Origin of the sequence: Pseudomonas sp. WS 5059, assembly GCF_012985525.1 — a bacterium.
Lineage (GTDB): Bacteria > Pseudomonadota > Gammaproteobacteria > Pseudomonadales > Pseudomonadaceae > Aquipseudomonas.
In genome coordinates this window covers 1-449,459 of sequence record NZ_JAAQWO010000005.1, presented here as the reverse complement: position 1 = coordinate 449,459, position 449,459 = coordinate 1, and the positions used below count along the sequence as shown (strand labels likewise).

Here is a 449,459-nt window from a genome sequence, read left to right as displayed (position 1 = left end):
GTGGCTTCTGCCAGCACATCATCCACGCCGGCTTCAGCGGCAATCGCGGCGGCGGTCAATGGGTTGTCGCCGGTCACCATCACCGTGCGGATCCCCAGCTTGCGCAGCTCGGCAAAGCGCTCACGGATACCCGGCTTGACCACGTCCTTGAGGTGGATTGCGCCAAGCAATTTACCGTCGGCACACACCAGCAACGGGGTGCCGCCGCTCTGGGCGATCTTGTCGATTTCCCGGGATAGCGCGGGCAACAGGTCTTGGCGTTGCAGGCCGATAAACGCCAGCAGCGAATCGACCGCACCTTTACGGTAGACCCGGCCCTGATAGTCCACACCGGACAAACGCGTTTCGGCGCTGAACGGCACGCCTGTCAGCTCTTGCACGGAGGGCTCGTTGTACGGATGCAGGGCGCGCAGGTATTCGACGATGGATTTGCCTTCCGCCGTATCGTCGGCCAGCGAGGCCAGCAGCGCGCCTTCGGCCAGTTCCTTGCCGTTGACGCCAGGCGCGGCATAAATGCCTGCACAGCGACGGTTACCGAAGGTGATGGTGCCGGTCTTGTCCAGCAGCAGCACATGCACGTCCCCCGCCGCCTCCACGGCGCGCCCGGACTTGGCGATCACATTGAGGCGCACCAGGCGATCCATGCCGGCGATGCCGATGGCCGATAACAGGCCGCCGATGGTGGTGGGAATCAACGTCACCAGCAGTGCCACCAAAAACACCAGCGGCAGGCTGCCATTGGCGAAATGGGCGAAGGGCTGCAAGGTCACCACGACCAAAAGAAAGATCAGGGTCAGGCCGATCAGCAGGATATCCAGCGCCACTTCGTTGGGGGTTTTCTGGCGCTTGGCACCTTCGACCAGGGCGATCATGCGGTCCAGCGTCGACTCACCGGGGTTGGCGGTGATGCGAATCAGCAGCCAGTCCGAGACCAGCCGGGTATTGCCGGTGACGGCCGAGCGGTCGCCGCCGGACTCGCGGATGACCGGCGCGGACTCACCAGTGATCGCCGCCTCGTTGACCGCCGCGATGCCTTCAATGACTTCGCCGTCGCCAGGGATCATTTCCCCGGCCGCAACCCGCACCACATCGCCTTTGCGCAGGCTGGTGGCAGGCACTACCGTGAAGCTGCCATCGGCCTCCTGGCGCCGCGCACTCAGGCCTTCGCTGCCAGCCTTGAGGCTATCGGCGCGGGCCTTGCCACGGCCTTCGGCCAAGGCTTCGGCGAAGTTGGCGAACAGCACGGTGAACCACAGCCACAGGGCGATCTGCACCGCGACAAAGGTCGGTACGCTGCTGTCCGGCACCAGGCACAACACGGTGGTGAGGATCGCGGTCAGCTCGACCACCAGCATCACCGGCGAACGCTTCAGCTGGCGCGGGTCCAGCTTGACGAACGCCTGGATCAGCGCCGGGCGCCACAGGGCCGAGATCGCGGTCTTGGCCGACTCCTGGGTCTTGACCGCAGCGGTATTGTTTACAGGCATATTCATGTTCATACCCCTTAGAAGCCCATGCTCAGGTGTTCAGCAATAGGGCCCAGTGCCAGCGTCGGCAGGAACGTCAGGCCGCCCACCAGCAAAATGGTCACGGTCAGCAGCGTCACGAACAACGGGCCGTGGGTCGGGAAGCTGTTCTGGCCAATCGGTGCGCTTTTCTTCATCGCCAGGCTGCCGGCCAGGGCCAGGACCGGGAGGATGTAGCCAAAGCGGCCGATCAACATGCCCAGGCCCAGCATCAGGTTGTGAAACGGGGTGTTGGCGCCCAGGCCACCAAAGGCCGAACCGTTGTTGGCACTGGCCGAGGTGTAGGCATAAAGCAACTGGCTGAAGCCGTGGGGGCCGGGGTTGCTGATGGTCGCGGCGGTGGCCGGCACGCTGGCGGCAATCGCGCCGAGTACCAGTACGCCGACAGGCATCACCAGCAGGGTCACCACCAGCAGTTGCACTTCCCGGGCCTGGAGTTTCTTGCCGAGGTATTCCGGGGTGCGGCCGATCATCAAGCCGGCGAGGAATACCGCGATCAGCACGTTGAGCAACATCCCGTACATACCGGCACCGACGCCGCCGAAGATCACTTCGCCGACCATCATATTGACCAGCGCGACCATCCCGCTCAGGGGGTTGAGGCTGTCCTGCATGCCGTTGACCGAACCGTTGGACGCCGCCGTGGTGGTCACCGACCACAACACGGTGCCGGTGGTACCGAAGCGCGTTTCCTTGCCTTCCAGCGGCGCAGCCTGCTCGACGGCCGGGTTGTTCAGGGTCGGGTTGGGCTGGTACTCAGACCACAACGACACCGAGCCACCGATCAGGAACAGCGCCAACATGCAGCCGAGGATCGCGCGGCTCTGGCGCAGGTCCTTGACGTAGTGGCCAAAGGTGAACACCAACGCCACCGGGATCATGATGATCGCCGCCAGTTCAAACAGGTTGGCCCAGGCGGTTGGGTCTTCAAACGGATGCGCCGAGTTGACCCCGAAGAAGCCGCCGCCGTTGGTCCCCAGTTGCTTGATCGCAATCTGACTGGCGGCCGGGCCGAGCGGGATCACCTGATCGACGCCTTGCATCGTCAGGGCGTCGACATAGTGGGCGAAGGTTTGAGGCACGCCCTGCCAGACCAGAAACAACGCCAGCACCAGGCACAATGGCAGCAGGCCATAGAGGGTGGCGCGAGTCATATCCACCCAGAAATTGCCCAGGGTGCTGGCGGACTTGCGACCAATCCCACGGCAAAGGGCGACAAGCACCGCAAGGCCAGTGGCCGCACTGACAAAATTCTGCACGGTCAGGCCCACCATCTGGCTCAGGTAGCTGAGGCTGGCTTCACCGCTGTAGGACTGCCAGTTGGTATTGGTCATGAAACTGACGGCGGTATTGAACGCCTGCGTCCACTCCTGACCCGGCAATTGCTGCGGGTTGAGCGGCAGGTAACCCTGGAACAACAGGATTGCAAACAACAACAAAAAGCCCGCCAGGTTGAAGGCCAGCAGGGCCAGGGTGTACTTCTGCCAACTTTGCTCTTGTTGTGCATCAACCCCGGCCACGCGATAACACACGCGCTCCACCGGTCCGAACACCGGCGTCAGCCACGTGCGCTGCCCTTCCATCACCTTGTAGTAGAACCGCCCCAGAAATGGCGCCGGAACCAGCACCACGGCGAAGAAGGCGATGATCAGCCAATAGTCATAACTGTGCATAGCCGCTCCTAGCCCCGGTCCGCGCGCAACAGCGCAACCAGCAGATAAATGAACAGCGCCACGGCCAGTAGCAGTGACACCCCGTCCAGAACACTCATGGAAGTTTCTCCGTCAAACGGCGACTGCCGCGTATGGGGCATTGTCCGCAGGAGGCGCGTAAAGGAGCGAGGGCGAGTGGGTGGTGGAGGCGTAAAGACGGCGTAAAGAGTGGGCTGGGCTTAGGTCTGCGAGATGGCTATCGCGACTAAGCCCGGCGCCTGAGCTTGAGCGTGTTCACCGAGCCCATGTGGGAGCGGGCTTGCCCGCGATAGCGCCAGTGCAGTCACCACCGCCCTACCCTGGTGCACGAAATAACAGTCTCAAACAACAAACTATCTCCCGGGCGACAGTTGCTGCCCTTTACGACGCCCTTTTCCAAGCTGGCATGGCCGCTGCAATGTCCTGAAACATTCCAAACCGTTCAGGGAGCAGCACGATGAACACACAACTCAAGCCCACCTTGGGCACCTTGCACCTGTGGGGCATCGCCGTCGGGCTGGTGATCTCCGGCGAGTACTTCGGCTGGAGCTATGGCTGGGGCGTGGCCGGGACGCTGGGCTTTTTGGTGACGTCATTGATGGTCGCCGCCATGTACACCTGCTTTATCTTCAGCTTCACCGAACTGACCACCGCGATTCCCCACGCAGGCGGGCCGTTTGCCTACAGCCGCCGAGCGTTCGGCGAGAAAGGTGGGTTGATTGCCGGGCTGGCCACCTTGATCGAATTCGTCTTCGCGCCCCCGGCGATTGCCCTGGCGATCGGCGCCTACCTGAATGTGCAATTCCCGGCACTCGACCCGAAACACGCAGCGGTCGGGGCCTACTTCGTGTTCATGGGCTTGAATATTCTCGGGGTCAAACTGGCTGCGACCTTTGAATTGGTGGTGTGTGTGCTGGCCGTGGCCGAACTGCTGGTGTTTATGGGCGTGGTCGCCCCGGCGTTCAGCTTCAGCAACTTCGCCCTCAACGGCTGGGCGGGCGCCGACACCTTTGGCGCACCGGCCGTTGCCGGGATGTTCGCGGCGATCCCCTTTGCCATCTGGTTCTTCCTCGCCATCGAAGGCGCCGCCATGGCCGCCGAAGAAGCCAAGGACCCGAAACGCACGATTCCCAGGGCTTACATCAGCGGCATCCTGACCCTGGTGTTCCTGGCCATGGGCGTGATGTTCTTTGCCGGCGGCGTGGGCGACTGGCGCACCCTGTCGAACATCAACGACCCCCTGCCCCAGGCGATGAAAACCGTGGTGGGCGAAAGCTCCGGCTGGCTGCATATGCTGGTGTGGATCGGCCTGTTCGGCCTGGTCGCCAGCTTCCACGGCATCATCCTCGGCTACTCGCGGCAGTTCTTCGCCCTGGCCCGCGCCGGGTACCTGCCCTCCTCCCTGGCCAAACTGTCACGCTTCCAGACACCCCACCGGGCCATCCTCGCCGGCGGCGTGGTGGGCATCGCCGCAATCTACAGCGACGGCCTGATCAACCTTGGCGGCATGACCCTGACCGCCGCGATGATCACCATGGCCGTGTTCGGCGCCATCGTCATGTACATCATGAGCATGCTCAGCCTGTTCAAACTGCGTAAGAGCGAACCGCTGCTGGAGCGCACCTTCCGCGCGCCGGGCTACCCTATCGTGCCGGCCATCGCCCTGATCCTGGCGCTGGTGTGCCTGGTGGCCATGGCGTGGTTCAACACCCTGATCGGCCTGATCTTCCTCGGGTTCATGGCCGCAGGTTTCATCTACTTCCAACTGACCGCCCAAGACCGCGCCGATGCACCGGCAGATGCAATGTTGACCGGGCTCTAAACCAGCGAGGCAGAACGGGCCTACAATGGAACGACTGACGAACGCCGTCACTCAAAGCTGATAGTGCCGTGGGGAATCTTCCCCATGGCAGTCGGCCTCAAGGAGAGCCCTATGCCCTGGTATGCCTGGTTGATCATGGTGGTCGCTATCGGTTCGATCGTCGGTGGCTTGATGATGCTGCGTGACAGCGCCAACAAAGTGGAACTGACCGACGAACAACGCAAACGCGTCGCCGAGCGCAATGCTCAGGCGGACGCCAAGGATGCGCAGGATCGCTGAAACAAACGCCTCGTGCTGACCGCTACTGGCAGCACGCCAGGCGAATCGATTTAGAGTAGTGCAAATTTGTAATCGCACCGAGAAACGCCGCCAAACCTTGGTTAATATGGCCTGATGTTTCAGAGGGCCTTCTTATGCGCTACTCGCAAAATCACAAAGCTCAAACCCACCAGCGCATCATTAAAGAGGCGTCGGTCCGGTTTCGTCGCGATGGCATCGGCGCCACCGGTCTGCAACCCCTGATGAAAGCCCTGAACCTGACCCATGGCGGGTTCTACGCCCACTTCAAATCCAAGGACGAACTGGTGGAAAAGGCCCTGCAAGCGGCCTCCGCCGAGCTGGACGCACATTGTGCGATGCTCTTCAGCCAGGAACGACCGCTGGAAGCCTTCATCGACAGTTACCTGTCCGAGTGGCACCACACCTCCCCGGACCAAGGCTGTCCGTTACCCACCATGTCCTCGGAACTGGGACAGCGCGGGCAACAGAGCCCCACCACCGATACAGTTCTCGGCGCCCGTCTCAATCAAATCGAAACCGCATTGGGCAACCCCAACGCAGACGAGCAAAGCCTGGTGATGATGTCCACACTGGTGGGCGCGTTGGTCCTGGCGCGTAGCGTCGAAAACCCGGAACTGGCGACACGCATTCTCGACGTGGTGCGAGAAAGCCTGAAAACCGGGGTCAATACAGCCTCTGCAGACATAAAAAAGGCCGGTCAATGACCGGCCTCGTGCCTTGATTACTTAACTTCCAGCCTGTCGCGATTCTTCTCCAGCAGCGACTTGCCAATTCCCTTCACTTCCAGCAACTCATCCACCGCCGTGAACGATCCATTGGACTCGCGATAAGCAATGATCGCCTTGGCCTTGGCGGCGCCAATGCCGAACAGATCACGGCGCAGGGTTTCAGCGTCTGCTGCATTGAGGTTGACCTTGGGGGTTGCTTGTTCGCTTGCACTCAACTGGGCCGCGAGCGGTACAGGCGCCTCGGGTTTGGACGATGGGGCGGCGATGGCCGTGATGGAAAGGCTGGTGAGAATGGCAAAAAACAGGGAGGAAAAAACCGATCTACGCATTGAAGACGCTCCATGACATCAGTGGGAAAAGCAGCTTTGCGAAGCTGCTTTTCAAACTTAGGTGATGTGGGGGGATAGTCAAAAATGGGTGAGTTACAACATATGGCAGCTGAAAATAAGCGCGTACCGCCTCAAGCGGCCTCGGGGCAAGGAGCCGAGCGGGCAAGGCACAATCAACACCTGCCCGAAAATATCAACGTTTATCTAAACGCGCTGTGCCAGAGCACGCACTGATTGCTTCATCTTGCCAGGTGAATTGGATATCATGGAATTTTTCGAAAAGAAGCGAGCCGGGACGAAATGCGAATGTCGACAGACCTGTACTCTGTAGCGGTAATTGGAACAGGCACTATGGGTAAAGGAATAGTACAGATCCTCGCGCAGTCGAATCAAATCTCGACCGTATTCTGGAAAGGGCGCAGCCTGGCTTCTGTTAATGACTCTCTAGTTGAATTGGAAAGCCAATGGAGTCGCCAAGTTAAAAAAGGCAGACTCGAAGAATCACTTGCCCGCCAATATCGCGAAAAAATAGTTACTGTTGAGCATTACACATCCCTGTCTGACTCGAAGCTGATCATTGAAGCTATTGCAGAGAACATGGATGCCAAACAAGCAATATTCAAAGAACTTTCGACCATATCGTCGGCCGATATGATCCTCGCGTCAAATACCTCCTCGCTCTCCATCACTGGCCTAGCGTCGCTGTGCGCTTTCCCTGAAAACGTGGTAGGCCTGCACTTTTTCAATCCGGCGCCGGTCATGAAACTGACTGAAGTTATCGCGGGGCTTGCTACCTCAAGTGCCACATTGGATTGGGCGGTCAACTTCTCCAAAGGTCTGGGAAAAGAACCCGTAATTGTTAACGAAGCTCCAGGATTTATCGTAAACCGGATGTTGATCCCTATGATCAACGAGGCCATTGGTATTCTCGCGGAGGGCGTCGCCACAGCCGAAGAAATTGATAAGGCGATGCGCTATGGCGCCAACCATCCAATAGGCCCGTTGGCACTTGCGGACCTGATCGGCAATGATGTGAATCTCTCGATCATGGAAACTCTGCACAATGAAACAGGCGATCCAAAATATCGCGCCCATGCCCTGCTGAGAAAAATGGTTAGAGCCAATCATCTCGGTAGAAAAACAGGCCAGGGCTTTTACAAATACTAATTCGCAAACAAGGCACTTGTTTTTTCAAGTGCATTGTCAGAAGGGAGATTTTAATGATACATGCAACCGCGATTATAGATGACGGTGCAAAGATTGGGAACAATGTCAGTATTGGCCCTTACAGCATTATTCATAAAAATGTCGTTATCGGTGATAACACCGAGATCGGTGCGTACTGTGAAATAGGCTTGCCGACGAAGCTTGCAAATGGACGCCCGCTGATCATTGGCAACGGCGCCGTAATCCGCTCGCACAGCGTATTCTATGAAGGTTCGACTTTTGGTGAAAACCTGGTTACAGGCCATCGAGTCACTATAAGAGAGCTGACAACAGCCGGTGACGGTTTCCAGATTGGCACTTTGGGCGATATCCAGGGCCACTGTGAGATTGGCGACTATGTCAAATGCCATAGTAATGTTCACATTGGGCAACACTCGACTGTGGGCAACTACGTCTGGATCTTCCCCTATGTGGTACTGACCAACGACCCTCATCCACCGAGTGAGGTGATGGCCGGTGTAACGATCGAAGACTTCGCGGTAATCGCTACCATGTCGGTCATATTGCCCGGTGTCACCGTTAAAAAAGGCGCACTGGTAGGTGCCCACAGCTCCGTGAACAAAGACGTCAATCCAGATGCCGTGGTTGCCGGCTCGCCCGCAAAGTTCATTTGCGGCACAGAGAAGATCAAATTGAAGGATGGTTCAGGGAATCACGCCTATCCATGGCGTCGACATTTCCACCGCGGATATCCAGAGAAAGCCGTCGCTGAGTGGATCAAGGAATTTTCGTAAGCCCCGCTGACGCTGGCTCATCAGTAAATCCTTTCATAGGTTTCACTGGTGAGCCAGGCCGCATCTCAAGGCTCCAGGCGACGCTGCTGATAGATCCAGTCCACGATCTCGCCATCCGGAGCATACCCACTGACCGTATCGCGTAGCAGTTGACGGACCCGGCTGTAGTCGTCCGCATCAACCGCGGCGAGCAGCTCTGTCAGCTTCCCTTTGAGTAACTCCCAATCCAGATGATCCTCGTTGGCACTCATGATCATCGGGTGCTGGGTGGCCACGACGTTGTCGCCAATCAGCAACTCCTCGTAGAGCTTTTCACCGGGACGTAGCCCTGTAAACTCGATGGCGATGTCACCATGTGGGTTTTTATCCGAACGAACACTCAGGCCGGACAGGTGAATCATCTTCTCTGCCAGCTCGACGATTCTTACCGGCTCGCCCATATCGAGCACGAACACATCTCCGCCCTGCCCCATAGAGCCCGCCTGGATCACCAACTGGGCCGCTTCGGGAATAGTCATGAAGTAACGCGTGATCTTGGGGTGAGTGACCGTAAGCGGCCCACCAGATTTGATCTGCTTGTGAAACAACGGAATAACCGAGCCAGACGAGCCCAATACATTGCCAAAGCGGACCATGGTGAAGCGGGTCTTGTTGACGCGGGAAACATTAGCCTTGTCGCCAAACAATACCGGGGCCAACTCACGGCTCAACGCCTGCAACGTCAACTCGGCCAAACGCTTGGTACTGCCCATGACATTGGTCGGGCGCACAGCCTTGTCCGTGGAGATCAGCACAAAGTTGGAGACCCCCGCCTGAAGCGCCGCCTGGGCGGTATTCAATGTACCAATGACATTGTTAAGGACACCCTCGGCAATGTTGTGCTCAACCATCGGTACATGTTTGTAGGCTGCCGCGTGGTAGACCGTATCAACATGCCAGGTCTTCATCACGTCGAGCAATTTTGCCTGGTTGCGTACCGAGCCTAGGATCGGTAGCAAGCGAACAGGCAGCGACTCACGAGTGATGCGCTGCTCCAGCTCGGACAGAATGCTGTAAAGGTTGAATTCACTGTGCTCGAACAGCAACAAGGTAGTTGGACGCAATGCCAGGATCTGGCGGCAAAGCTCCGAACCAATCGAACCGCCCGCCCCCGTGACGAGCACGCTCTGACCTTTGATGCAATGCTCCAGCAAATCGCCCTGGGCAGGCACGGCATCACGCCCGAGCAAGTCGGCAATGTCTACTTCCTGAATGTCATCGACCTTCACCCGGCCGCTGGCAAGATCCATGAAACCCGGCACACTCCTTACGTGCAGCGGGAACCCTTCCAACAGGCCGAGAATCTCGCGCCGCCGCGCACGATTGGACGACGGAATGGCCAACAGAATTTCCTGGGCCCCCGTGGTGTCGATCATCTGTTGAATGTGCTTGGGCTTGAACACTTGGAGGCCGGAGATGACGCGATCAGAAATACTGCTGTCGTCGTCGATAAACGCCACCGGACGCATGACCCGCCCCATGCGAAGCGCAGCCACCAGTTGATTGCCGGCAGCACCTGCGCCGTAGATCGCAACCTTGGTCAGGCCATCATCGCGACTGGTAAACGGCACATGCTGGGCTGCTGCAAACCAATCCCCCAGAAAGTACTGGCGCATGGCCAGGCGCAAACCACCAATCATGATCAGGCTGAGCCACCAGTAGTTGAACACGATAGAGCGTGGTACGACGTTCTCGTGGTTGCTGTACCAATAGACTACAACCCCCAAGATCAACGCCGACAGGCTGACCGCCTTGATAATCGCGATAAGCGCATCGTTACCGAAGTACCGCATCACGGCGCGATACATGCCAAAACGAATAAACAGCGGGATCGAGACGATTGGCGCGCTGATGAACAGCCATGAATGCAACACGACGGGGTTGACCAACTCGTCGATCCCCAAACGAACCACAAATGCCATCCAGAGGGCGAGCCAGACCAGCACGATGTCGGCAATGACCTGGAGGATGCGTTTGCGTCTGCGAGGAAGGCTCAGCAAATATGCCCGTAATTTATCCATGTTGTTCCCGACTACCCCTTACTGCATACAATTGAAAAAACGTTCGACTGGTGGCTTCCACCAGCGGCTCTGATGGGTAAAGACAAGCGCGTTGCAGAGGCTTTCACACCTCATCAGAGGCTCACGCCAACAAATCATACAGGCTAAACAACCCATGCTTCTGCCTGCTTGACCATCTGCGCCTTGGCAGCCGGAAGATTCCGACTGCCCATACGTTGCCCAAAGAACCTGACTAGTTGGACGGGCGAGAGTTGTATCCCGTTTCAATCAGTTCTTTGAGAATCAACGGCCCCAAGGCTTTTTCGGAGAAAAATACCGACGCCATGGATGTCAAATGACCATAGTCGAACGTTACCAATCCGGTTTTCCGATCATCTCCCAAGTAGGTGAGACAACCGTCCTGATCACAAAACACATTGATCGCTGAAAGATATTCGAAGCCGCCGGCACCATCCGCGTATCGCTGCGTCAACAGCCTATCAGTCTCAAGTGTTACAGACAGAAGATTGCTGGATATTCGCCGTGGAGTTTGGGACCAATATTTCCTGACGACCAGTTGATAAAGGTTTTGATCAAAGCGCGGCACTGGCCCAACGACTATGACTTTTTTGACTCCGGACTCTGTTGCAACGTGTGCAAGCTCTTTGAGGTTATTGACCGAATCATGCCCCTCAAGTTGCGCGATAACCAACACATCCGGCTTTTCCTTGCGCATTACTTCCAGTGCAAACTCGTTTGATCGATCGCAATACGCGCGTCCACCTGTAGCGCGCCCAGGCAGATTTGCCTCACACCCCGAACTGGCCACCTGAAGAAGCGAAATATCTCCAGGCAATGCTTGCCTCAGGCCATAGGAAAACTGTTGGGCATGGGAGTCTCCCCAGATCATTACTTTAGTATTGCTGACAGGGGTATAGCAGCTCGCATCAATCTGTTGGCGTGGCGTCATCGTCGAATTGCCCGCTCGATAACTGTCGGCGTCAAAGAAGTCGCATTCGAACCTGTATTTTTCAAACATTCCGTGGGTGGTGGAATATGCCCAGCCGGGTAAGGAATTGTCAAAATATTGAGCATAACCTTCCCGCTCCTTGAGCGAGGATGGCAACCCAAAACGGTCAGCAAAGCCGTTTTTTACAAAAGTAGCGCCTCCGAGTATGGCAAGTGCCCCACCAATGGCAAGTAGCACCGGAGCCTTGGGAAATTTTGGGTTGATCTTCCGCAGCGGTAACTCGAGGAACCTGTAAGTCACATAAGCCAGCAAAACACTAACGCCTACCGCAAACATGCCGGAAAGAAGATTTAATTCATCCCCTCCTATGATCCGGATGAAGGTAATGACAGGCCAATGCCACAGGTAGAGCGGGTAGCTGATCAGTCCAATCCAGACCAAAGGCTTACTGGCAAGGAGCCGGTTGTTCAACCACGACTGTGGACCTGCGAGGATCATCATCACGGCGCCGCAGACCGGCATCAACGCCCAAAAGCCGGGAAACGCCTTGTATTTATCAATCAGGACAACCGAGGCGAACAAAAAGGCCAGTCCCAATACAGAGAGAAGATTATTAATGCGCAATGAAACTTTCGCGGCTACCGACGCCGACTTGCCGAACACCGAAAAGTACGCGAGCAAACTACCCGACAGGATTTCCCAGAACCTATATTGCGGCATGTAGAACGCTGCGGAAGGATTCACCGACAGTTTGTAAAGGCCAGCGCCGAATGAAATCAACGCCATGCCTATCAAGAGCGGTAGTACTAGGGCTCGCCGCCGCCAAAGCACCCAGCCAGCCAGGGGAAACAGAATATAAAACTGCTCCTCGACGCCCAATGACCAGAGGTGAAGCAGGATTTTCAGTTCTGAAGATGTATCGAAATAGCCTGATTCTTTATACAGGACCAGGTTTTGTATAAACCCGATTCCACCCAGGACATGCTTGCCCAGGAACTTGAACTCCGCCGCCATTAGCGCAAACCAACCTACCGCGTAACAGGCGAGCAGAACGATGATCAGCGCAGGAAAAATACGATTGACCCGGCGCTTGTAAAAATCAAGAAAACTAAAGTTACCCGCATCAAGGCCTTTAAAGATAATGCTTGAAATCAAATAACCGGAGATAACGAAAAAAATGTCGACACCAATAAATCCGCCACGCATATAGGCCGGAAAGGCGTGATACAAAACAACTGAAATGATCGCGAATGCACGTAACCCATCTATATCGGGCCGGTAGCTCAAATGGGATGCCAATGAGTCGGTTTTTTTCACTTCCTCATTGTGTCCTTGGATCATTGCCCTGCCACCCATCTAACCGAACTCCCGAGATAACCACTGTAAATGCCGCATTGATTCACTTGCCCCACTTCACGCCAGCGGCGCTACTCTCTCTGCCCTGCACTATATTTGACAGCCAGGAATACTAGGGGAAGATACGCAATAACTGTCCCCACCCCTGCATCCAGCCCAAAAAGCGCCACCGCCAATGCCAACGGCAACAGCCAAACTACATTGATAAAGGCAACCGCAAGTGTGACGGGCAGATGGCGGCCATATTGGCGGCTGGCAAATTGGTAGGCATGGCTGCGATGGGCCTCATAGACTTTATCGCCCCGGGCAAGCCGTCGGATGAGAGTAAAGGTCGCATCCACGATAAAGACACCCAGCATGATCAGCCAAGCGAAGAAAAACTCACTGCCGGCCCAGGCAGCCTGAACAGAAAGACCTCCCAGAATGATCCCCAGAAACCCACTACCTGCGTCGCCCATGAAAATACGGGCCGGCGGGAAATTCCAATACAGGAAGCCAGCCACAGACACACTCAACAACAAGGGTGCCCACATCATCGACGGCTGCCCGCTCAAAAAGTAAATCAGCGTCAGCGCAAGACAGGCACAGATAGCCTGCAGACTGGCAAGACCGTCAATACCGTCCATGAAGTTGTAGAGATTCAGCATCCAGACCAGGTAAAACACGGCCAGGACATGGCCTACCCAACCAAGATCGAACGTAACGCCAAAAGCTGAAATTGCCGGTAGTCCCTGCATCCAGGACAACATCCAGATCGCGGCGGCAAAATGCCCCAACAAGCGCCAACGAGCGGCGATATGACCATGATCGTCCATAAAGCCGATGATTGCGATCAACAACCCTGCACCTAGCAGAGCAGCACTCTCAGCAACCGTTATCAACTGGGCACCCGCCAGCCACACGAGTGCAAAGGCAAACGTCAGTACAATCGCCACTCCCCCACCGCGAGGGGTGGGGACCGTGTGCGAACTGCGGGCATTGGGAATATCAATGATGCTGCGGCGCAACGCGTATTGACGCAAGAGCGCCGTTAGCGCCAGGGAAACCAAGGCGACAATGGGAAAGATGTACCAGTACTTCATTCAGTTCGCTCGCTGACATAGTGTTGCGCAGTAACAGCAAGACCTTGCTCGAGTGTAAGTGGCGGCTGCCAACCCAACACCTGGCGCGCCTTGGTGACATCGACTTGCAGCGAGCCGCAAAGACGTTGGGACAGCGCTTTTTTGCCTAACAAAGTCGCCCCCCAGACCAGTACCCACTGTGGAACCGGTATCAACCTGGCTGGGGCGCCCAGGGCTTTTGCAAGTTTACGTAGCAGCGCACTAGTCGACACGTCATCCCCGTCGCTCGCCAAGAAGGTCTCATTGGACGCAGCCGGGTGAGTCGTACAGGTCAAGATCAGGCTCACGAGATTGTCCAGCGCAACGAGGCTTCTTTGGTTGCGTATGGCACCAAATGGCAGAGGAACGCGCTTCACGAGCCATTTCATCATGCTTTCAAAGTTGGCTTTGACTCCCGGTCCATACACAAGTACCGGTCGGATTATCACCACTTCAAGCCCGGTCTCAAGCGCAAGAGCTTTCAACGCCTCCTCCGCCTCCATCTTGGAAACACCATAAGGATCAACGGGCGCCGACGGGTCTGTTTCGCGAAAAGGTCGGCCCGGGGCGGTTTGCTCGCCGTTGACTTTCACCGAACTGACGAACACAAAGCGCCTGGCTCCTGCGGACGCTGCGCTACGGGCCAACGCAAGGGTATGCCCGACATTGACCCGCCGAAACGCCGCAAGAGGATCCGTTTCGGTGTCGTTCATGACGTGAACGCGTGAAGCGAGATGAACAACAACATCTACGCCCTGCAAAGCTGGGTGCTCTGGTGACACAGCCGAGAAATCGGCAAGCACGACGTACTCGACATCAGAAGCAGAAGCATCCGGCAAACGACGGACAAGGGCACGCACCTGATAATCAGTGCTCCCCTGCAATTGTTGAATCAGATGACGGCCGACAAAACCGCTGCTGCCGGTGACCAATAACTGGGTTTTCATTTCTTTTGCCTCAAAACCGCCAACACCAGACACAAACCAGCGAATACCAACTTATCCCGTGGGCGTCTGCGGCACTTCGCGGCACTGGTCGCCAAGCGCAGCAGGTCCAGGCGCCCCAGCCCGATCCAGCGCCGGACAAAAGGTTCGTCAGCCATACCGACCATGCCGGCGATCAGTGCAGCCTGATTCAGCCACCAACCATCTAGCACTTGGGAAAGGCGTTTCTTGAACGCCTTTGAGCCGCTATTCACCCCGACCTGGTTACCACCATGCTGGCGATAGCGCATATAAGGCCGGCTATCGATCACCCACTTGAATCCGTGTGAACGGCTATAGGCATAACAATACCAATCATGCAGCGTCACACCCTGCACTTGTACAAAACGACTGTTGATATGCTGTTGAAGCTCAACAAACAGACGCTGGGAAAAGACGTAAGTGCACCCAGGGCCGGCTGCCTCGAACAAATGATCGTACGCAACCTGAGGCTGCGATTTGACAATGGTCGACTCGCGACCATCAGGCCAGAATGCCGTTACATTGCCGGAGTAGCCGTCAGCCCCTGTATCGTTCATGTGCTGCGTGGCGCTGACAAGTTTGTCTGGCAGCCAGATATCGTCCTGGTCGGCGAATGAAAAATAATCAAAGTCTTCAGTGGGTGCTTCATTGACCAGGCGGAAAAAGTTTCGTGCCGCACCACCAAATTTTTCACCGTGGGCCAGGGATTTGACCCTTGAGTCTCTCTGGCACAGTTGATCGACCCATTCTTCGGTACCGTCGTTGGAGCTGTCCACACTGATCAGAATCGAGACGGATACGCCCACTTGCCCCAAGATCGAGTCAACTTGTTCGGCCATCCAACGCATACCGTTGTAGGCAGCGAGCAGAACCAGAATACGTGGCTGCATCAGAATCCACCCTTAGTACTTGATCCAAAAACAATCCTTGAAAAATTACGTCCTGAAAATAGCATTCAACGCACCCCGCCCAACTTTTTCTGCCAGCCATGGCTTACGCCGCGAATCATCATTCTCAGCGATTTGAGCTTATTGTCGTCAATCAGCAGATTAACGAAAAAACGCAGTACCAATGCAGACAGCAGACGTTTTTTCCAACAGGTCGGCGTATGGCGCATACGGCAAACAGCGACGGTATTACGAAAGAAAAAATAACGGCGCACGGGGGAGTATCTAAAAAAACTCAAGCCAAAAATCTTGACGGGAGGAGCATCAGACAATGCATGGCCCATTTCCACATTCAGGCAACCATACAACGTATAGCCCTGGTCACGGACCCGAAAGCACCACTCCGTATCCGTAAAGTCGACGAACATACCTTCGTCATAGCGAATACCTTCGATCCACGCCCGAGTGCTGATGAACATCCCTGAGGTAATGAGCGCATCCGCTTTTACCAAGCCGTGCTCATCATCAGAGCTGAAAACCGGCTTGATTGCGCCGTCGATTGAACTGTAAAAAGGGAAATTGATTTTCTTTCCATCACGACGGTCAAAAAACGCCGGGCTAACAGCAATACAACTGGCATCCTTTGCCTTGGCGCTCATCATCGCCTGATACAACCGCGCAATCAGATCGGGTTCAGCATGACTGTCCTGGTCGAACGTCACGACGTATTGCATACCCGCTTCAATCGCCATGGCAAAGCCAGTATTGAGCGCGGTGCCCAACCCCTGGTTGCCATTGAGCGAGACATAGCTGACCCGCGCACGCACTTCAGGCTCCTGCGCCAGAAACGATTCGCTCCCGCCGTTATCGACCAACACCAGAAACTCAACCTGAGCTGCCAGGGAAGTCAGCAGCTCATCAAGTATCTTAATATCGGGATTATAACCGACGACTATTGCTGCAACAGTATTCAACTTACCTCCTGACCTCGGCATGCAACGCCGAAGGTTCTTGATTTTTTATCACGACAGACCAGTACCACAATATCACTAAGAACCCGAAGGAATTGAAAAGAACGGGATTGCTTAATGACATCAACAGGTACATGAATATTATTAAGCGACTGGAAGAAACTTGCACACTCGCGACGTACTTTCGATTAGGAAAAAGCAATATACTAAACAACAATAGCGACAACGGAAGCCCGACATATCTAACAGAGTCCATCCAGGTAATTTCAGTTTGAGCAGCCAGTTCACCATATCCTTCGGTATAATAGTATGACCCCAAACCATTACCGAACATCAGCATCTTCCAATCCGCCAAATTCAAAAATGATATAATATGACCAATTTTTATGTTATTTGACTGCTCATCCGAGCTAAACATACTGGTTTCTGTCAACAAGTAGCCCACGCCCAGTATAATTACCGGCACCAGGACACACAGCATCAACAGTCGTGCAGACCAATTCTTGTTGTAGAAATACAGCACCAACATGGAAACCGCGGCCATTACGATCAACCCCCTAGAGGCGGACCAGATAATAGCCGTTAAAATAACAGCCACGAAAAACAATGACCAAAAACGTTTAACTTGCAGAAAGTCAAGAAAAAATAGCGACAGCGGTAGTAATAGAAACGGCGAAGAACGATGATGTAGCATAAACATATCCAACCCGCCAAAATTACGTAGACCGTAATATCCAAGCTCGTTAGCATTATAAAAATCGAGCAGTGTCACCGCCAGAAATGACCCTGGCTCGACCATCAATATAAAAGAAAACATACACATAATAAGCGCGAAGATAGCACCTACAGATTTGACAATTGACCCCATATCCACCCTGAATTCAGCGATGGAATAGATCAGAAAAAGCGACACCGCGCCCAATAGCATTTGCCGGGAAAAATCGGTGTCTGTGTCACCTACCAACCCGAGAAGAAAACCATATAAAAAAATCGAAACCACAATAATCGGCGCAATTGTTCTCAGTGGCCGAGTCAACAAAACATAAACCGCCATCAAAAAAAGCGGTATGAAAAACAATTTATTCAATACAAAGATCGGCACCAGCACGGTTGACAGACAATAAAAGAACAAAAGCCAACTTACAATCCGACTAGTCATTGAAAACCCACGCTCGATCAACGAAAACAATATTCATCGAAACTTCCTCGCCAAGATCATCTTCGCCAACAGCTTTAATTTTTTCCCCATAGATAGCGCGGCGAACAAGCGGCATGCCAGTTTCCGCTCAAGTCTGGACAGCAATAAAAAAGTATCCAAGGCGATATCCACGTTTAAAGAGCCTTTTTGCTCCTCAAAAAAAGCAGTATCTCCTGCCCAATTACCGTCTGAATCCAGTGGGTTCGCGCAAAGCTGCCCATCGTACAGGCACTTCAGATAGCGCTCCTTTACCGAGTCGTACGCATTAACTTTCTCAATAGCAAAAAAAGTTTCCTTGTCGAATCTGTAGTCTGCTATAGATTCCATAACAGCGTTGATATCGGCTCGCTTGAGCCTGTCCGCCGGGGAGTAGCCCTGGACCGGGGAGATCAGCCCGACACACCGCTGCCCTTTGACGAATTGCTCTGCGAAAGCAGTCCCGCCTGGCAGAGGGTGGCTATCAACGTAAAAGTCCGCCTTAGCGACCAACTTACTGTACTCCTGAAAATCAAGGTGTGCCCTGATACTCAGCCTGGAGCCATATCGAAGTTTTAATGGCCACCACCAGAACGCTTTTTTAACGTCACTACCAATAACCATGAATGTGGAAGCGGGGTAATCATCAAGAATACGTGCTACTAACTTGAAAATACTAAAGCCTTTGCGGGGCTTGTACTTGATATCTGAGCCTGCAGAAATGAAAAGCAACGCAGCCTGCGTGGTTGGTTTGAAATCACCAGCCATCTGCGCACGTGGCATGTTCAGCGGGATACCCAGGAAGCTCTTACGCCCCTGAATACACTTCGTTAAATCAAAACGGCGGCCGTGGCCGCTGAGCTCAAAGTAATAGTCCGCGACCGAACTCCCATAGGAGAAAACGTGGTCCGCATGATTGACAAAAAACACTTCAAGCCCGGAAAGGCGTTTTGCTACTCCACACGCGATGACTACCAGGATATCGTCAGGATGGATATGCAGGACGGCCTTTTTATAGCCCGACAATAGACCAACCATCTCCGCCAGCGCATCGACAGGACACGAAGCACTAACGACTCTGGTTTTATCAAAAAATCTACAAACGTGGGCCTTGGCATCTGGTGCAGCCTGGCGTGAGATCAACAGATCGGCAGGTTCGGCATGCATGGAGGCAAGCTTTTCCATCAACCTCGTATGCCCACCGGTCATGAAGGGCTCGCTCACAACATGCAAAACCTCCCCACACTCATTTAGCGCCGCCACAGAACCTGTATCCGCCATCGAAAGACAGCGCTCAATGAGGTCCGCTTCGATAAGCGGCGCATCGTGAATCCCTACATCCGCAAACCAGAGAAGGTTGCCGTAGGCACACGCCAGTGCGAGCGCCTGATTCAGGTCAGCCGTCTCGCAAATGGCAATTTCAAAATCCTTAAGTAGTTTTTTCAAGCGTGATGTTCCAGCTTCTTATGAAAATAATCATCAAGCCTTAGATACACAAAAACATACATAACCAGACTGTAAACCGCATAATTTACCGCATAAGCCCAAGTAGCAGCTTCGACCCCCCACCATTGCGTGAACGCCATGGTCAGTAAATACAAAGAAACACAAAATATAATTTCAGTAGTGATAAAGATCTTGACCATAGCCCGACTGAGCATGACATACGCCATTATCCAGCTAAATATTTTGAGGCAGTCGCCCACTACTTGCCCGGCAAAAAACATCCTGACCGGGTAGAAATCGGCGGTAAAGAGCAAAGCTACGACAAAGTCCCGAAGCACGTACATTGCAGCGGCTGCTAACAGGGCAACAGGGAAAATCAGTTTATAACCCTGTAGAATTTCTGTTTTTACTTCAGTTGCCGTTTTTAACTCAGAAAGCTTGGGTAGGTAATAGACGCTCAATGTTGTCGTAACCAATAGAAGATACGCCGCGCTCAAACGCCACATAGCCTCCCAATAGCCAGCCATCTCCCACCCGTAAACTGTTCCTATATGATTCCTGACCAGCATCTGGGCCAACGGCGCACATGCAGCAGAAACAACTGCCATCAAGAAAAAAGCGAATAACTTTTTCGCAATCTGCTTATCCGGGCGCCCGAACAGAAAGGAAAGCTTAAACCAATGCGTTCGCAGGCATAACAATAATGTTACGACAAAACTGATAGATTGATAAACTACCAGCGCTACCAGCGCTCCATACAGACCAAAACTGGTTGCCAAGTAAAACGTCACACCAAATGACAAGAAACTACCAGCGATGTTAGCCACGATATATAGTACGATTTCCTTTCGACCGTTCAATATCGCTAACAACAATATGTTCAACGAGAAAAATACAACGACCGCGGAAAACCAAAGAAAAACACCGCCCAGGGCGGTATCCTTCAGAAATAGCGAGGCAAGCTCTTTATTAAATAAAGCGACAAGTAATGCAACGACCAGACTTCCCAAAATCGCTACAAACCCTGCCGTTCGCCATAACTTTATCTGCTGCTCAGGCTGCTCATGATATTCCGCGGTGTATTTGACTACGCCATTGGTAATCGCGCCACCCGTAAATATCGTGATTACCTGCAACGCATTCTGAAACTGCCCTATCGCGGCATATCCTGCAGGCCCGACATAGATCGCCAGCACTTTATTAAGACCCAGCAAGGTAAGCATTTTAATGGCAACTGCAATGCCATTTAACAGGCTGGTCCGAACAAGATTCATACAGCATCCGGTGTAAAGCTATTGCAGGCTTCTATTACAACGCGGGCCTCCTCTACAGACAGCGTAGGCCCTAATGGCAAGCTCAGAATCTGCTCATGTATCTGTGTCGACACCGGGAGCTCTTGACCCTTCAGTTCAGCATACGCCTGCTGGAGATGAGGCGGGATCGGATAATGGATAAGCGTCTGGATGCCTTTGGCCAAAAGGTGGGCTTGAAGACTATCCCGCTGAGCACAGAGTACGGTGTAGACATGCCATACATGGCATTCGTTAGTTGATGCTTTGAATACGGCATCTACGGGTAACGTGATCGCAGGGTTGGTGATCGACGTGCTATATAGTTCAGCGATCTCGCGACGATAAGCGGTTTGCTTGTCCAGGTGCTTTAACTTCACTGACAAACATGCGGCCTGCATTTCATCAAGCCGGCTATTCACGCCGCGATAGACGTTTTTATATTTTTCATGGGAACCATAGTTCCCCAGCGCACGAACAGTCTTGGCTAAGACTTCATCGTTGGTCGTAACAGCTCCGGCATCCCCCAATGCACCGAGATTTTTTCCAGGATAGAAGCTGAATCCGGAAGCGTGCCCCCAGCTACCGGCCTTCTTCCCATCGATCATCGCGCCATGCGCTTGCGCCGAGTCTTCCAGAACCAGTAAGTCATGGGCACGAGCTAGGTCCATGATTTTTGGCATATCAGCCAATCTGCCATAAAGGTGAACCGGTAGAATCATCCTGGTTTTTGGTGTGATCGCAGCTTTTGCATTCTCCGGGCAAATATTAAAAGTCTTCGGATCAGGCTCAACCAATACAGGAACCAATCCGTTTTCGGAAATGGCCAGGATACTGGCGATGTAGGTATTGGAGGGAACGAGAACCTCATCTCCGTCATTGAGGCGGCCCAGCTCTTTCCAAGCACGAATGACCAATACCAGAGCGTCCAGTCCGTTGGCAACGCCAATACAGTGCTGAGCACCGCAATATTGGGCAAACTCATGCTCGAATGTTTGGAGCTCTTTCCCACCGATGTACCAACCGGAATCAACCACACGCGTGCAGGCGGCTACCAACTCATCGCGACAAAGGTCATTTACAGCCTTCAAATCAAGAAACTTTATCATTTACCAAGCACTCGTTTACTTTGACAGAGCCAGAGACAGGGTCCGCTTCAACTATCTTATTAATTAGCCGGTCGTTCTCAACAGAAAATCGGCGTTTTCTCTATATTTCAGGATTGATGAGCCAAGCCCTTGAACACCGAATAATCCCTTATATAGTCACGCTCGTCATAAACGGCACTTGCCAACACCAGCAGTACGCAGTCTGGACTGAAGTGATGCATTTCTCGCCAGATCATACGGTCGATCACAATAGCCTTGTCAGGAGCATCCAGCCAAACCTCCTCTTTGTTCACGCCGTCATCAAGTTTCATCAGGCAGCGCCCAGACACGCACACCGCTACCTGCATCAGTTCCTTGTGCGCGTGAAACCCTCTTGGAACACCCTCTTTTGTTTCAGTGAGGTAATAAACACGTTTAATTTCAAACGGAATATCATTTTCATACTCCAGCGCAACCAGTTGGCCCCGCTCATCACCTTTGGAGGTGATGTCCAGAAATTTGATCAAACTCATGCTTGCTTCTCCGAGAGGCTATCGGATGTCGGAGCCTTGTCATCTTTATCACTAACGTTAAAGCCGCCGGTAGCAGGCCAATTTATCCCAAGCCTTGCGTCACTCCAGTGCAGCGCCCCTTCAGAGTCTTTATCGTAATAATCTGTCGTTTTATACAAAAAGTGCGTGTCATCTTCCAAAGCAACAAAACCGTGGGCAAAACCCTCAGGAATCCATAGCATCAAGTTGTTTTGGGTGTTTAGCTCCACGCCGACCCATTGCAGGTAAGTGCTGGACTCAGGCCGAATATCCACTGCCACATCAAAAGCGGCACCGCGTACCACACGCACCAGCTTGCCTTGGGCATGCGGTGCGCGCTGGAAGTGCAGCCCCCTTAGAACGCCCTTTGCCGAGCAGGAATGATTGTCCTGGACAAATGCTCGCGGAATAGGCAACTCAAGCTCTTTAAGTGCTGTATGAAACCGCTCTTCGTTAAAGCTTTCCATAAACCAGCCGCGATCATCGCCAAAAATTTTTGGCTCAATGATTACAACGTCAGGAATAGCAGTCTGAATCAGTTTCATGCCTTTGAGGCCTCTTCCAGAAGTTTCTGCAAGTACTGGCCATAGCCTGTCTTTTTCAGTTTTTCCGCCTGAGCACCCAGTTGCTCTGGGGTGATCCAACCTTTATGGAATGCAATTTCTTCAAGGCAGGCGACTTTCAACCCCTGGCGGTGCTCAATGGTATGGACGAAATGACTCGCTTCCAGGAGCGACTCATGAGTACCTGTGTCCAACCAGGCAAAACCACGGCCCAGCATCTCGACGGTTAATGACTTGTCATCCAGATAGGCGCGGTTGACGTCAGTGATTTCAAGCTCACCACGCGGCGACGGCTTGATGCTCTTGGCAATGTCCACCACTCGATTGTCGTAGAAGTACAAGCCTGTAACTGCGTAGTTGGACTTCGGTTTCGCCGGTTTTTCTTCGATGCTCAATGCTCGACCAGTGGCATCGAACTCAACAACACCAAAACGCTCAGGATCTGATACGTGATAACCAAAGACTGTCGCACCTGATGCCTGGGACATGGCGGAGCGCAAGTTATCGGAAAAGTGCTGACCGTAGAAAATATTGTCGCCAAGGATCAGGCAGCAAGGATCGTCACCAATAAACTCCTCGCCAATCAGGAAGGCCTGGGCCAAACCGTCCGGACTGGGTTGCTCTGCATAGCTGAGCTGGATGCCGTACTGGCTGCCGTCTCCCAGGAGCTTTTTAAAGCAAGGCAGATCTTCAGGGGTAGAGATGATCAAGATTTCGCGCATGCCAGCCAGCATCAACACCGACAACGGATAAAAAATCATCGGCTTGTCGAAAATAGGCAACATTTGCTTGGATACACCCAGGGTCAGCGGGTGCAAGCGCGTCCCGGAGCCGCCAGCGAGGATGATGCCTTTGCGTTTGATGTCCGTCATATCTTTAGAACTTCCTTAAATATCTGCATTACACCAGGCCAACACGCAGGTTGACGGGTGAAAAATAGCGCGTAGCTTCTCGGTATTGAGCCACAATTTCAATGCCTGCGGCCGGCAATCCAAAATCGCCAATATGAAAATTTATTCTTTTCTGCGCAGAGCCCTCACCTGCTCCAGCCTCCTGCGCAACGCAGACAACTGTCTACGCCGGTAAATAACCGCCCAGGCCAGGTAGATCGACTTGCGTGATTATGAGCCATCCGCCGCAGGTCGCCGCCGTTTTTTTACATGAAATAACCCGACAAGCAGGAAGACCGAGCCACAAACGCCAGTCACACCGGCCGGCTCCAGGCCTCACACAAGACCTGAAGCCGAGAAACCCTTAACCGGTGCGCTATAGACAACAAGTTGCGAGCTAGTTTCCAAATGAAATCAAATCTCGCACTGGCCGGGGAGCACAGTGCAGATTGCGCTGATACCTATTGCGGCCTGTTCAAACCTGTATCGCTACCCACCATGGTCGGTGAGCCCGGTTGCACGGACAACATTACCGACTGGGGCTGAGGCTGGCGGGTTTTGACGAGATGACGAACTACCGCAATGAAGGCCCCGACAAAGCCACCCAAGACCAGGCCAAGCAGGATAATCAAGGCCTTCTGAGGCTTGACCGGGCGCAAAGGTTCCAGCGCCTGCTTATCGATAGTGACCAGCTTCAGCCGGCTCATATCAATGCTTAAGTTACGCAATCGAGCCACTTCGGCGCGCACCGGCTGAACACCGGCCAGGAATAGATCCTCGTTTTCACGACGATTCAGCACTTCAATCTCGCGGTTTGACTGGAGCAATTGAAGCTCCCTGGCAATCTGCGCGATACGACCCTCAGTAAAATCATCGGACTTACGCTGCATCAACGCAGTGCGTTCAGCCTCGAGCGCCTCGACGCCCATGAAGTACAGAGGAATTTGCTGATTGTTTATTTCGGTACGCATCACACTTGATGAGCCATTACGGTCTGACTCACCCAGAGCGGAAGGCGTGCTGGGTTTTCTGATTCCCAGGGACTTGGCGATTCCGATGGCCTCGTTCAACTGCGCCACTCGGTCAGTGCGCCCAGTCTTCAGCTGCGCTCGCAACGCCTTGAGTTCATCCTGCAACTGCGCACGCCGCAGGCTGTCCGTTTCTCGCAGCGATGCTATCCGCGCCTCTTTATCAACCTCGTAGCTGGAACGGGCGGCATCAATCTTGCCCTTGAGCTCGTTCAACCGGTTTTTTACGATGACGTCCAGATCCGCCGCAATCTGCTCACGCTCCGTTGCAATCGCGTAATCGATGAAGCCATTGAGTATGGCGACGCCATCCACGCCTTTCGGATAACTCATCTCAAGCTTGATATAGGCACTGAGGGAGTTGGCTTTTTTGGGGTCGGGCAGACTGAGTTCGATAGAGTTGCGGTTGAACTCTTCGAAACTTTGCTCCAAGGTCCTGCCAGGCTGCTCAAAGGCCTTGAACAGCTTCTGGTTTGAACGGAAAAAACCCAAGCGGGTATCGTAGGACTCCAGAGATGCGCCCACTCTGACCAGGGCATCACCAGGAGGAAGTGTATAAATCTCTGAGCGATTCAAAGCATCCAGCTCATTGATTGCGGCCGGGCGCAGCACACTGCTGACTTCGTACTGAGGAGGCGTGAGGAACGCATAGATAGCAGCAATCAGCCCGGCACCTACGGTAGCGGCCATAACTAACTTTTTCTGCTTCCAGATAGCCTGAAAAAGCACAACGAGATCAATCTCGCCGGACGAAGGAATCGGGGGCGCGCGGAAGCTACTACTCACAACAAAAACCTGCCTTCAAAGAGAAACTGCGGGCTCGTTATGCAGACGATCTTGTGGTTTTTTTGTATTTATAAGGGTCGGCCAAAAAGCCCAGCGTCGCTGCCAGGCCCTGGACACACAAAATGACTGGAATCGAGAACAGGTTGCATTTTGCCATCTCGCGATAACATTGCAAGACTTGACATGACTGTAAGGCAATTCCTATTTATTGCAGAGTTTTCAGGGAAAACACGTCAGAGGAGCCCTAAAGCCACTATTTCCTGAGGACAGAGAAGCGTTTAACGCACTCTAGTCGTAGTAGCCAAGCCCCACTGCATAGCTTGAACCCGCAATACAGGCGACAAACGGTCTCCGCTGTCAGACTGACCCTACAACACGGGTTTAGGGTGCCTCTTGCGCCGCATCAGCAGACTCAAGAACGGCCCCACCAACATCCCGACAATCAACGCCAACGTCACAAACACCGAGACCGGCAGTTGTGGTGTAGACCACCCCAAAAACGCCAGGGTGACGTCTTGCTGGTTTTCCAGTACGAAAGCCAGGATCGCCAAGGCAGCGATCAGCACAATCAGTACCAGGGCGACGCGCTTTACACCGCGCATAAACTTCTCCTATCCCCAAAAAAACTCAGACGCTTTCGTCTTCGTCTTCGTTCACTCGATCCCGTAATTCCTTGCCCGGCTTGAAATGGGGCACGAATTTGCCGTCGAGGCTGACGGATTGGCCGGTTTTCGGGTTGCGACCCACGCGCGGGGCGCGGTAGTGCAGCGAGAAGCTACCAAAGCCGCGGATCTCGATTCGATCACCAGTGGCCAGGCACTGGGACATTTGCTCAAGCATGGTCTTGATGGCCAACTCCACATCCTTGGATGAGAGCAGCCCTTGATGGGTGACAATTCGTTCGATCAACTCCGACTTCGTCATATTTTTCCCTTCTTTTTCAAGCAGCTAGGAAAAGCGCTCCGAAGGTTTTAGCATGACCAGATGAATTTGAACAGCCTGTGGCTTGACTTATCTTGCGCAAATTCTGGCGACACTCACCAGACCAAGGATAAGAGCGGGACGAGCCCAGGAAAGCGCAGGAGACGCTTCCCGGAAAAAGCGCTGGAAGTGACTGGATAACAAGATCACCTCCCGCAGACAGCCCCAGGGGCGATCACACTACATCAGCCGCTCTGTCCTACTGCAAAAACCAAATCCCAGGCACAAAAAAGGGCGACCGAGGTCGCCCTTTTTCTATGGTCTAACAGAACTTAGTTCTGTTTTTCCATTTGTGCACGCAACAGGTCGCCCAGAGTGGTCGGACCCGAAGCAATGTCAGAGGTCGCTGGCTTGTCGCGCAGGCTCTGGATTGCTTCTTTCTCTTCGATCTCGTCCTTGGACTTGATGGAGAGTTGGATCACGCGGCTCTTGCGGTCAACGCTGATGATCTTGGCTTCTACTTCCTGGCCTTCTTTCAGAACGTTACGCGCGTCTTCAACGCGATCACGGCTGATTTCGGAGGCTTTCAGAGTCGCTTCGATATCGTCACCCAAAGTGATGATGGCGCCTTTAGCGTCAACTTCCTTCACGATGCCTTTAACGATTGCACCCTTGTCGTTCTCTTGAACGTACTCGGAGAACGGATCGCTTTCCAGTTGCTTGATACCCAGGGAGATGCGCTCGCGCTCTGGGTCAACCGACAGGATAACGGTGTCCAGCTCGTCGCCCTTCTTGAAACGACGAACAGCTTCTTCGCCAACTTCGTTCCAGGAGATGTCGGACAGGTGAACCAGGCCGTCGATGCCGCCGTCCAGACCAATGAAGATACCGAAATCGGTGATCGACTTGATGGTGCCGGAGATTTTATCGCCCTTGTTGAACTGGCCAGAGAAATCTTCCCATGGGTTAGATTTGCACTGCTTGATGCCCAGGGAGATACGACGACGCTCTTCGTCGATGTCCAGAACCATAACTTCCACTTCGTCGCCGACTTGTACGACTTTCGAAGGGTGGATGTTCTTGTTGGTCCAGTCCATTTCGGAAACGTGTACCAGGCCTTCCACGCCTTCTTCCAGCTCTGCGAAGCAGCCGTAGTCGGTCAGGTTGGTAACACGCGCGGTAACGCGAGTGCTTTCTGGGTAACGGGCTTTGATAGCAACCCATGGATCTTCACCCAGTTGCTTCAGGCCCAGGGAAACACGGTTGCGCTCGCGATCGTATTTCAGAACCTTGACATCGATCTCGTCGCCAACGTTGACAATTTCGGAAGGATGCTTGATACGCTTCCAAGCCATGTCGGTAATGTGCAGCAGGCCATCGACGCCACCCAGATCGACGAATGCGCCGTAATCGGTGAGGTTCTTGACGATACCTTTGACTTGTTGGCCTTCCTGCAGGGATTCCAGCAGAGCTTCACGCTCGGCGGAGTTCTCTGCTTCCAGGACGCTGCGACGGGAAACGACAACGTTGTTGCGCTTCTGGTCGAGCTTGATGACCTTGAATTCGAGCTCTTTGCCTTCCAGGTGCGTGGTGTCGCGCACTGGACGAACGTCGACCAAAGAACCTGGCAGGAACGCACGGATGCCGTTAACGTCGACAGTGAAGCCGCCTTTAACCTTACCGTTGATAACGCCCTTGACCACTTCTTCAGCTGCGAAGGCTGCTTCCAGAACAATCCAGCATTCAGCGCGCTTGGCTTTTTCACGGGAGAGCTTGGTTTCACCGAAGCCGTCTTCAACCGAGTCCAGAGCAACGTGAACTTCGTCACCGACATTGATAGTCAGGTCGCCAGCGTCGTTGTAGAACTGCTCAAGCGGGATGAGTGCTTCAGACTTCAGACCAGCGTGAACGGTTACCCAGCGAGCTTGGTAATCGATATCAACGATAACACCGGTGATGATGGAGCCAGCCTGAAGGTTCAGGGTTTTTAGGCTTTCTTCAAAGAGTTCCGCAAAGCTTTCGCTCATTTTAATTCCTGTTGATAAGGGCGAAGAATACGCCCATCTGCCACACCCCAGACGGTGTGGGTTACGTTCATATAAGAGAAGAAGCGCAGGTCTAGGACTGGTCCCCTGCACTTCCTCTGAGTCATCCGGCGATATCGCGCAGGGCGATTTCACTCAAGATGCGTTCCAACACCTGCTCGATGGACAATTCCGTGGAATCCAGCTGTATGGCGTCAGCCGCCGGTTTAAGCGGGGCTACCGCACGCTGGGTGTCGCGCTCATCGCGCGCACGAATCTCATCTAGCAGACTCGACAGACTAACACCATCCACCTTGCCCTTCAACTGCAAGTAACGGCGGCGCGCCCGCTCCTCGGCACTGGCCGTCAGGAAAATCTTCAGCGGCGCCTCGGGGAACACCACGGTGCCCATGTCGCGACCATCGGCTACCAGGCCCGGCGGCTCTTGAAACGCCCGCTGGCGCTGGAGCAAGGCATCGCGCACCGCCGGCAACGCGGCGACCTGCGAGGCCCAGGAGCCGACCTGCTCGTTGCGCAGGTCATCCGTTACATCATCCCCTTCCAGGATAATGCGCAGCGAGTGGCCTTCGGTCGCGCCGACGAACTGCACGTCAAGGTGCGCCGCCAACAGCACCAACGACTCTTCATTGGTCAAGTCGACACCATGGTTACGCGCAGCGAAAGCCAGCAGGCGATACAACGCCCCGGAATCCAGCAGGCACCAACCCAGGCGCCTGGCCAGCAGGCCCGCGACAGTGCCCTTGCCAGAGCCGCTTGGGCCGTCGATGGTAATCACCGGTGCTTTGATATTCACAATTGAGCCTCTTGGGCTACACGCATGCCTACTTGGGCAGACAGTGTAAGAAAATTCGGAAAAGATGTAGCTACATTGGCACAGTCATGGATACGAATCGGCGCAGTGGCACGCAGGGCCGCGACGCTGAACGCCATGGCGATCCGATGATCACCGTGGGCATGCACCTCGCCACCAGCCAAGCCGCCACCATCAATGATAATCCCATCAGGGGTCGGCACACACTTCACACCCAGCGCCAGCAGACCGTCGGCCATCACCTGGATACGGTCGGACTCCTTGACCCGCAACTCCTCGGCACCCCGCAATACCGTGCGCCCTTCGGCACAGGCGGCGGCGACAAACAGCACCGGGAACTCGTCGATAGCCAGGGGCACCAGCGCCTCGGGAATCTCGATCCCCTTGAGCGGTGCCGCGCGCACACGCAGGTCTGCAACCGGCTCGCCACCCACTTCACGCGGGTTTTCCAGGGCGATATCAGCACCCATCAGGCGCAGGATATCGATCACCCCGGTGCGGGTCGGATTGATGCCCACATGCTCCAGCAACAATTCGGAACCCTCGGCGATCGTGGCGGCCACCAGGAAGAATGCCGAGGAAGAGATATCGCCCGGCACCTCGATACGCGTGGCGACCAACGCATGACCCGACTCTACCGCCGCCGTCGCACCATTGACCTGCACCGGACAGCCAAAACCGCGCAGCATTCGCTCGGTATGGTCACGGGTAGGCGCAGGCTCGGTCACTGCTGTCCGGCCCTCGGCATACAGCCCGGCCAGCAACAGGCTGGACTTGACCTGGGCACTGGCCATCGGCAGCGTGTAATTCATACCCTTTAGCACTTGCCCGCCACGAATGGTCAGGGGCGGCCGCCCCTCCGGCCCGGTCTCTATCACTGCACCCATTTCTCGCAACGGTTTGGCCACGCGATTCATCGGCCGCTTGGACAGCGAAGCATCACCGGTCAGGACACTGTCAAAACCCTGCGCCGCCAATAAACCGGACAACAGACGCATGGAAGTACCCGAGTTACCGAGATAAATCGGCCCTGGCGCTGGTTTCAAGCCGTGCAGGCCAACGCCATGGATAGTCACCCGACCATGGTGCGGACCTTCGATCACCACGCCCATGTCGCGGAATGCCTGCAGGGTCGCCAGGGCATCTTCACCCTCGAGAAACCCTTCGACTTCGGTAACCCCGTCCGCCAGCGACCCGAGCATGATCGAGCGATGGGAAATCGACTTATCCCCCGGCACCCGGAGCTTGCCCTTCAGTTGCCCACCCGGGCTGGCGACAAACACTACATCGTCAGCGGTGGCGGCCGCATCCATATAGGCCCGGCGCGCCAGGATCTTACTGAAATGCTCGCGCGCTACCCGCGCACGGGTGAAGACGCCCAGCAACTGATGGCCATCCCCCGCATCAACCGCGTCGCGCAAGGCATCCAAGTCACTGCGAAAGGTGTCCAGGGTCCGCAGCACAGCCTCGCGATTGGCGAGAAAAATGTCGTGCCACATCACCGGATCGCTACCGGCAATCCGCGTGAAATCGCGAAAGCCACCGGCGGCGTAACGGAAAATCTCCAGGTTTTCGTTGCGCTTGGCCAGGGAGTCGACCAGGCCAAAGGCCAGCAGATGCGGCAAATGGCTGGTCGCCGCCAGCACTTCGTCATGGCGCTCGACCTGCATATGCTCGACATCCGCCCCCAGCTCGCACCACAACCGGTCCACCACGGCCAAGGCTGCCGGGTCGGTTTCTGCCAGCGGCGTGAGGATCACCTTGTGTCGACGGAACAGCTGGGAATTGGACGCCTCCACCCCACTCTGCTCGGAGCCGGCAATCGGGTGCCCTGGCACGAAGCGCGGCGGCATGCCGCCAAACGCCTGGCGCGCCGCACGCACCACATTGCCCTTGGCGCTGCCGACATCCGTGAGAATCGCCTGGCCCAGGTCCATGCCGGCCAACAGCGCCAGCAGTTTTTCCATGGCCAGGATCGGCACCGCCAACTGGATGACATCGGCGCCCTCGCAGGCAACAGCCAAGTCCGCCTCACAGCGGTCCACCACGCCCAGCTCAACCGCCAGTTGGCGCGATTGCGGGTCCAGATCCACACCGACCACTTCGCCACACAGGCCGCTTTCCCGCAGGCCCTTGGCAAAGGAGCCGCCAATCAATCCAAGACCGACCACCACCAGACGGCCGATCACAGGCACAACAGGTTGCATTGCAATCACATCAACCACGGGCCAGAACCTTGGCCAGCGCCTCAAGGAAGCGACTGTTTTCAGCCGGCAAACCGATGGTGATGCGCAAGTGGTTCGGCATGCCGTAATTGGCCACCGGACGCACGATCACGCCTTCGCGCAGCAAACCCTGGAAGACCGGGGCGGCCTCTTGGGCGAGATCCACGCAAATAAAGTTGCCCTTGGACGCAATCCAGCCCAGGCCCAGTTCGCGGAAGCCTTGCTGCAGCTGCTGCATGCCGCTCTCGTTGATCCGTCGCCCTTCTTCCAGGTACTCGGCATCCTTGAGCGCCGCACAAGCCGCCGCCAATGCCAGGCTGTTGACGTTGAACGGCTGGCGCACGCGGTTCAGCACATCCGCGACGACGGCTGTGGATAACCCGTAGCCGACCCGCAGCGACGCCAGGCCATAGGCCTTGGAGAAAGTGCGCGATACCAGCAGGTTCGGATAGGCCGCGAGGAAATCCAGGCCGTCGGGCAAGTCGCCACCTTCGGCGTATTCGATGTAGGCCTCGTCCAGCACCACCAGCACGTGCCCAGGCACATCCTGCAGGAACTCGTTCAGCGCATCGGCACCGAACCAGGTACCGGTCGGGTTGTTCGGGTTGGCGATAAACACCACGCGGGTCTGGGCATCGATGGCTGCGAGCATGGCCGGCAGATCATGCCCCCAGTCCCTGGCCGCAATCACCCGCGCCTCGGCACCGACGGCCTGGGTGACAATCGGATACACCGCAAATGCGTGCTCACTGAACACCGCATTCAGGCCAGGCGCCAGGTAGGCACGCGCCACCAGCTCCAGGATGTCGTTGGAACCATTGCCCAGAGTGACCTGGCTCAACTCGACCCGGCAGCGCTCGGCCAACAGGGACTTGAGGGCAAAGCCGTTGCCGTCGGGGTAACGGGTCAGCTCCGCCAACTCTTCACGGATCGCCGCCAGCACCTTGGGACTTGGGCCCAGGGGGTTTTCATTGCTCGCCAGCTTGACGATCTTCGCCGGATCCAGATTCAACTCGCGCGCCAACTCGTCCACAGGCTTGCCTGGAACGTAAGGCGACAGTTGTTGCACGCCCGGCTGTGCCAGGGCGAGGAAGTTGCCACTCATGTCAAAGCCTCACAAAACCGCTTTCGGGTAGGAGCCCAGCACCTTGAGTGCCACGGCTTCCTGACTGATTTTCTCCAGCACACTCTTGACCAGCGGATCACGGTGGTGACCGACGAAGTCGATAAAGAACACATAGGTCCATTTACCGCTGCGCGAAGGACGCGTCTCGATGCGTGTCAGGTCTATCCCGTTGTCGTGGAACGGCACCAGCAGTTCATGCAGCGCACCCGGCTTGTTGCTCATGGAGACAATGATCGAGGTCTTGTCGTCGCCGGTCGGCGGTACTTCCTGGTTGCCGATCATCAAAAAGCGCGTGGAGTTATCCGGGCGATCCTCGATTTTCTCGGCCAGGCGCGTCAGGCCGTACAGGCCCGCAGCCATATCCCCGGCAATCGCCGCCGAATTCCACTCACCCTTGACCCGCTTGGCCGCTTCGGCGTTGCTGGACACCGCCACACGCTCGACATTCGGGTAATGGGCATCCAGCCACTTGCGGCACTGGGCCAGGGACTGGGCGTGGGAGTAAATGCGGCTGATGCTGTCGGTCTTGGTGTTTTCACCCACCAGCAAGTGGTGGTGGATGCGCAGCTCGACTTCGCCACAGATCACCATGTCGTGCTCAAGGAAGCTGTCGAGGGTGTGATTGACCGCGCCTTCGGTGGAGTTTTCCACCGGCACCACGCCAAAATTCACCGCACCGGCCGCCACTTCGCGGAACACTTCGTCGATGGCTGCCATCGGCTTGCTGATCACCGCATGGCCGAAATGCTTCATCGCCGCCGCCTGGGTGAAGGTCCCCTCGGGGCCGAGGTAAGCCACTTTCAATGGCTGCTCAAGGGCCAGGCACGAAGACATGATCTCGCGGAACAACCGCGCCATCTCTTCATTGCCCAGCGGCCCCTGGTTACGCTCCATCACCCGTTTGAGCACCTGGGCTTCGCGCTCCGGACGGTAGAACACCGGCACTTCACCTTCAGCCAGGGAGGCCATCTTGACCCGCGCCACTTCCTGGGCACACCGCGCACGCTCACTGATCAGCTCCAGGACTTTGGTGTCCAGGGCGTCAATGCGCACACGCAGGGCCTTGAGTTCTTGCTCAGACATTAGCCGTGTTCCTTCTCGAACTCTGCCATGTAGGCTACCAGCGCCTTGATGGCATTGATGTCGACTGCGTTGTAGATCGAGGCGCGCATGCCGCCTACCGAACGATGGCCCTTGAGGTTCAGCAGGCCACGCTCGTCGGCGCCGGCCAGAAATGGCTTGTCCAGGCGGTCATCGGCCAGGCGGAAAGGCACGTTCATCCACGAGCGGTCGCTCAGGTTGATCGGGTTGCTGTACAGGCCGCTGGCGTCGATGAAGTCGTACAGGGTGCGCTTCTTCTCTTCGTTGAGCTTGCCCATGGCGGCCACGCCGCCCTGCTCTTTGAGCCACTCGAACACCAGGCCCGACAGGTACCAGGCAAAGGCTGGCGGGGTGTTGTACATCGAGCCGTTGTCGGCCGCGACTTTGTAGTTGAGCATGGTCGGGCACACCGAACGGGCACGGCCGAGCAGGTCTTCACGAATGATATTGACCAGGATGCCGCTGGGGCCAATGTTCTTCTGTGCGCCGGCGTAGATCATGCCGTAGCGCGACACATCCATCGGGCGCGAGAGAATGTCCGAGGACATGTCGCACACCAACGGGACGTCACCGACTTCAGGCACCCAGTCGAACTCCAGGCCGCCGATGGTTTCGTTCTGCACGTAGTGAACGTAGGACGCGTCCTTGGATAGCTTCCACTCGTTCTGACCCGGGATAGCGAAATAATCGTAGGGCTTGGCAGTACCGGCCACATTGATATTGCCGTAGCGCGAGGCTTCTTCAATGGCTTTTTGCGACCAGATACCGGTATCGATATAGTCGGCAGTGCCGTCTTCCGGCAGCAGGTTCAGCGGCAATTGGGCAAATTGCTGGCTGGCGCCACCTTGCAGGAACAACACCTTGTAGTCCGACGGGATATCCAGCAGGTCACGCAGATCCTGCTCGGCCTTGGTGGCAATGGACACAAACTCATCGCTGCGATGGCTCATTTCCATGACCGAGAGGCCTTTGCCATGCCAGTCGAGGAGTTCACCCTGCGCGCGCTGCAGGACTGCTTCAGGAAGTGCCGCGGGACCAGCACAGAAGTTATAGGCTCTCTTGCTCACATCCAATCTCGCTCTGATCTGGTGGTCACATAATTCGTGTTCGACATATAACCCCATGTGGGAGCGGGCTTGCTCGCGAAGGCGGAGTCTCAGCCAGCACATGTGTTGACTGACACGCCGCCTTCGCGAGCAAGCCCGCTCCCACAGGGGAATGCGCAGTATCGCAAATTTTCAAAAGGGACAAATAACAAGGGGGCGAATCTTCATCCGCCCCCTTGGTTGTCCGCTTATTCCTGCGGTTCTTCCTCGTCTGCGGCAGCATCGAGGGTTGGCTCGTCGACGCTGTCATCGCCGGCTGCGATCACCTCGCCATCAAACTCCTCGCCTTCCAGCTCCTCGCCTTCGACTTCCGATGGCTCCTGGACACGCTCCAGACCCACCAGGGTCTCGTCGCTGGCCAGCTTGATCAAGGTCACGCCCTGGGTGTTACGGCCCAGGCTCGACACTTCATCAACCCGGGTACGCACCAGGGTGCCCTGGTCGGAAATCAGCATGATTTCCTCGCCATCCAGCACCTGCACCGCGCCGACCAGACGGCCGTTGCGATCGTTGCTGACCATGGCGATAACGCCCTGGCCGCCACGCTTGTACTCGGGAAACTCGCTGATGGCGGTGCGCTTGCCATAACCACGAGCCGAAGCGGTAAGGATCTGGCTGCCTTCTTCCGGGATCAGCATGGAAATCAGCTTCTGCCCTTCCGGCAGGCGCATGCCGCGCACACCACGGGCGGTACGACCCATGGCACGTACGTCGGATTCCTTGAAGCGCGTCACCTTGCCACCGTCGGAGAACAGCATGACTTCGCGCTCGCCATCGGTAATGGCGGCGGAAATCAGTACGTCGCCCTCGTCCAGCTCCAGGGCGATCAGGCCCACGCTGCGCTGGCGGCTGAAGGATTCCAGCGGGGTCTTCTTCACGGTGCCTTTGGCGGTGGCCATGAAGATGAAGTGACCCTCGGTGTATTCCTCGACCGGCAGCATGGTGGTGATGTATTCGTCGGTGTCCAGCGGCAACAGGTTGACCAGCGGACGACCACGGGCAGCGCGGGACGCTTCCGGGATCTCGTAGGTCTTGAGCCAGTACACCTTGCCTTTGCTGGAGAACAGCAGCAGCGTGGTGTGGCTGTTGGCTACCAGCAGGTGAGCGATGTAGTCCTCATCCTTGACGCCAGTCGCCGACTTGCCTTTACCACCACGACGCTGGGCCTGGTACGCAGCCAAAGGCTGGGTCTTGGCGTAGCCGCCGTGGGAAATGGTCACCACGCGCTCTTCTTCCGGGATCATGTCACCCAGGGTCAGGTCCAGGCGTGCATCGAGAATTTCGGTGCGGCGCACGTCGCCGTATTCGGCGCGGATCACTTCCAGTTCTTCGCGGATCACTTCCATCAGGCGCACGGCGCTATTGAGGATGCGGATCAGCTCGCCGATCTGGTTGAGGATCTCCTGGTACTCGGCCAGCAGCTTCTCGTGCTCCAGACCGGTCAGGCGGTGCAGGCGCAGTTCCAGGATGGCCTGGGCCTGTTCCGGCGACAGGAAGTACTTGCCATCGCGCAGGCCGTATTGCGGATCCAGGGTCTCCGGACGGCACGAATCGGCACCGGCACGTTCAACCATCGCCACGACGGCGCTGGATTCCCACGGCATCTTGATCAGTGCTTCCTTGGCTTCCGACGGGGTCGGCGAGGCCTTGATCAGGGCGATGACCGGGTCGATGTTCGACAGCGCAACCGCCTGGCCTTCCAGGATGTGCCCACGTTCACGGGCCTTGCGCAGCTCGAACACGGTACGGCGGGTCACCACTTCGCGACGGTGACGGACGAAGGCTTCCAGCAGATCCTTGAGGTTCAGGATGCGCGGGCGACCGTCGATCAAGGCCACGACGTTGATACCAAACACGCTTTGCAGCTGGGTCTGGGCGTAGAGGTTGTTGAGGATCACCTCAGGCACTTCGCCACGACGCAGCTCGATCACCACGCGCATACCGTCTTTGTCCGACTCGTCGCGCAGCTCGGTAATACCTTCGAGTTTCTTCTCTTTAACCAGCTCGGCGATCTTCTCGATCAGACGCGCCTTGTTCAGCTGGTAAGGCAGTTCGGTGATGACGATCTGCTGGCGGCCACCGACCTTGTCGATGTCTTCGATCATCGAGCGCGCGCGCATGTAGATGCGGCCACGACCGGTGCGATAGGCTTCGATGATGCCGGCACGACCATTGATGATCGCGGCGGTCGGGAAGTCCGGGCCGGGGATGTACTGCATCAGCTCATCGACGGTCAGCTCAGGGTTGTCGATGAGGGCCAGGCAACCGTCGATGACTTCACCGAGGTTGTGTGGCGGGATGTTGGTGGCCATGCCCACGGCGATACCGCTGGAGCCGTTGACCAACAGGTTGGGAATACGGGTCGGCATGACCGCCGGGATCATTTCGGTGCCGTCGTAGTTCGGCACCCAGTCCACGGTTTCCTTGTGCAGGTCGGCCAGCAGCTCGTGTGCCAGCTTGGTCATGCGCACTTCGGTGTATCGCATGGCCGCCGCGTTGTCGCCGTCCACCGAACCGAAGTTGCCCTGGCCGTCTACCAGCAGGTAGCGCAGGGAAAACGGCTGGGCCATCCGAACGATGGTGTCGTACACCGCAGTGTCGCCGTGAGGGTGATACTTACCGATCACGTCACCGACAACACGGGCAGATTTCTTGTACGGCTTGTTCCAGTCGTTACCCAGCTCGCTCATCGCGAACAGCACACGCCGGTGCACGGGCTTCAAGCCATCGCGCGCATCAGGCAGTGCCCGCCCGACAATTACGCTCATCGCGTAGTCGAGGTAGGACTGTTTCAGCTCGTCTTCGATATTGACCGGGAGGATTTCTTTGGCCAGTTCGCCCATGAGAAGCCTGATTCCTTTTTCGGGTGAAACCTCGTCACATCCATTTGGGACGAACGAAGCTCGCCGCCGCCGACATGATGCCTGGCAACGACTTACGACAAATCAACGAGTTATGACACGGATCTGCGCATTAAGGGCCGCCCCTTGGGGTGACCCTGGAAACCGCCGAATGGTATCACAATCGCCGCCACGCACCTATCCCCCAGATGCGCATGGAGCGTAGTAAGTTGACCGATGACAGGCTTGAGGGCGACGAGAGGGGCTCAGAGCTGAATCTAGGCTTGGATTTGCCTATGGAACCGAGGGTTTTGTTGGCTTTCGAAGCCCATCGCGGGCAAGCCCACTCCCACAGTTGATTTGCAAATGCATTCAACGTGTGGAACCACGCGTGCCCGAGATTGCAATCTGCCAGATATTACAGCCCTTAATGCAGACGCTTGCGACACATCAACTGGGCCAGCTTGGCCGCGTCCGGCCGCTCGACAATGCCTTTTTCGGTGACGATCACGTCGATCAGGTCCGCCGGCGTGACGTCAAACACCGGGTTAAAGGCTGCGACATCGGCAGCAAACCGCTGCCCGGCGACCTCCAGCAGCTCGCCGGCATCCCGCTCTTCCAGGGCAACGTCATCGCCAGTGGCCATCATCAGGTCCAGCGTAGAGCTGGGGGCCACTACCATGAAGCGCACACCATGGTGCATGGCGCTTACCGCCAGTTGGTAAGTGCCGATCTTGCTGATCACATCGCCATTGGCCGCAATGCAGTCGGCGCCAACAATTACCCAGGTCACGCCTTTGGTCTTGAGGATATGCGCGCCGGCCGAGTCGGCATTCACCGTAACCGGGATGCCCTCGCTCGCCAGCTCCCAGGCAGTCAGCCGCGAGCCTTGCAGCCAGGGGCGGGTTTCGTTGGCATAGACTTGCTCGACCATTCCTTCCAGAAACGCCGCGCGGATCACCCCCAGCGCCGTGCCCACGCCACCGCTAGCCAAGGCCCCGGCATTGCCGTGGGTGAGGATGGCCTGGGCATTGCCCTGGTGTTTGCGGATCAATTCGACGCCCAATTGCGCCATGGTCAGGTTGGCTTCACGGTCGCTTTCATGGATCGCGATAGCTTCGGCCTCCAGCACCGCCAACGGGTCGGCGTGCTTCTTGAGGCGGTCGAGGCGATCGCGCATGCGCTTGAGGGCCCAGAACAGGTTTGACGCTGTGGGCCGGGATTCGGCCAGCAGCGCGTAGTCCTCCTCCCATGCAGCCTGCCAGTCACCGCCCTCGGCAATCCGTGCACGGGCAGCCAGCACCAGGCCGTAGGCCGCGCTGATGCCAATGGCCGGCGCGCCGCGCACCACCATCATGCGAATGGCTGCGGCCACTTCGTCGACCGACGAGCATATGACCCAGCTTTCCCGGGACGGCAGCGCACGCTGATCGAGCAGGTGCAGTGCGCCATCACGCCAATCGATGGCCCTCACTTTCTCCGCCGCCAACAGTCGATCGCGCATCCCTCACCCCGTACTCATCAACAAAAGCCGCGGATTATAGCGATCCGCCAGCCAGGACGCTCGGGTATACTTCGCCCTCTTTATATGACCGCCCCGGACGATGCCCGCTATGACGCCACCTGCCGCCCCGCTCGACTTACTGCTGCTGCCAAGCTGGCTGGTACCGGTCGAGCCTGCGGGCGTGGTGCTCAAGGCACATGGCCTGGGCATTCGCGATGGCCGCATCGCATTTATCGGCCCGCGCGCCCAGGCGCTGAAGCTGGCAGCCCACGAAGTACGCGAGCTGCCGGGGGTGCTGCTCAGCCCGGGCCTGGTGAATGCCCACGGCCATGCGGCGATGAGTCTGTTTCGCGGCCTGGCCGACGACCTGCCGCTGATGACCTGGCTGCAACACCATATCTGGCCGGCCGAAGCCAAGTGGGTCGATGAAGCCTTCGTGCGCGACGGCACTGATCTGGCGATCGCCGAGCAGATCAAGGGCGGCATCAGTTGCTTCTCAGACATGTACTTCTTCCCCAAGGTCGCCAGCGAACGCGTGCACAACAGCGGTATGCGCGCGCAGATTGCGATGCCGATCCTCGACTTCCCGATCCCCGGCGCCGCCACCGCCGATGAGGCGATCCGCCAGGGCGTGGAGTTGTTTGGCGACCTCAAGCATCACCCACGGATCAAAATCGCCTTTGGCCCCCATGCGCCCTATACCGTCAGCGATGCGAACCTGGAAAAAGTCCGGGTGATCGCCGAGGAGCTGGACGCCGCCATTCATATGCATGTCCACGAGACGGCCTTTGAAGTGCAGCAGTCCATCGAGCAGTATGGCGAACGGCCCCTGGCCCGCCTCGCACGCCTGGGCTTGCTCGGCCCACGGCTGCAGGCCGTTCATATGACCCAAATCAGCGAAGACGACCTGGCGTTGCTGGTAGAAAGCAACAGCAGCGTGATCCACTGCCCGGAATCCAACCTGAAACTGGCCAGTGGCTTCTGCCCGGTGGAACGTCTGTGGCAGGCCGGCGTCAATGTGGCAGTAGGCACCGACGGCGCGGCAAGCAACAATGACCTCGACCTGCTGGGTGAAACCCGCACCGCCGCGCTGCTGGCCAAGGCCGTTGCTGGCTCGGCCAGCGCCCTGGATGCCCATCGCGCGCTGCGCATGGCCACCCTCAACGGTGCACGGGCCATGGGCCTGGAAACAGAAATCGGCTCGCTGGAAGTGGGCAAGGCCGCGGATATCGTAGCCTTCGACCTTTCTGGCCTGGCCCAGCAACCGATCTACGATCCGGTCTCGCAGCTTATATATGCCACCGGCCGCGATTGTGTGAAACACCTTTGGGTCGGCGGCAAGCAACTGCTCGACGACCGGCAACTGACCCGCATGGATGAACAGCAACTGAGCGCCACGGCCGCTGCCTGGGGCCGGCGCATCAGCGGACACCCAGAATAACGCCGCCCCGGATCAGCCTTCCGGGCCAGGCACACCGTTTTATCGGATTTAGAGGACTACCCATGAGTAACGTCGACCACGCCGAAATCGCCAAATTCGAAGCCCTGGCTCACCGTTGGTGGGACCGCGAAAGCGAGTTCAAGCCGCTGCACGACATCAACCCGCTGCGGGTCAACTGGATCGACGAGCGCGTCAACCTGGCCGGCAAGAAGGTCCTCGACGTGGGCTGCGGTGGCGGCATTCTCAGCGAGGCCATGGCCCAGCGCGGCGCCACGGTGATGGGCATCGACATGGGCGAAGCGCCCCTGGCCGTGGCCCAGCTGCATCAGTTGGAGTCGGGCGTGAGCGTGGAGTACCGGCAGATCACCGCCGAAGCCCTGGCCGAGGAAATGCCCGAGCAGTTTGACGTAGTGACCTGCCTGGAGATGCTGGAGCACGTGCCCGACCCATCGTCGGTGATCCGCGCCTGCTTCCGCATGGTCAAGCCCGGCGGCCAAGTGTTCTTCTCCACCATCAACCGCAACCCCAAGGCCTACCTGTTCGCGATCATCGGCGCCGAATACATCATGAAGCTGCTGCCACGCGGCACCCATGACTTCAAGAAGTTCATCCGCCCTTCCGAACTGGGCGCCTGGAGCCGCCAGGCCGGGCTGACCGTCAAGGACATCATCGGCCTGACCTACAACCCACTGACCAAGCACTACAAGCTGGCCAGCGACGTCGACGTCAATTACATGATCCAGACCCTGCGAGAGGAATAAGCCTGTGAAGTTGAAAGCGGTTCTTTTCGACATGGACGGTACGCTGCTCGATACCGCGCCGGACTTTATCGCCATCTGCCAGGCCATGCGCACCGAGCGCGGGCTTGCGCCGATCAACGACCAGCATATCCGCGATGAAATTTCCGGCGGTGCCCGGGCCATGGTCGCCGTGACGTTTTCCATGGACCCGCAGTCCCCAGGCTTTGAAGAGCTGCGCCTGGAGTTCCTCGAACGCTACGTCAAGGGCTGCGCAATCCACAGCAAGTTGTTTGATGGCATGGCCGAACTGCTGGAAGACATCGAGCGTTCCAAGCTGATCTGGGGCGTAGTCACCAACAAGCCCCTGCGCTTTGCCGAGCCGATCATGGAACAACTGGGCCTGGCCCAGCGCTCGGCGCTGCTGATATGCCCGGACCACGTAAAGAACAGCAAGCCCGACCCGGAGCCGCTGATCCTGGCCTGCAAGATGCTTGACCTGGACCCGGCCAGCGTACTGTTCGTGGGCGACGACCTGCGGGATATCGAGTCGGGCCGCGACGCCGGCACCCGTACTGCGGCCGTCACCTACGGCTACATCCACCCTGACGACAACGCCCGCAACTGGGGCGCCGACGTCGTGGTCGATCACCCGCTGGAACTGCGCAAGGTGCTCGATAGCGCACTCTGCAGCTGCTGACACTGAAACACTGAGATCAATGTGGGAGGTGGCTTGCCAGCGATAGCAGTGAATCAGTTGCCGATTTATTGACTGACACTGTGCTATCGCGAGCAAGCCCGCCCCACATTCAGACTGAATTTTTGTTGAGGTCGATTATGTTTGATTACTCCGCACGCCCAGAATTGCTCAAGGACCGCGTCATCCTGGTCACCGGTGCCGGTCGCGGGATTGGTGCAGCGGCGGCCAAGACCTATGCCGCCCACGGTGCCACCGTACTGTTGCTGGGCAAGACCGAAGCCAACCTGGCCCAGGTCTACGATGAAATCGAAGCCGCCGGTCACCCGCAACCGGTGGTGATCCCGTTCAACCTGGAAACCGCCCTGCCCCATCAATACGATGAGCTGGCGGCAATGATTGAAAAAGAATTCGGTCATCTCGACGGGCTGCTGCACAACGCCTCGATCATCGGCCCACGCACCCCGATCGAACAGCTGTCGGGCGAGAATTTCATGCGGGTCATGCATATCAACGTCAACGCCATGTTTATGCTGACCGCCACCCTGCTGCCGCTGCTCAAGCTGTCCCAGGACGCTTCGGTGGTGTTCACCTCCAGCAGCGTCGGGCGCAAGGGCCGGGCCTACTGGGGCGCCTATGGTGTGTCGAAATTTGCCACCGAAGGCCTGATGCAAACCCTGGCCGACGAACTCGACACCGTCGCGGCAGTACGTGCCAACAGCATCAACCCCGGCGCCACCCGCACCAGCATGCGCGCCCAGGCCTATCCAGGGGAAAACCCGGCCAACAACCCGCTGCCGGAAGAGATCATGCCGGTGTACCTGTACCTGATGGGCCCGGATAGCTCGGGGATCACTGGGCAGGCGTTCGACGCGCAATAATCTTCGGACATGACACCACGCCATTGTGGGAGCGGGCTTGCCCGCGATGGCGCAGTGTCGGGCTCAATGGGCCTGCGCCAAATTCCCACCGCTCCCTTTCCTCAATAAATCCCATCCCCTTGTTTTATAAGCACTAAAAACTAATTGCACTAACTGGCACGGTTTTCGCTCCAATATGCTTAAGCAGGCAGCGCGACATCAAGACGTGCGGCATGGGATCAGGGGTTATAACCCCCGGCAAAGCGGACTAGACTGTTACCTAAGTTTTACGGAACTGAAGGAACAGTAAGACGCCCGCCAGTGGCCGCTCCCATCGAGCCTGTAAGACAGCATTCTGTGCTTAGAGGCCTGCCCGTTTATGAAAACACCGACCCAGACCAACGCAATTGACTTCGATAGTGCCAAATTGCAACGCCTGGGCTTTGGCCAGCCTTCCCTTATCGCACGGCGCCCCATCAGCCTCGCGCAACTGCGCCAGCAGCTGAACCTGCAATTGCAGACCAGCCTGGAAGCCGAGCGGATCCTTGGCCTGTTCTTTCGCGAAGTGCAGCGCCTGGTGCCCCTGGACGCCCTGCAATACCGCCATGAAGCCAGCGACCTGCGCCTGGAATATGGCCAGCGCGGCCATCACTCCGTGAGCTATAGCCTCAGCCACCAGGGCGAGCATCTGGGAGAGCTGGTGTTTCGCCGCAACCAGCGTTTCAGCGAAGAAGAACAGGGCAACCTGGAGTCGCTGCTGGCCAGCCTGCTCTACCCGATGCGCAACGCCCTGCTGTATCGCACCGCGACCCGCAGCGCCCTGCGTGACCCGCTGACCGAGACCGGCAACCGCATCGCCATGGACCAGACCCTGGGCCGGGAGATCGAGATGGCCAAGCGGCACCTGCATCCGCTGTCCTTGCTGATGCTCGATATCGATCACTTCAAGCGCATCAACGACAGCCACGGCCACGCCACCGGCGACAAGGTGCTCAAGGCCGTGGCAGCCTCGATCAAGGGCCAGTTGCGCAATGTGGACATGGTGTTTCGGTTTGGCGGGGAAGAGTTCCTGATCCTGCTGTCCAACACCGGGCGCGATGCCGCGGCCATGGTGGGCGAACGCCTGCGCCAGGCAGCACAGGCCCAGGACTACTGGGCGGACACCACGCGTATCGAATTGACGGTGAGCCTGGGTTGCGCGACCTTGCTGGCGGGCGAGTCGGCCGAGAGCCTGCTGCGCCGGGCCGACAATGCCTTGTATGTGGCCAAGCGCGAAGGCCGCAACCGCCTGGCAATGGCGGGGTAAACGCTACCCCGCCCTGCCTGGGTCAGGCTTCGCTGGTCGCCAATACCTGGCGCTCGCGGGTCACTGGCGTTTTCTCCAACTGCATGCAGCGTTCCAGGAACAGGTACATGTAGTCGTAGCTCTTGCACACGGCCTGGCGCAACTCCACTTGCAACGCCTTGCTCGGGTTCATCCCCGCCAGGGTGCAGATGATTTCCAGTGCTTCCCACGGGTGGGCGTCATCGTACTGGGCATGCATCTTCAGCCACTTCATGGCGCGCTTGCGATCTTCTTCGGGGAACGCTGCGGCATACACGCCCGTCGAACACACCAGCGCAGACCACTCCCCAGTGGCCCCCTCGATGGCGTAGTTGGTGGCGGCAATCGCGACGATCAACGAGTCGGCCGAACTGGTGTGCCAGCACCAATGACTCAGTGCATGCAACTCGGGCGGTACGTTCTGCGCCTGCAACTCTTCCAGGCCAACACCATGGGCGCGCGCCCAATGCACCCAATAATCGGCATGGTTCAGTTCCACGCGAATATTGCGCATCAACCAACGTCGCGCCATATCCTCGCCAGGGTGACGGGCAAACTTGGTCTTGGTCAGGTTTTGTGCCATGTACAACGCGAACTGTTCCACCACTGGCCAGCCACCAATCAGGTAATGGCGCATGGTCTTGGCACTGAGCTTGTTATCGCGCATGCGCTGGTACAGTTCGTGTTCGACAACTCGGCGCTTGCTCTCGCTACAGTCCTGGATCAGTTGCTGAGCCCAGGCGGGGTAACTTGAGGCTTCCATAAGCGGGCCGGTTCTGCTGAATGTGTCGATCACTGTCGGGCTCCTTTTGATGTGTGATGTGTACAGACCAGCAGATGTTTCAGCGGAACGTGCCGGGCGCCCTGAACAACAGAGGCTGCGGGCGCGCAGGTCGACACTGCAAACTATCGAAGGTAAACAATTGCGGGCGTTCAATCAGGTAGCCCTGAGCGTAGTCCACGCCGATCTCGAGCAATGCCTGCTCGATGTGCGGCGTTTCGACAAACTCGGCAATAGTGCGCTTACCCATGACATGGCCGATGTGGTTGATCACTTCGACCATGGCGCGGTTAATCGGGTCGTCCAGCATATCCTTTACGAAACTTCCATCGATCTTCAGGAAGTCTACAGGTAAATGTTTGAGGTAGGCGAATGAGGACATCCCCGCACAAAAGTCATCCAGGGAGAAGCAACAACCCAAGGCCTTGAGCTCATTGATAAAACGAATCGCGCTGCCCAGGTTGGAAATTGCACTGGTTTCAGTGATTTCAAAACAGATCATCCCCGGCGGAATGCCGTAGGCGCTGAACTTTTCCCGCAAAAAGCGCAGGAAGTCGTCATCGCCGATGGTGATGCCCGACAGGTTGATCGCACACATCGCCATGGGCCTGCCCGGTCGCTCGACCATGCAGCGGGCAATCAGCTTGAACACGTTCTCCACCACCCAGCGGTCCAGGGAGGTCATCAACCCATAACGCTCGGCGGCCGGGATAAAGCTGTCGGGCAAGATCATCCGCCCGGCCTCATCGTGCAGGCGCAGCAGAATCTCGATATGCCCGTTGCCCGCCTCGGTGTGGCCCAAGGGGGTGATTTCCTGGGCATATAGGCAAAAACGGTCCTCTTCCAGGGCCATGTGCAAGCGTTGGATCCAGGCCATTTCGCCAAAACGCAGGGACAATTCGGTGTCATCGGCGTGATAGACCTGCACCCGGTTGCGTCCCTTCTCCTTGGCCATGTAGCAGGCCATATCGGCAGCACGCAACGAAGTTTCCAGGGTGGTCGGGGTGTGGGTGATATGCACCAGGCCGATACTGACCGTGGTGACAAACGGTCGGCCTTTCCAGACGAAGTGCAGGTTTTGCACGGTGTGACGCAGGCTCTCGGCGATTTTCTCGGCCACCGGCGCCGGGCAGTTCTCCAGCAGAATGCCAAACTCATCACCGCCCAGGCGGGCCAGGGTATCGCCTTCGCGCAGGTCCGATTGCAGCAGGGCGCAGATATGCCGCAGCAATTCATCGCCTGCCGCATGGCCACAGGTGTCGTTGACCAGTTTGAACTGGTCCAGGTCGAGGAACATCAAGGCATGCCGCGCCGACTGCTGGCGCCCGATGCCGTGTAGCACCTGCTCCAGGCGATACTCAAATTCGCGCCGGTTGGCCAGCCCGGTCAATGCATCATGGGTCGCCTGCCAGGACAGATTGGCGATGTATTGGCGCTCCTGGGTCATGTCGTGCAACACCAGCACCGCCCCGCTGACCTTGCCAGCACTGCGGATCGGTGCGCCCACCAGGGTCACGGACACGGTACTGCCATCCAGGCGCTGGATCAGCTTGGAGTGCTCGCTGCCACCACTGAGTTGGCCGTCAAGAATGTGATCGATCAGGGTAAACCCATCGGCCTGGGCGTGTTCATCCAGCAGATTGAACAGCGCGGCCAACGGCAAGCCCTGGGCCTGGGCCGCGTTCCAGTGGGTCAGGGATTCCGCCGCCGGGTTCATATAGGCGATCGCCCCGTCGACGTCGGTGGTGATCACCCCATCGCCAATGGACTCCAGGGTGATCTGCGCCCGCTCCCTCTCCAGTTGCAAGGCATCAGCAAACGCGTGCCGCTGGGCCAAGAGCTTGCGGGTGCGCAGCAACGCCAGGGCGATCAGGCCGAGGGCGGTGGCCAGGTTGGTGGTCACCAGCAGGCGCAGAATCATCCTGGAGCCTTCGCCCAGGGCATCGCTGAAGGCCTTGGCCGCCGGTGTCACGCCATCGTTGATGGCGATAATCCGCTCTTTCCAGGCATGGATATCGGCGCTGCTGACCTGATTGGCAATGATCCCCCTGTGCATCTCCTGCGCCAGGTCATCGAGTTGCACCAGGTAGCCATCACCGATGGTCCACAGCTCGATGGCTTTTTCCAGGTAGCTGAAATGGCGAAAGTTGAGATAGAGCCAGATCAGGCTCGCCACATCATCTGGATGGTTACCGCCCTTGAGAATCCCCAGGCGCGCCGCCGCGAGGTCAGGGCTGGGGCGATCCAGGGCAACCCGCAACTCGTGCCCGCCCTGGGGCACCGCAATCGCATTCTGGTATTTGAGAAAGGTCGCCTGGTCGCGGTTGTCGGCGTATAGCGTCAGATAGTAGATGGCGTCTTTCTGGCCCTTGGACCACAGGCTCTCGCCCGCCACATAGCCGCGCACGGCCGACAGCATGTAGAGGCTGACGCAGCCCAGCAGTGCCTGAAACAGGACGACGGCAATAAAGGGCCAGACAATGCCCAGCAACCTTGGTGTTCCGAGAGTTCGCTCCTGCTTCATGAGGTCCCTTGCATCAGCACAGGCGAGTAAAAACTGCTCCTGACAGCACAGCCGAGGCCAAACGCGATCCCTCCAGGATCGGATACGGGATCGATTCAGCGAACTTGTTGCAAGTGTCCATAAAGCTTGGCGTACAAGCCGCCATCGGCTATCAGTTGCTGGTGGTCGCCATCTTCGGCAATGTGTCCACCGTCAAACACCAATACCCTATCAGCCTGCTTCACCGCCGACAAACGGTGAGCAATGATCAGTGTAGTACGCCCACTGAGAAACCGCGCCAGCGCCTGGTGCAGGTTGTATTCGGTGGCCGCATCCAGGGCCGAGGTGGCTTCGTCGAGGATCACCACCTTTGGCTCGGCCAGTACCATTCGGGCAATCGCCAGGCGTTGGCGCTGGCCACCGGACAAGCGCACGCCAGAGCGCCCGACAATACTGTCCAGGCCCTGGGGCAACCCTTTGACCGTAGCCTCCAGCTGGGCGATTTCTAGGGCCTGCCAACAGGCCTGGTCGCTGCGTTCGCGGCCCATGGTCAGGTTGGCGCGCACGGTATCGTTGAACAGTGCCGGGTGCTGCAGCACCACCGCGACATGCTCGCGGATGGTTTCCAGGCCAATAGCCTGCTGGGTCGCGCCGCCGAAGCGGATCGTGCCTGCCTGCGGGGTGTAGAGCCCCAACAGCAGTTGCACCAGGGTGCTTTTACCGCCGCCACTGGCGCCGACAATCGCCACCTTCTCGCCGGGAGCGATGGCCAGGTTCAGTTGGTTGAGCACCAGGTCTTCGCCGTAGCCAAAGTCCAGGCCCCGCACCTCGATACCCACGGTTTCGCGCCCGGTAAACGGATCCTCGCCCCCGGCATATTGCGGCTCGTCGGCGCGGGCCAGCAGTTCGTTGATGCGCGTCAGCGCGCCACCGGCAGCGTAGTAGGCGTATTGCAGGTTCAGCAGTTGCTCCACCGGGCCGATCATGAACCACAGGTAGCTGAACACCGCGAGCATCTGGCCGATGGACAGGTCGGAAAACAGCACGGTGAGCATTGCCGCCGCGCGAAAGATGTCGATACCAAACTGGAACAGCAGGCCACTGGCGCGGCTGGAGGCGTCGCTTTTCCATTGGGAGTTGATGGCAAAGTCGCGCACTTCCTGGGCACGCTGCCCCAGGCGCCCGAGGAAAAAGCCCTGGCGATTGCCGGCGCGCACTTCCTGGATCGCATCCAGGGTTTCCGTCAGCGCCTGGGTAAACCGCGAGGTGCTGTCGTTTTCCAGCTTCTTCAGGTGCTTGACCCGCTTGCCCAACTGCACCGTGGCATAGATCACCAACGGGTTGAACAGCAGGATCAACAGCGCCAGCTTCCAGTGCATCCACATCAGGATCCCGGAGGTGCCGACCAGGGTCAACGTGGCCACCAGGAACCGGCTCAAGGTTTCACCGACAAACTTGTCCACCGTGTCCAGGTCGGTGACCAGGTGCGTGGTCACGGTGCCGCCGCCCAGGCTTTCGTATTCGCTCAGGGAGATACGCTTGAGCCGTTCGATCAACCGCACACGGATGCGATAGACAATGTCCTTGGCCAGCCCGGCAAACAGGCGCGCCTGGACCACGTTGAACACCAGCGCCGCGCAACGCAGCACCAGGGTGATCAGCAGCATCAGGCCGATATAGCCGGCGGCCTGCTGCCAGGCTGCTGGCAACGCATGGTTCATCACTTTCAACGCGCCATCGCCATTGCCCAGCAGCACCTCGTCCACCAGCAGAGGCAGGAGCAAGGGAATCGGCACGCTGCACAGGGTCGCCAGAACGGCGACACCATTGGCGATCCACAGGGCTTTTTTATGGCGCAGGGCCAGGCGGCGGATTTCTGCCCAGGTCAGCCGATCAACCCGTGGCGTTGGCTGATCATGCACAGGCAGCTCGCTCCAGCCAGCGACCGAGCAAAGGTGCGAGCTCGGACAGCGGCTGGTAGCCGTTGGTCAACAAGGCCAACTGGCCATTGCGCTCGGCCAGCAAGGTGGGGAAGCCGGCAATGCCCAGATCCTGCACCCAGGTAAAATCGGCGGCCGTGGCTGCATGCTGCTCGGCACGGTCAAAGGCCTCGGCAAACTCGATACGCGGCACCCCGGCGGTCTCGGCCAGTTCCACCAGCACACTGGCGCGGGTCACATCGCGGCCCTCGACATAAAACGCCTGCTGGATCAGCCCGAGCAAGGTCCAGGCGCAATCCGGCGCCAGGCCGCGCGCGGTGACCAGGGCCCGGCAGGCCGGCTCCGTGTCATACACAAAGCCATCAGGCAAGGCGCCCTCCAGGCGGAACGGCTGGCCAGTGGCTTCAGTCACCGCCTGCCAGTGCTCCAGGATATAGCGCCGGGTGGCCGGCTCCAGCGCCGCGCCACTGCCGGTGCGCAAGCCGCCCACCACCAGGTGCAACTCCACGCCCGCTGCCTGGGCCTGCTCAACCAGGGCCTTGGCCACCGGGGCAAAACCCCAGCACCAGGAACACATCGGGTCCATCACATAGAGCAGGCGCGCAGACATGGTTCAAGCCTCGGTGGATGATTGCTTGTAGTTGTAACCAATCGGGTGCGGCATGTTGCGGGCCTTGGCCAGCTCGATCTGCTTCTGACGGTCGATCGCACTGCGACGGGTCTTCTCGGACAGCTTATCCCAGCAGTGCGGGCAACTGATGCCGGCCACGTAATGCTCGGATGCGCGGTCCTCTACGCTAACCGGAGTACGGCAGGCATGACATTGATCGTAGTCACCTTCGCTCAAGTCGTGGCGCACGGTAACGCGGTTATCGAAAACAAAGCAGTCGCCCTGCCACTTGGTCTCTTCCTGGGGCACTTCTTCGAGGTATTTGAGGATGCCACCCTTGAGGTGATACACCTCATCGAAGCCCTCGCTGAGCATATAGCTCGAGGCTTTTTCACAACGAATGCCGCCGGTGCAGAACATGGCGACTTTCTTGTGCCGGGCCGGGTCGAAGTTGGCTTTGATGTAGTCGGGAAATTCGCGAAAACTCGTAGTCTTCGGGTCGATTGCGCCTTCAAAGGTGCCGATCGACACTTCATAGTCGTTACGGGTATCGATCAACAGCACTTCTGGATCGCTGATTAACGCGTTCCAGTCTTGTGGATCAACGTAGGTCCCGACTTTCTTGTTCGGGTCGACGCCTTCGACGCCCAGGGTCACGATCTCTTTTTTCAGCTTGACCTTGGTGCGGTAGAACGGCTGCTGGTCGCAGTACGACTCTTTGTGATCGATATCGACCATGCGTGGGTCGTTCTTCAGCCAGGCCATCAGGCCATCAATGCCTTCGCGGCTGCCGGAAACGGTACCGTTGATGCCTTCTTCGGCGATCAGCAAGGTGCCCTTGATGCCGTTGTCGACCATGGCCTGCAACAGCGGCTCGCGCAGGGCCACGTAATCTTCGAGGGTGACGAACTTATACAGTGCCGCCACGACGATGGGTTGTGTCATGGGTGTTCTCTCCAGGTGGCTACCCTCGTAAAGGGTGAACCGGATGCAAAAAAAACGCGCCGACTGAGCGGCGCGTTGCGGATTCTAGCAAAACATAGGCCTTTGTAGCAGCCGGATATCAGTGTTTGCTACCGCCAGCGCAGGTCGGCGAGGCCGGGGCTGCGTCGGTTTTTGCCCATTCTTCAGGCGTGTAGGTGTGCAACGCCAGCGCATGGAACTCGCTCATCAGGTCACCCAACGTGGCGTAGACCTTCTGATGGCGCTTGACCCGGTTGAGCCCCTCGAACTGCTGGCTGACCAGCACGGCCTTGAAATGCGTCTGCAATCCACGGCTGTGCATATGGCTTTCGTCCAGCACACTCAGGTGTTCCGGGCTCAGGGCGGCAAGTGCCGATTCGATACGCTGCTGCATGGTCATTGCTTACTTCTTCTTGGCGGGTGCGGCTTTGGGGGTCAGCTCGTTGGTCATGTCTTCCAACAGCTTGTTCACGACAGGTACCGCGCTTTCCAGTTTGGCCTGGGTCAGTTGGGCCGATTGCTGGGTCAGTTGCGGCATTTTCTCCAAAACTTTCTTGCCCAGTGGCGACTTGTAGAAGGCAACCAGGTCTTTGAGTTCGGCCTCGCTGAAGTTGCTGGTGTACAGCTTGACCATGTCCGGCTTGAGCTTGTTCCAGCCAATGGCCTGGTCCAGGGCGGCGTTGGCCTTGGCCTGGTAGGTGTCCAGAACGGTTTGCTTGGCGGCAGGCGCCTTGGTCTGCTCGAAGCGCTGGGCGAACATTTGTTGCACTTGCATGTACACCGGGGTGCCCAGCTTGTCTGCGTGAGCCAGGGTCAGGAAGGCTTCGGCACTGGCGTTGTGGCTGGCGGTATCGGCAAGAACCTGGCCGCTGGCACAGACCAGAGCAACCGCGGTACAGATGGCACGAAGACGAGTCATCGAGTTTCCTTTTCTAGCAGGCGAGGTAAGACCCCAAGGGCGACCATTCTGCGCCTAAAAAACGCCGGCACTCAACCCCACGCCTTGTAGGGCCTGGTTTTGCGAGGGTTTGCCCGATGAAATGGCTTTTATGGAACCCAAACGTGCCGCCAGGGCCTAAACTGCGCAAACCGACTACAAGGAGAGTCCCTGCGATGAGCCGTATCGAAACCGACAGCCTGGGCGAAGTACAAGTCCCGGATGACGCTTACTGGGGCGCACAGACCCAGCGTTCACTGGTCAATTTCGCCATCGGCGAGCAACGCATGCCACTGGCGGTACTCCACGCCCTGGTCCTGATCAAGAAAGCTGCAGCGCGGGTCAACGACCGCAACGGCGACCTGCCCGCCGACATCGCCCGGCTGATCGAACAGGCCGCTGACGAAGTGCTCGACGGCAAGCATGATGACCAGTTCCCGCTGGTGGTCTGGCAGACCGGCAGTGGCACCCAGAGCAACATGAACGCCAACGAGGTCATCGCCGGCCGCGCCAACGAGCTGTCTGGCAAGGCCCGTGGCGGCAAGAGCCCGGTGCACCCCAACGATCACGTCAACCGCTCCCAAAGCTCCAACGACTGCTTCCCCACCGCCATGAACATCGCCACCGTGCAGGCTGTGCACGAGCAATTGCTGCCGGCACTGCGTGAGCTGTCCGGCGGGCTGGCGGAGTTGTCGGCGCGCCATATGAAGCTGGTCAAGACCGGCCGCACCCATATGATGGATGCCACGCCCATCACCTTCGGCCAGGAGGTCTCGGCGTTTATCGCGCAACTGGATTATGCCGAGCGCGCCATTCGCAGCGCCCTGCCCGCCGTCTACGAACTGGCCCAGGGCGGCACGGCGGTCGGCACCGGCCTGAACTCACCCCATGGCTTTGGCGAGGCGATTGCCGCAGAAATCGCCGCGTTGTCCGGGTTGCCGTTTGTCACCGCGCCCAACAAGTTCGCCGCACTGTCGGGCCATGAGCCGCTGACCACCCTGTCTGGCGCCCTGAAGACCCTGGCCGTGGCCTTGATGAAAATCGCCAACGACCTGCGCCTGCTGGGCTCGGGCCCACGTGCGGGGCTGGCCGAAGTGCGCTTGCCGGCCAATGAGCCGGGCAGCTCGATCATGCCCGGCAAGGTCAACCCGACCCAGTGCGAAGCGCTGTCGATGCTGGCCTGCCAGGTGCTGGGCAACGACGTGACCATCGGCATTGCCGCCAGCCAAGGGCATTTGCAGTTGAACGTGTACAAGCCGGTGATTATCCACAACCTGCTGGAGTCGATCCGTTTGCTGGCCGACGGCTGCCGCAACTTCCAGGAGCATTGCATCGCCGGCCTTGAGCCCGACGCCGAGCAAATGGCCGCGCACCTGGAGCGTGGCTTGATGCTGGTGACGGCGTTGAACCCGCATATCGGCTATGACAAGTCGGCGCAGATTGCCAAGAAGGCCTATACCGAAGGGCTGACACTGCGCGAAGCCGCGCTGGAGCTGGGCTACCTCACCGAGGCCGAGTTCGACCAGTGGGTACGCCCGGAGAATATGCTCGAAGCCGGGCACTGATCCCCTCTCCTGTAGGAGCCGGCTTGCCGGCGAAAAACGTCAACGATAACGCGGGGTGATTGATGCCCCGCGTTGCCCTTGGGTTTTTCGCCGGCAAGCCGGCTCCTACAGAGGTTGTATCAACCTTGCGCGCCGGGCCTTGAGCCCGGCGATCAAGGACGGGGCCAACGCCACTGACGCCGATCCCAGCACCACCAGCACCGCACCGCCATAACCCAGGCCGTTGATCTGCTCGGCATGCACATAGTCGGGCCACAACCACGCCGCAATCGCCACCGCCACAAAGGTCACCAGCGGTGTGATCGCCAACGTCGCACTGACCCGCGACGCCTCCCAATGGGCCAGGGCCTCGGCAAATGCGCCATAGGCAATCAGCGTATTGAAGCAGCACGCCAGCAACAGCCAGCCTTGCAAGGGGCTCAGTTGCAGCGCCTCCATGGGATGCACCCACGGCAACAGGAGAAACGCGCAACACAGGTAAATCACCATCATCACCTGCAACGAATTCCACACCGTCAGCAACTGCTTCTGGCCCAGGGCGTAGAACACCCAGATGGTGGTCGCCAGCAGAATCGTCAGCACTCCGGCGGTGTAGGTGCCCAGGGACGTCAACAGCTCCGCCAGGCGCTGGTTGAAGAACAGCCCAAAGCCGATGATCAATACCAGCAAGCCAACGCCCTGCCCCAGGCTGAAACGCTCCTTGAACAGGAACACACTGGCAATCATCAAGAAGATCGGCCCCATCTGCACCACCAGCTGCGCCGTGCCGGGGCTCAACATCTTCAGCCCGACCAGGTAGAGCACGTAGTTGCCCACCAGGCCGCACACCGCCATCGCCACCAGCCAGCCACCGCGCTTGCCCAGGACTTTCGGGCTGGGCAGGCGCTTGACCGCGGCCAGGTAGACGAACAGGCAACTGCCGGACACCATCAGGCGAAACCAGGTCACGGTGATCGGGTCCATCACCTGCAGCACCTGTTTGAGCTTGATCGGCAAAATGCCCCAGAGCAGCGCGGTCAGCAGGGTCAGGGATAAGCCGTAGACCCAGCGGCCGGAAGAGATGTGCATGAGTGCCCCAGGAGCCAGAGGTAGAGGAACCCGCATTCTAGGGGGATGTGGGTAAACCTTGGCGAAGTTTTTTATCAGGCACACCACATTTGATCTGCTGTGTTTTATAGATCAGCGCACGGCCTCGAACAACCCGGTCGCCCCCATCCCGCCGCCGACGCACATGGTGACGATGCCATAGCGCAAATTGCGCCGTTGCAGCTCCCGTACCAGATGCCCCACCTGCCGCGAGCCGGTCATGCCGAACGGATGGCCGATGGAGATCGAGCCGCCATTGACGTTGTACCGAGCATTGTCGATCTCCAGGCGATTGCGCGCATACAGGCACTGCGAAGCAAACGCCTCGTTGAGTTCCCACAGGTCGATGTCCGCCACTTGCAGGCCACGGGCCTTGAGCAATTTGGGCACCGAGAACACCGGGCCGATGCCCATCTCGTCCGGCTCACAACCGGCAACGGTAAAGCCACGGAAAAACGCCTTGGGCTTGAGCCCCAGTTCCAGGGCTTTTTCCAGGCTCATCACCAGGGTCATCGATGCGCCATCGGACAATTGCGACGAGTTTCCCGCTGTCACCGAGCCGTCCTCGGCAAACACTGGCTTGAGCCCGCTCAGGCTGGCCAGGGTGGTGTCCGGGCGGTTGCAGTCGTCGCGGTCGACCACGCCATCGAGAATCTGCACCTGGCCAGTGTTCTTATCCTCGACCTTGTACTTGACCGCCATGGCCACGATTTCATCGTCAAACAACCCGTCGGCCTGGGCCTGGGCGGTGCGTTGCTGGCTTTGCAAGGCGTACAGGTCCTGCTCCTCGCGGCTGACGTTATAGCGGCGAGCGACAATCTCGGCAGTCTGGCCCATGGGGAAATAGATGCCCGGCACCTGCTCCTTGAGCAAAGGGTTGATCAGGTTGTCGGTATTCACGCTCTTCATGGTCAGGCTGATGGACTCGACGCCACCGGCGACAATGATGTCGCTGCACCCCGAGGCAATCTGGTTGGCCGCAATGGCAATCGCCTGTAGCCCCGAGGAGCAGAAACGGTTGAGGGTCATGCCGGCGGTGCCGGTGCCCAGGCGCGACAGCACCGCCACGTTACGACCGATGTTGTAGCCCTGGGCGCCTTCGTTGGAGCCGGCACCGACAATGCAATCCTCGACACTGGCCGGGTCGATGCCGCTGCGGCTCAGCAGCGCATTGACGCAATGCGCGGCCATGTCATCGGGGCGGGTCTGGTTGAACTTGCCGCGAAAGGACTTGGCCAGGCCGGTTCGCACGCTGTCGACGATCACTACTTCACGCATGGGCTACCTCAATCTTGTCGTTGTTGGGAGACAGATCGAGGATAGATCCAGCGCCGGGTGATCGCGACGATCATTCACCTGGCGTATGCAAAAGCATGGCGCTATTTGTGCTTCTTCTTTTTGTCGTGCTTGTCGGACTTGGCGAACGCCTCTTCCAGCGCCAGGTTGATGGTGCGCAACACCTTGACCCGCGCCCAGCGCTTGTCATTGGCTTCCACCAGGGTCCAGGGCGCGATCTCGGTGCTGGTGCGATCCACCATGTCGCCCACCGCCGCCCGGTAGGCATCCCACTTGTCGCGGTTGCGCCAGTCGTCTTCGGTGATCTTGAAGCGTTTGAACGGAATTTCTTCCCGGGCCTGGAAGCGCTCCAGTTGGGTCTGTTTATCGATGGCCAGCCAGAACTTGACCACGATCACCCCGGAATCGCGCAGTTGCTCCTCGAAATCGTTGATCTCGGCGTAGGCGCGCATCCAGTCGGCCGTGGTGCAAAAGCCTTCGATGCGCTCTACCAGCACGCGGCCGTACCAGGAGCGGTCGAACACCGTGAACATGCCCCGCGCCGGGATCTGCCGCCAGAAGCGCCACAGGTATGGCTGGGCGCGTTCGTCTTCAGTGGGCGCGGCAATCGGCACGATGCGGTACTGGCGTGGGTCCAGCGCCGCCGCGACCCGGCGGATCGCCCCGCCCTTGCCCGCCGCGTCGTTCCCTTCAAAAACCGTGACCAGCGCGTGCTTGCGCATGCGCTTGTCACGCATTAGGCCCGAGAGCCGCGCCTGTTCGGTAATCAGTTGCTCTTCGTAGTCGTCCTTTTCCAGGCGCTGGGTCATGTCCAGGCTGTCGAGCAGGCTCATCTGGTCCACCGACGACGGCAATGGCGCCGGCTGGATCCCGCTGGCCCTGGCCTTGGGCACCTTGAGGGCATTTTGCAGGCCCTCCAGGAGGATCTTGCCCACGGTCAGCCCGCGGTAATTGGCGTCCACACCTTCGATCACATGCCAGGGCGCATAGTCACGGCTGGTGCGGCGCAGCACGCGCTCACCGAAATGCACGAACTTGTCGTAGGTCTCGGACTGCTGCCAGTCCAGCGGGCTGATGCGCCAGCTGTGCAGCGGGTCGTCCTGCAGGGCCTTGAGCCGCGCCTTCATTTGTTTCTTGGACAGGTGGAACCAGAACTTGAAGATCAGCGCCCCTTCATCGCAGAGCATCTGCTCCAGGCGTTCGGCCCCGGCAATGGCCTGGTCCAGGCGCGCATCCTTGATCTGGCCGTGGACCCGCGCCTGCAACATCTGGCTGTACCAGTTGCCGAAAAACACCCCCATGCGCCCCTTGGCCGGCAATTGCCGCCAGTAGCGCCAGGCCGGTGGGCGGGCCAGTTCTTCGTCGGTCTGCTGGTCGAAGGTGCGCACCTCGATCAGGCGCGGGTCCATCCACTCATTGAGCAGCTTGACGGTTTCACCCTTGCCGGCGCCCTCGATGCCATTGATCAGCACGATGACCGGGAAGCGCCCCTGCTGGTGCAACTCGAACTGCGCCTCCAGCAAAGCTTCCCGCAAGGCCGGGACTTCAGCGTCGTAAGTATCCTTATCGACGGCGTGACCGATTTCGGCAGATTCAAACATGGGCGACTCCCTTCCAAGATGGATCAAGACTAGCGGATTGGGCAGCGTGGCGGGCAAGGAATTCCAGGCCACTTGCCGTGGATCAATGGCTCAGCCCTCGGGCACATGGCAGATGCCCAGGTCCTGGTGTTTCAGCATCTGTAGGGTCAGGCGCTCTACCACCTCGGCGATGGCCTGCCGGCGAGGGGCCTGCAGGTCTTGCATTTGCCTGAGGTAGTCGCCGTCGGTGAGGTTCTGGCTGTTCTCGAAGAGCAGTTGCTGCTGTACATCAAAAGGTTCAGTCGCGGCCTGGAAGGTGCTGGGAAATTGCTGCTTGAGATGGGTTTTCCAGAACGACAGTTGCGTCAAAAACTGCAGGAGTGCAGGTGACAGCTCGGCCGTGCGCACCTGGGAATGGGCGAGTGCCAGCCCTTCGGGGGTCACATTGGCAATCGACACATACTGCGCGTATTTGGGTTGCCTCGGCAGCTCCAACTCCTTGGCCAACCCCATGCGAAACGCCAGGCTGACCTCCAGCGGATCCTCGCTGGCATGCTCGGCCGCATAGCCCAGGGCAATTTTTTCCAACTCGCCCAGGCGAAACAAGCGCCGGCCCAGGCTCAGGAATCCGCCGGGGCTGCCCTGCCTGCGTCCGGCCTGTAGCATCGCCTGCTCGACCTCCATCAAGACTTCGATCTGGCTGAAAATATCAGCGGCGCCATCGCCACAATTCACCGGATGCGCCGCCAGCTGAAACACCCGCTCGCGCAGCTCGATACTGTCATGGCTCGACTGCAAGACGTCCCACACCCGCCGGCTCAAATCCTCGCGCACGTGCCGGCTGTCAGCGGTCCTGGACAATTGCGCAAGCAACTCGAACAGCGGCGCGCAGTCCGGGTCATCGCGCAGGTTGGCCCAGATGCCGCGCTTGATCGCATTGCGATCGGCCACTTCATCCGGCAGCCACAACGCCCGGGCTTTCAACTCGGTGAAGCGCGATTGATCGTCATCGACATAGCCCATGCCAATACCCACCGCCTCGCGGTAGCGCGTGAGCGCTGTCACCGCCGAGGTGGACAACGGGTTGCCCGCCAGGTTGAGTGCCTGGCTGAAACTGCGGGTGGCGCTAAACAGCCATTCGGGCAGCAGGGTGATCCAGTTGTCGCGCAGGTCCACCTGGTCCAGATAGGCCAGGCGCCCGAGCCCGGAGGGCACGTCGACGATGCGGGTGTCCTGTAGCAACAGCGTATGCAAGCCGCGCATGGCGCTGACATCCAGGTGCCCTTCCACCGGGTTGTGGCTCAGGTCCAACAGCTGCAACGTGCTCATATCGGCGAGCTTGCGCCGGGTGTATTCGGTCAACGCCAACTGATTGTGGGACAACGACAGGCTGCCCAGATCAGGCATGCGCGACAGATATTCCGGCAACCGGGTCAGGCGGTTACGGTCCAGGTCCAGGCGGCGCAGCCCCTTGAAGCACTTGAGGAAATAAGCCACGTCATCACCCAGGCGCATATTGCGCAGTGACAGGCGCTGCACATGGTCGAAGCGAATTTCAGGCGGCAGGTTCGGCAACGAGCCCACGCGCATCCCGTCCAGGGACAGGCCAGCAACGGGCAGCTCGCGCTCATTGGGCATAAAGCTCTGCTGGCGCCAGCAGGCCTCGATACGCTCGGCCACTTGCTGGCGGCTCTGGCGGATGTTCCTCAGGCCCGGTTGCTGCTCCAAGCCGCCGATGTCGTTTTTCCAGTGTTTAAGTACCGCACGCAGGCGCCCAAGCTCGGCGCGCAGACGCTCTACCGCATGGGCACGAGCAAGTTCATCGGCCCCCAGGCCCTGCAGCAACGCAGAAGCTTGAGCCTGCGTGAACAGCGGATAAAGCCACTGCAACTTGCGCACCAGGGGCGAGTTTTGGGTAAAAGAGCCGGTGGGTGAATCCGCCACACGGCAAGGTGCTTGCACTGCCTGGGGCTCCAGTGCCCCATCGGAAAACGCCTCGGCGGCGCGATCACGCTCACTCTGGGCCCTGGCGGCAATCAAGCGGCGCAACCGCCATCCATGCTCGGCCTGCGCCTGGGGCCTGCCCAGGGTGCTTGCGTCTTCAATGGCCTCAAATAGCCCGTCCACTCCGGAACGCACACTCCCCAGGCTCAGGCCACTGGCATCGAACGCCTGGAACCCTGCAGCCGTACGCACCACCACCAGCCGCAAACTGGCACCTTCGACGGCGCCCACGGCCAGTAACGCCCCCTGGGGTGAATCTGCGCGCATCTCCAGGTGCAGCCGGGGATCCCAACCCTCGATGCGCGGCAGCGTGCGCACCGCCACGCACTGGGTGTCGAGGCCGGCCAATTCCGGCTGTTCGAAACCGGCCAAGGCGCGGTCCAGGCGTTGTTCGGCCAGCGCAGCACGCACCGCCTCTGCCAGGCCCATGGGCACTCGCTGCTGCTCGCGCAGCAACTCGAGCTCCACCGACGAGGCGCGCGCCATCAACTCGCGCATCACCCTGGACGGCAATTGCGCATAGGTGCTGCGCAGTACCGCCCACTCCTCGGGCACTGGCCCGTCGTAGGCCTGGTACATCTGCTCAAACAGCGGCTTGCGATCCGCCTTGAGGTGCGCCAGTAAGCGCCGCGCCAACACCCCATGTTGCTGGTCGGCAGCAACGTCCTCCCCCAACAGGGCGAGTTTTTGCGACTCGTCGAGCTCCGACAGCAGCACATCAAACACTTGCCCTTCAGCCACTGCATGCTGCGTGATTGGCAGCCGATGAGTGCCACTAGCGGGGTAACGCGCCGTCACCGCGCCCTGCGCATCCACCACCTCGAAATAGCGTCCCTCGGGCCAACCCGGCAACAGCGCCAAGGCCTGCATCTGCGCGGTCGCGTGTTCGGCGTTGAGGTACACACCACGCTCCAGCAGCCAGATCAGGTCGCGAATCGATTGCTCCACCCGGAACCGCTCATACACATCACGAAAGCGCGCGGGAAAGGGCAAGCACTCGCGAGCCAGGTGGTACGCCCAGGGGGGCTGCATATCCAGGATGTCGCTGACCAGGCGCAGCTTGCGCGAATCCAGGTGGGGGTGACGACTGCCGGGCTCCAGGCGCGAGAACAGGTAATCCTGGTCCTCCCAGCGTTCAGGCTGTTCGAATGCAAAGCGCCAGGCGCCCTCGCCGTTGTGCAGGAGCGCAGGGCGATAGGCATTCTGGCGTGTCGGATGGAGGGCGTGCCATTGGCCCAGCTTGGCGTCAAAGGCAATCCGATGAACGAAACCGACCACTTTGACGTAGCAATGGCCGCCAATCCGGTAGATGCCTTCTGCGTCCGCCATCACGTTCTCGGGCAACTGCTGACGGTGCGCGTACCGGGCAATATCGGGCCGCCAGAGCCGCAGATGTCCATCGGTCGAACGCACCGCTTCCAGCTCCGCAAAAAAGCGCCCCATGCTCAACTGCGCACGCTTCAACACGTTGCCCACCACTTTGGCGCCGGCTGCGAACACCACCATCGAGGTGATACTTTGCGCCACCGCGCCCAGTTGCCTGAGCGCCTCGCCCTTGTCCCCCCGCCGCCAGTCCTCGATGCCGTCATACACCTCGCCGAGCAGTTGCCCCACCGCCACGCCCGTCATCAGCAGGGCCAAGGCCGGGACGACAAAACCGGCGAGGTTGAGCAAGGTCAATCCAGCCTCCAGATACTCCATCAGGCGCTGCTTGCGCACCTCTTCGTCCACGTCCGCCACGGGCACCGCCAGCGTGCGCGCATCGATCTGCAGCTTGCCCACGTAAGTGCTGAAAAAGTGCCTGGCCAGGCTCACCATGACGGGCCGGGCCTCCAGCACGCCAAGGCTGCGGTGCTCGTCGAATCGCGAGAAAAACCCCACCCGGTCAACCTCCCCCAGGTAGCCGGTAAAGAAGCGCCGATAGCTGCTCACTTCCAGCTTCAGTTCCAGGTAAACCTTGAAGTCGTTGAGGGATGGGTACTCGAAAAACGGCCGCTGCGGTTCATTGGGCATGTAGACCACACAAGGCTGCTGGGGGTATTCGCCAATCGGGCGGGCCGAAAACACCAGCACGCTCCACAGGCAGCAATCGCGTGCATTGAGGCCTTGCCAGAGCACCGGGCGCCCTTGGTACAGCTGGCTCTTCGCCGCGGCCGGGCTGAGGTCCTGCTCCAGCAATGCACACAACATGGCGTAGGTTTCGCGGCTGATATCGCCGCGCATCAGGGCGATATGGGCATCGATCTTTACGTCCAGGGTTTTCATCCGGCCGATCGCCAGCGCCACGTCACTGGCAACGCCCTCGTCGCGATCGAGGTGGAACACCTTATTGATGTGCTGCTGGTACCGACGCCCGAGGTCGAGCGCTCGGCAACCTTCGGCAAACTCATGGGGCGCAACGTCGATAACGCTGCGGTCTTGCGCTTGCAGCCGCGACTCTAGGGGATATCGCTCGGCAAGGGCCTCATCCGCCGAAAAGTTCTGCATGGCCCTATGCAACAGGCTCTGTTTTTCCAGGCGCACGGTGCGCTCATACTCGCGCGGCAACACATCTGCCTGATACTCGTAGAAGGCCCGGATAAACAGGTCCTTTTTTGGCTCCAGCGTGACCTGCCACTGCGCCTGGCCGTAGGCCTGCAACTGCTCGCTGCAAAATTCGTCCAGACTGCGCAATGCCTGCAAGTGCTGCGTGACGCCCGCCTTGGCCTCTTCAACATACGCTGCGTCCCGCTCCAGCGCCTCCAGCAACCCTGGCGGGGAATTGATCATCCAGCCCGGCAGACGCTGTTGCAGGACCTGGGCCTTGGCCAGGTCGCCAGTCATCTCCAGCAAGGCAGCTTGCAACTGCTGCCGGGTCAATTGAGTGAATGTGTGGGTCAAATCAGCCTGTGCCTGCATGCGCAATGTTCCTTATTGCCATGGATCAAAACACCACGATACCCGCTGCGCCATGCTCGATTAACGCTGATTCCTGATCGCTGGCGCGCCATTGCAGAGGTTTTTTGCATGGATCAAATAGCCGGCTAACACCCGCGCCAACCCTGGCCCCCGTGATCGACTAGAATGGCCGCCTTGCCTTTGCCGAGTTGCCCATGAACCCCGTACAGCCCAATGCCCAGCTCGACTGGGACGACCAGGGACGCCCGCGCTCGCGGGTGTTCGACGACGTGTATTTTTCCGACCAGTCGGGCCTGGAAGAAACCCGCTACGTGTTCCTTGAACAGAACCGCCTGCAAGAGCGCTTTGCCGCGCTGCCGGTGGGTGGGCGCCTGGTGATCGGGGAAACGGGGTTTGGCACCGGGTTGAATTTTCTGTGTGCCTGGCAACTGTTTGCACAGCACGCGACGCCGGGGGCGCGCCTGCATTTTGTCAGTGTGGAAAAGTACCCGCTGAGCCACGCCGACCTGCAACGCGCCCTCGCCCTCTGGCCAGAGCTCAAACCGTTGGCCGAGCAATTGCTGGCGCAGTACATCGCCATCCACCCGGGTTTCCAGCGCCTGGTCCTGGATAACGGGCGGGTGACGCTGACGCTGCTGATCGGCGATGCCCTGGAGCAACTGCCGCAGCTCGACGCCCAGATCGACGCCTGGTTCCTCGATGGTTTTGCCCCGGCGAAAAACCCCGAGATGTGGACCGCCGAGCTGTTCGCCGAACTGGCGCGCCTGGCTGCCCCCGGCTCGACCATCAGCACCTTCACCAGCACCGGCTGGGTGCGGCGCCTGCTCAATGGCGCCGGGTTCAAGATGAAACGCACGCCGGGCATCGGCCATAAGTGGGAAATCCTGCGCGGTGAGTTTCTTGGCTGGCCGGCCGACGCGGCGCCAGTTGCGGCGATCAAGCCGTGGTTCGCCAGGCCACCGGCCCCCAAAGGCGAACGGCGGGCCCTGGTGATCGGCGGCGGCATGGCCGGTTGCGCCAGCGCGGCCAGCCTCGCCGCACGGGGCTGGCAAGTCAGCCTGCTGGAACGGCATGCCGGCCTGGCACAAGAGGCCTCGGGCAATCCGCAAGGGGTGCTCTACCTCAAGCTGTCGGCCCATGGCACGGCCCTTTCGCAGATGATTGTCAGCGGGTTCGGGCATACCCGGCGCCTGCTGGAACACTTGCAACGGGGGGTGGATTGGGACGGTTGTGGCGTACTGCAACTGGCGTTCAATGCCAAGGAGGCCGAACGCCAGGCGCAACTGGCCCAGGCATTTGCCCCTGACTTGCTGCACCTGCTGGACCGGGATCAGGCCCAGGCCCGCGCCGGGATTGGCCTGGAGCATGGCGGGCTGTTTTTCCCCGAGGGCGGCTGGGTGCATCCGCCGGCGTTGTGCCAGTGGCAGGCAAGTCAGCCGGGGATCACGGTGCATGTGCATCATCAAGTGTTGGCGCTGCGCAAAGCCAACGATCAATGGCAGGCCTGGGACGGCGACCGGTTGCTGGCCAGCGCCCCCGTGGTGGTGCTGGCCGGGGCGGCCGAGGTCAAGCAGTTTGCCGCCAGCGCCGAGCTGCCCCTCAAGCGCATTCGCGGACAGATCACCCGCTTGCCACAGACTGCCGCCAGCCAGGCGTTGGCTACCGTGGTCTGCGCCGAAGGCTATGTGGCACCGGCCCGCCTGGGCGAACATACCCTGGGCGCCAGCTTTGATTTCAAGAGCGATGACCTGACCCCCACCGTCGCCGAGCACGCGGGGAACCTGGAACTGTTGCAGGAAATCTCCCCCGACCTGGCCCAGCGCCTGCGCACCGCCACGCTCGACCCGCACACCCTGAAGGGCCGCGCGGCGTTTCGCTGCACCAGCCCGGACTATCTGCCGATTGTCGGGCCACTGGCCGATCCCCAAGCCTTCGCCCTGGCCTTTGCCGCCCTGCGCAAGGACGCCCGCCACACACCGTACACCGCCTGCCCATGGTTGGACGGCCTGTACGTCAACAGCGGCCACGGTTCACGGGGCCTGATCACCGCGCCGCTGTCGAGTGAACTGCTAGCGGCATGGCTGGACAACGAACCGCTGCCCCTGCCCCGCAGCGTGGCCGAGGCCTGTCATCCCAACCGTTTTGCGCTGCGGGCGTTGATTCGCAGCAACGTGGCAAAAACACCTGGCTAAGCTCGCGGCCCGCCACTTTCGGCATACGCCTGCTCAATGGCCAGGAGCACCTGGGAATCAGCGTTGACCAGCCAGGTCGGCAGCCGGTCTTACAAGACCTGCGCCTTGTCCAGGTCACCGGTGAAATCCAGCAGCGTTGCCATTAATTCGTCCTGAGTCACAGGTTCGACAACCTGGCTCAAATGACCTGTTTGCGTGATTCACAACGTTCCTTCATTGCATTGTTCAATGACGCCAGACGATAAGCCCACGCTCGCCTTGAAAAGGTTCAAATAGCTGGGGAGTTGCCTGGCGAAACACCCCATTATTTGCATCTGAGCTTGACCTGATTACCCCCCGTTTCACCCACGCCCCGCAAGCCGCCGCGTGGCCTGCGACACAAGCAGGCCGTTTGCCATATAACTTATTGATCTAAAACTCCACCTATAGCCACGGGTCAGTCCTTGGGTACCCGCCGTTTTGGCGCGTGCATGTTTGCCCCTCCCCAACGGAAAAACCGGTAAGGACTTTATGTGCGGATTAGCTGGAGAACTGCGTTTCGATCATCAACCTGCCGACCTGGCAGCGGTGGAACGAATCACCCATCACTTGGCGCCACGCGGACCTGACGCGTGGGGCTTCCATGCCCAAGGGCCAATTGCCCTGGGCCATCGTCGCCTGAAAATCATGGACCTGTCGGACGGCTCGGCCCAACCGATGGTCGACGCCCAACTGGGCCTGTCCCTGGCGTTCAATGGCGCGATCTACAACTTCCCGGAGTTGCGTACCGAGCTTGAAGCCCTGGGCTACGCCTTCTATTCGGGCGGTGACACCGAAGTGCTGCTCAAGGGCTATCACGCCTGGGGCGAAGCCTTGCTGCCCAAGCTCAATGGCATGTTTGCCTTTGCCATCTGGGAGCGCGACAGCCAGCGCCTGTTCATCGCCCGCGACCGCCTGGGCGTCAAGCCGTTGTACCTGTCGCGCACCGGCCAGCGCCTGCGCTTTGCCTCGGCATTGCCGGCGTTGCTCAAGGGCGGTGATATCAGCCCGATCCTCGACCCGGTGGCGCTCAATCACTACCTGAATTTCCACGCCGTGGTGCCGGCACCGCGCACCTTGCTGGCGGGCATCGAAAAACTGCCGCCGGCCACCTGGATGCGTATCGAGGCCAACGGTGCCACCGAGCAGAAAACCTGGTGGACCCTGCCCTACGGCCCCCATGACGATGAAAAACACCTGACCCTGGAAGACTGGACCGACCGCGTGCTCGACAGCACCCGCGAAGCCGTGGCCATTCGCCAACGGGCGGCGGTGGATGTGGGCGTGTTGCTGTCAGGCGGTGTGGATTCGAGCCTGCTGGTGGGCCTGCTGCGTGAAGTCGGGGTGCAGGACCTGTCGACCTTCTCCATCGGTTTTGAAGATGCCGGCGGCGAGCGTGGCGATGAGTTCCAGTACTCCGACCTGATCGCCAAGCATTACGGCACCCGACACCACCAACTGCGCATCGCCGAAAGCGAGATCATCGAGCAGTTGCCGGCCGCGTTCCGTGCCATGAGCGAGCCGATGGTCAGCCATGACTGCATTGCCTTCTACCTGCTGTCGCGGGAAGTGGCCAAGCATTGCAAGGTGGTGCAAAGCGGCCAGGGCGCCGATGAACTGTTCGCCGGTTACCACTGGTACCCGCAGGTGGACGGCGCCAGCGACCCTTACGCGGCTTACCGCGAGGCCTTCTTCGACCGCAGCTACGACGACTACGCGGCCACCGTGGCCCCGCAATGGCTGACCGCCAATGACGCCGCCGGCGACTTCGTGCGCGAGCATTTCGCCCAACCTGGCGCCGAGGCGCCTGTGGATAAGGCCCTGCGCCTGGACAGCACGGTGATGCTGGTGGATGACCCGGTCAAGCGTGTGGATAACATGACCATGGCCTGGGGCCTGGAAGCGCGCACGCCGTTTCTCGACTACCGCCTGGTGGAGTTGTCGGCGCGGGTGCCGGGCCGATTCAAGCTGCCGGACGGCGGCAAGCAAGTGCTCAAGGAAGCCGCGCGCCGGGTCATCCCCAGCGCGGTGATCGACCGCAAGAAGGGCTACTTCCCGGTGCCCGGCCTCAAGCACTTGCAGGGCGATACCTTGAACTGGGTGCGTGACCTGCTGCTGGATCCGAGCCAGGACCGGGGCCTGTTCAACCCGGCGATGCTCGACCGCCTGCTCACCGACCCCCAAGGGCAACTGACGCCGCTGCGCGGCTCCAAGCTGTGGCAATTGGCAGCGCTGAACCTGTGGCTCAGCGAACAAGGAATCTGATTGATGAAACCTCACGCCACGGCCTACAGCCAACGCCTGCTGCGCGGCCAGGCGCCGTCCTACGAACGCCTGCAAGCGCGCCTGGCCGAAGACGGCAGCGAACCGAGCGCGCAACCGATTGCCGTGCATTGCGGGTGGGGCCGGCTGTTGATCGGCCATACCTTTCCCGACCCGGCGAGCCTGGCCCTGGAGCTGCTCAACGAGCAGCCGGGAGAACGGGATATCGCCCTGTATGTGGCCGCGCCCCAGCAGATCCTGGGGATCGATCCGCAACAGTTGTTCCTCGACCCCTCCGACACCTTGCGCCTGTGGTTCACCGACTACCGCCCGGCCACCCGGGTGTTTCGCGGCTTTCGCATTCGCCGCGTCCAGAGCGAAGCCGACTGGCAGGCGGTCAATCGCCTGTACCAGGGGCGCGGTATGTTGCCGGTGGATGCCAACCTGCTGACGCCGCGCCACCAGGGTGGCCCGGTGTACTGGCTGGCCGAGGATGAAGACAGCGGCGCAGTGATCGGCAGCGTCATGGGCCTCAATCATCAAAAGGCCTTCCATGATCCGGAAAGCGGCAGCAGCCTCTGGTGCCTGGCCGTGGACCCGCAATGCTCGCGGCCTGGCGTCGGCGAAGTGCTGGTGCGCCACCTGATCGAGCACTTTATGAGCCGCGGCCTGAGTTACCTGGACCTGTCGGTATTACACGACAATCGCCAGGCAAAAAGCCTGTACGCCAAGCTCGGCTTTCGTGCCCTTACAACGTTTGCCATCAAGCGCAAGAACGGCATCAACCAGCCGCTGTTCCTCGGGCCGGGGCCACAGGCGGGGTTCAACCCCTATGCGCGCATCATTGTCGAAGAAGCGCACCGACGCGGGATTGATGTGCAGGTGGACGATGCCGCAGCCGGGTTGTTCACCCTCAGTCATGGCGGGCGCCGGGTGCGCTGCCGTGAGTCGTTGAGCGACCTGACCAGTGCGATCAGCATGACCCTGTGCCAGGACAAAAGCCTGACCCATAAAGTATTGAGCGCCGCCGGCTTGAAATTGCCAGCGCAACAACTGGCGGCCAGCGCCGACGATAACCTGGAGTTTCTCGACGAACACCAGCGCATCGTCGTCAAGCCCCTCGACGGTGAACAGGGCCAAGGCGTGGCCGTGGACTTGCAGACCATCGAAGAAGTGCAAGGCGCCATCGAGGCGGCGCGCCAGTTTGACTCGCGGGTATTGCTCGAGAGTTTCCACGAAGGCCTGGACCTGCGCATCCTGGTGATCGGCTTTGAAGTGGTGGCCGCCGCGATCCGCCGCCCGGCCCAGGTGATCGGTGACGGCAAGCATAGCGTCGGCGCCTTGATCGAGGCGCAAAGCCGCCGACGCCAGGCGGCCACCGATGGCGAAAGCCGGATCCCCCTGGACGACGAAACCCTGCGCACCTTAAAGGCAGCGGGTTACGACTACGACAGCATCCTGCCTTCGGGCGAAGTGCTGGCGGTGCGGCGTACCGCCAACCTGCACACCGGGGGTTGCCTGGAAGATGTCACGGCGACGCTGCATCCGACGCTGGTGGATGCTGCGGTGCGTGCGGCGCGCGCTCTGGATATTGCGGTGGTCGGCCTGGACCTTATGGTGCCGGCCGCTGACCAGCCGGAGTACGTATTTATCGAAGCCAACGAGCGCGCAGGATTGGCCAACCATGAACCACAGCCCACGGCAGAACGGTTTGTGGATTTGTTGTTTCCCCACAGCCAAACCATGGCTTGAGACATGAGCTGTCTGGACGGGCCTCATCGCGGGCAAGCCCGCTCCCACAGGTTGATGTGTGAACACATTTAAAGGTGGGAGCTGGCTTGCCTGCGATGGGGCCGGCCGAGGCAACACATACCCAGCCCCTCATCGAAACCATCGATGCCCTCAATTCATCAGGAGTTTCCATGACCCGAACCATCCCCGAACCGGATCTCAACTACCTGCAGAAAGTGCTGCTGGAAATGCTCGCCATCCCCAGCCCCACCGGGTTTACCGACACCATCGTGCGCTACGTCGCCGAGCGCCTGGAAGAGCTGGGCATCCCCTTTGAGATGACCCGGCGCGGCACCATCCGCGCCACCCTCAAGGGCCAGAAAAACAGCCCGGACCGCGCGGTTTCCGCGCACCTGGACACCATCGGCGCCGCCGTGCGGGCGATCAAGGACAATGGCCGCCTGACCCTGGCCCCGGTGGGCTGCTGGTCCAGCCGTTTTGCCGAGGGCAGCCGCGTCAGCCTGTTCACCGACAATGGCGTGATCCGTGGCAGCGTCCTGCCACTGATGGCCTCCGGGCACGCGTTCAATACCGCGGTGGATGAAATGCCAATCAGTTGGGACCATATCGAACTGCGCCTGGACGCCTACTGCGCCACCCGCGCCGATTGCGATTCCCTGGGGATCAGCGTCGGTGATTTCGTGGCCTTCGACCCGCTGCCGGAATTTACCGAAAGCGGCCATATCAGCGCCCGCCACCTGGATGACAAAGCCGGCGTCGCGGCCTTGCTCGCGGCCCTCAAGGCCATAGTCGACAGTGGCGAACCGTTGCTGATCGACTGTCACCCGCTGTTCACCATCACCGAAGAAACCGGCAGTGGCGCGGCCGCCGCATTACCCTGGGATGTCAGCGAATTCGTCGGCATCGACATTGCCCCGGTCGCCCCCGGCCAGCATTCCAGCGAGCATGCAGTAAGCGTGGCGATGCAGGACTCTGGCGGCCCCTACGACTATCACCTGTCCCGCCACTTGCTGCACCTGGCGGCGGAAAACGACCTGCCGGTACGCCGTGACCTGTTTCGCTATTACTTCAGCGACGCGCACTCGGCGGTCACCGCCGGCCACGATATCCGCACCGCGTTGCTGGCCTTTGGCTGCGATGCAACCCACGGCTACGAGCGCACCCATATCGACAGCCTCGCCGCCCTGAGCCGCCTGCTGGGCGCCTACATCCTCAGCCCGCCGGTATTTGCCAGCGATGCGCAACCGGCCCAGGGCTCCCTGGACCGCTTCAGTCATCAACTGGAACATGAAACACAAATGGAGAGCGACACCCGGGTGCCCTCGGTGGACAGCCTGGTCGGACAGAAATCCTGAGGCTGGCAACTATGATCCCGGCACAGTAGGATCGCCGGGATCCACCATTTGAGGCTTGTATGCTGATTCCCTACGATGCACTTGAAGTCGACACCCTGACCCGCCTCATCGAAGACTTCGTGACCCGCGACGGCACCGACAACGGCGACGATACGCCCCTGGAAACCCGGGTGCTGCGGGTACGCCAGGCGTTGACCAAGGGTCAGGCGCTGATTGTTTTCGACCCTGAAAGCGAGCAGTGCCAGTTGATGCTCAAGCACGATGTGCCCAAGCACCTGTTCGACTAAGGGTTGGTCACGGGCACCGGGTGCCCCTGTAGGCTGCGGATCTTTTCGTAGACCTCCGCCCGATGCACATTGACCCCTGCCGGCGCTTCCACGCCGAGTTTCACCTGGAGGTTGTTGACCTCCAGGATCCGCAGGGTGATGTGATCGCCGATGGAAATGATTTCGCCTACCGCGCGGCTAAGTACCAGCATGGCGTTTTGTCCTTTGGAAAGTTACCGGACCGCGACCATGCGCCCTCCCCTACGAGCCATCAATAACCTGCTAGATAAACAGATCCACCCTACAAACCATAGCTGCCTTTACTGACAGACGAATATCAAACAGCCCAATAAGTCCGCAAAAATATAAACCCATTGTTTATATCTTTCAGCCTTTGGCCGACTGCGCCTTGGCGCGCATTTTTTCCGACATGTTGGTCATTTCGTCATACAGCAACTGCGGATTTTTCTGCTTCAGTGCCCAGGCCATCCGCCCCTGTTCGTGAGGCAGGATCATGAATTCACCGACGGCCACACGCTGGTAGATGTAATCGGCAATGTCTGCTGCAGTGATGGGCGAACTTTCCAGCAATTTGCCGACCTGGGCCTTCATCGCCGGGGTCGGGCCGCGGAATGAGTCCAGCAGGTTGGTCTGGAAGAACGACGGGCACACCACATGCACCCCGACTTCCTGCTGCTTGAGTTCCACCAGCAGGCTTTCCGAGAGCGCCACCACACCGGCCTTGGCCACGTTGTAGTTGCTCATGGCCGGGCCTTGCATAAGGGCCGCCATGGAAGCGATGTTGATGATTCGGCCCTTGCTCTTTTCCAGCAGCGGCAGGAAGGCCTTGCAGCCCTTGACCACGCCCATCAGGTTGATTGCGATCTGCCAATCCCAATCCTCCAGGGACAGTTCGCTGAAGAACCCACCGGAGGCGACCCCGGCGTTGTTGACGATCACATCAATGCCGCCCAGCTTGACCTCACAGGCCTGGGCAAAGGCCGTGAGCTGGCTGTAGTCACGCACGTCACAGCGCTGGATAAACCCGTCGCCACCGGCCTGGCGCACCAGCGCGAGGGTTTCCTGCAAGCCCGGCTCGCTGACATCCGACAAGGCCAGTTGCCAGCCTTCGCGGGCCCAGCGCAGAGCGATTTCGCGACCCAGGCCGGATCCGGCGCCGGTGATCATCATGCGATTTTGCATAGGAAGTAGCCTTGTGGTTCAGGGAGGAAGTAAGCGCCAGTGTAGCGAAGGTTATTCACCGGCCCATGCACCATCAAGTTGCTGAATGCCCGGGGCAAACCAAAAGCCCGGTCGGATGCCGGGGCCTGGGGTAAGTTCAATCTTTTTAAACTAAGTGCGACACAGCACAACAATTAAAAAGGAAATAAGCCAGCGGCCAAATCGCATTAAAAAAACAGGGAATTTTCTGCAAAGTGCAGGAGTCGGATCAGTTAAGGCAGCCGTTTTAGATGTTCGGCTCTGGTATTAACAATCAGGTCTTTTCAGAAGACGAATAAGGAAAACACACTATGAGCCTCATTCTTATCATTGTTCTGATCCTCCTGCTGGTCGGCGGTCTGCCGGTGTTCCCGCACTCGCGCAACTGGGGTTATGGGCCATCGGGTATTCTCGGCACGGTGCTGGTGGTGCTGTTGATTCTGTTGCTGCTGGGCAAGATATAACCCCCCAGCGTTAAAAAAATGCAAAAAAAGAGGCCTTGTAAAAGGCCTCTTTTTTATTGCCGGACGATTAGTCCGGCTTGCCGTCCACTACGCCTGCGGTGTTATCCAGCAGGCTCTTGGTGGCGGTTTGCAGGAACGACTCAAGTTTCTGCTTGAGTTGCGCCTCATCCGCCGATTCAGGGATCACCTTGCCACTTGGATTGGCGCCCAGTTCGTATTGCCACAGCTTGGGTGGCATTTCCTTGGGCAGAACCAACACGCGGTCAGCGGTGAGCAAGGCCACGGTCTGGTCGCTGCCCGAGGGCTTGATCACGCCAAAGCCCTTGTCGCCTTCCGGCAGGTTGAGCAGGTCACGGCCCCAGCACTGGTGGCGGGTTTCCCCGCCCAGGCGGCCCATGATGGTCGGCACGATATCGATCTGCGTGCCCACGGTGTGGTCACGCACACCGAACTTGTCCTGCACGCCCGGTGCGATCAGCAGCAGCGGCACGTTGAAGCGGCCCAGGTCCATTTCGGTGATCTGTTGCTCGTTACCAAAACCATGGTCGCCGACGATCACAAACAGAGTGTCCTTGAAGTACGGCTCCTTGCGGGCCTTCTCGAAGAACTGGCCCAGGGCCCAGTCGGAGTAGCGCATGGCCGTCAAATGCTCGTTGAGGCGGCCACGGTCAGTCACCGCCTCGACCGGCAACGGCGTCGGCAAGGCGTACGGCGTATGGTTGGACAGGGTTTGCAGCAGGGCGTAGAACGGCTTGCCGCCTTCGCGTGCCTTCAGTTCCTGCAGGCCACGATTGAACATGTCCTGGTCGGACACGCCCCAGGTCGGATCGGAGAACACCGGGTCGACGAAGTCATTGCGGCCAATGAAGTTGGTCATGCCCTGGTTGCTGAAGAAGCCCGACTGGTTGTCCCAGGCGAAGTCGCCGTTGTAGACATACACGTCGTCGAAATCACGGGCACTGAGCAATTGCGGCAGGCCCGACAGCTTGTGGCTGCCTTCGGGGGTCTGCATCAGGTATTCGAAGCCTGGCAGGTTCGGGAAGCAGGCCATGGTGGCGAACATGCCCTGGTGGGTATGGGTGCCATTGGAGAAGAAGCGGTCGAACAGCAGGCCTTCCTTGGTCAACTCGTCGAAGTACGGCGTGATCTTGCCGCCACTGCCCAGGGCGCCCACTGAGTGACCGGCGAAGCTTTCCATCAGGATCACCACGACGTTCTTGATCGCCAGGGTCTTCTCGGCCGGCGGCGTGAAGTCACGGCGCACGGCGGCGGTGTCGGTATCCACCAGTTTTTCGTCAGGCAGCACCAGCATGTCGCGCACGGTCTGGGTGGCCAGCGGCTGCTCCAGGGTGGCTTTCCAGACGTTCTCGCGGTGCTCGGAGAACCGCGCCTTGGCCGCCCCGATCAGCGACAACGTACCGTTGAGGCCCAGGTGGTTGGCGAAGTTCGAGTCGGTGGTGTACACGTCACCCCAACGCAGCGGCGGGCCCTGGCGCAGGGTGCCGCGAGCGGCGACCACGGCAATCAGCAGGCACACCACGAACACCGCGATGCGGCTGTACCACGGCGCGACCTGGCGGGTGCCGACGGTGCCACCGCTGAACGGGCCACGGGGGCGCGTTGCGCGGTCGGCGCCCTTGAAGGCGATGCTCAGGATAAACGTACCCACGGCCCAGCCCAGCAGGTAGCGCACCACCGGGAAACCGTACCAGAGCATGCTCATCACGGTTTTCGGATCTTCCTTGACGTACTGGAAAACCAGGCCGTTGAGGCGCTGGTGGAACTCGCGGTAGAAGTCCATCTCCATCAGGCCGAGGAACAGCGCAATACTGGAGACCACGGTCAGCCACAGCCGGAAGAACCCGCGGGCGGCCATGGCGCGCACGCTGAACAGGGCCAGGATCAGCGGGATGCTCAGGTACACCACCAGGCGCAAGTCCAGGCGCAGGCCATTGGCGAACGCTTCCAGGAAGGTCGCGGCCGGGGTGTCGAGCATCATGTCGCGGTTGTACACCAACAGTCCCAGGCGCAGCAGGGAAAGCATCACCATCATGACCAGGGCGCAGAGCAGCGTGTAGGCCAGGTGGGATTTGACGGTCGGTTGCAGCAGGCGATTAGCAGCTCGCTGCTGATTCAGGGCGTCCGGGTTTGCCATGTTGTTTGAGGACCCATTGGAAGTTTAAGTTGCGAAATAATGCAGCGGCGTCCTGCCCCGCCAATAAAGGCGCAGGGTCCAGGGTATTACGCGGTGGGCAGATGGTGCCCGATCAACGTCGGCAACGCTATTGATTACTCATTGCGCAGGGCTCCTGGCGGCACAGACGGACCGTGGCAGGAAAATAAAGCGGGGGAATTGTCTTGGATGAAGTGTGAAAATTTTGTGCAGCGAATATCTCGAAACACAAATCTACAGAACACAGCGTAATTAAAGGTGGGAGCGGGCTTGCTCGCGATAGCGGTGTATCAGTACCAGATTGATTGGCTGACACACCGTTATCGCGAGCAAGCCCGCTCCCACATTATTTATCTGCTTGTGCCCGCTGAGGGTCAGATCCGCACATTGCCCCGTGGCCCGGCGATGGCCCAGATAATCAGGCCCAGTACCGGCAACAGCAGGATCAACAGGATCCACAACACTTTGGCCCCGGTGCTGGCGCCGCTTTTGAACACGTTGATGATCGCCCAGATATCCAGCGCCAGGATGATCAACCCGATCAGACCATTAAATGTGGAACCCATGGTGTCGCTCCTAAGTGAGGGTTTGCCTGTTTAGGATAGCCAGCCCTGGCCAGGGTTCCGTTTTATTTCAGACATGCACTGCGATGCGCAGGGCTTCCAGGGACGGTTCGCCCTTGATCCCGAGTTCGGCACACAACGCCAGCACCCGTGGCACGTCGTTGCCATACACCAACACCGCCTGGATTTCGTCATCGAGCAACTGGCTGAAATTCATCAGGGTATAGCCGCCGTTTTCCGGGTTCATGGCGTCGAGCTGGATCTGGATGCGATTGAGCGCCGTCAGCGCTTCGGTCTTGGCCAGTTGCTTGGGCTTGAGGTTGAACGCTACGTCGGGGCCAAAGGAGGCGACGATCTGGGCGAACAGGTCCTGGTAGGTATCGGCCTGGAACAGCACCGTTTCCGGCAGGCTGCCCACCACAATCCACTCGCCCAGGGGGATGGGGAAGCTGTCGTCGTAGTTGATATCGGGGTTGGCCGCCAGGAATCCATCGGCATCGGCGTAGGCCTGACTGGCCTCATCGGCGATCCGCACGATCTCGGCGTCGCCCAGGCAACCGGAACTGATTTTAGTGATGAGTTCGACGAGCGCGGTGTTCATGGGCGAATCCTGTGGCGAGGCTGATTTTGAGGGCGCAAAGCCTACACCAGTTTTTGCAACTGCGCCGTCGTATCCGCTGCTCCCATGGTCTGGGCCGCACCCAGCGCAGTCACACCCTGGGCATCCGTGGCCTTGGGGTTGGCCCCGACGCTGAGCAGGTACTCGACCATCTCGGTACGGTTGAACATCGCCGCCATCATCAGCGCCGTGCGGCCATCGGCAGAAGCGCCGTCAACCGGGTTGCCGCCCTCGATCAATGCCTTGACCACCGCCAGGTTGCCCTTGAATGCCGCGCCGGCAATCGGCAGTTGGTTCTTGTCGTTGGCGATCTGCGGGTCGGCCTTGAACTCCAGCAGCACCTTCACCGCCTCGGCGTGCCCGTGGTAGGCGGACAACATCAACAAGGTGTCGCCATTGTGGTTACGCAGATTGACCGGCAAGCCCTTGGCCAGCAGCGCGGCCAGCATGGCGGCATCGCCTCGACGGGCGACGTCGAAGACCTGCTCGGCAAATTCGGCGGCTTCTTCTTCGGTCATTTGTTTGGCTTGATCTGACATCTGCGGCTCCCTGGAGGGTGTGGCGTAAGGCCGTCAGTTTCCCGAGCAGCGCCACGCCTGTCACCCCTTTTCTCTCGAAAGCTTCGATAGCCAGACTCTATCAAGTGCCTTAGTAGCGATACTTTCCGCCCTGGATATCCGCCAGCACCTGGCCGGTTACCGGTACGTAGGCATCCGTACCCGGCAGCCAGGCATACAGTGGATCGTCGCCGACCCGGGCCGGGTCGAACGCTTCTTCCTTGAGCCGCACCTTCTGGTACTTGAAGGTGCCGGTGGTTTCCATCTTCACCTTAATCCGCAGGAACAGCGGCACCGCATAGGCTGGCATCTGGCTCTGGGCGAATTGCAGCAACGCCTGCATATCCAGGGTGGCCAGGGATTCGGACGGGGTAATCGCGGCCATCCCGGCACGACCGTTGGTGTTGGCGATTTCCACCCCGTAGGCCACCGCCTCAGTGATCTGCGGGTGCTGCATAAAGATGTTCTCCACTTCGGTTGTGGAGACGTTCTCGCCCTTCCAGCGATAGGTGTCGCCCAGGCGGTCGACGAACTGCGCATGGCCAAAGCCGATACTGCGCAACAGATCGCCGGTGTTGAAATAGCGATCGCCCTTCTCGAACACATCGCTCAACACCACCTTGCGGTTCTTTTCCGGGTCGGTGTAGCCATCGAACGGCGCTTTGTCGTCGATCCTGGCCAGCAGCAGGCCCTGGCCGCCCTTCTGCACTTCACGCATAAACCCATTGCTGCCACGGATCGGCTCGCAGGTGTCGTGGGCGTAGTCCACCAGCGCCCAGTGCATCAGGGAAAAGCCGATGGTGTTGTCGAAATTCAGCACGTTGGTGAAGCCGATATTGCCGTCGCTGGCCGCGTACAGCTCGCAGATATGATCGACGCCAAAGCGCTCCTTGAACGGCCCCCACACACCAGGACGCAAGCCGTTGCCGATCATCTTCACCACGCGGTTGTCGCGGTCGCGCTCGCTGGGCGGCTGGTCGATCAGGTAGCGGCACAACTCGCCGACGTAACCCAGGGTGGTTGCGTTGAATCTGCGCACATCGTCCCAGAACTGGCTGGCGCTGAACTTGCGCCGGATGGCAAACCCCGACGCGCCGGCAATCGCCGAGCCCCAGCACACACACAGCCCGGTGGCGTGGTACAGCGGCAGGGTGCAATAGACGACGTCTTCAGGCCCCATGTCCAGGGCAATGGTGCCGAAGCTGGCCGAGGACTTCATCCAGCGGCCATGCTTGAAGATGCCGGCCTTGGGCAAGCCCGTGGTGCCGGAGGTGTAGATATAGAAGCAAGGGTCGTTGAAGTAGATCTGTTGGCTGCTGGCCGGGTTATCCGTCGGGCAGTCCGCGCTGGCGGCCATCAGGTCGATATAGCCCTGGGGCACCGGCGCCGCCTGCTGATCGGCGACATACCAGGTACGCAGCGGATCAATCGCCACCTGCCCCCGCACCGCGTCGAAGGCCTCGACCAGTTCGGCGCCGACTACAATCGCCACGGGGTTGACCAGGGTCAGGCTATGCACCAGCACCGCCTGGGTTTGCGCGGTGTTGAGCATGGCGCAGATACCGCCGATCTTGGCCACCGCCAGTACAGTCAGCAACAGCTCGGGGCGGTTTTCGATAAATAGGGCGACCACATCGCCCTTGCCAATACCTTGGGCCTGCAAGTGATGGGCGATGCGATTGGCGTGCTGGTTGGCCTGGCGGTAACTGAGCACCTGGTCGCCATATAGCAGCGCGGCGCCCACGGGGTTGCGCTGGGTAGCCTGCTCGAAGGTCCAGCCCAGCCCGCAGGGCTGGTCGGGGTCAGTGATGTTGGCGACGCGGATCCCGCGCACCAACCGTGGCAGGGCCCGGACAATGGTCGGCACCTTACGCAACATCATGCCGAGGGTGATCATCTCGCTGTTCGGATTGCTCATGCACAGAAGTCCTTTTTCTTATTGTTGGTAGGGTGCGCGGGCCTTCATGCGGCGTAGGACCGTTCCTGAATGCCTTGCAGGAAAATACGCCAGCCGTTCCTTGGCTGTACACGCAGGATTTGCAATGTTTTGTATCCCGCCCAAAGGTGAACGCCAGCACCGCTCGTCAGCGGCCAATAGCGCAAAATGCAGGATGCACGATGGCCATTCATGCATATTGCACGAATCTGAAAATTTTGAATTTTTATAAGATGCTGATTTATATGATGTTTTTATAAATAGCGATACTGGCACAATCACTGCACCTATCACTCCATGCCGCACAACACGAGCCAATGGAGCCGATAGACATGAGCCTGATCCAAGACAAATTCGCTTCTGTATTCTCCAACTACGACGTCACCACCCAGCCACGTCCCGACGGTGGCATCCTGCTGACTCTGCGCAACACCGAGGGCAAGCAGATCAAGCGCTCGATCTCGTACCAGCAACTGCATACCGCCGACCAACTGACCTGGGTCATTAGCGCAATCCGCCGTGACCTGGCAGAACAGGCCAGCGAGTTGCCACAGATTTCGATGCTGCAAAGCCAGCACCGCTTTGCCCTGCCGACCTACCACTCGGCCTGAGTACCAGCTTGTTTCCCAGGGCCGTGAAGCCGTTGCGCTTCACGGCCCTTTTTTTACCCGCATAAACCGCGCCGGATCGCTTCGCTTGCCGCCTGGACCCGGTTATTGACGTGCAACTTGCTGTAGATATTGCGCAAATGAAACTTCACCGTGGCCTGTGAGACACAGCGGATCCGGCTGATTTCCCACACTGTCTTGCCCTCCGTGGCCCAGCGCAGTATTTCCAACTCCTTGGCGGTCAACGGTTTATCCGGCAACGCCAGTTGCGCGCCGCCGGCCTGGCCGTCGCATGCCTGTACACAGGCTTCGTCTGCCGCAGGCTCCACGGATGGGGTTGGCTCCTCTGGGCTGCTCATACATACCTCTCCGTCTCTTATTGATTTGCACTGCCAATAATCGGATTCCTCCTATTGACAGACGAAATACACAGCGACGGGAGAGTTACATAAAGCCTGGGATTAACACATCGACCCACAGACAAATAGCTGGAACTTACAAACTATAGAGCCCATTCCCACAAACTTTTCCAACTTAGGTGTATTGAATAAGTTTTCGGAGAGTGAACTAACGTCAATCATCCAACCCAGGAAAATGTTGTGCGATGTCACTGCCGCTTACTTGCGCAACGGCCCCGGACGCCGTCTGGAACAGGCTGATCGCGACCACGCGCGGCTCTTCCCCCAAGTCGAACCAGCGCGGCATGCCGGCAGGGATGCGCAGCAGGTCGTGTTTTTCGCAGAGCACCGTGTACACGTAATCGTCGATGTGCAAGCCGAGCAACCCACGCCCGGCGGCAAACAGACGGATTTCGTCGGCATCATGGCGATACTCGTCGCGCAAACCTGCAGCCACGGCATCCTTTTGCGGATGCTCACGACTCACGCTCAACACCTGCACCTGCGCATAACCGTGTGCCGTCATGCAGGTGTCAATTTGCGCCTGGTACGCTGCGCTCACCTCGGCCGCACTGGCGCCGGCCTCGACACGGGTACTCGCCTGCCAGCGCTCGAAACCCACGCCCTGCTCGGCCAGGGTCGAGGCAATGTCGTCAGCGTGGGTCAGGACCTTGTTCGGGGTGTCCGGGGTTGAAACGTGATAAACGCAAAGAATGCTCATAAAAAGGGTCCTCGGGCGGTAAGAGTCTGCAGATGATGGGCCGGGCTCACGGCCGCTCCTCGGGCAAGCGCTGCGCCATGATCAACGCAGCGGCCAGGGCTGCGAGGCTGGCGATACTGAAGGTCAGGGTCGGCCCCAACTGGTTCCAGCTATACCCGGAATACAAGGCGCCCAGCGCGCCGCCGGTACCGGCCAGCGCGGCGTAAAGGGCCTGGCCCTGACCTTGTTGGCGCGCACCGAAGCTGCGCTGCACAAATTGGATGGCCGCTGCATGAAAGCTGCCAAAGGTTGCAGCATGCAGCAATTGGGCAAATAGCAGCACCCACAGGAACTCGGCGAACGCGCCCAGCAGCAACCAGCGCAACGCCGCCAACAGGAAACTGGCCACCAGCACCCGGCGCACCGAGAAGCGCGAGAGAATCCGGCTCATGGCCATGAACATCAGCACTTCCGCCACGACGCCCAGGGCCCACAACAGACCAATCACGCCACGGCTGTAACCGAGGCTTTCCAGGTGCAGGGTGAGGAAGGTGTAGTACGGGCCGTGGCTCATTTGCATCAAGGCGACACAAGCATAAAACGCCAGCACACCTGGGCTGCGCAGTTGCCGCAGGAAGCCGTCGCCGGCACCGCGCTCGCCCGTGGCAGCCGGCTGGGCATTGGGCACCCACCAGCTGGCACCGATGATACCGGCCATGATCAATACGATCGCCACCGGGTAGATATCCAGGCTCAGGGCCTCGAACAGCCGCCCCAGGGCGACGACGGCGAGGATGAACCCCACCGAACCCCACAGGCGGACCTGGCTGTAGCGAGAGGTCTGGCCTTGCAGGTGCGCCAGGGTGATGACCTCGAACTGCGGCAATACCGCGTGCCAGAAGAACGCATGCAGGGCCATCACCAGCGCCAGCCAGGCGTAGCTCTGGCTGACAAAGATCAGCGAAAAACTGAGCAGCGTACACACCGCGCCAAAACGCACGATGGCCAGGCGCCGACCGGTGTAGTCCCCCAGCCAGCCCCAGATATTGGGGGCCACGCAGCGCATCAGCATCGGGATTGCAACCAACTCGCCAATACGCGCGCTGGAGAACCCCAGATGATGGAAGTACAGCGCCAGGAACGGCGCCGTCGCCCCCAGCAGGGCGAAATAGAACAGATAGAAGCTGGAAAGTCGCCAGTACGGGAGTGCGGTCACGGTCAGACCGTCACAGCTGGCCCAGTACCGGGGTACTTACACGCACATCGGCATTCTGCCCACGGTGCCGCAGCAGGTGATCCATCAGCACAATGGCCATCATTGCCTCGGCAATCGGCGTGGCGCGGATGCCAACGCACGGGTCATGGCGGCCCTTGGTGATCACGTCCACCGGGTTGCCATGCACATCAATGGAGCGCCCCGGCGTGGTGATGCTCGACGTCGGCTTGAGCGCCAGGTGCGCCACAATCGGCTGGCCGGACGAGATGCCGCCAAGAATGCCGCCCGCATTGTTGCTGACAAAACCTTCTGGGGTCAGCTCATCGCGGTGCTCGGTGCCGCGCTGGGCCACGCAGGCGAAACCGGCGCCGATTTCCACACCCTTGACCGCGTTGATGCTCATCAGCGCGTGGGCCAGTTCGGCGTCCAGGCGGTCGAAAATCGGCTCGCCCAGGCCCGGCATCACCCCTTCGGCGACCACGGTGATCTTTGCACCCACCGAATCCTGGTCACGGCGCAGCTGGTCCATATAGGCCTCCAGCTCCGGCACCTTGTCCGGGTCGGGGCTGAAGAAGGCGTTGTCTTGCACACTGTCCCAGCTCTTGAACGGGATTTCGATCGGGCCCAACTGGCTCATGTAGCCACGGATCACAATGCCCTGGGTTGCCAGGTACTTCTTGGCAATGGCCCCGGCGGCCACGCGCATTGCGGTTTCCCGCGCCGAACTGCGGCCACCGCCACGGTAGTCGCGCTCGCCGTATTTATGGTGGTAGGTGTAGTCGGCGTGGGCCGGGCGGAACAGATCCTTGATTGCCGAGTAGTCCTTGGACTTCTGGTCAGTGTTGCGGATCAGCAGGCCAATGGCGCAGCCGGTGGTGCGGCCTTCGAACACGCCGGAGAGGATTTCGACTTCGTCGGGCTCCTGGCGCTGGGTGGTGTGGCGGCTGGTGCCAGGCTTGCGGCGGTCGAGGTCGCGCTGCAGGTCGTCCAGGGACAGCTCAAGGCCGGGCGGGCAGCCGTCGACAATGGCGACCAACGCCGGGCCATGGCTTTCGCCCGCGGTGGTGACAGTGAACAGCTTGCCGTAGGTATTGCCGGACATGCAGAGCGCTCCGTGAAATCAGTTGAATCAACTCAACCGTGATAACTAAGCGCGCCAGTATACGCAGGCTCACCCAGTAGTTCATCCTCGAAACCTTCCCGGTAGACGTTGGTCCAACCGGCACCTTCCTCATGATGGCGCGATGATGCTGCGAGTTTTGCTGTTCACCCTCACCCTGTTCTGTACCGTCGCCCACGCCGCCAGCCCTGTGGTGCTGCAACGCCCCATCAGCCTGGACACCGGCAGCGGCGAGTTGTTTGGCTCTCTGTTGCTACCCCAATCTGACAAACCGGTGCCCGTGGTGCTGATCATCGCCGGCTCCGGCCCCACCGACCGCAACGGCAACAGCGCCGAAGGGGCACGCAACGACAGCCTCAAGCGCCTGGCCTGGGTCCTGGCCCGGCATAACATTGCCAGCGTGCGCTACGACAAACGCGGCGTGGCCGCCAGCCTCAAGGCCACACCCGACGAGCGCAACCTGACCCTGGACTCCTATGTGGCCGACGCGGTGGCCTGGGGCCAATTGCTCAAGGCCGATCCACGTTTCGGCCCCCTGGTGGTACTGGGCCACAGTGAGGGCGCCTTGGTGGCTGCCCTCGCCGCCCCTGAACTCGAGCCTGCCGGGGTGATCTCCCTGTCCGGCAGTGCCCGCCCGGTAGACCAGGTGATTCGCCAGCAACTGGCAGATCACATGCCGCCGGCCCTGCTGCTGCGCAGCAACCAAATCCTTGATCGACTCAAGGCCGGCCAGGTGGATGCCGATGTGCCAGGCCCGCTGCAAGGGATTTTCCGTCCCAGCGTGCAGCCATACCTGATCAGCCTGTTTCGTGCCGACCCCGCCGCGGCGTTCGCCCGCTTGACGATGCCGGCCCTGATCGTCCAGGGCACCACCGACCTGCAAGTGGGAGTGGCCGATGCCGAAAGGCTCAAGCAGGCCAAACCCGACGCAGAACTGGCGGTGATCCCCGGCATGAACCACGTGATGCGCATCGTACCCAACGATGTGAAACAGCAATTGAGCTCCTACAACGACCCGCAGTTGCCCCTCGCCGATGCGCTGGGCAGGCGCCTGGTTGGCTTTATCGACGGACTTCGCCCCCGATAAGCGACTATTGCCCCTCCAGTCCTGGAGAAAACGGCCGATAAGCACAGGGTCGACAGCAAAAAGCCTGTCGACTTGCTGGGCTTGGACAGGATCGCGCCGAATGACGAACACCGAAGCAGTACCACAACCTCCCGCCGAAACCACCGCCGACACCGAAGCGGCGGCTGCGGCTGCGCTGCCGTGGGCAGAGGTTGAGGCCGAACACTTCAAGATGCTGCGCCTGGCACCCTTGGCCACCGACCGCGCCACCGGCGCCCGACCGTTGCGCTTTGTGCAATTTGGCTATGCCGAGCGCAACAACAAGGACCACAGCCTGCTGCGCATGGTCATCCAATTACCCGCCCAACGGGTGCGACGCGAACAGAATCACCTGGACGTGTGGGTCGACCACGCCACCCACCGCGTGCATTTTGGCCCGGGCAACAGCCTGGAAATCGAGCCGGCCAACCGAGGCCTGGGCCGCTTCCTGGTGGCCCAGGGTGCCGCATGGGCGAAAAAGAAGTGGTCGCACTATCGCGTCGACGGCGTGGACCTGGCGAACAAGGATGCATTGAACGAAGCCACCCGCCTGCGCCGCGACCACTTTTTGCGGATCCAGGGATTTGATGTGGCCTATGCCGATGTCCAGCATCTGAAGGGGCATGTGCAGCCGGGCAAGGTCAGCGAAGTGCTGGACAGCTGGAACACCGAGAAGGTGCAGTTCGTGGAAATCCTCGAAGCCGCGCAGATGCTGCAACAGGCTGAGCAGAACCTGGCGGAGCAGGAAGTGAAGCTGCGCCACGAAGAAGAAAAGGTCATCAAGTTCAAGCGCGAGGACAGCGGCCTGCGTTTCACCATCACCTGCCTGGTGGCGTTCACCGTGTTCCAGGCGGGGCTGTTGATCTGGATTGCGACGCACCGCTGACAACACGCTTTAACTGATCAAACCAAATGTAGGAGCTGGCTTGCCTGCGATGCGGACGACTCGGTGTATCAGCTACACCGAGTTGATGCCATCGCTGGCAAGCCAGCTCCTACATGGACCGGGTTAGACCCTGGAGGCAAACACCGCCTGATGCTCCCGGCACTGCTGCGCCGTCAGCATGAACACGCCATGGCCACCGTTCTGGAACTCCAGCCAGGCAAAATCCACTTCCGGGTACAGCGCTTCAACGTGCACCTGGCTGTTGCCCACCTCGACAATCAGCAAACCCTTCTCGCTCAGATGGTCGGCCGCCTCGGCCAACATCCGGCGCACCAGGTTCAAGCCGTCGTCACCGCAGGCCAGGCCCAACTCGGGCTCGTGCTGGTATTCGTCGGGCATGTCGGCAAAGTCTTCGGCATCGACATACGGCGGGTTGGACACAATCAGGTCGAAGCGCTGGCCGGGCAAACCGTCGAAGCCGTCACCCTGCACGGTGTACACGCGCTCGTCGACGCCATGGCGCTCGATGTTCTGGTTGGCCACTTCCAGCGCTTCGAAGGACAAGTCCCCCAGCACTACTTCGGCTTCCTGGAACTCGTAGGCACAGGCGATGCCGATGCAACCGGAACCGGTGCACAAGTCGAGGATGCGCGCCGGTGGCTGGGCCAGCCAGGGTTCGAAACGGTTTTCGATCAACTCGCCAATCGGGGAGCGCGGGATCAGCACGCGCTCGTCGACAATAAACGACATGCCGCAGAACCAGGCCTCTTTCAACAGGTAGGCGGTGGGCACGCGCTCGTGGATACGCCGATGCAGCAGGCGCTGTACGTGGGAAATCTCTTCTTCTTCGAGGTTACAGTCCAAATAGCTGTCGGCAATTTCCCAAGGCAGGTGCAGCGCACCCAACACCAATTGCCGGGCTTCGTCCCAGGCATTGTCGGTACCATGGCCAAAAAACAGGTCTTCCCCATGGAAACGGCTGACAGCCCAACGGATATGGTCGCGCAAGGTGCGCAGGCGGGAAGTGATCACGGGGGCAAGCTCCAGGAAAAAACGACTGGCAATTCTAACAGCCTTAAGCTGTACGGACGATGTATGAAAAACCTTTGCGATACGTCGGATTTAACCTGATTCAAGGTTTTTCTGTTACACCGCAGTCCCTCTTGACATGGCTGTAGGCCAACAACGGCGCACCTTACGTTAGTAGCGATTCACAGAACCGCTCAGTCAGAGGACAATGTCGCAAAAGCCCCACTCACAGGAGCCCCAGAATGTCCGTTCCAAAGACGATGTTTCAACTCAGCGGTCGCGGTTACGCACCGGCCAATTTGAGCCACGCGACCCTTGTGATCATCGATGCCCAGAAAGAATATTTGAGCGGCCCGCTCGCCCTGTCAGGCATGGACGCCGCCGTAGAAAATATCAAGCAACTGAGCGCTGCCGCACGCAGGGCCGGGCGGCCCATCGTGCATGTCCGCCACTTGGGCACCGTTGGTGGCCTGTTCGACCCCCAGGGCGAGCGCGGCGAGTTCATCCCCGGCCTGGAGCCGCAAGCTGACGAAACCATCATCGGCAAGCTGCTGCCCAGCGCTTTCCACGGCACGCTCCTGGAAAAAACCCTGCAGGACCTGGGCTCCCTGGACCTGATCGTCTGCGGCTTCATGAGCCACTCCAGCGTCAGCACCACCGTGCGCGCGGCGAAGAACCTGGGCTTTCGCTGCACCCTGGTCGAAGACGCCTGCGCCACCCGTGACCTGCCTTACAAAGGCGGCATCCTCAGCGCCGAACATGTCCAGCAGACCGAAATGTCCATCATGGCCGATAACTTCGCCACCCTCGCCCTGACCCAAGATCTGATCTGATCGCCCTGTCGATGAGCGGCGCGGCCACCGCAACGGCCCCGCTCATCCGCTAAAGCCTGTCATTTACCGCAATTGCCTCCCAGCCCGGAACAAGTTGTTTATCTTCCGGTCGAAGGGCCGATACCCTGGAGGAAAGGTCGGAATGAAGATATCCGATGGTTTTGACGCTCGTCGCTTGCGCCCCAAGGGCCCGAGCAACTGGCGTCTGCGCCTGGGCGTGGCATTTGCCGCGTTGCTCGCGTTGTTTGGCTTACTGCTTGCGTTGGCCGGTGGTGCCGGCCTGTTGGGCCACTCGCCCGCGCTGGGCGAACTGAATGCCAGCCCGGGCGGTGCCGCCGTGCTGCTGGGCAGCGGGCTGTTGATCCTGTGGCTGGGTGTCTGGTTGTGGCGCCGTTGCCGACGCCGTATGCGCCAGCCCCTGGCACTGAACATTGCTTCGCACCTGATGAAAAAGCACGATTGAGGGAACACTGATAGCGTTTTGTCCCGCATCAACCGCCTCGATTTGGGTAAACTGCCCGCCCTGCGCGGAGGCTGACATGCAAGACGACGATTTTTCCCTGTTCAAGAACGAGCTGCGCGGCGTCAAGCCGATCAAGCACGACCGCGCCGACACCGGCAAACCCAAGGCCGACCGCGCGCAGATCGCCAAGCTGCGCCAGGCGGCCACGGTGCGCACTGACGCCACCACGGTGGACGGTCTGTCGGACCAGTTCGTGATTGACGTAGGCCCCGAAGACGATTTGATGTGGTCCCGCGATGGGGTCCAGGAAAGCCAGGTGCGCAAGCTCAAGGCCGGGCAGATCCCCTTCGAGGGCAGCCTCGACCTGCACGGCATGACCGTGGAAAAGGCCCGGGAAACCCTGTGGGCCTTCCTGGCCGAAGCCACCAAATTCGAAATCCGCTGCGTGCGCGTGACCCACGGCAAAGCCGTGCGCCTGGACGGCAAGCGCCCGATGATCAAGAGCCACGTCAATACCTGGTTGCGCCAGCATCCCCAGGTGCTCGGCTTCACCTCCTGCCAACCACGCCACGGCGGTGCCGGGGCGGTGTATGTGATGCTCAAGCGCACGATGCTCGAAGGGCGTGACGAGTAACCCAAGCTTGCAGCGATCTGCCGGCCACCGTACCCTTGCACTTTGCGAAAATCCCACAGGTAGTTTCATGTCCCTGGAACAGAATTACACAGCGATTTTCAATGGGTATTGGTAAGTAGCGAAAGCCAATGAATCCGGGGGTTTGCTCCCTCAGAAATACCCGGATTTACCCTGCCAAACACGGTCATTGGTACAAAAAGTGGTACAAGATTAACCTCCCACCCCCGGCGTCCTGCCGACCGAACACAATCCCCTCATTTACAAGCAACAGACCAAAGCTGATCAAGCCTCGTCGTGTAGCTCTGGCTCATCATCTCTCGGCGCATCCCCCAGTCGGGGTTCGTCGGCACGCTGGCCGACCGCAGCGTTCCCCTTCCCCACCGTCCATTGATCTGGTCCAGCACCGTCATCACCCTGGTGGCTTCCGCAGGCTGCGAAACGGCGAACAGATCGTCGGTGTACTCGCCTGGCTGGCAAAGGTTTAGCAGCATCACCTCGGCCTTGCTGTACTTGAAGCCTGGCCGGTAGATATGGTCAACTGCATCAACCGCAGCCTTCGTCAGTAGACGCACGTCGTCGGTTGGATACGGTAGGTCAACCACCACTCCGTTCGCATACTTGGCCTCCTCCGGGTTGAACATGCCGGTACGGATGCAGACACGGACCTTTTTGCACAGCGAACCCTGGGCCCGGAGCTTTTCTGAGGCCCGCATCATGTAGGTGGCCAGCGCCTCCTTAATTGGCGGCAGCTCGGTCAGGCGCTTACCGAACATCCGGCTACAGCAGATCTCCTGCTTCGGCGGGTCGGGCTCGTCCAGTTCCAGGCAAGAGGTGCCGGCCAACTCCCGGGCGGTCTTTTCAATCACGATGCTGAACTTCTTGCGCAGCGTCCACGGATCCGCCTTGGCCAGGTCCATTGCGGACTTGATGCCCAGGGCGTCGAGGTGGAGTTTCATTTTTCGTCCGACACCCCACACCTCGGCCACGTCGGTATTGCGCAGCACCCAGTCGCGTTTTGCCGGATCGGTTATGTTCACCACGCCCCCGGTCTGGGCCTGTAACCGCTTTGCCGTGTGGTTGGCCAGCTTGGCCAAGGTCTTTGTAGTGGCGATACCTACGCCAACCGGAATGCCGGTACCGCGCAGCACCTGGGCCCGAATCTTTCGCCCGAGGGCGTCCAGTCCATCAATGCCAGTCAAATCGGCGAATGCTTCATCGATACTGTAGATCTCGACCGCAGGCACCATGCTCTCGATCACCGTCATTACCCGCTCGCTCATATCTCCATACAGGGCGTAATTTGAGGAAAATGGGACGATGCCGTGCTGCTTTAACTTGTGCTTGATCTGGAAATAGGGTTCGCCCATTTTGATGAAAGGCTTCGCATCGTAGCTGCGGGCAATGACACAGCCATCGTTATTGCTGAGAACCACGATGGGCACCTTGGCCAGGTCCGGACGGAAGACGCGCTCGCAGCTCGCATAGAAGCTGTTGCAGTCGATCAGGGCGAACACAGGCTGCTTAGACATGGCTGCGCACGGTGTTGGTGATCACCCCCCAGATTGAGAGCTCGTCGCCTTCCAGGATGTACCGCGCCGGATACTTCGGGTTTTCCGATAGCAGGATGACCTCTTTCCCCCGCTTGCACAGGCGCTTACAGATAGGGTCGTTGTTCAGCAGAGCCACAACGATATGCCCGTGGGCTGGCTCAATCGAGCGATCCACGACTGCGAGATCACCTTCAAAGATGCCCGCCCCCTGCATGCTCTCGCCGGTGATTGCGATCAGGTAAACGTGGGGAGCCCTGATATTTAGAACCTCATCCAATGAGATGTGCTGCTCGATGTGGTCGGCCGCCGGCGACGGGAATCCGGCCGGCACCCGGAAAGAGCAAAATGGCAGCTTCGTGCCGCCTTCGGATATAGGGCCTAAAATGGTAAAGCTCATAGAGCAGCCTTTTACAAATACTGTATAGACGTACAGTTAACTTTGCAGCCGGCTTGCGGTCAATTTTTCTGTAGGGGATTTCGACAGACGGAGAGGTGCGTATGTGCGGGAGGATTTCGCAGTACAGCGATATTCAAGAGTATGTGTCCACGCTGGGCATGACCGGCACCCTGGTGAACTCCGTAGGTGAGGCACCACTTGAGCGGTACAACGTGGCCCCCACAACCCCAGTCGCCGTACTCCACATGCAGGATGAAACCTTGCACGCAGACCTGGTTCGGTGGGGTTGGCGGCCGCACTGGGCCAAGGACCGGGCTGCGCCGATAAACGCCCGAGTCGAGAAAGTGGCCCATGGCCCATTCTTCCGGGCGATCTGGCCACACCGGGCTATCACGCCCGTGGACAACTGGTTTGAATGGGTTGATGAGGGCGGGCCGAAGAAACAGCCCTACCTGATCCGCCGGCGGGATGGCGCACCTGTGCTGTGTGCGGCCATAGGCCAGCTACCCGACGCAGATGAAGGCCCAGGCGAGCATGACGGCTTTGTGATCATCACCGCCGACAGCGCCGGTGGCATGGTAGACATTCACGACCGGCGGCCCGTGGTGCTGACGCCCGAGATGGCCAGGGAATGGCTGGACCCGGCCACGCCCAAAGAGCGTGCCGAGCAGATGGTGTTTCACCAGGGTGAGCCGGCCGAGGTTTTCGAGTGGTTCAAGGTCGATACTGCCGTGGGCAATGTTCGAAACAAAGGGCCGAACCTGATTCGGCCAATCTGATCATTTAGCTGAAAAACCACATAACGAACATTACTGAAGCAACCCAGCTAAGCGTGAGAAGGAGTGAAAGACCTGCCAGCTGCTTGTCCATAAGAGCCTGTCAGTTTTAATGGAAAATTGCCGTCCTGAGCATCCAAGCAAAAAGCGTAGTCCATCATCCTCAACGCGCAATGGCCCTGACGTACGCCTGGCACGCCCGCAGCGCGATCAATCCTTGGTCGCCGGCATCGGTGATGGCGACAATTCGTTGAGCATGCGCTGGGTCAAGTTGGGCTCGACGGGCTGCATGAACCACGCCGACGGCGCCGGAGGCGGGAGGCACGTTGCAGCCACTGGCTGAATCCGTGGCGTCGAGAAGGACTGACAGCCGCAAATCAGTAGTAGCAAGGCGGTCAAGCAGGCGGGCCTGGTTGCGTTGAGCATCGGAAAGTTCTCGGGTGTGTTGTTGATCGGAGGTGGCCAGCGTCTTCTCCAGGTCCAGGCGCCTGTCCTGCTCGTCGCGCACTTGCTTGATGGCCACCGCGCTGATCCTGTCCAGCTCGTCCTGGTGCAGGCCGGCCTGCTCGGCCAGCGTCTTGCCAGTGCGCCACTCCTGAACCTGCCAGGTGACGCCGGCGGCGCTGGCCATCAGCGCCAGGATCAGTACCACCAGCCCGGCCAGCTTCTGTACGGGCGTCATCACGGCACGTCCTTGAAAAAGATGTGGTGCCCCAGGCGCAGCGTTTGCTTGGCTTTCGCCGCCCAGGCCGGGGCTTTGGGCATCGTGGTTGCGTAGTAGTGCGTGGCCCCGCCGGTTGGGTCAGGTACCGCGCCGGCCATCACCTGGTCAGCAGCACGCTGTGCCTGTGCGAACTGCGCGGCCGGGATCGGCTTCGCACCGCTGAGGTAGGCGTAATTCGGGTCGTTCTGGTTCCAGCAGCTGAACTGCCACGGCTTCAGGCACACGCCGGCGTAGCCTTCCCCCCACCAGGACTTGGCCTTGCCGTCGAACACGCGGTTGCGGATAGTCCAGGCCACGGCGATCTGGCCGGCCAGCCCCTCGCCACGGGCCTCACCCCAGAGCGTGCGCGCTAGGATGTCCCGGTCTTTTTCGGAAGTGGTCATGCTTTTCTCCAGGCAAAAATAAACCCGCTCGATGGCGGGTGGCGGTGTACAGCTAAAACTCAGTCGCTCACGGTATCGGCGGCAGCTGGCAGCGGGAAGCGTTGCTTGATCGCCGCTACGGATGCAAGCCACTCGGCGTAGTCGGGCTCCAGCCCCTGGCTTAAGGCGTCGTAATCAGCTTCCAGGCGCAGCGGATCCGACTCGGAGAGATACGCCGCCCGCCGCGAAGCCAGGGCAGCCTCCAGCGCCTCACGCTCACGCTCTTGCTGCAGCTGCTCGGCCGTCTTCATCATGCTGTAATCGATATTGCTCACTGGGGAAGCCTCACATTGCCATCAGGCGGATTGATGATGTCGGCCGGGTAAAGCGCCGCTGCCGTTGCCTCGGGCCCAACCGGAAAACGAATGGTGATAATCAGCTCACCATCTACGCGGCGAACAGGTTGAGAGATCCACGTCCCGGAGATAGCCTCCATCGGAAGCGTAGCCCCTTCCGGAAGGGGCCTGAAGTCGTAACGCTCACCGTTGATTGTGAGTACGTCGCTGCGCTTTTTAATTTCAAGCGTTGCAGATGGATCAATCGGAGAATATGGAGACAGTTTAATAATCATTACTTCCACCTTCCCATTGCGATATAACCGACCATGTAAGTGTTGTTTTCTCCAGAAGTAATCTGCAATAAGGCCTGAGTACCGCCTATGGCCGTACCGGTGAACCGCTTAACAGTAGTGCCATTACCGTCAGAAACAGATGGATACTCAAGCGTCGGTACAAGCGTCGGAGTCTGAATAAAATCAGCTGGGAAGGTTGGGTAAAAATCTGCCCTGACATTTGCGACAACAGAAACAGACATCCTTGTCCCAGAACAAAACATCGTGCCATCGGGAAACTTGACGAATGTACCGTTGGCATTAATACCCCACACAATGGGATCAGAAATACCAAGTGCAGCTTTGGCTCCTGCGAGACTGTTAGCGCCCGTGCCGCCCTTCGATAATGGAAGAGCCCCAGGAAGGGCGCCGCTGGCGTCAGCGCCAAGCGCAACATAAAGCTCTTGTGTCATATCGTTAATTTTTATGTTCGCAGAACGCGGAGTATCGCCCCCTGCACCGTTCGGCAATACGCCGAGGTTAATTGCCTGTCTGGCCATGGGTGGGTTCTCTTGATCTAATTTAAGAAGTTGGCTTCGCAAAGACTACCGAGAGGTACTGCGCGGTCGGCAGGTCTACTCCAGTAGCTTGAATCACTAGCCTGTTCCCGCCGTAATCCCAGACCGCTTGGACTACGCCCTGCCTTGATACCGTGCCCGCCATGTCCATGGCGATATTGTTTAAAAGCATGTAGTCGCCAGTGTTTAGCGGTGAAAAAGCGGACCAGCTATATCTGTAAACTCCTGGCTGTGTTTGCTCTGCCCCGAGGTAGTTCCAGGCGGATATGGTGCGAGTGAATTGCGCGCACGGCGTCCCGCTATCAAAAATAATCTTCGAGGTTGCATCCCATAGCCTTAGACCGTAATCAGCAATTGGCGAGGACTTGAATGCAGCGATAAACCACTTCCCGCTGGAATGACTTCCCTTCAGGGTGTTGAACCTAAAAGCGTGCCAGTTCCCTGGCTCGCCTTGCACCAGGCAGAATGCAAAGTAGTCATCTTGATCTGGCCTGACAAAAACTAAAGGGGGCTCATCGGTTGTAATTACACTTGAAAATGCAATCCCTATCCCGCCGCTTCCGCCCCATGTGCCGCTATCAAGAATTACAAGTCTTGCGAATTCAGAGTCAAGCGTTACTACGTTGTCGTTGTTTGTGAATGTAAGGCCGTACGTCATTACCTATACCTCATGACTATGAGTCTCTGGGTAGTTGTTCCGGTCGGCCCCGTAGTTGCTGCTGGGCTTCCAAAAAAAACCCTTACATATCCCTCGTAGACGTACGGAGTGAAAGCTATTGCACTTACCTGCTGCCCAGTAGTTAGGTAAGGGACCACAGGGATACACACGCAAGAATCCTTACTTGGCGTAACCCCGGATATGGGTATATCAACAAAGCGCCCAGCTGTTTTTGGTACGAGCGCCGAATAAATAACCCTGACAGTAAAGGATGTTTCATCCAGCTGGAGGGCTCCGTCAGCCCCCCATATCCGCATACCGAAACTCATTCCGATAGGTCTCCTAGCTGTACCCTTTTTTGTCCATCTGCGTCGTATACGCGCAAAGATCTGTTGGTCATGGTCATCCGTCCTTGCCCTGGAACAGATCCGTTGATTTCAAAAACACCGGTCTTGCTCAGTCGCCATCCAGCCGAACCCGCAACGTAGTCATCAGACTGAATGTAAGCCCCGATTTTTGCATTGGTGATCGTGCCATCCTGGATAAACGCGGCTTTAATGAACGTCTGACCGCCCGTTACAGCAAACGGAATTGTGCCGCCCTGCCCAATGGCGAACATGTCCGCGTCGATAATGAACTTGGACTGTAAGCCGCCAGGGCCGTTTTCTAGGCCGAGCCCCACACCGGCATATTTGTATTCACCTGTAGCCGAGGTGTACTGCAGGCGCACCGACCAACCTAACGAGACTTTGCCGTCGATTGTTTGGATGGCCTGAGTGTTTTGCGCAATCGAAGCATTGGCCCCGTTGAGATTGGTTTCTACGGTCGTAATTTGCTGGCCAAGCACCCCATCTGCCGCTACCCGAGCCGCCGTTTCCGTTTGTATAGCGGTAGAGTTGCCCCCAACTTGCGCGCCAAGAGTAGTGATTTGCTGAGCCAGGGCAGTGTCGGCAGAGACTCGCGCCGTGGACTCGGTTGATATCGCGGCAGTGTTGGCGTTTACCGAGGCTTCAACCAAGTCAGTGCGCTTGCTTTGAGCGTAATCACCCTCGGCAATCGCAGACCATACGGACCACACGCCCGCGCTGACAGTGTTGTCGCCGGCGTTGGTGGTCGTGTCGCCTGCATAGGTTGGATTGACCTGAGCGTAAACCCCATCAACCTTTTCAGATGTTGCAACCAGCTTGCCATCCACCTCGGCGATATCCAGGGTGTTCTGGTGAACCTCGCCCGCAAGCGCATTGGCCTCTTCGAGAGTTGAACCGATGTCCTTCCACGGGGCTGCCGGAGGAGCGATCCCCACAGCTACCGGCCCTTCTGCCTGATAAATCCGCTGTCCTTGGCGGACCATATCGCCTTTAACGTAGGGTTTCTCAGGGTCGTATGCCAGAGCGTCGGCGAAGTCTTGAACAGCCTGATCGATCCTCGCGTTGACGGATCCGGGGCCACTACCGTCGATCAAGTCGATTCGGTCGTTGAGCTCTTTGCTGATCGCGCTCTCGTCAACTTTCCCTTTGATCTGCTCAAGAATCGGCCCAGCATCAGAACTGGCCTGGCCCATCACGCCATTACCGATCGGATAGAACGGCCCAACGTTGCCGGTACGATCCACCAGGCGCGCCCAGAAGAACAGGGTTGCACCAGCCAGCAGCGATTGCAGGCGGTAGTCAGCCTGCGGGTATGCCAGGTCGGCCAGCTTGGTCGCTGCCGACAGATCGCTAGCCGGGCCATACCACAGCTCGGTGCGCTGGGTATCCTCGGCTCCAGCGGGGAAGCCCCATTTGATGCTGATCCCGAACAGTTCGCTGGTTGTGGTCAGGAACGCCACTGCCGGCGGCAGGCCGACCTTGCCTTCCAGGTTGGTCAGGTTTGAGCTTTTCCAGATCGACGAGATTTCGAAGGCGCTCACCGAGCGCACGCGGGCGATGTACGCGCCCGAATAAATTCCGGTGATATCGACGCTCGTCGAGCCGGTGCGCTGCAGCTTGATCCAGTTGCCGCTGTCCTTGCGCCACTCCACGTCATACGCGACAGCGCCGTTCACGGCAGGCCACGAGATGTCCATGGTGCTGATCGCCAGGCCCTGGTCAACGGAGTAGTTCGACGTGATGTCGACGCTCGCCGGCGCCGGAACCACGGTGATTGGCACAACGCTGATCGGCCGTTCTTCCAGGCGCGCGCCGGTGTCGATGTGCGCGAACTTGCTCGGGTCGTACTGCACGGCCGAGATTTCAAAGACGCCAGGCTCCGGTCGGGCCACGCTCACCACCCTGTACAGCGGGATGGCGAGGTCGTCGGCATCCAGCGCCCACACCAGTTCGGGTTCCGGCACCACGGAGTAAGCAACAGTCACGGTGATCTGCCGGCCGCTGACTAACTGCACGGTGCGCCCCTCGCACTTACCGTCGGGCAGGTTGAGGATCAGTCGGTCACCGGGCTTGGCCTGGGTATCGCGGTCCAGTGTGATGAGTTTGCCGTTCACCGCCGAAATACGCCCGCCCACCGGCCGCCCAGCAAGCAATTCGTCAGCGATTGGGATCACGTAGCCCGGCAGCGGTATGCGCCCATCGAGGCCCACTTTAAAGGTGACAGCCCGGTCCTTGGAGTTGGTGAGCAATGCCCACTTACCCCGGCGCTGGGCCTCCGACTCGCGGGTACACCCGATTGCACTGATCTCCAGCGGATTGTCGCCGTAGCGCCGCTGGAGCTTCTGGTCAGTCACTGCTGTGACGTCGGTGTCGTAGTTATTGAGCGGGTTGTCGTAGCTGATCAGCGCGCGGGTGTAACGGGTGCGCTCCGATGCGCTGGAGTATGTGAACTTGCCATCGATGACGTTCGCCCGGGTGTAGGCAAAGTCGAAGTCAGTAGCACGCGGCATATCCGACAGGGTGAAGACTTGGCCCTGGGCCCAGTAAGTCATGCCCCGGTAAATCGCGGAAATGTCGCGCAGCAGCGACCAGGCGTCAGCCTTGCTCTGCAGGTTCAGGTTGCAGATGAAGCGCGGCTCCATGCCACCCTTCCCGTCCGGTACCAGTTGGTCGCAGTACTGCGAGATGCGGTAAAGCTCCCACTTGTCCACCATCCACGGCTTTATGCGACGGCCCAGGCCGAAGCGGTCGGCGGTGGTGATGTCGTAGGTCATCCAGACTGCGTTGTCGGTCCACGCCTGCTTGAATGTTCCGTCCCAAACGCCCGAGTAGGTACGAGACACAGGATCATAATTGCTCGGCACCTGCATCTTCTTCAGCTTGGTCTCGACGGTTACCGCCGGGATGCTGCGGAACTGTTCGGCTGAAAACTCGATGTATAGCAGCGCAGTATTTGGGTAGCGGATCTTCGCGTCGATCACCTCGGTGAAGCCGGCGATCTGCATGGTGTCGGAGATTTTGTTGTTGTTCTGGTTTGCAGTCAGGCGAGTGATCCGCATCAGCCAACCAGAAGTAGCCCTCGGCAAATTGATACGGCGCGTGCGCTCGTAGACGCTCGTGGTCTTGCCGGATACAGCCTCGTTCAGCACCTCCTGATAGGCGCCGCCGTCAGTTGCCAGCTCTACCTTGTAGCCAATCGCGTAACCGTTGATGTTTCCGCCCGAGTCGACCGATTGAAGTGCCGGCCAAGCAAAGCGCACGCGCACAGCAGAGAGCTGAGTATTGGTGATGGCTCGCACCCATGGCGTACCGCTGCGCAACTCGGTGCTGATGGTGGTCTCGTTTTCTACCGATGGGATCCCTTGGATATAGGGCTGATCCACCGCTCCGGTCCGCCACTCCCACTTCACGTTCGGGAAATTCATGTTGCCTTGGGGGTCTTGCAGTGGGGTGTTGTCCAGATAGATGTCCCTGGCCGTTGGCGTACCTTCGAACTCGCCCTCCCCGACAGCAATCAGCATCTTAGCAATAGCAACAGAGCGCAGGCTATCCGGGGCTTCCGTTGGCGTTTTGGGTTTCTCTTCGCCGCCCTTGGCGCCGTGGATGTCGATCTTTTGTGCTGCGCCCATGCTTTTCTCCAGGCAATAAAAAACCGCCTCGCGGGCGGTGTGGGTATCTGTACAGCGTGGATGAAATTCCAGTGGCACTTGCCGGCGTCGGAGTAGTAGCTTTGCGCCTCCAATGAGCCGCTCCGGTCCTTTGAGTCGCAAGCGCATGGACCCGGGCAATATGACCTAGGAGGTCAGCAATGAACGATACACCTGGACACGTAGCATTATCCCGAGCGCTGCAGGACATCGCAGACAAGAGCGTTAGCGGCAAGGTGCCAAACGAACTCCACAGCGTCGCTCAGGCGTTCAAGGTCGTAATTAATGATCTCGATCAGCGAGTGAAAAAGCTTGAGGCAGCACTGCGCGCTTCAAAAATCTCCATACCCCAGTAATCATGCACCGACCAGGCTGAAGCCTGGTCACGCCTGGTCTTCAGCGTAAATTGCGGCACTGATTATGGCTCCGCCAACACGGCGCTTCCCATAACAAAGCGGTACAGGGTTCCCAGACGCTGTTGTGTTCTGTGCTGAGCCAAAGGCATACCCAGGGGTGTTCTCGGGCGCGGCGCTGGTTTTGAGGCCGCCAGCTTGGGGGCTGAGCATTTGGATTACGCCGCCCGCGACCATACCGATACCCCCAGCTATCAGTGCTGCACCAACGGGTGCCGCTAGGCCAAATGACATGCCGCTGACTACAACACCTGCCACGATCATGACCGCACCGACTATCGTTTGAAGCAGGCCACCGCGTTTGCTTCCTGTAATCACTGGAGCTATACGGATATCGCCACCACCTTCGTATCCCAACTCTTTCTCTACGAGGTTTTTGCTTCCTCGAAATATTGCGAATTCGATCCCTCTCGACTTCGCATTGGAGATAAACCGCTCAAAGCCCGGGATCTGAACGCAAAGCGCCTTAATCGCCTCGGCAGGGGTCCGCACAGAAAGTCGAAAAGAGCGCCCGAACTGCCTAAGCTGCCCGTACAGTAAGATCGTAGTCATTGGTTGATATTCGATAGCGAATGCGGCCATTGCTTTTCTCCAGGTGTAAAAAAGCCGCCTCGTGGGCGGCTGTTTTTTTGCGATGAGGTATTTAAATACAGGTTTTGGCGGAATCCTTCCAGCCAGCCGTTCCAGCCCAATCCATCGGGAGAAAGACCTTTACTAGGGAGCCGCTTGACGACGCCTCAACAACTGCGAGCGCGACAACCCCGGAAAACGCGGCCGACGCGGAAATCTTGTAGCCGCTCTCCGTCTCAATGGAGCTGGTTGACGGGTTGTGCTCCTGCCATTTTGGGCCAAGGCACCGAGCGTACTGTTGTGGCGTTTTCTGCGACTGCGCAGAAAACGAAGGCGCTCCCTGCTGCATTCCGGATGTCGAACAGCCAGCTACCGCCACCAAGGCCAGAGCCCCCAAAATAATTCTCATCCCGCTCTCCAATTGGACTCTCGTTGACTATTGCTTAGAATTTATTATCCGAAGGATCTTGCACTTCATACCAAGAGCCATGAGAACCGGAATAGTTAACCTTTGATGTGCGGTGAGCTTATCCCTAGCCTTCACCTCAACCATCATAATTTCTTTTCCGTTTGTTAGCTCGAGATCCGGCCAGCCATTGCTGAGCGCCCCGTCATACCTAGCATAAATTTCAAGTAAGTTATGCCAGAAATCCCTTGGCACGGCAGAAAGGTAATCACTGATATCCAAATCTGAGCCTGGCGTTTTTGGCCAGACGGAACCATGCGCGTCAGCAATCACCTCAAAATCTTTCTGCACGGCACTCAACGGTTGAGAAAGTCTCCAGTCAATGAACTTGTGCATTTCATCAATGGCATGCCTAGGCACCTCTCTACTCCCATCAAGTATTCGCTGGAGCCCGCCAGCAGTCATAGGGATCAAATAATGAATTGCGTGACAGAGCGGGGTATGAACGGGATCAACAGACTTGTAGGGATTGTGTTCGTATAGATAAGGAAGCAACAGCGCCCTAAAAATACTGCGAATCGTATGCCCCTCTGTATGAACCCCTTTCCATCCATTCTGGGAAAGCAATGAGATAGCGACTCGCTCAGGCCCTCCAGTGTAAGGAATGCAAACTTTCTCCTCTTTGATTGGCCAGCCTATTTCTGCACGTGGCAAATCATTCATCGGCTCGTAGTCTGACCTCTCTCCTGGAGCTAGCGGTTCCCACTTGACTGTATCTGGAGCAAACAAAGCCCTCAGATACCTTTCATCATCCCCGGCGAAGCGCATGGGGAACCGAAGGTAAAGCATCGCTCCGCCCTTGGTGACGTTTCCAAGAGATTGAGCGCCATGCTTTTCGATGGCAGCTTCGATCTGACGCTTATCCTCAACCGTCAAGCGGTAACACTCTCGGTCGGTAGGACTGACCGTATCGCTTGGCTCGAGTAAGTACGACTGAACCAGTTCCAGTGTGTTCACATCGTGAGCATCCCTGTTCAAAGACGGGAGACTCTACCACCGACGGATTGACTGTTGAAACGCCAACACGAAAGCCCCGCATGGGCGGGGTTCTTCGGGTTAGTGGGATGCTAGGCCGCGTCTAGGCCGAGCGTGAGCTGCAATTGGTCTCGCCAGTAGTCAACGTCGTGCACAAGCTTCGGCTTTTTCCACCGAAACTTTGAAAGCTCTTTTCCGCTGAGGCTGGCAATGCTCTGAGCGTCGTTCAGGGCCTTGCATGCCCGGTCAAATTGTTGCTTTTCGTTGAGCTCACCACGCAGGAGCGCATCAATATGAAGGTCAGCCCAGACCGCAAAGTCGTCATCCAGCCATCGGGCAAATGCAACCGCAAGCTTTGGATGCAGCCAAGTACCGGCGCGACCACGAACCCGGGACGCCTCGACCATTTTGAAGTCCGAATTGCGGACATCAAAACCTAGGTGCCGAGAAAGCGCCGCCATGTAGTTTTTCGTGCTGGCCAGCTCTAGCCACTTGATTGGCTTCTTCCCGTAACGCGCCGCCACTTCAGTGGCATTGATCCAGCCATCACTATTAAAGCTGACGGCCTGCCCCTCGTAGTGGAACGGAATAATTCCTGTATTCATGCCACCACCTCCGCACACATTGCGCTCGGAGCGCCAGGGTTAAAGCCGTCCAGCGGCATCAGGCTCTTCTCGCTGACCGAGTAGCGCTTGCCCTCGACCAGCATCAGCCAGTTTTCTTCGGTCTTGCGGATCAGTTGGCCGGAACGACCGACTAGATTTGGCCGCTCAGGCATCAAGATCAAGGCGCGGCCACCAACTTTCAGGGTGAAGTTCATGCTGCCGCCCTCGCCTTTGGGGTCTTCACTGCATAACGATGCGGCTCTTCCGCCACCCGCCCCATGCCCGTGACAAAGGAACTGAATTCGCGCAGCTTGTTGCGATAGGTCCGAAGCTCCCACCATGCACCTTCAATGTCGAAGCCGGCCTGCTCAAGCTCCCAAAGAAGTTGTTCGAGCGGAGTGCCGCTGCCATGAAGGTCGCGCAGGTCATGCATCGTCACGTCCAGCCACGCTTGATCTTCGTTGCGGACGATCAGCATTCCCTCGCGGCGAGCGGTCAGCGTCTCAATCGGGTAGTGGATACTCAGTGCAGGCTTTGGCTCTTCCTTACCGAGGAATTCACCCTCAAGCGCGTAACCGCCGATAAAATTGCATGCCTGCTCGAACTGCGAGGCCGGAATCAACTCGGTGCGCGGCACGTTGAAGCGGGTGTGCAGGCGGTTGTGCATCACCAGTTGAAAGCCTTGGCGCTGATCGGCCGGCACCGCTTTGGACTTGTCTCGGATCAAGCCCTTGATGACGTTCAGCTCGCTCATACCGATCAGTTCGTCCATGAGGGTTGTCATCTTGCCGTGATCCTCATACCGGCCCTGCTTGCGAATCGCCGGAAGGACTTCAGCAGTCACCCATTTCTTGAAGCGCTTGGCTTCAGCCTTACGACTGCGCAGGATTGCCGAGTAAAGGCCTGATTCGTTGATTACCAGCATTTCCTGATCGCCGCCAAGGGTCTGCACAATCGACAGACCCTTTTCGTCGTCGTCCAGATGGCGAGTCATCGCCGACGCTTCGCTGTACTGAAGCGCGGCAGAAACATCGTTGGCCACGAACCAAGGCTGATCGTCAATCAGCAGAGTGCGCACTTGTTGCTTTCCGAACTTGAAAGGGATGACATTGGATTTCGCTACAGCTGTGCTAATATCGCCCATGACGTTTTCTTCTCCGAAGTTGATTTCGTTATCTGAAGCCCTGGCCTGCACGCCGGGGCTTCTTCGTTTCAGGCTACCGCCTGCTTGCTCTGCTGCTCCCTCCACTTGAAACCCTCCTCAATCAAAAGCCCGAGTTCGGCATTTAGGCTTCGGCGATTTGTGTGCGCCTCCTGCTTTGCCTTCCCCTTGAGCTGCTCTGCTATCCGTAGGCTGTACGGTGCAACCTGGTGTGCGTCTTTCATGATTGCCTCCTTGGTGTGTGGACTCATATTAACTCAGATAAAAATAGAGTCAAGTAGGATCATTGAGCCTAATTGAGTCATTGCGCATACTGCCGGCATTGCAAAACTACTCCGAGCAATTCATGACTGATCGCCACCAGATTTCCCCATACCCAATTCGGATGCCTGCCGAGCTGAGAGATCAGCTTGAGGAGAGCGCACGTAAAGGTTCGCGCTCACTGCATGCTGAGATCATCTCCAGACTCACCACCAGCTTCTCGCCTCGAACCCTTGATGAGGTTGAGGTAGCGAAGGCTGATGAACTGGACAGGGAAATAGCCAGGCTCAGCATGGAAAGCTCCAAGCACAGCCGCGCCCTCGATTTCCTCATGAGCAAAGCCAAGGCAGCAGCCGGAACCGAAGATGAAGACAGTTTCGGCCCTCAGATACTCGAAGTGGCGGAGGCTCTCGGCAGAATCGAGCGGGAGAAGTTCCAGGCCATGATGCGCCGCGAGATGCTCGACAACTGACGGCCGCCCCTACGCCTGCGCTACGGCAAAATCAATTCTGCCCGGACCAGACACAAGACCAGCGGTAAGGCCTGGCTTTCGTGTGTATGCGCGGTTGTAGCCATCCTTGCTCTGGCACTTGCCGGAGAATTTCACGCGATCAATCTCGACGCCACCATCAAAAATTGCGACTTCGGCTTCAGCGCCGCAGATACCACCGCCGGTAATGGTGAAAAGGTCGTGAATAGTCAGCATGTAGCGTTGCGAGGTTTGCATGCCTAGCTCCAGCGGCCCTGCCGCGTCATGGTTGTTTTGAATCTCTGTGCCTGAGGATCAGGCGTGTTCGGTCGTGCCAAGGACCGCCGTATACGATGATCTCGGACGGCCTTCCGTAGAGGTGGTGCAGGAGGAAGGGACCGGGACCGAACACGCGCGACTCTTCGTCAGGTAGTGTCGGATCAGCGCCCAGGTAGATCCCGGCGTGGTTTGGGTGAACAGTCCGCCCGACGTGCATGACGATCATGTCGCCGCGCTGGGGCCGGTCGACGCGTACAAACCCGGCCGCCTCGTAGTGCTGCTCGTACAGGCTGGCGTTCTCCGCGCTCTCCCACCAACCATCGGTGCGCTGGAAGGCTTCAAACTCCAAGCCCCACTCACGCTTATACCAATCTGCGCAGACCTGCCAACAGTCCCAGGCGCCGTGTACGAACGGACGATTGAGCAGTGGCGTATGGCCGGTCGGAGTGATCGTGCGTAGGTCGCCCTCGGGCCAGCTCAGAATGTGCCAGGGCAACGCCGTAGCCTCGCACATGGCCAGGTCGTGCGGTGACGGCCGACTGGTGGCGTCCGGGTGCGAGTGAACAATGCCGATCACCTCGCCCAGGTCTTCCGCAGCGGCATAGTCCTCCGGGTCAAGCCGAAACTCTTCGCTCGGCTCAGTGGCGATGTTCCGGCACGGGAAATACTTCTGCTTGCGCCCGATGGCGAGCAGCAGACCACAGCACTCTTTCGGATATTCCGCCGCCGCGTGCGCCTGGATGGCCGCAATGATGTGCTTGCGCATGGTCAACTCCGGGCGATCAGGGACACGGCGGGGAATCCACCAAAGGAAAGTTCGTTGTTTTCGCCGAAGCGCAGCTTGCAAGACGACAGGCAACCCTTGCACTGGTCCAGGGCCGGGTCATCCGTGGGGTTGTCCTCGTCATCGAACATGGCGGCGCCGGTGTATCCGCAATCCGGCCCCCGATAACCGTTGGTCATGGCCCAGTGGCAGAACGTCGTCATTTGGCGCCCTGGCAGACCGTGGTTATCGATCTCGCCCGGCGAGGACAGCTCCCAGACCACGGCCTCGCCATCCTCACTGGTTTTCTGGTCGATGTACCAGATCTCCAGCGCTTCCTGAGTAGGATCAGCAGTTGGGTTTCCCTCGGGGAAGTTTGCCGCGTCCAGGTACTTGCCCAGCGTCTCGCGAACCGTCAGCTTGAACTTCAGCAGGTCCTCGAAGGCGAGGCACAGCGCCGTGACGCGCCCATTGACGTTGCCGGCGGCGAAAGTCGGCCGAGAGGCGGTGCCGTCGCTGCTCGAAGAAATGCCCTCAATCTGCACCGGCCAAGCCGCGTACTCCTCGCCCTGCCACCAAATCGACTTGGCCGGGAGCTCCTCATCGGAATTCTCGTAGGCCTGCAGTTCTTCGGGTGTATGCGGAATAGCGTGCCCGTGAAAGCGCAGGTAATCCGCGCCGTACTCGGTCCCGTCAATTTCAAAAAGGCGAATTTCGCCGCCGGGCTCCAGTTTCTGGATGTCCGTGATCAGTGCCATGGGCGGTTATCTCAAGGGTGAAAGGTTTGCTGGAAGGTTGCAGTGATGGCGTAGACCTGGCCGCCGCGGTGCGCAGGCTTGTAGCCGTTGCACTTGTATAGGCCAAGCTCGCCGAGGGGCGGCTCCCAGAGGAAGCCCTTCGCCCCTTTGTGCCGGTCGAGGAACGCTATAATGTCCTTGATGCGCCCCTTCAGGCCCGTGAAGGTCACGGGCCAGGATTGCGACCGGTTATTAAGGCCATCCTCGACCGACTGCTCGTACCCATCGCCAAACTGCTTGGAGCGGACGCGCTGGGTGATATCACCCTCCGCGCCCTTCTCCGTCGCCCAAGTGAATCGTTCGATTGCCATCAGCGCCCCTTTATTGCTTTGTTGATGACGCCGCCTTGGCGCATGTCCTTCGTCCGCAGCTCCTGGTACTTCTGCTCGACGAACGTTGCCAGTTCCTTGCCGAACAGGTCATAGCCGGGAGCATCAGCCGAGGACGAGGCGTTGCCCTCGCCATCGATGTGCACCTCGACATTGATCTGTGTAGAGCCAGATCCGCCACCGGCAGCCATAACTCCAAGCTTGCCACTGGACGTTCGGGTCAGCGGCATGATTGCCTCTTCCCCTGCCTCGCCCATCACCCCGGTCTTGCCGTTGGCCATGCCAAACGCCGTGGGTTTGCTGACGATGGAGTTGGTAAACGCACCGCCGTCGGCAAACATCTGCACGCCGCCGGACCATGCGCCACCCTTTGCCTGGGTCACACCGGACCAGCCAGCCAATACTTCAGGGCTATAACCGGCCGCTGTCGACCCTGCTGATGTCGCGGCACCGCCGCCAAAGTACGAGCCAGCAGCAGACACGCCGAGCCCCACAAGGGAGCCGAGAAGACCAGAGGCTGCTTGTCGGGTAGCGATGCGTGCCATATCGGCAAGAATTGACTTGGTGAAGTCAGCAAACGACAGCTTCCCGGTCATGGCGAAGTTGACGATTGAATCCTCCATCGAGCTGAACGCGTTGCCGAACAGGCTCTTGGTCTGCCCTGCGACGTTCTGTGCCGAATCCAGATAGTTTTCCCAGGCCGCTGTCGCGCCCTTCGTCCAATCGCCCTGGGCGGTCTCCACATCCGCGTAGTTTTGCCGGATCTGGTCGGTCGCCTTCTTGTTCGCATCGGCGAGCGCCTGCGATTTTCGGGTGAACTCTTCGTCCGACATATTGCGCGATGGATCGGAGCGTTGGTTTTCCAGATCCAGCGACTGCTGAGCAAACCGGTCTTGCTGGCTGTTCAGCTCCCCGTTGAGCGCGTTCTGGCGATCTCCCTGGCCAACGCCGAGCACCGCACGCTGCCCCGCAAGCTCCAGGGCCCGCTGTTGCTGCCCCAGCGCCTGTACGTACGAGCTGATCGCCCGCTCCTGCTTGGCGAGTCGCCCCGCCTCGTTGGTCGCCAACACTTCAAGTTGGCTATCGGCATCCTTCTGCGCCTTGACCATCCCTGCGCGCGCGTCGGCTATCTTCTGGTCGAGCTGGATGCTTTGCGTTGCCGATGTGCTCTTCTTGCCCTTGGCGGCTTCCAACGCCGCAATCTCGGCCTCGTACGCTGCCGTGGTCTGGTCGAGCTGATTGCCGATCAGCGCCTGGCGCCGCAGCAGGTAATCAGCCTCTGAAAGCAGGCCGGCCTTCTGCGCCGCGTCCAGTTCCTTCTGGTAGTTTTTGTAGGTGTCGGTGATGGCAGCCAGATCGTTCTTGGCGCTGTTGAAGCTGGTCAGGTCGACCTGGGTGCCGGGCGCTTTGGGGTCTTTGAACTTGGCGTTGATGTTCGCTATGTTCTTATCGACAGCGTCCTGCTGTAGGCGCGGATCGTTTGGCGAAACCTTGCGGATATCAGCCAGTTGCTGCTTGTAGTCCTCAAGCTCTTTGGTCCGCTTTTGCTCATTGGTCAACGACGACTTGGTCAGCGCGTCAACTTTGGTCATGGCAGTAACGGCCGCACCCTGTGCCTTGGCCTGCTCGCCCTCCCACTTGGCGATATCTTCCTGGGCGGCTTTCTCATCTTCCAGCATGTTCAGGCGGTTTTGCCGGAACTCGATCAAGGCATCCTTGGACTTTTGGTTTTGGAATAGGCCGTCCATGCCCTGGGCTTCAGCCAAGCCAGCGCGGGCATTTTCGATGTCCGCGTTGATATCTCGGCGGCCGGCATTTTTGAGGCCATCGGCTGCCTGAGCAACCGCGTTATAAGCCCTCTCCCAAAAACTGAGGTTCTCCAGGATCTTCGGTGTGCGCTCATTGATGGCATCAGCGTACTGCTCTGTGGCCAGCTTCACCGCGCCGGCGTGATCACCTTGCTCTTCCAGTGCGGCAATCTGCGAGTAAACCGAGGCCGTCAGGTAGTGATACTGCTCGTTTAGTGCAGCGGAGGCCTTTACCGGGTCGTCTGCCAGCTTGGAGAACTCGGCGACCGTCTCGCTCACCGCCTTGCCGGTAGCTTCCTGCATCGAAACGGCAGCCTGGGTAATGCCAGTGAAGCTCTCGCCGGCGATCTTTCCGTTACCAGCCAGCAGGGCCAAAACTTCGGCGGCCTGCCCGGTGGTGCCGACAGTGGCACTCACCTGCCGGGCCATATCGCCAAGCTGCCCAGCACTGATGCCGGCGTAGTTACCGGTGAGGATCAGTGATTTGTTGTAGCGGTCCTGCTCCTCGCTACCTTTGTAGTAGGCAATAGCTAGGCCGCCAACGGCTGCTGTGGCCAGGGCCAGCGGCCCCAGAATGGCAAGCAGCCCCGCGGCACCCGCCCCGGCGCCCGCGCCCAACTGAGCCACGGCGCGAACGCCACTACCCCAGTCGCCAGAGGACAGCGCATTACCCAACTGCACAACGTTTTCCTGCGCCTGGCGGGTGCCGAGGCGCAGCTTGTCGAAACCGGTGGCCGTCTTTTCGAGCTTGGCGTAGTCCTTGTCGATCTTGCTCAGGGCAGTGTTGTACTGATCCTGGCTGATGCGGCCGGCGTCCAGATGCTTACCAAGCTGCTCGACCTGAGTGTCCAGCTTCGCCAGTGCGGCGCGGGCCGGGTCGATGGCACCCAGAAGGCTGTTCAGGGCCTTCTGCTCATCCAGGGCAGACTTGGCCAGAGCCACCTGCTGCTTGTCGAGCTGCGCGGAGATCTTCGCCGCCTCGGCCTCGCCATAGGCGCCGGTCTTGGTGAGTTTGGCGAGTGCATCACGCTGCTTTGCCAGGTCCTGTGTGGTCTTGGCACTGGTGGAAAGCGATTTCTCCAGCGCCTGCATTTCGTTCATCAGCGAAACGGCGGACTGCTCGGCCCGGCCGCCAGCCTTCGCCATTTCATCCAGGCTCGTTTTTGCCTGGATCGCATCGGCCGAGTCGATCTTGACGCCGAGTTCTGCAATGTTCATCGACTCACCTTGAATAAGTGCCCGTGGTTACGGGCTGTTTTCCCTTTCCTCCGCCATGACGCGCAGGGCTTCGCCTTCCAGGACTTGAAGGTCAGGGAAGATTTCAGCGAGCTGCTTTTTCTTGATGCCGAGGAACCCGGCCACGTCGCGGATGCAGGTGTAGTCGAGACCGATCGCGCCGCCGGCGCCTGCTCGCCACTGGGTGGACATGCGGTTGAAAAGGAGGAAGGCAGGCCAGTTACAGGGCCAGACCTCCACCTCCTCAACCAGATCTCCCGGGGCAAGGCCGAACATCCCGATAATCGCGTCGGGCACGCTCGGCGAGTACATGGCGCGGGCGGCGTCGGTTAGTTTCCCAGGCGGGCCTGGTTATATGCGCCTTCATGGGCTTTAACGACCGCCTCGGCGGCGCCCTGGCAGGACTTCACGAATGCAACGATGTTGTCGTCGTTGTATTCGTCGTCGAAGCCCCAGCCTACTACCAGATCCTTGATCTGCTGGGTTTGCTGCTCGGTATCCACGGCCACAATTTCTGACCATGACGGTGTATCGCCCAATGCGGCCTGCGCTTTCTTCCGCTTCTCGTTCCATTCATCGAACAGAGCAGCAAGCTCGGCGCGATCCCGGTACTTGAAGGTGAACTCAACCTTCTCAGGCGCGCTGCCGACAATTGGAATCAGCACTGGCGCAGTGAAAGTGGCGTTCTGCGCGATACGGATCTTGGCCATGGATTACACCACCGCAGTCAGGTAGCGAGTCGGCTCGGCCTGCAATGCCAGGTTGACGGTGCGGGTCAGCAGGTTGTTACGGGACACCGCCGGCTGTTTGGAGAACGACGTGTAGGCGCCGTACAGCAGCGTGTCATTGCCCGGCAGGTTCAAACGTGCGGCCTCGACCTGCTTGCCCGCATCAGCCTTCATCAACACCTTGTTGAAGTCTTGAATCGGATCGTCGGCGAGGGTCAGTACCATGCTGGCAGCCGACTTATCGGTGGGAATCTGCTTGCCCTGGTCGTCTTCGAGGAAAACCACGTCGAGGTAGTTCTGCTCGCCACCGGAGAAGGCCACATCGGAGATTTGCGGGATTTGAACCCAGGTCAGCACCTTGCGCATGGTCCCGGCGCCACCACCGACAGGGAAGGCCTGGGTGTCGGTAGTGTCGATACTTTCCAGGGTGATTGCAGTAGCAGTCGCCGCCTTCACGCGCACGACCTTGCTATCCAGCTTGCTCCAGCCGGAAGTGAGCAGGACGATGTCGCCCGCAGCCAGGGTGCCGCCGACAACGGTGGCCACGGCCTCAGCGGCGTTGGTGATGGTGGCAAACGCCAGCGCAGCGGCATAGGTCGCGGCGTGCTGGAAGGTGCCGCCGTTCGGGATTTTGTAGCCCATTGGTATTTCCTCTTTGCAGATATGAAAAAACCCGCTCAATGGCGGGCTCGTGGGGTTGCCCAATGGGCTGGATCAGTTGGTGTCGGCTCGGTACAAGAACGAGACCGGGACGGTGTAATTTGAATCGCCCGTGATGCCGGGCCCTTGGTCGACCGGCGACATGATCACCACGGTGACCGCGCCCTTCGAGTCCCTGGCGTATAGCGGGAACAGAGCCGTCAGCTCGGCCACAATCGGGTTCGTCTTGGCCTTGCCGGTGCCCGCCGGCGCGATGATGCTGACCTGGAACACACCGGTGAACAGCCGGTGGTCGCCGCCGAGCGTGTTGCTCGCGGTGTCGCCTGGGATCGTGAACGCCCGCATGTAGGTTTCGCCCGCCGCTGGCGTGTAGGCCGTGTTTTCGAAGACGATCTTCATCTTCTCCGACCTGACAGCGTTCCAGGCGATGAGCTTGGCTTCGTAGATCGAGGCGATGATTGCGTGACTCATACCTGGTTGTTCCTGATGGCTTCCAGCACGATCTGCTGAAAGCGAGCCACGGTTACCCGGACCATGCCGCCAGGGGCCTGGGTTGAATGGCCGAACTCCAGCGGGATCGCATAGGGCAAGTTGTTGATGATGTAGGCCATCTGGCCGGCGGTGAAGTCGCTCATTGCAGCGACGAGCGCGGCAGTGGTTTCGGCGCCGCTGGGGTCTACCTCGTCAAATGTGACGTTTTCGACCACGCCGAGCGAGATGTGCCAGTTCGCCCGGAACCGGCCGCCGACATAGCCTTCTGGGGCGATGACGTCCATGCCGTCGTGCAACTTGCGACCCTTCTTGAGCCTGCCACCTTTCGTGAGGTTGGCCGGATCGCTGCGCAGCGCGCTGTTGTGGTCGTCGACGGCCTTGTTGTACTGGGTCGCCACAGCGTTTTGCGCCCAGATCTCCGGGTTACCCACGGGAGACATGCGGATCAGGCTGCTTCCGACCTCGATGATGATTTCACGCACGCTGGCATCGATGGCTTCGCTGGTCTGGGCGGCGAACTCGGCCAGGCTCAGGGCGAAGCTGCCGGACTGCCCGGCGCCTGCCCGGCTCAAGACCGCACCTGCAGTTCATACAGGATCGGCGTACCGGCGGGGCTGATCTCTTTAAGCGGGGGCACGATTGACCAGGTGCGGCCCTGGGCAGCCACCTTGTCGAGCAGTCCAGGCACCCAAGCCAATCCCTGCGCGGCAATCTTGAGCTTCTTGTCGCCCTGCTTGATGAGGCTGTTGTTCTGGAATTCGATACCGGTGAAGTCGAGCAGGATGCCCTGGGCGATCTGTTCGACAGTTGCCCCCGGCGCTTCCCCGCCCGTCTCCGGGTCGTACTCGCCCTGCTCCGTCTTGCTGATGGTCACAGGCTGGCCGAACTCTGTGATCATCTCCAGAGCCATCACGGCCATTTCGTCGTAGAAGGTGGCCATGGCGGTCTCCGTTGTGGCTATGCGCGAACGGCGAACAGCCCGCGCTTTTGTAGGTAATCCGCAAACTGCGTAGCACTTGGTCGATCCGGTGCCGCTGGCAGTAGCCGATTGCTGGTGCTTGGGATCGCCGCGTACTGCCGGGTCACCGCACCTTCAACACGATCAAGCAGAACCGCGCCCTTGCGCTTCTCCACCGGGTCGATATCGTCCTGATGGATTTCGGCGGCCAGGGCCATCTGGCCGTACTGGATGCGCGCTGGCAGGTAGTTGTTCGGCTTGATCTCTTGATCCAGCAGCACCTCCCGCCGCGGCCAGTCTAGGCCCTGCTCGCTGCTGGTCTTGCGGCCCTTCCAGGTCATGCCATCCATAGCCAAAGCGGCCCGGCGCAGCAACGCTTCCTGCGCTTGAGCACCCTCAGGAATGACCGTGCCGAACTTCACGGCATACATGGCCAGATCCTCGGCGCTCGCGTAGCTTTCGGCGTCAGGCTTGCCGGTGCCGTCCTCGATGATGAGTGTCATGCGTCAACTCGCTGGAATGGTTTGAAGATTGGCCGCCGGATCGCCGACAGCCAGCAGTATTACTCCTTGGTCAGCTCAGCGACGAGCTTCTCCAGGGATTCCTTCGAAGCGTTGGCCCGGTACGGAACCTTGGCTTCATCGAGCCTTGCTTTCAGTGCGGCGATCTCATCGACCTCACCATCCGTCGGCGTGATGGCGGCTCTCTTCAGAGCTTCAACCTCATCGCGCAGCTCGTCGACAGTAAGAAGCAAGCCGTCACGCTCGGCGGTCAGCTCACCAACTGATGCATGGATGGTGCCCAGCACTTCGAACAAGCGCAATGCCAAGTCGCCAGACTCTGGACGGTGGATTTCGCCACCCTCCATGCCTTCGACCAGCAGAACCATGGCGCCACTCTCGGCTTGCAGATCGGCAAGCAGCTGAGACAGCTCACCAGAGGCCGACGTCTGCGTGCCGCCAACAACAGGCACCGGCAACTCAACAACCTCAACATCAACACCGGCATCTTCGTACGCCGTGACGATTTCGGGATAGTCACCTACCACGGTCACTTCGGTCGCATCGCGCTCAATGCTGCGGAATAGGCCCGGGACGCGGTAACGCTTGCCAGGCTCAAAGCCATCAAGCTGGTTTGTATAAACGAGTTCCATCGGAATCTCCGTAGCGGCCAGCGATGGCCGCTTCTTGGGGTGGTTATCAGCCGCCTGCTGGAGGCGTGGCGGTGAGATTGATCATCACGCCAGCGGTCACCTTGTTGCTGTCCGAGTGCTTGACCCAGTTAGCAGCAGAGCCAACGGCCGCCAGTGTTGGGTTGGTGCCACCGGTGGACTCCTTCCAGCTGTAGCCCAGCACGTCGATGTTGACGGTACCTTCGGCGCGGTAGCCGATAGCCAGGTTTTCCTCGTCGTTGACGTCGTACGAGCGGAAGCCGGGGGCCTGAGACTCGGTGATGACCACGGCGTTCGGCAGCAAGCCGAAGATGGCATCCACTGGAGCCTTGTCGGTCACCAGTACTGGCTTGCCCAGGGTGCCAGGCAGGCCGCCGTAGATCACGACGCCGGCTTCTTCGTAGACCTTGTTCGCAATCGCTTCATCAACGATGTCGAAGTAGGCAGAAGAGTGCATGACCCACAGCGCGATCCGGCCGAACTTGTCACCGAATTTACGCATGCCACGGGTCAGGGTCTTCTTGCCGTCGGTTTCGATGTTGGCCGACACCACCATGGCAGCGTTCGAGCCGATGGCGGCCTTGAGTGCGCCGGTTGCGTATTCGATAAAGCCTTCGATGGTGGCATCGGCAACATCGGCGCCGATGATTTGGGAGAACTCTTCCACTGCCCGGCCGCGGCGCTTAAACGCCTCTTCGGTGGTCTGGTACGGGCCGTATTTCCATGGCGCCTTGACACCTACAGCCTCGCCAGCGCCGATTTTCTTGGCGGTGACCTTGCCGTCGGAGTTGACATCGCGGTGCTCCAGACCGCCGCCGAGTTTGTAAAAGGCACGCTTGCGGAAGTCGCCCTGGATCAGCTCGTTGTCGAGAACGATCGCGCCGTTGGACGATGCGTTGAACACGTCCAGGTTGTCCTGAATGCGCTCCAGGTATGCGGTCTGCGCCTCATCGTTGTAGATGATCAGGTCGCTGTTAACAGTTGTTGGCATGAGTATTTCCCCTTACTTGGGCAATGCAAGATATGCGGTTTGGCCGTGCTTGCGCTGGTAATCGCGCTTTTGCTCAGCAGTCATTTCGGAGCGCTTGAATGCAGCCTGGCCGCCACCCCCGCCCGGGGCTTGTGTCCCTGAAGCCCTTGGCCACAGGTGAGTCGCGCTTTCGCGCAGGGATTCCGCCCATTCGACCGGGGTCAGAGGGGTCTTGCCGTCTTTGCCGAGGATGGTCTGGCCATTCTCGTCAACGGCGACTGCCTCACCCTCTTCGTTAAGCGTGAACACGCCTTTGGCGCGCAGGATGATGTCGTCGGTTGCTTCAGGGAGCGCGCCAGCCTTCAGGGCAGCACCACGAATCGAGTCGCCCAGGACTTTGCCCTGGAACTTCGCGGCGAAGGCTTCTGCCTTCTCGGCACGGCCAGTGACGGCCTTCAACTGCTTGTCGTAGTCACCACGCAGGCGCTCAGTGCGGCGGTTGAAGACCTCGTCCACCTTACCCTCGGTCAGTAGCTTGGTTTCTTCATCCTGGCCCGCGCGACTGAGCAAGCCTTTGACGGCGTCGATGTCGATGCCTTCAAACTGGGTTTCGAACTGGGTCAGCTTTGTGGAGGTGTCCTTCAGCTTGCCCAGCAGTTCTGTGTTCTTGGTTTTCAAACCGGAAACGGATGCTTCAACGGCAGTCGCGATAGCGGCCTTGATTGCCGGGTTTTCCAGGTCGATTTCGTTTTCTTCTGCCACGTTGATGCACCCCTTGGGTATGTTTCGCCCGCTTTGCAGGCAATAAAAAACCGCCCGGAGGCGGCTGATTGAATATGCTCGGTTAAATCCCGGCGCGCTCGAATGCCAGCGGCTCCAGGCCCTTCATCTGCACTAGGGTCAGCGGCGCAAAGTTGCGATCCAGCTGCATCTCGGCGAAACGCTCCACGGTCAGCCCACCCTCCCGGAACAGCTTGGCCCGGACTGGGCCGATAGCCTCGTCCTGGAACGCTGCCGGTTGCTGCTGGAGCCAGTGGTAGTAATCCAGGCTTGCACTGACCTGCTGGCCGCCATTGGCGCCCGCTGAAGCGCGAGTAGCGCCCTTGGCGAACATCTCGCTAAGTTTGGTCAGCAGGATGAAGGTGGTTCGACAATTCGGGTGAAACGGCGGCCTTGGGCCAGACTCAACCGGAAACCTACGACCATCCAATGATCGGCATTGCTGGCTGGTCTTGCTGTCCAGCGTTGCCACCATCTGGATTTCTTCGACGATATCCGTGTTGGCCTTGGCCACCTCCATCCGTGCCTGGGACGACACATGCTGAATGGCGGTGTGCACAACCGTGCTGGCATTGCGGTTGGTGGTAGCAAGGATCCCGTCCTTGTATCCGGCCGCCTTGGTACCGCGAATGTTGCGGATGATCTGGAAATTCGTCTGTCCTTCGAAGAAGCCTTGCCGGATGGTACCGGTGACGCGCTCACGTTCGGCGCCAGTCCACCCCTTAATGAAAGCCTTGAGCAGCTTCCCGCCGCCGGCACCGCGCACGCTGAGCGGGTTCGTCAGCACTGCGGTTCGGATTGCAGCAGCCGTCGGGGCGACCACATCCAGCGACACGCCAACCGGCGCAGACCTGGCGAGACTTGACGCCTCAAACTCAGCCTCGTAGTTGGCGATATCCACCAGGTCGAGGTTCAGTTGCGCGCTGTAGCGGTCGAAAATGCCCAGTAACAGGCTGTCGACTTCCTTCAGCAGTGCCTCCAGACGCTTCGTGTTGTATTCCGTCAGGTCCGACTGGGTCAGCCGATCTCGGATAGATCGGTCAATTTCCTTGAGGAAGGGAGCGAACTTGCCCACCTCCCCCGCCTTGAGCTTTTCGAGGAAGACTGCGTGCCGGATGGTCGCATCAAGTATCGCTTGGTTCACCGCCATCTACTTTGTCCTCGTCGTCCAGGCCCAGGCCGTCGCCCTGCTCTTCCAGCTCGCCGTCGATCTGTTGGTCGGTGCGCTCTGGTGCGATCAGCCCAAGCTTGCGTAGGTACGCTCGAAGATCCGCTTTCGCGAAGCCGCCGTTCTGCCACAAGCCCACCAGGGCTGTGATCATCTGCGGATCCGCCGTCAGCTCGACGAACTCTTGATTGACCTGGTAGGCGACCTTCTTGTCGGTGATGCCCATGTAGGCGCAGCACCACATGATTGCGCGGGTGTATGCCTCGCTGACGTTGGCCACGCAGCCAGCCAGCACCGATGTTGAGGCTGACTGATCGCCGCGGGACTCCGTAGCGGTCTTGGTAGCAAGTGACGCAACCACCATCCGGGCGCCCAGCTCGATCATCATCTGGTTCTTGTCGGCCATGGCCTCTTTGACCAGGGTGTTCGGCGTGGGCTGCGCGTAACCGAATGCGCCGCCCACAGGTAAAAGCATCGGCGCTCTCGAACCAACATAGATGCCGTTCTTCTGCATCCAGTCGCGCCACTGCTCATCCAGACCACTGATCCAAGGCTGTGCCTGCCCACACCAGAAAACGCTGTCTTCGTAATCGGCACTGTTCCGGTAATGGCCCAGGTTGATCATGGCGATGTCGTATAGCGGCGACTCGTCGATGCTTGGATCGTTGTTCTGTGCGCCGACGAAGGTAAACGGGATCTCCTTGAGGCGACCGGTTACACCTTCGGGTTTGAACTCGTCGATGACTGCCAGTGGCCCACCACCTTTCGACCCAGACCGGCGCCAAACGCGGCAAACGAAACCGTCGTCTTCCAGTGCCAACTCCCGGTACTGCTCAACCGTCTTGAACCCGAAGCCCTCCGCAATCTCAGGCAACTCGCGCAGTACCACCAGGGTCAGCACGCTGTGACCATTCACCATGCCCGTGCGCCAGTTGATGATGTCCTCGGCGCAGTAGGAAAGGATCACCGAGTGGCCCCCGCCGCCATTGTCCTGGTGATAGTCGACGTACAGGCCATGTCGCCCGGCCTCAAGCACCTTCTCTAGGGTGCCCTGCGAGTGCTGGTAGATGCTCACACCCGAGCCATTGGCGTTGTCCTGCAGGTACTCCAGCTTCTTGGGCACCGTCAACGTCGGGTCTTTGTGGAACGCCAGGCCGAGCAGCCCGTTACGGGTGTGCCCGGTGGCGTTCTTGAATACCGCACGTTCGCGATAGGCCTTATTCCGGTCTACGTTCTCGGGAGACTTGTCGTGTGTGTTGATGTACGGCAGTCGGTCGACAACCCGGTGCTGGCCGGCACAGACGTCGCGAACGGTCGCCCAGCGGTCCAGCACTGCCGTGTATTCCGCCCGCTTGAAGGAGACGTCGTAGCTCATCGGGCGTATCCCATTTTGATAGCGGTGACCGGTTTGATGATCGGGTACTCGCTGTGGATGAAGTAGCCGCCGGCGTCGTTCGCGTGATCGATGCCGGCGGTTTTATCTGGCTCCCCGTTCGCGCCCCACACCTGCTGCTCCAGGCCGTCGGCGTAGGTTGGGCAGGTGAGCGAGTTGATCAGGTAGCGGCGCTCGCCCTGCGCATTGCAGAAGACGGCGTTCATTGCGTTGATACGGTCCTTCACCGGCGGGTTCGCTGCTGGAGCGATGACCGCGAACCCGGCCTGCTTGAGCATGGCCAGGTCGGTGATACTGGCGTTCACGGACTTGCGTGAATCACCCGAGGCATCCGGGTAGATCCTGATCTCGCAGGTCTTCTTGAAGTCGTTGCCGTCGTGCTGCCAGTAGCGCTCTTTGATGCGGCGGATCATGTCGGGCGTGTCGTAGCCGTCGATCAGCTCATCTACAGCCCTGGGCAACCCCTGGTCGCGCTTAACGTGGGTAATCGCCGCCATCTTGCCGACGTTGAAGTCCATCCCGATGAACAGCGGCTCACCGGGCTGCACTGTGTCGAAGCATCCGTTGAGCTTGCGGTCGTAGGCCGTGTAGATCGTGCCGGACGTCAGGTTGACGAACTGGCCCTTGAGGTACGCCATGATCAACTGCGGCGGATACGACTCCATCAGAGAGGCGATGTAGTCCTCTGGCAAGTTCAGCTCGTTGTCGAAGGTGCTGGCCTGCACAAGGCCGTACATATCACCCAGCGATGGCTTGTCGCGCACCTGCTTGAGGAACTGCTGATAGACGAACTTGTAACCCTCTGGGGTCGTCGTTACGTCCACCCCGTTGCGCAAACCTGTGGCGTTGTAGCGCATTCGGGCGATGATCTTGCGCCAGGCCTGCTGCGCCTTGACCAGGCTCATTACGTCGAGCTCATCGACCAGAGCATGACCAATCTTGAAGCCGACGATTGTCTGAGGTTTCTCCATGGATCGGCATATCACGGTGCCGCGGTATTGCCGCCCGCTGTAGACGTGCACTTCATGGTTCGACTGATTGATCTCAGTTCGAAGCCCCCAGTCGCGCGCCACCTCTTCCATTGTCGGGTAGAAGATGTCGCGGATCTGGGCGTATGTAGGAGCGAAATAGCCGGCGTTGATGCGCGGCCACTCCCAGAAGTGTTTACCCAGCGCTGAGCAGCCTACCCAGGTCTTGCCAGAGCCGAACCCAGCCACAAAAGCACGGAACTTGTGGGGCAGTGCCAGGAACTGGGCTTGGGGTACGTTAAGGCTCGGCATTAGGGCGTCTCGCGTCAGTCACCACCACTTCGATGCGCTGAGGCAATGGCCCGTCGTCTTCAGGGTCGAGCTTCTTGATCATGTCGGCGCGCTTCGACTCAAGGTCGCCAATGCGGCCGAGAAGACGGTTGATGATGTCTTCGTAGCCCTGGCGTCGGCGCTGGGTTGTCATTGATGGGCGGCCTGGCTCTTTCAGCTCTTGGCCCTCTTCAACTGGGTCGGTCGCCTGGGTGTGGATGCTTTCCATATCCAGAACAAGCCCGTCGCCGGCTTCAGCCTTGGCCTGGGCCATCAGTGCGCGCCGTAACTGGAGCTTGGCGATCTTGATGTCGTCATCCAGCGTGCCGATGCCGATGTCATCCCACAGGCCATGCTCATCAGCAGTCAGTGTGTCGGAGTAGATGCCGTGCTTGCGGGCGTGCTGATTGCCCTTGTTGGCCTTGGCAGCCGCCCCGCCGTGTAGCTTGCAGCGAGAGGAACCCGGTACAGCGTGTCGCTTGCATGGTTCCCCATTGCTGCGCTTCTTTGCGCCGCATAGGGCCATGGCTAAGCCTCATTCATGGGGTGTTTCGCGAATGAATGGTCATTCAACGTAGTTCGAACGTCATTCAATGGTCATTCGTTACCATCTGGTGGGTCTGTGCATGTGCGTGACCGTGGAGCAAGCTGACGATCAGCCCCTGAGGCAGCCCGGCTTCCTTGGCGGCATCCACGGCATCGGCAATGGCCTTGTCGAGATCGGCTACCGCTGCATTGATGTCCGGGCTCATCGGCAGCGCGTGCCGCAGGCGGGCAACTTTGCTCACGGCGAAACCTGATACTGGAATGCCCGATCAGCAGGCATGGCCGTCACAAACCGGCAACGGTGGTCATCGAACGATTCATTGAACGCAATGGTGCGCCGGCACTCGGAGGTGACCTTGCCGGTGAACCGCTCGCGGTGAACGACCACACCTTCACGCAGGAACTCGACCTCAGCCGATCCCAGGAGCTTGGTTACGATTACTTTCATTGAGATATCCCGCGCCACGATTTGGCGCATTCGAAAACGTGGCGCGTATTAATCCATCCTGAGGATGCGTGCGACATTCCCTCGGGCGCGATAGACCAGCACCACCAGAACGATCAGCACCATCAATAAGAACGGGGATACAGCCGGCACCGGCTTGGCGAACATTACCGATAGCGTGATCAGCAACGACTCGCACCCAGTGCCTACGGCAAGCAGGTAGGCCAGCCACGACACACCGGCACGGTAGCGCGCACCATCACGGCGATAGACCGCGATGCGGTAGCAGATCGCGCCGCACAGAGCGGCAGCGATCAAAGTCCAGGGATCAACCATTGCGACCTCCAAAGCGGTCAGCGATGAATCGCAACCAGCCAGGCGTCTTGCCGCCCTGCACCCACTCCAACAGGCTGATGCACACCACCACGCAGAACAAGGCGCCGAAGAAGGCCACTAGGCCTGAGGTGTTCGCCCAGTTGCGGCCCATCACCTCACTCGACACGTAGTAGCCCAGCACCCAAGAGGCCAGGAAGTAACCAAGCCTCGACAGCGCCGTCAGTTCTCTGGCGAACACCACGAAGAACATCGCGCCCGCAAAGGCGCCCACAACTGCATTCACATCAATGCCAGGGATAAAGCTTGCGGTAGTCACACCAACAGCAGCCGTCACCGCCAGCGCACCGGTACTCGGTTCGGCCATCGTTGGTACTCCATGTTTGTTGTTTTCCCGGCTAGGGAGTGAAGGAATGGATTAGCGGGAGCGGTGAAGCAGGCCGCCAGGCATAAGCTCGGTGCGGATGATATCTTTGACCAGGTCGGCAATGCCGCTGTTGCGCCGGCCAATATCCACAAGCAGCTCCTTGCCCAACTCAGTATCAGCTACCACCTGGGCCATCTTGTCGATGGCAGCACTGACCCCGCCAGCCTCCAAGGCAGAACCGATACGGTCATGCCAGCCCTTGATGGCGTCGGCCAATGACTCGCGCTCGTCGAGCAGACCGACGCCGACCATGACGACTTTCCCGCTACTGAGGATGCTGGCCTTGATCGAAGCCTCCTTGATGCAAGCCTTGTTAATGTAGGTGACACCATCGATGACGATGGATCGCTTTGGCGAATGAGTGACGGCAGCGCCACTGTACAGAGCAGCCTCATCCTTCCCGACTACCGACAAAGCCGCGCAGTGCATTTCGAACTCGCCAGTCTTGTTATCAATTTTCCAGCCGGAAACGCCCGGCACGTAGTTGCTGGATTGGATAGAGCCGGACATTTGATGCGCCTCATAACGAGAAAAGCCCCGATCAATGTCGAGGCCCTGAATAGGTCCCTCATCAGCGTGACAAGTCAGGGGCTCTGAGGGCTTGGGGAAACTTAGGCAATAAAAAACCCGACGCGATGGCCGGGTTTTCTTGGATCATTGAGTAAGTTGCCGAAGGCAAAACTCTAACATTGGCGAAATCATGCCATGAGCCGCACGGGAACGCAATAGGCCCTCATGCGGCCTCGCGCATTTCGTAAATTACCGCCGCTACAGGGCTCAGCGCGCGGCGGTCCAGATCCTCGCAGCATTCGAAGATCAGTTGCAGCAGCCCACCCCAATCCCGCTCCCAGTTGCATGATTCCAGGCGCACCTCGTAGACCTGCCACATCCAAGCCCGGAACTTCTCGGCGTTGGCCAGGGGGTCTTCGTTGGACGATTGCCCGCCCTGATGCATGTGCTGGTACCGGCGTAGCACGCCCTTCACGACGAACTCCAGCTTCTCGCGCTTTGCCGCCGTCATGCGCGGTGAGCGGTTCTGCACCAGAAGGAACACGACCTCTTCCGCCGCTTCCCGGATGTCGTCGCTCTGCTCGGCGGCGTACATGAAGTCGCCGAACACGCGAATCTGCGGGTGCAGCCGGGCGATTGCCGACTGGATGTGTCCAGCCAGCGCGCCGTGAACCGCGTGGTTTGCCGTGGGCCCGCGCTCGGTGTTCTGCACCACCACACCCAACTGCACTACGTCTGAGGTCTGGCCGGGGGCCGGTTTGTACTTGCAGTCATGCCAAGCCTGGCGCGCTGAGTTGATTTTCATGCTGCCTGCCCCTTCTTCAGTTCTCTGGTCTTTGCCCGGTACTTGGCCTTGATGGCCTTGATCTCATCCACGGTGTACTTGCGAACGCTCTGGTCGGATTCCAGGGCGTCGACCGCCTCCTGGCCAATGCGCGCTATCAGGCCGATCCGGTAGTCCACGGCATTCCCAGAAAGGAACCGGTTGTCCTGCTTACTCTGGGCATGGCAGTTACGCTCATCGAAGCGCAGATGCGGCGCAGAGCCGACGCTGCGGTAATGACCTGCATCTACTGCGTTGCCGCGCCAGTCCAACGGCTTACCGCTGGATATGCACAGGTGGCCGGCGGCCTGGTCCCGGGTGCGGATGAACTCGTTAAACGCCTGCTGGGCCTCACGGATGTGGTCGCCGCGACTTTTCAGCGCCTCCTTGCGCACCTTGATCTCCCGGCGACCGGCCAGGGCCAGCGACTTTTTCTCCTTGGCCTTCTGCACCTCTACGGTGGCCAGCGCACACTTAGGACTGCACACGGCCTGACCGAGGCGCTGTGGGACGAAGGAGGCCCTGCATGCTGGGTTGCGGCAGGTCTTTGGTTTTGGCTGTTTGGCGGCAAGCATTATTCGGCCTCCTCCGCAGGGAACACGGTCCATTTGCCGATCCCATTCCATACGCCTGAGCCGCCCATGTGATTGATCGAACCGGGGGCGGCGCCAAGCGAAACGGCGAAGAACCCGAACCAGACCTGGGGCGCATACACCCACGATGGGAATTTCTGCCCCTTAAACCCGTGGACTTTCCCGCATGCCCAGCAGAACCGGGTGAAGGATGCCGCAGCGACTGCGGTGTAGATCAGATGCCCACACACTTTGGCCAGGTTCCATACCAGCCACCCGTTGAAGACCAATCCGCAGCCAATAACCCACCATACAAACCAATTAATTTGGGTCATGCGGCCTCCTGGCTAAGCAGGTCAGAGAAGTACGCGCCCTGCGGAGCAAAGCGCGCGACGATGCGGTCGGTGTAGGCGATGCCCTGGGCGCGATTGAACAGGCTGGTCACCGGGAAGCCGTCCGGCCCGAACAGGTGGCATTCGCCCATCATGTCCAGCTTGGTTTCGTACGGCAGGTGACGCATCACTCGGTACCACTCAGCCTGAAACCCGGCATCCTCGTTCAGCAGGATCTGTACGCCGATATGCAGCTTGCAGTACTTGCGCGCCTCGGCCGCGTCACCGATCTGGGTCATCTCGGCAATGCGCTTGTACATGGCGAACCACAGCCGGTTCTGGTCCAGGGTGCGGTCCTTGCCTGGGCGAAGGCTCACCACCACAAAGTGCTTGTCCTCGAACATCTTGGACATTCGGGTGATAGCCTCGGTAAGCATGGAGCGGCAGTTGACGCTGATCTTGTCGGTCATGGCCTCACCTTCCACGGCAAGAAAGCCGCCTTGGCGAGCATCTTGATTTCAGAAAACCCGCTACGGTTCTCCCAGAGGATTGCGGCGCCGTACACGAATGGGGCAACAGGCAGCATCACCAGGCAAAATATGCGCGCCGCAAACCGGTACTTGATCATCCAGGGCCGAATACCCTTCGGATTGAACGTTGGGACATTCATGATTGCTCCCCCTGGCCAATGGCAACGCGGCGGCCTTCGTGGAACGCCATTACCTCCTGCATTCCGTTATCCACTGCGACGATCTCGCGGTCGAAGTAGGCCTGGCTGTCGGTCTCGCCTTCTGGTGGCAGCTCACCTGGGCCGGCCAGAGAGTTGTAGATCCACTCCATTGCGGCGGCCGGGCCCTTGCCATGCTCTTCCTCGATGAGGGCCGAACGCATGGCGAGGATGTAACGGCCGAAGAGCAGGTCCATCTCCTTGATGCGCATGCCCGCTACCTCGCACTCAGCCTTCAACTCAGCATTCACCTGCTCGTAGGCTTCGTAGCCGGTGCGGAGGCCTGCGACTTCGGCCTTGATCTTGGCTATCTCGATATCGCGAAGCTCAATGGTGCCGACGACATCCTTGTAATCCTGCTCGGCTTGGTCGCGCTCGGCCCTGAACGAATCGCTGAGCGCCTTGTTCTGGACATTCAGCCTGTCCCAGCAGTCAGCGGTCTTGGCCAACTGCTCGTTCTCGGCGATCAGGGCCAGGACTGCACCAGGCTCACAGGCCGCAATGAACTCAGCATCCGGGATACTGAAATAGGGCCGTTTGAAGCACTCAGCGGCGTACCACCTGCCCTCGCCAACTTCGCCGCCCCAGTTCTTCGCTGCCGATGCTGCGCGCTTTAGTTCGGTGTGGTCGGTCATTACGCGGCCTCCCGTGCGTTCCAGCACTGGATGATTTTTTGAGAGAATTGGGACAGCGCCCATTCGGCACGACTAGCTTGGCGATGCTGGGCCAGCTTCCGCTGGTTGATTGGCTCGTGGACGCTCTTCAGGTGCGCCTCGCGCGCCTGACGGTCCATCCAGCCAGTGATGACCTCATCCACAACGTCACCAAGGAGCACGTAATCAGGTCGGCGCTGATGCTCGCCGGCCGAGAGGTACGCGGCGTAGGTGTGAATGCCGAACCAGCGCCTTACCGCTGCGCCGATCTCAGCAGTCGAGTAGCTGACCTCGCCGCGCTCACTGAAATAGCTCAGCATCCCGTGAAACAACTCACCGCCAATCATCTCGGCGCGGCCATATGCGAAAACCACAGGAAAGCCAGTGGCCTGCTGGGCGTCCCACGCCTTTTCGCGCTCGACCGGGCTCGGGGAAGGCCCCTTGACCTCAACGAATGCACCAACGGCCGGAAGAAAGAAGTCAGGCATGTAGCCGCCGTGGCGGGTGACCACGGTGCGCGGCTCGTATACCCAGGCCACGTCCATCGCGTCCATCATCGCCGCCCAGCGAGTCTCCGAATGGGAGCGCATTTCGTAACCGCCGTAGCGGAATATCGTTTGCTTGTCTCTCATCAGAAATTCACCTTTACGACGTTGTCTTGCCGGGCGTGGTTGGACAGGGGCAGGAATCGGGACTTGGCACCCTGAAAGGCCGTAGGAACCGTGCCGATCTCGCCGTCTCGGTTCTTGCGGATGATGATTTCGCCAATCCCCTTATCCTGGGTGTTTGGGTGGTACACCTCGTCGCGGTACACGAACATGACGATATCGGCGTCCTGCTCGATGGCGCCCGACTCGCGCAGGTCGCTGAGTACCGGGCGCTTGTCTGGACGGCTTTCACAGCCTCGGTTGAGTTGGGATAGGATGATCACTGGGCAATCAAGCTCACGGGCCAGCAGCTTGATTTGGCGGGACATGGCGGTAACGTCCTCAGTCCTACCCTTCCCTTCACCCTCAACCAAGCCCAGGTAGTCGATCACCACCAGGCCCAACGAGCCCATGCGGTGCGACTGGCGACGGGAAATCGAACGGATGCGCGGCATAGTCATCACCGGGACGTCCGACACGGCAATCGGCGCGTCACGCAGGCGCATGACCGCCATGTTCAGCTCGGTGGCGTGATCATTGCTGCACTCACCAGTCTTCAGCGATGGGAGAGGAATCCCGCCAACGGCTGCAAGCAGGCGATCCATCAGCTGGGTCTTGCTCATTTCCAGGCTGATCACCAGCACGGGCTTTCTCTGATTGATCGCCACGTCGGCGGCGATGTTCATGGCCAGGGTGGTCTTGCCCATCGCTGGCCGGCCCGCGACCACCACCATCTGTCCGGACTTGAGCCCCTGCGTGTACGCATCCAGATCCGGAATGCCGGTTCCTAGGCCGTCGATGACAACCCCAGCAGCGAATTTGTCCAGGCGTTCCTGAAGAACTTCAACGTGGCCGATCAGGATGTCGCCGATCATCTGGCACTCACCATCGCTACCTGTGCTGTCAAGACCGAGGACAATGGATTGCGCCAGGGATATCTTGTCCTCGATGCTCGCCTCTTCGTGGGCAATCTCGTTGATACGGGCGGCAGCGGCCGACATCAGGCGGCACACGGCGCGCTGGCGGATGATCTTGGCGTAGACCTGAGCATTCGCAACGCTCGCCGTATTGGCTTGGATCTGGGCGGCGTAGGCAGATACACGGACGCCACTCGAAAGCTCTGCGCGGCGGTCGTGAAGTGTCACCACGTCAACCGGCTGGCCGTCGGCGTGCATTTCGAGGATCAGGCGGTACAGCTCGGCGTTGTCTTCCCATGCGAACGCATCGGCGGACAGGTCGTCGCTCAGTACGTCGATCAGGTGAGGCTGGCAAAGCATGGCGCCGATTACGCCGTGTTCGGCCTCAAGGCTGTGAAGATCCATCATTGGGTCGCCTCCGAAATTTCGCGGAAGACGGCACGATTGACCAGGGATTCAAGGCGCGGTGCAACGTTGGCGCCACGGAAGAACACTTGGCTGCGGTTGTTAGCCTTCTGGAAGAACGGGAGCCAGAAGCCCTGGCCGCTCTGGTGCGACGGAGACTCATTCCAGCGTTCGGCGATCATGCTGCGCAGCACCCTGTCGCTTGCAACGGTAACGGCTGGCAGGTTCGGGCAGACCTTGTGGTACAGGTCGATGATCTTGTCCACCGGCACACCAGCCTCGGAAGCCCCGCTTGGGTTCTTCTTGAACTCGCGGCCCAGCCAGTTGACCAGGAAGCGGCGCCAGTCTTTCTTCGGTTTGCTCCCACTGGCCCAGGCGGCGGCACGCTTGATCTCGGCCTCAACGTCAATCGGCGAGTAGGCTTCTGCCCATTTGGTGATCAGGGTGGCGTCGACTTCAAAATCTTCGCCATCGAACGAAACCAGCGTTTCCGGTTTTTCGATTTTGATTTCTGGCTGAGTGGGTTTCGCCCCCTGGGGGGCAGTAATCTGTTCCGTAGGAACAGTTACTAGGGGTATGTCTTTCGTATAAAGAAGGGAGTCGCTCGAAATTGGTAGTTTCGTTACCGGAGCCAAACTACCAATATTGGTAATTCCGACTGATTTTGGTTGAGTCGATTTATCTTTTTTGGGCTCTTCGTAAATCCATTCTTTCGGATCGCAAACGCCTATGTCACCACGGCTCCCTCCAACGCGATACAGGACGCGACGAGCTAGAAGACTGCTAATCGCACGGGATACGTGCGCCGGGAGGATGTTGGTCTTCTTGGCTACTTCTTCAGCAGTTACGCGGCGCTCTTGGAGGTTGTAGCCGATAACCATACGGTTGATCGCATGAAGAGTCTTGAACTCAGCCGGCGACAGATGGACTGCCGCCAAAGCATCCATCAATTCGTTGTCCATCCGGGTAAACCCTCGGGACTTGTCAATTGGAATGATGTTTGTCATGATTCGTCTCGCTGAAGTGCTGTAGAAAAAGCCACCCTCGACCGGTGGTTTTTTTGTGCCTGGAATTTGGTGTTTCAGTGCTTCTTGCGGAACGCTTGAATCGTTCCTGTCATGGCTCTTGGTCTGGTCCGTCTGGTCAGCTCCTGCTGGATTCCAAGCTTTGCCAACTCTGCTGGGGTCATCCCCCGCTTCGCCGCCTCGGCTTCCAACAGTCGAATCTCATCTGGATCAAGTAACTCCCCAAGCTCCATGCCTTTTTCTTCTGGCATATCGCCTCCAGTCCCTACGCGGTCCCTACTGAGTACCTACGGTTTCGCTTCAGGCTGCGCGGTCGTCGCGGATAGAATTACCAACAAGGTCAAGCAACCAGGACTTCAAGACTTCACGCGCCAGCACGGATTTTTTCGTACCGTGGATCTGCGCGGCGTAGTCCAAAAGGCCGAGATATTTGTCATCCAGCAGGACTTTCATCTGGTTGACGTGTTTTTCGTTTAAGCGATCTTCATCTGCCATTGGTAAGGCTCCTTGGTTGTTCGAAAGGGTTATGCAGCTGTTTTTTTGGGATGAGCTTCGGCGAGCAGCCAAGCGGTCTCGAATGGCTTGCCATTGGCGGCAGCCAGTTCTGCGATTTTCTTGGCGTATTGGGTTTCGCCGGTGTACTCGGTGCGCGGCAGCGCGTCGGCAACAAGCCACTTGTAGATAGCGCGCGGGGTCTTCCCGCAGGCCAGAGCCACGGACGGAACACCACCAGCATCATCAATCGATTTCTTAAGCGGCCGCATATGGCCTCCGAGTCAAATATGAACTTGCAGTACATATTATGTCGGAACTGAAAGTACATGCAAGGGCATGCGATATTGAACCTATGGTTCAAATCGAAGAGATACGCGCCGCGTTTGCCTCACGCCTCAAGAAATCAGTAGCCGCTAAAGGTATTGATCAATGGGGCGCGGGCGCTCGTCTGGCTGAAATTGCCAAGGTCACGCCGAAGGCTGCGAGCAAATGGCTGAACGGTGAATCTATCCCTGGTCCCGCAAAGATGCAGGCGATCGCATCGTTTCTCGGGGTAAGGATCGAGTGGTTGCAGCATGCTTCCGGCGAAGGCCCTGATGCGCCAGCGGATGCCGCCGTAATGGATCAGGAATCCACTGCAGCTGACAAAATCCGCGCAATGCTGTCCGGAAAAAATCTTGGCGGGGACAAACTCAGGAAACTCTTAGCGATAGCGGAGGATGACGACGTTGAGGCTGCTGGCGGCGTGCTTGTGCATGACGCCTACAGGCCTGGAAAGGTCGGCGACGAAGTATGGATTGCTCACTATGACGTGCGCGGCGCCTTGGGCGGCGGCGAAATTGCTCATGACTTCCCCGAGATGCTCCAGGACGTGCGCGTCAGCCCTTCCCAGCTCCGTGCAATGGGCGTCGAGTTCAAAGAGCACTTCCACCTGAAGATGATCACCGGCTGGGGGCAGTCCATGACGCCAACCATCAAGCATGGCGATCCGCTGTTGGTCGATGTCAGCATCAAAGAGTTTGTTGGTGACGGGATCTACTTCTTCTCGTACCAGGGCTTTCAGTACATCAAGCGCCTGCAAATGAAGGGCAAGGACAAATTCAAGATGCTTTCGGACAATCGGAAGCACAAGGCCGAGGATATCTTCCTTGATGAGACCTACATCCAGGCGCGTGTGCTGCTCGTCTGGAATGCCAACCTGGTGTAACCCATGCCCCTCACCAAGCCCAACCACCAGCTGCGCCGCGATCTGAAAGAGGCTGCGGCCCTGCTCAAGTGGTCAGGCGTTGATCTGATGAAGATGGCGGTGCGGCTGTCTGAGGCGGGATTTGAGACTGATGCGCGCGAGTTGCTCACGATCATAGGCAGCTTTCCTGATGTCGAGGACAAGCTGGCGGGTTATGCGGATGAGGTGAAGGCGGGAAGGATTGTGCGAGCCAAGCCTGAGTAATCACGTTGGAAACATTTTAGAACTTCGATTGAGCGCACAGCGCATGGAGATGGATGTGAGTCAGCCCACAAACACGACGATAATCCCGCACGTTCAAGCGGGAAGCTATATGGATGAGCAGGTTGATCAGTTTGATGCATTTGCGATCAGCTGGAACGAACAAGATGCAGTTCACCTGACCTTTGGCAGAACTTCGTTGCTCGTGAAAACATCCCGAATCATGAACTATGCAGATAAGCCCGCCGACATTGAGACCGGAGAAGCTGAATTGTTCCGTCTAGATGTTGGTGCGGTAACAATGCCGATTGAGACCGCTCGTTCTCTAGCCAAAACCCTGTCCAGAATGGTCGAGCAATCCGATGCCCGGAAAGCTGAGAATGAGTAGATTAAACGCTGTTTTGGACTCTAAAGGCCATATCGTCCCAATAAGGAGGGATGACAGAAACCCGGATACGAGCAATACTGGGGGGGACGGAGGCGATATGAATACTCGAATCACGAATCTAGAGCGGGACATGACTGAGGTGAGAATATCCCTTGGAAAGGTCGAAACTCGCCTCGAGAATGTCCAGTCAGCAATGCTTACGAAAGGCAGAGCCGCAATTCTTGCGCTCGGCGTCGCTTTAACCATTCTCGGTGGAGGCTGGTGGGTAGTTCAGCTGTACCTAGCGCCACTCGTAGCCGCCCTACCGAAGTAGCTGTCGCTTACCAATCAGCCCGGCCCAGCGCCGGGCTTCTTGTATCTGCCCTCTCCGATCTGAATCCTTAGCCCGCGACCGTCAGAACGGCGCCGCCTCTTCTTCCGACTCAAACTCAACCTCTCCCCTGCTCGCCACCTCGACCTCTTGCTGCTCCCACCTCACCGTCACGCTGCCGTCGTCATTTAGCGTGAGCTCGAGCTCGTCTGTATCGGCGATTACGCTCAGAACCTCTTCCCACTCCCGATCCCCGTCCGTCTCCAGGCGATGAATTGTCACCTCGCGCCGCTCTTGAGCGATCGGGTGGTTGATCATCGATGAGACGCGCAGCCCCAGGCGCGCCATGCCGCTCATCTCTTGCCGTGCTGCCGGTACCGCCTGCTTCTTCGCCATGACATTCCCTCCCAATTAAACGCTGTACATACATCCAGTATCTGAGAACGAATATAGCGAACCTTTGGTTCGTCGTAAATCCCCGCCAAGTAGCGGTTTATGAACTTGAAGATGAACCAACAGAAAATTATGTACTTTTGGTACTTGACTCAATGTGAACCTGTAGTTCATATTTACCCCATCGAGTCACCCAACAGGGACTCGCCAGGGCCTACCAAGACCCGCCGCAACACAGGCAGCGATGCCAGGCAGACGCCGAACGCTCTTTAACTTCGCCAAGCAACACTCCGCCCTACGCCTCGGCAACAGCCCGGCAATAAGTCTGGGGGAGTTAACGCAACGCAGCAATGCTCCCCTGATCGACTTGTCGGCAGGCTGGTTTGCTGGGATTACCGAAAATTTCACTGATGCAGCTTGGCGACAGGCTGCATTGGGAAATCACGGAGGGCATAGAGATGCCGAAGAAAGTCTACCGATGTGGCGATTGTGGAGAGGTTCACGATTCGCACTGGGATGCCGAACGCTGCTGCATGCCGACTCCGATGGAGGGGTGGGTTTGCCCTGTATGCGATGAGGTCTGCGACAACGAAGAGGAAGCAGAAAGGTGCTGTGCCTCGGTAAGCCCTGCGGGCGCGCTGGTGACCTGCCCTAACTGCTTACGCGACCACGACGAGGTTGCTCATCAGGCGGAAGTTCAGGTCGCCGGACACTGCTCGGTGTGCAACCCGTCATTCAGTATCGATGAGGACTTCAAAATCCACGACATCGTTGCCGAGCACGCACACGAACACGCAATGAAGCTGGCCGGCTGGTAGCTACGAACGCTTACCAAGCCCAGGGGCGCCACCAGGGACAACCGTTATATCGGTGAAAAGGTTGTCTTTCGAAGGCCTCAATCCCAGGTCGAATTGGCCATCTCGTGATCGGCAGCGCTCGCACCGAACGGGTGACAGCGGGATGCTCTCTCCGACATGAACCGGTCGATTGCACTCTCTGCAGTCGCGATATTGAGCCGCTAACGCCTTGTCCGCCTTCAGTCGCGATCTCAGTTTTTGAGTCTCAAGAATTTCTTGGCGCTGCTTCTTGTGACTGGCGGGGTGATTTATCGGCTTGGGAGCCGGCACTGCTGGAGGCCTTACCTTCGAGTTTTTTCTCTTCTTCGTCTTGCTTGATTTTTTTGATTCGGGATCGGTTAACGATCTCGCAAGACTTTTAAGCCATGAGACTGAAAGCCGTGTTCCAGACGGATCAGCGGCCACTCGCGCCTGCATGCTTTCGCGCAACTGTTGAAGTACTGCGAGATTCTTATCGTCCATGCCATGAGTCTCTTATTGATCTGGTCGAGATTATCAGCAGTGCACCCTCGGCGCCATGCAGCCTCTGGTAGCTGCCGTACTCCCTCATGTGAGTACGCGAAACCACGCAAGCCAGCCAGGAAGAACACCGGACACGAAATGTGTGACCTGGCCAGAGATATGAATCGGGCGATGCGCGTGGTGGAGATGACAGATTTCACTGGCAGGCCTTCGCAAGAGGGCCTGACGGGAAATCAACCGAACACCCGACGAGGAATCAACAATGCAAGCAGCAGAGCAAGCACAAATCACCATCCCTAAAATCGGCGCTGTATGGCCTGGCCAGGGCGGTATTTACGCCGGCTTCATCCCGGCCCGTAACGGCGTCGAAGGCTACCACCTGATCCTGGGTGACGAGCTGGAACGTGCGGAGTGGGGCCAGTATGGCGATGAGTCGCCGGCCACCAGCCTGATCGACGGTCGGACGAACACCCTGGCGCTGATCGAGTCAGGCGGCGAATACCCGGCCGCCATCGCGGCTCACAATCACGAAGCCGACGGTCATGCCGACTTCTACCTGCCCGCCGCTGCTGAACTGTACGAAATCTGGCTGAACCTGAATGGCAAGTTTAGCGGCTGGGTGTGGTCGAGTTCGCAGCGCTCAGCCGACAACGCATTCAGCATGTACTTCGATGATGGCCTTCAGTACGACTACGACAAGTTCAACGAGCTCCGTGTCCGCCCCGTCCGCAGATTCATTCGCTAATTCATTTATTGCTTTTCATGCAGGTGATTCCTGGGCCTACGAGCATCCGTAGCCAGACCAGAAGCGTCCGAGGTAGCGCTCGGCGCCTGCACCATTCCCCGCCTCTACCCGTCAGCACTCACCCCGCGCCCATCGGCAACCAGCGGGAGGCATGAGTGTTGACGAATACAGGTGAACAACCCGCCAGCTTGGAGGCGACCATGTCAGCACTACGCAAGGCTCAGTTTGAGCAAGACGAACAGCTACCGCCTCCGGTGAGCGAAACCTCTCAGCAATTGGCCCGCAGCGAATGGCTGTACAACGCAGCCGAAGAGCTGACCAGAGGTGGCAGTGTGGTGTTCAAGCGACACCTACACCCACAGCAAGGCGTCACGGCCTACCAGTTCGCACTGGCTGTCGATGAGTACGCCAACAACCTACTTGCCGACTGCGGCGTCGACGCTCCAGCCCTGGGCTACTTGCTGATCGCTGGGATGGCGGGCTCAAGGGTGAAGTCGGAGGCACTGGAGCTACTCGGCCGGAGCGACCATCCACTGGGAAAGCTCGGTGAGATTGCCGAACGCCTACTCAAACCTCTGGCTGATGACGCTCTGATCGCCCAGGCCGAGGACAACGAACTGTGAGCCCCTACGTTGAGATCGATAAAGCGCTGTTTGCGCTTGAAGACCCGGATAAGCCTGCCATCGACGAGATCTTGGCTGAGGGTTTGATCGTGCGCCACTTCACCTCAGGCGCCATCAACGCAGAAGAATTTCATTGGCATAGCGCACGCCTCCTGGATGTCAGCCGGCGGCGTAAGGAGAAGGCATGACTACCGCACCGGTTAAATCACTGATCGACGAGCAGCTCGAAGATATCAGCGCTCATAACCTTCGCGAGGCCTACAGCCTGGCCGAACGCCGCGGCTTCTTCGGTGCGCCAGTTGAGCAGTACGCAGAGCCTGGTTACGGCGGTCGAGTGCTTCAAGTACTCCGCTATAGGGTTCAACAGCAGAGCTAAACCTACGTCCAGCCCGCCCTTCAATCTCCCCAATCACCTAACAATTTTGAACGCTGCGAGCTTCGCGGCAAGGAATCCCCATGTCCGCAGAGAGAAAGCCCAGCCCTATTGTGGAAGATGCTGAGTCGAGTGTGGTTACCACTATCGATCCCCGTCGTTCGCCAAGTGTGTCGACTGATATTTCAGCTCAAAGCAGTGATGCCGCCAGCATCATGTCCGTGATCATCCAGGTCGCCACCAATCCAAATGTCGATGTCGGAAACATGGAGCGGCTGATGCAAATGCACGAGCGTCACGTCGATCGACAGGCCTCAGTTGCATTCAGTATTGCGATGGTCAGCGCCCAGAAACGAATCAAGCCGGTGACACGTAATGCTCTCAACAAGCACACGGCCAGCACCTACGCCAGACTTGAAGATATCGACCGGGAGATCAGCCCAATTTTCACGGAGGAAGGCTTTTCGCTTTCCTTCGGAACTGCTGATTCTCGCCTGCCAGGCCATCTTCGCGTCACCTGTGAATGCATGCACGCAGGTGGCCATACGAAGCTATATCAGCTCGACCTTCCAATTGACGCTGCAGGATCGGGTGGAAAGACAAACAAGACCGGAGTGCAGGCGAACGGCTCAACGATCAGCTATGGCCGGCGCTATCTGACCCAGATGATTTTCAACGTCACCACAACAGATGACGACGATGACGGGAACTCGGGAGCCCCCCTTCCCAAGGATTCGCCACCAGAGCCTGAGGCCCTTCCACCGTATCCAGCTGAAAAGTTCGCTGAAAACTTCCCTAAGTGGGTTGCCATGATTCTGGGCGGGCAAAAGACAGCGGAGCACATCGTCGTGATGCTTGGACTGAAAGCATCCCTGACCGAACACCAGAAAAAAACCATTCTCGCAATCATCGCCCCATCACAAGAAGGAGACGCGACATGAAAATTCATAACGTAGTTCAAGGCTCTGCCGAGTGGCACGCTCTGCGCGCACGGCATTTCACGGCCTCTGAAGCTCCCGCCATGATGGGCGCGTCTAAGTATCAAACGCGGACCGATCTGCTGGCGATTAAGAAGACCGGCATCACGCCCGATGTCACGTCGTCTCAGCAGTTCATCTTCGACAAGGGCCACGCTACTGAAGCCCTGGCCCGCCCACTGACTGAAGCGTTGATCGGCGAAGAGCTGTATCCAATCGTTGCGACCGAGGGCAACCTGCTGGCCTCCATGGACGGCGCCACGATGCTCGGCGAGACACTGTTCGAGCACAAACTCTGGAATGAGTCGGTCGTGGCCCAGGTGAAAGCCAGCGAACTGGCTCCGCATTACTACTGGCAGCTTGAGCAGCAACTGCTGGTTAGCGGCGCTGAGCGGGTCATCTTTGTTTGCTCGGACGGCACGCCGGAGAACTTCGTGCACATGGAGTACCGGCCCGTCGCCGGGCGCGCGGCCCAGTTGATCGAAGGCTGGAAACAGTTCGAGGCAGACCTGTCCAACTTCGAAATGGCCGACGCTCCTTCAATCGTAGTCGGCAAGGCACCTGATGAACTGCCAGCCCTGCGCATCGAGCTGACCGGCATGGTCACCGCCAGCAACCTGAAGGTGTTTGAAGATTCGGCCCTGGCCGTCATCGACTCGGTGAAAACCACGCTCTCCACCGACCAGGACTTCGCCGACGCCAAGAAGGCGGTCAAGTGGTGTGGCGATGTCGAGGAGGCTGTCGCTGTCGCCAAGAAACAGGCTCTGTCGCAGACCCAAAGTATCGACGAGCTGTTTTCGTCGTTGGATCGCATCAGTGCCCATGCTCGCGAGACTCGCCTGAAGGTCGACAAGCTGGTGAAGGCTCAAGAGCTGTTGGTAAAGACCAACATCAAGCAAAAAGCCGAGCTGGCACTGGCGGATCACATTGCCGCAATCAACAAGACCCTTGGCAAAGTCACGCTGCCTCATGTCGTTCCGGACTTCGCCGGCGCCATGAAGAACAAACGCACAATTGCCAGCCTCCAGGACGCAGTTGATACCGAGCTGGCCCGGGCGAAGATCGATGCAAGTCAGGCAGCGGAAAGCATTCGCTTGAATCTGACCAGCCTGGCGGAGCTCGCCGTTGATTACGCCTTCCTGTTCAGCGACGTGCAGCAACTGGTGACCAAGGCCAATGATGACCTGGTGACGCTGATCAAATTCCGAATCGCGGAACACCAGAAGGATGAGCAGGCAAAGGCGGACGCGAAGCGCATCGCCGAAGAACAAGAAGCGCAACGCCTGGCGGCCATCAAGCCAGAGCCAGTCGTGGAGAAGGTGGCGGCGCCCGAGCCAGTCCGCGCAGCGGCACCCGTCGGCCAGGCCACAAAGCCTGTGGCGAGCCACACCGTGGAGCAGGTAGCGCTGCAGGCCGACGTGACGGACTTCGAGGCACTGATCAAGGCAGTGGCATATGGTCAGGCGCCGATCACGCTACTCCTGGTCAACTGGGAAGCGCTCGACGCAATGGTCGCAGCCCAGGGTTCAGCCTTCAGCATGGCCGGGGTGACGCTGGCCAAGGCGGCAGCATGAGGTGGGATGCCCACAAGGCAACTGAGCCGGAGGTAGCCGCCGCCCTGCCCCAGTATGTCGACGCGGGCATCCTTGCCGCGTCCAAAGCCCTCGGCAGGTCCACTCGCGCACTTAACCGGATCGCCGAAGAGCATGGTGTCGAGTTTTCAACCTGCACAGCCAAGACGATGGAAGCGCGACGGCGGGCCAGAGCCTCGTTGATCACTCAGGTCAAAGCGCTGGCCGAATCACGCACCCACCAGGCAGAGATCTGTTCTGCCTTGGGCATCACCCGGGCTGCACTGCGAGAGATCGCCGAGATCAATCACATCAACATCGATAATCGCTCAAGAGGTGCCCGTAGTGTCCGTAAAGCTCAATGAAAGCGAACAGCCGGTAAACTCAGATGCCTAGAATTCGTCCTAATGTAAAGGCCAGCAGCCGCCGTCGGCAAGCATGGCCGGACATTTCCAAGTCAGGATTTACCGCGCATGCACCACCCCATAACCAGCCACGAACTGACACTCAGCGATGCCCTTCTCTGCTTAGTTCTCGCTGATCGAATACACGGAACTGACCAGGCGGTGATCGCTACCGCCTACAGCGTTAGAGACAAGGTCAACGCTGAGTATCGCCCCACCCTGAACAAGATAATTCGATGCAGGTCTCCGCGCCAATGGGTGGAGGCCTACCTGAGAGAGTTGGAGATTTGAAATGACCAATACATCATAGGATGAGGTGGGCCACGGCTAAATTTTTACAGAAGCGCTTGGTGGCATTTCAAATCCGCCAAGTTCTACTCCACATGTCAGTCTTCCGGATTGTTATCAGAAAACGACTTATTCAATAGCCCTTCAACAACGCTGTCGGGATTACCAAGTACCTGCTTATTGAAGGTCTTCCCATCTGCTGAACGTGTAGCAAGAAGCCCCCACGATTTTTTCCCGTCAGCACTGAAAACGACACTGAGCTGATTGTCTGCACAGTCGTGTGGCTTACACATGTGCCCCACGGTGAAGCTTTTCCCGTCAGCCGAAACCTTCTCAACCGGCGACGCTGTGCCCTGAGCTTTACTGACCCAGCTCGGGAGGCTGAGCATTTCGGCATAGGCTTTTTTGTACGGTGCTTTACTGGCGATCTCAGGCAAATATTGTTCAGCAGAAGCGCCGGCAGCGATCAGCATCAGCGAAGCTCCGGCCAACATTGAGAGGCGTGCTTTATTCATTTCAATAATTCCATGTCAGTAACTTGACGACCGCATCCTATGATGCTGCGCATAACACAGATACGGCACGTCTCGGACAACGCACGGTTTGAGAAGTTTCGACATCCGCCCGTAATAGAAGTTTGAGCTTAGAGAGGTAGGCCATGGCCAAGTCAGTACAGGAACGCTCGGCCAAAACTGCCAGGAGGCGGGTGGCCGCAGCCGAAGAAGAATTGAGGCTCAGAGTTCGCCCCGGCACGCGGCAGGCGCTTGCCGACCTGATGGAGTGGTCAGGCATTACTGAGCAGGGCGAGGCGATGACACTGATGATTCATCACCTGCATGCTCTGGGGTCTGCAAAGTGCCAGCCACTTCTCAATCCGCCGCGCCACGAAATCGAGATATCGCAAAACGTGGCGCGGGAATTCCGCAATAAAAGCCTGCTCGCCATTCAGAAAGACCCGGGCGATGAGATCATCGAACCGTTATCGCTTCAATCGAACGCACCGTTTAGCACCTCGTAAATTATGCCGGAGGCTATTGCTACCAGAATCAGATCAGTGCCCGCTTGTTGCCACTCGTAGCCGTCGTAATGGGGCAACCTGCCCAGCAACCGACCATCCAGCTTCTTGGCGATGCCAGGAGGAAGAGGTTTTCCTCTCGCTAAATTCTTTTGTACCCCAGGCGGTAGTGAAGGACCTGGGCTCCAATAGTCACGGTACCCGCCGACCACGCCAAGTACGCCGCCTCGGTCAATGCTGGGCCCGCGATCCCAATTGTCTCCGCTGGAACCCTTCCCCTTGTTGCCCTGGTTACCATGGCCTTGGCCGCCTTGGGAGTTGCCTTTCCCATTTCCTTCGCCTTTACCGTTGCCAGGATCGGCCAAGGCCGTCACTGAGCCTACGGCCAAAGCAACACAGGTAATAGCAGCTACGAGCGAGCGAGATTTAAACATGACCGTCTTCTCTGGAAGGGAATCCCCCGTTTAAATGTAGACGGTATTGCCGATTTTAGTTCCGCGTAACCCACCCTACTCGCTGCATCCGGTAACCGGAGGGCGGCGCCTGACTAAATAGTCGTTAGGAGTGTTCCTTTTTGGGCCTAAAGACTGCTCCGTATGCGCAGAAGCCAACACCGATTTCAGCTATTGCCATCACGCCGTACATAACGCCGTACATGAAGGACGAAGCGAGGAACGCGAGACCAAGAAGGAAAATCAGGACTTGCAAAACAGTCTCAGCTCTCTTTGACCAAGACGGCCCTAAAGCGTCGACAAAACCAGCTAAAAATCCAATCACTATCCCCACAGCGATTTTCACAAACATTACCGCTCCTAGATCCGGCTCCATGCCGGTCACCCGTAATACCCCAACCCAAACCAAATTGCCACCACCGGTCACGGAGGGCGGCGCCTACCTGAGGTAAACGCAATGCCCGTACTTCACAGCGCAATCCACAAGATCGACAAGAAGCCAGACGGCACCCCGGCCGTTCTGTTCCTTGGCGGCGCCGAGCAAGTCGAAAGCCAGGCCCGCGACGATCTGATGCACCAGTTCAACGAAAGCTACAACGGTACCGCCGGCAAGGGCTGGGGCTTCTTCCATGCCGAATCAGGTGCCTTCCCACTCAGCGGCTGGCTCGGCAAGTACCTGGCTGGAGTCGGCGACTTCCTAAAGTTCAGCACCATCGCTGTCGAGCACCTGGTCAGGCTGATGGAAGAGTCGAACCTCACCACCGGCGGGCACGCCCTCTTCTGCCATTACCAGCAAGGTCTGACCGAATACCTGGTCATCGCCCTGGTGCAGGAAACCGAAGCGGTGACCATGACCGAAGAGCTGCACCTGATGACGGTGAAGCGCCTGGACCTGGGTCACATCCGCCTGGCCGCGCGCATCAATATCAGCGAGTGGCAGAACAGCCCGCGGTCCCGGCAATACATCTCCTACCTCAAGGGCAAGCAGGGCCGCAAATTCAACGAGTACTTTCGCGACTTCGTCGGCTGCCAGGAAGGAGTCGACGGTCCGGGCGAAACGCGCACTCTGCTGAAGGCGTTCAGCGACTTCGTTGAAAGCGAGGATCTGGGCGAGGAATCAGCGCGGGAGAAGACGAACACGCTGGTCAGCTACTCAATGGCCCAGGCCAAGCTGGGCGAGCCGATCACCCTTGGCGAGCTGTCAGAGTTGATCGACGAGGACCGCCCGAAGAACTTCTACAACTTCATCAAGGCGAAGGACTACGGGCTTTCCGAGACCCTGCCGCCGGACAAAAAGACCCTCAACAAATTTCGGCGTTTCACCGGCCGGGCCGAGGGCATGTCGATCAGCTTCGAAGCGCACCTGCTGGGCGACAAGATCAAGTTTGACGAGGAAGGCGGCACCCTGACACTGCGCGGCCTGCCAACGCAACTCACTGAACAACTCAAGCGCGCCGCCGCCTGACCAACCTCGAGGTAACCGAAATGAAAGCCAAAACTATTTCAGTGGAAATTGATGAATTCAAGATCAAGGGGCCAGCAGAGCGCATGGTGCAGCTGTTCGCGCTCGGGATGCTTGCCCAAACTTTGCCGCCAGCGGCGAATGTTCAGCCGCTAACCTCGACCACTGCGCCGGCCTTTGGTGAGTACTGGCCGGGTGAAGGTGGCATCAATGGCGGCTACGTGCCGGCTCACGGCCAGGTGCCAGAGCATTACCTGATCTTCGCCACGAAGGATGCCGGGCGGCACGCATGGGGTCGCCATGGTGAAACATCCAAGGCCACCGACAAGCGTGACGGGCTGGCGAACACCGCGATCCTTCTGGCTGAGGGCGATCACCCCGCCGCCAAGGCTGCTGCCGAATACACCGCCGACGGTCACGCTGACTTCTACCTTGGTGCCGCCGCCGAGATGTATCAGGGCTGGCTCAACTGCCCGGACAAGTTCGACCAGGATGCCTACTACTACACCAGCACGCAGTTCTCAGCCGACTACGCCTACAGCGTGGGCTTTAGCGGTGGCGGCCAGGACTTCGGCTACAAGTACGGCGCGCGCAGCGTGCGCCCTGTCCGCAGACGATTTATTTAATCCTCATTCCTTCAATCAGGCCGACAGGCCATCAACAACACCGGGCGCACAAGCGCCTTTTTTGTTGCCTCAAAAATAGGAAGCACCCATGAACGCATTGGCAGCTACTGCGCAACTCGAACTCGTAATTGGTCAGGTCTATGGCGGTGGACACTTCATCGGCATTACCCAGGAAGATGGCAAGCTGTACCGAAATATCCAAGCTCCAAAGGCTTTCGAGCTTCGCGGTGTCATTGGCTGCTACGGCGTCGATGTTGCCGGCGCCCGCAGCTATGCCGACAGCCGCAGCAATACCGAGGCATACGCCGCCGCTGGTAGCGAGCTGGCTCAACGGGTCGTCGCCCTGGTAATCGGTGAGCAGGCAGACTGGGGCATCCCGGCGCGGGATGTGCAGGAGTTGCAGTATCGCCACATGAAGCCAACCGCACAGGATAACTACTGCACGTGGCGCGACGGCGACAACCCATCTAGCGTTCCGGCCGGCTACCCCTACACCGAATCCAGCCCTGGGCAAACGTCACTGGCGGCCTTCCAGGAGGGTGGCAAGGAGGCCTTTGGTGCCAGCTGGTACGTGTCGAGCACGCAGTTCTCAGCCTACTACGCCTTCCACATGGACTTTAGCGATGGCTACCAGTTCGGCGACGACAAGCTCACCGAGCGCAGCGTGCGCCCTGTCCGCAGAGAATTAATTCAGTAATCCATTCATTCAATTAAGTCGCGGCAGCGACTCGCTTTAAGGGACTTCGCATGGCCATGCACACGGATCTGGAAATCCACAAATCAGCCGAGGAACTGCTTGGCGTCGCGATTCAATTGGTGCGGAACATTCCGCGCGATTTGAAGCAGTTGGTCGGCGTCAAGATTCTGGACGAGTGCCTTGAGGTTCTCAGGATGATAGGTAGAGCAAACATGGCCCGCGATAAGCGTCCTGACCTGAATACGCTGCTGGGAAGTATTCAGGTCATCAACCAGTTGCTGCGAGCGATGGTGAGCATGCAGTTCATGAGCATCCCGCAGCACGCAAAGGTCATGAAGCTCACCGCATCGGTGGGCAAGCAGGCAAATGCCTGGAAAAGAAGTTCCGCAACCGCGCCCGCTACTTGAGGGTCAAGGCCCTCTCTTCTGTGCGCTGAATCTGGTCGTGCCGCTGGCCACTTGGCCACCGCCATGCGCACCCACGGATACCTACGGTCTAAAGCGTCCGCGAAGGTCCGGCGCAGTTTCCCCGCTGATCGGCATGCCTTCGGCGGGGCGATGTAGATAGCACGGCAGGTCGCAGTTCTCAGCCAACAACGCCTACAACATGGACTTTAGCGATGGCAACCAGAACAACGACAACAAGAACAACGAGCGCAGCGTGCGCCCTGTCCGCAGATTCCAGTGTTGCACCCTTACAGTTCGAGGATCTGGTTCAAGCGTATTACGACTGCCGACGACGCAAGCGCAACACGGCGAGCGCCAGACGGTTCGAGCAGGAACTGGAGCTGAATCTATTCGAGCTGTACAACGACCTGATTGCCGGCACTTACCGGCCAGGCCGATCTATCTGTTTCGTGGTCACCCGACCGAAAGCCCGCGAGGTGTGGGCAGCAGCCTTTCGGGACCGCGTCGTCCACCACCTGCTGTACAACCATGTGGCACCGCGCTTCTACGCCAGCTTCATAGCGGACAGTTGCGCATGCATTCCAGGGCGCGGCACGCTTTACGCGGCCAAGCGTCTTGAATCGAAGATCCGGAGCGCCAGCGAGAACTGGTCGAAGCCCGTCTTCTATCTGAAGTGCGACCTGGCCAACTTCTTCGTCGCCATCGACAAGGCTGTGCTGCGCAAGCAGCTGGAGGCCAGGATCACCGAACCCTGGTGGCTGGCCCTGGCCACGCAGATCCTCATGCACGACCCGCGCGAGGATTACGAGACCTGCAGTCCGGCGCACCTGTTCAACCGGGTGCCGCAGCACAAGCGGCTGGTCGCTCAGCCCGCGCGCCTGGGGCTACCGATCGGCAACCTGTCGTCGCAGTTCTTCGCCAACATCTACCTCGACGCCCTGGACCAGTTCGCAAAGCACCAGCTGCGCGCCAAGCACTACATCCGCTACGTCGATGACTTCGTGTTCCTGCATGAGTCGCCGCAGCAGCTAAACCAGTGGCTGGCACAGGTGGAAGCGTTCCTTCCCCGGCTCGGCGCGAAGCTGAACCCCACGAAGACGATCCTGCAGCCCGTAGATCGCGGCGTCGACTTCGTTGGGCACGTCATCAAGCCCTGGCGGCGTACCACCCGCAAGCGGTCACTGGCTCAGGCACTTAAGCGCACCGCTGCCGCCCCCGCGGAGGATCTACGGGAGACCGCCAACAGCTACTTCGGCCTGCTCAGCCAGGCCAGCCACAGCGAGAAGGACCGGGCAGCACTCGCCCGTGTCGTGTTGAAGCGTGGCAACAGCGTCAACGCAGCACTGACCAAGACCTTCCAGAAGAAGTAACTCCCCCACTCCACCGCCCGGGCATGGCCCGGCAAGGACTCCCCATGCCTACAGAAAAACGCACCCCCAAGAAAACCAAGGCCCAGCAGTTCGTCGACAGCATGATCCGCTGTCGCGGCATCGAGTTCGCCAAACTGGGCATGATGGTCGAGGTGGATGGCGACCTCGGGACAATCGTCGGGATGAACGGCTCAGCCAATCTGGACGTTCAGTTCGCCAACCAGCTGCAGTACGGCAAGCACACGCACAACTGCCACCCAACCTGGAACGTGAAGTACTTCGACGCAGCAGGCAAGGTGATTGCCCATTTTGACGAGTGCAAGTGCGTCTTCCGGCCGCTCAAGGAGGCCGCATGAAACGCATCTACCTCAGCGGCCCCATGACCGGCCTGCCCGGCCTCAACTTCGCCGCCTTCCACGCCATGACCACCAACCTGCGCGCCGGCGGCCACACCGTCACCAACCCCGCCGAACTCAACCCCGACGGCGGCACCTGGAACGACTGCATGCGCCGCGACATTGCCGCCATGATGGACTGCGACACCGTGGCCACCCTGCCCGGCGGGCAAGAATCGAAGGGCGCCCAGCTCGAAGTCCTGATTGCCCAGCACCTCGGCATGACGGTTGTGAATGCCCATGATCTGTCATGCGACACCTCCAATCATCCGGTGTAACTTATAAGGTTCGGCACGTTCAGCTTTCCATCCGTAGCCTTGTCCAAATAAAGGAATTGTCATGCCTGAGCCCATGGTCACCCCAAGCAGAACATTCAACTTTGAAAAAATGAAAAGCCCTAGATTGCATGCAAATTCGGAAGCGCCAGGCTCTTATAGAATTGCAACGTTAATAAGCGAAACCGTAATTAACGCTGGAGCAACACTCACGTTCGAACAATATATTAGTGGCTACGGAGAAATTAGCGGCGCGAAAATCCAGTGTTATATATCTTCCGATATCTTCAGCTCCGAAACTTCGCTAGTCAGATGCAGTCTAGCAACAGAAAACGAACAACATATTGTATGGGGCAGCATCGAACAACGTATCGAAGGTAGTGGCTTTCGCATGGCCTTAGAAGGAGTGCATCCACCACACTGGGGTAAGAGCACAATATTTGTTGATGCCAGCGAAAGAATCAACTCGGTAATTACCGAAATGCATTATAAAAACCCACCCTTCACTTATATACTTAGCACAAAGAAAAAAATTAAAAGCGGCGTACACTATATTGATTTCTATTTGACATTTTTCAACGGGAGAGAGTGGGTCACAAACAAAGAAAGAGTAGAATTTAAAATCAGAAATTTTTTTGAGAAACACAACAAAGCAATATCTTGGCTAGCGATTGTGGCCTCAGCCCTAGCAATAATACGTCTCGCCGCAGTTCCCTGTGTAGAATGGCTAATCAGTTTATTCTGAATGACCCACTGATCAAGCAGGGCTTAACTTAGTAGCCCTGCTAATCCACCACCCTCGCCCCCCCTTCAAAGTCAGCCACTATAGCGGCAAGGATACCTATGCGCCTGAAGAAAGCTGAGCGCGAGCAAGTGCGTCTGAAGTACGGCGGGCACTGCGCCTACTGCGGGGTACTGCTGGGCGACCGGTGGCACGCCGACCACCTGGCCCCGGTTGTCCGTGAGCTGCTGTCCAAGAAGACCGCCGCCGGCACCTGGAAGCTGGTATCAGGAAAGCCCCTGCGTCCTGAGCATGACGTGCTGGAGAACATGATGCCGGCCTGCGCGCCCTGCAACATCAGCAAGGGTGGCCAAACCCTGGAAGGCTGGCGGACTTGGATCGCCGGGCACGTCAACTCCCTCAACAGCTACCACCCCATCTATCGCCTGGCCAAGTCCTACGGACTGATCGCCGAGACTGGCGCGCCGGTGGTGTTCTACTTCGAAAAGGTGACCCTATGGGCTACATCAACCCACTCTTAAAGTTGCCATCTGGCCGCGCCCTTCTGGATCTACCAGCAGAAGATAGGGCGCGGATTGAAGCCGTAATGCGCGAACTGCGCGACCAAGCCAACACCGAGGCGGAGAACTCCTGGAAGCGCCGCAAAGGCCCGATGGCCGCCTACTGGCGAGCCGTCTCTACCTACGCGCGCCACCTAGCGCATGCGCTTTCTCACAAACCCCTGCCCTAACCCCAATCCCCCTACATGCCTGCCGGTGAGCGAACTCACGGTAACTGGCTGTCGATCCATCGCTCCGCTGCTGCCATTGCGTCACCCAGTGCCGCCGGATAGTCCGGCCATGGACCCGTCAGCTCGGCGGCGACTTCGCCCAACCCAGCAACGGCTGCCGGCTCGATGATTCTCGCAAGTGCGGGTACGTCATCGTTTGGCCGCCTCCATTCGAACTTGAGAAACAACGTATGCCCCCGATAGGCGTGAACGACTGGAACATCGAGATTGTGTGACACGCGCCCTCCCTGACATATGAGCAAGTTGACCGGTATTTGTAGCTCTTTTTCGCACCCTTCGCCATCGAGGCACTTCGCTATCAACTTCTGCCGCCCAGCGCGGCAAGGACACCCCATGTACGCAACGAAACTCACCCTGCTCATGACGGCCATCGTGTTGTACGTGGCGGGGTCCACCTTCTGGTTTTTCTGGCAGGTGCCGGAGCTGCTCTCCACCGGCACCGAACAAACCCTGGTCGTAGCATTCGCCGGCTCCGTCGCCTGGGCGCTGCTCACCTTCGGTTTCATCATCCACATCATCAAGACAGCGCGGCCTACAGCGGGCGGCGGGAGGTAGACATGGCAGCAGCCGAACAGCTGGAAGAACCGCTCAGGTAGGACAAGATCCCGGAAAAGGAATTCGCCTTACTCGTTGGCACCACGAAACGCGCCCTGGAAGGGAAGCGTCAACGGGGAGTTATTCCCAGGGGTGTTTGGAATGAGTATGACGGGAAGATTTACTATAGCTTTTGGAGATATGAGAAATGGCTAGAAAGCCAATGGGAATGCCCGCCGGCGTTGAGCTTGCCGGACAGTCCGTCCGGATTCGCTTCACCTGGAAGTTTCGTCGCTGCGAAACCCTCCCCTATCCCCAAACGCCAAAGGGCATTAAAGCGGCCGCAGATCTTCGCGCTACAGTAACCAGCCTGATTAAGCACGGCGTGATGGACGAGCAGCGTTACGCCGAGCTGTTCCCAAACTCGACATACTCCACTTATTCAGCCACTCCACTGTTCGGGGAGTATGCCCAGGCGTGGCTAAATGGGCGGGAAGTGGTAACCGGAACCCGGAAAAACTACCGAATTTCGCTGAACCTCTACTGGATGCCCCACCTGGCGCTGATCCCCATGGATCAAATCACGTCGCCGATGCTCAGAAAGATCGTGAGCGAAACAGAATGGAAGTCGCCAACCGTCAAGCGGTCAGCAATTCAGCGGCTTACCACACTGCTTGAGACGGCCGTGAAGGATGAGCTGCTCACGCGCAACCCGGCAAACTCAATTGAACTGCCGACGAAGGCAAAAAAGGCTGTGGATCCGTTTACGGTCGAGGAAGCAGATCGGGTTATTGGGCACCTGTATCAGGTGCTGACCGGTTCAATGCGGGTGTACGCAGCCTACTTTGAGTTTGCGTTTTACACCGGCATGCGGCCTGGTGAGATAGCGGCGTTGCGCTGGGGTGAGGTAGATAAAGAGGCCAGAGTGGCCAATATCTGCAGAATTGTTGCTGACTACAAGATCGAAGAGCGGACCAAGACCCGGGAATCGCGCCGGGTGATGCTCAACAGTCGAGCCCTGAATGCTATAGAAGAAGCGGAGAAAGTCGCCGCACTGCGCGCCAAACAGAGCCGCCGGCAGCACAAGCAATCGCCGTATGTGTTCCCGCCGACCAGGAACTTTGAGTACATCCAGCAGGCCAGCGTGACCGACAAACACTTCCAGGCGGCTCTGGTAGAATTGAAGATCCGAAGCCGTCGGCAATACAACTGTCGGCACACGTACGCTACTATGTGCCTAATGGCAGGCATGAACCTCGGGTTCATAGCAAATCAGCTTGGTCACAGCGTGCAAATGCTGCTGTCCACTTACGCCCGATGGATAAACTCCAGCGAAGATTGGAGCGAGCTCGGGAAGCTTGAACAAAGCCTGAATGGTACAAAATTGGTACAGGCAGAAACCGTACCGCTCTGAAACCCATACGGAATACCGCCCTGTGACTTTGGAACAGAATTACACAGCGATCCTCGGCCAAATCGGCGAGGACGTTTCCCGCGAGGGCCTGCTCGACACGCCAAAACGTGCCGCCAAGGCCATGCAGTACCTTTGCCGCGGCTATGAGCAGACACTGGAAGAGGTCACCAACGGTGCCCTGTTCAGCTCCGACAACAGTGAAATGGTGCTGGTCAAGGACATCGAGTTGTACTCGCTGTGCGAACACCACCTGCTGCCGTTCATCGGCAAGGCCCATGTCGCCTACATCCCCAGCGGCAAGGTCCTGGGCCTGTCGAAGGTCGCGCGGATCGTCGATATGTATGCCCGTCGCCTGCAGATCCAGGAAAACCTCAGCCGCCAGATCGCCGAAGCGGTCCAGCAGGTGACCGGTGCCCTGGGCGTTGCGGTGGTGATCGAGGCCAAGCACATGTGCATGATGATGCGCGGTGTGGAGAAACAGAATTCGTCGATGATCACCTCGGTGATGCTGGGTGAGTTCCGCGAAAACGCGGCGACCCGCAGCGAGTTCCTCAGCCTGATCAAGTAACAGGCTGCGTCAGAAAAAACCGGCATTCATCGCCGGTTTTTTTTCGCCTGTAGAAATCAGGTAAGCTGCGGCCCCTTCTGTCATGGGCAAGAGGTTTCAGCCATGTTCGTCAAAGCACTTCGAGTGGGCCTCGGCCACGTCATCATCGCGGGCGACTTCCTTACCCGCCCGCGGAAAAAACAGCGCCCCGCCGAGCAACAGGCGCAGGTCAATGAAGCGGCCAAGGGCCTGACCCTGTATCAATTCCATGCCTGCCCGTTCTGCGTGAAGACCCGCCGCACCCTGCACCGCCTCAATGTGCCGGTGGCGCTCAAGGATGCGAAGAACAACGAGCAAGACCGCCAGACGCTGCTTACCCAAGGCGGCAAGATCAAGGTGCCGTGCCTGCGTATCGAAGAAAACGGTCAGACCACCTGGATGTATGACTCCAAGGTGATCATCGATTACCTGGACAAGCGCTTCGCCGCGATCTGACAGGCAGGCATCACCCCTTGTGGGAGCTGGCTTGCCTGCGATGGCGGCGTGTCAGTCAACTATCCATCAACTGACACGCCGCCATCGCAGGCAAGCCAGCTCCCACAGTGGAATCGCGCCTATCAGTCGAGCATCGGCACATGCCGCGGATGGCTGGCCACGCGGGCAAGCCAGGCTTGTACGGCTGGATAAGGGCTCAGGTCAAAACCACCCTCATGGGCCACGTGGGTGTAGGCATATAGCGCAATATCGGCGATCGAATACTGGTCGCCCACCAGGTATGGCGTGGCTTGCAGCTGTTTTTCCATGACCCGCAGGGCCTTGTAGCCGCCTTTGTGGGTGGTCTTGTATTCCTCCAGCCGATCTTCCGGCAGCCCCAGGTAAAACTGGATAAACCGTGCCACCGCGATGTACGGCTCGTGGCTGTACTGCTCGAAAAACTGCCACTGCAATACTTGGGTACGCAGGCGCGGTTCGCTGGGCAGGAATTCGCTGCCGTCGGCGAGGAAGTTGAGGATCGCGTTGGATTCCCACAGGCAGGTGCCGTCTTCGAGCTCCAGGACCGGGATCTTGCCGTTGGGGTTCTTCGCCAGGAACTCGGCGGTCTGTGTGTCGCCGTTCAAGATATCGACATTCACCCACTCATACGCGATGCCGAGCAGGTTGAGCATCAACTTGACCTTGTAGCAGTTGCCCGAGCGGTAATCGCCATAAACCTTGTACATGAAGCTCCCCTTATGCCGCTTGCGCGCGCTGTGCTTGACGGATCACCGCCGCGAGACGCTTGAGACCTTCGTCCAGGCGCGCCGGGTCGATATGGCTGAAATTGAGCCGCAGGTGCCCGTGGTGCTGGTCCGGCTCGGCAAAGAACGGTTCACCGGGCATGAACGCCACGTCCTGGTCCAGCGCTTGTGCCAACAAGGTGCGGGTATCCAGGGGCTGTTTCAAGGTCAGCCAGAAGAATAATCCACCCTGGGGCACTTGCCAGTCGGCCAAGTCCTGGAAATGCCGGGTCAGCGCCAGTTGGAACCCATCGCGGCGCTCACGATAAAAACTGCGCAGTTGCCCCAGGTGCTGCTGGTAGCGCTCGGTGCCGATCCACTGCATGGCCTGCCACTGGCCAACGCGGTTGGTGTGCAGGTCCGCCGACTGCTTGAGCTTGAGCAGAGGGGGGAACAGGTCGGGGCTGGCGATCAGATAGCCGACCCGCAATCCCGGGAGCAGGGTTTTGGATACGGTGCCGGTGTAGATCCAACTGGCCTTGCGCAACTGGCTGACAATCGGCCGCGCGCTGCCACCGTCGAAGGTCAGCTCGCGATAGGGCTCGTCTTCGATCAGGGTCACGCCGAACTCATCGAGCAGCGCCGCCACCGCATCGCGCTTGGCTTGGCTATAGCGCACGGCCGAGGGGTTCTGGAAGGTCGGGATCAGGTAGATGAACGCCGGGCGATGACGTTCCAGGCTGCTGCGCAGCGCCGCCAGGTGCGGGCCGTCGGCTTCCAGCTCCACGCTCAGGCAGTCGGCACCGAACAGCTGGAAGATCTGCAAGGCGGCCAGGTAGGTCGGGCCTTCCAGCAGGATCTGCGTTCCTCGGTCGATATACAGCTTGGCCGCCAGGTCCAGGGTTTGCTGCGAACCGCTGACCACCAGGACCTGGCTGGCATCACAGGCCACCCCCAGCGCCCGCGCCTCGGCCGCCAGCAATTCGCGCAATTGCGGCTCGCCTTCGCTCATGCCGTACTGGCCCATGGCAGGCGGCATGCCTTGCCAATCCAGCGCCGGCAGCATGGCTTCGGCTGGCAGGCCACCGGCAAATGACATCACCTGCGGGCGTTGGGCCGCCGCGAGGATCTCACGGATCAAGGAGCTTTTAAGGCGCGAAACACGTTCAGAGAAAGCCATAGGGTCACCGGTAGCAAAGGCTGGGGAAAATACGTCAAACTGGTTGACCGAAATTACGACGCCCCAGGTAGATACGTCAATATGCTTGACCTTAAAAACCAGACCTCGCAGCAAGCCGCCATGGAAGCGTTCTTCTTCGGCTACCAGGCCTTTACCGCCAAGGCCGACGAAATGCTCGAACGCCGGGGCTTGAGCCGGGTGCATCAGCGCATCGTGTTTTTTATCGCCCGCTACCCCGCCTTGAGCGTCAAGCAACTGTTGGAGTTGCTGGGGGTAAGCAAGCAAGCGCTGAATATGCCGCTGCGCCAATTGCAGGAAATGCACCTGGTCGACAGCACGGCCTCGACCACCGACAAACGTAAGCGCCTGCTGCACCTGACCGAAGAAGGCCAGCGCTTCGAGCACGCCCTGCGTCGTGAGCAAGTCAAGCTGCTGCAGCGCGCCTTTGCCGAGGCCGGCGAGGACGCCGTGAATGGCTGGCTGGCGGTGAACAAGGCCCTGACCCTGCCCTGAAATTGGCCTTTCATCTTTTTTGCACACATAATCGCAAACATTATTTGCTTTCTTTGTATACAAAAGCATAATTCGCTTCGTGCGAGTTCCTGACCTACTGGTCAACAAAGCCCGCTGGTACCTCAAAGCGCCGCTGCCCACTCATGTGTCCGGCGCTGGAAATAACAATAAAACTCTTGAGGAGTACTTGCTGTGGAAAGCCATAAATCCGACACCCCGACCCTGGACCTCAGTCCGCCCGACCTTTCAACCACCAAACAGGGCTGGCTGGAGCGCCTGTTCAAACTCAGCTTGCATGGCACCACAGTGAAGACCGAATTGATCGCCGGCCTCACCACATTCATCACCATGGCCTACATCATCTTCGTCAACCCCAACATCATGGCCGACGCCGGCATCGACCACGGCGCCGCCTTTGTCGCGACCTGTATCGCCGCAGCCCTCGGTTGCCTGTTGATGGGCCTGTATGCCAACTGGCCTGTAGGCCTGGCGCCGGGCATGGGTTTGAATGCGTTCTTTACCTACACCGTGGTCGGCACCATGGGCTACACCTGGGAGACCGCGCTGGGTGCGGTATTTATCTCCGGCGTGCTGTTCATGATCCTGACGCTGTCGCGCATCCGCGAATGGCTGCTCAATAGCATTCCGGTGAGCCTGCGCCACGCCATGGGCGCGGGGGTAGGCCTGTTCCTGGGGGTGATCGGCCTGAAAACCGCCGGCATCATCGTTGCCAGCCCCGCAACCCTGATCAAGCTCGGCTCCCTGCATGAACCGGCCCCGCTGTTGGCGGCCGTGTGCTTCCTGCTGATCGCGATCCTCAGCTATCACCGGGTGTTCGGCGCCATCCTGATCAGCATCATCACCGTCACCCTGGCCGGCTGGGGCCTGGGCCTGGTGCATTACCAGGGCATCGTTGCCGCCCCGCCGAGCCTGGCGCCGACCTGGATGGCGATGGACGTGATGGGCGTGTTCAACGTCAGCATGATCAGCGTGGTGTTCGCCTTCCTGTTTGTGCACATGTTCGACACCGCCGGCACCCTGATGGGCGTCGCCCAGCGCGCAGGCCTGGTGAATGCCGACGGCAAGATCGAAAACCTCTCCCGGGCCTTGAAAGCCGACAGTGCCTCCAGTGTGTTTGGCGCAGTGGTCGGTGTGCCCCCCGTCACCAGTTATGTGGAAAGCGCCGCCGGCGTGGCGGCCGGCGGGCGCACCGGGTTGACGGCCGTGACCGTGGGCGTGCTGTTTGTGGCGGCGATGTTTTTCGCCCCGCTGGCGGGCATGATTCCTGCGTATGCCACGGCCGGTGCGTTGATTTATGTGGCGATGCTGATGATGAGCGGCATGGCCCATATCGAGTGGGACGACGCCACCGACAGCATTCCGGCGATTGTCACGGCAATCATGATGCCTCTGACCTTCTCGGTTGCCGACGGCATCGCCCTGGGCTTTATCACCTACGTGGCGCTCAAGGCCGGCACGGGCAAGTATCAGCAGATTTCTATCAGCCTGTGGGTGCTGTGCGCGATTTTTATCGCCAAGTTTGTGTTCCTGTAACGCGCAAGCTGGCGAAAACCGCCTCACCTGCGGGTGGGGCTTTTGCATGTATGGAGGAATGTAATGAGCGTGGAAACCTGGCTGCTGTTCAGCGGCGCTGCTTTGATCGTGATCCTGATTCCGGGGCCGCTGTCGCTGCTGATGATCAGCAACAGCCTGAACTACGGCCTGCGCCGTTCGTATCCGGCGTTTCTGGGTGGGGTGTTTGCCTCGATCTGCCTGTTGAGCGCCTCGGCCCTGGGCCTGGGCGCACTGTTGCTGGCGTCGGAGCAGTTGTTCAGCGCGCTGAAGATCGTCGGTGCGCTGTACCTGTTCTACCTTGCCTGGCAGAGCTGGCAGCAATCGCGCCTGCCGTCCCAGGGCGCCGTGGTGCCGGAGGCAGCGCCCGTGCCACGTTTTCGTGCACTGTTTGGCCGGGCTTTTGTGCTGGGCGCCAGCAATCCCAAGGACATTCTGTTTTTTGCGGCCTTCCTGCCGCAGTTTCTCAGCAGCCAGCAGCCGTTCCTGCCACAACTGCTGATCATGATCGCCACCTGGACCGTGCTGGACCTGCTGTGCAAGCTGGCCTATGGCCTGGGTGCCCATGGTGCCGCGCGCTACCTGCGCACCGGTAAGGGCCAGAGCTGGTTCAATCGCTTCAGTGCCGGGCTGTTTGGCAGCGCCGGGGCAGCGTCGCTGCTCAAGGGCTAACACATAACCCTGTGGGAACTGTCGAGCCCCGGCGAGGCTGCGATAGCGGTGGGTCAGCCAACATCAATGCTGGCTGTGCCGACGCTATCGCAGCCTCGCCGGGGCTCGACAGCTCCCACAATGGCTCCTCTTGTTCGCTGGCATTGGCTCATGACCCGCCTTTTTGCGGGCAAAAAAAAGCCCGCAGTGTGAGCGGGCGAAACCAACGAAGAGCATTTGGGGGTGTGAAGCCAGGTGACGACTCAGCTACCGCGATAGGTGGAGTAGCTGTAGGGCGAAATCAGCAAGGGCACGTGGTAGTGATCCTGTTCGGCGCTGATGCCAAAACGCAGCACCACCACATCCAGGAACGCCGGCTGGGGCAATTGCACGCCACGGGCGCGGTAGTAATCCCCGGCGCTGAATTGCAGCTGATAGACGCCACTGCGGTAGTCATCACCTTGCAGCAGCGGCGCGTCGCATCGGCCATCGCTGTTGGTCAAGGTGCTGGCAACCAGTTCCAGCTGCGCGCCTTCGACGCGGTACAGTTCAACCTTGATGGCGCTGCCTGGGCAGCCGTGCGCGGCGTCCAGTACGTGTGTGGTCAGTCGTCCCATGGATCGGAGCTCCCGTGTCATCGATTAATAAGAGGCCGCACCTTTGTGGGGCACTGAAAAAGCCGGCGATGGCTGATTAAGACACTTTTCAAAAAAATTGTACACAATAAATTCAACAACCACCCTCTCCCCCTGCCGGAGCCGGCTTGCCGACGATGACGGTAAATCAGCCGCAGCTAGGGCAGCAGCAAGAATGCAATCGCTGGCAAGACGCATCCTACAGGTGAGTTCGCATATTTTAGTTGACCAGTCGGGCAAGTTTCTTGCAAAGATAGGCCGGTGCGACCGTCTGGAAAAAATGCAGAAATACAGGCTTACAAAGTGCCCATTAAGTTGTATACAATCAGCCCATCGCTGTGACGCAACAGCCGCCACACCATCGATCACGAACAAGAAGGAAGACTGCAGTGAGCGCTGACTACCCACGCGACCTGATCGGTTACGGCAGTAACCCTGTGCATCCACACTGGCCAGGCAAGGCGCGTATCGCCCTGTCGTTCGTACTCAATTACGAAGAAGGCGGTGAGCGCAATATCCTGCACGGCGACAAAGAGTCGGAAGCCTTCCTCTCGGAAATGGTCTCGGCCCAGCCGCTGCAAGGCGCACGCAACATGAGCATGGAGTCGCTGTACGAATACGGCAGCCGTGCGGGCGTGTGGCGCATCCTCAAGCTGTTCAAGGAATTCGACATTCCGCTGACCATCTTCGCCGTGGCCATGGCCGCCCAGCGCCACCCCGACGTGATCCGTTCGATGGTCGCCGCCGGCCACGAGATCTGCAGCCACGGCTACCGCTGGATCGACTACCAATACATGGACGAGGCCCAGGAGCGCGAGCATATGCTCGAAGCCATCCGCATCCTCACCGAGCTGACCGGCGAGCGCCCACTGGGCTGGTACACCGGGCGCACCGGCCCCAATACGCGGCGGCTGGTGATGGAGGAAGGTGGCTTTCTGTATGACTGCGACACCTATGACGACGACCTGCCCTACTGGGAACCCAACAACCCGACCGGCAAGCCGCACCTGGTGATCCCCTACACCCTGGACACCAACGACATGCGCTTCACCCAGGTCCAGGGTTTCAACAAGGGCGACGACTTTTTCGAGTACCTCAAGGACGCCTTCGATGTGTTGTATGCCGAAGGGGCCGAGGCGCCGAAGATGCTCTCCATCGGCCTGCATTGCCGCTTGATCGGCCGCCCGGCGCGCCTGGCTGCCCTCAAGCGCTTTATCGAATACGCCAAGGGTCATGACCAGGTGTGGTTCGCCCGCCGTGTCGACATTGCCCGCCACTGGCACGACGTCCACCCTTTCCAGGGAGCCGCCAAATGACTGCTTTCCAGACCTTGAAACCGTCGACCCTGAGCCGCGACGAATTCGTCGCAGCCTTCGCCGACATCTACGAACATTCGCCATGGGTGGCCGAAAAGGCCTTCGACCTGGGCCAGGACGCCTCGATCGACCAGATCGAAACCCTGCACCAGCGCATGAGCGACATCCTGTTGAGTGCTGATCATCCAAGCCAACTGGCCCTGATCAACGCTCACCCGGACCTGGCAGGCCGTGCGGCCGTCCAGGGCCAACTCACCCAAGCCAGCACCGATGAGCAAGCTGGCGCGGGGATTCACCAATGCACGGCCGAAGAGTTCTCACGCTTCACCGAGCTGAACGATGCCTACAAGGCCAAGTTCAAGTTTCCCTTCATCATGGCGGTAAAAGGCAGCAACCGGCATCAGATCCTCAAAGCGTTTGAAACGCGCATCCACCACCCGGTCGACACCGAGTTCAAGTGCGCGCTGGCAGAGATCAACAAGATCGCGTTGTTCCGATTACTGACCCTTTAGCAAACCTGGCCCGAGCGTATCGATCAACGCCCAGGGCCTGGCAAGCATCCCAAGCCACTCTATCTAAGGCAGACAAGAAGAATGAAAGCTTACGCCGTACCTTTCGAAAAGTTCGTCAACCTGGCCGACGCCCGCCTGGGCACCAAGATCATCTCAGTGACCGATGACTGGTTCGCCGACGCCAACCGACTGTTCCAGCCGACCCCGGCCGTATGGAAGGAGGGCGTTTTCGATGATAACGGCAAGTGGATGGACGGCTGGGAGTCACGCCGCAAGCGCTTCGAAGGCTTCGACAGCGCGGTGATCCGCCTGGGCGTACCGGGCTCGATCAAGGGCGTGGACATCGACACTTCATTCTTCACCGGCAACTTCCCGCCATCGGCGTCCCTGGAAGGCTGCTTCCTGGCTGCGGGCGAACCCGATGCCAACACCCAGTGGGTTGAAGTGCTGTCTGCCGTGGAATTGCAGGGCAATAGCCATCACTTCCACGAGATCAACAACGACCAGGCGTTCAGCCACCTGCGCTTCAACATCTACCCGGATGGTGGCGTGGCCCGTCTGCGCGTGTACGGCATTCCGTTCCGCGACTGGTCGGCCGTGGGCGACAACGAACAAGTGGACCTGGCCTCCTCCCTCAATGGCGGGCGTGCGCTGGCCTGTTCCGACGAGCACTTCGGACGCATGGGCAACATCCTCAACCCGGGCCGTGGCATCAACATGGGCGATGGCTGGGAAACTGCCCGTCGTCGCACGCCAGGCAACGATTGGGTGATCGTCGCGCTGGGGCATGCCGGCGAGATCGACAAAGTGGTGGTCGACACCCTGCACTTCAAAGGCAACTACCCGGACACCTGCTCGATCCAGGGCGCGTTCGTCAAGGGCGGTACCGACAGCCAGATCGAGACCCAGTCGCTGTTCTGGCGTGAATTGCTGCCAGCACAGAAGCTGGAAATGCACGCCGAACACACCTTTGCCGAGCAGATCAAGGCACTGGGCCCGATCACCCACATCCGCCTCAACGTATTCCCGGATGGTGGTGTGAGCCGCCTGCGGGTGTTCGGCAAGGTCGCTAAGTAAGCGGTGAACCCAATCGCGGGCAAACCCGCTCCCACATTTGCAATGCATTCCCCTGTGGGAGCGGGCTCGCCCGCGATAGCAATAGACCAGACAACACAGAACTCGGATAAGAAGACAGCCATGCGCACACTGATGATCGAACCCTTGACCAAAGAAGCCTTCGCCCCTTTCGGAGACGTTATCGAAACCGACGGCAGCGATCACTTCATGATCAACAACGGCTCGACCATGCGCTTTCATAAACTGGCGACGGTAGAAACCGCCACGCCAGAAGACCACGCCATCATCAGCATCTTCCGCGCCGACGCGCAGGACATGCCGCTGACCGTGTGCATGCTGGAGAGACACCCGCTGGGCAGCCAGGCCTTTATCCCGCTGCTCGGCAACCCCTTTCTGATCGTGGTCGCGCCCGTTGGCGATGCACCTGTATCAGGCTTGGTCCGCGCCTTCGTCACCAACGGCAGGCAGGGCATTAATTACCATCGCGGCGTCTGGCACCACCCGGTGCTGACGATCGAAAAGCGGGATGACTTCCTGGTGGTTGATCGCAGTGGCACAGGCAATAACTGCGATGAGCATTTTTTCAAAGAGGATGAGCGGTTGATCCTCGCCCCCCACCAATAAGAGAAGGTCCGATCACCCGACAACAAGGGTGACGGGCGAGAGGTAAAGACTGTGGAAGCACATCTGTTGGAATGGCTGAACCTTAGCGTGCGCTGGGTTCATATGATCACTGGCGTGGCCTGGATCGGTGCGTCTTTCTATTTTGTATGGCTGGAAAACAACCTCAACCGCGTCAACCCCAAAAACGGCCTGGCTGGCGATTTATGGGCGATCCACGGTGGCGGCATCTACCACCTGGAAAAATACAAACTGGCCCCGCCGACCATGCCGGACAACCTGCACTGGTTCAAATGGGAAGCCTATTTCACCTGGATGTCAGGCGTCGCGCTGCTCTGCGTGGTGTTCTATCTCAACCCGACGCTCTACCTGCTGGCTCCCGGCAGCAGCCTGAGCGGCACCGAAGGCGTGTTGCTGGGCATTGGCTCACTGTTCGCTGGCTGGTTCATCTACTCCTTTCTCTGCGACTCGGCCCTGGGCAAACGCCCTGCCCTGCTCGGTTTTATCCTGTTCGTCCTGTTGATCGGCGCGGCCTACGGCTTCAGCAAGGTGTTCAGCGGGCGCGGTGCGTACCTGCATGTGGGGGCGATCATCGGCACCATCATGGTCGGTAACGTGTTCCGCATCATCATGCCGGCCCAGCGCGCGCTGGTGGCAGCGATTGCAGAAAACCGCACGCCAGACCCGGCACTGCCGGCCAAGGGCCTGCTACGTTCACGACACAACAACTACTTCACCCTGCCCGTGCTGTTCATCATGATCAGCAACCACTTCCCCAGTACCTACGGCAGCCAGTACAACTGGTTGATCCTGGCCGGGATCGCGGTGGCGGCGGTGTTGGTGCGGCACTACTTCAACACCCGTCACGACAGCCAGAAATACGCGTGGACCCTGCCGGTCGGCGCCCTGGCGATGATCTGCCTGGCCTATGTCACCGGTCCAAAACCCGTGGCTACCGCACCGGACGTGGCCAAGGCGCCAGCGGCCATCGAGTACCAGCCATTGCCGGAAACGGCGCTGGGTGGCGGCCTCAAGCCAGCAGCCCCCGCCGCGCCAGCACCGGCGGCACCGGCGGCAGAAGCGGCGCCGGCCCAGGCCTCGACGGATTTCGGCAAGGTCCACAGCGTAATTGAACAACGTTGCACCGTATGCCATTCGGCCAAGCCCACCAGCCCGCTGTTCAGTGCCGCGCCGGCCGGGGTGATGTTCGATACCCCGGCGCAGATCCAGCAGCAGGCGGCGCGCATCCAGGCGCAGGCGGTTGCCAGCCAGATCATGCCGCTGGGCAACATCACCCAGATGACCCAGCAGGAGCGGGAGTTGATTGGTAGTTGGATCAATCAAGGAGCCCGTACCAATTAACTGATTAGCGCAGATCAAACTGTAGGAGCTGGCTTGCCTGCGATAGCGGTGCATCACGCACCGGAAGGGGTGAATGAACCACCGCTATCGCAGGCAAGCCAGCTCCCACATTTGCAATGTGCAGTGTTTTGAAGATTGGGTTTCACCTGGCAATTGACTGCCAAACAACACAAAAATAAAAAAGATCCGAGGTGTTGCATGTCCCAGTTAGAACCGCAGATTCCTGCCGTACCCGCCATGGTGCGGCTGCCCCTTTTGCAACTGATCCTGGTAGGCCTGCAACATGTACTACTGATGTACGGCGGCGCCGTGGCCGTGCCTCTGATCATCGGGCAAGCCGCAGGCTTGAGCCGTGAAGAAATCGCCTTTCTGATCAACGCCGACCTGCTGGTGGCGGGGATCGCCACCATGGTCCAGTCCTTTGGCATCGGCCCGCTGGGCATCCGCATGCCGGTGATGATGGGCGCCAGTTTTGCCGCCGTCGGCAGCATGGTCGCCATGGCGGGCATGCCGGGTATCGGCCTGCAAGGGATCTTCGGCGCGACCATCGCCGCCGGGTTCTTTGGCATGCTCATCGCGCCCTTCATGTCCAAGGTGGTGCGCTTCTTCCCACCGTTGGTGACCGGTACCGTGATCACGGCCATCGGTCTTTCGTTGTTTCCAGTAGCCGTGAACTGGGCAGGCGGCGGCGCCACTGCCGTGCAGTTCGGCTCGCCGATCTACCTGGCCATCGCCGGCCTGGTACTCGCCACCATCTTGCTGATCAACCGGTTCATGCGCGGCTTCTGGGTCAATATCTCGGTATTGATCGGCATGGCCCTGGGCTACGCCTTGTGTGGATTGCTCGGCATGGTCGACCTCGGCGGCCTGGAACAAGCGCCGTGGCTGCAAGTGGTCACGCCTTTGCACTTCGGCATGCCCACGTTCGAATTGGCGCCAATCCTGTCGATGTGCCTGGTGGTGGTGATTATCTTTGTCGAGTCCACCGGCATGTTCCTCGCGCTGGGCAAGATCACCGGCCAGGAAGTCACCCCGAAGATGCTGCGTCGCGGCCTGCTGTGCGATGCCGGCGCGTCGTTCTTTGCCGGGTTCTTCAATACCTTCACCCACTCCTCGTTCGCCCAGAACATCGGCCTGGTGCAAATGACCGGTGTGCGCTGCCGTTCGGTGACGATCATGGCCGGGGCCTTTTTGATTGTCCTGAGCTTGCTGCCCAAGGCGGCGTTTCTGGTGGCATCGATTCCTCCTGCGGTGCTGGGCGGCGCGGCCATCGCGATGTTCGGCATGGTGGCAGCGACCGGGATCAAGATCCTGCAGGAAGCCGACATTGCCGACCGTCGTAACCAGTTGCTGGTGGCGGTCAGCATCGGCATGGGCCTGATCCCGGTGGTACGCCCGGAGTTCTTCGCCCAGTTGCCCCTGTGGATGAGCCCGATTACCCATAGCGGTATCGCCATGGCCACGCTTAGTGCGTTGTCGCTGAATGTGTTGTTCAACATTCTGGGCGGCTCAGAACGCCCCGCAGTCGCCCATACGCATTGATTCCTTCGTTACTCGAACAGGGAATATCAACATGCACACCACAGACTTGGGGCCGGCCACACGCTGTGCCCCATTCTCGCCCCCTGCGCTCTTTTACAGCGCACTTGAGCACAGGCTCTGGAGCCAGTATTCTCCGCGCCCGCTCGAATCGACTCAAAAAAAAACAGCGAATGTAAAAGCTGACTTAAAGGCCAACTTATCCCGGCCTTATGTCTGCTGCCAAAGTGCGCAAAAGTCCTCTGAACCCGACTGCATACCATGTAGCCGACGGGGATTTTTTGGCTTTTCAAACACTTTGGCGCAGCTCTTGCTAAAAGCATTAAAGCTGACCGAACAGACGATTTTTGCAGCGAACCAAAAGGCGCCACACCAGAGCGCCTGCGTAGAAGAAAAACCATAAAACTTTAGCTCGGGAGCAACCGAATGAAACGTACCGTGAACAGCCTGATGTTGGCCGGATCCCTGCTGGCCGGGGGCCAGGCAATGGCGGGTGACCTGCTGCAGTGGCAGAACAACAGCCTGACTTACCTGTGGGGCAAGAACTTCAAAGTCAACCCAGAGATCCAGCAAACCGTCACCTTTGAACATGCCGATGCGTGGAAGTACGGCGACAACTTCTTCTTCCTCGACCGTATCTTTTACAACGGCAAGGAAGACGGCAATGTCGGCCCTAATACTTACTACGGCGAGTTCAGCCCACGGCTGTCGTTTGGCAAGATCTTCGATAAAGACTTGTCCTTCGGACCGATCAAAGATGTATTACTGGCGTTCACCTACGAGTTCGGCGAAGGCGACAACGAGTCCTACCTGGTAGGCCCGGCATTCGACCTGAACATCCCGGGCTTCGACTACTTCCAGTTGAACTTCTACCAGCGCCAGACCGAAGGCAATCGCCCCGGTGACGGTGTATGGCAGATCACGCCGGTATGGTCGTACACCATTCCCGTGGGCAACTCCGACGTGCTGATCGACGGCTTCATGGACTGGGTGGTGGATAACGACAAAAACGCCCGTGGCACTTATCACGCCAACTTGCACTTCAACCCGCAGGTCAAATATGACTTGGGCAAGGCCATGAACTGGGGCGCCAAGCAGTTGTATGTCGGTTTTGAATACGACTACTGGAAGAACAAGTACGGGATCCAGGACAGCGGCGCGTTCGAGACCAACCAGGATACGGCCAGCCTGTTGGTCAAGTACCACTTCTAAGGCCCAACACGCCCCCCCTGTGGGAGCGGGCTTGCCCGCGATAGCGAAGTGTCAGCCAGCCTAATTATCGGCTCAATCACCGCCATCGCGGGCAAGCCCGCTCCCAGATTCAGTTCGGGGTCAGGCCCAGGAACCGTTGCAACTCCTCGCGCTTGGCCAACGCATCCCGCCGCCCCAACTCGATCAACTCGCTGCAATACCCCGCCTCGAACAACAGATAGCTGAGCACCCCTGCCCCGCTGGTCTTGGTCGCCCCTGGCCCACGCAAAAACAAACGCAGTGCCGCCGGCAGTTCCTGGCGATGGCGGGCGGCGATCTCGTCGATGGGCTGGCTCGGTGCAATCACCAACACTTCGACCGGCGAAAGCCCGCGCGCGGCGCTGTCGGCCGGTTGCAGATGGGCGAACTGGTTGAGGCGCTCCAGCAACTCGATATCACTCTCAAGGCTGTCAATGAACGTGCTGTTGAGCATATGCCCACCGATCTGCGCCAGGGTCGGCTCCTGGCCGGTATAGGTGCGTTGCTGCGGCGCCGAAGGGTCGATGGAGCGCGGGTTGCCACTGACCCCCACCACCAGCACCCGGCTGGCCCCCAGGTGCAACGCCGGGCTGATGGGCGCCGATTGCCGGACGGCACCATCGCCAAAATATTCCTGGTCGAGTTTGACCGGTGCGAACAGTAACGGGATCGCCGAGCTGGCCAGCAGGTGCTCCACGGTCAACTGCGTGGGCAGGCCAATGCGCCGGTGGCGCAGCCAGGCGTCGATGGTGCCGCCGCCCTGATAGAACGTCACCGCTTGCCCCGACTCATAGCCAAACGCCGTTACCGCGACGGCATGCAGGTGTTTGTTGCGGATGGCCTCGTTGATGCCTTCGAAGTGCAGCTTCTCTTGCAGCAATTCGCGCAAAGGCGAACTGTCGAGCAGCGCCACCGGCACCGGTGCCCCCAGCCCCAGCAGGCTGCGGGCCAGGAAGCGAGTGGCCTGGTGAATCACCCCCGGCCAATCGCTGCGCAACACCAAGTGGCTGCGAAAGCCCTGCCAGAACGCCGTAAGGCGGGCGATGGCGGCGCCAAAATCCATGGCGCCACTGGCCAGGCTCACCGCATTGATCGCCCCGGCCGAGGTGCCGACAATCACCGGAAAAGGATTGGCAGCCCCCGGCGGCAACAATTCGGCAATCGCCGCCAGTACCCCCACCTGATACGCCGCACGCGCCCCACCGCCGGAAAGAATCAAACCTGTGACCGGTTCAGTTGGGCGCATTGCATAACTCCATGGGCTGCGGGGAAATCCGTTTGTTCAGCGGCGTTTTTCGTACAACTTGGGTTCGCCCGGTGGCCGGCTCTTGAAGCGGCGATGGGCCCACAGGTATTGCTCGGGGCACTCGCGTACCGCGGTTTCCACCCATTGGTTGATGCGCAGGCAATCGACTTCGTCGGATTCGCCGGGGAAGTCGCGCAACGGCGGATGAATCACCATGCGGTAGCCGCTGCCATCGGCCAGGCGCTGCTGGGTAAATGGCACCACCAACGCCTTGCCCAGGCGCGCGAACTTGCTGGTGGCGGTAACGGTAGCGGCCTGGATGCCGAACAACGGCACGAAAATGCTCTGCTTGGCGCCGTAGTCCTGGTCCGGCGCGTACCAGATCGCCCGGCCGGCGCGCAGCAGCTTGAGCATGCCGCGCACGTCTTCGCGCTCGACCGCCAGGGAATCAAGGTTGTGGCGCTCGCGGCCCCGGCGCTGGATAAAGTCGAACAACGGGTTGCCGTGCTCACGGTACATGCCATCGATGGTGTGCTTTTGGCCCAGCAAGGCCGCGCCGATCTCCAGGGTGGTGAAATGCAGGGCCATGAGGATCACGCCCTTGCCTTCCAGTTGCGCCTGCTTGAGGTGCTCCAGCCCTTCGACGTGGGCCAGGCGCGCCAGACGCTGTTTGGACCACCACCAGCTCATGGCCATCTCAAAGAAGGCGATGCCAGTGGAGGCAAAATTTTCCTTGAGCAAATGTTTACGCTCCTGGGCAGACAGGTGCGGGAAGCACAGTTCCAGGTTTCGCGCAGCAATGCGCCGGCGCTCACCGGCCACCCGGTACATAAACGCACCCAGCACACGACCAATTCCCAGCAGCACCCGGTATGGCAACTGAGTGATCAGCCATAGCAGGCCAAGCCCCAGCCACAGGAGCCAGAAACGCGGGTGAAAAAATACAGCTCGAAAACGCGGGCGATCCATTACAGATTCCGGTAAAGACAGGGCCGCGCATTCTACAACGGTTCGACCCGGCTTGCGGCTAGCGGTTGTTCTCGTTATAAGTCTCGACACTTTTCGTGACAAGCCGCTTTGCCGACCATGAGCCAAACCGAATCGCTAGACCAAGATCCCGTCTTCCAGCTCAAAGGCAGCATGCTCGCCATTACTGTGCTGGAACTGGCCCGTAACGACCTTGATGCCCTGGACCGCCAGCTCGCTGCCAAGGTTGCCCTGGCCCCGAATTTCTTCAACAACGCGCCGCTGGTGCTGGCCCTGGACAAATTGCCGGCCGGCCAGGGCGCGGTTGACCTGCCCGGGCTGATGCGTGTTTGCCGCCAGCATGGCCTGCGCACCCTGGCCATTCGCGCCAGCCGTATCGAAGACATTGCGGCAGCCATCGCCATTGAACTGCCAGTACTGCCACCGTCCGGCGCCCGCGAGCGTGTGCTCGACCCGGTGGAAGGCGAAGTGAAGAAAAAACCGGAAAAACCGCCAGAGCCGACGATCAAGCCTACAAGGATCATCACCTCCCCCGTACGCGGCGGGCAGCAGATTTACGCCCAGGGCGGCGACCTGGTAGTGGTCGCCCCGGTCAGTCCCGGCGCGGAACTTCTCGCCGATGGCAACATCCATGTATACGGCCCCATGCGCGGTCGGGCACTGGCTGGGGTCAAGGGCGATACCAAGGCAAGGATTTTCTGCCAGCAATTGAGCGCTGAGCTGGTATCCATCGCCGGCCAATACAAGGTTTCGGAAGATTTGCGCCGTGATCCGCTGTGGGGGGCCGGGGTACAAGTCAGCCTGTCGGGCGATGTGTTGAACATCATCCGTCTTTAACGGATACTGCCGCATTTTCCAAGCATCTCTGGACTCTGATAGCACAGCGAAACCGGCAAGACTTGCGTAGGAATAATTGAAAGTTGGCGTTTCCCCTACGGGAAGCACATCTTTTTCCTACGAAGGCTGTCCGCCTGCAGCGAGTTTCAAGAGATGTTTTTCAGGGACTGAGAGGTCCTTTTTCCTTAGGGGTGAAACACCTTGGCCAAGATTCTCGTGGTTACATCCGGCAAGGGTGGTGTGGGTAAGACCACCACCAGCGCCGCTATCGGTACCGGCCTCGCTCTGCGCGGCCACAAGACAGTCATCGTCGACTTCGACGTCGGTTTGCGTAACCTCGACCTGATCATGGGCTGCGAACGCCGCGTGGTGTACGACTTCGTCAACGTGGTCAACGGCGAAGCAACCCTGCAACAAGCACTGATCAAGGACAAGCGCCTGGAGAACCTTTATGTTCTCGCCGCTAGCCAAACCCGGGACAAGGACGCCTTGACCCTGGAAGGCGTTGAAAAAGTCCTGATGGACCTCAAAGAGCAATTTGAGTTTGTTATCTGCGACTCTCCAGCAGGTATCGAGAAAGGCGCCCAACTGGCCATGCACTTCGCCGATGAAGCGATTGTGGTGACCAACCCCGAGGTGTCGTCGGTACGCGACTCCGACCGCATGATCGGCCTGCTGTCGAGCAAGTCTCGCCGCGCCGAAAAAGGCGAAGACGCAATCAAGGAACACCTGCTCCTGACCCGCTACAACCCCGAGCGCGTCCAGAGCGGCGAAATGCTTGGCGTTGAGGACGTCGAGGAAATCCTCGCCATTCGCTTGCTGGGGGTGATTCCTGAGTCTCAAGCGGTACTGAAAGCTTCAAACCAAGGCGTACCGGTCATTCTTGATGACCAAAGTGATGCCGGCCAAGCCTATAGCGATGCAGTCGATCGCTTGCTGGGCAAAGAAGTTGCCCATCGGTTCCTTGCTGTCGAGAAGAAAGGATTCTTGGCACGCCTGTTTGGAGGCAATTGAACAATGAGTATTTTTGACTTCTTTCGCTCAACCAAAAAACCTAGCACGGCGTCGGTAGCGAAAGAGCGTCTACAGATCATCGTGGCGCACGAACGCGGCCAACGCAGCACCCCGGACTACCTGCCAGCCTTGCAGAAGGAACTGGTGGAGGTGATCCGCAAGTACGTCAATATCGGCAACGATGACGTGCATGTCGCCCTGGAAAACGACGGCAGCTGCTCGATTCTGGAACTCAATATCACCCTGCCTGATCGTTGATCGAACAGGCGGTCGCCACGGCGGCTCCGTCACCTTGATCCCCTTTGGGGAACCGGGTGGCCGAGCCGCCGTTGGCGTTTGTTACGAGGCTGTTTAATGCCGTTGTCCAATATCCATATCCTTCACCAGGATGACGCTGTCCTGGTGGTGAACAAGCCTACCCTGTTGCTGTCGGTGCCAGGTCGCGCCGACGACAACAAGGACTGCCTGATCACCCGCCTGCAGGAAAACGGTTACCCCGAGGCCCGTATCGTCCATCGCCTGGACTGGGAAACCTCGGGGATCATCCTGCTGGCCAGGGATGCCGACAGCCACCGCGAACTGTCGCGCCAGTTTCACGACCGCGAAACCGAAAAGGCCTACACCGCCTTGTGCTGGGGCCAGCCGGAACTGGACAGCGGCAGCATCGACCTGCCGCTGCGCTATGACCCACCGACCAAGCCGCGGCATGTGGTGGACCACGAGTTCGGCAAGCATGCGCTGACCTTCTGGAAAGTCTTGGAGCGTTGCGGGGATTGGTGCCGGGTGGAACTGACGCCGATTACCGGGCGCTCGCACCAACTGCGGGTGCATATGCTGTCCATCGGCCACCCGTTGCTCGGTGATGGCTTGTATGCCCACGAACAGGCCCTCGCCGCCTGGCCACGGCTGTGCCTGCACGCGAGCATGTTGAGCTTCACCCACCCGCAAAGCGGCGAGCGCCTGCGGTTCGAGTGCCCTGCGCCGTTCTAATCGGTAAACGCAATTAAAATGTGGGAGCGGGCTTGCTCGCGAATGGGGTGGATCAGTTAGCTTATTGCGCGACTGCCACACCGCATTCGCGAGCAAGCCCGCTCCCACATTTGTTCTGTGCACTTATCACATCGGACGGTAAACTCGCGCCATTGCTGTCTGGAGCTACTTATGCGCGAAGCGTTGAACCAAGGCCTGATCGACTTCCTCAAGGCCTCTCCCACCCCCTTTCATGCCACTGCGGCCCTGGCCCAACGCCTGGAAGCCGCCGGTTTCCAGCGCCTCGACGAACGCGAGACCTGGACCACCGAGGCCAACGGTCGCTACTACGTGACCCGCAACGACTCCTCGATCATCGCCTTCAAGATGGGCCGCCAGTCGCCCCTGCACGACGGCATCCGCCTGGTCGGCGCCCATACCGACAGCCCGTGCCTGCGGGTCAAGCCGCAACCTGAGCTGCAACGCCAGGGCTTCTGGCAACTGGGCGTGGAAGTCTACGGCGGCGCACTGCTGGCACCGTGGTTCGACCGTGACCTGTCCCTGGCCGGCCGCGTGACGTTCCGGCGTGACGGCAAGGTCGAAAGCCAGTTGATCGATTTCAAGCTGCCGATTGCCATCATCCCCAACCTGGCCATCCACCTGAACCGTGAAGCCAATCAAGGCTGGGCGATCAATGCCCAGACCGAGCTGCCGCCGATTCTCGCGCAGTTTGCCGGCGATGAGCGCGTGGACTTCCGCGCCGTACTCACCGACCAACTGGCCCGCGAACATGGGTTGAACGCTGATGTGGTGCTCGACTACGAGCTGAGTTTCTACGACACCCAAGGCGCAGCGGTGATTGGCCTGCATGGCGACTTTATCGCCGGCGCCCGCCTGGACAACCTGCTGTCGTGCTACGCCGGCCTGCAAGCCCTGCTCACCAGTGAAACCGACGAAACCTGCGTGCTGGTGTGTACCGACCACGAAGAAGTCGGCTCCTGCTCGGCCTGTGGTGCCGACGGGCCGATGCTGGAGCAGACCCTGCGTCGTCTGCTGCCTGAAGGTGACGAGTTCGTACGGGCCATTCAGAAGTCGCTGCTGGTGTCTGCCGACAATGCCCACGGCATCCACCCCAACTACGCCGACAAGCACGACGCCAACCATGGCCCGAAACTCAATGCCGGCCCGGTGATCAAGGTCAACAGCAACCAGCGCTACGCCACCAACAGCGAAACCGCCGGATTCTTCCGCCACCTGTGCATGGCCGAAGAAGTGCCGGTACAGAGCTTCGTGGTGCGCAGCGACATGGGCTGTGGCTCGACCATCGGCCCGATCACCGCCAGCCACCTGGGCGTGCGCACCGTAGATATCGGCCTGCCGACATTCGCCATGCATTCGATTCGTGAACTGTGCGGCAGCCACGATTTGGCGCATCTGGTGAAGGTGCTGAGTGCGTTTTATGCGAGCCGCGACCTGCCCTGAGAGGGGCGGTGCTGCCATCGCGGGCAAGCCCGCTCCCACACTAAATGTGAGAGCGGGCTTGCCCGCGATGGCGATTGCGACCGCACTGCGGCGCTATCTGACACACATCAAGGCACCCCGCGCCAATCCAGCCTAGACTGACCATCATCCCTCAACGACAAGGCCGTCCCCACCATGATCCCGATGTCCGCCTTCCACGCCATGCTTATCCCCATCCTCACGGGCATGATCCTGCTGGCCGTTGGCTTCAACTTCCGCGACAAGAACCTTGGTGTGTTTGGCATGTGGGTCGGCATGCTGCTGATCCTCGGCACCATCGTCTACCGGATCCTCGCGAAACTGGCCGAATAACAAATGCACTCGCATTGGGCATAGCGCCCTCGTACACTCGGTCGATCTGTCGTTTCCAAGGTTGACCGCCTCGTGCTTGCCCGTCTGTTTGCCCTGCCACACTGCCTGCTCCTTTGCCTGCTGATCCTGCTGCCCATCGCCCCTGCCCAGGCGGTCGGCCTGCCAGGCATCCTGGGCAGCACCAGCAAAACCCAGCCACAAGCCGACGTACCGCTGGGGCAGTCCCTGGACGAGGTGATCAAGAACCTGGAAAACGACCAGCAGCGCGCCAAGCTGCTGGCCGACCTGAAAAAACTGCGCGAAGCCACGAAAAAAGCCCAGCCGGCGGCCGAGCAAGGGGTGCTGGGCTTGATCGGTGGCACCCTGGCCAGCCTCGAACAACAACTGTCCGGCGCCGACAGCCCGCTCAACCGCTGGTCCATCGAGTTCGACCAGGCCAAGACCGAGCTGGGCGCATTGATGCTGCCCGCCAGCGAATGGCTGCCGATCATCTTTGGCTTTGCCGTAGTGCTGATGCTCTGGAGCCTGTTGGCCGCCGCGCTGATCTGGCTCAGCCACCGGGTGCGCCTGCGCTTTGGCCTCAGTGAAGAATTGCCGCAACACCCCAAGACCTGGGACATGCTGCGTTTTGCCCTGCGCAAACTTGGGCCCTGGCTGATCGCCCTGGTGATCACCGTCTACCTCAGTTACGCCCTGCCCTCGTCCCTGGGCAAGTCCCTGGCGATGGTGCTGGCGTACGCGCTGGTGGTCGGCACGTGCTTTTCGGCGATCTGCGTCATTGCCTTTTCCGTGCTCGACGGCCCCCACCGCCATCGGGCGCTATATATCCTGCGCCACCAGGCATTTCGGCCGCTGTGGCTGATCGGCAGCTTCGCCGCCTTCGGCGAGGCCTTGAGCGATCCGCGCCTGACCGAAGCCCTGGGCACCCACCTGGCGCACAGCGCCGCGACCATCGCCAATGTGCTGGCTGCGCTGTCTACCGGCGTGTTTATCCTGCGCTTTCGCCGGCCCATCGCACATCTGATCCGCAACCAGCCGCTGTCCCGGCGCCTGACCCGCCGCGCGTTGAGCGACACCATCGAGATCATCGGCACCTTCTGGTACCTGCCTGCGCTGCTGCTCGTGGGTATCTCGCTGTTTGCCACCTTCGTGTCGGCCGGCGATACCAGCACCGCCTTGCGCCAGTCACTGCTGTGCACGGTGTTGCTGGTGCTGTGCATGGTGATCAACGGCCTGGTACGCCGCCATGCCCTCAAGCCCCAACGCGGGCACAAGCGCCATGCGCTGTATTCCGAACGCCTGAAAAGCTTCGTCTATACCCTCGCCCACCTGGTGGTGTGGCTGGTGTTCATCGAACTGGGCCTGCGGGTCTGGGGCTGGTCGCTGATCCGCTTTACCGAAGGCGACGGGCATGAGATCAGCGTCAAGCTGTTCGGCCTCGCGGGCACCCTGCTGTTCGCCTGGCTGATCTGGATCCTCAGCGACACCGCGATCCACCACGCCCTCACCCGCTCGCGCAAAGGCCTGGCCAATGCGCGGGCGCAAACCATGATGCCGTTGATCCGCAACGTGCTGTTCGTGACGATCTTTATCATCGCCGCCATCGTCGCCCTGGCGAACATGGGCATGAACGTCACGCCGCTGCTGGCCGGTGCCGGTGTGATCGGCCTGGCTATCGGTTTTGGCGCGCAGTCGCTGGTGGCGGACTTGATCACCGGCCTGTTCATCATCATCGAAGACTCCCTGGCCATCGATGACTACGTGGACGTCGGCGGCCACCTCGGTACCGTCGAAGGCCTGACCATCCGCACCGTGCGCCTGCGCGATATCGACGGCATCGTGCACACCATCCCGTTCAGCGAGATCAAGAGCATCAAGAACTACTCGCGGGAATTCGGCTATGCGATTTTCCGCGTCGCGGTGCCCGCCAGCATGGACATCGACACCGCGATCAAGCTGATGCGCGACGTCGGTCAAAAGATGCGCGCCGACCCGCTGCAACGCCGCAATATCTGGTCGCCCCTGGAGTTCCAGGGTGTGGAGAGCTTCGAGTCCGGCAACGCCATCCTGCGCGCGCGCTTCAAGACTGCGCCGATCAAACAGTGGGAAGTGTCGCGGGCGTTCAACCTGTCGCTCAAGCGCCACCTCGATGAGGCCGGAATGGACCTGGCGATGCCGCGCTTGAGTGTGCAGGTGGTGACGGCGGCGAGTGGGCCGCAGGACGCTCAGGTCACATCGACCCCGACGTGAATCGCATCATGGCGCCAGAACTCCAGGTCGCAATCGATCAGGCGCTGATGCTGATCGTAATTGACCCGGGCGATCCGCAGCCCGGGGCTGCCTGCCGAGACCTTCAGGGCCGCTGCCGCTTCCACCTGCAATGAGGTCGGCACAATTTCGAAGCGTACGCGCCCGTAATGCAGGTCGTATTTGCGGGCGTACAACTCGGTCATCGACTCGTTCAGGTCACACGCCAGGATCCCTGGAAAATACTGGGGGTTGAGGTAGTGTTCGACATACAACACCAACCGCCCATCGATACGCCGCCGGCGGCAGATCTGGATCACACTGGACAGCGCCGGCAGTTGTAGCCATGCGCAAACGGCGGCCGAAGCCGGTTGCAGGCGCGCGGAAATCACTTCGGTAGAAGGCACCCGCCCCTGGGCGCTGACCATGGCGTGGAAGTGGCTGCGCTGCATCAGGTTGTAGGCCAGCCGGGGCGGCGAGACGAACCAGCCACGGCGTTCCTCGCGGTAGATCTGGCCCTGGGCCTCCAGTTGCAACAAGGCTTCGCGCACGGTAATGCGGGTGGTACCAAACAACTCACTGAGTTTGCGCTCGGCCGGCAATTTGCTCGCCGGGCTGAGCAAACCGTGGCTGATCTGCTCTTGCAGCGCCAGGCCGATGGCTGTCACCGCTTTGGTTGCCTCATCACGCATCAACGTTACCTATCTGGACTAGGCCAGCACTGTTTGGGTGCGCCAAATGCCCCTGGAATGGGCGGCGGCTATAGCGTGCAAGCCTAGGCATCACACATGACCGACAGATGACAGCGCCTTGCGCCGCTGCCTCACACACCCTGCAATACGCCGGCCAAGTCCAGGTATTACGGGGGCCAGGCCTTGGTCTACGCTTACCCGGCAGGCGCCTGCCCAGGTGCCTTGAAAACGACATCGACATGAAACTGTCATCCAGCGCGCCTAAATTGGCTCGTGTATTGCTGACCTAGACCAAACCAACCGCGCCATCAAAAAATCGCAGCGTTGAAAACGCCCAAAGGAGCTTCGGATGAAACAGCTTTTCCTGGCATCACTGTTAGGCTCGACCATTGCCATGTGCACCGCCGCCATGGCCGCTGACACCGATTTGAAAACCCTGGAAGCTGCCGCCAAGGCAGAAGGCGCTGTGAACAGCGTCGGCATGCCCGATGACTGGGCCAACTGGAGAGGCACCTGGGAAGACCTGGCGGCCAAGTACGGCCTCAAGCACATCGACACCGACATGAGCTCGGCCCAGGAAATCGCCAAGTTCGCCGCAGAAAAAGACAACGCCAGCGCCGATATCGGTGACGTGGGCGCCGCCTTTGGGCCGATTGCGGTCAAGCAGGGCGTGACCCAACCCTACAAGCCCAGCACCTGGGAGCAGATCCCGGATTGGGCCAAGGACAAGGATGGCAACTGGGCACTGGCCTACACCGGCACCATCGCGTTTATCGTCAACAAAAAGCTGCTGCACGGCTCCGAAGTCCCGACCAAGTGGTCTGACCTGAAAACCGGCAAGTACAAGGTCTCGATTGGTGACGTGAGCACCGCCGCCCAGGCCGCCAACGGCGTGCTGGCGGCAGCCCTGGCCAATGGTGGCGACGAGAGGAACATCCAGCCGGCGTTGCTGATGTTCGCCGAGATCGCCAAGCAGGGGCGTATCTCCCTGGCCAACCCGACCATTGCCACCATGGAAAAAGGCGAAGTGGAAGTGGGCGTGGTCTGGGACTTCAACGGCCTGAGCTACAAGGCCAAGATGGCCAACCCGGATGACTACGTGGTGCTGATCCCATCGGATGGCTCGGTGATTTCCGGCTACACCACCATCATCAACAAATACGCCAAGCACCCCAACGCCGCCAAGCTGACCCGCGAGTACATCTTCAGCGATGCCGGGCAGATCAACCTGGCCAAGGGCAATGCACGGCCGATTCGTGCCGAGCACCTGACCCTACCCGCCGAAGTACAGGCCAAGCTGCTGCCTAACGAACAGTACAAAGGCGTGACCCCGATCAAAGACGCCGATGCCTGGGAGAAGACCTCCAAGGGCTTGCCGCAGAAGTGGCAGGAAGAAGTCATCATCAACATGCAATAAGCCCAACACCCACATTGGAAATCCACCGGAGATCCAATGTGGCAGCGGGCTTGTGTGGGAGCGGGCTTGCTCGCGATAGCGGTGTGTCAGCCAACACATCTGTTACTGATAGACCGCTATCGCGAGCAAGCCCGCTCCCACAATTTTGACCCTGTTCCTCCAGACATATCGCTGTTTACTGTTGCGGAGCAACTATGAAGCACAACGTCATCCTTGTGGTGCTCGACGGCCTCAACTACGAGGTTGCCCGGCATGCCATGGGGCACCTGCAGGCCTACGTCGGCGCCGAGCGTGCAGCGCTGTACAAGCTGGAATGCGAATTGCCCGCCCTCTCGCGCCCGCTGTACGAATGCATCCTCACTGGAGTGCCGCCGATCGACAGCGGTATCGTCCACAACCACGTCTCGCGCCTGTCCAACCAGCGCAGCATTTTCCATTACGCCACCGACGCGGGCTTGACCACTGCGGCGGCGGCCTACCATTGGGTCAGCGAGCTGTACAACCGCTCGCCGTTCATCGCCGCCCGCGACCGGCATACCGACGACCCGGCACTGGCGATCCAGCACGGGCACTTCTACTGGAGCGATCATTACCCCGACGCCCACCTGTTTGCCGATGCCGAAAGCCTGCGCCTCAAGCACGCGCCGAACTTTTTGCTGGTACACCCGATGAATATCGACGACGCCGGCCACAAGTACGGCCTCGACACCGCGCAATACCGTAACAGCGCCCGCTCGGCGGACATTATCCTCGCCGACTATCTGCAAGGCTGGCTCGACACCGGCTACCAGGTGCTGGTCACCGCCGACCACGGCATGAACAACGACCGCTCCCACAACGGCCTGCTGCCGGAGGAGCGCGAAGTACCGCTGTTCGTTTTCGGGGATGCCTTCAGCCTCGAGCCCGAGGCCCAGCCCAGGCAAACCGATATCTGCGGCACCGTCTGCGCCCTGCTTGGCGTTGCCCACGACAAACCTGTCTGCCAGGAGCTGTTGAAGTGAGTTCAGTGATCCGTGGTAAATGGCTGGCCGCCTTGTGCCTGGTGCCTTTCGCCCTGTTTTTTATCGTGTTCCAGATCGCGCCGCTGTTCTGGGTGATGGTCAACAGCCTGCAATCGGAAGAGTTCGGCTGGGGCCTGGCCAACTTCAGCAAGATCTTCAGCTCGAAGTTCTACCTGCAGGCAATCCAGTACAGCCTGGAGCTGAGTTTCTATTCCAGCGTCTTCGGCATCATCATCGCCGTGCTGGGCAGCTACTCGTTGCGCAAGGTGGATTCGCCGCTGCGCAACTTCGTCACCGCCTTCGCCAACATGACCAGCAACTTCTCCGGTGTGCCCCTGGCCTTTGCCTTCATCATCCTGCTGGGGTTCAACGGCAGCATCACCATCATGCTCAAGCAGGCCGGGATCATTCAGGACTTCAACCTGTACTCCAAGACCGGCCTGATCATCCTGTACACCTATTTCCAGATCCCCCTGGGCGTGTTGCTGCTGTACCCGGCCTTCGATGCCCTGCGTGAAGACTGGCGCGAGTCCGCAGCACTGCTGGGGGCCAATGGCTGGCAGTACTGGCGGCACATCGGCCTGCCGGTGCTGACGCCGGCGCTGCTGGGCACCTTCGTGATCCTGGTGGCCAATGCCCTGGGCGCCTATGCCACGGTGTATGCGTTGACCACCGGCAACTTCAACGTACTGCCGATCCGCATCGCGGCGATGGTTTCCGGTGATATTTCCCTGGACCCGAACATGGCCAGCGCCCTGGCCGTGATCCTGGTGGCGCTGATGACCGTGGTCACCGTGGTCCATCAACTGCTGCTCAAGAGGAGCTACCATGTCTCGCGCTGAAGCCAGCCCCGTCGCCCTCTATCATCGCGTGGTGGTGTACCTGCTGTTCGCGATCCTCGTGCTGCCGCTGATTGGCACCCTGGTGTACTCCCTCGCCAGCAGTTGGTCGGCCACCATCCTGCCCGCCGGCTTTACCTTCAAGTGGTATGTGCAGTTGTGGAGCGACCCGCGCTTTTTGCATGCCTTTGGCCAATCGCTGCTGGTATGCGTCGGCGCGCTGATCCTGTCGGTGGTGCTGATCCTGCCGCTGCTGTTCGTGGTGCATTACCACTTCCCCAGGCTCGATGCGCTGATGAACATCCTGATCCTGCTGCCCTTCGCGGTGCCGCCAGTGGTGTCATCGGTAGGCCTGTTGCAATTGTATGGCTCGGGGCCGCTGGCGATGGTCGGCACGCCGTGGATCCTGATCGGCTGCTACTTCACCGTGGCGCTGCCGTTCATGTACCGCGCGATCACCAACAACCTGCAGGCGATCAACCTGCGGGACCTGATGGACGCCGCCCAGTTGCTTGGCGCCAGCACCTGGCAGGCGGCAATCCTGGTGGTGCTGCCCAACCTGCGCAAGGGCCTGATGGTCGCGTTGCTGCTGTCGTTCTCGTTCCTGTTCGGCGAGTTTGTGTTCGCCAATATCCTCGTCGGTACGCGCTACGAGACCTTGCAGGTGTACCTCAACAACATGCGCAACAGCAGCGGGCATTTCACCAGCGCCGTGGTCATTTCCTATTTCCTTTTCGTGCTGCTGCTCACCTGGGCCGCCAACCTCTTGAACAAGGACAAAAGCCAATGAGCTTCGTCAGCGTCCAGCACCTGCAAAAAAGCTACGCCGCCACCCCGGTGTTCAGTGATATCAATTGCCAGATCGCCAAGGGCGAATTCGTCACCCTTCTGGGCCCGTCCGGTTGCGGCAAGTCCACCCTGCTGCGCTGCATCGCCGGCCTGACGCCGGTGGACAGCGGGCAGATCCTGCTGGACGGCCAGGATATCGTGCCGCTGAGCCCGCAGAAGCGTCACATCGGCATGGTGTTCCAGAGCTACGCGCTGTTCCCCAACATGACTGTGGAACAGAACGTCGCCTTCGGCCTGCGCATGCAGAAGGTCAACGCCGATGACAGCCACAAGCGCGTCCAGGAAGTGCTGCAACTGGTCGAGCTCAAGGACCTGGCCGGGCGCTATCCGCACCAGATGTCTGGCGGCCAGTGCCAGCGCGTCGCTCTCGCCCGCTCCCTGGTCACCCGGCCGCGCCTGCTGCTGCTCGATGAGCCGCTGTCGGCACTGGATGCGCGGATTCGCAAACACCTGCGCGAACAGATCCGCCAGATCCAGCGAGAATTGGGCCTGACCACGATTTTTGTGACCCATGACCAGGAGGAAGCCCTGGTCATGTCCGACCGCATCTTCCTGATGAACCAGGGCAAGATCGTGCAGAGCGGCGACGCCGAAACCCTCTACACCGCCCCCGTGGACGCCTTCGCTGCCGGTTTTATCGGCAACTACAACCTGCTGGACGCCGAGCAGGCCAGCACGCTGTTGCAACGTCCGGTCAGCAGCCGTATTGCGATCCGTCCTGAGTCCATCGAACTGAACCACAGCGGCGAGCTTGATGCGCTGGTACGCAGCCACAGCCTGTTGGGCAATGTGATTCGCTATCGCGTCGAAGCCCGGGGCATCGAATTGGTGGTGGACGTACTCAACCGCTCGGCCCAGGATCTGCACCCAGACGGGCAACGCCTGGCACTTTCCATCGATCCCAGTGCGCTGTGTGAGGTAGCCTGAGGATGCAGTGTTTATTAAGGAAGCATGACTGATGGCTTTGGTAATTTTTGATCTGGACGACACCCTGATCCACGGCGATTGCGCCACCTTGTGGAGCGAGCAGATGGGCCGCCTGGGCTGGGTGGACCGCGAATCGTTCATGGGCAAGAACCACGAACTGATGTCCGCCTACAGCCGCGGCGAGTTGGCCATGGAAGAGTTCATGGACTTCAGCCTGGAACCGATGATCGGGCGCACCCCGGAAGAAGTCGCGCACCTGGTGGAGCCGTGGGTGGAAGATGTTATCGAGCCGCTGATCTACAGCGACGCGACCAAGACCATCGCCCGCCACCGCCAGAACGGTGACCGGATCCTGGTGATCTCGGCCTCGGGCACGCACCTGGTCACGCCGATTGCGGCGCGCATTGGCATCGATGAAGTACTGGGGATTGAACTGGACGTGGCCCACGGGGTGTACAGCGGCAAGACCGTGGGTGTACTGACGTACCGCGAAGGCAAGATCACCCGCTTGATGCAATGGCTTGAGCAGGAAGGTGAAAGCCTGGAAGGGGCGTACTTCTACTCGGATTCGCGTAATGACCTGCCGCTGCTGAGCAAGGTCGATTTCCCGCAGGTGGTAAACCCCGATCCGGTGTTGCGCGCCCATGCCGAACAGGCCGGCTGGCCGATCCACCAGTGGACCTGAAGGCCCACTTTTGGCGTTGAAACCCAATCCAATGGGGGAGCTAATGTAGGAGCTGGCTTGCCTGCGATAGCGAAGTATCAGGTTAAGGTCTGTTACTGACACACCGCTATCGCAAGCAAGCCCCGCTCCCACCTTGGGCTGCATTTCAACCCTGGATTGGCCTCAAGCCAGGCTTTCGTCGATCACCAGCACCAGCTTCCCGGAAATCTGGTTGGTCGAAAGCTGCGCAAACGCCGCTTCCGCGTCCGTGATCGGGAAGGTCTTGGCCAACTGCGGGCTCAGTCGCCCTTCGCCAAACAACGGCCACACCTGCTGGCCCAGGTCGCTCAACAGGTCTGCCTTGAACTGGTCATCGCGGCTGCGCAAGGTCGAGCCCAGCACTTGCACACGCTTGGCCAGCACCTGCGCCAGGTCCAACTGGGCTTCACGCCCGCCCATCAAGCCGATCAATACCCAACGACCGTCGCGGGCCAGCAGCTTGAGGTTAATGGCTGCATAGTTGCCGCCCACCGGATCGAGAATCACGTCGAACGGGCCAAAATCCCCCAGGCTCTCGATGCCGTCGGTACGTACCACACCGCCCTGGGCGCCGAGGTCTTCGCAGTAGGCCAGGCGGTCCACCGAGCCGACGCTGACCCAGCACGGGCTGCCAAAGGCTTTACACAGCTGGATCGCTGCCGAACCGACGCCACTGGCGCCCGCATGCAACAGCACCTTTTCCCCGGGCTTGAGCGCTGCCAGTTGGAACAGGTTGAGCCAGGCAGTGCTGTACACCTCGGGCAACGCAGCGGCTTCGGCCAGGGACAAACCTTCTGGTACCGGCAGCACGTGGCGCGCGTCCACCACCACTTCCTGCGCCATGCCACCGCCCGCCAACAGCGCACAGACCCGATCCCCCACTTGCCAGGACGAGCCAGCGCCGACTTCGCTGATCACCCCGGAACACTCCAGGCCCAGCACTTCGCTGGCCCCGGGCGGTGGAGGATAGAGCCCTGCACGCTGTAATAAATCCGCTCGATTGAGGCCGGCTGCTGCCACCCGAATGCGAACTTGCCCTACATCGCACGTAGGACTTGGGGTCTCAACCCACTCCACATGACCTTCAACGCCTTGCAATGCTTTCACAGTGCCTCCATAGTGAGTCTGGACTGAGCCCGTTGCTGTAGCGCCGGGCTTTTTGCATTATGCGACCGGCCCAAATGGAACCGGCGACTTCAAAGACGGCCTAATATGCGTTATCAATTGCCCCCGCGTCGAATCAGCATGAAGCATTTGTTCCCCAGCACCGCCCTCGCTCTTTTCATTGGTCTCGGCCTGTTGCCGCTGTCGACCAATACGTTCGCAGCCAACAGCTGGGACAAACTTCAGCCTGATCGCGATGAGGTGATTGCCAGCCTTAACGTCGTCGAGTTGCTCAAGCGCCACCATTACAGCAAGCCGCCGCTGGACGATGCGCGCTCGGTGATCATCTATGACAGCTATCTCAAGCTGCTGGATCCCTCGCGCAGCTACTTCCTGGCCAGCGATATCGCTGAGTTCGACAAGTGGAAGACCCAGTTCGACGACTTCCTCAAGAGTGGCGACCTGCAGCCTGGCTTCACCATCTACAAGCGTTACCTGGACCGTGTCAAAGCGCGTCTGGACTTCGCCCTCGGTGAGTTGAACAAAGGCGTCGACAAGCTCGACTTCACCCAGAAGGAAACCCTGCTGGTGGATCGCAAGGAAGCCCCGTGGCTGACCAGCACCGCCGCCCTGGATGACCTGTGGCGCAAACGCGTCAAGGATGAAGTCCTGCGCCTGAAGATCGCCGGCAAAGAGCCCAAGGCGATCCAGGAACTGCTGACCAAGCGCTACAAGAATCAATTGAGCCGCCTGGAACAGACCCGCGCCGAAGATATCTTCCAGGCCTACATCAACACCTTCGCGATGTCCTACGATCCGCACACCAATTATCTGTCGCCAGATAACGCGGAAAATTTTGATATCAACATGAGTCTGTCCCTCGAAGGGATCGGTGCCGTGCTGCAGAGCGACAACGACCAGGTCAAGATCGTACGCCTGGTGCCAGCGGGTCCTGCGGACAAGACCAAGCAGGTCGCTCCGGCCGACAAGATCATTGGCGTGGCCCAGGCCGACAAAGAGATGGTCGACGTGGTCGGCTGGCGCCTGGACGAAGTGGTCAAGCTGATCCGTGGGCCCAAGGGCAGCGTGGTGCGCCTGGAAGTGATTCCGCACACCAACGCGCCGAACGACCAGACCAGCAAGATCGTGTCGATCACCCGCGAAGCGGTGAAGCTCGAAGACCAGGCCGTGCAGAAGAAAGTCCTCAACCTCAAGCAGGATGGCAAGGACTACAAGCTGGGCGTCATTGAGATCCCGGCGTTCTACCTGGACTTCAAGGCCTTCCGTGCTGGCGATCCGGACTACAAGAGCACCACCCGCGACGTGAAGAAAATCCTCACCGAGCTGACCAAAGAGAAAGTCGACGGCGTGGTCATCGACCTGCGCAACAACGGTGGCGGCTCGTTGCAGGAGGCCACCGAGCTGACCAGCCTGTTTATCGACAAGGGCCCGACCGTGTTGGTGCGCAACGCTGACGGCCGCGTGGATGTGCTGGAAGACGAAAACCCGGGCGCCTTCTACAAAGGCCCGATGGCATTGCTGGTCAACCGTCTCTCGGCTTCGGCCTCGGAGATTTTTGCCGGTGCGATGCAGGACTACCACCGCGCGTTGATCATCGGTGGCCAGACCTTCGGCAAAGGCACGGTGCAGACGATCCAGCCACTCAACCATGGCGAGCTGAAGCTGACCCTGGCCAAGTTCTACCGGGTTTCCGGGCAGAGCACCCAGCACCAGGGCGTACTCCCGGACATCGATTTCCCGTCGCTCATCGACACCAAGGAAATCGGCGAAAGCGCCCTGCCAGAAGCCATGCCGTGGGACACCATCCGCCCGGCCATCAAGCCTGCATCGGACCCGTTCAAGCCCTACCTGGCCCAGCTCAAGACCGAACATGACCTGCGCTCCGCCAAGGACGCCGAGTTCGTGTTTATCCGCGACAAGCTGGCCCTGGCCAAGAAGCTGATGGCCGAGAAGACCGTGAGCCTCAATGAAGTGGACCGCCGCGCGCAGCACACCGATATCGAGAACCAGCAACTTGCCCTGGAAAACATCCGCCGCAAGGCCAAGGGTGAAGACCCGCTCAAGGAGCTGAAGAAAGAAGACGAAGACGCACTGCCGACCGAACCTGAAAAGACCAAGCCGGAAGATGATGCCTACCTGAGCGAAACCGGGCGGATTCTGCTGGACTACCTGAAAATCAGTAAGACGGTGGCCAAGCAGTAAATGATGGCGATTTAATGTTGCCGCTCCACTGAGCGTCATCAAACAGACATCATTCTGTCGTGAAATGAAGGACCGGGCGCCCCAGGCACCCGGTCCTTTTTTTCGACCGAGATCATCATGACCATGACCGAACAGCTGAATGCCCTGGCCTCCATCCTGGCCCAGGGCAGTTTGCACAGCCTGTTCCAACCCATCGTCAGCCTCTGCGAACGTCGCATCCTCGGCTATGAAGCCCTGAGCCGCGGCCCCTCCAACAGCCCGCTGCACTCGCCCCTCGCCTTGTTTGGCGTGGCGCGCCAGGCCGGGCGCCTGAATGAGCTGGAGATGGCCTGCCGGCAAAGTGCCTGTAGGCGCTTCAGCGAGCAGAAGCTGCCGGGCAAGCTGTTTCTCAACGTCTCGCCCGAGTCCCTGCTGGAAACCACCCACCAACCGGGCCGCACCCTGCATATGCTGCGCGAGTATGGAATCGCGCCCAGCCAGATCGTGATCGAACTCACGGAGCAAGCGCCGACCGACGACTTCCAGCTGTTGCAAACCGCCCTGCACCATTACCGTGACATGGGTTTTTCGATTGCCCTGGATGACTTGGGCGCCGGTTATTCCAGCTTGCGCCTGTGGTCAGAATTGCGCCCGGACTACGTGAAGATCGACCGGCATTTTATCGATGGCATTCACCAGGATGCGCTCAAGCGCGAGTTTGTCGGTTCGATCCTGCAGATCGCCAGGGCTTCGCGCGCGCAGGTGATTGCCGAAGGCATCGAGCTGCCGGAAGAGTTGGCGGTGCTCACGGAAATGGGCGTGGACCTGATCCAGGGCTACCTGCTGTGCCGTCCCCAGGAGCATCCACCGACCGAAGCCCGGTTGATGCTGGCCAAGCCCGACAGCACCAGCGTTTCGCTCAACGAGGACGCCAGTGACCTCAGCGCCCTGCTCAACGAACAACCGGCCGTGGCCCAGGACACCGCCACGGCCAAAGTGCTGGAAGCGTTTCGCAGCCAGGCCAATCTCAACTCCCTGGCGGTCCTGGATGGGCGCGGCCAGCCGATTGGTATCGTGCATCGGCACTCGTTGTCCGACGTCCTGCTCAAGCCGTTTGCCACCGATCTGTTTGCGCGCAAGCCTATCAGCCGCCTGATGAGCGATGACTTCCTGGCCGTGGAACTGAGCCAGTCGTTGCAACAGGTCAGCCGCCTGCTGACCAGCCGCGCGCGGCAGCGTATCGAAGAAGATTTCATCATCACCCAGAATGGCAACTACCTGGGATTGGGCCGGGTAATCGACGTGCTCAAGCTGATTACCGAACTGAAAATCCAACAGGCGCGCTACGCCAACCCGCTGACCCTGCTGCCGGGCAATGTGCCGATCCAGCAGTGCCTGACACGGCTGTTGCAGCAGCAGCGCGAATCGGTGATTTGCTATGTGGATATCGACAGCTTCAAGCCATTCAACGATATCTACGGCTATGGCCGTGGCGATGAAGTATTGCTGTGCCTGGCGCAATGCTTGAACGACCGGGTAGACCCCAGCCGTGATTTTGTCGGGCATATTGGCGGCGATGATTTTTTACTGGTGCTGGGCGCCCAGGACTGGCGCAAGCGTCTCAACCAATTGGTGGATGATTTCCAGACCCAGTGCCGGCGCTTCTACCGCAGTGAACACTTGGATGCGGGCTGTTTTATCGCCCTGAATCGTCAGGGGGTGCGCCAGGAGTTTGCCTTGCTGTCGCTGTCCATCGGCGTGGTGCATCTGCATCCATTGAGCTGTGGGCACCTGGATGCCAGCCAGTTGGCGGAACTGGCCTCCCAGGCCAAGCATCACGCCAAGGACGTGGCCGGCTACAGCATCCACCTCATCGATAGCCGCGAAATCCTGTAAGGCCGACAAGCCGGTCCTTACAACTGCTCCAGGCGTATCTGCGCCAGCGGATGCCCGGCCTTGGCGGCGATAGTCCACCAGCGTGCCGCTTCTACAGGGTCCGGAGCCTTGCCCAGGCTGCCTGCCAGGCTCAGCACGCCCACTTGATAGGCCGCCTTGCCATCCCCCGCCTGACCCGCCAGGCGCAGCAAGCGCACGCCCTCCTCCCGCGCGCCAATGCCCAGGCCGCGAAAGGTCAGGATATGCCCATAGAAACTTTGGGCCTCGACATTGCCCAGGTTGGCCATGCGTGCAAACTGACCCTCCAGCCAGTGCCAGCCGCGGGGCTGACGCACAAACCATGACCAATGAAACAATCTGCGTGCCAGCCAATAACTGGCGTACACTTTGAGCTTCCAGAACACTCAGGCCTCCGCTGACTCAGGATATTCGTACTCGAACACACGGACCACTTCCGAGGCATGCCACGATGCTGCAGCAACGCCATCGGACGGTCCGCAAAAGCGCCCGAGGCGCTCGACACATTCAAAAAAACCGGTGCGCGGCAAGCGGCTTGCGCCCTGGCTGATTACCAGGGAGCTGCGCAGTGGCTGATCCGCCTTGGCATCCAGGGCCGCCAGGTGTTCCAACGCGGCGGTCAGGGTTTGCATCGCCGGCGTCGGGAACTGCAGACGCTCGAGCAACGCACGGTAGGTCAATAGATGTCGCTGGCGACGGGCCTGGTCGAGCTCATTGAGCAACCCATCCCAATGTTGACGGCTGATGCGCACACTCACATTTCATCCCTCCAACCGGCAATCCCCAATTCCCAGGCCAGGCTGCGACGGATCGCGGCATCCGGCTGGCGCTCGCCACTTTCGATCAACCCCAGGTAGGACGGGCTGATGCCGACGGTGCGGGCCAATGTCTCGATCGCCAGGCCCTTGGCTTCGCGCAGGCTGCGCAATTGCGCCAGGGGGCGTAGGTCCTGCTCGGTAGCGACGGGAGGGATCTGTGCAGCAGGAGTGACTGGTTGCTGCAGGCCGGCGGCTGTTAACAGCGCCTGGTACTGAGCCCATGGCAGAACCGCGTACTCGGGTTCGCCATCCCGTGAAATGATTTGTATATCCATGACTGCCCCGTAGGATCACAACACTTACGAAGTAAGTACTTTCCTTAGGAGTGTAATCCTAACAGCCACAAAGAGCGCAGGGGGATAATCCGCGTGTTCAGTTTTTTTTCGGGTTTTCCTGCTCCAGTAGTTGCGGCGTGGCGGGCAGGCGTTCAACCACCACCAACTTCTCCGGGCGCTGGCGGTCACGCCAGGCGCGGAAGGCACTCAACTCACCGTCCAGGCTCTTCATGACCCAGGCCAGTACCGCGATGTCATCGAGCATGCCGAACATCGGCAGGAAGTCCGGGATCGCGTCAATCGGGCTGAGGAAGTACATCAGCCCCGCCACCACCGAGATCAGCGCCTTGGGGCTGATAGCCCGGTACTCGCCGCGCCAGTAGGCCAGGCACAGCGCCTGGAGCAGCTTGAGGTCGTCCTTGAGCTTGCCCAGGCGATTGCCCTGGCTGGAGCCTTTGGCAGCGACCGCGAACAACAGCGTCGGCAGGCGTCCACGCCCGATCAGCCGTGCGGCCAACGGCAGGAAGCGGGTGAAATTCCAGGGTGCTTTCATCGTCACTCCAGTTCCAGGCGAGATAAAAGGTTATCCACACAACTTGTGGATAACCTTGTGAACAGAGCCCATTTTTGCGGCTGAAAGCCACGTAATACAAGGCCTACAGTCAGATCGGGCGTTTTTTGCGCACATAAAAAAATCCCAAGATTTCATTGACTTGGGGGGCATCTGCGGCTACCCGTGCCGAGGTATAGCATCAGACTGCTCTAAGTCGCAGGTGTTCGTTCTGATTTTCCCACACCCCTCCACGACCTCGGTCAACAGCTGCCACACCAGAAACAACAACGCCCCGTATAAACGGGGCGTTGTGTGTTCAGCAGCGGCTTACTTGGCAGCCGGTGCCTCAGGAGCGTCGGCCTTGGCCGGGTCCTTGATTGCCAGCAGCTCCAGGTCGAAGACCAGTACGGAGTTGGCTGGAATCGCCGGGCTCGGGCTCTGGGCGCCGTAGGCAAGGTCGGACGGGATGTACAACTCGACCTTCTCGCCCACGTGCATCAGTTGCAGGCCTTCGACCCAACCTGGGATCACGCCGCTGACCGGCAGGTCAATCGGGCTGCCGCGATCCACGGAGCTGTCAAAGGTGGTGCCGTTGGTCAACTTGCCGGTGTAGTGCACAGTCACTACGTCGGTAGGCTTGGGCTGGGCGCCTTCGGCTTTCTTCACGATCTTGTACTGCAGGCCGGAAGCGGTGGTGACTACGCCGTCTTTCTTGGCGTTGTCTTCAAGGTATTTCTTGCCGGCGGCTGCCGACTCTTCACTCATCTTGGTCATGCGCTCTTCAGCACGCTTTTGCAGTGCGGAAAACGCTTCGACCAGTTCTTCGTCCTTCAGCTTCTGTTCTTTCTTGCCGACGGCATCTTCGATGCCTTGGGCAACTGCCTTGGAGTCCAGGTCATCCATACCTTCCTGAGCCAGGCTTTTGCCCATGTTCAGGCCGATACCGTAGGAAGCTTTCTGCGCCGGGGTTTTCAGCTCTACGCTGGTTTGCGAATCACAACCCGCAAGTACCAGGCTAACCAGGGCCACCGCCGCCGCCAACCGATGCTGTTTCATGCTATTTCCTTGTTCATGCGCCAAAAGGGCATTCGAATAAAGTCGCGAGCTTATCAGGCGGCCACGACCAATGGCTACCGGCATGTGAGCAGGAAACTTCTGATAAGTTCACGTGTTTAAAAGCATTTTCATCTGCCCCAAAGCCCGGCGAAGGACAGCCGGCGTAGCGAAAACCGCCTGCGTAGACGGATCATGGCTACTTGCCGCCTACCGCGCTCAGTGGCATAAGGGCACAACAACTCGACAAGGATAGTTATCTTGCGCATTTTTTCCCGTGTTTTACTCCTGATCCTGTCATTTATGGGACTGCTGCTGGCGGTGGTCCTTTATTACGTGATCAACCCCAGGCTCCCGGATTACGTGGCGGTGCAGCAGGTGCACTACCAGGACCAATGGAGCGCCGCCGACCGCCAGGCCTACTACTTCACGCCCCAGGGCACCCAGGTAAAAGGCCTGCGCTATAACTGGTTCACTGCGCTGGAGCTGCCGTTTTCCGATCAGCGTTTTGCCGAGCCGGCCAACCTCGCGCGCTTCGGTTTCCTGGTGGACCCGCGACAACAGGCCACACCCCAGAACCCCGGCAACCTGCCTGTAGGCTTCGCCCGGCACAAGAATGCCGGCAGCAACGACGAATTTCTCGATATCACCTGCGCCGCCTGCCATACCGGCGAGTTGCATTTCAATGGCCAGGCCCTGCGCATCGATGGCGGCTCTGCACAACATGTGCTGCCCTCGAGCGTGCCAACCTTGCGCGGCGGCAGCTTTGGCCAGGCCCTGGTGGCCAGCCTCGCCTCTACCTATTACAACCCGTTGAAGTTCAGGCGCTTTGCCCACAGCGTGCTGGGGGATCAATACGACGCCCAGTACGATCAGTTGCGCCAGGACTTCAAAAAGTCCCTGGACAACTTCCTCAAGGTGGCCTGGAACGATACCCACCGCGGCCTCTACCCCACCGAAGAAGGCCCGGGGCGCACCGACGCCTTCGGCCGCATCGCCAATGCCAGCTTTGGCGACGCCATTTCCCCGGACAACTACCGTATCGCCAACGCGCCAGTGGACTACCCGCAGCTGTGGGACATGTGGACCTTCGACTGGGTGCAATGGAACGGCTCGGCCCAGCAACCCATGGCGCGCAACATCGGCGAGGCGTTGGGCGTGGGCGCGACCCTGGCGTTCTTCGACAGCGCTGGCCAGCCGCTCAAGGGCGATGCGCGCTACCCGTCCAGCGTGCGCGTGCGTGACCTGAACCGGATCGAAGAAACCCTGCAACGGCTCAAGCCACCGGTTTGGCCTGAAGCGCTGTTCGGCGCCATCGACAAACCCCTGGCCGCCCAAGGACGTGCGCTGTTCGCGGAAAACTGCGCGGCCTGCCATGTGCCCAGCGTGAGCGAAGTCAACGGGCGCCCGGTGCAGCAGTTGAAGATGCTGCCAGTGGACTACATCGGCACCGACCCGGGCACCGCCAGCAACATTGCCGACCAGCGCTACGACCTCAGCGCCCTGCAATGGGACCCGGCCGAACTGGCGCAGTTGAATGTCGAACTGCACCCCACGCCGACCGAACCGCTGGACCTGCGCAGCCTGTCCGTGGCCAAGGGCCTGGCCTATGTCACCGCGTTTGTCGAAGAGCACGCCTACCGCGCCGCCGGCATCACAGCGGCCGAACGCCCGCGCCTGGACGGCTACGGCCTGCCCATCGGCGTGCGCGAACTGCGCGCCTACAAGGCCCGCCCACTGGCGGGTGTGTGGGCCACGCCGCCGTTCCTGCACAACGGTTCGGTACCGACGATCTACCAGTTGCTTTCGCCCCAGTACGAGCGCAGCCGCACCTTCTATAAAGGCACCTTCGACTACAACCCGCGTCACCTGGGTTATCGCACCGAGGCGTTTAAAAATGCATTCCTGTTCGACACCAACATCACTGGCAACCACAACAGTGGCCACGAGTTTCGCGCGGGCAAGCGTGGCAATGGGGTGATCGGCCGCGGCCTTGAGCCTGAGGAGCGCTGGGCGCTGCTGGAATACCTGAAAGTACTGGGCGGCCCCCTGGAGCAACAACTGCCATGACTTCCCCATTTCGATACAAGGACCGTTCCATGCTCGCTCGACTGTGGCTGCGCCTCGGCGCGTTTCTCGGCAAGACGCTGTTATGGCTGGTAGGCCTGGGCCTGCTCGGCTGGTTGTTGTCGACCCTGTGGTTCGCCTGGCACCACAGCGGCCCGGTGTCGGCCGAGGAACAGATTCCGCCCGGCGAAGCGGCCATGACCCAAGGCATCATTCAGACGGCGGTGCGCATTGTCGACCAGCATCGCGAAGGCACCCGTTACCTGCGCGATGCCCATGCCAAGGCCCACGGCTGCGTAAAAGCCGAAGTCAGCGTGTTGCCAAACCTTGACCCGGCGCTGCGCCAGGGCGTGTTCGCCGAGCCGGGCAAGACCTGGCAGGCGATGATGCGCCTGTCCAACGGCAACGCTTATCCACAGTTCGACAGCATCCGCGACGCCCGCGGCATGGCTATCAAGCTGCTGGACGTGCCGGGCAAGCAACTGCTGGCCGACCAGCAGGCGCGCGGCGAGCAGGACTTCGTGATGTTCAGCCACCCCAACTTCTTTGTCAGCGATGTGGCGGAATATGCGCAGAACGTCGGGGCCCAGGCCGACGGCAAGAAAGTCATGGCATTTTTCCCCAGCCTCGACCCGCGCAGTTGGCAGGTGCGCCATCTGTTTATTGCCCTGGCGACATTGGCGCCAGCACCGGCCAGCCCGACCGAGACCACGTACTTTTCGGTATCGCCCTACAAGTTCGGCAGCGCCAACGCCAAGTTTCGCGTCGCCCCAGACCCGCAAAGCTGCCCGCAATACCATCTGCCCAAGCAGAACCAGGACTTGCCGAATTTCCTGCGCAGCGCCTTGAGCCAGCAGTTGTCCACCGACCGCATCGACGCTTGTTTTGTGTTGCAGATCCAGCGCCAGAACCCGCAGAAATACATGCCCATCGAAGACACCAGCATCGAATGGAAGGAAAGCGACGCGCCCTACGAGAGCGTGGCGAAAATTCGCATTCCGGCGCAGGACTTCGATACACAGGCCTTGAACCTGGCCTGTGACAACCAGTCGTTCAACCCATGGTTTGGCGTGGAGGAACACCGGCCGATTGGGGGGATCAACCGGCTGCGCAAGGCGGTGTATGAGGCGGTGAGTGATTATCGGCATAGCCGCAACGCCCCCTGAATAATGCCTGTGGGAGCGGGCTTGCTCGCGCTGACGTCAGCAAGAACGCCTCACCGCGTCATCGTTAACGATCATCGCGGGCAAGCCCGCTCCCACAGAAAAGCCCCTGCGGCGTTGTATCGGACGCCGTCAGCAACCATTGCTGAAAACTGCGCGCCGCCGAGGGTGGGTTGCGATGCTGCGGTTGCATCAGTTGCAGGCGGCCACGACTGTGCATGTGATGGGGCAAGGCCAATTGCAGGCGTCCGGCAGCCAGCTCGCCTTCAAGCAGGCACTTCCAGCCCAGGGCTACGCCATGCCCCATCACTGCCGACTGCATCAGCAACTGATAGCTGTTGGTGCGCAAGGCGTGACGAGGCGTGTGGTACTGCGCACCGATGTCGGCGAACCAGTCGGTCCAGGTCAACCAGTCGTGATAGTGGTCTTCTACGATCAACAGGGTATGGCTGCGCAGCAGGTGCTCGGCGTCGCGGATCGCGCCATGGCGCTCGATGTAGCCGGGGCTGCATACGGCGATGACCTGCTCACTGGCAAACACCGGGGTCAGTTCCAGGCCAAGGGGCGCTGGCAGTTCGTCGAGGTGATAGAACAGGCCCAGGTCATATTCGCTGACATCCAGGTGGCTCGGGCTTTCACTGCACAGGATGCGGATATCCAGCTCCGGGTGCTCATCCTGGAAGGCCGGCAGCAGCGCGGCGAGCCAGATGGAACTGATGGTCGGCGTGCTGGCCAGGGTCAGCTGGCGATCGGCACCGCGTCGACGCAGCTCCGCCGATTCGCGATCAAGCTCGCGCAGCAGGCGCTGGATGGTGCGAAAGTAACGCACGCCGGCCGGGGTCAGACTCAGCCCCAACGCCAACCGATAAAACAGCGGTCGCGCCAGGTCTTCCTCCAGGCGCTTGATCTGCCGGCTCACTGCGCTTTGGGTCAGGTTCAGTTCGTGGGCCGCCTGGGTAAAGCTCAAATGCCGGGCGGCGGCCTCAAACGTCTGCAAACAATTGAGTGGTGGAAGGTCGACGTTTCGGCGCGACATGCAGGGATCCGTGGCTGATCAGATGAGCAAGCATCCTGCCACTTGCCCGCTCACAACGCGACCCGCGCGACCCGTCTGCTCCAGCTTCGCTGATGCACCTGCACCCCGTTTTCCCACGCCTGCTGCTGCGCCTCGATGTAGAACCACTGGGCGTCGGCGTGCACCTGCAAGTGGCTGTCGACCGCCACCGACCACTGCGCGCGCTCGACACGGTACTGCCAGTGGATATCGGCCTGGGCCGACAACGGGTCCCAGGGCATGGTGCGATATTGCTCGGTGCACCGCTGGTCTACCGCCAGGCCATGGTCGGTGAAGCGCACGGCGCCCAGGTCGTCCTCGATGTTTACGCACACTTCGCCACTGCCTACGTCCTCGATCAAGGTACGTTTCGGCGCAGCCGCCCGCAGCACCTCCAGCGCCGCCGGGGTAGCCGCTTGCGGGGCCTCGAACGGGCATGGCACGGCCGCGCCGCTGAAAATCGGCAATTGCACACGTTGCACGGCGGGCAGCACGGTCAGGGTGGTCAGTTCGCGGCTGGGCCACAGCAGCGGGAAGCTCGCGGTGCTCAGGGCCAGCCGCAGGCGGTAGCCGGCCGGCACCCGCATGCCGACATGATCCAGGCTCAGTTGCACATCCAGCGGTTCGCCTGGCACAGGTGGTGTCAGACGGGAGAAGTCTTCACGTAAGGCAAGGTTGAGCACGCCGTAGGTGATCTGCGTGACTTGCCCGTCGGGCGCCACCGCATTCAGGCGCGCCACCAGTTGCCCGCAAGAGGTATCGCTGGCCAGGCGCAGTTGCAAGCGCACATCCCCCAGCAGCGCCAGGGGTTCGGCCAGTGGCTGAGAGTCGAAGCACAAAGACTGCGCATCGTCGCGGCGCTGATCGGTGGGGCCGTCGGGGCCGAACCAGATGGCGCAGTACTCGCCCTGGTGCAGGCCGGTGGTCAGTGGCGAACAGATACTGCGCGGGCCGCCCAGCGCCTGCTGGCCGGGGCGCAGGCCATGGTCGGTCAGGCTGTAGTCGGTCCATTGCACCTGGGGATCGGGCCAGCCCGAGGTCTGCACCCAGATGCCTGGGCGTTCGGCATAACTGCCCTTGGGCGCCAACACATCCTGTAGGTAAAAGGTGCAGGCCGCGTCGTCCATCACCCGATTGTCGATACCTTTAAGCCAGTGGTCCCACCAGCGCTTGGCCTCCTGCAGGAAGCCAATGGCCGGGTTGGGCACGGCGAAATGCGGGTACTTGTGAATCCACGGGCCGATCACGGCTTTTTTCGGCCCCGGCAGATGCTGCATCAGGCGCGGCACCGCATTCTTGTAGGCATCGCCCCAACCGCCGACGGCGTACACCGCCGCCTTGATCGCCGAGTAGTCCTCGCAGACCGAGCCGTGACGCCAGTAGGCATCGCGGGTCTGGTGTTGCAGCCAGGTCTCGGCCAGCAGCGGCATGGCATCGAGGCGTTGCTGCCACAGGGTTTTCCAGGTATCGCCAACCAGCAGCGGGTCGGGCACTGCCGCGCTGAAGTTGAGCATGGTCGCGGCCCAGCCGAAGTTCTCCAGCAGCAGGTTGCCGCCCTTGTAATGGATGTCATCGGCAAAGCGGTCATCGGTGGAGCACAGGGTGATGATCGCCTTCAATGCTTCGGGCTGGCGCGCGGCGACTTGCAGGCTGTTGAAGCCGCCCCAGGAGATGCCCATCATCCCCACGTTGCCGTCGCACCAGGGCTGCTGGCACAGCCAGTCGATCACTTCGAGGGCGTCATCCTGCTCCTGCAACAGGTACTCATCGGCCATCAAGCCTTGGGATTCGCCATTGCCGCGCATATCGACCCGCACGCAGGCATAGCCCTGCCCCGCCATCCATGCGTGGGTCAGGGCATCGCGCACCGCCGTGCCATCGCGCTTGCGATAGGGCAGGTATTCGAGGATCGCCGGGAAGGCCTGCGCGCCGGCGGTGTCAGGCAGCCAGATACGCGCTGCCAGTTGTGTGCCATCGCTCATGGGGATCAGGCAGTGCTCGATCTCGCGAACCTTGTAGGCAAATTCGGTGACGATTTCCATGGGTAACTCCAACAACAAAGAGGCAAGTCAGCGGGCAAAATCCGTCACCGGGCTGGCACCACGCAGGCCAGGTTCGACATGGACCGCGGGGATCTTGACGTCCAGCAGCGCGGGGTTTTTCAACCAGTAAAGCAACGACGTGCTGGCCAGCAGCACCAGAATCATTCCCGGCAGGCCGCCGAGGTTGGAGAGCATCTTCACCCCGTCGATGCCGACAAAGGCCACCATGACCCAGGACACCGTGCCGATGATCACGCCCCAGACAATCTTCAGCAGCGGGTTGCCATCCAGGTCCGAATCGGCGGTGACGCCCTTGCTGCACAGGTTGGCGATCACGTCGGTACTGGAGTCGGCGGCGGTGACGAACGAGATAAACGCGACAAACAGCAAAAACGCGATCATCAGGCCGCTGGCCGGCAACTGCTGGAACATCTGGTACAGCACATGCTCCACGCCTTGCTCGTTGAGCACGCGGTTCAAGCTGCCATCGCCCAGGGCATCGAAATACAGGCTGCTGCCGGAGAAGATGCAAATCCACAACGCGGTAAACAGCGCCGGGTACAGCATGTTGATCTGGATAAATTCGCGCACCCGGTAGCCCCGGCCGATCTTGCCGAGGAACAACGCACTCACCGGCGCCCAGGCGAACCATACCGACCAGTAGAACACCGTCCAGCTCTGCGGCCAGCTGTCGCCACTGGCGGCGCCGGTGGACAGGCTGCGGCTGAAGAAGGTGTCGAGGTAGACCCCCAGGGACTCGACGCCCAGGCTGAAGATGTACAGGGTTGGCCCGCACAACCATACAAACGCGCCCAGGGCCAACATGATCCAGGTGTTGAACGACGACAGCATGACGATGCCACGCTGCAAGCCACTGGCGGCCGAGGCGACAAAGGTGAACACGATCACCGCGATGATCAGGGCCAGGCGCAAGGGCGTGGTCTCGCCGCCAATGTACTGGCTCAGGCCGCCGGACAGGGTCAGTGCGCCGGTGCCCAGGGACGACGCCATGCCCGCCACCAGGGCGAACATCGCCAGGGTGTCGATCAACCCGGCATACCGCTTGACCCGCCGGGCGCCGAGCAAGGGTTGCAACATGGCGCCAATCGAGAAGTTGCTGCGCAGGTTGTAGAACACCAGGGCAAAGACCAGGGAGGGCACCAGGTAAATCGCGTAGGGCGTGAGGGTCCAGTGCAGGAACATCGTCGACAGGGCAAAGCTCTTGGCCGCCGCGCTGCCCGCCTCGATCGGCAGGCTGGAGGGTGGCGAGTACAGGTGGTAGAGCGGCTCGGCCGTGGTCCAGAACAGCACGCCCACCGCCAGGGTGGTACACAGCGCGACCATGAACCAGCGCCATTTGCTCAACAGCGGCGTAGCACCCTCCCCGCCGATACGCACGTTGCCCAGGGGCGAAAAATACACAATGGCCGTGAGCACCACCATGGCGAAAGAGCCGGCACTGAACAGCCAGGAGAAGTTTTGCAGGATCACGGTGTTGAGCTGTTTGCTCACGGCAAGGAATGCGGTGAGGTCGACGTAGCTGGCGATTACCGCCGCCAACAGAATCAGAAAGGTTGGCCAGAAGACCAAAGGACGCAATGGGTATTTCATCTCGTGCGCTTCCCCAGACAGACTATTTTTATTGCCTTTGCAGGCCATTGTTAGAAGCGGGCACTGTGCCGCCTTGAAGTCTTCGCGTGGCTATAGATAAGCGTGAGTGCCGGTTGCGGTGCAATCGACCAATGGGTATGGGGGTATTCCGCCAGGTCATAGCCAATCCGGGGAACAACCGGGATCGCCGAGACCACCACCGCGTAAAGAGTTCATATAGTTCGCCCATTCGCCATAACGTTTACGTCGCCGCTATTGAGTAACTAAGTGCAAACGCCCTACCGTCACTTCCTACCCAAACACCCGTAGGAAGTCATCGTGGAAAGTTCAACTTTAGGCATGCTCGTCCTGTCAATGATTGCGCTCTTCGGCACTGCCGCGTTTTGCTTCGAACACCTCGCTACCCGCAGCGAGAAGAAAAACAAAACCAAATAAGCGGGTCGTTAGCATCAGCAGAACCCCAGTGTTTAAAGGGATACCCGGGCGGCGGGCGATCCCTTTTTTTCGTGCGCCCGGCCGAACTTTTTCTATATACCGTCTTAATACCGCTAACGCTAATCAGTGCCCGAACTTGATACCCCAAAGATTAACCTCCCCGCGTCCGCAGTTGCGGCTTATTCAATCAGGGGAGTTACACCGTGCTCACACTCACGTTCATTTATATCGCCAGCGGCTTATGTGCCGTGGGGCTGTTCGCTTACTTGGGCTACGCCCTTATTCGCGCAGAAAAATTCTAGGGAGCTGGCCATGTACGACCTGATGTTTATCAGCCTTTCCCTGGTGTTTTTTGTTGCGACTGCCATGGCCATTGTCGCCATGGGCAAGATTTGAACGGAGCCACGACATGTTAAGCACGCTGCTGGAATTTACGCTGGTCCTGGGGGTAATGACGGGGCTCGCCGTACTGATGGGTAAATGGCTGACCCGGGTCTTCACCGGGACCCACCATGCCTTGCCGGAACGCTATACCTATCGCCTGCTGGGCATCGACCCACAAGAAACCATGGGCTGGGCCCGTTTCGGTACGGCGCTGTTGTTGTCGAACGCGGCAATGATGCTGCTGGGCTACCTGGTCCTGCGCCTGCAGGCGGTCATGCCGATCAACCCGCTGGGGCTCGCCGCGCAATCGCCGGACCTGGCGTTCAACACCGCCGCGTCCTTTATTACCAATACCAACTGGCAGGCGTACTCGGGCGAGACCAGCCTGTCGAACTTCAGCCAGATGGCGGTCATCACCTTTCTGATGTGCGTCGGCGCCACCTCCGGCGTGGTCGCGGCGGCCGGTTTCATTCGCGGCTTGAGCCGTTCCAGTTCGGGCGATCTCGGTAACTTCTGGGTCGACTTCACCCGCACGCTGTACCGCGTGATGCTGCCGCTGTGCGTGGGCATGGCGCTGGTGTACGTCTGGCAGGGCATGCCGCAGACCTTCGCCTCCCAGGCCCTGGTCACCACCCTGGAAGGGGCGCAGCAACAGTTGATTGTCGGTGCGGTGGCCAGCTTTGAATCGATCAAGCACATCGGCACCAACGGCGGCGGGTTCTTCAGCATGAACGCCGCGCACCCGTTCGAAAACCCGACGCCGCTGACCAACATCCTGCATATCCTCAGCATGTTGCTGATCCCCTCGGCACTGACCTACACCTTCGGCAGCATGCTGATGCAACGTCGCCAGGGCTGGGTGTTTTTCGGCACCTTCCTGGTGATGTTCATCGGCTTCCTCGCCCTGGTCTACGGCGCCGAGCAAAGCGGCAACCCGCTGCTGACCCAGGCCGGCGCCAACCAGACCCTGTCGCAGGAGCACAGCGGCGGCAACATGGAAGGCAAGGAGCTGCGCTTCGGCATCGCCGACAGCAGCCTGTTCATTGCCACCACCACGGCGGCGACCACCGGTTCAGTCAACACCATGCACGACTCGCTGACCCCCATGGGCGGCTTCGTGCCCCTGGCGCAGATGATGCTCAACTGCGTGTTCGGCGGCGACGGCGTGGGCTTTATCAACCTGATCCAGTACGCCCTGCTGACGGTGTTCCTGGTGGGCATGATGATCGGCCGCAGCCCGGAGTTCCTCGGCAAGAAAATCGAGGCGCGGGAGATCAAGCTGGTGATGCTCTCGGTGCTCGCGCACCCCATCAGCATCCTCGGTTTTACCGCCCTCGCCGCCCTGTGGCCCGACACCATGGCCAGCCTCAACAACATCGGCCCCCATGGGTTCAGCGAGGTGTTGTACGCCTACACCTCAGGCACCGCCAACAACGGCTCGGCCTTTGCCGGCTTGAACGCCAACACGCCGTTTTTCAACACCACCATTGGCCTGGCGATGTTGATCGGGCGCTTCTTCACCATGCTGCCGATGCTGGCCGTGGCCGGTTCCCTGGCGATGAAAAAAACCGTGCCGGCCGGTGCCGGGACCATTCCCACCGCGACCCCGCTGTTCATGCTGCTGGTGGCGTTCGTGGTGCTGGTGGTCGGCGGCCTGACCTTTTTGCCGGCGCTCGCGCTCGGCCCGCTGGTGGAGCAACTGCAGTTGCTGTCCGGCCAGACGTACAACTGAGGACACGTAGATGACAACCCAATCGATATTCAAGGGGCTGTTGCGCCCGGTGCTGGTTTCGGCGGTGTTTTTCATGCTGTTGACGGGGCTCGCCTACCCGGCGTTCACCACCGTGGCCGCACAGCTGATGTTCCCGTTCCAGGCCCGCGGCTCGCTGATTGAACGCGATGGCCTGGTCATGGGCTCGACCCTGATCGGCCAGCACTTCACCCGGGCGCAATACTTCCATGGCCGCCCGAGCATGACCCTGGGCGCCGACCCGCAAGACCCAGGCAAAAGCGTATCGCAGCGTTATAACGCCGGTTCCAGCGGCGCCAGCAACCTGGGCCCAACCAGCCAGAAACTGGTGGATCAGGTGGCCGCCCGCGTGCAGGCCTATCGCCTGGCCAACGGCCTGGCCGCCGACGCCCAGGTGCCGGTGGACGCGGTCACCGCTTCCGCCTCGGGCCTCGACCCGCATATCTCGGTGGCCAATGCGCGCCTGCAACTGCCACGGGTCGCGCGCCTGCGGCAGATCCCCGAAGCCGAACTGCTGCAACTGGTCAGCCAGCACACCAGCGCACGCACCCTCGGCCTGCTCGGCGAGCCACGGGTCAATGTGCTGCAACTCAACCTAGCGCTGGATGCTCGCCAGCCATCGCCGCCTATTGCGACCAGTGAGTAAGAGATTGCCCTCATGAAAAATGCTCGTTTACCTCTGTTTGATCGCGCCATCGTGCTCACCGCGTGTGGGGATGCGCTGAAGAAACTGCTACCCCAGGCGCAATGGAAAAACCCGGTGATGTTCGTGGTCTACCTGGGCAGCATCCTCACCACCCTGCTGTGGTTCCAGTCCCTGGGCGGCCAGGGTGAAGCGCCCAGCGGTTTTATCCTCAGCATCACCTTGTGGCTGTGGTTCACCGTACTGTTCGCCAACTTCGCCGAAGCCCTGGCCGAGGGCCGCAGCCGCGCCCAGGCCGCCAGCCTGCGCGGGATGAAACGCCAGACATTGGCCAAGTTGCTGCAACAGCCCAAGCACGGCGCCGCGTGGCTGCCGACCGAAGCGTCGCTGCTGCGCAAGGACCAGGTGGTGCTGATCGAAGCCGGCGACCTGGTGCCGCTCGATGGCATCGTGATCGAGGGCGTGGCGTCGGTGGATGAAAGCGCGATCACCGGCGAATCGGCGCCGGTAATTCGCGAGTCCGGTGGCGATTTCTCCTCGGTCACCGGCGGCACGCGCGTGCTGTCGGACTGGTTGGTGGTGCGCATCAGCGTCAACCCCGGCGAGTCGTTCCTGGACCGCATGATCTCGATGGTCGAATCGGCCAAGCGCCAGAAAACCCCGAACGAAGTGGCCCTGACCATCCTGCTGGTGGGCCTGACGCTGTTGTTCCTGCTGGTGATCGCCACGCTGAGCCCTTACTCGATCTTCGCCGTGGCCATGAGCGGCAGCGGCAGCGTGGTCAGCGCCACGGTGCTGGTGGCGTTGCTGGTGTGCCTGATCCCCACCACCATCGGCGGCCTGCTCTCGGCCATCGGCGTGGCGGGCATGAGCCGGATGATGTCGGCCAATGTCATCGCCACCTCCGGGCGGGCGGTCGAGGCCGCGGGTGACGTCGACGTATTGCTGCTGGACAAGACCGGCACCATCACCCTGGGCAATCGCCAGGCCAGCAGCTTTTTGCCGGCGCCGGGCATCCAGGAAGCGGACTTGGCGGATGCCGCGCAATTGGCCTCCCTGGCCGACGAAACCCCGGAAGGCCGCAGTATCGTGGTGCTGGCCAAGCAGAAGTTCGACATCCGCGCGCGGGACATCAACCAACTGGGTGCAAGCTTTGTGCACTTCACCGCGCAAACCCGCATGAGCGGGGTCGACCTGCCCGCAGGCCGGGCGATTCGCAAGGGCGCAGCCGACGCGATCCGCAGCCATATCGAAGCCTTGGGCGGCAGTTTTCCGTCAGCCTTGCAGGCCAGGGTCGATGAAGTCTCGCGGCGCGGCAGCACCCCGCTGGTGGTCAGCGACGGCGCCACGGCGCTAGGTGTGGTAGAGCTCAAGGACGTGGTCAAGAGCGGCATCAAGGAGCGCTTTGCCGAGCTGCGGCGCATGGGCATCAAGACCGTGATGATCACCGGCGACAACCGCCTGACCGCCGCCGCCATTGCGGTGGAGGCCGGGGTGGATGACTTCCTCGCCGAGGCCCGTCCGGAAGACAAGCTGCAATTGATCCGCGACTACCAGGCCAAGGGCAAGCTGGTGGCCATGACCGGCGACGGCACCAACGACGCGCCGGCACTGGCCCAGGCCGACGTGGCGGTGGCGATGAACAGCGGCACCCAGGCTGCCAAGGAGGCCGGCAACATGGTCGACCTCGACAGCAACCCGACCAAGCTGATCGAAGTGGTCGAGGTGGGCAAACAGATGCTGATGACCCGCGGCGCCCTCACCACCTTCAGCGTGGCGAATGACGTGGCGAAGTACTTTGCAATCATCCCGGCGGCGTTTGTCGCGACCTATCCCCAGCTCGGCGCGTTGAACGTGATGCAACTGACCAGCCCCAACTCGGCGATTCTCAGCGCGGTGATTTTTAACGCGCTGATCATCGTCGCGCTGATTCCCCTGGCCCTGCGCGGCGTGACTTACCGCGCAATCGGCGCGGCGGCGCTGCTCAACCGCAACCTGCTGATCTATGGCCTGGGCGGGGTGTTGGTGCCGTTTGCCGGGATCAAGCTGATCGACATGCTCTTGACCGCAGTGGGCTTGGTGTAACGACTCACCCCCATGTGGGAGCGGGCTTGCCCCAATGCCAATCAGTTAAGCGAACGCAATGCTCAAAGCAGTGAAGATCAAATGTGGGAGCGGGCTTGTCGGATCGCCGCATCGCCGCGAGGACGTCGGCCCAGCAGACATTGATGTCGGCTGACCCACTGCTTTCGCGAGCAAGCCCGCTCCCACAGGGGATCTGCGCTTGACTGACTGCCATTAAGGCAAGCCCGCTCCCACACTTGAACCGCATTGACCAGGAATGACATGCCCGCCTTAAACAACGCACGCCCCGACCCCGACGCTCTGCTCGCTCGGGTCCAACAAGAAGAACAGGCCGCCTTGCGCGGCAAATTGCGTATCTACTTTGGCTCCAACGCCGGGGTCGGCAAGACCTGCGCGATGCTCGAAGCGGCGCGCCGCGAAACTGGCCGTGGCCGTGACGTACTGGCCGGCGTGGTGGAAACCCACGGCCGCCAGGACACCGCCGAGCTGCTCCACGGCCTCGAACAACTGCCCCGTGCCCAGCACCTGCACCGTGAATTCGCCCTCAGCGAATTTGACCTCGACGCCGCCCTCTTGCGCCACCCTGGCGTGTTACTGGTGGACGAACTGGCCCACAGCAACGTGCCCGGCTCACGCCACCCCAAACGCTGGCAAGACGTGGAAGAACTGCTCAGCGCCGGCATCGACGTGTGGACCACCCTCAACGTGCAGCACCTGGAAAGCCTGAATGACCTGGTCAGCGGGATCATCGGCATACGTGTGCGTGAAACGGTGCCCGACCATGTGTTCGATAACGCCCACGAAGTGGTGGTGATCGACCTGCCGCCCGACGATCTGCTGCAACGCCTCAAGGACGGCAAGGTGTACCTGGGCCCGGCGGCGGCGCGCGCGTCTGAGCATTTTTTCCGCAAGGGCAACCTGTTGGCGCTGCGCGAGCTGGCCCTGCGGCGCACGGCCGACCGGGTCGACACACAGATGCGCGTGTACCGCCGCGAACAGTCGATCAAGACCCTGTGGCCGGCCCGCGAACGGCTGTTGGTCGGCATAGCCGGGGACGCCGGCGATGAGCGCCTGGTGCGTGAAGCGGCGCGCCTGGCGCAAAAACTGGAGGCCGACTGGATTGTCGTGCACGTGGCCTCGGCCCAGGGGCGCGGCGCCAGGCGCTACTCGAGCGCGATGAAAACCCTGGCCCTGGCCGAAGAGTTCGGCGCGGACACCGCCACGCTGCCGGGCATGGACGTCGCCGAAGCGCTGGTGGCCTGTGCCCGTGAGCACAACGCCAATCGCCTGGTACTCGGCCATCATCCGCGCCGCCGGTGGCAGTTCTGGCATCAGTCGGTCAGCGATCGGATCAGCCGCCACCACCCGCAAATCGACCAGATCGTGATGGCCCACGGCCTGCTGCCGGGCACGCCTGCCGTGCCCGAAAAAACAGCAACATTGCCCGGTACGCGATTGGCCTATCTCTGGGCCAGCCTGGCCTGTTTCGCCGCCAGCGCCGTGGCCGCACTGCTGTTGCAAGTGTTCGACCTGGCCAACGTGGTCATGCTGTTTTTGCTCACGGTGGTGCTGGTAGCGCTGCGCTTTGGACGCGGCCCCGGCGTGTGGGCAGCGATGCTCGCGGTGCTGTGTTTTGACTTCTTTTTCGTCCAGCCACGCTACTCATTCACGGTCAACGACACCCAGTACTTCTTCACCTTTGCCTTGATGCTCGGCATCGCCCTGATCACCGGCCAACTCACCGCGCGCCTGCGCCACGAAGCGCGCACCGCCGCCGCACGGGAACGCCGCGCGACCTCCCTGGCGCGCCTGGCCCGCGACCTGTCGGCGGCGCTGACGGTGGAGCAAATCAGTGAAGTCGCGCTGCGCACCTTCAGTGGCGTCTTCGAAGCACGAGTCGGCCTGGCCCTGCCCGACGCCGCCGATGGCGTCCACAGCGTGAGCGCCGCTGGGCTGCCGATCGACGACAGCATCGCGCAATGGGCATACGACCACGGCCACCCCGCTGGCCACGGCACCGACACTTTGTCGGCGGCCAAGGGCTGTTACTGGCCACTCAAGGCGCCGATGCGCGTGCGCGGCGTGCTGGTGCTGGAACTGGCCCAACGCGATCGCTTGAACGACCCGCAAGAACGCCGCCTGCTGGAAGCCTGCATGAGCCAACTGGCGATTGCCCTGGAGCGCGTGCATTTCGTTGAAGTGGCGCAAAGCACCTTGGTGCAGATGGAAGGCGAGAAAATGCGCAACACCCTGCTCGCGGCAATCTCCCATGACCTGCGCACGCCGCTGACCACCCTGATCGGCGCCGCCGAGACCGCCCTGCCCCACGCCCCGTCGGGGCCACTGAACGAGCTGCTGCATGGCATCCACGAACAGGCCACATCCATGCAGCGCCTGATCGAAAACCTGTTGGACATGGCGCGCCTGCAAGAACGCGGTGTGCGCCTGAACCGCCAATGGCACTCCCTGGAAGAAATCGTCGGCAGCGCCCTGCGCCAATTGCGCGAACCACTGGCGCACCACCGCGTACACACCACGCTCGACGCACAGTTGCCGCTGGTGGAAGTCGATGGGCTGCTGATCGAGCGGGTGCTGGTCAACCTGCTGGACAACGCCGCCAAGTACACCCCGCCGGGCACCACCATCAGCGTGGCCGCCAGCCAGGCCGGCGAGCAGATTGTGCTTGAGGTCAGCGACACCGGCCCCGGTCGCGCGCCGACCAATCTGTTCGAGCCCTTCACGCGCGGCCAGCAGGAATCGTCGGTGGCCGGCATCGGCCTGGGCCTGGCGCTGGTCAAGCGCATCGTCGAGGCCCACGGCGGGCGCATCCAGGCCAACCCCGGCCGCACGGGCGGCATGCATTTCACCATCACGCTACCCGCAGGCACCCCGCCTGCCATGGAACCCTTATGAGCACTGCACGCATCCTGATTGTTGAAGACGAGGCCAATATCCGCCGCTTTGTGCGCATTGCCCTGCAAGACGAAGGCTTTCAGGTGTTCGAGGCCGACAGCGTCAAACGTGGGCTGATTCATGCCGCCAGCCGTCAGCCGGACCTGGTGATTGTCGACCTTGGCTTGCCGGACAGCGATGGCAAGCAACTGATCAGCGAACTGCGCGGCTGGCTGGCGGTGCCGATCCTGGTGCTGTCGGCGCGTGACCGTGAAGAAGAAAAAGTCGCCGCCCTGGACGCGGGCGCCGATGACTACCTGACCAAGCCCTTTGGCGTGCCCGAGTTGCTCGCGCGTATCCGCGCCCAACTGCGCCGGCACGGGCACACCGGCACGGTGGTGGCCACCAGCAAGGTGGCGTTTGGCGAGATTGCAGTGGACCTGGCGACCCACCAAGTGTGGCGCTCAGGCCAACCGGTGCACTTGACGCCCATCGAGTACCGCCTGCTCTGCGCCATGGTTCGCGGCCAGAACCGCGTACTGACGCACCGGCAACTGCTGCTGGAAGTGTGGGGCCTGGATTACGTCGACCGCGCCCACTATCTGCGGGTGCATATGGCGCATCTGCGGCAAAAGCTGGAGGCGGATCCGGCGCAGCCGCAGTACTTCATTACCGAACTGCAGGTGGGCTACCGGTTGGTGGGGTTGTAGAACCGCAAATCCCGGGCACAAAAAAGCCCGCTCATTGAGCGGGCTTTGCGGGGTGACCTGGCGTTCAGCATTCCAGGTAACCAAATATGGCGCAGCGGACGGGACTCGAACCCGCGACCCCCGGCGTGACAGGCCGGTATTCTAACCGACTGAACTACCGCTGCGCGTAGCATTGGACGTAATGGTGGGTGATGACGGGATCGAACCGCCGACCCTCTGCTTGTAAGGCAGATGCTCTCCCAGCTGAGCTAATCACCCTTTACGTTCGGTGCGGGGCGCATCATATACGAAAAATCCGCAATGTGTTGATTTAAATGCAATTTATTTGAAATATCTTTTCGCCGGCAGCCAACAGCCCGCAAACCTGCGCTTTTAGCGGGTAAACGCGAGTCTATTGCGTTTACCCTGCCCCGGGGCCACAATTAGAAACCATTCTCAATAACACCTGAGCCACGCCTATGTCTGTGGGTGAACCGCCATTCCAACGGGAAATAACCCAGCTCTACAGCGAGCATCATGGCTGGCTGCTCACCTGGCTGCGGCGCAAGCTGGGCTGCCGGCAGAATGCCGCCGACCTGGCACAGGACACGTTCGCACGTATCCTCAATACCCGTGAATCGGTGGCGACGATCCGCGAACCCCGGGCCTACTTGAGCACTACCGCGCGGCGGCTGATTATCGACCAGGCCCGGCGCAAACAGATTGAGCAAGCCTATCTGCAAGAGTTGGCCCTGACGGTGGACGCGCTCGAAGGTTTCCAGTCGCCGGAGCAGATCCACACCACCCTGGAAGCCCTGGAACAGATCGCGTTTATCCTTGAAGGCATGCATGAGTATTCGCGCCAGGCGTTTGTGCTGTATTACCTCGAAGAACTGACTCAGCAGCAGATCGCCCGGCAACTCAAGCTCTCGGAACGCACCGTGCGCAAATACCTGATCCTGGCCCTGGTGCATTGCGGCCACAGTATGGACACCTGAGCCACCTATGCCCGACGCCCGCCAACAGATCGAAGAACAAGCCGCCGAGTGGATGCTGCGCCTGCATGAAGGTGAGCTGAGCGAAGCGCAGCGCCTGGCGTTCGAGTGCTGGAAGCAACAAGGCCCGCACTACGCCGCCGCTGCCGCACGCATGGAGGCGGTGATTTCGCGGATGCAGGCCCTGCGCGGGAAAAAGGCACCGGCACGGGCGGCGCTGAATGCGGCGTTCGCCACCCAGCAATCGCGCCGCAGCAAACGCACCGTGCGCACCCTGTTGCTGCTGTGCAGCCTGGCAGTGCCTGCGGCGGCGCTGTTGGTCAGCCCGTATCCGCAGCGCTGGATGGCCGATGTGCGCAACGGCCCCGGCCAGTGGCAGACCCTGCGCCTGGCGGACGGCTCGGCACTGAGCCTCAATGGCATCAGCGCGGCCAACCTGCATTTCGACGCCACGCAGCGGCGCATCGAACTGCTGCAAGGCGAGATCCTGGTGGAGGTGGCCCACGATCAGGCGCGGCCGTTTATCGTGCAGACCGCCCAAGGCAGCATGCGCGCACTGGGCACGCGGTTTGTGGTCAAGCGCGAGGGCGACAGCACCGTGCTGAGCATGCTCGAATCCCGCGTGGCCGCCCACAGCGCCGATGCCCGGCAGACCCTGGAAGTCGCCGCCGGCTCCCAGGCCCTGATCAATGCCGACAGCGTACGCCTGACCGGCAGCATCGACCCGTCCAGCATCAACGAAGCCTGGCGCCGCCATCAACTGGTGGTGGAAAACCGGCCATTGCCCGAGGTGCTGGATGAAATCTCCCGGCATCGGTCCGGCCGCCTGCAGTTTGATCGCGCCGCCCTGCAAAGCCTGCGCGTGTCGGCCGTGATCCCCCTGGATGACAGCGACCACGCCCTGCAACTGCTGGCGCAAACCCTGCCGATAACCGTGCAAACCTATACCCCCTGGCTGGTCGTGGTGAACCCGGCCAACACCGCCAATAAATAATTATTCGCATTTGCTTCCGGTTTTTGTGCAGTTGCCCGTCAAGCAAGGTAATTCGACACCTAAAGGATTGCCTTCACCATGCACACCCCTTCCTACCCGCGTGGGCGCTTTGGCCTGCTGAGAAGTGCACCGTTTGCCCTGGCCGTGCTCGCCGCCACCGTTGGCGCCCTGCACATCAACCTGGCCCAGGCGGATACGGCCAGCACCGCCGCCCAGGTGTACAACATTCCTGCCGGGCCCCTGGGCAGCTCGCTCAACCGCTTTGCCCAGCAGGCCGGCGTGGCGATTGTGTTCCAGTCCCGCGAGCTGCAAGGCCTCGATGGCCCGGGCCTGCAAGGCAGCTACGGGATCCAGGACGGTTTCGACCGGCTGCTGCAGGGCAGCGGCTACGTCGCGGTAAAGGGCGACCAGGTGTATGCGCTGCAATCCGCGCCGACTGCCAGCAACGGCAGCATGGAACTGGGCCCGACCCAGGTCACCGGCAACCAGTTGGGTAACGTCACCGAAGACAGCGGGTCCTACACCCCCGGCAGCATCGCCACCGCCACGCGCCTGGTGCTGACGCCCAAGGAAACCCCGCAGTCCGTCAGCGTCGTTACGCGCCAGCACATGGACGACTTCGGCCTGAACAACGTCGACGATGTGATGCGCCATACCCCGGGCATCACCGTGTCGGCCTTCGACAGCGAGCGCAGCAACTACTACGCCCGTGGTTTTTCGATCAATAACTTCCAGTACGACGGCATTCCTTCGACGGCGCGCAACGTTGCCTATTCGGCGGGCAATACCCTGAGCGACATGGCGATCTACGACCGCGTCGAAGTGCTCAAGGGCGCCACCGGCCTGCTCACCGGCGCCGGCTCCCTGGGCGCGACGATCAACCTGGTGCGCAAGAAGCCCACCGCCGATTTCAAGGGGCATGCCACCCTCGGCGCCGGTTCCTGGGACAACTACCGCAGCGAACTGGACGTCAGCGGCCCGCTGACCGAGAGCGGTAATGTGCGTGGCCGGGCGGTCGCGGCCTACCAGGACAAGCAATCGTTCATGGACCACTACTCGCGCAAGAGCCCGACGTACTACGGCATCATGGAATTCGACCTGTCGCCGGACACCCTGCTGACCGTCGGCGGCGATTATCAGGATACGTTGCCCAAGGGCTCTTCCTGGTCAGGCAGCTTCCCGCTGATCAACTCCAAGGGCGAGCGCAACAAGGTCAAGCGCTCGTTCAACAACGCCGCCGACTGGAGCAGTTGGGAGCAATACACCCGCACCGTGTTCGCCATGCTCGAGCATGACCTGGGCAACGGCTGGGTGACCAAGTTGCAACTGGACCACAAGATCAACGGTTACCACGCGCTGATGGGTTCGATCCAGGGCGACCAGCCGCAGCCGGACGGCACCGCACAACTCACCTCAGGCAAGTACACCGGGGAAACAGTCAGCGATTCCGCCGACCTGTACGTGAGTGGCCCGTTCAGCCTGGGCGGGCGCGAGCATGAACTGGTGCTGGGCGGCTCCATCAGCGCCTCCGAATGGAAAGGCAAAGGCTATTGGAACCTCAGCCCAAACATCGTCGACTTCAATAACTGGCACGGCCACGCCGCCATCCCGGACTGGGGCAATGCCCAATCCCTGACCGACGACACCGTGCGCCAGACTGGCGCCTATGTGACCACTCGCCTGAACCTGGCCGATGACCTCAAGCTGTTGCTGGGTGGGCGAGTGGTCAACTACCAGGTCACGGGCTATAACCCCAACTATCGCGAGTCCGGGCGATTCGTGCCGTACGTCGGCGCTGTGTATGACTTGAACGACACCTACTCGGTGTACGCCAGCTACACCGATATCTTCATGCCCCAGGAAAACTACAACCGCGACCGGGATAACAAGCTGCTTGAGCCCGATGAAGGCCAGAACTGGGAATTGGGCGTGAAAGCCGACTTCCTCGATGGCCGGGTGAACGCCAGCGCGGCGTACTTTGAAATCCATGAGTCCAATCGCGCGCTGTCGGATGACGCCTACAACAATCAGACGCCGATCCCATCCAACTATGCCTATAAGAGCAGCAAGGCCGTGACCAAGGGCTACGAAGTGGAGATGTCCGGTGAGATCGCCCCCGGCTGGCAGCTCCAGGCCGGCTACACCCACAAGATCGTGCGCGATGACAAGGACGTGAAGATCTCCACGTTCGAGCCTGAAGACCAGGTCAAGCTGTACACCACCTACAAGCTCAAGGGCGACCTCGACAAGTTGACCGTCGGCGGCGGCGTGCGCTGGCAGAGCGTGGGTTGGCAGGATATCTACAACACCCCGCATAACGGGTATGAAGAGTTTTCCCAGCAAGCCTACTGGCTGGTGGACCTGATGACCCGTTACCAGGTCACCAAAAATCTGTCGGCGACACTGAACGTCAACAACATCTTCGACAAGTCCTACTACACCAACATCGGCTTCTATAACTCGGCAGCCTACGGTGAACCACGTAACTTCATGGTCACTACGCGCTGGGATTTCTAAGCGCCCCATAAAAAACGCCCCCGGTCATCGGAAATGATCGGGGGCGTTTTTATGAGCGGGGATTTTCGCAAACCCCAGACAGCAAAAAGCCCGCTCGATGAGCGGGCTTTCTGTGGTGACCTGGCGTTCAGTGTTCCAGGTTACCGAATATGGCGCAGCGGACGGGACTCGAACCCGCGACCCCCGGCGTGACAGGCCGGTATTCTAACCGACTGAACTACCGCTGCGCGTAACACATGAAGCGAATGGTGGGTGATGACGGGATCGAACCGCCGACCCTCTGCTTGTAAGGCAGATGCTCTCCCAGCTGAGCTAATCACCCTTCGTTTCGGTGTGGCGCGCATTCTACGGAGCGACCATAAGTCTGGCAAGCACTTTCTTAAATCTTTTTTTTCAGCCCTTCCAATGGCTTAGGCAGGGTTGGCCTCAGGCCCTATCAAGAGAATAATGCCCCACTTTGTATAAAGGAGAGACTCACCCCATGTGGTTCAAGAACCTGCTTATCTATCGCCTGACCCAAGATCTGCCTGTTGATGCCGAGGCGTTGGAAGCTGCAATGGCCACCAAACCGGCGCGCCCTTGTGCAAGCCAGGAGTTGACCACTTACGGTTTCGTCGCGCCTTTTGGTAAAGGTGAAGACGCGCCCCTGGTGCACGTCAGCGGTGACTTCCTGCTGATCGCTGCGCGCAAGGAAGAACGTATCCTGCCCGGCAGCGTGGTGCGTGACGCGGTCAAGGAAAAGGTCGAAGAGATCGAAGCCGAGCAAATGCGCAAGGTCTATAAAAAGGAACGGGACCAGATCAAGGATGAAATCATCCAGGCCTTCCTGCCCCGCGCCTTTATCCGTCGTTCGTCGACCTTTGCTGCCATCGCACCGAAACAGGGCCTGATCCTGGTCAACTCGGCCAGCCCCAAGCGCGCCGAAGACCTGCTGTCGACCCTGCGTGAAGTGATCGGCACCCTGCCAGTACGCCCGCTGACTGTGAAAACCGCGCCAACCGCAATCATGACCGACTGGGTCACCACCCAGAAGCCGGCCGCTGACTTCTTCGTGCTCGACGAATGCGAACTGCGCGACACCCACGAAGACGGCGGCATCGTGCGCTGCAAGCGCCAGGACCTGACCGGCGAAGAAATCCAGCTGCACCTGACCACCGGCAAGGTCGTGACCCAACTGTCCCTGGCCTGGCAGGACAAGCTGTCGTTCATGCTCGACGACAAAATGACCGTCAAGCGCCTGAAGTTCGAGGACCTGCTGCAAGACCAGGCCGAACAGGACGGCGGCGACGAGGCCCTGGGCCAACTGGATGCAAGCTTTACCCTGATGATGCTGACCTTCGGCGACTTCCTGCCGGCACTGGTGGAAGCATTGGGCGGCGAAGAGACCCCGCAAGGCATCTAAAACAGGCACGTTCAATGTAGGAGCTGGCTTGCCTGCGATGGCGGTGTATCAGTTACAGAGTGAGTCACTAACTGACATACCGCTATCGCTGGCAAGCCAGCTCCTACGGTTGATGGGGTTGCCAGTTCCAGCACTCTAATAATAAGGACATCACCATGCGCGCACTCGCCGCCTTGAGCCGCTTCGTCGGCAATACCTTCGCCTACTGGGTGCTGATTTTTGCCGTAGTCGCGTTCCTGCAGCCCAGCTGGTTTATCGGCCTGAAAAGCGCCATCGTGCCGCTGCTGGGCCTGGTGATGTTCGGCATGGGCCTGACCCTCAAACTTGAAGATTTCGCTGAGGTCGCACGCCATCCGTGGCGCGTGGCCCTGGGTGTGGTCGCGCACTTTGTGATCATGCCGGGGGTGGCCTGGTTGCTGTGCCAGGCCTTCCAACTGCCACCGGAAATCGCCGTCGGCGTGATCCTGGTCGGCTGCTGCCCAAGCGGTACCTCGTCCAACGTCATGACCTGGCTGGCCCGGGGCGACCTGGCGCTGTCGGTGGCCATCGCCGCCGTCACCACCCTCCTCGCCCCGCTGCTCACCCCGGCGCTGATCTGGCTGCTGGCTTCGGCGTGGCTACCGGTGTCGTTCATGGAGCTGTTCTGGTCGATCCTGCAAGTGGTACTGCTGCCCATCGTGCTTGGGGTATTGGCACAACGCCTGCTGGGTGATCGGGTGCGGCATGCCGTTGATGTGCTGCCACTGGTGTCGGTGGTCAGCATCGTGATTATCGTCGCGGCTGTGGTCGCAGCGAGCCAGGCGAAGATTGCCGAATCGGGTCTGCTGATCATGGCGGTGGTGATGCTGCACAACAGCTTCGGCTACTTGCTCGGTTACTTCACCGGCCGCGTGTTCAAGTTGCCACTGGCCCAGCGCAAGTCGTTGGCGCTGGAAGTGGGCATGCAGAACTCGGGGCTGGGCGCCGCACTGGCCAGTGCGCATTTTTCGCCACTGGCAGCGGTGCCCAGTGCGCTGTTCAGCGTCTGGCACAATATTTCCGGGGCGCTGTTGTCGACGTATTTCCGCCGGATGAGCGAGAAGGAAGATCGCAAGGCCCTTGCCGAAACTTGATCGGGTGCTGGCTTTTCGGCACTCTACCCATCTTCGCGGGGACGACCCCGCGACTCGTTCGAGCATTAATCCGGGGACGACCCCACTTCTAAAAGGAAGGTCAATATGTCCTGGGTCATTCTGTTTTTCGCCGGGTTGTTTGAAGTTGGCTGGGCCGTCGGCCTGAAATACACCGACGGCTTCAGCAAACCAATGCCCACCGCCCTGACGATTGCCGCCATGGCCGTCAGCCTCGGCCTGCTGGGGCTGGCGATGAAGGAACTGCCGCTGGGCACCGCCTATGCGATCTGGACCGGGGTCGGTGCAGTGGGCACGGTGATTGCCGGGATTATCCTGTTTGGGGAGTCCATGGCGCTGTTTCGCTTGGCCAGTGTGGCGCTGATTATTGCCGGGTTGATCGGGCTCAAGATTAGCGCCTGATGCTTTTGCCGGCGATGAGGCCCTTGAATCCCGTGATGGATTTTCGGGCGCCATCGCCGGCAAGCCGGGCTCCTACCGGGTGGTGCCACGCAGTGCCAGCACTTGTTCCTGCAAAGCCTGTGGCGTCGCCTGCTCCACTGCCAACGGCGGCCCCGCCACCAACGTCACCCGCGACCAGATCCGGTGAAAGATCCCCTTGTTCGGATCGCGGCTGAAAAAGCTCCCCCACAACCCCTGCAACGCCATGGGAATCACCGGTACCGGCGTTTCCTCGAGAATCCGCGTCACGCCACTCTTGAACTCATTGATCTCACCGTCGCCGGTCAACTTGCCTTCCGGGAAGATGCACACCAGCTCGCCGTCCTTCAGGTATTGGCTGATGCGCTGGAAGGCCTTTTCGTAGATCTCCAGGTCTTCATGGCGCCCGGCAATCGGAATGGTGCCGGCCGTGCGGAAGATAAAGTTGAGCACCGGCAGGCGGTAGATCTTGTAATACATCACAAAGCGAATCGGCCGACGCACCGCGCCGCCAATCAGCAGTGCATCGACAAACGACACATGGTTGCACACCAGCAACGCCGCGCCTTCGTCCGGGATGTGTTGCAGGTCGCGATGCTGCACGCGGTACATGGAGTGGCCGAGCAGCCAGATCATGAAGCGCATGGTGAACTCGGGAACAATCCTGAAGATGTAGGTGTTGACCGCGATATTAAGCAGCGACACCACCAGGAACAGCTCGGGGATCGACAGCTTGGCCACGCTCAGCAGCAGGATGGTGACAATCGCCGATACCACCATGAACAGCGCATTGAGAATATTGTTGGCAGCGATCACCCGCGCCCGCTCGTTTTCAGCGGTACGCGACTGGATCAAGGCATACAGCGGCACGATATAGAAACCGCCGAACACCCCCAGGCCAAGGATATCGATCAACACCCACCAGGCCTGGCCGTAACCCAACACCGCCAGCCAATCGTTGGCCTGGACGTTCTGCGGGAAGCCGCCAGAATGCCACCACAGCAACAGGCCAAACACCGTCAGGCCGAATGACCCGAAGGGCACCAGGCCGATTTCCACCTTACGCCCGGAGAGTTTTTCGCAGAGCATCGAGCCCAACGCGATACCGACCGAGAACACCGTGAGGATCAGGGTCACCACGGTCTCATCGCCATACAGCCACTCTTTGGCGTAGGCCGGGATTTGCGTGAGGTAGATCGCCCCGACAAACCAGAACCACGAGTTGCCGACAATCGAGCGCGACACCGCGGGTGTCTGCCCCAGGCCCAGGCGCAAGGTGGCCCAGGATTGGCTGAAGATATTCCAGTCCAGGCGCATCTGGGGGCTGGACGCCGCGGCGCGCGGGATCGCCCGGCTGGCCAGGTAGCCCAGCACGGCAATCGCGACAATCGCCGTGGACACCACCGGCGCGTAGTGCGCAGAGGACATCATCACCCCAGCGCCGATAGTCCCGGCGAGGATTGCCAGGAACGTGCCCATTTCCACCAGGCCGTTACCGCCCACCAACTCCTCTTCATGCAGCGCTTGCGGCATGATCGAGTACTTCACCGGGCCAAACAGCGCCGAGTGGGTGCCCATGGCAAACAGCGCCAGCAACATCAGCTCCAGGTGGTTGGTCATAAAGCCCACGGCGCCGATGGCCATGATCACGATCTCGCCGATCTTGATCGCGCGGATCAGCGCATCCTTGTTGAATTTCTCGCCAAACTGCCCGGCAAGGGCCGAGAACAGGAAGAACGGCAGGATAAACAACAAGGCGCAGAGGTTGACCCAGATCGAGCGATCGCCCTCGATGGCCAGCTTGTAGAGAATGGCGAGGATCAACGACTGCTTGAAGATATTGTCGTTGAACGCCCCCAGGGACTGGGTGATGAAGAACGGCAGAAAGCGCCGTTTGCGCAGCAAGGTAAATTGCGAGGGGTGACTCATCGTCCGTGTTCCTGCGTGGCCTGAAGGCTTTATTGATTTTTCAGGCCACGACTTTACCTAATCCCGCTTACTTATTCCCCACCCCTGCAATACACGGTGAAACAAAAAGCTCACCTTTATAGGCGCCCTGCACCGTGCGCTTGCTGACCACCAGCCACATCAGGGCCAGGGCGGCGACCAGCACGCTGCCGGTCACGCTGAAAAATGCCAGGTGCAAGGTACTGCCCAGTTTCAAGGTGGTCAGGGCATACACCCCCAGCGGGAAGGTAAAGCCCCACCAGCCGAGGTTGAATGGAATACCTGCGCGCAGGTAACGCAGGGTGATCAGCACCGCAATCAACATCCACCACAGGCCCAGGCCCCACAGGGTGATGCCGGCGACCAGCCCCAGGCCGGCGGCAATCTCGCCGATGCCGGCAAAGCCATTGGCAGCGAAGATCGCCGGCGCGTCCTGGCCAAGCAGCAACATACCCAGGGCGCCGGTGCCGATCGGGCCAAGGGCCAGCCAGCTCGACGCGGCCATGTTGGCGTGGGGCAGTTTGTGCAGGGCCATGCGCAGCATCAGGATTGTCAGAATGCTGAACGCAACCGGTAGGGAAAATGCCCAGAGTACGTAGCTGGTCACCAGCATCACCAGTTGCGAATGAGCGTCGGCCAGGTGCGGCGCCAACAGGCCACCACTGGCGGCGGCGACTTCGGCCGCCACTACCGGCAGCAGCCAGACGGCTGTCATCTGGTCGATGCTATGTTCCTGGCGTGTAAACATCATGAACGGGATCAACACCCCGCACGCCAGGGCCATGGCCACGTCCAGCCACCACAGGGCCTCAGCCAGTTGCACCACGCCCTCGCCCCAGCGCGGCAGGCCAAACAGCAGCAAGCCGTTGATGATGGTCGCCAGGCCCATGGGAATGGTGCCGAAGAACATCGAGACCGTGGAGTGTCCGAAAATTCGCCGCGCCTCGTGAAAAAACATCACCCAGCGCGCGGCGTATAGGCCGCTGAACAATACAAACAGAACGATCGTCAGCAACCACAACCCTTCGGCGATGGCGTAGACACCCGGCAGTTGCACCGGCACTTGCGCCAGGGCCAACGCCAGCACGCCGGTGCCCATGGTGGCGGCGAACCAGTTGGGGGTGAACTGGCGAATCACTTCCCTGGGAGCGGCGAGATGGCTGAACGGTTTATAGCTGGGGGTGATGCTATTGGGGCACGTCATGGCTTATTCCTCTTCCTCGTATGAGGTTGAGCCCATGATAGAAGCGCAACGAATATCTATATAACGGGTAATATCTCTAACTGTTATCTGTTTTACCTATATACAGCTTTGGCGGATGCTTGCCTCATCAAGCCAATCAAGGCCCCGAGCGCCAGGACGATCAGCACCGCACCGTAGCCGTCGGTGGTTGCGATCAGGCCAAAGCTGCGGGTCAGGTTGCCCGCCAGCAGGGACGGCAGGCAAAACGCCAGGTAACTGAGGACGTAGAACGCCGACATCAACCCGGCCCGCTCATGGGGCAAGGCCAAGGGCACCACACTGCGCACCGCGCCAAGGAACCCCGCGCCAAATCCGCTGCCCGCCACCAGTGTGGCGAGGAAAAACAGTGGCAGGCTGGCGCTGTGAACCGCACCGAGGATCAACGCGACGCCCACGGCCAACAGGCCTGCCCCCAGGCGCAGCACCTTGTCCGCCGGGCGATTGCGCAGGCTGAAAATCATCACCGCGCCGCTCAAGGTCAACACCGCGACCAGGCCGCCACCGATCAGGTTGGAAGTCGATCCGGTTGCCGCCCGCACCAGCGACGGCGCCAGCGACAAGTAGAAACCGCTCATGGCCCACACGGCAATATCCACCGGCAGCGACAGCCACAAGGCCCGGCGCGCCTGGGGCGGCACATGCAGGGTCGGCCATAGCGAGGCCAGCGCGCCCGGCATGCGGCTGACGCTTTCGGGCAGCCGCCACACATACAGGCTCTGCAACAGCAGCAGCGCGAACAAGGCCCAATAGATCAACTGAGTCGGCAGCGGCGCGAACTCCACCAGCAAACTGCTGCCCATGGCGCCGCAGGCCATGCCCAGCAACGGCGCGACACTGTTGACCAACGGGCCCTGCTGACGGTCGGTGTCGAGCAACGCAGCGCCAAGCACAGCGGTGGCCATGCCTGTGGCAAACCCCTGCAAGGTTCGGGCGGCGATCAGCCAGGCGACACTGTCGGCGTAGATAAACAGCAGCATCGCCAGCATATTCAGCACCAGCGCGGCAAAGATCACCGGCTTGCGCCCCAGGTAATCCGACAGTGAACCGACGGTCAACAACGCGGCCAGCAGGCTCAAGGCATAGACACCGAAGATCAGGGTTAGGGTGCCTGCGGAAAAGTGCAGGCCCTCCTGGTAAAGGTGATACAACGGCGTCGGCGCGCTGGAGGCGGCAAGAAACGTCAGCAAGGTGATCGCCAGGAACACCAGGCTGGAACGATGAGAAGTGACGCTGGACATGGGCACGCTCCGCTAAAGCTAATATTTTGCTTTTGTGCAGTGTGCTACTGGGTCGCGCTTAAAGCAAATTCTTTGTGTTAAGGTTTTGGCATGGCGATAAAAGAAGGCCTCCGCCCGGGGGGCCGTAGTGCCCGGGTACAAGAATCGGTTCATTCGGCGGTGCGCCAGCTACTGCAGGAGCAAGAGCGCGCCAGCGTGACGGTGCCGCAGATCGCCGCACGCGCGGGAGTCACACCGTCGACCATCTACCGGCGCTGGGGCGACCTCGCCGCCCTGCTCGCCGACGTCGCCCTGGCCCGCATGCGTCCCGACAGTGAACCGGCCGACACCGGCAGCCTGCGCGGCGACCTGCAAGCCTGGGCCGAACAATACCTGGATGAGATGAGCTCGGAACCGGGGCGCAACATGATGCGCGACGTACAGTGCAGCCAGACGCCGGGGTACTGCGTGACGATTCTGGGTGGGCAACTGCAGGTAATCCTGGATCGTTACCAAGGTAGCGGCCAGGCATTGCCCAGCGTAGATCGGTTGATCAATCTGCTGGCGGCGCCGACGGTGTTTCGAATTTTGTTTGGCGCTGCGCCGATGCGGGTTGAGGAGCTGCATGAGCTGATCGAGATTGCGCTGCTCACCTGACCCAACTGTGTGTGTGGGCTTGTGTGGGAGCGGGCTTGCCCGCGATAGCGGCGGGTCAGTTAAAGAGGTATTGACTGACACTCTGCTATCGCGGGCAAGCCCGCTCCTACACAAGCCCACACATATTTAGACCTGGCTCAGGTACGCATCCCACGCCCACTCACCAGCAACCGCGCGCACCCGATATACAACACCACCGTCGCCGCGATCATGAACGTAATCGCCACGCTGATCTTGATATCCGACACCCCAAGAATCCCGTAGCGGAACGCGTTGACCATATGCAGCACCGGGTTGGCCATCGACACGGTCTGCCAGAACGGCGGCAGCAAGGTAATCGAATAAAACACCCCACCCAGGTAAGTCAGCGGCGTCAGCACAAAGGTCGGGATGATCGAGATGTCATCGAAGTTGCGCGCGAACACTGCGTTGATAAAGCCCAGCAGCGAGAAGATCGTCGCCGTCAGCACCACCACCAGGATGGTCACCCCCAGGTGATGCACCTGCAGGTCGGTGAAGAACATCGACAGCACCGTCACGATCGCCCCGACCATCAAGCCGCGCAGTACGCCGCCCAGGGTGTAGCCGATCAGGATGGTGTGCGGCGACACCGGTGACACCATCAGTTCCTCAATGGAGCGCTGGAACTTGCTGCCAAAGAAGCTCGACACCACGTTGCCATAGGAGTTGGTGATCACCGACATCATGATCAACCCCGGCACGATGTATTCCATGTAGGTGAAGCCGCCCATATCGCCAATCTGCCGGCCGATCAGGTTCCCGAAGATCACGAAGTACAGGACCATGGTGATCGCTGGCGGCAGCAGGGTTTGCGGCCAGATGCGCATGAAGCGCTTCACTTCGCGGTAGACGATGGTGTTGAGCGCTACCAGGTTGGGTTGGAACTCAGAACTCATACCGCCACCTTCGCCAGATTTTTCTCCACCAGGGACACGAACAGCTCCTCAAGGCGATTGGTTTTGTTACGCAGGCTCAACACTTCAATGTTCTGCAACGCCAACTGGCTGAACAGCGCGGTGATGCCCACGGCTTTATCGACCTGGACTTCCAGCGTATGGCTGTCTACCAGGCGGGTTGGGTAGCCGATCAGTTGCGGAGGCACCGACAGGTTGTTCTTCAGGTCGAGCAGGAACGTCTCCACATGCAACTGGCCCAGCAGGTTGCGCATGCTGGTGTTCTCGACAATGGTGCCGTGGTCAATGATGCCGATGTTGCGGCACAACTGTTCAGCCTCTTCCAGGTAGTGGGTGGTGAGGATGATGGTGATGCCTTTCTGGTTCAGTTCGGTGAGGAAGGTCCACATCGAGCGCCGCAATTCGATGTCCACCCCTGCCGTCGGTTCGTCGAGGATCAGCAGGCGTGGCTCGTGCACCAAGGCACGGGCGATCATCAGGCGCCGCTTCATGCCGCCGGACAGCGAGCGTGATGGCACGTCGCGCTTGTCCCACAACCCCAGCTGGGTCAGGTATTGCTCGGCGCGCTCCTTGGCGATCTTCGGCGGGATGCCGTAGTAACCGGCCTGGGTCACCACGATATCGAAGGTCTTTTCAAACTGGTTGAAGTTGAACTCCTGGGGCACCACGCCAATGCTGCGCTTGAGCGCGGCCGGGGATTTATCCAGGTCATGGCCAAAGATATTCACCGTGCCACTGGTCTTGTTGACCAGGGTCGACAGAATGCCGATGGTGGTGGATTTGCCGGCACCGTTGGGGCCGAGCAACGCGAAAAAATCACCTTCGGCGACATCCAGATCGATACCACTCAGGGCCTGGAAACCGTTGCCGTAGGTTTTGGTTAGCTGCCGGATGGACAGAGCGGAACTCATATCGGATTACGCACCAAGGAAGGGAATAGAAAGAATAGATAAGGGCGCGCCCTACGTAATACAACTGCGGCGCACGGCGAGCATGGTGCTTGCCCGCGCCGCACAAGTACAGTCACCTGTATTAATAGTCAGTATTAAGTCAACGCGGTCATCACCGCTTTTTGATAGGCCGCACGTTGCTGCAAGCGCTGGTACCACGCCTCCAGGTGGGGCATTGCCGGGCGCTCGATAGGCATCTCGAACCAGGCATAGATAAAGCTGCCCAGGGGAATATCGCCCATGCCGATCTCGGTGCCGGACAGGTAGGGCTGGCCGGCCAGGGCCTGGTCCACGGTTTTCAACACCTCGATACAGGCATTGCGCCCGGCATGGATGCTGTCCCAGTTCTGCCGCTCGGCCGGCGTGCGCAGGATGCCCCAGAACACCGTCTTGAACGGTTCGGCAAAGGTCGAGGTGGTCCAGTCCATCCACTTCTCGGCATTGGCCCGCGCTTGCAGGTCCTTGGGGTACCAGCTCGAGGCCTGCTTGGCGCAGAGGTAGCGCACGATGGTGTTGGATTCCCACAACACGAACTCGCCGTCCTCGATCATCGGCACCCGGCCATTGGGGTTCAACGCCCGGTACTGCGGCGTATCGACCACACCAAAGGCCCCGCCCGCATCAATTGCCTCATAGTCCAGGCCGAGCTCCTCGGCGCACCACAGTGCCTTCCTGACGTTTGACGAATTTTTACGACCCCAGATCCTCAGCATGACCGCCTCCCAGTGGATGAATGCCGGAGCAGCATACGCCGGTTCAGCCGCGACTCAAATCGCTCTGCATATCACCCAACAACTGCGGCGACTGCTCGCCAAACAGGTGCGGGTAACATTTCTTTATGTGGGCAAAGAAGAATGCCTCGGGCACCTCGGCAAACTGTCCATGGTCCACCACATACTCCATGGAGCGCTGGCCCTGGCGGTTGAACGGGTGAAACACACTGTCGTTGATTCCGTCGAAATCCAGGGGCGGCACATCGAACAACTCGCACAGTTGCTGGTTGAACGCCGGTGTGGCCTTGACCCATCGCCCATCCAGGTACAGCTCCGTGTAGCCATGCATGGCGAACACATCACTCTTGAGCAACTCGATCAGGCGCGGCGTCGATAAATGATTGCGCACATCCGCCAGGCCAATACGCGACGGTATGCCGCAATGCCGGGCGCAAGCCGCCAGCAGGGTGGCCTTGGGCACGCAATAGCTCTGGCCCGCTGCCAGGGCGTAGCTGCCACGCAGGGTTTGCGGATCGCGACTGAAGGTGTAAGGGTTGTAGCGCACCGCTTCACGCACGGCGTAATAGAGACTGACTGCCTGGTCACGGGGATCGAGGCTCGAACCTCGATGTTTTTCGGCGAACTCCACCACCGCAGGGTGGTCACTATCGATGAAGCGGCTGGGACTCAAGTACGCATTCATGGGGATTGTCTCCGAGGCGAGCCTGGAGTCTAACCACAGGTCTGACCGAGGGATAACGACGATTCGGCCAAATGTCGGCGCCTGCTGCCTGTGACTGGAGAGCACTTCCCGCCACACCACGTAACACCCTCAGGCACCGCTTTTTCGGATGCCGACTAAGCTCTGAGGGTGCTTCTGCCCCTGGTTTCACGGAGGATTGAATATGCTGTTGTTGTGGATACTGGTTCTGGTGCTCGGCATTGCCTACCTGGCACACCGTCGCACCGCGCCCCTGCCCGCCCTGGGCGTGGTCGCCGTCTATCTGTTGGCGATGGGCGCCTTTAGCCATGCACCGGGCTGGCTGCTGCTGGTGTTCTGGGTCCTGCTGGCGGTAGTCGCCGCACCGCTGCTGCTGCCCGACCTGCGTCGCCAGTACTTCACCGCACCGCTGTTCAACTGGTTCCAGAAAGTACTGCCGCCAATGTCCGAAACCGAGCGCGATGCCATCGACGCCGGTACCGTGTGGTGGGACGGCGAACTGTTCAGCGGCCGCCCCGACTGGGACAAACTGCTGGCCTACCCCAAGGCGCAGTTGACCGAAGAAGAACAGGCCTTTATCGACGGCCCCACCGAAGAGCTGTGCGCCATGGTCACCGACTGGGAAATCGGCCAGGCCATGGACCTGCCGCCAGCGGCCTGGGACCACATCAAGCAACATGGCTTCTTTGCCCTGATCATTCCCAAGGAGTTCGGCGGCAAGGGCTTTTCGGCCTACGCCCACTCCCAGGTGGCGATGAAGTTGGCAACCCGCAGCGGCGACCTCGCCTCCACCGTGATGGTCCCCAACTCCCTGGGCCCGGCCGAACTGCTGCTGCACTACGGCACCGACGAGCAACGCAACCATTACCTGCCGCGCCTGGCCCGTGGCGATGACATCCCGTGCTTTGCCCTGACCGGCCCGCTGGCCGGCTCCGATGCCGGCGCAATGCCCGACACCGGGGTGATCTGCAAAGGCGAATGGGAAGGCAAGGAAACCCTTGGCCTGCGCCTGAACTGGGAAAAACGCTATATCACCCTGGGTCCGGTCGCGACCCTGCTCGGCCTGGCCTTCAAGGCCCATGACCCGGACCACCTGCTGGGGGAAGAAGAAGACTTGGGCATCAGCCTGGCGCTGATCCCTACCGATACTCCCGGCGTGGAAATTGGCCGTCGCCACCTGCCCCTGGGCGCTGCGTTCATGAACGGCCCCAACTCCGGCAAAGACGTGTTCATTCCCCTGGACTTCCTGATCGGCGGCCAGGAGATGCTGGGCAAGGGCTGGATGATGCTGATGAACTGCCTGTCGGTCGGCCGTTCGATCTCCCTGCCAGCAGTGGGCACCGGCGCGGCCAAGTTCACCAGCCTGGTGACCGGCCAGTACGCCCAGGTGCGCGAACAGTTCAACGTGCCACTGTCGGCCTTCGAAGGTATCCAGGAAGCCCTGGCCCGTATTGGCGGCAACGCCTGGCTGATGGACAGCGCGCGGATGCTCACCGCCAATGCCGTCGACCTGGGGGAAAAACCCTCGGTGCTCTCGGCGATCCTCAAGTACCACCTCACCGAGCGCGGCCGCGAGTGCATCAGCCACGCCATGGACGTCCACGGCGGCAAGGGCATCATCATGGGCCCCAACAACTACCTGGGCCGCAGCTGGCAGGGGGCGCCGATCTTCATCACCGTGGAGGGGGCGAATATCCTCTCGCGCAACCTGATGATCTTCGGCCAGGGCGCGATCCGCTGCCACCCGTTCGTGCTCAAGGAAATGGCCCTGGCCGGCCGTGAAGACCGCGACCAGGCGCTCAAGGAGTTCGATGGGCTGCTGATGCAACATATCGGCTTTGCCGTGAGCAACGCCGCCAGCACCCTGGTGTTGAACCTGGGCCTGGGTCACTTCGAAAAAGCCCCGGGCAACCGCTTGAGCCAGGGCTACTTCCGTGCGCTCAACCGCCAGGCTGCCGCGTTCGCCCTGTTGGCGGACCTGAGCATGATGCTGCTGGGCGGCGAGCTGAAGCGTCGTGAACGCCTGTCCGCACGGCTCGGGGATGTACTCAGCCATATGTACCTGGCCTCGGCAGCGCTCAAGCGCTACCACGACCTCGACTCCCCGGACCACCTGGAGCCGCTGTTTGCCTGGGCCATGGAGGAAAGCCTCGGCCAGTCGGAGCGCGCGCTGGATGAGTTGCTCAGCAACTTCCCCAACAAAGTGCTGGGCTGCCTGATGCGAGTCATCGTGTTCCCGTTCGGCCGCCGCCACAAAGGTCCGTCCGATGCATTGGACGCGGAAGTCGCCGCGGTAATTGGCCGGGCCAAGGGCGACCCGACCCTCGAAGAACTGCTGGCTGGCTGCTATCGCCCACAGTCGGCGCAAGATCCAGTCGGCGCCTTGCAACATGCCTACGACCTGCTGGGTGCCAGCCAGCCCCTGCAAAAGAAACTCCACAGCGCCATCAAGAGTGGCCAGGTCAAGCCACGCGCGGGGGAACACGCCATCGAAGCCGCACTCGAGGCTGGCGTGCTGCAACCGGCCGAGGCGCAGACCCTGCGCGACGCGGAAGCAGCGCGGCGCAAGGTGATCGACGTGGATGACTTCAGTAAGGAGGAGTTGGCCCAGGCGCCTGGCAGAGTCCGCTAGTACCGGCGGTCATATAAAAGCGGGCGCGAGAGCTATATACTCTCGCGCCCGTTTTTGCTTTTGAGGACTTACTCTCGTGTCCAACGTCGTTGCCGATCATCTCGTCTTGCTCGACCACCTGCGCAGTATCCTGGTTGCCGTCGGCGAAGCCGAACAGGTTCCAGAGGAAAGCCACGCTTTGTTCCTGGAACGCTTTGATGAACTGCGGGCCATGCTGCCCATCGACCCGATCGAAAGCCAATACCTGGGCCAGGACATGATGAGCCAGGTCATCCTGCGCTACCCACAGATTGCCCATCTGGTACCGCGCGACTTGCTGTGGTTCTTTGGCGGTGACTGCCTGCACTTCATGCCCGATGATGAACTGGACTTGTACCAGGCCCTGGAAGAACGGCGCTTCGAAGCCGAACAGAACGACGAACCGTTCGACTGGAACCAGGAAAAGCAATTGCTGGCCATGTCCAACGACCAGCCCAAGCACTGATCTCAAAAGCACCAAAGATCCAAATGTGGAGCGGGCTTGTCGGATCGACGCATCGCCGCCAAGACGTCGGCCCAGCAAACATTGATGTTGACTGACCCACTGCTTTCGCGAGCAAGCCCGCTCCCACATTAATCCGCTCCACATTCCCGATCGTGCTCCTACCGCCGACGCAATGTGGGCTCCTTAGCCATGCACTCCACCAGATAATCGATGAACACCCGCAGTTTCGGTGGCAGGTAGCGCGTGGGTGAATGCAGCAACCAGGCATCCCCATGGTACGAGGCAATAAAATCCCATTGCGCCAGGACCTGCACCAACCGCCCCTCCTCCAATGCATGCCGCGCAGTGAAATACGGCAAGCTGCCAATTCCCACATCCTGCAACACCGCATCCAACCGCACCCCCGTGTGATTGGCCGCATAACGACCACGCACACCCACCGTCACTGTTTTGCCAGCCTGGCGCAATTTCCAGCGTGCATCCCCAGGGGTTTCGCCCAGGTAAATGCAGCTGTGCTCCAGCAAGTCATGGGGATGCAGCGGCGTTCCGTGGGTGGCCAGATATTGCGGTGTAGCACACAGCAAATGCTCGATCGGCAGTAGCCGGCGCCCTACCAACCCCGGCGGCGGGTTATCGGTGATGCGGATGCTCAGGTCGACATTGTCATCAATCAAATCCACCTGCCGATCTTCGAGGATCAGCTGCACATCGACCTTGGGATAGCGCCGCAGGAACTGCGGCATATGCGGATGCACCACAAACCGCCCGACCGCCTTGGGCACGCTGACCCGTATCAGCCCTTCGGCCTCGTGGGTGTACTGGCCGCTGATTTCCATCACCGAGCGCGCCGCGTTGACCATCTCCTGGCAGCGATTGAAGACTTCTTCGCCACCTTCGCTCAAGCGCAGCTTGCGCGTGGTGCGCTGTAATAGTCGCGTGGCCAGGGCCTGTTCCAGGCGCGAGATGCTGCGGCTCACCGCCGATGGCGAGGTGCCCAGTTGGCGCGCCGCTGCAGAGAAGCTGCCGGCTTCCACCACCTTGACGAAAATCGCCATTTCACCCAGCAGTGGCAAAGGAAGATTGATGCTCATGACGCACAAGTCCATTGAGATTTCAGCGGATTATCACCCATTTGCGCACTACTTATACTGCTGCGTAGACCCCTGATGCGGATGTAGACGATGACCCAGCGCCTGTTTTTTACCCATGACCACCTGGTTGCCGATGTTGATGTGCTGGAGTGCACGCCCCATGAGCAGCAGTTTGCAGTAGTCCTGCAGTCCACTATTTTCCATCCCCAGGGTGGCGGCCAGCCCTTTGATACGGGGTGGCTGGGGGACAGCAACGTATTGAAAGTGGTGCAGGAGGCCGAGCGCATCGTGCACTACGTGGACCAGCCCGTGGCACTTGGCCTCCAGCCAGCTCGGGTCGACGGCCAGCGCCGCGCCCTGCATACACGCCTGCATTCGGCCGGGCATCTGATCGGCAACGCCGGTGAAACCCTGGGCTGGATGCCGATCAAGGCCCACCATTGGCCCGGTGAAGGCAAGATCAGTTTTATCCGTGGGGAATCGGCCCAAGACATAGAAGCCGATGCCTTGCAGGAACAGGTCAACCAGTGGATCGCCGCGGATTTACCGCGCCACATGACACTGGAAAGTGGCTCCCGCGAAGTCGGTTTTGGCGACCTGCCGCCCTACGCCTGCGGCGGCACTCATGTGCAAGCCCTGGCCCAAGTCGGCCAGGTCACGATCCTCGGCCTGTCGGAGAAAAAGGGCACGCTGTCGGTGCGCTATAGCCTGGACTGACAGGTGGATGGCAGGCGGCGTTTTCTTATCGAGATCGGACATCACCCCGCAAGGGGCTCCCCTCCTGCTTGTGGGTGATGCTAGTGTGTGAAAATGTTTCCGACAAAAAAATAGGAAACTTCCTACTCACCACCTGCAAAGGAATGCCCCCAGCAATGGACTTCTCCCTCAAGCACCTGGCCGCCGCCACCCTGATGGTCGCCAGCCTGTCCGCCTTTACCGCACCCGCCTTCGCCAACATCACCCCGCAACAGAGCGCGACCATCCTCAAGACGTTCAATGACGCGTCGATCAAGGACTTCCGCACTTTCCTGGGCAGCCTGGCCAAAAGTGAACTGGGCAAAACCGCCGATCTCGGCCCGGCGATCAGCGCATTTCTCGATAACAAGAGCCTCAGAGCCGAACAGCAAAACGAGATTCACCGCCTGCTGGGCATTTACGCCCGGGTGAAATACGGCGCAGCGGCTACCGAGACCCTGCGTGAGCTGGTGGCCATACCGACCTTCCAGGTAGAAGGCGTAGCCCAGCACGACAACCCTGAATTCATCAAGATCGCCGACAAGATCAAGAGCCTGGCCCAGGCGTTCAACCTGAACTTTCGCAATGTCGACAACCGCGTCTATGAAATATCCCTGGAAGGTACGGGCGATGAAGTGGTCGGCATTCACGCCCACGCCGACGTGGTACCGGTGACCCCGGAAAACTGGGTCCTGGCCGACGGCACCCGCCTCGACCCATTCAAGGTCACGCTGATTGGCGACCGCATGTACGGCCGCGGCACCGAGGACGACAAGAACGGCATCGTGGTAACGCTGTATGCGATGAAAGTGATCAAGGAAGAAAACCTGCCCCTGGCACGCAACTTCAAGCTGCTGGTGGACACCACCGAAGAAACCACTGGCGACGCCATTCCTTACTACTTTGAACACAACCCGACGCCGAACTACAACCTGGCGCTGGACGGCGGCTACCCAGTGGTCATCGCCGAGAAAGGTTATGGCACGGTCATGGCGACCTTTGCCAAGCGCAAGGCAGATGGCAAAGGCGCCGAGATCATCGCCATGACCGGCGGCCTGGCGACCAACCAGATTCCTTCGGCCTCGGTAGCCACATTGCGCAGCGACAAACCCGCTGAACTGGCGGCCAGCCTGCAGCAGGCCGGCGCTGCGTTTGCCAAGGCCAATGGGGGTGATTTCACGGTAGATGCCAAGGTTGTCGGCAATGATGTCAAGCTGACCGTTACCGGGGTGTCGGCCCACTCTTCGGAGCCCGAATCCGGTATTAACCCGGTCGCGCGGATGCTGGTCTTCATTAATAGCCTGGATGGCAAGGTTGCGCTCAAGCACAACGAAATCACCGACGCTGCGCGTTACGCCGCCGACAACTGGGGCCTGGATTATCTGGGCGGCAAATTGGGCGTGGGCTTTTCCGATGCGTTCATGGGGCCGCTGACCACTTCCCTGACCTTCGTCGGCATGGATGAAAAAGCCTTCAAGCTGGCAGTCAACCTGCGGGTGCCGAAGGGCAAATCCCCGGAAACACTCAAGAAAGAGATCGCCGACAAGCTCAGCGCCTGGAGCAAAAACACCCATATTGCGCCGACCTTCGATTACTCGGTGGCCGCGCCGATGTATCGCAACCCCGAGGGCGAGTGGGTCAAGGCGTTGCTGGCCGTGTCCACCGAAAACCTGGGCATGAAGCCCGAGTTCGGTACTTCGGCCGGCGCAACGTCGGTGCATGAACTGCCAAACGGCGTGCAATTCGGCCTGGCCCGACCAGAAGCCAAGTACACCGGCCACACCGACAACGAGTTCAAGACCACCGAGCAGTTCCTGCTGGACCTACAGATCGTGACAGAAATGATGGGACGTATCGGGCAACTGCCAAAACTCTAAGCCAACCCTTGGACCTGCTCTTGCAGCGGGTCCATCCCGGACAAACAAAAACGCCGCTCATCACTGAGCGGCGTTTTTGTTGAATATGGAGCGGGAAACGAGACTCGAACTCGCGACCCCGACCTTGGCAAGGTCGTGCTCTACCAACTGAGCTATTCCCGCAAATGGCGTCCCCTAGGGGACTCGAACCCCTGTTACCGCCGTGAAAGGGCGGTGTCCTAGGCCACTAGACGAAGGGGACACGCTAACTGAAACACATGGTGTGTATTCCAGTGCCCAGAGGCCTTGTCCGAAGACTTGGTCCTGGTTTCACTCAGTGCCGCCCGAAAGCCACACTGTTTAAAAATGGAGCGGGAAACGAGACTCGAACTCGCGACCCCGACCTTGGCAAGGTCGTGCTCTACCAACTGAGCTATTCCCGCAATGGCGTCCCCTAGGGGACTCGAACCCCTGTTACCGCCGTGAAAGGGCGGTGTCCTAGGCCACTAGACGAAGGGGACACACGTACAACATTCACTCCCTACCGCGTTTCGCTGTGTGCTTTACGCTGTAAGTGGCGCGCATTCTATGGATGGATTGAAAGGTCGTCAACCCCCAAGGATAAATTTATTTAAATCAATGACTTCCCCCTGCTTTCCAGGCACTCCCGGGGTTTCTCGCCGTCCAGGCTTTGGCGCCTATATTCTGGCGCCCGACAAGGCGTTATAGTCCCCACCCGCGAATGATGGCAATGTGCATCTATAAAGACGATGCCTACATATACAGATGAAAGCACCGACTCATCTCGTCGAAGAGTCCTATCCGCCGCATGCGCCAATCACTACACTTCAACGCACATCCCATAAAGAGGTCACACCGGTGACACCACTCATGATCACCCTGCTGGTAATAGCCGGGATCGTAATACTGATCGCCATTGGCTACATGAACCACGTGGTGGAAAACAACAAACTGGAAAAGGCCCGTGCCCAGATCGAACTCAACGATCGGCTGCGCCGCTGTGGCGAGATCACCGAGACGTTCCCTGGCCAACTGATGACGCCGCAGCTCAAGCTGCTGCTGACCCGCCTGGAACTGAACGTCAACCAACGCATGCTTCACCTGAACAAATCCAGCGCCACTATCAAGGCACGTATTGCCGAGTTGGAAGCACTGGTAGGCCAGGGCGAATCGATCCCGGTGAACAACCCCCCGGGACCGATCCAGACCGAAGCCAAGGCCAAGGATGTGCGCTTTCTGCTCGAAGCCCTGCACGGCCAGGTCACCCGCGCCGCCCAGGACGGCTTTTTGCCGACCAATGAGGCCAAGCACTGGATCCGCGAGATCCGTCACCTGCTGGTGCTGCTGCACATCGAGTTCTTCAACAATCTTGGCCAGCACGCGTTGCAACAGGCGCAACCCGGCCAGGCGCGCCTGGCGTTCGAGCGCGGCGTGCAATACCTGCGCAAGCAGCCTGAGCCGGCCACCTACAGCCAGCACCTGCAACTGCTGGAAAAACAATTGGCGCGCGCCAACTCCATGGTGCTGACCAACAGCCAGCAAACCGCAGAAGAGGTCAATGAACTGACCGCAGGCTTAAAGGCCGATGACGCGGATGCCGAATGGAAAAAGAAAGTCATCTACGATTGACCCCCTCCTGTACTTAAGTCACCGGGTGCATTTCCTGCACTCGGTGCCATCATCCTGCGGCTATCCCCCCTTCTATAATTCGCGTACAAAAGTGCACTTCATGCACTTAACCAAGGAGGCAAGCCGTGCCTATCGCCATCATTGATGATCAGCCCTTGCACTACGTGGACCAGGGTTCTGGCCCAGCTGTCCTGCTCGGCCAGAGCTACCTGTGGGACCAGCAGATGTGGGCACCGCAGATCGCCGCCCTGTCGCAACAGTACCGAGTGATCGTGCCAGAGCTGTGGGGCCACGGTGAGTCCGGCCCACTGCCAGCATCGACCCAGAGCCTGGACGACCTGGCGCGCCAGGCCCTGGCGCTACTGGACCACCTGGGCCTTGCCAAGGTCAATCTGGTGGGTTTGTCAGTCGGCGGCATGTGGGGCGCCCCGCTGGCGCTACTGGCGCCCGAGCGGGTCAATAGCCTGGTGCTGATGGACACCTACCTGGGCGCAGAGCCTGAGGCGACCCGCGAAAAGTATTTCGCGCTGCTCAGCGCGATTGAAGCCACGGGGGCTATCTCAGATGCGCTATTGGATATCATCGTGCCGATCTTCTTCCGCCCCGGCATCGACCGCGACTCTGCGCTGTATCAGGACTTCCGCCAATCCCTGCGTGACTTCCCCAAGGATCGCCTGCTACAGAGCATTGTGCCCCTGGGGCGCCTGATTTTCGGTCGAGGTGATGCGATGGCAGGCCTGTGCCGCCTGAACTCCGATACTACGTTGGTGATGTGCGGTGACGAAGACCAGCCGCGCCCACCCGCAGAGGCGCAGGAGATGGCTGAGCTGATTGGCTGCGATCTGGTATTGATCCCGGGTGCAGGGCATATCTCCAGCCGGGAAAACCCGGATTTCGTCAATGAGGCGCTGCTGACCTTTTTGGCAAATCACGCCTGATCACACCTTGCGTATCTCCAACATGGATGAGATGCCGAGGCACGCAGCTACATTCCCCTGTGGGAACGGGCTTGCCCGCGATGTACACCTCAGGGTGTCAGCTCCCACAGGGAACTCGTTCCGGTCCTGAATATGATTACAACCGGAAATGCCCCACCATCCCCTTGAGTTCCGCCCCCAGTTGCGCCAACTCGATGCTCGACGCGGCGTTACCCTGCATGCTCAGCGCCGATTGATCGGCACTGGCGCGGATGCTGGTGACGCTACGGTTGATCTCTTCGGCCACTGAGCTCTGCTGTTCGGCGGCCGCCGCGATCTGCTGGTTCATCTGCTGGATCAGCGAGACCGCCGCCGCAATGCTGCCCAAGGCGCTTTCGGTTTCCAGGGCATCGCTGACGGCCAGTTTCACCAGCTCGCCACTGTGCTGGATATCCCGCACTGAGGACTGCGCTGCACTGCGCAGGGTGCTGACCAGACGTTCGATTTCTTCCGTCGATTGCTGGGTGCGCCGGGCCAGGGCCCGCACTTCATCGGCGACCACCGCGAAGCCGCGCCCTTGCTCGCCGGCGCGTGCCGCCTCGATGGCCGCGTTGAGTGCCAGCAGGTTGGTCTGCTCGGCCACGCTTTTGATCACCTCCAGCACGCTGCCAATGTTCTGGATTTCCGCGCTCAGGCTCTCGATGCTGGTACTGGCGGATGTCGCCGAACTGGCCAGCAACTCGATGCGCTGCAAGCTCTGGCGCACCACCTGTTGGCCGCTGTCGACCTTGTCGTCGGCGGTTTGCGCCGCTTGGGCGGCCTGCTCGGCATTGCGCGCCACATCATGCACCGTGGCGGCCATCTGGTTCATGGCGGTGGCGACTTGCTCGGTTTCTTCTTTCTGGTTGCTGACTTCGAGGTTGGTCTGCTCGGTCACGCTGGACAACGACTGAGCCGAGCTGGCCAATTGCGCAATGCCCGCCTGCAACCCGCTGACCATGCTGCTCAGGCCCCCGCCCATCTGCTGCATCGCCTGCATCAACTGGCCCATTTCGTCCTGTCGGCTCACCTCCATGCGCCCGCTGAGATCCCCGGCGGCAATCTGCCGGGCCACGCCAATCACGCTGCGCAGCGGCAGCACGATCAACCGGGTAATCAGCCACGCCGCAATCACCCCCACCAACAAGGCCAGGGCCGACGAAACAATGATCAGCAAGCTGCTCTTGGCCAACTGCGCCTGCATCGACTGGTCCTGGGCGGCATAGGCCTGGTTGACCTGCGCCACCACCTGCGCCGCCCGCTCATGCAACTGCTGGTAGACGATCTTTTCCTGGGCCAACAGGCCGGTGTATTCGGTGAGTTTTTCGCTGAAGGCGCCGATGTGCCCGACCACTTCATTAAGCACCGTCTGATAGCCGGGGTCCTTGACCAGGGTCTTCAGTTGTTCGGCCTGGGCCAGGGCCTGGTCAGCCTGTTCGATGCGGCCTTGCCCGGCACTGTCCTCATCACCCTTGCGGCTTTGATCCAGACGCACCCGCGCTTCGTTCATGGCCTGCAACATCAGGCGCGAGACCTGCGCCACCTGGCCGGCCTGCTCGATAAACTCGGCGCCCTCCCTACCCTGGCTTTCCTTGAGGCCATAGGCCCCGTCGTCGGCCAGGCCGGCCTGCAATACATCAAGGTTGTTGGCCACGCTGGACACCGACCAACTGGCCATTTCCAATGCCAGGTCCTTGGCCTGGGTCAGCTCGACAAACTCGTCAAACGCCTTGCGATAGGCAGCCAGGGCCTGCCCGACCTCGCTCATGTTCAGCGCCAGCGCCTCGGCCAACAGGCTATCGACCCGCTGGTGCAGGGCCTCGACCGACTTGGCGTCGGTGCGCAACGCATACTCCTGCTCGATCAGGCGCACGTTCAGCAGCCCTTCATTGAGCGAAGACATGCCCTTGAGCCCCACAAAACGCTGGCCAACGGTTTGCAGGGACCACACGCCAATCGCCGCCACCAGGGCCGTCAGTAGCAATACCAGGGCAAACCCCAGCCCCAGTTTCCTGGCCAGCCCAAGGTTGGCAAATCGTCGTTGCACGGCCCAAATCATTGCGCAAAATCCTCTTGGCGTGGCGAATGCCAGCAAGCCCGGTATCCATGCAACGAGATTCGCAACCCCGGCCCCGGCAACACAAGACGTTGGCGCCACAATAATGGCAAAAAGCTACATACCCGTCGTTTTCAGAATGGTGGAGGTCGATCCTGCAGGCCCCATCGCCTTGAACAACGCCAGGGCCCGGTGATCACAGGCATAGGCCACGTTGATCCGTAGCCAATCGGCGTGCTCGCCGGTCGGGCTGAACAACTCCCCGGAAGACAGCAGGACCCCAAGCTGCCGCGCCCTGGCATGCAACCTCGTGCCATCCACTGCGCCGGGGCGCGCCCACACAAACATGCCACCTGCAGGTACCGCAAACACCTCCCACTCTTCGTCCTCCAGCACCTGCAACGTCTTCGCCATCTCCGTGCTCAAGCGACGGCGCAGGCGTTGCACCCATTTGCGGTAGGTGCCGTTGGCCAGCAGGCTCGCCACCATCGCTTCGGCGAAGCGCGAGGTGCCCAGGCCCGTCAGGGTCTTGAGCTTGAGCACTTGGCCGATCAAGGCCGTGCTGGCAGTGAGATAGCCGACTCGCAGGGCGCTGCTCAGGGTCTTGGAAAAACTCGAGACATAGATGACCCGATCACCATGGGCCAATGCCGCCAGCCTGATACAGGAAGCATGTTGCAGGTCGCCGTAGACATCCTCCTCGACAATCAGGAAGTCCCGGGCGTGGGCCAGGTGCAGCAGGCGCTCGGCCACTGTCCGCGAGAGGCTACTACCGGTCGGGTTGTGGTAGAGGCTGTTGATGAACAGGCACTTGGGGCGGTGGCTGGCCAGCAGCGCCTCCAGGGCCTGGATGTCCGGGCCACTGCGGGTCCTGGGGACCTCCAGCAACTTGACGCCGTGGAAGGCCAACTGACGATAAAGGTTGCCGTAGCCAGGGGTCTCAACCACCACCGTATCGCCGGCCTTGAGCAAGGTGCGGATCAGCAGGTCCTGGGCATGGCTGGCACCATGGGTGGTGAGAATGCGCTCGGTACTGCTGGCCACCTGGATCTGCGTCAGGCGCTTGTGCAATTGCTCACGCAACACCGGCAACCCCAGGGGCGTGCTGTAGTTGAAAACCCCTGCGGTATCGGTACGGCTGATTTCGCGAATCGCGTAGCTGATGTCATCACTTTCACGCCAGGAGTCCGGCAGCCAGCCGCACCCCAGCTTCAATTCGCCCAACTGGTTATCGGTAAAGGCTCCCCACCTGCGCTCCGCGCCCTCGTACCACTGGCACTCTGCCAGTGGACTGCTGGCCACAGGTTGTTCGGCGATAACAAACCCCGAGCCGGCCCTTGAGGCCAACATCCCTTCGGCCACCATGCGCTCCAGGGCCTCAATCACATTGGATTGACTGAGCAGGTTGTCATGAGCCAGTTGCCGGATGGACGGCAGGCGCGTTCCAGGGCTGACCCCGCTCTCTCGGATCCATGCGGCAATGGCGCTGACAATTTGCTGAACCACCGGTACAAGGGCTTGTCGATTGATCCCTAAATCCATGAGCCACCCCCTTCAACTGTTTGGTTTTAACTCAAAACAGTTAAGCACAGAAGGTCCGGATCACCCCGCTCATAAATTTATTAAATCATTGATTTTATTGAATTATTTACCTATTGAAACACAATAAACCAAGGCATCTTGCCACCTGCGGAAACGCCCCACAGCGCCTCAAATCACTTTCCCAGTGGTGCACGGCAGCAGGTCCTAAATAGCGGTCGCCCCACCATCCACCGCCAATGCATGTCCGGTGGTGAACGCCGCACCATCGCTGCACAAATACAGGACCGCACTGGCGATTTCCCCGACCGTACCAATACGCCCGACCGGGTGCATGGCGGCGGCAAATTCGGCCTTGCGCGGATCGGCTTCATAGGCGCGGCGGAACATGTCGGTGTCGATCACCGCCGGGCACACGGCGTTGACGCGGATTTTCTTTTTCGCGTACTCGATGGCCGCCGACTTGGTCAGGCCAATCACCGCATGCTTGGACGCCGCATAAATGCTCATCTTCGGCGCAGCCCCCAACCCGGCCACCGACGCGGTATTGACGATCGCCCCGCCGCCCTGGGCCAGCAGCAACGGCAACTGGTACTTCATGCACAACCACACGCCCTTGACGTTGACGCCCATGATCGCGTCGAACTCATCCAGGGTGCCGTCGGCCAACTTGCCTTGTTCGATTTCGATGCCGGCATTGTTGAACGCATAGTCCAGGCGGCCATAACTGTTCAACACCTGCTGCATCAGGTTCTTTACATCCGCCTCCAGGGTGACGTTGCAGCGCACGAACACCGCCTCACCGCCCACCTCGCGGATCAGCGCGACCGTGCCATCGCCGCCCGTCACATCCAGGTCGGCGACCACCACCTTCAAGCCCTCCTCGGCAAATGCCAGTGCCGTGGCGCGGCCAATGCCGTTGGCGGCACCAGTGACCAGGGCGACCTGGCCGGAAAACGTCATGCTCATAGCTTTTATCCTTGGATGAATACCCGTTCGCCCAGCATAGCCAGTGCCCGGCGCCGCGCGTCAGCACTATCAGAAGGCCGGTTGAACGCCCATGCGTGGCAGTGATAAGTGTGCCGTGCCCACTATCAGGCCAGCCTATCGACGGGCATTCGCAGGCATCGGCCGAACTTGCTCCTGGCGCCTGGAAGGTCTATCACTTGAGGTTCATTTACCCAGAGTCCCTGCCATGACTGCCCAGACCAACCGCCAATTCCTGCTTGCCAAACGCCCGGTCGGCGCGGCCACGCGGGACACCTTTACCTTTCAGGAAGTGCCAGTGGGCAACCTGGCGGACGGCCAGGTACTGGTGCGTAATGAGTACCTGTCCCTCGACCCGGCCATGCGTGGCTGGATGAATGAAGGCAAGTCCTACATCCCGCCGGTAGGCATCGGTGAAGTCATGCGCGCCCTGGGCGTAGGCCAGGTCATCGCCTCGAACACCCCGAAATTCGCCGTAGGCGATTATGTGAATGGCGCCCTGGGCGTGCAGGATTACTTCCTCGGCGAGCCGCGAGGTTTCTACAAGGTCGACCCGAAACTGGCGCCGTTGCCGCGCTATCTGTCGGCGCTGGGCATGACCGGCATGACCGCCTACTTCGCCCTGCTCGACACCGGCATGCCTAAGGCCGGCGACACCGTGGTGATTTCCGGCGCCGCCGGGGCGGTAGGCAGCATTGCCGGGCAGATCGCCAAAATCAAGGGATGCCGCGTGGTCGGGATTGCCGGCGGCGCCGACAAGTGCAAGTTCTTGCTGGATGAACTGGGGTTCGATGCGGCCATCGACTACAAGCACGAAGACGTGCCGGCGGCCCTCAAGCGCGAATGCCCGAAAGGCGTGGATGTGTATTTCGACAACGTGGGCGGCGATATCCTCGATGCCGTGCTCAGCCGCCTCGCGCTGAAGGCGCGGGTAGTGATCTGCGGTGCCATCAGCCAGTACAACAACAAGGAAGCCGTGAAGGGCCCGGCCAACTACTTGTCGCTGCTGGTCAATCGGGCGCGCATGGAAGGGTTTGTGGTGATGGACCACGCGGCGAACTTTGCCGCCGCCGGCCAGGAAATGGCCGGCTGGATGGCGCAGGGCAAGCTCAAGAGCAAGGAAGATATTGTCGAGGGGCTGGAGACGTTCCCGGAGACGCTGATGAAGCTGTTCAACGGCGAGAACTTTGGCAAGTTGGTACTCAAGGTCAACTGACACCCCACAGAGCCCTTGTGGGATTGGGTGCCAGCCGACACACCATAAGCAAATGTAGGAGCTGGCTTGCCTGCGATAGCATCACCTCGGACTGACTGAAAAACCGAGGTGCCTGTATCGCTGGCAAGCCAGCTCCCACATTTTTAGCGCAAAGGCATCAGGCGATTTCAGCAACCACCGCCGCCAGGGCCTTGGCCGGATCAGCCGCCTGGCTGATCGGGCGACCAATCACCAGGTAATCAGAACCCGCATCCAGCGCCTGGCGCGGGGTAAGGATGCGGCGCTGGTCGTCCTGGGCGCTGCCCGCCGGGCGAATCCCCGGAGTCACCAACTGCAACGCCGGATGGGCGGCCTTCAACGCCTGGGCTTCCAGCGCCGAACAGACCAGGCCATCAAGGCCGGCCTTCTGCGCCAGGGCCGCCAGGCGCAGCACTTGCTCCTGGGGCTCGATATCCAGGCCGATACCGGCCAGGTCTTCACGCTCCATGCTGGTCAGCACGGTTACACCGATCAGCAGCGGCTTGGGACCGCTGCGTTGCTCCAGCACCTCACGGCACGCGGCCATCATGCGCAGGCCGCCGGAACAGTGAACGTTGACCATCCACACGCCCATCTCGGCAGCGGCCTTGACCGCCATTGCGGTGGTGTTGGGGATATCGTGGAATTTCAGGTCGAGGAACACCTCAAAACCTTTGTCCCGCAGGGTGCCGACGATTTCTGCGGCGCAACTGGTGAACAATTCCTTGCCGACCTTGACCCGGCAGAGCTTGGGGTCCAACTGGTCAGCCAGCTTCAGTGCGGCGTCACGAGTGGGGTAATCCAGGGCGACGATGATAGGAGTCTGGCAGACGGACATTGGAATGGGCTCTCAGGCAAGTCGAAATCGGCGCGGATTGTAGCGCAAGCAGCGGCTTTGCGGGATCCGATGATCGGTAAATCCTCGCCGACTGCCTACTTTTCTGGGAGAAGCGGCTAATATTTCAAAGTCGATACATTCACGACACGCCTGCAACATGCCCCGCCAGTAGCCTCGCCCGCATGCCCCGACACGGCGCCTACGCTCAACGCACCTACCCCGTCGCCGCCCCTGGGCCGACGGTCAACCAGGCAGATGATCGCACCATGCATACCCCTTGTGCCCTGAACCACGAGCCCGCCACCGAGGACAAGCGCTGGAACACCCGCGCGCTGATCGTCGACGACGATGTGCCGATCCGCGAACTGCTGATCGATTACCTGGCCCGCTTCAACATCCTCGCCAGCGGCGTGACCGATGGCGCCGCCATGCGCCAGGCCATGCTGGCCGAGACCTTTGATGTGGTGGTGCTCGACCTGATGCTGCCGGGCGAAGACGGTTTGTCGATTTGCCGCTGGCTGCGGGCCGAATCGGATATCCCGATCCTGATGCTGACCGCCCGCTGCGAACCCACCGACCGCATTATCGGCCTGGAGCTGGGGGCTGACGACTATATGTCCAAGCCGTTTGAACCCCGGGAACTGGTGGCGCGGATCCAGACCATCCTGCGCAGGGTTCGTGATGAGCGCACCGAGCAGCGGACCAACATCCGCTTCGATAACTGGCGCCTCAACAGCGTGCTGCGCCAACTGGTGGCCGACAACGGCCTGGTGGTGCCGCTGTCCAACGCCGAATTCCGTTTGCTGTGGGTATTTATCGAACGTCCGCGCCGGGTGCTCAGCCGCGAACAGTTGCTGGATGCCGCCCGTGGGCGCTCGATCGAAGCCTTTGACCGCAGCATCGATCTGCTGGTCTCGCGCCTGCGCCAGAAACTGGGGGACGACCCCAAGGCCCCGCAACTGATCAAGACCGTGCGCGGTGAAGGCTACCTGTTCGACGCGCGAGACATTGGCTGATGCGCAACGCCTTCAACACGTTGTTTGGCCGCCTGTTCGGGGTGTTGCTGGTGGGCATTGTGCTGGCCCATGTGCTGGCGATCCTTTGGTTCCAGCATTACGGCCCGCCGCCACCACCGCCTGTCACAACGCTGGTCGAACAAGCGGACGGTACCTTGGAGCCCCAGATACATAGCCGTCCCAGACTCAGAGGCGCGGTGGTGCTGCTGTCCTTCCAATGTATCTCGCTGATCATCGCCGCGTGGTTCGGCGCCAAGCTGCTCAGCCGCCCGATCCAGCGCTTGAGCGCGGCGGCCGAGCGCCTGAGCCTGGACCTGGACAGCCCGCCCCTGGACGAATCCGGCCCGCGCGAAGCCCGCCAGGCTGCCTCGACCTTCAACCTGATGCAACGGCGCATCCGCGAACAAGTCAGCCAGCGCGCGCGCATGCTCGGCGCAGTGTCCCACGACCTGCGCACCCCGCTGTCGCGGCTCAAGCTGCGCCTGGAGCAGATCGACGATATGCGCTTGCAGGGCCAGATGCGCCACGATCTGGACGACATGATCGGCATGCTCGACGCCACCTTGAGCTACCTGCACGAACAACGCACCGGCGAAAGCCGACAGTGGCTGGACGTGCAGGCACTGGTGCAATCTTTGAGCGAAAACGCCCAGGACCAGGGCGCAGACGTGCAGTGCCTGGGCCAAAGCGCCCCGCTGCAAGTGCAACCCATGGCCTTGCGCTCGTGCCTGAACAACTTGATCGACAACGCCCTGCGTTATGCCGGTACGGCGCGCATTGAACTGCAGGATAGCCCCCAGGCGCTGGTGATTCGGGTGATCGACCATGGGCCGGGGATTGCCGCCGAACAGCGGGAAGCGGTGTTCGAAGCGTTTTTTCGGCTGGAAGGCTCGCGCAACCGTAATTCCGGGGGCGTGGGGCTGGGGATGACCATCGCCAAGGAGGCGGTGGAGCGGTTGGGGGGTAGATTGAGCCTGGAGGAAACACCAGGCGGTGGGTTGACGGCAAAAATGTGGCTACCCAGAAGCGAACCCCTGTAGGAGCCGGCCTGCCGGCTCCTAGCAGAGATCAGTTTGTCTTGTCCTCGCGACGAACCTGCGCCTGGCTGGCGCTCCAATCCGTCAACAGGCTATACGCCACTGCCAGCAAGGTCGGCCCGATAAACAAGCCGATAAAGCCAAACGCGATCAAGCCACCAAATACCCCCAGCAGCACAATCACCAGCGGCAGGTTGCCGCCGCGGCTGATCAGGTACGGCTTGAGCACGTTGTCCACGCCGCTGATGATGAATGTGCCCCAGACGCCAAGGAACACCGCATAGGTGTAATCGCCCTTCCATACCAGCCAGGCCGTGGCCGGGATCCATACCAGCGGCGGGCCCATGGGGATCAGGCTCAGCAGGAAGGTGACGATGCCCAGCACCAGTGCCCCCGGCACGCCGGCGATCAGGAAGCCGATCAGTGCCAGCAGTGCCTGGGCGGCGGCGGTGCCGATCACGCCGTTGACCACCCGCTGTACGGTACCGGCGACCAGGTCGATGTAGTACCCGGCACGCTCACCAATCAAGCGTTCCAGCAAACGGTGGACGAACATCGCCAGGCGCGGCCCGTCGCGGTAGAAAAAGAACACAAACACCAGGCTCAGGGTCAGCTCCAGAATGCCGCCGCCGATCTGCGCGCTACGGGCCAGCAGCCAGTTGCCGACCTGCCCCAGGTACGGCTTGATCGTGACCATCAAGGCTGCGCCCTGTTGGTCGATGCTGTCCCACATGCCCACCAGCCGCTCTCCCACAAACGGGATGGAGCCCAGCCAGGTGGGCGCCTCGGGCAGGCCGTCGACCTGGACGTCCTTGATCAGCGCCACGGCGTCGCGCACGTGGTCGGCCAGGTTGAAGCCCAGCCACACCAGCGGCACCGCCACCAGCAGCATCCAGCCCAGGGTCAGGATCCCGGCGGCCAGGGACTCGCGGCCACCCAGGGCGCGGGTCAACAGGCGCATCAGCGGCCAACTGGCAAACGCCAGCACCGCGCCCCAGAACAGCGCCGACCAGAACGGCGCCATCACCCAGAAACTGGCACCAAACAGCACCAGGAGCAGGATCTGCACCAGCAGGCGATCATTGTTGAGCATGTGGTTTCTCGAAAAAAGTCTGTAGAGGAAGAGCTTAGGCGAACGGCACGGGTCCGTTCGCCCTGGAACGATCAGCGGATCACTTGCAGATGCAGGCCCTTGGCCTCGCTAGTGGCGGTTTCCAACCGCGCCGCGCGTACGCCCTTGTCGATCAGGCCCTGGCGCCAGGCTTCGGCGTTGGGCCCGCTCAAACTGACCCGCAAGGTGGTATCGAGGTTCAATCCACGGGAAATCAGGGTCAGCCACGTGGCGTCGGGCTCAGCCCCCAGCGAGGGGAAATCCAGCTCGTCGGTGCTTTTCAGTTCGCGCAACAACGTGGCCGAGGTTGGCAGCAATTGCCCCAAGGGCGCGCTGGCGTCCATTTGCTCCACATGCAGGTACGCCCGGCGATTGCCGCGAGTGATGCCGTACAGCGCCACCAGGGAGTTGTCCTGGGGGGCGGCCAGGCGCAGCAAGAGGAATTCCTGCTGGCCATCGGCGCCCACCAGCTTGGCATTGCCCAGGACCTCGTTGGCCCACAGGCTGCTTTCGCCACAATCGCGGGCCTGGCACCAGAACAGCAACTGTGCGCCCTGCTCTTGCAAGGCCTCGCGCGTGGATTTGAAGGCCGCGCTGGAACTGTGCTCGGCGGGCAGTTCATAGGTGATGGCGGTCACTTGACCACGCGCCGTGGCCTGGCCTTCGTAACGTAACTGGCCGCTGATCTTGCGGATCGCGCCCATCGGGTAGATGCGTTCTTTTTCTTCGGCGGGACGGTAGTCGACAATCTGCGCATCCACCTGACGGGCCACGCTGGGCAGATCCTGGCTTCCCGGTAGATCAGCAGCGAAAACCAACGGGCTGACGCAGCACAGCCCAAGCACACGGATAATTCCCTTGGCACTACTCATCGGATCGGTGCGCCTGGGCCGGTGGATGCCTTCGCGGTATTCGGATTGTTCATGGTTGACTCCCTTTCAATCCGCCCAGCCTCGACAGTTGCCCCCGCCAAGTCAAGGCGCGGTGAAGAACCGATTGAAACAGTCTGCAACAAGAGCGGCCCCCGGCTCGTCATTCAGGTGCAAATGATGGCCACCTGCAAGGGTCGTCACGGTGAACGGCAGCTGCGAAAGCAGCTCGGGATGCTTGGCCAGCATGCCCTCTTGTGCGACCACCAACTGCGTAGGGCAAGCTACCCGGCGCACGAAGGCCATGGCCTGTTCTTCCGTCAGGCGCATCGGCGAGGCCAGTGTCAGGCGGCTGTCGCTGCGCCAGGTGTAGCCGCCCGGTACCGGCATCAAGCCGCGCTGGGCCAGGAGTTCCGCGGCTTCACGGCTGACGGCGACCACACCTTTCATCCGCGCCTCCACCGCCCGGTCGAGGCTGCCATACACCGGCTTGCGCTTGTCTTGCAGGTTGATTTGCGCCTGCAAGGCCATGCCCAGGCGCTCGGCGGCGTTCTCGCCGGTGGCGGTCGGCGGGATCACGCCGTCGATCAATGCCAAATGCGTCACGCGCTCCGGCATGGCCCCGGCCAGTACGGTGGAAACAACTGCACCGAGGGAGTGGCCAAGTAATGCAAAACGTTTCCAGCCCAGTTGTTCGGCCACTTGCAGTACATCGAACACGTAATCCCACAGCGCATAACCTGCGCCGGCCGGACGATGGGACGAGTGGCCGTGGCCGGCCATGTCCAGGGCGACAATACGCAAGCCGTGCAGCTTGGGTGCCAGGCGCGCGAAGCTGTTGGCGTTGTCCAGCCAGCCATGCAGGGCGATCACCGGCAGGCCGTCTTGCGGGCCGAACAGATGGGCCGCCAGCTCGATATGCGGCAGGCTCAGGCGCACTTCTTCGACAGGCACGGTCATGCGCAACTGCGCTCGCGGGCTTGCCAACGGGTGAACAGGTTCTTGATCAAGGTCGCCGTATCCTGCGGGCGCTCCAGGGGAAACATGTGGCCGCCGGGCATGGTCAGCATCTCGCCCATGGGCAGGCGCACGACGCCGCTGGCGTGATGGCGCATCACCACCCGGCTCTGCCGGCCGCGTACCACGGCCAGTGGCACTTTCAATTGGCGAGTCTGGCCAGGGCTGGTGTGTGGCACGCCGCGGTAGATGCTGATTTCCGTGGCCGGGTCGAACCGCAGGCGCAGGCGATCGCCGACCTGGTGCAAACCGTGTTGCAGATAGGCCTCCAGGCAATCCGGGTCAAACCCGCGGAACAACGTCTTGCCGGAAAAATACTGGCGCGCGGCCTCCAGATCGGCGAACTCTTCGCGCCGGCCCAGGGTGCGGCCAGCCGGGGTCAGACGGTCGATCAGGCCAAAACGCTTGGCCGCACGGATCACCCAGCGGTCGGCCAGGGTCAGCACCGGCGAGTCGAGCATCACCACCCCGCGATACAACTGCGGGCAGCGCAAGGCCGCATGCAAATGCAACACCCCACCCAGTGAATGGCCGACGCCCCACACCGGCTCCGGTTGCTGTTCCAGGTGGTGGATCAATTCGTCCACCAGGTTCTGCCAGTTGTCATCCACCGGAAACCGCGGATCGTGGCCGTGCTGTGACAGGTGCGCCACTGCGTACTCCGGCGCCAGGGCCGCGAACAATTTGCCGTAGGTCGCCGAAGGGAAGCCATTGGCATGGGTGAAAAACACATGTTGCGACATAGCCTGCCCATCTTCAAAAACAGAAATCGATTGTCCCCACCCCCGGTCGCTACAGCAATGACTGTAACTGCCAGGAATGATGACACTCACGCCACGCCTATCGCGCTGGCGGGTTCTCGCCCAGCGGCACCACGGCCATGGTCAGGCGCGACACGCAACTGGCCTTGCCCTCGTCACTGGTCAGGCGAATGTCCCAGACATGGGTGGTGCGCCCGATATGGATCGCCCGGGCCACCGCCGTCACCCGCCCGGACCGCAGGCCGCGCAGGTGATTGGCGTTGATCTCCAGGCCCACGCAGTAGAACTTGCTGGCGTCGATGCACAAATAGCTCGCCATGGAGCCGACTGTTTCGGCCAACACCACCGAGGCCCCACCGTGCAGCAGGCCATAGGGTTGATGGGTGCGGTGGTCGATCACCATGCTGGCGGTCAGGGACTCGTCGTCGAAGCGTTCGAAACGGATGTCCAGCACTTCACCAATGGTGTTTTTCTGGATGGCATTGAGTTGCTCGATATTGGGAAGGGTGCGCCACAGGCTCATTGCAGTGTCCTTATTGATTTTATTGAATGCTCAATCCTGCCACAGCACCGCCTCGGAGCGCGCGCTCCAGGCCTGGAACTGTGGACCGTAGGTTGACTCGATCACGTTGCGCTTGATCTTCAGGGTCGGCGTCAGAAAGCCGTTTTCCACGGCCCAACTGTCTTTCACCACCACCAGTTGACGCAAGCGCTCATGTTTATCCAGCACCTGGTTGACCTCCTCCAGCAGGCGCTCCAGGCTGCCGTGCAAGGATTGCCGGGCCTCGCTGGCTGCCTCTTGCAGGCCCACCGCAGACAGCACGCACAAGCCCATCGGCGCGCTCAGGCCATCGCCGACCACACACACCTGCTCGATGCGCCCGTGCTCCGCCAGGCGGTTTTCGATGGGCGCCGGGGCCACGTACTTGCCCTTGCTGGTCTTGAAGATTTCCTTGAGGCGCCCGGTCAGGCGCAAGCGGCCTTCGGCATCCTGCTCGCCCTTGTCGCCGGTACGCAGGAAGCCGTCCTCGGTGAGGGTCTCGGCGGACTTCTGCGGGTCCTTGAAGTAGCCGAGCATGGTCGCGCCGCTGCGTACCTGGACTTCGCCAGCCGGATCGATGCGCACCTCCACGTCCGGGCACGGCAGGCCGATCCAGCCGATTTTCTGCTGGCCGGGGCGACAGACGTGGGAATAACCACAACTTTCGGTCATGCCATACACCTCCAGCACGTCCAGGCCCAGGCGCTGGTACCAGCGCAGCAGCGCCTCGGGCACCGGCGCGGCACCGGACAGGGCCACCCGGACCGCGTCCAGCCCGAGGCCGGCAAGGACCTTGTGGCCGACACGCTTGCCGATAAATGGCAAGCGCAGCAGCAGGTCCAGGCGTTTTTCCGGGATTTTGCCGTACACCCCCATCTGGAATTTGGTCCAGATCCGCGGCACGCCGAACAGGGCCGTGGGCCGGGCGCGTTGCAGGTCGGCGAGGAAGGTGTCGAGGCTTTCGGCAAAAAACACCGTTTGCCCGGTGTAGATCGCCGCCATCTCGACGAACATGCGCTCGGCCACATGGCACAGCGGCAGGTAAGACAGCAGGCGATCGCCCTCCCCCAGGCCGAACAGCTCGGTACCCCGGGTCGCCGCGAACGCCAGGCCGCCGAAGGTATGCATTACGCCCTTGGGCAGGCCAGTGGTGCCGGAGGTGTAAATGATGGTGGCCAGGTCCGTGGCCGCAGGCGCGGGGTCATCCTGGATCGGCGAACAGGCTTGCAGGTCGGCCCAGGTGAAGTCGAACTCACCCTCGGGGCACAGCGGCAGGCTGATGGTCGCAAGCCCGGCCTTGATGCCTGGGGCCATGGCTGGCCAGTCGTCAAGCTTGCCGATAAACGCCAACGCGGCCTCGGAGTGCTCCAGCACATGGGCCACGGAATCGGCGGTGAGGTTGGGATACAGCGGGACCGAGATATGCCCGGCCATCCAGATCGCCAGGTCGGCGATGATCCAGTGCGCGCAGTTTTTCGAGATCAGGGCAATGTGCGAGCCCTGGGGCAACTCCCGCGCGCGCAGCCAATGGGCGGCACAACGGGCCTGGTGACCGGCTTCGCCCCAGGTGAGCGTCTGCACCTCTCCGCCGCCCAGGGGCTGGACCAGGAAGCGCTGGCGCGGATGGCGCGCCTCACGTTCAAAGAAGACCTGCAGCGGCAAACGAAAAGCGACAGACATGGGACGCGCTCCTGTGTGTTTTTATCGAAATCAACCAACCAAGCACTTGCTTGGTAGACTATTCCATGCACAAAGGGCGCTGCAAGTTACTTGCAGGCACAACACAAATAAGTGTGGGAGCGGGCTTGCCCGCGATTGCGATGGGTCAGTCAATAGAAATGTCGACTGTTACACCGCTATCGCGGGCAAGCCCGCTCCCACAGGTGATTGTGTTGTGCCTGAAAAATCAGGGGTTTTTGACGCTATTGAGGCTCATCAGCCCCGCCAACGGAAAGTCCCCTTCCAGCTCCGCCAGGCTGGCGGTGTGCATCGGTTGCGGCTGGCGCTGGTGGCCGTGCTGTAAAAAGCTGATCAGGTTGCCCACCAATGGCTGATGGCTGACCAGCAGCACACTGTCATCGGTGTCGAGTTTTTCCAGCACTTGCAGGGGGTTGCCGTCCGGCGTCAGCCACGGCACGGTGCGGATTTCTGGCACAAACCCCAGCGCCTCACGCACCAACTGTGCAGTCTGCTGCGCCCGCGCATAAGGGCTGGCAATGATTGCGCTGATGGGTTGGCCGATCAGGTACGCGGCGCTGTGCAGCACTTCTTCGCGGCCCCGCTCGGTCAGGTTGCGCTGGGCGTCGCTGGACGCATGGGACTCGGCCTCTCCGTGGCGCAATATCCACAGTTTCATAGCTTGGGCTCTTCATCGCGCACCGGGTGCGGGGCTGGCGGCACGCCGTGGGCGGCCTCGCCTTCCGGAGCGCGCGGGGTTGGCCAATCGGCGAAGGGCCAGGGTTTCTGCTCGCTGTGGAAGCTGCCAAAGCGGCCAATCTGCGCGAGGAACTGGCTGAGGCTGTCGCCAAAGTTCATCAGGCCCAGGTTCGGTGCGCCGTAGATCAGGCGGTAGATCAACTGCACCACCACCAACGCCCCGAGGATGAACTGCGCCACTTGCCAGACCAGGGCAAACACCAGCATCCACAGGATGCGCAGGACAATGGATTCATACTTGGGTGCTGTTTTCGGATCGTTCATCGCGCGTTCCTCAGTTGAAACCACTGGTGGAAATAAAGTCGACATCGGTCTTGGGTTCGGCACGCATCAGCAACTCGATGACCTGGTTCAAGGTGCGCCCTTCGAACAGGATCGCGTGCAGGCCGGCGACCAACGGCATATAGACCCCGGTCTCCTGGGCCTTGGCCTTGAGCACCTTCAGGGTGTTGACCCCTTCGGCCACTTCACCCAGGCGGGTGACGGCATCTTCCAGGCTCAAGCCCTGGCCCAGGGCAAAACCCACTTGGTAGTTGCGGCTTTTCGGTGACGAACAAGTGACGATCAGGTCGCCCACCCCGGCCAGGCCGAGGAACGTCATGGGGTTGGCGCCCTGGTTGACCGCAAAGCGGGTCATTTCCGCAAGCGCGCGGGTGATCAGCATGCTCTTGGTGTTTTCCCCCATGCCCAGGGCCACCGCCATGCCGGCGATGATGGCGTAGACGTTTTTCAACGCACCGCCCAGCTCCACGCCAAAGCGATCGGCACTGGCATAGACACGGAAGGTGCGGCCATGCAGCACCGCCTGCACCTGTTCGCACAGGGCCTCGTCTTCACTGGCGACCACGGTGGCGGTCAAGGCGTGTTCGGCCACTTCCCGCGCCAGGTTCGGCCCGGAGAGCACGCCAATACGGGCCTGGGGCGCGATGTCCTCGAGGATTTCGCTCATCAGCTTGAAGGTCTGGGCCTCGATGCCTTTGGTCAGGCTGACCAGCATCTTGCCCGCCAGCCGCTCGGCATGGGGCGCCAGCACCGAGCGCAGGGCGCTGGAAGGCAGCGCGACGAAGCACAGGTCGCAGTCATCCAGGGTGGCCTGCAGGTCCGTGACCGGCGTGACCGCCGCATGAATCTTGATGCCCTTGAGGTAACGGGGGTTTTCCCGGTTGACCCGGATGGCCTCGGCCTGTTCGGGATCGCGCATCCACTGACGCACCTGATGGCCGTTCTCGGCCAGCAGATTAGCCACGGCGGTACCAAAACTTCCGCCTCCCAGGACCGCAATTGGGCGCTGTTCAGTCATATGCAATCCGTTAATCCATAGCAGTGGCGATGGCGGCATTATACGGGCCGGCCCGATGGCGGCCAGCCCTTCCGTAATTTCCCGCGATTGTCGGAAAATGGCCGGATAGACCACAGTAATTGCGATAGCGCCGACTGGCAAAAGCGCCCGCCTCAGTTAACATGGGCGGCTATCCGCAATTATCAAGGCCGTGCCGTGTATTTGGGCCCTCCTCCTCGTTCATCTGTGTTTCTGGCGCTGCTGGTCAGTGCGCCATTGCTGGCCGACGATCTGTTCCTCGACAACCAACCGCTGCCCCAGGTCCTCACGGCGACCCGGCTCAAGCAGTCGGCCGCCGCCGTGCCTGGCAGCATGACGGTGATCGACAGCGAACTGATCAAGGCCAGCGGCGCGCGGGATATCGCCGAGTTGCTGCGCCTGGTGCCGGGGATGATGGTGGGCTACACCTCGGGCAACCAGGCTGCCGTCAACTATCACGGCACCAACGCCAGCGAAGCACGGCGCATGCAGGTGCTGATCGATGGCCGCTCGGTGTACCGCGCCGGCCTCGCCACGGTGGACTGGAGCGATATTCCGGTGGCCATGGAGGATATCGAGCGGATCGAGGTGTTCCGTGGGCCCAATACCGTCAGCTACGGCGCCAATGCGCTGATGGCAGTGGTCAATATCCTCACCCGCTCGCCGGCCAACAGCCTGGGCACCCGGATGAAAATGACCCGGGGCGAGCGCGGCATCAATGATTGGTATGCCAGCCAGGGCCTGGGCTGGGACACCGGCAACCTGCGGCTGTCGCTGTCCGGGCAACAAGACGACGGTTTTGACAGCGACCGGGTGGGTGCCGACTACCGCGATAGCCGGCGCCTCAACCGCTTCAGCCTGAAAGTCAGCCAGACCCTCGACCAGCAGCAAAGCATCGACTGGCAGATCAACGCCAAGGAAGGGACCAACCAGCGGCCGTACACCTACAAGCCGGTGTTTGCCGGGATTACCGATGGTGGTACTGATTCCGACGTCAGCGCCAAGGACTACGCCGCCTCCCTGCGCTGGAACTTCGACTTCAACCCCGACCACAGCCTGTATATCCAGGGTTCGGCGCAGCAGTGGGATCGCCGCCAGGTGTGGAAAGCCTGTGACGCCAAGGTCTCGTTCAGCCCGCAGTTGACACAGTTGTGGCAAATGAACCCCAACTACGCTGAAAAGTTGGCGCGGCACATGCAGGATTACCAGGGCGGCACCCCACCGCAGGGTTCCGCAGCCGAGCAGGCGCTGGCCCAAGAGGTCATCGAACAGTGGAATCAAGGCGGCAAGGAAAGCGTCTGCGGCAACATCGACCAAAGCACCAAGGAAAGCCGCTACGACCTGGAAGTACAGGACACCCTGAGCCTGTCCGACAGCCTGCGCCTGGTCAGCGGCATGAATTACCGCTACGACCGCGCCGACTCCGACACCTATTTCAATGGCCGGCTGGACGACACCACCTGGCGCCTGTTCGGCCATCTGGAATGGCGCGCCAGCGAACATTGGCTGTTGCAGGGCGGGGCGATGTACGAAAGCACCCAATTGAGCGGCAATTCGCTCACGCCCAGGGTCGCGGTCAACTACCTGATCAACCCGCGCCATGGGCTGCGCGCGGTGTACTCCGAGGCCATCCGCTCGCCGGACATGTTCGAGAACAATGTGAACTGGAGCTACCGGGTCACCAACCTCAGTTCCCCCGTGTACGGGCAGAACTCCGGGCAGTATTTCGTCAAGACCCGGGGCCCGGGCGACCTCGACAAGGAGCTGATGCGCTCCCGGGAGCTGGGCTACAACGGTTTTTTTGCCGACATTGGGCTGAACCTCGACGTCAAGCTGTTCTATGACGAAATCACCGGCATGATCAGCGAGCCCTTGCGCAACAACCAGTACATCGCCAGCAACAGTAACAGCTCGCGTTTTACCGGGACCGAGACCCAGCTGGACTGGCACTTGAGTACCGCCGACCGCCTGCGCCTGACCTATGCTTACGTGGATGCCGACGCCAGCAACGCGCTGGACCGCCAACAGACCGCACGCAACAGCGGCTCGGCCGGCTGGATGCGCGAGTGGGGGCAAGGCTGGTCCAGCGCGCTGTTCTATTATGGCAACGATGCACTCAATCAATATCGCTTTGAACGGGTCGACATGCGAGTCGCCAAACGCATCGCCCTGGGCAAGGCCAACCTGGAGCTGGCCGGCATGCTGCAACAACGCCTCGACCACCAGCCCACCACCCAGGTCGACAATAACTACGACCAGCGCCACGTCCTCTACTTCAGTGCGGAGTTAGAGTTCTGACATGAACCCTGCCCAGTCAAGGATGACCGCCCTCTTCGGCGCCAGGTTCTGGCGCCGCTGCCTGCTGCTCGCCAGCCTGGCATTGGCCAAGCCCGTGTGGAGCGCCGAAATCCTGCTGACCGCCGCCGAGGATGGCCCCGGCGTGCAGGCATTCACCCAGGCCCTGCGCGAGCAACGCCCTGCCGATAGCGTCACCTTCAAGGCCCTGCAAGACATGCCCGCCCCTGGCCAACTGCCGAGCAGCACCCGCCTGGTCCTGCTGGACCCGCCCAGCCTCGACTGGCGCCTGCAGGATCCCCAGGGCCCGGCCACCCTGGTGCTGCGTATCAGTCGCCTGCAAGCCCGCGAGCGCCTGGGCAACCATGTGCCTGGCAAGATCAGCCTGCTGTGGAGCGACCCGCCCCTGAACCGGCAGTTGCGTCTGATCGCCAATATCCTGCCCCAGGCCCGGCGTATCGGCGTGCTGTACGGCAGCGAAAGCGAATTCCTGCTGCCAGAGTTGCGCCAGCATGCGTCGGCCCAGGGCCTGGAAATCGTCGCCCAGCACTGGGACAACATTAATGACAGTCGCCCGTTGCTGAACCTGTTCAAAAACAGCGATGTGTTGCTGGGGCTGGATGATCCGCAGTTGTACAACCCAAAGACCGTGAAAAACCTGCTGCTGAGCAGCTACGCCAGGCAGTTGCCGCTGATCGGGCCCAACGCCGGCTTCGTACGGGCCGGCAGCCTGGCCAGTACCTACAGCGACCAGGCCGACTGGCTGGATGTACTTGACCGCCTGCTCGATCGCCCGCCGGCCAGTTGGCCGCGCTCGCTGTATCCGGAACACTTCAAAGTCGTGGGCAACCCGCAAGTGGCGCGCTCGCTGGGGATCGAACAGGTGGATGAGACCGCCGTCGCGACCCGATTGGCCGAAGGGGAGAAACACCCATGACCTTGCGTCGCCGCTGGGATATCAACACCCGCACCCAGATCATCACCCTGGGCCCGGCCCTGTTGCTGACGTTGCTGTTGATCAGCTTCTTTACCTTCGTGCGGATCCAGGATCTGCGCCAGGAACTGGACCACACCGGCCAACTGATCGCCAACCAACTGGCCCCGGCCACCGAGTACGGGGTGATTTCGGGCAACAACGACGTGCTCGACAGCCTGCTGCGGGCGACCCTGGCCACGCCGCACGTGCGCTTCCTGGAAATCCAGGACAGCGCGGAAAACATCCTGGTGTATGTGGAGCAGCCATCGGAAAAGCACGACCGCTCGCTGTCGGTGAAAATCTTCCAGGCGCCGATCCGTCTGCAGCATATCCAGTTGGGCAACGATTTTTTCCAGGACAGCACCGCGCAATCCAAAGCGCCACGGGCCGACTACCTGGGGCGGGTGATCGTCGGCATGTCCAATGACGCCTTCAGCCAGCGCCAGCAGGAAATCCTCTTCAAGGCCGCGATCCTCGCCCTGTTTGCCCTGCTCTTTACCTTCCTGCTGGCGCGGCGCCTGGCCGCCAGCCTGTCGCAGCCGATCAGCGCCATGGGCCATGCGGTCAAGGCGATCCAGCAGGGTGACTACAGGGCCCCGCTGCCGATTGTCGACGACTCGGAGTTGGGCGATCTGTCCCGGCATATCAACAACCTTGCCGAAGGCCTGCACCACGCCAGCCGCGAACAGCAGCAGGCCATGGCCCAGTTGATCCAGACGCGCGAGGAAGCCGAGCGCGCCAACAGCGCAAAATCCGACTTCCTGGCGATGATGAGCCACGAACTGCGCACGCCGATGAATGGTGTGCTGGGCATGCTGCAACTGCTCGAAACCACGTCCATGACCGACGAGCAGACCGAGTACGCCGCGCTGGCCTCGGAGTCCACCGAGCACCTGCTCAAAGTCATCAACGATATCCTCGACTTCTCGCGTATCGAACGTTCGGCCCTGGAGCTTGAACATATCCCGTTCAACCTGGTGGACCTGATCAACAGTTGCGCCCAGGCCTTCCAGCACAGCGCCATACAGCGCGGGCTGATCCTGGAACTGCCGATCCCGCCGGGCATGGAGGCGTTGCGCGTGCAGGGCGACCCGACGCGGATCCGGCAGATCCTGGTGAACCTGATCGGCAATGCGCTGAAATTCACCGAGCAGGGCACGGTCAGCGTCGAGCCCAACTGGCAGACCCTGGACCATGAACTGCTGTGGTTCACCTGCACCGTGCGCGACACCGGGATTGGCATCTCGGCCGAGCGCCTGGAACTGATGTTCGATGCTTTTCAACAGGCGGACAGCTCTATCTCCAGGCGTTACGGCGGCACCGGCCTGGGCCTGCCGATTGCCCGCACCCTGGCCGAGCGCATGGGCGGCACCTTGCGCGCCAAGAGCGAAGAAGGCCTGGGGTCGGTGTTCACCCTGGAAATCCCCCTGGCGATCTACCAACAGAGCCTGCCGCAGATCGCCGCAGCCACCCAGCACAAAGCCAGTGCCGGTGAAGGTCGCAATGTGTTGCTGGTGGAGGACAACCCGGTCAACCGCACGGTGGTTCAAGCCATGCTGCGCAGCCTGGGGTTCGAGGTGAGCATCGCCACCGATGGCGCCGAAGCGATTCGCAGTGCCGAAAGCCTGATTTTCACGGCGATCCTGATGGATTGCCGGCTGCCGGTGATCGACGGCTATGAAGCCACCCGCCAGATTCGCCAATTGCCCGGCTGCGCCGACCTGCCAATCATTGCCCTGACAGCCAATGCGTTACAGGGCGATCGCGAGGCGTGCCTGGCCGCTGGAATGAACGATTACCTGGCCAAGCCGTTCAAACGCACGGATTTGCAGCAAATCCTACAGCGCTGGGTGCATTAGATCAGCACCATCAGCCAACTGCGACTGGCGTGAAACACGAAAGTGCGGCAGTCTTAGGCACCCGAGTGGGCCTATAAATGAGTCCGGTTTAAAATTTCAGTGCACAAGTGTACATTCATGTCCTTGATGCTGTGACTTTCACTACAACGCAATAGTCTACCTGTAGGCTGCCGACGTGAGGCAAGCACGCTTCAGTCGGTCGGGAAGATTTACCCGGCCCTGCCGCATGGGATTATTGAGGAGCTCGCATGACCAAACAAAACGCCTTTACCCGGGAAGACCTGCTGCGCTGCAGTCGCGGTGAGCTGTTCGGCCCAGGTAACGCGCAACTGCCCGCCCCTAACATGCTGATGGTGGATCGCATCACCCATATCAGCGAAGAGGGTGGCAAGTACGGCAAAGGTGAATTGGTCGCCGAGCTGGATATCACCCCGGACCTGTGGTTCTTCGCCTGCCATTTCGAAGGTGACCCGGTGATGCCAGGCTGCCTGGGCCTGGATGCCATGTGGCAACTGGTCGGTTTCTACCTCGGCTGGCAAGGCCTGCCGGGCCGCGGTCGCGCCTTGGGTTCGGGCGAAGTGAAGTTCTTTGGCCAGGTCCTGCCAACCGCCAAGAAAGTCACCTACAACATTCAAATCAAGCGCGTCCTCAAGGGCAAGCTGAACCTGGCCATTGCCGACGGTTCGGTGACTGTCGACGGTCGCGAGATCTACACCGCCGAAGGCCTTCGCGTCGGCGTGTTCACTTCCACTGACAACTTTTAAGGGTTATCCGCATGCGCCGCGTCGTTATCACTGGTCTGGGCATCGTTTCGTGCCTGGGCAATGACAAAGAGACCGTCTCCGCTAACCTGCGTGCAAGTCGCCCTGGCATCCGCTTCAACCCGGAATATGCCGAAATGGGTCTGCGTAGCCAGGTTTCCGGCTCCATCGACCTCCCCCTCGAAGAACTGATCGATCGCAAGATCTATCGCTTCGTTGGCCACGCCGCAGCTTATGCCTACCTGGCCATGAAAGACGCAATCGCCGACTCCGGCCTGAGCGACGACCAGGTGTCCAACGTACGCACCGGTCTGATCGCAGGCTCCGGTGGCGCGTCGACCTTGAACCAGATGGAAGCGCTGGACATCCTGCGCGAGAAAGGCGTCAAGCGCGTTGGCCCGTACCGCGTCACGCGGACCATGGGCAGCACCGTTTCCGCATGCCTGGCCACGCCATTCCAGATCAAGGGCGTGAACTACTCGATCTCCTCCGCCTGCGCCACCAGTGCTCACTGCATTGGCACCGCGGTCGAGCAGATCCAGCTGGGCAAGCAAGACATCGTATTCGCCGGTGGCGGTGAAGAAGAACACTGGAGCCAATCGTTCCTGTTCGACGCCATGGGCGCGCTGTCCACCCAGTACAACGAAACCCCGGAAAAAGCCTCCCGTGCCTACGACGCCAAGCGTGACGGTTTCGTCATCGCCGGTGGTGGCGGCATGGTGGTGGTCGAGGAGCTGGAACACGCCCTGGCCCGTGGCGCGAAGATCTACGCGGAAATCGTCGGCTACGGCGCGACTTCCGACGGCTACGACATGGTTGCGCCAAGCGGCGAAGGTGCCATCCGTTGCATGCAGATGGCCATGTCCACCGTGGATACGCCAATCGACTACCTGAACACCCATGGCACCTCCACTCCGGTGGGCGATGCCAAGGAAATGGAAGGCGTGCGTGCGGTATTCGGCGACAAGGCTCCGGCCATCAGCTCCACCAAGAGCCTGTCGGGTCACTCCCTGGGCGCCGCCGGCGTTCACGAAGCGATCTACTGCCTGCTGATGATGGAAGGCAACTTCATGGCCGGTTCGGCCAACATCGAAGAGCTGGACCCAGCCGTGGCTGATATGCCGATCCTGACCAAGACCCGTGAAGATGCCACCATCAACACGGTCATGAGCAACAGCTTCGGCTTTGGCGGCACCAATGCCACCCTGGTGCTCAAGCGCTGGCAGGGTAAGTAATACCCCGCAGGTTGTGCTTATGAAAACGCCCCGACTGGTTCGGGGCGTTTTTTATTGGGCGGGGGGTTATTCAAGACCGAGTCGTCTTCATCGCAGGCAAGCCAGCTCCCACATTGATCGCATTCCAACTCAGTCAACTGTGGGAGCTGGCTTGCCTGCGATGGGGCCAACCCGGTTTAAAGCCTTACACCGAAAACCGCGCCACCATGGTGTTCAAATCCACCGCCAAGCGCGACAGCTCATGACTCGCCGCACTGGTCTGGTTCGCCCCCGCCGAGGTCTGCATCGCCAGGTCGCGAATATTCATCAGGTTGCGATCCACCTCCCGCGCCACCGCTGCCTGCTGCTCCGAGGCGCTGGCAATCACCAGGTTGCGCTCATTGATCAGGGTAAACGCCGAGGCAATCTCCTCCAGCGCAGTGCCCGCTGACTTGGCAATGTCCAGGGTCGCTCGCGCCCGACCGTTGCTCTGTTGCATGGCGCTGACCGCCTGATCGGTGCCCTGCTGAATCCCACCGATCATCTGCTCGATTTCCCGGGTCGATTGCTGGGTGCGATGGGCCAGGGCCCGCACTTCATCGGCCACCACCGCAAAACCACGCCCGGCCTCGCCGGCTCGCGCCGCCTCGATCGCCGCATTCAGCGCCAGTAGATTGGTCTGTTCGGCAATCGCGCGGATTACATCCAGCACCTTGCTGATGCCGTACACCTTCTGCGCCAGGTCCTCGACCTGGGTGGCGTTGGCGGTCACGTCGTCGGCCAGGGACTCAATCGACAGCACCGTCTGATGCACCTGCTCGCGCCCCTGCTGGGCAATGCGATCGGATTCGCGCGAGGCCTGGGAGGTAGCCACCGCGTTACTGGCCACCTCCTCCACCGCGGCGGTCATCTGATTGACCGCCGTGGCGGCCTGTTCGATTTCCTGGCTTTGCTGGTGCAGGCCACGGGTGGCGTCTTCGGTGACCGAACTGAGCTCCTCGGAAGCAGAGGCCAATTGGCTGGAGGATTGGGAAATACGCAGGATCGTCTCGCGCAGGTTTTCCTGCATGCTCTTGAGCGCCTGTTGCAGGCGCGCTGGCTCGTCCTTGCCGCTGACGGTGATCTCGCCGGTCAAGTCGCCGCTGGCCACCCCCTGGGCGACCCTCACCGACTGCGCCAGTGGCAATACGATGCTGCGGGTCAACAACACCGCCAGTCCCACGGTAATCAGCGCGGTCAGGGCAATCATGCCGATCACCCAGACTCGCGATTGACTGAACACTTGCTGGGCCAGGGTGGCCGCCTGGTTGGCGCTGACCTTGTTGAGGGTAACCAGTTCGCCGAGGGTGCCGGCCAACGCGTCGGCCAGGTGGTTCATCTCGCCGTTGACCACCTTGATCGCGTCTTCCACCTGGTTCTGCCGGGAAAACGCCATGACCTGCTCCTGGCGTTGCAGGTATTGCTGCTCCTCGAGCTTGAAGCGGTCAAACAGCACCCGCTCCTGGGGCAGGACTATCAGGGCATCGTACAGCGACTGCGCGTTGTGCAACTGCTTTTTGATATCGAGGATTTTCTGTTCATTCTGCGCCACTGCCTGTGGGTCGCGGTTGACCAACAGGCGCAAGGTCAAGGCCCGTACCCGCAGCAGGTCCTGATTCATTTCGCCGACGGCCATCACGCTGGGCAGCCAGTTGGTTTCCACCTGGTCCGACTGCGCACGCATATTGGCCATTTGCACCAAGGCGAACCCGCCGAGCACAAACACCATCAACGCCAACAATCCAAAACCCAGGCCTGCACGTGGAGCGATATTGAGACTTCGGATACTCATTGCTCGGACTCCTTCCAAGAGCGCTGCATCCACCTGCAGCGGGTTGCTCTTGAAAGGTATCGGCGTCTTCGACTTTTTGCGTAAGACGAAAACGCGATATCAAAACGCCTTTATCTGCCTAGCCCATGACTGTAGCGATTCAGCGCACGGTAAAGCTCTTCTGGGTCAGCAGGCGATCGCCCTGGAACACCATGAATCGCCACTCGCCCGGCACCACCTCGTGGCTTTCGGTGAACTCGTAGGCCATCACGTCCTGAGGCGCACCGGGCACCAGTTTCTGGGTCACTTCGAATTTGTCATGCCGCTGGCCATCAGCCGTGCGGATGCCTGGGGTGAAATAGAGCAAGGTCAGCGGCGTGTCTTCGGCGACCTTGCCCAACAACTGATAACGCAGGCCGAACTTGGTGCCCAGCTTGGCCGGCACCACGGTAGTGGCCTGGATCTGTTCGTTGCTGCGGCGCAACACACGCTCGCCCGACTGCAACTCGGCTTTCGGGCCTTCGAACACGCCGAACTCTACCGGGCCTTCAATACGGACTTCGGCGCCAGCCAGGCCGCTGATCATCATCAATGCCGCCAGGGCGCTTAAACGGGTGAGGTGCATAGTGGGCTCCTTGAGTGAGATGGCGGGAGCTTATGACACCGGTATGACGGGACGATGACAAACCCGATCAGCGCGCCTTGGGCAAGATCGCCAGGAAATTGTCCCGTGCGACTTTTCGCGCGACGTCTTCAGGCAAGGCATCGAGGAAGGGATTGAAGCTGCGCATTTCCTTACCCAACTTATTGAACCGCCCTACAACATCAGACCCCAGCATAAAGCGCTCCGGGAAGCGCTCCACCAGTTTCAACCACTCCGGCCGGGGCTTTCCCGCATCGTCGAGCAAGTACGGCGTGAGCACGCTCCAGGACAGGTCGATGTACAGGTTGGGATACGCCTCAAGCATGCGGATCAAGGTCGGCAACAGAAAATCCAACTGCGTCTGGTGCCGGTGGATTTCCATGCTGGTGCCGGCATGGGCCCAGATAAACCGGGTGTGCGGATGATTGCGCAGTGGTTCTTCGATTTCTGCCAGATACAGGGGGTTGCGTTCGCGCTTGGAGGTGATGTTGGAATGCACCAGTACTGGCAGGTCATTCTCGGCGGCCAGGTGATAGATGCGCGTCATGGCCTCGTTATTGGCCCGCGGCGTGTCACCGGAGGTCAGCGCGGTCAGGTCATCGTGGCGGGTGAACACTTCGCCGATGCCCTGCCACAGGCCCGGATAGAGGTCGAGCATGCGCTGGATATGGGCCTCGGAGTTCTTGTCATTGGGGTTGAAGCCGCTGAGGAACGGGTGCAAATGCTGGCGCTGCTCGGGGGCCAGCTTGCTGACCGCTGCGGCGACGATCACATCGGTGGCGCTGTACCAGTAGGCATCCGCGTCATCCCCGGCGTAATAGCGCGGGCGCTTGGGTTCGTCTTCATGCCATTTTTTCGCCACCGGGACGCCGGAAATCATCACATGCTCAATGCGATTGTCGGCCATGGCCTTGAGCAGCTTGTCCATGCCAGCTGTCTCCTGGAAGAAGTCGACGTAATGCAGGTGCGCGTCGCTGTAGGCATAGTCGCGGGCCTGTACGGCAAGGCTGCTGGCGGCAAGCAACAGGACGAGGGGCAGGCGGGTCCAGGGCACGGTAAAACCTCAACAGGGGATAAGTGCGGTAGACCTGCGACGGCGTGCCGGGGTTCATCCGATAAAAAACGCGGAACACTCAGGTGCCAGCATGCTCTATAACTGCATGACCTTCATCCTGCCACCTAGTGAGGCTTGCCATGCCTGTTATCGTCAATACGCTGAACACCGAGAATTTTCGCCATAGCGTCAACATCAATAACCATGAGCTGTTTACCGACCTGCCCAAGACCCTGGGTGGCGACGACTCGGCGCCCTCGCCCCACGATTACTTCGACGCGGCGCTGGCCTCGTGCAAGGCGCTGACCGTCAAGCTGTATGCGCAGAAAAAGGACATCCCCCTGACCGGTGTGACCGTGGAAGTCACCCACGACAGCACCGAGGAGCAAAAGGGCAAGTACAAGCTCAACGTCAAGCTGACCCTCAAGGGCGTGCTCACCGATGAGCAGCGCGCCGAGCTGCATCGCGTGGCCGACAAGTGCCCGGTGCATAAACTGATGACTACCGCCGAGATCAGCATCGAGACCCGGCTTGCCGAAGGCGCGTTCAGCCAATAACACCGATTCCCTGTCTGGCGGGTTATGCTCAAGCCCTACAAACCCGCTCAGACAGGGACGCTCCATGACCACCGTGACCGTGATTCGCCCGCGCGCCGAAGATGTCGAAGGCCAACCGATCCTGCGCCCGCTGCCCTCGCGGGAATGCCGCAGCGTCGGGCCTTTCGTGTTTTTCGACCATATGCTCCGAACCCGCTACGCCCCCGGCAGTGGCATGAATATCCGCCAGCATCCGCATATCGGCTTGTCCACTCTCACCTACCTGTTTGAAGGCGAACTGCTGCACAAAGACAGCCTCGGCTCCGATCAAGTGGTGCAGGCCGGTGATGTCAGCTGGATGACCGCCGGCAGCGCCATTGCCCACGTCGAACGCACACCCGACGCGCTCAAGGCCAAGGGGTTCGAGCTGCATGGCCTGCAGGTGTGGCTGGCCTCACCCAAGGCACACGAGCAAGGGCCGGGGCATTACAGCCATCACCCTGCCAACAGCTTGCCGGTCAGTGACAACCTCGGCGTGGCGATCCGCATGATCGCCGGCAATGGCTTTTGCCTGGAATCACCGGTGCCGGTGCTGTCGCCGACGCTGTATGCCGAGGCTCATATGCAAACCGCCACCACCCTGCTGATTCCTCATGAGCATGAGGAACGGGCGGTGTATGTGCTCGACGGTGATGCGCAGTTGGATGGCGAACCTTTGGCAGTCCATAGCCTGGTGGTGTTGCCGGCGGGCCAGAGCATGACGCTGTTTGCCGAAACCGACTGCCATCTGGTGATCTTCGGCGGTGCGCCGCTGGATGGGCCTCGGCGGATCAACTGGAACTTTGTCGCCAGTGATCCGGCGTTGATCGAACAGGCTCGCCAGCGCTGGGCGGCTGGGGATTGGCCGACGGTGCCAGGGGAGACAGGGAGAATTGAGTTGCCTCTGAGATAGCTATCGTGGGCAAGCCCGCTCCCACAGCTGGAATGCATTCCAAAATGTGGGAGTGGGCTTGCCCGCGACGGGGCCAACTCAGGCGCTAAATATTCAGCCCTTGAACACTTCATCCAACAAATTATGCATCGCCTGGAACGCCCGCCCGGCAGTCTTGGCGTCGTACATCATCTTGCCCGGCACATTCGCCTGCGGGTCAGTGAACGAATGCACCGCGCCACCGTAGCTCAGCAATTGCCAATCCACCCCGGCCGCGTTCATCTCGTCTTTAAAGGCAGGCAACTGCTCCCTGGGCACCAACGGGTCAGACGCTCCATGCAGCACCAGCACCGAACCCTTGATGCGCTTGGCATCCGCCGGGTTTGGCGTGTCGAGGGTGCCATGGAACGACACCGCTGCCTTCAGCGACGCCCCGGTACGTGCCAGCTCCAGTGAACAGCAACCGCCAAAACAGAAGCCAAAGGTCGCCAGCTTCGAGGTATCGACCGCGGCTTCGGCCTGACCTTGCAGTTGCGCAAAAGCCGCCTGCATGCGCTTGTTCAGCAAGCCACGGTCATTTTTCAACGGCATCATCGCGGCGCCAGCTTCATCGCCATTGGACGGGCGCACCTGTTGCCCGTACAGATCGGCGATCAACACCACATAGCCCTTGCCGGCCACGGCCTTGGCGATCTCTTCGGCGCCTGCGCTGACGCCCATCCAGTTCGGCGCCATCAACAGGCCCGGCAGCGGGTCCGTGTGGCTGGCATCGAAGGCCAGGCGGCTTTCATAAGACTGGCCATCAATCTGATAGACCACGGAACGCACGGTGACTTGGCTCATCATTTTCTCCAGTTGATATGCACGAGAACGAAAAACCCCGCCGAAGCGGGGTTTTCTTGCAGCGTTGTTAAACCGACAGTTCAACCAACAGCTTGTTCAGTCGGCGCACGTAGGCGGCCGGGTCTTTCAAGCTGTCCCCTGCGGCCAGGGCCGCCTGGTCGAAGAGGATGTGCGACAGGTCGCCAAAACGCTCTTCACTCTGCTCGCCGTCGAGTTTCTCGATCAGCGGGTGAGCCGGGTTGAATTCGAAGATCGGCTTGGAATCCGGCACCTTCTGCCCGCTGGCTTCAAGGATCTGGCGCATCTGCATGCCCAGGTCCTGCTCGCCGATGGCCAGGATCGCCGGGGAGTCGGTCAGACGGTGGGAAACCCGCACTTCGCTGACGGCATCGCCCAGTGCGGTCTTGATGCGCTCAACCAGGCCTTCTTTGGCCTTGGCCACTTCTTCGGCTTCTTTCTTCTCTTCTTCGGAGTCCAGGTTACCCAGGTCCAGGTCACCACGGGCCACGTCGACGAAGGACTTACCGTCGAACTCGCTGAGGTAGCTCATCAGCCACTCGTCGATACGGTCGGTGAGCAGCAGCACTTCGATGCCTTTCTTGCGGAAGACTTCCAGGTGCGGGCTGTTCTTGACCTGAGCGTAGGTTTCGCCGGTCAGGTAGTAGATCTTGTCCTGACCTTCCTTGGCGCGCGCCAGGTACTCGGCCAGGGACACCACCTGCTCGCCGTCCTCGCCTTGAGTCGAGGCAAAACGCAGCAGGCCGGCGATTTTTTCCTTGTTGGCGAAATCTTCTGCCGGGCCTTCCTTCATGACCTGGCCGAAGTTTTTCCAGAAGCCCTTGTATTGCTCAGGCTCGTTCTTCGCCAGTTTTTCCAGCATGTCCAGCACACGCTTGGTCAGCGCCGACTTCATGGAATCGATGATCGGGTCTTTCTGCAGGATTTCCCGCGACACGTTCAGCGACAGGTCGTTGGAGTCAACCACGCCCTTGATAAAGCGCAGGTACAGCGGCAGGAAGGATTCCGCCTGATCCATCACGAATACGCGCTGCACATACAGCTTCAGGCCTTTCGGCGCTTCGCGCTGGTACAGGTCGAACGGAGCGCGGGCCGGGACGTACAGCAGCGAGCTGTATTCCAGCTTGCCTTCGACCTTGTTGTGGCTCCAGCTCAGCGGATTTTCGTAGTCATGGGCGATGTGCTTGTAGAACTCCTGGTACTCCTCGTCCTTGACCTCGGTACGCGGACGGGTCCACAGGGCGCTGGCGCGGTTGACCACTTCCCACTCCTGGGCAGGAGCCTCTTCGCCTTCGGCCGCCGCTTGTTCTTTCGGCAGTTCGATGGGCAGCGCGATGTGGTCGGAGTACTTCTTGATGATGTTGCGCAGGCGCCAGCCATCGGCGAATTCGTCTTCACCGGACTTCAGGTGCAGCACGATGCGGGTACCGCGATCAGCCTTATCGACGGTGGCGATTTCAAATTCGCCCTCGCCTTTGGAAGACCAGTGCACGCCTTCGCTGGCGTCGAGACCGGCGCGGCGGCTGAACACTTCAACTTTGTCGGCGACGATAAAGGCCGAGTAGAAGCCCACGCCGAACTGGCCGATCAGGTGCGAATCTTTCTTCTGATCGCCCGAGAGGTTCTTCATGAAGTCGGCGGTGCCGGATTTGGCGATGGTGCCCAAATGGGTAATCGCGTCTTCACGGCTCATGCCGATGCCGTTGTCTTCGAGCGTGACGGTCTTGGCGTCCTTGTCGAAGCTCACACGGATTTTCAGTTCTGCGCCACCTTCCAGCAACTCAGGCTTGGACAGGGCTTCGAAACGTAATTTGTCGACAGCGTCAGAGGCGTTCGAGATCAATTCGCGAAGGAAGATTTCCTTGTTGGAATACAGCGAATGGATCATGAGGTGCAGCAGTTGCTTCACCTCGGTCTGGAAGCCCAGGGTTTCCTTTTGAGTTTCCACACTCATGGTCATCAAACTCCAATTGGATGGCAGTGGCCGCGCCCTAGAGGGTTGGCGGCGGGTTGTCATCAAAGTTGGGGGCTAAGACCAGGATTTCAAGGGTGGCCCTGCTCCTGAATCTTGAAATGCGCGCGAGCGGTAGCGATGGGCTCGGCAGGGGTGCTCTGCCAGGCAGTGATCGCCACATTGGCCACCCGCCGTCCCTGGCGCCACACCTGGCAGGTTGCGTAGGTGTCGCGAAACTGCCCGGCCCGCAAGTAATCCAGGGAAAAATCGACGATCTTCGGCAGGCCTGTTTCAACCCGTGGGGTGCCTGTAGCCACCCATAGATGAAAGGCCGCCGACAACTCCATAAACCCTGCGATCACCCCGCCATGGATGGCCGGCAATATCGGGTTACCAATATTGTCCTTGTTCGCCGGCATGCGGAACAACAACTCATCCCCCAGTCGCGTGCACTCGACGCCGATCAGGCGGGCATAGGGAATCAACTCGAGCAACGCCTTATAGTCGCCGCGTTGGTGGGCCTGCTGCATCCGGGTCTTGAATTGATGGGTCATGCCTGTTCTCCCTTGATGCTACTGCCCAGCCCCTTGGTGCCCTTCAATCGCTTGCCCATGCGCATGAACGTGCCCACTACGTGGGCAATCGGCTGCTGGGGATCGTCCTGGTAAGCAAAGCCCCGGGTGAAAATCACATCGGTGGTCACCCGATAACATTGGGCAAAGCCAAACACCGTCTTGTGCGGCTCGGCCGGGTGCATGTAGTCAATGCGCAGATCCAGGGTCGGGCAGACCTCGAACTCCGGCAGCACGCACAGGGTGGCCATGCCACAGGCGGTGTCCATCAGCGAGGTCAAGGCGCCGCCATGGATGATCCCGGTTTGCGGATCGCCGACGATCTGCGGGCTGTAGGGCAGGTACAAGGTCATGCCCTCGGTGTTTGCATCATGTACCTGGATCCCCAGCACCTGACAGTGGCGCAGGGCTGAGACAAAACGTGCGGCACGCTCTAAAAGGGGGCTATCGGTCATTGGATAAAGACTCTTATTAGTAGTGATCCGGCGAAACAAATACCCCGGAAGAAAGTTCCTTGGCAAAACGGCTTATATATCTGTGGGATTAAAGGAACTAATGCGTACACCCCATGCTCGAAAGGCCAGTAGATATCTTCAATAAGGAGAAACACCCCATGCGCAAGACTTTCGCTGTTTCCTTGATGTTGGCTGCCGCCCTTGGCCTCGCTGCCTGCGATAAAAAATCCGAGGACAAAGCTCAGGATGCCAACCAGCATGCTGAACAAGCTCAGGAAAAAATGAGCGAAGCTCAGGATAAAGTGAACGACGCTGCAAAAGAAAACGCCGAAGCCGCCAAAGCCCAAGCTGAATCTGACGCTGCCGCCGCTAAAGAAGCTGCACCCGCTACACCTGCAACCGGTTCCTGATACCGCGGTTTAAATACCATGTTGCAAAAGAAAGCCCGCTTAATAGCGGGCTTTACTTTGCGCGAGACTTTTATCAGATCAGCAAAGTGCGAAATGTCGGACTAAGCATCAACAACAGCGAACACAGCAACCCCACCAGCCACACCAGGCTGCGCTGCCACGCCAAGTCCGCCCAATAACACGCAAGATAGACTACCCGCGCAATCACAAAGATGATCGCCAGCCAGTCAATCAGGTAGCCCTGGGTCTGGGTGGTATGGGCCATCAATACCCCCACCGCAAACAAAATAAACGCTTCAAAACTGTTTTGATGAGCAGCCACCGCCCGCGCGCCAAAGCCGGTCAGTTGTGCCTGTTGATGGCGAGGCAGATGGTTGTCATACCCGCCCTGCTCTTTCATGGCCTTGCCCACCGGCATGCGCGCCACGAAAATCAGCAACGCGCTGATAAACACACACCAGAACGGAATACTCACGATGTTGCCTCCTTGTTCGCTTCAGGCATCGGTGCCTCTGTAGGGGTATAGACCATGACTTCCAGAACGTCGGAATGAAATTCACGCCGATACAACACCAGCACCACCCCGCTGCTCATCAGCATGAACAGCCAGGGGCTGACAAACCAGGCGAGCATGGTCATCCCGAAGTAATAGGAACGCAGGCCGAAGTTGAACTGGTTGGCGGCCATGGAAATCACCCGCGCCGCCCGCGAGGCAAACGCCTTGCGCTCCTGCTCGGAGACGTGGCGCTCACCGACCATCGGCGCCGAGCCAATCAGGATGGCGGCGAAGTTGTACTGGCGCATGCACCAACTGAAGGTAAAGAAGGCATAGACAAACACCAGGGCCAGGCACAGCAGCTTGATCTCCGACATGCCCTGGGACGCCTGCTGCACCATGGGAATGTCCGCCAGCAGCGACACCGCGCGCTCCGAGGCTCCCAGCACGGTGAGGATACCGGCGAGGATGATCAGGGTGCTGGAGGCAAAGAACGAGGCGTTGCGCTCCAGGTTGCCGATCACGCTGGCATCGGCGATGCGGTTGTCGCGCAGGAGCATGCGGCGCATCCAGTCTTCGCGATACAGGTGCAACACACTGGCGAGGCAGGCAGTGTCACGGGCTTTCCAACTGGCGTAGCGGGTGTATCCGCCCCAGCAGATGACAAACCACAGCGCAGCAAGCAGGTGGATCAGGTTGGCTTCGACAAATGACATGCGGGTCCTCTAAACAATAGGGCTGGCTCACTCGGACAATGTAGGGCTTGCCTGCTCCCACACTGACCGTGTTCCTGATCTGGAAAACTCATAACCCCTTCGACGTTAGCCCGCAAAAAAAGACACCGCCGAGCGCCCATAAAAAATGCCCCGGATCGATAGATACGGGGCATTTCGATGTCAGCGTGTAACGAACGCTTTAAGCGATGGCTTCGCTGCGCTTGCCGAGCATGCGGTCGACCCCGAATGCAGCCACCAGGGTGATCACACAAGGCACCAGCCAGGCCAGGCCTTGTTCGCTCAATGGCAGGTTCGCCATTTGAGTGGGCATCCAGCCAGCCAGGCCTGCGCCCTTGAGTGCGTCAATGGTGCCGAAGATGAACGAAACCAGCATCACAGGGCCAAGGATACGGCCATGCTCATGCCAGAAATCCTTGCAGAAACTCAGGGCGACCAGAACGATGCACGGCGGGTAGATCGCGGTCAGGACCGGGATCGAGAACGCGATCAGCTTGGTCAGGCCCAGGTTGGACACCAGCAGCGAGAATGCAGCGAGGATCACCACCAGGGTCTTGTAGGACAGTGGCAACACACGGCTGAAGTACTCGGCGCAGGCACAAGTCAGGCCCACGGCTGTTACCAGGCACGCCAGGGAGATCAGCACCGCGAGGAAGCCGCTGCCCAGGGAGCCGAAGGTATGTTGTACGTAGGCGTGCAGTACCGCTGCGCCGTTGGCTGCACCGGCGGCCACTTCATGGCTGCCCGAACCGAGGCGGAACAGGCTGATGTACACCAGCGCCAGGCCGAGGCCGGCAATCAGTCCGGCAATGATCGCGTAACGGGTGATCAGCTGTGGCGATTCGACGCCACGGGAGCGGATAGCGTTGACAATCACGATGCCAAACACCAGTGCGCCCAGGGTATCCATGGTCAGGTAACCATTGATAAAGCCCTGGGAGAACGGTGCGGCGACGTACTCTGGCGTAGCAACGCCAATATCACCCGCAGGCAGGGCAAAGGCCGCGATGCCCAAGACCGCCAGCGCGATGATCTTCAGCGGCGCGAGGAAGCGGCCGACGGTATCCAAAAGGCGCCCTGGGTACAGGGAGATGAAGAACACCAGCAGGAAGTACACCGAGCTGTAGAGGAACAGTGCCAGCGGGCTTTCGCCGGTCAGTGGCGCCAGGCCGACTTCAAAGGAGACTGTTGCGGTACGTGGCGTGGCGAACAGCGGGCCGACTGCCAGGTAGCACGCTGCAGCCAGGATGCCACCGGCGACCTTGCCGATAGGGCTGCTCAAAGCGTCCATGCCACCGCCGACCTTGGCCAGGGCGATGACCGTGACCACCGGCAGGCCGACTGCAGTGATCAGGAAGCCCAGCGCTGCCATCCAGACATGGGGCCCGGACTGCAAACCAACGATAGGCGGGAAGATGATGTTACCGGCGCCCACGAACAGCGCAAAAGTCATAAAGCCCAACGCCAGGATATCCTGGCCTTTCAACACTTTCATTTGAGGAAATACCACACTACTGAATCGGAATTTAGAGGGGGATTCCCTATGGATGAGGGAAATACTGCCGGCCCTTATGGGGACCGACCGGTCTAGCACGCGGCTTCCTTTTGGGATGCGGGCGCATAAAGAGGCGGCAAGAGTACCGAATTTGTCTGACAAACGCACTGTTGCAGGGCGGACTGTCCGATAAGCGACACTTTGATGTCGCGTTTTCATACTTAACTTGGTAATACAAACAAATGTGGGAGCGCGCTTGCTCGCGAATGCGGTGGGTCAGCACCGAATGTATCAACTGATACACCGCATTCGCGAGCAAGCCCGCTCCCACATTTTGATCTTCAGCAACCTGCAGAATGCACAAAGGCCACCCGAAGGTGGCCTTTGTGTGGTGAAGCGTCAGTTAAGCGCGAGGCTTACTTGATCGCCCAGCCAGTCAGCTCGGACAAAGCCTTGCCGATGTCTGCCAGCGAACGCACGGTTTTTACGCCTGCGTCTTCCAGGGCAGCAAACTTCTCGTCTGCAGTGCCTTTGCCGCCAGAGATGATTGCGCCAGCATGGCCCATGCGCTTGCCCGCAGGGGCAGTCACACCAGCGATGTAGGAAACAACCGGCTTGGTCACGTGTGCCTTGATGTAGGCAGCCGCTTCTTCTTCAGCCGAACCGCCGATCTCACCGATCATTACGATCGCTTCGGTCTTCGGGTCTTCCTGGAACAGTTTCAGGATGTCGATGAAGTTCGAGCCTGGGATCGGGTCACCGCCGATGCCGACGCAAGTCGACTGACCGAAACCGGCGTCAGTGGTCTGCTTCACAGCTTCGTAGGTCAGGGTGCCGGAACGGGAAACGATACCGACTTTACCTGGCAAGTGAATGTGACCTGGCATGATGCCGATCTTGCATTCGCCTGGAGTGATCACGCCTGGGCAGTTAGGGCCGATCAGGGTAACACCCAGCTCGTCGCACTTAACTTTAGCGTCCAGCATGTCCAGGGTAGGAATGCCTTCGGTGATGCAAACGATCAGCTTGATGCCGCCGAATGCTGCTTCCAGGATGGAATCCTTGCAGAAAGGAGCTGGAACGTAGATCACGCTGGCGGTGGCGCCAGTTTGAGCAACAGCTTCTTTCACGGTGTTGAACACTGGCAGGCCCAGGTGCTCGGTGCCGCCTTTGCCCGGAGTGACGCCACCGACCATCTTGGTGCCGTATTCGAGGGCTTGCTGGGTGTGGAAGCTACCTTGCGAACCGGTAATACCCTGGCAGATAACTTTGGTGTCTTTATTGATCAGGACGCTCATTATTTGCCCTCCGCAGCTTTGACAACTTGTTGAGCAGCGTCGGTCAGGCTGGTAGCAGCGATGATGTTCAAACCGCTTTCTGCCAGTACTTTAGCGCCCAGTTCAGCGTTGTTACCTTCAAGGCGTACAACAACCGGGATTTTCACGCCGACTTCTTTCACTGCACCGATGATGCCTTCGGCAATCATGTCGCAACGAACGATGCCGCCGAAGATGTTGACCAGTACTGCAGCGACGTTGGAGTCGGACAGGATGATCTTGAACGCTTCGGTAACGCGTTCTTTGGTGGCACCGCCGCCTACGTCGAGGAAGTTGGCTGGCTTGCCGCCATGCAGGTTGACGATGTCCATGGTACCCATGGCCAGGCCAGCACCGTTGACCATGCAACCGATGTTACCTTCCAGGGCTACGTAGTTCAGTTCGAACTTGGCAGCGTGCGCTTCGCGCGGATCGTCTTGCGACGGATCGTGGAAAGTCTTCAGCTTAGGCTGACGGTACATGGCGTTGGCGTCGATGTTGATCTTGGCATCGAGGCAATGCAGATCGCCGTCAGCCTTGATCACCAGCGGGTTCACTTCCAGCAGGGCCAGATCGTGATCCTGGAACAGTTTGGCCAGACCTACGAAGATCTTGGCGAACTGGGCAACTTGCTTGCCTTCCAGGCCCAGCTGGAAAGCCAGCTCGCGACCCTGGAATGGCTGAGCGCCAACCAGTGGGTCGATAGTGGCTTTCAGAATTTTTTCTGGGGTTTCGTGAGCGATCTTCTCGATGTCCACGCCACCTTCGGTGGAAGCCATGAACACGATGCGACGGCTCGAACGGTCAACGACAGCGCCCAGGTACAGCTCTTTAGCGATATCAGTGCACGATTCAACCAGGATCTTGGTGACTGGCTGGCCATTGGCGTCAGTCTGGTAAGTCACCAGACGCTTGCCCAGCCACTGCTGTGCGAAGGCCTTGGCGTCTTCTTTGCTGCGAACCAGCTTAACGCCGCCCGCTTTACCGCGACCACCAGCGTGGACCTGGGCTTTGACAACCCATTCAGTGCCGCCGATTTTGTCGCAAGCTTCTGCTGCTGCTTCCGGGGTGTCTACTGCGTAGCCCTTGGAAACTGGCAGGCCGTACTCAGCGAACAGCTGCTTACCCTGATACTCGTGAAGATTCATGCTTTTTACCGTCTTCGTTAGGTACTGCGCATTCGGCGCTGCGCTCATTATGAGTGCCGCGCCACCTGTGACTGCTGCTTGCCCAACTTCGCCGCCCTAGGGCCGGCAAAGCTGCGCAAGACTGCGTCCAGCGGATATTCCGCGGTGAGTCTTGCGCGCAAGGCTCACGACGGGCAACCGCCGTGGTTTCTTATTATCTCGCTTAGCGCTTCTTCTTGTTGGCAATGTGGATGGCATGGCCATTCACTGCCAACGCGGCTTCGTGCAGCGCTTCAGACAGGGTCGGATGGGAGAAAACCATCATGCCGATGTCTTCGGCGCTGGTGCCGAATTCCATACCGATAGCGCCCTGCTGAACCAGTTCTGCTGCGCCTGGGCCAATTACGTGGACACCCAGTACGCGGTCAGTCTTGGCATCAGCGATGACTTTGACAAAACCGCCAGTGTCGTTCGCTGCCATGGCACGGCCAGAAGCGGCAAACGGGAAGGTGCCGACGTTAACTTCAACGCCTTCAGCTTTCAACTGCTGTTCGTTCTTGCCGACCCATGCAATTTCCGGGTGGGTGTAGATAACCGAAGGGATCAGGTCGTAGTTCATCTGGGTCTTGTGACCCTTGATGCGCTCAACCACCATGATGCCTTCTTCGGATGCCTTGTGTGCCAGCATCATGCCGCGAACCACGTCACCGATGGCATAGACGCCAGGCACGGTGGTAGCGCAGTGATCGTCGACGTGGACAAAGCCGCGCTCGTCGATGGTCACGCCGCTGTCAGAGGCCAGCAGATCAGCGGTCACTGGACGGCGACCAACGGCAACGATCAGCTTGTCGAAAGTGATGGTCTGTTCGCCATCCTTGTCGGTGTAGGTCACGACAACTTCTTCGCCGTTGACTTTCGAACCGGTCACGCGTGCGCCCAGCTTGATGTCCAGACCTTGTTTGGTCAGGGTTTTCAGCGCTTCTTTGGACACCGCGGTGTCGGCAGCCAGCAGGAACGTGTCCAGGGCTTCCAGCACGGTCACTTGCGAACCCAGGCGGGACCAGACCGAACCCAGCTCCAGGCCGATTACGCCAGCGCCAATCACGCCCAGGCGTTTCGGTACCGATTGGAATTCCAGGGCGCCGGTCGAATCGACGATCACGTTCTGATCAACAGGAGCCGGTGGAATGTCGATTGGACGCGAACCTGGAGCCAGGATCACGTTCTCGGCTTCGATGATTTCGGTCGAACCGTCTGGCTTGGTGATTTCAACTTTCTTGCCGGCCAGCAGTTTGCCGTGACCTTGCAGGGAAGTGACGCCATTGGCCTTGAACAGGGTAGCAACGCCAGAGGTCAGGCCTTTGACGATGTTGGCCTTGCGGCCGACCATTGCTGGCACGTCCATGGTCACGCCAGCGTGGTTGATGCCGTGGATGGCAAAACCGTCCTGGGCTTCGTGGAATTTCCAGGAGCTGTCCAGCAGCGCCTTGGAAGGAATGCAACCGACGTTCAGGCAGGTACCGCCCAGGGCCAGTTTGCCTTCCTTGTCAGTGTATTTTTCGATGCACGCAGTCGAGAAGCCCAGTTGTGCGGCCTTGATGGCGGCCACGTAGCCGCCAGGGCCCGCACCGATCACTACAACGTCAAATTTCTGTGTCATGAAAATAGATCCTCTATTTGCGACAAGCTTTTAGCTCCAAGCTGCAAGCCAAGCTGATTTTTCCTACAGCTTGTAGCCCGCAACTTGAAGCTGCTTCTATCAGATATCCAGGAGCAGGCGAGCCGGGTCTTCCAGCAGATTCTTGATGGTCACCAGGAACGTAACGGCTTCCTTACCATCGATCAGGCGGTGATCGTAGGACAGCGCCAGGTACATCATCGGACGGATCACGACCTGGCCGTTGATGGCCATCGGACGCTGGATGATGTTGTGCATGCCCAGGATCGCAGCTTGCGGCGGGTTGACGATCGGGGTCGACATCATCGAACCGAAAGTACCACCGTTAGTGATCGTGAAGGTACCGCCGGTCATCTCGTCGATGGTCAGCTTGCCGTCACGGGCTTTCTTGCCGAAGCCAGCGATGCCGCCTTCGATTTCAGCCAGGCTCATCAGTTCGGCGTTACGCAGGACCGGAACCACCAGGCCACGGTCGCTGGAGACGGCAACGCCGACGTCTGCATAACCGTGGTAAACGATGTCGCTGCCGTCGATGGAAGCGTTGACTGCCGGGAAACGCTTCAGCGCTTCGGTGGCCGCTTTCACGAAGAACGACATGAAGCCCAGGCGCACGCCATTGTGGGACTTCTCGAACAGATCCTTGTACTTCGAACGCAGAGCCATGACTTCAGTCATGTCGACTTCGTTGAAAGTGGTCAGCATGGCCATGTTCGACTGTGCTTCAACCAGGCGCTTGGCCACGGTGGCACGCACACGGGTCATTGGCACGCGCTTCTCGGTGCGGTCGCCAGCGGCGAACACAGGCGCTGCGGCAGCCGGGGCAGCAGCCTTGGCAGGTGCGGCAGCCGGAGCGTTTTTCTTGGCTTCAACAGCAGCAACCACGTCTTCCTTGGTCACACGGCCGTCTTTGCCAGTGCCTTTGATGGAAGCCAGGTTGATGCCGTTTTCTTCAGCCAGCTGACGCGCAGCCGGTGCAGCGATTGGATCTTCACCACCAGCAGCCGGAGCGGCAGCAGCAGGTGCAGCAGCCGGAGCAGCAGCAGCAGCGGCGGCTGGAGCGGCGGCGGCAGCGCTGCCCGCTTCGATCGAGCCCAGTACCTGGTTGGACAGGACGGTTGCACCTTCTTCGGCAACGATGGCGCCCAGGACGCCGTCGGCTTCGGCCAACACTTCCAGGACGACTTTGTCAGTCTCGATGTCGACGATCAGGTCGTCACGCTTGACGGCCTCGCCTGGTTTCTTGTGCCAGGTGGCAACGGTGCCATCGGCAACCGATTCCGGGAATGACGGGGCTTTGATTTCGATAGCCATTATCTGTGGGTCCTTAAAATTCGGTTTCAGTCAGCGCGAAGGCGTTAAACAGTGAAAGCATCTTGCAGCAGTTTTTCCTGCTGCTCGGCGTGCATCGACGCATAACCACACGCAGGTGCAGCAGAAGCATCACGACCGGCGTACTCCAGGCCCAGGGCCTTGTTGTGGTTGCCGATGCTGCGACGCAGGTGATGCTGGCTGCTGTACCACGCGCCCTGGTTCATCGGTTCTTCCTGACACCACACCACATGGGTGAGGTTGGTGTAAGGCGCAATGGCCTCCATCAGGTCATCTTCCGGGAACGGGTAAAGCTGCTCGATACGCACGATGGCGATGTCTTCGCGGCCTTCGGCACGACGTTTTTCCAGCAAGTCGTAGTAAACCTTGCCGCTGCACAGGATCAGGCGAGTGACCTTGGCTGCATCCAGGGTGTCGATTTCCGGAATAACGGTCTGGAACGAACCATCGGCCAGATCTTCCAGGGTCGAGATGGCCAATTTGTGACGCAACAGCGATTTCGGAGTCAGCACTACCAGCGGCTTGCGCAGCGGGCGGATCACCTGGCGACGCAGCAAGTGGTAGATCTGGGCCGGGGTAGTCGGCACGCACACCTGGATATTGTGCTCGGCGCACAACTGCAGGTAACGCTCCAGACGGGCCGAGGAGTGCTCCGGACCCTGACCTTCATAACCGTGTGGCAGCAACATGGTCAGACCGCACAGACGGCCCCACTTGTGCTCGCCGCTGGTGATGAACTGGTCGATAACCACCTGGGCACCGTTGGCGAAGTCGCCGAACTGGGCTTCCCAGATCACCAGCGCGTTAGGCGTGGTGGTCGAGTAACCGTATTCGAACGCCAGTACGGCCTCTTCGGACAGGAACGAATCGTACAGGTCGAAACGTGGCTGGCCTTCATACAAGTGCTGCAACGGGATGTAGGTGCCCGCGTCTTTCTGGTTGTGCAATACCGCGTGACGGTGCGAGAACGTACCACGGCCGATGTCCTGGCCGGTCATGCGAATCGGGTGACCTTCGAACGCCAGGGTCGCGTACGCCATGGTTTCAGCGTAACCCCAGTTGATCGGCAGGCCGCCGGCTTGCATCTTCTGACGGTCTTCGTAGATCTTCGCAACCTGGCGCTGTACCACGAAGCCTTCCGGGATTTCCAGCAGCTTGGCGGACAGTTCCTGCAGGGTTTTCAGATCGAACGAAGTGTCGTGGCGCGCAGTCCAGGCGTGGCCCAGGTATGGACGCCAGTCCACGAACAGCTCTTTGTTCGGCTCTTTGACCAGGCTTTTTACTACATGCAGACCGTTGTCCAGCGCGTTGCGGTACTCATCGATTTTCGCCTGAACACGCGCTTCATCCAGCACGCCGGCCTTGGTCAGGCTTTCGGCGTACAGCTCACGGGTGGTGCGCTGCTTGGAGATCTGCTGGTACATCAACGGCTGGGTGCCGCTAGGCTCATCCGCTTCGTTGTGACCGCGACGGCGGTAGCAAACCAGGTCGATGACCACGTCACGCTTGAACTGCATGCGGTAGTCAATGGCCAGTTGGGTCACGAACAATACGGCTTCCGGATCATCCCCATTCACATGGAGGATCGGCGCCTGGATCATCTTGGCAACGTCGGTCGCGTACTCGGTAGAGCGTGCGTCCAGCGGGTTGCTAATGGTGAAACCCACCTGGTTGTTGATGACGATGTGAATGGTACCGCCGGTCTTGAAGCCGCGAGTCTGCGACATCTGGAACGTTTCCAGGACCACGCCTTGACCGGCGAATGCCGCGTCACCGTGGATGGAAATCGGCAGAACCTTCTCACCGGTGGAGTCGTTGCGACGATCCTGGCGAGCACGTACCGAACCCTCGACCACTGGAGAAACGATTTCCAGGTGGGATGGGTTGAACGCCATGGCCAGGTGGACTTCACCACCGGTGGTCATCACGTTGGACGAGAAGCCCTGGTGGTATTTAACGTCACCGGAACCCAGCTCGACCTTCTTCTTGCCTTCGAACTCGTCGAACAGCTCGCGCGGGTTCTTGCCGAAGGTGTTGACCAACACGTTCAGGCGACCACGGTGAGCCATGCCGATCACGATTTCCTTGGTGCCGTAGGAACCGGAACGCTGGATCAGTTCGTCAAGCATCGGAATCAGGCTCTCGCCGCCTTCCAGGCCGAAACGCTTGGTGCCCGGGTATTTGGTGCCCAGGTATTTTTCAAGGCCTTCGGCAGCGGTGACGCGCTCAAGCAGGTGGCCACGCACATCGGCAGACAGCACCGGACGGCCACGCACGCCTTCCAGGCGATGCTGGAACCAGTGGCGCTGCTCGGAATCGGTGATATGCGTAAATTCAGCGCCGATGGTGCGGCAATATGTCTGCTGCAACGCTTCGTGAATTTCGCGTAGGCTCGCTTCCTCTTTGCCGATGAACAGGTCGCCGGCACGGAAAATCGTATCAAGATCGGCATTGGTCAAGCCGTAGTGATTGATCGACAGGTCTGCAGGTGCAGGACGCTGCCACAGCCCCAGCGGATCAAGCTGGGCTGCCTGGTGGCCACGCATACGGTAGGCCTGGATCAGTCGCAATACTTCAACTTGCTTCTTCTCGTGCTCACTGCTCACGCTCCCGGCGGAAACCGGTTGGGCGCGGCGCTGGTTCTTTGCCAGCAGCACAAATTGATCGCGAATTGTTGCATGCGATACATCGGTGGCAGCGTTGCCGTCTGAAGACAACGTCTGAAATTTGGTGCGCCATTCTTCTGGCACAGCGTTAGGGTCGTGCAGGTAGAGCTCATAAAGCTCTTCCACATAGGCAGCGTTACCACCTGAAAGATAGCCGCTGTTCCACATGCGCTGCATCACGCTTTCTTGCATGCTTGGTCACCCTCGATTTGGGGACACCACCGGCGAAAACACCGAGTTTGCTTGCAAAAGGCCAAGTGCAGCGACCAAAACAAGCCACTTAGGATCACGCTGATAGTTCGGGTACCAACCCGAATGCCCCTGCTTGTCTCATTTCTTCAAAATAAGAGCTGCGGCTTTGTAAGTCGCTGCTCAAGTTAAAACTACGGCGCCGGTTGAAGCCTGCGCCGTAGCATTTACGGGCACAACGGTCCTGCTTTTACTACAACGTCCTACACGCCGCTTTGCAGCAGCATGTTCCGGATGTGACCAATGGCCTTAGTCGGGTTCAGGCCTTTGGGACATACGTTGACGCAGTTCATGATCCCGCGGCAGCGGAATACGCTGAACGGGTCATCCAGTGAAGCCAGACGCTCGGACGTCTTGGTGTCACGGCTGTCTGCCAGGAAGCGATAGGCTTGCAGCAGTGCAGCTGGACCCAGGAACTTGTCCGGGTTCCACCAGAAGGACGGGCAAGAGGTCGAGCAGCAAGCGCACAGGATGCACTCGTACAGACCGTCGAGCTTCTCGCGCTCTTCCGGGGACTGCAGACGCTCGATGGCCGGAGCCGGCGTATCGTTCTGCAGGAATGGCTTCACCTTCTCGTATTGCTTGTAGAAGATGCTCATATCGACGACCAGGTCACGGATAACCGGCAAACCTGGCAGTGGACGTACAACAAGCTTGTTCTTCTTGACCACGGCCGACAGCGGCGTGACACAAGCCAGGCCGTTTTTGCCGTTGATGTTCATGCCGTCGGAGCCGCAGACACCTTCACGGCAAGAGCGACGATAGGAGAAACCTTCGTCCTGCTCTTTGATCAGGGCCAGCACATCCAGCACCATCAGGTCTTTACCACCGGTATCGACCTCAAATTCCTGCATGAACGGCGCAGCGTCCTGATCAGGGTTGTAGCGATAAACACTGACTTTCAACATGGCAGCCACCCTTAGTAAGTCCGAATCTTCGGTTCAAACGTCGGAACCGTCTTCGGCGAGAAGTTCACGGCACGCTTGGTTACGCGCTTGTCACCCGGGAAGTACAGGGTGTGGCACAACCAGTTTTCGTCATCGCGATCTTCAAAGTCTTCACGAGCGTGGGCACCACGGGATTCTTTACGAACCTCGGCGGCAATCGCAGTCGCTTCAGCCACTTCCAGCAGGTTTTGCAGCTCAAGGGCTTCGATACGAGCGGTGTTGAACGCCTGGCTCTTATCGTTGATCTTGACGTTGGCGATCCGCTTGCGCAGGTCAGCCAGCTGGGCAATACCCTTCTGCATGTATTCGCCAGTACGGAATACACCGAAGTAGTTCTGCATGCAGCTTTGCAGCTCGCGACGCAGGGTTGCTACGTCTTCGCCATCAGTACGCTCGTTCAGCGCGTTCAGGCGAGCCAGGGCAGCCTCGATATTGGCGTCGGTCGCGTCATCGTATTCGATGCCGTCGGTCAGGGCTTTTTCCAGGTGCAGGCCGGCAGCGCGGCCGAATACCACCAGGTCGAGCAGCGAGTTGCCGCCCAGACGGTTGGCACCGTGAACCGATACGCAAGCCACTTCGCCTACAGCGAACAGACCATGGATGATCTCGTCCACGCCTTCGGCGTTCTGGGTGATCGCCTGGCCATGAATGTTGGTCGGCACGCCGCCCATCATATAGTGGCAAGTTGGAACTACCGGTACTGGAGCAACTACCGGGTCAACGTGTGCGAAAGTCTTGGACAGTTCGCAGATACCTGGCAGGCGGCTGTGCAGCACTTCTTCGCCCAGGTGATCAAGCTTAAGCATCACGTGGTCGCCGTTCGGGCCGCAGCCGTTGCCGGCGATGATTTCTTTAACCATCGAACGAGCAACCACGTCACGACCGGCAAGGTCCTTGGCGTTCGGAGCATAACGCTCCATGAAACGCTCGCCGTGCTTGTTGATCAGGTAACCGCCTTCACCACGGCAGCCTTCTGTAACCAGTACACCGGCGCCGGCGATGCCGGTTGGGTGGAACTGCCACATTTCGATGTCTTGTACCGGAACGCCTGCACGCAGGGCCATGCCAACGCCGTCGCCGGTGTTGATCAGGGCGTTGGTGGTCGAAGCGTAGATACGACCTGCACCGCCAGTCGCCAGAACGGTAGCCTTGGCGCGGATGTAGGTGGTTTCACCGGTTTCGATGCAGATAGCGATCACGCCGACGAATGCGCCGTCCTGGTTCTTCACCAGGTCAACTGCGTAGTACTCGTTCAGGAACGTGGTGCCGGCTTTCAGGTTGCCCTGATAAAGGGTGTGCAGCAGTGCGTGACCGGTACGGTCGGATGCCGCGCAGGTACGGGCAGCCTGGCCGCCTTTACCGTAATCCTTGGACTGGCCGCCGAACGGACGCTGGTAGATACGCCCCTGTTCGGTGCGGGAGAACGGCAGACCCATGTGGTCCAGCTCGAATACCGCAGCCGGGCCTTCCTGACACATGTACTCGATAGCGTCCTGGTCACCGATATAGTCGGAGCCCTTGACGGTATCGTACATGTGCCAGCGCCAGTCATCGTTCGGATCCGCAGAAGCGATGGCGCAGGTGATGCCACCCTGGGCCGATACGGTGTGGGAACGGGTCGGGAACACCTTGGTGATCACGGCTGTCTTGTGACCGCCCTGGGCCAGCTGCAGTGCAGCGCGCATGCCGGCGCCGCCACCACCAATAATGATGGCGTCAAAAGAAATCGTTGGAATGTTAGCCATGAATCAGATACCCCAGAGAATCTGCACACCCCAGACGAAGTAAGCGAACATCGCGACGCCGCATACTGCCTGGAAAAGGAAACGTACTGCAGTCGCGGACTTGCCCAGCGCCATCGGCGTCAGGTAGTCGGTCGCGATGGTCCACATGCCGACCCAGGCGTGAGCGCCCAGGGCCACAAGGGCGAGCAGACTGAAGATACGCATCCCGTTGTGGGAGAACAGACCGTGCCATTGGGCGTAGCCAATGCCAGGGTTTGCAACGAGGTACCCGATCAGGAAAATGAAATAAGCCGCGAGAACGACCGCAGACACTCGTTGTGCCATCCAGTCATAGAGGCCCGAACGCGAAAGGTTCGTAACGCTGGTTACCATATCCAAACTCCTGCCAGAACGATCAGCACCACGGAAATGGCGATGATGATTTTCGAGCCCAGGCGGCCGCCTTCCAGCGTCTCACCGATGCCCATGTCCATGATCAAGTGGCGCACACCGGCTACCAGGTGATACAGCAGAGCGGACAGGAGGCCCCATGCTACGAACTTGGCCAGCGGGCTGGTCAAGCATGCCTTCACCTCGGCGTATCCTTCCTCGGAACCCAGGGATTTGCTCAATGCATAAAGCATGATGCCCAAGCCCAGGAACAGGATGATGCCGGAAACACGGTGCAGGAACGACGTAACGCCGGTGATGGGGAGTTTGATGGTCCTTAGGTCTAGGTTTACAGGTCGTTGGCTATTCACGGCTTTTTTTCACACTGAAGAGCCCCTAACAATCAGGGCAAAGTTGTTGGGGAGTGCACTGGTCAGGTAAGCACCACCCAGGGAGTGCGACCCCCAATGAAAGCAAGCCCAAAAGCCCTTGGCGGTCGGTGGCCGAGTATAGACAGTTAGGCTACTAATGACAACGCGCGCTCCTCACCCTAATAGCTGATTGCGCTGACGGGATAAAAGGCGTAAACGGCAGGCAATTTCGAGGAAAAAGTACGGTTAAAGCCTTCTGGGGCAAGACTTTAGGCAAATTGACATCTGGATTTATATCAATATAGTGGTGCGGGCCCTGCGTGGGGGGTCTGTCTGATGATTTGAAGCATAAATAGGAGGCCACATGGCTGACAAAAAAGCGCAGTTGATCATCGAGGGCGCAGCCCCCGTCGAGCTGCCCATTTTAACCGGCACCGTTGGTCCCGATGTTATCGACGTACGGGGCCTGACGGCCACGGGCCGTTTCACTTTCGACCCAGGCTTCATGTCGACCGCTTCTTGCGAGTCGAAGATTACCTATATCGATGGCGATAATGGCATTTTGCTACATCGCGGCTACCCGATCGAACAACTGGCCGAGAAATCGGACTACTTGGAAACCTGCTACCTGCTGCTAAATGGCGAATTGCCAACAGCCGAGCAAAAGGCCCAGTTTGTCAGCACCGTGAAGAACCACACCATGGTTCACGAGCAGTTGAAGACCTTCTTCAACGGCTTCCGTCGCGACGCCCACCCGATGGCCGTCATGTGCGGTGTAGTCGGCGCCCTGTCGGCCTTCTATCACGACTCCCTGGACATCAATAACCCGCAGCATCGCGAAATCTCCGCGATCCGCCTGGTTGCGAAGATGCCCACCCTGGCCGCAATGGTTTACAAGTACTCCATGGGCCAGCCCATGATGTACCCGCGCAACGACCTGACGTACGCGGAAAACTTCCTGCACATGATGTTCAACACCCCGTGCGAGATCAAACCGATCAGCCCGGTGCTGGCAAAGGCCATGGACCGGATCTTCATCCTCCATGCCGACCACGAACAGAACGCCTCGACGTCCACCGTGCGCCTGGCAGGCTCCTCGGGTGCCAATCCGTTCGCCTGTATCGCCGCCGGCATCGCCGCACTGTGGGGCCCTGCCCACGGCGGTGCGAACGAAGCCGTATTGACCATGCTCGATGAAATCGGCGATGTGTCCAACATCGACAAGTTCATCGCCAAGGCCAAGGACAAGAACGATCCATTCAAGCTGATGGGCTTCGGCCACCGGGTCTACAAGAACCGCGACCCGCGCGCCACCGTCATGAAGCAGACCTGTGACGAAGTGCTGAAGGAACTGGGCATCAACAACGATCCGCAACTCGAACTGGCCATGCGCCTGGAAGAGATCGCGCTGACCGACCCGTACTTCATCGAGCGCTCGCTGTACCCGAACGTCGACTTCTACTCGGGGATCATCCTCAAGGCGATCGGCATTCCAACCAGCATGTTCACCGTGATCTTCGCCCTGGCGCGGACCGTGGGCTGGATCTCCCACTGGAAAGAAATGCTCTCCAGCCCGTACAAGATTGGCCGCCCGCGCCAGCTGTACACCGGCTACGAGTCGCGTGACATTACCAAGCTGGAAGACCGCAAGTAAGCATTCAACTGCTTAGCTGCATTGAGAACGGCCTCCCTTAGTGGAGGCCGTTTTTGTTTGTGCTGCCTTACAGACCGCTTTCGCGAGCAAGCCCGCTCCCACAGTTGACCACATTTCAAAGGATGAACGCGGTCAACTGTGGGAGCGGGCTTGCTCGCGAAAGCAATAGCCCAGGCAACACAGAACCCCAGGCAAAAAAATACCCCGGCCTTTCGACCGGGGCATTTCTTATTGAGCTACAAGCTTAGTGGTTAACCGCCCCGCTCGCCCCCAGGCCAGTCTGCGAACGCACAAACTGCGGGAAGTACAGCGCACGCTCTTTCACCGCCGCCGCCGACTTGTCGGTGATGGAGAAGAACCAGATACCCACGAACGCGATGATCATCGAGAACAGCGCCGGGTATTCGTACGGGAAGATCGCTTTTTCATGGTGCAGGATCGAGACCCAGATGGTTGGACCCAGGATCATCAAGCCAACAGCGCTGACCAGGCCCAGCCAGCCGCCAATCATCGCGCCACGGGTGGTGAGGTTCTTCCAGTACATGGAAAGCAGCAACACCGGGAAGTTACAGCTGGCAGCAATGGAGAACGCCAGGCCGACCATGAACGCAATGTTCTGGCTTTCGAACAGGATACCCAAGCCAATCGCCAGGACTGCCAGGGCGATAGTGGTGATCTTCGACACGCGAATCTCATCCTTCTCGTTGGCCTTGCCCTTCTTGATCACGCTGGCATACAGGTCATGGGACACCGCCGAAGCACCGGCCAGGGTCAAGCCGGCAACCACCGCGAGGATGGTGGCAAACGCCACGGCCGAGATGAAGCCCAGGAAGATACTGCCGCCCACCGCATTGGCCAGGTGCACCGCCGCCATGTTGTTACCACCGAGCAAGGCGCCTGCTGCATCCTTGAACGCCGGGTTGGTGCTGACCAGCAGAATCGCGCCGAAGCCGATGATAAAGGTCAGGATATAGAAGTAGCCGATGAAGCCTGTGGCATACAGCACACTCTTGCGGGCTTCTTTAGCGTCACTCACGGTGAAGAAGCGCATCAGGATATGTGGCAGGCCAGCGGTACCGAACATCAGGGCCAGGCCCAGGGAGAACGCCGAAATCGGATCTTTCACCAGGCCGCCAGGACTCATGATCGCCTCACCTTTAGGGTGAACCTTGATCGCCTCGGAGAACAGCATGTTGAAGTCGAAGTTGACGTGCTTCATCACCATCAGCGCCATGAAAGAGGCACCGGACAGCAGCAGCACTGCCTTGATGATCTGCACCCAGGTGGTGGCCAGCATGCCGCCGAACAACACATAAAGGCACATCAAGATACCCACCAGGATCACCGCCACATGGTAATCAAGGCCGAACAGCAGTTGGATCAGCTTGCCCGCGCCGACCATCTGCGCGATCAGGTAGAACGCCACCACCACCAGCGAACCGCAAGCCGACAGGCTGCGGATCTGGGTTTGCCCGAGGCGGTAGGACGCCACGTCGGCAAACGTGTACTTGCCCAGGTTACGCAGGCGCTCGGCGATCAGGAACAGAATGATCGGCCAGCCCACCAGGAAGCCGATCGAGTAGATCAGGCCATCGTAGCCAGAGGTGAACACCAGCGCGGAAATCCCCAGAAAGGACGCCGCCGACATGTAGTCGCCAGCAATCGCCAGGCCGTTCTGGAAACCGGTGATCTTGCCACCAGCGGCATAGTAGTCGGCCGCCGAGTTGTTACGTTTGGACGCCCAGTAGGTAATGCACAATGTTGCGCCGACAAAGGCGACAAACATCAGGATCGCCGCAATGTTCAGCGGTTGCTTGTGCACTTCACCGGTCAATGCGTCCGCCGCCCAAACGGCAGGAGCAAAAAGCGAAGCGCCGAATACAGCCAATAGACGACGGATCATTGCGCAGCCTCCTTGAGAATCGCATTGTTCAGGTCGTCGAATTCGCCATTGGCGCGTCGCACGTAGATGCCTGTGAGAACGAAGGCCGAGACAATCAGCCCGACCCCGATAGGGATTCCCCAGGTTATGGACGATTCAGGACTGATCTTGGCGCCCAGGACTTGCGGTCCATAGGCGATCAACAGGATGAATCCGGAGTACAGCCCAAGCATGATCGCCGAGAGAATCCAGGCGAACTTTTCCCTTTTTCTCACCAGCTCCTTGAAGCGCGGGCTGTTTTGAATCGAGAGGTAAATGCTGTCGTTCATTGTTTTTATCCTCGCAGCACAGCTTTTTTATTATTGGAACGTATCCACTGTATGCGGCTGCAGGACAGGTTCCAGACGACCTTAGTCTTAGAACCAGTGTAGCGAGGGTTTGGCAGGGGCTAGAAACAATTGCGCGAGCGAGCTTATGTGGCAGCGGGCTTGCCCGCGATGGCGGTGAATCAGTCAGGTATCCATCAACTGACCCACCGTAATCGCGGGCAAGCCCGCTCCTACACAAAGTGCGTTCCCACCGTTTTTGGGGGTGTTACGGAGCGGTCCACTCGGCCACACGCTCAGGATGCTTGGCCACCCAATCCTTGGCCGCCACATCAGGCTTGGCACCTTCCTGGATGGCCAGCATGACTTCGCCGATTTCATCCTTGGAGGCCCACTGGAATTTCTTCAGGAACGCCGCGACTTCCGGGGCTTTCTTTTCCAGGCCCTTGCTGCCGATGCTATTAACCGTCTCGGCGGCGCCATAGATGCCTTTTGGATCATCAAGAAAGCGCAGTTTCCACTTGGCGAACATCCAGTGCGGCACCCAGCCGGTCACTGCGATGGAGTCTTGCTTATCTTCGGCGCGGGTCAATTCGGCGATCATTGCCGCCCCGGAACTGGCTTGCAGCTTGTAGTCCAGGCCGTATTGCTTGATGGCTTCGTCGGTCTTGAGCATCACACCTGAACCGGCATCGATGCCCACGATCTTGTTTTTGAAGGTGGTGTCGGTCTTCAAGTCCTCGATGGACTTGGCCTTGACGTACTCCGGCACGATCAAGCCGATCTTCGCATCCTTGAAGTTGGGGCCGTAGTCGACCACCTTGTCCTTGTTCTTGGTCCAGTACTCACCATGGGTCACCGGCAGCCAGGCCGAAAGCATGGCGTCGAGCTTGCCGGTGGCCACGCCCTGCCACATGATCCCGGTGGCAACCGCCTGCAGTTTCACGTCATAGCCGAGCTTTTGCCTGATCACTTCAGCCGCCACGTGGGTGGTGGCGACACTGTCCGACCAGCCGTCCACATAGCCGATGCTCAGGGTCTTGCTGTCGGCGCTGGCTAGTGTGGAACCCATCGCAACTACCAACGTGGCAGCTGCGCCCAAGAGTCGTCGCATCTTCATAGTGCTTCCCCGAAAGTGCTGCGCCCGGCGGATGCCGAGCGACGTCAACCTGTTGTCAGGTGGTGCCTTTGGATCATCAACCTGCCGCCCCTGCGGACCTGCTCTGACTACGACCTCAGCGGAGCAAGAAACGACATCACAAAGCCAGCAGGACAATTTGTAGGAACTCGCGTCAAAATCCCGCTCGAACTTTGCATGTCAAAATTATGCGGCCCCACTGAAAACCGGCAAATGCAGGTAAGATGCGCGCCTTTGCTCCTACACGGCCTGACCATGACCGCGACTGCCCGTTTCCCCTTCCTGCCTTATATATTTGCCTTGCTGCTCGGCCTGTTCGCACTCGGTGGCTACTGGTATGGCCTCGGCCAGCCAGTGGTACTGCCGGATGTGGCCAGCGCCAGCCACAAGCTGCAATGCGCGTCCTACACGCCCTTCGACAAGGACCAATCGCCGTTCGTCCAGCCGTTCAAACTGCGCCCCGAGCGCATGGACGCCGACCTGGCACTGCTGGCCACGCGCTTTGAGTGCATCCGCACCTACTCCATGACCGGCCTCGAAGCCCTGCCGGACCTGGCGCGCAAACACGGCCTGAAGTTGATGATCGGTGCTTGGATCAACAGCAACCCGGTGGACAATGCCAAGGAAGTCGACCTGCTGATCGCCTCGGCCAACGCCAACCCTGACGTGGTCACGTCGGTGATCGTCGGCAACGAAGCGCTGCTGCGCAAGGAAATCACCGCCACGCAACTGGTGAAGCTGATCGAAAAGGTCAAAAGCCAGATCCAGCAGCCGGTCACCTACGCCGACGTCTGGGAGTTCTGGCTGCAACACCCGGAAATCGCCCCGGCGGTGGATTTCCTGACCATCCACCTATTGCCGTATTGGGAAGATGACCCTGCCGGCATCGACCAGGCCCTGCGCCATGTCGGTGATATCCGCCAGACCTTCGGCAACCGCTTCGCCCCCAAGGACGTGATGATTGGCGAAACCGGCTGGCCCAGCGAAGGCCGCCAGCGGGAAACCGCCGTGCCGAGCAGAGTCAACGAAGCCAAGTTCATTCGCGGTTTTGTCGCCATGGCCGAAGCCAATGGCTGGCACTACAACCTGATCGAGGCCTTTGACCAACCGTGGAAACGCGCCAGCGAAGGTGCGGTTGGCGGTTACTGGGGCCTGTTTGACGCCGATCGCCAGGACAAGGGCATCCTCGCAGGCCCAGTCACCAACGTGCCGTACTGGCCGCTATGGCTGGGCGTTGGAGGGCTGATCCTGCTGGGTACCCTGGCGCTCGGCGGACGGGTTCGCAACACCCGCGCGGCGCTGTTGCTGCCGCTGTTGGGTGCGGTCGCGGCGGGTTCGATTGGCAGTTGGGCCGAACTGACCCGGGTGACCGCGCGTTTCACTGATGAATGGATCTGGGCCGGGCTGTTGCTGGCCCTTAACCTGTTGGTGCTGGCCCATGGGGCCCTGGCCTTGAGCGCTCGCCAGGGTTGGCGCGACCGGGCTTTCGCCTGGCTGGAGCAACGCGCCGGCTGGCTCATCGCATTTGCCGGGTTCGCCACGGCGGTGATGATGCTGGCGCTGGTATTCGACCCGCGTTACCGCAGCTTCCCCAGCGCCGCCCTGCTACTGCCAGCCCTGGTTTACCTGCTGCGCCCGGTCAACGGGCCACGCCGGGAAATTGCCCTGCTGACCTTCATCATCGGTGCCGGCATTGCACCGCAGCTGTATCGCGAAGGCTTGATGAACCAGCAGGCCCTGGGTTGGGCGCTGGTCAGTGGGTTGATGGTTGCAGCCTTGTGGCGTTGCCTGCGGGTGCGCAATCCCTGAGATCGCTATCGCACCGCTCCCACATTTTGATCTGTGAATACATTCAAATGTGGGAGCTGGCTGGCCTGCGGTTGGCCCTATCAGACAGCCCGAGCCGCCCTGACCAACCGCAACCCGGCAATCACCAACGCAAACACCGCAAAATTGGTGTTGTACAACGCCAGCGCCGGAATCCCGAACGCCAGCCCCAGCACCGCCAAGCCCCATCCCGCGCGGCCGGGCAGCAAAAACGCGAGCACCGACGTGACCAGCGCCGCCCAGCCCATGACCTTGAAGTGGATCATCAGCCCCAGGTTGGCCCGCAACTGGCATTCCCAGCGGCTGGCGTCCTCGGCGCAGATGCCCACCCACTGCCCATCTTCCATAAACCCATAACGAGCGCCATAACTGGCAGCCAGCCATAACGGCAAGGCCAACAGCAGCAGAATCAGCGGCAAACGAGGGGACATAAGGGCACTCCGATAGGCGAAAACGGCGCCCAGCTTAATCTCCCCGGGGCCATTGGCAAGGGCTGCACACAGATAACTATTCATCAAAGCGTGCCAAAGTGTATCGTCTGGCTACTATTAGCTCGATTCCTACGCTTATTTCCGATATTTAGTGCCGATGGCTGGCACTTCGGCGATAGCGCGGTGGTCATAGCCTGCGAACTTCATTCAGCACGTTTTCCTCTTAGGGATTTAGTCATGCTCCGTTCCTTGCGCTGCGCTGCCCTGTTGGGTGGCCTTTTTTTGAGTGCGTCAGCACTGGCGGTCGATGTCGACCCGGCCAGCTATGGCTACCCTTTGACCAACCCGTTCGAGGCGACCATCGCCACGACACCCCCGGACCTGCGGCCGGATCTGCCATCCATCGATGACATCAACCAGTCCGACTACACCCTGACCATGCGCCCGGAGCGTGAATTCAGCCTGCCCGACAACTTCTGGCCGGTGAAGAAGCTCACCTACCGCATTGCCAAGCAAGACCGCGCCGCGCCGCTGATCTTCCTGATCGCCGGCACCGGTGCACGCTTTGACAGCAGCCTCAACGAATACCTGAAAAAGCTGTACTACAAGGCCGGCTACCATGTCGTCCAATTGTCATCGCCCACCAGCTTCGACTTCATCAGCGCCGCCTCGCGCTTTGCCACGCCCGGCATCACCCAGGAAGACGCCGAGGACATGTACCGCGTGATGCAGGCCGTACGCGCGCAAAATGCCTCGTTGCCCGTCACCGACTTCTACCTCACCGGCTACAGCCTGGGCGCGCTGGACGCGGCGTTCGTCAGCAAGCTGGACGAAACCCGCCGCAGCTTCAACTTCAAGAAAGTGTTGCTGCTCAACCCGCCGGTCAACCTCTACACCTCCATCACCAACCTCGACAAACTGGTGCAGACCGAGGTCAAGGGCATCAACAACAGCACCACCTTCTATGAACTGGTGTTGAACAAGCTGACCCGCTACTTCCAGCAAAAAGGCTACATCGACCTCAACGACGCCCTGCTCTACGACTTCCAGAGCTCCAAGGAGCACCTGACCAACGAGCAGATGGCGATGCTGATCGGCACCTCGTTCCGCTTCTCGGCGGCGGATATCGCCTTCACCTCGGACCTGATCAACCGCCGCGGCCTGATCATCCCACCCAAGTACCCGATTACCGAAAGCACCAGCCTCACGCCGTTCCTCAAGCGTGCGCTGCAATGTGATTTCGACTGCTACCTCACCGAACAAGTGATCCCGATGTGGCGCGCCCGCTCCGACGGCGGCAGCCTGCTGCAACTGATCGACCAGGTCAGCCTGTACGCCCTTGAGGATTACCTGCGCGACAGCCCGAAAATCGCCGTGATGCACAACGCCGACGACGTGATCCTCGGCCCCGGCGACCTGGGCTTCCTGCGCAAGACCTTCGGCGATCGCTTGACCGTCTACCCACTGGGCGGCCACTGCGGCAACCTCAATTACCGCGTCAACGCCGACGCCATGCTGGAGTTCTTCCGTGGCTAAACATCTCCTGCTTCTTGCGGCCTTACTCTGCGCAGGCGTTGCCCACGCGGACAACAGCAAGGCTCACGCACCGACCGTGGTCGATCAGGATGGCTTCAAGGAGCCCTTGAGCAAACTCAAGTTCAACCCTGGCCTGGACCAGCGCGAGTTCGAGCGCTCGACCCTCAACGCCCTCAACGTCTACGACCCGCTGGAGTCGTGGAACCGTCGGGTGTACCACTTCAACTATCGCTTCGACCAGTGGGTATTCCTGCCGGTGGTCGACGGTTATCGCTACGTCACCCCAAGCTTCCTGCGCACCGGTGTCAGCAACTTCTTCAACAACCTGGGCGATGTGCCCAACCTGATGAACAGCCTGCTGCAACTCAAGGGCCACCGCTCCCTGGAAACCACCGGCCGCCTGCTGGTCAACACTACCCTCGGCATCGCCGGCCTGTGGGACCCGGCCACCGCCATGGGCCTGCCGCGCCAGAGCGAAGATTTCGGCCAGACCCTAGGCTTCTACGGCGTTCCCGGCGGCGCCTACCTGATCCTGCCGATCCTCGGCCCGTCCAACCTGCGCGACACCGGCGGCCTGTTGGTGGACTACACCGCAGAAACCCAGATCAACTACCTCAACGTCGCCGAAGTCAGCTCCAACCACCCGGAAATCTGGGCCCTGCGTGCGGTGGACAAGCGCTACCAGACGAGCTTTCGCTACGGCCAGATGAACTCGCCGTTCGAGTATGAAAAAGTGCGGTATGTGTATACCGAGTCGCGCAAGTTGCAGATTGCCGAGTAACCTGTAGCCATCGCAGGCCGCGGCTGTTCGCAGCCCGGCCCTGCCCCCGAGGTCAATGGAACATCCTTGCATCCCGCCCACTTATCTAAACGCGTTATTCCTACGAGTCTCACCCTTTAAGCCAACGCTTATCTATCGCCCCCCTTCAAACTACTTTTATAGTTAATCATCACAACAAAACCTGATTAACATCTGAAATAAAAGAAGTGGAACCACACGACATCGCCCACCACTTAAATCAAGAAAGTTAACAACTGTCGCCTTGCGACCATTAAATTCCAGCACTAAAAACCCAGTAAGAAGGATACGCTTATGGACATCAGATTTTTTACCGGGCTCGGTATTATTCAGCAATTACTATCCAACCAAGTTTGCAACATAAACACCACCACTAGCCAGGCAACATGTCCTGAGCGTTCAACTCCTGAGACTCTTCTACCGCCAGCCTTGGGAGATCTCGACAGCGCGACGCGCCCCACCGCGGCAACCGGTCGACCAGCAGGAGATCGCCGAACGGCGGAGCAAATCATCAATGCCAACCCCACTCTTAAACACCTGGAAATGCGACCAAGTATTTACCGATGTGGCCCAGAGCACAGACCCCTGCCCGAAGCCTACAAGCAAGGTATCTACAAACATACCGGAGACTGGACAATCGCCAACAAGGACCCGCAAGCCCGCGCCGATGCGGCTTACAATGCTGCGCGCCTGTTCAACTTCATTGACTCCAAAGACGCGCATGCCGTACTGGCAAGCCAACACAACGATGGTTTTCTCAGTGGTTATTCTGGTAACGAACAGATTGTACCGTTCAAGAAACAACACCCAGACGAAGCGATCTACCCTCCATTTCGTGAACCATCCATCCGAAAGGACTCCGAACACGCGCTGCTCACAAAATTTATCGAACATGGCTACGCCAGCCTGGAGTTCAAAGGTGAGCAGCAGATTTATGTAAGGCCAACCCACGCCACGGGGCGACCCCGTGGCGATCATCGAAGCGCCGAGGATATCTTGAGGGACAATCCATTACTTGCTACAGCAGATCGGATTGTCAACGCACTGGTTAAATCCGGCGAAAACCTTAAAGAACTTCAGAAACATATCGGAGACTGGAGTAAAAATAACAAAGACCCTGAGGCACGGGCAGATGCAGCGTACAACCTGGCCTATATAGCCAACTACATTGGCAACCTAAACAAATCGACTACAGATATTAGTCTAAAGCTTCCAGATTTTAATCGGGGTAAGGTGTGGGCCCAAAACGACGCCGCAGATAAGAGCTATTTGCTTCAAGTAACCTTAAAGCATGGCTATGAGTTACTCAACTCATCCACAGCGCCGAACGAAACCCCTTAAATACCATCCACCCCGCACCTTACCGAGCGACGCCCCCCACCACCAGGAACCATTTCGTACCTGTTTGCCACTTAAAACCCAGGCACACGCGCAGGTCAGCCTGACACAAAACAAGCTGACTTCCCGCTACCCACCTCGAACTTTCCAGTGGAACTTCAACATGACGATATCGGTTTCCCAACCCCCCATCACGGCACCCAGCACCCCCGCTACTCCCGCCACAGAGTCCCAAGCCTCAACAAAACCTTCTCTGGACGCCCCCAGAGGCGCCTATGGTCGACCGGACGGCGATGATCGCAGCGCAGGACAAATCTTCAAGGACACGCCGATCCTCAAGGACATCCTCAAGCAAGACGGTCCTTTCGCGAGCAACTTCATCAATCAGCTCAAGCAGCAAACCGGCGATTGGGGCGCAGCCAATCGAAACCCCGACTCACGCGCCAACGCCGCCTATAACCTGGCGCAAGTGGCAACCTACATTGATGGCCGCGAAGGCTTGGAGCGTCAGGGCCCGAGCCAGCAAAGCGATCAGCACGTTCAGGGTTTCGGCCAGTTCGGCAGTGTTTCAGCAGGCTCGGAAGCGCAACTGCTCAAGGCATTCAGCGAAAAAGGTTACAGCGCGTTGCAATAGCACCTAACCCCTCAAGGCACGCCACGCCTTGCTCGCCACCGACACCAGCGCCAGCACCACCGCCCCGGCGATGATCCCCGCGATGGCATTGAGCAAGGTCGGCATCAGCCAGCTGATGCCACCGATGCTCTGGCTCACACTCTCAATCCAGTGATGCACCACCGGCACGCCGTGGGTCAGGATGCCGCCACCGACCATGAACATCGCCGCCGTGCCGATCACCGACAGGCTTTTCATCATGTACGGTGTGGTTCGTACAAACCCGTTGCCGATATCGCGCACCAGTTGGCCGGGCTTTTGCGCCATCCACAGGCCCAGGTCGTCGAGCTTGACGATACCGGCGACCAGGCCGTACACGCCGATGGTCATGACCAGAGCGATGCCCGACAGCACGATAACTTGCTGCATCAACGGTGCATCAGCCACGGTGCCCAGGGTGATGGCGATGATTTCGGCAGAGAGGATAAAGTCGGTGCGGATCGCGCCCTTGATCTTGTCTTTCTCGAACGCCACCAGGTCGGTTGCGGGGTCGGCCACGGCTTCGACCAACTGGGCATGTGCAGCCTGATCATCGGCCTTGCTGTGCAGGAATTTATGGGCGAGTTTTTCAAAGCCTTCGAAACACAGATAAGCGCCGCCGAGCATCAACAGTGGCGTGACCGCCCATGGCGCGAAGGCGCTGATCAATAGCGCGGCGGGAACCAGGATCAGCTTGTTGATAAACGAGCCCTTGGCAACGGCCCACACCACCGGGATTTCCCGCTCGGCGCGTACACCAGAAACCTGCTGCGCATTGAGCGCCAAGTCATCCCCCAGCACCCCGGCGGTTTTCTTGGCGGCCATTTTGGTCATCAAGGCCACGTCATCGAGGACGGCGGCGATGTCATCGATCAATACCAACAAGCTGCTTCCTGCCATGAATCGGACGTCCTAAATGTGGGATATTTCGCAGCATAGCGTGGTACAAAGCGTCGCGGGCAGATTCTTGAGGCGCGCGGATCGCCGGTGCTACCATGCGCAACCGCCTGTCCTGGCAAGGAATCATCTGGTCTATGAGCACCATTCGCGAGCGCAACAAAGAACTGATCCTGCGGGCTGCCAGCGAGGAGTTTGCCGACAAGGGCTTCGCCGCGACCAAAACCAGCGACATCGCCGCCAAGGCCGGGCTGCCCAAGCCCAACGTTTATTACTACTTCAAGTCCAAGGACAACCTCTACCGCGAGGTGCTCGAAAGCATCATCGAGCCAATCCTGGCCGCCTCCACTCCCTTCAACCCGGACGGCGACCCCAAGCAGGTGCTGAGCGGCTATATCCGCTCGAAAATCAGCATCTCCCGCGACCTGCCCTTTGCCTCGAAAGTGTTCGCCAGCGAAATCATGCACGGCGCCCCGCACCTGAGCCCCGAGCAGGTGCAGCAACTCAACGCCCAGGCCAAGCACAATATCGATTGCATCCAGAGCTGGGTCGATCGCGGCCTGATCGCCGCCATTGATCCTCATCACCTGATGTTCAGCATCTGGGCAGCGACGCAGACCTATGCGGACTTTGACTGGCAGATCTCGGCGGTGACCGGCAAGGCCAAGCTGGATGAGGCCGATTATGAAGCGGCGGCGCAGACGATTATTCGGTTGGTGTTGAAGGGGTGTGAGCCGGACTGATGGACTGTGGTGTGGCTATCGCAGGCAAGCCAGCTCCCACAGGTCCCGTGCCAGACACAAAATGTACAAACACCAAAAGTCCACTGTGGGAGCGGGCTTGCCCGCGATAGCATCGCTCAGACACATCCTGCCAAAAGCCTGCTCACCCAACTCAGCCTCCCAGATCTAGTCTCTCAGAACACCTTCTGAAGAGGGGCAATGGAATGCCTGACCTACCTGCATCAAACCGCCTGCGCATCGGGCGCTACAACGAACCTAATCAAATCTATCACCTCACCACCAATACACTGGATCGCACCCCGATATTCGAGGATTTCAGATTAGGTCGATTGGTGGTTCAGCAATTTATAATCGCTCAAAGGCAAGGGTTAGCGACTTCGCTGGCCTGGGTAGTCATGCCTGATCACTTCCATTGGCTGATTTCACTGGATAAGGGCTCTCTGGCCGATTTGATGCGCCAGGTGAAATCCAAGAGCACCCGGGTGGTCAATGCAGTAGCTGGTCGACAGGGACGCCTGTGGCAACCCGGCTTTTATGATCATGCTGTGCGCCGGGAAGAAAGCCTTGAAGGCATCGCTCGATACATCGTCGCAAATCCTCTAAGAGCAGGACTTGTCAAAAAATATGGTGACTACCCGCTTTGGGATGCCATTTGGCTTTGACTTGAGACCTATTCGCCTGCATCGCAGGCAAGCCAGCTCCCACATTTTGACCGTGTTCACAGGTCAAAATGTGGGAGCTGGCTTACTCGCGATGAAGTTCTTACAAGCCCGGAGAAATCAAGCACTCACCCCCGCATCCGCCAACAACCCCACCCCTTCAATCGCGCTGATCGCGCATTGCTCATCAATATCCGACGTATCCCCACTGATCCCGATCGCCCCCAGCACCACCCCCGCCTGATCCCGAATCAACACCCCGCCCGGCGCCGGCACCACGCCGCCCTGCCCCAGGCTGTTCAGTGCAGCGATAAATGCCGGCCGTTGCTGGGCATCCAGCGCCAGCAAACGCGAGCCCTTGCCCAGGGCAATCGCGCCCCAGGCCTTGCCGATAGCAATTTGCGGGCGCAGCAGGCTGGCGCCGTCTTCCCGTTGCAGGGTGATCAGGTGCCCGCCGCTGTCGAGCACTGCGATGGTCAGCGGTGCAGTGGCAATGGTGCGGCCTGCGGTGATGGCCTGGCTGACCAGGTTGACTGCGACTTTCAAGGTTAGAGCGCTCATGGGTGCCGTCCTTATCTTGTTATTGAGAAAGCCTTGGGGCTCTGATTGATCAGAAGCCGGATGCAACAAATAGAACACAATAGATTTATTTTTTGTATACAATATTTCAAAACATACACACCACACGTCAAAATACTCCCGCTAAAAAGCCTTCCGACGAATGCACAGGCCCGAGAATAAAATGGATTGACCTGCGTAGCTCGCCGTGAATACACTTTGAAGCAACACCACTTGTATACAATTACAAAACGCAAGAGGCACCAAAACCATGAGCAAAATGAGAGCAATCGAAGCCGCTGTCCTGGTGATGCGTCGTGAGGGTGTAGATACCGCCTTCGGCATCCCAGGCGCTGCGATCAACCCGTTGTATTCGGCCCTGCAAAAGGTCGGCGGCATCGATCACGTCCTCGCTCGCCACGTGGAAGGCGCTTCGCACATGGCCGAGGGGTATACCCGCACCAAGGCCGGCAATATCGGCGTGTGCATCGGCACTTCGGGCCCGGCGGGCACCGACATGGTCACCGGCCTGTACAGCGCCTCGGCCGATTCGATCCCGATCCTGTGCATCACCGGGCAAGCGCCCCGTGCCCGCATGCACAAGGAAGACTTCCAGGCCGTGGACATCACCAGTATCGTCAAGCCAGTGACCAAGTGGGCAACCACCGTGCTGGAACCTGGCCAGGTGCCGTATGCGTTCCAGAAAGCCTTCTATGAAATGCGCTCCGGCCGCCCCGGCCCGGTGCTGATCGACTTGCCATTCGATGTGCAGATGGCCGAGATCGAGTTCGACATCGACGCCTACCAGCCACTGCCCCTGGCCAAGCCACTGGCCACGCGGATCCAGATCGAGAAGGCCCTGGCGATGCTCGATCAGGCCGAACGCCCGCTGCTGGTCAGCGGTGGCGGCGTGATCAATGCCGACGCCAGCGAACTGTTGGTGGAATTCGCCGAGCTGACCGGTATCCCGGTGATCCCGACGCTGATGGGCTGGGGCACCATTCCCGACGATCACCCGCTGATGGTGGGCATGGTCGGCCTGCAAACCTCGCACCGTTATGGCAACGCTACGATGCTCAAGTCCGACGTGGTCCTGGGTGTCGGCAACCGTTGGGCCAACCGTCACACCGGCTCGGTGGAGGTGTACACCGAGGGTCGCAAGTTCATTCACGTCGACATCGAACCGACGCAAATCGGTCGGGTGTTCACCCCGGACCTGGGCATCGTGTCCGACGCCGGTGCCGCGCTGACGATGTTTATCGAAGTGGCCCGCGAGTGGAAAGCCGCCGGCAAGCTCAAGGACCGCAGCGCCTGGCTGCACGATTGCCAGCAGCGCAAAGCCACCCTGCACCGCAAGACCCACTTCGACAACGTCCCGGTCAAGCCGCAACGGGTGTACGAAGAGATGAACCAGGTGTTCGGCAAAGACACCTGCTACGTCAGCACCATTGGCCTGTCGCAGATTGCCGGTGCGCAGTTCCTGCACGTCTACAAGCCACGCCACTGGATCAACTGCGGCCAGGCCGGCCCGCTGGGCTGGACCATCCCCGCTGCGCTGGGCGTGGTCAAGGCCGACCCGAACCGCAAGGTAGTGGCGCTGTCCGGCGACTATGACTTCCAGTTCATGATCGAAGAGCTGGCCGTGGGCGCGCAGTTCAAGCTGCCGTACATCCACGTGGTGGTGAACAACTCCTACCTGGGGCTGATCCGCCAGGCCCAACGCGGGTTTGAAATGGACTACTGCGTACAGTTGTCTTTCGACAACCTCAACGCCCCGGAACTCAACGGTTATGGCGTCGACCACGTTGCCGTCGCCGAAGGCCTGGGTTGCAAGGCCCTGCGTGTGTTCGAGCCGGGCCAGATCCAGCCCGCGCTGCGCAAGGCCCAGGAAATGATCGAAGAGTTCAAGGTGCCGGTGATTGTCGAGATCATCCTGGAGCGCGTGACCAATATTTCCATGGGCACCGAGATCAACGCCGTCAATGAATTCGAAGATCTGGCACTGGTGGGCAACGACGCACCGACTGCCATTTCATTGCTCGATTAAGGAGAACCCCATGCCGCGTTTTGCCGCCAACCTGTCCATGCTGTTCACCGAACAGGACTTTCTCGCCCGCTTCAAAGCCGCCGCCGATGCCGGTTTCAGCGGGGTGGAATACCTGTTCCCCTACGAGTTCAGCTCCGCCGAAATCAAGGCGCAGCTCGACGCCCACGGCTTGACCCAAGTGCTGTTCAACCTGCCGGCCGGTGACTGGGCCAGCGGCGAGCGCGGCCTGGCCTGCCACCCGGACCGGGTCGAGGAGTTTCGCGCTGGGGTCAACCTGGCCATCGCCTACGCCCAGGTACTGGGCAATACCCAGATCAACTGCCTGGCGGGGATTCGCCCTGCCGGCGTGGACGACGCCACCCTGGAAAAAACCTTCGTCGCCAACCTCAAGTACGCAGCCGACAAGCTGCAAGCGGTGGGCATCAAGCTGGTGATGGAAGCGATCAACACCCGCGACATTCCCGGCTTCTACCTGAACAACACCGCACAGGCCCTGGCGATTCGCGAACAGGTGGGCAGCGCCAACCTGTTCCTGCAATACGACATCTATCACATGCAAATCATGGAAGGCGACCTGGCCCGCACCATGGCCACGCACCTGGATCAGATCAACCATATCCAGCTGGCGGACAACCCGGGGCGCAACGAGCCGGGCACCGGTGAAATCAACTACCGGTTCCTGTTCGAGCATCTGGAGCGCATTGGCTATCAGGGTTGGGTCGGCTGTGAGTACAAGCCGTTGACCACTACCGAGGCTGGTCTTGGCTGGCTCAAGAGCCATAACGCGATCTGACCAACACCATAAAAACCTGTAGGAGCTGGCTTGCCTGCGATGCAGACACCTCGGTGTATCAGGCATACCCAGGTGGCGCCATCGCAGGCAAGCCAGCTCCCACGGGGGCAGTGCAAAACCTGCATAACGAATAAAAAGAGGACTTCATCATGGCTAAAATCGGCTTTATCGGCACCGGCATCATGGGCCAACCCATGGCCGCGAACCTGCAGAAAGCAGGTCACCAACTGTTCCTCTCCGAGCACCACGGCAAGGCGCCCGCCGAGCTGGTCGCCGCCGGTGCCGTGGCCCTGGCCAACCCGCAGCAAGTGGCCCAGGAAGCGGAATTCATCATCGTCATGGTGCCCGATACCCCCCAGGTCGATGACGTGCTGTTCCGCGCCGACGGCGTAGCGGCTGGCCTGTCGCCGAACAAAGTGGTGATCGACATGAGTTCGATCTCGCCCACCGCCACCAAGGCCTTTGCCGCAAAGATCAACGCCACTGGCGCGCAGTACCTCGACGCACCAGTGTCCGGCGGTGAAGTCGGCGCCAAGGCCGCGACCCTGAGCATCATGGTCGGTGGCGAGCCGCAGACCTTCGAACGCGCCCTGGCGCTGTTCCAGAGCATGGGCAAGAACATCACCCTGGTGGGTGGCAATGGCGACGGCCAGACCGCCAAGGTGGCGAACCAGATCATCGTTGCCCTGAACATCCAGGCGGTGGCCGAAGCGCTGCTGTTCGCCGCGAAAAACGGCGCCGATCCGGCCAAGGTCCGCGAAGCGCTGATGGGCGGCTTCGCCTCCTCGAAGATTCTCGAAGTGCATGGCGAGCGGATGATCAAGGGCACCTTCGACCCGGGTTTCCGGATCAACCTGCACCAGAAGGACCTGAACCTGGCCCTGGCCGGCGCCAAGGAGCTGGGGATCAACCTGCCCAATACCGCCGGCACCCAGCAAGTGTTCAGCACCTGCACCGCGATTGGCGGCGGCAACTGGGACCATTCGGCGCTGATCAAGGGCCTGGAACATATGGCGAATTTCTCGATTCGCGATAAGTAACCGCCCCTTTTTCAATGCAATCCCTGGTAGGAGCTGGCTTGCCTGCGATAGCGGTCGTTCAGTGACAGATTAATCGCCTGACACACCGCCATCGCAGGCAAGCCAGCTCCCACATTTGGCCCTCATTCCACGTTGCAAACCCAATAACAAGAACCCGGGAGCCCGCTTATGTCGGTCGATCCGCAACACCTGCTTCGCGAGCTGTTTGCCACAGCCATCGACGCTGCCCACCCCCGGCAAGTCCTCGAACCTTATCTGCCCGCCGACCGCAGCGGCCGCGTGATCGTGATCGGCGCGGGTAAAGCTGCGGCCGCCATGGCCCTGGTCGTGGAAAACAGCTGGCAGGGCGAGGTTTCGGGACTGGTGGTCACACGCTACGGCCACGGCGCGCCCTGCCAGAAAATCGAAGTGGTCGAAGCCGCGCACCCCGTGCCCGATGCCGCTGGCCAGGCCGTGGCCAAGCGCGTGCTGGAACTGATCAGCAACCTTGGCGAAGACGACCGTGTGATCTTCCTCCTGTCCGGCGGCGGTTCGGCGCTGCTGGCGTTACCGGCGGCGGGTATCACCCTGGCCGACAAACAAGCCATCAACAAAGCCCTGCTCAAATCCGGCGCGACCATCGGCGAGATGAATTGCGTGCGCAAGCACCTCTCGGCGATCAAGGGCGGGCGACTGGCCAAGGCCGCCTGGCCGGCCACGGTCTACACCTACGCGATTTCCGATGTGCCGGGCGACCAGGCCACGGTGATTGCCTCCGGCCCGACCGTCGGCGACCCGAGCACCTCGCAACAGGCCCTGGCGATCCTCAAGCGTTACCAGATCGAAGTGCCAGCCTCGGTGCGCAGTTGGTTGCAGAACCCGGAGTCAGAGACCGTCAAACCCGGGGACCCGTGCCTGGCGCGCAGCCATTTCCAATTGATCGCGCGACCGCAACAGTCCTTGGAAGCGGTGGCGGTCAAAGTGCGCCAGGCCGGCTTCAGCCCGCTGATCCTCGGCGACCTGGAAGGCGAAGCGCGGGATGTGGCCAAGGTCCACGCCGGCATCGCCCGGCAGATCGTGCAGCACGGCCAGCCGCTGGCGGCGCCCTGCGTGATCCTCTCCGGCGGCGAGACCACCGTGACCGTGCGCGGCAATGGCCGTGGCGGACGCAACGCCGAGTTCCTGCTGAGCCTGACCGACAGCCTCAAGGGTCTGCCTGGCGTGTACGCCCTGGCCGGTGATACCGACGGCATCGACGGTTCCGAAGACAACGCCGGGGCAATCATGACCCCCACCAGCTACGCGCGCGCCGAGGCCCTGGGCCTGTCGGCCAGCGATGAGTTGGACAACAACAATGGCTACGGCTATTTCGCGGCACTCGACGCGCTGATCGTCACCGAGCCGACCCGTACCAACGTCAATGACTTCCGCGCCATTTTGATACTTGAGACTGCTGCCCATGACGCCTGACAAGAAAGTCAAAATCCTCGCCACCCTGGGGCCAGCCACCGACGGTATCGATGACATCCGCGAGCTGGTGGAAGCCGGGGTGAATATCTTCCGCCTGAACTTCAGCCATGGCGATCACGCCGACCATGCCCAGCGCTACCAGTGGATCCGCCAGGTCGAGCGCCAGCTCAATTACCCGCTGGGGATCCTGATGGACCTGCAAGGGCCGAAGCTGCGGGTCGGGCGTTTCGCCGAGGGCAAGGTGCAACTGGTGCGTGGCCAGGCGTTGCGCCTGGACCTCGACCCCACGCCGGGCGACCAGCGACGGGTCAACCTGCCCCACCCGGAAATCATCAAGGCCCTGGAACCGGGCATGGACCTGTTGCTCGATGACGGCAAGCTGCGCCTGCGGGTGATTACCAAGCATGCCGATGCGATCGACACCACGGTGTTGAATGGCGGCGAACTGTCCGACCGTAAAGGGGTGAACGTCCCACAAGCCTTGTTGGAGCTCAGCCCACTGACCGCCAAGGACCGCCGCGACCTGAGCTTCGGCCTGGAACTGGGTGTGGACTGGGTGGCGCTGTCGTTTGTGCAACGCCCCGAAGACATCCGTGAAGCGCGCGAACTGATCGGCGACAAGGCGTTCTTGATGGCGAAGATCGAGAAGCCCTCGGCGGTGCGCCACCTGCAGGAAATCGCCGAGCTGAGCGATGCGATCATGGTCGCCAGAGGCGATCTGGGTGTGGAAGTGCCGGCCGAAAGCGTGCCGCAAATCCAGAAAGACATCATCAGCACCTGCCGCCAACTGGGCAAACCGGTGGTGGTGGCAACGCAGATGCTCGAATCCATGCGTTTCTCGCCGGCCCCGACCCGCGCCGAAGTCACGGACGTGGCCAATGCCGTGGCCGAGGGCACCGATGCGGTGATGCTCTCGGCCGAAACCGCGTCCGGCGAATACCCGCTGGAAGCCGTGCAGATGATGAGCAAGATCATCCGCCAGGTGGAGAACGGCCCGGACTACCAGACCCAACTGGATGTAAGCCGGCCCAAGGCCGACGCCACCGTGTCCGATGCCATCAGCTGCGCGATCCGCCGGATCAGCAGCATCCTGCCGGTGGCGGTGCTGGTGAACTACAGCGAGTCGGGCAGCTCCAGCCTGCGCGCGGCGCGGGAGCGGCCGGCGGTGCCGATCCTCAACCTCACGCCGAACCTGTCCACCGCGCGCCGCTTAAGCGTGGCCTGGGGCGTGCATTCGGTGGTCAATGACCGCTTGCGGCAGGTGGACGAGGTGTGTTCCACAGCGCTGGAAATCGCCCAGGCCCAAGGCATGGCGCAGCGTGGGGATACGCTGTTGATCACCGCGGGGGTGCCGTTTGGGCAGCCGGGGTCGACCAACTCGCTGCGTATCGAGGCGTTGATCTAGCGTCTGTTCGGGCCTTATCGCGGGCAAGCCCGCTCCCACATTTGACCGTGTTCGCAGATCAAAATGTGGGAGCGGGCTTGCTCGCGATGGGGGCAACTCGGTCTTACTGACTTACCCACCATGCCCAACCCAACCTGCCCCGACTGGGCCGAAGCCCTGCTCAACGGCTTCAGCCAGATCTTCCTGCAACGCCACCCGCTGTGTGGCCTGCTCTGCCTGCTGGCGATCCTCGCCTGCGCCCCGGCCCTGCTCGGCGGTGCGCTGCTGGGCGGGGTCGCCGGCCTGCTCACGGCCCAGCGCCGCGACTATCCCAAGGCCGAGCGCCAGGCCGGGCTCTATAGCTATAACGGTGTGTTACTGGGGCTGCTGATCAGCCAGCACTTTGCCTGGTCAGCATTGCTGCCGCCGCTGATCCTGGCGTGCGGCGGCCTGAGTGCGATCCTGACCCGGCAATGGGTCAAGCGCATGGCCCATGGCGATGACCTGCCCGCCTATACGGTGCCCTTCGTCGGGTTAGGCTGGCTGCTGCTCGGCACGGTCTCACCGGCCACCCTGCCCCTCATTGCCGCCACTCCCCTGGACTGGCTGAGCGCGCCACTGGTCGGGCTGGGCCAGGTCGTGCTGCTGGATCGACCGCTGGCCGGCCTGCTGATAGCCCTTGGCCTGCTGTTGGCCAGTCCTCGCGCGGCGCTGTGGGCGATGCTCGGGGCCGGCAGCGGCGTGGTGCTCGGCCTGCTGCTCGACGACCCCGCCGGCGCCCTGCTCGGCCTGCACAGCTATAACCCGGCACTTGCCGCCCTGGCCCTCAGCCACTACCGGCGCCAACCCTGGCTGCCGTTGCTCGGCATCCTCCTGGCCAGCCTGCTTGCCCCGGGTTTTGCCGGCCTGCACCTGGCGCCGCTGACTGCACCGTTTATCCTCGCCTGCTGGTTGGTGCGCGCGACGTTGCGCCTGCGGCACAGGGTCAACGTGGACAGCCCGTTCGAATCCCCCTAGGCTTCGCAGACCTACGATTCAGGCGGACTTCATGGACAGCAACAACGACTGGCGCCAGCGGCTCTACGTCATGGTATTTCAGAGCGACACGGTGGCCGGGCGGCGTTTTGACGGCATCTTGCTGCTGATCATCCTCGCCAGCCTGGTGATCGTGATGCTCGACAGCATCGACCAGATCCACCAGAACTACGCCGATGTGCTGGCCTATATCGAGTGGGGCTTCACGCTGATTTTCCTCATCGAGTACGGCCTGCGCCTGTATTGCTCGCCCAAACCGTTGCGGTATGCCTTTAGTTTCTACGGGCTGGTGGACTTGCTGGCCATCGTCCCCGGCATCCTGGCCCTGTACTACAGCGACGCCCAGTACCTGCTGATTATCCGCATCATCCGCATGTTGCGGATCTTCCGGGTGCTCAAGCTCGGCCCCTACCTCAAGCAGGCCAACTACCTGATGTCGGCGCTGCGCGGCAGCAAGCAGAAGATCGTGGTGTTCCTGGTCAGCGTCTGCACCCTGGTAACGGTGTTCGGCACCCTGATGTACGTGATCGAAGGCCCGGAGCACGGCTTTACCAGCATTCCCAAGGGCATCTACTGGGCCATCGTGACCCTGACCACCGTAGGCTTTGGCGACATTGTGCCCAAGACCCCGCTGGGCCAGGTGATCTCCTCGCTGGTGATGATCACCGGCTACTCGATCATCGCCGTGCCCACCGGGATCTTTACCGCCGAACTGGCCAACGCCATGCGCGGCGAGCAACTGCAACACGACTGCCCGGTGTGCCAGAAAAGCAGCCACGAACCCAATGCGGCCTTCTGTTCACGCTGTGGCAACGGCCTCTATAAAAAAGTGGAATAAGCAAAGTTCTTTTTAATCTTTAAGCGTCTATGCCGCCCCGGCTATAGTCGTGGGCTATAAGCCACTACCTTCTCGAACAACAAGGAATGAGCAGTGAAAAAACTTGTTAGCGCTTCGCTCCTGGCCGCAGGCCTCGCACTGTCTGTCGGCGCCCAGGCCGCCTCGACCACCCTGCTCAACGTCTCCTATGACGTGATGCGTGACTTCTACAAGGACTACAACGCGGCGTTCCAGAAGCACTGGCAAGCCGAACACCCGAACGACAAGCTGACCTTGCAGATGTCCTTCGGCGGTTCCAGCAAACAGGCGCGCTCGGTCATCGACGGCCTGCCGGCTGACGTGATCACCATGAACATGGCCACCGACATCAATGCCCTGGCGGACAACGGCAAACTGGTGCCCGACAACTGGGTCACCCGCCTGCCGAACAACAGCGCACCGTTCACGTCCGCCACCGTGTTTATCGTGCGCAAGGGCAACCCCAAGGCCCTCAAAGACTGGCCGGACTTGCTCAAAGATGGCGTGCAGGTGATCGTGCCCAACCCCAAGACCTCCGGCAACGGGCGCTACACCTACCTGTCGGCCTGGGGCTATGTGCTCAAGAACGGCGGCGATGAAAACAAGGCCAAGGACTTTGTCGGCAAGCTGTTCAAGCAAGCTCCGGTGCTCGATACCGGTGGCCGTGCCGCGACCACTACCTTCATGACCAACCAGATCGGCGACGTGCTGGTGACCTTTGAAAACGAAGCGGAAATGATTGCCCGTGAATTCGGCCGCGACCAGTTCGAAGTGATCTACCCAAGCGTCTCTGCCGAAGCCGAGCCGCCGGTGTCGGTGGTCGACAAAGTGGTCGATAAAAAGGGCACCCGTGCAGTGGCCGATGACTACCTGAAATACCTGTGGTCGGCCGAAGGCCAGGAAATTGCAGCCAACAACTACCTGCGTCCACGGGACCCGAAGGTACTGGCCAAGTACACCGATCGCTTCCCGAAAGTCGACTTCCTGTCGGTGGAGAAGACCTTTGGTGACTGGCGCACCGTGCAGAAGACCCACTTCAATGATGGTGGAGTGTTCGACCAGATCTACAACGGCCAGTAACTGACCGGACACGCTCAACAATGTGGGAGCGGGCTTGCTCGCGACAGCGGTGTATCAGCCAGGTATTTCTAACCTGATACGCTGCCATCGCGCGCAAGCCCGCTCCCACATTGGGTTGTGCGCAAGACATTAATGCCAGGCATGTCTGAAATCATCAGTAACACTTACCTCGTCCCTCGCCTACCCTTTACCCTTCGCATCCTCCTTCCCCGTTTTAACGAGAACACCATGACCGCTACTCCGCCCGCGACCGCCACCATGACCCGTGGCATGGTGCTGCTGTTCGCGTTCTGCTGCGGCGCTATCGTCGCCAATATCTACTACGCCCAACCGATCATTGAACTGATTGCCCCGGACATCGGCCTGACGCCGGCCATGGCCAGCCTGATCGTGTCCCTGACCCAGATCGGCTACGCCCTGGGCCTTTTTTTCCTGGTGCCGCTGGGCGATCTGTTGGAAAACCGCCGGCTGATGATCATCACCACCGTGGTCGCCATTGCCAGCCTGCTGGGCGCGGCCTTTGCCGAGCAGCCGAACCTGTTCCTGCTGGTGTCGCTGCTGATCGGCTTCAGCTCCGTGTCGGTGCAGATTCTGATTCCCCTGGCCGCGCACCTGGCGCCCGCCGAATCCCGTGGCCGGGTGGTGGGCAGCATCATGGGCGGCCTGTTGCTGGGCATCCTGCTGGCACGGCCGGTGTCCAGCCTGGTGGCTGACCACTTCGGCTGGCGCGCGATGTTCATGGCGGCGGCGGCAATGATGGTCCTGATCAGCGTGGTACTGCTGTTGACCGTGCCCAAGCGCCAGCCGGATCACAGCGCCAGCTATGCCCAGTTGCTGCGTTCGTTGGGCACCTTGCTGCGCGAACAACCGTTGCTTCGTCAACGGGCGTTCTACCAGGGTTGCCTGTTTGCGGCCTTCAGCCTGTTCTGGACCGCCGTGCCCCTGGAGCTGTCGCGTAACCATGGGCTGAGCCAAAGCGAAATTGCCCTGTTTGCCCTGGTCGGTGCCCTCGGCGCCATTGCCGCCCCTATCAGCGGGCGCCTGGCCGATGCTGGCCATACCCACCGCGCCTCGCTGCTGGCGATGCTGTTTGCCGCGCTGAGTTTTCTGCCGGCGTTTATCCACCCGATCTACAGCGTGATTGGCCTGGCGGTGACCGGCGTGGTCCTGGACTTCTGCGTGCAGATGAACATGGTCCTTGGCCAGCGCAGCATCTACGCCCTCGACGCCCATAGCCGCAGCCGCCTGAACGCGCTGTACATGACCAGCATTTTCATCGGCGGCGCCTTCGGCTCAGCGATTGCCAGCAGCGTGTATGAGCACGGCGGCTGGCTTGGGGTGATCGTGGTGGGCAGCCTGTTCCCGCTGGTGGCGCTGTTGCGGTTCTTGAGTGTGTCTCGGGCGGCATCGGCGGTGAGCGCCTGACGTTCGACACGACGCCAGTACGCTCGGGCCCCGGCCTGGGGTTCACCGGTGGCTCTTCTCCAGCATGCGTAAGAGCGACTGGAACATGGTGAGGGTTTGCAGGAGAAAACTCGCTACCGTCGCAAGGAGCGAAGCGCTGGTTCCTGGCTCCGGTACAGGGGCCGGCGTAGGCGTAGGTCGCGGCGACGGAGTGGGCGCCTGCCCTCCCGTCACGATATCGGCCTGTGCGATTTTGCCGGTGGTGATCACCAGCAGATCAGGTTTGCCATTGCCGTTCATATCAATCGCCAGGCTGCCACGCCCGGTACTCTCCTGGTAGCTGAGCACCGCATTGCCGGGCTTCCCGGTGAATTGACTGGAGAACGTGAGGCTCTTGATACCGGCTTCTCTCAGGGCCCCGGACACATCGATCTTGTCGGTACCACTGGTAAAATCCGCGATCCGATCAGGGTTGCGCGGCGTGGAGTCACTGGCCTTGTCGTAAACGAAAGTGTCAGCGCCCTCCCCCCCGCGCAGCCTGTCTGCCCCGGCGCCGCCCTTGAGGCGATTGTCCGCTTCATTGCCCGTCAGCACATCATTGCCAGAACCGCCGACGGCATTTTCCAGGGTCACACCCTTGGCGATGGAGACGTTACCGCGCAGGCCGCCGACGTCCGAAAATGATTCTGCATTGAGGTCGATCTTCTGGTTCTGCCCATACCCGGAAAAATCCAGGGTGTCGTTGCCGCCCCCGTCCCACACACAAAACAGCGCCGCCTCGCGTGCATTCTTGAGGCTCAGGACGTCACGCCCGGTATTGGAGTTGAAGCCGTAGGTTGTGTCTGTGCTACGGGTTTTGTGGTTGGCCCCATACATTTTCTGAATCGCCGCGATGTCATGCATCATCGGTGCCGAGGGCATCAGCCCCCGGAAATCATGACCGGCGTGCTTGGTCTCGGCCCAGTAACTCATGACCGTGCCGGCCCGGGTGTCCTGCGCGAACGTCGCATCCCTTTCGTACGTCCCCCCGCCGTTGTACTCCCCGGGGTGGGCCAGCCCCAGGCAATGGCCGATCTCATGCACCATGGTGGTGTTGAAATAACTCCCTTCCTGAGGTGCATGTGCCGCCCGGCGTGTCCCGATCATGGCGCGCGCGCCGGAGTTATGCCGATCAGGACCCCATGCCACGCCACTTTCCATGCGATTGGAACCAGTGACTTGAATCGATCCATCTGCCTTGCGCGCATTTTCATGAAAGCTGATATCGGCTACGTCCTGCCAAGCCTCCATGGCCCGGCGGGCACAGCCTTTCTGTGGTTCGGTGAACCCGCGAAGATTGAAAGAAACCTGGGTCTTGCCGTCCCGGTCTCGATCGTAAAAGCGCATACCACTGCGCGTCAGGTGCCTTGCGACCTGATCGGTGTTCAAGGAGCGTTTTCCACGGCCGTAAAACTGCGCCTTGGACGGCGGGTCCGTTTCTGCTGGATGGTGAGCTGGGTGAGTACCTGCGTGGCCTATCTGACACATGGCGATCTCCGAAACGATTAGTGGCTGGAGTAACAGCGCCCAACATCAGTGAAAACTGCCTGGACCACCGTCATCTGCGGCTAATCTTTCATGCAGGAAACCTGCCTTGCCACCTGGGTTTTAAGTCTGATTGAAACGTTTTGGCCTGCTGTGGGATTTGCTCACAAAACACATGGACTCTTACACTCCGGCCCCGTGAATCGACCTCGAAAAAACCCGTTCAAGTGGCTGACGGCGATAAAAAAATGCCAGCAAAAGCCGAATGCCCTACGGGGCATGTTTTCCATCCCGAGAAATATCCGCTCGCCATTTTCAGCGTAACCCCAAGGTCCCCCTTGAGCTAGAGCACCCGCCCATCCCAGCCCACCGTCACATGCGGCGGCAGTTCACTGCGATGCTGCAACAGCCAGGCATCCAGGGTGTGCCCGACGTGGGTCAGCACGCCAAGCTCGGCGCCGCACGCGTCGATGCATTGCAGGGCCAATGTCAGGTCATTGTGATTGCGCGGCGCCTGGGGTTGCGGTGGCATCGAGCAGTCGATGACCAGCACGTCCAGGGGCTCGCGCCGCAGCCAGTCGACGGTCGCCGGGGGCAGGCCCGTGGTGTCGGTCAGATACGCCAGGCGCCGTCCCTGCCCTTGCAGCAGGTAGCCGAAGGTCGGCTTGGAATGTTGCAGGGGCAACGCGGTGACCGCCAGCTCGCCAAATTGCCGGGGCTCGAACTCGGCAAAGGGCTGGCTGAAATCGAGGATGCCGGGGTGTTTGTAGAGGTCCGACAGGCCCTCGGGGTCTGCCGGGCCATGCACCGGGATGATCAGGCCCTGGCCCCAGCGCAGATGCAGCAGGCCTTGGGCATGATCGGCGTGGTAGTGGGTCTGCAAAATGCCGTTGAAACTGCGGGGCGGGAAACGCTCGGTCAGGTCCGTCAGGCCGCTGTCGATCAACCAGCGCTGGTCGCCGCATTCGATCAGCGCGCTGCACTCGCGGCGGCGCAAGCGCTCATCGCTGCGCGCCAGGACGCAGGCCGCGCATTCGCAGCCATACACCGGGACTTGGCGGGCATCGCCGGTGCCCAGCAGGGTCAGGCGCATGCCGAGTGCCCCTCGTCCAGACACTCGAGCAACCGGGCGACGGTGTGCGCCAACGGCCCGGAGTTATCCAGCAGCAATACCCCGGGCGCGGCCTGCAGGCTGTCGCGAAACTGCGCATTGCGTGCCAGGCGCGCGTCGATTTCTGCCACCGACTCGCGCCCCCGCGCCAGCAAGCGTTGGCGCAATACCGCCTGGTCCACGGTCAGCAAGACCACCAACAACGTCGGATAACGCGCGCGGGTTTGCGCCAGATGGCCACGGGAGCCATTGACCAGCACATCGTCGCCGGCCGCCAGCCAGTCGTCGATCTGCCGTGGAATACCATAAGACAAGCCATTGGCATGCCAACTGAGGGCAAAGCCGCCCTCGGTCTGCAGCGCGGCGAATTGCTCGGGGCTCACACCCTGGGCGGCCTCGCCCACCGCTTCGGCCGAACGGGTGATGACCCGTCGCACAATGCGGCAACCGCGCTCGGCCAATGGCCCGCGCGCGGCATCCAACAGGCTGTCCTTGCCCGAACCCGATGGCCCGATGAGATAGATCAACCTGCCCGCCATCAAAACACCCTCTTGGCTTGTCGCCAGACTTGTTGGACTACCGGCAGCCCGCCCTGGGCCCTGGCTTGCACCAGGTCCGCACGCAGGCCCGGGGCAATTTCCCCGCGATCCCTGAGGCCCGCCGCGTGCGCAGGGGCCAGGCTGATCATTTGGATCGCCTGGGGCAGATCGCAGTCATTGTCCTGGGCCGCCAGGGCAAAGGCCGCTGGCAACAGGCTGGCCGGGTAGTAGTCACTGGAAAGTATATCCAGCAATCCTTCCGCGGCCAGGCCGGCGGCGGCCACATTACCCGAGTGGGACCCGCCACGCACCACGTTCGGCGCGCCCATCAGCACTTTCATGCCCAATTGCCGGCATCCGCGCGCCGCTTCCAGGGTGGTGGGGAACTCGGCGATGTTCATGCCGTAGCGCGCCGACTCCTCGACATGGGCCAGGGTCGCGTCGTCATGGCTGGCCACCGACAAGCCACGCGCCAGGCAATGCTCGACGATGGCTGAGCGGTAGCGGTCGCTGTAGGTCTTGGAGTTGGCCATTTGCAGCACCACGAACGCATCCATGGTTGCCTCGTCCAGGTGGTACTTGCCCATGTAGTACTCGCGGTACTTGGACTGCAGCACAAACTGGCGCTGGCCCGGCGAGTGGTCCATCACCGACACCAATTGCACCAGCGGGTTTTCCACCAGATCGCGGAACACGCTCAAGGTGTCCGGGTGGCACAACTCGCAACGCAAGTGCAGGCGGTGTTCGGCGCGGGTCAGGCCGGCCTCTTGCGCCGAGGCAATGGCATTGAGCATCGCCGGCAGTTTCTGCATGCGATTGCCCTTGGGGTTCACGTCGCCGATGGACACCGCATCAAACACCGTGGTGATACCGGCCGCGATGATCTGCGCGTCATGGCTGAGCACCGCCGAGGTCGACGGCCAGTCCACGCCGGGCCGCGGGGTCATGTGTTTTTCCAGGTTGTCGGTGTGCAACTCCACCAGCCCCGGCAGCAGGAAATCACCGCCCAGGTCCTGGGCCTGGGGCAACTGGCTGCGGCCTTCGGCGAGGTCGACGATCACCCCATCACGCAGCACCAGGCTGCCGAGAAATACACGATCAGCGGTAACCAACTGGGCATTACTGAGGATCTGTTCAGCGGGCATCGGCGTAGTCCTCATCGGTGATCACAGCGGGCGTCATGTCCAAATGGCGGTCGGCCACCGCCTCACGGGCGGCACGGTCATGGAAGATGCCGATCAGTGCGGCACCGCCGGCCTTGGCTTCGTTGATAAGTTCCAGGACAACCTGGCGGTTGCGCTCATCCAGGGAGGCTGTCGGTTCGTCCAGCAACATCACCGGCCAAGCCACCATGAACCCACGCGCGATATTGACCCGCTGCTGCTCGCCCCCGGAGAACGTGCCCGGCGCCAGTTGCCAGAGGCGCCGGGGGATATTCAGGCGCGCCAGCAAATGCTCGGCACGGGCCTGGGCGTCAGCCTTCGTCCAGCCACGGGCCAGCGCGGGCTCCATCACCACATCCAGGCAGGCAACCCGGGGGATCACCCGCAAAAACTGGCTGACATAGCCCAGGGTCTGCTGGCGTAGCTGGAGAATGTCCCGGGGTGCGGCGCCCACCAGTTCCAGCCATTGCCCGGCATGGCGCACGCGGATGCTGCCTCCGGCCGGCAGGTAGTTGCCATACAAGGTGCGCAGCAAGGTGCTTTTACCGGCACCGGACTGGCCGTGCAGCACCAGGCATTCACCGCCCTGCACGCTGAACGCCACCCCGCGCAGTACGTTGAGCACCACGCCGTTCTGCTGGTGCAAGGTGAAGGTTTTCGAGAGGTCGCGGACCTCGATCAAGGCATTTGTCATGGCTGCAATACCGAGGACACCAGCAGTTGAGAGTAAGGGTGCTGTGGATCGTCGAGGATCTGGTCCGTAAGCCCGGTTTCCACCACCCGCGAGCGACGCATCACGATCAGGCGATCGGCCAGCAGGCGCGCCACCGCCAGGTCGTGGGTGACGATCACCACCGCCAGGTCCAGCTCGCGCACCAGGCCGCGCAGCAGGTCGAGCAGGCGCGCCTGCACCGACACATCGAGGCCACCGGTGGGCTCGTCCATAAACACCAGGCGCGGGCTGGAAACGAGGTTGCGCGCGATTTGCAGGCGCTGCTGCATGCCGCCAGAGAAAGTGCGCGGCAGGTCGTCGATGCGCTGCGGGTCGATCTCTACCTGGCCCAGCCAATCCAGGCCGGCACCGCGCAGTTGCTGGTAATTACGCACGCCCTGGGCCATCAGGCGCTCGCCAATGTTGGCGCCGGCCGACACGCCCATGCGCAGGCCGTCGCGAGGGTTCTGCTCAACGAAGCCCCATTCGGTGCGCAGCAAAGTGCGGCGTTCGGCTTCGCTGGCGCTGTAGAGGTCCAGCCATTCGCCGTCCTTGCTGCGATAGCCGACGCTGCCGGCCTGGGGCGGCAAGCGCCCGCTCAACAGCGAGAGCAAGGTGGATTTACCCGAACCGGACTCGCCGACAATCCCCAGCACTTCGCCGGGGTACAGATCAAAACTCACCTCCTGGCAGCCCTTCTGCGGGCCATACAGCAGGGACAGGTCGCGCACTTGCAATAACGGCTGGCTCACTGGTTGTTCTCCTTGACCCGTTGGGCGCAGTACCAGGTGTCGGAACACACAAAACTCTGGGTGCCGGCGTCATCGAGAATCAGCTCGTCGAGGAACGATTCATGGCTGCCACAGATGGCGCAGTGGTGTTCCCATTTCTGCACCTCAAAGGGGTGGTCCTCGAAGTCCAGGCTGCTGACCTGGGTGTACGGCGGCACCGCGTACAGGCGCTTTTCGCGGCCGGCACCGAACAGCATCAGCGCCGGGCTCATGTCGAGTTTCGGGTTGTCGAATTTGGGGATCGGCGAGGGGTCCATCACATAGCGCTCGTCGACCATCACCGGGTAGGCATAGGCGGTGGCGATGTGGCCGAAGGTGGCGATGTCTTCGTAGAGTTTTACGTGCATCACCCCGTAATCGTTGAGGGCGTGCATGGTGCGGGTCTCGGTTTCCGAAGGCTCGATAAAGCGCAGCGGCTCGGGGATCGGCACCTGGTAGACCATGATCTGCCCGGCCTGCAGCGGGGTTTCCGGGATGCGGTGGCGAGTCTGGATCACCGTGGCGTCGGGGGTGGCTTCGGTGGTGGCGATGCCGGCGGTGCGCGCAAAAAAGCGCCGGATGGACACGGCGTTGGTGGTGTCGTCGGCGCCCTGGTCGATGACCTTGAGCACGTCGTCGGCGCCGAGGATCGCCGCTGTCAATTGCATGCCGCCGGTGCCCCAGCCGTAGGGCAACGGCATCTCGCGGCCACCGAACGGCACTTGGTAACCGGGAATCGCCACGGCCTTGAGCAAGGCGCGACGGATCATGCGTTTGGTCTGTTCGTCGAGGTAGGCGAAGTTGTAGGCGGCGTCATTCATGGCGAGTGCCCTCGGCCGGTTGGCGCAGTTTGCGGATCAGTTCCAGTTCGGCCTGGAAGTCCACGTAGTGCGGCAGTTTGAGGTGCGAGACAAAACCGGCGGCCTCGACGTTGTCGCAGTGGGCCAGCACGAATTCTTCGCGCTGGGCCGGCGAGACGATCTCTTCGCTGTACTCCTCGGCACGCAGCGAGCGATCCACCAGGGCCATGCCCATGGCCTTGCGCTCGGCATGCCCGAACGCCAGGCCATAGCCCCGGGTGAACTGCGCCAACTCGGTGGCTGAGCCGACGAACTGGTTGACCATTTCGCACTCGGTGACTTCGATGCTGCCCAGGCAAATGGCAAAGCCCAGCTCTTCGGGATCGATCCATACCTCTACTTCACCGATACGAATCTCCCCGGCAAACGGGTGATTGCGCCCGTAGCCACGCTGGGTCGAATAGCCCAGCGCCAACAAAAACCCTTCATCGCCACGGGCCAGGGCTTGCAGGCGTTCGGCACGGCTGGCGGGGAACTCCAGCGGGTCGCGGGTGATGTCAGCGACGCGGGCGTGGTCGTCGGCCTCGTGCTTGATCAGGCCTTCCTTGGCCAGCAACCCCAGCACCCGTGGACACGGTTCGAGTTGCGCATCCGCCGTGGTCTGCGGGCCTGGATACTCACCCTCGGCCAGCAGTGCGAAATCCAGCAGGCGATGGGTGTAGTCGAAGGTCGGGCCGAGCAACTGGCCGCCGGGCACATCCTTGAAGGTGGCCGACAACCGCCGGCTCAACGACATCTGCGCGGTATCGATCGGCAGGCTCGGGCTGAAACGCGGCAACGTGGTGCGGTAGGCGCGCAGCAGGAAGATCGCTTCTACCAGGTCCCCCGCCGCCTGCTTGATTGCCAGCGCGGCCAGTTCTTCGTCGTACAGCGAGCCTTCACTCATCACCCGCGCCACGGCCAGGGGCAGTTGCTGGCGGATCTGCTCGACGCGCAGCTCCGGCACGGCCGGGTCGCCCCGGCGTTTTTTCGCCAGCAGGCGGTGGGCATTGTCGATGGCCTGTTCGCCACCTTTGACGGCTACGTACATCAGGCGTGCTCCTGTGTGATGCGGCTGCTGCGCGGCAGGCCGAGCAGGTGATGGCCGGCGCTGAACAACACGTCCAGGCCACGGGGGAAGGCTTCACGGCGCTGGCGCTCCAGCCAGAACACCGGCGGCACCGGCACCTGCACCCGGCGCTGGGCCTGGATGCCCGGGCCGCGCCAGAGCAAGGCGCGCCCGGCGTCCAGGTCAGTAAGCTGGACCAGCAAGGTGCAGGACTGGTCGGGGTAGCGATCATTGCCGTGGTCGAAGCCGCTGAGGTCGAGCAGGTCCGGTTCGCCGAGCAAGGCAAACGCAGCCTCCTCCCGGCGCGCGACCAACGGGCAGCCGCAGTGGAAGGCCAGGTTGGCGCGGATCAGCGGCGTGTCGAAGCCAGGTGCCAGCCACAGCGGCGTGTCGACATCCAGCAGCGCCAGGCACAAGGCATAGGTGGCGGGCGCCAGGCCATCGAGGTGCGGGGCTGCCGGCAAGTGCTGGAGCAAGCCCGGCTCGGCCAAGGCCTTGAGCGCCGCGCGAAAACTGCGCTGGGCATCCAGTACCGGGTCGACAAACGCCGGTTGCAATAATTGAGCGTGCATCAGTTTTCTCCTCGCACCAGGGTGAAGAACTCGACCTTGGTGGCCGCGGTGTCGGCTTCTTTTTGCGCGCGACGCCGGGCCTGGGCCAGGGCCAGGGCGCTAATCAAATCCGTGAGCCAAGGGCTCGGCTGCGCGTTTTGCAGATGGGCATCGGCCAGGGCCGCCAGTTCGGCGTGGACCTTGTCGCGCCCCGCCAGGTAGCTGTAGCCGGTGCGGCCATCGGCCAGGCGCACCACACAGCGGGTCACCGTCATTTCGCCGACGTTGAACGGCGCGCCATTGCCGCCCATGCGCCCGCGCACCAGGGTCATGCCGATTTCCGGGGCGCGGATCAGTTGGTACTCGGCGTCCTTCAATGCCGCTTCGTGGGGTTGCAGTTCATTGAGCTGGGCGCGGGCAAGTACGCCAATCCAATGCTGACGCGGGGACAGATTCATCGGGGTCTCCATCAAGTCACCACCTGGTACTGGAAGCGATCCGAACGGCTGGTGGACTGCGCCAGCTCCACCGGGCGGCCATCGCGATCGCGGGAAAGGGTGAATACGGTCAAGGCCGGCAAGTGCCGGGGCATCATCAGCAGCGCGGCTTCATCACGGTTGGGCAGGCGCGCACCGATCAGGCTCAGGGTGCGGGTCAGCGGCAGGTCGCGCTCGCGCAGGTACTGGCGCAGGGAGCCGCCGTTGTAGTGCGCCAGCAACGGCGCGTGGCTGGCGCAGTAGCGATGGCGGATCAGGCTGACGGGCTGCTGGTCGAGCTTGCGCAGGGTTTGCAGCTCGATCATCGGTGCCATTTCGGCGATGCCCAGGTGCTGCGCTTCTTCGCGGCTGGCGTAGCAGTAGCGGCGCTTGAGCAGCAGCGCCTGCACGCCATGCCCCAGGGCCGACAGCGATTGGCTGTAGGCGGTGTCGGCGCCCATCGGGTAGATCAGCGGCCGGTCCAGCACCTGGGTGCCTTTGCCCTGCTGGCGCAGCAGGCTGCCTTCGAACACCAGTTCATCAATGGCGCGGCGCAGGGTGTGGCGGTTGACGCCAAAGCGTTCGGCCAACTGCACCTCGCCCGGCAGGAACTCCCCGGCCTGGTAGCCGCTGAGTTCGCGGCGCAGGATATCGGCGAGTTCGCGGTACACCGGCTCATCTTGTCTAGACAACTGCATGCTTTAAAAAAAGCGCCCGCAGGCACCCCTCCAAGGTCAGATAAACCGCTTGCGCAGGCGCTGGGACAGCACGTCGATCAGGCTTACCACCACGATGATCACCAGCAGCACCGCGCAGGTCTGCACGAACTGGAAGGCGCGGATGTTCTCCCACAAGATCACGCCGATGCCGCCCGCGCCGACCATGCCCACCACCGTCGCCGAGCGCACATTGGCCTCGAAGCGGTACAGCGCGTAGCTCACCCACAGCGGCATGACTTGCGGGATCACGCCGTAGATCACCTCTTGCAAGGCGCTGGCACCGGTGGCGCGCACCCCTTCCACCGGGCCTGGGTCGATGGCCTCGACGGCTTCGGCAAACAGCTTGGCAAGTACCCCGGTGGTGCTGATCCACAGGGCCAACACACCGGCAAACGGACCAAGCCCGACCGCCACCACGAACAACATGGCAAACACCATTTCGTTGATCGAACGGAAGGCATCCATCACCCGGCGCAGGGGTTGGTGAATCCACCAGGGGGTGATGTTGTCGGCGCAGAGGATGCCCAGGGGCACCGAGCAGACAATCGCCAGCACCGTGCCCCAGAGGGCGATTTGCACGGTGACGATCATTTCCTTGAGGTAGGAGCGCCATTCGTGGAAGTCCGGCGGGAAGAAGTCGGCGGCGAAGGTTGCCATGTTTCCCGAGTCGCGGTACAGCGCCAGCGGGTTCATTTCTGCGCCTTTCCAGGCCCAGGCCAGCAGCACCAGGAACAGGCCCCAGCCGAGGTATTGCGGCCAGGTTCTTTTACCCACGGCTTCAGCGTGCAAGGTCGTCATGGATCACTCTCGATAATGATTGGAGCTGGGCCTATGTGTGTGTGGGTGGGAGCGGGCTTGCTCGCGAAAGCGGTGTGTCATTCAACACATCCAGCGACTGACTCACCGCTTTCGCGAGCAAGCCCGCTCCCACACAAGCCCGTTCACACATAGGCTCCGGTCCCACAGGGGGTTAACCGTTGGCGGCGGGTTTCTTGTCCAGCTCGCTCAGGCGCTGTTGCAGCGTGGCCAGGTCGGCGTCGATCTGCGCCAGCTTCTTGGCTTTATCTGCCTCGGCCAGCTTGCTGTCGGCACTGATGGTGGTGCGTTGCTTGAACAGTTCCAGCTGGCGGATCGGCAGCAACTGGTCGTCAGTGGACGCGAGGAACTTGCCCAACTGCATGTTCTTGAGTACCGCCTTCTCTTCATCGGTGTCGCCGTAGCTGAAGATGAAATCGCGGATCTTGCTCTTCTCGCTGTCAGTCAGGGCCTTGCTCCACACCAGCGGGTCGGCGGGGATCAGCGGCGACTTCCAGATCACCTTGAGTTGGGCGGCCTTGTCCGGCTGGGTCACTTCCAGGCGGTCCCAGCTTTCGGTGTTGAAGGTGGCCACGTCCAACTGCCCCTTGGCCACGCTCAGTGCGTTGACTTCATGGCTGGAATTGAGCGTGCGCTTGAAGGCGGTGGCGGCATCCACATTGTTCTTGGCGAACACGTAGTAGCCCGGCACCAGGTAGCCCGAGGTGGAGTTCGGGTCGCCATTGCCGAAGGTCAGGTTCTTGGCGTTCTTGAGCATATCTTCGACGGAGTTGAGCGGGCTGTCCTTGCGTACGATCAGCAGGCTCCAGTAGCCGGCGGCGCCGTTGGCAGCGGCGGTCTGGGCGAAGATCTCGCCGTTGGAGCGGTCCACCGCCTCCATCGCTGCCTTGTTGCCGAGCCAGGCCACATCGACCTTGTTAAAGCGCATGCCCTGGATCAGGCCGGCGTAGTCGGAGGCGAAGGTGGCGTTGATGGTCAGGCCGGTCTTCTTGTGCATGTCGTCGAGAAACGGCTGCCAAATGCTCTTGAGGTTCTGCGAAGACTCGGTGGACATGATGCCGAAGTTGATGGCCTTGTCAGCGGCCTGGGCATTGCCCATGGCGACGCTGGCCAACAACACGGCAGACAGGAAAACATGACCGATACGGTTCAACATGCAGGCGACTCCTAGGGATCGTGAGTGGGGGTTCAAGCGCGGGCCAGGCCCAGGCGCTGGGGCAGTTCGGAACGGCGCGGCGGTTCGCAAAACATCAGGCTGGTGTCGACGTCGGCACCGTACAGGTCGTTGAGAAACTGGCTGCTCATCTCGCGGCCCTGCCCATCGAAATGAATGCGCCCGCCCTTGAGCGCCACGGCGCGCGGGCAATAACGCATGGCGTAATCGACTTGATGCAGGGTCACCACCACGGTCTTGCCGTCGCGGCGGTTGATATCGGCGAGGATCTCCATGACCTTGCGCGCCGACTCCGGATCCAGGGAGGCGATGGGTTCGTCGGCGAGGATCACTTCGGCACGCTGGGTCAACGCCCGGGCAATCGCCACCCGTTGTTGCTGGCCACCGGACAGGGTCGAGGCGCGCTGCTGGGCCAGGTCCGCCAGGCCGACGCGTGCCAGGGATTCCATGGCAAACTGCTTTTCCTCGGTATTGAACAACCCGAGGTTGCCGCGCCAGCGCGGGACCCGGCCCAGGCAACCGAGCAGCACGTTGTCGATCACACTCAGGCGATTGACCAGGTTGAACTGCTGGAAGATGTAGCCAATATCCGCGCGCAACCGCCGCACCTTGCCATTCAACCGCCCACTGGCCTGCACCTCCCGGCCCAGCACCTTGACGCTGCCGCCGTTGCCCTTGTCGCAACAGGCCAGCCCCGCGAGGTGGCGCAATAACGTGGACTTGCCGGAGCCGGACGCACCGATCAGGGCGACCATCTCGCCGCTGGCGATGGTGAGTTCGAGGTCGACCAACGCGGTTTTCTTCGCAAAGGTCTTGTTCAGGCGATCGACATGGATAGCGGGATTCATGGGCTTCTCTGTCTGGTTTGAACAGCCTTGCGGGGCTGTGTTTGAGTTCAAACGACAGTAGGCGCGGGAGGTGTCAGGGCTATGACTTGCACATGACGGCAGGGGGGCGGTTTGATGAAGGTTTTATGAAAGGTTGGAACAGCCGAAGGACAATTCCCATGCATATGAGGATCATTCCCTACGGTTCATCATTTAACAGGCACACATCATATTGGGCGAGCTGTACGCAGGAGGGCCCAGCCCTGCCGGGTCTCCATTCCTCGGTCGTCGCCCTTTTTCACGCAGCTATATGATGGCGGCTGTGCGCGGGGCACCTTCGGGTGCGCCGGGGTCCTGGAGTCCGGTCTTCCACACCTGCGTACAGTCGCCACCCATCATGTGGAAGTGATTGTGGCGGCTCCTTTAACTCCAGGAGCAACCGTATGAAAAAGTCACGCCTAGCCCGGCCTACTCCCTGAACGACAGCAAACTCCACGAAGCGGCACAACGTGCGTTCAAGCAATACGCACTGCATTCGCAGCCGGTCTCAACACCGAAGAGGCGTTGAGCAACGCCTGTGAAATGCTCGAGTCGGCGGCGGTCAGTGCGTACGACTGCACCGAGCATCTTGAAGGCTCGAGCCGTAAGCAGGTGATGGCGGTGGTGCAATTGATCGAGATGGCGCAGTTGTTAGTCGAGGCAGCGTTGCACCGGGAATGCCCGGCGGCCTGACGGCCAAGTAAATCCCTGTGGGGGCTGGCTTGCTTGCGATGGCCATAGGTATCTACACAACTCTCTTCTCGGTCTGTGTACATATCCATTGCTGCGGTTACGGCCACTTAGGGTTCCGCCCTGACGGCGGGTCACTTTGGAAAAGAGCCGGAGTGCCAGCCCAGCCCAGCCCAGCCCAAAGTAACCAAAGGGCTCTTGCCCCACCACTCGGCACCTCGCCTAGCCTCGATGTGCCTAAGATCAAAATCACAAGCAAAGCGAGGCGGCCTGACAGCCGACCTGATCATCGAGGCGTGCGCGGACTCCTGTAGGAGCTGGCTTGCCTGCGATGGCGGTGTATCAGTCGATAAATGTATTGGCTGATACACCGCCATCGCAGGCAAGCCAGCTCCTACAGGGGAATGCAGCTTCGCGCTCTGGCTTTGCTGTTGCACTGCTTTTGATCTGGCTTTTGATCTTAGGCGCCCCGTCAAACCACGCTGGCCGCAGGCAGGTATTGCGCAGTGGGCACCCCGGCATGGATGCCGGGGTAGCCGCGACACGGCCAGGGATGGCCGATCGCGGCGGGCCCACGGAGCAATGCCTGACTGCGGGCATGCCGAGCCTAGGCGAGGCACCGAGTGGTGGGGCAAAAGCGCTTTGGTTACTTTCGCGCTCTTCGAAAGTGACCCGCCGTAAGGGCGGAACCAATAGCCGCCGTAACCGCAGCAACGGATATGTACACATACCCAATAACCAAAAAAAGCGAGTTGTGTAGATACCTATGCGGCGACCCGACAAGCCAGCTCCCACATTTGGATTTGATTTCAAGTCATAAAAAAAGGCGACCGTTTGAAGGTCGCCTTAGATCATTTTGCGTACTGCTTGCTCAACCCAGGCGGTACACCCTGCACATTCGTCTCTTCCCAGGGCCCGTTCGGGCTGATGGAGCGGCTCCAGCCGTTGCTCCAGCGGTAATAGGTGCGCTGGCGGTAGAAGGTGTCCGGTTGTTCGTCCAGCACGTACACCTGCATCTTGCCGTCCCAGTGGCTGGCAGCGCCGGGGGGTGGGGCGAAGGTCGGGGACTTGCTCGGCAAGGGCTTGGCGGGGGCGGTGACCGGGCCGGAAGGTTTGGTTACCGGCTGGGTCGAGGGGCCCGACGGTGGAATGGTCGGGCCCGTAGGGGCAGGAGGTGGCCGATGAACCGCGCAAGCGCTCAAGCCCAATACCAGGCTGAGCAGGGTGATACGAGCGATGGCGGTCATGGGGATTTCCTCGAAATTATTTATCCGGACTGTCGATGGTCAACTGCTGGGTCGCGGTGGTGCTGCTGGCCAGGGGTTGACTGCGGCCGATCCACTCGCCGGCAGTCGGTTGACCGGCCCGTGAGATGCGCGCAACCAGTTGGACTTCGGGAAAGTTGGACAGTTTCAACTGCGGCATCATCGCATCGGCATCGCCCAGTTCGACGGTCACCGGCAGGTCGGCCACGGTCACGCGCTTGGCGGCCAGTGGCGCCGGCGGACCGGAAACGGCGCGGGCGAAGATGAATACGCTGTCAGTCGGCAGGGCGCGGGCTTTGACGTCGGCCGCCAGGTCCACGCGCACTTTCATCACGGCGGTCTTGGCCGTTGGCGCGACGGCAGCGCCGCCCTCTTTCAACTTCTCGGCCGCACGGTCGATGCCGCCTTGCAGCGCTGCGCGGGAGTTGTCTTTCTCCGGCAACAAGGCCAACAGACGATTCCAGTAGTCGATGGCTTCCTGGTAACGCTGCCCTTCAAAGGCGGCGATGCCCAGCAGGCCGAGGCTGGTGACTTCTTTCGGATCGAGCTTCAGCGCTTCGTCGGTCAAGGCCTGAAGCTGCGGCGACCATTGTTTGTTGTTGGCAAAGTACTGCGCCTGGGCCCACTGCCCGAGCAATTCCGGCTGGCGGCCAGCCAGGGCCACGGCGCGCTCGAAGACCTTGGCCGCATCCGCCGAACGATCCTGGGCCATGTAGGCGCGCCCCAGGAAGTACAGGCCCTCAGCCGAATCCGGTTGCGCTGCCGCCGCCCGTTCCAGGCGCTGGGTCATGTCGGCAAGGGACACCGGCGGCTGGGCGAATTCGCGGGTCAGTTCAACCTTATCGATGGCCCCGTAATGCAGGTACAGCCCCAGGCCCAACACCGGCACCAGCACCGCGGCCAGTAACGGCAGCGGCTTGCCCAGGCGCGATTCGCGGGGCTTTTCCACGCCTTCGGTATCGGCCAGCAATTCACGGGCGGCTTCGGCGCGGCCGGTATCAAGCTGCGCGGCGTTGAGCACGCCTTCGCTTTGTTGGGTTTGCAGTTCGGCGACACGTTCCTGATACAGCGCGACGTTCAGCGCGGTGCGGTCTTCTTCACGCTGGGCGCGACGTACGCGCAACACCGGGATCAGCAGGAAACTCAAGGCAACCAGGAGCAGCAGGCCAGCTGCGAGCCAGAAATCAATCATCAGTTTTTTTGTCCAGCAGTTGGTCGAGGCGTTGGCGCTCTTGGGCAGATAGCGCATCAGAACCATCGGTAGGCGCCGCACGGCGACGGCGGACGATCACGGCCATGACCACCAGGCCACCCAGCAACAGGGCAGCGGGGCCAAACCAGAGCAAGGCGGTCTTGCCGGTCAGCGCCGGCTTGTAGCGGACAAAATCACCGTAGCGATCGACCATGAAGTCGATGATCTGCTGGTTGTCCTTGCCCTCACCCAGCATGCGGAAGATTTCCTTGCGCAGGTCGGCGGCAATCGGCGCGTTGGAATCGGCGATGTCCTGGTTCTGGCACTTGGGGCAGCGCAGCTCCTTGGTCAGCTCGCGAAAACGCTCGCGGTCGCCATCGCGGGCAAATTCATAGGTGTCGATGGCGGCATGGGCCACGCCCACCAGGCCCAGGGCCAGTACTGCGGCGGTCAACCAGCGCTTCATGGCTTGGCCTCATCCACCAGGGCCTGGTACTTGGCCGCCAGTTGTTCGCGCCAGACCACTTCGTCGATCACCCCGACGAACTTGTCGCGGATCACACCCTTGGCGTCGATAAAGAAGGTTTCCGGGGCACCGTAGACGCCGAGGTTCAAGCCCAGGTTGCCGTCTTCATCACGCACGTCCAACTGGTACGGGTTGTGGAACTCCGCGAGCCACTTCAGGGCCGCCGCATTGTCGTCCTTGTAGTTGATGCCGTAGATCACCACGCCGTTCTCGGCCAGCTTGTTGAGCACCGGATGCTCTACGCGGCACGAGATGCACCAGGTGGCCCACACGTTGACCAGGGCCGGTTTGCCAATCAGGTCTGCCTGGGTCAGGGTTTTATCGCCCTGCACCGTGGGCAGCGAGAACGCCGGGAACGGCTTGCCGATCATCGCCGACGGCAGCTCGGCCGGGTCCAGATACAGGCCGCGATACAAAAACACCGCGACCAGCAGAAACAGCGCCAGCGGCAATACCATCAACCAACGCTTCATACCGCTGCTCCCTGCATGCCGAGGGCTTCACGCACCCGGCTCTTGACCTTGACCCGGTAACGCCGGTCCATCGCTGCCAGCAATCCGCCAAAACCGGTCAGCAGGCCGCCGAACCAGATCCAGCGCACAAACGGCTTGACGTGGACCCGCACGGCCCAGGCACCCTCGCCCAGGGGTTCGCCCAGGGCCACATACAGGTCACGGGTGAACCCGGCGTCGATCCCGGCTTCGGTCATCATCGAGCTTTGTACGGTGTACAGGCGTTTTTCCGGGTGCAGCACGGAAACCTGCTTGCCGTTGCGCAGCACACGCACGGTGCCTTTGTCGGAGGTGAAATTCGGCCCTTCGAAGTGCTTGGCGCCTTCAAAGACGAACTGGTAGCCGGCCAGGTCCATGGACTCGCCAGGGGCCAGGCGCAGGTCGCGCTCGGCGCTGTTCTGGCTGGACAACACCACGCCCAGGGCGCACACGGCGATGCCGATGTGCGCGATCTGCATGCCCCAGTAACTGCGGGTCAGGGTTGGCAGGCCCTTGATCAGGCCCTTGTGCCGGGTCTTGTCGAAGATATCGCGCACGCCGGCCAGCAACACCCAGGCCGCGAGCATGAAGGTGGCGAGCACTGCCCAGTTGAAGTCGCCGTAGGCAATCCCGGCAATCACCGACAAGGCGGCACTGCCCAGCAGCACTGGGATCAACATGCCCAGCAGCCATTTGACCGGGGTGTCTTTCCAGCGCACCAGCACGCCAATGGCCATCACCACCATCAACAGGCCCATCAGCGGGATGAACAATGCGTTGAAGTACGGCGGGCCGACCGACAGCTTGGCGCCGGTCAGGGCATCGAGTACCAGGGGGTACAGGGTACCCAGCAGGATCATCGAGGCAGCAACGATCAACACCAGGTTGTTGCCCAGCAGCAGGGTTTCCCGCGACCACAGGTTGAAGCCCACGTGGCTCTTGACCACCGGTGCGCGCAGGGCGAACAGGGTCAGCGAGCCGCCCACCACGCAGAGCAGGAAGATCAGGATAAACACGCCGCGCTCAGGGTCGGCAGCGAATGCGTGCACCGAGGTCAGCACGCCGGAACGCACGAGGAACGTGCCCAGCAGGCTCAGGGAGAAGGCGGCAATGGCCAGCAACACGGTCCAGCTCTTGAACACGCCGCGTTTTTCGGTGACGGCCAGGGAGTGGATCAGTGCCGTGCCCACCAGCCAGGGCATGAAGGAGGCGTTTTCCACCGGGTCCCAGAACCACCAGCCGCCCCAGCCGAGTTCGTAGTAGGCCCACCACGAGCCCAGGGTGATGCCGATGCCGAGGAAGGCCCAGGCGACGATGGTCCAGGGCCGCGACCAGCGCGCCCAGGCCGCGTCGAGGCGCCCGCCGAGCAAGGCGGCGATGGCAAAGGCGAAGGCCACGGAGAAGCCCACATAGCCCATGTAGAGCATCGGCGGGTGGACGATCAGGCCGATATCCTGCAGCAACGGGTTGAGGTCGCGACCGTCCATGGGAATCTGCGGCAGGATCCGCTCGAACGGGTTGGAGGTCATGATCAGGAACAGCAAAAAGCCGATGCTGATCATGCCCATCACCGCCAGTACCCGCGCCAGCATGACTTGCGGCAACTGCCGGGAGAACACCGACACGGCAAAGGTCCAGCCGCCAAGGATCAGCGCCCACAACAGCAGGGAGCCTTCGTGGGCACCCCACACGGCGCTGAACTTGTAGTACCAGGGCAAGGCGCTGTTGGAGTTACTGGCCACATAGGCGACGGAAAAGTCGTCGGTCATGAAGGCATAGGTCAGGCAACCGAAGGCGAACGCCAGGAACGCGAACTGGCCCCAGGCGGCGGGTTGCGCCAGGCTCATCCACAGCCGGTCGCCGCGCCAGGCGCCCAGCAGCGGGACGACGGCCTGGACGATGGCAAAGCACAGGGCGAGGATCATCGCCAACTGGCCCAACTCGGGAATAAACAATGTAGAGGTCATCGCTTAACCCTCCTTGGCTGGGGTTGGCGCGGATTGGCCGCTGTCTTTGAGGGCCTTGGTCACTTCCGGCGGCATGTATTTTTCATCGTGCTTGGCCAGCACTTCATCGGCTACCACCACGCCCTGGGCGTTGATCTTGCCCAGGGCCACGATGCCCTGCCCTTCGCGAAACAGGTCCGGGAGGATGCCGCGGTAGGAGATGGTCACGGATTTGTTGAAGTCGGTAACCACGAAAGTCACGTCCAGGGAGTCGCCGGAGCGCTTCAGGGAGCCGGCCTCGACCATGCCACCGGCGCGGATCCGCGTGTCTTGCGGCGCCTCGCCATTGGCGATCTGGGTCGGGGTATAGAACAGGTTGATGTTCTGCTGCAAGGCGCTCAAGGCCAGGCCCACGGCAATGCCGACGCCCACCAGGATGGCAAGGATGATCAACAGACGCTTTCTACGCAGCGGATTCACTTATCGGTCTCCCGGCGCAGACGACGCGCCTCTTGTTGCAGGTAACGCTTGCGGGCCAGGATCGGCGCAACGACGTTGAGGGCCAGGACGGCCAGGCTGATGCCATAGGCGGTCCAGACGTACAGGCCGTGGTGGCCCATGGCGAGAAAATCACTGAAAGAGGCGAAACTCATCCACGGGCTCCCAGGCTGTTTTGCACTTCGACCTTGACCCAACTGGTACGGGCCTCACGCTTGAGCACTTCGAGGCGCATGCGCATCAGCAGCACCGCCCCGAAGAAGCAGTAGAAGCCCAGGACCATCAGCAGCAGCGGCGCCCACATTTCCACGGGCATCGCCGGTTTTTCGGTGAGGGTGAAAGTGGCGCCCTGATGCAGGGTGTTCCACCACTCCACCGAATACTTGATGATCGGGATATTGATCACGCCGACAATCGCCAGCACCGCGCAGGCCTTGGCCGCGCTGTCACGATTGCTGATCGCGTTGCCCAGGGCAATCAGCCCGAAGTACAGAAACAGCAGGATCAACATGGACGTTAGTCGCGCATCCCAGACCCACCACGAGCCCCAGGTCGGCTTGCCCCAGATCGCCCCGGTCAGCAGTGCAACCGCCGTCATCCACGCACCGATGGGCGCCGCGCATTGCAGGGCGACGTCGGCCAGCTTCATCTTCCACACCAGCCCGACAATGCCGCACACCGCCAGCATCACGTAGCAGGACTGGGCCAGCAGCGCGGCGGGCACGTGGATATAAATGATGCGAAAGCTGTTGCCCTGCTGGTAGTCGGGCGGAGCGAAGGCCAGGCCCCAGACCAGGCCGATACCGATCAGCAGGAAGGCGGCGACGGCGAGCCAGGGCAGCATTTTGCCGCTGATGCCATAGAACCACTTGGGCGAGCCGAGCTTGTGAAACCAGGTCCAGTTCATTGCTGTTTCCATCACGGTTGCTTCTTGTCGTTGCAAGAAGCTTAGGGTCTTTACTGACGCAGTGAAAACACCGGGTCAGACCTCATTATTCGCCGACGCTGATTTTCAGGCCGGCCGCTATAGCAAAGGGTGTCAGGGTTACCGCCAGGGCGGTCAGGCTGCCAAGCCACAAGAGGTAACCGGTCGCCGGCATTCCCATGAGCGCGGCCTGCAAGGCGCCGCTGCCCAGGATCAACACCGGGATATACAAAGGCAAAATCAGCAAGGCCAGCAACAGCCCCCCACGTTTCAGGCCCACGGTCAGTGCCGCACCCACCGCCCCCAGCAGGCTCAGCACCGGGGTGCCAAGCAACAACGAGGCCAGCAATACGGGCAGGCATTCGGAAGGCAGTCCCAACATCATCGCCAGCAGCGGCGCGAGCAGGACCAGCGCCAGGCCGGAGAAGGCCCAGTGTGCCAGTACCTTGGCCAGTACCAGAAGAGGCAGGGGGTGCGACGAAAGGACCCACTGTTCAAGGGAACCATCTTCGAAATCACTGCGAAACAGCCCGTCCAGCGAGAGCAGGACGGACAAAAGTGCCGCGACCCACACCAGTCCCGGAGACAAGGTTTGCAACAGTTTAGTCTCGGGGCCGACCGCCAAAGGGAACAACGCGATGACAATCGCGAAGAACACCAGCGGGTTGGCCAACTCAGCCGGGCGGCGACACAGCAAGCGGGCTTCGCGGGCGACCAACAGGGCAAACACACTCATACCGACCACCGGCCCAAGTCCAGGTCGCGGTAACCGGCAGGCATACGGGTCAAGGTGTGGTGGGTGGTGAGGACCACCATGCCGCCTTGCTCGCAATGCCGGGCCAGGTGTTCTTCGAGTTGCGCCACGCCCTGTTTGTCGAGGGCCGTGAAGGGTTCGTCGAGGATCCACAGCGGCGGGCCCTCCAGGTACAGGCGGGCCAGGGCCACCCGGCGCTGCTGGCCGGCTGACAGGGTATGACAGGGGACGTCTTCGAAGCCCTTGAGGCCCACGGCGGCCAGGGCCTGCCAGATAGATGCGCGCGGGGCCGGATGATGCAGGGCGCTGAGCCAACTGAGGTTTTCTTCGGCCGTCAGCACATCCTTGATCCCGGCGGCGTGGCCGATCCACACCAGGTTGCGCGCCAGCTCCGTGCGTTGTTCGTGCAGTGGCTTGCCGTTAAGGCGCACCTGGCCTGCCGTCGGCTGCATCAACCCGGCCAGCAGGCGCAGCAAACTGGTCTTGCCGCTGCCGTTGGGCCCACTGATCTGCACCATATCGCCGCCCGCCAGACGCAGTTCGAGGTGTTCGAACAGCATCCGCAGGTCTCGCTCACAGGCAAGCGCAACGGCTTCAAGTAGTGGACTGGTCACAAGATCGCGGGCCTTTACGGTTCAAGTCGGCGGCGGAACGGCCGTTAAAGAGATGCACAATAACTGCATTGGCGGCCTGTTTTAGAGAGCTGGATCAATCAGTTGTGATGTTTTTGACACGCTCTTTGCAGACGGGCGGCATTATACATGCGATGCCCTACTCTAAAGAGGGCAATTTCCTTGAGACGGCGGCCACGATGACCGGTGACATCAACCTTCCAACCCTGCCCCCAGCCCCGGCCACCGGGCCCAGGCCTGCGCCTGCGGTGGGTGAACTGCTGAAACTGCTGGAGCCTCAGGCAGGGTTGATCGACGCCGGAAAAACCGTGAACGCCGAGGTGCTGGCGCTCAAGCAAGGCGGTGAAGCCTTTCAGCTATTGCTCAAGCTGACCCTCGAAGGTGGCCGGCAAACCCTGGTGCAGGCCGCCAGCAGCCAGCCGCTGCCCCTGGGCAGCAACGTGGCGGTGAGCCAGACGGCGTCGGGCGACCTGGCGATCAGCCTGCAACAGGCGCTCAGCGCCAATGTCGCGGCCCTGACCCGCATCGACACCACTCAATTGCCGGTGGGCAGCTTGCTGCAAGCCAAGGTGCTGACCTCGCAGATGCTACCCCAGGGCGCCGGGCAGCCGGCGCTGTACCGCTCGCTGGTGTCGGTGCTCAATAGCGCCCTGAGTGGCACCACCCTGACCCTGGAAAGCCCGCAGCCGCTACGCGTCGCCAGCTTGTTGAGTGCCGTGGTGCAAGGCGCGCAGACCCTGGATTTCGTGCCCCTGAGCGGGCTGCGCGATCAACTGGCGGTCAGCCAGCAACTGGCCGCCCAGCAAAGCCGCCAGGGCTCGCTGGAAGGCCTGTTCAATGCCTTGAAGAACCTGCCCGATGACACCTCGGCGCCGTTGCGCGCCGCCGTCGACCGCTTGCAGGCCGGGCTGCCGGATGTGGCGCAGGTCAGCAATCCCAAGGTGCTGGCACAACTGCTGTACAACAGCGGCGTATTCCTCGAAGCCAAGCTGCTGGCCGGGCAAAACCCGCAAGTGCCGCCGCTGGATATGAAGGGCAGCCTGCTGCGCCTGGTCAACGAATTGCTACCCGCCCTGCCCGCCAGCACCAACCTCAATGCAATCCTGGCCGCCAATACCCTGGCGCAGATGCTGCCCAGCTTTGTCCGCAGCCCGCTGGGCACCCTCGGCCAAGTGGGCGCCCGCACCGCACCGGGCGGCTTCCCGTTACCGGAGCGCCTGCTGCAGCGCCTGGACGGTGAAAACAGCCTGGAAAACCTGTTGCGCCTGGCCGCCGGCGCCATCTCACGCTTGCAGAGCCATCAACTGTCGAGCCTGGAACAAAGCGGCACCACCGCCGATGGCCGCCTGCAAACCACCTGGCAACTGGAAATCCCCATGCGCACCTTGCAAGACATCGTGCCGCTGCAGGTCAAGTTCCAGCGCGAAGAACCGCCGCCGGACAAGGACGAGCCGGAGCGCAAGATCGAACGCGATGCGAAAAAGATGCTGTGGCGCGTGGAGCTGGCCTTCGACATGGAGCCCCTGGGCCCGTTGCAGGTCCAGGCGCAATTGAGCCAGGGCAAACTGTCCAGCCAGTTGTGGGCCACCCGCCCGTTCACCGCCAGCCTGATCGAAAGCCACCTGGGCAGCCTGCGCGAACGCCTGGTGTCATCGGGCCTCAACGTCGGCGACCTCGACTGCCACCTCGGCACCCCACCCCGTGGGCCGAAGACCGGGCTGGAACAACGCTGGGTGGATGAAACCGCATGAAGAACCCCAACCCACCGCGCCAGGCCATCGCCCTCAAATACGACGGCAAAGCCGCCCCCGCCCTGACCGCCAAAGGTGACGACGCCCTGGCCGAAGCCATCCTGAAATTGGCGCGGGAACATGAAGTCCCGATTTATGAAAATGCCGAACTGGTGAAATTACTGGCGCGCATGGAACTGGGCGACAGCATCCCCGAAGAGTTGTACCGCACCATCGCCGAGATTATTGCGTTTGCCTGGACGCTCAAAGGCAAATTCCCGGCGGGGTATGACCCCAATGCCGAGCCGGTGGAGCGGGATGTGACGGCGCGCGGGGATGATTACTGACGTTTCAGGGATGCACACAGATCAAAAAATGTGGGAGCGGGCTTGCTCGTGAAAGCGGTGGGTCAGTCGGTACATGTATTGGCTGACACACCGCCATCGCGGGCAAGCCCGCTCCTACATGGGAACTGCGCCAGACGCTGGAAGTGGGGGCAACAAAAAACAAGTGTAGGAGCTGGCTTGCCTGCGATAACGGTGGACCAGTCGCTACTGCCTTGGCTGACACACCGCTATCGCGGGCAAGCCCGCTCCCACATGGGAATTGCGGTGGGCACTGGCAGCGGGGCGACAAAAAACAAGTGTAGGAGCTGGCTTGCCAGCGATGGCGGCGGGTCAGTCGGTATATGTATTGGCTGATCCACCGCTTTCGCGAGCAAGCCCGCTCCCACATTTGAATCGGTACAGGCTCAGCTTTTGTGCAATTTGCTCATCAACTGTGCCTCGGCCTGGGTCAGGCCGCAGGATTGGGTCAGTTCGTCCACCGTGGCGCCCATGCCCACCAGCTTGGCCGCCTGGGCAAAGGACAGGTTGGCCGGGTCGCGCTGTTCCAGCGCCGACAGCTTGTCTGGCAACGGTGCAACGATCGAGCGCAGTTCGTGCACGTCCTCCCCTACCCGCACCGCGCTTTGCTGGTAGTTGTCCACGCGCTTGGCCATCTCGCGCAGGCGCTGGTCGCGCACGGCGTCGCGCTCGGCCTGTTGCAGGGCCGATTCGCGTTGCTGGCGCATATGGCGCAACAGCACCACCACGGTCCCGACCCACAGCAGGGCCAGGACGATTACCGCTACCTCAAGCATCAATCAGATGTTCTCCAGGTCCGACCACTCTTCTTCACTCATCATCTTGTCCAGCTCAACCAGAATCAGCAGCTCGCCGTTCTTGTTGCACACGCCCTGGATAAACTTGGCCGATTCTTCGTTGCCGACATTCGGCGCCGTCTCGACTTCCGACTGGCGCAGGTAAACCACCTCGGCCACGCTGTCGACCATGATCCCGACCACTTGCTTGTCGGCCTCGATGATGACGATCCGCGTGTTGTCGTTGACTTCAGTCGGCATCAGGCCAAAGCGCTGGCGGGTGTCGATCACGGTCACGACGTTGCCGCGCAGGTTGATGATGCCCAGCACGTAGCTCGGCGCACCCGGCACTGGCGCGATTTCGGTGTAGCGCAGCACTTCCTGCACGCGCATCACGTTGATGCCGTAGGACTCGTTGTCCAGTTTGAAGGTCACCCATTGCAGAATCGGATCATCCAAACCCTGTGCGGACGCTGACGACTTGTTCATACCCCTGACCCCTTCAAATACCGTTGATAACGGCGTGTGTTCTTCTTTGGCAGCACCGTGGCGCTGCGCCTCTTATCAAGTACGTTTGTTACCTGGCAGATCTTTTACCGCACCGCTGGCAATCAGCTCCGCCAATTCGGCGACATCCAGCAGCGCGCACATGTGTTCGATCACGGTGCCCGCCAGCCATGGCCGCTGGCCACGGTGGCTGCGCCATTTGATTTCGTTGGGGTCCAGGCGCAGCGAACGGCTGACTTGATGTACCGCCAGCCCCCATTCGTAGCCCTGCACCGAGATCACGTATTGCAGGCCCTGGCGAAAATCATCGCGATAGCGGTCGGGCATCACCCAGCGCGCGGTATCCAGCACCTTGAGGTTGCCGGCCTGGCTCGGCAGGATCCCGAGGAACCACTCCGGCTGGCCGAACAACGGCGTCAATTCCTGGCCCTCCAGGGAGTAGATCGACCCCAGGCACACCAGCGGCACCGCCAGCGTCAACCCGGCCACATCGAACAGCAGGCATTCGAACGACTCGGCCGCCCACGCTGGCCGGCCATCGGTTTCCACCGGTGGCGGGGTAATGCTCGGCGGTCGATGCACTTCGGCCAACGGCGGCACCAGCGCCAAGGGTGCAGGCGCTTGCACGACCGGGGCAACGACCGGCACCACCAACGCATCACGGGCCTGCTCTTCGAGGACCGCCAGTTGAAACTCGTCCAGGCCAGCCTCAGCCTCGACCACAGGCACCGCCAGCACTTCATCCAGCACCAGGATCGGCTCGGGCAGCAGCTCCTCGGTCGCATCCTGCAGCAGTGCATCCAGGTAGGACTGCAGCGCCAGTTGCGGCCGGGTCTTGATATCGACAGGACGACTCATCTGTATGCCCACGCGCACGCACCGTTGACCGTGTATTCAAAGGTTATCGGCCTGCCCGCACGCGGACTTGAATCAAAAGTCCGTGAGATCAGGCAAAACCCATCGCGGGCAAGCCACGCAACTAGAGAGTTGGTCATTTCATGCCACCTGCGCCACAAGTTGCTGGGCCAGCAGATGCTTGAGCAAGGCGCGGTACGCCAGCACGCCACGGCTCTTGCCATCGAATTGCGAGGGCGCGAGGCCGGCGCGGCTGGCGTCACGCAGGCGCGTGTCCACCGGGATATAGCCTTGCCAGATGGTTTCGGGGTAGGCATCGCGCAGTACGCGCAGGGTGCCGAGGGAGGCCTGGGTGCGACGGTCAAACAGGGTCGGCACGATGCTGAACGGCAACGCCTGTTTGCGCGAACGGTTGATCATGGTCAGGGTGCTGACCATGCGCTCCAGGCCCTTGACCGCCAGGTGCTCGGTTTGCACCGGGATCACCAGTTGCTGGCTGGCCGCCAGGGCATTGACCATCAGCACGCCGAGCAATGGCGGGCTGTCGATGATGGCGTAGTCGAAGTCCTGCCACAGTTGCGCCAGGCTCTTGGCGATCACCAGGCCCAGGCCACTTTGCCCCGGCGACTGGCGCTCGAGGGTGGCCAGGGCGGTGCTGGAGGGCAACAGGGAAATCTTCTCGTTGCTGGTGGGCAACAGCAGTTGCCCGGGCAAGCCTGTGGGGACGCTGCCCTTGTGCAGGAACAGGTCGAAGCAGCTGTGTTCCAGCGCATCCGGGTCGTAGCCGAAATAACTGGTCATCGAGCCGTGGGGATCCAGGTCGACAATGACCACGCGCTTGCCCGCCTCGGCCAGCAGGCCGGCTAAGGCGATGGAGGTGGTGGTCTTGCCGACCCCACCTTTTTGATTGGCAACTGCCCAGACTCTCATTCGGATTGTTCCTCCCGGCAGGCACTGGCTCGACCGAGAAATAGCACGAGGTTATAGAGCCGGTGACGGAGAATTGACGGCACTCCCGCGTTCCGGCGGCTTTACGGGCGTCGGTGCAGTTTGTGTGCCAGCCCGCTTCATTGCTGCATCAGGTTGTGCATTGGCCGCACCGGTGGCGGTCAGGCTGCGCCGCACATCGAGGTTGCGCGACACCACCAACACCACCCGCCGATTGCGCGCGCGGCCTTCGGCCGTCGCATTATTGGCCACCGGCTGGAATTCGCCATAGCCCACCGACGCCAGGCGCCCAGGGTTGACCCCCTGCATGGCCAGCATGCGCACGATGCTCGCCGAGCGCGCCGACGACAACTCCCAATTGGTGGGAAATTGCGCGGTATGGATCGGCTGGTCATCGGTAAAGCCTTCGACGTGGATCGGGTTGTCGAAGGGCTTCAAGATGGCCGCCACCTTGTCGATGATGCTGAAGGCAATATCGCTGGGCAGCGCGTCGGCACTGGCAAACAGCAGGCTGGAGTTGAGCTCGATCTCCACCCACAGCTCGTTGCCGCGAATAGTCATCTGGTTGGAGCTGATCAGGTCGCCAAACGCCGCGCTGATATCGTCGGCGATGCTCTTGAGCGGGTCGCTGCCGCCACTGATGCCGGCGTCGGTCTCGTCGCTGTCCTTGACCAACGGTTTGGCCGGGGTGGTGGTCTTGGGCCGCTCGTCGCCAATGGGGATTGGCTTGAGCGCCCGGTCCGAGTCGGTAAATACCCCTACCAGGGCTTCGGAGATGACCTTGTACTTGCCTTCGTTGATCGAGGAAATGGAGTACATCACCACGAAAAAGGCGAACAGCAAGGTGATGAAGTCGGCGTAGGACACCAGCCAGCGTTCATGGTTGACGTGCTCTTCAGGCTCGCGGCGGCGACGGCTCACAGGCAATACCCCCCATCAATCCATGAAGCCCTGGAGCTTCAATTCGATGGACCGCGGGTTCTCGCCCTCGGCAATCGACAGGATGCCTTCGAGCAGCATTTCCCGGTAACGGGACTGGCGCATGGCAATGGATTTGAGCTTGCTGGCAATCGGTAGCAGCAATAGGTTGGCACTGGCCACACCATAGATGGTGGCGACGAACGCCACGGCGATGCCGCTGCCCAGTTGCGAGGGGTCGGCCAGGTTGCCCATCACATGGATCAAGCCCATCACCGCACCGATGATGCCGATGGTCGGCGCGTAGCCGCCCATGCTTTCAAAGACTTTGGCCGCGTTGATATCACGGCTTTCCTGGGTGTAGAAGTCCACTTCAAGGATGCTGCGGATGGCTTCCGGCTCCGCGCCGTCGACCAGCAGTTGCAGGCCTTTGCGCGCGTAGCTGTCGGGCTCGGCATCGGCCACGCCTTCAAGGCCCAGCAGGCCTTCCTTGCGCGCGGTAAGGCTCCAGTTGACCACGCGGTCGATGCCGCCGGCCAAATCCACGCGCGGCGGGAAAATGATCCACACCAGGATCTGCATCGCCCGCTTGAACGAGCTCAGGGGCGACTGCAAAAGCGCCGCGCCGACGGTGCCGCCGATCACGATCAACGCTGCCGGACCATTGGCCAGGGCGCCAAGATGGCCGCCTTCCAGGTAGTTGCCGCCAATAATGGCGACAAACGCCAGAAGAATCCCAACCAGGCTCAACACATCCATCAGTGACAGGCCTCCACCAGATGCTTGCCGATGTCATCCAGGCTGTAGACCGCGTCGGCCAGGTCGGCCTTGACGATGGCCATGGGCATGCCATAGATCACGCAGCTGGCTTCATCCTGGGCCCAGATCGAGCTGCCGCCCTGCTTGAGCAGGCGTGCGCCTTCGCGACCGTCGGCGCCCATGCCGGTGAGGACCACCGCCAGAACTTTGTCGCCGTAGGACTTGGCCGCCGAACCGAAGGTGATATCCACGCACGGCTTGTAGTTCAGACGCTCGTCACCCGGCAGGATTTTCACCGCGCCGCGACCGTCGACCATCATTTGCTTGCCACCTGGGGCCAGCAACGCCAGGCCCGGACGCAGAATGTCGCCGTCTTCGGCTTCCTTGACGCTGATGCGGCACAGCTTGTCCAGGCGCTCGGCAAAGGCCTTGGTGAATGCGGCGGGCATGTGCTGGATGAGCACGATGGGCGCGGGGAAGTTGGCCGGCAACTGGGTCAAGACCCGCTGCAAGGCCACCGGGCCGCCGGTGGAGGTCCCGATCGCCACCAGTTTGTAGGCCTTGCGCTTGGGCGCAGGCGAGGCCGGACTCGGCGCCGCTGTACGCGCCGGGGCCACGGCAGGCCTTGCCACCGGGGCTGGGGCCGGGCGCCCGAAACTGCTGCTGGTCGGTGCCGGCGCCGCTACCGGGGCGGGAGCCACCGGCGCGCGGAAGCTGCTGCGGTTGCTGCGCGAGATGCTGTGCACCTTCTCGCAGAGCATCTGCTTGACCTTTTCCGGGTTGCGCGAGATGTCTTCGAAATTCTTCGGCAGGAAGTCCACGGCGCCAGCGTCCAGCGCGTCGAGTGTCACCCGGGCGCCTTCGTGGGTCAGCGACGAGAACATCAAGACCGGGGTCGGGCAACGCTGCATGATGTGGCGCACGGCGGTGATGCCATCCATCATCGGCATCTCGTAGTCCATGGTGATCACGTCCGGCTTCAATGCCAGGGCCTGATCAATCGCCTCTTTGCCGTTGGTGGCCGTTCCGACCACCTGGATGTTGGAATCCGCTGAAAGAATTTCCGAGACGCGGCGGCGGAAGAAACCCGAATCGTCCACCACCAGAACCTTGACTACCATAACCACTCCGTTAGGCCGGGCGAGGGACAACCGCCCTGCCCGGGCCGAATCAAATACGCCGTGCGGCGTAACGCTTGAGCATGCTCGGAACATCGAGAATCAGCGCGATCCGACCGTCACCGGTAATGGTCGCACCCGACATGCCTGGCGTTCCTTGCAGCATCTTGCCCAATGGCTTGATGACCACTTCTTCCTGGCCAACCAGTTGATCGACGACAAAGCCGATACGCTGGGTGCCCACGGACAGGATCACCACGTGGCCTTCGCGCTGCTCTTCATGAGCGGCGGACGCCACCAGCCAACGCTTGAGGTAGAACAGCGGCAGGGCCTTGTCCCGCACAATCACCACTTCCTGGCCATCGACCACATTGGTGCGCGACAGGTCGAGGTGGAAGATCTCGTTGACGTTGACCAGCGGGAAGGCGAACGCCTGGTTGCCCAGCATCACCATCAGGGTCGGCATGATCGCCAGGGTCAACGGCACCTTGATGACGATCTTCGAGCCCTGGCCCTTGGTCGAGTAGATATTGATCGAGCCGTTGAGCTGGCTGATCTTGGTCTTCACCACGTCCATGCCCACGCCACGGCCGGACACGTCGGAAATCTCGGTCTTGGTCGAGAAGCCCGGGGCAAAAATCAGGTTGTAGCACTCAGTGTCGGTGAGGCGGTCGGCGGCGTCCTTGTCCATGACGCCGCGCTTGACCGCGATACCGCGCAGGATATTGGAGTCCATGCCTTTGCCGTCATCGGTGATCGACAGCAGGATATGGTCGCCTTCCTGTTCGGCGGCCAGGATCACTTTGCCCAGGCGCGGCTTGCCGCTGGCTTCGCGCTCTTCGGGGGTTTCCACACCGTGGTCGACCGCGTTGCGCACCAAGTGGACCAGCGGGTCGGCCAGGGCCTCGACAAGGTTTTTGTCGAGGTCGGTTTCTTCGCCCACCAGTTCCAGGGCGATCTCTTTCTTCAACTGCCGGGCCAAGTCACGGACCAGGCGCGGGAAGCGCCCGAAAACCTTCTTGATCGGCTGCATGCGCGTCTTCATCACCGCGGTCTGCAGGTCGGCAGTGACCACGTCGAGGTTCGACACGGCCTTTTGCATGGCTTCGTCGCCGCTGTTCAGGCCCAGGCGCACCAGGCGGTTACGCACCAGCACCAGTTCGCCGACCATGTTCATGATGTCGTCCAGGCGCGCGGTATCGACCCGCACGGTGGTTTCGGCTTCACTGGCCGGGGCTTTCTCGGCAGCTGCCGGCGCGCGGGCTGGCGCCGGGGCGGCGGCACGGGCCGCAGCCGGTGCAGCAGCCTTGGCGGCAGCGGGTGCCGGCTTGGCCACCGCTGCGGTGGCGGTCGCGGTGGCTGCGGCGCCAGGCGCTACTTCGGAGAACTTGCCCTTGCCGTGCAATTCGTCGAGCAGGGATTCAAATTCATGGTCGGTGATCAGGCCATCCGCCGCCGGTGCCGCAGCAGCAGGCGTGGCAGCGGCAGGTGCAACCGCCGCAGCGACTGCCGGCAGGGCATCGGCGGCAAACGAGCCTTTGCCGTGCAACTGATCCAGCAGTGCTTCAAATTCGTCGTCGGTAATGTCGGTGCTGGCCGCTGGCGCTGCCGGCTCCACAGGCGCCGGTGTGGCTGCCACGGCGTCCGGGGCGAACTGGCCCTTGCCGTGCAACTGGTCGAGCAATGACTCGAACTCGGCGTCGGTGATGTCTTCGCTGGTCGGCACCATGGCCGGCGCAGCCGCTGCCGGTGCTTGTGCCTCGGCCTTGACGGCATTGAGGGAGTCCAGCAGTTGTTCGAATTCGCTGTCGGTAACGTCGGGCTCAGCCACCGGCTCAGGCGCCGCCTCAACCACCGGGGCGGCAGATACAGCGGCAGGCTCTGCCAGGCGCGCCAGGGCGGCCAGCAGTTCAGGGGTGGCAGCCGTAATCGGTGCGCGTTCGCGCACTTCATTGAACATGCCGTTGACCGCGTCCAGGGCTTCGAGGATCACGTCCATCAATTCCGAATCAACGTGACGCTCACCCTTGCGCAGGATGTCGAACACGTTTTCGGCGATGTGGCAGCACTCCACCAGCTCATGGAGCTGGAGGAAGCCGGCGCCCCCTTTTACAGTGTGAAAACCGCGAAAAATTGCATTGAGCAGGTTCGCATCATCCGGTCGGCTTTCCAGCTCGACCAGTTGCTCGGACAACTGCTCTAGAATTTCGCCGGCCTCTACAAGGAAATCCTGAAGGATTTCTTCATCGGCGCCGAAGCTCATATTGCGTGCTCCTTAGAAGCCTAAACTGGACAGCAAATCGTCTACGTCATCTTGACCTGACATAACGTCTTCACGTTTATCGGCATGAATCTGCGGACCTTCACCCTTGGCGAGGTGTTTTTGTGGATCTTTTTCCGAGAGGATCGCTTCGCGGTCGTGTTCGATGCCGGCAAAACGGTCGACCTGACCGGCCATCAGCACCAGTTTGAGCAGGTTGCTTTCCACTTCGGTGACCAGCAGGGTCACGCGCTTGATCACCTGGCCGGTCAGGTCCTGGTAGTCCTGGGCCAGCAGGATGTCATTGAGGTTGCTGGAAACCGTGCGGTTTTCCTGCTCGCTGCGTGACAGGAAACCCTCGACCCGGCGCGCCAGCTCGCGAAATTCTTCAGCACCCACTTCGCGCCGCATGAAGCGACCCCAATCAGCGCTCAACGCCTTGGCCTCATTGGCCATGCCGTTCACCAGGGGCGTGGCGTTTTCCACCAGGTCCATGGTGCGATTGGCTGCCGCCTCAGTCAGCCTGACCACATAGGACAGGCGTTCGGTGGCATCGGTGATCTGCGAGATTTCCTCGGCCTGGGGCATGTGCGGGTCGATCTGGAAATTGACGATCGCACTGTGCAACTCACGGGTGAGCTTGCCCACTTCCTGATACAGGCCGCGGTCGCGGGTCTGGTTGAGCTCATGGATCAACTGCACTGCGTCGCCGAACTGGCCTTTTTCCAGGCTTTCGACGAGTTGGTGAGCATGTTTTTTCAGGGTCGACTCAAAGTCGGCCTGCGATGATTCTTTATGCTCCATAGCTCCCCCGTGGCAGCATCAATGACCGATGCGTTCGAAGATTTTTTCAATCTTCTCTTTCAAGGCCAGTGCAGTGAATGGCTTGACCACGTAGCCGTTGACCCCGGCCTGGGCGGCTTCGATGATCTGTTCACGCTTGGCTTCAGCGGTCACCATCAGCACAGGCAGGCTGCGCAGCTTTTCATCAGCGCGCACGTGGCGCAGCAGATCGATACCGGTCATGCCAGGCATGTTCCAGTCGGTTACCAGAAAGTCGATGCTCCCGCTGTTGAGGATCGGAATCGCCGTAATGCCGTCATCCGCCTCGACCGTGTTAGTGAACCCAAGGTCACGCAACAGGTTTTTTATGATCCGCCGCATCGTTGAGAAGTCATCAACGATGAGGATTTTCATGTTCTTGTCCAATTCGACCTCCAAGCAGTCTTAAACGCGTCCAGCACCTGGGCGCGCCATATCATTCAACAGGCATTACACAAAAAGGACTGCTGGGGCACATCACGGGCCGCTCCCGCCAGGCTTGCGCCGTGGCGGTTATCGTTCGCACTGTCCCCACACTGCCTGTCAGCGCGCTCGCCACTCTCCCAAACGCCCCCGCAAGCGGGCCGCGCATTGGCTATGTAGCTGGCTGACCCGCGATTCGCTGACCCCCAGGACCTCACCGATTTCCTTGAGGTTCAGCTCTTCGTCGTAGTACAGCGCCAACACCAGCCGCTCACGTTCCGGCAGATTGGCAATCGCCTCTGCCAGGGCGCCCTGGAAGCGTTCATCTTCCAGGTCGCGTGAAGGCTCCTGGTGAGCGCTCGCGCCATCCTCGTGCAGCCCTTCATGTTCGCCGTCCTGCAGCAGGTCGTCGAAACTGAACAGGCGGCTGCCCAAGGTATCGTTCAAAATCCCGTAGTAATCGTCGAGACTCAATTGGAGTTCGGCCGCAACTTCGTGATCTTTAGCGTCGCGACCGGTTTTTGCTTCAATTGAGCGAATTGAGTCACTCACCATCCGGGTATTGCGGTGGACCGAACGCGGCGCCCAATCACCTTTACGCACTTCATCGAGCATCGCGCCACGGATACGGATACCCGCATACGTCTCGAAACTCGCACCCTTGCTCGCGTCGTACTTGGTCGACACTTCGAGCAGGCCGATCATCCCCGCCTGGATCAGGTCTTCGACCTGGACACTGGCGGGCAGGCGTGCCAGCAGGTGGTAGGCAATGCGCTTGACCAGGGGCGCATAGCGCTCGATCAATTCGCCCTGGCTGTCACGCGCTGATTTTTTGTAAAGGTTGTAGCCGCTGGCTGTCATAGCACCGGTCCCGCACTCGTCTGATGCACCAATCGCTCGACGAAAAACTCCAGATGCCCCCGGGGATTGGCGGGCAGTGGCCAGGTATCGACCTTCTGAGCAATTGCCTTGAACGCCAACGCGCATTTCGAACGAGGGAACGCTTCATAGACTGCACGCTGCTTTTGCACAGCCTTGCGCACACACTCGTCATAGGGAACTGCGCCGACGTATTGTAAGGCGACATCGAGGAAGCGATCCGTGACCTTGGTCAACTTGGCGAACAGGTTGCGCCCTTCTTGCGGGCTCTGGGCCATGTTGGCCAGCACGCGGAAGCGGTTCATGCCGTAGTCGCGGTTGAGCAGTTTGATCAGGGCGTAGGCGTCGGTGATCGAGGTGGGCTCGTCGCAGACCACCAGCAATACTTCTTGCGCGGCGCGCACGAAGCTGACCACGGACTCGCCGATCCCGGCGGCAGTGTCGATCACCAGCACGTCGAGGTTGTCGCCGATATCACTGAAGGCCTGGATCAGGCCGGCGTGCTGCGCCGGGCTCAGATGCACCATGCTCTGGGTGCCGGAGGCGGCCGGGACGATGCGAATTCCCCCAGGCCCCTGCAACAGCACGTCGCGCAGCTCACAGCGGCCTTCAATGACATCGGCCAGGGTATGTTTGGGCGTCAGTCCCAGCAGAACGTCAACGTTCGCCAGGCCCAGGTCGGCATCCAGCAGCATGACGCGGCGGCCAAGCTCTGCCAGGGCCAGGGACAAATTCACTGACACGTTAGTTTTCCCGACGCCACCTTTGCCGCCGGTCACCGCGATCACCTGTACGGGATGCATGCTGCCCATGTTCTTTCTTTACCTTGTCTTGCTTAGCCGCAGGCTACATAGGGTGGCCGCGGTAGCAGACCATCGATGTAGGTACATTGCACTGTGTTGCATGTTGCCGTTCAGCCGACCCGCTTGGCTGGGTTGTGATAGAGGTCGGCGAACATATCCGCCATCGCCTCTTCACTGGGTTCGTCCTGCATTTGCACACTGACCGCGCGGCTGACCAACTGATGACGGCGCGGCAGATGCAAGTCATCCGGGATCCGCGGCCCGTCGGTCAGGTAGGCGACCGGTAATTCATGGCTGATGGCAAGGCTCAACACTTCGCCCAGGCTTGCGGTTTCATCCAGCTTAGTCAGGATGCAACCGGCCAGCCCACAACGTTTGTAGCTGTGGTACGCAGCAGTCAGAACCTGTTTCTGGCTGGTTGTTGCAAGTACCAGGTAATTTTTCGACTTGATCCCGCGCCCGGCCAGGCTTTCCAGTTGCATGCGCAACGCCGGGTCGCTGGCTTGCAGGCCGGCGGTATCGATCAGCACCACGCGCTTGCGCAGCAGCGGGTCGAGGGCGTTGGCCAGGGACTGGCCCGGGTCGACGTGGGTCACCGGCACATTGAGGATCCGGCCCAGGGTCTTGAGCTGTTCCTGGGCACCGATGCGGTAGCTGTCCATGCTCACCAGCGCAATGTTATGGGCGCCGTACTTGAGGACATAACGGGCGGCCAGCTTGGCCAGGGTGGTGGTCTTGCCCATGCCGGCAGGGCCGACCATGGCAATCACGCCACCTTCTTCAAGGGGTTCGATTTCCGGGGTCTGGATCATGCGCGCCAGGTGCGCCAGCAACATGCGCCAGGCCTGGCGAGGCTCTTCTATGCCGGTGGTCAGTTCCAGCAAGTCGCGCGACAACGGGCCGGACAGGCCGATGCGTTGCAGGCGGCGCCAGAGGTTGGCCTGTTGCGGCTTGCTGCCTTGCAACTGGTTCCAGGCCAAAGAGCCCAACTGCACTTCCAACAGTTCACGCAGGCCATTGAGTTCAAAACGCATCGAGTCGAACACGCGCTGGTCGACCGCAGCGGCCGGTGCTGGCGCGGCGGGACGTGGCGGCTCGACAAAAGTCGGTTCGACGAGTGGCTCGGCCGCCGTCAGCGGCAGGCCGGCAAACAATTGGCGATTGGTGGTCGCATCGCTGTCGCCACGCATGCTCAGCTCGGCCTGGGCCGAGACAATACGCGAGGCGGTCTTGCGCAACTCGTCTTCGAGTTCCATGTTCGGCACGCGCGGCGCCAAGGCCTGGGGTTTGTAATCCAGGGCAGCCGTCAGCTCGACACCGCCGGCAATGCGACGGTTACCGATAATAGCCGCGTCGGCGCCCAGTTCATCACGAACCAGCTTCATGGCCTGACGCATATCGGCGGCGAAAAAACGCTTTACTTGCATAACCCACTACCTCAGCCGTTGGGCCCTACTGTCGCGACGATAGTCACTTGCTTATTGTCAGGAATTTCCTGGTAAGCCAAAACGTGCAAATTCGGTACTGCCAGGCGTCCAAACCGCGACAACATCGCCCGGACGGGGCCTGCCACCAGCAGAATCACCGGTTGGCCCTGCATTTCCTGGCGCTGTGCGGCGTCAATCAACGAACGCTGCAGCTTTTCAGCCATGCTTGGCTCCAGCAGGACGCCCTCTTCCTGGCCCTGCCCTGCCTTCTGGATACTATTGAGCAATATTTGTTCCAACCTTGGTTCCAAGGTGATCACAGGCAGCTCAGAGTCAAGCCCTACAATGCTTTGGACGATGGCGCGCGACAAGCCGACGCGCACCGCAGCCACCAGCGCGGCAGTATCTTGACTCTTGGCGGCATTGTTGGCGATAGCCTCGGCAATGCTGCGAATGTCCCGCACCGGTACCTGTTCGGCCAACAGCGCTTGCAGCACCTTGAGCAGTTGCGACAGCGACAACACCCCCGGCACCAGCTCTTCGGCCAGCTTTGGCGAGGCCTTGGCCAGCAATTGCATGAGTTGCTGGACTTCTTCGTGGCCAATCAACTCGTGGGAGTGCTTGTACAGAATCTGGTTGAGGTGGGTCGCCACCACCGTGCTGGCATCGACCACGGTGTAGCCCAGGGACTGCGCCTGGCTGCGCTGGCTGACTTCGATCCACACCGCGTCCAGGCCAAAAGCCGGATCTTTGGCGGTTATGCCGCTGAGGGTGCCGAAGACCTGGCCGGGGTTGATCGCCAGTTCGCGGTCGGGGTAGATCTCGGCTTCGGCCAGGGTCACGCCCATCAGCGTCAGGCGGTAGGCACTGGGGGCCAGGTCGAGGTTGTCGCGGATATGTACGGTGGGCATCAAAAAGCCCAGGTCCTGGGACAGCTTCTTGCGCACGCCCTTGATCCGCGCCAGCAACTGGCCGCCCTGGTTGCGGTCCACCAGGGGGATCAGGCGGTAGCCGACTTCCAGGCCGATCATGTCGATGGGGGTCACGTCATCCCAGCCCAACTCCTTGGTTTCCTGGGCGCGGGCCGGCGACGGCAGCAGGTCTTGCTGGCGCTCCACCTCTTTCAAGGCCTGGACCTTGATGGTGTTCTGCTTTTTCCAGAACAGGTACGCCCCGCCGGCGGCCAGCGCGGCCATGGTCAGGAACGAGAAATGCGGCATGCCCGGCACAATGCCCATGATCGCCATGATGCCGGCCGCCACGGCCAGGGCCTTGGGTGAGGCGAACATCTGGCGGTTGATCTGCTTGCCCATGTCTTCGGAGCCGGACGCACGGGTGACCATGATCGCCGCAGCTGTCGATAACAACAGTGATGGCAATTGCGCCACCAAACCGTCACCAATGGTCAACAGGGCGTAAACCTTGCCCGCATCGCCAAAGGTCATGCCGTGCTGGAAGATACCGACCGCCATGCCGCCGATCAGGTTGATAAACAGGATCAACAGGCCGGCGATGGCGTCGCCCCGCACGAACTTGCTGGCACCGTCCATGGAGCCATAGAACTCGGCTTCCTGGGCCACTTCCGAGCGGCGGGCCTTGGCCTGGTTCTGGTCGATCAGGCCGGCGTTGAGGTCGGCGTCGATCGCCATTTGCTTGCCGGGCATGGCGTCGAGGGTAAAACGCGCGCTGACCTCGGAAATCCGCCCGGCGCCCTTGGTCACCACCACGAAGTTGATGATCATCAGGATCGCGAACACCACGATACCGACCACGTAGTTACCGCCGATCACCACCTCGCCGAAGGCCTGGATCACCTTGCCGGCGGCGGCGTGGCCGTCCTGGCCGTGCAGCATCACCACCCGCGTGGAGGCCACGTTAAGGGCCAGGCGCAGCAGCGTGGCAACCAGCAAAATGGTGGGGAAGACCGCAAAGTCCAAAGGCCGCAGCGCGTACACGCAAACCAGCAGCACGACGATAGACAGGGCAATGTTGAAGGTGAAGAACACGTCCAGCAGGAACGGCGGCATCGGCAACATCATCATTGCCAGCATGACCAACAGCAACAACGGCACACCCAGATTGCCTCGCGAGAGGTCCGTCAGAGTGCCACGGGCTGTGTTGAACATATTAGAGCGATCCACCGGTATTCCTCGTCACCTTGAAGCAAACTTTTGACGCCGAGAGGCGTCCTGAAGGCGGTATTGCAAGAAGCCTTCCAACTTTTGCTTCAGGGACGAGATCGTTCCCACGCAGGCGCGTGGGAACGATCATCAGAGTGGACGCACGTTTGATGCCTGCTTGCCTTTCGGACCTTCTACAACTTCATATTCCACCTTCTGGCCCTCCGCCAGCGACTTGAAGCCGTTGCTTTGAATGCTCGAGAAGTGCACAAACAGGTCCTCTCCTCCGGCGTCTTGCGTGATGAATCCAAAGCCCTTTGAATCGTTAAACCACTTCACCGTACCCGTTGCCATTGCCCTTCTCCCAAATCAGTGCCTGTTCCCGGTCTATCAAAGCGCCCTGCACGGGTGCTGGCTACTGTCAAAGTTGACAGGTCGGAAGGGAGTTGGACGAACGGTAAACACCTGTTCCGACGCCATCGCGGGCCAGCCTGGCTCCCACATTGGAATGCGATCAAATGTGGGAGCCGGGCTTGCCCGCGATGACGTCGAAAGAGGCAGCAGAAGACTCAAGAATCGCGCCGCAAATCCGGCGGAATCGGCAAGTCCTTGAGCGGATCCGGGCGTTTGCCCTTGCCCGCGCGGTATTGGCGAATCTGGTAGACATAGGCCAGCACCTGGGCCACCGCCAGGTACAACCCGGCCGGGATCTCGTGATCGAGATCGGTGGAATAGAAGATCGAACGCGCCAGCGCCGGCGATTCCAACAGCAGGATGTCGTTGGCCTGGGCGATTTCGCGGATTTTCAAGGCAGTGAAGTCGCTACCCTTGGCCAGCAACAGCGGCGCGCCACCCTTCTCGGCGTCGTATTTGAGCGCCACGGCGTAGTGGGTCGGGTTGGTGATGACCACATCGGCATCCGGCACCGAAGCCATCATCTTGCGCTGGGACATGTCGCGTTGCAGTTGCCGGATACGCTGCTTCACTTCCGGCCGACCTTCCTGGTCCTTGTGCTCGTCGCGCACTTCCTGCTTGGTCATCAGCAGTTTCTTGTGGCTTTCCCACAGCTGGATCGGCGCATCCACTGCGGCAATCAGGATCAGGCCGCAGGCCATCCACAATGCGCTCCAGCCCACCAACTGCACGCTGTGGATGATCGCCAGCTCCAGCGGTTCATGGGCGATGCGCAGCAAGTCGTCGATATCTGACTTCAACACCACCAGCGCCACGAACAGGATGATAAAAAATTTCGCCAGGGCCTTGAGCAGCTCTACCACAGCCTTGGCGGAGAACATGCGCTTGATCCCCGCACCGGGGTTCATCCGACTGAATTTAGGCGCCAGGCTGCCGGCCGCAAACAGCCAGCCACCCAGGGAAATCGGCCCGATGATCGCCGCCAGGAGCAAGGTGATCAGCACCGGCTGCGCGGCCAGGATCGCGATCTTCCCCGAGTGCAGCAGGTAGATGCCCATGGCGCGCGGGTCCAGCAGCACATCCCGGGGCAGGGAGAAGTTGTGCTTCATGATCTCCATCAAGTCCTGGGCCAGCCCGCCGCCGTAGATCAGCAGGCCACCGGCACCGGCGAGCATCACCGCCAGGGTGTTGAGCTCTTTGGAGCGGGCAATCTCGCCCTTTTCCCGGGAGTCCTTTTTACGTTTCTCCGTGGGGTCTTCTGTCTTGTCCTGACCACTCTCGCTTTCGGCCATGGCTTAGCGCGCCCGTGCCAGATCACGTAAGAACTGCAAGGCGTCACTGGCCAGCGGTTGATACTGATTGAGAATGTCGGCCAGGCCGATCCAGAAAATCCCCAGGCCCAACACCAGGGTCAGCGGGAAACCAATGGCGAAGATATTCAACTGCGGCGCGGCGCGGGTCATCACGCCGAAGGCAATGTTGACCACCAGCAACGCGGTGATCGCCGGCAGTACCAGCAGCAACGCCGCGCCCAGCACCCAACTGAGGCGGCCGACCACTTCCCAGAAGTGATTGACGATCAGCCCCTCGCCCACCGGCAAGGTGGTGAAGCTCTCGGTGAGGATCTCAAACGCCACCAGATGGCCGTTCATGGCCAAAAACAGCAAGGTCACCAGCATGGTCAGGAACTGCCCGATCACCGCCACCGACACGCCGTTGGTGGGGTCGACCATGGACGCGAAGCCCATGCCCATCTGGATCGAGACGATTTGCCCGGCAATCACGAAGGCCTGGAAGAACAGGGTCAGGGAGAAGCCCATCAAGGCACCGATCAGGATCTGTTCGGCAATCAGCAGCAGCGCACTGAGGTCCAGGGCGTTGACCGGCGGCATCGCCGGCAGCGTCGGCACGATGACCACGGTAATCGCCACCGTGAAAAACAGGCGTACGCGCTTGGGCACCAGGGTCGTGCCGATCACCGGCATGGTCATCAGCAACGCGCCCACACGAAACAGCGGCAGGATGAACGCGGCCACCCAGGTGCTGATCTGGGTGTCGGTCAATGCCAGCAAGGACTGCATCAGGTCAGCCGATCAACTGCGGAATACTGCCGTACAGCTGCAGGATGTATTCCATGAAGGTCTGCACCAGCCAGGGGCCGGCCACGATCAGCGTGACCAGCATCACCAGCAAGCGCGGGAGGAAGCTCAGGGTCTGTTCGTTGATCTGCGTGGCAGCCTGGAACATCGCCACCAGCAAACCTACCAACAGGCTGGGCACCACCAGCACGGCGACCATCAGGGTGGTCAGCCACAATGCTTCACGAAACAGGTCGACGGCGACTTCCGGGGTCATGGCGCTATACCCCTCCGAAACTGCCGGCCAGGGTGCCGATAATCAGCGCCCAACCGTCCACCAGGACAAACAGCATGATCTTGAACGGCAACGAAATGATCAGCGGCGACAGCATCATCATACCCATGGCCATCAGCACACTGGCCACCACCAGGTCGATGATCAGGAACGGGATAAAGATCATGAACCCGATCTGGAACGCGGTCTTGAGCTCCGAGGTGACGAACGCCGGCACCAGGATCGTCAGCGGCGCCTGGTCCGGGCTGGCGATATCGGTGCGCTTGGACAGGCGTACAAACAGTTCCAGGTCACTGGAACGGGTCTGCGACAGCATAAAATCCTTGATCGGGCCCTGGGCCTTTTCCACCGCATCCTGGGCGCTCATTTTCTCCGCCAGGTAGGGTTGCAGGGCTTGCTGGTTCACCTTGTCGAACACCGGCGCCATGATAAACAGCGTCAGAAACAGCGCCATGCCGGTAAGGATCTGGTTCGACGGGGTCTGCTGCAGGCCCAGGGCCTGGCGCAGAATCGAGAACACGATAATGATCCGGGTGAAGCTGGTCATCAGCATGACGAACGCCGGGATAAAGCTCAGCGCGGTCATGATCAGCAGGATCTGCAGACTGACCGAATACTCCTGGGCCCCGGCCGCGTTAGTGCCCAGGGTGATCGCCGGGATCGACAACGGGTCGGCGCCGAACGCCAGGGGCGCGGCCAGCAACAGCATGAGCGCCAATAGAACGCGCATTACTTCTTATCCTTCTGGTCCTTGCCCATCAGCTCCATCAGGCGCTGGGCGAACTCCGGTGTGGCGGCCTCGGTCTGGGCCACGCTCACCGGATGCTTGAGCACGTGCAACGGGGTAATCCGGCCAGGGGTGAGGCCGAGCAGGATCTGTTCCTCGCCCACCTGCACCAGCACCAGGCGATCACGCGGCCCCAGGGCCCGCGACCCCACCAGCTCAATGACCTGGGCATGGCCCGGGCCAATGCGCTGTACCCGGCGCAACAACCAGGCGAGGGCAAAGATCAACCCCACCACCAGCAACAGGCCGAGCACCAACTGAGTCAGTTGCCCAGTTACGCTGCCGCCGCCGGCCGGCGCGGCGACCTGGGCCACCGGTTCAGCCGCGAAGACGCCCAGCGGCAGCGCCCACAACAGTCCCAGCAAGCGGCGACTCATCTCAGCGCAGCTTCTTGATACGTTCGCTGGGGCTGATCACGTCAGTCAGGCGGATGCCGAACTTCTCGTTGACCACCACCACTTCGCCATGGGCGATCAGCGTGCCGTTGACCAGCACATCCAGCGGCTCGCCAGCCAGGCGATCAAGCTCGATCACCGAACCCTGGTTGAGTTGCAACAGGTTGCGGATGTTGATTTCGGTGCTGCCCACTTCCATGGAAATCGACACCGGGATATCGAGGATCACGTCCAGGTTGGGCCCATCGAGCGATACGGGCTCATGGTTCTTCGGCACGCTGCCAAACTCTTCCATGGGCAGGCGGTTACCCACCGGCGCAGTGGCGGCGTCGGCCGCCAGCAAGGCGTCGATATCGTCCTGGCCTGCATCGCCGGTCTCTTCCAGGGCAGCCGCCCATTCGTCAGCCAGGGCCTGGTCTTCGGCGGAAGTGTTTTCGTGTTCGGTAGCCATTACATGTCCTCGGCGCAGCAAAAATCATCAATTAGGGGATGCATCAGCGACGGTTGATCGGCTCAACCACTTGCAACGCCAGGTTCCCTTTGTGGGAGCCGAGCTTGACCTTGAACGACGGCACGCCATTGGCGCGCATGATCAATTCGTCCGGCAGTTCGACGGGAATCACATCCCCCGGCTGCATGTGCAAAATATCGCGCAGGCGCAACTGGCGGCGCGCCACGGTGGCACTCAGCGGCACGTCGACATCCAGCAAGTCTTCGCGCAGGGCCTTGACCCAGCGTTCGTCCTGGTCGTCGAGGTCGGACTGGAAGCCGGCGTCGAGCATCTCGCGCACCGGCTCGATCATCGAATACGGCATGGTCACGTGCAGGTCGCCGCCGCCGCCATCGAGTTCGATATGGAAGGTGGAGACCACAATGGCTTCGCTGGGCCCGACGATGTTGGCCATGGCCGGGTTCACTTCCGAGTTGATGTACTCGAAATTGACTTCCATGATCGCCTGCCAGGCTTCCTTCAAGTCGATAAAGGCCTGCTCCAGCACCATGCGCACGACGCGCAACTCGGTGGGGGTGAACTCGCGGCCTTCGATCTTGGCGTGACGGCCGTCGCCGCCGAAGAAGTTGTCCACCAGCTTGAACACCAACTTGGCGTCGAGGATGAACAAGGCGGTGCCGCGCAGCGGCTTGATCTTGACCAGGTTCAGGCTGGTGGGCACGTACAGCGAATGCACGTACTCGCCAAACTTCATCACCTGCACGCCGCCCACCGCCACGTCCGCCGAGCGGCGCAGCATGTTGAACATGCTGATCCGGGTGTAGCGGGCAAAACGCTCGTTGATCATCTCCAGGGTCGGCATGCGTCCACGGACGATGCGATCCTGGCTGGTCAGGTCATAACTTTTGACGCTGCCGGGCTCGGCAGCCATTTCGGTCTGTACCAGACCATCGTCGACACCATGCAACAGGGCGTCGATTTCATCCTGGGACAGCAGGTCTTGCACGGCCATGTCGTGATCCTACTGCAATACGAAATTAGTGAAGAGCGCCTGCTCGACCACGACTTTGCCCAGTTCTTTCTGGGCCACTTCCTGCACGCTGGCCGTGACTTTCTGGCGCAACATTTCCTGGCCCACGGGGGTGGCCAGGCTATCGAAACTCTGCCCGGAGAACAGCATCACCAAGTTGTTGCGGATCACCGGCATATGCACCTTGAGCGCATCGAGGTCCGCCTGGTTGCGCGCCAGCAGGGAAATACTCACCTGCAGGTAGCGCTGGCGACCGTTCTGGTTGTAGTTGGCGACAAAGGCCGGGAGCATCTGCTCGAAAATTGCCGGTTGCTTGACGTTGCTGGCAGTCTCGGCCGCAGGTACCGGCTTGCTCTGGGCACTGTGCATAAAGTACCAGGTAGCCCCCACCGACACGCCGATGGCCAGTAACAAGGCCACGACAATCAGCAGGATCATCTTGAGCTTGCCCTTGCCTGCTGCAGGTGCTGTTGCTGCGTCGTCACTCTTCGCCATGCCAATAATCCGTCACTATTCGGGGTTTCATAGATCCACGGGAAGGCAAGAGCAAGTGTTATGCCAGAGTTGTCTGCGGTGAGGGGGAACGCGTCAATGTAGGAGCTGGCTTGCCTGCGATAGCGGTGTATCAGGCACGAACTATGTCGCTGACACACCGCTATCGCAGGCAAGCCAGCTCCCACATTTTGATCGACGCCAGTTTCAGGTCAGGCGTAGTAGTCCACGGCGCTGGAGCCGATGACGGACTGGGCTATCGGTGCCGCCACTTCGGTGACTTCGCCAGCCAGGCCCGTGTCATGCCCGTCGCTGTGTCCGCCACTGCCACTGACACCCCGCGCCTGATTCTGCTGTTGTTCCTGGCCCTGGCCCTGCCAGCCACGGGACTGGTCGGACACGTTCACGTCGACCTGGCCCATGCCCTGCTGGGCGAACATCTCCCGCAGGCGCCCGGACTGGCTTTCCAGGGCCTCGCGCACGGCGGCATGGCCGCTCATGAAGTTCACCTGAGCCTGCTGATCGGCCGTCATGTTCACGCGGATATCCAGGCGCCCCAGCTCGGCAGGCTGCAATTGGATATCGGCAGACTTGAGGTTGGCGCTGGACAGGTACATGACCCGGTTCACCACTTCCTCGGTCCAGCCGCCCTGGTGCATGGCCAGTGGCTGGTTATTCAGTGGCAAGGCGTTGGCGGTCTTGGGCGTGGCAGCCTGGGTCAGGGCGGCCAGGCGATTGGCGAAGTCATCGACGCGGGTGTCGCTGCTCGCGCCCTTCAAGTCCTTGAGGCCGTCTTCGAGCAGGCCGCTAAAGGCCTTTTCGCCACCCTGGTCGGTGCTGTCCTTGGCCGCCTGCTGGTCGACCATGGCCGCCAGGCCGTTGCTGAAGTTCTGCGCGGCGGTAGGTTCGGCCTGGGTTGGCAGGTTCTTTTGCGTAGCCTGGCTGCTGGCGGACACATGACCGCCCTGCTCCATCGCCAGGCGCACAGCCGGCAATGAGTCCAGCGGGTCGGCTTCCGGGTCGAAGGCAGGTGCAACTTCTTCAGTGACCGGCGGCGTGGTCAGCAGCGGCGTGGCGACTTCCTCCACCACGGCGGTCTGAACCGCTACCGGTGCGGGTGTCACGGCCGCGATCAAGGCCGGATCGACCACCCCATCGACCGCTGGCGGCTGGGCTTGCGCCAGGTCCTTGTCGGTATTTTTATCGTCATCGCTGCTGGCTGGCGCGTCCGCCTTGGCGGGCGGCGTGGCAGGCAAAGTCTTGCCGCTATCGGCAACGGCTGGAGTGCCAGCGGCAGGCTTGTCGTTGCCGACATCCTTCTTCGCGCTGGTGTCGGTCGGCTTGTCGCGGCTGGGCTTGGGCGCCATATCCACAGCCTTGGCGGGTGGCGCCTTGGACTCCTTGGCGAACACCTGTGCAAAGCCTGGCGCTTTGGCCCGCGTGTCCGCGGCCGTTGCCTGCGCATTGGCGGGGGAAGCCTGCGGCTTGACCGCGGGAGCGGCCTGCAGGAGCGAGTTGGGGGCTAGAGGCATAAGTCAGGTCTCCGCTGCGCAGGGTCGAGGGCGCAAGCAGAAGATAGAGAGCAAAAGTCGGGCCAGCTTTTCCAACCAGCCCCGCCAACCCTAGAAGCGCTGGCGCTCCGACTCGTACAGCGGCTTGACCAACGCGAACTCGTGATCAATCTGGTCGACCAGATTGCCCAGGTCGCTAATCTCATTCTTGGCCGACTCGACCTCCAGGCGCTGGCACAGGCGCGCCAGGCGCACCGCACCGAGGTTGCCGCTGCTGCCTTTGAAGCTGTGGGCTATGCGCCCCAGCGCCTTGGCGTCATCGCGGGCCTTGCGCAAGGCTTCGACACGTTTTTGCGAGTCATCGAGGAAGGTGTCGAGCAAATGGGGATAGTCGCCCTCCATCACTTCCTGCAAACCCACCAACACTTCACGGTCCATATGTTTGTGCGTCACTTGTTCGCTCCTTGATCAAGAATCGGCGGATTATGCCAGAGCCACCCAGCAAAACTCCACGCACACACTGCGCCCGCCATCCGCCCAGCGTACATTGCTGCTCAGTTGCCGCACCAGGCTCAGCCCGCGCCCGGACAGGCGGTCGACATCCAGCGGTCGCGCCAGGACTTTTTCCACATCAAAGCCCGGGCCGCTGTCTTCGATACGCAGGCTCAGGCTCCCGCCCGCCTCGGTCGGCACCACGTCCAGGTGCACACGCACGTAGCCACTGCTCAACTGGTCGAGCCGCTCGTTGCGCTGGCGATAATAGCGGGCAAAGCCTTGCACATCGCGCTTGAGCTGGGAGTCCAGGCCCAGCACACCATGTTCCAGGGCATTGGAGTACAGCTCGGCCATCACGCTGTACAGCGCCCCGCTCTGGCCGCGCAGGCCGTGGATTTCCAGGAGTAACTGCAACAGGTACGGCAACGGGTTGTAACGCTTGAGGGTCTCGGCCCGAAACTCGAAACTCACCGACCAGTCCAGCGGGCACGACTGCCCGCTGTCGGTGTACAGCAGGGTCGCCGGGTACAGGGGCTGCTCGGCCAGCAAACGGATCTCGACCATGCTGATATCGTCCCGCACCTGGCCACGGAACGCGGCCAGCGCCTGCTCGATCTCGACAAACAGGCGCTCGGGCTCGCGGTTGGCAGAAAACACCTGCTGCAAGCGCTCCACCCCAAACAATTGCTCGTTGGCATCAGCGGTATCGATCACGCCATCAGACAGCAGGAACACCCGGTCGCCCAAGGCCATCGGCCAGACCTCGGTGCGGTCATCAAAGGCCTCGGGGGCCAGCACGCCCAGCGGCAAATGCCGCGACACCAGCGGCGTTCGGCGCCCCGTGGCCACGTCATGCACATAGCCATCGGGCATGCCGCCGTTCCACACCTCCACCACCCGCCGCTGCACACTGAGGCACAGCAGCGTGGCGCAGCAGAACATGTCCACCGGCAGGATGCGCTTGAGCTTGGCGTTCATCTCCCGCAGGGTCTGCGCCAGGCCATAGCCCTTGGCGGTCATGCCATAGAACACCTCGGCCAGGGGCATCGCGCCGACGGCGGCCGGCAAGCCATGGCCGGTGAAATCGCCCAGCAACACATGCATATCGCCCGACGGCGTGTAGGCCGCCAGCAGCAGGTCGCCATTGAACAGCGCATAGGGCGATTGCAGGTAACGGATGTTGCGCGCGGCATTCAGGCAGCCGGAGTGGGCGACCTTGTCGAACACCGCCTTGGCCACCCGCTGCTCATGCAACAGGTAGTCATGGTGCCGGGCGATCTGGTCGCGCTGCTCAAGTACGGTGGCCTGCAACCGGCGCAGGCGGTCCATGGCATTGATCTTCGCCGCCAGGATGATCCGGTTGTAGGGTTTGGCCAGGAAGTCATCGCCGCCGGCATCCAGGCAGCGTGCCAGGGCTTCACTCTCACGCAGGGACGTGAGGAAGATGATCGGCACCAGCGCCTCGCCGGCCAACTGCTTGATCTGCCGGGCCGCCTCGAAGCCGTCCATCACCGGCATCAAGGCATCCATCAACACCAACTGCGGGCGCTCGCGGGCAAATACCTGCACCGCTTGCGCGCCGTCACTGGCGGTGAGCACTTGATGGCCCTGGCCGCGCACGATGGTCGAGAGCAACAAAAGATCGGTAGCGCTGTCTTCAGCGATCAGCACGGTCAGGGTTTCGGGAGCCTGGACGCTCAACTGATAGCAAACAGTTTGTCGAAGTTGGAGATCGCGAGGATCTTGCGCACGTCAGAGTTGCTGTTGATCACACGCACATCTGCCGCGTTGCCCGCATGATCGCGCAGCAACAGGAGCATGCCCAGGGCCGAACTGTCGAGATAGGTGGCCTCTTTCAAGTCCACGATGTAGGTCTGGGGGACCTTGTAGAACCGCTCATAGGCATCACGAAAGGCCTGGTGACTGCCGAAATCGAACCGGCCCTTGATTGCGATCGTCAACTCCTTCCCATCCAGGGACACTTCTGACGCGACTGACATACGACTGCTTCCTTGTCGTGGGTAGGTGCAACAAGGTTTAGCAGGTGATCGCAGAGTGGGCAACAAACGCAATCAAATGGGCGGCGCGCTTGGGTGGTGCGGGCTTGGCCTGATGCTGATCAGTCAAGCGAACGCAATGCTCAACGCAGTGAAGATCAAATGTGTGTGGCTTGCCTGCGGTGGCGGTGGATCAGGTGCCAGAAGTAGTGACTGGACTGCCGCTATCGCGGGCAAGCCCGCTCCCACAGGGGATCTCACTGGGGAAGAGAATGTTGGCACCACCACAGATCAAGTGTGGGAGCGGGCTTGACTGACGGGCATTAGGGCAAGCCCTGGATAGCGGTTTATCAGAAACAAATGAGCGACTGATCCACCGCTAGCGCAGCATGAGCCTCTACACAACTCCTTGATGGTTCCTGGGGTTGTGTAAATACTCATAGCTATCGCAATTTTTGCCTGCCGGCGTGGCTAGTATTGATCCTGACGCGGCAGGCGCTGGGACAGTTCATCGAGCAGCTTTTGCTCGCGCTTGTCCTCCAGCGCCCGTGCTTCGTCGATGTAGCGCTGCACCAGCTTGCGCAGGCCTTCGACCCGGGCGTAGGCCTGTTGCCAGCCTTCGCGGGCCTTGTCCAGGTTGTTCTGGTGCCAGGCCAGGCTTTGGCGCTGCTGGCCGACGGCGCTTTCCAGCTGGTTGAGAAAGTGCTGGTAGTTCATCAGCCACTGCCCGGAAACCCCCTTGCTGCCGCGATCGATCCACTGCTGCTGATATTCGCCCCGAAAGCGCTCCAGGTCGCCCAGTTTGCTCTCGGCCAGGCGTACCTGGCCCTGGAAATGCCCCAGGCGCTGGGCGGCGGTGCGTTCGGCGCTTTCGGCCATCTCCACCACGGGAGCAAGGCGCGCGGCGCGACTGGTTGCCATGGCCGATTAACCGCCAGGCGCAGGCGCGAACACCGAGGCCAGGTGCGCTTCGCTTTCGGCCATGCTGATGTTGTCGTTCAGGCCCTGGCGCAGGTAGGTCACCAACTGCGGTTGCAGGGCAATCGCCAGGTCGGTCTCGCGGTCGCCGCCGGCCACATAGGCGCCGACGCTGATCAGGTCGCGACTCTGCTGGTAGCGCGACCACAACTGCTTGAACTGCTGGGCGCGGGTCATATGCTCGGCGCTGACCACCGACGGCATGACCCGGCTGATGGAGGCCTCGATATCGATGGCCGGGTAATGCCCTTCCTCGGCCAGGCGCCGCGACAGCACGATGTGCCCGTCGAGCACGCCCCGCGCCGAGTCGGCAATCGGGTCCTGCTGGTCATCGCCTTCGGACAACACGGTGTAGAACGCCGTGATCGAGCCGCCACCGGCCTCGGCATTGCCCGCCCGCTCCACCAGCTTGGGCAGCTTGGCGAACACGGACGGCGGATAACCCTTGGTCGCCGGCGGCTCGCCAATGGCCAGGGCGATTTCCCGCTGGGCCTGGGCGAAACGCGTGAGCGAGTCCATCAGCAACAGGACATTCTTGCCCTTGTCGCGAAAATATTCGGCAATCCGCGTGCAGTACATGGCCGCGCGCAGACGCATCAGCGGCGCGTCGTCCGCCGGGGACGCCACCACCACCGAGCGCTTGAGGCCTTCTTCACCGAGGATATGCTCGATGAACTCCTTCACCTCACGGCCCCGCTCGCCGATCAACCCGACCACGATGATGTCGGCCTCGGTAAAGCGCGTCATCATGCCCAGCAGCACACTCTTGCCCACGCCGGTACCGGCGAACAGGCCCAGGCGCTGGCCGCGACCGACCGTCAATAAACCGTTGATACAGCGAATGCCCACGTCCAGCGGCTGGCTGATGGGGTTGCGCTTGAGCGGGTTGATGGTCGGGCCGTCCATCGGCACCCAGTCTTCGGCCTTCATCCCGCCCTTGCCGTCCAGCGCACGGCCGGCGCCGTCGAGCACCCGCCCGAGCATGCTCATGCCCATCGGCAGGCGCCCGGTATCGGCCAGCGGCACGACCCGCGCGCCCGGCGCGATGCCGGCGAGGCTGCCGACGGGCATCAGGAAAATCTTGTTGCCGGAAAAGCCCATGACTTCCGCTTCCACCTGTACCGGGTGGTAACTGTCATCGTTGATCACCAGGCAGCGGCTGCCCATGGCGGCGCGCAGGCCTTCGGCTTCGAGGGTCAGGCCGACCATGCGCAGCAGGCGGCCTTCAAGGATCGGCTGGCCGGGCAACTCGGTGGCTTCGATATAACCGCCCAGGCGCTTGGCGAAGCTGGTGCGGTCAAGGCGCATCAGGCGCGTCCAGGTCGGTGCTCAGGTCGGGCGCCGCTGGGTGCAGGGCCTGTTCATGCAACTGATCGAACAGCTTGGCCATGATCTGCGTGATGCGCGTCTCGACCGTAGCGTCGATCCGGCTGTGCTCGGTCTCGACCCGGCAACCACCGGGCTGCAACGCGGCATCCTCGACAATCCGCCAAGTTTCCTCATGGCGCTCGCGCAGGGCTTTGACCTGCTCGAAATCCTGCGGGTTGATGTACAGCCGCACGTTGCCGACGCCCAGGGGCAGCAGCTTGAGGGCTTCGCGCATCACGCTTTCAATCTGGCTGGAGTCCAGCGCCAGTTCACGCTGGATAACCTGGCGAGTGATGTGTTCCACCAGGCCCACCATGGCTTTTTCCAACTGCGAGTCCTGCTCGGCAATCGGCGCAAACAGGCTGCCCATCAGGCGCTCCAGGCTGGCCAGTTTCACACTGAGGGCCGCGTCAGCTTCCTGGCGGACCTTGAGGGTGGTGCTGTGGAAACCTTCTTTCTCGCCAGTGGCAAAGCCTTCGTTGTAAGCCTCCTGGCGGATGCTTTCGAGCTCTTCGAGGGTCAGTGGCTGGACTTCGTCCAGGGGCACTTCTTCCATTTCCACCGGCACTTCTTCCACCGGCTCAGGCTCGGGCTCAGGCTTGTGCGGGTCGAAGCTGGGCAGCGACCAGACGTCGAACCCGCCGACGTCCCGGGCGCGAATCAGATCGCTGGGCGTCTCATCATTGTTCGACATGCGCTGGGCCTTAGATCATTTCTTCGCCGCCCTTCCCGCCGAGAACGATTTCTCCGGCTTCGGCCATACGGCGGGCAATGGTGAGGATTTCTTTCTGCGCGGTTTCCACGTCGCTGACGCGCACCGGGCCCTTGGCTTCGAGGTCGTCGCGCAACAGTTCGGAGGCACGCTTGGACATGTTCTTGAAGATCTTTTCCTTGACGCCCTCGTCCGAACCCTTGAGGGCCAGCACCAGCACATCGGAGGACACTTCGCGCAGCAACGCCTGGATGCCACGGTCGTCGACATCGGACAGGTTGTTGAACACAAACATCAGGTCTTCGATCTGCACCGACAGGGTGTCGTCGATCTCGCGGATCGAGTCCATCAACTGGCCTTCCACCGAACTGTCGAGGAAGTTCATGATGTCGGCCGCGCGCTTGATACCACCCAGGGTGGTGCGGGCCGCGTTGGAGTTGCCGGAGAACTGCTTCTCCAGGATCGTGTTCAGTTCTTTCAAGGCCGCCGGTTGCACGGTGTTCAACGACGAGACGCGCAGGATGATGTCCAGGCGCACCTTGTGGTCGAAATGGCCGAGTACTTCGCCGGCCTGGTCCGGGTCCAGGTAAGCCACGACAATCGCCTGGATCTGCGGGTGCTCGTAACGTATCACGTCCGCCACCGCCCGCGGCTCCATCCACTTGAGGCTGTCCAGGCCACTGGTGTTGCCGCCCAGCAGGATGCGGTCGATCAGGCCGTTGGCCTTGTCTTCGCCCAGGGCCGAGGTGAGCATCTTGCGGATATAGCTGTCGGAGCCGACGCCCAGGCTGGTCTGGTCGCCGACGATCTCGACGAACTCGCTCATCACCTGCTCGACTTGCTCACGGTGCACATTGCGCATCTGCGCCATGGCTACGCCGACCCGTTGCACTTCCTTGGGGCCCATATGGCGCAGCACTTGGGCCGCGTCGGTCTCACCCAGGGACAGCAACAGCACGGCGGCTTTGTCGACCCGGGTCAGCTTGGCAACAGAGGCTCGATTATCACTCATCTGCGTTGATCCACTCTTTCACGACCTGGGCCACACGACCCGGATCTTCTGCCACCAGACTTTTGATTGCATTCAACTGCGCGTCATACCCTTCGCTCGGGCTTGGCAGCAGAATGCTCTGCGGCCCGCCGAGGCTGACGCGGTCGTTGGCCAGTTCGCCATCCAGGCCGCCCATGCCACCCAACTCGACATCGCCGAACGGCGCCAACTGCTTCTTGCCGTGGCCGGTGATGTTGTTGAGCACAGGGCGCAGCACGCCAAACACCAGCACCAGGATGAACAACACCCCCAGCACTTGCTTGACGATGTCCCAGAACCAGGGTTGAGAGTAGAACGGAATATCGGCGATCACCTCGCCGCGCTCCAGGGAGAACGGCATGTTGATCACGCTGACGCTGTCGCCACGGCTGGCATCGAAGCCCACGGCGTCCTGCACCAGGCGGGTGAAGCGCGCCAATTCATCGGCGGTCCACGGCGCGCGGGTAGTTTCGCCGTTGGCGGCGTTGATCTTGACCTGGTCGTCCACCACCACCGACACCGACAGGCGGTTCAAGCGCCCCTGCTGTTGCTTGGTGTGGCTGATGGAGCGGTCCAGCTCGAAGTTCTTGGTGGACTGCTGACGCTTGTCGGCCGGGTATGGCGCGAGCATCGGCTGGCCGGTGGCCGGATCCATGATTTGCTGGCCGTTGGCGTCCAGCAGTGGCTGGCCCGGCTGCACGGCGCTGGCGGTCGCGGCGGCGCCACCGGTGGTTTGAGGGGCACTGGCCGGGGCTGGCGGCTGATTGCTCAGGGCGCCGGGTACTCCTTGCGGCGGACCATTGGCGGCGGTGCGCTGCTCGCTGGTCGATTGCTCGCTGCGCAGGGCCGGCTGGTCAGGGTTGAACTGCTCGGAAGTCGACTCGACGGCGCTGAAGTCCACGTCGGCAGACACTTCAGCCTTGTAGCGGTCGTTGCCCAGCACCGGTTGCAGGATGTTGTGCACACGCTGGGTGAGCATGCTTTCCATGCGGCGGCTGTAGTCGAACTGCTTGCCGGCCATGGTCAGCGCGGAGTTTTCCGCCTGGTCGGAGAGCAGGTTGCCCTTCTGGTCGACCACGGTGATCTGCGACTTGCTCAACTCAGGCACGCTGGTCGCCACCAGATTGACGATGGCCAGGACCTGGCCCGGCTCCAGGGAGCGCCCGGCAAACAGCTCGACCAATACCGAGGCGCTGGGCTTGCGCTCGTCGCGCACGAATACCGAGCTTTTCGGGATGGCCAGGTGCACACGGGCACCCTTGACGTTATTCAGGCTGGCGATGGTGCGCGCCAGTTCGCCTTCCAGGCCGCGACGGTAGCGGGTGGCTTCCATGAACTGGCTGGTACCCAGGCCCTGGTCTTTATCGAGAATCTCGAAGCCGATGTTGCCATCGGTCGGCGCCACACCCGCGCCGGCCAGCTTCAGGCGGGCACGGGCGACGTCGTCGGCCTTGACCAGCAAGGCGCCGGAGTTGGGTTCGATGGTGTAGGCGATATCGGAGGCGGCCAGGGTTTCCATGACCTGCTTGGCGTCCATCCCCGCCAGGCTGCCATAAAGCGGCCGGTAATCGGGTTGCTGGGACCACAACACCACGGCAAAACCAATCGCCACGCTGGCAGCCAGGCCGACCATCAGGCCCACCTGACGCAACATGGTCATTTCGGAGAGGTTTTCCAGGAACGACAAGCCAAACAGCGGCGGCTTGCCGTCTGTCTTGGCGGGTACGTTATCCACGACTGCTTCTGCCATGACTTAAATCTCGTCCTTAAACCGGCATCTGCATGATGTCTTGATAAGCCTGAACCAGCTTGTTACGCACCTGGGTCAGAGCCTGGAAGGAAACGCTGGCTTTTTGCGAAGCGATCATCACGTCGGTGAGATCCACGCCGCTCTTGCCGATTTCAAAGGCCGTCGACAATTGAGTGGACGCCTGCTGGGTGTCGCTGACTTTGTTGATGGCTTGGCCGAGCATGTCGGCAAAGCTGCTTTGGCCCAATTCCGGCACTTGCGCGACGGATTTCGGCTGGGACATGGCGTCCATTTGCATGGAACGCATATCCAACATCAACCGATTGAACTCAACACCTTGGCTCATGAACTTCTCTCTCCGACGACCCGCAATTTTTTGACACTACGCAGCGGTTAGTACGGGTAGTAGCAACAAGGGTGCCAGCTCCCTGGCAACTCGTAAGAAAAGCCAACAAACCTTGTCAGCCAATGTGTATCTCAGCTGGCGAAAAGGAACGCTTCCACATCCATCCCGGCATCGCGCATTTGCGCCAGCTTGTAGCGCAGGGTGCGCGGACTGATGCCCAGGCGCTCGGCCGCCTCTTTGCGCCGGCCACGCTCGGCGCGCAGGGTATCGATGATCATCTGGAATTCACGGCGTCGCAGGTCGTCGCCAAGGCCACCGGCAGCCTCGGCCGGGGCGCTTTCCAGCGGGGTTGGGGCCAGGCTCGGCATCGGCGCAGAACCGGCGCCGACGGCCAGGCAGAAGTCCTGGGGCTGGATCAGGCCGCCCTGCTGCAAAATCAGCGCGCGCTGGATCGCGTTGTCCAGTTCGCGCACGTTGCCAGGCCATGGGTAACTGATCAGGCAGGCCTGAGCCTCGGCCGACAGGCGCGCCTGGGCGTGCTTCATTTTATTGACGTGCTTGCTCAGCAGGCGCTCGGCCAGTGGCACGATGTCGGCCGGGCGCTCACGCAGCGGGCGCCAGGCCAGCGGGAACACCGAAAGCCGGTAGAACAGATCTTCACGAAAGCGCCCCGCCGCCACTTCGCCGGTAAGGTCGCGGTTGGTGGTGGCGACCACGCGGATATCCAGCTGGATCGGCTTGCGCGCCCCCACCCGCTCCACTTCGCGCTCTTGCAGCACGCGCAGCAGCTTGGCTTGCAGGCCCAGGGGCATTTCGGAGATTTCGTCGAGCAGGATGGTGCCGCCATCGGCCTGCTCGAACTTGCCGGCCTGGGCGGCAATGGCGCCGGTGAACGAGCCTTTTTCATGGCCGAACAAGGTGGCTTCGAGCATGTTGTCGGGGATTGCCGCGCAGTTGATCGCGATAAACGGCTGGCTGGCCCGATGGGATTGCTGGTGGATGTAGCGCGCCAACACTTCCTTGCCGGTACCCGACTCACCAGAGATCAGCACCGTGGAGTCACTGCGGGCGACCTTGGCCGCCAGCTCGAGCAATTGCGCACTGGCCGGCTCGAAGGCGATCGGGCCCTCGCCGTCTGCCGCGCCCACCACGCCAAGCGCATGGCGCGCCACCAGTTCGATCAGCGCCTTGGGCTCGAATGGCTTGACCAGGTAGTCCGCCGCGCCCTGGCGCATGGCATCGACCGCGCGCTCTACCGCGCCGTGGGCGGTCATCAACAGCACCGGCAGTTGCGGTTGGCGTGCGCGCAGCAGGCCGAGCAACTGGTGGCCGTCCATGCCGGGCATATTGACGTCGCTGACCACCAGGCTGAAGGACTCTTGCTCCACCGCCGCCAAGGCTTCCTCGGCCGAACCGACCGCCCGATAGTCATGGCCCGCCAACAGCAGCGTGTCAGCCAGTGCTTCACGCAGGGCGCGATCGTCTTCAACCAGTAAAACCTTGATAGCCATTTATCCTTACTCCGCGCTTGCCGCGCCTGAAAACAGCGGCAGCGTTATCAATGCACAGGTGCCGCGCCCCACACGGGAGCGCAACTGCAATTCTCCCTGATGAGCACGGGCCACTGCCTTGACCACGGTCAGCCCCAGGCCGGTCCCGTTGGTCTTGGTGGTAAAGAAAGGTTCGCCCAGGCGTTGCAGCACCGCCGGATCAATCCCGCTGCCGCTATCGCTGATGCACAGGCGCAGGGTTTGCCCGCGGCTGTACAGGTGCACTTTGAGCCGCGCCCCCGGGCCGCTGGCCTGGCTGGCGTTTTCGATCAGGTTGAGCAGCGCGCCTACCAGGGTGTCGCGGTTGCACAGCAACTCGCCCCAATGGCTGTCGCACTGCCAGCGCACCGACGCTTCCTGGACATGGGTGGCGGCGGCGGCTTGCAGCGCCTGCAGCAAGGCGGCGGGCGTTACGCGGTCGGTCAGCGGCAATTCGCCCCGGGCGAAGACCAGCATGTCGCGCACCTGGTGCTCCAACTCATGCAGGCGCTCCTTGAGCCGCCCGGCAAACCGCTGATGGGTGGCGGCTGGCAATTGCTCATCAGTCAAATGACTGGCGTAGATCAAGGCGGCGGACAACGGCGTGCGAATCTGATGCGCCAGAGAAGCGACCATCCGCCCCAGGGACGACAGGCGCTCATGGCGCGCCAATTGGTCCTGCAGGTGCCGGGTTTCTGTCAGGTCGTTGAGCAGCACCAGTTGGCCGGGCTCGGCATCCAGGGAACGGGTGGCGATGGACAGGCGGCGCCCGTCCTTGAGGGAAATTTCGTGACCGTCGTCTTCACGGGGGGCAAAGCAGCGGGTGATGACATGGCGCCACAGCTCGCCTTCCAGCGGCAGGCCCAGCAGGTCGCAGGCTGCCGGGTTGGCTTCGCGCACGCGGCCCTGGTCGTCGATCACGATCACGCCACCGGGCAACAGGTCGAGGAGGTTTTGCAGGCGGTTGGCCAGGCGCTCTTTCTCGGCCAGCTCTTGCATGCGCTGGGCGCTGACCACCGCCAACTCGCCCTTGAGCTCCGAAACCCGGGCTTCCAGCAGGCTGTAGGAGTCCGTCAACTGGCTGGACATCTGGCTGAACAGCGAAAACGCCTGCTCAAGCCCTTGCCGGCTGATCTGCTCTACGGACGGGACAAGTCCCTGGGTGTCAGGGACTGAAGAAAGGTGGGCGGCGTGGGGCATCGTGCTCTCTCGCTTGGCTGACCGTCAGTTAAACGGAACGTTGCGAGTGCTATAGCAATACCCGTGCCTAAAAAAATATCCTTATTTTTCAACAGGTTGAAAAACAGGCGTCAATCATCCGCCTGTTCATCACCTTCACGCCGACTCATACCGTACTTGCGCATCTTCTCCACCAGGGTGGTGCGGCGGATGCGCAGGCGCTCGGCGGCACGGGCAACGATGCCATTGGCATCGTCCAGGGCCTGCTGGATCAACCCTTGTTCGAGGCTGCCGAGGTAGTCCTTCAGGTCCAGGCCTTCGGGCGGCAACATGGCGGTGGCGCCGAAGTCCGGGGTATGGCCGTTGATCGCGACGCGCTCTTCGAGGTCGCTGCGCAGGCTGTCCACCAGTTGCTCGTCTTCATCGTCGACGTAGCGGAATTTCTTCGGCAACTCGACCACGCCGATCACCCCGTACGGATGCATGATCGCCATGCGCTCCACCAGGTTGGCCAGCTCGCGCACGTTGCCCGGCCAGCCGTGGCGGCACAGGGACATGATCGCGGCAGAGTTGAAACGGATCGAGCCGCGCTTTTCGTGTTCCATGCGCGAGATCAGTTCGTTCATCAGCAACGGGATGTCTTCCACGCGCTCGCGCAGCGGGGCCATCTCGATGGGGAATACGTTGAGGCGGTAGTACAGGTCTTCGCGGAAGCTGCCGACCTCGATCATGCTTTCGAGGTTCTTGTGGGTGGCCGCGATGATGCGCACGTCGACGCTCTGGGTCTTGTTGCTGCCCACACGCTCGAAAGTGCGCTCCTGCAATACGCGCAGCAGCTTGACCTGCATTGGCAGCGGCATATCGCCGATTTCGTCGAGGAACAGGGTGCCGCCGTTGGCCAGCTCAAAACGCCCGGCACGGCTGGTGATCGCCCCGGTGAAGGCGCCCTTCTCGTGGCCGAACAGTTCGCTTTCGAGCAGCTCCGCAGGGATCGCCCCACAGTTGACCGGCACGAAAGGTCCGTCGCGGCGCTTGGAGTGGTAATGCAGGTTACGCGCGACCACTTCCTTGCCGGTGCCGGACTCGCCGAGGATCAGCACGCTGGCATCGGTATCGGCCACTTGCTGCATCATCTGGCGCACGTGCTGGATCGCACGACTGGTGCCGACGAGACTGCGGAACAGATTGGGTTCGCGGTGACGTCCACGCTCGCGGGCCTGGTCGTACATCTCGCGATAGACCTGGGCACGGTGCAGGGAGTCGAGCAATTTGCTGTAGCTGGGGGGCATTTCCAGGGTGGAAAGCACACGGCGGCGCTGGTCTTCCGGTAAATCCACGGAAGAAATATCGCCCATCAGCAACACCGGAAGGAACTCATCCCAGGTTGAGAGTGTCTTTAACAGGCCAGGAACTGCGCCAGGAGCGTTTACCGTCCCGATCAGCACACAGATGACTTCACGGCTCGACGACAAAGAGCTGACCGCCTGCTGCCAATCGTGGCTACCGCAGGGCAAATTTTCTTCGCCAAGAAAATTCAAAATCACCGCCAAGTCGCGGCGACGGACGCTATCGTCATCAATCAGCAGAATTTTCGTTTCACGCCACATGCAATAGCAACTTCCCTAGTAAAACTCTAATGCCCTCGAATCGGGGCAATCTAGATAGCTGTAGGCGTTTTCTGCGCTACGGATACCTGACGTCTGAAAATAGCACTAGTTAAGTCAAAATTATGCGAGCAGTCAAATTTATGACGCGCTATGTTCGGATTAACTGAGCCAGATCAGCCGAACAGATGGTAAACCTTTGACGCATTTTTCGCTTGGTTGATCTGCGACATCTCTTCAAATATCGCCTGGCGCTCGCCGGTCGTCACTTCCAGCAACTGCTGGTAGACCGCTAACAGGCTTTCCAGCTTCTCCCGCAGCGCGTCCTCGTCCACCGGCGCTTCGCTGAGCACCTCGTCGATCCAGACACGGCAGCCCATGTCCAATTCGCTGATCGCATCCCAATTGCGCTCTGCCAGTGCGCCAACCAAAGCGTCGCGGGTTTCGTCAATCCGTTGCAGTGCGTGGCTCATGCTGTGTTCCTCAAGGCCGACGGCCTTATTGTGGCGCGATGGCATCCCAGCCTTGTTTCACGGTGATCATCAGGCGGGCAACTTCGTCGATAATTTCGGGATCGTTGCTGGAATTGGCTTGAACCAGACGTGTATTCATATATTCGTACAGACTGTCCAACTGCTGGATCGCGGCAGGATCGTCAGCCTTCTCTTCATCGAGCCCTTGACGCAACCCAGTGATGATGTCGATAGCCTTGGCAATCAGTACGCATTTTTGAGCCACGTCGCCACGGGCCATTGCCCCTTTGGCCTGAGCCATACGATCAAGGCCGCCCTCAAGCAGCATCTGGATCAGGCGGTGAGGGCTGGCCTCGGACACCTGAGCGTGGGAGTTAACCTTCTGATATTGGCGAAGGGCTTTCATCGGGTTCATGTTGCTACCTCGTTACACGCCATGGGCGAATAGGTTTGCTCTAACCAGTTTTTCGACCAGGACGTAAAAAACTTTAATCCAGCACTCGTACCCCGAAGGCGCTGACGTACCCTTCTTGAGCACGTCAGCCAGCCCGGGATCAGCTCGATGATTTGGGATTATTCAGCGAGTTGAGAGTGGTCATGATGCTGGAGCTGCTGGCATTGATCTTGGCGATCATCGTGTCCATCGCCGTGTATTTGGACATGAGGCTCGTCTGCAAGCTCTCCATGCGCCGATCAAGGTCTGCCTGCTGGGTTGTCAGAGCCGTGAACTTGTTATTGAGATCCGTGACACGAGAGGCCAGCGTCCCAGTGGTACCGACGTAGGAATCGGTGACCTTGGTCATACGCGAAATCAAGCCATTGGTACCCGTGAAGAGCTTGGCAATATCAGCCGCCCCCTTAACCACTGCCTTATCCCACGACTTATCGTCCAGGCTTAACAAGCCGGTTTTCTGATCCGTGGTGATACCCATCTGGGAAAGACTGCTAATAGATCCCCCGCCCGAACCGTTGACCAATTCACTGCGCACGCTGGAAACAAGGTCGCGCATCGACGCATCACCGGTCAAGGCGCCAGCCGTGGTAGTCGCAGCATCGCCGGTGGCGGTAACCTTGGTCTGGGCATTGATACTCGTCATCAGGGCGTTGTACGCCGTGACAAAGGACTGCACCGAGGTCTTCAGCGTAGCCGTGTTGCTTTCAACGTTGATGGTGATTGGCTTGGTTTTGTCAGCCGCTACTAAGTCCAACGTCACACCACTGATAGCAGAAGTCACCTTGTTGCTCGTGGACTCCATGGCAATACCATCGATGGTGTACTTCGCGTTCTGCGCGACTGGCCCCTTGTCGTAACCAACTGCCAGGTCTGCGTTGCCACTCAATGTGATGTCGGTTCCAACGCCGGTATTGCTTGAGCCAATCACCAGGCGTGCGCCGTTGGAGTCACTCAACACGTTGGCACTGATACCTTGGGCAGACAGCTGGGTGTTGATCGACTCACGCACTTGTTGCAGGGTCGCGCCGCCTGGTATCAATACGTCGTAATTCTTGCCCGACTGAGTGATAGTCAGCGTCTGGTTTTCTTCAGTTGGGTTGGCTACTGCTGCCGCACCAGTGAATACCTTAGTGGTTGCCTTGGACGAAGTCGCCAAGTCATTTACCACAACCACGTATTTGCCACTGGAGGCTGCATCACCCAGTGTAACCTTGATGTTTTTATCTTCGGACGAGGTAGCCGCCAGCCCATTGAAGGCTGACACGTTGTTCAACTTGGCGATCGCCGCCCGATAGGCTTCCAGCGCACTCTTTACAGTGCCAACTGCCGACAACTGAGTTGTGGTAATTTTTTGCTGGTTGGTGATTTGGGATTGCTTTGGCGCTTTTTCCGCCCCCACCAACGCCTTGACGATAGCCTGCGTGTCGTAGCCCGAACCCGGGCCGGAAATCGTTGAACTAGCCATTTGCTTTTCTCCTTGTCCTGCGGCTGCCGCTTTATTGGCGGATGAACGCCCAGACAGCAATCAGAAACATGTTTCGTGCCAACTCAAGCCCGTGTATCAAACAACAGACTGCTGGCATCGCTCAGGTTCTGCGCCAGCTTCAGCGCGGTCTCCGATGGAATCTGGCGGATCACTTCGCCACTGTCGGTGGCGATCACCTTGACGACCACTTTACCGGTGGTGTCATCGATGGAAAAGTCCAGGTTACGCTGGGTAGCCTGCACAAACTCGCGAATATCGGTTACAGCTTTTTCTAATGCCACACGCTGCGGGGCCTCGGTGGAAGCCGAGTCATTCTCCGGCGCAGGCTTGACCGGCGTGACGGAAGCGCTAGGGGCCTGGGTTGTCCCAGCCGGGTAAGACGCGTTCAGCTTGATGCTCATGTCCATGTCATCACCTCAAAACTGAAAAAAACGAAAGGGCACGTAGACGCGCCCTTCCGTTAATCAACCGATACCGACTATTACTGAAGCAGCTTCAGAACAGCGGATGGCAGTTGGTTGGCCTGGGACAGGATCGCAGTCGAAGCCTGTTGCAGGGTTTGCTGCTTGGTCAGTTCAGCGGCTTCAGAAGCGAAGTCGGCGTCCTGTACACGGCTACGGGCAGCAGTGGAGTTTTCAGAGATGCTTTGCAGGTTGGCCACGGTGCTGTCGAAACGGTTTTGTACAGCACCCAGTTGCGAACGCTGGCTATCCACTTGCTGAATCGCACCTTCCAGAGCCTGGATGGTTTGTTGAGCAGAGGTTGAACTGAGGATGCTCAGGTCAGCAACAGTAGTATCCATTTTGGTGGCAGTAGTCGGAGCCGCCGCCGCAGCTGTCAGACCCAGAGTGGCCAGACCAGTACCGGCGCTACCGTCTGCAACAGTAATGTCTTTGGTGGAGAACAAGTTCAGAGTGTTGTCAGCATTTTTGCTAGCAGTCACACCGGTGCTGGCACTGTTGATCGACGAAACGATGTCAGCCATGGTCGAACCAGCGGTGAACTTCACTTCAGTGCCGTTCAGGCTAACCGAGGTAGCAGCACCCAACTTGGCTTCAGTGGTACCCGCCGACAACCCCAACTTGGCCAATGCACCAGCACCACCTTCAGTAGCTGGACCAGTACCGTTACCCAGTTTGATTGCCTTGCCATCGGCCGAGGCCAACTCCAGACGCCCCTCAGCCGATACAGAAGCTGTTACGCCAAACTTGTCTGTGCCGTTAGCAGTGTTAATTTTGCCCGCGATAGCGGCCAAATCATCGCCTACTGCAAATTTAACGTTGCTGCCATTGATGTTGATCGATGCAGCAGCATCAAGCTTGCCGGTTACAGCAGGAGTAGTTACAGATGTCACACCACCGCTGGCGGTAGCTGCACCAAATACAGTGTTAGTACCAGTGATGGAGATGGCAGAGCTGGATGTCAAAGTAAGAGTGGTACCAGCTTTAGCAGCTGTAACACCGGTGATACCAGCACCCTGAATAGCAGCCAACGCAGTATCAATGTCAGCGCCCGCTGCTACGGTCACATCCTGACCATTGATTTGGAAAGTCTGAGGATTGCCAGCTGTTGGTGCTACGTAATTCGCACCAGTCTGAACGAATGGAGTAGTGGTCGAAATTGCAGGCTTGGCACCTGGTAGCTCAACAGCTTTAGCTGTAACCGAAGCCGACAGGGAAGTAGTTGCACCTTTAACGGTTGCTTCGCTGTAAGTCCCCTTCAGGCCTGCGGCACTCAGGTCGCTCATACCAAACGAGATAGTCTGGTTGGCATCGGCACCGATCTGGAAGCCAACGTTCTGGAAAGAACCGTCCAGCAATTGACGACCACCGAAAGTAGTGGTCTGAGCAATACGAGTCAGCTCACCGGATTTGGCCGTAAACTCTTGCTGCAAGGAAGCACGGTCAGCGTCGCTTTTATCACCGTTCGCGGACTGCAGAGCCAGTTCACGCAGACGTTGCAGAATGTTGGTGGATTCTTGCATCGCGCCTTCAGCGGTCTGGGCGATGGAAGTACCGTTGTTGGCGTTGGCGATGGCAACGGTCATGCCTTTGACTTGGGAAGTCAGACGGTTAGCGATCTGCATGCCAGCGGCGTCGTCTTTGGCGCTGTTGATTTTCAGGCCGGAAGACAGACGGGTCATCGAGGTGCCCAGGGCATCGCCGGCTTTGTTCAGGTTCCGCTGAACGGTCAACGATGTAATGTTGGTGTTTACTGATAAAGCCATGACGAAATCCTCGTGGGTTGGATACTGCGGCTTCCGGCCCTGGCAACCGCCGGGTGTGGCCTAGAGAACCTTCGTAATAGTTATCGTCGTGAATGCAGGTTGCTTGAGGATTTTTTTGAATTTTTTTACTAGCCCTGTGCCACCCCTTGTATTTCAAGGCCTTATAGATGGTCAAAATGCCAGCGATCACGGGTTACTGGCGCCAGAACACCGCCTCAATACGCGCATAAAAAAACGCCCATGATCTTTCGACCCTGGGCGTTTTTTATGCAGCCTATCAAAGCATCACGGCCGATAGATAATCGCCGAGCCCCACGACAGGCCAACGCCAAACCCACTCAGGGCCACGCGCTTCCACTCGGCGTCCATCACGTGCTTTTCCAGCAGCAGCGGAATGCTCGATGACACGGTGTTACCGGTCTCGACCATATCCTTGATGAATTTCTCCACCGGTGCATCTTCAAAACGGCGGGCCACGGCGTCGACAATCGCCGCACTGCCCTGGTGGATGCAGAACGCGTCGATGTCATCGGCCACAAGGTCCGACTCTTTGAGCAGCTCATGCAAATGCGCCGGCACCTTGAGCAATGCGAAGTTGAAGACCTGGCGGCCATTCATGAAGAACACCCCATCGCTGACCTTCAAGTGTGGTGCGCCGGAGCCGTCGGTGCCGAACTTGGCCTTGCCCAGCTGCCAGGGAGCGTCTTCGCCCATCCAGGTAGCGGTGGCGGCATCGCCAAACAGCATGGTGGTGTTGCGATCTTCCGGGTCGACGATCTTCGAGTACGGGTCGGCGGTCACCAGCAGGCCGTTTTTCAGACCGGCGGCTTCCATGAAGCCTTTCATCGCGTAGATGCCGTAGACGTAGCCGGAGCAGCCCAGGGAGATATCGAAGGCCGCGACGTGGGTTGGCAGGCCCAGCTTGTCCTGGACGATGGCGGCGGTGTGCGGCAGCCCTTCTTCGTCGCCGTTCTGGGTCACGACGATCAGCGCGTCAATCGACTCACGCTTGAGCCCGGGGTTGTTGGCAAACAAGGCATTGACTGCCTCGACACACAAATCCGAGGTTTCCTGTGCAGCATCCTTGCGCGGCAGGAACGCCGAGCCGATCTTGCCAATGATGAACTCTTCATCCTTGGCGAATTTTGCACCCTGGGCGTAGTTGTCCAGCCCTTCTGCCGGCACGTAGCTGGCGATGCTTTTTATGCCAATCATTGTGGCTTCCCAATACAAAATAGCTGGAGAACACCCCTGAAAACCCTTCAGGAGCGCTGACAATAAAGGGGATAACCCCGCAAAAAACCATCGAAGTCGCCTTGACCTGGACCTGAAAGATGCCCTGGCCTTTTCACACGATACAGTGAAGATGCGCTTTATGACTCATAGGTCACTCATTTTTGTGCGCTTTGTTTAAAAGCCTGCGCCAGAAACGACAACGGCCCACCCTGTTTCCAGGATGGGCCGTCGGGGATTGCTCAAGCGTTTACATCTTGCTGAACAGGCTCAGCTGAGAGATTTTCACAAAGGCCAACTGCGAGGCCTCCAACATTGCCTTCTGAAAAGCCAGATCAATCGAGGCTCCAGCCATATCGGTGTCACCAATGACTGCGATGGTCGACTTGTTGGCCAGAACCATGCTGGTGTTCTCCGTCTCCTGGATCGCCAGCGAGTTCATCCGCGCGCCAATGGAGCCGCGCACACTATCGATCTGAACCTGCGAAGCCTTGATATTGGTAATGGCCGCGTTGACCACATCGGTCACCATGGCCTGGGCCAGCGGGTTGCCGTCGGACGGGGTTTCCAGGGCCTGGCGCAACTGGCTGAGGGTATCCAGCGCGTTTTGCGTCTTGTGGGTATTGGAACCCACGGCGAACTGGTCACCGATGTCTGGCGCGCCGGTGAGGTCGAACTTCACGCCCGCAGCGGTGATGCTGTCTGGTGTCGCGGGCACCGGCGGTGGCCCCGGCTGCGCTGGCGTGCCAGGTACCACAGTGCCGTTGGAGACCGGCTTGCTGTCGGCGGTGATCGGCTGGGCGTACACCTCGTAAGCAGTGGCCGAGGTGAATTTGATCACCGCGCCCTTGTTCGGGAACGTGCTGCTGTAGTCAGCCTGGCTGGTGACCGTGCCACCCGCCAACTGCGCCGAGGACTGGTTGCTCGGCGTGCGCGAGACACTGAAGCTGTCCGGCTTGCTTTGCAGGGTGAATTCGCGGTCCTTGTAGATCGCGTCCGCTTCGGCGCCGGGCTTGGCGTCGCCCAGGTTCTGGCCGATATCAAACGTCACGCCGCGCACGGTGACCGACGCACTGCCTTCCTTGGTCGCATCGAACTTGCCGTTGCCCGGGGTTTGCGACGTGATGTCGTTACCCGCCGCATCCGACACGGTGTATTCGGTGCTACTGATAAAGGTCAGCTTGTACGGCTGGCCGCCAGTGAAGCTGCTGTCGTAGGTCGACGGCGAGGTCACGATGCCGCCCGAGACCAGCACCTTGCCATCGTTGACACTACCGATGGCCTGGGTGCGACCAGCATTCACCGTGCCTTCGAGGATCGACTTGCCGGTGTCGTTGACCACCATCGACAAAGTGTCCGAGACCTTCAGGCTCAGGGGCGTTTCGTCACCCTGGTAGCTGTAGGTGCCGTCGCTGTTACGGGCGTAGGGCGGCGTATCGCTCTTGCCGCCGGCAAACAGGTAATGACCGGACGAGTCCTTGCTGTTGAGCAGGCTCAGCACCTGCTTCTCGATTTCACCGATTTCGGCGGCCACGGTCTTGCGCTCGGCATCGCTGATACCGCCACCGCCCTTACCCGCCACTTTCAGCGACAGTTCACTGGCACGCTGCAGCGCAGTGTCGAGAGCGTCAAGCACGCTTTCCTCGCTGTTGAGCGAGTTCTTCATGCTGCCGATATTGCCGGCGTACTGCCCCAACATGTCCTGCTGCTGTTGCAGCAGTAGCAAACGCGCCGCTCCTACAGGATCATCCGCCGCAGTTTGAATACGCACGCCGGAGTCGATCTGCTGCTGCGTCTTGATGACGTTGGAGAAGTTGTTGGTGTAACGCGCAGTCGTGGTATTGAAATACTGTTCGGTCGAGATACGCATCGTCTCAAACTCCCTTAAAGACTGTTGATCAGCGTGCTGAAGGTTTCTTGCGCAGCTTTAATGATCTGCGACGACGCGGTGTAGTACTGCTGGAAACGGATCATGTCGCCGGCCTCCTCGTCCAGGTTGACCTGGGACACAGAGCTGCGATTAGAGGTGGCGGCCGCAAGCATGGCGCTGGTCGCGCTGTTGTCGACGTTGGCCTGGCTGGCCTTGCCGCCCACGGACGAGACCAACTGGCTGTACGCGGTACTCATGCTCACGCCGGCGTTGCCATCGGTGGCGCCCACGGTCTTGCGGGTTTGCAGGTCGAGCAATTGCAGGGCGTTGCGGTTGTCGAGCTTGCCGCTGCTGTTGAACGACACGGTGTAGCTATCATCCGGCTTGGGTTCGCCACGGATCACTGTGTTGACCCCGAACGTCTTCGCATTTCCGGCGCCGTCGACGTAGGGCACATTGATCGTCAGCTTGTTGTCCTGGCCGGGCACGATGGTACCGGTGCCAATGGGCTGGCCCTGGGCATTATTGATCACATAGCTCTGGGTGCCATCGGCGGCACGCTCGCCAAAGGTCATCTTGACCGGCATCGAGCTCTTGATTGCCGCTTCCAACTGCGCCGTGTCGGCACCGCCATGGATATCCAGGGGCAGCGTCAGGGTCGGCGGATCAAACACGCCAGTGCCGCTGTTGTTCTTGTTGCCCTCGGCCAGCAGCGGCGCAGAAAACGCCAGCTTGTTGGGGTCGGTCATCACCACCTTGAGGTCCATCGCGCCACCGGCGGTCGGGCTGACCTTGAACGTATCGCCAGCAGCCACCGGGCCCTTGCCATCCAGGGCCAGGGTGAAGCCGTCGATTTCCGGTGGCGTCTGGGTGATGTCGAAGGTGCCCATGGACTTACCGTCCGAACGCAGCACGGTGTAGTTCTTGTCGTCACTGAAGGTCACCTTGTAGTCAAAGGTGCTCAGTTTGCTGGTGTCTTTGATCGTGACGTTCAGGTTGCCGGAGTTCGCACTGTTGCTGGAGCCGCCCACACTGCGCTGGCCGATGGCAAACACACTGTTGATGTCATTGAACAGCGCGGCGCCGAACTGCCCGTTGGCGTCCAGGCCCTGCCCCAGCTGGGTATTGACCGCTTCACCGACAACCATGGCGGTACGCCCCAGGTCGTTGATGGCCGGCATCAGCACGTCCTGGCGATACCGCAGCAAGCCGCCAATGGAGCCACCGCTGACCACCGAACTGACGTCCATCGGTTGCCCACCGGTGGTCAACACCACCGAGTACTGACTCTTGTCATCCTTGCTCGGCACCGCCGACAGCTTGTTCGACACGCCGTCCGCGACCAGGGTTTGCCCGGTGCCCAGGGAGACATTGAAGTGGCCGTCCGCCTCAGTGACCTTGACCCCCACCAGTTCGTTGAGCGAGCGCACTGCTTCGTTGCGCGCATCCAGCAGGTTCGCCGGCTCGCCGTTGCCCTGGCCCTTGGCCTGGGAAATCTGCTGGTTGAGGGCGGCAATCGAGGAGGTCAACTGGTTGACCTGGCCGGTGATGGTTTCCAGTTGGCTGTTGATGCCTTCTTTCTGTTTATTCAGTTCGGTCGCAATCGAGTTGAAGCGGTTGCCCAGCGTCTGGGCAATGGTCAAGACCAACTGGCGCGCGGAGTTGTCGCTAGGGTTTGCCGAGGACGTCTGCAACGCGGCGAAGAAACTGTTCAAGGCCGCACCGACCCCGGTGGACTTGTCGGACAGCAGCTTATCCACCGAACCGATCTGGTCCAGGTAGGCCTTGGCGTCGAAGTTCAGCGATGTGGTGGTCTGCAACTGGGTGTCGAGGAACTGGTTATACACCCGGCGCACATCCGACAGCGTCGTGCCAGTGCCGACAAAGACCCCGCCGACCCCGGACATGCCATTGGCCGTCTGCATGGTCTGCTGACGCGAGTATCCAGGGGTCTTGGCGTTGGCAATGTTGTTACTCAAGGTCGCAAGCGATCCCTGAGCCGCATTGAGTCCTGACATCCCGATATTGAGCAAACCCATGGTTCAAACCTTATAAATGAGTGGATGCGCCAGCGGCAGCGTAGTTTTGGTAGCTGTTCATGGTTTTGGCGATCTGCGAAATCTTGCTGGCGTAGTCCGGATCCGTTGCATAACCGGCTTTTTGCAACTCGCGTACAAACTGTTCCGGGTTATCGGCCGACTTCAGAACTTCTTGATATCTATCATTGCTTTGCAACAGGGTCACGAGGTCGTGGAAGCTGTCCTGGTACGAGTCGTAGGAACGGAACTGCGCCGTTTCCTTGACCATCTCGCCATTGCGAAACTCGCTGGTGATCGCGCGCGCCTGGGCGCCCTGCCAGCTCTGCCCGGCCTTGATGCCAAACAGGTTGTGGCTGCTGCTGCCGTCTTGCTGGCGCATCACCGATTTGCCCCAACCGGTTTCCAGGGCGGCCTGGGCCACCAGGTAGCGAGGGTCGATGCCAATGCGCTCGGCCGCCTGCTTGGCCATGGGCAGCATGGTGGCGACAAATTCGTCTTGGGAAGTGAAGGCTTTTTTCGCCGGGGCCAGCGGTGGCTGGGCCACGGCGCGGCCGTAGATCTGCATGCGCGAATCGCTGGCGGCAAAGGTGCGCGCTGCACCGTTGATCACACCATCTTCGGCCGCGCTGTTGCGCAGTGGCGCCGCCTTGGCAGCAGCCGGCGCCTCGACACCCGGCACGATACCGGCCAGCAGGCGATCAGTGAGCTTGCTCGGCAAGGCGATGCGCCGCTGATTCATCAGGGCCATGTCATTGCGCAGGGTGCCTTCATCGGCCCGTGGCGCGACCTCGACCCGCGCCGCCCACAGCGCGCGCTGGCCATTGGAACGGCCCAGCGGGCCATCCGCCAAGGTGCCGGCGGCAATCGGCGTGGGTACGTCGACTTTCTTCTCGATCGCGTCCGGGCCCTGCAACGTCGAGGCCTGCCCTTCCACCGGTTTGTTCTTTTGCATCTGGCGCAGCAAAACGTCCGCAAGGCCGATACCGCCGCCCTCGCGGGACAGCGAGACCGCCAGTTGCTGGTCGTACATTTCCTGATACTGCTTGGCCGCCGGGGTGTTCAGCGGGTTGTCCTTGCCCAGGGCATCGGTGGCCGAGCGCATGGATTTGAGCATCTCGTTGAGAAACAGCGACTCGAATTCCTGCGCCACTTTGCGCATGTTGCCGTCGCTGTTCTTGTCGCCAAACTTGAGCTGGTTAAGCCGGTTCAGGTCGGAGTAAGACCCCGAGTCTGCCGTGCTGGCGATACCGCTCTTGCGCATGTCCATGGCCATGACCTCAAATCACGATCAGGTCGGCTTGCAAGGCGCCGGCCTGTTTCAGGGCTTCGAGGATCGCCATCAAGTCGCCGGGCGCCGCACCCACCTGGTTCACCGCACGTACGATTTCATCCAGGGTGGTACCGGGGCCGAACTTGAACATCGGCTTGGCTTCTTGCTGGGCATTGACCCGCGAACGCGGGACCACAGCAGTCTGGCCACCGGACAGCGGCCCAGGCTGGCTGACAATCGGGTCTTCGGTGATGGTCACGGTCAGGCTGCCGTGGGTTACGGCCGCCGGCGACACCTTGACGTTCTGGCCGATCACGATGGTACCGGTGCGCGAGTTGATGATGACCTTGGCCACCGCCTGGCCCGGATCGACCTCAAGGTTTTCCAGGATCGACAGGTAGTCCACACGCTGGCTTGGGTCCAGCGGCGCAGTCACGCGGATCGAGCCGCCGTCGATGGCCTGGGCCACGCCAGGGCCGAGCATGTCGTTGATCTTGTCCACCACGCGCTTGGCGGTGGTGAAGTCTGAACGGTTGAGGTTCAGGGTCAGGCTGTTGCCCTGGTTGAAACCACTGGGCACGGTGCGCTCCACCGTGGCACCGCCAGGAATCCGCCCGGCCGACGGCACGTTGACGGTGATCTTCGAGCCGTCGCGGCCTTCTGCATCAAACCCGCCCACCACCAGGTTGCCCTGGGCGATGGCATAGACGTTGCCGTCGATACCTTTGAGCGGCGTCATCAGCAAGGTGCCGCCGCGCAGGCTTTTGGAGTTACCGATGGACGATACGGTGATGTCCACCACCTGCCCCGGCTTGGAGAACGCCGGCAGATCGGCACTGATCGACACCGCCGCGACGTTTTTCAACTGTACGTTGCCCGACCCTGGCGGCACCTTGATCCCGAACTGCGAGAGCATGTTGTTGAAGGTCTGCAGGGTGAACGGGGTCTGGGTGGTCTGGTCACCCGTGCCATTGAGCCCCACCACCAGGCCATAGCCGATCAACTGGTTGGTGCGCACCCCGGAAATACTGGCGATGTCCTTCAGGCGTTCGGCCTGGGCAGCAACGCTCAGGGAGAGCAACAACACCGCTGCCATCAGCTGTTTGAGATTCAAAGTGATCACCTAGAAAGGGAACAGCGGGCTAAGGAAGAAACGGTCGAACCAACCCGGCTGACTGGCGTCGGCAAACGAACCCGTACCCGAATAGGTAATGCGCGCATCGGCAATCCGTGTGGACGGCACGGTGTTGTCGGTGGCGATATCGTCCGCGCGCACCATGCCGGCGATGCGCACCAGTTCGTCACCGGTGTTGAGGGTCATCCACTTCTCGCCGCGCACGGCAATGATGCCGTTGGGCAGCACATCGGCCACGGTCACCGTGATCGAGCCCACCAGGCTGTTGCCCTGCCCGGCCTTGCTGCTGCCGTTAGTGGCACGGTCGCCGCTGTAGCCCACGTCCAGGCTCAAGTCACCGCTGCCCAGGGGGTTGTTGGTGTTCAAGCCACCGCCAAACAGCGAGGTCAGGCCGATGCCGGTCTTGCTGTTCTTGGCCACCTGGGAGTTGGCGTTCTTGCTCGCCGTGGTGCGCTCGTTCAGGGTGATGGTGATGATGTCGCCCACACGGAACGCCTTGCGGTCGCTGTACAGGTTCTGTTCGAAACCGGCCTGGTAGATCGAGCCATTGTTGGCGGCAGCTGGCAGCGGCGTGCGCGGCAACACCGGCGCGTAGTACGGGTCATTGGGTTTTGGCGTCGGGGCGACACAGCCCGCGAGCACGGCAATCCCACTCAATGCCAGAACAGAAACAAAGCGACTCATGACCCTTCCCTCACGGTGTTGCAGGCGCCTTATGAGCGCCCCATAGACTGGATTACAGATTCTGCGTAACGAACGAAAGCATCTGGTCGGCGGTGGAGATCACCTTGGAGTTCATCTCGTAGGCACGCTGGGTGGTGATCATGTTGACCATCTCTTCCACGGTGCTGACGTTGGAGGTTTCCAGGGTGCTTTGCAGGGTGGTGCCAAACCCGTTGAGGCCCGGGGTGCCGACTTGCGGCGCGCCGCTGGCGGCGGTTTCCAGGAACAGGTTGTTACCGGTGGCTTGCAGGCCGGCCGGGTTGATGAAGTCGGCGGTCTGCAGGTTGCCGATCACTTGCGACGCCGGGTTGCCGGCAATGGTGACGGACACGGTGCCGTCGGCACCGACCGTGAAGGTCTGGGCATCGTTGGGCACGACAATCGCCGGCTCCAGGGCAAAACCGTTGGCGGTCACGACCTGGCCGTTAGAGTCCAGGTGGAAAGTACCGTCACGGGTGTAGGACGTAGTGCCATCCGGTTGCAGGATCTGGAAGAAGCCACGGCCATTGATCGCCATGTCCAGCGGCTGCCCGGTCTGTTGCAGGTTGCCGGCGGTGAAGTTCTTCTGGGTGCCGACGATGGACACACCGGTACCCACTTGCAGGCCCGAAGGCAATTCGCTGTCCTGGGTCGACTGTGCACCCGGCTGGCGCTTGATTTGATAGAGCAGGTCCTGGAACTCGGCGCGATCACGTTTAAAGCCCGTGGTCGAAACGTTCGCCAGGTTGTTGGAAATAACGGTCAGGTTGGTGTCCTGGGCGGACAGACCGGTTTTGGCAACCCATAGAGCCGGAAGCATGCTGTTCTCCTTCGTGCGCCTGTTTGTTGGCGCCGCGTTACAAAATTAGTAGTCAGTGGCGCTGCAATCAGCTCATCTGCATGACGCGAGTCATGGCCTGGTCGTCTTCTTTGGCGCTGTTCATCATTTTCACGTGCAATTCGAACTGCTTGGACAGGGCCAGCACCGCCGTCATTTCTTCGACGGCATTGACGTTGCTCGACTGCAGGAAGCCCGAGTTCACCTTGACGCTGGCATCGGCCACCGCCGGCTGGCCGTCCTTGGTGTGGATCGCGCCATCCAGGCCCTTGGTCATGTTGGCCAGGTCCGGCTTGACCAGCTTGATGCGGTCCACTTCAGCCATCACCCGCGGGCCTTCGCCCATGGCGCGGATGCTGATGGTGCCGTCTTCGCCGACTTCGACCTTCTGCTCGGGCGGCACCGAAATCGGCCCGCCATTGCCCATGATCGGCATACCGTTGCCGGCCCGCAGCACGCCCAGTGCGTCGATATTCATGCTGGCGGTACGCACGTAGGCTTCGCCACCATCGGGGGTTTGCACGGCGATCCAGCCGTCACCGCCGACGGCAACGTCCAGGTCACGGCCGGTCTCGACCATCGAGCCAGGGGAAAAATCGGTGCCGGGGCGCTCGGTCAGGGCAAACGCCCGCGCCGGAAAGCTGTCACCAAACACCGGCATCGAGCGGGCCTGTTCCAGGTCACGCTGAAAACCGTTGGTGGAAATGTTCGCCAGGTTGTTGGCATGGGCCTTTTGCGCCAGTGCATTCTGGCTGGCGCCGGTCATTGCCACATAAAGGTACTTGTCCACGCTCATTCCTCTTACTGACGGACGTTTGCCGCCCACCGATGTACTGAGGAGTCTTTAGCAATTTGCGCACCAACTTTTTAAAAGTCAGGGAAAGGCAGGTGGGGCAAGGGGTTGGGGCGTATCAAGGATTATTGCAGGGGCAGGACGAGTCGGAAAAACGGCGGAGTTCTGCCGGTTGCGGCAAACACCGGTCTTGGCAGTGACACAGGTCCATTGTGGGAGCGGCGGTGCGACGATTCGACTTGCTCGCGAAGGCGGTGGATCAGTCGGTACCTGTATTGACTGATCCACCGCCTTCGCGAGCAAGTCGAATCGTCGCACCGCCGCTCCCACATTTTAATCCCGTTGCGTCAGGGGTTTATTTGTCGGCCTTGAGCACTGCGTAATCGCGCAATTTGTTGGCGATGGTGGTGTGGGACACGCCCAGGCGCTTACCCAGCAAGCGACTGCTGGGGTGCTCTGCATACAGGCTTTCCAACACCGCCTTTTCAAACCGCCCGACAATCTCTTCCAGGCCACCCTCCAGGGAAAAGTCGCCAAGCGGCTGACGCACGCCGTAGTCCGGCAAGCGAATATGCTCAGCCTTGATCGTGCCGCCCTCGCACAACGACACCGCCTGGAACAGCACGTTTTCCAACTGCCGCACATTGCCCGGCCAATGGTAGTGGCTGAGCCGCTCCATGGCCGCCGGCGCCAACCTGGGCAGCGGACAGCCGATCAGGCGGCTGGCCTGGTCGATAAAGTGCTCGACCAGCGGCGGTAAACCGTCGAGGCATTCGCGCAGCGGCGGGATATGCAGCGACAACACATTGAGCCGGTGATACAGGTCCTGGCGAAACTCCCCTCGGGCACACAATTCTGACAAATCCACCTGGGTCGCGCAGATCACCCGCACATCCAGATAAACCTCTTCGTCACTGCCTACGCGCCGGAAGCAACCGTCCTGCAGAAAGCGCAGTAACTTCACCTGCAACCGCGCGCTCATTTCGCCCACGCCATCCAGAAACAACGTACCGCCCGCCGTCAACTCCAGCAGCCCCAGCTTGCCCTCCGCCCGCGCCCCTTCAAACGCACCAGGGCCGTAGCCGAACAGCTCGGTCTCGGCCATCGACTCCGGCAACCCCGCGCAATTGAGCGCCATCAACGGTGACTGCCCGCGCGGGCTGGCCAGGTGACAGGCGCGCGCCAGCAGTTCCTTGCCGGTGCCGGTTTCGCCTTCTATTAATAGGGGCGCATCGAGGGGCGCCATGCGCCGGGCTTCACGCACCACCGCGGCCATGACTTTGGAGCTCTGGAAAATACTGTCAAAGCCCCGCAGCTCCTGCTTGCGCACATTGTAGATACGCTCGCCGACGCGGTCGGCACGGTGCAAGGTCAGCACGGCGCCGGCCATGGCTTCGCTGTCGTCATGCTCGGACGATTGCAGCGGGGCGATGTCGGCAAGAAACACGTCGCCCTTGACCTTGACCCGCAGGCCATTGATCCGCGACTTGCTCGCACGCACCAGCTCCGGCAGGTCGAAGTCCTCGGCGTAGCGCGACAAGGGAATGCCCGGCACCTCATCCACGCGCACCCCGAGCAGCTGCGCCGCCGCGCGGTTGGCCGCGACAATCGAGCCGCCCATGTCGATGGACAGCACCGGGAATTCCAACGCCCCCAGCAAGGCGTTGAGTTCCATGTGCCGGCGCTCGCTGGGCATCAGCCCTACCCGCTTGACGCCAAACACTCCGGCAATCGCCTCGAACTGCGGGCGCAGGGCCTGGAACTGCATGTTCACCAGGTTCGGGCAGTACAGGTAGATGGCATTGCCATGTTCGCCGCCGACCTCGCCCTTGGCCACGTTGACCCCGTACTCCACCAGCAGGTTGAGGATGTCCCGCAGGATGCCAATGCGGTTCTGGCAATGCACTTTGATACGCATGTAAAGGCCCGGTTTGTTGTAGGAGGGTTGATCGGGCTGCGTCTTTTTGTCGCCGGACGCAGATAGTCGTCAAGATTATGTGACAGCCAACGTGCTTTTCAAACTAGCAAAACGCAATGCGGCGTGCGCAACGGCAAAATCGTAACGAATACTTTACGAAAAACGTAGAATTTTCCTACAGCCTTCCCTTAACAGCAGGTGGAATCCACCGCCAGGCGGAGTATCAATAAGCCCATAGCAGGACATAACAAGAACGAATGCCTAGCAGGAGAGCCGTATGAAGCAGACGCACTACGTGGCCCGCGAGCCCGATGCGCAAGGTTTTATCCACTACCCGCCCGAAGAGCATGCGGTGTGGAACACCCTGATCACTCGCCAATTGAAAGTGATCGAGGGTCGCGCCTGCCAGGAATACCTGGACGGCATCGACAAGCTCGGCCTGCCCCATGACCGTATTCCGCAACTCGCCGAAATCAACAAAGTGCTGGCCGAAACCACTGGCTGGCAAGTGGCGCGGGTCCCGGCGCTGATCCCCTTCCAGACCTTCTTTGAATTGCTCGCCAACAAGCAGTTTCCGGTGGCGACCTTTATTCGTACCCGCGAAGAGCTGGATTACCTGCAAGAGCCCGATATTTTCCACGAGATTTTCGGACACTGCCCGCTGCTGACCAACCCCTGGTTCGCCGAATTCACCCACACCTACGGCAAGCTCGGCCTCGCAGCCACCAAGGAGCAACGGGTGTACCTGGCGCGCCTGTACTGGATGACCATCGAGTTCGGCCTGGTGGACACCCCCGAAGGCCGGCGCATCTATGGTGGCGGCATCCTGTCGTCGCCCAAGGAGACGGTGTACTGCCTCTCGGATGAGCCCAAGCACCAAGCCTTCGACCCTCTGGAAGCCATGCGCACGCCCTATCGCATCGACATCCTGCAGCCGCTGTATTTCGCCCTGCCCAACCTCAAGCGCCTGTTCGAAGTGGCGCAGGAAGACATCATGGGCATGGTCGAGCGCGGCATGCAGCTGGGTCTGCACGCGCCGCTGTTCCCACCCAAGCCCAAGGCGGCTTGAACTGATGCTTTAAAGGCCAGGTGAGCCTGTTCCCTGGCCGCGCGTTGCTTTAGGGTGACGCGACTGGCAACCGAATTCCACATACTCGATTTCAGGAACACCTTTATGACCACCTTGAACCAAGCCCATTGCGAAGCCTGCCGCGCCGACGCCCCGCAAGTCAGCGACGAAGAACTGCCGGTGCTGATCAAGCAGATCCCCGACTGGAACATCGAAGTGCGCGACGGCGTGATGCAGCTGGAAAAAGTATTCCTGTTCAAGAACTTCAAATTCGCCCTGGCCTTTACCAACGCCATGGGCGAAATCTCCGAGGCTGAAGGCCATCACCCAGGCCTGCTGACCGAATGGGGCAAAGTCACCGTGACCTGGTGGAGCCACTCGATCAAGGGCCTGCACCGCAACGACTTCATCATGGCCGCGCGCACCGACGAAGTGGCCAAGGACGCCGAGGGCCGCAAGTGATGCATTTCGCCGCGATTGGCCGGGTGCCTGGTGATCCGATCCTGGGGCTGATGGAGTCCTATGCCAAGGACGCCAACCCGCAAAAATTCGACCTCGGCGTGGGCGTATATAAGGATGCCCAGGGCCTGACCCCGGTCCTGCAGGCGGTAAAACGCGCCGAGCAGCGCCTGGTCGAGCAGCAAACCACCAAGACTTACATCGGCGGGCATGGCGACCCGGCTTTCGGCCGCCTGATCAGCGAATTAGTGCTGGGCGCAGGTTCCGCGCTGCTCAAGGCACAACGCGCCGGCGCCACGCAAACCCCGGGTGGCACCGGCGCCCTGCGCCTGAGCGCCGACTTCATCGCCCACAGCCTGCCAGGCCGTGGCGTGTGGTTGAGCAACCCGACGTGGCCGATCCACGAAACCATCTTCGCCAAGGCAGGGCTCAAGGTCAGCCACTACCCCTATGTGGGCAGTGATAACCGCCTGGACGTGCCGGCCATGCTCGCCACCCTGGCCACCGTGCCCGAGGGCGACGTGGTGCTGCTGCACGCCTGCTGCCACAACCCCACCGGTTTCGACCTGTCCCAGGACGACTGGCGCCAGGTGCTGCAGATCGTGCGCGAGCGCCAGTTGCTGCCGCTGATCGACTTCGCCTACCAGGGCTTTGGCGATGGTCTGGAGCAGGACGCATGGGCGGTACGCCTGTTTGCCGATGAACTGCCTGAGGTGCTGATCACCAGCTCCTGCTCGAAGAATTTCGGCTTGTACAGCGACCGCGTCGGCGCGCTGATCGTGTGTGCCAACGATGCCGAGAAACTGTTGGATGTGCGCAGCCAACTGGCGTTTATCGCGCGCAACCTGTGGTCGACACCACCGGATCACGGGGCCGCCGTGGTCGCGACTATCCTCGGTGACAGTGCGCTCAAGCAGCTGTGGAGCAGCGAAGTCGAAGGCATGCGCTCGCGTATCGCGCAATTGCGTTCGGGCCTGGTCGAAGCGCTGGCGCCCCACGGGTTGTCTGAGCGCTTTGCCCATGTCGGCGTGCAGCGCGGGATGTTTTCCTACACCGGCCTGAGTGCCGAGCAGGTGAAACAGCTGCGGGAAAAACACAGCGTGTACATGGTCAGTTCCGGGCGCGCCAACGTGGCGGGGATTGATGAGACGCGGCTGGGGCTGTTGGCCGAAGCCATTGCAGACGTGTGCCGCAACTGACGAAACCGAATCAAATGTGGGAGCGGGCTTGCTCGCGAATGCGGTGGGTCAGTGATGGATATGTTGACTGATACACCGCATTCGCGAGCAAGCCCGCTCCCACATTTTTGACCGAGGCGATCTTCAGCCCGCAACCATCTCGGCCTTGACCTGCGCCTCCCTGGCCTGGGCATCCGCCAACCGATACAACTCGATATGCCCATCCCAGTGCTCGATCAATGCCGTGCACGACTCCACCCAATCCCCACAATTGAGGTAGTCCACCTCGCCCACTTTGCGAATCTCCGCATGGTGGATATGCCCGCACACTACGCCGTGCAACTCGCGCTTGGTCACTTCGTGGGCGATGGCTTCCTCGAAATCGCTGATAAAGCTCACCGCTGTCTTCACCTTGTGCTTGAGGTACGCCGACAGCGACCAGTAGCCATATCCATAACGCGCCCGCCAGTGGTTCAACCAGCGGTTGAGGGTCAGGGTGAATTCGTAGGCCGAATCGCCAAGAAACGCCAGCCAGCGGTGGTAGCGGGTGATCACGTCGAACTGGTCGCCGTGGATCACCAGCAAATGCCGGCCATCGGCGGTCACATGCACCGCTTCGTCCACCAGTTGGATATTGCCCAGGATCAGCTTTGAATAGCGGCGCAGGAACTCGTCGTGGTTGCCAGTGACGTAGATCACCTCGGTGCCGCGCTTGCTCATGGTCAGCAGGCGGCGGATCACGTTCGTATGGGCCTGGGGCCAATACATGCCGCCGCGCATTTTCCAGCCGTCGATGATATCGCCCACCAGGTACACCTTGTCGGCATGGTAGCCCTTGAGGAACTGCGACAGATGTTCCGCCTGGCAGTCCCGGGTGCCTAGGTGCACGTCGGAGATCCACAGGGTACGAACCCGTTGCTTGCGGCTGGGTTTGGCGAGCTCGGCGCTGGTCATGGCATACCTCGAGGGTGTTTTCGCCAGCTTGCTCCCGGGCAATTAATAGCCCATGACAGTCTTGCGTCAGTCAGATGACAGCGCCCGCCGCCCGTCGGGCGGTGTAAACTGCCGGCCTGCCCGGGAGATTGCGATGAGACCGACCCTCACGCTGCGCCATTACACCCATGACCTGATTGCCCATAGCCATGACCACGCGCAACTGGTGTTCGGCCTGGCCGGCCGCCTGGATTTCGAGGTCGAAGGCATGGGCGGCGAGATTTGCCCACAAGGGGTGATGGTCCTGCCCTTCTCCACCCACCACAGCTGTGGCAGCCCCCGGGGCAGCCAATGCCTGGTGCTGGATGTGCCCGACGAACAGTGGATGGTGCAATCTTTGGGCGAGCACGCGGATGCCAGTCGCCGCCTGCTCGACCAACCGGCCCGGGTGACCCTGGATGCCCGCCAGGGTCAATTGGTCAACTGGCTGGCGAGCGGCGCCCTGGATGACCCACTGATCGCCCAGCAAGGCGCGGTGCTGTTATTGGCTACGCTCAATGGCCAGCCGCAGGCTCAAGCCGGCGCGCGACGCCTGCCCTATGGCGCATTCAACGCCCATATCGACCAGCATGCGGCCTACCCGCTGCAGGTCGCGGATCTGGCGCGGCTGGCGGATATGTCCGTCGCCCGCCTGCACGCACGCTTTATCGCCGAATGCGGGCTGACCCCCATGGACTACATCCGCAACCGCCGCCTGCACATGGCCCGTGGCTTGCTGCGCGACAGCCACCTGCCGATTGGCGAGATCGCCGCGCGGGTTGGCTACGGTTCGCAAAGTGCGTTTGCCGCAGCGATGTTGCGCGCGTTCGGCAGCTCGCCCGGGGCCCTGCGCCGGCTCGACAACCGGCGCTAGTCCTGCGATAAAACCGGCGATTCCCACGACAGACACCCAGGCGCCAGGCGCTCTAGACTGGATGCCTGCCTGCCCACTGCTTTAAGGATTGTCATGACCCCGCGCACTGCCCTCGGCGCCCTGCACATCGGTGCACTGATGTTTGGCCTTACTGGCGTCTTCGGCAAACTCGCCGCCGCCTCGCCGAGCATTATTGTGTTTGGCCGTGCCGCTTTCGCGGTGCTGGCCCTGATGCTGTTCGCGCGTTTTGCCAGCAGCACACCGTGGCAAAAACTCTACAGCGCTGACCTGCGGCGCCTGCTGCTCAGCGGCCTGCTGCTGGCCGGGCACTGGGTGAGTTTCTTCATCGCGGTAAAAGTGGCGGGGGTGGCGATTGCGACGCTGGGGTTCGCCACGTTCCCGGCGTTCACGGTGATCCTTGAAGGCCTGATCTTCCGCGAGCGGATCCGCGCCAATGAAATGGTACTGGTGGTACTGGTCAGCGTCGGCCTGGTGCTGGTCACCCCGGACTTCGACCTGGCCAGCCAAGCCACCAGCGGCCTGGTCTGGGCCGTGGTCTCGGGCCTGCTGTTCTCGCTGCTCTCGTTGAACAACCGCGCCAGCGCCAGCATTCCCCCGGTGCAGGCAGCCCTGTGCCAAAACGTAGTGGTCGCCGTGTGCCTGCTGCCCGTCGCCGCTCCAGGCCTTGGCGAGGTACGTGCCCTGGACTGGTTGTGGATCGGTCTGCTGGGGGTGTTTTGTACCGGCCTGGCCCACAGTTTGTTTGTCGCCAGCCTCAAGGTGCTCAAGGCGCGCACCGCCGCGGTGGTGTTCGCCATGGAGCCGGTGTATGGCATCACCGTAGCCTGGCTGCTGTTCAGCGAAACCCCGACCCTGCGCATGTTGCTGGGCGGCGCGCTGATCATTGCCGCCATCGTCGTCTCGGGCTTGATGAGCCGCCCGGCCAAGGCCAAACAGCCGCCGGCCATGGCCTGATCTATACTTTTCCTATCCGCAACAGTCAGCTGTCGTTCAACGGATACAGACTCCTCGACGACAGCCGTGGTCCTTGAAGTTGCTGCATGCGAGTGGTCGCTCCCTTAATGCTATGCAGGAGTTTCACCATGGACATGTTCATCCCCCTGATCATTCAGATCATCAGTGGCGCAGTCGGCGGCAACATTGCCGGCCTGAGCAAGCAAGGCCTGGGCTCCGGGCTCAATACGGTGGTCGGTGGCGTCGGCGGCCTGGTGCTGGGGCAGATCGTCGCGGCGATCGCCGGCATGCCAGCGGGTGGCGCGCTGGATGTTGCCGCCGTGGGCAGCAATATCGTCGGCGGCGGTGTCGGCGGCCTGGTGCTGACGTTTGTCGTCGGCTGGATCAAGAATAAAATGGCCGCCAAATAAACCACCCCACACTGCCGGCCATGCGCCGGCAGTGTTGCCTACGAAGTCCGGTCGTTGTGCCCCAGGTCCCGTTCTGGGGCGATCTGGTCGCGCACCCGCTGCTTGAGCACCTTGGCCTCGGGGAAACCGCCATCGGCCTTGCGCTCCCAGATCTGTACGCCGTCGCAGGTGATGCGAAACGCCCCGCCGGTCGCCGGCTCCAGGGCGACTTTGCCGAGGTCGTCGGCAAAGGTGCTCAGCAGTTCCTGGGCCAGCCACGCGGCGCGCAGCAGCCACTGACATTGGGTGCAATAGGTGATGACAATCTCGGGCTTGGATGCGGACATAAAATGAAGAACTCCTGAGATGACGAGACAGGTGGATCGGATGGCTATAATACCGGCCTTTGCCGCCCAGCCCCGAGATTGATGATGCGCCGCCTGTTGTCCTGCCTGCTGCTGTGCCTGCTCCCTGTCCTTGCCCAAGCCGTTGAAACCCCACGCCCGAAAATCGGCCTGGTGCTTTCCGGCGGCGCCGCCCGTGGCCTGGCGCACATCGGCGTGCTCAAGGCCCTCGAAGAGCAAGGCATCCACATCGATGCGATTGCCGGCACCAGCATGGGCGCGGTGATTGGCGGGCTGTACGCGTCGGGCTACAAGATCGACGAACTGGAAAAACTGGCACTGAGCATCGACTGGCAATTAGCGCTGTCCGACGCCCCGCCCAGGGAAGACGTGCCGTTCCGGCGCAAGCAGGATGACCGGGACTTCCTGATCAAGCAGAAACTGAGCTTTCGCGACGACGGCAGCCTGGGCCTGCCCCTGGGCGTGATCCAAGGCCAGAACCTGGCGCTGCTGCTGGAGAGCATGTTCGCCCACAGCAGCAATACCCGCGACTTCGACAAGCTGCCGATTCCCTTTCGCGCGGTGGCCACCGACATCACCAGCGGCGAGAAAGTGGTGTTTCGCAAGGGCCATCTGCCTCAAGTGATTCGCGCCAGCATGTCGATCCCCGCAGTGTTCGCCCCGGTGGAACTGGACGGCCGGCTGCTGGTGGATGGCGGCATGACCGATAACATCCCCCTGGATGTGGCGCGGGAGATGGGAGTCGATATCGCCATCGTGGTGGATATCGGCACGCCGTTGCGCAACCGCAAGCAACTGGCGACGGTGGTGGATGTGCTCAACCAGTCCATCACCCTGATGACCCGCCGCAACTCCGAGGAACAACTCAAGGCCCTGCACCCAGGCGACGTGCTGATCCAGCCACCCTTGGCCGCATATGGCGTGACCGATTTTGGCCGCGCCAAGGACATGATCGACGCTGGCTACCGCGCCACCAGGGCCCTGGATACCCGCCTGGCACGCCTGCGCCCAACCGGGTCGGTGGACGCCGAACTGACCGCCGCCCGCACCCCAGGCCAGCGCAACCCGACGATTACCGCGATCAAGGTGGAGAACGACTCGAAAGTCGGCGACGACGTGATCCGCTACTACATCCGCCAACCTATTGGCGAGCCGCTGAACCTGGCCCGCCTGCAATCGGACATGGGCACCCTATACGGCCTGGATTACTTCGAGCAGGTGCAATACCGCGTGGTGAAAAAAGGCCCGGACAACACCCTGGTCATCAGCGCGCGCGGCAAACGCAGCGGCACCGACTACCTGCGCCTGGGGCTCAACCTGTCCGATGACATGCGCGGCGACAGCGCGTTCAACCTCGGCGCCAGCTACCGCGTCAACGGCATCAACCGCCTTGGCGCCGAATGGCTCACCAGGGTGCAGATCGGCGATCGGCAGGAGCTGTACAGTGAGTTCTACCAGCCGATGGATACCGGCTCACGTTACTTCGTCGCACCCTATATCAGCGCGCAGGCGCAGAACGTCGAACTGATCCTGGATAACGACCCGATCTCCGAATACCGTCTGGAGCGCTATGGGTTTGGCCTGAACGTTGGCCGGCAGATCGGCAACAGCGGCGAAATCCGCTTCGGCGTCGGCGAAGCCTGGGGCAAGGCCGATGTGCGCATCGGCGACCGCGACTTGCCCAGCGTGAGCTTCAACGAGGGCTTCTATGAACTGAAGTACTCCTTCGACTCCCTGGACAACGTGTACTTCCCCCATACCGGTGAAGATATTGGCCTGGCCTACCGCGAATTCGAACCGGGCCTGGGCTCCGACCAGCGCTACCGGCAATGGGAGTTCAAGCTGGACAAGGCCATGAGCCATGGCCCGGACACCCTGGTACTGGGCGGGCGCTACGGGCGCACCCTGGATGATTCCGACGTGGTGATTTCCAGCTTCCTGCTGGGCGGTGCGCGGCAGCTGTCAGGGTTCCGCCAGGATGCGATTTCCGGGCAGAACGTCAGCCTGATGCGCGCGGTCTACTACCGCCGCCTGACCCCACGCTCCTACTTGCCGTTGGACTTCCCGCTGTACCTGGGCGCCTCCCTGGAACGCGGGCGAGCGTGGAACAACGACAATGAGTTCGACAGTGGCTATATCAATGCCGCGAGCATCTTCCTCGGGTTTGATACACCGCTGGGGCCGTTGAACTTCAGCTATGGGTTTAATGATGACAATCAGAAGGCGGTGTATCTGAATCTTGGGCAGACGTTCTAACAACGACGCTTAGCCGAGGTGGAGCAGGCTTGTGTGGGAGCGGGCTTGCTCGCGAAAGCAGTGGTTCAGTCACCGGATACATTGGCTGACACACCTCTTTCGCGAGCAAGCCCGCTCCCACATTTTGATCAGCGGCGTAATCGGATCAGGTCTTTTCCAGGTTCGCCAGAATATGCCCATGCACACGCATGCACACCCGCATCTCTTCTTCATCGACCCCCACAAACAGCTCCTGGCGCAAAGCCGTGGCAATGGTCTCGATTTGATCGATCAACGGCCTTGCTGGATCACACAACACAATGCGCTTGGCTCGCCGGTCTTCCAACACAGCCTGGCGTTGCACCAGGCCCTGGCTCTCCAGGCTGTCGAGCAGGCGCGCCAATGTAGGCCCTTCCACCCCGACACTCTGGGCCAGCTCACGCTGGGTCGGTGCTTCTTCAAAGCGGGCCAGATGCAGCAGCACCAGCCAGCGCGCCTGGGACAACCCCAGCCCAGCCAGGCGGCGATCCAGTTCGGCGCGCCAGCCACGGGACATTTGCGCCAACTGCATGCCAAAACGGTGTTGATCGGTTAACGGCATAAAAAACTCATGGATTAGACTGAAAATAAAGTGTGGCTAATTATTAGTCAGCTAAGCATGACCTATGACAGTAGGCAAGGCTTGCAATGTACTGATTCGTTACATTGTCGTAATTGGCGCATCAAATCTCGAATTCCGACTGCAAAGCGGCCCGCACACAGTACAAAACACCCTCCGGCACCCGCCCGGTGAACAGCGGCGCGATGTCGGACACCGGTGGCAACTCGCCCTCGCCGTCGAGAAACGCATCCTGGATTTCACCCAGCAAATCTTCCGGCAGATCCAGGGCCTGCTCCAGGGACAATTGCTGTTTGCCAATGGACTCGGCCAGCAAGGTGTAGACGTTTTTTTCCGAGCACTGCAACTGCCCGGCGATCTGGATCGGGGTCATGCCGGCGCGGGCCAGGCTGATCAGTTCGTGGCGGATATCGGCGATTTCCTTGGGTGCCTCGGTCTGGCCACCAAGGACCTCCAGGAAGGCCTGGCCATAACGCTCAAGCTTGCGCGCGCCGACGCCACTGACCCGGGCCATTTCGGCCATGGTGGTCGGTTGCTCGCGCAACATTTCCAGCAACGTGGAGTCGGGGAAGATGACGTAGGGCGGCACGCTGTGCTCTTGCGCCAGCTTGCGGCGCAAGGCACGCAGGGCTTCCCACTGTTCGCGCTCTTCGCCCCGCACCAATTGGCTGGCCTGGCTGGTACTGCTGGATTTGGCAGTGGTCTGCGGCTTGAGGTCGCGGCGCAGCTCCAGGCTGACCTCGCCCTTGAGCAGTGGCCGGCAGCTATCGTTCAGGCGCAGGCCGCCGTAGCCTTCCAGGTCGATATCCACCAGGCCGCGTGCCACCATCTGGCGGAACAGCGAGCGCCATTCGCCTTCAGCCCGCGCCTTGCCTACGCCGTACACCGATAGGTGCTGATGGCCAAAGCTGCGGATTTTTTCGTTGTCCTTGCCCAGCAGTACATCCACCAGATGGCCGACGCCATAACGCTGGCCGGTCCGGAAGATCGCCGACAAGCCTTGGCGCGCCGGCTCGGTAGCGTCCCAGGTCTGCACGCCGTCCACACAGTTGTCGCAATGCCCACAAGGCTGGGGCATGTCTTCGTCGAAATAGGCGAGCAAGGTCTGGCGACGGCAGCGGGTTTCTTCGCACAGCGACAGCATGGCGTCTAGCTTGTGCTGCTCCAGGCGCTTGTGGCGCTCATCGCCTTCGGAGTTTTGCAGCATCTGCTTGAGCATCACCACATCCTGCAGGCCGTAGACCATCCAGGCATCCGCCGGCAGGCCATCGCGACCGGCACGCCCGGTTTCCTGGTAGTACGCCTCAAGGGACTTTGGCAGGTCCATATGGGCCACGAAGCGCACGTTGGATTTGTCGATGCCCATGCCAAACGCAATGGTCGCCACCATGATCAGGCCTTCCTCGTTAAGGAAGCGCTTCTGGTGATAGGCCCGCAACTCGTTGGGCAGGCCGGCATGGTAAGGCAGCGCGGGATAACCCTGCTCACACAGGAACGCCGCCACTTCATCGACCTTCTTGCGCGACAGGCAGTAGACGATCCCGGCATCGCTGCGCCGCTCGGAGAGGAACGCCAGCAACTGCTTGCGCGGCTGTTCCTTGGGCACGATGCGGTAAAAGATGTTGGGACGGTCGAAGCTGGAGAGAAAACGCTCGGCGTTCTGCAGGTGCAGGCGCTCGACGATTTCCTCGCGGGTGCGCTTGTCGGCCGTGGCCGTCAGGGCGATGCGCGGCACATTGGGGAACAGTTCGGCCAGTTGCCCCAATTGCAGGTATTCACGGCGGAAATCGTGGCCCCACTGGGATACACAGTGGGCCTCATCGATGGCGAACAGGGAGATCTCCAGGCTCTGCAGGAACGCCAGCATCCGTGGCTGGACCAGACGCTCGGGCGCCAGGTAGAGCATCTTCACTTCGCCACGGCGGATCCGCGCCGCCAGGTCGCGTTGCTGTTCGGCACTCAGGGTAGAGTTCAACGCGGCGGCGGCGACGCCCAACTCTTCCAGGGTGGCCACTTGATCGTCCATCAGCGCGATCAACGGCGAGACCACTACCGCCAGACCTTCACGCAACAATGCCGGCACCTGGAAGCACAACGACTTGCCGCCACCGGTAGGCATCAGGACCAGCGCATCACCGCCGCTGGCCACGCGCTCAATGATCGCACCCTGGCGGCCACGAAAGCTGTCGTAGCCGAAGATGTCCTTGAGGACGCGTTGAGCCTGTTCAAGCATGAAAAACTCCAAATTCCACCGAAATCCCTCTGTACAGGCTGGCTGAAAAAGCGCGCCTGGCCGGGAAATAATCCGTAAGCGAACTTTTCCCGCAACCGCATCCGGCCTGCAGGGGCATCACAAAACGCGGCAGTATACCCGAGCGCTCCCCGGCAAAGGGCGCCACTGACGAATAGCGGCCCATCTGAAAACCTTGCAAATATGCCGTGCGGCTGGCCTGCACGCTCAAGAAGGCCTAGAATTCAGCATCGTTTATTCCCAAGGTAGTCTTTCAATGTCCTTCGCTGAGCAACTAAACCGCCTGCAAGCCTTCCTCGATGCCGATGAGCTGCATGACGAGGCGCTGGACTACGTGGCCGCCCACGGCTACCTGACTGCGCTGTCGATCTGCTCCGAACCGGTGCCTGATCGTGAATGGATCGATGCCCTGTTCGCCGAAGAGCCGCACTACAAGGATGAGGCCCAGCGCACCGAGATCGAAGAAACCCTGCTCCAGCTCAAGGCGCACATCTCACGCCAATTGGCGTCCGATGAGGAGTTCGAGCTGCCCTGCGACCTCGACCTCGGCGAAGAGCCCGACGACTCCGACCTGCGCGGCTGGTGCATTGGCTTCATGGAAGGTGTGTTCCTGCGTGAAGCGGCCTGGTTCGAAACCGCCGAGGAAGAAGTCAGCGAAATGCTGCTGCCGATCATGGTCGGTTCCGGCCTGTTCGACGACCAGCCTGAGTTCGCCGATATCGCCAGCGACGCCAACCTGATGGACGACATGATCGTACAGATCCCGGAAGCACTGACCGCCCTGTACCTGCTGTGCAACGCCCCCGACGAAAAACCGGCGATCCTCAAGCCTCGCCACCACTGAGTACCCCGCCCGTGGCGCCCATGGGCAACCGCTCCCCGATTGTGCACTACGTGCTGCTGGCCATTGGCTGGTTGAGTGTCGCACTCGGGGTGATCGGGATCTTCCTGCCGGTCTTGCCGACCACCCCCTTCCTGCTCCTGGCTGCCGGCTGCTTTGCCCGCAGCTCCCCGCGTTTCTATGACTGGCTGGTGAATCACCCGCGCCTTGGTCCGTGGATTCGCGACTACCTGGACGGCAACGGCATTCCATTAAAAGGCAAGGTGTACGCCATCGGCCTGATGTGGCTGAGCATCGGCCTGTCCTGCTACCTGGTGCCATTGCCCTGGGCACGCGGGTTCATGTTGACCAGTGCGGTGCTGGTGACGATCTACATCCTGCGTCAGAAGACCCTACCTCTACGTTCGTAGGAACCGCCCCTACACGACCTTCGTCGACACTGACTAACCCCGGCCATCATGCGAGACTGTCGCCCCGGGCCTGGAATGCCCGGGTGTTCTTATGTCCGGAGTACTCATGACGCTGTCCAGCGGGCTGATCGCCGCCGTTGCCCTGGCCTACATGGCCATTATGTTTGCCATCGCCTTCTACGGTGACCGCCGCCGCGCGCCGCTGCCGCCACGGGTGCGCGCGTGGGTGTATAGCCTGTCGCTGGCGGTGTACTGCACCAGTTGGACCTTCTTCGGCGCTGTGGGCCAGGCTGCTGAACAGCTGTGGGCATTTTTACCGATCTACCTGGGCCCCGTCCTGCTTCTGGTGCTGGCGCCCTGGGTCCTGCAAAAGATGATTCTGATCAGCAAGCAGGAAAACATTACCTCCATCGCTGACTTTATCGCTGCGCGCTATGGCAAATCCCAGTCCCTGGCGGTGGTCGTGGCGCTTATCTGCCTGGTCGGCGTGCTGCCTTATATTGCCCTGCAACTCAAAGGCATCGTGCTGGGGGTCAACCTGCTGATTGGCGCCGGTGCCGATGCCACCGGCACGCGGGCCCAGGACACCGCCCTGATCGTGTCTCTGGTGCTGGCACTGTTCACCATCGTATTCGGTACCCGCAACCTCGACGCCACGGAGCACCACCGTGGCATGGTGCTGGCGATTGCCTTCGAATCCCTGGTCAAGCTGTTCGCATTTCTCGCCGTCGGTGCGTTTGTTACCTACGGCCTGTACGACGGTTTCAACGATCTGTTCAGCCAGGCCATGCTCGCGCCGAGGCTGGAGGAGTACTGGAAAGAGACCGTCAACTGGCCGTCGATGGTGGTGCAGACTGGCGTGGCGATGATGGCGATCATCTGCCTGCCCCGCCAGTTCCACGTCACCGTGGTGGAGAACATCGAGCCCCAGGACCTGCGTCTGGCCAAGTGGGTGTTCCCCGCGTACCTGGTGCTGGCTGCGCTGTTTGTGGTGCCGATTGCCCTGGGCGGCAAAATGCTGCTGCCCGGCTCGGTGCTGCCGGACTCCTACGTGATCAGCCTGCCCCTGGCCGAAGCCCATCCGGCCCTGGCGCTGCTGGCGTTTATTGGCGGCGCTTCGGCGGCGACCGGCATGGTCATCGTCGCGAGCGTGGCGCTGTCGACCATGGTTTCCAACGATATGTTGCTGCCCTGGCTGCTGCGCCGCACCAACGCCGAGCGCCCGTTCGAAGTCTTCCGCCACTGGATGCTCTCGGTACGCCGGGTCAGCATCGTGATTATCCTGCTGCTGGCCTATGTCAGTTATCGCCTGCTCGGTTCCACCGCCAGCCTGGCGACCATCGGCCAGATCGCCTTTGCTGCGGTGACCCAACTGGCACCGGCGATGCTCGGCGCACTGTACTGGAAGCAAGCCAACCGACGCGGCGTGTTTGCCGGCCTGGCGGCAGGCACCTTCCTGTGGTTCTACACCCTGGTGTTGCCGATTGCCGCCCATAGCCTGGGCTGGTCGCTGAATATCTTCCCGGGCCTGGCCTGGCTGCACGGCAACCCGCTGGGGCTGCCGATCACGCCACTGACCCAGGGTGTGGTGCTGTCTTTGGCCGGTAACTTCACCCTGTTTGCCTGGGTCTCGGTGCTGTCGCGTACACGGGTGTCGGAGCATTGGCAGGCCGGGCGCTTTATCGGCCAGGAAACCAGCCAGCGCGCCAGCGCCCGCTCCATGCTGTCGGTGCAGATCAATGACCTGTTGAGCCTGGCCGCGCGGTTTGTTGGCGAGGAACGCGCGCAGCAGAGCTTCATCCGCTTCGCCTATCGCCAAGGCAAAGGCTTTAACCCCAACCAGAACGCCGACAACGACTGGATTGCCCACACCGAACGGCTGCTGGCTGGCGTGCTCGGCGCCTCATCCACACGGGCGGTGGTGAAAGCGGCCATTGAAGGCCGCGAAATGCAGCTAGAGGACGTAGTCCGTATCGCAGACGAAGCCTCCGAAGTGCTGCAGTTCAACCGGGCGCTGTTGCAAGGCGCCATCGAGAACATCACCCAGGGCATCAGCGTGGTGGATCAGTCCCTCAAGCTGGTGGCCTGGAACCGTCGCTACCTGGAACTGTTCAACTATCCCGACGGCCTGATCAGCGTCGGCCGGCCGATTGCCGACATTATTCGCTACAACGCCGAGCGCGGGCTGTGCGGCCCGGGTGAGGCCGAAGTCCACGTGGCGCGGCGCCTGCACTGGATGCGCCAGGGCCGGGCACATACGTCGGAACGGCTGTTTCCCAACGGCCGGGTGATCGAGTTGATCGGCAACCCGATGCCGGGCGGGGGGTTTGTCATGAGTTTTACTGACATTACTGCGTTCCGCGAGGCCGAGCAGGCTCTGACCGAGGCCAATGAAGGGCTGGAACAGCGGGTCACCGAGCGCACCCATGAACTGTCGCAACTGAACGTGGCCCTGACCGATGCCAAGGGCGTGGCCGAGTCGGCAAACCAGTCGAAAACCCGCTTCCTCGCCGCCGTCAGTCACGACCTGATGCAACCGTTGAACGCGGCGCGACTGTTCTCGGCCGCCCTCTCCCACCAGAGCGAAGGCTTGTCCGGCGAGGCCCGGCAACTGGTGCAGCACTTGGACAGTTCGCTGCGCTCGGCCGAAGACCTGATCAGCGACTTGCTGGATATCTCCCGCCTGGAAAACGGCAAGATCAACCCTCAGCGCCAGCCGTTTGCCTTGAGTGAACTGTTCGACGCCCTGGGCGCGGAGTTCAAGGTGCTGGCCCAGGAGCAAGGCTTGAGTTTCCGCCTGCGCGGCAGCCGCTTGCGCATCGACAGTGATATCAAGCTGCTGCGGCGAATCCTGCAGAATTTCCTGACCAACGCTTTTCGCTATGCCCACGGCCCAGTACTGCTGGGTGTAAGACGGCGTCGCGGCGAACTGCGCTTGGAGGTGTGGGACCGTGGCCCAGGCATCCCGCTGGATAAACAGAAAGTCATCTTCGAAGAGTTCAAGCGCCTGGACAGCCACCAGACCCGTGCCGAAAAGGGCCTGGGGCTTGGCCTGGCCATTGCCGACGGGCTGTGCCGCGTGCTCGGTCACCGCTTGCGCGTGCGCTCATGGCCAGGCAAAGGCAGCGTGTTCAGCGTCAGTGTGCCGCTGGCCAAGGCACAGACCAGCTTGCAGGTGCAGGCCACACCGGACAAGGGCCTGCCACTGAGCGGCGCCCAGGTGCTGTGCGTGGACAACGAAGACAGCATCCTGATTGGCATGCGCAGCCTGTTGAGTCGTTGGGGCTGCCAGGTCTGGACCGCACGCGACCAGGCGCAATGCGCGGCGTTGCTGGCCGAGGGCATGCGCCCGCAATTGGCATTGGTGGATTACCACCTGGACCACGGCGAGACCGGCACGGAGTTGATGGGCTGGCTGCGCGCGCAACTGGCGGAGCCGATTCCTGGGGTGGTGATCAGCGCCGATGGCCGTCCGGAGATGGTGGCCGAGGTACATGCAGCGGGGTTGGATTACCTGGCCAAGCCGGTAAAACCGGCGGCATTGCGCGCACTGCTGAACCGGCATTTGCCGTTGTAACGTTCGGGTGCTGGCTTGCCGTAATACCGCTCAGTTAAGTGAACGAGCCCCCCTGTAGGAGCGGGCTTGTCGGATCGCCGCATCGCCGCGAAGACGTCGGCCCAGCAAACATTGATGTTGACTGACCCACTGCTTTCGCGAGCAAGCCCGCTCCCACATAGAGTTCTGTGTCTAGTCAGGTAGCTGGGCGACGCCATCTTCGTCAGTCATCGCTTTTTCCAACAGATCGGCAGGCAAGCCTTTACTGGCCCGCGCACCCAGCAGCTTGAGTTGCTCCACCCGGCTGACCAGATTGCCGCGACCATCTGTGAGCTTGTTGCGCGCAGCACTGTAAGCCTTATCCAACTGCTGTAATCGATTGCCGACTTCATCCAGGTCCTGGATAAACAGCACGAACTTGTCGTACAGCCAGCCGGCGCGTTCGGCGATTTCCCGGGCGTTCTGGCTTTGCCGCTCCTGCTTCCACAGGCTGTCGATCACCCGCAGGGTCGCCAGCAAGGTGGTCGGGCTGACGATCACGATATGGCGATCGAAGGCCTCCTGGAACAGGTTCGGCTCGGCCTGCAAGGCGGCCGAAAACGCCGCCTCGATGGGTACGAACAACAACACGAAATCCAGGCTGTGCAGGCCTTCCAGGCGCTTATAGTCCTTGCCGGCCAAGCTTTTGACATGATTGCGCAACGACAGCACATGCTGCTTGAGGGCGGCCTGGCCGATCACCTCGTCATCGGCCGCCACGTACTGCTGATAGGCGGTCAGGCTGACCTTGGAGTCCACCACCACCTGCTTGTCGCCCGGCAACATGATTAGCACGTCCGGCTGGAAACGCTCGCCATCCGGGCCCTTGAGGCTGACCTGGGTCTGGTACTCACGGCCTTTCTCCAGGCCGGCATGTTCCAGCACGCGCTCCAGAATCAGTTCGCCCCAGTTGCCCTGGGTCTTCTGTCCCTTGAGGGCGCGGGTCAGGTTGGTGGCTTCGTCCGACAGGCGCAGGTTCAATTGCTGCAGGCGCTCCAGCTCCTTGCCCAGGGAAAAACGCTCGCGCGCTTCATTCTGATAGCTTTCTTCCACGCGCTTTTCGAACGACTGGATGCGTTCCTTCAACGGGTCAAGCAATTGCCCCAGACGCTGCTGGCTGGTTTCGGCAAACCGCTGCTCACGCTCATCGAAGATTTTCCCGGCCAGCTCGGCGAACTGCGCACGCAATTCATCCCGCGAGCCTTGCAAGTCGTTGAGGCGTTGTTGATGGCTGTCCTGCTGCTCACGCAGTTCGGCGCGCAGGGAGGCCGACAAGGCATCCAGGCGGCGTAGCTCACCTTCCTTGGCGGAGCGCTCGATGTTCCAGGCGTGGGCCGCATCCCGCGCGTTATCGCGATCGATTTGCAGCAACTCGACTTCCCGGCGTACCGCTGCCAGATCCGCCTGCTTGGCCGCATTGGCCTGGCTCAGGTCGCTGATCTCGTCGCGGCTGGCGTCCAGTTGCGCGGCCAGGCCTTCCTGGGCCAGTTGCGCAGTGGCCAGGCGCTCTTCCAGCAGTTCCCAACCGGTACGGCGTGCGTTCAGGCGGCGCTGGATCTGCCAGCACAGGACCGATAGAGGCAACGCCGCAGCGGCGAGACCCAGTGCCACACTGGTCCAGTCAAAAGCCATAGCCATTCCTGCCATTACGGTAAAAGAGGAAGGTTAACCAAGCAGGCGCTTCGTGGACAGCTCAGTCTTTGAGCTGACCCAATTCACGCTGGGCGCCCACGTCGCCGGCACGGGCGGCCTGGCGCAGGAGGTCATGGCCGATGCGGCGGTCCCGGGCATTGCCGCACTCGCGACACATCAACAGGCCCAGGCGGCTCTGTGCCACGACCACACCTTCACGAGCCGGCTGCTTGAGCAAACGTCCGGCGAAATGCTTGATATTGGGGTTATCGCCGATGCGCGGGCTATCCAGCAGCCACAAGGCGACCTTCAAGGAGAAACGCTTGGGCGGGGTAACACTAGCAGGGTTGTCGGTAACAGAAGGTGATACTGAGCGAAACTTCATAAAGCACTGTAGGGCAGAACGGAAGGCGCGCCACTCTACTCCTTTTTTCGTACGGGTAAAGCTGAAAAAACCCTGCACGCCCGTTCTAGAGCAAGCGCTCGGGACAATCCACAGAAGCTGTGGATAACTCAGTGGACAACCGTGCTTTAACTCGCGCAAAGGCCCATGGAATGGGGGCCGCGCTTAAACTGACGATTTTTTCACCAATAAAAAAAAGCCAGGTTTTTCATTGACTTAAATTTTCGATGCAGGCATTCGTGGGTCAATCGGGCCGCGCACCATCCTGGTGACACACTGCGCAACCAATGTGCACAACTACCTGCCTGGCGGTTATATCCCCACCCTCACACGGCGCAAAACGTTACGCCGGTGACACACTAGCCCGGACCGAGGCCTGGCCCCCAATAAAGTATTTTGGCTAACACACTTGCTTTACCTGTTTCAAGCCATTACTATCTGCGGCGTTAGTACCAAGCTGAAAGTCAATTCTGGTCGAACAAATCCCCGCGATGTAGCTTCCCTAAAGAGAAGTTCTGTCAATCTTGATGGGATCGACCACCTCGATGGTTTCCAGGTATCACTTGCGACGACACTGCCTTTGAACAATGCAAAGGGTGTCGCGAAGTTTCCATACTCTGACCGAACCAACCTGCAAATTGATCAGGATCTTCACCCTGGGCCCAGAACCTTTGCCCCTGTTGTGTTGCCTGCCCTCCTAAGTACCTACCTGCCAGCCCAAGCGCGCCAAACTATTTAGCGCTTCAAACTGGCTGCTTTGTTCCAGTCGGGTTCTTCGCATGATCAATGGTGATCAGCGTCACTGGAACGTTTTAACGTTGCACGGATCTTATCCGTGTCATTTGTAGGAACACCAACAATATGTCCACTCAAATCCATACTCAGGATGCCATTCGCACCCTCACCAATGCTTTTGCCCCAATGAACTGCCTGATCATGGCCGCTCGCAAAGGCTGCTTCAGCTTCACCCTGGTCAACGAACACGGTATCGCTCGTCACAGCGAACGCCTGTACCCCGATCAATACTCCAGCGCAGAACCGCTGCAGGCCGTGATCGAGCGTACCCGTCAGGCCCTGGTTGCCTGATTGACCCGACGCTGAACATCGAAAACCCTGCCCGCAAGGCAGGGTTTTTTATTGCCCGCGATTCGGTTTTTCAGCAGTTCCTTTTAGGCCAAACAGATATAACGCTTATAACCACCGGCCGGAAATATTTTAAAAACAGTCCTTTACGTCGTGAATCTGACACTACACTTCAACTCAGGCGGCATGATCCGCCTCCGGCGAGCCTGAGATCCGATTCACCGCTGCCAAGCCCCCCTTCTCAGGCCTCGTCGACCACTTTCAAGGTTTCGAGGGTTTTATGGGCATTGCCGCCGGCGAATTGTGTCGTTATGTGATCCGACCCACGCTGATTTACCTCGGTCGCCACAGCCAGACAGCAGAAACCCTGCTGCTGGGAGTTGCCGCCAGCCAATCGGAACTGGGTTCTGCCTTGCACGACCGGCGCGGCCACGGCCTGTATCGCATCACCGAACCGCGTCACAGAGCCCTGTGGGACAACTACCTGGCCCTGGACCCCGAGCGTGCAAGCCTGGTGCGCGGCCTCGCCAGCCAGCATGCCTTCCTCAGCGGGCCGCAGCTGGAGCTGGCGGTCAACCTGCGTTACGCCACCGCCATCGCCTGGTCGCTGGTGGAACAACATCGCCCCGAGCTGCCCCAACCCGACGACCTGCTGGCCATGGCGCGTATCTGGAAAGAAATATTTCACCCCCAGGGTCGGCTGCGCGATTACACCCAGGCCTGGCAAACCTGTGTAAACCCAATGAATCAGGTCGCCTGCTGATCGGGCACTTTGCAAGATTCGGCAAAAAGCGGCAATTTTGGTCGGATTGTCCTACAAAACCGCTCTATCTCCTATATTACAGCCTATAGCGCTAAGTTAATTTTATTGATACTTTCCGCAGCGGTGATCACCACGGAGTTCTAATAATGAAAAAAGTAATGCTCAAGACCACACTTAGCCTCGCCGTTGCCATGGCCTCTTCCCAACTGTTCGCAAGCGGCTTTGCCCTCAACGAACAGAGTGTTAGCGGGATGGGTACCGGTTTCGCAGGCCGTTCTTCTTCTGCCGATGATGCAAGCACTGTTTTTGGCAACCCTGCCGGTATGGCTCGCCTTGAAGGCCAGCAAGTCACAGGCGGTGTTGCAGCGATTGATGCCACGACCAATATCAGCCAGGTCAGCGGCAACACCAACACTTCCGGTAGCAACAAAGGCGATATGGTGCCTTTCACTGCCGTGCCGTTCGGCTTTTACACCAACAAACTCAACGAGCAGTGGGCAGTCGGTTTCGGCGTCTATGCACCGTTCGGCCTGGTCACTGACTACGAACGTGGCTTCCAGGGTCGCGGCTTTGGCAGCAAGAGCGAAGTGAAGGTCATTACCTTCCAGCCAACTGTCAGCTATGCCTTCAACGACCGGGTGTCCGTAGGTTTCGGTCCGACCTTCAACCGCATCGCCGGTACGCTGGAGTCGGATGTTTCGCTGCCGCAAGTGCCTAACGCCGTCAACAACATCAAGATCAAGGGTGACGATACCGCCCTGGGCTTTAACGTTGGCGTGCTGGTACAAGCCACCGACACCACTCGCGTGGGCCTGACCTACCACTCGAAAGTGAAGTACAAGCTCGAAGGCCACACCGAAGTGTCCCCAGGCACCGGCGTTCCAGGCCAGTTGCTGCGCGGCAACCGCTACGACGCTTCGCTGAAGATCGACACCCCTGAATCCTGGGACCTGTCGGTGACCCAGGACATGAGCGATGCCTGGAAGCTGTATGCCGGTGCGACCTGGACACGCTGGAGCCGCCTGAAAGACATCACCGTCAACAACGAAGGTGTCACTGCGGGCAACGGCGGCGGTGCAGCACCACAGCTGGTGGGCACCATCACGGAAGAACAGAACTGGCACGACACCTGGGCTTACGCAGTCGGTACCTCGTACCAACTGACCAAGCAAGTGGTCCTGCGGACCGGCCTGACCTTCGACCAGTCGCCTACCAACAACACTAATCGTTCGCCACGTATCCCTACCGGCGACCGGACAATCTTCAGTGTTGGCCTGGGCTACGCGGTCATGGATAACATGACCATCGACCTGGCTTACTCGTACCTCCAGGAAGAAGACATCAAGGTCAACAGCCACAACAAGCTGGGCCAGACGTACAACGCCAAATATGAAAACAGCGCCAACGGTTTTGGCCTGGGCATGACGTACAAGTTCTGATCCAACGCTGCATAAAAAAGCCCCGCTCTCCTGCACAGGAAGCGGGGCTTTTTAGTGGCCGATAATCAGGGCTTGGACGCCAGCGCCTGCTCCACAGCCTCGATCAGCTCCGGGCTGTCCGGCTTGGTCAGGCTGGAGAAGCTGGCGATCACCTTGCCCCGGCGATCTACCACGTACTTGTAGAAATTCCATTTCGGCGCGTTGCTTTGTTCGGCCAGGACCTTGAACAGGTGTACCGCATCAGGGCCCCTGACCTTCTGTGGCTCGGTCATGGTGAAGGTCACGCCGTAATTCACGTAGCAGACCTTGGCCGTCTCCTCGCCCGTCTTGGCTTCCTGCTTGAAGTCATCGGAAGGCACGCCAATCACTTCCAGGCCATCGCCCTTGTAGCGCTGATACAACGCCTCCAGGCCCTTGAACTGCGGGGCGAACCCACAAAAGCTGGCGGTATTGACGATCACCAGAGGCTTGCCGGCAAAGCGCTGGCACAGATCGATGGATTCCTTGGCACGCAACTTCGGCAATTGGCCTTCAAGCAACGTCGGGCAATCGGCGGCCATGGCGACACCACCAAAGGCCATCATCAGGGCGGGTACTGCAAGCCAACGCATTAACATGTGGGGTGTCCTTGGACAAAGTCAGGCAAGCAACTTAACAGATCGACATACCCAGTTGCATCAACGCCAGCCCGCTGCGCTGCCAGCCCCACCAGGCCAGCAGCAACAACGTCAGCAGGCCGGCTGCGCCAACCCAGTACCCGATCGAGTTCATGCAACCCCCATCTGCGCTTGCAACCTGGCCACAGGTCGCTCACGCACAGGCCAGTTAAGGGCGGCCGCGACCAGGCTCAAGACGATCGCCACCTGCCAGATCAAATCGTAGCTACCGGTTCGATCATAGACCACGCCCCCCAGCCAGCCGCCGAGGAACGAGCCCAACTGATGGAACAGGAACACGATCCCACCCAGCATCGACAGGTTTCTTACGCCAAACAAGGTCGCCACGGTGCCATTGGTCAGCGGCACGGTCGACAGCCACAAAAAGCCCATGGCCATGCCGAACAGGTAGGCACTCATTTGCGTCACCGGCGCCCACAGGAACAACACGATCACCACCGCCCGCAGCAGGTACAACGCGGTAAGCAAACGTGGCTTGGACATCCGCCCGCCGAGCCAGCCTGCGGTGTAGGTGCCGAAGATGTTGAACAGGCCGATCAGCGCCAGCACCGTGGTGCCGACGGTCGCCGGCAGATGCTGGTCCACCAGGTAGGCCGGCAAGTGCACACCGATAAACACCACCTGGAATCCGCAGACAAAAAAGCCAAAGGCCAGCAACCAGAAACCGGAATGGGAACAGGCTTCGTGCAGGGCCTCGCGCAGGGTTTGCTGGCCTGCCACCGCCGGCAGCGGGCGGTCCTTGATCATCGTCACCAGCGGCACGATCAGCGCCACCAGCAGGCCCAGCATCAGCAAGGCGGCGGACCAGCCCAGCCAGCCAATCAGGCCCAGGGTGCCCGGCAACATGGCGAACTGGCCAAAAGACCCGGCGGCGCTGGCAATGCCCATGGCCATGCTGCGTTTTTCCGGGGCCACGGCACGCCCGACCACGCCGAGGATCACCGAGAACGAGGTACCGGACAGGCCGATCCCGATCAACAAGCCGGCACTCAACGACAGCGACCACGCCGAATCGGACAACCCCATGAACACCAGGCCCAAGGCATACAGCACGCCACCGATCATCACGACTTTGGCCGCGCCAAAGCGGTCGGCCAGGGCCCCGGTGAACGGCTGCGCCAGGCCCCAGATCAGGTTCTGCAGGGCGATGGCGAAGGCGAAGGTTTCACGACCCCAGCCAAACTCGGCGCTCATGGGCGCCAGGAACAGGCCAAAGCCATGTCGCACGCCCAGGGAAAGGGCCAGGATCAGCGCACTCCCGACAAGAATCCAGCCACTGGTACGCCACATCGAGGTCATTATTATTCTCCGCTACGGGTATATACCCGCTTGTATTCGAACAAGCCCGCTTTTAAGCGAGTTCATCCAGCAAGGTCAACAGGGTTTCGCGTTTTTGCACGCCTAACTTATCAATCAGTTTCTGCTGCGCCGCTTCCCAGGCCGGCAACGCGGCCGCCAGGCGCTGTTTGCCTTCCTCCGTGAGCACGACCAAACGGTTGCGCAGGTCATCGCCCTCCACCAACCGCACCAGGCCTTCACCCTCCAACACCCGCAGGTTACGCCCCAGGGTGCTGCGATCCAGGCCCATCGCATCGGCCAGGGTAGAAATACTCGGCTGGTTCAGGCGCTGCAGGTTACACAGCAAGGAATACTGGGCGACGTTGATCCCGAAGCCATCGAGGGCGCCGTCATAGTGCCTGCTGACGCCACGGGCGGCACGACGCAGGTTGGTGCATAAACATTGGGAGGCAAGCATGGAACGTGTATATACCCGCGATTAAGGAAATGCAAGAAAGTGTTACAGAGCCAGACCGATCAACACCGCTACCTCAAGCAGCTCCAGCAAGGCGCCGGCCGTATCACCGGTGGTGCCGCCCAGCCGATTGATCATCAGTTGCCGCAAGCCCACAAAGCAGATGGCCGCTAGCAACACCGCAATCCCGCCACTGAAACCGCCGATCAACACACACGCCAGGCCGCTGAGGATCAGCACCTGCTGCCCAACAATCCGTGGCAAGTGGTCAGCCAGCGCCTGGCCCAGGCCCCCGGCGCGCACATAGCGGGTGGTGAGAAACAGTGCCAGCAGCGAGCTGCGCCCGATCAACGGCGCGAGGATCAACGCAGCGCCATTGTGTTGCTCGATCAGCGCCACCAGCGCGGTGAATTTGAGCAGCAGCACCAAGCCCAGGGTCACCACCGCAATCGGGCCGCTGCGCGGGTCTTTCATGATGCTCAAGGTGCGTTCGCGGTCGCCAAAACCGCCCAGCCAGGCGTCAGCGCTGTCCGCCAGGCCATCCAGGTGCAGGCCGCCACTGAGCAACACCCAGGCCGTCAGCAGCAGGGCCGCATGCAACAGCAAAGGCGCGCCCATCAACAGCGTGTTCAAGCCCCACAGCAGCAGCCCGAACAACAGCCCCACCAGCGGATAAAACAGCAGCGAGCGCCCCAGCTCCTGGGGTTGCGGCATGCCCGGCAGGCGGATCGGCAAGCTGCTGAGAAACTGCAAGGCAATCCAGAACGGCAACATTCAGGCGCCCTCGCTCAACATGCCATCGGCTTCGACCCGCAGGCTGAACAGGCCGCCGTGGCCGACCTCGACATTCAGCAACTGTTCACGGGGCAAGCCACGGGCCTGGGCCAGCAGTAAACGCATGACACCACCATGGCTGACCAACAGCACCCGTTGTCCGGCATACAGCTGATGCAGACGTAGGAGGGCGCCGCGCACGCGCTGGGAAAACGCCTCGACAGGCTCGCCATCCGGCGGCGTAAAGCTATAGGGATCCGCCCAGAACAGGCCCAGCGCCTCGGCGTCGGTCTCCATCAACTGCGCCGCGCTCTGCCCTTCCCAAGCGCCGAAATGCAGCTCCTGTAGATCCTGTTCCAGGCTCACCGGCAGGTTCAGGCGTGCGCCCAACTCTTCAGCGAAACGCGCGCAGCGCTGCAGCGGCGAGCTGACCAGTCGATCCCACGGCCCGCGCGCCAGCACCGCCTCGCGCATCTGCGCCCAACCCTTGGCGGTCAGCGCATCATCCAGGCTGCCGCGCAAACCGCCGCCCAGTTCGGTTTCACCATGGCGCAGCAGGTCCAGGTGCAAGGTCATGCCGGGCGATCCGCCACGGCGGCTTCTGCGAACGTCGCCATCTGCCCGTGCAACGCACAGGCCAGGCGTAACAGGGGCACCGCCAGCGCCGCACCGCTACCCTCGCCCAGGCGCAGGCCCAGTTCCAGCAGCGGCTGGGCTTCAAGGCTTTGCAACACATGGCGATGGCCCGGCTCGGCGCCCCGATGGCCGAACAACAGCCATGGCCGGCAAGACGGGTTCAGGCGCGTGGCGACCAGCGCCGCGACGGTGCAGATAAACCCGTCGACCAGCACTACCACCCCCGCCTGGGCGCAGGCCAGATACGCCCCCACCAACCCCGCAATCTCTAGGCCACCGAGGTTGAACAGGGTCTGCAACGGGTCGCCCCGCTGCCCGGCATGCAACGCCAGGGCGCGCTCGATCACCGCCACTTTATGGCTTACGCCCTGGGCATTCAGGCCGGTGCCGGGGCCGGTCAGGTCGCTGACCTGGCAATCGAGCAAGGCGCAGGCCAGTGCACTGGCGGCAGTGGTGTTGCCGATGCCCATCTCGCCGCCAATAAACAGCTGCGCACCAGCGTTGATCGCCCGCTGCACGCTGTCACGCCCCGCCGCCAGGGCCAACTGACCCTGGGCCTCGGTCATGGCCGCGCCCAGCACAAAATTGGCCGTGCCCGGGGCGATATTCAGGTGGCGCACGCCCGGCAGGTCGAGCGATGGCGTCACGGTGCCCAGGTCCACCACTTCCAGCTGTGCACCCAGTTGCCGGGCCAGCACGCTGATCGCCGCACCGCCGCTGACAAAGTTGTGCAGCATCTGCCCGGTGACTTCCTGGGGATAGGCCGAGACGCCTTCGGCGACCACACCGTGATCGCCAGCAAAGATCGCGATCCATACCTGCTCGACCGTTGGCTTGACCCGGCCTTGCAACCCGGCCAGTTGCACTGCCAGCGCCTCCAGTTGCCCCAGCGACCCGGCGGGCTTGGTCAGTTGCTGCTGGCGGGCCAGGGCTTGTTCATAGGCCGTGGCGTCCAGCGCCTTGCAGGGTTGCAGCCACCAGGATTGGCTCATAACGCAGTACCTTTCAAAGTCAGGGGCAGGCCCGCAACGGTCAGCACTACACGCTGACAACGCTCGGCCAAGGCTTGATGCAGCCAACCGGCTTCATCCACATAGCGGCGAGTCAATTCGCCCAGCGGCACGACACCCAGACCGGTCTCGTTGCTGACAAAAATGATTTCCCCCGGCAGCGACGCCAGGCAGTCCAGCAGGGATTCACGCTCGACGCCCAGGCGCTGTGGGTCGTCCAGCAGCAACAGGTTGGTGAGCCACAGGGTCAGGCAATCGACCAGCAGGCAATGCCCAGGCGCCGCGTTTTCACGCAGCACCCGCGCCAATTCCAGCGGTTCCTCGATCAGCCCCCAATGGCTGGGACGACGCTGGCGATGCAGGGCCACGCGCGCGTTCATTTCACCGTCCAGGGGCTGGCTGGTAGCGATATAGGTGACGGGCATGGCGCTGTCGCTGGCGAGTTGTTCGGCCAGGCGGCTTTTACCGGAGCGGGCGCCGCCGAGGATCAGTTGCAACATGGTCAAGCCCTCAAATGCCACATAACTGGCGCAGCAATCGGGTATCCAGATGCTGCTCCACCAAATCCGCCAGGCGCTCGATATCGCGCTCGCGCAGGCCGTGGTAATCGACTTCCTGCACATCCTGCAAACCGGCCCAGCGCAGCAAGGCGCTGCATGCGGCGGGCGTCTCGAACAGGCCGTGCAGATAAGTGCCAAGGATCTGCCCATCATCGCTACAAGCACCGTCGCTGCGGCCATCATCCAGGCGCACCGCCGCCTGCTCCAGGGCAGGCCCTCGGGTCACGCCCGCATGGATCTCATAACCACTGACCGGCGCCTCTTCCAGCACCAGCCGGCCGCGCACATTGCGCAATTGTTTCTCGGCTTCCAGGGTGGTGCTGAACGCCAGCAGGCCCAGGCCAGCGCTGGAACCCGCCGCGCCTTCCAGGCCCAGCGGATCGTGGACCTGCTCACCCAGCATTTGCAGGCCACCGCAGATGCCCAGGACTTTGCCGCCATAGCGCAAGTGCCGGGCAATCGCGCGGTCCCAGCCATTGACGCGCAGATAGGCCAGGTCGCTGCGCACGCTTTTCGAGCCGGGCAGGATGATCAGGTCGGCGGCGGGGATTGCCTGGCCCGGCCCGACAAACTGCAGATCCACCTGGGGATGCAGGCGCAACGGGTCGAAGTCGGTGTGGTTGCTGATGCGCGGCAATACCGGCACCACCACCTTGAGCACCTGCGCCGCCTTGTCGATCTGGCGCTGGTCGATGCCATCCTCGGCTTCCAGGTGCAGGTCCATCACGTACGGCAGAACGCCCACCACCGGTTTGCCGGTGCGCGCCTCAAGCCAGTCGAGGCCCGGTTGCAGCAGGGCGATATCGCCACGGAAGCGGTTGATGATAAAGCCCTTGACCCGCGCCTGCTCCGACGGCGACAGCAACTCCAGCGTGCCCACCAGATGAGCAAACACCCCGCCGCGATTGATGTCGGCGATCAGCAGCACCGGGCAATCCACCGCTTCAGCAAACCCCATATTGGCAATGTCGTTGGCCCGCAGGTTGATCTCGGCCGGCGAGCCTGCGCCTTCGACCATCACCACCGGGTAGGCCGCGCTCAGGCGCGCATGGGAGGCCAGCACCGCCTGCATGGCGATGGCTTTGTAATCGTGATAGGCCACTGCATTCATGCTGGTCACGGCATGGCCATGGATGATCACCTGGGAGCCGGTGTCGCTATTGGGCTTGAGCAGCACCGGGTTCATGTCGGTGTGCGGCGCCAGGTTGGCGGCCTGGGCCTGCACGGCCTGGGCGCGGCCGATCTCGCCCCCTTCTGCCGTGACCGCACTGTTGAGCGCCATGTTCTGCGGCTTGAAGGGCACCACCGGCACGCCCTGGCGCACGACCCAGCGGCACAGCGCGGTCACCAGGGTGCTTTTGCCCGCGTCGGAGGTGGTGCCTTGCACCATCAGGGTGGTCATGAAGTTTGCTTCCAGGCAGTCAGGGCGTGTTCGAGGCGCAGCCAATCGGCGTCAGTCCCGGGCAGGCCAAAACGCAGGCTGCTTTCGTGGACAAACAGGCGCAGCAGGATGCCGCGCTGGGCCATGAACTCATGTAGCAGCTCGGCGCGTTCGGTGATCAGCCACTGGAACAGCGCGCAGCCGCCTTGTGGGCGCAGGCCATACTGCTCCAACAGGCGAAACAGACGCTGGCTGGCGTCTTCGCAGCGCTGGCGCTGGTAGGTGTGGCCGGTACTGTCGCGCAGGCACACCTGGCCCAACTCCCGCGTCGGCCCGCTCACCGCCCACGGGCCGACCTGCTCGGCCAGCAGCTTGAGCAGCTTGCGCTCGGCCAATACAAAGCCCAGGCGCACCCCGGCCAGGCCGAAAAACTTGCCGAACGAGCGCAACACAATCAACCCCACTTGATTGGCCTGGCTCGCCAGGCTCAAGTGCGGGGTGTTGTCCATAAAGGCTTCATCCACCACCAACCAACCACCGCGCTGGGCCAGGCGTGCATGCCAATCCAGCAGGCGCTGGGGCGTAAGGCTCAGGCCGGTCGGATTGTTGGGATTGACCACCACCAGCACGTCGAGGCTATCGAGGAAGAAGTCGACTTCCTGCTCCAGCACCTCGCGCACGATGTAACCGGCGCGGCGCCAGGCTTGGGCATGCTCGGCGTAGCACGGCGACAACACGCCGACCTTGCCCGCCCGGCGCAGGCGCGGCAGCAGCTGGATCGCCGCCTGGGAACCCGGCACCGGCAGCACCTGGGCTGCGCCGTAGTAGTCGCAGGCGGCCTGCTCCAGGCCGTCATCGGTCTCTGGCAGGCGGGCCCAGGCCCGCAGCGGGATGGGCGGGATTGGCCAGGGCCAGGGCGCGAGGCCACTGGACAGGTCCAGCCAGTCTTCCTGGGCGATGCCGTACTGCAACGCCGCCTTGCGCAGCCGTCCACCGTGTTCAAGCATAGAATTGCGCCCCCGCACACAGGATCAACACCCACAGCCACACGCCGCGCTGCACCAGTTGCCAGCCACGCTCGATGGAATCGGCATCGGCCGGCGGCCCTTCGCCAAGGGTCGGACGCTGGTGCAACTCGCCGTGATAAATCGCCGCCCCGCCCAACTCGACACCCAGGGCGCCCGCGCCCGCAGCCATCACCGGCCCGGCATTCGGGCTGTCCCAGGTCGGGCCCTGGCGGCGCCAGCATGTGAGCGCCAGGCGGGTCTTGCCGAGCACGGCGTAGGTCAACGCAACCAAGCGTGCCGGAATGTAATTGAGCACATCGTCAATCTTCGCCGCCGCCCAGCCAAAGCGCTCAAAGCGTTCGTTGCGATAGCCCCACATGGCATCCAGGGTATTGCTCAGGCGGTACAGCACCACGCCCGGCACCCCGGCCACGACAAACCAGAACAGTGCGGCGAACACCGCATCGCTGCCGTTTTCCAGCACCGACTCGGTGGCCGCGCGCGCCACTTCGGTGCTGTCCAATTCGCTGGTCTGACGGCTGACCAGGTAACTGACACGCGTGCGCGCCTCGTCCAGGTCCCCGCTGCGCAGGGCCTGGGCCACCGGTAGCACGTGCTCACCCAGGCTGCGCATGCCCAGGGCCAGGTACAACGCGAGGATCTCGATCACCCAGCCGAAGTAAGGCGCCCAGGACAAGGCCGTGGCCAGCAAGGTCAGCGGTATCACCGTGATAAACCACGCGGTCACGCCATGGCTGCGCCAGCCGCGCCCCGCAGAGTTGAAACGCTGCTCGATGCGCCCGGCAAAATTGCCGAACGCCACCAGCGGATGCCAGCGCCTGGGCTCGCCCAACAGCGCATCCAGCGCCACTGCGGCGACGCTCAGCAAGGCCACACTCATTGACTCACTCCCCAATAATTCTCATACAGCATGTCACTCAGCGGACGCGGTTCGGTCCAGCCCTCAAGTTGCAACATCGGTGCCGGGTAGAACTCCGTCACCGGGCCCAGGCACAGCACGGCCAGCGGCTTGGCGCCGGGCGGCAGGCCGAGCAGGTCGGCCAGGTCCTGGGGTTCGAACAACGACACCCAGCCCATGCCCAGGCCTTCGGCGCGGGAGGCCAGCCATAGATTCTGGATCGCGCAGGACAGCGACGCCAGGTCCATTTCCGGCAAGGTCCGGCGCCCGAAAATATGCCGCTCGCGATCATCCATCAACGCCGCCACCAGCACCTCGGCGCAGTCGTGGATGCCTTCGACCTTGAGCTTCATGAAATCGTCCGAACGCTCGCCCAGGGCTTGCGCGGTACGGATGCGTTCGGCTTCCACCAACTGCTGGATCTGCCCGCGCAGGTTGCGGTCGCTGATGCGGATAAAGCGCCAGGGCTGCATCAGGCCGACGCTGGGGGCCTGGTGCGCGGCCTGCAGCAGGCGCTGCAGCAGCTCGGGGGCGACGGTGCCGCCGCTGAAGTGGCGCATGTCGCGACGTTCGGCGATGGCGCGGTAGATCGCGTCGCGCTCGGCCTGGGGGTAGGCGTGGTCGGTCATGGCCCTATCGCGGGCAAGCCCGCTCCCACATTTGAACCGTGGTCGCCTGCCATGCCGGCTTGCCGGTCTGGCGCAAACAACGCGGCCACCGCAGCCGGGTTCGACGGGAAGTAAAAGTGCACATAGGAAGCCGTCATCCGCCCCTGGCGATACACCGCCTCGGCGCCGCGCCCGCCGTTGGGGCTCAGGCCACGGGCAATCGGCTGCCACTGCGTGCTGGTCAGGGAATGATGATAGGTATGCCCGCGCAGCACGCCTTCCGGCAGCTCGACCGTTTGTAGGGCCAGGGCCGCCAGGCGTTTTTGCATGACCGCATCGCCTTGCAGCAGGCCCAGCAGTTCGGCGCGCGTGCCCTCGACATCGGTCAAGGAATCGAGCAGGTAGAGCATGCCCCCGCATTCAGCCAGCAACGGTTTGCCGGCAGCGTGATGGGCACGGATCGCCTGCAGCATCGCGCTATTTTGCGACAGCGCCTGATGATGCAGTTCCGGGTAGCCACCGGGCAGATAGAGGCTGTCGGCGTCGGGCAGCACGCGGTCATGGATCGGCGAGAAGAAGTGCAACTGCGCGCCCATCGCTCGCAGCAAATCCAGGCTGGCGCCGTAGGTGAAGGCAAAGGCTTCGTCACGGGCCACGGCAATCCGCACCCCGGTCAGCAACGGCTGGGCTTCGATCAGCTCGGGCGCAGCGAATTCCACCGGCGGTGGCAGCGCTACCTCGCAACTGCTGGCCAGGGCGGCGGCGGCAGCATCCAGGCGCAGGTCCAGGTCATTCAGCTCGCTGGCCTGCACCAGGCCCAGGTGACGGCTGGGCAGCTCAATGCCGGTTTCCCGGGACAGTGCGCCGTACCAGCGCAGGCCTTCGGTCAAGCTGCCTTCGAGCAGTTGGGCGTGGCGCACGGTGCCGACACGGTTGGCCAGGACCCCGGCGAACGGCAGGTCTGCCTGGTAACGCGCCAGCCCCAGCGCCAGGGCGCCAAACGTCTGGGCCATGGCGGTGCCATCGATCACTGCCAGTACCGGCACGCCAAAATGGCGCGCCAGGTCGGCGCTGGAAGGTGTGCCGTCGAACAGGCCCATCACGCCCTCGATCAGGATCAGGTCCGCCTCCCCCGCTGCTTCCCACAGCAGGCGGCGACTTTCCTGCTCGCCGACCATCCACATGTCCAATTGATAGACCGGCGCACCACTGGCGCGCTCATGGATCATCGGGTCGAGAAAGTCCGGGCCGCACTTGAACACCCGGACCTTGCGCCCCAGGTTGCGGTGCAAACGGGCCAGGGCGGCGGTGACGGTGGTCTTGCCCTGGCCTGACGCCGGCGCGGCGATCAGCACGGCAGGGCAATGGCGCGGCTGGTTCAAAGTTCGATGCCCTTCTGTGCCTTGATACCGGCCTGGAACGCATGCTTGAGCATGCCCATTTCGGTGACGGTGTCGGCCATTTCAATCAGTTCTGGCTTGGCGCCACGCCCGGTGACCAGCACATGCTGCATGGGTGGGCGAGCTTGCAGGTCGCCAAGCACCTGGTCGAGGTCGAGATAGCCGTGCTTGAGCGCGATATTCAGCTCATCCAGCACCACCAGGCCGATGGACGGGTCCTGCAACATTTCCCGGGAGACTTTCCAGGCCGCTTCGGCAGCGGCGATATCACGCTGGCGGTCCTGGGTCTCCCAGGTAAAGCCCTCGCCCATCACATGGAAACGCACCTGCTCGGGGAAGCGGCGGAAGAACAGCTCTTCCCCGGTGCTGTTGCGGCCCTTGATGAACTGCACCACGCCGCATTGCATACCGTGCCCCATGGCCCGGGCGAGCATGCCAAAGGCCGAGCTGCTCTTGCCTTTGCCGTTGCCGGTCAATACCAGCAGCAAACCGCATTCGTTCGGTGAATTGGCAATGCGCTCGTCAATCACCGCTTTTTTGCGCAGCATGCGCGCCAGGTGGCGTTCGTCACGATCGGGGGAATCAGTCATGGCAGCTCTCCGTTGGGGCTGGACAAAAACGGCGGGCAGGAAAAGACCACTTAAATGAAGCCAAGCATCGCCCACCGTGATGCTGTTGGATGGATCAGGCCGGTCTCCGGGCTCATGAGTGGCGCCCTGTTGAGCAGGGCGAGCCGACGATGCGCCTTCCCATATCGCAGGCGATACAGTGGCAAAAGCAGCGTCTTGACTCATTTACCGTTGCGGGGGCAGCGCCGGGATCGTGGCCGCACTGTAGAAAAGTGCGCGCACTCACCGGCTTCCCTGTTTCACTCGGTCGACGGGTACGTCACAGAGCACCTGAAACAAGCGGCGAAGGTTAGTGGGTTGGGGGTACAGCGTCAATTAAAGCCGGCCATGCACTTGAACCATCGCCGCGCGCTGTACCTCTATGACTACAGGCATTGAGGAGAAAAACATGCACAAGACCCGACTCGCCGTACTGATCATGGCCGCAGGCGCACTCGCTGCCTGTGGCGAAAGCTCAACCTTGCAAGTCTCCGATGGCACCGGGCCGTCGCCCAAGCTGCCGGAACCGAACAAAACCCTGATCCCCACCGTCAACATCGCCCCGGCCATTGGCTGGCCCGATGGCGCCAAGCCGACCGCGGCTGCGGGCACCCAGGTCGGCGCCTTCGCCGAAGGCCTGGACCACCCGCGCTGGTTGTATGTATTGCCCAACGGCGACGTGCTGGTGGCCGAGACCAACGCGCCGCCCAAGCCGGATGACTCCAAGGGCATTCGCGGCTGGGTCATGGAAAAGGTCATGGGCCGTGCCGGGGCCGGCGTACCCAGCCCGAACCGTATCACCCTGCTGCGCGATGCCGACCATGACGGCGTGGCAGAAACCCGCACGGTGTTCCTGGAAAACCTCAACTCGCCGTTTGGCATGACCCTGGTGGGCAACGACCTGTACGTGGCCGACTCGGACAAGCTGCTGCGCTTTCCCTATCAACCGGGGGAAACCGCGATCAAGGCCCAGGGCACCAAGGTCATCGACCTGCCGGGCGGCCCGCTCAACCACCACTGGACGAAAAACGTGGTGGCCAGCAAGGACGGCAGCAAGTTGTATGTGAGCGTGGGTTCCAACAGCAACGTCGGTGAAAATGGCCTGGAAGCCGAACAGGGCCGCGCGGCGATCTGGGAAGTCGACCGGGCCAGCGCCAAGCAGCGGATTTTTGCTTCCGGGCTGCGCAACCCCAATGGCATGGCGTGGGAGCCACAAAGCGGCAAGCTATGGACGGCGGTCAACGAGCGCGATGAAATCGGCAGCGACCTGGTGCCGGACTACATCACCTCGGTCCAGGACGGTGGCTTTTACGGCTGGCCGTTCAGCTACTACGGCCAACATGTGGATGTACGGGTCACGCCGCAGGATCCGGACCTGGTGGCCAAGGCCATTGCCCCGGACTATGCCGTCGGGCCACACACCGCATCGTTGGGCCTGACCTTTGCTGAAGGCAACACGCTGCCGGCACAATTTGCCCATGGCGCGTTTATTGGCCAGCACGGCTCGTGGAATCGCAAGCCGCACAGTGGTTACAAGGTAATCTTTGTGCCATTTGCGGGGGGCAAGCCCAACGGCGCACCGGTGGATGTGCTGACCGGGTTCCTCAACAGTGATGAGAAAGCCATGGGCCGGCCGGTGGGCGTGGTGATCGACCAGCAAGGCGGCTTGCTGGTAGCAGATGATGTGGGGAATAAGGTGTGGCGGGTGTCAGCCGCTAAATAGCACCTGATGCCGGTTTGCCGACGATGAGGATCATTCTGGGCTCATCGCCGGCAAGGGGGTGCGGGGTTATTGCTGCTGCACCAGGATCACCGGGCTCGGCGCCACAAATACCCTGGCATGCATCTGCTCGTGCCCGCCGCCACGGCGCATGCCGCGTACCGGGCACGCATCGAGGTAATCCAGGCCCACCGCCAGTTTCAGATGCCGCTCCGGGCGGGCCAGTTGGTTGGTCACATCGAAGCTGTACCAGGCGTCATCCAGCCAGGCTTCGGCCCAGGCATGGCTGGCCAGGTGCTCGCTGTCCTCGCTATACAAATACCCCGACACATACCGCGTGGCGATCCCCAGGCTGCGCGCGCAGGCCAGGAATGCATGGGCGTGATCCTGGCAAACCCCGGCACGCCCGGCGAACGCCTCGGCCGCGCAGGTTTCCACTTGCGTGGCCCCCGGCACGTAGGCGATATGCTGGTTGAGAGCGTGCATCAGATCGATCAAGGCATTGCGATCCCGGCGTTTACCGCAGTGCTGCTGGGCAAAGGCGCGCAGGGCCTCGTCCGGCTCAGTCAGGCGCGTGCAACGCTGGAAAGGAAATGGCGACTGGCTGTCGTGCTCGGCCTCGCGCCACTCGTCAATGTCCACTTGGCCTCGGGCGCCGATGACGATCGATTCGTGGGGCTCATCCAGGGTCAGCACATGCAGGATATTGCCGAATGGGTCCAACTGGGCCCGCACCGGACGCGGCAGATCCAGCTGCCAACTGAGCACATGCTGACGCTCGCTGTCGTGAGGGGTCAGGCGCAGGTATTGGATGCTGGCACGCACCTGGTCTTCATAGCGGTAGGTAGTTTCGTGGCTGATGGAAAGTCTCATGCCGCCTCCAGGTAGGAATGATGAATAGCGTTACCCAACTGGCGTACCAGCGGGATGAAGTCGGTCAGCCAGGCGTGCAGGCCTTCTTCAAGGATTTCGTCAATGGCGGTAAAGCGCAGGCGCGCGTCCATTTCGGCGGCCAGGCGCTGGGCCGGGCGGCCGTTGATGCCAGGCAGACTGGCGAGGATCTGGTCGATTTCTTCGCTGCACGCGCGCAGGGAACGCGGCACATCGGCACGCAGCAGCAACAGTTCGGCCACCTGCCGGGCGCCGGGCGCATCACGATAGATCTCGGTGTAGGCCTCGAAGGACGACAAGGCCCGCAATAGCGCACTCCATTGGTAATAGGCGTGGGCGGTGCCATCAATTACCACGTCGGCCTGGTCGCCGGCCATCTCGTAGCGGGCGTCCAACAGGCGCAGGGTGTTGTCGGCCCTTTCGATAAAGGTGCCCAGGCGAATAAAGCGAAAAGCGTCGTTGCGCATGATGGTGCCGTAGGTGGCGCCACGAAACAGGTGGGATCGTTCCTTGACCCATTCGCAGAAACGGCTCATGCCATAGCGGCTCAGGCCCTCCTGGGCGATGACGCGAATATCCAGCCAGGTGGCGTTGATGTTTTCCCACATGTCCGCAGTAATTCGCCCACGCACGGCATGGGCACTGGCGCGGGCGGCGCCCAGGCAACTGTAGATGCTCGCCGGGTTGGCGGCATCCAGGGCAAAGAAGTGCAACAAACGCTCGGCATGCAACTCGCCGTGACGCGCGTGATAGTCGTCCAGGGTGCCGGTGATCAGCAGGGGCATGGCCAGTTCGTGCAGGCCATCGCCGCGCCCATCCTGGGGCATCAGCGACAGCGAATAACTGACATCCAGCATGCGCGCGAGGTTTTCCGCGCGCTCCAGGTAGCGCGACATCCAATATAAATCCGAGGCAGTTCTGCTCAGCATGGTTTCATTCCTCGACCACCCAGGTGTCTTTAGTGCCGCCACCCTGGGATGAGTTGACCACCAACGAACCCTCCCGCAGCGCCACACGGGTCAGCCCGCCGGGCACCACACGGGTTTCCTTGCCGGACAGGACGAACGGCCGCAGGTCGATATGCCGGGGCGCTATACCGTTTTCGACAAAGGTCGGGCACGTCGACAGACACAGGGTCGGCTGGGCGATGTAGGCATGGGGCTTGGCCTTGATCCGCGCACGAAAGGCTTCGATCTCAGCAGCCGTGGCAGCCGGGCCGACCAACATGCCGTAGCCACCGGAGCCCTGGGTCTCCTTGACCACCAACTGCGGTAGGTTCGCCAGCACGTGAGACAGTTCGTCAGGCTTACGGCACTGGAACGTCGGAACATTCTTCAGGATCGGCTCTTCATCCAAGTAAAAACGGATCATGTCGGTGACGAAGGGATACACCGACTTGTCATCCGCCACCCCGGTGCCAATGGCATTGGCCAGCACCACATTGCCCGAGCGGTAGGCGGCCAGCAGGCCGGGCACACCAAGCATGGATTCGGGGTTGAAGGCCAGCGGGTCGAGGTAGGCATCGTCGAGGCGCCGGTAGATCACGTCCACAGCCTTGGGCCCGTCGGTGGTGCGCATGAATACGCGGTCGTCGCGCACAAACAGGTCAGCGCCTTCTACCAACTCCACACCCATTTCCCGGGCGAGGAACGCATGCTCGAAGAACGCGCTGTTGAAGCGCCCCGGCGTCAGCACCACCACGCTGGGGTTATCCAGCGGGCTGGAGCTTTTCAGGGTATCGAGCAGCAGGTTGGGGTAATGATCGATCGGCGCGATGCGCTGGGCGGCGAACAGCTCGGGGAACAGGCGCATCATCATCTTGCGGTCTTCGAGCATATAGCTCACGCCGCTGGGGGTGCGCAGGTTGTCTTCCAGCACGTAGTACGTGCCGTCGCCATCCCGTACGAGGTCGACACCCGAGACGTGGGAATAAATATCGCGGTGCAGGTCCAAGCCCTGCATCGCCAACTGGTATTGCTCATTGGCCAGCACTTGCTCGGCAGGAATGATCCCGGCCTTGATAATTCGCTGGTCGTGATAAAGGTCGGCAAGGAACAGGTTCAACGCCTTGACCCGTTGAATGCAGCCTCGTTCGACAATTCGCCATTCGCTGGCGGGAATGCTGCGCGGGATGGTATCGAAGGGAATCAGGCGCTCGGTGCCCTGCTCGTCGCCGTACAGGGTGAAGGTGATACCCGCGCGGTGGAACAGCAAATCGGCTTCACGCCGACGCTGGGCCAGCAGTTCGGCAGGGGTTTGATCCAGCCAGCGGGCAAACTCGCGATAGTGAGGGCGGACCTGGCCAGCCTCATCGTACATTTCATCGTAATAAGTGCGGATCATGCCGAACTCCTTGTCACCCGGACGCAACGGACTGTCGCAAGGCCCGTGCCAGCGGCATAAACACTTAAGTATCAATTAGTTGGATATAGCCAAAGGCAGCACCGCACCGTCCTGGTGCAACAACCGCTCGGGCCTTGCCACTCGCGCTTCAAAGCGACGCAGGCATTGCCTATCACCAGCATAGCCAGAGTTGATTTCACTGCCCGGGAAAGCTTGCGGATAATCACGCTCATCCGCTGAACAGGATTCGTCCTACAGCATCACCTCGTCACCGCCGGTAATTTGCTTGTGCAAGTACCGACCGGTTCCCCTTCTTTCCGGTCTTCCCTTTTAGCCACCCTGCTCGGGTGGCTTTTTTTTGTGGAGGAATTTTCGCAATAAGTTCCAAGTACTTTGCCGCGCCACAAACAAAATCGGCCGACCCGAGGGTCAGCCGATACGCTGCTTTATTGATCATGTGTCTACATGGGTAACCCACGAACCTCGTGCTTCACGCCCCATCCCTCGATAATCCCGCCCAAGGGCTCGACTACCGCCTCAAAGTCCTGCTCGAAATCACCAATACCGTCGTAGGTGGCGAACATGACTTTGCTCAATTCCAAGAACCAGGCACCGTCATCCCGTGCACTGACCTGGGCATTGATCGACTCCCCACGAAACCGACCCGCAGCCCGGCGCGCACGTTCCTCATCCGGGAAAATGGCGTAGAACTCAATGGGGTGGAAGCGCGAGAAGTCAAAGCCGCCCTCTTTCATGCGGCGTAACACGTGGGTGCTGATGTCTTCTTGATAGGCTGTGCTCATGAAACGTCCTCCTAAACCGATGGATAGACTTTCCGTGCTTCCCAGAGCCTGCGCGCGAACGGCGCAGGTTGACGGCAATGACATCGCCGCAGGAAAACAAGCATGTAGCTGACAAGACCAGACCTTAGCGATTCATTCGCTGATCTCCCTTGCAGAGTAGCGCGAAGCTATCACCTCCACCAGCAGCGCTTTAAAGACGTACAGGGAATATTCAGGCGGCGGGAGAAATGTCGAGGATCTGGATACTGTTCTGGTCCTTCAAGCTCTTGACCGTCGGTTCGGCGATCCGGCCATCCAGGTCATTGAGGTCCAGCTTGGCGGGGATGGGCAGCAATTTAGCGCGAATCATCTGCGCCGCATCTTCGAGGCTGGGCTTTTGCGCACAGGCGAACAGCTCTACCGATTGCACGCCGTGATCGTCAACGAAGGTAACTTGCCAGTTTTGCATCAGTGCCTCCTCGATAAAGCCCATGGATGGGCTTACACATATCTGGACCTTGAGGGCACGGTGATCGTTCCACTCAAGGCAGGAGGCATATGATCGGTTGGGCTTACGGCTTCTCGGCCGCTGCCTTGAGGGCTTTCAAGGTGTTGAAAGGCGCTTCAACCACAAACTTGTTGGCCAGCCAGGAAGGCACGCTGCCACCTGGCTCGGTGTGAACCTGGTAGGTCACTTCGGTCTGGTCGGCGCCTTTGGGCGCCAATTTCCAGAAGCCTTCGACCTGGGCCACGCGCACATAGCCTTTCTCTTCCGGCAGATAGGTCGGCACTTCCAGCAGTTTGCGGGTCACGCTGCCATCGGCGGCCTGGGTGGTGGTGATTTCCAGGATCGAGTCACGATCGGTCACCGGGAACGGGGCCTTGAACTGGGTGTAGGTCCAGCTCTTGTCACCTTCCTTCTTGAGCAGCTTCTGTGACTTGCATTCGTGAATCCACTTACAGGCGCCGACGACATCGTCCTGTAGGGCCTGGATCTTGGCCAATGGCGCCTTGATCACGGTAACGCCGCGATACGCCTTGTATTTGGAGCCGGCCACTTCACTCAAGGCAACCTTGATACCTTCCTCATCCTTGGCAACCTGCCACTCTTCTGCCTGTGCAGTAGCTGCAAACAACACCGTAAAACCGCACAACACAGCCATTCGTTTCAGCGAACCCATTGTTGTATTCCTTATTGTTGAAGTTCTGACATTAAAGCCCACTAAGCCGCCGTCATCTGCTCCCACCAGCCGATCAACCTGATCGCTTCTTCCTGGCTACTACCACAGACCTCAAGATCCGCCGCAAAGGCACCGCACACCGCGGGCCGCTCAGGCTGGCCAAACAGTTGGCACAGCTGTTCGACCGACAGATGCAGGCAGCGTTCGCCCGCGGGTTTGCCATTGGGCATACCGGGCAGCGGCGAACTGATGGAAGGGGCGATACAGCAGGCGCCACAGCCTTCACGGCATTTCATGACCAGCAGGTCCTCGACGACAAAGTGTTGATGGCCGGGCTAGAGTACGCCCTAAAACATCCGTTTTAAAATGGTCTAACAGAGGTTTTTCGCAGAAAACAAACGTGACCGACCAGTCTGCGACAGAAGGTCAGTGGCTCAGGTCACTTTGGCGGGAAAGATTAATTCTTGAATTCAAAATCCAGGGCTGCGCCTTCTACATCGCGCCGCTCCTCATTGCGCATTTGCAACTGCATTTCGTTGCTCAGCAGGCGTCCGTTGATCTGGAATGCGCTGTTATCGACCGGTTTCTCGCCAAACATCGGCGGCAACAACGGCACGTTCTTGGGCTGCGGCATAGTGCCAAGGGGCTGCAGATGTCGGACCATTTCCTGGGGCAGGCTGAGGTCCAGTTTCGCCGGTGGTAGCTTGGTCTGGGCCACTTCACGGGCTGACTTGGACTTGCTGGCGATAGGTGCGCGCTTTTTTTCCTTGGCGGCTTTTTTCGCCTGGACTGTTTTTTTCGCCGGCGCCGGCGTTTGTTCGGCAGCTGCCAGCACAACTGGCGCAGTGGCAGGCGCTGCCACTACAGAAGTGGCGTTGCACAGGCTCGCCAGACAGATCAACAGCGCGGCAGGAAAAATAGAGGTCATATCGCCAACAGCATTAACGGCAGAAGGCCATATGCTCGCTTGTTGAGCGCGGCATGACAAGCGCGGTGATTAGCCAGCTACCGTTCAGGCCCCGTTTTGGCGCTTCAAAAACCGCCCGCTGCCTCCTGGCACAACTGGTTGGCCAGCATCCCCAGGGTCATCAAGGCGCGCTCGGCTTCACGATTCCAGGGTGTGCCGCAATTGAGCCGAATACAGTGGTTGAACTGTTCCGTATTGCTGAAGATCAGCCCCGGCGCAATGCTGATGCCCTGTTGCAGGGCGCGCACGTGCAACTCCTGGGTATTGACCCGACCCGGCAGGCTGACCCACAGGATAAAACCGCCGGTCGGTCGGCTCATCTGCGTGCCCTCCGGGAAATACTGCTGCACCGCCAATTGGAAGGCGCTGAGGTTCTTGCGGTACTCCTGGCGAATGTAACGCAGGTGCCGGTCGTAGCCGCCATTCTCCAGGTACGCCGCCACGCCCATTTGCGTCACGCTGCACGCCGAGTGGGTGCTGAACATCTGCAGGCGCTGGAGCTCTTGCTGGTACTTGCCGGCAATCATCCAGCCGATACGCACGCCGGGGGACAGGGTCTTGGAGAAGCTGGAGCAGTAGATCACCCGGTCCAGGCGGTCATAGGCCTTGAGGGCCTTGGTGCGGCCCAGCTCGAACATCAATTCGCCGTAGATATCGTCTTCGACGATCTGGATATCGAAATCCGAGGCCAGGCGCAGCAACTGTTTCTGCCGTTCTTCCGGCATGGTGCCGCCCAGGGGATTGCTCAGGCGCGTGGTCAGCACCAGGGCCTTGATCGACCATTGGTTGGCCGCCAGTTGCAGGGCTTCCAGGCTCATACCGGTGGCGGGGTCGCTGGGGATTTCGATGACCTTGAGGCCGAGCAGATCCGCCAGTTGCAACAGGCCGTAATAGGTGGGGGACTCAGCGGCGATCAGGTCCCCGGGACGGGTCAGCACCCGCAGGGACATCTGCAATGCGTCAACACACCCGTGGGTGATCACCACCTCGGACGGGTCGACCACCACGCCGGCATCGCGCATGCGGATCGCGACCTGGCGTCGCAGCGGCTCAAAGCCTGGGCTGAACATATAGCTGAACGCCCGCGGGCTCTGGAAGCGCGTGACCTTGGCCAGTTGCTGGTGCAGTGCGCGCACCGGCAGGTAGTCGACACTGGGCACGGCGGCGCCGAGCGGGAACACCCCTTCGCGCCGGGACTCGACCAATACCTGTTGAATGATACTGCTGCGGGTGACCAGGCCCGGGCGCTCGACCCGCGCGATATCCGGCGTTGGTGCGGTCAGGGCCGGCGTCTGGTGCACGTAATACCCGGACTGCGGGCGCGCGCGGATCAGCCCCTGGTCCTCGAGATTGGCGTAGGCCTGCAACACTGTGGCATGACTGACATTGAGCTGGGAGCTCATCTTGCGCACCGAAGGCACGCGCTCACCCGGCTGATAGACACCGCGCCGGATATCCTCAGCCAATTGCTGGGCGATACGTTGGTAAAGCAAGAGATTGGTCATGACGCAGCACTCGATTTCACGGGTATTTTATTTTTGTGTGAAACATACCGGCACAGTTTAGAAGTGTACGGGGACAGTTGCCACAATAGTCGAGGATGGGCGCCAGTGATAGAAAAAACTGTATGGGTTGAGAAGGCAATTGCAGGCATGAAAAACCCGATCGAGGATCGGGTTGCGGGGCGAGACACACGGCATATTCCCTGGGGGAGCTGGCTTGCCAGCTCCCACAAGAACTGAGATTCAGCGCGCAGCGCCGAGCTGGCCCTTGTCGTCGGAAAAGACGATTTCCACACGCCGGTTCTGCGCACGCCCCCGTTCGGAAGCATTCACTTCCACCGGGTACTGATCGCCATAACCTTCTACCTGGATGCGTTTGTCATCAATGCCCAGGTCAACCAGTACATCCGCCACGGCCTGCGCCCGGTCGCGGGACAGTTTGAGGTTTTCCTGCTCGCCGCCGGTACTGTCGGTGTAGCCCTCGATCCGCACTACCCGCTTGGGGTTCAGTTGCAGGAATTGCACGATCTTCAACACTGTACGGTTCGCCGAGTTTTTCAGTTCTGCCTGGCCGGTGTCGAACAGCACGTCGCCCAGGGTCATCACCAGGCCGCGATCGGTCTGGGTGGTGGTCAGGCTGGCAATTTGCTCTTCGAGCCACTTGCCCTGTTGCTGCACGCTCAACAACTTGGCCTCGCGCAGTGCCAGTTGCAGGCGTTGGCGCTCCAGTTCGAGCTTGGCCGCACGTTCTTCGTTGAGTACCAACTGGGTATGCTCGCGGGCAATCGCGCTGTAGCGCTGGCTCAAGTAGGCGTAATGCACCACGTCGCCACCGCTGCCCCAGTAGCTGGACAGGCGATCGGCGCGGGCCAGGGACTCACCGGCGCGGATCACGTCCTTGGGCGCGATGCGCAGCACGTTGGAGTCTTCCTTGACCTTCTGGAAGTCGCTGCCAGCCTGCTGCAACGCGATATCGCTATTGGGGTGGCTGGCACAGCCGGCGAGCACCACGCTGCTCAACAGCAGCCCACAGGTCAGACGGATCATTGGGCATCTCCCAGCTGTTTGCGCAGGCGGGTGATACGGGTCTCGAGGACATTCAACTGTTCCTGACTCTTTTGCGTCAGCACCCGCGCCTCCGCCAGGCGGGCATCCAGTTCGGCCTGTTCAGCCTGCATGCGGGCATCCTTGTAGGATTGGTCAGCCATGTCGGCCTTGGCCTGGGCCAGCTTCGTCTCGGCGAGTTTCAACTCGGGCACGTCGTCAGCCACGGCCCCCACAGCGGCGGCTTGCTCCAAGGCTTGCTGGGTCAGGCGCATTTGCTCATTCGGCGCAGGATCTGCGGCACAGCCCGCCAGCGTTACTACGGCGAGGGCGGCGAAAAGAGGTCGAATAGTCACTAAAAATCCCTACTTTGTTGGGGTGCCGACGGGTTGCTGCAACTGCGTCTTCCAGCGTTCGATATTGCGCTGCAACGCGGCTTCCGTCAGACCGGACGCGGCCAATTCTGTCATCTTTTTGGCGAGCTGTCCGCGCAACCACGGATCATTGCAGGCCGAGTTGTGGGAAATCGCCAGGAACAGCCCCGGCTGGTCAATCGGCAGTTCCCGGGCCAGCAGGTCTTTGCTCATGCCCAGGGTCTGGGCCATGGCCATACCGGAGTAACGTCCGGCCAGCACGTAGTCCACTTCGCCCAGCAGCAGTTTCTGCAAGGCCGGGGTCACGGTTGGCAGGCGTTCCAGGGTCAGGTGTTCGCTGGCAAAGGCTTCAAATTCAGGGGACAGGCGCGCCCGCTCCGAGACTGCGCCCTTGTGGCCATGCAGGTCGGCCGCGCTGGTATAGACCAGAGGCGAGTCAACGCGGGTCCACACCCGATAATCGGCCTGCATCAGCGCCGGGTGGATGTAGTCCAGGGTCTCCAGTTCGCTGACACTCAACGGCGCATCGACCAACATGTCCATGCGCCCGCTGCGCACTTCTTCAAGGGCCAGGGAACGCTTGCCGCCGTATAGCAGGTCGATTTTCAGTCCCAGGTCCTTGGCCACTTGCTGCAACACATCGGCGTTGGCGCCGATCAGGTGGGTGGGGGCTTGCGGGTCGCGCCACAGATAGGGCGGCGCATCCGGGCTGCCGGTCACGACCAGGCGCTCGCATTTGCCGGCCGCGATAGACAAGGTCGGCAGCAGTGACAGGCCCAGCAGTACAGTCCAGCGGCGCAGTTCCATGGCGTGTTTTCCCGATCAAATAGTTGCGTGCAAAAAAAAGCCCGGTCATAAGACCGGGCTCTTTATAAGTGAAGCGGCTGGTTTAGACCAGCTTCTCCAACTCAGGTACGGCTTCGAACAAGTCCGCAACCAGGCCGTAATCAGCCACCTGGAAGATCGGTGCTTCTTCGTCCTTGTTGATCGCAACGATCACTTTGGAGTCTTTCATACCGGCCAAGTGCTGGATCGCGCCGGAGATACCGACCGCGATGTACAGCTGTGGCGCAACAATTTTGCCGGTCTGGCCGACCTGCATGTCGTTGGGTACAAAACCTGCATCGACGGCCGCGCGGGAGGCGCCGACCGCAGCGCCCAGCTTGTCGGCCAGGGCATACAGGTGCTTGAAGTTGTCACCGTTCTGCATGCCACGCCCGCCGGAAACGACGATCTTGGCAGCGGTCAGCTCAGGACGATCCGACTTGGCCAGCTCTTCGCCAACAAAGCTGGAAGTGCCAGCGTTGTGGACAGCAGCCACCGCTTCAACGGCAGCCGAACCACCTTCAGCTGCAACCGGGTCGAAACCGGTGGCGCGCACGGTGATCACTTTGATGGCGGCGGTCGATTGCACGGTGGCAATGGCGTTACCGGCGTAGATCGGGCGCTTGAAGGTGTCGGCGCTTTCGACCGAAACGATCTCGGAGATCTGGTCAACGTCCAACTGCGCAGCAACGCGCGGCAGGATGTTTTTGCCGTTGGAGGTAGCGGCAGCCAGAATGTGGCTGTAGCCAGCGCCCAGTTCTGCAACCAGTGGCGCAACGTTTTCAGGCAACTGATGCGCGTAGGCAGCGTTGTCGGCGGCCAGTACTTTGCTCACGCCAGCAATTTTCGCGGCGGCTTCAGCCACGGCACCCACGTTCTGGCCGGCGACCAGGACGTGGATATCACCACCGATTTTCGCAGCAGCGGCAACGGTGTTCAGGGTGGCCGGGGCCAGCACCTTGTTATCGTGTTCGGCGATTACGAGGATAGTCATGATCAGATCACCTTCGCTTCGTTTTTCAGTTTCTCGACCAGTTCAGCCACCGACTTGACCTTGATACCCGCGCTGCGTGCAGCTGGCGCTTCGACTTTGACGGTCTTGTTGGTGGAGGCGGTGGAAACGCCCAAAGCATCCGGAGTCAGCACTTCAAGCGGCTTCTTCTTGGCTTTCATGATGTTTGGCAGGGACGCATAACGCGGCTCGTTCAAACGCAGGTCGGTGGTGACGATGGCCGGCAGTTTCAGAGAAACGGTCTGCGCGCCGCCATCGATCTCACGGGTCACGGCAACGCTGTCGCCAGACACTTCGACTTTCGAGGCGAAGGTGCCCTGGCCGTAACCGGTCAGTGCAGCCAGCATCTGGCCAGTCTGGTTGTTGTCGCTGTCGATGGCTTGTTTGCCGAGGATCACCAGCTGCGGCTGTTCCTTGTCGACAACGGCCTTGAGCAGCTTGGCAACGGCCAGCGAGGTCAGGTCTTCAGCGGATTCGACGAGAACGGCGCGATCGGCACCCAGCGCCAGGGCGGTACGCAGCTGCTCTTGAGCAGTGGTCGGACCGATGGAAACGACGACGATTTCAGTCGCAACACCTTTTTCTTTCAGGCGTACGGCTTCTTCCACGGCGATTTCGCAGAAGGGGTTCATCGACATTTTGACGTTAGCCAGATCGACGCCGGAATTGTCCGCCTTGACGCGAACTTTCACGTTGTAATCGACAACGCGTTTGACAGCTACAAGAACCTTCATGGATTCCTCGTTACTCTCCGGTGAAAAGGAAGCCGCCCGGATAAACCTGGCGGTAGATGCTCAACGGCGCACAAGGGCACCTCTAAAAACGCAGGCCGTCATGACAGGTGACGTTGCACGTACTCAATAATAAAGACCGTTCGTCAGCGGTGACTGACAAGTCATTCATCGTCGCAACGTGTAAACTGCGCGCCAGCATTACGTGCGCGTCAACCTGTAAGAGCATTGCCTTGTCTTTGGACGTGGCCTTGAAACCGGCAGTCCGCCTACGAGAAGCGCAAAACCGACCGTATATTGACCGGAACACCTTTTCCGGTCAATACAGCAAAATGGTCAGATATAAGCCGCGTTGCTTTGATTTACCTAGCTCGCGGGCAATTCAAACAAACGTTTGTATTGGACGCTGAGAGTGGTGTAGATATAATGCGCCACCTAGAGAGAAAGGTGGGTCGTCCCCTGCCCCTTTGTAAGAAATTGGCGCAGAAGACGACAGATAAAACACCGAACCTCCACCCATTAGAAAAAAAACTGTTGAGCCTTGAGTAGGAGATAGCCTGTGGAACGCGAATACATGGAATTCGACGTGGTCATCGTCGGCGCAGGGCCGTCGGGCCTGTCTGCCGCCTGCCGACTGAAGCAGAAGGCCGCCGAAGCCGGTAAGGAAATCAGCGTCTGCGTGGTCGAAAAAGGCTCCGAAGTCGGTGCACATATCCTGTCCGGTGCCGTGTTTGAACCACGCGCCCTGAATGAATTGTTCCCGGACTGGAAAGAACTGGGCGCCCCGCTCAACACCCCGGTGGTGCGCGACGACATCTATGTACTGCGCAGCAGCGACAGCTCCACCAAGGTTCCAGACTTCTTTGTGCCCAAGACCATGCACAACGAAGGCAACTACATCATCTCCCTGGGCAACTTGTGCCGCTGGCTGGCCCAGCAGGCAGAGAACCTGGGCGTGGAAATTTACCCGGGCTTCGCGGCCCAGGAAGTACTGTTCGACGAAAACGGCGTAGTGCGCGGGATCATCACCGGCGACCTCGGCGTCGACCGTGAAGGCCACCCAAAGGAAGGCCTGTACACCCCCGGCATGGAACTGCGCGGCAAATACACACTGTTCGCCGAAGGCTGCCGTGGGCACTTGGGCAAGCAACTGATCCAGCGCTTCAACCTGGACAGCGACGCCGACGTGCAGCACTACGGCATCGGTCTCAAGGAAATCTGGGAAATCGACCCGGCCAAGCATCAACCAGGCCTGGTGGTCCACACCGCCGGCTGGCCGCTGGACATCATGAGCAACGAGAACACCGGTGGCTCGTTCCTCTATCACCTGGAAAACAACCAGGTGGTGGTAGGCCTAATCGTCGACCTGTCCTACAGCAACACCTTCCTGTCGCCGTTCGATGAGTTCCAGCGCCTCAAGCATCACCCGGTGCTGGCCCAGTACCTGGAAGGCGGCAAGCGCATCAGCTACGGCGCGCGCGCCCTGGCCAAGGGCGGCATCAACTCGCTGCCGAAGATGGTATTCAAGGGCGGCGCCCTGATCGGTTGCGACCTGGGCACGATGAACGTGGCCAAGATCAAGGGCAGCCACACCGCGATGAAGTCCGGCATGCTCGCAGCAGATGCAGTGGCTGATCGCCTGTTCGCCGAGTCCGAAGGCGGCGATGAACTGACCGCCTACGTCGACAGTTTCAAAGCCAGCTGGCTCTACGAAGAACTGTTTGCCACCCGTAACTTCGGCCCGGCGATGCACAAGTTCGGCCCGATCATCGGTGCCGGCTTCAACTGGTTCGACCAGAACATCCTCGGCGGCAAAATGCCGTTCACCCTGCACGACACCAAGCCGGACTACGCCTGCCTCAAGCTGGCCAAGGACAGCCAGAAGATCGATTACCCCAAGCCCGACGGCAAGCTGAGCTTCGACAAGCTGAGCTCGGTGTTCCTCTCCAGCACCAACCATGAAGAAGAGCAGCCGTGCCACTTGAAGCTCAAGGACCCGAGCATCCCCATCGGCACCAACCTGCCGCTCTACGATGAGCCGGCGCAACGCTACTGCCCGGCTGGCGTGTACGAAGTGATCACCCAGGAAGACGGTGAGAAACGCTTCCAGATCAATGCCCAGAACTGCGTGCACTGCAAGACCTGCGACATCAAGGACCCTTCGCAGAACATCACGTGGGTTACGCCGGAAGGCGCGGGTGGGCCGACTTACCCGAATATGTAAGCCATCTGCTTGAACATGAGGCTCTCCACTGGAGAGCCTTTTTTATGGCCGACACAAATCTAATGTGGGAGCGGGCTTGCTCGCGAAGGCGGTGTGTCAGTTAAGAATTATTAACCTGACACACCGCCTTCGCGAACAAGCCCGCTCCCACATTTGGATAGAGGTATCTCCGGGATTTATGCCGCTCGTTCTTCACCAGGGTTGCGCAGGAAATAGCGCTTATATTCCCGACTGAACTGCGACGTACTCTGATACCCCACGTTATGCGCCGCCTGCGCTACCCCCATGCCTTGTGCCAGCAACAACTGCTGGGCCTTGAGCAGGCGCAAGCGCTTGAGGTACTGCACCGGCGACAACAAGGTGCAGCGCTTGAAGTGTTCATGGAATGTCGACGCACTCATATGCGCATAACCGGCTAGGGTCTCGATGTTCAAGGGTTCGGCGTAATGGGCATGCAGGTGATTCAATGAGGTGGCAATCCGCGAGAACTGCCCCTGCTGTTCCACCAGGGCCCGCAGCACATCGGCCTGTGGCCCGCGCAAGGCGCTGAACAATAATTCCCGCACCCGTGCCGGCCCCATGATCCGGGCTTCAAGCGGATCGTGCAGACACTGCAACAGTCGCTCGACGCAACCACGCATCGCGTCATCGAGCACCACCGAGCTCATCGACTCCAGGGTCTGCGCCGCCGGCGGCGGGCCGGCCTGCATGCCCATGGCCATCACCAATTCACCCAGCACCACCCGATCAATACCTACAGTAACGCCATACAGCGGGGCATCGGCGGCCATGGCAAACGTCTCGCACTCGAACGGCACCGGCATCGCCTGGATCAGGTAATGCCCGGCGCCGTATTCCAGGGTACGCGGCCCCAGGTAGGCGAGCTTGCTGCCCTGGGCCACGAACATCAGGCTCGGCTCATAGATCTGCGGCCCGCGCGCCACGTCGCAACTGGCGCGCAGCACCTTCACGCCCGCCAGATGGGTCGGGGAGAAACCGTCGCAGGGCGTAAGCCCCTCAATCAAGGAAACCAGCGCAGCGTTGGCATCGAGATGGCGGGTCAACAACATGGCAAAAAACTTCGCGAAAAAGGGATAGGAACATCATCGCAGGTCTGGCGGCCAATGAATCCAATCCACGGGCACTCCCGGACGAATAGGCATGAGACTCGGAGCATTTGCCATGTTCGCCCACAGGGTCCACGCGCAGAATTCGCCACCTCTCCCGCCCAAGCTTTTGCGAGGTTTTCACCATGTACACCGCCATCGGCTACGCCGCCCAGTCGGCCACCACTCCCCTCGCCCCCATGTCCTTCGAGCGTCGCAGCCCGCGCGCCGATGACGTGGCAATCGAAATCCTGTACTGCGGCGTCTGCCACTCCGACATCCACCAGGCGCGCAACGAATGGGGTATCGCCGTGTACCCATTGATGCCGGGCCACGAGATTGTCGGCAAGGTCACTGCTGTCGGCGCCAGCGTCACCGCCCATAAGGTTGGCGACCTGGTCGGCGTGGGCTGCATGGTGGATTCGTGCCGCCACTGCCAAGCGTGCAAATCAGACCTGGAGCAATACTGCCTCGAAGGCCCGACCATGACCTACGCCACCCCGGATCGCGTGGACGGCAGCAACACCATGGGCGGCTACTCCGACAGCATCGTGGTCAGCGAACACTTCGTGGTGAAGATTCCGGCCAAGCTCGACCTGGCCAGCGCCGCACCGCTCCTCTGCGCGGGCATCACCACCTACTCGCCGCTCAAGCACTACGGGGTCAAGGCCGGCGACAAAGTCGGGATTCTCGGCATGGGTGGCCTGGGCCATATGGGCATCAAGTTTGCCAAGGCCATGGGCGCCGAAGTCACGCTGTTCACCCGCTCGGCGAGCAAGGCCGAGGAAGGCCGTCGCCAAGGCGCTGATCATGTGATCGTGTCCACCGATGCCGAGCAGATGAAGGCCGCAGCCGGCAGTTTCGACTTCCTGCTGGACACCATCCCGGTGCAGCACGATCTGAACCCGTACCTCGATGTCCTGCGTTTTGATGGCGTGCATATCCTGGTGGGCCTGATCGAACCGGTCGATCCGCCGGTCAATGCCGCCAAGCTGGTCTTGGGTCGTAAAGTCCTGGCCGGCTCGCTGATCGGCGGCATTGCCGAAACCCAGGAAGTCCTGGATTTCTGCGCCGAGCACGGCATTACCTGCGACATCGAAATGCTCGATATCCGTCAGATCAACGAAGCCTTTGCGCGCATGATTGCCGGCGACGTGAAATACCGTTTCGTGATCGACATGGCCACCTTGAAGGCCTGATCAGGCCTTGGCCCCCAACTCCGCTGACAGCCGGGCCGCAACCTGTTTGACCACAGGAATCAGCTCGGCCATTTTTTCCAGCGGCATGTAGGGCACCGTACTGGCGATGCTGATGCCGGCGATAATCCGTCGGCTGGCATCGCGCACGGGTGCGGCCACGCAGCGGATCGACGGCTCGTTGTCTTCCAGGTCGAAGGCATAGCCGCCCGCCACATACTCTTTCATGCGCTGCTCGAACTGCTCCCAGGATTGCTCCGGGTGCTGCGGCCAGTGCAGGTTTTTCCCGCCTATCGGCAAGCTGGCCTGATACAGGCGCTGCCATTCTTCTGGCGTGTCATCGAGCAGCAAGGCCTTGCCGATCCCGGTGCGCGCCAGGGGCATGCGGTGACCGACGCGGGAACGCATTTCCGGGCCATTGCGCCCAGGATTCTTGTGCAGGTACAGCACCTCGTCGTACTCACGGATTGCCAGGTGGATGGTGTCGCCGGTCAGCGCCGACAGTTCATCCAGATAGGGTATCGCCAGCGTCACCAGCGGCAGTTCTTCCCGCGCCTGGAACCCCAACTCGATCAGCTTGGGCCCCAACAGGTAACCGACCTGCGGCACCACTCGCAGGTAACGCTCGTCCACCAGGCAACTGGCCAGGCGATGCGTGGTGCTGCGGGTGGTCCCGATGCGCCGGGCAATCTCCTTGAGATCCCGCGCACCCGCCGCCACCGCCTGCACCACGCCCAGGCCGCGCAGCAAGGTCTGGGTGCCGGTGGGCGCGGGGTCTTTGGCGGGGATCGCTGGGTTTTCCTGCATGTTTGGGCCTATCTAGAAATGCGAAAGCGGCGGCCATTATGGCAAATGCCGGGCCGCAAGACAGGGCCGATCTCAGCCTTGGGCAAACTCACGCAACGCTTCGCCTTCCATGCGGTAGCGCACCCATTCTTCCTGGGGTTGGGCGCCGATGGATTTGTAGAAGGCAATGGCCGGCTCGTTCCAGTCCAGAACGCTCCATTCGAAGCGCCCACAGCCATTGTCGTAGGCGATCTTTGCCAGGTGGCGCAGCAACTTCTTGCCCGCCCCGCCGCCGCGCTGTTCCGGGTTGATGTACAGGTCTTCCAGGTACAGGCAGTTGCTGCCCAGCCAGGTGGAATAGCTGAAGAAGAACACCGCAAACCCGATCGGCAAGCCGTCACGCAAGCAGATCAGGCCATGGGCGGTAGCACCTTCGCTGAACAGGCTGCGTTCGATGTCCACCACGCCGGCGATCACTTCGTGGCGAGCTTTTTCGTATTCGGCCAGCTCGGTAATGAAGGTCAGGATCTGCGCAGCATCGCTGGGCACGGCGGGACGAATCTCGATGGTCATGAACAGGCCTGCGGCTAAAAATAAAGGACACATACTAAGGCCCTTTGATAACCGTTTGCAGGGTTTTATGCACGCAGTTACTCCGTAACTGCAGCAATTTTGGCACCAGTAACTGCAGAACAAATGGTGCAATCGCGCGTGGTAAAAAGTCCGCCATAAATCCAACAGACGCCCAGGTTTGCCCATGCCCCCTACTGCTCCCGTTGGCGGAAAACTCTGCATCGCCTTGCTCAATTGGCTGATTACGCTGGCGCGCCTGATCTGGCGCCGGGCTTCGAAACACAAAATCTTACAGGTGGGCTGACACCGTTCGTCGTGATCCAGGCACCAACAATATGAGCGGGCGGACCAACCTAAGGTAAGGACTTTATTCCTATGGAGGCTCCACCATGAATACTTCCAAAGTGACTGCCCTCGCCCTCGCCGGTTTGCTGTCTGCGGTTTCCCTGGGCAGCTTCGCCGCGTCCGACCCTTCCACCGGCAAGACCGACCCGATTGGCAGCCCGCCCAACCCTGCCACCCAAGAGAGCAAAGACTCCATGGGCACCGGCCTGGATACCAATGGCGGAGCCATCATCCAGAACGGTGCCGACCCCCGCACCCAAGGCAATGACGGCAACCGCCAGGGCCTGGGTACCGATGTGGAGAACGGCAAGATCGGCCCCGGCAAGAATGCCGCCCCAAGCGGCAACGATGACAACCTGCCCGGCGCGCCGAAACAACCTTGACCCCTTGGCCGACAGACGAACACTACCCCACCACTGACCCTGAAGAGGTATGCATGAACGTCGATAAAAACCTGGAGAAAGAAGTCCTCACCCGTCTGCTGCACGCGCACCCGAACGGTTTGGGTAAGGAGGTGCTGGATAACTACCGGGGCGAAAAAGTCGTGGCCAGCACCCTGGCCACCCTTCAGGACCGTGGACTGATCAAGGAAGGCCATGTGACCTGCAACGAGGCTGGCGAACATGCGCTGCACCTGCCGATCAAACTGACGGCCTCTGGCGTGGACGCCGCCCGCAAGCTGGAAAGCCAACCGTAGCGGCTGTCGAGCCCTGGCGAGGCTGCGTCGCCCCTCGCCAGGCATTACCTACAGCGTTGGGCGTTGCGCAGCCACCAGCAACATCATCGGCCGCTCCAGCTCCTCCGCCAACTCAGGCCGGGCCACAAGGTCCGCGGCACTCGGGCCCCATTCTTCAATATGGCTCAGGCTCAAGCCTGCCTTGATCAACAGGTTGAGCAGAGTGCCCAGGGTACGGTGCTGCTTGATCACGCCCTTGGCCAGCCAGTCGGTGACCCGCGGTCCTTCCAATTGATAACTGTCCAGCGGCCAGCTTCTGCGGCCTTGCTCATCGACCTGCCAGCCCGGCTGGCGGGGTGCCATGAAGATCGGGTGCTCGATGGAAAAAACCAGCCACCCTCCCGGTTTCAAGGCCCTATGAATGCGGGCAAACAGCCCGGGCAGGTCGGCGATGTAGTGAAAGGCCAACGAGCTGTAGGCCAAGTCGTAAGCAGCATCGGGCAGATCAAGTTGCTCGAGGTCGGCAATGGCATAAGTAATGGCCGAGGATGACGTCATTTCCTTCGCCCGCGCCAGCATCTTCTGTGACACGTCCAGCCCCAGCACCTGTTCGGCGCCCTGCTCCTGGGCCCAGCGGCTGAACCAGCCATAACCACAGCCCAGGTCCACCACCTGCAAGCCCCGCATCGGCGGTAACAACGCCTGCAACGCGGGCCATTCCGGCGCGCCTGCCAACCCTTGCAGGGAGCGGCCCATTTGACTGTAGCCAGCGAAAAAGGCCGGGGTATCGTAGATATTCTGCGTCATGCCAGTATCAATCCCTGGGCTCCAGGCCTATCGGAAAGAACACCCCGCCACTCCAGATGCCCAGCCAACTCTCGCCTTCGATCTGGCGCGTCACCGCCAAGTCCACCAATTGGTAGAACACGTTGCGATGGACCAGTGCCTCAAGGTTGTTGCGCACCAGCACGTAGGGCGAAGGTTCCTGGGTGTGGGGATCGATCACCACCCGTAGCGGGTGCGCCGGGCCGGCTTCGATCAGGTCTTCGACATTGGAGGTAAACCGCAGGAGCTGGCTTTCGCCCTGCCCCTCGACCTCCAGCGACACCGCCACAAAAGGCGCGTCATCCACCTTGATCCCAACCTTTTCCACTGGTGTGATCAGAAAGTAATCATCGCCATCGCGGCGGATGATATTGGAGAACAGCTTGACCATCGGTTTGCGCCCGATGGGCGTGCCCAGGTAATACCAGGTGCCATCACGGGCGATACGCATGTCGATATCGCCACAGAAATCCGGGTTCCATAGGTGAACCGGTGCCGGTCCCTTGCCCTTGGGCAACTGTGCCAACAAATCATTGGCCTTGGCCGAACCCGTCATGCTGTTCTCCTTTGAATTACTGGTCGCTCATGCCCAGCAGGCTGCGGGCGTACTGGCGCAGCGGTGGGCCAAGCAAATCTTCGGGTTTGTTGTCGTGGAACGTCAGTAAACCGCCACGACTGCGGATCCGTGCAGTATCGATCAAATACTGGGTGCTGGTCTCGATCAACATGATCTGGATCACACCGCTGTCGACACCCAGCCGGTCGAGGGCTTCCTGGTCGGCCCACTCATCCGCATTGCCGATGCGATCATCGGCCTTGGCGAACCGCGTATACAACAGGTAATGGGCGCCTACCTCGCGGGCTTCGGCCATGGCCTGCTCCAGGCCTTCCGGGGCGCGGGCGCGGCGGACCATGGGGAAGTATTCGATGAAACCGTTGAAGGCTTCTTCGGCCACCACATTGGGCCGCGGATAGGCACTGCCCGGCGGCGTGAACGCGCCCTGGGCGATAAACACAAAGGAATCGGGCTGAATGCGAACCGAGTTGGAACGGCGAGTATCGCTGTGGTCCAGCAAGCCGGCATCGCTCATCTGATAGCGAGTGCCTTCGGCCATATCGCTGACTGTCATGCAGCCACCCAGCGCGAACGACGCCAGCAACAAAACCAGACTACGCATCCTATCCTCCAGAGGCCGGTGACGGAAAACCGGCGAATGGGCACAAGATGCAGATTTTGCGCCAGCTTGCCTGGCTAGCCGCCAATGATCTTCATCACCGTCGCCCCGCCTGAAAACGCCACTTCCTGCTTATCGCCCAAGGCCTTGACCAGCAACCCTTGTAACGCCGGCAGGGCCTGGTGGCGCGGCTTGTCCAACAGGTCGCCGACATAGTGCCGGTTGCTCGACGAAAGGCAGCCGTGCAGCCACCCCGTGGAAGACAGCCGCAGGCGCGAACAGGTTCGGCAAAACGGCACGCTTTCATTAGCGATCACGCCGAAGAAGCCCTGGCCGGGAATTTCATAACGCACGGCGGTGGCGTCCACGGGGGCGTCGGCCTGCAGATATTCGTGATGCTCGCCAATCAGGCTCAGCAGTTGTTGCAGGCTGACGAATTGCTGTAGGAAGGCGTTGGAGTCGATGGCCAGATGGCCCATGCGCATCAACTCGATAAAACGCAGTTCATAACCGCGCTCCAGGCAATATTCTAGCAGCGGCATGACCTGGCCGAGGTTCTGCCCGCGCAGCGGCACCATATTGACCTTGATCTTGATCCCCGCCGCACGAGCCTGGTCCATGCCATCAAGGACGGTGGCCAGGTCGCCACCCCGGGCGATCCCGCGAAAGGCATCGGCATCCAGGGTGTCAAGGGACACATTGATGCGGCGAATGCCGGCATCGACCAGCAATGGCAACTTGCGCGCCAGTAACTGGCCATTGGTGGTCAGGCTGATATCGCTCAAGCCCATCTGCCCGACGGCCCGCATGAACGTTTCGAGCTTGGGGCTGACCAGTGGCTCGCCGCCGGTAATGCGCAGGCGATCGATGCCCGCCGCCTCGATCAGGTAGGCCACGCCACGCGCCATGGCTTCGGCCGAGAGTTCGTCCTGCGCAGCCACCAGCCGCTTGCCGTTGGGCACGCAGTAGGTACAGGCGTAATTGCAGGCTGAGGTCAGGCTGATCCGCAAATTGCGAAAACGCCTGCCTTGACGATCAACGATCATGGATCACTCCGGCAGCGGATAATTCGGGCGCGCTAAAACCTGACTCATAAATCAGATTTTAGCAAGGTCCTTGCCTGAGTATATTCCTGGGTTACTACATAGGGCAGTAAATCAGCCGGCCATTGTCCGGGTGAATGCCTTATGTGGCAGGCGTCTCGGGGTTCGGCAGCTCGGTGCTGTGCTTGCGCTTGTTGCCCATGCGCACGCCGATGTCCATCAAGAACTGGAAGAAGCCTTCCTGATCTTCCAGCACGTTGCTCCAGAATGGCGAGTGGTACAGCGCCACCGCGCCATGCACCAGGGCCCAGGCGGCGCAGTAGTGGAAATAAGGCGGCACATCTTCCAGCTTGCCTTCGCTGATGCGGCCCTTGATCAGCAGGGTCAGGCGCTCGAAGTTCGAGGCACGGATCTTGTGCAACTCCTCGACCATTTCCGGCACCTGGTGGCCCTTGACCACTTTTTCTTCCAGGCGGTCGAACAGGCGGTAGCGCTGCGGGTCGCGCATGCGGAACTCAAAGTACGCCCGGGACAGCGCTTCCTTATCCTTGTCGACGTCGGCCGAGTGCAGCAACTCGTTCAAATCGCGCTCGTAGTCGAGCATCAGGCGCAAGTAGATCTCGGCCTTGGACTTGAAGTGTTTATAGATGGTGCCTTTGCCGATACCCACGGCATCCGCAATCATCTCGACGGTGACGCTGTCTTCACCCTGTTCGAGGAACAATTTGAGCGCGGTGTCGAGAATTTCCTGCTCACGGCGGCGAAACTCACGGACCTTACGGGGTTCTTTGTGCATAGAAAGAGGTCTGCAGAGGTCAGTATTGGAAGGGTTCGATGCCCCGATGACGGAACGTTTTACCCGGTGCGAGGGATTATCCCGACTGAACGGTCGTTGGGCAACGTCTATATGAACAACCCATACACTAAACTTACAGCGCGCCAACGAATCAGGCGATGCGGGTCAGAAATTAAACGTCGATTCGCGCAATGTATTGCCGCTCAATGAGAACTCAAGCGAAGCGCACGTATTCCAAATCTGTTTAAAAAACGATCAGATGCGGCTGGACTGCACGGGATACTGATCAATACTTCATCTGTCGGTGTGACATCTCCCCCAAGTGAAACACCGATATGGGTACCAACGGACCGCGTACCCTTGTTTACTCCTAATGGTCTTAACCCGGATTCACCCCCCAGAACCCGGGTTTTTTTTGCCTGCAATTCAGCGAACGTGCGCCAGGGGGAACAGACGCTTGAAGTTCTCGGTGGTCTGCTCGGCAAAACGCTCCACCGACTCGCCGCGTAACATCGCCAGGTAATCCGCCACATCCCGCACATATTCCGGCAGGTTCGGCTTGCCGCGATGAGGGATCGGCGCCAGGTATGGCGAGTCGGTCTCCACCAGCAGACGGTCGGCGGGCACTTGGCGCGCCACATCACGCAGGGCCTCGGCGTTGCGGAAGGTGACGATGCCCGACAGGGAAATATAGAACCCCAGGTCCAGGGCCGCCTTGGCCATCTCCCAGTCTTCGGTAAAACAGTGCAACACACCCGCCTGGGGTAGCGCCGCTTCGCGCAGCAGGGCCAGGGTGTCGGCGCGGGCGCCACGGGTATGCACGATCACAGGCTTGCCGGTCTGCTGCGCCGCTTGCAGGTGCAGGCGGAACGAAGCCTGCTGCAGGTCGGCGGCCTCCGGCTCGTAGTGGTAATCCAGGCCTGTCTCGCCGATGGCCACCACTCGCGGGTGATTGAGTTCGTCCAGCAGCCACTCCAGGGCCGGGGCTTCGCCAGGCTTGAGATCCAGAGGATGGATGCCCACCGAGCAATCTACATCGGCATAGCGCTCGGCCAGGGCCTTGACGTCGGCGGCGTTCTCGGCGCTGACACCGATACACAGGAAGTGCCCGACCCCACGCTGGCGCGCAGCCTCGAGGGCAGCATCCAGGGAGCCGTTGTGGGCGGCGAGGTCGAGGCGATCAAGGTGGCAATGGGAATCTACGAGCATAAGAAGTTACAACTTGCGTCACAGGAAGTGTCTGGCCGACGAAACATCCGTCGACCCCGAGAATATCAACGTCGGCCGAGCAACCCGACCCACTGCACCAGCAGGGCCTCAAGCAACAGCACGCGGTTCAGGTTGGCCTTGCCCAGGACTTTCTGGCGCTGGGCGAGGATCCAGTCCTGAATGTTCAACACCTTGTCCTGGGCGCTCTTCTGCGCCAGGTATTGCACGACCTTGCGCATGTCCATCAGGCCCAGGCCGTTTTCGTCCTGGGTCAGTTGATAGCGCAGGATCAGGCTGGACCAGTCGCAAAACCAGTCAAACAACAACAACAGCGGCACATCTTTCCAGCCTTCGGCCAGTTGTGTGGCGGACTGCTCTTGCTTGAGCAGCTTCTTCACCCCGTCGACCACCAGCGCGCGCTGCTCGCGCACGCCCTGGGCCTGCAAGCTGACCGCAGCCAGGGGCGAGCCGGCCGCCAGGGTCAGCAACTCGACCCGCTCCTGCTCGCTGCACTCGGGCAAGGCCTGGCCCAGCCACTGCAAGCTCATGGCCTCGCTCGGCAACGGGCAGGCCTGCTGCACGCAACGACTGCGGATAGTCGGCAGCAGGCGGCTGGATTGGTGGCTGACCAGTAGCAGCACCGTATCGCCGGAAGGTTCCTCAAGGCTCTTGAGCAAGGCGTTGGCGGCGTTGATGTTCATCGACTCCACCGGCTCGATCAGCACCACCTTGCGCCCGCCCATCTGCGCGGTCTGTACCACGAAGCTCACCAAGTCGCGCACCTGGTCGACCTTGATCGCCTTGTCGGCCTCTTCCGGTTCCAGCACGTAGTTGTCCGGATGGCTGCCGGCCTTGAGCAGCAGGCACGACTTGCAGTGCCCGCACGCCTCCAGCCCAGCCGGATTCTGGCACAACAAGCGTGCCATCAAGCGCTCGGCCAGGGCGCGCTTGCCGATGCCTGCCGGCCCATGGAGCAAATAGGCATGGGCGTGCTGGGCACGCCCGGCCAATTGCTGCCACAGGCTGTCCTGCCACGGATAGGCTTCAGCCACGGTAAAGCTCCAACAGTTTGGGTAGCAGCGCATCGATGGCCTGCTGCACCTGCTCCAGCGGCTGCGCGGCATCCAGCAGGCAGTAGCGCGACGGCGCAGCTTGGGCACGCTGCAGGTAAGCCGCGCGTACCGCCTCGAAAAACCCCCGGCCTTCCAGCTCGAAGCGGTCCAGGCGCCCACGGGCGCTGGCCCGGGCTAAGCCGACGTCTACCGGCAGGTCGAAAACCAGGGTCAAGTGCGGGCGCAGGTCACCCTGGACGAAGGTCTCCAGGGTCGCGATGCGTTCCAGGGACAGGCCGCGGCCAGCGCCCTGATAGGCGTAGGTGGAGTCTTGTATTACGTCTGATCTAAATGTAAACATGACTCAATTGTATGTCCGTACCTGAAAATGTAAACATAGAAAAAAGGTCATAAAACCTAGAGAATACAGGTATTTGGAGCGGATATGAGAACCATCATTGGTTTGGCTGCGCTGGCGCGGAGCGGTAAAGACACCGTTGCTTCGATGCTGCTCAAGCATGAAAATGTAGCTGCCTTCGCTCTTGCTGACCCCTTGAAATCGGGCTGCCAGGCGCTGTTCGGCCTTACCTCTGATGAAGCCTGGAGCGATGCTATAAAGGAAGAGGTCGTTGACCTGTGGTCTCTTTCACCCCGCCTGATGTTCCAGATGCTAGGCACCGAGTGGATGCGGCATCATAACCCAGAGCACTGGCTTATGCGCGCGGATAAGCAATTGAACCAGCCGCACATCGATCTCACCCCTCCCCCCTCAGACGAGTACCTCTCCCATTCGGAAGCGCCACTTCGTCTCACCGCGCAGGCTTTCTTCGGCTTCACGAATGCCCAGACCTGGGAGCCCTACGAGCAAGGTGCAGTGGACCAATACTGGTCCATCACTCCCAACGAAGCATTCAAGCTTATTAAAAATTTGACCCGCCAATATTTTCCTAACTACGAGGACGTCAGGGCCAAACGCCCTGTAAGACCGCTTGAAACTAAACAGTTGAGCCTAGAAGATAAGTCCGTAATCATCATCAAAGATATTAGGTATGAAAATGAGGCTGACTTTTGGCGCTCCCACAATGGAGTCATCTGGCACATCCAAAGGAAAGATGCTTTAAAGGTGGCATCTCACTCCTCCGAAGAAGGAGTCCAGCATAAGCCTCTTGATCTTCTTATAGAGAATGACGGGAATCTCGAAGATCTTCAAACAAAAGTCGACCATGCATGGCTCGAAACAATGCCCCGAACTGTCGCAGTCACTTAATAGCTTTACCGTAGGCACTCCGTTCACAATCGCGGGCGGGGATACAACGCCCCCCGCCTTGAGCTGTAGATCTCTGATACTGCTCAGGGTTTGCACGAGCAGAAGCTTAGCCAAGCCCTGGATAATGCTCCTACCGGCATGACGCCACCTCATTTCATCTTTTCGTTGTCTCATCTGGTCGCTCCGCTGATCCCCATCTACCCCAGATCGTTACTATTGGTTCCCGATTCATCGCTAGCCAGCGGATGAGCGCCTAACTTCTCGTACCAAGCTCAACTAATCCTCACTTCAGAAGTTGCAGTCGCGTCAATACAACTGACACTAAGCATAAGCAAAGCGAAATTATGTACTACATATAAAGGAAGTGCACCTCAAGAAATCACTAACTCCTCAATAAAAAATGCGCCAAAACAAAAAAATACTTGATTTTCGGGCAACGCATGATGATAAGCTAAAAGAACTATACATAAGGCTGACAACGCGCGGCTCCATCAACGGTCAGAGTTTCACCGCAGCCATGAAAGAGCTTTCGCATGGAAATAGAATTCGCAACAACTGAAGTAGAGTCTGTTAAGGGTCGGGTCATATCCTGCAACTATCTAAATCACCCAGGATTCTCCAAAGACAAAAACCTTTACCAAACCCTGCACTACGTATTCATCCAGTACTGCCCTACCGTCTCTCACGCTAATGGATACTTATTGCGCTCCGCACTAAACGCGTGGCTCGATTATGCATCCTCATACGATCAGAAAAATCCTGAGGCCCTGCGACTGAGTCAGTACACCGACATCTCAGTGGCCGTATTCTTGGGATTTGTTAGCTACTTGAATCGCAATGAGCTTCCGCTTAGCTACGCCGAAAAATTTCGAGCAGCTATGTCAGTGGTGGCAAAGAACACAGGAAAAATACCAAAGCTAACTCTACCACCAGTGAAGACAAAAAAGGACACCCCCAAGGAGCCACTGACCGACGAAGCCTACGAGCAACTCACGAAGGCTTTGCAAAAGCACACTGAATTGCTATATAAAAAACTAGATCTCCGGAACGCGCTCGAAGCAGTAAAGCCATACACCTATGAAGAGCTTTGCGAGGTGACGCGCCCGCAGTACGATCGGAAGAATATATTCCGCTGGTACCAGTATCATCTCGCAAATAAGATCAAAGTTAACAAGACCACGTTGACCTACCGACTGCGCAACTCTAACGACCCGGAGATGATAGCTCTATCAAAGCTTGGGGCCAGCAAGCCATTTCAGGAATTTTACCGCGCCCACTCAGCTCCTTATCTTCTTGAAAGACCGGTTGATCCATTTTCCGGTGTGGGCATATACACTTGGGTGCCAGATGATCTCCGCACACTGAAAACCCTGATCACTGCCGGCTATCCGTTTTCCACATCGCTTGAGGTGCTTAACGACGAATACTCACGCAGCGCAATTATAAACTTTACGGAATCCTGCAATAACTCCGTGAAGATCTTGCTATATAGATATACTCACGCCAACAGAGCCAATACCAGACAAAAGATTACTGCTTGGGATGAGCTGCTGGGCATGTATTACCCTACTGGGGTCGATATGGCTGCGCTCCTCCAGTTCCTCATGATTCAATCCGGCTGGAACAAGGAAACGGTACTCTCTATTGATCCAGATAATTTTGAGCACATTCTATCCGGAGCAGTCAACGAAAACCTTAAGATGCTTTTCGGTGAGAAACAGAAGTCTCAGAGTATAGGAAAGGAATACGAAGCCCCTGCGCAGATCCTTGCGACGAGCAATTCCGCAGATCCGTATGCGGTGTGCAATCTTGTCAGACTGGCAGAAAAGCTATCGGAGCCGCTTCTGAACCACGAATTTGATGTCTCGACGACTTTGGATAACGGCGAAGAACTGAGCAAACTCTTTCTGTTCTTGAGAGCATGGGGAGACTTCAAATCGACAGGTGGGCGCCACGGCTCGATTTCATTTCCTAAGTCGTATCACACCGCGGCTAAACAATTTTTCGATCTCTACCCGGTTTATGAGAACGGCAAACGACTTGTGGCTGCGAAGGACATCGCCCGGCGGCTACGCCCAACATGGAGCCAGCATAGGCGCCGGACAGATCCGTTGAGCATCGTTTCCCTTCAAATGGGCCATGCCCAACAGCGAACGACAGACATCCATTACGACAGCTCCGGGGCAGCTATGCAGCGCCGCAGGGTCGAACTGAGATCTGCTCTTGAAGAAATCATGGATCTCTTGGGCGCTCGCAAATTCGAAGGTTTGTTGGGGAAACGAGCAAGTGAATTGGCCAATGTAATCCCGCGCTTTTTCCACATACCTGGACATACAGCACCTCTCTGGGGATGCATGGATCAAACCGCACCTAGCTGGCCAGGTGCTGATCGCCAACTGAGGGAAGGCCAAAAATGCTTTGCCATTGAGAAATGCCTTGGCTGCGACAAGGTTTGGGTCACAACTGACAGCCTGCCCTACCTACATGAGCGGTTGAGTCATATTGAACAAGATCTTTACGACCGCGATGAATCTGGCTTTACCAGACGCTTAAGCATTGAAAAGGAAATCATTGAATTCCTTTTCGAAAGCTGGGACGACCAAGATGCAGTCTTAGACGCGCTTCGGTTCAAGCGCAGACAGAAGAAAAGCTTGCTGCCTCGCGACATGGCAGCCTTGAGGATGATTTTTGAAGAGGAAGAAGCGCAATGAGTTCAATAAAACTTAGCGACGACGAACTCATTGCTGCGTTTGAGTCAGATAATGAGGAAGCGCTGGACGCAGCCCTTGAGGATATTCTCGCGGAGTCGTCAGCAGGCGCAGCTCAAGCCAAGGACTCCCTGAAAAATAAGCTCGCATTGTATCCTAAAGGCGATTTCCCTGTTTCTGAATTCTCCTGCTTTTGCGATAGCGAGTGGACTCTAGACAAGCCAAAGCACAACTTCGCACCTAAGGTTAAGCTCGACAGAGAAATACCAGGATCCAACTTCCTGAAAAGCTGTCTTGTCTACTACCTCATTCCAAATTTCTCGTTCCAAGGAAATGTTAAATCGTATCAGACGACCAAGTCTCGCGCATATGAGTATTCTGCGGTCGAGGACTTCCTGCTTAAGCCGAATCATCTAACAGCGACCTCATCGGACATCGCTCTAATATCGGCACCTATGCTGAACAGGGCGCTTGACGCTGCTAAGAATAGTGAAACAAATAGAAAATACGTTTCTCTTTTCTTCTTCATCCGCTTGTGGCATGCCCTATCCATCCAAAAGCTTATTCCGGATGAAATCTGTCTAAATGTGGACTTGCGCCACGTTGATACGACCGAACGACATCGCGATGTGCGTGAGATTTTTACGGGCGTAATGCAAGGATGGGTTCCATATTCCGAAAACGAACTGGAACACCTCATCAATTATTCTCTCTTCTGGACTGAAGAAGCAATGCCGCATCTTCAAGCAGCCAGGAATTTCATCAGAGACAACAAATTTGATGAGATCGAAGGCTACCTGATATTGCGCACCCAGGAACTGCCCGACTTCGAGAAATACTTCAACATTGAGATCAATGGAGCGCGCGTCCTTAATTATAACGTCGTTCATAGAACCATTACCAAAGGTAAATACAGCTGGCCAGGCCATGCGTATACCTGGGTTCAGCATTACGCAATAGCTCTAGATCGAGTAAGGAATGCTCTATTTATTTTGATCGCACTGATCACCGGCGCGCGTAAATCCGAGTTGGCTATCCTGACCTTGGATGATATCTGGGCAGATGAGGCCGGGGAATACTGGATCAGGATCAGACGGTTCAAGACCGCCAAAGACCCCGCTCACAATGGCGAGGTTGATGAACTGCCACTGCCCAAGTTCATTGGGGAAAAAGTCGAAGCCTTCAAAGAACTGCGCGATGTTAAGCCGTTCAGGAAACGTGAGATCCTGTTTCAGGCTAATCAGAGCGTAAAGCCACTCAATCAAGTCACCCCGGCGATCCTGAACGGCATCATCAAGCAGCTAAAAGATGAGGTACCGGTCGAACGCATTCACTGTCATCGCTTCAGGAAGACGATTGCAGAAATCTTGATCAATCGTGATGAACGCAACATCGAGCTAATCCGGATGTTATTCGGGCATCACAGCTATGAGATGACCCTGCGATATATCAGTCGGAACCCACATCTGGTCATGGGCGTAGCTCAAGCACTAGAGGATAGCTTTGCTAGCGAATTCCACGAGATTGTCTCCTCGGTGCGCGACGGTAGCTATTCAGGCGCTCCAGCCGAGAGGATTGCTGAGCAAATCGCGACACGTCCGAATGAGTTCACCGGAAAGCGCCTGCGCGTCAGCATCATGGTCTACATCTCGCATCTCCTGGTAGCTGGCGAGCCCGTCTACATCAGTCGCACGGCCATCGGGACCTTCTGCGTCTCCGGAGAGCTGTTCTCGCACGAGAACCCGCCTCCATGCCTTGAAGGCCGGCCTAATTCCGATGGTCACCTGATGCCAGACCCTCAGAATTGCCAGATTGATTGTCGAAACGCGGTTGTCTTGGCAAAAGCACGTCAAGCGATCGTGGATAACATCGAGTTCTTCACATCCGTCCTCGCAGACAACATCAATACGATCTCGAAGAAAGCGGAGCTGCAAATTCGCCGCAAAATCGAGGCCCATCAACGTCACCTAAGTAACTTGGAGCGCAACCAGCATGCCCCAGGCCTGATTCCTTTGAGAGCAATAGCATGAACGAGAGCGCAACCCGAGCTAAGCTCGTCCAGATCATCTCTGAGCACCACTATTCACTTCCTGGCAAAAAGTTGGGAATTAGTGAGCTTTCGGATCGCGTAGGCATCACTCGCCAAGCTTTCAATAGGTATTACGGGGACCTGAAGGATTACGCATGGGGGCGTAAGCCACTGTCCGAACTGCTCACCGGCTCAGCTCCGAATGCTACCGAGCTACTGACCCAGAGCCATACCAAGCTCGTGGAGTTGAATGAGCAGGTTGAGACCCAGCAGGCTCAGTTCGTTAAAGAGAAAGAGAAGCTCCGAAACGGGCTGATCACGTCTTTGATGAACGATGACATCCTCCGCTTCAGCGCCAACGAGATCCGGAAATCCATGCAACAGCAGTTGCTTCACAACGAGCAGCTGCTGCGTCAGGTCAATGAACTGAAGCTTGCAGCTATTCATAGTGATCAGGGAAAAGCAGCAGAAGTACCGGCTGCGCCTCGCCTCATCGCCAATAAAATTACGCTGGAGACTAATCTGCTAAACGCTTTTTCAGCTATCCACAAGAACGACGACATCGACACTTACGAATTGCAAAAGGAAAAAGCGAACGATGAGGTTCTGGGAAAGATTAACGGTCTCGCTAGAGCCTCAGCCACGACAGTTGTCGTATTCGTAGAACGCTACATTTCCAGCTTTCAAAAATTCGTAGATAGCTTTTATCTGCCTAATGGCGGCCAGACGATAATCGTCAGGCTGCCCATCGCGTCGAGCCTGGAGCTTAAGAGCTGGATGGCGAAAGTAATCAAGCCGACACCGATTAAAGTGTATTTCCCAATGTGCGATGCTCCTGCGATAGTAAAGGCTCAGCGCGCATTTCAATTTCGGGGCATTCCTGACTTCGAACTGGAGATGGCGGACAAGTTTTCCACCCTCAACATGTCACCCTTGATGGACGAACTTTGCATTTTCCGTGTCAATCAAGGTGACTAAGATGATCGAACGAATTGAAACAAAGGAAATAACCTATTACGCCTATGATCTGGGCATCGAGGTTACGCACCACATTCTTATAGCGCATGAAAACCGAAAACAAGTCCTGCTCAGTTACCCGAACCTATTTCTTTATAACTGTACCCGCAGCGCCCGAGGCACCTCGGCTCGATACGCTAGTTTGATCTCTATGCTCTATAGGTTTCTCTCGACACTGCCAGAATTCAAAGATGTGGATAGCGGGCGCCTCCATACCGTTGTAACGAATAAACATCTAAAAAGATGGCAGGTCCATCGCCAAGTCGTACGCCAAAACAGGGGAAGGACTTCACCAACGTGCGAAACCACTATCAACGACGCAAAAGTTCTCCTGAATTTTTTCAGGTGGATCACTGACGTAGGCTACGTAACGGGCGTCCAGGTGTTGTTAAAAACTGCCTTCCCAAATTTCAAAAACAAAAAAATGCTCAGCTACATCGACGCCAAAGCAAGAACCGTCATCGATGGGCGCAACATCAGCGTCCTAGAGCGCGAGTCTCGCCAGAAGAGAAAACTTTCTCTCATCACAAATAAAGAAATCAGCCTTCTGGCTGAAAGCTACACAGACCAGGTCTATTCCGCATTGTTCAAATTTGCGCTTGGCACAGCCATGCGCCCATCAGAACTTTGCAAATTCCCTCTGTATGGCAACGGCGTGAATAAGCACATTGCGCCGCAGTCAGAAATGCGAAATTCATCCAACCCCATAGTCAAGTATACGGTTATTCGTAGCAAGCGTGGTAAGACTCGCGAAATCGCCATCAACCAAGCGGACCTCAAAGAGCTGGAGCGAACGTACATAAACCCCCATTACCGAGATCGAGCCAAGCTCTACAAGGAAAAATACGGGGAAGATTGCCCTCCTTCGATCGTGTTCCTGACTAAGGCCGGAGATCCGGTCGATGGAAATCGCATTAGCAGAAGAACAACAGATGCCAAAAAGAAGGCTATGGCGAAGGATGAAAGCTTCCGGAGCGCCATCCGCTTCTACGACAGTCGTGGCTGGTGGCCGACGATGTTCTTAATTAAATTCTTTAAAGATGACTTGCTGACGAAAAATGCAGATGCGCTTTACGCAGCTTGTGCCGAGGCGATCAGAAACCAGCTGGGGCATGAGGATATCGACACCACTTACAAACACTACATCGACATGGCCCGCCTCCTTCTGATGGCGCATCAAGGTAAGGTGAATGAATTGATCACGGCTCCCGAAGAAAGCGTGAGCGATTTCATGAGACGCATGGACGAAGGACTTTGGTGAGAATCTAATGGGACCACCCTATCAGCTACGGCATCCCTTTGTAGCTCTCGCACCTCCTCGCTTCGCTCGTAGAATGACCCAGAGGGAGGGGCTTGGGCGAGCGTAGCAGCCTCGCGAATTGCTGGAAGAATTGGAGGCACTCGCATGCCTGGAGACCGCATTTTAGCCGCCTACATGCCCTGTAAGCGGCCACGAGAGGCCGGCATTGATCGTCAATACTTGCAGCCTGTTCTACATCGGCATTGAGGAATGGGACGCTGTAGACTTCCTCCGGTGTATCGCCAATTTAGCCCAACGCCTGACTGCGAATAGTGGCAAGCCTGCCGCTCAGCTCCGTTTTCAAGCGCTCGATGCCTTCGCCGTTGTTGTGATACCTGATGTTACGCAGATGCGCCAAATCGAATGGAATATCTTCTGCGTTCTGGGTGATCAGGATGACCTGCTTGCCCAGCGCGTGAGCTATGCCAATTTCATAGAAAACGTTGGCGTTTCGACCAGAACAATCACCAATGATGACCGCTGACCTGTCTATCAACGATACGATATCTTGGATGATCTCTTGGTGTTCCCAGATGCTGTCCGCCCTTTGAGCGGTCATGAGAGAGGATTCAGCCACCTGCTGAATAGCGGTCCATACATTGTCGAATCCCGCAAAAGGCATCATGGCTGAAAGCAAATTTGTATCAACTGCCTGCGCAGGAGGCAGCCTAAAAGCGGAGGGCACCCTCTGATTACGCAAAGTTTCTGACAAAATCACATGGTAGATGTCGATATCTTTAACCGCCCAATGTGTTCGACTGTAATGACCAAAGCGGGTTGACGGCATCCCCAATAATGGTGCAAGCCTAATTAGATCTCTTTGCGGAATTGGAGGGATCAGTTGGTCAAAATGGTACTCAAGTGTTATTTCATCACTAGCATTAACATTCACTCTAGAGATCCGTCCCACCCTACCGAACTGCTGACGATCTCGACTTGTCTCCTCGATGAAAATAACTGGGTTCTTGATCAGCGCGTCGAAATTAGGAGCATTATTTATCGTAAATAATCCTCTCAGATCATCACTTGTGTATTCGAACACTCTGGATTTCCAGAAAACGTCTCTTCCTTCATTCCATGGAGATGATTTAACGAGCATATTGAACATAAACAGCACCACCCTATGACCTTAAGGACTGCTAAAGGAGGCTGCTCCAATGGCAGCCTCCGTTGCCCCGATTGAAATCAGCTGATCATCCGAAGCTTTTTCAGCAAATCGTCCTCAAGCTTGGCAAGACCCTCACCATTTTTGAGGTAGATGAGCGCTCGGTGGTGCACCATGTCCGAAGGAATGTCCTGAACGATTTGCGCGAGCGGTACGACAGTTTTCCCGAGCGTATGAGCGATTCCAGTTTCGTACATCACGTTCGGATTCTTTCCCGAAAAATCAACTACGACAATTTTCGCCCGATAGATGAGGCTAAAAATGTCCTGGATAATTGAAGAATTGTCCCAGATATCGTCAGCCCGCAGACACCTGAACCCAGCTGCGCTGCACGCATTTTTTATCGCAATGTAAACACCATCAAAACCAGCGAAAGGCATCATGACCGTGACCAAGTCATCTTCCACATCGCCATCAGGGATGGAGAACACATTGGGCGCGAAGGAAATCTTCCTTTCAGACGGTTTTGCAGAAATGTACGTTACATTTTGATCTGGATACCATTGATCCAAGTATTTCTTTACCACGTTGAGAGAGCCGGGGTTGTGGTCTGACATTGCCCGGAGGACACTAATGATGTTGCCCGCATAATCTTGATCACCAAAGCTCAAGCTTCTCAATAACCTTGAGTGCCCAGTAACGATGTGGGAGCTATCAGTTAGCAAACCGATTTCTTCCCAGTTGGATGATGTGAAATCCTCCTCAATGCGTCGTTTCAGATCCAGAATCAAAGCTGCGTTGTACTGAGTCATTCCTGCCGTTCCTTAGGTGAATACGTCTGCGTCATGAATCTAGCTTGCTGAATAGCCAAACGCCACCATCGATATCCTGCTCTTCACCGAGAGGCCGTGTGGGATCGACTGAACCCCCGCCGCATCAATAGCTGGGATGAGCCTGGGCGGCTCGGCAGCATCCGCCGCCATAGGGACTGATGAGTTCTCCTCTCACGCTATAGCTGCCTACCTCGCCAAACGAAACGGTGCGTACCCGAAATGTCGGTGAAGCTGTGAGCGGCTATCGCTGAGCTGACCGAGGTATTGAGTGAGAGCAGCCTTGCGATCTGAGTAACCCTTCCCTTGACCAAGCAGCAGAACGTCCCTGCTTTCCATCAGCGTAATCAGCTCAAGCTCGGGGATCGTCAACTGGCTTCGGTCCCGCCCTTGAAAGACTCCTGTCAGAATTTCGTTGATGAGCCTGGCCTCATTCATATAGTGATGAGGCTTCGTTTCTTTTCCGATCGCCTGATGAGTAATGACAAGGGCTTCGCACAGGCTTCGAAAGCCCATCGCAGCCTGGCGACGCGCCGCCTCTACAGCCACCACATCCCTCGACGTCAACGCCTCCATTTGGTCATCGAACCAGATTTCAAAATCGATCGAGAGCCAACGAGCGAACTTGCCGGCAAGCTTGGGGTGCAGCCAGAGCCCGCGGAGCCTCTCGTTACCGCGCCGGGTCACTATCAGCGACTCGATCGTCACTCCCCTCCTCTTCGCCAATTCCGTGACGTACAACTGAGTCAAATCCAGCTCTAACCACTCCCCAGGGTCTTTCTCAAACACTCCGCCACCATGCGAAGCATTCATCCAACCCTCCACATCGAAGCTGATGGAGGCACCCTCATACTCGTGCGAAATTATCTTGCGCATTTTCATACAATACCTCCTGGCAAAATGTCATCGCTATCCAGGCAAATGCCGGCCAGCTGTGTGCCTGCGACAGCCCCGAGGGTGATCACATGCGAAAGGTCTACTTGATAAATTAGGCTCGCCGACCACGAAGACTTCACGGGCGGAAAGCGAGAAACACAAGGCAGGGAAAGAAGTGGCATCGTCAGCGTCCTCCAGAACGTCAAATGTGATTGACGACGAGGATGCTGGCAGGGATATCCAACGGTTAAAACCGCTGGACGGGGCCGGAAAACTACATATCCGGCCGGATGTGTAGTTTATTTATTTGGATCAGACTTCGAAGGCCTACCCCGGCGCTTTGCCGATGGGGGAGCCACATCCGACGATAGCCACTTCGCAAGTGAAATATTCGTAGCGGGTAGTAGCTCTGCATATTTTGGATCGATGTGATCTCTGACCAGCTGGGCCATTTTGCCGGTACGGCAGTCCGCAAGATCTGGGCTGGCCCAGAGGGCCATCGCAAGCTTCGCCACTTCGCAACGAGCCTCGCGGATAGCCGCGTTGCGAAGCTCGACGTTGGAGATTGAACGCGCAGCTGGCTGCACCGCTTCTACAGGAGCCGAAAGCCTCCTCGACGATGCATCATCCTCTCTGACTCTACGAAGCTGGTCATTCTCCAAGGTCAGCATCTTCAGAGTCATAGCCTGAGCTGCGTTCAACTCATCGCCCTGTGACTTGGCCTCCACCAGGGACGCCACTTGTGCTCGCAGACTCTCGATTTCTCGATCGCGAGCATCCTCTCCAGGAAGCACAAGATTCTTCTCAATCTGGATCTTGAGTCGACGTAATTCCGCGCGAGCTGAGTCAGGGGTTTGGTCATCGAGCGGTGGAAAAAGCGGAGTAACACTGGCCTTTTGCGTTCCGAAGGCGCGCAGCGCTAGGGGTTGCGCAATACCTGGCTGAAGAATCGCAAGCTCATTCAGAGCAATCAACCAACTGCGATTGATAAACACATTTTCAGAACGGTACACCCCCGCCTCCGTCTCGATGAAGACCGAAGCGTGCTTGGATACGGCAAGGTCGAGGTAACCGCTTAGGTGGGCGTAAGTAAGAGCGAAGCCGGGGATGGGCTTGCCGTGTGCACGGGAGCAGACCTGCTCATTCGGTACTACATCAGACGGTCGATACGTCCTCATAGCGGTAGCAATAGCATCGAGAAACGCGGGAGCGGTCTGCCTCAGCGATCCGATTGCAGCCTCCAGAGGGACGAAGTCATCAGTTGAAAGCATCCACTCGCCTCACACACCTAGCTTGATGATCGGGTCCAAGAGGCACTGCTTCGACTCCGCCTCTCAAACTGTATGCCTATCCACGTCACGATGTTAACAGGACAAAAAAACGGGTCCAAGCGTCAATACGCGCAAGAGCCATGAAAAGAGCACAAATGTACCCCTAAGCACTGCCACCGCAGAAGCGTCGTCTGCTGCTCGATACCCAGCTTTCACAATCTAGCGTCGGCCAGTGGCCATCATGACGACTTACCTTTACGCTGATCACTAGCGCCGAACCTCCAAAGGCCTCCAGAAAGGGATTGATATGACCGCATCACGCCCTGAGAAATACCGAAAGGATTTGGACGCATTAGTGGAAGAAGCTTTCTAGGTACAGCAATCCCTTGCGCTCCTGTATACCGACAGAGACAAGTACGTCGCCGAGCTGACCAAATCGCTAAAGGGGAATACTGAGTCGGTCGACTCTTTTATGAAGAAAATTAAGCCGTTCCCCACGGCCTATCAAGAGTGGTATTCGGAAGCAGTTACTCTCGTCAAACAACTGATGCCAGATCGTCTAAGCGATTTCATCAAACTATACGAGAAGCCCAAAGGCCGGAAAGACGTTTCAGTGGAGAACTATCGTATTGAGGATGCTTGCCACGGCCTAAGCACAAGCTTTGGAGGCGTTGTCCGGGCGGATGCTACGGCCGCGTCAGTTTTGCTTCGACAGCAGATCGCGATCGTCAATGCGATCAAACGCCGCTTCGAAAGCTCACTTTTTGAGATCAAGCAACTCGTACAGGCTGACGTCTTCGACGACGAGCTGGATAGCGCGAGAGGCCTGTTGAAAAATGGCTACACCCGCGCCGCCGGCGCTGTAGCCGGGGTCGTTCTGGAAGACCACCTCAAAGAGCTAGCGGCCAAGCACAACCTGCCTAAAACAGCAAAAACCATCAATCCGATTAATATCGCGTTAAAGGCCGCAGATGTGATTGACCTTGCTCAATCCAGGCACATCGATTTCCTCGGAGACATCAGAAATAAGTGTGGACACAAGAGCACTGCCGAATCTATACCTGCCGAAGTAGAAGACCTGATCACTGGGGTAGATAAGGTGATCAAAACGATTTTCTAGCGCTGTACGGACGCACTATTGAGAAAAGTCAGAGCGAAGGTAGCCTGAGCACCTGGGCGAAACGTAACACCTCGTCTCGGCGCTTAGCCTTTGCTTCCGTCAACGCACATAGCGGGGTTCTGCTTCGAGCCTCTCGGGCCCGCATAGACTATCGATTTTCAGACGAGCATCTGAGTCAAAAATCGATCCAATGCAAACAAGGCTGTTTACCTCATTACCAGAATGAACGTTTATAGAGCCGTCGTGGTAAATCAACGGATATGTGGAGCGGCGGCGCAATTGTTGAGACACCTCAACCACCGTGGTGCCTGCGCTATCGACTATCTTCCTGGCTTCCTCCGCCCTTAGAACGAAGTCCTCAAAAGCGACCTCGTGCCTCACCGCGACTGCGCGGGCTGGCCCAAGGGGCCAAAATTGATAGATGCTCCAGCCCCAAGGGCCAATCCTACGCACTAAACGGGCAAGCTCGGGTAGGTCAGACACATTCTGACTTGAGATCATGGTATTGATCTTCACCCTGACGTCCAAGTCCTTGAGCCAGCTCAGCCTCTGCATCACTTTATCGAAATGGCCAATGTACCCACGCATACGATCATGCATAGATGCTGAGCTTCCGTCTAAGGGTAAGCCAATCAGATCTACACACTCTGTGATCAGTGCAGCGTTCTCCACAGTGTGGCGAAGGGATCGCGCATGGGTATCAAGGTGGACATTCAGCCGAAGATCATCGGCCAGGCGAACGACATCTCCGATGAAAGAGTACTGAAATGGATCCCCGCCCCCAAGAGTGATGGCGGTGAAGCCCAGCTCAGCAATACGTGATACAACAGCTAGGACAGTCTCTCGCTCAGCCTTGGGCGATCCGAAGGGCACGTAACACCATTCACAGTTAAGTGAGCATCTGTGAGTGAAGTTGAGCACTACACGACTAGGTCGGGTCGTCATCTCAAGCTGACCAGGATTGCGCATAAACCCTCATGCCGTATGCTTTTGACGGTACTGTCGGGATTTTACCTGTGGCAACCCTGCTGGCAGTTGGTCCTCGCAGCGCTCCAACCATTGCTCCAGCGATTCACCAGTTCGCAGAAGAGTAGCAAGATGGCTTTTGTAAATGCGATGCAGGCTCAACCCTTCTGTAGGCTGACATTCCTTAATTTTCAAGGTGAAGCTTCGGTTCTCAATGCGATCATCGATCACTCCCACAGTGTACGGGTCAACGTAGAGTACGTTGTCTGCGGCGAAAACCGTTGTGTGCATACCGAACTGGACGAAGCGGATATCCAGGGTCGGATAGCGGTTGTACAAATCGATGAGATTAGCCAAATTCATCTTCGAACCGTATTGGTCTCCAGTGACGTTGAGCTGATTCCGATAACCCTTTTCACCTGAAAATGGATCCAACATGACAACGCGGAAATCCACACCTTCGCTTAAGCGCTTTCGAATCGCCTCCCAGTGGCGATACACCCCGTGGTCGAGGTAAGAAGCACCGGAGTTTGCGCATAGCAACATCGTGGACGCGGTTGCGATGTCCGCCTGGGTCTCTTCGTTACGCCTGTTTTGCTCGGAGGTCTTTAGCATGTCGAAATAGTCGACAACGCCCCGCGCCAGAGCAAACGAAGCGATCTTACCCGCAAGTGTCTCATGCACCCAGATTTCCCTGAATCTGGGAAATGCTTGGGCAATCTTCAGGCCCAGGAAAATCACGCTCAAGACGATCGATATGCCAAAAAATAGCCCCCAGTTGCCTTTCGAGCTGAGATAGGTCGTTGCAATCGCCCCAAGAAAAAGCAGAAGTTCGACGACAATGAAGGTAATTTCGATACTTTTTCGCTTCGAATGCGACATTTATCCTGACCCTATAGCTTTCGTCATTATTAGTTATGCCAGGGCAAGATCTGTGCTCACGAAACTGAGTCCAAATCACGGCGCAATCACGTAAAGCATCCAGGGCGTAGCTACGGCGCTGCTCGTAAGCTAACCACTTCCATTGGAGGACACTCCCTTCCGTCTGCTGTGGGACCAAGCCCTCGGCACCCCGGCCGGCAGTATGATTGGCGATAACGCCTCGGAACGCCACTATTTTGGCATTGGTAATACGAAATACGGATGCGGCTCAGATCGACGGGGATAAGGCGTGCCCGCGCTAGGAAAGCCTGCCGTCATCACTAGAAATGTTTTCGGGCACCGTCGGCAGTTGAAGGCCCACTCGCCTTGCGAGCGGAAGGAGACCAGCGGCGGTGGCTTAGGCCGTGCTAAATGGGTATGGGAGCCAAGCTCCGCACAGGGCTCTGTGAGGCGTAGGAGGGGGGCACCGAAACTCCGCCACGCTCTTCTAGGAGCTTCGCTATTCATCACCGATCAGCTTGAGTCATCCGCCTCGGACTGACGAACAAGAAATTTTGATAATGAATCAAAAAACAGCGTGACAGTTTTCAGTGCTTGATACGACAGCCACACCTCGGCAACAGCTCCTGAGCAGCTAGCCGACCAGCCTTGATCGCGATTTTTCGCGCACGCGTTATCTTTTGATTACAAGAAAAGCGATACGCGCCCACCCAAGCCCATCCCAGCATGGATCATGATGGGTAATATCAAGGGAAAAAAGCCAAGGTGAAGCTGAAAGAGGCATCGGTGGCCGGCGTCTGGTAACCAAGTGCTGCCAGTCACTGGATGATTTGAGTGGTTTTCGAACTCAAATAGGCATACGCATCTCAATAACATTAAATCAGAAATTCCTGACTGGTCAGTAGTCGCAGGGCAGCCAACGCTCGGGGGGCAACATATCGTTTAGGATCTGCAATGATGATGGGAGCTTTTATGTCCAGAAGTCGAAGAACGGGGGGAGACTGGAGGCGAGATAACTCAATCGTGGGAGAGAGCACTTCCGAGATTGTTAAAAAAATTGAGGCAAAAAATTTGATTCCTTAATGAACACCGCCAGAAAATTTCCATTTTGGCCGTTAGCTTCCATCCAAAATGCAGCAGCTTTGGGTCGTTTTCTGCCTATGGCGACCGGCTGAAAACGACTCATTACCGCACCTGGCGAAAGGCAGCAATAGATCGGAAGTCCGAGTAGCACGCAAGCCCCCGATCTCAAACGGCTTAGTCAGCGGAATACAGCCGCGCCGTGAAACGGCGTTGGTTTTCGTAAATTGCTAGGGATAAATCTCACGCGCAATGTGCATGACACCTTGGAACAGGATTTCGTAATTACCAGCCCCATGACCTGACCAATAATTGTGTGCTCTCACCTCTAATTCATTAATATTTTCTAAGTTGTTAGTGAGGTGCTGTTCGTAGGCTTTGTGGGTCAAGCCTTCCAATATTTCTATTTCCAGAATCCTTTTGCTGCCGGAGTGAGGAAGTCGTTTAATCCAATATCTAGCGGATTCTTCAGAGTCACATAGCCATATGCAGTTTGTTCTTGACGGGAGCGTTGAATAGACTCTGGCTCTTAGGTTCTCGAAGGCAAGCTCCCGCAGCATTACAGAAACCGATCGATGAACGTCCTCTCTTGTAATTCCTCCTCCCACTCTAGTTGCCGAGTTCTTCCAGTTGGTGTATATCGGATTTATCTTGTCTCCGACGACATATTCTTCACCGGTGCGAAACTGATCCCAGTTAGTGCGGTGCCGTGACTCCGTATCAATATGATAGTATTTCATAGGTTCCTAACTTTAATTGGACTACACATGCTTGGCAATATCTCCGCAACCTGTGCTTAATACTGATTCACGCCGGCTGACAAACCCTGAGGCAGCTTGCCAATCGCAGAATTAGTGGCAATGCGCCATATTACGAAGCCATTATCAGCATGTCCATAGCCTGTATTAGAACTCTCTTACTGCTCGTGGCGACCCCTTCTAGCCGTTAGCTGCGCTTCACCAATGGCTACTTTGAGTCGGTTAGCACCTTTGGATCGGGCTGACCATCTTGTCCTTCCCCATGGCGGATAAGCCATGCGGTCAATTCATCAGAAGATTTGGTCGAATGGCTTTGCCTTGGAAGCAGTAGCTGGCGCCCGCCGATGCGACACCACTTGCCCGATTTCATTGGCCCGCTCCGTTATTAAGCGCTTGAGCACATGTCTGATATAGGCTCAAGTGTCGCGTCCTTCCAAACGCCCCGATTGGATCAGGCTAATAATTGCGAGATACTAGATGGTATATGCTTCCAAAGGCCTGATAAGCCAGCCTTGGGGTCATTCGCGGCGGCTGCCGCGGCATCCAGAGAGGGTAAAGACCACCAATGAGAATGGACCTGGCTTTGGTCCACCTACGCTCACAGGGAGCGACTAACAGGTGCTAAATGCTCTACTCAAAACTTATTTAGCAACATATTTCTGAGGAGTCACCATGGATTGGAATCGTGTTCACGTATGGACTAGGACCTTTTACGCGATCGTGCACTCACTCCACATGGCTAAAGAGGAAAAATTCGGAGATCTCAACTCACTAGACGAAAGATTTCGTGACGCAAACAACTGGGTATCACCAATTTGCTCCTACAACTCAACACTCTTACCCACTAAGACTGAAGGTAAAGAATTGGAGTTTAGGCGCGACCCAAACGCGCACTTCGAAGAAATTTCCAGCCAGTTAATCAAGATGCTATTACAGGATCTGACAGTAATTTTTGATGAAATGATGAGTGACGCCTTAATCAAACTTAACCTAGAAGCCGGGAACATGCCGCAATCTAAAGTTGAAAAACTTTCCACTCTGCTGAATGCAGAATATAAATGGGCAAATCAGGGATGCTTGGAGCTAATTGCAATCAGAAACTCCTTGTGCCACGCAAATGGCCGATGGAACGAAAAATCATTAAAAATAATTGAAGGTTTCGTTGAACCCCTCCCCGCTGTAGGCGATGAAATCATCGTCGGCTTTGAGATGCTTTTCAATTATCGAAAGGCTATGCGTACTTTGCTCAACGAGGCATGCCCACCCGATCCAAAGCCGATGACAATTAAGAAAAAATCCAAAGCTGTAAGGTCTAAACGGAGTGAGGCTCGTAGCTTAAAAGAGTGAATCGCCCCTAGTTTCGTAGACACCTCCAAGCCTTAAAATGAGGCCCATTAGGAGGTGCCATGAGCAACCAGCGATATCCCGAAGAATTCAAAATCCAGGCGGTCAAACAAGTGACCGAAAAGAA

General features: G+C 60.1%; 450 protein-coding genes, 8 tRNA genes, 3 pseudogenes and 1 riboswitch (1 of these 462 running past the window's edge). Of the genes and pseudogenes, 156 read left to right on the top strand and 305 right to left on the bottom strand.

The window, feature by feature from the left end; all coding sequences use genetic code 11:
• The 3 genes in view from kdpB (HBO12_RS17380) to kdpF (HBO12_RS17370) are tightly spaced (at most 8 nt apart) and all read right to left on the bottom strand, a layout consistent with a single transcriptional unit that may run on beyond the window.
• A protein-coding gene (gene kdpB / locus HBO12_RS17380) for a potassium-transporting ATPase subunit KdpB (RefSeq protein ID WP_407073412.1) crosses the window boundary here: on the bottom strand, positions 1 to 1,499 show its 5' portion. The gene continues 565 nt to the left of window position 1, outside the view; only the first 1,499 of its 2,064 coding nucleotides appear in the window; its start codon is at positions 1,497 to 1,499; its stop codon lies off the left edge, out of view.
• 5 nt (positions 1,500 to 1,504) lie between these two features.
• Positions 1,505 to 3,199 carry a potassium-transporting ATPase subunit KdpA gene (kdpA, locus tag HBO12_RS17375; protein ID WP_170042798.1) on the bottom strand — a complete coding sequence of 565 codons (1,695 nt, stop codon included), beginning with the start codon at positions 3,197 to 3,199 and terminating at the stop codon, positions 1,505 to 1,507.
• Positions 3,200 to 3,207: 8 nt separating this feature from the next.
• Positions 3,208 to 3,297: a K(+)-transporting ATPase subunit F gene (gene kdpF / locus HBO12_RS17370; protein WP_032863112.1), complete on the bottom strand. Its 90-nt coding sequence runs from the start codon at positions 3,295 to 3,297 to the stop codon at positions 3,208 to 3,210.
• 377 nt (positions 3,298 to 3,674) lie between these two features.
• On the opposite strand from kdpF (HBO12_RS17370), the gene eat reads away from it, so the two are divergent.
• The 3 genes from eat (at position 3,675) to HBO12_RS17355 (ending at position 6,043) form a co-directional block, all read left to right on the top strand.
• Complete coding sequence (gene eat, locus HBO12_RS17365) at positions 3,675 to 5,039, top strand: ethanolamine permease (protein WP_170042797.1); 1,365 nt, start codon at positions 3,675 to 3,677, stop codon at positions 5,037 to 5,039.
• A gap of 111 nt (positions 5,040 to 5,150) precedes the next feature.
• Positions 5,151 to 5,318 (top strand): DUF2897 family protein, encoded by a 168-nt coding sequence (locus HBO12_RS17360; protein ID WP_003172675.1) that lies wholly within the window; start codon positions 5,151 to 5,153, stop codon positions 5,316 to 5,318.
• 134 nt (positions 5,319 to 5,452) lie between these two features.
• Entirely contained in the window at positions 5,453 to 6,043 is a 591-nt protein-coding gene (locus HBO12_RS17355) for a TetR/AcrR family transcriptional regulator (protein ID WP_169952712.1), read from the top strand.
• A 17-nt stretch (positions 6,044 to 6,060) separates the two neighbouring features.
• On the opposite strand, the gene HBO12_RS17350 is transcribed toward HBO12_RS17355, so the two are convergent.
• On the bottom strand, positions 6,061 to 6,396 hold the full coding sequence (locus tag HBO12_RS17350) for a ComEA family DNA-binding protein (RefSeq protein WP_170042796.1): 336 nt from the start codon (positions 6,394 to 6,396) through the stop codon (positions 6,061 to 6,063).
• Between the two features lie 306 nt (positions 6,397 to 6,702).
• On the opposite strand from HBO12_RS17350, the gene HBO12_RS17345 reads away from it, so the two are divergent.
• Both HBO12_RS17345 and HBO12_RS17340 read left to right on the top strand, forming a co-directional pair.
• A complete protein-coding gene (locus HBO12_RS17345) occupies positions 6,703 to 7,563 on the top strand; it encodes a 3-hydroxyacyl-CoA dehydrogenase family protein (RefSeq protein ID WP_170042795.1) in 861 nt (286 codons plus the stop codon).
• Positions 7,564 to 7,616: 53 nt separating this feature from the next.
• Positions 7,617 to 8,357 (top strand): acyltransferase, encoded by a 741-nt coding sequence (locus HBO12_RS17340; RefSeq protein ID WP_170042794.1) that lies wholly within the window; start codon positions 7,617 to 7,619, stop codon positions 8,355 to 8,357.
• 65 nt (positions 8,358 to 8,422) lie between these two features.
• Here the strand turns inward: HBO12_RS17340 and HBO12_RS17335 are convergent, their stop codons facing one another.
• From HBO12_RS17335 to mtnA, 24 genes are all read right to left on the bottom strand, one after another.
• Positions 8,423 to 10,417: a polysaccharide biosynthesis protein gene (locus tag HBO12_RS17335; RefSeq protein ID WP_169952718.1), complete on the bottom strand. Its 1,995-nt coding sequence runs from the start codon at positions 10,415 to 10,417 to the stop codon at positions 8,423 to 8,425.
• 232 nt (positions 10,418 to 10,649) lie between these two features.
• Positions 10,650 to 12,707, bottom strand: coding sequence for an acyltransferase family protein (locus tag HBO12_RS17330; RefSeq protein WP_170042793.1), 2,058 nt, complete (start codon positions 12,705 to 12,707; stop codon positions 10,650 to 10,652).
• 86 nt (positions 12,708 to 12,793) lie between these two features.
• On the bottom strand, positions 12,794 to 13,804 hold the full coding sequence (locus tag HBO12_RS17325; protein WP_170042792.1) for an MraY family glycosyltransferase: 1,011 nt from the start codon (positions 13,802 to 13,804) through the stop codon (positions 12,794 to 12,796).
• A complete protein-coding gene (locus HBO12_RS17320) occupies positions 13,801 to 14,769 on the bottom strand; it encodes a UDP-glucose 4-epimerase family protein (RefSeq protein ID WP_170042791.1) in 969 nt (322 codons plus the stop codon). The genes HBO12_RS17325 and HBO12_RS17320 overlap by 4 nt, the downstream gene beginning before the upstream one ends.
• Complete coding sequence (locus HBO12_RS17315; protein ID WP_170042790.1) at positions 14,766 to 15,677, bottom strand: glycosyltransferase; 912 nt, start codon at positions 15,675 to 15,677, stop codon at positions 14,766 to 14,768. The genes HBO12_RS17320 and HBO12_RS17315 overlap by 4 nt, the downstream gene beginning before the upstream one ends.
• A gap of 65 nt (positions 15,678 to 15,742) precedes the next feature.
• The gene (locus tag HBO12_RS17310) at positions 15,743 to 16,648 is read right to left on the bottom strand and encodes a glycosyltransferase family 2 protein (RefSeq protein WP_170042789.1); all 906 of its coding nucleotides are present in this window, start codon (positions 16,646 to 16,648) and stop codon (positions 15,743 to 15,745) included.
• A 1-nt stretch (position 16,649) separates the two neighbouring features.
• Positions 16,650 to 17,753 (bottom strand): hypothetical protein, encoded by a 1,104-nt coding sequence (locus tag HBO12_RS17305; RefSeq protein ID WP_170042788.1) that lies wholly within the window; start codon positions 17,751 to 17,753, stop codon positions 16,650 to 16,652.
• An 84-nt stretch (positions 17,754 to 17,837) separates the two neighbouring features.
• Complete coding sequence (locus HBO12_RS17300) at positions 17,838 to 19,265, bottom strand: group 1 glycosyl transferase (protein ID WP_170042787.1); 1,428 nt, start codon at positions 19,263 to 19,265, stop codon at positions 17,838 to 17,840.
• Entirely contained in the window at positions 19,262 to 20,539 is a 1,278-nt protein-coding gene (locus tag HBO12_RS17295) for an O-antigen translocase (RefSeq protein ID WP_170042786.1), read from the bottom strand. The genes HBO12_RS17300 and HBO12_RS17295 overlap by 4 nt, the downstream gene beginning before the upstream one ends.
• Positions 20,536 to 21,663, bottom strand: a complete 1,128-nt coding sequence (locus HBO12_RS17290; RefSeq protein ID WP_170042785.1) for a DegT/DnrJ/EryC1/StrS family aminotransferase — start codon at positions 21,661 to 21,663, stop codon at positions 20,536 to 20,538. The genes HBO12_RS17295 and HBO12_RS17290 overlap by 4 nt, the downstream gene beginning before the upstream one ends.
• Before the next feature lie 107 nt (positions 21,664 to 21,770).
• Positions 21,771 to 22,175, bottom strand: coding sequence for a sugar 3,4-ketoisomerase (locus HBO12_RS17285; protein ID WP_170042784.1), 405 nt, complete (start codon positions 22,173 to 22,175; stop codon positions 21,771 to 21,773).
• The gene (gene rfbC / locus HBO12_RS17280) at positions 22,172 to 22,738 is read right to left on the bottom strand and encodes a dTDP-4-dehydrorhamnose 3,5-epimerase (protein WP_170042783.1); all 567 of its coding nucleotides are present in this window, start codon (positions 22,736 to 22,738) and stop codon (positions 22,172 to 22,174) included. Before rfbC ends, HBO12_RS17285 begins: the two co-directional genes overlap by 4 nt.
• Positions 22,735 to 23,628 (bottom strand): glucose-1-phosphate thymidylyltransferase RfbA, encoded by an 894-nt coding sequence (rfbA, locus tag HBO12_RS17275; RefSeq protein ID WP_170042782.1) that lies wholly within the window; start codon positions 23,626 to 23,628, stop codon positions 22,735 to 22,737. The genes rfbC and rfbA overlap by 4 nt, the downstream gene beginning before the upstream one ends.
• Before the next feature lie 479 nt (positions 23,629 to 24,107).
• Complete coding sequence (locus HBO12_RS17270; protein ID WP_170042781.1) at positions 24,108 to 25,460, bottom strand: Wzz/FepE/Etk N-terminal domain-containing protein; 1,353 nt, start codon at positions 25,458 to 25,460, stop codon at positions 24,108 to 24,110.
• 368 nt (positions 25,461 to 25,828) lie between these two features.
• Entirely contained in the window at positions 25,829 to 26,062 is a 234-nt protein-coding gene (locus HBO12_RS17265) for a lipopolysaccharide assembly protein LapA domain-containing protein (protein WP_170042780.1), read from the bottom strand.
• A 25-nt stretch (positions 26,063 to 26,087) separates the two neighbouring features.
• Entirely contained in the window at positions 26,088 to 26,384 is a 297-nt protein-coding gene (gene ihfB, locus HBO12_RS17260) for an integration host factor subunit beta (protein WP_169952746.1), read from the bottom strand.
• Positions 26,385 to 26,713: 329 nt separating this feature from the next.
• Entirely contained in the window at positions 26,714 to 28,408 is a 1,695-nt protein-coding gene (gene rpsA / locus HBO12_RS17255) for a 30S ribosomal protein S1 (protein WP_029298694.1), read from the bottom strand.
• A 121-nt stretch (positions 28,409 to 28,529) separates the two neighbouring features.
• The gene (gene cmk, locus HBO12_RS17250; RefSeq protein WP_170042779.1) at positions 28,530 to 29,219 is read right to left on the bottom strand and encodes a (d)CMP kinase; all 690 of its coding nucleotides are present in this window, start codon (positions 29,217 to 29,219) and stop codon (positions 28,530 to 28,532) included.
• Positions 29,216 to 31,426: a bifunctional prephenate dehydrogenase/3-phosphoshikimate 1-carboxyvinyltransferase gene (locus HBO12_RS17245; protein ID WP_170042865.1), complete on the bottom strand. Its 2,211-nt coding sequence runs from the start codon at positions 31,424 to 31,426 to the stop codon at positions 29,216 to 29,218. The genes cmk and HBO12_RS17245 overlap by 4 nt, the downstream gene beginning before the upstream one ends.
• Positions 31,427 to 31,454: 28 nt before the next feature.
• Positions 31,455 to 32,567 (bottom strand): histidinol-phosphate transaminase, encoded by a 1,113-nt coding sequence (hisC, locus tag HBO12_RS17240; RefSeq protein WP_169952748.1) that lies wholly within the window; start codon positions 32,565 to 32,567, stop codon positions 31,455 to 31,457.
• Between the two features lie 9 nt (positions 32,568 to 32,576).
• On the bottom strand, positions 32,577 to 33,671 hold the full coding sequence (gene pheA / locus HBO12_RS17235) for a prephenate dehydratase (protein ID WP_025113086.1): 1,095 nt from the start codon (positions 33,669 to 33,671) through the stop codon (positions 32,577 to 32,579).
• Positions 33,671 to 34,756, bottom strand: a complete 1,086-nt coding sequence (gene serC, locus HBO12_RS17230) for a 3-phosphoserine/phosphohydroxythreonine transaminase (protein ID WP_169952750.1) — start codon at positions 34,754 to 34,756, stop codon at positions 33,671 to 33,673. The genes pheA and serC overlap by 1 nt, the downstream gene beginning before the upstream one ends.
• Positions 34,757 to 34,983: 227 nt before the next feature.
• A complete protein-coding gene (gene gyrA, locus HBO12_RS17225) occupies positions 34,984 to 37,638 on the bottom strand; it encodes a DNA gyrase subunit A (protein ID WP_029298707.1) in 2,655 nt (884 codons plus the stop codon).
• Positions 37,639 to 38,062: 424 nt separating this feature from the next.
• Entirely contained in the window at positions 38,063 to 39,139 is a 1,077-nt protein-coding gene (mtnA, locus tag HBO12_RS17220; protein WP_169952752.1) for an S-methyl-5-thioribose-1-phosphate isomerase, read from the bottom strand.
• A 109-nt stretch (positions 39,140 to 39,248) separates the two neighbouring features.
• On the opposite strand from mtnA, the gene HBO12_RS17215 reads away from it, so the two are divergent.
• The 5 genes from HBO12_RS17215 to HBO12_RS17195 all read left to right on the top strand — a co-directional run bounded on the left by HBO12_RS17215 (position 39,249) and on the right by HBO12_RS17195 (position 44,180).
• On the top strand, positions 39,249 to 40,580 hold the full coding sequence (locus HBO12_RS17215) for a TRZ/ATZ family hydrolase (RefSeq protein ID WP_170042778.1): 1,332 nt from the start codon (positions 39,249 to 39,251) through the stop codon (positions 40,578 to 40,580).
• Between the two features lie 62 nt (positions 40,581 to 40,642).
• Complete coding sequence (ubiG, locus tag HBO12_RS17210; RefSeq protein ID WP_003172645.1) at positions 40,643 to 41,341, top strand: bifunctional 2-polyprenyl-6-hydroxyphenol methylase/3-demethylubiquinol 3-O-methyltransferase UbiG; 699 nt, start codon at positions 40,643 to 40,645, stop codon at positions 41,339 to 41,341.
• A 4-nt stretch (positions 41,342 to 41,345) separates the two neighbouring features.
• Positions 41,346 to 42,017, top strand: a complete 672-nt coding sequence (mupP, locus tag HBO12_RS17205) for an N-acetylmuramic acid 6-phosphate phosphatase MupP (protein WP_169952756.1) — start codon at positions 41,346 to 41,348, stop codon at positions 42,015 to 42,017.
• Positions 42,018 to 42,154: 137 nt separating this feature from the next.
• Positions 42,155 to 42,895: a YciK family oxidoreductase gene (locus HBO12_RS17200; RefSeq protein WP_170042777.1), complete on the top strand. Its 741-nt coding sequence runs from the start codon at positions 42,155 to 42,157 to the stop codon at positions 42,893 to 42,895.
• A 358-nt stretch (positions 42,896 to 43,253) separates the two neighbouring features.
• A complete protein-coding gene (locus HBO12_RS17195) occupies positions 43,254 to 44,180 on the top strand; it encodes a GGDEF domain-containing protein (RefSeq protein ID WP_169952758.1) in 927 nt (308 codons plus the stop codon).
• A 22-nt stretch (positions 44,181 to 44,202) separates the two neighbouring features.
• Here the strand turns inward: HBO12_RS17195 and HBO12_RS17190 are convergent, their stop codons facing one another.
• The 7 genes from HBO12_RS17190 to HBO12_RS17160 form a co-directional block, all read right to left on the bottom strand.
• Entirely contained in the window at positions 44,203 to 44,961 is a 759-nt protein-coding gene (locus HBO12_RS17190) for a TenA family transcriptional regulator (RefSeq protein WP_178123756.1), read from the bottom strand.
• A 79-nt stretch (positions 44,962 to 45,040) separates the two neighbouring features.
• Positions 45,041 to 47,503, bottom strand: coding sequence for an EAL domain-containing protein (locus HBO12_RS17185; RefSeq protein WP_170042776.1), 2,463 nt, complete (start codon positions 47,501 to 47,503; stop codon positions 45,041 to 45,043).
• 95 nt (positions 47,504 to 47,598) lie between these two features.
• Complete coding sequence (locus HBO12_RS17180) at positions 47,599 to 49,404, bottom strand: ATP-binding cassette domain-containing protein (RefSeq protein ID WP_170042775.1); 1,806 nt, start codon at positions 49,402 to 49,404, stop codon at positions 47,599 to 47,601.
• A complete protein-coding gene (locus HBO12_RS17175) occupies positions 49,397 to 49,999 on the bottom strand; it encodes a DsbA family protein (RefSeq protein WP_169952869.1) in 603 nt (200 codons plus the stop codon). The genes HBO12_RS17180 and HBO12_RS17175 overlap by 8 nt, the downstream gene beginning before the upstream one ends.
• Before the next feature lie 36 nt (positions 50,000 to 50,035).
• Positions 50,036 to 50,977, bottom strand: coding sequence for an oxygen-dependent tRNA uridine(34) hydroxylase TrhO (trhO, locus tag HBO12_RS17170; RefSeq protein WP_170042774.1), 942 nt, complete (start codon positions 50,975 to 50,977; stop codon positions 50,036 to 50,038).
• Positions 50,978 to 51,095: 118 nt separating this feature from the next.
• Positions 51,096 to 51,395: a BolA family protein gene (locus HBO12_RS17165; RefSeq protein WP_115127821.1), complete on the bottom strand. Its 300-nt coding sequence runs from the start codon at positions 51,393 to 51,395 to the stop codon at positions 51,096 to 51,098.
• Between the two features lie 3 nt (positions 51,396 to 51,398).
• Positions 51,399 to 51,914 (bottom strand): DUF2059 domain-containing protein, encoded by a 516-nt coding sequence (locus HBO12_RS17160; protein ID WP_170042773.1) that lies wholly within the window; start codon positions 51,912 to 51,914, stop codon positions 51,399 to 51,401.
• 194 nt (positions 51,915 to 52,108) lie between these two features.
• Between HBO12_RS17160 and HBO12_RS17155 the strand changes: the two genes are divergently transcribed.
• A complete protein-coding gene (locus HBO12_RS17155; protein ID WP_170042772.1) occupies positions 52,109 to 53,497 on the top strand; it encodes a class II fumarate hydratase in 1,389 nt (462 codons plus the stop codon).
• A gap of 105 nt (positions 53,498 to 53,602) precedes the next feature.
• Here HBO12_RS17155 and HBO12_RS17150 read toward each other — a convergent pair whose 3' ends face one another.
• The 4 genes from HBO12_RS17150 to HBO12_RS17135 form a co-directional block, all read right to left on the bottom strand.
• On the bottom strand, positions 53,603 to 54,565 hold the full coding sequence (locus tag HBO12_RS17150) for a DMT family transporter (protein ID WP_170042771.1): 963 nt from the start codon (positions 54,563 to 54,565) through the stop codon (positions 53,603 to 53,605).
• A 111-nt stretch (positions 54,566 to 54,676) separates the two neighbouring features.
• Positions 54,677 to 55,861, bottom strand: coding sequence for a thiolase family protein (locus HBO12_RS17145; protein ID WP_169952767.1), 1,185 nt, complete (start codon positions 55,859 to 55,861; stop codon positions 54,677 to 54,679).
• Positions 55,862 to 55,962: 101 nt separating this feature from the next.
• Positions 55,963 to 57,480 (bottom strand): polyphosphate:AMP phosphotransferase, encoded by a 1,518-nt coding sequence (gene pap / locus HBO12_RS17140; RefSeq protein ID WP_169952768.1) that lies wholly within the window; start codon positions 57,478 to 57,480, stop codon positions 55,963 to 55,965.
• Between the two features lie 90 nt (positions 57,481 to 57,570).
• On the bottom strand, positions 57,571 to 62,361 hold the full coding sequence (locus HBO12_RS17135; RefSeq protein WP_170042770.1) for an NEL-type E3 ubiquitin ligase domain-containing protein: 4,791 nt from the start codon (positions 62,359 to 62,361) through the stop codon (positions 57,571 to 57,573).
• A gap of 194 nt (positions 62,362 to 62,555) precedes the next feature.
• On the opposite strand from HBO12_RS17135, the gene mnmC reads away from it, so the two are divergent.
• From mnmC to HBO12_RS17110, 5 genes are all read left to right on the top strand, one after another.
• A complete protein-coding gene (gene mnmC / locus HBO12_RS17130) occupies positions 62,556 to 64,553 on the top strand; it encodes a bifunctional tRNA (5-methylaminomethyl-2-thiouridine)(34)-methyltransferase MnmC2/FAD-dependent 5-carboxymethylaminomethyl-2-thiouridine(34) oxidoreductase MnmC1 (RefSeq protein WP_170042769.1) in 1,998 nt (665 codons plus the stop codon).
• 510 nt (positions 64,554 to 65,063) lie between these two features.
• The gene (locus HBO12_RS17125) at positions 65,064 to 66,836 is read left to right on the top strand and encodes an N-acetylglutaminylglutamine amidotransferase (RefSeq protein ID WP_170042768.1); all 1,773 of its coding nucleotides are present in this window, start codon (positions 65,064 to 65,066) and stop codon (positions 66,834 to 66,836) included.
• A 3-nt stretch (positions 66,837 to 66,839) separates the two neighbouring features.
• Complete coding sequence (ngg, locus tag HBO12_RS17120; protein WP_170042767.1) at positions 66,840 to 68,585, top strand: N-acetylglutaminylglutamine synthetase; 1,746 nt, start codon at positions 66,840 to 66,842, stop codon at positions 68,583 to 68,585.
• A 170-nt stretch (positions 68,586 to 68,755) separates the two neighbouring features.
• Positions 68,756 to 69,940, top strand: a complete 1,185-nt coding sequence (locus tag HBO12_RS17115) for an osmoprotectant NAGGN system M42 family peptidase (RefSeq protein WP_115127811.1) — start codon at positions 68,756 to 68,758, stop codon at positions 69,938 to 69,940.
• Positions 69,941 to 69,999: 59 nt separating this feature from the next.
• Entirely contained in the window at positions 70,000 to 70,227 is a 228-nt protein-coding gene (locus HBO12_RS17110) for a YheU family protein (RefSeq protein WP_003192759.1), read from the top strand.
• Here the strand turns inward: HBO12_RS17110 and csrA are convergent.
• Both csrA and HBO12_RS17100 read right to left on the bottom strand, forming a co-directional pair.
• Positions 70,224 to 70,418 (bottom strand): carbon storage regulator CsrA, encoded by a 195-nt coding sequence (csrA, locus tag HBO12_RS17105; RefSeq protein WP_169952776.1) that lies wholly within the window; start codon positions 70,416 to 70,418, stop codon positions 70,224 to 70,226. The two genes, HBO12_RS17110 and csrA, sit on opposite strands and share 4 nt — an antisense overlap.
• 175 nt (positions 70,419 to 70,593) lie before the next feature.
• On the bottom strand, positions 70,594 to 71,409 hold the full coding sequence (locus HBO12_RS17100) for an SDR family oxidoreductase (protein ID WP_169952778.1): 816 nt from the start codon (positions 71,407 to 71,409) through the stop codon (positions 70,594 to 70,596).
• A 329-nt stretch (positions 71,410 to 71,738) separates the two neighbouring features.
• On the opposite strand from HBO12_RS17100, the gene HBO12_RS17095 reads away from it, so the two are divergent.
• The gene (locus HBO12_RS17095; protein WP_032863216.1) at positions 71,739 to 71,891 is read left to right on the top strand and encodes a DUF3309 family protein; all 153 of its coding nucleotides are present in this window, start codon (positions 71,739 to 71,741) and stop codon (positions 71,889 to 71,891) included.
• Positions 71,892 to 71,958: 67 nt separating this feature from the next.
• Here HBO12_RS17095 and HBO12_RS17090 read toward each other — a convergent pair whose 3' ends face one another.
• The 5 genes from HBO12_RS17090 to HBO12_RS17070 all read right to left on the bottom strand — a co-directional run bounded on the left by HBO12_RS17090 (position 71,959) and on the right by HBO12_RS17070 (position 77,721).
• A complete protein-coding gene (locus HBO12_RS17090) occupies positions 71,959 to 74,046 on the bottom strand; it encodes an LTA synthase family protein (RefSeq protein ID WP_170042766.1) in 2,088 nt (695 codons plus the stop codon).
• Between the two features lie 392 nt (positions 74,047 to 74,438).
• Positions 74,439 to 74,630: a PLDc N-terminal domain-containing protein gene (locus HBO12_RS17085; RefSeq protein WP_003172956.1), complete on the bottom strand. Its 192-nt coding sequence runs from the start codon at positions 74,628 to 74,630 to the stop codon at positions 74,439 to 74,441.
• 67 nt (positions 74,631 to 74,697) lie between these two features.
• The gene (locus tag HBO12_RS17080) at positions 74,698 to 75,228 is read right to left on the bottom strand and encodes a hypothetical protein (protein WP_169952782.1); all 531 of its coding nucleotides are present in this window, start codon (positions 75,226 to 75,228) and stop codon (positions 74,698 to 74,700) included.
• Between the two features lie 41 nt (positions 75,229 to 75,269).
• Positions 75,270 to 75,785, bottom strand: a complete 516-nt coding sequence (locus tag HBO12_RS17075; RefSeq protein ID WP_170042765.1) for an ankyrin repeat domain-containing protein — start codon at positions 75,783 to 75,785, stop codon at positions 75,270 to 75,272.
• A gap of 109 nt (positions 75,786 to 75,894) precedes the next feature.
• Complete coding sequence (locus HBO12_RS17070; RefSeq protein ID WP_170042764.1) at positions 75,895 to 77,721, bottom strand: long-chain-acyl-CoA synthetase; 1,827 nt, start codon at positions 77,719 to 77,721, stop codon at positions 75,895 to 75,897.
• A gap of 350 nt (positions 77,722 to 78,071) precedes the next feature.
• Between HBO12_RS17070 and HBO12_RS17065 the strand changes: the two genes are divergently transcribed.
• Entirely contained in the window at positions 78,072 to 78,350 is a 279-nt protein-coding gene (locus HBO12_RS17065; RefSeq protein WP_038447301.1) for a DUF3509 domain-containing protein, read from the top strand.
• Between the two features lie 53 nt (positions 78,351 to 78,403).
• On the opposite strand, the gene HBO12_RS17060 is transcribed toward HBO12_RS17065, so the two are convergent.
• The 4 genes from HBO12_RS17060 to aroC all read right to left on the bottom strand — a co-directional run bounded on the left by HBO12_RS17060 (position 78,404) and on the right by aroC (position 81,763).
• Complete coding sequence (locus HBO12_RS17060; protein ID WP_169952788.1) at positions 78,404 to 78,706, bottom strand: response regulator transcription factor; 303 nt, start codon at positions 78,704 to 78,706, stop codon at positions 78,404 to 78,406.
• Between the two features lie 214 nt (positions 78,707 to 78,920).
• Complete coding sequence (locus tag HBO12_RS17055) at positions 78,921 to 79,466, bottom strand: 1,2-dihydroxy-3-keto-5-methylthiopentene dioxygenase (RefSeq protein ID WP_169952790.1); 546 nt, start codon at positions 79,464 to 79,466, stop codon at positions 78,921 to 78,923.
• Between the two features lie 46 nt (positions 79,467 to 79,512).
• Positions 79,513 to 80,661, bottom strand: coding sequence for an MFS transporter (locus tag HBO12_RS17050; RefSeq protein ID WP_169952792.1), 1,149 nt, complete (start codon positions 80,659 to 80,661; stop codon positions 79,513 to 79,515).
• A 10-nt stretch (positions 80,662 to 80,671) separates the two neighbouring features.
• Entirely contained in the window at positions 80,672 to 81,763 is a 1,092-nt protein-coding gene (gene aroC / locus HBO12_RS17045) for a chorismate synthase (protein WP_170042763.1), read from the bottom strand.
• A 142-nt stretch (positions 81,764 to 81,905) separates the two neighbouring features.
• Here aroC and HBO12_RS17040 point away from each other — a divergent pair, with 142 nt between their 5' ends.
• Both HBO12_RS17040 and HBO12_RS17035 read left to right on the top strand, forming a co-directional pair.
• The gene (locus tag HBO12_RS17040; protein WP_170042762.1) at positions 81,906 to 82,868 is read left to right on the top strand and encodes an alpha/beta hydrolase; all 963 of its coding nucleotides are present in this window, start codon (positions 81,906 to 81,908) and stop codon (positions 82,866 to 82,868) included.
• A 100-nt stretch (positions 82,869 to 82,968) separates the two neighbouring features.
• Entirely contained in the window at positions 82,969 to 83,772 is an 804-nt protein-coding gene (locus tag HBO12_RS17035) for a hypothetical protein (RefSeq protein ID WP_169952798.1), read from the top strand.
• Between the two features lie 123 nt (positions 83,773 to 83,895).
• Here HBO12_RS17035 and prmB read toward each other — a convergent pair whose 3' ends face one another.
• A complete protein-coding gene (gene prmB / locus HBO12_RS17030; RefSeq protein ID WP_169952800.1) occupies positions 83,896 to 84,804 on the bottom strand; it encodes a 50S ribosomal protein L3 N(5)-glutamine methyltransferase in 909 nt (302 codons plus the stop codon).
• Positions 84,805 to 85,043: 239 nt separating this feature from the next.
• Here prmB and HBO12_RS17025 point away from each other — a divergent pair, with 239 nt between their 5' ends.
• The 3 genes from HBO12_RS17025 to HBO12_RS17015 all read left to right on the top strand — a co-directional run bounded on the left by HBO12_RS17025 (position 85,044) and on the right by HBO12_RS17015 (position 86,731).
• The gene (locus HBO12_RS17025; protein ID WP_170042761.1) at positions 85,044 to 85,634 is read left to right on the top strand and encodes a cysteine hydrolase family protein; all 591 of its coding nucleotides are present in this window, start codon (positions 85,044 to 85,046) and stop codon (positions 85,632 to 85,634) included.
• Between the two features lie 142 nt (positions 85,635 to 85,776).
• Complete coding sequence (locus HBO12_RS17020; protein ID WP_169952804.1) at positions 85,777 to 86,097, top strand: hypothetical protein; 321 nt, start codon at positions 85,777 to 85,779, stop codon at positions 86,095 to 86,097.
• Positions 86,098 to 86,173: 76 nt separating this feature from the next.
• On the top strand, positions 86,174 to 86,731 hold the full coding sequence (locus HBO12_RS17015; RefSeq protein ID WP_169952807.1) for a Smr/MutS family protein: 558 nt from the start codon (positions 86,174 to 86,176) through the stop codon (positions 86,729 to 86,731).
• A gap of 254 nt (positions 86,732 to 86,985) precedes the next feature.
• Here HBO12_RS17015 and umuC read toward each other — a convergent pair whose 3' ends face one another.
• Both umuC and HBO12_RS17005 read right to left on the bottom strand, forming a co-directional pair.
• Entirely contained in the window at positions 86,986 to 88,260 is a 1,275-nt protein-coding gene (gene umuC, locus HBO12_RS17010) for a translesion error-prone DNA polymerase V subunit UmuC (RefSeq protein ID WP_170042760.1), read from the bottom strand.
• Positions 88,253 to 88,678: a LexA family protein gene (locus tag HBO12_RS17005; RefSeq protein WP_170042759.1), complete on the bottom strand. Its 426-nt coding sequence runs from the start codon at positions 88,676 to 88,678 to the stop codon at positions 88,253 to 88,255. The genes umuC and HBO12_RS17005 overlap by 8 nt, the downstream gene beginning before the upstream one ends.
• A gap of 101 nt (positions 88,679 to 88,779) precedes the next feature.
• On the opposite strand from HBO12_RS17005, the gene HBO12_RS17000 reads away from it, so the two are divergent.
• Complete coding sequence (locus tag HBO12_RS17000) at positions 88,780 to 89,457, top strand: SOS response-associated peptidase (protein ID WP_170042758.1); 678 nt, start codon at positions 88,780 to 88,782, stop codon at positions 89,455 to 89,457.
• 160 nt (positions 89,458 to 89,617) lie between these two features.
• Here HBO12_RS17000 and HBO12_RS16995 read toward each other — a convergent pair whose 3' ends face one another.
• The 8 genes from HBO12_RS16995 to HBO12_RS16965 are packed head-to-tail and all read right to left on the bottom strand — an operon-like array spanning position 89,618 to position 96,383.
• Positions 89,618 to 90,136 carry a lysis system spanin subunit gene (locus HBO12_RS16995; RefSeq protein WP_170042757.1) on the bottom strand — a complete coding sequence of 173 codons (519 nt, stop codon included), beginning with the start codon at positions 90,134 to 90,136 and terminating at the stop codon, positions 89,618 to 89,620.
• A complete protein-coding gene (locus HBO12_RS16990) occupies positions 90,136 to 90,561 on the bottom strand; it encodes a cell wall hydrolase (protein ID WP_170042756.1) in 426 nt (141 codons plus the stop codon). The genes HBO12_RS16995 and HBO12_RS16990 overlap by 1 nt, the downstream gene beginning before the upstream one ends.
• 59 nt (positions 90,562 to 90,620) lie before the next feature.
• Positions 90,621 to 90,875, bottom strand: coding sequence for a hypothetical protein (locus tag HBO12_RS16985; protein ID WP_170042755.1), 255 nt, complete (start codon positions 90,873 to 90,875; stop codon positions 90,621 to 90,623).
• A complete protein-coding gene (locus HBO12_RS16980) occupies positions 90,872 to 91,171 on the bottom strand; it encodes a hypothetical protein (protein ID WP_170042754.1) in 300 nt (99 codons plus the stop codon). Before HBO12_RS16980 ends, HBO12_RS16985 begins: the two co-directional genes overlap by 4 nt.
• The gene (locus tag HBO12_RS16975; RefSeq protein ID WP_170042753.1) at positions 91,171 to 91,710 is read right to left on the bottom strand and encodes a hypothetical protein; all 540 of its coding nucleotides are present in this window, start codon (positions 91,708 to 91,710) and stop codon (positions 91,171 to 91,173) included. Before HBO12_RS16975 ends, HBO12_RS16980 begins: the two co-directional genes overlap by 1 nt.
• Before the next feature lie 22 nt (positions 91,711 to 91,732).
• A complete protein-coding gene (locus tag HBO12_RS16970; RefSeq protein WP_170042752.1) occupies positions 91,733 to 92,386 on the bottom strand; it encodes a hypothetical protein in 654 nt (217 codons plus the stop codon).
• Complete coding sequence (locus HBO12_RS28615; protein ID WP_346342844.1) at positions 92,386 to 92,703, bottom strand: hypothetical protein; 318 nt, start codon at positions 92,701 to 92,703, stop codon at positions 92,386 to 92,388. Before HBO12_RS28615 ends, HBO12_RS16970 begins: the two co-directional genes overlap by 1 nt.
• 8 nt (positions 92,704 to 92,711) lie before the next feature.
• Positions 92,712 to 96,383 carry a TipJ family phage tail tip protein gene (locus HBO12_RS16965; RefSeq protein WP_170042751.1) on the bottom strand — a complete coding sequence of 1,224 codons (3,672 nt, stop codon included), beginning with the start codon at positions 96,381 to 96,383 and terminating at the stop codon, positions 92,712 to 92,714.
• A 179-nt stretch (positions 96,384 to 96,562) separates the two neighbouring features.
• On the opposite strand from HBO12_RS16965, the gene HBO12_RS16960 reads away from it, so the two are divergent.
• Positions 96,563 to 96,757 (top strand): hypothetical protein, encoded by a 195-nt coding sequence (locus HBO12_RS16960; protein WP_170042750.1) that lies wholly within the window; start codon positions 96,563 to 96,565, stop codon positions 96,755 to 96,757.
• Between the two features lie 27 nt (positions 96,758 to 96,784).
• Here HBO12_RS16960 and HBO12_RS16955 read toward each other — a convergent pair whose 3' ends face one another.
• From HBO12_RS16955 to HBO12_RS16930, 6 genes are all read right to left on the bottom strand, one after another.
• A complete protein-coding gene (locus HBO12_RS16955; RefSeq protein ID WP_170042749.1) occupies positions 96,785 to 97,396 on the bottom strand; it encodes a tail assembly protein in 612 nt (203 codons plus the stop codon).
• Between the two features lie 424 nt (positions 97,397 to 97,820).
• Positions 97,821 to 98,807: a VRR-NUC domain-containing protein gene (locus HBO12_RS16950; RefSeq protein WP_170042748.1), complete on the bottom strand. Its 987-nt coding sequence runs from the start codon at positions 98,805 to 98,807 to the stop codon at positions 97,821 to 97,823.
• 110 nt (positions 98,808 to 98,917) lie between these two features.
• Positions 98,918 to 99,430, bottom strand: coding sequence for a KilA-N domain-containing protein (locus HBO12_RS16945; RefSeq protein WP_048375963.1), 513 nt, complete (start codon positions 99,428 to 99,430; stop codon positions 98,918 to 98,920).
• A complete protein-coding gene (locus HBO12_RS16940) occupies positions 99,427 to 99,645 on the bottom strand; it encodes a hypothetical protein (protein WP_170042747.1) in 219 nt (72 codons plus the stop codon). Before HBO12_RS16940 ends, HBO12_RS16945 begins: the two co-directional genes overlap by 4 nt.
• Positions 99,642 to 100,679 (bottom strand): BRO-N domain-containing protein, encoded by a 1,038-nt coding sequence (locus tag HBO12_RS16935; protein WP_346343185.1) that lies wholly within the window; start codon positions 100,677 to 100,679, stop codon positions 99,642 to 99,644. The genes HBO12_RS16940 and HBO12_RS16935 overlap by 4 nt, the downstream gene beginning before the upstream one ends.
• Positions 100,643 to 100,816, bottom strand: a complete 174-nt coding sequence (locus tag HBO12_RS16930; protein ID WP_170042746.1) for a hypothetical protein — start codon at positions 100,814 to 100,816, stop codon at positions 100,643 to 100,645. The genes HBO12_RS16935 and HBO12_RS16930 overlap by 37 nt, the downstream gene beginning before the upstream one ends.
• A 122-nt stretch (positions 100,817 to 100,938) precedes the next feature.
• Here HBO12_RS16930 and HBO12_RS16925 point away from each other — a divergent pair, with 122 nt between their 5' ends.
• Entirely contained in the window at positions 100,939 to 101,325 is a 387-nt protein-coding gene (locus tag HBO12_RS16925; RefSeq protein ID WP_170042745.1) for an Arc family DNA-binding protein, read from the top strand.
• Between the two features lie 9 nt (positions 101,326 to 101,334).
• On the opposite strand, the gene HBO12_RS16920 is transcribed toward HBO12_RS16925, so the two are convergent.
• From HBO12_RS16920 to HBO12_RS16745, 36 genes are all read right to left on the bottom strand, one after another.
• Positions 101,335 to 101,580 (bottom strand): hypothetical protein, encoded by a 246-nt coding sequence (locus tag HBO12_RS16920; protein ID WP_170042744.1) that lies wholly within the window; start codon positions 101,578 to 101,580, stop codon positions 101,335 to 101,337.
• A gap of 25 nt (positions 101,581 to 101,605) precedes the next feature.
• Complete coding sequence (locus HBO12_RS16915) at positions 101,606 to 102,367, bottom strand: C40 family peptidase (protein ID WP_170042743.1); 762 nt, start codon at positions 102,365 to 102,367, stop codon at positions 101,606 to 101,608.
• A gap of 2 nt (positions 102,368 to 102,369) precedes the next feature.
• Positions 102,370 to 103,122, bottom strand: coding sequence for a phage minor tail protein L (locus HBO12_RS16910; RefSeq protein ID WP_170042742.1), 753 nt, complete (start codon positions 103,120 to 103,122; stop codon positions 102,370 to 102,372).
• 11 nt (positions 103,123 to 103,133) lie between these two features.
• A complete protein-coding gene (locus tag HBO12_RS16905) occupies positions 103,134 to 103,472 on the bottom strand; it encodes a phage tail protein (protein WP_170042741.1) in 339 nt (112 codons plus the stop codon).
• A complete protein-coding gene (locus HBO12_RS16900) occupies positions 103,472 to 106,516 on the bottom strand; it encodes a phage tail tape measure protein (protein WP_170042740.1) in 3,045 nt (1,014 codons plus the stop codon). Before HBO12_RS16900 ends, HBO12_RS16905 begins: the two co-directional genes overlap by 1 nt.
• Before the next feature lie 27 nt (positions 106,517 to 106,543).
• The gene (locus HBO12_RS16895; RefSeq protein WP_170042739.1) at positions 106,544 to 106,846 is read right to left on the bottom strand and encodes a DUF1799 domain-containing protein; all 303 of its coding nucleotides are present in this window, start codon (positions 106,844 to 106,846) and stop codon (positions 106,544 to 106,546) included.
• 17 nt (positions 106,847 to 106,863) lie between these two features.
• Positions 106,864 to 107,244: a phage tail assembly chaperone gene (locus HBO12_RS16890; RefSeq protein WP_170042738.1), complete on the bottom strand. Its 381-nt coding sequence runs from the start codon at positions 107,242 to 107,244 to the stop codon at positions 106,864 to 106,866.
• A gap of 3 nt (positions 107,245 to 107,247) precedes the next feature.
• On the bottom strand, positions 107,248 to 107,904 hold the full coding sequence (locus tag HBO12_RS16885) for a phage tail protein (RefSeq protein WP_057959946.1): 657 nt from the start codon (positions 107,902 to 107,904) through the stop codon (positions 107,248 to 107,250).
• Positions 107,905 to 107,976: 72 nt separating this feature from the next.
• Positions 107,977 to 108,393, bottom strand: coding sequence for a phage tail terminator-like protein (locus HBO12_RS16880; RefSeq protein ID WP_170042737.1), 417 nt, complete (start codon positions 108,391 to 108,393; stop codon positions 107,977 to 107,979).
• On the bottom strand, positions 108,390 to 108,986 hold the full coding sequence (locus tag HBO12_RS16875; RefSeq protein WP_170042736.1) for a hypothetical protein: 597 nt from the start codon (positions 108,984 to 108,986) through the stop codon (positions 108,390 to 108,392). The genes HBO12_RS16880 and HBO12_RS16875 overlap by 4 nt, the downstream gene beginning before the upstream one ends.
• Entirely contained in the window at positions 108,983 to 109,354 is a 372-nt protein-coding gene (locus HBO12_RS16870) for a hypothetical protein (RefSeq protein ID WP_170042735.1), read from the bottom strand. Before HBO12_RS16870 ends, HBO12_RS16875 begins: the two co-directional genes overlap by 4 nt.
• 17 nt (positions 109,355 to 109,371) lie before the next feature.
• Positions 109,372 to 109,875, bottom strand: a complete 504-nt coding sequence (locus HBO12_RS16865; RefSeq protein ID WP_170042734.1) for a DnaT-like ssDNA-binding protein — start codon at positions 109,873 to 109,875, stop codon at positions 109,372 to 109,374.
• A 59-nt stretch (positions 109,876 to 109,934) separates the two neighbouring features.
• Positions 109,935 to 110,525 (bottom strand): hypothetical protein, encoded by a 591-nt coding sequence (locus HBO12_RS16860; RefSeq protein ID WP_170042733.1) that lies wholly within the window; start codon positions 110,523 to 110,525, stop codon positions 109,935 to 109,937.
• A gap of 46 nt (positions 110,526 to 110,571) precedes the next feature.
• The gene (locus HBO12_RS16855) at positions 110,572 to 111,534 is read right to left on the bottom strand and encodes a major capsid protein (protein WP_170042732.1); all 963 of its coding nucleotides are present in this window, start codon (positions 111,532 to 111,534) and stop codon (positions 110,572 to 110,574) included.
• A gap of 12 nt (positions 111,535 to 111,546) precedes the next feature.
• Positions 111,547 to 112,275 carry a hypothetical protein gene (locus tag HBO12_RS16850; RefSeq protein ID WP_170042731.1) on the bottom strand — a complete coding sequence of 243 codons (729 nt, stop codon included), beginning with the start codon at positions 112,273 to 112,275 and terminating at the stop codon, positions 111,547 to 111,549.
• Positions 112,276 to 112,357: 82 nt separating this feature from the next.
• Positions 112,358 to 113,443: a minor capsid protein gene (locus tag HBO12_RS16845; RefSeq protein WP_170042730.1), complete on the bottom strand. Its 1,086-nt coding sequence runs from the start codon at positions 113,441 to 113,443 to the stop codon at positions 112,358 to 112,360.
• Complete coding sequence (locus HBO12_RS16840; RefSeq protein WP_170042729.1) at positions 113,418 to 114,836, bottom strand: DUF4055 domain-containing protein; 1,419 nt, start codon at positions 114,834 to 114,836, stop codon at positions 113,418 to 113,420. Before HBO12_RS16840 ends, HBO12_RS16845 begins: the two co-directional genes overlap by 26 nt.
• The gene (locus tag HBO12_RS16835) at positions 114,833 to 116,134 is read right to left on the bottom strand and encodes a terminase large subunit domain-containing protein (RefSeq protein ID WP_170042728.1); all 1,302 of its coding nucleotides are present in this window, start codon (positions 116,132 to 116,134) and stop codon (positions 114,833 to 114,835) included. The genes HBO12_RS16840 and HBO12_RS16835 overlap by 4 nt, the downstream gene beginning before the upstream one ends.
• Positions 116,121 to 116,678, bottom strand: a complete 558-nt coding sequence (locus HBO12_RS16830; RefSeq protein ID WP_170042727.1) for an HGGxSTG domain-containing protein — start codon at positions 116,676 to 116,678, stop codon at positions 116,121 to 116,123. Before HBO12_RS16830 ends, HBO12_RS16835 begins: the two co-directional genes overlap by 14 nt.
• A 64-nt stretch (positions 116,679 to 116,742) precedes the next feature.
• A complete protein-coding gene (locus HBO12_RS16825; RefSeq protein WP_170042726.1) occupies positions 116,743 to 116,940 on the bottom strand; it encodes a hypothetical protein in 198 nt (65 codons plus the stop codon).
• Positions 116,937 to 117,146: a hypothetical protein gene (locus HBO12_RS16820; protein WP_170042725.1), complete on the bottom strand. Its 210-nt coding sequence runs from the start codon at positions 117,144 to 117,146 to the stop codon at positions 116,937 to 116,939. The genes HBO12_RS16825 and HBO12_RS16820 overlap by 4 nt, the downstream gene beginning before the upstream one ends.
• Positions 117,147 to 117,194: 48 nt before the next feature.
• Positions 117,195 to 117,479, bottom strand: coding sequence for a phage holin family protein (locus HBO12_RS16815; RefSeq protein ID WP_170042724.1), 285 nt, complete (start codon positions 117,477 to 117,479; stop codon positions 117,195 to 117,197).
• Positions 117,472 to 117,843 (bottom strand): putative holin, encoded by a 372-nt coding sequence (locus HBO12_RS16810; protein WP_170042723.1) that lies wholly within the window; start codon positions 117,841 to 117,843, stop codon positions 117,472 to 117,474. The genes HBO12_RS16815 and HBO12_RS16810 overlap by 8 nt, the downstream gene beginning before the upstream one ends.
• Before the next feature lie 51 nt (positions 117,844 to 117,894).
• A complete protein-coding gene (locus HBO12_RS16805) occupies positions 117,895 to 118,413 on the bottom strand; it encodes a hypothetical protein (RefSeq protein ID WP_170042722.1) in 519 nt (172 codons plus the stop codon).
• A gap of 223 nt (positions 118,414 to 118,636) precedes the next feature.
• Entirely contained in the window at positions 118,637 to 119,218 is a 582-nt protein-coding gene (locus HBO12_RS16800; RefSeq protein WP_170042721.1) for a hypothetical protein, read from the bottom strand.
• Positions 119,215 to 119,811, bottom strand: a complete 597-nt coding sequence (locus tag HBO12_RS16795; protein WP_170042720.1) for a recombination protein NinG — start codon at positions 119,809 to 119,811, stop codon at positions 119,215 to 119,217. Before HBO12_RS16795 ends, HBO12_RS16800 begins: the two co-directional genes overlap by 4 nt.
• Complete coding sequence (locus HBO12_RS16790; protein ID WP_170042719.1) at positions 119,811 to 120,143, bottom strand: hypothetical protein; 333 nt, start codon at positions 120,141 to 120,143, stop codon at positions 119,811 to 119,813. The genes HBO12_RS16795 and HBO12_RS16790 overlap by 1 nt, the downstream gene beginning before the upstream one ends.
• Complete coding sequence (locus HBO12_RS16785; RefSeq protein ID WP_170042718.1) at positions 120,140 to 120,610, bottom strand: hypothetical protein; 471 nt, start codon at positions 120,608 to 120,610, stop codon at positions 120,140 to 120,142. Before HBO12_RS16785 ends, HBO12_RS16790 begins: the two co-directional genes overlap by 4 nt.
• Positions 120,607 to 120,810 carry a hypothetical protein gene (locus HBO12_RS16780; RefSeq protein WP_170042717.1) on the bottom strand — a complete coding sequence of 68 codons (204 nt, stop codon included), beginning with the start codon at positions 120,808 to 120,810 and terminating at the stop codon, positions 120,607 to 120,609. Before HBO12_RS16780 ends, HBO12_RS16785 begins: the two co-directional genes overlap by 4 nt.
• Positions 120,807 to 121,502 carry a hypothetical protein gene (locus HBO12_RS16775; RefSeq protein WP_170042716.1) on the bottom strand — a complete coding sequence of 232 codons (696 nt, stop codon included), beginning with the start codon at positions 121,500 to 121,502 and terminating at the stop codon, positions 120,807 to 120,809. The genes HBO12_RS16780 and HBO12_RS16775 overlap by 4 nt, the downstream gene beginning before the upstream one ends.
• Positions 121,502 to 122,152: a PDDEXK family nuclease gene (locus HBO12_RS16770; RefSeq protein ID WP_170042715.1), complete on the bottom strand. Its 651-nt coding sequence runs from the start codon at positions 122,150 to 122,152 to the stop codon at positions 121,502 to 121,504. Before HBO12_RS16770 ends, HBO12_RS16775 begins: the two co-directional genes overlap by 1 nt.
• Positions 122,152 to 123,492: a replicative DNA helicase gene (dnaB, locus tag HBO12_RS16765; RefSeq protein WP_170042714.1), complete on the bottom strand. Its 1,341-nt coding sequence runs from the start codon at positions 123,490 to 123,492 to the stop codon at positions 122,152 to 122,154. Before dnaB ends, HBO12_RS16770 begins: the two co-directional genes overlap by 1 nt.
• On the bottom strand, positions 123,489 to 124,496 hold the full coding sequence (locus HBO12_RS16760) for a replication protein (protein ID WP_170042713.1): 1,008 nt from the start codon (positions 124,494 to 124,496) through the stop codon (positions 123,489 to 123,491). Before HBO12_RS16760 ends, dnaB begins: the two co-directional genes overlap by 4 nt.
• A 74-nt stretch (positions 124,497 to 124,570) precedes the next feature.
• Positions 124,571 to 124,765 carry a hypothetical protein gene (locus HBO12_RS16755; RefSeq protein WP_170042712.1) on the bottom strand — a complete coding sequence of 65 codons (195 nt, stop codon included), beginning with the start codon at positions 124,763 to 124,765 and terminating at the stop codon, positions 124,571 to 124,573.
• Positions 124,766 to 124,814: 49 nt separating this feature from the next.
• A complete protein-coding gene (locus HBO12_RS16750; RefSeq protein ID WP_094952267.1) occupies positions 124,815 to 125,009 on the bottom strand; it encodes a hypothetical protein in 195 nt (64 codons plus the stop codon).
• A gap of 29 nt (positions 125,010 to 125,038) precedes the next feature.
• Positions 125,039 to 125,278: a helix-turn-helix domain-containing protein gene (locus tag HBO12_RS16745; RefSeq protein ID WP_076965252.1), complete on the bottom strand. Its 240-nt coding sequence runs from the start codon at positions 125,276 to 125,278 to the stop codon at positions 125,039 to 125,041.
• A gap of 83 nt (positions 125,279 to 125,361) precedes the next feature.
• Between HBO12_RS16745 and HBO12_RS16740 the strand changes: the two genes are divergently transcribed.
• The 3 genes from HBO12_RS16740 to HBO12_RS16730 are packed head-to-tail and all read left to right on the top strand — an operon-like array spanning position 125,362 to position 126,844.
• Complete coding sequence (locus HBO12_RS16740; RefSeq protein ID WP_170042863.1) at positions 125,362 to 126,216, top strand: XRE family transcriptional regulator; 855 nt, start codon at positions 125,362 to 125,364, stop codon at positions 126,214 to 126,216.
• 3 nt (positions 126,217 to 126,219) lie between these two features.
• Positions 126,220 to 126,459: a hypothetical protein gene (locus tag HBO12_RS16735; protein ID WP_170042711.1), complete on the top strand. Its 240-nt coding sequence runs from the start codon at positions 126,220 to 126,222 to the stop codon at positions 126,457 to 126,459.
• A 55-nt stretch (positions 126,460 to 126,514) separates the two neighbouring features.
• The gene (locus HBO12_RS16730) at positions 126,515 to 126,844 is read left to right on the top strand and encodes a hypothetical protein (protein WP_170042710.1); all 330 of its coding nucleotides are present in this window, start codon (positions 126,515 to 126,517) and stop codon (positions 126,842 to 126,844) included.
• Positions 126,845 to 127,238: 394 nt separating this feature from the next.
• On the opposite strand, the gene HBO12_RS16725 is transcribed toward HBO12_RS16730, so the two are convergent.
• Positions 127,239 to 127,550: a DUF1654 domain-containing protein gene (locus tag HBO12_RS16725; protein ID WP_170042709.1), complete on the bottom strand. Its 312-nt coding sequence runs from the start codon at positions 127,548 to 127,550 to the stop codon at positions 127,239 to 127,241.
• A gap of 455 nt (positions 127,551 to 128,005) precedes the next feature.
• On the opposite strand from HBO12_RS16725, the gene HBO12_RS16720 reads away from it, so the two are divergent.
• The 9 genes from HBO12_RS16720 to HBO12_RS28800 all read left to right on the top strand — a co-directional run bounded on the left by HBO12_RS16720 (position 128,006) and on the right by HBO12_RS28800 (position 133,850).
• Positions 128,006 to 128,365, top strand: a complete 360-nt coding sequence (locus tag HBO12_RS16720; protein ID WP_170042708.1) for a hypothetical protein — start codon at positions 128,006 to 128,008, stop codon at positions 128,363 to 128,365.
• A 763-nt stretch (positions 128,366 to 129,128) separates the two neighbouring features.
• On the top strand, positions 129,129 to 129,611 hold the full coding sequence (locus tag HBO12_RS16715) for a DUF1566 domain-containing protein (protein ID WP_170042707.1): 483 nt from the start codon (positions 129,129 to 129,131) through the stop codon (positions 129,609 to 129,611).
• Between the two features lie 200 nt (positions 129,612 to 129,811).
• The gene (locus tag HBO12_RS16710) at positions 129,812 to 130,234 is read left to right on the top strand and encodes a hypothetical protein (RefSeq protein WP_170042706.1); all 423 of its coding nucleotides are present in this window, start codon (positions 129,812 to 129,814) and stop codon (positions 130,232 to 130,234) included.
• Complete coding sequence (locus HBO12_RS16705; RefSeq protein ID WP_170042705.1) at positions 130,231 to 130,422, top strand: hypothetical protein; 192 nt, start codon at positions 130,231 to 130,233, stop codon at positions 130,420 to 130,422. The genes HBO12_RS16710 and HBO12_RS16705 overlap by 4 nt, the downstream gene beginning before the upstream one ends.
• Positions 130,419 to 130,610 carry a hypothetical protein gene (locus HBO12_RS16700; RefSeq protein ID WP_170042704.1) on the top strand — a complete coding sequence of 64 codons (192 nt, stop codon included), beginning with the start codon at positions 130,419 to 130,421 and terminating at the stop codon, positions 130,608 to 130,610. Before HBO12_RS16705 ends, HBO12_RS16700 begins: the two co-directional genes overlap by 4 nt.
• 80 nt (positions 130,611 to 130,690) lie before the next feature.
• Positions 130,691 to 131,548, top strand: coding sequence for an ERF family protein (locus tag HBO12_RS16695; RefSeq protein WP_262377004.1), 858 nt, complete (start codon positions 130,691 to 130,693; stop codon positions 131,546 to 131,548).
• Entirely contained in the window at positions 131,545 to 133,158 is a 1,614-nt protein-coding gene (locus tag HBO12_RS16690) for a YqaJ viral recombinase family protein (protein ID WP_170042703.1), read from the top strand. Before HBO12_RS16695 ends, HBO12_RS16690 begins: the two co-directional genes overlap by 4 nt.
• Positions 133,155 to 133,520: a hypothetical protein gene (locus tag HBO12_RS16685; protein ID WP_170042702.1), complete on the top strand. Its 366-nt coding sequence runs from the start codon at positions 133,155 to 133,157 to the stop codon at positions 133,518 to 133,520. Before HBO12_RS16690 ends, HBO12_RS16685 begins: the two co-directional genes overlap by 4 nt.
• A 108-nt stretch (positions 133,521 to 133,628) precedes the next feature.
• On the top strand, positions 133,629 to 133,850 hold the full coding sequence (locus HBO12_RS28800; RefSeq protein ID WP_463671616.1) for a DUF7740 domain-containing protein: 222 nt from the start codon (positions 133,629 to 133,631) through the stop codon (positions 133,848 to 133,850).
• Between the two features lie 95 nt (positions 133,851 to 133,945).
• Here HBO12_RS28800 and HBO12_RS16680 read toward each other — a convergent pair whose 3' ends face one another.
• The gene (locus HBO12_RS16680; protein WP_170042701.1) at positions 133,946 to 134,362 is read right to left on the bottom strand and encodes an Ivy family c-type lysozyme inhibitor; all 417 of its coding nucleotides are present in this window, start codon (positions 134,360 to 134,362) and stop codon (positions 133,946 to 133,948) included.
• A gap of 143 nt (positions 134,363 to 134,505) precedes the next feature.
• On the opposite strand from HBO12_RS16680, the gene HBO12_RS16675 reads away from it, so the two are divergent.
• Entirely contained in the window at positions 134,506 to 134,865 is a 360-nt protein-coding gene (locus HBO12_RS16675; RefSeq protein ID WP_170042700.1) for a hypothetical protein, read from the top strand.
• On the opposite strand, the gene HBO12_RS16670 is transcribed toward HBO12_RS16675, so the two are convergent.
• Positions 134,835 to 135,296 (bottom strand): anti-virulence regulator CigR family protein, encoded by a 462-nt coding sequence (locus tag HBO12_RS16670; RefSeq protein ID WP_170042699.1) that lies wholly within the window; start codon positions 135,294 to 135,296, stop codon positions 134,835 to 134,837. The two genes, HBO12_RS16675 and HBO12_RS16670, sit on opposite strands and share 31 nt — an antisense overlap.
• A 124-nt stretch (positions 135,297 to 135,420) precedes the next feature.
• The gene (locus HBO12_RS16665; RefSeq protein WP_170042698.1) at positions 135,421 to 135,666 is read right to left on the bottom strand and encodes a hypothetical protein; all 246 of its coding nucleotides are present in this window, start codon (positions 135,664 to 135,666) and stop codon (positions 135,421 to 135,423) included.
• 105 nt (positions 135,667 to 135,771) lie between these two features.
• On the opposite strand from HBO12_RS16665, the gene yejK reads away from it, so the two are divergent.
• The 10 genes from yejK to HBO12_RS16615 all read left to right on the top strand — a co-directional run bounded on the left by yejK (position 135,772) and on the right by HBO12_RS16615 (position 142,018).
• Positions 135,772 to 136,779, top strand: coding sequence for a nucleoid-associated protein YejK (gene yejK / locus HBO12_RS16660; RefSeq protein ID WP_170042697.1), 1,008 nt, complete (start codon positions 135,772 to 135,774; stop codon positions 136,777 to 136,779).
• 20 nt (positions 136,780 to 136,799) lie between these two features.
• Positions 136,800 to 137,402, top strand: a complete 603-nt coding sequence (locus HBO12_RS16655; protein ID WP_170042696.1) for a DUF1566 domain-containing protein — start codon at positions 136,800 to 136,802, stop codon at positions 137,400 to 137,402.
• 88 nt (positions 137,403 to 137,490) lie between these two features.
• Positions 137,491 to 138,099: an Lcl C-terminal domain-containing protein gene (locus tag HBO12_RS16650; protein WP_170042695.1), complete on the top strand. Its 609-nt coding sequence runs from the start codon at positions 137,491 to 137,493 to the stop codon at positions 138,097 to 138,099.
• Positions 138,100 to 138,149: 50 nt separating this feature from the next.
• Entirely contained in the window at positions 138,150 to 138,506 is a 357-nt protein-coding gene (locus tag HBO12_RS16645) for a four helix bundle protein (RefSeq protein WP_170042694.1), read from the top strand.
• Between the two features lie 212 nt (positions 138,507 to 138,718).
• Complete coding sequence (locus tag HBO12_RS16640) at positions 138,719 to 139,876, top strand: RNA-directed DNA polymerase (RefSeq protein WP_262377003.1); 1,158 nt, start codon at positions 138,719 to 138,721, stop codon at positions 139,874 to 139,876.
• A 44-nt stretch (positions 139,877 to 139,920) separates the two neighbouring features.
• Positions 139,921 to 140,232: a hypothetical protein gene (locus HBO12_RS16635; protein ID WP_154906926.1), complete on the top strand. Its 312-nt coding sequence runs from the start codon at positions 139,921 to 139,923 to the stop codon at positions 140,230 to 140,232.
• Positions 140,229 to 140,549: a DUF4406 domain-containing protein gene (locus tag HBO12_RS16630; RefSeq protein ID WP_170042693.1), complete on the top strand. Its 321-nt coding sequence runs from the start codon at positions 140,229 to 140,231 to the stop codon at positions 140,547 to 140,549. Before HBO12_RS16635 ends, HBO12_RS16630 begins: the two co-directional genes overlap by 4 nt.
• Positions 140,550 to 140,610: 61 nt before the next feature.
• Positions 140,611 to 141,291 (top strand): hypothetical protein, encoded by a 681-nt coding sequence (locus HBO12_RS16625; RefSeq protein ID WP_170042692.1) that lies wholly within the window; start codon positions 140,611 to 140,613, stop codon positions 141,289 to 141,291.
• A gap of 98 nt (positions 141,292 to 141,389) precedes the next feature.
• A complete protein-coding gene (locus tag HBO12_RS16620) occupies positions 141,390 to 141,809 on the top strand; it encodes an HNH endonuclease (protein WP_170042691.1) in 420 nt (139 codons plus the stop codon).
• Positions 141,785 to 142,018 carry a hypothetical protein gene (locus HBO12_RS16615; RefSeq protein ID WP_170042690.1) on the top strand — a complete coding sequence of 78 codons (234 nt, stop codon included), beginning with the start codon at positions 141,785 to 141,787 and terminating at the stop codon, positions 142,016 to 142,018. Before HBO12_RS16620 ends, HBO12_RS16615 begins: the two co-directional genes overlap by 25 nt.
• Before the next feature lie 35 nt (positions 142,019 to 142,053).
• Here the strand turns inward: HBO12_RS16615 and HBO12_RS16610 are convergent, their stop codons facing one another.
• Positions 142,054 to 142,296 (bottom strand): hypothetical protein, encoded by a 243-nt coding sequence (locus tag HBO12_RS16610; RefSeq protein WP_170042689.1) that lies wholly within the window; start codon positions 142,294 to 142,296, stop codon positions 142,054 to 142,056.
• A gap of 115 nt (positions 142,297 to 142,411) precedes the next feature.
• Here HBO12_RS16610 and HBO12_RS16605 point away from each other — a divergent pair, with 115 nt between their 5' ends.
• From HBO12_RS16605 to HBO12_RS16590, 4 genes are all read left to right on the top strand, one after another.
• Positions 142,412 to 142,633 carry a hypothetical protein gene (locus HBO12_RS16605; protein WP_170042688.1) on the top strand — a complete coding sequence of 74 codons (222 nt, stop codon included), beginning with the start codon at positions 142,412 to 142,414 and terminating at the stop codon, positions 142,631 to 142,633.
• Positions 142,634 to 142,820: 187 nt separating this feature from the next.
• Entirely contained in the window at positions 142,821 to 144,026 is a 1,206-nt protein-coding gene (locus tag HBO12_RS16600; RefSeq protein ID WP_170042687.1) for a tyrosine-type recombinase/integrase, read from the top strand.
• A 22-nt stretch (positions 144,027 to 144,048) separates the two neighbouring features.
• Positions 144,049 to 144,594 carry a GTP cyclohydrolase I FolE gene (folE, locus tag HBO12_RS16595; RefSeq protein WP_029300367.1) on the top strand — a complete coding sequence of 182 codons (546 nt, stop codon included), beginning with the start codon at positions 144,049 to 144,051 and terminating at the stop codon, positions 144,592 to 144,594.
• A gap of 102 nt (positions 144,595 to 144,696) precedes the next feature.
• A complete protein-coding gene (locus HBO12_RS16590; RefSeq protein ID WP_029300369.1) occupies positions 144,697 to 145,068 on the top strand; it encodes a glutathione S-transferase N-terminal domain-containing protein in 372 nt (123 codons plus the stop codon).
• Between the two features lie 122 nt (positions 145,069 to 145,190).
• Here HBO12_RS16590 and HBO12_RS16585 read toward each other — a convergent pair whose 3' ends face one another.
• Positions 145,191 to 145,793 (bottom strand): glutathione S-transferase family protein, encoded by a 603-nt coding sequence (locus tag HBO12_RS16585; protein WP_038447277.1) that lies wholly within the window; start codon positions 145,791 to 145,793, stop codon positions 145,191 to 145,193.
• A gap of 10 nt (positions 145,794 to 145,803) precedes the next feature.
• Complete coding sequence (locus HBO12_RS16580; protein WP_170042686.1) at positions 145,804 to 146,970, bottom strand: aminotransferase-like domain-containing protein; 1,167 nt, start codon at positions 146,968 to 146,970, stop codon at positions 145,804 to 145,806.
• Between the two features lie 81 nt (positions 146,971 to 147,051).
• Between HBO12_RS16580 and HBO12_RS16575 the strand changes: the two genes are divergently transcribed.
• The 3 genes from HBO12_RS16575 to HBO12_RS16565 all read left to right on the top strand — a co-directional run bounded on the left by HBO12_RS16575 (position 147,052) and on the right by HBO12_RS16565 (position 149,727).
• Complete coding sequence (locus tag HBO12_RS16575) at positions 147,052 to 147,483, top strand: MarR family winged helix-turn-helix transcriptional regulator (RefSeq protein WP_169952812.1); 432 nt, start codon at positions 147,052 to 147,054, stop codon at positions 147,481 to 147,483.
• A 222-nt stretch (positions 147,484 to 147,705) separates the two neighbouring features.
• A complete protein-coding gene (locus tag HBO12_RS16570) occupies positions 147,706 to 149,037 on the top strand; it encodes an NCS2 family permease (RefSeq protein WP_178123767.1) in 1,332 nt (443 codons plus the stop codon).
• A gap of 63 nt (positions 149,038 to 149,100) precedes the next feature.
• A complete protein-coding gene (locus HBO12_RS16565; RefSeq protein ID WP_169952818.1) occupies positions 149,101 to 149,727 on the top strand; it encodes a LysE family translocator in 627 nt (208 codons plus the stop codon).
• A 242-nt stretch (positions 149,728 to 149,969) separates the two neighbouring features.
• Here the strand turns inward: HBO12_RS16565 and uraH are convergent, their stop codons facing one another.
• On the bottom strand, positions 149,970 to 150,323 hold the full coding sequence (uraH, locus tag HBO12_RS16560; RefSeq protein ID WP_057440709.1) for a hydroxyisourate hydrolase: 354 nt from the start codon (positions 150,321 to 150,323) through the stop codon (positions 149,970 to 149,972).
• Positions 150,324 to 150,730: 407 nt separating this feature from the next.
• On the opposite strand from uraH, the gene puuE reads away from it, so the two are divergent.
• The 8 genes from puuE to HBO12_RS16520 all read left to right on the top strand — a co-directional run bounded on the left by puuE (position 150,731) and on the right by HBO12_RS16520 (position 157,980).
• Positions 150,731 to 151,657 (top strand): allantoinase PuuE, encoded by a 927-nt coding sequence (puuE, locus tag HBO12_RS16555; RefSeq protein ID WP_170042684.1) that lies wholly within the window; start codon positions 150,731 to 150,733, stop codon positions 151,655 to 151,657.
• Positions 151,654 to 152,169, top strand: coding sequence for a 2-oxo-4-hydroxy-4-carboxy-5-ureidoimidazoline decarboxylase (uraD, locus tag HBO12_RS16550; RefSeq protein WP_169952822.1), 516 nt, complete (start codon positions 151,654 to 151,656; stop codon positions 152,167 to 152,169). The genes puuE and uraD overlap by 4 nt, the downstream gene beginning before the upstream one ends.
• Positions 152,170 to 152,250: 81 nt before the next feature.
• Positions 152,251 to 153,246 (top strand): allantoicase, encoded by a 996-nt coding sequence (alc, locus tag HBO12_RS16545; protein ID WP_170042683.1) that lies wholly within the window; start codon positions 152,251 to 152,253, stop codon positions 153,244 to 153,246.
• Between the two features lie 120 nt (positions 153,247 to 153,366).
• Positions 153,367 to 153,870 (top strand): ureidoglycolate lyase, encoded by a 504-nt coding sequence (locus HBO12_RS16540; protein WP_099168728.1) that lies wholly within the window; start codon positions 153,367 to 153,369, stop codon positions 153,868 to 153,870.
• Positions 153,871 to 153,921: 51 nt separating this feature from the next.
• Positions 153,922 to 155,229 (top strand): urate hydroxylase PuuD, encoded by a 1,308-nt coding sequence (locus HBO12_RS16535; protein WP_170042682.1) that lies wholly within the window; start codon positions 153,922 to 153,924, stop codon positions 155,227 to 155,229.
• A gap of 198 nt (positions 155,230 to 155,427) precedes the next feature.
• A complete protein-coding gene (locus HBO12_RS16530) occupies positions 155,428 to 156,771 on the top strand; it encodes a nucleobase:cation symporter-2 family protein (protein ID WP_169952825.1) in 1,344 nt (447 codons plus the stop codon).
• A gap of 31 nt (positions 156,772 to 156,802) precedes the next feature.
• Entirely contained in the window at positions 156,803 to 157,171 is a 369-nt protein-coding gene (locus HBO12_RS16525; protein WP_169952826.1) for a hypothetical protein, read from the top strand.
• Positions 157,172 to 157,194: 23 nt separating this feature from the next.
• A complete protein-coding gene (locus tag HBO12_RS16520; protein ID WP_169952827.1) occupies positions 157,195 to 157,980 on the top strand; it encodes an outer membrane protein OmpK in 786 nt (261 codons plus the stop codon).
• 109 nt (positions 157,981 to 158,089) lie between these two features.
• Here the strand turns inward: HBO12_RS16520 and HBO12_RS16515 are convergent, their stop codons facing one another.
• Positions 158,090 to 159,244 carry a patatin-like phospholipase family protein gene (locus HBO12_RS16515; protein WP_169952830.1) on the bottom strand — a complete coding sequence of 385 codons (1,155 nt, stop codon included), beginning with the start codon at positions 159,242 to 159,244 and terminating at the stop codon, positions 158,090 to 158,092.
• Between the two features lie 36 nt (positions 159,245 to 159,280).
• Complete coding sequence (locus tag HBO12_RS16510; RefSeq protein WP_169952832.1) at positions 159,281 to 160,213, bottom strand: lipid A biosynthesis lauroyl acyltransferase; 933 nt, start codon at positions 160,211 to 160,213, stop codon at positions 159,281 to 159,283.
• Positions 160,214 to 160,330: 117 nt separating this feature from the next.
• Between HBO12_RS16510 and minC the strand changes: the two genes are divergently transcribed.
• The 7 genes from minC (at position 160,331) to HBO12_RS16475 (ending at position 167,134) form a co-directional block, all read left to right on the top strand.
• Complete coding sequence (minC, locus tag HBO12_RS16505; protein WP_038447253.1) at positions 160,331 to 161,068, top strand: septum site-determining protein MinC; 738 nt, start codon at positions 160,331 to 160,333, stop codon at positions 161,066 to 161,068.
• Between the two features lie 201 nt (positions 161,069 to 161,269).
• A complete protein-coding gene (gene minD / locus HBO12_RS16500) occupies positions 161,270 to 162,082 on the top strand; it encodes a septum site-determining protein MinD (protein ID WP_169952835.1) in 813 nt (270 codons plus the stop codon).
• A gap of 3 nt (positions 162,083 to 162,085) precedes the next feature.
• The gene (gene minE / locus HBO12_RS16495) at positions 162,086 to 162,340 is read left to right on the top strand and encodes a cell division topological specificity factor MinE (protein ID WP_169952837.1); all 255 of its coding nucleotides are present in this window, start codon (positions 162,086 to 162,088) and stop codon (positions 162,338 to 162,340) included.
• A gap of 96 nt (positions 162,341 to 162,436) precedes the next feature.
• Positions 162,437 to 163,072, top strand: a complete 636-nt coding sequence (locus HBO12_RS16490) for an RluA family pseudouridine synthase (protein WP_169952839.1) — start codon at positions 162,437 to 162,439, stop codon at positions 163,070 to 163,072.
• A gap of 171 nt (positions 163,073 to 163,243) precedes the next feature.
• On the top strand, positions 163,244 to 164,533 hold the full coding sequence (locus HBO12_RS16485) for a M18 family aminopeptidase (protein WP_029300406.1): 1,290 nt from the start codon (positions 163,244 to 163,246) through the stop codon (positions 164,531 to 164,533).
• Positions 164,534 to 164,707: 174 nt separating this feature from the next.
• On the top strand, positions 164,708 to 164,884 hold the full coding sequence (locus HBO12_RS16480; protein ID WP_166647837.1) for a hypothetical protein: 177 nt from the start codon (positions 164,708 to 164,710) through the stop codon (positions 164,882 to 164,884).
• 72 nt (positions 164,885 to 164,956) lie between these two features.
• Complete coding sequence (locus HBO12_RS16475; RefSeq protein WP_170042681.1) at positions 164,957 to 167,134, top strand: mechanosensitive ion channel domain-containing protein; 2,178 nt, start codon at positions 164,957 to 164,959, stop codon at positions 167,132 to 167,134.
• Here HBO12_RS16475 and HBO12_RS16470 read toward each other — a convergent pair.
• Entirely contained in the window at positions 167,110 to 167,823 is a 714-nt protein-coding gene (locus HBO12_RS16470; RefSeq protein ID WP_169952843.1) for a UTRA domain-containing protein, read from the bottom strand. The two genes, HBO12_RS16475 and HBO12_RS16470, sit on opposite strands and share 25 nt — an antisense overlap.
• A 349-nt stretch (positions 167,824 to 168,172) precedes the next feature.
• On the opposite strand from HBO12_RS16470, the gene HBO12_RS16465 reads away from it, so the two are divergent.
• The 6 genes from HBO12_RS16465 (at position 168,173) to HBO12_RS16440 (ending at position 173,541) form a co-directional block, all read left to right on the top strand.
• Positions 168,173 to 169,240, top strand: coding sequence for an ABC transporter substrate-binding protein (locus HBO12_RS16465; protein WP_169952845.1), 1,068 nt, complete (start codon positions 168,173 to 168,175; stop codon positions 169,238 to 169,240).
• A 194-nt stretch (positions 169,241 to 169,434) separates the two neighbouring features.
• On the top strand, positions 169,435 to 170,241 hold the full coding sequence (locus tag HBO12_RS16460; protein WP_169952847.1) for an alkaline phosphatase family protein: 807 nt from the start codon (positions 169,435 to 169,437) through the stop codon (positions 170,239 to 170,241).
• Positions 170,238 to 171,083: an ABC transporter permease gene (locus HBO12_RS16455; RefSeq protein WP_057959030.1), complete on the top strand. Its 846-nt coding sequence runs from the start codon at positions 170,238 to 170,240 to the stop codon at positions 171,081 to 171,083. Before HBO12_RS16460 ends, HBO12_RS16455 begins: the two co-directional genes overlap by 4 nt.
• Positions 171,070 to 171,870, top strand: coding sequence for an ABC transporter permease (locus tag HBO12_RS16450; protein ID WP_029292823.1), 801 nt, complete (start codon positions 171,070 to 171,072; stop codon positions 171,868 to 171,870). Before HBO12_RS16455 ends, HBO12_RS16450 begins: the two co-directional genes overlap by 14 nt.
• Positions 171,867 to 172,856 (top strand): ABC transporter ATP-binding protein, encoded by a 990-nt coding sequence (locus HBO12_RS16445; RefSeq protein ID WP_169952851.1) that lies wholly within the window; start codon positions 171,867 to 171,869, stop codon positions 172,854 to 172,856. Before HBO12_RS16450 ends, HBO12_RS16445 begins: the two co-directional genes overlap by 4 nt.
• Positions 172,857 to 172,887: 31 nt before the next feature.
• A complete protein-coding gene (locus tag HBO12_RS16440; RefSeq protein WP_169952853.1) occupies positions 172,888 to 173,541 on the top strand; it encodes an HAD family hydrolase in 654 nt (217 codons plus the stop codon).
• Between the two features lie 162 nt (positions 173,542 to 173,703).
• Here HBO12_RS16440 and HBO12_RS16435 read toward each other — a convergent pair whose 3' ends face one another.
• The gene (locus HBO12_RS16435) at positions 173,704 to 174,666 is read right to left on the bottom strand and encodes a zinc-binding dehydrogenase (protein ID WP_170042680.1); all 963 of its coding nucleotides are present in this window, start codon (positions 174,664 to 174,666) and stop codon (positions 173,704 to 173,706) included.
• A gap of 138 nt (positions 174,667 to 174,804) precedes the next feature.
• On the opposite strand from HBO12_RS16435, the gene HBO12_RS16430 reads away from it, so the two are divergent.
• Positions 174,805 to 176,886 carry a carboxy terminal-processing peptidase gene (locus HBO12_RS16430; RefSeq protein WP_170042679.1) on the top strand — a complete coding sequence of 694 codons (2,082 nt, stop codon included), beginning with the start codon at positions 174,805 to 174,807 and terminating at the stop codon, positions 176,884 to 176,886.
• A 117-nt stretch (positions 176,887 to 177,003) separates the two neighbouring features.
• Entirely contained in the window at positions 177,004 to 178,761 is a 1,758-nt protein-coding gene (locus HBO12_RS16425; RefSeq protein WP_169957195.1) for a bifunctional diguanylate cyclase/phosphodiesterase, read from the top strand.
• A gap of 17 nt (positions 178,762 to 178,778) precedes the next feature.
• On the opposite strand, the gene HBO12_RS16420 is transcribed toward HBO12_RS16425, so the two are convergent.
• The 5 genes from HBO12_RS16420 to HBO12_RS16400 form a co-directional block, all read right to left on the bottom strand.
• Positions 178,779 to 179,165, bottom strand: a complete 387-nt coding sequence (locus tag HBO12_RS16420; RefSeq protein WP_170042678.1) for an SEL1-like repeat protein — start codon at positions 179,163 to 179,165, stop codon at positions 178,779 to 178,781.
• The gene (locus HBO12_RS16415) at positions 179,166 to 179,537 is read right to left on the bottom strand and encodes a hypothetical protein (RefSeq protein WP_057440671.1); all 372 of its coding nucleotides are present in this window, start codon (positions 179,535 to 179,537) and stop codon (positions 179,166 to 179,168) included.
• Positions 179,534 to 179,872 (bottom strand): helix-turn-helix domain-containing protein, encoded by a 339-nt coding sequence (locus HBO12_RS16410; protein ID WP_169957198.1) that lies wholly within the window; start codon positions 179,870 to 179,872, stop codon positions 179,534 to 179,536. The genes HBO12_RS16415 and HBO12_RS16410 overlap by 4 nt, the downstream gene beginning before the upstream one ends.
• A 97-nt stretch (positions 179,873 to 179,969) precedes the next feature.
• The gene (locus HBO12_RS16405; RefSeq protein ID WP_169957200.1) at positions 179,970 to 180,425 is read right to left on the bottom strand and encodes a YkvA family protein; all 456 of its coding nucleotides are present in this window, start codon (positions 180,423 to 180,425) and stop codon (positions 179,970 to 179,972) included.
• Between the two features lie 327 nt (positions 180,426 to 180,752).
• A complete protein-coding gene (locus HBO12_RS16400; RefSeq protein WP_029292800.1) occupies positions 180,753 to 181,481 on the bottom strand; it encodes an FKBP-type peptidyl-prolyl cis-trans isomerase in 729 nt (242 codons plus the stop codon).
• 258 nt (positions 181,482 to 181,739) lie between these two features.
• Here HBO12_RS16400 and HBO12_RS16395 point away from each other — a divergent pair, with 258 nt between their 5' ends.
• Together HBO12_RS16395 and HBO12_RS16390 are read left to right on the top strand one after the other, a co-directional pair.
• Complete coding sequence (locus tag HBO12_RS16395; RefSeq protein WP_170042677.1) at positions 181,740 to 183,548, top strand: di-heme-cytochrome C peroxidase; 1,809 nt, start codon at positions 181,740 to 181,742, stop codon at positions 183,546 to 183,548.
• A gap of 29 nt (positions 183,549 to 183,577) precedes the next feature.
• Positions 183,578 to 184,711, top strand: a complete 1,134-nt coding sequence (locus HBO12_RS16390) for a catalase family protein (RefSeq protein WP_169957203.1) — start codon at positions 183,578 to 183,580, stop codon at positions 184,709 to 184,711.
• 64 nt (positions 184,712 to 184,775) lie between these two features.
• On the opposite strand, the gene HBO12_RS16385 is transcribed toward HBO12_RS16390, so the two are convergent.
• Genes HBO12_RS16385 through HBO12_RS16375 form a run of 3 tightly spaced genes read right to left on the bottom strand, consistent with a single transcriptional unit; the run spans position 184,776 to position 189,415 of the window.
• Complete coding sequence (locus tag HBO12_RS16385) at positions 184,776 to 185,744, bottom strand: LysR substrate-binding domain-containing protein (RefSeq protein ID WP_169957204.1); 969 nt, start codon at positions 185,742 to 185,744, stop codon at positions 184,776 to 184,778.
• Between the two features lie 50 nt (positions 185,745 to 185,794).
• The gene (locus HBO12_RS16380; protein WP_170042676.1) at positions 185,795 to 187,804 is read right to left on the bottom strand and encodes a CocE/NonD family hydrolase; all 2,010 of its coding nucleotides are present in this window, start codon (positions 187,802 to 187,804) and stop codon (positions 185,795 to 185,797) included.
• A 27-nt stretch (positions 187,805 to 187,831) separates the two neighbouring features.
• On the bottom strand, positions 187,832 to 189,415 hold the full coding sequence (locus HBO12_RS16375; protein ID WP_170042675.1) for a BCCT family transporter: 1,584 nt from the start codon (positions 189,413 to 189,415) through the stop codon (positions 187,832 to 187,834).
• 638 nt (positions 189,416 to 190,053) lie between these two features.
• Here HBO12_RS16375 and kdpF (HBO12_RS16370) point away from each other — a divergent pair.
• The 6 genes from kdpF (HBO12_RS16370) to HBO12_RS16345 all read left to right on the top strand — a co-directional run bounded on the left by kdpF (HBO12_RS16370) (position 190,054) and on the right by HBO12_RS16345 (position 198,314).
• Positions 190,054 to 190,152 (top strand): K(+)-transporting ATPase subunit F, encoded by a 99-nt coding sequence (gene kdpF, locus HBO12_RS16370; protein ID WP_074851717.1) that lies wholly within the window; start codon positions 190,054 to 190,056, stop codon positions 190,150 to 190,152.
• Between the two features lie 107 nt (positions 190,153 to 190,259).
• On the top strand, positions 190,260 to 191,966 hold the full coding sequence (kdpA, locus tag HBO12_RS16365) for a potassium-transporting ATPase subunit KdpA (RefSeq protein ID WP_170042674.1): 1,707 nt from the start codon (positions 190,260 to 190,262) through the stop codon (positions 191,964 to 191,966).
• 10 nt (positions 191,967 to 191,976) lie between these two features.
• Complete coding sequence (gene kdpC / locus HBO12_RS16360; RefSeq protein WP_170042673.1) at positions 191,977 to 192,630, top strand: K(+)-transporting ATPase subunit C; 654 nt, start codon at positions 191,977 to 191,979, stop codon at positions 192,628 to 192,630.
• 12 nt (positions 192,631 to 192,642) lie between these two features.
• On the top strand, positions 192,643 to 194,712 hold the full coding sequence (gene kdpB / locus HBO12_RS16355; RefSeq protein WP_170042672.1) for a potassium-transporting ATPase subunit KdpB: 2,070 nt from the start codon (positions 192,643 to 192,645) through the stop codon (positions 194,710 to 194,712).
• A gap of 261 nt (positions 194,713 to 194,973) precedes the next feature.
• Positions 194,974 to 197,625, top strand: coding sequence for a sensor histidine kinase (locus tag HBO12_RS16350; protein WP_170042671.1), 2,652 nt, complete (start codon positions 194,974 to 194,976; stop codon positions 197,623 to 197,625).
• Positions 197,622 to 198,314, top strand: coding sequence for a response regulator (locus HBO12_RS16345; protein WP_170042670.1), 693 nt, complete (start codon positions 197,622 to 197,624; stop codon positions 198,312 to 198,314). Before HBO12_RS16350 ends, HBO12_RS16345 begins: the two co-directional genes overlap by 4 nt.
• Positions 198,315 to 198,401: 87 nt before the next feature.
• Here HBO12_RS16345 and HBO12_RS16340 read toward each other — a convergent pair.
• A tRNA-Asp gene (locus tag HBO12_RS16340) sits at positions 198,402 to 198,478 on the bottom strand.
• Positions 198,479 to 198,496: 18 nt separating this feature from the next.
• Positions 198,497 to 198,572 (bottom strand) — tRNA-Val (locus HBO12_RS16335).
• 200 nt (positions 198,573 to 198,772) lie between these two features.
• Here HBO12_RS16335 and HBO12_RS16330 point away from each other — a divergent pair.
• The 3 genes from HBO12_RS16330 (at position 198,773) to HBO12_RS16320 (ending at position 202,799) form a co-directional block, all read left to right on the top strand.
• A complete protein-coding gene (locus tag HBO12_RS16330; RefSeq protein ID WP_170042669.1) occupies positions 198,773 to 199,291 on the top strand; it encodes a sigma-70 family RNA polymerase sigma factor in 519 nt (172 codons plus the stop codon).
• Positions 199,292 to 199,298: 7 nt separating this feature from the next.
• The gene (locus HBO12_RS16325; protein ID WP_169956843.1) at positions 199,299 to 200,282 is read left to right on the top strand and encodes a FecR family protein; all 984 of its coding nucleotides are present in this window, start codon (positions 199,299 to 199,301) and stop codon (positions 200,280 to 200,282) included.
• Between the two features lie 78 nt (positions 200,283 to 200,360).
• Positions 200,361 to 202,799, top strand: coding sequence for a TonB-dependent siderophore receptor (locus HBO12_RS16320; protein WP_170042668.1), 2,439 nt, complete (start codon positions 200,361 to 200,363; stop codon positions 202,797 to 202,799).
• Between the two features lie 150 nt (positions 202,800 to 202,949).
• On the opposite strand, the gene HBO12_RS16315 is transcribed toward HBO12_RS16320, so the two are convergent.
• A tRNA-Asp gene (locus tag HBO12_RS16315) sits at positions 202,950 to 203,026 on the bottom strand.
• A gap of 19 nt (positions 203,027 to 203,045) precedes the next feature.
• Positions 203,046 to 203,121, bottom strand: a tRNA-Val gene (locus HBO12_RS16310).
• A 159-nt stretch (positions 203,122 to 203,280) separates the two neighbouring features.
• On the opposite strand from HBO12_RS16310, the gene rdgC reads away from it, so the two are divergent.
• The 3 genes from rdgC to sugE all read left to right on the top strand — a co-directional run bounded on the left by rdgC (position 203,281) and on the right by sugE (position 205,733).
• A complete protein-coding gene (gene rdgC / locus HBO12_RS16305; RefSeq protein WP_169956841.1) occupies positions 203,281 to 204,201 on the top strand; it encodes a recombination-associated protein RdgC in 921 nt (306 codons plus the stop codon).
• 155 nt (positions 204,202 to 204,356) lie between these two features.
• Entirely contained in the window at positions 204,357 to 205,313 is a 957-nt protein-coding gene (locus HBO12_RS16300; protein WP_170042667.1) for a bile acid:sodium symporter family protein, read from the top strand.
• Between the two features lie 105 nt (positions 205,314 to 205,418).
• Positions 205,419 to 205,733: a quaternary ammonium compound efflux SMR transporter SugE gene (sugE, locus tag HBO12_RS16295; protein ID WP_057438900.1), complete on the top strand. Its 315-nt coding sequence runs from the start codon at positions 205,419 to 205,421 to the stop codon at positions 205,731 to 205,733.
• 72 nt (positions 205,734 to 205,805) lie between these two features.
• Here the strand turns inward: sugE and HBO12_RS16290 are convergent, their stop codons facing one another.
• The 3 genes from HBO12_RS16290 to HBO12_RS16280 all read right to left on the bottom strand — a co-directional run bounded on the left by HBO12_RS16290 (position 205,806) and on the right by HBO12_RS16280 (position 210,179).
• A complete protein-coding gene (locus tag HBO12_RS16290) occupies positions 205,806 to 207,680 on the bottom strand; it encodes an MFS transporter (RefSeq protein WP_169956839.1) in 1,875 nt (624 codons plus the stop codon).
• 67 nt (positions 207,681 to 207,747) lie between these two features.
• Entirely contained in the window at positions 207,748 to 208,902 is a 1,155-nt protein-coding gene (locus HBO12_RS16285; protein ID WP_170042666.1) for a TDT family transporter, read from the bottom strand.
• 92 nt (positions 208,903 to 208,994) lie between these two features.
• Positions 208,995 to 210,179 carry an MFS transporter gene (locus tag HBO12_RS16280; protein WP_170042665.1) on the bottom strand — a complete coding sequence of 395 codons (1,185 nt, stop codon included), beginning with the start codon at positions 210,177 to 210,179 and terminating at the stop codon, positions 208,995 to 208,997.
• Positions 210,180 to 210,269: 90 nt separating this feature from the next.
• On the opposite strand from HBO12_RS16280, the gene HBO12_RS16275 reads away from it, so the two are divergent.
• Positions 210,270 to 210,815, top strand: a complete 546-nt coding sequence (locus HBO12_RS16275) for a TetR/AcrR family transcriptional regulator (protein WP_170042664.1) — start codon at positions 210,270 to 210,272, stop codon at positions 210,813 to 210,815.
• Between the two features lie 137 nt (positions 210,816 to 210,952).
• Here HBO12_RS16275 and HBO12_RS16270 read toward each other — a convergent pair whose 3' ends face one another.
• The 4 genes from HBO12_RS16270 to HBO12_RS16255 all read right to left on the bottom strand — a co-directional run bounded on the left by HBO12_RS16270 (position 210,953) and on the right by HBO12_RS16255 (position 214,116).
• A complete protein-coding gene (locus HBO12_RS16270; RefSeq protein ID WP_169956835.1) occupies positions 210,953 to 211,732 on the bottom strand; it encodes an ABC transporter permease in 780 nt (259 codons plus the stop codon).
• Positions 211,729 to 212,661: an ABC transporter ATP-binding protein gene (locus HBO12_RS16265; RefSeq protein ID WP_169956834.1), complete on the bottom strand. Its 933-nt coding sequence runs from the start codon at positions 212,659 to 212,661 to the stop codon at positions 211,729 to 211,731. Before HBO12_RS16265 ends, HBO12_RS16270 begins: the two co-directional genes overlap by 4 nt.
• A 134-nt stretch (positions 212,662 to 212,795) precedes the next feature.
• Positions 212,796 to 213,413 (bottom strand): glutathione S-transferase family protein, encoded by a 618-nt coding sequence (locus tag HBO12_RS16260; RefSeq protein ID WP_169956833.1) that lies wholly within the window; start codon positions 213,411 to 213,413, stop codon positions 212,796 to 212,798.
• A gap of 43 nt (positions 213,414 to 213,456) precedes the next feature.
• The gene (locus HBO12_RS16255; RefSeq protein WP_169956832.1) at positions 213,457 to 214,116 is read right to left on the bottom strand and encodes a transglutaminase-like domain-containing protein; all 660 of its coding nucleotides are present in this window, start codon (positions 214,114 to 214,116) and stop codon (positions 213,457 to 213,459) included.
• Positions 214,117 to 214,318: 202 nt separating this feature from the next.
• Here HBO12_RS16255 and HBO12_RS16250 point away from each other — a divergent pair, with 202 nt between their 5' ends.
• On the top strand, positions 214,319 to 216,766 hold the full coding sequence (locus HBO12_RS16250; protein WP_170042663.1) for an acyl-CoA dehydrogenase: 2,448 nt from the start codon (positions 214,319 to 214,321) through the stop codon (positions 216,764 to 216,766).
• Positions 216,767 to 216,842: 76 nt separating this feature from the next.
• Positions 216,843 to 217,250: a PA2817 family protein gene (locus HBO12_RS16245; protein WP_099168779.1), complete on the top strand. Its 408-nt coding sequence runs from the start codon at positions 216,843 to 216,845 to the stop codon at positions 217,248 to 217,250.
• Between the two features lie 158 nt (positions 217,251 to 217,408).
• On the opposite strand, the gene HBO12_RS16240 is transcribed toward HBO12_RS16245, so the two are convergent.
• The gene (locus HBO12_RS16240; protein ID WP_170042662.1) at positions 217,409 to 218,341 is read right to left on the bottom strand and encodes a LysR family transcriptional regulator; all 933 of its coding nucleotides are present in this window, start codon (positions 218,339 to 218,341) and stop codon (positions 217,409 to 217,411) included.
• Positions 218,342 to 218,431: 90 nt separating this feature from the next.
• Between HBO12_RS16240 and HBO12_RS16235 the strand changes: the two genes are divergently transcribed.
• Both HBO12_RS16235 and HBO12_RS16230 read left to right on the top strand, forming a co-directional pair.
• Complete coding sequence (locus tag HBO12_RS16235) at positions 218,432 to 219,058, top strand: alanyl-tRNA editing protein (RefSeq protein WP_170042661.1); 627 nt, start codon at positions 218,432 to 218,434, stop codon at positions 219,056 to 219,058.
• 155 nt (positions 219,059 to 219,213) lie between these two features.
• Positions 219,214 to 220,953, top strand: coding sequence for a dipeptidase (locus HBO12_RS16230; protein ID WP_170042660.1), 1,740 nt, complete (start codon positions 219,214 to 219,216; stop codon positions 220,951 to 220,953).
• Positions 220,954 to 221,039: 86 nt separating this feature from the next.
• On the opposite strand, the gene HBO12_RS16225 is transcribed toward HBO12_RS16230, so the two are convergent.
• The 4 genes from HBO12_RS16225 to HBO12_RS16210 form a co-directional block, all read right to left on the bottom strand.
• Positions 221,040 to 221,115 (bottom strand) — tRNA-Gly (locus HBO12_RS16225).
• Positions 221,116 to 221,118: 3 nt separating this feature from the next.
• Positions 221,119 to 221,194: transfer RNA gene (locus HBO12_RS16220), tRNA-Glu, on the bottom strand.
• 105 nt (positions 221,195 to 221,299) lie between these two features.
• Positions 221,300 to 221,375, bottom strand: a tRNA-Gly gene (locus HBO12_RS16215).
• Positions 221,376 to 221,377: 2 nt separating this feature from the next.
• Positions 221,378 to 221,453: transfer RNA gene (locus HBO12_RS16210), tRNA-Glu, on the bottom strand.
• Between the two features lie 358 nt (positions 221,454 to 221,811).
• On the opposite strand from HBO12_RS16210, the gene HBO12_RS16205 reads away from it, so the two are divergent.
• On the top strand, positions 221,812 to 222,582 hold the full coding sequence (locus tag HBO12_RS16205) for a hypothetical protein (RefSeq protein WP_092234781.1): 771 nt from the start codon (positions 221,812 to 221,814) through the stop codon (positions 222,580 to 222,582).
• A gap of 125 nt (positions 222,583 to 222,707) precedes the next feature.
• Positions 222,708 to 223,520, top strand: coding sequence for an alpha/beta fold hydrolase (locus HBO12_RS16200; RefSeq protein WP_169956827.1), 813 nt, complete (start codon positions 222,708 to 222,710; stop codon positions 223,518 to 223,520).
• 136 nt (positions 223,521 to 223,656) lie between these two features.
• Here the strand turns inward: HBO12_RS16200 and HBO12_RS28795 are convergent, their stop codons facing one another.
• The 4 genes and pseudogenes from HBO12_RS28795 to HBO12_RS16185 all read right to left on the bottom strand — a co-directional run bounded on the left by HBO12_RS28795 (position 223,657) and on the right by HBO12_RS16185 (position 228,102).
• Positions 223,657 to 224,361, bottom strand: coding sequence for a methyl-accepting chemotaxis protein (locus HBO12_RS28795; protein WP_371923399.1), 705 nt, complete (start codon positions 224,359 to 224,361; stop codon positions 223,657 to 223,659).
• A 204-nt stretch (positions 224,362 to 224,565) separates the two neighbouring features.
• Positions 224,566 to 224,742 (bottom strand): annotated as a pseudogene (locus HBO12_RS28790) (methyl-accepting chemotaxis protein); the annotation flags it as partial.
• 969 nt (positions 224,743 to 225,711) lie between these two features.
• On the bottom strand, positions 225,712 to 227,136 hold the full coding sequence (locus HBO12_RS16190) for an aminotransferase-like domain-containing protein (protein ID WP_170042658.1): 1,425 nt from the start codon (positions 227,134 to 227,136) through the stop codon (positions 225,712 to 225,714).
• 204 nt (positions 227,137 to 227,340) lie between these two features.
• Positions 227,341 to 228,102 (bottom strand): SDR family oxidoreductase, encoded by a 762-nt coding sequence (locus HBO12_RS16185; protein ID WP_170042657.1) that lies wholly within the window; start codon positions 228,100 to 228,102, stop codon positions 227,341 to 227,343.
• Positions 228,103 to 228,328: 226 nt separating this feature from the next.
• Here HBO12_RS16185 and HBO12_RS16180 point away from each other — a divergent pair, with 226 nt between their 5' ends.
• Positions 228,329 to 229,336 carry an NADP-dependent oxidoreductase gene (locus tag HBO12_RS16180; protein ID WP_170042656.1) on the top strand — a complete coding sequence of 336 codons (1,008 nt, stop codon included), beginning with the start codon at positions 228,329 to 228,331 and terminating at the stop codon, positions 229,334 to 229,336.
• 157 nt (positions 229,337 to 229,493) lie between these two features.
• On the opposite strand, the gene pyrF is transcribed toward HBO12_RS16180, so the two are convergent.
• Positions 229,494 to 230,192, bottom strand: a complete 699-nt coding sequence (gene pyrF / locus HBO12_RS16175; protein ID WP_029292743.1) for an orotidine-5'-phosphate decarboxylase — start codon at positions 230,190 to 230,192, stop codon at positions 229,494 to 229,496.
• A gap of 266 nt (positions 230,193 to 230,458) precedes the next feature.
• On the opposite strand from pyrF, the gene HBO12_RS16170 reads away from it, so the two are divergent.
• Positions 230,459 to 231,208, top strand: a complete 750-nt coding sequence (locus tag HBO12_RS16170; protein ID WP_169956845.1) for a response regulator — start codon at positions 230,459 to 230,461, stop codon at positions 231,206 to 231,208.
• Positions 231,208 to 232,248 (top strand): sensor histidine kinase, encoded by a 1,041-nt coding sequence (locus HBO12_RS16165; protein ID WP_170042655.1) that lies wholly within the window; start codon positions 231,208 to 231,210, stop codon positions 232,246 to 232,248. Before HBO12_RS16170 ends, HBO12_RS16165 begins: the two co-directional genes overlap by 1 nt.
• Positions 232,249 to 232,276: 28 nt before the next feature.
• On the opposite strand, the gene HBO12_RS16160 is transcribed toward HBO12_RS16165, so the two are convergent.
• From HBO12_RS16160 to HBO12_RS16120, 9 genes are all read right to left on the bottom strand, one after another.
• Positions 232,277 to 233,338 (bottom strand): AI-2E family transporter, encoded by a 1,062-nt coding sequence (locus HBO12_RS16160; protein WP_169956816.1) that lies wholly within the window; start codon positions 233,336 to 233,338, stop codon positions 232,277 to 232,279.
• Positions 233,339 to 233,409: 71 nt separating this feature from the next.
• Positions 233,410 to 234,228 carry a DUF4892 domain-containing protein gene (locus tag HBO12_RS16155; RefSeq protein ID WP_169956814.1) on the bottom strand — a complete coding sequence of 273 codons (819 nt, stop codon included), beginning with the start codon at positions 234,226 to 234,228 and terminating at the stop codon, positions 233,410 to 233,412.
• Between the two features lie 102 nt (positions 234,229 to 234,330).
• Entirely contained in the window at positions 234,331 to 235,185 is an 855-nt protein-coding gene (locus HBO12_RS16150) for an alpha/beta hydrolase (protein WP_169956812.1), read from the bottom strand.
• A complete protein-coding gene (locus HBO12_RS16145; protein WP_170042654.1) occupies positions 235,182 to 235,985 on the bottom strand; it encodes an alpha/beta fold hydrolase in 804 nt (267 codons plus the stop codon). The genes HBO12_RS16150 and HBO12_RS16145 overlap by 4 nt, the downstream gene beginning before the upstream one ends.
• A gap of 97 nt (positions 235,986 to 236,082) precedes the next feature.
• Positions 236,083 to 236,526, bottom strand: coding sequence for a hotdog fold thioesterase (locus tag HBO12_RS16140; RefSeq protein ID WP_169956808.1), 444 nt, complete (start codon positions 236,524 to 236,526; stop codon positions 236,083 to 236,085).
• Positions 236,527 to 236,556: 30 nt separating this feature from the next.
• A complete protein-coding gene (locus HBO12_RS16135; protein WP_170042653.1) occupies positions 236,557 to 238,224 on the bottom strand; it encodes an AMP-binding protein in 1,668 nt (555 codons plus the stop codon).
• A gap of 226 nt (positions 238,225 to 238,450) precedes the next feature.
• Positions 238,451 to 238,900, bottom strand: a complete 450-nt coding sequence (gene sixA / locus HBO12_RS16130; protein ID WP_170042652.1) for a phosphohistidine phosphatase SixA — start codon at positions 238,898 to 238,900, stop codon at positions 238,451 to 238,453.
• On the bottom strand, positions 238,897 to 239,244 hold the full coding sequence (locus HBO12_RS16125) for a DUF4389 domain-containing protein (RefSeq protein ID WP_170042651.1): 348 nt from the start codon (positions 239,242 to 239,244) through the stop codon (positions 238,897 to 238,899). Before HBO12_RS16125 ends, sixA begins: the two co-directional genes overlap by 4 nt.
• A gap of 10 nt (positions 239,245 to 239,254) precedes the next feature.
• Positions 239,255 to 240,280 carry an NAD(P)H-dependent glycerol-3-phosphate dehydrogenase gene (locus tag HBO12_RS16120; protein ID WP_169956803.1) on the bottom strand — a complete coding sequence of 342 codons (1,026 nt, stop codon included), beginning with the start codon at positions 240,278 to 240,280 and terminating at the stop codon, positions 239,255 to 239,257.
• A gap of 195 nt (positions 240,281 to 240,475) precedes the next feature.
• On the opposite strand from HBO12_RS16120, the gene HBO12_RS16115 reads away from it, so the two are divergent.
• From HBO12_RS16115 to fabB, 5 genes are all read left to right on the top strand, one after another.
• Positions 240,476 to 242,596: a TonB-dependent receptor domain-containing protein gene (locus tag HBO12_RS16115; protein ID WP_170042650.1), complete on the top strand. Its 2,121-nt coding sequence runs from the start codon at positions 240,476 to 240,478 to the stop codon at positions 242,594 to 242,596.
• 1 nt (position 242,597) lies between these two features.
• Complete coding sequence (locus HBO12_RS16110) at positions 242,598 to 243,530, top strand: ABC transporter substrate-binding protein (RefSeq protein ID WP_222932600.1); 933 nt, start codon at positions 242,598 to 242,600, stop codon at positions 243,528 to 243,530.
• On the top strand, positions 243,527 to 245,428 hold the full coding sequence (locus tag HBO12_RS16105) for an ATP-binding protein (RefSeq protein WP_169956799.1): 1,902 nt from the start codon (positions 243,527 to 243,529) through the stop codon (positions 245,426 to 245,428). Before HBO12_RS16110 ends, HBO12_RS16105 begins: the two co-directional genes overlap by 4 nt.
• 248 nt (positions 245,429 to 245,676) lie before the next feature.
• The gene (gene fabA / locus HBO12_RS16100) at positions 245,677 to 246,192 is read left to right on the top strand and encodes a 3-hydroxyacyl-[acyl-carrier-protein] dehydratase FabA (RefSeq protein WP_003210552.1); all 516 of its coding nucleotides are present in this window, start codon (positions 245,677 to 245,679) and stop codon (positions 246,190 to 246,192) included.
• An 11-nt stretch (positions 246,193 to 246,203) separates the two neighbouring features.
• Entirely contained in the window at positions 246,204 to 247,424 is a 1,221-nt protein-coding gene (fabB, locus tag HBO12_RS16095) for a beta-ketoacyl-ACP synthase I (RefSeq protein WP_170042649.1), read from the top strand.
• A gap of 184 nt (positions 247,425 to 247,608) precedes the next feature.
• Here the strand turns inward: fabB and HBO12_RS28785 are convergent, their stop codons facing one another.
• From HBO12_RS28785 to HBO12_RS16080, 4 genes and pseudogenes are all read right to left on the bottom strand, one after another.
• Positions 247,609 to 248,472, bottom strand: coding sequence for a methyl-accepting chemotaxis protein (locus tag HBO12_RS28785; protein ID WP_407073440.1), 864 nt, complete (start codon positions 248,470 to 248,472; stop codon positions 247,609 to 247,611).
• Positions 248,464 to 249,234: pseudogene (locus tag HBO12_RS28780) on the bottom strand (MCP four helix bundle domain-containing protein); the annotation flags it as partial. The pseudogene HBO12_RS28780 and the gene HBO12_RS28785, both read right to left, overlap by 9 nt.
• Before the next feature lie 139 nt (positions 249,235 to 249,373).
• Positions 249,374 to 249,838, bottom strand: coding sequence for a DUF3859 domain-containing protein (locus HBO12_RS16085; RefSeq protein ID WP_169956500.1), 465 nt, complete (start codon positions 249,836 to 249,838; stop codon positions 249,374 to 249,376).
• 67 nt (positions 249,839 to 249,905) lie between these two features.
• Positions 249,906 to 250,910: an amidohydrolase family protein gene (locus tag HBO12_RS16080; RefSeq protein WP_170042648.1), complete on the bottom strand. Its 1,005-nt coding sequence runs from the start codon at positions 250,908 to 250,910 to the stop codon at positions 249,906 to 249,908.
• Between the two features lie 140 nt (positions 250,911 to 251,050).
• Here HBO12_RS16080 and HBO12_RS16075 point away from each other — a divergent pair, with 140 nt between their 5' ends.
• On the top strand, positions 251,051 to 251,467 hold the full coding sequence (locus HBO12_RS16075; RefSeq protein WP_170042647.1) for an OsmC family protein: 417 nt from the start codon (positions 251,051 to 251,053) through the stop codon (positions 251,465 to 251,467).
• 64 nt (positions 251,468 to 251,531) lie between these two features.
• A complete protein-coding gene (locus HBO12_RS16070; RefSeq protein ID WP_170042646.1) occupies positions 251,532 to 252,398 on the top strand; it encodes a pirin family protein in 867 nt (288 codons plus the stop codon).
• A gap of 93 nt (positions 252,399 to 252,491) precedes the next feature.
• Here HBO12_RS16070 and HBO12_RS16065 read toward each other — a convergent pair whose 3' ends face one another.
• The 4 genes from HBO12_RS16065 to HBO12_RS16050 form a co-directional block, all read right to left on the bottom strand.
• On the bottom strand, positions 252,492 to 253,220 hold the full coding sequence (locus tag HBO12_RS16065; RefSeq protein WP_170042645.1) for a dienelactone hydrolase family protein: 729 nt from the start codon (positions 253,218 to 253,220) through the stop codon (positions 252,492 to 252,494).
• 67 nt (positions 253,221 to 253,287) lie between these two features.
• Entirely contained in the window at positions 253,288 to 255,192 is a 1,905-nt protein-coding gene (gene htpG / locus HBO12_RS16060) for a molecular chaperone HtpG (protein WP_169956490.1), read from the bottom strand.
• 89 nt (positions 255,193 to 255,281) lie between these two features.
• Positions 255,282 to 255,746 carry a PaaI family thioesterase gene (locus HBO12_RS16055; RefSeq protein WP_169956488.1) on the bottom strand — a complete coding sequence of 155 codons (465 nt, stop codon included), beginning with the start codon at positions 255,744 to 255,746 and terminating at the stop codon, positions 255,282 to 255,284.
• On the bottom strand, positions 255,743 to 256,219 hold the full coding sequence (locus HBO12_RS16050) for a PaaI family thioesterase (protein WP_169956486.1): 477 nt from the start codon (positions 256,217 to 256,219) through the stop codon (positions 255,743 to 255,745). The genes HBO12_RS16055 and HBO12_RS16050 overlap by 4 nt, the downstream gene beginning before the upstream one ends.
• A gap of 158 nt (positions 256,220 to 256,377) precedes the next feature.
• On the opposite strand from HBO12_RS16050, the gene HBO12_RS16045 reads away from it, so the two are divergent.
• Entirely contained in the window at positions 256,378 to 256,629 is a 252-nt protein-coding gene (locus HBO12_RS16045; RefSeq protein ID WP_029292691.1) for a hypothetical protein, read from the top strand.
• A 73-nt stretch (positions 256,630 to 256,702) separates the two neighbouring features.
• On the opposite strand, the gene HBO12_RS16040 is transcribed toward HBO12_RS16045, so the two are convergent.
• The 12 genes from HBO12_RS16040 to sdhC form a co-directional block, all read right to left on the bottom strand.
• Complete coding sequence (locus HBO12_RS16040; RefSeq protein WP_169956484.1) at positions 256,703 to 257,104, bottom strand: MAPEG family protein; 402 nt, start codon at positions 257,102 to 257,104, stop codon at positions 256,703 to 256,705.
• Positions 257,101 to 257,841 (bottom strand): DUF599 domain-containing protein, encoded by a 741-nt coding sequence (locus HBO12_RS16035; RefSeq protein ID WP_169956482.1) that lies wholly within the window; start codon positions 257,839 to 257,841, stop codon positions 257,101 to 257,103. Before HBO12_RS16035 ends, HBO12_RS16040 begins: the two co-directional genes overlap by 4 nt.
• A gap of 199 nt (positions 257,842 to 258,040) precedes the next feature.
• Complete coding sequence (gene brnQ, locus HBO12_RS16030) at positions 258,041 to 259,354, bottom strand: branched-chain amino acid transport system II carrier protein (protein WP_169956480.1); 1,314 nt, start codon at positions 259,352 to 259,354, stop codon at positions 258,041 to 258,043.
• Between the two features lie 416 nt (positions 259,355 to 259,770).
• Positions 259,771 to 260,652 (bottom strand): succinate--CoA ligase subunit alpha, encoded by an 882-nt coding sequence (gene sucD / locus HBO12_RS16025; RefSeq protein ID WP_057438865.1) that lies wholly within the window; start codon positions 260,650 to 260,652, stop codon positions 259,771 to 259,773.
• Positions 260,652 to 261,818 (bottom strand): ADP-forming succinate--CoA ligase subunit beta, encoded by a 1,167-nt coding sequence (gene sucC, locus HBO12_RS16020; RefSeq protein WP_003233235.1) that lies wholly within the window; start codon positions 261,816 to 261,818, stop codon positions 260,652 to 260,654. Before sucC ends, sucD begins: the two co-directional genes overlap by 1 nt.
• A gap of 202 nt (positions 261,819 to 262,020) precedes the next feature.
• Entirely contained in the window at positions 262,021 to 263,457 is a 1,437-nt protein-coding gene (gene lpdA / locus HBO12_RS16015; RefSeq protein WP_169956478.1) for a dihydrolipoyl dehydrogenase, read from the bottom strand.
• Positions 263,458 to 263,556: 99 nt separating this feature from the next.
• On the bottom strand, positions 263,557 to 264,786 hold the full coding sequence (gene odhB, locus HBO12_RS16010) for a 2-oxoglutarate dehydrogenase complex dihydrolipoyllysine-residue succinyltransferase (protein WP_170042644.1): 1,230 nt from the start codon (positions 264,784 to 264,786) through the stop codon (positions 263,557 to 263,559).
• Positions 264,787 to 264,830: 44 nt separating this feature from the next.
• Complete coding sequence (locus HBO12_RS16005; RefSeq protein WP_169956474.1) at positions 264,831 to 267,662, bottom strand: 2-oxoglutarate dehydrogenase E1 component; 2,832 nt, start codon at positions 267,660 to 267,662, stop codon at positions 264,831 to 264,833.
• A gap of 260 nt (positions 267,663 to 267,922) precedes the next feature.
• The gene (locus HBO12_RS16000) at positions 267,923 to 268,627 is read right to left on the bottom strand and encodes a succinate dehydrogenase iron-sulfur subunit (protein ID WP_169956472.1); all 705 of its coding nucleotides are present in this window, start codon (positions 268,625 to 268,627) and stop codon (positions 267,923 to 267,925) included.
• Positions 268,628 to 268,638: 11 nt separating this feature from the next.
• Positions 268,639 to 270,411, bottom strand: coding sequence for a succinate dehydrogenase flavoprotein subunit (sdhA, locus tag HBO12_RS15995; protein ID WP_076963916.1), 1,773 nt, complete (start codon positions 270,409 to 270,411; stop codon positions 268,639 to 268,641).
• 3 nt (positions 270,412 to 270,414) lie between these two features.
• Entirely contained in the window at positions 270,415 to 270,783 is a 369-nt protein-coding gene (gene sdhD / locus HBO12_RS15990; RefSeq protein ID WP_029292670.1) for a succinate dehydrogenase, hydrophobic membrane anchor protein, read from the bottom strand.
• Positions 270,777 to 271,151, bottom strand: coding sequence for a succinate dehydrogenase, cytochrome b556 subunit (gene sdhC / locus HBO12_RS15985; RefSeq protein WP_003172804.1), 375 nt, complete (start codon positions 271,149 to 271,151; stop codon positions 270,777 to 270,779). Before sdhC ends, sdhD begins: the two co-directional genes overlap by 7 nt.
• Positions 271,152 to 271,515: 364 nt before the next feature.
• On the opposite strand from sdhC, the gene gltA reads away from it, so the two are divergent.
• The gene (gene gltA / locus HBO12_RS15980; RefSeq protein ID WP_003222994.1) at positions 271,516 to 272,805 is read left to right on the top strand and encodes a citrate synthase; all 1,290 of its coding nucleotides are present in this window, start codon (positions 271,516 to 271,518) and stop codon (positions 272,803 to 272,805) included.
• A 244-nt stretch (positions 272,806 to 273,049) separates the two neighbouring features.
• Here the strand turns inward: gltA and HBO12_RS15975 are convergent, their stop codons facing one another.
• The 3 genes from HBO12_RS15975 to HBO12_RS15965 form a co-directional block, all read right to left on the bottom strand.
• Complete coding sequence (locus tag HBO12_RS15975; RefSeq protein WP_133714242.1) at positions 273,050 to 274,708, bottom strand: cation acetate symporter; 1,659 nt, start codon at positions 274,706 to 274,708, stop codon at positions 273,050 to 273,052.
• On the bottom strand, positions 274,705 to 275,016 hold the full coding sequence (locus HBO12_RS15970; RefSeq protein ID WP_029292656.1) for a DUF485 domain-containing protein: 312 nt from the start codon (positions 275,014 to 275,016) through the stop codon (positions 274,705 to 274,707). The genes HBO12_RS15975 and HBO12_RS15970 overlap by 4 nt, the downstream gene beginning before the upstream one ends.
• Before the next feature lie 265 nt (positions 275,017 to 275,281).
• Positions 275,282 to 276,133, bottom strand: coding sequence for a glycine betaine ABC transporter substrate-binding protein (locus HBO12_RS15965; RefSeq protein WP_170042643.1), 852 nt, complete (start codon positions 276,131 to 276,133; stop codon positions 275,282 to 275,284).
• Between the two features lie 273 nt (positions 276,134 to 276,406).
• Between HBO12_RS15965 and HBO12_RS15960 the strand changes: the two genes are divergently transcribed.
• Positions 276,407 to 277,960 carry a glycoside hydrolase family 17 protein gene (locus HBO12_RS15960; protein ID WP_170042642.1) on the top strand — a complete coding sequence of 518 codons (1,554 nt, stop codon included), beginning with the start codon at positions 276,407 to 276,409 and terminating at the stop codon, positions 277,958 to 277,960.
• Between the two features lie 80 nt (positions 277,961 to 278,040).
• Here HBO12_RS15960 and HBO12_RS15955 read toward each other — a convergent pair whose 3' ends face one another.
• On the bottom strand, positions 278,041 to 278,409 hold the full coding sequence (locus HBO12_RS15955) for a hypothetical protein (protein WP_170042641.1): 369 nt from the start codon (positions 278,407 to 278,409) through the stop codon (positions 278,041 to 278,043).
• A 237-nt stretch (positions 278,410 to 278,646) separates the two neighbouring features.
• Between HBO12_RS15955 and HBO12_RS15950 the strand changes: the two genes are divergently transcribed.
• From HBO12_RS15950 to HBO12_RS15935, 4 genes are all read left to right on the top strand, one after another.
• Entirely contained in the window at positions 278,647 to 279,945 is a 1,299-nt protein-coding gene (locus tag HBO12_RS15950; RefSeq protein WP_170042640.1) for a serine/threonine protein kinase, read from the top strand.
• A complete protein-coding gene (locus HBO12_RS15945) occupies positions 279,938 to 280,726 on the top strand; it encodes an MlaA family lipoprotein (protein WP_169956463.1) in 789 nt (262 codons plus the stop codon). The genes HBO12_RS15950 and HBO12_RS15945 overlap by 8 nt, the downstream gene beginning before the upstream one ends.
• 312 nt (positions 280,727 to 281,038) lie before the next feature.
• On the top strand, positions 281,039 to 282,085 hold the full coding sequence (locus HBO12_RS15940; RefSeq protein ID WP_170042639.1) for a hypothetical protein: 1,047 nt from the start codon (positions 281,039 to 281,041) through the stop codon (positions 282,083 to 282,085).
• 160 nt (positions 282,086 to 282,245) lie between these two features.
• A complete protein-coding gene (locus HBO12_RS15935) occupies positions 282,246 to 282,716 on the top strand; it encodes a hypothetical protein (RefSeq protein ID WP_170042638.1) in 471 nt (156 codons plus the stop codon).
• Positions 282,717 to 282,719: 3 nt separating this feature from the next.
• On the opposite strand, the gene HBO12_RS15930 is transcribed toward HBO12_RS15935, so the two are convergent.
• A complete protein-coding gene (locus HBO12_RS15930; protein WP_169956457.1) occupies positions 282,720 to 283,634 on the bottom strand; it encodes a DUF808 domain-containing protein in 915 nt (304 codons plus the stop codon).
• Positions 283,635 to 283,768: 134 nt separating this feature from the next.
• Here HBO12_RS15930 and HBO12_RS15925 point away from each other — a divergent pair, with 134 nt between their 5' ends.
• Positions 283,769 to 284,374, top strand: a complete 606-nt coding sequence (locus HBO12_RS15925; protein ID WP_029292641.1) for a TetR/AcrR family transcriptional regulator — start codon at positions 283,769 to 283,771, stop codon at positions 284,372 to 284,374.
• 203 nt (positions 284,375 to 284,577) lie between these two features.
• The gene (locus tag HBO12_RS15920; protein ID WP_169956455.1) at positions 284,578 to 285,036 is read left to right on the top strand and encodes an REP-associated tyrosine transposase; all 459 of its coding nucleotides are present in this window, start codon (positions 284,578 to 284,580) and stop codon (positions 285,034 to 285,036) included.
• Between the two features lie 117 nt (positions 285,037 to 285,153).
• On the opposite strand, the gene HBO12_RS15915 is transcribed toward HBO12_RS15920, so the two are convergent.
• Positions 285,154 to 285,594 (bottom strand): GlcG/HbpS family heme-binding protein, encoded by a 441-nt coding sequence (locus tag HBO12_RS15915; protein ID WP_170042637.1) that lies wholly within the window; start codon positions 285,592 to 285,594, stop codon positions 285,154 to 285,156.
• Positions 285,595 to 285,862: 268 nt separating this feature from the next.
• Here HBO12_RS15915 and gcl point away from each other — a divergent pair, with 268 nt between their 5' ends.
• The 9 genes from gcl to HBO12_RS15870 all read left to right on the top strand — a co-directional run bounded on the left by gcl (position 285,863) and on the right by HBO12_RS15870 (position 296,700).
• Entirely contained in the window at positions 285,863 to 287,638 is a 1,776-nt protein-coding gene (gcl, locus tag HBO12_RS15910; RefSeq protein WP_170042636.1) for a glyoxylate carboligase, read from the top strand.
• Between the two features lie 10 nt (positions 287,639 to 287,648).
• Complete coding sequence (gene hyi / locus HBO12_RS15905) at positions 287,649 to 288,431, top strand: hydroxypyruvate isomerase (RefSeq protein ID WP_169956451.1); 783 nt, start codon at positions 287,649 to 287,651, stop codon at positions 288,429 to 288,431.
• Positions 288,432 to 288,580: 149 nt separating this feature from the next.
• Entirely contained in the window at positions 288,581 to 289,471 is an 891-nt protein-coding gene (locus HBO12_RS15900; RefSeq protein ID WP_169956449.1) for a 2-hydroxy-3-oxopropionate reductase, read from the top strand.
• Positions 289,472 to 289,639: 168 nt separating this feature from the next.
• A complete protein-coding gene (locus HBO12_RS15895) occupies positions 289,640 to 290,920 on the top strand; it encodes a glycerate kinase type-2 family protein (protein ID WP_169956447.1) in 1,281 nt (426 codons plus the stop codon).
• A complete protein-coding gene (pyk, locus tag HBO12_RS15890) occupies positions 290,910 to 292,325 on the top strand; it encodes a pyruvate kinase (RefSeq protein ID WP_170042635.1) in 1,416 nt (471 codons plus the stop codon). The genes HBO12_RS15895 and pyk overlap by 11 nt, the downstream gene beginning before the upstream one ends.
• A 120-nt stretch (positions 292,326 to 292,445) precedes the next feature.
• Positions 292,446 to 293,321 (top strand): urea transporter, encoded by an 876-nt coding sequence (locus tag HBO12_RS15885; RefSeq protein ID WP_170042634.1) that lies wholly within the window; start codon positions 292,446 to 292,448, stop codon positions 293,319 to 293,321.
• 31 nt (positions 293,322 to 293,352) lie between these two features.
• Positions 293,353 to 294,177 (top strand): ion transporter, encoded by an 825-nt coding sequence (locus tag HBO12_RS15880; protein WP_169956441.1) that lies wholly within the window; start codon positions 293,353 to 293,355, stop codon positions 294,175 to 294,177.
• Positions 294,178 to 294,270: 93 nt separating this feature from the next.
• A complete protein-coding gene (locus HBO12_RS15875) occupies positions 294,271 to 295,275 on the top strand; it encodes a sulfate ABC transporter substrate-binding protein (protein WP_169956439.1) in 1,005 nt (334 codons plus the stop codon).
• A 228-nt stretch (positions 295,276 to 295,503) separates the two neighbouring features.
• Positions 295,504 to 296,700: an MFS transporter gene (locus HBO12_RS15870; protein WP_170042633.1), complete on the top strand. Its 1,197-nt coding sequence runs from the start codon at positions 295,504 to 295,506 to the stop codon at positions 296,698 to 296,700.
• Positions 296,701 to 296,742: 42 nt separating this feature from the next.
• Here the strand turns inward: HBO12_RS15870 and HBO12_RS15865 are convergent, their stop codons facing one another.
• From HBO12_RS15865 to phnC, 14 genes are all read right to left on the bottom strand, one after another.
• Entirely contained in the window at positions 296,743 to 298,107 is a 1,365-nt protein-coding gene (locus tag HBO12_RS15865) for a M10 family metallopeptidase C-terminal domain-containing protein (RefSeq protein WP_170042632.1), read from the bottom strand.
• Positions 298,108 to 298,546: 439 nt separating this feature from the next.
• Positions 298,547 to 299,296: a phosphonate metabolism protein PhnP gene (gene phnP, locus HBO12_RS15860; protein ID WP_170042631.1), complete on the bottom strand. Its 750-nt coding sequence runs from the start codon at positions 299,294 to 299,296 to the stop codon at positions 298,547 to 298,549.
• Positions 299,287 to 299,853, bottom strand: a complete 567-nt coding sequence (phnN, locus tag HBO12_RS15855) for a phosphonate metabolism protein/1,5-bisphosphokinase (PRPP-forming) PhnN (protein ID WP_169956431.1) — start codon at positions 299,851 to 299,853, stop codon at positions 299,287 to 299,289. Before phnN ends, phnP begins: the two co-directional genes overlap by 10 nt.
• Positions 299,853 to 300,998 carry an alpha-D-ribose 1-methylphosphonate 5-triphosphate diphosphatase gene (locus HBO12_RS15850; RefSeq protein ID WP_170042630.1) on the bottom strand — a complete coding sequence of 382 codons (1,146 nt, stop codon included), beginning with the start codon at positions 300,996 to 300,998 and terminating at the stop codon, positions 299,853 to 299,855. Before HBO12_RS15850 ends, phnN begins: the two co-directional genes overlap by 1 nt.
• Entirely contained in the window at positions 300,988 to 301,710 is a 723-nt protein-coding gene (phnL, locus tag HBO12_RS15845; RefSeq protein WP_170042629.1) for a phosphonate C-P lyase system protein PhnL, read from the bottom strand. The genes HBO12_RS15850 and phnL overlap by 11 nt, the downstream gene beginning before the upstream one ends.
• Complete coding sequence (phnK, locus tag HBO12_RS15840; protein ID WP_169956506.1) at positions 301,707 to 302,516, bottom strand: phosphonate C-P lyase system protein PhnK; 810 nt, start codon at positions 302,514 to 302,516, stop codon at positions 301,707 to 301,709. Before phnK ends, phnL begins: the two co-directional genes overlap by 4 nt.
• A complete protein-coding gene (locus HBO12_RS15835) occupies positions 302,477 to 303,319 on the bottom strand; it encodes an alpha-D-ribose 1-methylphosphonate 5-phosphate C-P-lyase PhnJ (RefSeq protein ID WP_169956425.1) in 843 nt (280 codons plus the stop codon). Before HBO12_RS15835 ends, phnK begins: the two co-directional genes overlap by 40 nt.
• Entirely contained in the window at positions 303,312 to 304,388 is a 1,077-nt protein-coding gene (locus tag HBO12_RS15830; RefSeq protein WP_170042628.1) for a carbon-phosphorus lyase complex subunit, read from the bottom strand. The genes HBO12_RS15835 and HBO12_RS15830 overlap by 8 nt, the downstream gene beginning before the upstream one ends.
• Positions 304,388 to 304,978 (bottom strand): phosphonate C-P lyase system protein PhnH, encoded by a 591-nt coding sequence (phnH, locus tag HBO12_RS15825; protein WP_170042627.1) that lies wholly within the window; start codon positions 304,976 to 304,978, stop codon positions 304,388 to 304,390. The genes HBO12_RS15830 and phnH overlap by 1 nt, the downstream gene beginning before the upstream one ends.
• Positions 304,978 to 305,415, bottom strand: a complete 438-nt coding sequence (gene phnG / locus HBO12_RS15820; protein ID WP_170042626.1) for a phosphonate C-P lyase system protein PhnG — start codon at positions 305,413 to 305,415, stop codon at positions 304,978 to 304,980. The genes phnH and phnG overlap by 1 nt, the downstream gene beginning before the upstream one ends.
• 11 nt (positions 305,416 to 305,426) lie before the next feature.
• Positions 305,427 to 306,131, bottom strand: coding sequence for a phosphonate metabolism transcriptional regulator PhnF (gene phnF, locus HBO12_RS15815; RefSeq protein WP_169956417.1), 705 nt, complete (start codon positions 306,129 to 306,131; stop codon positions 305,427 to 305,429).
• 36 nt (positions 306,132 to 306,167) lie between these two features.
• Entirely contained in the window at positions 306,168 to 306,950 is a 783-nt protein-coding gene (gene phnE, locus HBO12_RS15810) for a phosphonate ABC transporter, permease protein PhnE (RefSeq protein ID WP_032859104.1), read from the bottom strand.
• A gap of 172 nt (positions 306,951 to 307,122) precedes the next feature.
• Positions 307,123 to 308,124, bottom strand: coding sequence for a phosphonate ABC transporter substrate-binding protein (gene phnD / locus HBO12_RS15805; protein WP_169956413.1), 1,002 nt, complete (start codon positions 308,122 to 308,124; stop codon positions 307,123 to 307,125).
• Between the two features lie 32 nt (positions 308,125 to 308,156).
• The gene (gene phnC, locus HBO12_RS15800) at positions 308,157 to 308,990 is read right to left on the bottom strand and encodes a phosphonate ABC transporter ATP-binding protein (RefSeq protein ID WP_170042625.1); all 834 of its coding nucleotides are present in this window, start codon (positions 308,988 to 308,990) and stop codon (positions 308,157 to 308,159) included.
• A gap of 543 nt (positions 308,991 to 309,533) precedes the next feature.
• Between phnC and HBO12_RS15795 the strand changes: the two genes are divergently transcribed.
• The gene (locus HBO12_RS15795; RefSeq protein ID WP_170042572.1) at positions 309,534 to 309,701 is read left to right on the top strand and encodes a DUF6124 family protein; all 168 of its coding nucleotides are present in this window, start codon (positions 309,534 to 309,536) and stop codon (positions 309,699 to 309,701) included.
• A gap of 848 nt (positions 309,702 to 310,549) precedes the next feature.
• Here HBO12_RS15795 and HBO12_RS15790 read toward each other — a convergent pair.
• The 10 genes from HBO12_RS15790 to ccmA form a co-directional block, all read right to left on the bottom strand.
• Positions 310,550 to 310,945, bottom strand: a complete 396-nt coding sequence (locus HBO12_RS15790) for a hypothetical protein (RefSeq protein ID WP_115127676.1) — start codon at positions 310,943 to 310,945, stop codon at positions 310,550 to 310,552.
• 16 nt (positions 310,946 to 310,961) lie between these two features.
• Positions 310,962 to 312,155 (bottom strand): c-type cytochrome biogenesis protein CcmI, encoded by a 1,194-nt coding sequence (gene ccmI / locus HBO12_RS15785; RefSeq protein ID WP_170042624.1) that lies wholly within the window; start codon positions 312,153 to 312,155, stop codon positions 310,962 to 310,964.
• Positions 312,148 to 312,621, bottom strand: a complete 474-nt coding sequence (locus tag HBO12_RS15780) for a cytochrome c-type biogenesis protein (RefSeq protein WP_169955964.1) — start codon at positions 312,619 to 312,621, stop codon at positions 312,148 to 312,150. Before HBO12_RS15780 ends, ccmI begins: the two co-directional genes overlap by 8 nt.
• On the bottom strand, positions 312,618 to 313,154 hold the full coding sequence (locus HBO12_RS15775; protein ID WP_169955962.1) for a DsbE family thiol:disulfide interchange protein: 537 nt from the start codon (positions 313,152 to 313,154) through the stop codon (positions 312,618 to 312,620). Before HBO12_RS15775 ends, HBO12_RS15780 begins: the two co-directional genes overlap by 4 nt.
• Entirely contained in the window at positions 313,151 to 315,139 is a 1,989-nt protein-coding gene (locus HBO12_RS15770) for a heme lyase CcmF/NrfE family subunit (RefSeq protein WP_170042623.1), read from the bottom strand. Before HBO12_RS15770 ends, HBO12_RS15775 begins: the two co-directional genes overlap by 4 nt.
• 3 nt (positions 315,140 to 315,142) lie before the next feature.
• Entirely contained in the window at positions 315,143 to 315,598 is a 456-nt protein-coding gene (gene ccmE / locus HBO12_RS15765) for a cytochrome c maturation protein CcmE (RefSeq protein WP_169955959.1), read from the bottom strand.
• On the bottom strand, positions 315,595 to 315,771 hold the full coding sequence (gene ccmD, locus HBO12_RS15760; RefSeq protein WP_029292593.1) for a heme exporter protein CcmD: 177 nt from the start codon (positions 315,769 to 315,771) through the stop codon (positions 315,595 to 315,597). Before ccmD ends, ccmE begins: the two co-directional genes overlap by 4 nt.
• A complete protein-coding gene (locus HBO12_RS15755) occupies positions 315,768 to 316,523 on the bottom strand; it encodes a heme ABC transporter permease (protein ID WP_057438825.1) in 756 nt (251 codons plus the stop codon). Before HBO12_RS15755 ends, ccmD begins: the two co-directional genes overlap by 4 nt.
• An 85-nt stretch (positions 316,524 to 316,608) precedes the next feature.
• The gene (ccmB, locus tag HBO12_RS15750) at positions 316,609 to 317,277 is read right to left on the bottom strand and encodes a heme exporter protein CcmB (RefSeq protein WP_029292588.1); all 669 of its coding nucleotides are present in this window, start codon (positions 317,275 to 317,277) and stop codon (positions 316,609 to 316,611) included.
• Positions 317,274 to 317,909 carry a cytochrome c biogenesis heme-transporting ATPase CcmA gene (gene ccmA, locus HBO12_RS15745; protein WP_169955957.1) on the bottom strand — a complete coding sequence of 212 codons (636 nt, stop codon included), beginning with the start codon at positions 317,907 to 317,909 and terminating at the stop codon, positions 317,274 to 317,276. Before ccmA ends, ccmB begins: the two co-directional genes overlap by 4 nt.
• Positions 317,910 to 318,106: 197 nt before the next feature.
• Here ccmA and fliK point away from each other — a divergent pair, with 197 nt between their 5' ends.
• Both fliK and HBO12_RS15735 read left to right on the top strand, forming a co-directional pair.
• Positions 318,107 to 319,678, top strand: coding sequence for a flagellar hook-length control protein FliK (gene fliK / locus HBO12_RS15740; protein WP_169955955.1), 1,572 nt, complete (start codon positions 318,107 to 318,109; stop codon positions 319,676 to 319,678).
• Entirely contained in the window at positions 319,675 to 320,004 is a 330-nt protein-coding gene (locus HBO12_RS15735; protein ID WP_057958955.1) for an EscU/YscU/HrcU family type III secretion system export apparatus switch protein, read from the top strand. The genes fliK and HBO12_RS15735 overlap by 4 nt, the downstream gene beginning before the upstream one ends.
• Before the next feature lie 404 nt (positions 320,005 to 320,408).
• Here the strand turns inward: HBO12_RS15735 and HBO12_RS15730 are convergent, their stop codons facing one another.
• From HBO12_RS15730 to HBO12_RS15485, 50 genes are all read right to left on the bottom strand, one after another.
• Positions 320,409 to 320,801: a DUF2802 domain-containing protein gene (locus HBO12_RS15730; RefSeq protein ID WP_169955954.1), complete on the bottom strand. Its 393-nt coding sequence runs from the start codon at positions 320,799 to 320,801 to the stop codon at positions 320,409 to 320,411.
• On the bottom strand, positions 320,802 to 321,287 hold the full coding sequence (locus tag HBO12_RS15725) for a chemotaxis protein CheW (RefSeq protein ID WP_029292578.1): 486 nt from the start codon (positions 321,285 to 321,287) through the stop codon (positions 320,802 to 320,804).
• A gap of 75 nt (positions 321,288 to 321,362) precedes the next feature.
• Positions 321,363 to 322,163 (bottom strand): CheW domain-containing protein, encoded by an 801-nt coding sequence (locus HBO12_RS15720; RefSeq protein WP_170042622.1) that lies wholly within the window; start codon positions 322,161 to 322,163, stop codon positions 321,363 to 321,365.
• Between the two features lie 138 nt (positions 322,164 to 322,301).
• Positions 322,302 to 323,090, bottom strand: coding sequence for a ParA family protein (locus tag HBO12_RS15715; RefSeq protein WP_133714231.1), 789 nt, complete (start codon positions 323,088 to 323,090; stop codon positions 322,302 to 322,304).
• Positions 323,091 to 323,141: 51 nt separating this feature from the next.
• A complete protein-coding gene (gene motD / locus HBO12_RS15710; RefSeq protein WP_169955950.1) occupies positions 323,142 to 324,029 on the bottom strand; it encodes a flagellar motor protein MotD in 888 nt (295 codons plus the stop codon).
• A 15-nt stretch (positions 324,030 to 324,044) separates the two neighbouring features.
• Positions 324,045 to 324,785 carry a flagellar motor protein gene (locus HBO12_RS15705; protein ID WP_029292570.1) on the bottom strand — a complete coding sequence of 247 codons (741 nt, stop codon included), beginning with the start codon at positions 324,783 to 324,785 and terminating at the stop codon, positions 324,045 to 324,047.
• The gene (locus HBO12_RS15700; protein WP_169955948.1) at positions 324,785 to 325,906 is read right to left on the bottom strand and encodes a protein-glutamate methylesterase/protein-glutamine glutaminase; all 1,122 of its coding nucleotides are present in this window, start codon (positions 325,904 to 325,906) and stop codon (positions 324,785 to 324,787) included. Before HBO12_RS15700 ends, HBO12_RS15705 begins: the two co-directional genes overlap by 1 nt.
• A gap of 49 nt (positions 325,907 to 325,955) precedes the next feature.
• Positions 325,956 to 328,166 (bottom strand): chemotaxis protein CheA, encoded by a 2,211-nt coding sequence (locus HBO12_RS15695; RefSeq protein WP_169955947.1) that lies wholly within the window; start codon positions 328,164 to 328,166, stop codon positions 325,956 to 325,958.
• Positions 328,167 to 328,178: 12 nt separating this feature from the next.
• Complete coding sequence (locus HBO12_RS15690; RefSeq protein WP_169955945.1) at positions 328,179 to 328,967, bottom strand: protein phosphatase CheZ; 789 nt, start codon at positions 328,965 to 328,967, stop codon at positions 328,179 to 328,181.
• An 18-nt stretch (positions 328,968 to 328,985) separates the two neighbouring features.
• Complete coding sequence (locus tag HBO12_RS15685; RefSeq protein WP_005790040.1) at positions 328,986 to 329,360, bottom strand: chemotaxis response regulator CheY; 375 nt, start codon at positions 329,358 to 329,360, stop codon at positions 328,986 to 328,988.
• Positions 329,361 to 329,528: 168 nt separating this feature from the next.
• Positions 329,529 to 330,269: an RNA polymerase sigma factor FliA gene (fliA, locus tag HBO12_RS15680; RefSeq protein WP_170042621.1), complete on the bottom strand. Its 741-nt coding sequence runs from the start codon at positions 330,267 to 330,269 to the stop codon at positions 329,529 to 329,531.
• A complete protein-coding gene (gene fleN / locus HBO12_RS15675) occupies positions 330,266 to 331,099 on the bottom strand; it encodes a flagellar synthesis regulator FleN (protein WP_003192912.1) in 834 nt (277 codons plus the stop codon). Before fleN ends, fliA begins: the two co-directional genes overlap by 4 nt.
• 101 nt (positions 331,100 to 331,200) lie before the next feature.
• Positions 331,201 to 332,517 (bottom strand): flagellar biosynthesis protein FlhF, encoded by a 1,317-nt coding sequence (flhF, locus tag HBO12_RS15670; RefSeq protein WP_029292553.1) that lies wholly within the window; start codon positions 332,515 to 332,517, stop codon positions 331,201 to 331,203.
• Positions 332,518 to 332,528: 11 nt separating this feature from the next.
• Positions 332,529 to 334,643: a flagellar biosynthesis protein FlhA gene (flhA, locus tag HBO12_RS15665; protein ID WP_169955943.1), complete on the bottom strand. Its 2,115-nt coding sequence runs from the start codon at positions 334,641 to 334,643 to the stop codon at positions 332,529 to 332,531.
• A gap of 144 nt (positions 334,644 to 334,787) precedes the next feature.
• Positions 334,788 to 334,991 (bottom strand): cold-shock protein, encoded by a 204-nt coding sequence (locus tag HBO12_RS15660; RefSeq protein WP_170042620.1) that lies wholly within the window; start codon positions 334,989 to 334,991, stop codon positions 334,788 to 334,790.
• Between the two features lie 215 nt (positions 334,992 to 335,206).
• Complete coding sequence (gene flhB / locus HBO12_RS15655; protein WP_169955940.1) at positions 335,207 to 336,343, bottom strand: flagellar biosynthesis protein FlhB; 1,137 nt, start codon at positions 336,341 to 336,343, stop codon at positions 335,207 to 335,209.
• Between the two features lie 3 nt (positions 336,344 to 336,346).
• A complete protein-coding gene (gene fliR, locus HBO12_RS15650) occupies positions 336,347 to 337,132 on the bottom strand; it encodes a flagellar biosynthetic protein FliR (RefSeq protein WP_038446990.1) in 786 nt (261 codons plus the stop codon).
• 4 nt (positions 337,133 to 337,136) lie between these two features.
• The gene (gene fliQ / locus HBO12_RS15645; protein WP_003192936.1) at positions 337,137 to 337,406 is read right to left on the bottom strand and encodes a flagellar biosynthesis protein FliQ; all 270 of its coding nucleotides are present in this window, start codon (positions 337,404 to 337,406) and stop codon (positions 337,137 to 337,139) included.
• Between the two features lie 4 nt (positions 337,407 to 337,410).
• Positions 337,411 to 338,154 (bottom strand): flagellar type III secretion system pore protein FliP, encoded by a 744-nt coding sequence (gene fliP, locus HBO12_RS15640; protein ID WP_170042619.1) that lies wholly within the window; start codon positions 338,152 to 338,154, stop codon positions 337,411 to 337,413.
• Positions 338,154 to 338,588: a flagellar biosynthetic protein FliO gene (gene fliO / locus HBO12_RS15635; RefSeq protein ID WP_169955938.1), complete on the bottom strand. Its 435-nt coding sequence runs from the start codon at positions 338,586 to 338,588 to the stop codon at positions 338,154 to 338,156. Before fliO ends, fliP begins: the two co-directional genes overlap by 1 nt.
• Before the next feature lies 1 nt (position 338,589).
• Positions 338,590 to 339,057: a flagellar motor switch protein FliN gene (gene fliN, locus HBO12_RS15630; protein ID WP_029292534.1), complete on the bottom strand. Its 468-nt coding sequence runs from the start codon at positions 339,055 to 339,057 to the stop codon at positions 338,590 to 338,592.
• Between the two features lie 43 nt (positions 339,058 to 339,100).
• The gene (gene fliM, locus HBO12_RS15625; RefSeq protein ID WP_029292532.1) at positions 339,101 to 340,069 is read right to left on the bottom strand and encodes a flagellar motor switch protein FliM; all 969 of its coding nucleotides are present in this window, start codon (positions 340,067 to 340,069) and stop codon (positions 339,101 to 339,103) included.
• 9 nt (positions 340,070 to 340,078) lie between these two features.
• A complete protein-coding gene (gene fliL, locus HBO12_RS15620) occupies positions 340,079 to 340,582 on the bottom strand; it encodes a flagellar basal body-associated protein FliL (RefSeq protein WP_169955936.1) in 504 nt (167 codons plus the stop codon).
• 209 nt (positions 340,583 to 340,791) lie between these two features.
• Complete coding sequence (locus tag HBO12_RS15615; RefSeq protein ID WP_169955934.1) at positions 340,792 to 342,111, bottom strand: flagellar hook-length control protein FliK; 1,320 nt, start codon at positions 342,109 to 342,111, stop codon at positions 340,792 to 340,794.
• A gap of 90 nt (positions 342,112 to 342,201) precedes the next feature.
• Complete coding sequence (locus tag HBO12_RS15610; protein WP_178121103.1) at positions 342,202 to 342,528, bottom strand: Hpt domain-containing protein; 327 nt, start codon at positions 342,526 to 342,528, stop codon at positions 342,202 to 342,204.
• 45 nt (positions 342,529 to 342,573) lie between these two features.
• Positions 342,574 to 344,286: an ATP-binding SpoIIE family protein phosphatase gene (locus HBO12_RS15605; protein ID WP_169955930.1), complete on the bottom strand. Its 1,713-nt coding sequence runs from the start codon at positions 344,284 to 344,286 to the stop codon at positions 342,574 to 342,576.
• Complete coding sequence (locus HBO12_RS15600; protein ID WP_169955928.1) at positions 344,283 to 344,585, bottom strand: STAS domain-containing protein; 303 nt, start codon at positions 344,583 to 344,585, stop codon at positions 344,283 to 344,285. The genes HBO12_RS15605 and HBO12_RS15600 overlap by 4 nt, the downstream gene beginning before the upstream one ends.
• Before the next feature lie 468 nt (positions 344,586 to 345,053).
• Complete coding sequence (gene fliJ, locus HBO12_RS15595) at positions 345,054 to 345,503, bottom strand: flagellar export protein FliJ (RefSeq protein WP_057444567.1); 450 nt, start codon at positions 345,501 to 345,503, stop codon at positions 345,054 to 345,056.
• Positions 345,504 to 345,509: 6 nt separating this feature from the next.
• Positions 345,510 to 346,868: a flagellar protein export ATPase FliI gene (gene fliI / locus HBO12_RS15590; RefSeq protein WP_169955926.1), complete on the bottom strand. Its 1,359-nt coding sequence runs from the start codon at positions 346,866 to 346,868 to the stop codon at positions 345,510 to 345,512.
• The gene (gene fliH / locus HBO12_RS15585; protein ID WP_169955925.1) at positions 346,858 to 347,622 is read right to left on the bottom strand and encodes a flagellar assembly protein FliH; all 765 of its coding nucleotides are present in this window, start codon (positions 347,620 to 347,622) and stop codon (positions 346,858 to 346,860) included. Before fliH ends, fliI begins: the two co-directional genes overlap by 11 nt.
• A 10-nt stretch (positions 347,623 to 347,632) precedes the next feature.
• Positions 347,633 to 348,652, bottom strand: coding sequence for a flagellar motor switch protein FliG (gene fliG, locus HBO12_RS15580; RefSeq protein WP_029292514.1), 1,020 nt, complete (start codon positions 348,650 to 348,652; stop codon positions 347,633 to 347,635).
• Entirely contained in the window at positions 348,645 to 350,420 is a 1,776-nt protein-coding gene (gene fliF / locus HBO12_RS15575; protein WP_170042618.1) for a flagellar basal-body MS-ring/collar protein FliF, read from the bottom strand. Before fliF ends, fliG begins: the two co-directional genes overlap by 8 nt.
• Positions 350,421 to 350,436: 16 nt before the next feature.
• Complete coding sequence (gene fliE, locus HBO12_RS15570) at positions 350,437 to 350,766, bottom strand: flagellar hook-basal body complex protein FliE (RefSeq protein WP_169955921.1); 330 nt, start codon at positions 350,764 to 350,766, stop codon at positions 350,437 to 350,439.
• 131 nt (positions 350,767 to 350,897) lie between these two features.
• Complete coding sequence (locus HBO12_RS15565) at positions 350,898 to 352,277, bottom strand: sigma-54-dependent transcriptional regulator (protein ID WP_170042617.1); 1,380 nt, start codon at positions 352,275 to 352,277, stop codon at positions 350,898 to 350,900.
• Between the two features lie 6 nt (positions 352,278 to 352,283).
• Positions 352,284 to 353,495: a sensor histidine kinase gene (locus tag HBO12_RS15560; protein WP_178121051.1), complete on the bottom strand. Its 1,212-nt coding sequence runs from the start codon at positions 353,493 to 353,495 to the stop codon at positions 352,284 to 352,286.
• 110 nt (positions 353,496 to 353,605) lie between these two features.
• Complete coding sequence (locus HBO12_RS15555) at positions 353,606 to 355,081, bottom strand: sigma-54 dependent transcriptional regulator (protein WP_169955919.1); 1,476 nt, start codon at positions 355,079 to 355,081, stop codon at positions 353,606 to 353,608.
• A gap of 173 nt (positions 355,082 to 355,254) precedes the next feature.
• A complete protein-coding gene (locus tag HBO12_RS15550) occupies positions 355,255 to 355,551 on the bottom strand; it encodes a flagellar assembly protein FliT (RefSeq protein WP_057438799.1) in 297 nt (98 codons plus the stop codon).
• 25 nt (positions 355,552 to 355,576) lie between these two features.
• Positions 355,577 to 355,966, bottom strand: coding sequence for a flagellar export chaperone FliS (gene fliS / locus HBO12_RS15545; protein ID WP_169955918.1), 390 nt, complete (start codon positions 355,964 to 355,966; stop codon positions 355,577 to 355,579).
• A 139-nt stretch (positions 355,967 to 356,105) separates the two neighbouring features.
• Positions 356,106 to 357,470 (bottom strand): flagellar filament capping protein FliD, encoded by a 1,365-nt coding sequence (gene fliD / locus HBO12_RS15540; protein ID WP_169955917.1) that lies wholly within the window; start codon positions 357,468 to 357,470, stop codon positions 356,106 to 356,108.
• A gap of 83 nt (positions 357,471 to 357,553) precedes the next feature.
• On the bottom strand, positions 357,554 to 357,898 hold the full coding sequence (locus HBO12_RS15535; RefSeq protein ID WP_170042616.1) for a flagellar protein FlaG: 345 nt from the start codon (positions 357,896 to 357,898) through the stop codon (positions 357,554 to 357,556).
• 74 nt (positions 357,899 to 357,972) lie between these two features.
• Positions 357,973 to 359,718, bottom strand: a complete 1,746-nt coding sequence (locus HBO12_RS15530; protein WP_170042615.1) for a flagellin N-terminal helical domain-containing protein — start codon at positions 359,716 to 359,718, stop codon at positions 357,973 to 357,975.
• A 285-nt stretch (positions 359,719 to 360,003) separates the two neighbouring features.
• Positions 360,004 to 360,933 (bottom strand): ketoacyl-ACP synthase III, encoded by a 930-nt coding sequence (locus HBO12_RS15525; RefSeq protein ID WP_170042614.1) that lies wholly within the window; start codon positions 360,931 to 360,933, stop codon positions 360,004 to 360,006.
• 268 nt (positions 360,934 to 361,201) lie between these two features.
• Positions 361,202 to 362,821 carry a flagellar hook-associated protein 3 gene (locus HBO12_RS15520; RefSeq protein ID WP_170042613.1) on the bottom strand — a complete coding sequence of 540 codons (1,620 nt, stop codon included), beginning with the start codon at positions 362,819 to 362,821 and terminating at the stop codon, positions 361,202 to 361,204.
• A 14-nt stretch (positions 362,822 to 362,835) separates the two neighbouring features.
• Entirely contained in the window at positions 362,836 to 364,860 is a 2,025-nt protein-coding gene (gene flgK / locus HBO12_RS15515) for a flagellar hook-associated protein FlgK (RefSeq protein ID WP_170042612.1), read from the bottom strand.
• A 10-nt stretch (positions 364,861 to 364,870) separates the two neighbouring features.
• Positions 364,871 to 366,133 (bottom strand): flagellar assembly peptidoglycan hydrolase FlgJ, encoded by a 1,263-nt coding sequence (gene flgJ / locus HBO12_RS15510; protein ID WP_170042611.1) that lies wholly within the window; start codon positions 366,131 to 366,133, stop codon positions 364,871 to 364,873.
• 4 nt (positions 366,134 to 366,137) lie between these two features.
• On the bottom strand, positions 366,138 to 367,226 hold the full coding sequence (locus tag HBO12_RS15505) for a flagellar basal body P-ring protein FlgI (protein ID WP_169955967.1): 1,089 nt from the start codon (positions 367,224 to 367,226) through the stop codon (positions 366,138 to 366,140).
• Between the two features lie 27 nt (positions 367,227 to 367,253).
• A complete protein-coding gene (gene flgH, locus HBO12_RS15500) occupies positions 367,254 to 367,949 on the bottom strand; it encodes a flagellar basal body L-ring protein FlgH (RefSeq protein ID WP_032859002.1) in 696 nt (231 codons plus the stop codon).
• Positions 367,950 to 368,001: 52 nt separating this feature from the next.
• Entirely contained in the window at positions 368,002 to 368,787 is a 786-nt protein-coding gene (gene flgG / locus HBO12_RS15495) for a flagellar basal-body rod protein FlgG (protein WP_057958870.1), read from the bottom strand.
• A gap of 67 nt (positions 368,788 to 368,854) precedes the next feature.
• Positions 368,855 to 369,595, bottom strand: a complete 741-nt coding sequence (locus HBO12_RS15490) for a flagellar basal body rod protein FlgF (RefSeq protein ID WP_057438904.1) — start codon at positions 369,593 to 369,595, stop codon at positions 368,855 to 368,857.
• A 358-nt stretch (positions 369,596 to 369,953) separates the two neighbouring features.
• Positions 369,954 to 371,516 carry a sigma-54-dependent transcriptional regulator gene (locus tag HBO12_RS15485; RefSeq protein WP_170042610.1) on the bottom strand — a complete coding sequence of 521 codons (1,563 nt, stop codon included), beginning with the start codon at positions 371,514 to 371,516 and terminating at the stop codon, positions 369,954 to 369,956.
• A 277-nt stretch (positions 371,517 to 371,793) separates the two neighbouring features.
• On the opposite strand from HBO12_RS15485, the gene phhA reads away from it, so the two are divergent.
• The 3 genes from phhA (at position 371,794) to HBO12_RS15470 (ending at position 374,243) form a co-directional block, all read left to right on the top strand.
• A complete protein-coding gene (gene phhA / locus HBO12_RS15480) occupies positions 371,794 to 372,585 on the top strand; it encodes a phenylalanine 4-monooxygenase (RefSeq protein WP_099168095.1) in 792 nt (263 codons plus the stop codon).
• Between the two features lie 105 nt (positions 372,586 to 372,690).
• Positions 372,691 to 373,047, top strand: coding sequence for a 4a-hydroxytetrahydrobiopterin dehydratase (locus HBO12_RS15475; protein WP_017134918.1), 357 nt, complete (start codon positions 372,691 to 372,693; stop codon positions 373,045 to 373,047).
• Positions 373,044 to 374,243 carry an aromatic amino acid transaminase gene (locus HBO12_RS15470; RefSeq protein ID WP_170042609.1) on the top strand — a complete coding sequence of 400 codons (1,200 nt, stop codon included), beginning with the start codon at positions 373,044 to 373,046 and terminating at the stop codon, positions 374,241 to 374,243. The genes HBO12_RS15475 and HBO12_RS15470 overlap by 4 nt, the downstream gene beginning before the upstream one ends.
• A gap of 123 nt (positions 374,244 to 374,366) precedes the next feature.
• On the opposite strand, the gene HBO12_RS15465 is transcribed toward HBO12_RS15470, so the two are convergent.
• Complete coding sequence (locus HBO12_RS15465; RefSeq protein WP_170042608.1) at positions 374,367 to 375,176, bottom strand: UDP-2,3-diacylglucosamine diphosphatase; 810 nt, start codon at positions 375,174 to 375,176, stop codon at positions 374,367 to 374,369.
• Positions 375,177 to 375,309: 133 nt separating this feature from the next.
• Between HBO12_RS15465 and HBO12_RS15460 the strand changes: the two genes are divergently transcribed.
• The 3 genes from HBO12_RS15460 (at position 375,310) to HBO12_RS15450 (ending at position 377,453) form a co-directional block, all read left to right on the top strand.
• Positions 375,310 to 376,068 (top strand): helix-turn-helix transcriptional regulator, encoded by a 759-nt coding sequence (locus tag HBO12_RS15460; protein WP_170042607.1) that lies wholly within the window; start codon positions 375,310 to 375,312, stop codon positions 376,066 to 376,068.
• A gap of 93 nt (positions 376,069 to 376,161) precedes the next feature.
• Positions 376,162 to 377,043 (top strand): DMT family transporter, encoded by an 882-nt coding sequence (locus HBO12_RS15455; RefSeq protein ID WP_170042606.1) that lies wholly within the window; start codon positions 376,162 to 376,164, stop codon positions 377,041 to 377,043.
• Positions 377,044 to 377,171: 128 nt separating this feature from the next.
• Positions 377,172 to 377,453, top strand: coding sequence for a hypothetical protein (locus HBO12_RS15450; protein ID WP_170042605.1), 282 nt, complete (start codon positions 377,172 to 377,174; stop codon positions 377,451 to 377,453).
• A gap of 38 nt (positions 377,454 to 377,491) precedes the next feature.
• On the opposite strand, the gene HBO12_RS15445 is transcribed toward HBO12_RS15450, so the two are convergent.
• Complete coding sequence (locus tag HBO12_RS15445; protein ID WP_169955898.1) at positions 377,492 to 377,779, bottom strand: Rdx family protein; 288 nt, start codon at positions 377,777 to 377,779, stop codon at positions 377,492 to 377,494.
• 84 nt (positions 377,780 to 377,863) lie between these two features.
• Between HBO12_RS15445 and HBO12_RS15440 the strand changes: the two genes are divergently transcribed.
• The gene (locus tag HBO12_RS15440; RefSeq protein ID WP_170042604.1) at positions 377,864 to 380,053 is read left to right on the top strand and encodes a patatin-like phospholipase family protein; all 2,190 of its coding nucleotides are present in this window, start codon (positions 377,864 to 377,866) and stop codon (positions 380,051 to 380,053) included.
• Positions 380,054 to 380,198: 145 nt separating this feature from the next.
• Here HBO12_RS15440 and HBO12_RS15435 read toward each other — a convergent pair whose 3' ends face one another.
• Positions 380,199 to 380,633 carry a MarR family transcriptional regulator gene (locus HBO12_RS15435; RefSeq protein ID WP_169955894.1) on the bottom strand — a complete coding sequence of 145 codons (435 nt, stop codon included), beginning with the start codon at positions 380,631 to 380,633 and terminating at the stop codon, positions 380,199 to 380,201.
• Positions 380,634 to 380,754: 121 nt separating this feature from the next.
• A complete protein-coding gene (recQ, locus tag HBO12_RS15430; RefSeq protein ID WP_169993290.1) occupies positions 380,755 to 382,884 on the bottom strand; it encodes a DNA helicase RecQ in 2,130 nt (709 codons plus the stop codon).
• Between the two features lie 274 nt (positions 382,885 to 383,158).
• Between recQ and HBO12_RS15425 the strand changes: the two genes are divergently transcribed.
• The 3 genes from HBO12_RS15425 to HBO12_RS15415 all read left to right on the top strand — a co-directional run bounded on the left by HBO12_RS15425 (position 383,159) and on the right by HBO12_RS15415 (position 387,730).
• Positions 383,159 to 383,746: a UPF0149 family protein gene (locus HBO12_RS15425; protein WP_169955890.1), complete on the top strand. Its 588-nt coding sequence runs from the start codon at positions 383,159 to 383,161 to the stop codon at positions 383,744 to 383,746.
• Positions 383,747 to 383,766: 20 nt separating this feature from the next.
• A complete protein-coding gene (locus tag HBO12_RS15420) occupies positions 383,767 to 384,153 on the top strand; it encodes a YbaN family protein (RefSeq protein ID WP_170042603.1) in 387 nt (128 codons plus the stop codon).
• A 106-nt stretch (positions 384,154 to 384,259) separates the two neighbouring features.
• A complete protein-coding gene (locus HBO12_RS15415; protein ID WP_169955886.1) occupies positions 384,260 to 387,730 on the top strand; it encodes a hybrid sensor histidine kinase/response regulator in 3,471 nt (1,156 codons plus the stop codon).
• 171 nt (positions 387,731 to 387,901) lie between these two features.
• Here HBO12_RS15415 and HBO12_RS15410 read toward each other — a convergent pair whose 3' ends face one another.
• Positions 387,902 to 389,266, bottom strand: a complete 1,365-nt coding sequence (locus HBO12_RS15410; RefSeq protein ID WP_170042858.1) for a DNA recombination protein RmuC — start codon at positions 389,264 to 389,266, stop codon at positions 387,902 to 387,904.
• Positions 389,267 to 389,441: 175 nt separating this feature from the next.
• A complete protein-coding gene (locus tag HBO12_RS15405) occupies positions 389,442 to 389,765 on the bottom strand; it encodes a sel1 repeat family protein (protein WP_169955257.1) in 324 nt (107 codons plus the stop codon).
• Positions 389,766 to 390,644: 879 nt separating this feature from the next.
• Between HBO12_RS15405 and HBO12_RS15400 the strand changes: the two genes are divergently transcribed.
• From HBO12_RS15400 to HBO12_RS15390, 3 genes are all read left to right on the top strand, one after another.
• Positions 390,645 to 390,869, top strand: coding sequence for a hypothetical protein (locus HBO12_RS15400; RefSeq protein ID WP_007898912.1), 225 nt, complete (start codon positions 390,645 to 390,647; stop codon positions 390,867 to 390,869).
• A 277-nt stretch (positions 390,870 to 391,146) separates the two neighbouring features.
• Entirely contained in the window at positions 391,147 to 391,629 is a 483-nt protein-coding gene (locus HBO12_RS15395; protein ID WP_169955256.1) for a hypothetical protein, read from the top strand.
• A gap of 146 nt (positions 391,630 to 391,775) precedes the next feature.
• Entirely contained in the window at positions 391,776 to 393,068 is a 1,293-nt protein-coding gene (locus HBO12_RS15390; RefSeq protein ID WP_169955255.1) for an OmpP1/FadL family transporter, read from the top strand.
• 65 nt (positions 393,069 to 393,133) lie between these two features.
• On the opposite strand, the gene HBO12_RS15385 is transcribed toward HBO12_RS15390, so the two are convergent.
• The 13 genes from HBO12_RS15385 to cobO form a co-directional block, all read right to left on the bottom strand.
• Positions 393,134 to 393,685: a glutathione peroxidase gene (locus HBO12_RS15385; protein WP_170042602.1), complete on the bottom strand. Its 552-nt coding sequence runs from the start codon at positions 393,683 to 393,685 to the stop codon at positions 393,134 to 393,136.
• A gap of 150 nt (positions 393,686 to 393,835) precedes the next feature.
• Positions 393,836 to 395,035: an MFS transporter gene (locus HBO12_RS15380; protein ID WP_170042857.1), complete on the bottom strand. Its 1,200-nt coding sequence runs from the start codon at positions 395,033 to 395,035 to the stop codon at positions 393,836 to 393,838.
• 61 nt (positions 395,036 to 395,096) lie between these two features.
• Positions 395,097 to 395,501, bottom strand: coding sequence for a MarR family winged helix-turn-helix transcriptional regulator (locus HBO12_RS15375; protein ID WP_170042601.1), 405 nt, complete (start codon positions 395,499 to 395,501; stop codon positions 395,097 to 395,099).
• A gap of 42 nt (positions 395,502 to 395,543) precedes the next feature.
• Positions 395,544 to 396,272 (bottom strand): adenosylcobinamide-GDP ribazoletransferase, encoded by a 729-nt coding sequence (locus tag HBO12_RS15370; RefSeq protein WP_169955252.1) that lies wholly within the window; start codon positions 396,270 to 396,272, stop codon positions 395,544 to 395,546.
• A complete protein-coding gene (gene cobC, locus HBO12_RS15365) occupies positions 396,273 to 396,848 on the bottom strand; it encodes an alpha-ribazole phosphatase family protein (protein ID WP_170042600.1) in 576 nt (191 codons plus the stop codon).
• Entirely contained in the window at positions 396,845 to 397,900 is a 1,056-nt protein-coding gene (gene cobT, locus HBO12_RS15360) for a nicotinate-nucleotide--dimethylbenzimidazole phosphoribosyltransferase (RefSeq protein ID WP_170042599.1), read from the bottom strand. Before cobT ends, cobC begins: the two co-directional genes overlap by 4 nt.
• Positions 397,897 to 398,418, bottom strand: a complete 522-nt coding sequence (cobU, locus tag HBO12_RS15355) for a bifunctional adenosylcobinamide kinase/adenosylcobinamide-phosphate guanylyltransferase (protein ID WP_170042598.1) — start codon at positions 398,416 to 398,418, stop codon at positions 397,897 to 397,899. The genes cobT and cobU overlap by 4 nt, the downstream gene beginning before the upstream one ends.
• Positions 398,419 to 398,428: 10 nt before the next feature.
• Positions 398,429 to 399,880 carry a cobyric acid synthase gene (locus HBO12_RS15350; protein ID WP_170042597.1) on the bottom strand — a complete coding sequence of 484 codons (1,452 nt, stop codon included), beginning with the start codon at positions 399,878 to 399,880 and terminating at the stop codon, positions 398,429 to 398,431.
• Positions 399,877 to 400,866 (bottom strand): threonine-phosphate decarboxylase CobD, encoded by a 990-nt coding sequence (gene cobD / locus HBO12_RS15345; protein WP_170042596.1) that lies wholly within the window; start codon positions 400,864 to 400,866, stop codon positions 399,877 to 399,879. The genes HBO12_RS15350 and cobD overlap by 4 nt, the downstream gene beginning before the upstream one ends.
• Positions 400,859 to 401,767: an adenosylcobinamide-phosphate synthase CbiB gene (cbiB, locus tag HBO12_RS15340; protein ID WP_170042595.1), complete on the bottom strand. Its 909-nt coding sequence runs from the start codon at positions 401,765 to 401,767 to the stop codon at positions 400,859 to 400,861. Before cbiB ends, cobD begins: the two co-directional genes overlap by 8 nt.
• Positions 401,764 to 402,414 (bottom strand): 5,6-dimethylbenzimidazole synthase, encoded by a 651-nt coding sequence (gene bluB, locus HBO12_RS15335; RefSeq protein WP_169955245.1) that lies wholly within the window; start codon positions 402,412 to 402,414, stop codon positions 401,764 to 401,766. The genes cbiB and bluB overlap by 4 nt, the downstream gene beginning before the upstream one ends.
• The gene (locus HBO12_RS15330) at positions 402,411 to 403,775 is read right to left on the bottom strand and encodes a cobyrinate a,c-diamide synthase (RefSeq protein ID WP_170042594.1); all 1,365 of its coding nucleotides are present in this window, start codon (positions 403,773 to 403,775) and stop codon (positions 402,411 to 402,413) included. The genes bluB and HBO12_RS15330 overlap by 4 nt, the downstream gene beginning before the upstream one ends.
• A complete protein-coding gene (gene cobO / locus HBO12_RS15325) occupies positions 403,772 to 404,383 on the bottom strand; it encodes a cob(I)yrinic acid a,c-diamide adenosyltransferase (protein ID WP_032857045.1) in 612 nt (203 codons plus the stop codon). The genes HBO12_RS15330 and cobO overlap by 4 nt, the downstream gene beginning before the upstream one ends.
• An 80-nt stretch (positions 404,384 to 404,463) precedes the next feature.
• A riboswitch (cobalamin riboswitch) is annotated at positions 404,464 to 404,711 on the bottom strand.
• A 99-nt stretch (positions 404,712 to 404,810) separates the two neighbouring features.
• Here cobO and HBO12_RS15320 point away from each other — a divergent pair.
• Positions 404,811 to 406,124, top strand: coding sequence for a PQQ-dependent sugar dehydrogenase (locus HBO12_RS15320; RefSeq protein WP_169955242.1), 1,314 nt, complete (start codon positions 404,811 to 404,813; stop codon positions 406,122 to 406,124).
• 66 nt (positions 406,125 to 406,190) lie between these two features.
• Here the strand turns inward: HBO12_RS15320 and HBO12_RS15315 are convergent, their stop codons facing one another.
• The 14 genes from HBO12_RS15315 to HBO12_RS15250 form a co-directional block, all read right to left on the bottom strand.
• Positions 406,191 to 406,994 carry a transglutaminase family protein gene (locus HBO12_RS15315; RefSeq protein WP_169955241.1) on the bottom strand — a complete coding sequence of 268 codons (804 nt, stop codon included), beginning with the start codon at positions 406,992 to 406,994 and terminating at the stop codon, positions 406,191 to 406,193.
• Complete coding sequence (locus HBO12_RS15310; RefSeq protein ID WP_169955240.1) at positions 406,991 to 407,941, bottom strand: alpha-E domain-containing protein; 951 nt, start codon at positions 407,939 to 407,941, stop codon at positions 406,991 to 406,993. The genes HBO12_RS15315 and HBO12_RS15310 overlap by 4 nt, the downstream gene beginning before the upstream one ends.
• 4 nt (positions 407,942 to 407,945) lie before the next feature.
• Positions 407,946 to 409,355 (bottom strand): circularly permuted type 2 ATP-grasp protein, encoded by a 1,410-nt coding sequence (locus tag HBO12_RS15305; protein ID WP_170042593.1) that lies wholly within the window; start codon positions 409,353 to 409,355, stop codon positions 407,946 to 407,948.
• 461 nt (positions 409,356 to 409,816) lie between these two features.
• Entirely contained in the window at positions 409,817 to 410,158 is a 342-nt protein-coding gene (locus tag HBO12_RS15300) for a ribonuclease E inhibitor RraB (RefSeq protein WP_029299641.1), read from the bottom strand.
• Positions 410,159 to 410,369: 211 nt separating this feature from the next.
• Positions 410,370 to 410,606 (bottom strand): hypothetical protein, encoded by a 237-nt coding sequence (locus HBO12_RS15295; protein WP_262377002.1) that lies wholly within the window; start codon positions 410,604 to 410,606, stop codon positions 410,370 to 410,372.
• Between the two features lie 103 nt (positions 410,607 to 410,709).
• Positions 410,710 to 411,318: an START domain-containing protein gene (locus HBO12_RS15290; RefSeq protein WP_170042592.1), complete on the bottom strand. Its 609-nt coding sequence runs from the start codon at positions 411,316 to 411,318 to the stop codon at positions 410,710 to 410,712.
• A 41-nt stretch (positions 411,319 to 411,359) separates the two neighbouring features.
• The gene (locus HBO12_RS15285) at positions 411,360 to 411,614 is read right to left on the bottom strand and encodes a YkgJ family cysteine cluster protein (protein WP_076961156.1); all 255 of its coding nucleotides are present in this window, start codon (positions 411,612 to 411,614) and stop codon (positions 411,360 to 411,362) included.
• 161 nt (positions 411,615 to 411,775) lie between these two features.
• Positions 411,776 to 412,246, bottom strand: a complete 471-nt coding sequence (locus tag HBO12_RS15280; protein ID WP_170042591.1) for a translation initiation factor 2 — start codon at positions 412,244 to 412,246, stop codon at positions 411,776 to 411,778.
• 104 nt (positions 412,247 to 412,350) lie between these two features.
• Positions 412,351 to 413,790, bottom strand: a complete 1,440-nt coding sequence (locus tag HBO12_RS15275) for an aminotransferase-like domain-containing protein (RefSeq protein ID WP_169955234.1) — start codon at positions 413,788 to 413,790, stop codon at positions 412,351 to 412,353.
• Between the two features lie 240 nt (positions 413,791 to 414,030).
• Positions 414,031 to 414,834, bottom strand: coding sequence for an OmpA family protein (locus HBO12_RS15270; RefSeq protein WP_170042590.1), 804 nt, complete (start codon positions 414,832 to 414,834; stop codon positions 414,031 to 414,033).
• A complete protein-coding gene (locus HBO12_RS15265) occupies positions 414,831 to 415,187 on the bottom strand; it encodes a DUF4398 domain-containing protein (RefSeq protein ID WP_169955232.1) in 357 nt (118 codons plus the stop codon). The genes HBO12_RS15270 and HBO12_RS15265 overlap by 4 nt, the downstream gene beginning before the upstream one ends.
• Positions 415,188 to 415,196: 9 nt before the next feature.
• Positions 415,197 to 416,012 (bottom strand): substrate-binding periplasmic protein, encoded by an 816-nt coding sequence (locus tag HBO12_RS15260; protein ID WP_169955231.1) that lies wholly within the window; start codon positions 416,010 to 416,012, stop codon positions 415,197 to 415,199.
• An 82-nt stretch (positions 416,013 to 416,094) separates the two neighbouring features.
• On the bottom strand, positions 416,095 to 417,024 hold the full coding sequence (locus HBO12_RS15255) for an electron transfer flavoprotein subunit alpha/FixB family protein (RefSeq protein ID WP_169955230.1): 930 nt from the start codon (positions 417,022 to 417,024) through the stop codon (positions 416,095 to 416,097).
• A gap of 2 nt (positions 417,025 to 417,026) precedes the next feature.
• Complete coding sequence (locus HBO12_RS15250; RefSeq protein ID WP_169955229.1) at positions 417,027 to 417,776, bottom strand: electron transfer flavoprotein subunit beta/FixA family protein; 750 nt, start codon at positions 417,774 to 417,776, stop codon at positions 417,027 to 417,029.
• 556 nt (positions 417,777 to 418,332) lie between these two features.
• Here HBO12_RS15250 and HBO12_RS15245 point away from each other — a divergent pair.
• Positions 418,333 to 419,997 carry an electron transfer flavoprotein-ubiquinone oxidoreductase gene (locus HBO12_RS15245; RefSeq protein ID WP_169955228.1) on the top strand — a complete coding sequence of 555 codons (1,665 nt, stop codon included), beginning with the start codon at positions 418,333 to 418,335 and terminating at the stop codon, positions 419,995 to 419,997.
• A gap of 176 nt (positions 419,998 to 420,173) precedes the next feature.
• On the opposite strand, the gene HBO12_RS15240 is transcribed toward HBO12_RS15245, so the two are convergent.
• Entirely contained in the window at positions 420,174 to 421,067 is an 894-nt protein-coding gene (locus HBO12_RS15240) for an AraC family transcriptional regulator (RefSeq protein ID WP_169955227.1), read from the bottom strand.
• 182 nt (positions 421,068 to 421,249) lie between these two features.
• Here HBO12_RS15240 and HBO12_RS15235 point away from each other — a divergent pair, with 182 nt between their 5' ends.
• The gene (locus tag HBO12_RS15235) at positions 421,250 to 422,302 is read left to right on the top strand and encodes an NAD(P)-dependent alcohol dehydrogenase (RefSeq protein ID WP_169955226.1); all 1,053 of its coding nucleotides are present in this window, start codon (positions 421,250 to 421,252) and stop codon (positions 422,300 to 422,302) included.
• Here the strand turns inward: HBO12_RS15235 and HBO12_RS15230 are convergent, their stop codons facing one another.
• A complete protein-coding gene (locus HBO12_RS15230) occupies positions 422,303 to 423,106 on the bottom strand; it encodes an IclR family transcriptional regulator (protein ID WP_169955225.1) in 804 nt (267 codons plus the stop codon).
• Between the two features lie 72 nt (positions 423,107 to 423,178).
• Positions 423,179 to 423,658 carry a GNAT family N-acetyltransferase gene (locus HBO12_RS15225; RefSeq protein WP_170042589.1) on the bottom strand — a complete coding sequence of 160 codons (480 nt, stop codon included), beginning with the start codon at positions 423,656 to 423,658 and terminating at the stop codon, positions 423,179 to 423,181.
• Positions 423,659 to 424,047: 389 nt separating this feature from the next.
• Between HBO12_RS15225 and HBO12_RS15220 the strand changes: the two genes are divergently transcribed.
• Together HBO12_RS15220 and HBO12_RS15215 are read left to right on the top strand one after the other, a co-directional pair.
• Positions 424,048 to 424,386 (top strand): hypothetical protein, encoded by a 339-nt coding sequence (locus HBO12_RS15220; protein WP_057439593.1) that lies wholly within the window; start codon positions 424,048 to 424,050, stop codon positions 424,384 to 424,386.
• A 53-nt stretch (positions 424,387 to 424,439) separates the two neighbouring features.
• Positions 424,440 to 424,700, top strand: coding sequence for a hypothetical protein (locus HBO12_RS15215; RefSeq protein ID WP_169955223.1), 261 nt, complete (start codon positions 424,440 to 424,442; stop codon positions 424,698 to 424,700).
• A gap of 48 nt (positions 424,701 to 424,748) precedes the next feature.
• Here HBO12_RS15215 and HBO12_RS15210 read toward each other — a convergent pair whose 3' ends face one another.
• From HBO12_RS15210 to HBO12_RS15175, 8 genes and pseudogenes are all read right to left on the bottom strand, one after another.
• The gene (locus HBO12_RS15210) at positions 424,749 to 425,486 is read right to left on the bottom strand and encodes a class I SAM-dependent methyltransferase (RefSeq protein WP_170042588.1); all 738 of its coding nucleotides are present in this window, start codon (positions 425,484 to 425,486) and stop codon (positions 424,749 to 424,751) included.
• A 7-nt stretch (positions 425,487 to 425,493) separates the two neighbouring features.
• Positions 425,494 to 426,060 carry a DUF1285 domain-containing protein gene (locus tag HBO12_RS15205; RefSeq protein WP_170042587.1) on the bottom strand — a complete coding sequence of 189 codons (567 nt, stop codon included), beginning with the start codon at positions 426,058 to 426,060 and terminating at the stop codon, positions 425,494 to 425,496.
• Between the two features lie 16 nt (positions 426,061 to 426,076).
• Positions 426,077 to 426,682, bottom strand: a complete 606-nt coding sequence (locus HBO12_RS15200; protein ID WP_038442470.1) for a DUF4823 domain-containing protein — start codon at positions 426,680 to 426,682, stop codon at positions 426,077 to 426,079.
• Positions 426,683 to 426,756: 74 nt separating this feature from the next.
• The gene (locus tag HBO12_RS15195) at positions 426,757 to 427,725 is read right to left on the bottom strand and encodes a GTP 3',8-cyclase MoaA (protein ID WP_170042586.1); all 969 of its coding nucleotides are present in this window, start codon (positions 427,723 to 427,725) and stop codon (positions 426,757 to 426,759) included.
• A gap of 139 nt (positions 427,726 to 427,864) precedes the next feature.
• Positions 427,865 to 428,518, bottom strand: coding sequence for a TetR/AcrR family transcriptional regulator (locus HBO12_RS15190; protein WP_169955218.1), 654 nt, complete (start codon positions 428,516 to 428,518; stop codon positions 427,865 to 427,867).
• Positions 428,519 to 428,944: 426 nt separating this feature from the next.
• Positions 428,945 to 429,727 (bottom strand): TatD family hydrolase, encoded by a 783-nt coding sequence (locus HBO12_RS15185; protein WP_169955217.1) that lies wholly within the window; start codon positions 429,725 to 429,727, stop codon positions 428,945 to 428,947.
• Positions 429,728 to 429,792: 65 nt separating this feature from the next.
• On the bottom strand, positions 429,793 to 430,779 hold the full coding sequence (locus HBO12_RS15180) for a DNA polymerase III subunit delta' (RefSeq protein ID WP_169955216.1): 987 nt from the start codon (positions 430,777 to 430,779) through the stop codon (positions 429,793 to 429,795).
• Positions 430,772 to 431,122 (bottom strand): annotated as a pseudogene (locus HBO12_RS15175) (dTMP kinase); the annotation flags it as partial. The pseudogene HBO12_RS15175 and the gene HBO12_RS15180, both read right to left, overlap by 8 nt.
• Positions 431,123 to 431,224: 102 nt before the next feature.
• Between HBO12_RS15175 and HBO12_RS15170 the strand changes: the two are divergent.
• The 5 genes from HBO12_RS15170 (at position 431,225) to HBO12_RS15150 (ending at position 439,061) form a co-directional block, all read left to right on the top strand.
• Positions 431,225 to 432,046, top strand: coding sequence for a deoxynucleotide monophosphate kinase family protein (locus tag HBO12_RS15170; protein ID WP_262377001.1), 822 nt, complete (start codon positions 431,225 to 431,227; stop codon positions 432,044 to 432,046).
• 533 nt (positions 432,047 to 432,579) lie between these two features.
• On the top strand, positions 432,580 to 434,757 hold the full coding sequence (locus HBO12_RS15165; RefSeq protein ID WP_170042585.1) for a hypothetical protein: 2,178 nt from the start codon (positions 432,580 to 432,582) through the stop codon (positions 434,755 to 434,757).
• Entirely contained in the window at positions 434,754 to 436,784 is a 2,031-nt protein-coding gene (locus tag HBO12_RS15160) for a tyrosine-type recombinase/integrase (RefSeq protein ID WP_170042584.1), read from the top strand. Before HBO12_RS15165 ends, HBO12_RS15160 begins: the two co-directional genes overlap by 4 nt.
• A complete protein-coding gene (locus HBO12_RS15155; protein WP_170042583.1) occupies positions 436,781 to 437,761 on the top strand; it encodes a hypothetical protein in 981 nt (326 codons plus the stop codon). The genes HBO12_RS15160 and HBO12_RS15155 overlap by 4 nt, the downstream gene beginning before the upstream one ends.
• Before the next feature lies 1 nt (position 437,762).
• Positions 437,763 to 439,061, top strand: coding sequence for a site-specific integrase (locus HBO12_RS15150; protein WP_170042582.1), 1,299 nt, complete (start codon positions 437,763 to 437,765; stop codon positions 439,059 to 439,061).
• A 286-nt stretch (positions 439,062 to 439,347) separates the two neighbouring features.
• Here the strand turns inward: HBO12_RS15150 and HBO12_RS15145 are convergent, their stop codons facing one another.
• The 4 genes from HBO12_RS15145 to HBO12_RS15130 all read right to left on the bottom strand — a co-directional run bounded on the left by HBO12_RS15145 (position 439,348) and on the right by HBO12_RS15130 (position 442,924).
• Positions 439,348 to 440,208, bottom strand: coding sequence for a hypothetical protein (locus HBO12_RS15145; protein WP_170042581.1), 861 nt, complete (start codon positions 440,206 to 440,208; stop codon positions 439,348 to 439,350).
• A gap of 77 nt (positions 440,209 to 440,285) precedes the next feature.
• On the bottom strand, positions 440,286 to 441,017 hold the full coding sequence (locus HBO12_RS15140; protein WP_170042580.1) for a hypothetical protein: 732 nt from the start codon (positions 441,015 to 441,017) through the stop codon (positions 440,286 to 440,288).
• 207 nt (positions 441,018 to 441,224) lie between these two features.
• Entirely contained in the window at positions 441,225 to 441,917 is a 693-nt protein-coding gene (locus tag HBO12_RS15135; protein WP_262377000.1) for a KilA-N domain-containing protein, read from the bottom strand.
• Between the two features lie 293 nt (positions 441,918 to 442,210).
• Complete coding sequence (locus tag HBO12_RS15130; RefSeq protein ID WP_170042579.1) at positions 442,211 to 442,924, bottom strand: hypothetical protein; 714 nt, start codon at positions 442,922 to 442,924, stop codon at positions 442,211 to 442,213.
• A 730-nt stretch (positions 442,925 to 443,654) separates the two neighbouring features.
• Between HBO12_RS15130 and HBO12_RS15125 the strand changes: the two genes are divergently transcribed.
• A complete protein-coding gene (locus tag HBO12_RS15125) occupies positions 443,655 to 444,302 on the top strand; it encodes a hypothetical protein (protein ID WP_170042578.1) in 648 nt (215 codons plus the stop codon).
• Positions 444,303 to 444,401: 99 nt separating this feature from the next.
• On the opposite strand, the gene HBO12_RS28775 is transcribed toward HBO12_RS15125, so the two are convergent.
• The 4 genes from HBO12_RS28775 to HBO12_RS15105 all read right to left on the bottom strand — a co-directional run bounded on the left by HBO12_RS28775 (position 444,402) and on the right by HBO12_RS15105 (position 447,970).
• Entirely contained in the window at positions 444,402 to 445,247 is an 846-nt protein-coding gene (locus HBO12_RS28775; protein ID WP_426136283.1) for a radical SAM protein, read from the bottom strand.
• A gap of 30 nt (positions 445,248 to 445,277) precedes the next feature.
• Positions 445,278 to 446,150: a hypothetical protein gene (locus tag HBO12_RS15115; protein ID WP_170042576.1), complete on the bottom strand. Its 873-nt coding sequence runs from the start codon at positions 446,148 to 446,150 to the stop codon at positions 445,278 to 445,280.
• Positions 446,151 to 447,198: 1,048 nt separating this feature from the next.
• Entirely contained in the window at positions 447,199 to 447,336 is a 138-nt protein-coding gene (locus tag HBO12_RS15110; protein WP_170042575.1) for a hypothetical protein, read from the bottom strand.
• Positions 447,337 to 447,460: 124 nt separating this feature from the next.
• Positions 447,461 to 447,970, bottom strand: coding sequence for a DUF2441 domain-containing protein (locus HBO12_RS15105; RefSeq protein WP_170042574.1), 510 nt, complete (start codon positions 447,968 to 447,970; stop codon positions 447,461 to 447,463).
• 690 nt (positions 447,971 to 448,660) lie between these two features.
• On the opposite strand from HBO12_RS15105, the gene HBO12_RS15100 reads away from it, so the two are divergent.
• Positions 448,661 to 449,335 carry a hypothetical protein gene (locus HBO12_RS15100; RefSeq protein ID WP_170042573.1) on the top strand — a complete coding sequence of 225 codons (675 nt, stop codon included), beginning with the start codon at positions 448,661 to 448,663 and terminating at the stop codon, positions 449,333 to 449,335.
• Positions 449,336 to 449,459 lie beyond the last annotated feature (124 nt).

Excerpts from the sequence above, each read along its gene's own strand:
- kdpA (WP_170042798.1), bottom strand. The coding sequence starts at position 3,199 with ATGCACAGTTATGACTATTGGCTGATCATCGCCTTCTTCGCCGTGGTG.
- kdpF (WP_032863112.1), bottom strand. The coding sequence starts at position 3,297 with ATGAGTGTTCTGGACGGGGTGTCACTGCTACTGGCCGTGGCGCTGTTC.
- eat (WP_170042797.1), top strand. The coding sequence starts at position 3,675 with ATGAACACACAACTCAAGCCCACCTTGGGCACCTTGCACCTGTGGGGC.
- HBO12_RS17360 (WP_003172675.1), top strand. The coding sequence starts at position 5,151 with ATGCCCTGGTATGCCTGGTTGATCATGGTGGTCGCTATCGGTTCGATC.
- HBO12_RS17355 (WP_169952712.1), top strand. The coding sequence starts at position 5,453 with ATGCGCTACTCGCAAAATCACAAAGCTCAAACCCACCAGCGCATCATT.
- HBO12_RS17350 (WP_170042796.1), bottom strand. The coding sequence starts at position 6,396 with ATGCGTAGATCGGTTTTTTCCTCCCTGTTTTTTGCCATTCTCACCAGC.
- HBO12_RS17345 (WP_170042795.1), top strand. The coding sequence starts at position 6,703 with ATGTCGACAGACCTGTACTCTGTAGCGGTAATTGGAACAGGCACTATG.
- HBO12_RS17340 (WP_170042794.1), top strand. The coding sequence starts at position 7,617 with ATGATACATGCAACCGCGATTATAGATGACGGTGCAAAGATTGGGAAC.
- HBO12_RS17335 (WP_169952718.1), bottom strand. The coding sequence starts at position 10,417 with ATGGATAAATTACGGGCATATTTGCTGAGCCTTCCTCGCAGACGCAAA.
- HBO12_RS17330 (WP_170042793.1), bottom strand. The coding sequence starts at position 12,707 with ATGATCCAAGGACACAATGAGGAAGTGAAAAAAACCGACTCATTGGCA.
- HBO12_RS17325 (WP_170042792.1), bottom strand. The coding sequence starts at position 13,804 with ATGAAGTACTGGTACATCTTTCCCATTGTCGCCTTGGTTTCCCTGGCG.
- HBO12_RS17320 (WP_170042791.1), bottom strand. The coding sequence starts at position 14,769 with ATGAAAACCCAGTTATTGGTCACCGGCAGCAGCGGTTTTGTCGGCCGT.
- HBO12_RS17315 (WP_170042790.1), bottom strand. The coding sequence starts at position 15,677 with ATGCAGCCACGTATTCTGGTTCTGCTCGCTGCCTACAACGGTATGCGT.
- HBO12_RS17295 (WP_170042786.1), bottom strand. The coding sequence starts at position 20,539 with ATGAATCTTGTTCGGACCAGCCTGTTAAATGGCATTGCAGTTGCCATT.
- HBO12_RS17290 (WP_170042785.1), bottom strand. The coding sequence starts at position 21,663 with ATGATAAAGTTTCTTGATTTGAAGGCTGTAAATGACCTTTGTCGCGAT.
- HBO12_RS17285 (WP_170042784.1), bottom strand. The coding sequence starts at position 22,175 with ATGAGTTTGATCAAATTTCTGGACATCACCTCCAAAGGTGATGAGCGG.
- rfbC (WP_170042783.1), bottom strand. The coding sequence starts at position 22,738 with ATGAAACTGATTCAGACTGCTATTCCTGACGTTGTAATCATTGAGCCA.
- rfbA (WP_170042782.1), bottom strand. The coding sequence starts at position 23,628 with ATGACGGACATCAAACGCAAAGGCATCATCCTCGCTGGCGGCTCCGGG.
- HBO12_RS17265 (WP_170042780.1), bottom strand. The coding sequence starts at position 26,062 with ATGCGCGGTGTAAAGCGCGTCGCCCTGGTACTGATTGTGCTGATCGCT.
- ihfB (WP_169952746.1), bottom strand. The coding sequence starts at position 26,384 with ATGACGAAGTCGGAGTTGATCGAACGAATTGTCACCCATCAAGGGCTG.
- rpsA (WP_029298694.1), bottom strand. The coding sequence starts at position 28,408 with ATGAGCGAAAGCTTTGCGGAACTCTTTGAAGAAAGCCTAAAAACCCTG.
- hisC (WP_169952748.1), bottom strand. The coding sequence starts at position 32,567 with ATGAGTGGCAACTTCCTCGCCCTGGCACAGCCGGGCGTGCAACAACTG.
- pheA (WP_025113086.1), bottom strand. The coding sequence starts at position 33,671 with ATGTCTGAGCAAGAACTCAAGGCCCTGCGTGTGCGCATTGACGCCCTG.
- gyrA (WP_029298707.1), bottom strand. The coding sequence starts at position 37,638 with ATGGGCGAACTGGCCAAAGAAATCCTCCCGGTCAATATCGAAGACGAG.
- mtnA (WP_169952752.1), bottom strand. The coding sequence starts at position 39,139 with ATGCGCGATCGACTGTTGGCGGCGGAGAAAGTGAGGGCCATCGATTGG.
- HBO12_RS17215 (WP_170042778.1), top strand. The coding sequence starts at position 39,249 with ATGACGCCACCTGCCGCCCCGCTCGACTTACTGCTGCTGCCAAGCTGG.
- ubiG (WP_003172645.1), top strand. The coding sequence starts at position 40,643 with ATGAGTAACGTCGACCACGCCGAAATCGCCAAATTCGAAGCCCTGGCT.
- HBO12_RS17200 (WP_170042777.1), top strand. The coding sequence starts at position 42,155 with ATGTTTGATTACTCCGCACGCCCAGAATTGCTCAAGGACCGCGTCATC.
- HBO12_RS17195 (WP_169952758.1), top strand. The coding sequence starts at position 43,254 with ATGAAAACACCGACCCAGACCAACGCAATTGACTTCGATAGTGCCAAA.
- HBO12_RS17190 (WP_178123756.1), bottom strand. The coding sequence starts at position 44,961 with ATGGAAGCCTCAAGTTACCCCGCCTGGGCTCAGCAACTGATCCAGGAC.
- HBO12_RS17185 (WP_170042776.1), bottom strand. The coding sequence starts at position 47,503 with ATGAAGCAGGAGCGAACTCTCGGAACACCAAGGTTGCTGGGCATTGTC.
- HBO12_RS17175 (WP_169952869.1), bottom strand. The coding sequence starts at position 49,999 with ATGTGTTCCTGGTGCTGGGGTTTTGCCCCGGTGGCCAAGGCCCTGGTT.
- trhO (WP_170042774.1), bottom strand. The coding sequence starts at position 50,977 with ATGACACAACCCATCGTCGTGGCGGCACTGTATAAGTTCGTCACCCTC.
- HBO12_RS17165 (WP_115127821.1), bottom strand. The coding sequence starts at position 51,395 with ATGACCATGCAGCAGCGTATCGAATCGGCACTTGCCGCCCTGAGCCCG.
- HBO12_RS17160 (WP_170042773.1), bottom strand. The coding sequence starts at position 51,914 with ATGACTCGTCTTCGTGCCATCTGTACCGCGGTTGCTCTGGTCTGTGCC.
- HBO12_RS17155 (WP_170042772.1), top strand. The coding sequence starts at position 52,109 with ATGAGCCGTATCGAAACCGACAGCCTGGGCGAAGTACAAGTCCCGGAT.
- HBO12_RS17150 (WP_170042771.1), bottom strand. The coding sequence starts at position 54,565 with ATGCACATCTCTTCCGGCCGCTGGGTCTACGGCTTATCCCTGACCCTG.
- HBO12_RS17145 (WP_169952767.1), bottom strand. The coding sequence starts at position 55,861 with ATGCGTGAAGTAGTGATCGTCGACAGCGTGCGAACCGGCCTGGCCAAG.
- pap (WP_169952768.1), bottom strand. The coding sequence starts at position 57,480 with ATGTTTGAATCTGCCGAAATCGGTCACGCCGTCGATAAGGATACTTAC.
- HBO12_RS17135 (WP_170042770.1), bottom strand. The coding sequence starts at position 62,361 with ATGCAGGCACAGGCTGATTTGACCCACACATTCACTCAATTGACCCGG.
- mnmC (WP_170042769.1), top strand. The coding sequence starts at position 62,556 with ATGAACCCCGTACAGCCCAATGCCCAGCTCGACTGGGACGACCAGGGA.
- HBO12_RS17125 (WP_170042768.1), top strand. The coding sequence starts at position 65,064 with ATGTGCGGATTAGCTGGAGAACTGCGTTTCGATCATCAACCTGCCGAC.
- ngg (WP_170042767.1), top strand. The coding sequence starts at position 66,840 with ATGAAACCTCACGCCACGGCCTACAGCCAACGCCTGCTGCGCGGCCAG.
- HBO12_RS17115 (WP_115127811.1), top strand. The coding sequence starts at position 68,756 with ATGACCCGAACCATCCCCGAACCGGATCTCAACTACCTGCAGAAAGTG.
- HBO12_RS17110 (WP_003192759.1), top strand. The coding sequence starts at position 70,000 with ATGCTGATTCCCTACGATGCACTTGAAGTCGACACCCTGACCCGCCTC.
- csrA (WP_169952776.1), bottom strand. The coding sequence starts at position 70,418 with ATGCTGGTACTTAGCCGCGCGGTAGGCGAAATCATTTCCATCGGCGAT.
- HBO12_RS17100 (WP_169952778.1), bottom strand. The coding sequence starts at position 71,409 with ATGCAAAATCGCATGATGATCACCGGCGCCGGATCCGGCCTGGGTCGC.
- HBO12_RS17095 (WP_032863216.1), top strand. The coding sequence starts at position 71,739 with ATGAGCCTCATTCTTATCATTGTTCTGATCCTCCTGCTGGTCGGCGGT.
- HBO12_RS17090 (WP_170042766.1), bottom strand. The coding sequence starts at position 74,046 with ATGGCAAACCCGGACGCCCTGAATCAGCAGCGAGCTGCTAATCGCCTG.
- HBO12_RS17085 (WP_003172956.1), bottom strand. The coding sequence starts at position 74,630 with ATGGGTTCCACATTTAATGGTCTGATCGGGTTGATCATCCTGGCGCTG.
- HBO12_RS17080 (WP_169952782.1), bottom strand. The coding sequence starts at position 75,228 with ATGAACACCGCGCTCGTCGAACTCATCACTAAAATCAGTTCCGGTTGC.
- HBO12_RS17075 (WP_170042765.1), bottom strand. The coding sequence starts at position 75,785 with ATGTCAGATCAAGCCAAACAAATGACCGAAGAAGAAGCCGCCGAATTT.
- HBO12_RS17070 (WP_170042764.1), bottom strand. The coding sequence starts at position 77,721 with ATGAGCAATCCGAACAGCGAGATGATCACCCTCGGCATGATGTTGCGT.
- HBO12_RS17065 (WP_038447301.1), top strand. The coding sequence starts at position 78,072 with ATGAGCCTGATCCAAGACAAATTCGCTTCTGTATTCTCCAACTACGAC.
- HBO12_RS17060 (WP_169952788.1), bottom strand. The coding sequence starts at position 78,706 with ATGAGCAGCCCAGAGGAGCCAACCCCATCCGTGGAGCCTGCGGCAGAC.
- HBO12_RS17055 (WP_169952790.1), bottom strand. The coding sequence starts at position 79,466 with ATGAGCATTCTTTGCGTTTATCACGTTTCAACCCCGGACACCCCGAAC.
- aroC (WP_170042763.1), bottom strand. The coding sequence starts at position 81,763 with ATGTCCGGCAATACCTACGGCAAGCTGTTCACTGTCACCACCGCGGGC.
- HBO12_RS17040 (WP_170042762.1), top strand. The coding sequence starts at position 81,906 with ATGATGCTGCGAGTTTTGCTGTTCACCCTCACCCTGTTCTGTACCGTC.
- HBO12_RS17035 (WP_169952798.1), top strand. The coding sequence starts at position 82,969 with ATGACGAACACCGAAGCAGTACCACAACCTCCCGCCGAAACCACCGCC.
- HBO12_RS17025 (WP_170042761.1), top strand. The coding sequence starts at position 85,044 with ATGTCCGTTCCAAAGACGATGTTTCAACTCAGCGGTCGCGGTTACGCA.
- HBO12_RS17020 (WP_169952804.1), top strand. The coding sequence starts at position 85,777 with ATGAAGATATCCGATGGTTTTGACGCTCGTCGCTTGCGCCCCAAGGGC.
- HBO12_RS17015 (WP_169952807.1), top strand. The coding sequence starts at position 86,174 with ATGCAAGACGACGATTTTTCCCTGTTCAAGAACGAGCTGCGCGGCGTC.
- umuC (WP_170042760.1), bottom strand. The coding sequence starts at position 88,260 with ATGTCTAAGCAGCCTGTGTTCGCCCTGATCGACTGCAACAGCTTCTAT.
- HBO12_RS17005 (WP_170042759.1), bottom strand. The coding sequence starts at position 88,678 with ATGAGCTTTACCATTTTAGGCCCTATATCCGAAGGCGGCACGAAGCTG.
- HBO12_RS17000 (WP_170042758.1), top strand. The coding sequence starts at position 88,780 with ATGTGCGGGAGGATTTCGCAGTACAGCGATATTCAAGAGTATGTGTCC.
- HBO12_RS16995 (WP_170042757.1), bottom strand. The coding sequence starts at position 90,136 with ATGACGCCCGTACAGAAGCTGGCCGGGCTGGTGGTACTGATCCTGGCG.
- HBO12_RS16990 (WP_170042756.1), bottom strand. The coding sequence starts at position 90,561 with ATGACCACTTCCGAAAAAGACCGGGACATCCTAGCGCGCACGCTCTGG.
- HBO12_RS16980 (WP_170042754.1), bottom strand. The coding sequence starts at position 91,171 with ATGATTATTAAACTGTCTCCATATTCTCCGATTGATCCATCTGCAACG.
- HBO12_RS16975 (WP_170042753.1), bottom strand. The coding sequence starts at position 91,710 with ATGGCCAGACAGGCAATTAACCTCGGCGTATTGCCGAACGGTGCAGGG.
- HBO12_RS16970 (WP_170042752.1), bottom strand. The coding sequence starts at position 92,386 with ATGACGTACGGCCTTACATTCACAAACAACGACAACGTAGTAACGCTT.
- HBO12_RS28615 (WP_346342844.1), bottom strand. The coding sequence starts at position 92,703 with ATGCGGATATGGGGGGCTGACGGAGCCCTCCAGCTGGATGAAACATCC.
- HBO12_RS16965 (WP_170042751.1), bottom strand. The coding sequence starts at position 96,383 with ATGGGCGCAGCACAAAAGATCGACATCCACGGCGCCAAGGGCGGCGAA.
- HBO12_RS16960 (WP_170042750.1), top strand. The coding sequence starts at position 96,563 with ATGAACGATACACCTGGACACGTAGCATTATCCCGAGCGCTGCAGGAC.
- HBO12_RS16955 (WP_170042749.1), bottom strand. The coding sequence starts at position 97,396 with ATGGCCGCATTCGCTATCGAATATCAACCAATGACTACGATCTTACTG.
- HBO12_RS16945 (WP_048375963.1), bottom strand. The coding sequence starts at position 99,430 with ATGAATACAGGAATTATTCCGTTCCACTACGAGGGGCAGGCCGTCAGC.
- HBO12_RS16940 (WP_170042747.1), bottom strand. The coding sequence starts at position 99,645 with ATGAACTTCACCCTGAAAGTTGGTGGCCGCGCCTTGATCTTGATGCCT.
- HBO12_RS16930 (WP_170042746.1), bottom strand. The coding sequence starts at position 100,816 with ATGAAAGACGCACACCAGGTTGCACCGTACAGCCTACGGATAGCAGAG.
- HBO12_RS16925 (WP_170042745.1), top strand. The coding sequence starts at position 100,939 with ATGACTGATCGCCACCAGATTTCCCCATACCCAATTCGGATGCCTGCC.
- HBO12_RS16920 (WP_170042744.1), bottom strand. The coding sequence starts at position 101,580 with ATGCAAACCTCGCAACGCTACATGCTGACTATTCACGACCTTTTCACC.
- HBO12_RS16915 (WP_170042743.1), bottom strand. The coding sequence starts at position 102,367 with ATGCGCAAGCACATCATTGCGGCCATCCAGGCGCACGCGGCGGCGGAA.
- HBO12_RS16910 (WP_170042742.1), bottom strand. The coding sequence starts at position 103,122 with ATGGCACTGATCACGGACATCCAGAAACTGGAGCCCGGCGGCGAAATT.
- HBO12_RS16905 (WP_170042741.1), bottom strand. The coding sequence starts at position 103,472 with ATGGCAATCGAACGATTCACTTGGGCGACGGAGAAGGGCGCGGAGGGT.
- HBO12_RS16900 (WP_170042740.1), bottom strand. The coding sequence starts at position 106,516 with ATGAACATTGCAGAACTCGGCGTCAAGATCGACTCGGCCGATGCGATC.
- HBO12_RS16895 (WP_170042739.1), bottom strand. The coding sequence starts at position 106,846 with ATGTACTCGCCGAGCGTGCCCGACGCGATTATCGGGATGTTCGGCCTT.
- HBO12_RS16890 (WP_170042738.1), bottom strand. The coding sequence starts at position 107,244 with ATGGCCAAGATCCGTATCGCGCAGAACGCCACTTTCACTGCGCCAGTG.
- HBO12_RS16885 (WP_057959946.1), bottom strand. The coding sequence starts at position 107,904 with ATGGGCTACAAAATCCCGAACGGCGGCACCTTCCAGCACGCCGCGACC.
- HBO12_RS16880 (WP_170042737.1), bottom strand. The coding sequence starts at position 108,393 with ATGAGTCACGCAATCATCGCCTCGATCTACGAAGCCAAGCTCATCGCC.
- HBO12_RS16870 (WP_170042735.1), bottom strand. The coding sequence starts at position 109,354 with ATGGCCACCTTCTACGACGAAATGGCCGTGATGGCTCTGGAGATGATC.
- HBO12_RS16865 (WP_170042734.1), bottom strand. The coding sequence starts at position 109,875 with ATGACACTCATCATCGAGGACGGCACCGGCAAGCCTGACGCCGAAAGC.
- HBO12_RS16860 (WP_170042733.1), bottom strand. The coding sequence starts at position 110,525 with ATGGAACTCGTTTATACAAACCAGCTTGATGGCTTTGAGCCTGGCAAG.
- HBO12_RS16855 (WP_170042732.1), bottom strand. The coding sequence starts at position 111,534 with ATGCCAACAACTGTTAACAGCGACCTGATCATCTACAACGATGAGGCG.
- HBO12_RS16845 (WP_170042730.1), bottom strand. The coding sequence starts at position 113,443 with ATGGCGGTGAACCAAGCGATACTTGATGCGACCATCCGGCACGCAGTC.
- HBO12_RS16840 (WP_170042729.1), bottom strand. The coding sequence starts at position 114,836 with ATGAGCTACGACGTCTCCTTCAAGCGGGCGGAATACACGGCAGTGCTG.
- HBO12_RS16835 (WP_170042728.1), bottom strand. The coding sequence starts at position 116,134 with ATGCCGAGCCTTAACGTACCCCAAGCCCAGTTCCTGGCACTGCCCCAC.
- HBO12_RS16830 (WP_170042727.1), bottom strand. The coding sequence starts at position 116,678 with ATGGCCCTATGCGGCGCAAAGAAGCGCAGCAATGGGGAACCATGCAAG.
- HBO12_RS16820 (WP_170042725.1), bottom strand. The coding sequence starts at position 117,146 with ATGAAAGTAATCGTAACCAAGCTCCTGGGATCGGCTGAGGTCGAGTTC.
- HBO12_RS16815 (WP_170042724.1), bottom strand. The coding sequence starts at position 117,479 with ATGGTTGATCCCTGGACTTTGATCGCTGCCGCTCTGTGCGGCGCGATC.
- HBO12_RS16810 (WP_170042723.1), bottom strand. The coding sequence starts at position 117,843 with ATGGCCGAACCGAGTACCGGTGCGCTGGCGGTGACGGCTGCTGTTGGT.
- HBO12_RS16805 (WP_170042722.1), bottom strand. The coding sequence starts at position 118,413 with ATGTCCGGCTCTATCCAATCCAGCAACTACGTGCCGGGCGTTTCCGGC.
- HBO12_RS16800 (WP_170042721.1), bottom strand. The coding sequence starts at position 119,218 with ATGAAAATCAACTCAGCGCGCCAGGCTTGGCATGACTGCAAGTACAAA.
- HBO12_RS16795 (WP_170042720.1), bottom strand. The coding sequence starts at position 119,811 with ATGCTTGCCGCCAAACAGCCAAAACCAAAGACCTGCCGCAACCCAGCA.
- HBO12_RS16790 (WP_170042719.1), bottom strand. The coding sequence starts at position 120,143 with ATGACCCAAATTAATTGGTTTGTATGGTGGGTTATTGGCTGCGGATTG.
- HBO12_RS16785 (WP_170042718.1), bottom strand. The coding sequence starts at position 120,610 with ATGACCGACAAGATCAGCGTCAACTGCCGCTCCATGCTTACCGAGGCT.
- HBO12_RS16780 (WP_170042717.1), bottom strand. The coding sequence starts at position 120,810 with ATGAATGTCCCAACGTTCAATCCGAAGGGTATTCGGCCCTGGATGATC.
- HBO12_RS16775 (WP_170042716.1), bottom strand. The coding sequence starts at position 121,502 with ATGACCGACCACACCGAACTAAAGCGCGCAGCATCGGCAGCGAAGAAC.
- HBO12_RS16770 (WP_170042715.1), bottom strand. The coding sequence starts at position 122,152 with ATGAGAGACAAGCAAACGATATTCCGCTACGGCGGTTACGAAATGCGC.
- dnaB (WP_170042714.1), bottom strand. The coding sequence starts at position 123,492 with ATGATGGATCTTCACAGCCTTGAGGCCGAACACGGCGTAATCGGCGCC.
- HBO12_RS16760 (WP_170042713.1), bottom strand. The coding sequence starts at position 124,496 with ATGACAAACATCATTCCAATTGACAAGTCCCGAGGGTTTACCCGGATG.
- HBO12_RS16755 (WP_170042712.1), bottom strand. The coding sequence starts at position 124,765 with ATGCCAGAAGAAAAAGGCATGGAGCTTGGGGAGTTACTTGATCCAGAT.
- HBO12_RS16750 (WP_094952267.1), bottom strand. The coding sequence starts at position 125,009 with ATGGCAGATGAAGATCGCTTAAACGAAAAACACGTCAACCAGATGAAA.
- HBO12_RS16745 (WP_076965252.1), bottom strand. The coding sequence starts at position 125,278 with ATGCGGCCGCTTAAGAAATCGATTGATGATGCTGGTGGTGTTCCGTCC.
- HBO12_RS16740 (WP_170042863.1), top strand. The coding sequence starts at position 125,362 with ATGGTTCAAATCGAAGAGATACGCGCCGCGTTTGCCTCACGCCTCAAG.
- HBO12_RS16735 (WP_170042711.1), top strand. The coding sequence starts at position 126,220 with ATGCCCCTCACCAAGCCCAACCACCAGCTGCGCCGCGATCTGAAAGAG.
- HBO12_RS16725 (WP_170042709.1), bottom strand. The coding sequence starts at position 127,550 with ATGGCGAAGAAGCAGGCGGTACCGGCAGCACGGCAAGAGATGAGCGGC.
- HBO12_RS16720 (WP_170042708.1), top strand. The coding sequence starts at position 128,006 with ATGCCGAAGAAAGTCTACCGATGTGGCGATTGTGGAGAGGTTCACGAT.
- HBO12_RS16715 (WP_170042707.1), top strand. The coding sequence starts at position 129,129 with ATGCAAGCAGCAGAGCAAGCACAAATCACCATCCCTAAAATCGGCGCT.
- HBO12_RS16710 (WP_170042706.1), top strand. The coding sequence starts at position 129,812 with ATGTCAGCACTACGCAAGGCTCAGTTTGAGCAAGACGAACAGCTACCG.
- HBO12_RS16700 (WP_170042704.1), top strand. The coding sequence starts at position 130,419 with ATGACTACCGCACCGGTTAAATCACTGATCGACGAGCAGCTCGAAGAT.
- HBO12_RS16695 (WP_262377004.1), top strand. The coding sequence starts at position 130,691 with ATGTCCGCAGAGAGAAAGCCCAGCCCTATTGTGGAAGATGCTGAGTCG.
- HBO12_RS16690 (WP_170042703.1), top strand. The coding sequence starts at position 131,545 with ATGAAAATTCATAACGTAGTTCAAGGCTCTGCCGAGTGGCACGCTCTG.
- HBO12_RS16685 (WP_170042702.1), top strand. The coding sequence starts at position 133,155 with ATGAGGTGGGATGCCCACAAGGCAACTGAGCCGGAGGTAGCCGCCGCC.
- HBO12_RS28800 (WP_463671616.1), top strand. The coding sequence starts at position 133,629 with ATGCACCACCCCATAACCAGCCACGAACTGACACTCAGCGATGCCCTT.
- HBO12_RS16680 (WP_170042701.1), bottom strand. The coding sequence starts at position 134,362 with ATGAATAAAGCACGCCTCTCAATGTTGGCCGGAGCTTCGCTGATGCTG.
- HBO12_RS16675 (WP_170042700.1), top strand. The coding sequence starts at position 134,506 with ATGGCCAAGTCAGTACAGGAACGCTCGGCCAAAACTGCCAGGAGGCGG.
- HBO12_RS16670 (WP_170042699.1), bottom strand. The coding sequence starts at position 135,296 with ATGTTTAAATCTCGCTCGCTCGTAGCTGCTATTACCTGTGTTGCTTTG.
- HBO12_RS16665 (WP_170042698.1), bottom strand. The coding sequence starts at position 135,666 with ATGTTTGTGAAAATCGCTGTGGGGATAGTGATTGGATTTTTAGCTGGT.
- yejK (WP_170042697.1), top strand. The coding sequence starts at position 135,772 with ATGCCCGTACTTCACAGCGCAATCCACAAGATCGACAAGAAGCCAGAC.
- HBO12_RS16655 (WP_170042696.1), top strand. The coding sequence starts at position 136,800 with ATGAAAGCCAAAACTATTTCAGTGGAAATTGATGAATTCAAGATCAAG.
- HBO12_RS16650 (WP_170042695.1), top strand. The coding sequence starts at position 137,491 with ATGAACGCATTGGCAGCTACTGCGCAACTCGAACTCGTAATTGGTCAG.
- HBO12_RS16645 (WP_170042694.1), top strand. The coding sequence starts at position 138,150 with ATGGCCATGCACACGGATCTGGAAATCCACAAATCAGCCGAGGAACTG.
- HBO12_RS16640 (WP_262377003.1), top strand. The coding sequence starts at position 138,719 with ATGGCAACCAGAACAACGACAACAAGAACAACGAGCGCAGCGTGCGCC.
- HBO12_RS16635 (WP_154906926.1), top strand. The coding sequence starts at position 139,921 with ATGCCTACAGAAAAACGCACCCCCAAGAAAACCAAGGCCCAGCAGTTC.
- HBO12_RS16630 (WP_170042693.1), top strand. The coding sequence starts at position 140,229 with ATGAAACGCATCTACCTCAGCGGCCCCATGACCGGCCTGCCCGGCCTC.
- HBO12_RS16625 (WP_170042692.1), top strand. The coding sequence starts at position 140,611 with ATGCCTGAGCCCATGGTCACCCCAAGCAGAACATTCAACTTTGAAAAA.
- HBO12_RS16620 (WP_170042691.1), top strand. The coding sequence starts at position 141,390 with ATGCGCCTGAAGAAAGCTGAGCGCGAGCAAGTGCGTCTGAAGTACGGC.
- HBO12_RS16615 (WP_170042690.1), top strand. The coding sequence starts at position 141,785 with ATGGGCTACATCAACCCACTCTTAAAGTTGCCATCTGGCCGCGCCCTT.
- HBO12_RS16605 (WP_170042688.1), top strand. The coding sequence starts at position 142,412 with ATGTACGCAACGAAACTCACCCTGCTCATGACGGCCATCGTGTTGTAC.
- HBO12_RS16600 (WP_170042687.1), top strand. The coding sequence starts at position 142,821 with ATGGCTAGAAAGCCAATGGGAATGCCCGCCGGCGTTGAGCTTGCCGGA.
- HBO12_RS16590 (WP_029300369.1), top strand. The coding sequence starts at position 144,697 with ATGTTCGTCAAAGCACTTCGAGTGGGCCTCGGCCACGTCATCATCGCG.
- HBO12_RS16585 (WP_038447277.1), bottom strand. The coding sequence starts at position 145,793 with ATGTACAAGGTTTATGGCGATTACCGCTCGGGCAACTGCTACAAGGTC.
- HBO12_RS16580 (WP_170042686.1), bottom strand. The coding sequence starts at position 146,970 with ATGGCTTTCTCTGAACGTGTTTCGCGCCTTAAAAGCTCCTTGATCCGT.
- HBO12_RS16575 (WP_169952812.1), top strand. The coding sequence starts at position 147,052 with ATGCTTGACCTTAAAAACCAGACCTCGCAGCAAGCCGCCATGGAAGCG.
- HBO12_RS16565 (WP_169952818.1), top strand. The coding sequence starts at position 149,101 with ATGAGCGTGGAAACCTGGCTGCTGTTCAGCGGCGCTGCTTTGATCGTG.
- uraH (WP_057440709.1), bottom strand. The coding sequence starts at position 150,323 with ATGGGACGACTGACCACACACGTACTGGACGCCGCGCACGGCTGCCCA.
- uraD (WP_169952822.1), top strand. The coding sequence starts at position 151,654 with ATGACTGCTTTCCAGACCTTGAAACCGTCGACCCTGAGCCGCGACGAA.
- alc (WP_170042683.1), top strand. The coding sequence starts at position 152,251 with ATGAAAGCTTACGCCGTACCTTTCGAAAAGTTCGTCAACCTGGCCGAC.
- HBO12_RS16540 (WP_099168728.1), top strand. The coding sequence starts at position 153,367 with ATGCGCACACTGATGATCGAACCCTTGACCAAAGAAGCCTTCGCCCCT.
- HBO12_RS16530 (WP_169952825.1), top strand. The coding sequence starts at position 155,428 with ATGTCCCAGTTAGAACCGCAGATTCCTGCCGTACCCGCCATGGTGCGG.
- HBO12_RS16525 (WP_169952826.1), top strand. The coding sequence starts at position 156,803 with ATGCACACCACAGACTTGGGGCCGGCCACACGCTGTGCCCCATTCTCG.
- HBO12_RS16520 (WP_169952827.1), top strand. The coding sequence starts at position 157,195 with ATGAAACGTACCGTGAACAGCCTGATGTTGGCCGGATCCCTGCTGGCC.
- HBO12_RS16515 (WP_169952830.1), bottom strand. The coding sequence starts at position 159,244 with ATGCGCCCAACTGAACCGGTCACAGGTTTGATTCTTTCCGGCGGTGGG.
- HBO12_RS16510 (WP_169952832.1), bottom strand. The coding sequence starts at position 160,213 with ATGGATCGCCCGCGTTTTCGAGCTGTATTTTTTCACCCGCGTTTCTGG.
- minC (WP_038447253.1), top strand. The coding sequence starts at position 160,331 with ATGAGCCAAACCGAATCGCTAGACCAAGATCCCGTCTTCCAGCTCAAA.
- minE (WP_169952837.1), top strand. The coding sequence starts at position 162,086 with ATGAGTATTTTTGACTTCTTTCGCTCAACCAAAAAACCTAGCACGGCG.
- HBO12_RS16490 (WP_169952839.1), top strand. The coding sequence starts at position 162,437 with ATGCCGTTGTCCAATATCCATATCCTTCACCAGGATGACGCTGTCCTG.
- HBO12_RS16485 (WP_029300406.1), top strand. The coding sequence starts at position 163,244 with ATGCGCGAAGCGTTGAACCAAGGCCTGATCGACTTCCTCAAGGCCTCT.
- HBO12_RS16480 (WP_166647837.1), top strand. The coding sequence starts at position 164,708 with ATGATCCCGATGTCCGCCTTCCACGCCATGCTTATCCCCATCCTCACG.
- HBO12_RS16470 (WP_169952843.1), bottom strand. The coding sequence starts at position 167,823 with ATGCGTGATGAGGCAACCAAAGCGGTGACAGCCATCGGCCTGGCGCTG.
- HBO12_RS16465 (WP_169952845.1), top strand. The coding sequence starts at position 168,173 with ATGAAACAGCTTTTCCTGGCATCACTGTTAGGCTCGACCATTGCCATG.
- HBO12_RS16460 (WP_169952847.1), top strand. The coding sequence starts at position 169,435 with ATGAAGCACAACGTCATCCTTGTGGTGCTCGACGGCCTCAACTACGAG.
- HBO12_RS16450 (WP_029292823.1), top strand. The coding sequence starts at position 171,070 with ATGTCTCGCGCTGAAGCCAGCCCCGTCGCCCTCTATCATCGCGTGGTG.
- HBO12_RS16445 (WP_169952851.1), top strand. The coding sequence starts at position 171,867 with ATGAGCTTCGTCAGCGTCCAGCACCTGCAAAAAAGCTACGCCGCCACC.
- HBO12_RS16440 (WP_169952853.1), top strand. The coding sequence starts at position 172,888 with ATGGCTTTGGTAATTTTTGATCTGGACGACACCCTGATCCACGGCGAT.
- HBO12_RS16430 (WP_170042679.1), top strand. The coding sequence starts at position 174,805 with ATGAAGCATTTGTTCCCCAGCACCGCCCTCGCTCTTTTCATTGGTCTC.
- HBO12_RS16425 (WP_169957195.1), top strand. The coding sequence starts at position 177,004 with ATGACCATGACCGAACAGCTGAATGCCCTGGCCTCCATCCTGGCCCAG.
- HBO12_RS16410 (WP_169957198.1), bottom strand. The coding sequence starts at position 179,872 with ATGGATATACAAATCATTTCACGGGATGGCGAACCCGAGTACGCGGTT.
- HBO12_RS16405 (WP_169957200.1), bottom strand. The coding sequence starts at position 180,425 with ATGAAAGCACCCTGGAATTTCACCCGCTTCCTGCCGTTGGCCGCACGG.
- HBO12_RS16400 (WP_029292800.1), bottom strand. The coding sequence starts at position 181,481 with ATGAAACAGCATCGGTTGGCGGCGGCGGTGGCCCTGGTTAGCCTGGTA.
- HBO12_RS16390 (WP_169957203.1), top strand. The coding sequence starts at position 183,578 with ATGCTCGCTCGACTGTGGCTGCGCCTCGGCGCGTTTCTCGGCAAGACG.
- HBO12_RS16385 (WP_169957204.1), bottom strand. The coding sequence starts at position 185,744 with ATGTCGCGCCGAAACGTCGACCTTCCACCACTCAATTGTTTGCAGACG.
- HBO12_RS16380 (WP_170042676.1), bottom strand. The coding sequence starts at position 187,804 with ATGGAAATCGTCACCGAATTTGCCTACAAGGTTCGCGAGATCGAGCAC.
- HBO12_RS16375 (WP_170042675.1), bottom strand. The coding sequence starts at position 189,415 with ATGAAATACCCATTGCGTCCTTTGGTCTTCTGGCCAACCTTTCTGATT.
- kdpA (WP_170042674.1), top strand. The coding sequence starts at position 190,260 with ATGTTAAGCACGCTGCTGGAATTTACGCTGGTCCTGGGGGTAATGACG.
- kdpC (WP_170042673.1), top strand. The coding sequence starts at position 191,977 with ATGACAACCCAATCGATATTCAAGGGGCTGTTGCGCCCGGTGCTGGTT.
- kdpB (WP_170042672.1), top strand. The coding sequence starts at position 192,643 with ATGAAAAATGCTCGTTTACCTCTGTTTGATCGCGCCATCGTGCTCACC.
- HBO12_RS16350 (WP_170042671.1), top strand. The coding sequence starts at position 194,974 with ATGCCCGCCTTAAACAACGCACGCCCCGACCCCGACGCTCTGCTCGCT.
- HBO12_RS16345 (WP_170042670.1), top strand. The coding sequence starts at position 197,622 with ATGAGCACTGCACGCATCCTGATTGTTGAAGACGAGGCCAATATCCGC.
- HBO12_RS16330 (WP_170042669.1), top strand. The coding sequence starts at position 198,773 with ATGTCTGTGGGTGAACCGCCATTCCAACGGGAAATAACCCAGCTCTAC.
- HBO12_RS16325 (WP_169956843.1), top strand. The coding sequence starts at position 199,299 with ATGCCCGACGCCCGCCAACAGATCGAAGAACAAGCCGCCGAGTGGATG.
- HBO12_RS16320 (WP_170042668.1), top strand. The coding sequence starts at position 200,361 with ATGCACACCCCTTCCTACCCGCGTGGGCGCTTTGGCCTGCTGAGAAGT.
- rdgC (WP_169956841.1), top strand. The coding sequence starts at position 203,281 with ATGTGGTTCAAGAACCTGCTTATCTATCGCCTGACCCAAGATCTGCCT.
- HBO12_RS16300 (WP_170042667.1), top strand. The coding sequence starts at position 204,357 with ATGCGCGCACTCGCCGCCTTGAGCCGCTTCGTCGGCAATACCTTCGCC.
- sugE (WP_057438900.1), top strand. The coding sequence starts at position 205,419 with ATGTCCTGGGTCATTCTGTTTTTCGCCGGGTTGTTTGAAGTTGGCTGG.
- HBO12_RS16290 (WP_169956839.1), bottom strand. The coding sequence starts at position 207,680 with ATGAGTCACCCCTCGCAATTTACCTTGCTGCGCAAACGGCGCTTTCTG.
- HBO12_RS16285 (WP_170042666.1), bottom strand. The coding sequence starts at position 208,902 with ATGACGTGCCCCAATAGCATCACCCCCAGCTATAAACCGTTCAGCCAT.
- HBO12_RS16280 (WP_170042665.1), bottom strand. The coding sequence starts at position 210,179 with ATGTCCAGCGTCACTTCTCATCGTTCCAGCCTGGTGTTCCTGGCGATC.
- HBO12_RS16275 (WP_170042664.1), top strand. The coding sequence starts at position 210,270 with ATGGCGATAAAAGAAGGCCTCCGCCCGGGGGGCCGTAGTGCCCGGGTA.
- HBO12_RS16270 (WP_169956835.1), bottom strand. The coding sequence starts at position 211,732 with ATGAGTTCTGAGTTCCAACCCAACCTGGTAGCGCTCAACACCATCGTC.
- HBO12_RS16265 (WP_169956834.1), bottom strand. The coding sequence starts at position 212,661 with ATGAGTTCCGCTCTGTCCATCCGGCAGCTAACCAAAACCTACGGCAAC.
- HBO12_RS16260 (WP_169956833.1), bottom strand. The coding sequence starts at position 213,413 with ATGCTGAGGATCTGGGGTCGTAAAAATTCGTCAAACGTCAGGAAGGCA.
- HBO12_RS16255 (WP_169956832.1), bottom strand. The coding sequence starts at position 214,116 with ATGAATGCGTACTTGAGTCCCAGCCGCTTCATCGATAGTGACCACCCT.
- HBO12_RS16250 (WP_170042663.1), top strand. The coding sequence starts at position 214,319 with ATGCTGTTGTTGTGGATACTGGTTCTGGTGCTCGGCATTGCCTACCTG.
- HBO12_RS16240 (WP_170042662.1), bottom strand. The coding sequence starts at position 218,341 with ATGAGCATCAATCTTCCTTTGCCACTGCTGGGTGAAATGGCGATTTTC.
- HBO12_RS16235 (WP_170042661.1), top strand. The coding sequence starts at position 218,432 with ATGACCCAGCGCCTGTTTTTTACCCATGACCACCTGGTTGCCGATGTT.
- HBO12_RS16230 (WP_170042660.1), top strand. The coding sequence starts at position 219,214 with ATGGACTTCTCCCTCAAGCACCTGGCCGCCGCCACCCTGATGGTCGCC.
- HBO12_RS28795 (WP_371923399.1), bottom strand. The coding sequence starts at position 224,361 with ATGGCCGCCACGGTGCATGATGTGGCGCGCAATGCCGAGCAGGCCGCC.
- HBO12_RS16190 (WP_170042658.1), bottom strand. The coding sequence starts at position 227,136 with ATGGATTTAGGGATCAATCGACAAGCCCTTGTACCGGTGGTTCAGCAA.
- HBO12_RS16185 (WP_170042657.1), bottom strand. The coding sequence starts at position 228,102 with ATGAGCATGACGTTTTCCGGCCAGGTCGCCCTGGTCACTGGTGCCGCC.
- HBO12_RS16180 (WP_170042656.1), top strand. The coding sequence starts at position 228,329 with ATGACTGCCCAGACCAACCGCCAATTCCTGCTTGCCAAACGCCCGGTC.
- pyrF (WP_029292743.1), bottom strand. The coding sequence starts at position 230,192 with ATGTCCGTCTGCCAGACTCCTATCATCGTCGCCCTGGATTACCCCACT.
- HBO12_RS16170 (WP_169956845.1), top strand. The coding sequence starts at position 230,459 with ATGCATACCCCTTGTGCCCTGAACCACGAGCCCGCCACCGAGGACAAG.
- HBO12_RS16165 (WP_170042655.1), top strand. The coding sequence starts at position 231,208 with ATGCGCAACGCCTTCAACACGTTGTTTGGCCGCCTGTTCGGGGTGTTG.
- HBO12_RS16160 (WP_169956816.1), bottom strand. The coding sequence starts at position 233,338 with ATGCTCAACAATGATCGCCTGCTGGTGCAGATCCTGCTCCTGGTGCTG.
- HBO12_RS16155 (WP_169956814.1), bottom strand. The coding sequence starts at position 234,228 with ATGAGTAGTGCCAAGGGAATTATCCGTGTGCTTGGGCTGTGCTGCGTC.
- HBO12_RS16150 (WP_169956812.1), bottom strand. The coding sequence starts at position 235,185 with ATGACCGTGCCTGTCGAAGAAGTGCGCCTGAGCCTGCCGCATATCGAG.
- HBO12_RS16145 (WP_170042654.1), bottom strand. The coding sequence starts at position 235,985 with ATGTCGCAACATGTGTTTTTCACCCATGCCAATGGCTTCCCTTCGGCG.
- HBO12_RS16140 (WP_169956808.1), bottom strand. The coding sequence starts at position 236,526 with ATGAGCCTGTGGCGCACCCTTCCCAATATCGAGCAACTCAATGCCATC.
- HBO12_RS16135 (WP_170042653.1), bottom strand. The coding sequence starts at position 238,224 with ATGTCTGTCGCTTTTCGTTTGCCGCTGCAGGTCTTCTTTGAACGTGAG.
- sixA (WP_170042652.1), bottom strand. The coding sequence starts at position 238,900 with ATGAAACTGTGGATATTGCGCCACGGAGAGGCCGAGTCCCATGCGTCC.
- HBO12_RS16125 (WP_170042651.1), bottom strand. The coding sequence starts at position 239,244 with ATGAACGATCCGAAAACAGCACCCAAGTATGAATCCATTGTCCTGCGC.
- HBO12_RS16120 (WP_169956803.1), bottom strand. The coding sequence starts at position 240,280 with ATGACTGAACAGCGCCCAATTGCGGTCCTGGGAGGCGGAAGTTTTGGT.
- HBO12_RS16110 (WP_222932600.1), top strand. The coding sequence starts at position 242,598 with ATGAACCCTGCCCAGTCAAGGATGACCGCCCTCTTCGGCGCCAGGTTC.
- HBO12_RS16105 (WP_169956799.1), top strand. The coding sequence starts at position 243,527 with ATGACCTTGCGTCGCCGCTGGGATATCAACACCCGCACCCAGATCATC.
- fabA (WP_003210552.1), top strand. The coding sequence starts at position 245,677 with ATGACCAAACAAAACGCCTTTACCCGGGAAGACCTGCTGCGCTGCAGT.
- fabB (WP_170042649.1), top strand. The coding sequence starts at position 246,204 with ATGCGCCGCGTCGTTATCACTGGTCTGGGCATCGTTTCGTGCCTGGGC.
- HBO12_RS28785 (WP_407073440.1), bottom strand. The coding sequence starts at position 248,472 with ATGCAGGAAAACCTGCGCGAGACGATCCTGCGTATTTCCCAATCCTCC.
- HBO12_RS16085 (WP_169956500.1), bottom strand. The coding sequence starts at position 249,838 with ATGCACCTCACCCGTTTAAGCGCCCTGGCGGCATTGATGATGATCAGC.
- HBO12_RS16075 (WP_170042647.1), top strand. The coding sequence starts at position 251,051 with ATGCCTGTTATCGTCAATACGCTGAACACCGAGAATTTTCGCCATAGC.
- HBO12_RS16070 (WP_170042646.1), top strand. The coding sequence starts at position 251,532 with ATGACCACCGTGACCGTGATTCGCCCGCGCGCCGAAGATGTCGAAGGC.
- HBO12_RS16065 (WP_170042645.1), bottom strand. The coding sequence starts at position 253,220 with ATGAGCCAAGTCACCGTGCGTTCCGTGGTCTATCAGATTGATGGCCAG.
- htpG (WP_169956490.1), bottom strand. The coding sequence starts at position 255,192 with ATGAGTGTGGAAACTCAAAAGGAAACCCTGGGCTTCCAGACCGAGGTG.
- HBO12_RS16055 (WP_169956488.1), bottom strand. The coding sequence starts at position 255,746 with ATGACCCATCAATTCAAGACCCGGATGCAGCAGGCCCACCAACGCGGC.
- HBO12_RS16050 (WP_169956486.1), bottom strand. The coding sequence starts at position 256,219 with ATGACCGATAGCCCCCTTTTAGAGCGTGCCGCACGTTTTGTCTCAGCC.
- HBO12_RS16045 (WP_029292691.1), top strand. The coding sequence starts at position 256,378 with ATGCGCAAGACTTTCGCTGTTTCCTTGATGTTGGCTGCCGCCCTTGGC.
- HBO12_RS16035 (WP_169956482.1), bottom strand. The coding sequence starts at position 257,841 with ATGTCATTTGTCGAAGCCAACCTGATCCACCTGCTTGCTGCGCTGTGG.
- brnQ (WP_169956480.1), bottom strand. The coding sequence starts at position 259,354 with ATGAAAGTGTTGAAAGGCCAGGATATCCTGGCGTTGGGCTTTATGACT.
- sucD (WP_057438865.1), bottom strand. The coding sequence starts at position 260,652 with ATGAGCGTCCTGATCAATAAAGACACCAAAGTTATCTGCCAGGGTATT.
- sucC (WP_003233235.1), bottom strand. The coding sequence starts at position 261,818 with ATGAATCTTCACGAGTATCAGGGTAAGCAGCTGTTCGCTGAGTACGGC.
- lpdA (WP_169956478.1), bottom strand. The coding sequence starts at position 263,457 with ATGACACAGAAATTTGACGTTGTAGTGATCGGTGCGGGCCCTGGCGGC.
- odhB (WP_170042644.1), bottom strand. The coding sequence starts at position 264,786 with ATGGCTATCGAAATCAAAGCCCCGTCATTCCCGGAATCGGTTGCCGAT.
- HBO12_RS16005 (WP_169956474.1), bottom strand. The coding sequence starts at position 267,662 with ATGCAAGAAAGCGTGATGCAGCGCATGTGGAACAGCGGCTATCTTTCA.
- HBO12_RS16000 (WP_169956472.1), bottom strand. The coding sequence starts at position 268,627 with ATGTTGAAAGTCAGTGTTTATCGCTACAACCCTGATCAGGACGCTGCG.
- sdhA (WP_076963916.1), bottom strand. The coding sequence starts at position 270,411 with ATGGCTAACATTCCAACGATTTCTTTTGACGCCATCATTATTGGTGGT.
- sdhD (WP_029292670.1), bottom strand. The coding sequence starts at position 270,783 with ATGGTAACCAGCGTTACGAACCTTTCGCGTTCGGGCCTCTATGACTGG.
- gltA (WP_003222994.1), top strand. The coding sequence starts at position 271,516 with ATGGCTGACAAAAAAGCGCAGTTGATCATCGAGGGCGCAGCCCCCGTC.
- HBO12_RS15975 (WP_133714242.1), bottom strand. The coding sequence starts at position 274,708 with ATGATCCGTCGTCTATTGGCTGTATTCGGCGCTTCGCTTTTTGCTCCT.
- HBO12_RS15970 (WP_029292656.1), bottom strand. The coding sequence starts at position 275,016 with ATGAACGACAGCATTTACCTCTCGATTCAAAACAGCCCGCGCTTCAAG.
- HBO12_RS15965 (WP_170042643.1), bottom strand. The coding sequence starts at position 276,133 with ATGAAGATGCGACGACTCTTGGGCGCAGCTGCCACGTTGGTAGTTGCG.
- HBO12_RS15960 (WP_170042642.1), top strand. The coding sequence starts at position 276,407 with ATGACCGCGACTGCCCGTTTCCCCTTCCTGCCTTATATATTTGCCTTG.
- HBO12_RS15955 (WP_170042641.1), bottom strand. The coding sequence starts at position 278,409 with ATGTCCCCTCGTTTGCCGCTGATTCTGCTGCTGTTGGCCTTGCCGTTA.
- HBO12_RS15950 (WP_170042640.1), top strand. The coding sequence starts at position 278,647 with ATGCTCCGTTCCTTGCGCTGCGCTGCCCTGTTGGGTGGCCTTTTTTTG.
- HBO12_RS15940 (WP_170042639.1), top strand. The coding sequence starts at position 281,039 with ATGGACATCAGATTTTTTACCGGGCTCGGTATTATTCAGCAATTACTA.
- HBO12_RS15935 (WP_170042638.1), top strand. The coding sequence starts at position 282,246 with ATGACGATATCGGTTTCCCAACCCCCCATCACGGCACCCAGCACCCCC.
- HBO12_RS15930 (WP_169956457.1), bottom strand. The coding sequence starts at position 283,634 with ATGGCAGGAAGCAGCTTGTTGGTATTGATCGATGACATCGCCGCCGTC.
- HBO12_RS15925 (WP_029292641.1), top strand. The coding sequence starts at position 283,769 with ATGAGCACCATTCGCGAGCGCAACAAAGAACTGATCCTGCGGGCTGCC.
- HBO12_RS15920 (WP_169956455.1), top strand. The coding sequence starts at position 284,578 with ATGCCTGACCTACCTGCATCAAACCGCCTGCGCATCGGGCGCTACAAC.
- HBO12_RS15915 (WP_170042637.1), bottom strand. The coding sequence starts at position 285,594 with ATGAGCGCTCTAACCTTGAAAGTCGCAGTCAACCTGGTCAGCCAGGCC.
- gcl (WP_170042636.1), top strand. The coding sequence starts at position 285,863 with ATGAGCAAAATGAGAGCAATCGAAGCCGCTGTCCTGGTGATGCGTCGT.
- hyi (WP_169956451.1), top strand. The coding sequence starts at position 287,649 with ATGCCGCGTTTTGCCGCCAACCTGTCCATGCTGTTCACCGAACAGGAC.
- HBO12_RS15900 (WP_169956449.1), top strand. The coding sequence starts at position 288,581 with ATGGCTAAAATCGGCTTTATCGGCACCGGCATCATGGGCCAACCCATG.
- HBO12_RS15895 (WP_169956447.1), top strand. The coding sequence starts at position 289,640 with ATGTCGGTCGATCCGCAACACCTGCTTCGCGAGCTGTTTGCCACAGCC.
- pyk (WP_170042635.1), top strand. The coding sequence starts at position 290,910 with ATGACGCCTGACAAGAAAGTCAAAATCCTCGCCACCCTGGGGCCAGCC.
- HBO12_RS15885 (WP_170042634.1), top strand. The coding sequence starts at position 292,446 with ATGCCCAACCCAACCTGCCCCGACTGGGCCGAAGCCCTGCTCAACGGC.
- HBO12_RS15880 (WP_169956441.1), top strand. The coding sequence starts at position 293,353 with ATGGACAGCAACAACGACTGGCGCCAGCGGCTCTACGTCATGGTATTT.
- HBO12_RS15870 (WP_170042633.1), top strand. The coding sequence starts at position 295,504 with ATGACCGCTACTCCGCCCGCGACCGCCACCATGACCCGTGGCATGGTG.
- phnP (WP_170042631.1), bottom strand. The coding sequence starts at position 299,296 with ATGCGCCTGACCCTGCTGGGCACCGGCGATGCCCGCCAAGTCCCGGTG.
- phnN (WP_169956431.1), bottom strand. The coding sequence starts at position 299,853 with ATGGCGGGCAGGTTGATCTATCTCATCGGGCCATCGGGTTCGGGCAAG.
- HBO12_RS15850 (WP_170042630.1), bottom strand. The coding sequence starts at position 300,998 with ATGCCCGCTGAACAGATCCTCAGTAATGCCCAGTTGGTTACCGCTGAT.
- phnL (WP_170042629.1), bottom strand. The coding sequence starts at position 301,710 with ATGACAAATGCCTTGATCGAGGTCCGCGACCTCTCGAAAACCTTCACC.
- HBO12_RS15835 (WP_169956425.1), bottom strand. The coding sequence starts at position 303,319 with ATGAATGACGCCGCCTACAACTTCGCCTACCTCGACGAACAGACCAAA.
- HBO12_RS15830 (WP_170042628.1), bottom strand. The coding sequence starts at position 304,388 with ATGTACGTAGCCGTCAAAGGTGGCGAACAGGCCATCGACAATGCCCAC.
- phnH (WP_170042627.1), bottom strand. The coding sequence starts at position 304,978 with ATGCACGCTCAATTATTGCAACCGGCGTTTGTCGACCCGGTACTGGAT.
- phnG (WP_170042626.1), bottom strand. The coding sequence starts at position 305,415 with ATGAATCTGTCCCCGCGTCAGCATTGGATTGGCGTACTTGCCCGCGCC.
- phnF (WP_169956417.1), bottom strand. The coding sequence starts at position 306,131 with ATGCAGTTGTCTAGACAAGATGAGCCGGTGTACCGCGAACTCGCCGAT.
- phnE (WP_032859104.1), bottom strand. The coding sequence starts at position 306,950 with ATGACGACCTTGCACGCTGAAGCCGTGGGTAAAAGAACCTGGCCGCAA.
- phnD (WP_169956413.1), bottom strand. The coding sequence starts at position 308,124 with ATGTTGAACCGTATCGGTCATGTTTTCCTGTCTGCCGTGTTGTTGGCC.
- phnC (WP_170042625.1), bottom strand. The coding sequence starts at position 308,990 with ATGAATCCCGCTATCCATGTCGATCGCCTGAACAAGACCTTTGCGAAG.
- HBO12_RS15790 (WP_115127676.1), bottom strand. The coding sequence starts at position 310,945 with ATGACCGCCATCGCTCGTATCACCCTGCTCAGCCTGGTATTGGGCTTG.
- ccmI (WP_170042624.1), bottom strand. The coding sequence starts at position 312,155 with ATGATTGATTTCTGGCTCGCAGCTGGCCTGCTGCTCCTGGTTGCCTTG.
- HBO12_RS15780 (WP_169955964.1), bottom strand. The coding sequence starts at position 312,621 with ATGAAGCGCTGGTTGACCGCCGCAGTACTGGCCCTGGGCCTGGTGGGC.
- HBO12_RS15775 (WP_169955962.1), bottom strand. The coding sequence starts at position 313,154 with ATGAAGCGTTGGTTGATGGTATTGCCGCTGGCGCTGTTTCTGCTGGTC.
- HBO12_RS15770 (WP_170042623.1), bottom strand. The coding sequence starts at position 315,139 with ATGACCTCTACATTGTTTATTCCCGAGTTGGGCCAGTTGGCGATGATC.
- ccmD (WP_029292593.1), bottom strand. The coding sequence starts at position 315,771 with ATGAGTTTCGCCTCTTTCAGTGATTTTCTCGCCATGGGCCACCACGGC.
- HBO12_RS15755 (WP_057438825.1), bottom strand. The coding sequence starts at position 316,523 with ATGAACTGGACCTGGTTTCACAAGCTCGGCTCGCCCAAGTGGTTCTAT.
- ccmB (WP_029292588.1), bottom strand. The coding sequence starts at position 317,277 with ATGAGTGTGTTTGCCCTGTTGGTCGCCCGCGAAGCCCGCTTGCTGTGT.
- fliK (WP_169955955.1), top strand. The coding sequence starts at position 318,107 with ATGACCGGTGACATCAACCTTCCAACCCTGCCCCCAGCCCCGGCCACC.
- HBO12_RS15735 (WP_057958955.1), top strand. The coding sequence starts at position 319,675 with ATGAAGAACCCCAACCCACCGCGCCAGGCCATCGCCCTCAAATACGAC.
- HBO12_RS15725 (WP_029292578.1), bottom strand. The coding sequence starts at position 321,287 with ATGAACAAGTCGTCAGCGTCCGCACAGGGTTTGGATGATCCGATTCTG.
- HBO12_RS15720 (WP_170042622.1), bottom strand. The coding sequence starts at position 322,163 with ATGAGTCGTCCTGTCGATATCAAGACCCGGCCGCAACTGGCGCTGCAG.
- HBO12_RS15715 (WP_133714231.1), bottom strand. The coding sequence starts at position 323,090 with ATGAGAGTCTGGGCAGTTGCCAATCAAAAAGGTGGGGTCGGCAAGACC.
- HBO12_RS15705 (WP_029292570.1), bottom strand. The coding sequence starts at position 324,785 with ATGGATGTGTTGAGCCTGGTTGGGATTCTTCTGGCGTTTGTCGCCATT.
- HBO12_RS15700 (WP_169955948.1), bottom strand. The coding sequence starts at position 325,906 with ATGGTAGTCAAGGTTCTGGTGGTGGACGATTCGGGTTTCTTCCGCCGC.
- HBO12_RS15695 (WP_169955947.1), bottom strand. The coding sequence starts at position 328,166 with ATGAGCTTCGGCGCCGATGAAGAAATCCTTCAGGATTTCCTTGTAGAG.
- HBO12_RS15690 (WP_169955945.1), bottom strand. The coding sequence starts at position 328,967 with ATGGAGCATAAAGAATCATCGCAGGCCGACTTTGAGTCGACCCTGAAA.
- HBO12_RS15685 (WP_005790040.1), bottom strand. The coding sequence starts at position 329,360 with ATGAAAATCCTCATCGTTGATGACTTCTCAACGATGCGGCGGATCATA.
- fliA (WP_170042621.1), bottom strand. The coding sequence starts at position 330,269 with ATGACAGCCAGCGGCTACAACCTTTACAAAAAATCAGCGCGTGACAGC.
- fleN (WP_003192912.1), bottom strand. The coding sequence starts at position 331,099 with ATGGGCAGCATGCATCCCGTACAGGTGATCGCGGTGACCGGCGGCAAA.
- flhF (WP_029292553.1), bottom strand. The coding sequence starts at position 332,517 with ATGCAAGTAAAGCGTTTTTTCGCCGCCGATATGCGTCAGGCCATGAAG.
- flhA (WP_169955943.1), bottom strand. The coding sequence starts at position 334,643 with ATGTTCAACACAGCCCGTGGCACTCTGACGGACCTCTCGCGAGGCAAT.
- HBO12_RS15660 (WP_170042620.1), bottom strand. The coding sequence starts at position 334,991 with ATGGCAACGGGTACGGTGAAGTGGTTTAACGATTCAAAGGGCTTTGGA.
- flhB (WP_169955940.1), bottom strand. The coding sequence starts at position 336,343 with ATGGCCGAAAGCGAGAGTGGTCAGGACAAGACAGAAGACCCCACGGAG.
- fliR (WP_038446990.1), bottom strand. The coding sequence starts at position 337,132 with ATGCAGTCCTTGCTGGCATTGACCGACACCCAGATCAGCACCTGGGTG.
- fliQ (WP_003192936.1), bottom strand. The coding sequence starts at position 337,406 with ATGACCCCGGAAGTCGCCGTCGACCTGTTTCGTGAAGCATTGTGGCTG.
- fliP (WP_170042619.1), bottom strand. The coding sequence starts at position 338,154 with ATGCGCGTTCTATTGGCGCTCATGCTGTTGCTGGCCGCGCCCCTGGCG.
- fliO (WP_169955938.1), bottom strand. The coding sequence starts at position 338,588 with ATGAGTCGCCGCTTGCTGGGACTGTTGTGGGCGCTGCCGCTGGGCGTC.
- fliN (WP_029292534.1), bottom strand. The coding sequence starts at position 339,057 with ATGGCTACCGAACACGAAAACACTTCCGCCGAAGACCAGGCCCTGGCT.
- fliM (WP_029292532.1), bottom strand. The coding sequence starts at position 340,069 with ATGGCCGTGCAAGACCTGCTGTCCCAGGATGAAATCGACGCCCTGTTG.
- fliL (WP_169955936.1), bottom strand. The coding sequence starts at position 340,582 with ATGGCGAAGAGTGACGACGCAGCAACAGCACCTGCAGCAGGCAAGGGC.
- HBO12_RS15615 (WP_169955934.1), bottom strand. The coding sequence starts at position 342,111 with ATGCCTCTAGCCCCCAACTCGCTCCTGCAGGCCGCTCCCGCGGTCAAG.
- HBO12_RS15610 (WP_178121103.1), bottom strand. The coding sequence starts at position 342,528 with ATGGACCGTGAAGTGTTGGTGGGTTTGCAGGAAGTGATGGAGGGCGAC.
- HBO12_RS15600 (WP_169955928.1), bottom strand. The coding sequence starts at position 344,585 with ATGTCAGTCGCGTCAGAAGTGTCCCTGGATGGGAAGGAGTTGACGATC.
- fliJ (WP_057444567.1), bottom strand. The coding sequence starts at position 345,503 with ATGGCAACCAGTCGCGCCGCGCGCCTTGCTCCCGTGGTGGAGATGGCC.
- fliI (WP_169955926.1), bottom strand. The coding sequence starts at position 346,868 with ATGCGCCTTGACCGCACCAGCTTCGCCAAGCGCCTGGGCGGTTATATC.
- fliH (WP_169955925.1), bottom strand. The coding sequence starts at position 347,622 with ATGTCGAACAATGATGAGACGCCCAGCGATCTGATTCGCGCCCGGGAC.
- fliG (WP_029292514.1), bottom strand. The coding sequence starts at position 348,652 with ATGAGTGATAATCGAGCCTCTGTTGCCAAGCTGACCCGGGTCGACAAA.
- fliF (WP_170042618.1), bottom strand. The coding sequence starts at position 350,420 with ATGGCAGAAGCAGTCGTGGATAACGTACCCGCCAAGACAGACGGCAAG.
- fliE (WP_169955921.1), bottom strand. The coding sequence starts at position 350,766 with ATGAGCCAAGGTGTTGAGTTCAATCGGTTGATGTTGGATATGCGTTCC.
- HBO12_RS15565 (WP_170042617.1), bottom strand. The coding sequence starts at position 352,277 with ATGGCTATCAAGGTTTTACTGGTTGAAGACGATCGCGCCCTGCGTGAA.
- HBO12_RS15560 (WP_178121051.1), bottom strand. The coding sequence starts at position 353,495 with ATGCCCCACGCCGCCCACCTTTCTTCAGTCCCTGACACCCAGGGACTT.
- HBO12_RS15555 (WP_169955919.1), bottom strand. The coding sequence starts at position 355,081 with ATGTGGCGTGAAACGAAAATTCTGCTGATTGATGACGATAGCGTCCGT.
- HBO12_RS15550 (WP_057438799.1), bottom strand. The coding sequence starts at position 355,551 with ATGAGCCACGCACTGCAACGGATTGACGAAACCCGCGACGCTTTGGTT.
- fliS (WP_169955918.1), bottom strand. The coding sequence starts at position 355,966 with ATGAACCCGATGAAAGCCCTTCGCCAATATCAGAAGGTTAACTCCCAC.
- fliD (WP_169955917.1), bottom strand. The coding sequence starts at position 357,470 with ATGGCTAGTTCAACGATTTCCGGCCCGGGTTCGGGCTACGACACGCAG.
- HBO12_RS15535 (WP_170042616.1), bottom strand. The coding sequence starts at position 357,898 with ATGGACATGAGCATCAAGCTGAACGCGTCTTACCCGGCTGGGACAACC.
- HBO12_RS15530 (WP_170042615.1), bottom strand. The coding sequence starts at position 359,718 with ATGGCTTTATCAGTAAACACCAACATTACATCGTTGACCGTTCAGCGG.
- HBO12_RS15525 (WP_170042614.1), bottom strand. The coding sequence starts at position 360,933 with ATGATTGGCATAAAAAGCATCGCCAGCTACGTGCCGGCAGAAGGGCTG.
- HBO12_RS15520 (WP_170042613.1), bottom strand. The coding sequence starts at position 362,821 with ATGCGTATCTCGACCGAACAGTATTTCAATACCACGACTGCGCGTTAC.
- flgK (WP_170042612.1), bottom strand. The coding sequence starts at position 364,860 with ATGGGTTTGCTCAATATCGGGATGTCAGGACTCAATGCGGCTCAGGGA.
- flgJ (WP_170042611.1), bottom strand. The coding sequence starts at position 366,133 with ATGGCCATGGACATGCGCAAGAGCGGTATCGCCAGCACGGCAGACTCG.
- HBO12_RS15505 (WP_169955967.1), bottom strand. The coding sequence starts at position 367,226 with ATGGCAGCGGTGTTGTTGCTCTCCCTGAGCGTTGCTGCCCAGGCCGAA.
- flgH (WP_032859002.1), bottom strand. The coding sequence starts at position 367,949 with ATGAGTCGCTTTGTTTCTGTTCTGGCATTGAGTGGGATTGCCGTGCTC.
- flgG (WP_057958870.1), bottom strand. The coding sequence starts at position 368,787 with ATGCTTCCGGCTCTATGGGTTGCCAAAACCGGTCTGTCCGCCCAGGAC.
- HBO12_RS15485 (WP_170042610.1), bottom strand. The coding sequence starts at position 371,516 with ATGCGTATCAAAGTGCATTGCCAGAACCGCATTGGCATCCTGCGGGAC.
- phhA (WP_099168095.1), top strand. The coding sequence starts at position 371,794 with ATGAAGCAGACGCACTACGTGGCCCGCGAGCCCGATGCGCAAGGTTTT.
- HBO12_RS15475 (WP_017134918.1), top strand. The coding sequence starts at position 372,691 with ATGACCACCTTGAACCAAGCCCATTGCGAAGCCTGCCGCGCCGACGCC.
- HBO12_RS15465 (WP_170042608.1), bottom strand. The coding sequence starts at position 375,176 with ATGACCAGCGCCGAGCTCGCCAAACCCAGCCGCAAGCAACGGGTTCGT.
- HBO12_RS15460 (WP_170042607.1), top strand. The coding sequence starts at position 375,310 with ATGAGACCGACCCTCACGCTGCGCCATTACACCCATGACCTGATTGCC.
- HBO12_RS15455 (WP_170042606.1), top strand. The coding sequence starts at position 376,162 with ATGACCCCGCGCACTGCCCTCGGCGCCCTGCACATCGGTGCACTGATG.
- HBO12_RS15450 (WP_170042605.1), top strand. The coding sequence starts at position 377,172 with ATGGACATGTTCATCCCCCTGATCATTCAGATCATCAGTGGCGCAGTC.
- HBO12_RS15445 (WP_169955898.1), bottom strand. The coding sequence starts at position 377,779 with ATGTCCGCATCCAAGCCCGAGATTGTCATCACCTATTGCACCCAATGT.
- HBO12_RS15440 (WP_170042604.1), top strand. The coding sequence starts at position 377,864 with ATGCGCCGCCTGTTGTCCTGCCTGCTGCTGTGCCTGCTCCCTGTCCTT.
- HBO12_RS15435 (WP_169955894.1), bottom strand. The coding sequence starts at position 380,633 with ATGCCGTTAACCGATCAACACCGTTTTGGCATGCAGTTGGCGCAAATG.
- recQ (WP_169993290.1), bottom strand. The coding sequence starts at position 382,884 with ATGCTTGAACAGGCTCAACGCGTCCTCAAGGACATCTTCGGCTACGAC.
- HBO12_RS15425 (WP_169955890.1), top strand. The coding sequence starts at position 383,159 with ATGTCCTTCGCTGAGCAACTAAACCGCCTGCAAGCCTTCCTCGATGCC.
- HBO12_RS15420 (WP_170042603.1), top strand. The coding sequence starts at position 383,767 with ATGGGCAACCGCTCCCCGATTGTGCACTACGTGCTGCTGGCCATTGGC.
- HBO12_RS15415 (WP_169955886.1), top strand. The coding sequence starts at position 384,260 with ATGACGCTGTCCAGCGGGCTGATCGCCGCCGTTGCCCTGGCCTACATG.
- HBO12_RS15405 (WP_169955257.1), bottom strand. The coding sequence starts at position 389,765 with ATGAAGTTTCGCTCAGTATCACCTTCTGTTACCGACAACCCTGCTAGT.
- HBO12_RS15400 (WP_007898912.1), top strand. The coding sequence starts at position 390,645 with ATGTCCACTCAAATCCATACTCAGGATGCCATTCGCACCCTCACCAAT.
- HBO12_RS15395 (WP_169955256.1), top strand. The coding sequence starts at position 391,147 with ATGGGCATTGCCGCCGGCGAATTGTGTCGTTATGTGATCCGACCCACG.
- HBO12_RS15390 (WP_169955255.1), top strand. The coding sequence starts at position 391,776 with ATGAAAAAAGTAATGCTCAAGACCACACTTAGCCTCGCCGTTGCCATG.
- HBO12_RS15385 (WP_170042602.1), bottom strand. The coding sequence starts at position 393,685 with ATGTTAATGCGTTGGCTTGCAGTACCCGCCCTGATGATGGCCTTTGGT.
- HBO12_RS15380 (WP_170042857.1), bottom strand. The coding sequence starts at position 395,035 with ATGTGGCGTACCAGTGGCTGGATTCTTGTCGGGAGTGCGCTGATCCTG.
- HBO12_RS15375 (WP_170042601.1), bottom strand. The coding sequence starts at position 395,501 with ATGCTTGCCTCCCAATGTTTATGCACCAACCTGCGTCGTGCCGCCCGT.
- HBO12_RS15370 (WP_169955252.1), bottom strand. The coding sequence starts at position 396,272 with ATGTTGCCGTTCTGGATTGCCTTGCAGTTTCTCAGCAGCTTGCCGATC.
- cobC (WP_170042600.1), bottom strand. The coding sequence starts at position 396,848 with ATGACCTTGCACCTGGACCTGCTGCGCCATGGTGAAACCGAACTGGGC.
- cobT (WP_170042599.1), bottom strand. The coding sequence starts at position 397,900 with ATGAGCCAATCCTGGTGGCTGCAACCCTGCAAGGCGCTGGACGCCACG.
- cobU (WP_170042598.1), bottom strand. The coding sequence starts at position 398,418 with ATGTTGCAACTGATCCTCGGCGGCGCCCGCTCCGGTAAAAGCCGCCTG.
- HBO12_RS15350 (WP_170042597.1), bottom strand. The coding sequence starts at position 399,880 with ATGACCACCCTGATGGTGCAAGGCACCACCTCCGACGCGGGCAAAAGC.
- cobD (WP_170042596.1), bottom strand. The coding sequence starts at position 400,866 with ATGCTTGAACACGGTGGACGGCTGCGCAAGGCGGCGTTGCAGTACGGC.
- cbiB (WP_170042595.1), bottom strand. The coding sequence starts at position 401,767 with ATGAGTGTGGCCTTGCTGAGCGTCGCCGCAGTGGCGCTGGATGCGCTG.
- bluB (WP_169955245.1), bottom strand. The coding sequence starts at position 402,414 with ATGACCGACCACGCCTACCCCCAGGCCGAGCGCGACGCGATCTACCGC.
- cobO (WP_032857045.1), bottom strand. The coding sequence starts at position 404,383 with ATGACTGATTCCCCCGATCGTGACGAACGCCACCTGGCGCGCATGCTG.
- HBO12_RS15320 (WP_169955242.1), top strand. The coding sequence starts at position 404,811 with ATGCACAAGACCCGACTCGCCGTACTGATCATGGCCGCAGGCGCACTC.
- HBO12_RS15315 (WP_169955241.1), bottom strand. The coding sequence starts at position 406,994 with ATGAGACTTTCCATCAGCCACGAAACTACCTACCGCTATGAAGACCAG.
- HBO12_RS15310 (WP_169955240.1), bottom strand. The coding sequence starts at position 407,941 with ATGCTGAGCAGAACTGCCTCGGATTTATATTGGATGTCGCGCTACCTG.
- HBO12_RS15305 (WP_170042593.1), bottom strand. The coding sequence starts at position 409,355 with ATGATCCGCACTTATTACGATGAAATGTACGATGAGGCTGGCCAGGTC.
- HBO12_RS15300 (WP_029299641.1), bottom strand. The coding sequence starts at position 410,158 with ATGAGCACAGCCTATCAAGAAGACATCAGCACCCACGTGTTACGCCGC.
- HBO12_RS15295 (WP_262377002.1), bottom strand. The coding sequence starts at position 410,606 with ATGCAAAACTGGCAAGTTACCTTCGTTGACGATCACGGCGTGCAATCG.
- HBO12_RS15290 (WP_170042592.1), bottom strand. The coding sequence starts at position 411,318 with ATGGGTTCGCTGAAACGAATGGCTGTGTTGTGCGGTTTTACGGTGTTG.
- HBO12_RS15285 (WP_076961156.1), bottom strand. The coding sequence starts at position 411,614 with ATGAAATGCCGTGAAGGCTGTGGCGCCTGCTGTATCGCCCCTTCCATC.
- HBO12_RS15280 (WP_170042591.1), bottom strand. The coding sequence starts at position 412,246 with ATGACCTCTATTTTTCCTGCCGCGCTGTTGATCTGTCTGGCGAGCCTG.
- HBO12_RS15275 (WP_169955234.1), bottom strand. The coding sequence starts at position 413,790 with ATGACCAATCTCTTGCTTTACCAACGTATCGCCCAGCAATTGGCTGAG.
- HBO12_RS15270 (WP_170042590.1), bottom strand. The coding sequence starts at position 414,834 with ATGATCCGTCTGACCTGTGGGCTGCTGTTGAGCAGCGTGGTGCTCGCC.
- HBO12_RS15260 (WP_169955231.1), bottom strand. The coding sequence starts at position 416,012 with ATGGAACTGCGCCGCTGGACTGTACTGCTGGGCCTGTCACTGCTGCCG.
- HBO12_RS15255 (WP_169955230.1), bottom strand. The coding sequence starts at position 417,024 with ATGACTATCCTCGTAATCGCCGAACACGATAACAAGGTGCTGGCCCCG.
- HBO12_RS15250 (WP_169955229.1), bottom strand. The coding sequence starts at position 417,776 with ATGAAGGTTCTTGTAGCTGTCAAACGCGTTGTCGATTACAACGTGAAA.
- HBO12_RS15240 (WP_169955227.1), bottom strand. The coding sequence starts at position 421,067 with ATGTTGTTGACCCGCCATCTCGATGCCAACGCTGCGCTGGTTTCCTTG.
- HBO12_RS15235 (WP_169955226.1), top strand. The coding sequence starts at position 421,250 with ATGTACACCGCCATCGGCTACGCCGCCCAGTCGGCCACCACTCCCCTC.
- HBO12_RS15230 (WP_169955225.1), bottom strand. The coding sequence starts at position 423,106 with ATGCAGGAAAACCCAGCGATCCCCGCCAAAGACCCCGCGCCCACCGGC.
- HBO12_RS15225 (WP_170042589.1), bottom strand. The coding sequence starts at position 423,658 with ATGACCATCGAGATTCGTCCCGCCGTGCCCAGCGATGCTGCGCAGATC.
- HBO12_RS15220 (WP_057439593.1), top strand. The coding sequence starts at position 424,048 with ATGAATACTTCCAAAGTGACTGCCCTCGCCCTCGCCGGTTTGCTGTCT.
- HBO12_RS15215 (WP_169955223.1), top strand. The coding sequence starts at position 424,440 with ATGAACGTCGATAAAAACCTGGAGAAAGAAGTCCTCACCCGTCTGCTG.
- HBO12_RS15210 (WP_170042588.1), bottom strand. The coding sequence starts at position 425,486 with ATGACGCAGAATATCTACGATACCCCGGCCTTTTTCGCTGGCTACAGT.
- HBO12_RS15205 (WP_170042587.1), bottom strand. The coding sequence starts at position 426,060 with ATGACGGGTTCGGCCAAGGCCAATGATTTGTTGGCACAGTTGCCCAAG.
- HBO12_RS15200 (WP_038442470.1), bottom strand. The coding sequence starts at position 426,682 with ATGCGTAGTCTGGTTTTGTTGCTGGCGTCGTTCGCGCTGGGTGGCTGC.
- HBO12_RS15195 (WP_170042586.1), bottom strand. The coding sequence starts at position 427,725 with ATGATCGTTGATCGTCAAGGCAGGCGTTTTCGCAATTTGCGGATCAGC.
- HBO12_RS15190 (WP_169955218.1), bottom strand. The coding sequence starts at position 428,518 with ATGCACAAAGAACCCCGTAAGGTCCGTGAGTTTCGCCGCCGTGAGCAG.
- HBO12_RS15185 (WP_169955217.1), bottom strand. The coding sequence starts at position 429,727 with ATGCTCGTAGATTCCCATTGCCACCTTGATCGCCTCGACCTCGCCGCC.
- HBO12_RS15170 (WP_262377001.1), top strand. The coding sequence starts at position 431,225 with ATGAGAACCATCATTGGTTTGGCTGCGCTGGCGCGGAGCGGTAAAGAC.
- HBO12_RS15165 (WP_170042585.1), top strand. The coding sequence starts at position 432,580 with ATGGAAATAGAATTCGCAACAACTGAAGTAGAGTCTGTTAAGGGTCGG.
- HBO12_RS15160 (WP_170042584.1), top strand. The coding sequence starts at position 434,754 with ATGAGTTCAATAAAACTTAGCGACGACGAACTCATTGCTGCGTTTGAG.
- HBO12_RS15155 (WP_170042583.1), top strand. The coding sequence starts at position 436,781 with ATGAACGAGAGCGCAACCCGAGCTAAGCTCGTCCAGATCATCTCTGAG.
- HBO12_RS15150 (WP_170042582.1), top strand. The coding sequence starts at position 437,763 with ATGATCGAACGAATTGAAACAAAGGAAATAACCTATTACGCCTATGAT.
- HBO12_RS15145 (WP_170042581.1), bottom strand. The coding sequence starts at position 440,208 with ATGTTCAATATGCTCGTTAAATCATCTCCATGGAATGAAGGAAGAGAC.
- HBO12_RS15140 (WP_170042580.1), bottom strand. The coding sequence starts at position 441,017 with ATGACTCAGTACAACGCAGCTTTGATTCTGGATCTGAAACGACGCATT.
- HBO12_RS15135 (WP_262377000.1), bottom strand. The coding sequence starts at position 441,917 with ATGAAAATGCGCAAGATAATTTCGCACGAGTATGAGGGTGCCTCCATC.
- HBO12_RS15125 (WP_170042578.1), top strand. The coding sequence starts at position 443,655 with ATGAAGAAAATTAAGCCGTTCCCCACGGCCTATCAAGAGTGGTATTCG.
- HBO12_RS28775 (WP_426136283.1), bottom strand. The coding sequence starts at position 445,247 with ATGACGACCCGACCTAGTCGTGTAGTGCTCAACTTCACTCACAGATGC.
- HBO12_RS15115 (WP_170042576.1), bottom strand. The coding sequence starts at position 446,150 with ATGTCGCATTCGAAGCGAAAAAGTATCGAAATTACCTTCATTGTCGTC.
- HBO12_RS15110 (WP_170042575.1), bottom strand. The coding sequence starts at position 447,336 with ATGAGTCGTTTTCAGCCGGTCGCCATAGGCAGAAAACGACCCAAAGCT.
- HBO12_RS15105 (WP_170042574.1), bottom strand. The coding sequence starts at position 447,970 with ATGAAATACTATCATATTGATACGGAGTCACGGCACCGCACTAACTGG.
- HBO12_RS15100 (WP_170042573.1), top strand. The coding sequence starts at position 448,661 with ATGGATTGGAATCGTGTTCACGTATGGACTAGGACCTTTTACGCGATC.